This window comes from Domibacillus sp., assembly GCF_031181085.1.
GTDB lineage: Bacteria > Bacillota > Bacilli > Bacillales > Domibacillaceae > Domibacillus.
In genome coordinates this window covers 1-329,048 of record NZ_JAPSLE010000003.1, presented here as the reverse complement: position 1 = coordinate 329,048, position 329,048 = coordinate 1, and the positions used below count along the sequence as shown (strand labels likewise).

The window sequence follows — 329,048 nt, the reverse complement described above, 5'->3', positions numbered from 1 at the left end:
TGCTCTACCAATTGAGCTACACCGGCATAAATGGTGGAGGATGACGGGATCGAACCGCCGACCCTCTGCTTGTAAGGCAGATGCTCTCCCAGCTGAGCTAATCCTCCACATATGTAATAAGTAAATCACCAGGCAGCGTCCTGCTCTCACAGGGGGAAACCCCCAACTACCATCGGCGCTGAAGAGCTTAACGGCCGTGTTCGGGATGGGAACGGGTGTGACCTCTTCGCTATTGCCGCCTGACTTTTTTACGACATTTATTATTATAACATATTAAACGAATTTAGCAATCCATTTTCCAAATAAACTTGTAAGCAATTTGTTTTTTACTGCTAACGACAAAAAATAATATATCATAACTCTTTATCTTTATGCAAGTATTTTAAGAAGAATGTTTTCTTCTTTTTCAAACTGAAAAGAAACTCACGTTTAATTACTTATCCTGTATAATACGAAACAAACACCTAAAGACTCTCCTTTATAGGAAGGCGGCAGATTGTATGGAATGGATAATTGATACTTCTTTACTGCTTAAGCTTAGGTTATCCGGCGGACTCGGGCCATTATAGGCTTAGAACGCGAATTAAAAAGCAAGCCGGTCGGCTTAAAAACAAGCATTATGATCTCCGTTATCAGCTGCCTGTTAACCGCTGTTTCAGTGGAATCTGTTTATCTTTATCATGGAGATGCCGATATAAATGTGACCATGGATCCTTTGAGATTAGCCGCCCAAATTGTTTCCGGCATTGGTTTTCTCGGTGCAGGTGTAATCCTGCACCGGGCAAATGACACCGTTTCCGGCTTAACGACCGCGGCCATGAGCTGGGGCGCTGCAGGTATGTATTGGTATTATTGTCGGTGCTGGCTTTTATGCGGCGGCACTTGCAGGTGCAATCCTTATTATCCTGGCTGTAGAAATGCTGCCTGTTGTTCTTCGGTTTGCCGGTCCAAGCCGCCTCCAGGAGAAAGACCTGTACATTAAATTAAGAACTGCCTCGCATCATTCATGTTGAAGAAATTTTAAAAGACGTAGAAAAAGGCAAAATTTCCGTTAAAGAAATTCGTATTTTATATGATGAAAAACGCCATACTCATTTACTAGTTTTTACCGCAGGTGTATATTTCAAAAGATGAACTACAGAAGTTTATTATACCTTATCTGAAATTCCCCATGTGCAATCTGTTGAGCTTGAAAGCACATAAGCAGACTTCCTCTTCTTTTAAACAATAAAAAAGCTGTTCCAATTGGAACAGCTTTTCATTCATCAATGTATGGAGACTATCGGGATCGAACCGACGACCTCTTGCATGCCATGCAAGCGCTCTCCCAGCTGAGCTAAGCCCCCGTTTTTAAGATATATGTATTTCTTAGCGTCTAGATTAAATTATAAAGATTTTTTCAGTTAATGCAAGTCTTTTTTTAAAAACTTCGGGGGAATTATTCCCCGCGAAGTCGTTTTTCAAGCTCAGCTTTCTTTTCTTCAAAACCTGGTTTGCCAAGAAGCGCAAACATATTCACTTTATATGCTTCTACGCCCGGCTGGTCGAATGGATTCACACCAAGAAGGTAGCCGCTGATTGCGCATGCTTTTTCAAAGAAATAAGCTGTGTAGCCGAATGTGTACGCGTCCATAGCTGGAATAGAAACGGTTAAGTTCGGTACACCGCCATCCGTATGAGCAAGAAGTGTGCCTTCAAATGCTTTATTATTCACGAAGTCTACTGTTTCACCTGCCAGGTAATTTAACCCATCCAGATCATTTTCTGCTTTTTCAATCGTTAAGGATTTACGCGGGTTTTCAACACGAACAACGGTTTCAAACAAGTCGCGGCGCCCTTCCTGCACATATTGGCCCAATGAATGAAGATCTGTTGAGAAATTGGCAGATGACGGATAAATACCTTTAAAGTCTTTTCCTTCACTTTCACCAAATAACTGCTTCCACCACTCAGAGAAGTATTGAAGCCCTGGCTCATAGTTAATCAACATTTCAATTGTTTTGCCTTTGTTGTACAAAATATTACGAACTGCTGCGTACTGGTACGCTTCATTTTCTTGAAGTTCAGACGAACTATACGCTTCACGAGCATCGCGCGCTCCCTGCATCATGGCTTCAATATCCGCCCCTGCTGCTGCAATTGGCAGAAGGCCTACGGCTGTCAAAACAGAATAACGGCCGCCGACATCATCAGGAATAACAAATGTTTCGTATCCTTCTTCATCCGCAACGGTTTTTAAAGCGCCGCGTGCTTTGTCCGTCGTTGCGTAAATACGGCTCTTCGCTTCTTCTTTTCCATATTGTTTTTCAAGCAGGTCACGGAACAAGCGGAATGCAAGTGCCGGCTCTGTTGTAGTACCGGATTTGGAAATAACGTTAATCGACCAGTTTTTTCCTTCCAGCACTTCGATAAGGTCACTCATGTATGTAGAACTAATGTTATTTCCGGCAAAGAATACTTGCGGGCCGTTGCGCTTTTCAGATGAAAGCACGTTGTAGAAGCTGTGGTTCAGCATGTCAATTGCTGCACGGGCGCCAAGGTAAGAGCCGCCGATACCGATTACCACTAAAACATCAGAGTCCTGGCGGATTTTTCCGGCTGCTTTTTGAATACGGGCGAATTCTTCTTTATCATAATCAACCGGAAGGTCGATCCACCCAAGGTAGTCGCTTCCCTGGCCTGTTTTTTCATGCAAAGAATGGTGAGCTACTTTTACAGCGTCTTTTAAATAATCGATTTCATGTTCTCCGAAAAAAGGCAGTGCATTTGAGTAATCAAACTTAATATGCGTCATTCTTCATTACCCTCCATCTAAACGGTATTTTTCCACTTAACTGTATACGACTGTACGCGGTTTCGCAAGGAAAAAAACAAGGAAAAACCGGGCTTAATTCTGCCCGGTTAAAGTGATGCACGTAAGATCGCGACTACGTCTTCCCGGTCCAATTTAGTAAAATTCCCAAATGGACCATTAAATAACGTTTTTTCCGCCATTTCCTCAAGACGGCTGTCATCAATATCGTAGTCAGCAAGGCGTGACGGAGCTCCGATCGATGTCCAGAATGTACGAAGTGCTTCGATCCCTTCCAAGCCTGCTTCGCGATCTGATCTCCCTTCTGGGTCTACATCAAAAACACGTACGGCGAGCTGCTTGAAGCGTTCCGGTTTCACATCGATATTGTGTTTCATCCAATTTGGAAAAATAATCGCCAGGCCGCCGCCATGCGGTATGTCGTACACAGCTGACACTGCATGCTCAATGTTATGGGTTGCCCAGTCGCCGCGGTACCCCATTTGCAGCATACCGTTTAACCCAAGCGTGCCGGCAAACATTACTGTTTCACGCAGCTTTTCATCCTGAAGGTTATTCATAAGCGCCGATGCTTTTTCTAAGAGTGTTTTCATTGTCCCTTCAATTAAACGATCCTGCACATCGGTTTCTTCTGCGTTGTGGAAGTATTGTTCCAACATATGTGACATCATATCTACGATCCCATAGATGGTTTGGTCACGCGGCACCGTTAATGTCCATTTCGGATCACAAATAGAAAATTTCGGGAAGGTGTGCGGGCTTCCCCACCCAAGTTTTTCATTTGTATCCCAGTTTGTAATAACGGATCCCGAATTCATTTCAGAAGCAGTCGCTGCGTGGGTTAAAATTGTTCCAAATGGGAGCGCTTCTTCCACAGTGGCTTTTCGTGTAATAAAATCCCATGGATCTCCTTCAAATTTTGCGGCTGCTGCAATCGCTTTGGTACAGTCAATCACACTGCCGCCTCCAACCGCAAGAATAAAAGAAACATCATTTGCCTGGCACAGTTCTGCACCGCGCTTGACCGTTGAAAGGCGAGGGTTCGGTTCTACACCGGAAAGCTCCGTAATATTAAAGCCGTCAAGCTGCTCAATGACTTCATCGTAAAGACCGCTTTTTTTAATGCTGCCGCCTCCATAAACGAGAAGGATGTTTTCACCAAACGGAGCAACATTATCCCGTAATTGCATCGCCGTATCTTTACCGAAAATCCACTTTACCGGATTCCAATACACAAATTGATTCATTTATTTCAGCTCCTTTTCTTTTTCATTATGCGAAAGAAGCTGTTTGTTTTTCAACTGATTGACCTTGAGGCATAAAAAAACCGGCTGATCATCAGCCGGTTTATACCCATCCTCTAAACTTGGAAGCTTCTGCCGCGCGGCGTACGCCGACCATGTAGGCGGCAAGACGCATATTGACACCGCGTGTTTGCGCAACTTCATAAATATTATCAAATGCTTTTGTTAAGTTGTCATGCAATTTTTTATTTACTTCTTCTTCCGTCCAATAGTAGCCCTGGTTGTTTTGCACCCATTCAAAGTAAGATACCGTTACACCACCAGAGCTTGCCAGAACATCTGGAACAAGCAAAATATCGCGTTCTGATAAAATCTTTGTTGCTTCAAGCGTTGTTGGTCCATTTGCCGCCTCTACTACAATGGATGCTTTAATATTATGTGCATTGTCAGCGGTAATTTGATTTGAGATAGCCGCCGGCACCAAAATATCACACTCCATCTCTAAAAGCTGCTGGTTTGTAATTGTATTATCAAACAGTGTCGTAATCGTTCCAAAACTATCACGGCGATCTAATAAGTAGTCAATATCGAGACCGTTCGGATCATAAAGTCCGCCATACGCATCTGAAATGCCAACGACTTTCGCTCCGGCATCATGCATAAATTTCGATAAAAAGCTTCCGGCGTTTCCAAATCCCTGAACGATCACGCGAGCGCCTTTAATATCAATGTTTCGCTTTTTAGCAGCTTCGTGAATACAAATCGTTACACCTTGGGCAGTCGCTTTTTCACGGCCATGTGATCCTCCAAGTGCGAGCGGCTTTCCGGTAATAAATCCAGGTGAATCAAATTCACGAATCCGGCTGTATTCATCCATCATCCAGGCCATAATCTGGGAGTTCGTATACACATCCGGAGCTGGAATATCTTTTGTCGGGCCGACAATCTGGCTGATCGCCCGAACATAGCCACGGCTGATATTCTCAATTTCACGCATAGACAGCTGACGAGGATCACATACAACGCCGCCTTTTCCGCCGCCATATGGAAGATCTACAATGCCAGCTTTTAGCGTCATCCACATCGATAGCGCTTTCACTTCTTCTTCATTGACTTCAGGGTGAAAGCGGACTCCGCCTTTTGTCGGGCCAGGTGCGTCATTATGCTGCGCCCGGTAGCCGGTGAAAATTTTAACCGATCCATCATCCATTTTCACCGGAATGCGCACCGTCATCATCCGGAGCGGCTCTTTCAACAGCTCGTACATTTCTTCTGTGTAACCGAGTTTTGTCAGCGCTTCTTTAATGACATTCTGGGTTGATGTGAATAAGTTTAAGTTCTCAGCCATGTACCTTCGCCTCTTTTATTCTCATTTTTTCAATCTTGCTTTTTGCTTCCGTTTTCATTTTCATTTTACGCCGGTGCAAGGATGATTCGCAAGCAATCCGTCACCCTTTTTTTCGTTCTTCTTTCATTGATTGCTCGATCCACTCCTGCAGCTTGTCCTGTAGTGGATGGAAACCGTCTCCGTCATCATCAATGCGAATACCGCGCCGATGGTTTCGGCCCCCTTCGTCTGTTGCCCGGATCGACAAGCTGATCTTGCTTTCGTCTTCATTTACCGATAGCACTTTTACCGTAATTTCATCGCCCACCGTTAAATAATCATGGACATCACGGACAAATCCATGGGTAATTTCCGAAATGTGGACAAGTCCCTGACGGCCATGATCCAGCGCTACAAATGCACCATATGGCTGGATGCCGGTAATTTTCCCGGTCACAATTTGTCCCGGTTCAAATTTTGGTTCCATCAAATCTCTCCAGTTTTTTTGTGGTTTCTTGTTTTATGCGTCGCGATATTATATCACACTTTTGATTGACATAACATTATCTACCGGTTTTTTAACAAAAAAAGAAGTGCCGTTTACACGGCACTTCTTTTCTGCTTCTCTAAAAAGCGGCTAATTCGTTTGATGGCTTCCTGCAGCTGGCTCATAGAGGATGCATAGGAACAACGAATGTACCCTTCCCCTCCCTTACCGAACACGGAGCCCGGCACTACAGCGACTTTTTCTTCAAGCAACAGCCCTTCGGCAAACTGTTCAGAAGTTAAACCTGTTGATTGAATGGATGGAAACACGTAAAAAGCACCGCCCGGCAAATGACAGTCAAGACCGATTTCTTTAAACGACTGCACCATGTAATTACGACGCTGCCGGTAATCTTTTTTCATGCTTTCCACGTCCGCCATTCCGTTCTGCAAAGCTTCGACGGCTGCATACTGTGCAGGTGTAGAAGCACACATCATCGTATATTGATGAATTTTCAGCATGGCCCGTGAGATTTCTTCGGGCGCGCATGTAAAGCCAAGCCGCCAGCCGGTCATGGCAAACCCTTTGGAAAAGCCGTTAATTAAAATCGTCCGCTCTCGCATTCCACTAAGTGATGCGATCGATGTGTGTGACTGATCGTATGCCAGCTCTGCGTATATTTCATCTGCAATTACAAGCAAATCGTGTTTTTTCACAATCGAAGCGATCGCTTCAAGATCCTCCCGGTCCAGCTGTGTGCCGGTCGGGTTATTTGGATAGCAAAGCAAAACGGCTTTCGTTTTCGGGGTAATCACTGCTTCAAGCTGCTCCGGCTGCAGTTTAAAGCCGGTCTCTCCCGTTGTGCCAATCGTTACAGCATGACCGCCTGTCAACTCTACCAGGGGAGCGTAAGACACAAAGCAAGGCTCTACCACAATGATTTCATCACCTGGGTCAATAATCGCACGCATCGCAATATCGAGTGCCTGACTTGCCCCTACCGTAACAATCACTTCTTCTTTCGGAGAATAACTTACTCGAAACCGGTCTGCCATATAACGGGCGATCTCTGTCCGCAGTTCTATTAAACCGGCATTCGCCGTATAAGAGGTGAAGCCTCGCTCTAATGAATTGATAGCAGCTTCCCGTACAGACCATGTAGTGACAAAGTCGGGCTCTCCTACACCGAGAGAAACAACTCCTTCCATTGTCGCAGCCAGGTCAAAAAATTTCCGGATACCGGACGGGCGCATTTTTTCCACAGACTTTGCAACATAACTTTTTTTAGTGAGTGTCATTATGGCGACACCACGATTCGGTTATCTTCACGCTTTGATGCATAAATCTTGCCATCATGCTTATATTTTTTCAATTGAAAATGAGTAGTTGTGGAAACGACTGAATCAAGCGTAGATAATTTTTCAGAAACAAAGCGGGCAATTTCATTCATGGACTGCCCTTCAACGGTTACCGATAAATCATAAACCCCTGACATTAAATAAACAGAGCTGACTTCTTTGAAGCGGTAAATCCGTTCTGCCACTTCGTCAAAACCGACACCTCGTTTCGGCGTGACTTTCACGTCGATCATCGCCGTTACACCTGTGAAATTGTCCATCTTCGCCCAGTCAACAAGTGTGGCATAGTGAACAATCACCTTTTCTTCCTCCAGGCGGCGAATCGTCTCCGCGACTTCAGTTTCTGACGTACCGATCATTTTGGCAATGTCCGCTGCCTCAAACCGTGCGTCTTTTTGCAGAATTTCCAGAATTTCCACTTCTTTTTCATTCAGCTTCATTACGAATCCTCCTCAACGATATCAAAAGCTACATGGCTCATTATAGCAAAAAACGAAACGGTTTGTGTACCTCACTAAAAATTACGATTATATTTGTGTTTTTTCACAAAGAGCAAGAAATGGTTTGTTTAATAGAAAGCAGTTTTTTTGCGAGATGAATAGGATCTCCTCCCGGCATCGGAGCATCAAACGAATGCTCATAAATGCGGCGAATCTCTGCCGCCAGCTTTTCAGCATCGTCCTCCCGGTGAACCGCATAAATCACATCCGCCATTTCTGTATCGTAAAATCCTTCTCCTGCTTTATAAGGGTCAAACACCTGCAGTACGTCTGCAAGCGCAAAGTTTAATTGAGCAGTTTCATTCATTTGTATCACCTTCCAACTTGATGTATGTTTATTGTCAAGGAGAGTGAAAGGCATGTCAAGATTTGATGAAGTCATTGAGCGCCGCGGAACAAACGCGGTAAAATGGGATGGATTAAAAACCGTATTTGGCCGCGAAGATGTCTTGCCGATGTGGGTGGCAGATATGGATTTTAAAGCGCCGGATGTTGTGATTGAAGCCATTAAACAATCAGCGGAGCATGGCGTGTACGGCTATACGATTGTACCAGACTCTACGCGGGAGGCTATCGTCAACTGGATGCAAGACCGGCATGGCTGGGCCATAAAAAAAGAATGGCTGCTGTTTAATCATGGTGTGGTTCCGTCTATTGGTGCAGCTGTTGAAGCGTTGACCGAGCCGGGAGATGCGGTGATTGTGCAGCCGCCTGTTTACAATCCATTTTTTGATATGATTCAGCGAAACGGGCGCACGCTTGTATACAATGAGCTGCTTCTTCAAGATGGGCGTTACGAAATGGATTTCGCGGATCTTGAACAAAAAATGGTTCAAGAGAAAACAAAAATGATGGTGCTCTGTTCCCCTCACAATCCAGGCGGCCGTGTCTGGACAGCGGAAGAGCTAGCAAAAACAGCGGACCTGTGTGAAAAGCATGGCGTTATCCTTGTTTCAGATGAAATTCATTCTGATTTAACACGCACGCCTCATAAACACGTCCCCGCTGCATCACTGAAAGAAGAATATGCAGCTTTTACGATTACACTTGTCGCCCCAAGCAAAACGTTTAATTTAGCCGGCCTGCAGGCTTCCGCTCTTATTGTGCCGGATAAAACCATTCGCATGAAACTGCAGACGCTGTTTGCGAAACAAGGTCAGTTTACGCTGAATCAAATGGGCATTGTCGGTATGGAAGCGGCTTATCGATACGGCCATGAGTGGCTCGATGAAGTGTTGGAATATATTCATGGAAATGTACAGCTAGTAAAAGAATATGCAGATGAACATATTCCCGCTCTTTCTGTTATGGAACCGGAAGGAAGCTATCTCGTTTGGGTAGACTGCCGAACACTTGGCCTTTCAGACAAAGAGCTGCTGGATCTTTTTCTCAAGCATGGTGTGGCTCTCGGAAACGGTGCTAAATACGGACCGGGCGGAGAAGGATTTATGCGGATTAATGTCGCCTGCCCGCGCTCTGCTGTGGCTGAAACGATGGAACGAATGAAAAGAGCCATAGAATCCCTTTAATCGAAAAAAACCAGGCCGCAGAACGGCCTGGCTTTTTTATACACCCTTTTTGTTTCCCCAAACAAATGTATGCAGCTGCGGAAGCACCCGCACTCGTTTAAAATCAGCATCCGGCATAACAAGGTTAATCAGCCATTCGTACCGGCCTGCTAAGTGTGCAAGCAGCCGGCTGTCATCTTCTTCATCAAGCCGGTCGTTGCCTACCTGCAAATAAAACGGCACATCCGGAAACCGTTTATGCACACTCTTTGCATAAGCTAAATCTTCTTCATTGAAAACAACCACTTTTAAGCTGACAGACTGGCCGGCTGTCTGCGTAACAACATGAGCCAGTTTATCAAAGTCCGTCACCATGCCAGAGCTCGGCGGCTTTGGCGAAATCGTCAGTTCATCAATATCTTTAAACCAGGGCTGATACTTTGTTCCCTGTGTTTCAAGCGCAGATGTGATGCCTTTTTCTTTAAACAGCTCAAGTAACCCATCAATATGCGGCAATAGCGCAGGGTTGCCTCCTGAAATCGTTACATGATCAAACGTATTTCCTCCAACACTGCAAAGCTCTGCCCAAATTTCTTCCGGTGTCATTTTACAAATCTCTTCTTTGGCACTTCCATCCCACGTAAAAGCCGAGTCACACCAGGAACAGCGATAATCACAGCCGGCCGTCCGGACGAACATTGTCTTGCGGCCAATGACGGCTCCTTCTCCTTGAACAGTCGGACCAAAAATCTCTAATACAGGAATCATACAAAATCACCTTTTTTCGGACGGAAAACCACATAGCTTGTTGGTGTTTCACGCACAAACACCTGAAGGCATTTTGGCTTATTGGCCGTTTGATCGAGTTCTTTTTGGATCACTTCCCAAATTGTGCGGGCTACCACTTCCGTTGTGGGAAAGCGTTCTGAAAGATCTTCGGAAAAAAGCCCATCTTCGTTTAAAAGAGTATGGTCGAAACGTTTATGCACAAGTGACTTGATCAGCTGAAAATTCACTAAGAAGCCGGAATCGTTCAGCTGGTCCCCAGCAACCGTAATGTTGACGAAGTACGTATGTCCATGTATGTTCCGGCAGGCTCCCGCTTCTTCATGCGGCACATAGTGCGCTGCGGCAAAATGAAAATCTTTGTTTAATTCATAGCGGAAATCGTGCGCTGGCGCTGGATAAATCTGCTGCATCATTGCACGCCGCCTCCTTTTTGCTCTATAAACTGATCAAGGCCGTTTTGACGCAGCTGGCATGCCGGGCATTCGCCGCACCCCGATCCCTTTATTCCGTTATAGCAGGTAAGCGTCCGATCCCGTACATATTCAAAAGCGCCCAGTTCATCGGCAAGCTTCCATGTTTCTTTTTTATCCAGCCACATAAGCGGGGTATGAATCACAAAATCATGGTCCATTGATAAGTTAAGCGTGACATTCAATGATTTTACAAAAGAATCACGGCAATCCGGGTAGCCGCTAAAATCTGTTTCGCATACGCCTGTTACAATGTGACGGGCTCCAGCCTGCTTGCCAAGAATCGCCGCAAACGAAAGAAACAGCAGATTGCGTCCTTCCACAAATGTAGATGGAAGCTCCCCTTCTTTGATTTCAATATCGATGTCAGAACGAGTGAGTGCACTCGGTGCCAGCTGGTTTAACAATCCCATATCAAGCACATGGTGCGGCACCTCTAAATCCGCGGCAATTTCTTTTGCCACCTCAATCTCAGCATCATGCCGCTGTCCGTAATTAAATGTTACTGCAATCACATCTTTAAAGGTTTGTTTGGCCCAGAACAAGCATGTAGTACTGTCCTGACCGCCGCTGAAAACAACAACGGCTTTTTCATTTTTTAACATATAGTTTTCCTTCTTTCTTATTCGAAAGAAATGGAACGCGAAGACACGAGAAAAAAAACCGGCAGATGACGGTTTTTTCCTTAGTTTTTTATAGAGGGAATTCGCGAACCTCTCCCGCCCTGGAGCGGAATGTCTTCTTTCATTTATTGATAACGCTTATCGCTTCGTTTTGTTGGCTCTTTGAATTTGTTCTTCCAAATGCTTTGTCCGCTCTTCTTCTTTTTTTGATATACTTTTAATTAGAAGAAACGCGCCGATTGCCATCAGCACAAACACACTCATTGAGATGGCTGCTGGAATGTACTCGCTTTTGTCTTCCGGGAAATACAAAAAATTACCAAATCCAACCAAAAGATTCGTCCACACAGGCCATGCCTCCATTCGTTGTTCCCGTCTATTATAGCAGGACACTTTCATAAATCCAACTGTACGATAATGTTATTTCCATTCACACAGGAATATTGATACAATAATCCATTAAGGAGGGAAAAATATGAACATTGGTGATTTAGTAACAGCCCATTATAAATCAGGCAAATATATTGGAATGATTACTGGCATCCGCCCCGGTATCTATACAGTAAAAATCTCATCTGTTTTACGTCATCCTGCCCAGGGAGATCTGCACAATCCAAACGAAGCGGATGTGCCGTTTTTTCATGAGCGCAAAGCATTGGCGCATCACGAACAGGCAAACATTCCGGAATCAGCTGTCCACTCTTACGAAGGAGCTCCCCTGGAGTACAATGAATCTCTCATTGCTGCTGTTCACAAGCTTGAAACAAGATTAAAAGACCGGGAGAATGCTTTTTCTGCCCGCAGCCTCGAGGCACTTCAGTCTGTGAAAAAAGAATATGAACTTATGTACAAAGTTTCGTTCAAATAGCCCACTTTTGTGAAGAAGAGCCCTTTATTTCCAAAGTTATTTCCTTTATTATGGTACATATGCACGTTTAAACCTCGAAAAAGGCGGTTAGTGAATGAGAACGGTTTTAGGATATGTACTCATCATTTTACTCATCCCCCTCTCTGTTTTAACATTTTATTATGCGGATGCAGAAGCGGGAAAAGTACAAAATTTTGATGATTACGTAGAAGAAAAGATAGTCATTAACGAAGTAGATCTGCCTCAGGCAAGCAAGATAAAAGACACAAACGGGGATATTTACGTTGAGTTATATCAGCCTAACCGAATTGTAGTCGATGGGGAAAAAATCCCTTCTTTTCTAAAAGAACTCTTTCTTCAGTCGGAAGATAAGCATTTCTATGAGCATTCCGGTATTGATGCGGCAGCTGTAATTCGTGCATTCATGGTTAACGCCCAGTCAGACGAAATTGAACAAGGCGCCAGTACGATTACCCAGCAGGTGGCACGCAATATTTATCTGACACAGGACCGGACGCTGGCACGGAAAATTGCTGAAGTGCTGTATTCCTATCAGATTGAGAAAAAATTAGATAAAGATGAAATACTAGATTTATATTTAAACGTGATTTATTTCAACCACAACACGTATGGTGTTGAAGCGGCAGCGCAGTATTACTTCCAAAAGCCGGTGGACAAGCTGTCCAAAGCACAGATGGCTTTTATTGCAGCCATCCCAAACAATCCAACTCTTTATGATCCTGAAAGAAATTTTGAAAATACGAAAAAGCGTCAGGAACGGCTGATTGATATTATGGCCCGTGAGGAATTTATTACTCCTGAAGAAGCGGAACAAATCAAAAGTGAAAAAATCACGTTAAAAGTACGGGATCGTTTAGATAAATATCCAGACTACTCAACTTACGTGATGCATGAATTCAGAGAGCTGATTTCAGAGTCGGAAGGCTTTGACCAGCAGCTTTTAAACGCTGAGGGCGACGCCCGTGAAGCGATCCAGCAAAAGCTGAGCGACCGCGTCGCAGAAGTACTGGCGTCCGGTATTGTCATTCACACAGCGCTTAACCCGGACATTCAATCAAAAGCAGTAAATGCCGTCAATAACGTGCTGGCCGGCTCATCAGTCCAGGCATCTGCCGCCGTGATTGGCAATCAATCCCATGATATTGTTGCCATGTCGGGCGGAAAAGGTTTCCAGAAAACAGACTTCAACCGCGCTTTCCAAGGATACCGCCAGCCGGGTTCAACAATTAAGCCGCTGCTTGATTATGCGCCTTATCTGGATACGTATGGAGCGGACATCAATGAGATGGTTTCAGCGGACAATTACTGCTATCAAGGCTACTGCCCATCCAATTACAGTAAAACAGAGTATGGAATGGTGCCGATCAAAGAAGCGCTGGCCAAGTCACATAATACAGCCGCTCTGCGCCTTCTAACAAAAACAAGTATGGAACGGGCTTACAGCTACCTGGATAAGTTTGAATTTGAAAAAGTAACAGAAACTGATCATAACGCTCCCGCAACAGCACTGGGCGGCTTTGATTACGGGATGACCACATTGGAAATGGCAAGCGCCTATACATCCTTTGTTGACGGCACGTATACAAAACCTCATGCGATCAAACGTGTTACGGACTTTAACGGCAATACGCTGTTTGCATGGGACGAGGAGCCGGTCCGAGTCTGGTCAACAGCCACTTCTTACAAAATGCGGGCGATGCTGACCAATGTTGTAAAAAATGGAACCGGAAAAAAAGCGAACTTTGCTACGTCGTATATTGGCGGGAAAACCGGTACAACAAACAGCTACCGTGACCTTTGGTTTGTCGGCTTAACGGAAGGCTACACAGCTGCTGTATGGACGGGGAAAGACAAATACGAAAACAAGTGGGATAATATTCGCTTTATGGAATCCTATGCCCCGCACCAGCTGATCTGGAAACGCATTATGAGATAATGAAAACGCACATCCGAACCCGGATGTGCATTTTTTTGCAAAGAAAAACCGGACGCAGGGTCCGGTTCTGATTTATTATGCATTTGTTTCGTCGTAGATTGGCACCCAGCCTTCTGTTGTTACGAAAATACGGACGGCAACCACTTTACGATCGTCCATCAACGTAAAGTAATGACGCGTGTTGACCGGTACAGAAATCAAATCACCCGGCTCAAGTTCAACATTAAAGAACTGGCCGTCTTTTGCCTGGATCGCAAAAATTCCATGGCCGCTGACGATAAAACGAACTTCGTCATCTGTGTGGATATGGATTTTTTGAAAGTTTGTTAAAAGCTCATCTAAATTAGGTGTGCTGTCAGATAGGGAAATCACATCGTGCGCCTGGTAGCCGCGGCGCTCTGAAATATCACGGATTTCTTCACCGAACACCTCAAGGATTTGCTGCTTTTCTTCATCTGACAACGCATAGTTTTCACGAAGGTTTTCCGGAAGTTTGGAAATATCCCATTTTTCATAAATAACTTCCTGTGCTGCTAAAAATGCATCAATTGCGTTTTTATCGGTAATACGTTCGCCTGTTTCTTGGAATTGAATGACTGCCATTTTGTTATCTTCCTTTCAACATCTGTAATTTAATATGCCATGAAAACAAAAATTCATAGGCTTCTAAAAACTTTTTCGCTTCGAATGCATCTCTGCCCCATACCGTAATACCGTGATTACGGATCAAAACGGCACCGGCATCCTGTGTAACATAGCGGCCGAACTCTTCAGCGAGAGCTGGGATATGGGCATGATTCGGAATAATCGGTACCGTAATCGATGCATTTTCTTCCCAAATGCCAAATGCTTTAATGATTTCCTGGCCGCTGAATGTTACTGCTCCTTCTTCAGCGTACAGCTCAGAGATGACATTATTGTCCACTGTGTGCACGTGGAGGCTGCAGCCGGCAGCCGTTTTCCCATACACTTCTACGTGAAGAAGTGTTTCAGCGGACGGCTTGCCGGCAAATCCTTCAATCGCTTGACCTTGAAGGTCTACAAGCAAAAAATCCTCATCCGTTTCTTTTCGCTTGTCTTTGCCGCTGGCTGTTACTAAAAAAGACTCGTCGTCTACTTTAATAGATAGATTTCCGCTTGTGCCGGGAAACCAATCACGGGCAGCAAGCTCTCTTTTAACCTCCGCCAGATCATTCCATCTTAATTGTAATGCATTCATTTCACTACCTCTTTCACATGGTCGATAACATCCCAAAACGTTTCAAATGGCTTGTGAGGAAGGCCCAGCTTTTCGCTTTTTTGCAGCAGCAGATCTCTTGCAATCACAAAGCTGGCAAGCTTGGCTGCTTCCAGGTCGGTCACGGAGTCCCCGATCACAATCATCTCCTGTCCCGGTGCAATATGACGAACGATCGACGGTTTGCAGCAGCCGCACTCGTTTGTACAATGCTCGTCACAGGAATGCGGCCATTTAATATGAATATGGCTGCCTGAGAAATCAGCTTCATTGCAGTAAATATGGTCTTCCGGCACAAGGTCCTGTAAAATTGGTTTCACGAAAAAGTCCATTCCGCCGCTGACTACGTAAAGCGGAATGCCCGCCTCTTTTGTATACGCGACAAACTCAGCAAATCCTTCCCGAATTTTTGCATCTGCCAGAATAAACTCTGTAATTTCACTTCTTTGAGAAGACGGAAGCAATGAAAACATTCGGCCGACGCCTTCCTTAATCGGGATTTTCTGGGAAAGGACGCCGTCTTTCAGCGCATTCCACTCTGGAGGAGCGAATTTCTTCATGATGGCAATAATATTGTCATTCTTTGTAATAGTGCCGTCAAAGTCACAAATAATAACGGGGTTTTGCATCATTTATTTGCTCCCCCATAAATCAAGTGCCACACGCAGCTCTTCATTTTCTTCTGCTGCCTGCTCAAGAGTCCGGCCGGCTAAAACCGCATCAATGGCCTGTCGGAATGCACGCCCGCCGCCTTCTGCACCGCTCGGGTGGCCGTGAACCCCGCCTCCTGCATTAATGATCGAATCTTTTCCAAAGTCCTCATACAGAACAGGAACAAGCCCTGGATGAATGCCCGCTGATGGAACCGGAAAAGTGGGCTTATGCACACTTGTCTGGAGCGCCATTTCTGCTGTTTGAAGCGCTGCTGATCGCTCAAGTGCCACCGATCCATATGGAGATGGAAACAGTGTAAAATCAGCTCCCGCCATTCGCACAAGCTTGCCAAGCATAAGCTCAGTTGAAAAGCCGTGATATGGCGCAGATGTGAAGGCGCCTGAGACAGCAGGGTGCGCCATGATCGGCACGCTGATCTTTGGATCCTCAGCGAGCTCCTGCAGCACATCAAGCCCATAAGCAAACACATTAAACAAAAACGCAGAAGCGCCAAGCTCAATGCCCCGATACGCTTTTTCTTTCAATTCGCTTGTACGTCCTGACAGGTTTACGGCATACAGCGCTTTTCGGCCGCTTTGCTCAATAACCCGTTTTCCAAGCTTTACACGCTCTTCAAACGGTGTCAGCGGATTATCAAATAAAATTTCATCATCTTTGACGATATCAATACCGCCGGCGATCTGCGCTCGCAGCTGTTCTTCCATATACGCCATATCGCGGCCAATCACGCCTTTGAAAATACTCATAAGAAGCGGACGCCCGTAAGCACCGGTCTGTTCGCGGATGCCTTCGACACCAAACTTTGGCCCCGGGAAACGACGGGCAAGATCATCTGAAAGGGATAAATCGACCAGCTGGACCGCCCCGTCAAGTGACAGTTTGCCAAACACCGTCACGAGAATCGCCGGCAGATCCGCGCTGAAGTTGGCAGCAGGATAGGCAATTTTCACTTCTGCCCCGCGCCCATAAACCGTTTCTTCTCCGGTTTCCTGAACAGACAGAACATGCCCTTTATGCTGCTTTAGCTGCTCCTGTTCCAGAAGCGGCAAATCGGTCCAAGAACCAATCGTTAAACCAAGTGCGATTCCTTCTGCTTTTTTTTCAAAAGCGCCTTTTTGATCAAACAGGCGGTACGTTGCGATCACTTCGTTCATATAGCTTTTCTCCATTCTAAATACCTACTAGTTTACTAGGATTGTGTCATTTTTCAGTTAATTTGTCAATGAAGCGGACCTTTATTAAAGAGCGGAAAATAAGCCAAGGCGGCCAATGCGCCGGATGGCTTCTTGCAGCCGCGCTTCCTCCGTCAGCAGTCCAACACGGACATAGCCTTCCCCATGGGCACCAAATCCAATACCCGGCGCTGTGACAACATGTGCTTTTTCCAGCAGTAAATCGGAAAACTGAACGGATGTGTAAGGCTTTGGCACTGGGAGCCAGGCAAAAAATGAACCAGCCGGAGCCGTCACATCCCAGCCGATTGACCGGCAGGCATCAACAAGTGCGTTACGGCGCTTTTCGTACCGGTTTGATAATTCCTGCACACAATCCTGCGGCCCCGAAAGTGCAGTAGCTGCAGCCTGCTGAATGGCACTGAAAAGACTTACATACATATGATCCTGCAGCAGGTTGACCGCGGAAATCACACTTGGATTCCCGGCTAAAAATGCGACCCGCCAGCCGGCCATATTATAGGTTTTCGACAATGTGTACAGCTCTACGCCAACTTCTTTCGCGCCTTGTGACTGCAGAAAACTTGGCGGCTTTTGTCCATCAAAACCAATTCCTCCATACGCAAAGTCGTGTACCACACAAATATCATGCTCATGCGCAAGAGCGACGGTTTCATCAAAAAATGCCCGGGTCGCCTGTACACCAGTCGGATTGTTTGGATAGTTCAGCAAAAGCATTTTTGCGCGTTCGAGCCGGGCTTTCCCGATGTCCCCGTAATCCGGCAAAAAGCGGTTTTCTTCCACAAGCGGCATGTAATCCATTTGAACGCCGGCAAGCGCTGCTCCTGACCAATAATCCGGATATCCGGGGTCAGGCACGAGCATATAGTCGCCTGTATTCATTAAACACATTGGCAGCTCAACAAGTCCCGCTTTGCCGCCGAATAAAATAGCGATTTCCGTCTGCGGGTCCAGGTCTACATCATACTCCCGCTTATAAAAGCCGGCCGCTGCTTCCTTTAAGAAATTCTGCCCTTGAAACGGCGGGTATTTATGAAAATCCGGCCGCTCTGCTGCTTCTTTTAAAGACGCTACAATATGCTCCGGAGTCGGCTGGTCCGGATTGCCTTGTCCTAGATTAATAACATCGTGTCCAGCGCTGACATATTGGGCGGCTTTTTTGGTAAGCGCCGCAAAAAATTGGTCGGGCAGCCCAGATAACAGCTGTGATTGTTTAAATTGCTTCATTCGTTCACCTACTTAAAATTTTCTTGCAATTTCAGTCATAAATATATATATTATTGATCAAATTGTAAATATATTTGGAGGAATGACCATGTCTTCATATGAACCCTTAACGATAGATTCTGCGGTTGCCCTCGTTAAAAAGCTTGGTTTGCTCGCGGAAACCGACACCGTTTCTGCAAATGAAATCGGAGATGGCAATTTAAATTACGTGTTTCATATAAAAGGAACAGAAAAAAGTCTGATTGTTAAACAAGCCCTTCCTTATGCAAAAGTAGTAGGAGAAAGCTGGCCGCTGACGCTTGAACGGGCTGACATTGAAAACCGTGCTCTTCGCCTGCAAGGAACATTTGCGCCTGACTATACCCCTAAAGTCTACTATTCTGATAAAGATTTAGCGATTACAATTATGGAAGATTTATCTCATTTAACCATTGCCCGGACAGGCCTGATTCATGGAGAAGATTATCCGCTGATTGCCCGCCATACCGGTGAGTTTATTGCACGCACGCTGTACGGAACCTCGGATTTCGCACTCGGTCCGCAGGAGAAAAAAAAGCTGCAGCACACATTCAGCAATCCTGAGCTGTGCGATATTACTGAAGGACTTGTGTTTACGGATCCGTTTTTTGATGCTGAGACGAATGATTTTGAAGAGAGCTTGCGTGCCGATGTGGAAAAGCTTTGGCAGGATGATGAACTGAAACTTCATGCTGCCCAGTTGAAGCGCTTATTTTTAACAGCGGGTGATGCGCTTTTGCACGGAGACCTGCACACAGGAAGCATTTTTGCGAGCCCTGCTGAAACTAAAATCATCGATCCAGAATTTGCTTTCTATGGACCATTCGGATTTGATATTGCTCATTTTACAGCGAACCTGCTTATGAATGTTCTATCCCGCGAAGAGGGTCGTCGCGAGCCGCTTTACGAGCATATTGTGACTGTTTGGGATGTTTTTAACCGTGAGTTCAGCCGTCTTTGGAACGAACAAAATACGGAAGCATTCGCAAAAACAGAAGGCTATTTAGAGTGGCTGCTGGCGGATATTTTTGAACAGGCTGCCGGCTTTATGGGACTTGAAATGATTCGCCGGACAATTGGACTTGCTCACGTAAAAGATTTGGATGGCATCGTGGATGATCAGCAGCGCCTGCAGGCGAAACGCCACTCTCTGTCGCTTGGTGCTCACTTTGTTAAAGAGCGGGCTTCCTATTCATCTGCCGATCAGCTAGTTGCAGCTGTAAAGGAGGCACTTCAATGAATATTCCACAATCCGTCTTCTGGGAGAACAATGCGATTCAACTGCTTGACCAGCGAAAATTGCCTCATGTAACTGAATATTTAACGTTAGAAACGGTTCCGGCTGTGTTTGACGCAATCAAGTCTCTCGCTGTTCGCGGGGCACCGGCTATTGGAATTGCGGCCGCTTTTGGTGTCGCATTGTCGGTACTCCGGCACCCATCTGATGACCTTGATGAACTAAAGGAGCAAGTACTAATCGACAGCGGCTATCTTTCACAGTCCCGCCCAACAGCTGTTAATTTATTTTGGGCATTGAATCGGATGAATGACGTGGTCGTTAAATCTGAGACAGCCGCCGCACTGCGCGAAAATGTGCTTGCTGAAGCACTGGCTATTCAAAAAGAAGACGAAGATGTGTGCCGGGCGATTGGCGAACACGCTCTTCCTCTTTTCAACGACGGTGACCATGTCATGACGATTTGTAATGCAGGCTCTATTGCAACCGCGAAATACGGAACGGCGCTTGCCCCATTCTTTCTTTCAAAAGAGCATGGAATCAACTTGTCCGTTTTTGCTTGTGAAACACGTCCCGTGTTTCAGGGAGCCCGCCTCACTACGTGGGAGCTTATGCAGGCCGGTATAGATGTCACACTGATTACGGACAGTATGGCAGCACACACGATGAAAACGAAAAACATTTCAGCGGTGATTACAGGAGCCGACCGTGTAGCAGCGAACGGGGACTCTGCTAATAAAATCGGAACCTTTGGCCTTGCTGTTTTAGCCAAATCATTTGGCATTCCATTTTATATTGCTGCCCCCCTCTCAACTTTTGATTTGGATACGCCAAATGGCGATGCCATTCCGATTGAAGAGCGGGATCCGGCCGAAGTTACCGAAGTGAATGGCATGCGCATTGCACCGGAAGGTATTTCTGTTTTCAACCCAGCTTTTGACGTAGCGCCAGCCGAATTGATTACAGGTATCATTACCGAAAAAGGAATTGTAAAACCAAACAAAGAGGCCATTGCAGCACTGTTTGTGTAAAAAAAAACGAGCTTCGTTTCGAAACGAAGCTCGTTTTTTAAAGCGGTAAAGCAGCCAGCAGGCCATTGTATAACTTCATAAAAATAAGAGCGAGCAATAAGCCGAAAAAAATCCAGAAGACTGCTTCAAACACGATAATCCCAATCATTTGCGGTGTTGAGATATGCGGGCTCAGCTTATAAACAAAGTACACAACATACACTACAGACGTCACCAGAAAAATAATGATCGTCCCGAGAGCAGAAGAAAAGCTGACCAATGAAACCAGTCCGCCCAGAAAATAGATCACCGCGCCGAAGCGGGTTTTTTTCAGCAGCTCTCCTTCTGCATCTTTAGAGAAAAAAAGCAGCGCCAGCTCGTTTGCTGTATTCGCCAGCAGCTTGAGCGTGGCAAAAATCATAGTGAATACAACCATCAACCCGCCGATTACGACGAGATTTACTTCTGTTTTGGTAAAGATATCGAGCATGGTATTATACAAGTTTGCTTGTTTCAGCATATCTACAATAAAGGCTTGTCCAAACATCGAAAGTGATAAGCTGAATAATAGGATGGATAAGAGCGGCATATAGCCGGTTAAATACGAGTTTTTCATCAACATAATTCTCCCCTGTCACAATCAGTCACTGTTCATTATGCAAGAGGTTGGTTGCTATGACAAGTCATTTCCAATCTTTTTTTGGAAAAACCCCACAATTTCTGTCAAAATCCGCATAGTTCTTTTGTCGAATTTTTATTTTTTTTTGCTCAGAAAATGCCGTTACTCTTCATATTTATTACGAGAAGGAGCAGTTCGACTGTTCTCCCGTTTTGGGCAATGCACGAACATTTTTTTTGCGTTATAATTTGAATTACGCATAAAAATATGGGAGGGATTTATTTGTCTTTGCTTCACTGGGCCATTCTCGCTCCTTTTTTGATGGCTGTATTCGTTCCGCTTATTCATAAAAGAGCAACGGCCATCCATACCGGGTGGTTTGTACTGATTCTGCCCGTGCTTTTGTTCGGGGTGTTTCTGCAATACCTTCCCGTCACAAGAGAAAACAGCTCTATTACCGAAACGGCTTCCTGGATTCCATCACTTGGAATCAACTTTATCGCATACATAGATGGCTTAAGCCTCCTGTTTGCCCTCTTGATTACCGGAATCGGCTCGCTGGTTGTGTTATATTCTGTTTTTTATTTGTCTCAATCAAAGGAAAAACTGGGTCACTTTTACGTATACTTGCTCATGTTTATGGGTGCAATGCTTGGCGTTGTCGTGTCTGACAATGTGATCATGCTGTATATGTTTTGGGAATTCACGTCTATTTCTTCTTTCCTGCTGATCGCATACTGGTATGACCGCGAACGCTCCCGCTACGGGGCTTTAAAGTCGATGCTCATTACCGTATTCGGCGGATTGATGATGCTTGGCGGGTTTCTCGTTTTATCGCTTATGGGTGATACATTCAGTATTCGCGAATTAGCGGCTCAGGCCCTTGAGCTAAACGAAGATCCGCTTTTTGGGCTTGCGATGATCCTTGTTCTGCTCGGCGCTTTTACAAAGTCCGCACAGTTCCCATTCTACATCTGGCTTCCAGATGCGATGGAAGCACCAACGCCGGTTAGTGCGTATCTGCACTCGGCTACAATGGTGAAAGCGGGGATTTACCTTGTTGCCCGTTTCAGTCCGATCTTTGCCTTTTCCGGCTACTGGTTCTGGATTATCGGAGCCGTCGGATTGTTCACCATGACATGGGCTTCCTTTAATGCCGTGAAACAAACCGACTTAAAAGGAATTTTAGCGTTCTCAACAGTCAGTCAGCTTGGATTAATTATGTCGCTGCTCGGCGTAGGCTCAGCATCGCTTCATGTTGAATCGCTGGATGATAACTTGTTTATCACAGCGGTTATTGCGGCGGTTTTTCATTTAATCAACCATGCAACCTTCAAAGGAAGTTTATTTATGGCGGTCGGCATTATTGACCATGAAACAGGCACGCGGGATATCCGCAAGCTTGGCGGATTAATGAGCTTGATGCCGGTTACCTTTACGCTGTCTGTCATCGGTGCTTTTTCAATGGCTGGCCTGCCGCCATTTAACGGTTTTTTAAGTAAGGAAATGTTTTTTGCTTCTATGGTTCATTTACTGGAACTGGATTTGTTCCAGATGGATACATGGGCGATTCTTTTCCCCGTTATGGCCTGGATTGGCAGTGTATTTACATTCATTTACAGTATAATGATTGTATTTAAGGTCTTTACGGGTCGGTTCCAGCCGGAAAAATTGGAGAAAAAACCGCATGAAGCACCCATTGGCATGCTTGTTTCACCGATTATCTTAGCCTTGCTTGTCGTTGTATTCGGCTTGTTTCCAAATCTGCTTTCCTACAGCTTGATTCAGCCGGCCGCAGCCGCCATTGTGCCATCTATTCTGCCGCCGGGCGGTCAGCTCGACGTTCATATTTCCTTTTGGCACGGCTTTAAGCCTGAGCTCTTTATGACCATCGGAGTGATTGTCATTGGCATTCTACTCTATAAACTCATGCCAAAATGGATCAAAATGTATGACTATATGCCTGGAAAGGTTACTCTGAATCAGTTTTACAATGCCAGCTTGTACGCAGCAGAACGCGGCTCAAATGCGATTACAAATGCGTATATGACCGGCTTTATCCGCAGCTATCTCTTGTACATTTTTGTGTTTTTCATCGGAATGCTCGGCTTTACCATGTGGGCAAAAGACGCATTTCATTATGATGCTTCTACCGCTGCGCCGATTGGCTTGTATGAAATAAGCTTAATCATTGCCCTGGTTGTTACAACCATTACTATTTTACTAGCAAAATCGCGACTCACATCCATTATTGCGCTTGGCGGGGTCGGCTATACGGTATCACTGTTTTTTGTTATTTTCCGCGCACCGGATTTGGCTTTGACACAGCTTGTAATTGAAACCGTCTCAACCGCCCTGTTTCTTCTTTGCTTTTACCATCTTCCAAAGTTATCGCGGCATGAAGAAAAACGGCGCTTTCAGGCAGGTAATGCCCTTGTCGCAGCCGGTGTCGGTATTATTGTGACATTGCTGGGCATTTCTGCTCACAGTTCAAAGTTTTTCACTTCTATTAATGACTATTACGTGGAGAACACATATAAAAAAGCCGGCGGCGAAAACATGGTCAATGTAATCCTCGTCGACTTCCGCGGCTTTGATACGCTGTTTGAGATTGCTGTGCTGGCTGTTGCTGCACTTGGCATTTACGGATTGATTAAACTAAGGCTTGAGAAAGGCGGCGAAACGAATGAAAACAAATGATGTGATCTTCCAAACCGTCGCCAAAGTCGTTTTTTTCATGATTATCTTTTTTGCGGTTCACTTGTTTTTTGCCGGACACTATTATCCGGGCGGCGGTTTTGTGGGCGGCCTGCTTACATCCGGCGCGATTGTTCTTTTGCTTTTAGCTTTTGATATTAAAACGGTACGGCACGGGTTTCCGCTTGACTTCAAATGGCTGATCGGCCTGGGCCTCCTTTTTTCAGTCGGGACGGCTGCCGGATCTCTGTTGTTTAATGTACCGTTTTTCACTCACGCTTATAATTACTTTCAACTGCCGCTGTTCGGCAAAACATCGCTTCACACCGCAATGTTGTTTGATTTAGGCGTGTATCTCGTTGTCATTGGTGTAACCATGACCATTATTCAAACGATTGGAGAGAGTGAATAATGGAAATTTTAATGTGTATCATTGCCGGCCTGCTTTTTGCAGCCGCGGTTTACTTAATGCTTTCGAAAAGCCTGCTTCGAATTATTATCGGCACTGGGCTTCTCAGCCACGGTACCCATTTAATGCTTTTAACAATGGGCGGGCTTAAAACGGGAGCTGTCCCGGTTCTTGGGGAGCATGCCTCTACTTATACAGACCCGATTCCGCAGGCACTTATTTTAACGGCTATTGTCATTAGTTTTGGTGTTACAGCCGTGTTTCTTGTGATTGCCTATCGTGCGTACCAGGAGATTGGCACAGATAATATGGAGCAGATGAGAGGAATAGAAACGGATGATTAATTTACCTATTTTGCCAATCCTGATCCCTCTTATTTCGGCTATGTTACTCCTGTTTTTATCAAAGCGTGTCTATGCCCAGCGAGTGGTATCCGTGGCTGCTTCTTTTGCTACGGTTATTGCAGCGGCTGTTGTTTTAATGAAAGTGAAGACGGATGGAATTCAAACGGTTGACATGGGCAGCTGGCCGGCTCCATTTGGCATTACGCTTGTGTCAGATATGCTGAGCATCCTGCTCGTTTTAACGTCTTCTGTCATTACGCTTTGTGTGGTCCTTTATTCATTCCGCTCCATTGGCAGCGGCCGGGAAGCATTTTATTACTACCCAATTGTCCAATTTTTGCTTGTTGGCGTAAATGGGTCGTTTACAACGGGTGATATTTTTAACCTATTTGTTTTCTTTGAAATTATGTTAATGTCGTCGTATGTGCTGATTGTGATCGGCGGAACAAAAGTACAGCTGCAGGAATCCATCAAATATATTTTGATTAATGTGATTTCCTCCGCTATTTTTGTTATCGCAGTTGGATTTTTGTACTCCGTTACCGGTTCGCTGAATATGGCGCACATTTCCGCCCGCCTCACTGACATTGGCGGCGAGCCGATTGTCACCGTGCTGGCGCTTCTTTTCTTGATTGTGTTCGGTTTAAAAGGCGGTATTTTTCCGCTTTACTTCTGGCTGCCGGGTTCGTACGCGGCACCGCCTGCACCTGTTTTGGCCCTGTTCGGTGCCCTGCTTACAAAAGTAGGTGTATACGCCATCTTACGAACTTACACGCTATTTTTCTATCATGACCAGCCATTTACACATGATATTTTATCTCTGCTGGCTTTGCTGACCATGGTTGCAGGTTCGATTGGCGCTCTTGCATACAAGGATGTAAAACAAGTTTTGATCTACAATATTGTAATAGCGGTTGGCGTCCTATTATTCGGCATTTCCATTATGACGGAGGAATCGATCGCCGGCACCCTCTTTTATTTTATTCATGACATGATTATCAAAGCGGCTCTGTTTATGCTGGGCGGCATCATGATTTGGATTACAGGTACATCAAAGATGGATAAAATGGGTGGGCTGATCCGCCAGTACCCGGCACTTGGCTGGACCTTTCTTACAGCATCTTTTGCACTCGCCGGCATTCCGCCGCTGTCTGGTTTTATCGGCAAATTATTGATTGTCCGGGCAGGATTTGAAGCGGGTGAATATGTTGGAGCTATCGTTGTGCTTCTGTCGAGCCTGGTTGTGTTGTATTCGGTTGTTACTTTGTTTATGGAGGTTTTTTGGAAAAAGCCAAAATTGCCGCAGCTTCATGCAAAAAAACAAACATCCTCCTTGTTCCTTCCGGCTGCAGCTCTTGTTGTTCTTTCTGTTTTATACGGTGTCGGAACAGAAGCGGTTTATCCTTATGTGATGCAGGCTGTTGAAGCGCTCATCCATCCGGAAATCTACATTGATGCCGTATTAAAGGAGTAGATCTTATGGCTTTTCAAATTTTACTCAATGTGTTTCTCGCATTTCTTTGGATGTTTTTGCAGGTATCTTTCAGTGCACGGACTTTTATTATTGGATACTTGCTGGGATTGATTGTGATGGCTGGAATGCGCCGCTTTTTTAAAAGCCGCTTTTATCTGCATCGTGTCTGGGCCGTGATCTACTTGTTTCTTTTGTTTTTAAAAGAGTTAATCAAAGCGAACATTGATGTGTTAAAGCTGGTGCTCCGTCCTAAACTGAACATTCGTCCGGGTATCTTTGCGCTTGAAACCGAACTCAAGTCAGACTGGGAAGTAACCCTGCTGTCGAATTTAATTACGCTGACTCCTGGCACACTTGTGGTAGATGTATCGGATGATAATAAAACCCTTTATATTCACGCTATTGATATTGAAGATGTGTCAGAAGCAGTAGATAGTATTAAAAACTCGTTTGAAAAAGCCATTATGGAGGTGAGCCGCGGATGATGGAGACTGTTTTACAAATTTCTCTTTTGCTCCTGGCCGTTTCTATGATTGGGCTCGTTTACCGGCTTGTGAAAGGGCCAACCGTTCCAGACCGTGTTGTCGCTCTCGATGCAATGGGCGTCAATCTTGTGTCGATTACGGCCGTTTTGTCTATGCTGCTTGATACGCATAATTATCTCGATGTTATTCTCTTGATTGGTATTTTGGCATTTATCGGAACCGTTGCTTTTGCCAAGTTTTTAGAAAAAGGCGAGGTGATTGAATATGACCGTGATCAGTGAAGCTGTCATTGCCGTTTTATTGCTTCTAGGAGCGTTTTTAACCCTTGTCGCCGCATTCGGGCTGATCCGCCTTCCGGACGTTTATACACGTAACCACGCCGCTTCTAAAAGCGCAACGCTCGGAGTTATGTGTGTTCTGCTGGCAACGTTTGTGTATTTCTTTGCGAAAGACGGGTTTTTCAGCTCACGTCTCCTGCTCGGTATTGCTTTCTTTTTTATTACCGCACCTGTTGCAGGCCATTTAATCAGCCGTGCCGCCTACAATTCCGGCGTGAAAATGTGGGATCAAAGCGTGCGTGATGACTTAAAGAATAAACAGGCACAAAAAAAGAATTAAAAAAGCTGTCCGCAACTGGACAGCTTTTTTTATTCATACAGCGTTTGGGTCTTCTCGCCATTTTCTTGATAGATCGTAAGAATTCCTTCATGCTGTTTCACATATTCTTTCGCTTCATCTAAAAGCGCCTGTTTTGTGCCCTCTGAACGGATGGCCTGTTTGCCATTTTCTTTTTTTAATACCCACCGGTCTTCCTCATGCCTTACTTCATAACGCGGCCGTCCTTCATCCTTTTTTCCTTCTGCGCTTCTCGCACGGTCAATGGCAATGGCAATAGAACGCCCTTCCCCATACCCTTCGTCCAAGAGCGCATTGGCAATTTCGATTGCTTTATCACGTATATGGTCCGGCAGATTTTTCATCGCAGCCGGGTACTCATTTTTGTTCCAAGGCATGAAAACCACTCCTTTTCCAAAAATGTTCCCGCCCTGTGAAAAAATCAAACATCACTTTTTCGCTTTCACAGCAATTGTACAGCGTGAAAGACAAATCAGCTCCCCGTTTTCGTCCTTTATTTCAATAGACCATACCATTGTTGACTTTCCGCGGTGAACGTTTAAGGCGGTAGCCGTCACAATCCCATCTCTTTTCGATTTGATGTGGTTGGCATTGATTTCAAGGCCAAAGCAGACCTCCGTGTCCAGGTCAATCATCGCTGCAGCGCCAATACTTGCCGCTGTTTCCGCAAGGGCAACAGAAGCGCCTCCGTGCAGAAATCCGAACGGCTGGCGCGTGCGTTCATCCACAGGCATTGTCATCACTACACGGCCCGTTTCAATCGTTACCACTTCCATTCCGAGTGCGGCAAGCAGTGTATGATCGGTTTGAATGTTCATAAAATCCTCCCCTTCAAAAAAAGGTGCCTCTTAAAGAGGCACCTTTTTATTATAACGTCATGGCTGCAATCCAGCCGAAAATAATAACAGGGATATTATAGTGAAGAAATGTCGGTACAACTGTATCCCAAATATGGTCGTGCTGTCCGTCTGCGTTTAATCCGGACGTTGGACCAAGCGTGCTGTCCGAAGCAGGTGAACCAGCATCACCAAGCGCGCCGGCTGTTCCCACAAGCGCAATCGTTGCCAGCGGGCTGAAGCCAAGTTCCAAAGCAAGCGGCACGAAAATGGTTGCAATGATCGGAACCGTTGAAAAAGATGAACCGATACCCATTGTAACAAGCAGCCCGACTACAAGCATCAGCAGGGCACCAAGCGCCTTGTTTCCGCCGATTGCTGCAGCAGAGTTTTGCACTAATGTTTCTACATCACCTGTAGCTCCCATAACACTGGCAAATCCGGAAGCGGCAATCATGACAAAGCCGATAAAGGCCATCATGCGCATACCATTTGTCAGCAGTTGGTCTGCCTCACTCCAGCGAACCGCCCGAAACACATACAGGATCACAATTCCGGCGAGCGCGCCAAATACCATAGAGTCTGTTAATAGCTGTGCGGCCAGGGCAGCGACGATAGAAATGCCTGCCGTAATCAACCCAAAATTTGTATAAAGGGGGCCGCTGACCTCTGATTCTCCTGAAGTTGACAACTTGGATTCTGCATATTCCCGCGGCTTCCGGTACGTAAAAAAGACCGCGATGAGTAAACCGACAAGCATGCCGGCAGCTGGCAGCAGCATCGCTCCTGGAACCTGGTCGATAGCCACTTCAAGTCCGCTGTCAGTCACATTAGTTGCAATAATTTCGTGGAAGATCTGTCCGAAACCGACTGGCAACAGCATGTATGGCGTTACAAGCCCGAATGTTAGCACAGATGCTGTCAGGCGCCGGTCAATCCGCAGTTCATTCATAATTTTCAATAATGGTGGAATCAAAAGCGGAATAAACGCAATATGAACAGGAATTACGTTCTGTGAAAAGCAGGCCATAATTAAAATCACAAATAAAATAAGAGCTTTCGGCAGCTTTTTCGAACGTGCTTCTTCTTTATTTCCAATAAACTTTAATACAAACGCAACAAGTGCTTCTGGAAGCCCCGTGCTTGAAACCGCAACGGCGAATCCGCCAAGCATTGCATAGCTGAGCGCCACATTTGCACCGCCCCCGACTCCTTCAGAAAACGCTGCAATGGTCCCATCCATTCCAAGTCCGCCTATTAACCCGCCGACAAGAGCACCCGTAATAAGGGAAAATACAACATTGACGCGGAGCAGGCTGAGGATGAGCATTACAATGACAGCAAAAACAACTGCATTCATCTCTTCTTATACCTCCAACACTTTAATCTGCTAAATTACTAAAGAACCGCTTAAAGATAGCAAATTGCCTGCCCGTTTGTCAATATACTTTTCTAATATAGTTAATAAACAAATTATTCAGACTGATCTGAAAGTGCTAAAATCGCCAATGTCCGTGTCATGACTCCCGGTGTCAGCTCTGCACTGCCAGCTATATCGAGATGCACCCAGGGCGTGCTTTCTGCAAACTCGCCGATAAAGCCGCCTCCCATAATGGCATGGCCTTCCCGTCCCGGAGAATTGTTTAAGTCCGCCACATCGCTTGTTCGAATTCTCTTTTTATCGTATTCAGTCAGCGGAAGCTGCCAGATCATTTCCCCCGCTTCATGTGATGCTTCAAGCACTTGCTCAAAAAACGGTTCATTGTTTGTGATCGCACCTGTTTTATCTTTTCCAAGCGCAATGATCACTCCGCCTGTCAGTGTGGCCACGTCCACAATTTTACCGGCACGCTGCTGTTTGGCATACGTGATTGCATCTGCCAGCACAAGGCGGCCTTCCGCATCTGTATTTTTCACTTCGATCGTTTTCCCCGACAAAGAAGTAATTACATCATCTGGTTTAAAAGCATTGGCACTAATCACATTGTCTGTCGCAGGAATCACAGCCATAACCGGCTGGTCCGGCTGCAGTTCTCCAATAATCTCCATCGCACCAAGCACAGCCGCCGCGCCGCCCATATCCGTTTTCATGCCGACAATGCCATCTTTCGGCTTAATAGAGTAGCCACCTGTATCAAAAGTGACTCCTTTGCCGACAAATGTCAGTACATCCTCCCAGACATCTGTTGGGTTATGTTTGAGTGTAATCATTTTAGGCGGTTCAGCCGATCCTTGGGCAACAGCTAAAAAAGCACCCATGCCGATTTTCTCCATATCTTCTCGTTCCAGTACTTCCAGTTCAAAACCATACTGCTCGGCCAATTTCTCCGCATGAAGAGCAAGATCACTGGCTGTCATCATATTCGGCGGAGTAGCAGTTAAACGAATCGCTGTGTTCGTGCCCTCTGCCATCGTTTTTCCTACTTTACATGCCGCCTGAATTTCGTCCGAATCTGCCTCTGTATATACGACAACTGTCGTTAACTGCTTTTCCGGCTCGTTACCCGGCGTGCGGTATCCCGTGTATTCAAAGCGCGCTAAAAACAGTGCTTCGGTAACAGCCTCTGCCGCTTCAACGGCTGTCACGTTCTCTGTAATAAAAGAATCGAGTACAATGGCAATTGATTCCAGACCATATGGCTTGGACTGCTTGGCTGCTTTTTGGACAGATCGGTGAATGGCATGAAAATCCGCTTCCTTTTCTTTGCCAAGCCCAACTGTGACCATTCGCTTAGCTGGAATATGGCCAAGAGCTGGAATAACAGAGGTATGTTCCTCTTTCGCGGAAAGATCACCGTTTTTCACTAGTTCTGTCAGCTGCCCGGAAAAAGCTTGATCGAGCGGTTCGAGCACTTCCTCAAATTTCAACGGCTTATCAAACAGGCCAATAAGCAGCGCATCTGCTTCAGTTTCCAAAAAGGGTTCGTTTTTGATTACAAACATTTTCATCACCTCACGTGTTATTATAAGGGAAAATGGATAGGAGTGTTGGAATGAGGATTGTATCGCTTTGCCCAAGCAATACTGAAGTGTGCCAGTATCTTGGTCTGGAAGAGCAAATTGTCGCTGTAGACGACTTTTCCGACTTAGACCGAACCAGGCTTGGCCCTGATTTAGCTATTGATATGAAGAAGCTGGCCGCTCTTCAGCCGGATATGGTGCTGGCCTCGCTCAGTGTACCAGGAATGGAGAAAAATATAGAAGCACTGGAGCAGCTTGGCATTCCGCATATCGTGACAAATCCCCATTCACTTGACGATATCGGACATTCCATTGAGCAAATTGCCGAAGCTTGTGGAACAGATGGAAGAGAAGCTCGAAGCAAGTGGATGCGGGCACTACAGCCGTACAGATCACGTGAATGGACAGACCGTGTGCGTCTTTATTGGGAATGGTGGCCGAAGCCATTATTTACACCCGGAGGCACCAACTGGCTCACCGAAATCAGTACACTGTGCGGCGGAATCAATATATTTGAGGATAGACTTATGCCAAGCTTACAAACCGATTGGGAAACGGTACTGGAAAAAAAGCCGGATGTCATCCTGCTGGCGTGGGTAGGAGTAATGACCAGTAAAGTAAATATCGATATCATTAGAAAAAGGCCTGGATACGAAGAAACACCCATTTTCATTCTGGAAGAAAAAGACTTTTGCCGGCCATCGCCAAACCTGCTTAAAGGAATTGAAGCATTGGACAAGCTTTTACAAAACAAAAAAACGACCTTAAAGAGGCCGCTTTCTTAAAACATTTGATAGCCTTTTGCACGCAGCAGCCGCATAACGAATCCGCTTCCAATAGCGCCTAAAAAACCGCACGATAGAATGGCAATATCGACCGGCTGAAGCCCGATCATCCGCCCGCTGAGAATACCGAATGATTCTCCCGGCTGAAACAAGTAATCAAGTGTGCTGATATTGTCCACAATGGCGATCGTCACAAGCGGATAAATAAAAGCCATAATCCACGTCATGCGCAGCAGCATGTTTAAAATAAACCCAATGCCAAAAAACAGAACAAAAAACAGCAAGGCAGATACAAGTACAACGGCAATATGCATGGAGCCATTCCCCCTATTTATATACATTTAAGTGTACTGAACTGCTTTCAAAAGGTCAATGAACGAAAAAGAGAGAAAACTCGTTATGTTGTGCTTTTAACCAGACAGTAATCCTGCTTTCCACATAAAAAAGCACTGGATACGAGGGGGACGCGTATCCAGTGCTTTATAGAAGTATTTCCTTTTGAAAAGGAAATAAACTTTCCCGGTTTAGTATAACCATTTTCTTTCTTTTTATTCCCTTATCCTCTTACCCAAAAAAGCGGTATGCTGTATAGCCAAACTGCGGACCTGGATCTGAGATATCGAGAGAAGTTAAACCCGGCGCCTCAAATGATTCAATTATGCGGCACAAAAGCACGGACGTATCGGAACTTTCTTGCAGTTCCGAAACGGCCATCCAGCGCGCAGCGAGTAATTCTCTCCCGCATGCTTCCGGCTCTTTTTCTTCTGACGGCATCATATGAAAAACGACCATGGTATCACTGACATCATGTTGAATGACGCCAGACCGAATACCGGCCACCCCGCACACGGATGCTTCAATTCCTGTTTCCTCGCGCACCTCTCGGACAGCGGCTTCATCTACTGTTTCGCCCGCATCCACAAATCCGGCCGGCAGGGACCACTGTCCCTTCAGCCCGCCATATGCTTTTTTCACAACAAGCCAGCGCCCGCGGCTGTCAATAACCAGACCGGCTGCCGCCAGCCATACCTTTCCCCTTTTCATCCAAACGCATCCTTTCTTTCCATAAAAAAAGAGCCTCTTTTAAAGAGGCTCTTTTGCTTTTTACAGGACGTTGAATTTCCCCTTTTTCAAGACGAGTGAAGGGCCGCCGACCATAAATAGTGCGCGGTTATCAATCATTTTCTTCATGAATGAAGCTTTTGTGCCTTTAAGCTTTTTATCGAACACGACACCAATTGCATCGTTATCGCCAAGTGAGCACACTGTACCTTTAATGTTCGGTGTGAAGGATTCAAGGTTCCCTTCGCCTTTCACTAACTTCACAAGGTTTTTCGCAACCGTTTCCCCTTGCTGCATCGCGATTTGCGCCGTTGGCGGGTACGGACGGTTGATTTCCTCGTTGATCACAAGTGAACAGTCACCTAAAATAAAGATTTCGTCATGGCCAGGAGCGCGAAGTTCAGGCGTTACTTTTACGCGTGCACGCATGTTTTCAATGCCTGATTTTTCGATGATACTGCTGCCGCGGACACCTGCTGCCCAAACAACTGTACCTGCTTTGATTTCCTCTGTTTCGTTTTCGCCTTTTGCCACGATAATGCCGTCAGCTGTTGCACCTTTGATCGGTGTACCGATTTTGAACTCAACACCTTTTTTCTCAAGCTGTGCAACCGCATATTTAACAAGCTCAGGGTCAAAACCAGGAAGAACCATAGGTGCTGCTTCTACGCAGTACATACGCACTTTTGAAAAGTCAATATCATATTCTTTGCAAAGCTCAGGAACACGGTTCGCAAGCTCACCAAGGAACTCGATACCTGTAAAGCCGGCACCGCCGACTACAAATGTTAAACGCTCATCATTTTTTTCTTCTTCATTTGCATAAGTTGCAAACTGGAATTCAATATGATCACGCAATTGACGGGATGTGTTTACGTTCGAAATGGTGAAAGCGTGTTCTTTTAGTCCTTCGATTCCGAATGTTTCAGATTCCCCGCCAAGGGCGATCACAAGGTAGTCATACTCTACTTCGCCTGTATCTAAAATGACTTTCTTTTCATCTGTTTTAATATCTTCTACTTCCGCGCGAATAAATTCTACTTTGCTGCGGTTGATGACTGCATCGATATCGTAGCGTACACGATCGTGGTGCATTGTGCCCGCTGATGCCTCATGAAGCCATGTTGTTTCATAGTGGTAATCATTTTTGTTGATGAGCACAATATTTGCTTCATCTACAGATAATGCTTTTTGAAGACGTGTTACAGTAATAAGACCGCCATAGCCGGCGCCTAGTACTACAATTTTCGGCTTTCTCACTGTCATCTTTATCCACCTCTACTAAAAATATTCACGCGAAGAATGTGATAATCTTCACGTATGAGTATAAAAAAATACCTCTTACTTTGTCACAAAATGTTAACAATGTGCATAACTAGTTTTATCATAGACGCTTTGACTGCTTTTTTCAAGTTATTTGGACAAGAAATTTGAAATGAGACTTCCCTTATGGAATTTTGTAAAATAAGACATAATAAAGCAAAGATGGCATATACATCAATCTTATGGCTTTTTAAAAAGGGGGATTATGAGTGAAAGACATTACGATTATCGGGGCAGGTCCTACCGGCCTGTTTGCCGCCTTTTACGCAGGAATGCGCGGTGCTTCTGTTAAAATTATCGAAAGCCTGCCGCAGCCGGGCGGACAGTTATCCGCTCTTTACCCAGAAAAGTTTATTTACGATGTAGCTGCTTTTCCGGCAGTGCGTGCACAGGAGCTGGTTGACCGGCTTGTCGAACAAATGAATCGTTTTCCAGTGGAACTCTGTCTGGAGGAGGCCGTTCAGTCCCTCGAAAAAAATCCAGACGGCAGCATTGTTCTTGGAACAGACAAGGGAAAGCATGAAACCAAAGCGGTGATTGTTACCGCGGGCAACGGTGCTTTTCAGCCGCGGCGACTTGAGCTTGATGGCGCAGATACTTTGCCCAACGTTCATTATTTTGTCAATGACCTTTCCTCTTTTTCAGGCCGTCGCGTCGCGGTTCTAGGAGGCGGTGATTCTGCGGTTGACTGGGCGATGATGCTTGAAAAAACCGCAAAAGAAGTGACCATTATTCACCGGCGTGACAAATTTCGCGCCCACGAACACAGTGTGGACTTGCTTCACAAATCAGATGTCCAGGTTATGACGCCGTTTGTTCCTATATCCTTTGACGGGCAGACTCTTGCGCTTGAGGAAGTGAAAGGCGACCAAAAGAAATCGCTAGAGATCGATGACCTCCTTGTGAACTACGGGTTTATTTCTTCACTTGGCCCGATGAAAAATTGGGGGCTTAACATTGAGAAAAATTCGATTGTGGTCAATTCACGTATGGAGACAAATATCCCAGGTGTGTATGCAGCCGGTGATGTGGCAACATACGCAGGTAAAGTAAAGCTAATTGCCACTGGATTTGGAGAGGCGCCGACGGCCGTTAACAATGCAAAATCTTATATTGATCCGGATGCAAAAGTCCAGCCGCTCCACAGCACGTCCTTGTTTTAATCCCTTAATAGCGGGTAAAGGAATAGGAAACGGAAAAAAGGGTGGTTCACTATGCATGTACTTGTGATCGGTGCAGCCGGTACAACCGGCCGCCTCGTTGTCCAAAGTCTGGCTGAAAATATTCAGCATCACGTTAAAGCAATGGTTCGGAAAACCGACCAGATGGCAGACATGGAACAGCTTGGTGCCAGACCGGTTTTGGCCGACCTGGAGCAGGACTTTAGTTATGCGATGAATGATGTGAACGCGGTTATTTTTGCAGCCGGCTCCGGTTCAGCAACCGGCCCCGATAAAACAACGGCTGTTGACCGTGACGGAGCAATCAAAGCCATTGACCTGGCCGTTTCACATGGTATTGAGCGTTTTGTCATGCTCAGTTCAATGGGAGCAGACCGGCCAGATGCAGGGCCTGAAGCTCTGCAGCATTACCTTCGGGCCAAGCATGAAGCAGATGCTCATTTAATGAAGAGCGGTCTTACTTATACGATCGTTCGTCCCGGTATCCTTTCAAATGAAGCTGGCAGCGGAAAAATTGAAGCAGCTCCCCAAATTGCGAATCGAACGGAGTCCATTGCACGGGCTGATGTTGCTGAAGTACTCGTTCAAAGCCTGCTCGCCCCCCAAACAGAGGGCCGGATCTTTGAAATTGTCAAAGGTACTGTCCCAGTTTCCGAAGCATTAAAAGCCTTATAACATAGAAAAAAACCGGCATGCCCCTGGTATGCCGGCTTTTTTGCTGCAGACGCTTCATCACAAAAAACCGCCTGGCAGCGGCCAAGCGGTTGTACTGCTTAGGAAGCAGCCGGTTTTTTTGTTTTCTTTTCCCGTAAATCTGTCCATTTTTTTACGTTGTCAGCCCCTATAATCTCCACTTCCTGCTTTGTATCGATTTGAACTTCTTTCACTTCTGCATCGCGCAAATCAATAACCTGCCCTTTTTTCGGCGTGGAAACGATAACGGTATTATACTTTAATCCTTCTCCTTGCAGTTTAGCTGAATGCTTTACAATAATGCCTTTGCTAAAACGGGCACCTTCATCAAACTTCAGATGAATCCCCGGCTGTGCAGCCACAAACTGTTTTTTCTCTATCGCCGGCACATAAACGATTTCCGCTTCTGGATAATCTTCTGCAAAGGTCGTCCGGATAACTACCGGATCATGGTCGCTCGCCCGTCCATGCTCCTCCATAAATTGTGAATTGGTATGCACAATATCCACTTCAGTAGAAGCAGCCATATTATTCGTGACCAGAATATGGTCGAGCACCTGTGCATTTCCTTGATAGGAATACGTGAATCGCTCTTCTGCCGGTACTCTTTCAATCATGTTAATCAGCTCATCTCCTTTTACAATAGAAAGAGTCTCGGTAAATTCAAAATCGTTAAAATCACCTAAAAGCACCAGATTCGCATTTGGATCCGCTGACTTTACATCTTCAACAAAGCCATTTACAAGCGCAGCAATTTGCTTGCGCTGGATTTCACTTCCTAAATAAGGAGGCTGATTCTTTCCGAATAACGGCTCATCTCCACCTTTTGAATTAAAATGATTGGCCACTACAATGACCTTTTCACCTTTAAATGTAAATTGAGCAGCCAGCGGCTTACGGCTATTTTCAAACGCTTCATTTTCCGGATCAATCCGGCCAGGATTAGCAGTCAATTTCCCATCTACATAGGCAACCGCTTCTGTCGCGCTTCCTTTTATTCCTTCCGCAAGACTAACACGTTCCGGATTGTACAAGAAGCCAACACGAATGTTACCGCCCGGCTGTCCGCCGTCTTCTTTATTGACTGGCGCCACATCCGTGTACTCATAAGCCGGTCCGCCTAGCTCTTTTATAGCTTCAATCAGTACGGCAGCGCTTTGAGATGCGTCCGTTGTACCAGAATCTGCTGGCCCGTCATTGTCTTGTACTTCTGTTACACCAATGATATCCGGCGACTTCATTCCATTTACAATTCCCATGGCAAGGCGTCTTGTTTTCTCTTCGCCTGAAACCGTTGAAAAGTTTTCGAGATTGTAAGAAGCAATCGTTAGTCCATCTTTCGTTGATGTAAGAGTTGTTTCTTCTGCTTTTACCCCTCCGTCAATCACTTCAGGCACTTCGTCTGCCAGCACTTTAAAGTTACTGTAGCCGTAGCTGACGACACCCGTGACAGGACCGGCAAATGAGTCGCCTGTTTTTGCTACAAAGTCTTCATTATCCAAATCAAGATGAATACGTTCTGGGTTGTAGTCGTCTGCTTCAATCCGAAGAGCACCCGCTGTTGTATTGGTTTCTATATTTTCCGGCACAACCACTACCTCTCCGTATCTCTGCGGAGCAATGATTTTCGGATTATTCACTTGAACGCGCATGCCTTCCATGCTCTCAAAAAAGTCAATGCCGTCCTGCTGTGGATCGAATATGCCAAATTGGTCGTTATCAATCACTTTCATTGGCATCATGCGATCTTTATTCAACACAACCGGTGCCGGCAGCGGCTGTCCGGATGCTTTTTTACTGACAGTACCCGCACTAATTTCCGTTACGGGGAGATCTGTTTGAAGCTTTTCCGCATATCCATCAAGCACCCATTCTTTTACCGTACCATCAACAGAGACAAGATCTCCTTGCGACAACCCGTGGCTCCGCTTGTAAACGAGAATACCTTCTGACGTATTTTCATCCTCATCTACTTCTATGCTCTGCATGTAAAAGTTACTGCTGTCAACGATATGGGTCACGATTCCTTCTACATCTTCAACAGCTAAACCATTATAAGGAGAACTGTGTCCAGCTCCTTGAATATCATGGATGCGAATGTTTTCTTTTTCTATAACGTATGAAAAAGAGGAAACAGCACTGTCATTTAAGCCTTCTTTAAATGCTGCTGCTTGAATCGTTTTGTTTTCATTAATCATGATCGGTTCTGTATAAAGCACGCTTTCTTTTGTCGGCTGAGAGCCATCCAGCGTATAACGAATGTCGGCACCCTCTGTTGGCGAAGACAATGTAACACTCGTTCCTGCTTTAACAACGCCCGCTGCCGGATTGGCCGTTACTGCTCCAGCCTTAGAAGAGTCAGGTTCAATATCCGCTGCATGACGCGGAATTAATTGATAAACGTTGTTGTAAGAGCCGACAACCCCTGTTACCGAATCGTATTTGGTGTTTATGGCAAGAAGTGATGCATCCTGCGGCCTGATTTGAAAGTTATTTCCTTCTTCATCCTTTGCTGTGTAATTGCCGCCTGAAAAACTGGAAACAGAAACGTTGTTGATTGTAACAAGCTCCCCTTCCACTTCTTCTGTAAATTGATCAGCCCTTACGGTTAACGGTGCCGGTACACCGGCCTGGCCGGTTACAGTTACACTGCCGAATGATACGTTAATCTCTAAAAGAGAATTGTAGTCATCAATGCTTCCCTTCACATCTACTACATCACCTAGCTTTACATTCATACCGGAACCATATAAAACAATACCGGCGGTTTCATCCTGAATATATACCGTGCTTCCGAAAACAGCCGTTACTGTACCAGACATCCACACCTTCGTGTTTTCTGCTTTTTGACGCACGTCGGAAATTGGTTCTTTTTTAAGGTTTGACGGCTCCTCAGGCCCTTCTGGTTCTTCGGTTCCGTTATCCAAGAGTTCAATCGACGTTGGTGATTTTAAGCCAGGAACTGCAAAATACGCTTCAAGAGAGCCTGTCACCCGCACTTTTTTGCCGAGGTTTTCTGGATAATCTTTCAAATTAATTCCCTGCCGGAAATTTGTTGTTAATTGCACTGGTAATATTTTAGCTGGATCTGTTTCCCCTGCTTCATCTGCTATACCAATATTTGTATTTTGATAACGTGCAGGATCTGTTGTATAACTGCTTCCTGATAGTGCGTAGCCAACGATATAGCCTTCGACGGTGGCTGTACCCGAGTTATTAGCAATTGCATCCGCCACCGTGATCGATGCGGCGCTCGCTGGAACATGAAACGGAAGTAATGTGCCAATGACGAGTACAAGTGCAAATAAAGCCTGTCCAATTTTTCTCATTTAAAAACTCCTCTTTCATGTAATAGATCGTTCGACAAAAACCACCTTCATTGTAATCTACTTTTTATTTTAAAATATAGACTTTACAGATAATTTAAAAAACTTTAATAAATAGAAAAAACAGGAATAATTTCCTCCTTATTATTGTCCGTTTTATTCATGCTATTTCCTTTTATGTAAGTCTTTTTGTATAAGAATCTTCCTGCTGTCCCATATTAAAGGTAAAAAGCTTTTAGGAGGCAGCAGCTTGTATAATGATTATTGGCTTTTACAATTAATCTTTGCTTTGTTTATTCTGTTTTTCGTCATCATTCCGCTTGTGTCGGTTTGGTTTACGCGAAAAAAGAAATCAAGCCAATAAAAAAGCCTGGCTGCATCCGTAGATACAGCCAGGCTTTTTTATTAGCAGTTTTCCGGTGTTCCCGTTTCTGTTGCTGTCCGGAAAGAGGATCCGCAGCCGCAGGACGCGATGGCATTTGGATTATCAATCGTAAATCCGCCGCCCATCAGCGACTGCTTGTAGTCCACTATCGTTCCCTTCAAAATCGGGGCATCCTTTTTGGCTACCACAATCGGGATACCGTGCTGAAGAAGTTCCATATCGCCTTCTTCTGCTTCAGGCGTAAAACCCATACCGTATGATAATCCACTGCATCCGCCACCATGAACGGCTACCCGCAAAAATGACCCTTCTTCTTCGTTTTGCTTCATCATATCTTTTATTTGAAAAGCCGCAGCTTCCGTAATTGTAACAACTTGTTGATCCGCCAAAGGAATCGCTCCTTTCATTTTCTTTTAGTATACGAGGAATAGAACAAATCCTCAACTGAACCGCTCATTGATTTTTTTATTCAAATTAATTCTTTTTACCTCCAATTCCTGTATAATAAAATAAGTAAAAAGACCTTTATTTTAGAAAAAAAGGAGGTTTTATCATGTCTGATGCCCCATTAATTTATCATAAAATGATGAAGTGTCCTCATTGCCAGCAGTCCTTTAGCATAACGAAAGTTCGTAAAAGTGCTGTTAAAGTCATTGGCCAGGATACGGACTTAAAACCGCTTTATGAAGCGGGAGAGGTAAATCCTCTTTTTTACAATGTGCATGTTTGTATGCATTGCGGCTATTCATTTACAGAGGATTTTACTTCTTATTTTGCACCAGGAACAGCAGAAGTATTAAAAGCTTCGGTATCCGATCATTGGGTCGAGCAGGATTTCAGCGGTGAGCGGTCGCCAGCTAAAGCGATTAAAAGCTATAAGCTCGCTCTTTATTCTGGCGTACTGAAAAAAGAAAAGCATTTAACTTTGGCAGGTCTCGCCCTTCGCACAGCATGGATCTATCGAGACATGGGCCGCAACAAAGAAGAAAAGCGATTTTTGTCTATCGCTGTCCGTGAGTATGAGGAAGCTTTTTCTGTGGAGGATGTAGCACAGAAAATGTCTGAAATTAAAGTGCTCTATCTCCTCGGTGAACTGAATCGAAAGCTGGGACGCATGGAAAAAGCCGTTACCTATTTTTCAAAAGTGATTGAAGGGCAGCGCCAGTCAAACGAAAAACAAATCGTGGAAATGGCGCGTGACCGCTGGCATGAATTACGCGAGCAAATGAAAACGACTTAAAGTGTACATAAGAAAAACCGGCTGCCTTGGACAGCATCCGGTTTTTTAATGTTTAAAACAGCCACGTTTGGTCAATATGTGTATATATATTCGAAACAAGCTCGTCAGGTGTCGCTCCATTGACAACTTCTCCATTTACAAGCGCAAATGGAGATTCCGAGCAGCGTGTACAGTAGCTTAAGCAGCCATATTCGATCACATCCAAGTTCGGATCCCGTTCCAATTTTTCAAATGCTTCCTGCGAACCGCTTGCTAAGTTGCTGACGCAAAACTCAATAATTGGCTTCATTTTATCTTTCACCTCACCCGTTTTATTGTACTATCATTTACGTGCAGAAAAAAGCGTGAAGTTTCGCGAAGTCTGTTGAATAATAGGGCTATCTTCGTTATACTCGGATATGAATAAATGAATACTGTACATATGAATACGAAGCAGAGGGGTCATACATATGAGACATTTAGTTTTGCTTGGAGGCGGATATGGCAATATGCGTGTTTTGCTCAGGCTGTTGCCCAATCATTTGCCGGATGACGTAACGATTACACTGGTTGATAAAGTGCCATATCATTGCTTGAAAACGGAGTATTATGCACTGGCGGCTGGAACCGCTTCCGATCATGAGGTCCGTGTATCTTTCCCAGAGCATGAAAAACTAAATATTATTTACGATGAAATTACAGCTATTCACTTAGATCGAAAAGAAGTTGAGTTAAAAGCAAAAGGCGCTCTTGCTTACGACGACCTTGTTATTGGCCTTGGCTGTGAGGATAAATATCACGGCGTGCCAGGGGCTGAAGAGTATACATACAGCATTCAGTCCATCCAAAAATCGCGTGCCACGTATGAAAAGCTGAACAACATGCCGGCTGGTTCAAAAGTTGGTATCGTAGGTGCAGGTCTTTCTGGAATCGAATTGGCGAGTGAACTTCGTGAAAGCCGTCCGGATCTTGATATTAAATTGTTTGACCGCGGACCGCGTATCTTAAAAGACTTCCCGCAGCGTTTAAGCCGTTACATTGAAAAATGGTTTACCGACCACGGTGTGGAAGTAGTGAGAGATGCAAACATTACGCGTGTTGAGCCTGACCGTATTTACAACCGTGAAGACGAATATCAAATGGACGCTGTTGTATGGACTGCAGGCATTCAGCCGAGCCTTGTTGTCCGGCAGATGAATGTGGAAAAAGACCGCTCTGACCGCGTTGTATTGACGCCTCACCATAACCTGCCCGGCAATGAACATGTTTATGTAGTGGGAGACTGCGCAAGCCTTCCTCATGCACCGAGCGCACAGCTTGCGGAAGAACAAGCAGAACAGATTGTCGATGTGCTTCAAAAGCGTTGGAGAAACGAGCCGCTTCCGGAAAAAATGCCGGAAATGAAACTTAAAGGCGTACTTGGTTCTCTTGGCAAAAAACAGGGCTTTGGTTTTGTAGCGGACCGGGCTATTACTGGACGTGTTGCCCGCTTCTTGAAATCAGGCGTTTTATGGATGTACAAATATCATAACGGATAATAAAAAAACCGGCTCCTTCAGCCGGTTTTTTTTGCTTTTACAATCCAAGCGAAATATATTTAACTTCTAAAAATTCTTCCATGCCGTGATGGCCGCCCTCGCGTCCAAGCCCGCTCTCTTTAAAGCCTCCAAATGGTGCCTGAGCCACAGATGGAAGTCCGTCATTCAATCCGACAATGCCATATTCCAGCCCTTCGCTTATCGCAATGGCTTCTGAAATATTTTCCGAGAACACATAAGCCGCCAGGCCAAATGGTGTGTTGTTCGCGCGCTCTATCACTTCTTCGGTTGTACGGTACGTGGCAATCGGTGCCAGCGGACCGAATGTTTCCTCAACCATACATTCCATCTCATCTGTCACGTTCGTTAGAACAGCAGGCGTAATAAAGTTTCCGTCTGCTTCACCGCCCATTTCAACGACTGCCCCTTTTTCTTTCGCATCTTTTAACTGGTTTTGTACTTTTTCGACTGCATCCGCATCAATAAGCGGGCCAATCGTTATGCCCTCTTCCATTCCATTTCCGACACGTAATTTCGCCACTTCTGCTTTGAACGCCTCCGTAAATTCCTGCTCAATGGATTCATGAACGTATACACGGTTGGCGCACACACAGGTTTGGCCGGCGTTACGAAATTTTGAGCCGATCAAGCCTGTGGCTGCTTTTTGGATATCTGCATTGGCTGTAACAATAAATGGCGCATGGCCGCCAAGCTCAAGCGATACTTTTTTCATTGTATCTGCTGCCTGCTTCATGAGCACTTTGCCGATTTCCGTTGAACCTGTAAAAGTCACTTTGCGCACACGGCTGTCTTCCATCCAGGAGCCAGCCACTGATTTTGAATCACCGGTTACAACATTCAGCACCCCTTTTGGAATACCCGCTTCGTGAGCGAGTTCAACAAGCTTCAGCGCTGTAAGAGGAGTGGAAGAAGCCGGCTTTACTACAGCCGTACAGCCGGATGCCAGTGCTGGTCCGACTTTGCGTGTAATCATGGCTGCCGGGAAATTCCATGGTGTAATGGCCGCGACAACGCCTACTGGCTGGCGTGAAACAAACAAGCGCTTTTTCGGATCGGAGGCGGGAATTGTTTCTCCGTACACCCGCTTTCCTTCTTCTGCATACCATAATATGAAGCTGTTCGCATAATTCACTTCGCCAATGGCTTCCTGAAGCGGCTTTCCCTGCTCCTCCGTCATAATCCGGCCAATTTCTTCTTTATGCTCGTCAATCAGGCGATGCCAATTTCGTAATAATTCGGATCGCTCACCGGCCGTTTTTTGGGACCACGTGCGAAATGCTTCATAAGCTGCATCTACAGCCCGCTCCGCCTCTACAGCGCCGCCTTTTGGTACGGATGCAAAGGTTTCGCCTGTTGCCGGATTCACGACTTGAATTTGTTCATCCGCTGTTACCCATTCACCGTTTATGTACATTTTCCATTCTTTCAAGATAATCCTCTCCTTATTTATGCGTATAGTGTTCTATTGCCCTGACAATCTTTTATAAACACTTTTTCATTCCATACAGCAGTTCTGAGAATAAAACATCCTTTTTCTCTTTCCCTAAAGGAGAAATTGCATTTTCAATTTAAAATCATTATAATATATGTATCGAATCGAAAGGAGCCGATGATTCATGCAAGCACAAGAACAACAAATGTTCAGTGAAGTACAGGAAGTACTTGATAAATTACGTCCATTCCTGCTTCGCGACGGCGGCGACTGCGAACTCGTTGATATTGAAGACGGGATCGTAAAACTTCGTCTGCTTGGCGCGTGCGGCAGCTGCCCTAGTTCTACCATTACACTCAAAGCAGGAATTGAGCGCGCATTGCTCGAAGAAGTTCCTGGCGTTGTAGAAGTTGAACAAGTATTTTAATGATGAGAGCTGATCTTTATAAGATCAGCTCTTTTTTAAAATTGTAATACATCTTTGTTCACAAGCGTTTTGGGCGGACGTTCATCAAATACCGCTTCAATATTGTCACAGCATGTCTGCATCATAGCCAGCCTTGTTTCTTTTGATGCGCTGCCGATATGCGGAAGTGCTACCACATTTTTCATCGATAAAAACGGATGATCAGCGGAAATCGGCTCGCTGTCGAATACATCCAGCCCTGCTGCCGCAATATCACCGGCTTCGAGTGCCTCTATTAGTGCCTGTTCATTGATAATCGGTCCCCGGCTTGCATTGATAAAGATCGCATCTTTTTTCATTTTTTGAAAGTGTTCCCGCTGAAACATGCCCCGTGTATCATCGTTCAGCGGAGCCAGGCAAACGACGAAATCCGCTTCCTCTAGAAGTTCCTCCAAGCTGCGGTACTGGGCACCCAGCATTTCTTCTGCTACTTCATGGCGGCTGCGGTTATGATATAAAATATCCATATCAAAGCCGGCTGCCCTTTTGGCTACAGCGGTTCCGATCTTACCCATTCCAATAATGCCGATTTTTTTATGATGCACATCCGTTCCAACCAGCATCATCGGCGCCCAGCTTGTCCATTTTCCTTCTTTCACAAACTCAGACGCTTCCGTTACCCGGCGTGCTGTTGCTAAAAGAAGCGCGAAGGTCAAATCTGCCGTTGTATCTGTTAATACATCCGGCGTGTTGCAAATGGCCACACCATGGCGGCTGGCCGCATCTAAATCAATATTATCAAAGCCAACGGCCATATTTGCGACCACTTTTAATCGTTCAGCCTGTGAAAGCAATTCCTCATCGACCACGTCTGAAATTACGGTTAACAATGCATGAGCGGAGGCTGCTTTTTCGAGCAGAATTTCCCGCGGCACAGCTCTGTCCTCCTCTGTCCATGTTTCCACCCGGTAAGAAGCAGACAATCTCGCTGTTATTTCATCCGGCACTTTTCTCGTTACGTACACATACGGCTTCACACAGCGTCCCCCATTTCCGATTATTCTGTCTTATTGTATCATTTTCATCTTGAGTATGTCACAATGAAAACGGGTATAGGAACAGCAGTAATACATATAATGATAAAAAAGGTGTGTGGAAGATGAGTATTGAAAAGAAACGCGTCATGAGCATGTCTGAACAAACGGCCCGCCGCTGGATTGCCGAGCGCGGCGTTAAAGTGGATGATATTGCGGAGCTTGTTTTATATTTACAAAAACCTTACCATCCTAATTTGAAGCTGGAAGAAGCAGCAGAGCATGTAGAAGCTGTACTGCGTAAGCGTGAAGTACAAAACGCGATTCTGACCGGCATTCAGCTTGATATGCTGGCGGAGAAAAACCAGCTGGCGGAACCGCTTCAATCCATTATTAAAACGGATGAGGGACTGTATGGTCTTGATGAAACAATTGCCACTGCCATTATTAATGTTTATGGAACAATTGGATTAACAAGCTACGGCTATATTGATAAGCAAAAGCCAGGTATTCTGGAGTTTTTAAATGATAAATCAACCGGACAGGTACACACATTTTTAGATGATATTGTCGGCGCCCTTGCCGCTGCTGCAGCGAGCCGTCTTGCCCACCGTGCTGCCCAAACCGAATAAGCCGCCTTTTACAGGCGGCTTTTTTATTTCTTTTTCAATGGCTGAACAGCCGGCCCTTCCAGCACTTTGCCGTCATAAGAAAATCTAGAGCCATGGCATGGACAGTCCCATGAGCGTTCGGCATCATTCCAGGCTGTTTCACATCCCATATGCGTACACGTGATATCGACAAAATGGCACTTGCCCTGTTCATCCTTGTACGCTCCGGTTTTTTCGCCGCCTACGGTTACGATGCCTCCTTCGCCGGGCTCTAGAGAGTCGGCCTTTTTGTCTGCTCCTTTTAACTTTCCGCTGATCATTTCTTTTGCAACGGCTGCGTTTTGAGAAATAAATGTTTTAATATCGGTCGGCTTCACTTTGGTACGCTTCGGATCATAAACGTCAGCGTACCGGCTGCTGCCCTGTACAATCAAATCGGTTAGCAGCGCGGCGGCCACTGTTCCGCTCGTCATTCCCCACTTGGCGTATCCGGTTGCCAAATAGATTTTTTCATGTATCTGCCCGATATAAGGAACTTGATCCAGTGTGGTTAAGTCTTGTGCGGACCAACGGTAAAGGACTTCTTCAGCTCCAAAATGCTTTTTGGCAAACGCAGCCAGCTCTTTGTAATGATGAGTTGTCTCCTGTTTGCTGCGCCCGGCTGGATGATTTTCCCCGCCAATAATAAGCAGCTGCTCTCCATTTTCCATTCGTGTATACCGGACGGAGCGCGATGGCTGATCCTGGCTGATATACATGCCGCTCTGGAGCGTGTAATCCCCTTTTACCCCAATAGCATAGGACCGTTCCGGATGCAGCTTAGCAAAATAAGCACCGTCAAAGTCATTAAACGGATAATGCGAAGCCACAACAATATGATCCCCGGTAATGAAATGTCCGTCTGTTGTTTTAACCGTCCGTCCATCTATGGACTCTGCCCGTGTATCTTCAAAAATGTGAACCTGCTCCGCCATATCCCTCACAAGCGCTTCTAAAAACTTCACAGGATGAAATTGTGCCTGCTCTCTCATGACGAGTGCTTCTTCTACATGAAAAGGCAGATTCATCCCTGCAGAGACGCCGGCTAAGCCTCCATTTATGCCGAGCTTTTGGTAGGCGGCTGCTTCTTTTTCAAGCGCCGGAAGCATTTCATCGGTTGTAATATACGTGTAAGCATCTTGTTTTGAAAACTCGCACTCAATATCCAGCTCTTTGACCGTCTTCTCTATAAAAGCGATTGCTTCCTCATTTGCTTCGTAATAAAGTCTCGCTTTTTCTTCTCCGAAGGTGCGAATCAGCTTATCATAAATAAGACTGTGCTGAGCGGTAATTTTGGCGGTTGTAAATCCAGTTGTCCCGTCGGTCAATTTCCCTGCCTCAATCAGAACTGCTTTTTTTCCTTCTTTAGCCAGCTTCCATGCCGTTAAAATGCCGGTAATCCCACCACCGACAATGACAACCTCTGCTGTTAAATCGGTTTGCAGCGGAGTAAATGACCGTGGTGCTTCATGGTCTTTCCAATAAGATGTGGTTTTTTTTGGAATATTCATAAGAGCCCCCTAAAAATAGTCATATAGACTTCATACCCTTATGTGCTCATTTTTACCCCAAAAAAAGAAACAGCAATGTGCTGTTTCTTACAATTCCCACTCATTTAAATTTTTTCGTGTGTAAGTCGGCTGGATGTCATACCGCTCCAAAAACTCCGGCTGCGTTACACCCGTATGCACAAGCAGTGTATCAATTCCAATGTTAATACCGGCCAGGATATCTGTATCATAATAATCCCCGATCATAATCGTTTCTTCTTTTGACGTGCCAAGAACTTCCATAGCCTGTTCCATAATAATCGGCTCCGGCTTTCCGATAAAGACCGGCTCTGTTTCAGTTGAAACAGAAACCACCGATGTCAGCGAGCCGTTTCCAGGCAGAAAGCCACGTTCTGATGGAATAGCAATATCGCCGTTTGTCGAAATGAAGCGGGCGCCGTTACGCACAGCCAAGCAGGCACCTGCCAGCTTTTCATATGTAATACCGCGGTCAATTCCTGTAACGACGTAATCAGGGTGTTCATGCGTCACGACTTCAAGGCCTTGCTCTGCAAGCGCCTGCAGGATGCCATCTTCTCCGATCACATACACCGTTGCTCCCGGTTTTTCATCGTGGATAAACTGCGCCGTTGCACGCGAAGTGGTAAATACATTTTCCGGGCGTGTATGAATACCCATTTTCACTAGTTTGTCCGCCACCTGTTCCGGCGTCCGGGATGAGTTGTTCGTCACAAACAAATAAGGAAGGCCCGCAGCATTCAGGCGGTCAACAAACTCTGCTGCTCCCGGAATAATTTGTGTGCCGGCATACATCGTGCCGTCTAAATCGATTAAATAGCCTTTATAACGTGTCATTTCTTTTCTCCTTCTTCCGGTAAAAATGCAGAAACAGGTCCAAGCTCATGTTCCAAATAAGCACGGACACGGTTTGGAAAATCGGCCAATTCTTTTTTATTAGCGATAAATACTGCCGCCAGCTCATCATGCGAAATAGAGATATATTCGCGGACAAGCATTTTCCGAAGAGCGATTACATCTTTTAAAGGAGCAGATTGTTCTGGCAGAATGACATTTTCATCGTCCAGAATATCAATAATGTCATCGTAACTTCCTGGATCACGCATAATAAAGCCGTCGATCATTGCATTGCCAACGTCAATAATCGATTCGACAACGGTTTGGGCGATTCTCTCAAGTGCCGCTCTTTCAATAACTGTTTCCCAGGCTGGCTGAGAGTGGAACAAATCGAGCTGCTGCTCCATAAAGCGAAGCGTTGCTTCTATTTTCTTGCGGTCAATAAAATACACAGGCCATCCATCCTTTCCGCTTCTATTGTATCATGTGGTACAATGGTTGAAAATGTAGAGCGGAGGACAGCACATGAGTGAACGTTTTTTTCTTTATGACGAAAAAGATACGACGGTAACGCGATTTGTCAGCTTTGCCGGCGAACACAGCCGATACGACCTGGCCCTTATGCAGACGGACCGCTATTACGGCAAATCGGTCGTTTTAAACCTGCAGGGAAATACATATGCCATTATCGGCCGCGATGACCTGGAAGAGCCGGGCTATATTGAATATGCGTTTAATATGGGTGAAGAAGAAGCGGCGGAGTTAAAAGAATTTTTATATGAAGTAATTTAACGCTTAAAACAACATGGCGCGATTCATATTGAATCGCGCCCTATAAATAGGCAAACACGCCGCCTATTATTTTCCTTGAGACTCAGCTGGTTTTTTCGGTGCTGCCGCAACAGGCAGCTTTTTTAAAATAAAATAGCCGCATCCGAAGTTGCAGTATTCCAGCAAATAATCACGTATAGTCGAAAACTTGTTGTCGTAGGACGCTTTTTTGTTGTCATCTTCGAAAAACCCTTTGAGCCGAAGCTGTCCATATCCCCAGTCGCCGACAATGTAATCATACTTTGCCAAAATATCACTGTAGCGGGCCCGGAAAGCTTCTTCATTAAATCCTTCCGTCCGCTCCTCGACAATTTCATAGCTTTCATTTTGAATCGTAATCATTTATTGGGCCGCCTGTGCTTCGCCCTCGGCGTGTTTCGCTTTTGCCGCAGCATTAACCTGCTCATCCGCATGGTAGGAAGAACGAACCATTGGACCCGCCTCGCAGTGGCTGAACCCTTTTGACATGGCGATTTCACGCAGCTCGGCGAATTCGTCTGGATGGTAATATTTTTGTACCTTTAAGTGTTTTTTCGATGGCTGCAAGTATTGCCCAATCGTCATAATATCTACGTTGTTCGCACGAAGGTCGTCCATCACTTCAATAATCTCTTCTTTTGTTTCCCCGAGACCAACCATTAAGCTTGATTTTGTCGGGATATCCGGCTGCATTTCTTTCGCACGGCGTAAAAACTCAAGCGAGCGGTCATACTTTGCACGCGCACGAACACGCGGCGTTAAGCTGCGGACCGTTTCGATGTTATGATTTAAAATATCAGGCTTGGCATCCATCAGCATTTGTAAGTTTTCTTCAATTCCGCCCATATCAGAAGGAAGCACTTCAATCGATGTGAATGGATTTTTTCGGCGAATGGCCCGAACCGTTTCAGCAAATACATAAGCACCGCCGTCTTTTAAATCATCACGCGCAACAGCTGTAACAACGACGTGCTTTAAATTCATTTGCACAACCGAATCCGCTACGCGTTCCGGCTCCTGCAGGTCAAGCTCTGTCGGAAGACCTGTTTTTACAGCACAGAAACGGCAGGCACGTGTGCAGACGCTGCCAAGAATCATAAATGTCGCTGTACGGCGGACAGCCCAGCACTCGTGGATGTTTGGACACTTGGCTTCTTCACAAACTGTATGAAGCTGCTTTTCACGCATCATTTTCTTTAATCCTGTGTAATTCTCGTTTGTATTCAGCTTTATTTTCAACCATTCTGGTTTACGCAAGTATTCCTCTTTTGTACTCATTTTTCCATCTCCAATCGGCTTACACTATACCGCTACTTTATCATAATTATCAAGTGCCCGCAAAAGGTGATTTCTTCAAAGCAGGAGAAAATGCGGCCGGCTGTTAAAATAGAAATAAACGAAAAAGCTGCATCCCTTATGTTAAGAGGGATGCAGCTTTTTCTTTATATAAAGAAATCGATACTGTCAGAAGAAACCTTATTTATCTTATACTCTTTTGTCATTATACATCGCTCGTTTAAAGAAAATGTGTCGGACCGCAGCCCAAGCCGTAATGTTTCAAGCGGGATCGCATCAGAAAATGGAATATTAGCGAGGTTCACGTTCGGGCCAGCTATTTGGATAAAAGCAGTCTGTAATTTTTTTGAGGGTGCTTCAAAAATCATTTTTTGCAGATCCATTCCCGTTTCTAGTATTTTATCCACGATTTCCATGCGCATTTCCCCATTACTCCGGCAAATTCCACTTGTGCCGCTTTCACGCGCTTCGGTGATCACTTTTGTTGAACCGGCTTCAATGTCTTCAAGAATCCATTCGACCCATTGAGATGCATTTTGATGCAGAGATTTGTCACTGTCTTTGGCCCCTACTTCACTAAACACAGTAAAATCCTTAGCAAACTCTTTTATATAAGCTGCTTTTTCCCTGTTGGTCATGTCAATTGTGCCGTTTGAGATTTCGATGTACTGGCATCCATGTTTTTGAATAAATTTCTCAAAATCACTCAATTTCTTTTGACTGACAAACTTCTCAAATAACGTGCCGCCAAAAAAGAAGTTCACTTTATTTTCCTGCAGGCAGGCAATTTTCTCTTCCAAATGCTTCGTGACAACCGCTGTTCCCCAGCCAAATTTCACAAAATCAATATATGCTTCTGAACTATTGATCGTATCTTGAAAAAGCTGCAATGGAACCCCGTTATCAATCAGAATGGTGAGCCCATTTCCTCTTGGTTTACTGCTTCTTTTCGGCAGGTTCAGCCCTGTGTCCCTCATACATTCACCCTCACAATTCTTGGTAAATTATTTTTCTGGTTTACTTCCATCACAAAACCAGTGTCCAGCTCTTTCACACACAGGGTAATATCGGCACTTTTAAATTCCGGCCGGTTATCATCAAAAAACTTTTGTGCCGGCTCTGCTTCTCTAATTCTCGAAACTGTTTCAAACGCGGAGCAGTCTTCCTCTCCTTCAATAATAGCTTTCATGTATTCGGCACAGGCAAGATCCTCATCGCCACTCGGATGGGAAGCGATTATATTAATGTCCGCGTTTTTCCCGACAAGCCGGCGAATGTATTGAGCGGTTGTTTTCGCATTGGAAAAGCCCGTTACAAATACATGGCTGGCGTTTAATGCATGTAGCGCAGCTCTTACTCCATTGGTCGTTTTTTGAACGAGAATTTTCCCCTCCACGTTTGCTTCAAGGAGGCTGGCTGGAGAGTTATCAAGGTCAAATCCGGGGATGTAGAGCCCCTTCTCTTCACCAGCCAGCATGTATGTGGGATTTTTTTCTTTTGTTTGAAGTGCAGAATTGATTGTTTCTGCCAGTAAAATTTCCTCTGCCCCTTTTATAAACGCGTAGTGGGCAAAAGTGAACGCACGAATGACGTCAATCACAACATTCACATCGGCACAGCTCAGCTGGTGAGAGTGGCCTTGATAAATTCGGACTGCCATTATCTGCTCCTCTCCTTTTAACGTTTTCCCTGCCTGCTGACAAACCGCTTACGTTAGTATTCATTTGTCTCTCACCTTATCAGCATATAGCTAATTTATTCGTCTATTTTTCAGATGGTTCTTGATTTTTTGCTCCTTTGGGCATATGCTCAGCCTGCTTTTTCCTTTCGAACTCTTTTTCTAAATGCTGAATAAACTGCTTTTAGGAATTTACCTATTGATTGGTTTGTTTCAGGAAGGGGTGCAGCCAGCTGCAGGCACAGCTGCTTGTTTAGGAATGACCCGTACAAGATACTAGTCCAGTGAGAAAATAGAAGGCGGGCGTTACCCGAATGGATAGGAGCGGAACAGGAAAATGATTACCTTATTGGCTTTTCTGGCAGCCCTTTTCTTTGCACTTAATATCGGTGCAAGCGGAGCCGCTGCCTCCATGGGTATTGCCTATGGTTCTGGAGCATTAAAAAACAGGCGGATGGCATTGGTTATTTGCGGAATCGGCGTGCTGCTCGGAGCGGCTTTAGGCGGCGGCGAAGTAGCTAAAACCCTCGGCTCAGGGATTATTCCACAAGAATTGATCAGCATTCACATTTCCTTGATCATTCTTTGCTCGGCCGCTATTTCACTTTTTATCGCCAATATTTCCGGTATCCCGCTTTCCACAAGTGAAGTGACTGTAGGAGCGATTGTTGGCGTTGGGGTGGCGTATAAACAAGTATTTATCAGTACGCTGTTGACGATTATGATGTATTGGATTCTTATTCCGATTGTGGCCTTTTTTTTCGCCTGGCTTTTAAATAAAGGGGTAAAACGAGCAGAAGCCCGGCTGTTGTTTTTAAAAAAGCCGAAATGGATCAAAGTTTTGTCCGTATTAGTGATCGGCACAGGATTTTTGGAAGCTTTTTCAGCCGGTATGAACAATGTCGCCAACTCGATCGGTCCGCTCGCTGCTTCCGGGCTGATCTCTATCCAAAACGGGATTGTGATCGGTGGACTATTTACCGCAGCGGGCGCGCTGCTTCTCGGCGCAAAAGTGATCGAAACAAATGGGAAAAAGCTGACCGACCTGAGCTTGCTTCAAGGAAGTGCGGTTTCAGGTCTCGGCGGGACACTCGTGATTATTGCTTCTCTATTCGGCATTCCTGTTCCACAAACCCAGGTGACCACATGCAGTATTCTCGGTATTGGCTTCTCGGAAGAAGGCGCAAAAATATTTCAAAAAGGCATTATCAGCAGGCTGCTGAAAGTATGGCTCGTGTCTCCGCTTTTTTCTCTAGTTATTTCTTACAACCTCGTTAAACTGTTTTTGGATTTTGATCTTTATGCCATCATCGTAGGTGCTTCTGTTTTTGCAGCTACGGTTGGCTCGATCAGCTTGATTAAGCCGATCGGCCTTGCAAAGCCTGCTTTTCTAAAAGAAGGAAACAAAGGTAAATAAGCCGGATCGTATAAAAATAAAGAAAGGACCGGAACACATATAGATTGTCCGGTCCTGCCAAGACAGGAAAAGTCTTCAGTTTTCGATTTCCTTTACCTGAATAAATTTCATGACAACAAATAGCATAATCAGCCCTAGTACGCCTGCTGTAATATACCCTCCATTTAAAAATTTTGCCATCACGATAGACATCAAAGGTGGGCCTGCTGCTACCCCAGCAAACCGGGCTGCACTGTAAAAAGAGGTAATGGTGCCTCTTTCTTCTTTTTTGATGTTTTCTGTAATAATGGCATCCAGTACAGGCATAACAGCTCCAATCGCCATTCCCAGGATGCTGGTTACCACTAAAAGAAGGATCAGCTGCTTGCTGACAAAGCCAACAAACACCACACTAATAGACGTAACAATCAAACAAACAATAAGGATTTTCCTCATAGTTGGCAAATTCCCTTTGATTTTGCGCCCCACTGTAAACGCCACAATACAAAGCAGGAAAAGCGGAATCGCTAATATAAAACCTTTTTTTATGTCAAAAATTTGATGTACTTTCTCCAAAATGTCCGATAGGTAAAATAACACACTGAATAATACCAAAAACACATAAAATCCTAAAAGAAAAACGGTAAAAAGCCATTTCCCTTCTTTTTTAAGGGTCTTTTTCGTATTACTCACAAATTCCTTGAATTTTTTTGGCTTTTCCTGCTTTCCTTTTGGCACTTTCACAAAGAAAAAAATTAATGCGATCGAGATTAAACTAAAAGCAGAAATTGCAAAGAAGGGCAAAAACCACAAAAAGGCGGCCAGTATAGATCCGAGGATCGGACTTAACACTTTTCCAAATGTATTCGATGTTTCAATGGTCCCTAAACAGGCGCTTGTTTTTTCCGCATTGTCCTTGTAAAGATCTCCCACCAGCGGCAGGATAATAGGCATGGCTCCCGCTGAACCAATCCCCTGCAGAATCCGGCCGATAATAATCCAGGTGTAGGGATCCGCCATTTTCCAAGAGGCAAATCCGGCAATAAGTCCTCCAATCAAGGCAAGAACCAAGCTGGGCAAAATAACTTTTTTTCGTCCAATCCGGTCCGATAAATATCCCGCCAGCGGAATTAAAAAAACAGCAGCAACCGAATAACTTGTAATAATCATACTGGATTGAAAAGAGGAAATACCCACCTTTTTTTCCAGTATTGGCAAAACGGGAATCAGCATAGAATTCCCTAATGTCATGACGAGCGGAATGGAAGCCATACTTACAACACACCATATACTTACTTTCTCAGCCTGTTTCCCCACATGCACACCCCGTTTAATGTTTTTGTAACAGCTCATTAAATGTATGGTCTCCTTACGTATTCTTTTTATACAGTGCCGCATACACTTTAAAAAGGAGGACGAGCACGCCATTTTATACGTAATTGGGGATGATTTTTTCTGAAAACCAACAATAAAAGTTATGCTCCATTGACCTTCCGCGCTTTAGTCAGAAAGTATTTTTTAGTCAGTGTGGGAGCGGTTATGCAGGGCTTCGCTATGGGCGTGTTTTTATTCCCTAACTTTATTCCTTCCGGCGGCGGTGCCGGGCTGACTGTACTGCTGAATTACTGGATGGATATCCCAATAAGCATTGCGCTGTGGCTTGTTAATTCTTCCATGCTTTTATTCGCTGTTCACTATTTAGGGGGCATGAGTGCTTTAGGTACACTGCTCGGCATTACGATTACCTCTATTTCGGTCAACATTTTTAACGTATACCTAGAATCACCCTTTTCAAATGTATGGATTGATTTGTTTTTTGGTTCCCTCTTTTTTGGTACAGGCGTATCCATTTTATTAAGGCAGGGAGTATCAAACGGAGGCGTTGGCGTCATCGCTTTAATTATTGCCAAGTACAGGCGTGTGAATCCCAGTAAACCGCTTTTTTGGATTAATGGTTTTATTTTCTTGATCACAGCTTATGCCATCGCTTGGGAAATCGTCGTCCAAGCCCTTATTTGCCAATGGATGTCCACAAGAACCATTGGCTGGCTGTATACCGTTCCCCGTCCCAAAAATATCCTGACTTTTGATTTTATTTGGCGTAAAAAATAAATCATTCCTCATAAAAATAGGAATGGCTCGCTGTTTACTGTAAATAATATAAAAAGCCGGATTACTTTATCGGTAATCCGGCTTTGATTTTGCAAAGTATTCAGCAGAACAGCGTTTAAATTCGCTTTTTGCTATTATGAATGTTTGTTTTCTTTTGCTTTTTTTACTGCGTGACCAATGCTGGCACCAAGGCCGCCCCAAATGATTACAACACCGACAATCATCATCACAACTGCACTTGCGCTCATTTACATTTCCCCCCTGCCTTGTTTGCCAAACGGTTTAATGATCATCAAAATAACTCCAACGACTAAAGCAGCTGCAGCAACCAGCCAGCCATAAGTAAATAGGAAAGAAGCAGAATAGCTTCCATCTCCGTATGGAGCCGTGATGTTTTGGCGGATATTGTCAAACATCATATAAGCAAGTACGATCGGTGTAACAAATTTTAAGCAGAATTTCCACCATGCACCAAGATGAATATCCGATACTGAATCAGCATGCTGTTTTAGTGCATCAAGTTCTTTGAATACCCAAACGACTAAAATAACTTCGACGAAGCCAGCAAAAACGACACCAAATTGATTGATAAAGTAATCCGTAACATCCAGGAAGTTTAAGCCGCCTTTTGTCGCAAATAAAAGGGAAATAACCGCTGCTAAACCGCCGCCGACAAGAACGGATACTGTACGCGAAATATTAAATTTCTCCTGTAGACCGGCAACAAATGTCTCTACAATAGAGATAAGGGATGTTAGTCCTGCAAGCGTAAGCGAAGCAAAGAATAAGAAACCAAAGAAACCATTCGCAACAGGAAACTCATTAATAATTTGTGGAAACACAGCAAATGCTAAAATAACACCACTTGATACTACCTCATTAACTGGAACACCCTGCTGCTGGGCCATAAATCCAAGAGCGGCAAAAACGCCAAAACCAGCCAGTAATTCAAACGATGAATTCGAAAAAGCAGTAATAAATGCGTTGTTTGTAATATCCGCTTTTTTCGGTAAATAACTAGAGTAGGTGATCATGATGGCAAAACCAACAGATAAACTAAAGAAAATTTGGCCGTAAGCCGCAATCCATACTTTACCGTCTGTAATTTTTGACCAGTCAGGCTGGAAAAATGCATCCAATCCTTCAAGTGCACCTGGCAGCGTCAGCGCACGGACAACAACAATTAAAAATAAAATAACGAGAACAGGAAGCATGACTTTCGTTGCTGCTTCAATTCCTTTTTTAATACCAGAAACTAAGATTCCAAGCGATACAATCCAAATGATCACAAGTGGCAGTAGAACTCCACTGGCAAATCCGCCAAACTGGCCGGCCTCAACTACCTGTAGGTAATCACCGAGCAAGAAGTCTTGCGGTGTTTCACCCCATGTAAGTTTGAAAGAAAAGAATGAGTACGATGTTGCCCAGGCAATAATAACAGAGTAATAGGTAGCGATCACAAACGAGATTGCTAGCTGCCACCAGCCAAGCCACTCTGCTTTTTTATTGAGACGAGTCAGCGTCAGCGGTGCTGAACCCCGATATTTGTGCCCCATTGTGAACTCCATGATCAGAAGTGGAATACCCGCTGTTAATAAAGCAAATAAATAGGGCAGGAAAAAAGCTCCTCCTCCATTTTCATAAGCAACAGCCGGAAAACGCCAAATATTCCCCAGCCCGATGGCCGAGCCAACCGCTGCCATAATAAATCCAGCGCGGGACCCCCATTGTGGACGATTTTGTTCCATATATATGGACCTCCTTGAATGTTCAAAATTTTGTATTTTCAGATAATTTCTGAAGACCATCTTTATTATAATCTTCTTTAAAATATTCGTAAATATCTTTTTTATTATTTTTTTAGAATAATTCAGTTAATTTTTTTCGAATCCGCTTACCTAACAAAAAAGACCTGCATATTTCCCATATACAGGTCTTTCTTCTAAAAAACTCTACTTTGTTCTTTTTAAAATAAAAGCAAACATAACTAGTAAAAGAATCGTCACGGCAAGCCCAAGAAATATATTTTCCGTAAAACCGAGCACAAGATAACCTGCTGCCGCCGCTAAAGCAGATACGAGCGCATAAGGAATTTGTGTCATCACGTGATCTATGTGATTGCTCCCTGCCCCGGTTGATGAGAGAATCGTTGTATCTGAAATCGGCGAGCAGTGGTCTCCAAATACAGCACCCGCTAAAACGGCTGCCAAAGCCGGTAATAAAAGCGAAATATCTGTTGCTGCTGCGATTTCACCGGCAATCGGAAGAAGAATCCCAAACGATCCCCAGCTTGTTCCGGTTGCAAAAGCCATAATACCGGCTGTCACAAACAAAATCATCGGCAAAAAGCCAATGTTCAAGTCGGATTTTTCTACAAGGCCGGCTAAATACGTGCCTGTTCCAAGCTCACCAATCAGCGCTACGATCGTCCACGCTAAAAACAAAATATACACTGCGGGAAGCATGGATTTAATGCCTTCGGCTATCCCTTTTCCTAATACAGCACCGGCTCCCTCAGGGAACACAGCGGCCTGTCGTGCAAAAACCACCAATGCTGTAATAAGCCCAATGACTCCGCCAATAAACAATGATTTTGCTACATCTGTGTTTTCAAAAATAGCAAAAATGTCTGCGCCTTCCCCTGCCGCTTTGGAGCCCGTAAAAAGCATAGCCGCGACCGTACCGATAATCAATGCTACAATCGGCCAGACAAGTCCGCCGATCGTACCGCGGTCACTCACCGGCAAATCTTCTTTTAGCTCACCAGGAATTTCACGGCCGCTGAATACCACTTCCCCTGTTTGAACAGCGCGATTTTCATGCTTTTTCATTGGACCAAAATCCCGGTTTAATACTGCTACAAGAAAAACCATTCCAAGTGCCGCCCAAACGTAATAATTCATAGGAATCATTTGCATAAACGCCGAGAAAGCTGTAAGATCCGTTACTTGATGAGCAGTTAAAATGGTGCCGATTAATCCTATAATGTAAGCACCCCAGCTTGAGACCGGCGCCACTACACAAACTGGAGCAGACGTCGAGTCAATGATATAAGCAAGCTTGGCCCGTGAAATACGATGGCGGTCGGTAATAGGCCGTGATACCTGGCCTACCGCCAGTGCATTAAAGTAATCATCGATAAAAATCAAAATACCAAGTAAAGCGGCCATTACTTGAGCACCGGTGCGTGACTTAACGCGCGTAACGGCCCATTCTCCAAAAGCACGGCTGCCGCCGGAAATGGTAATAAACGCTGTAACGATACCTAAAATAAGCAAAAAGAAAATAATATATAAATTCCATTCACTCCATTCAAATGCCCCATCTGTTCTTGTATACACATTACCAGATAGTGCTCCCCAAGCGATTGAGAATGTTTTCCCAATTTTAAAATCAGCAAGCAAAAAAGCTGCTGCCAGAATCCCAACGCCAAGCGATAAAAGCACACGGCGTGTTAAGATCACCATTACAATGGCCAGGACCGGCGGCAAAAGTGAAAAAATTGTGTTTTCCAAAAGTATTTCTCCTCCATTTTGTGCAATAAAAAAAAGCAATGGCTTATTGGCTGCATTGCCTTTATAGTTTATTCCGTTAACATCGTATCAAAAAACGCAAACCTTTTCTATGCTTTTTTATTTTGACGGTACATTAATGGCATCCGGATTATAGTAGTTGGGCACCGTTCCATGAACAAGCCCCATCGCTACAGGAAGTGTTTGTTTCACGACTGTTGTATCAACCGCAAATGGAACGATAACCTCTACGCTGACTTCAAGTTCAATGTATACTTCTACATAAGCAGAGTTAATACCGAACGGCTCCACTTTTGTTTCGACATTCGATGTAACGTCCCCGATGGCATGAAAGCGAATCGGAATACGCGGTCCAAGATTGCCAAGAATAGCGTTGTTTGTAATTTGTCCGAGCGGGATTGTGTAAGCAATCCCCTGCGCTCGCGCTGTTTCTTCCGTATCAATCTCGACACCTGAGATCTCTTCAAGTTCCGTTAAATTACCCGCTTCCGCTTTGTCCAGGTTTTCTTCAGCAAGATCAGTCACTTCGGCAAGCACCCTGTTGATCACTTCCGCGTTAAATGTCGTCGATCCTCCATCGCCTTTTTCAGTCGTCATGATATCTTTTATATTAAGATTTTCGGTAATTTCCTCACTGATCGCTTTTTGCAGAACCATTGAAGCAATTTTGTTCGTCTGTGCCTCAGCGAAGTTTAAAATGACTGGCTGAATATTCCGGTTGATCAGCCAAAGAACAAAAATAATGCCGGCTATAAAAAAAATAACAACAGTTAAAAAGCGGCGGCGGCCTGATGATGAAGCACGGCTCTTCCATTTTCTGCGCCTGCGCATAAAAAAACCTCCTTTTCCGCATTGTATGCGGGAAAGAAGGCTTATAGTTGCAGAAGCTTCCATTCCATAATATCGCGTAAAAATTCGGGCATGAAATACCGTTTGGATGAAGCCCGATGCAGTTCAACAAAGTAATGGCCATACGTAAACATATCAAGAGTCGCAACCTTGTACGTCCGCTTTATGTCGATCGGCTCACCGTTAACGAAAATATTCGGCTTATCGATCTCGATTCGATCATACACAAATCGGCCCATGACGCTTCCGCGAAAACCGAGCCCTTTAATTTGGAGATGAGGCCATTTTTCATCACATGTCTGCCGGATGACTTCTGCCAGCTCCGCCCCTGTCAATTCGATTAAACAAGGGTTTATAGGATGAGGCAGCAGTTTATGCAGGTCGTATTTTGTGATATCCCCTGCCGGCAAATTCCCCAATACGACGCCTGCATTTAAAAAAGAGCAGTCAGCTCCGCACCATTCTGTAAGTGCTTCGGTCAGCATTTGAGGAAGCGGAGACGGCTTAAACCAATCACTCCAAAGCTCTTTTTGAAGCCGTACAACCGGCACAGACAGGGCTTGTTTCCCCTTTTCTTCAAAGAGCGCCTGTTGCTTCTTTTCGTCTGTCGGAGGCGTAAGCAACCGGTTTGTTTCATATACACGGGCCCGTTTAGCGGCTATGCGGCCGGCTTTATCGATATCCACTTCTACGTGGCCGGTAAAATAGCCGTATTTGCCGGCTGCCGCCATCAATGTTCCATTTACTTCTTTTCCTTCATGAAACGTATGATGGGTATGCCCACCTAAAATAATATCCGCTTCTGTTTCTTCCGCCAGCTTTTCATCATCATACATCCCAAGATGAGAAAGCACGATTACAATATCTGCTCTCTTTTTCAGCATCGCAATTTGCTTTTTCAGCTCATCAATAGGAAGAGTGACGCACCAGTCCAAAAGTTCATAAAAAGCGGTGTACTGTGCAGTTGCAGACGTAACGGCAATCGTGGTGCTGCCTGCTTGAAAAAAAGTATGCGGTACAATCCAGTCCGGCCGCCTCTCTCCGTTTTTTTCAAACAAGTTGGCGCAAACAACCGGAAAGCGAGCCTGCTCGTACAGAGCGTTCAACGCTTCTCTTGGCATCGTAATTCCTTCATTGTTACCGATTGCAGCCGCATCAAACCGAGATGAATTCAGCAGCTCAATGTTGAAGGTGCCAAGCGTTCCTTCTGTTAACGGATGGGCCCGGTCCACATGATCGCCAATATCAAAAGCGAAAACGAACTCTCCGGCCGATTCGTGCAGTTCCCGCTTTTCCTTTAAAAAGCGGGCAATTCTTGGCCAATTTTCAAAATGGCTGTGTAAATCATTTGTATGGTAAATATGTATCGTTTTTTCCATGTTCATTCCACCTTTAATAAATGCCCTGCCAAATCAAGCGGACACCAACCAAAATCAAAACGAGACGAAGCATCATCACAACGGTTTTTGACGCCAGGCGAGCATTCAGCCAGGCACCAATTTGTGCCCCAAACCAGGCTCCGGGCACGAGCGCTGCTGCATAAAGCCAATTTACGTTTCCAAAAAATACGTGTGTCACACTCGATACGCCTGCTGATAAAAAAATAAGCAGCATCGATGTGGCAACGGCTACATGCGGGGGAACCGCAAACAGCATAATCATGGCGGGCACCATTAGCGAGCCGCCGCCGATGCCGAATAAACCGCCTAAAAAGCCGACCACAAATGAAGCGATCGTTCCGGTAATCGGCTCAATGGAATATGTATGAGTTCCTTCGTTGTCGGTAAATGTCCGGGTGAGGCCGCGCGATACAAACAGCGGCTTTGCCCGATTTTTCAACATAAGTACAAATGACATAAACACCATGAACGCGCCAAAAAACAAGCTGAACTGCTCCATGTCCAACCCTTTATTGGCCCAAGCCCCAAGCAGGCTTCCCGGCGCGCTGCCAATAAATAAAAGAAAGCCCAATTTATAATCCACTTTTTTCTGTTTCATGTAAGCAAGGGTTGAAGACAAGCCGGTAATAATTAAGATAACCGACGACGTACCCACTGCTGCTTGTGGGGAAACAGGGTCGAGCAGTGCCGTTCCGCCTAAAAAAAGCAGTGCAGGCACAATGATAATCCCGCCTCCAAGTCCGACGAGGGCGCCGATTGCTCCTGCGAGCAGGCCGATGCCGAGTAAAAGAATCCATTCCATTCTACATACTAGCCTCCTAAAACAAATCGAGCTGGCGCGAAGCTAAATTGTCATATTGAATATCAGCTAAATGTAAGAATTGCTTCGCATTATCCGCCGCATCACCGCCGGAATTATTGTTAAACAGCACGAAGACATCTTTTGACTGTTTATGGAGTTTATTCGTAAAATCCACCCACTGCCGTAATTCATGCTCATTGTAGCGATACAGATAGCGCACCTTGCGCCAATTTTTCTGACCGTTTTTCCGCCAGCCTGCCCGGTTGCGTCCATGCAGGCGGACCAGCGTTTTTTCTTTGTTCGTTGCTTGAAGCACAATAGGAATTGAGCCTTCACCGGCCTGCGGCTCATCGCATACCGTATGAATCCAGTTCTCCTGTTCTAAAAAAGAAATCGTTTTATCAAAATACTTGGCTTCATACCAGGTTTGATTCCGAAATTCAATAGCAAGCGGGACATTCCCCATTTTTTCCTGGCAATACCGAATATACGTCACGTTTTCACGCGTGCAGTCGAACCAGGGTGGAAACTGAAACAACACCATGGCGAGCTTTCCTGTTTCGAGCATTGGTGTGAGCGATAAGTTAAATGCTTGAAACATCTCTTCTTTCGAGTCAAACGGAATTTCGCCCCGTTCATGGCCGGTCATTCCCTGGTATGCTTTAACTACAAATTGAAAGCCGTCCGGCGTGTCCTCTGTCCATTTCCGCATGTTGCGCTCCGGCTGTACAGCATAAAAGCTGGAGTCAAGTTCAACGGTTGGGAAATGCGCTGCGTACTCGGTTAATTTATCGCGGGAAGCGACCCCTTGCGTGTAAAGTGTGTCATGATCTCCCCAGCCGGTTACCCCTGTATAAATCATCTCGTATCACCTCGTAGTAAGAGTGTAGCATAACTAAGAAAGGCTGTGAATTTCCAGCATCCCAAATACCAGCTCTTTATTTTACTTTTCTTTCTCAAAAAGAAGATGGCATTCTCCAAAGATGCACTTCGTAAATCCCGCCTCTCTTTTCTTCTTCAAAAAAGCGACTTGCAGTATGATTTCTTATTACCCTTTCTCCTTCTCATTGACTCCTCATTACTTTTTCCTTTATTTATAAATGTTTTCATTTTACCCTGGCAATCAAAAAGACCAAACCATGCAAGTGGTTTGGTCTTTCAGTGTGTCTCTTGCAGTATGTAGGCAAAGTCTTTCGCTTTTAACAAAGAGCCGATCAGTGAAGCCTGCCGGACTTCGCGCCCCTTAGGGCATTGTGGGAGCCTCCTCGGCTGCGCCTGCGGGGTCCCCCGACTCACTGTACTTCCCGCAGGAGTCTTCGTCCGGCAGGCTTCACTAAGTGGTGTTGAAAATCTTTAAGCAAGGACCGAATAGAGCTTTTCCCTTTTGTAAACAGAAAGACACGGCCTTATTCGCTCTATACCATCTTGTCGCAAGCCACTTGGCGGCGGGAGGGCAGCGCAGACTCCTATGGGACTAGCTGGAAGCTGAGACTGGTGGAGCCGGGTTCAGCGCCTGCCCCATGGAAAGCGGAGCTCCCTGGACACCGCGCTCCATCCTATTCATATGCACGATCGTTCATATAATCTGGTCTACAGTCTGGATCGAACCACGCAGGTGGTCTGGTCTTGGAACAGCTGTGATACACCGTTTAACCGAATGAATTTAAGAATCGTACCAAGTCCTGGCAAGCATCGAATTCAACAACTTAAAAAATCCACCCGTACCCCAGCCTCTTTATTCATTCCTTATTAGATACTATTTTACTTCAATAAGGGGCAGCAACGATTCCCCCTTATCTTTCCACCCATGTTTCCTTTAGTCCCCGACTCTTTCGCCATTAATATAATAAGCAGGCTCGGAGAAAGGAATAAACACGACTTCTATTTCGTCAGCACCTGTTGACATAATATGTCTGGTAACGGACTGGGCGAATCGGTCGCGAGCTTCTTGCCCGCGTTCAAACCATTTTACTTCAATAAGCGGGAAAGCCGGAATCTCTTCCCCATCAAATACAAACGTGGAATGAGGCACTTCAAACGTAAAATTATCCGTCCCGCATTCACAAATTTCTGCAAGCTCTTCTACTAATGGCTTGCTGATTCTTTTCATCTCCTCAATCGATACCCCTCGAATCACTAAGTGCGGCACTTGTATTCCCTCCATTATGTATGATCATTTGTTAGCTCTCTGCTGAAAAGTTTATATCAAATCTTTCTATAATCAAAGCCTTTCCTTCTGTTCCATACTGCAGGTGCGACCCAAAGTGACCCCGGTTAGTAGAACTCCATTAGTCACTGCCTGTTATTTTGGTTTTATTAAGATCGCAGCTTTCTTGATGAAAAATGGCTGCCTGTATAGGACCTGATAAGATTATAGTCGATAAACAAATAAGAAGGGATGATTACAACACTGTCATCCTGACAACGTTAAAAAATTCTTTTTATTGCTCAAATAAAACAGCCCCTGATTTAGTACGTGAATGGACGCGACTTAAACTGAAGATGGTATCATTTCCTGAAATTATCATGATCTAACAACTTCTCTTATTCGCGAAACAATGCAAGATTATCTCAAAAAAGACGGCGTTGAATATAGCAAAAGCACTCATGATTTAAATATACAGACGTGGTTCTATTTTTTAAAACAGGGAAAAGCCTTAAATATACCTTAAATCGCTTGGAGCATAAGACCTTCAAGACAAGATCGTATACTTACCTTCGATCCTACAAAAAAATAAAAAAGACGAACTGGATAAGTCCGCCGAACACCTTTCAGAATGAAATCCAATCGAACTTGGTACATTCTTGGTATGCGGCTGATTTATCACAGTTCGCCTTCTATTAAAAGCCTTATGAATAAGGGTTTTTCGGTATTAACCGATAGAACCTTCCATCTCAAATTTAATGAGGCGGTTCATTTCAACAGCATATTCCATTGGAAGCTCTTTTGTAAATGGCTCGATGAAGCCCATAACGATCATTTCTGTTGCTTCTTCTTCAGAAATACCACGGCTCATCAAGTAGAACAATTGCTCTTCAGACACTTTTGATACTTTGGCTTCGTGCTCAAGAGAAATATTGTCATTTAAGATTTCATTGTATGGAATCGTATCTGATGTTGATTTGTTATCCATAATAAGTGTATCGCACTCGATATTTGAGCGGGCGCCTTCTGCTTTACGGCCAAAGTGAACGATACCACGGTATGTTACTTTTCCGCCTTGTTTTGAGATCGATTTTGATACGATTGTGGATGATGTATTTGGTGCAAGGTGGATCATTTTTGCCCCTGCATCCTGATGCTGTCCTTTACCGGCAAGAGCGATCGAAAGCGTCATACCGCGCGCCCCTTCGCCTTTTAGGATAACAGCTGGATATTTCATTGTCAGTTTAGAGCCGATGTTTCCATCTACCCATTCCATTGTGGCGTTTGCTTCACAAACGGCACGCTTCGTTACCAGGTTGAATACGTTATTCGCCCAGTTTTGAATCGTTGTATAGCGGCAGTATCCTCCCGCTTCAATCGCAATTTCTACAACCGCTGAGTGAAGTGAGTTTGTTGTGTAAACAGGAGCTGTACAGCCTTCAACGTAATGTACACTTGCATCTTTATCAACGATGATTAATGTACGCTCAAACTGGCCCATATTTTCTGAATTGATACGGAAGTACGCCTGAAGCGGCGTATCCACTTTCACGCCCGGCGGAACATAGATGAATGAGCCGCCTGACCAAACAGCCGAATTTAGCGCAGCAAATTTGTTGTCTGTCGGCGGAATGATTTTCGCCCAGTACTTGCGGAAAATGTCTTCGTTCTCTTTCAAAGCAGAATCCGTATCTTTAAAGACAATGCCAAGCTCTTCTAAATCTTCTTTCATGTTGTGGTATACAACTTCAGATTCATACTGTGCTGAAACACCTGCAAGATATTTTTGTTCCGCTTCCGGAATTCCAAGCTTGTCAAACGTTTGCTTGATTTCGTCCGGTACTTCATCCCATGATTTCTCTGAGCGTTCAGAAGGTTTTACATAATACGTAATTTCATCAAAGTTAAGAGACGCCATATCGCCTCCCCATTGAGGCATCGGCATATTATAAAAATACTCTAATGATTTTAAACGGAAATCGAGCATCCATTGTGGTTCATCTTTCATTTTCGAAATTTCTTTTACGATTTCAGGCGTTAATCCACGTTCCGAACGGAAAATGGATACGTCGCGATCATGGAAGCCATATTTGTAATCGCCAATTTCAGGGGCTTTTTTAGCCATGCTGCATTCCTCCTGTTATTATGGCAGGCTGACGATAAACGCTCGCTTTCAGGGGTACCTGATGTTCGCGGCGTGAACCCTCAGCCTGCTCTTTTATTTATTCGTTATTTATCGTTTATTTTTGGTCCTGGAGTCCTTTTTCCATTGCTTTCCACGATAGTGTCGCACATTTGATGCGGGCCGGGAATTTTGCCACTCCCTGCAGCGCTTCAATGTCGTCAAGGTCTACATCGTCCGGGTAGTCATTGCCGAGCATCATGTCAGAAAAAACTTGAGACAGCTTGATGGCATCCTCGATGTTTTTCCCCTTGATCGCCTGTGTCATCATGGAAGCAGAAGCCATGGAAATCGAGCAGCCTTCACCGTCAAATTTCGCGTCCGTGACAACCCCGTTTTCTACATTCATCGTCAAATGAATCCGGTCTCCGCATGTTGGGTTATTCATATCAACGGTCACACTGCCGTCTTCAATGGCCCCTTTGTTGCGCGGATTTTTATAATGGTCCATAATCACCTGACGGTACAACTGATCTAAATTATTAAAAGACATCTGAGAAATACTCCTTCGTTTTTAACAAACTGGCGGCAAGTCTGTCGATATCTTCTTCGGTATTATACAAGTAAAAGCTTGCACGTGCTGTGGCAGATACTTTGCACCATTTCATTAGCGTTTGTGCGCAGTGATGCCCTGCACGAACAGCGATGCCTTCCGCGTCAAGAACCGTCGCCACATCATGCGGATGAACATCATCTAAATTAAATGTTACCACACTTGCGCGGTCTTTTCCTCTTTTCGGACCGAAAACAGAAATTCCCGGAATCTCCGTTACTTTATCCATGGCGTAAGCAGCAAGCTTATGCTCATGCTGCTCGATTGCATCCATGCCGATTTCTGTTAAGAAGTCGATGGCTGCGCCAAGCCCGATGGCTCCGGCAATAATCGGTGTGCCGCCTTCAAATTTCCATGGAAGTTCTTTCCATGTTGATTCGTACAAGCCGACAAAGTCAATCATTTCTCCGCCGAATTCAATTGGTTCCATTTCCTCTAAAAGTGCTTGTTTTCCATACAATACTCCAATGCCGGTTGGACCGCACATTTTATGGCCGGAAAAAGCAAGGAAATCACAGTCAAGCTGTGCGACATCAACTTTCATATGAGGAGCCGCCTGAGCTGCATCCACTACCATAACTGCTCCGTTTTCGTGAGCAATTTTCGTAATTTCTGCAATCGGGTTAATGGTACCGAGCACATTTGATACCATCATCACCGATACAATTTTTGTGTTAGGCGTGACGGTTTTTCGGACATCCTCTAAAGAAATGGTTCCGTCTTCCTGTAGAGGAATGTACTTTAAAGTAGCTCCTGTTGCTTTGGCAACCTGCTGCCACGGAATGATATTGGAGTGATGCTCCATCATCGTAATAACGATTTCGTCGCCTTCTTTTACGTTCGTACGCCCGTAGCTTTGAGCGACAAGATTCAATGCTGTCGTTGTTCCGCGCAGAAAAACAATTTCCTTTGTAGAAGCTGCATTAATAAACTTGCGTACTTTTTCACGTGCGCCCTCATACAAATCCGTCGCCCGGTTGCCGAGCGTATGCACGCCGCGGTGCACATTCGAATTTGCATAACGGTAATAATGATCAAGCGCTTCAATCACTTGAACGGGCTTTTGGGAAGTGGCCGCGCTGTCAAGATAAACGAGTGGATGACCGTTCACTTCTTGATCAAGAATGGGAAAGTACTTTTTCAGTTCTTTCGCATTCATTGGCGAACTTTCCTTTCAATAACCCCTGTCAATTGCTTTTTCACATTTTCGATTGGCAGGTTGTTTACGACTGGGGCCAGGAAGCCGTGAATCACAAGGCGTTCTGCTTCTTGTTTCGTAATACCGCGGCTCATTAAGTAGTAAAGCTGAAGCGGATCAACACGGCCAACAGAAGCAGCATGTCCTGCTGTAACATCATCTTCATCAATCAAAAGGATTGGGTTCGCGTCACCGCGAGCTTTTTCACTCAACATAAGTACGCGTGATTCCTGCTCAGCGTTTGATTTTGAAGCACCATGCTCGATTTTGCCAATGCCATTAAAGATTGATTTTGCTTCATCTTTCATTACACCGTGCTTTAAGATGTAGCCTTCTGTATGCTTGCCGAAATGAACAACCTTTGTTGTAAAGTTCATTGACTGCTTGCCACGGCCGACCACTACTGTTTTTGTATCAGCAAAGGAACCATCGCCAATCAAGTTTGTCACATTTTCTGAAACGGTATTTCCATCATTCATGATACCAAGTGACCAGTCAATACGCGCATTTGGCGACGTAATACCGCGACGGTTCACGTATGTTGTCATATTTTCAGCTAATGTGTCAACGGCGCCGTATGAAACTTGTGCGTTATCGCCAGCGATCACTTCTGTCACGATATTCGCTACGCCTTGCTCTGTTTTCACTGTGGAAATGTAGTTTTCTACATATGTCACCTTACTGTTCGCATCCGCTGCCACAATAACATGGTTGAACAGCGCAGCCTGCGCATCGTCGTGAATGAAAACAGCTTGAATAGGCTCTTGAATTTCAACATTTTTAGGCACGTATAAGAATACACCGCCGTTTACAAGCGCTGCATGAAGAGCGGTTAATTTATGCTCATCTGCTTTGACCACCTGCTGCATAAAGAACTTTTGGAAAACTTCGCTGTGTTCTCTTGCGGCTGTTGAAAAATCAGTAAAAATGACACCTGCTTCTTTTAATTCAGCCGATACGTTTAAAATAGACGGCGTATTGTTGCGCTGTACATAAATGTTTTGTGAAGCTGTTTCTTCACCAATAACCGCTTGTGCAGCCTGTGGCAGCTGAGTAAGCTGGGTATACGCTGCACTTTGTACGCTGTGGGCGCCAAACTCGGTAAAGTTCCATTTATCGATTTTCGTTTTATCCGGCTTTGGAAGCGGAAGATCTGCCGCCTTGTTAAACGCATCCAGACGAAGGTTTAACAGCCATTCTGGTTCGTTGTTTGCAGCTGAAAAATCGCGGATTGCTGATTCATCAACTGACCATTTTGTTTCTGTCATGTTTGCTCCTCCTATACAATTACTGTACCGTTTCGTCTTCGATGCCAAGTTCCTGCTTGATCCAGTCATATCCTTCTGCTTCAAGGCGTTCCGCTAGTTCCGCTCCACCGGATTTCACGATTTTACCCTGCATCATAACATGAACATAATCAGGTGTAATGTAGTTCAGAAGACGCTGGTAGTGCGTAATCATAAGGCAGCCAAAATCTTCGCCGCGCATTTTATTGATTCCTTTTGAAACCACTTTTAATGCATCGATATCAAGACCGGAGTCGATTTCGTCAAGGATCGCAATTTTCGGCTGAATTGTCATTAATTGAAGAATTTCGTTGCGCTTTTTCTCACCGCCGGAGAAACCTTCGTTTAAGTAACGCTGTGCCATATCCTGGTCCATATCAAGAACGTCCATGTTTGCATCCATTTGGCGGATAAATTTCATGAGGGAAATTTCATCGCCTTCTTCACGGCGTGCGTTTACAGCTGAACGAAGAAACTCAGCGTTTGTAACACCTGTAATTTCACTTGGGTACTGCATCGCAAGGAAAAGACCCGCACGTGCGCGCTCATCTACTTCCATCTCAAGCACGTCTTCACCATCGAACGTGATCGAACCTTCTGTTACTTCATATTTAGGGTGGCCCATGATTGCAGATGAAAGAGTAGATTTACCTGTTCCGTTCGGTCCCATGATCGCATGGAACTCGCCGCCTTTGATTTCGAGGTTGACCCCTTTTAAAATTTCTTTTCCGTCGATTGAGACGTGAAGATTTTTGATTGTTAACGTTGATTGTGACATCTTTTACCCTCCGTATTCATCGGCCGAGAAAACCGATTGTGTCTATTCTCAATTTATTCTCATTACAATCTTATAACAAATGAAATTTATATTCAACTTAGGAAAACGATTAAATAAAGTATTCTCAAATAAAAGCAGAAAAACCGGTTGTACAACCGGTTTTTCTGCTTATTCATTAGGAAAGGTGATTGGTAAATTTACGATTAAAGTCAGCAACCATGCGTCTTGACTGTTGATAGTCTTCCTCGCGGTTCTGCTCAATATCCATTCTCACTTCATGCTTCTGATTGTACTCTGCATAGCCGACACCATGCGATGCATGCATGGCTTTTTCCATACCTTCTGTGTACTTCATATCAAGTGAGTTACTAATGGGGAATCAATCCTTTTCGTTTTTTTTTGAAGACCTGGCTTTCGTTCTCTATCCTACCAGAGTCTTGCCAGGAGGCACAAAAGCCGTATGGCTTCTTCCAGCCTTCTCACACCGGGTGAGCTTCATTACACTCCTTTATATAACCGCTGTCTCCGAATATAAACCTTTTACGCCCAAATTCTAAATTGTCAGAAAATAAAACAGGTAAAAAAAAGCGCCTGGCTGCATACCAGGCGCTTTTTCATTATTCTGTAACCGGAACGACTGCTCCGTTCCATTCTTTTGTAATGAAGTCTTGAACTTCTTTTGATTTCAATACTTCAACCAAGGCTTTGATTTTCTCTGAATTTTCATCACCCGTACGTGTAACAATTAAGTTTGCATATGGTGAATCTGTGCTTTCAATCGCAACAGAATCTTTTGTCGGGCTGATGCCAGCATCAATGGCATAGTTTGAGTTAATCACAACTGCATCGCCTTCTTCGTTATTGTAAATTTGCGGAAGAAGCGCTGGCTCGTAATCATAGTCAAACTTAAGACCTTTTGGATTTTCAGCAATATCCTCAAGTGAAGCTTGAGTCTTATCGATGCCATCTTTGATTTTGATTAAACCTTCTTTTTCTAAAAGCATCAATACACGGCCATGCTCAGCAACTGAGTTACTTAGGATGATCGTAGCGCCTTTTGGAAGATCTTTCAGGCTTTTATATTTTTTTGAGTAAACAGCCATTGGCTCAAGGTGAATAGCGCCAGCATTTGCAAAGTCATATCCTTGTTCCTTCTCCTGAAGCTCAAGGTATGGGATGTGTTGGAAGTAGTTTGCATCTAAATCGCCTTCTTCAAGCGCTGTGTTTGGAAGTACGTAGTCCTGGAACGTTTCAATTTGCAGGTCGTAGCCTTGTTCTTTTAAGATTGGCTTTGCCTGCTCCAAAATAACTGCGTGCGGTGTGTTAGATGCTCCGACAACAATTGTTTTATCGTCTTCAGATGAACCGCCTGAAGCTGATTCCTTATCTTCCGCTTTGTCCCCGCCGCCGCAAGCTGCAAGCACAAGCATAATGGCAGCTGTTAACAAGCCTAGAAGCCATTTTTTATTCATGGTTACATTCCTCCTAAAAAATAAATATATTTTATTAGCGTTTATCAAGCTTACGGACAGCCGTATCGCCGATAAACTGGATAATAAACACGATAATTAAAATCACAATCGTGGCCATTAAAGTCACATCACTGCGGCTGCGCTGGAAACCATCTAAGAAAGCAAGGTTCCCAAGACCGCCTGCCCCAATCACACCTGCCATTGCCGTATAGCCGACAAGAGCGATGGCTGTGACCGTTAAGCCAGATATAAGAGCCGGCAGTGATTCTGGGATCAGCACTTTGCGGATGATCGTCCAAGTGGAAGCTCCCATTGCGCGGGCTGCTTCAATAACGCCACGGTCAATTTCGCGAAGGGCAATCTCAACCATACGAGCGTAAAACGGTGCTGCTCCAATAATTAAAGCAGGCAGTGCCGCGTTTTCACCAATGATCGTCCCTAATAATGCTTTTGTAAATGGAATCAGCAGCACGATCAATATAATAAACGGAATCGAACGGAACACATTGACAATAACGGCGGTGATGCTATACACTGCTTTGTTCTGCCAGAGCTGTCCTTTTGATGTTAAAAACAACAGCAGTCCAAGTAGTATCCCTAAAACGAAGGTAATCACAACAGAAATACTGGTCATATAAAGTGTTTCATAGGTTGCTTCCCACATTTTTTCCCAGTCAACATTCGGAAACCATTGTTCAATCATACTCAATCACCTCCGAATCAACTTGCTGGGCATCCAAAAAGGCGACTGCCTTGTTCACTTCAGACGAATCGCCTGTAATTTGAACAAACAGCGTACCATACGCGCCATTTTGTGTTTGAGAAATTTTCCCCTGCAAAATGTTTACTCCGACATTAAACGAACGAATCAATTCAGTTACAACCGGCTGTTCCACCGAAACGCCTACAAATGTCAGCTTGACGATTTTCCCTTCCGGATGCTCGGTAAGGAGGTGCTGAACCGTTTCTTTTGATTCCTCTGGTTCGGTGATCTGCTGAACGAACCGCTTCGTAATTGGCTGCTCCGGACGACGGAACACATCGAGTACCGGACCAAGTTCTACAATATTACCATTTTCCATTACGGCTACCCGATGGCAGATTTTTCGAATAACGTGCATTTCGTGCGTAATAAGCACAATCGTTAATCCAAGACGCTGGTTGATATCGACAAGAAGCTCCAAAATAGAGTCCGTTGTCTGTGGATCGAGAGCTGATGTTGCTTCGTCGCAAAGAAGCACTTTTGGATTGTTCGCAAGTGCCCGGGCAATGCCGACCCGCTGTTTTTGACCGCCGGAGAGCTGTGACGGGTATGAGTCGCCACGGCCTTGAAGGCCAACGAGCTCAATTAATTCATCCACACGCTTAGTGCGTTCTGCTTTGCTAACGCCCGCAATTTCAAGAGGAAATGCAATATTCTCCCGTACGGTGCGTGACCAAAGTAAGTTGAAATGCTGAAAGATCATGCCGATTTCCTGGCGTGCTTTCCGAAGTTCAGATCCTTTGATCGTTGAGATCTTCCGCCCCGCTACGGTTACGGATCCTTCCGTCGGTGTTTCAAGCCCGTTCAACATACGGATCAGTGTACTTTTACCTGCGCCACTGTAGCCAATCATGCCAAAAATTTCGCCTTCCTGGATGGATAAATTTATATTATCGACTGCTTTAACCGGACCATTCTTCGTTTGAAATATTTTTTTTGCCTGCTCAATAAAAATCACGGGATCACTTCCTTTCCACAAAAAAAGCCTGACTGTCATAATGACAGAAAGGCGTTTTTGACGTTTCCTTTCTCTCATCTTCCGAAACATGCTGCTTCGTGTGATTTGGCACCTTTTCCTGTAAAGACGGTTGCCGGGCGTCATCGGGCACATTCCCTCAGCCACTCTTGATAAGAGTCGTTTTAATTTATGAATGGATTTTACCACCGTCTGAATACATATGTCAACAAAACATTCTGTAATTCCGACAATATTCGACGGCCTGTTAAAGTGACCTTATTTCTTCATATATATATGGAACTGACTGAAAAGCATAAATTTTCTTTTTTAATACACCCTGCTCAAATAAAAGAAGACACGGAACGCTCTCGATCTCAAAACGATGAGCGATTTCTTCGTAATAGTTTATATTGATGCGTTGGAGCGGCACATCTGTATTCATCGCTTCAACAACATCAAGCATTTTCCCTGCTACCTGGCATGTACCGCACATCGATGTATACACATAAAGAGCCGATTTAGGCTTGGCTGTATATTCCAGGATTGATTCAGCTGTTTTCATTTTAATGATGTGTTCCTTCCTGCTGTAAATACTCACCGCGCACGTCAATATCAGCCCCCATTAGGAGAGCCGCTAAATAACGGTGCGGCGCCGCAGCCACTTCTTTGTATCCTCGGTCAATGTAAAGGTGCCGGGCATGAGGAAGCTCGCGCTTAAACTGCTGGCGCAGCTTTTCTCCTGATGCATCGGCATCGACTAAAATGTATACGTCCCGCTCGAATAATTGCTCTACCAATTCATCAAGACGCGCGACACCGATTGTTCCATTGGTGCAAATAATATCTACCGGTTCTTTTACAATTTCAGCCACCCGTTTCCGATCAGATGACCCTTCGACGATAATTGTTTTTTCTACCATCATCACCAATCACCCCGCTGCACATTATACTTCTATTGTGGCGCGTTTTCGCCCAAAATGCAAAAAAGAAGGAGGCCCGGCGGCTAATAATATGGAATAAAAGCGACATCCTTCCACTTGTGCTTTTATTTCCCGTGACGTATAAGCCCCTCGTACTGCCTGGTGCCAGACAAAAGCAAAAAGACCGGCACGATGCCGGTCCCCATGTTTAGTCTTCTTTTGTCATTTCTGCGTATTGCTCTGCTGTCATTAAAGCATCAATTTGAGAAGCATCAGAAGGTTCGACAACAATCATCCATGCTTTTTCATATGGTGATTCATTCACAAATTCAGGATTGTCATCAAGCTCTTCGTTAATTTCTACCACTGTACCGCTGACAGGTGCATACAACTCGGAAACCGTTTTAACAGATTCTACGCTGCCGAATGGTTCGTTAACTGTTACCGTATCGCCAACAGACGGAAGCTCAACAAAAACAATATCACCGAGTTCTGCTTGAGCAAAATGAGTGATACCGACCCGTACTTTCCCGTCTTCTTGTTTTACCCATTCATGTTCTTCAGAATAACGCAGCTCTTTAGGTAAGCTCATGAGTATGTACCTCCAGATAAGAATAATTTCACTTTACACTTTACTGATTATGAAGATGGAAAGCAAGAAATCACTGCCATTTTTGTGCATAGTCCTCTTCTTTAAAACCTACTGTTACCTTATCATTGTTTATAGCAAGCGGGCGCTTAATGAGCATGCCATCGGAAGCAAGCAAATCAAGCAGCTCATCATCATTTGCTGTTGCGACTTTTTCTTTTAAACCAAGCTCACGGTATTTTTGGCCGCTTGTATTAAAAAACTTTTTCAGTGGAAGACCGCTTTTTTCGTACGCATCTTTTAATTCTGCTTTTGACGGCGGTGACTCCACAATATGAATGGCTTCATATGAAATATTATGCGCGTCCAGCCACTTTTTTGCATTGCGGCATGTACCGCATTTTGGATACCAGTAAAACTTCATTTCCTATCACCTCATCACATCCATTTCGACATAAGCCTCTAAAATCCTTTTTCAAAGAAATGGATTCCGGCGGACGGCCGTAAAAAGCTGCCTCAGTGTGTAGACAAAGTTTTTCGCTTTTAAAAAAGGGCCGATAAGGGAAGCCTGCCGGGCTCAGCGCCTGCCCCATGGAAAGCGGAGCTGCCTGGACGCCGCCGATCCAACCCATTCATGCGCACGATCGATCATCCATATCATTTGTCTACAGTCTGCGGCGGCAAAAGCCGCCTCTTTTTAAAAGAAGGCGGCCGCATTTGTTACACCGTATATTTTAGGGATAGATTCAGCCTGTCGGCAGCTTCACGCTTTTTGGCAATAACATTAACAGGGGTATGGCGGCTGAGCTTGCGCAGGGCAGACAGCATCATGCGTAAAGCGTCTCCGGACTCGACAGCAGTGAGCGTTTCTTTTGCATGGGCTTCTATTTCATTGAATGCTTCCTGGCAGAAAATTTCGGTATAAAGTACTTTTTGGCTGTTTTTTTCTTCGCCCGATACACTGATCGCTTTTTCTGTCCGCAGCACGGCCGACTCCATCGCATACACCAGATTTGCCAGATCTGCAATGTTGGCGAGCACTTCCTGTTCAGATTCGAGCGATGTACCATACGTTTTAGCTGCAAGCCCGGCAGCGAGCAGCGTTATTTTTTTAGCCCTTTTCACAAGCGTTTTTTGTTGGTCGAGCACCTCATTTCCCGGCTCTTCCGGCAGCAGCATCATGATTTCGTCCTGCAGCTCTTTGGCTCGTTCAAAAAGCGGCAGTTCCCCTTTTATCGCTCTTTTAACCAGTGTGCCTGGCACAAGCAGCCGGTTAATTTCATTGGTTCCTTCAAAAATCCGGTTAATACGGGAGTCCCGGTACATGCGGGCAATTTCGTATTCCTCCATAAACCCGTATCCGCCGTGGATCTGCACACCTTCGTCTACCATATAATCCAGCACCTCTGAGCCGAAAACCTTGCCAAGAGAGCATTCGACCGCGTATTCAGCGATAGAGGAAGCGACTGCTTTTCCGTCCTTTTGTTCCTCAGCCGTTAAGCCGCTCATCCGCTCTTCAAAAAGACCAACCGTCCGATAAATGGCACTTTCCGCTGCATACAGTTTAGCTGCCATCGTACCGAATTTTTCTTTCATAAGAGGAAACTGGGCAATAGGCGTTTTAAATTGTTTTCGTTCCGCGGCATATTTCAAAGAAATATCAAGTGCCCGCTTGGCGCTTCCAACAGCGCCGACACCAAGCTTATAACGGCCAATGTTTAAAATATTAAAGGCAATGACATGCCCGCGTCCCGCTTCACCGAGCAGGTTTTGGACCGGCACCTGTGCATCTGACAAAATAAGGGTTCTCGTTGAAGAGCTTTTAATGCCCATTTTATCTTCTTCCGCTCCGGTCGATACACCTGGATATTGCTTTTCAACGATAAAAGCTGAAAAGTGTTCGCCATCAATTTTCGCATACACAATAAACACGTCTGCAAAAGCAGAATTGGTAATCCACTGCTTCTCGCCATTTAAAATATAGTGAGTTCCGGCTTCATTCAGCCGGGCAGTCGTTTTCGCCCCAAGAGCATCTGATCCAGATCCGGGTTCAGTAAGCGCATAGGCGGCAAAGCGGATGCCGGCAGCAAGATCTGGGAGATACGCTTTTTTTTGATCTTCATTGCCAAACAACACGATCGGCAGCGAGCCGATACCGACATGCGCTCCGTGTGAGATCGAAAATCCGCCGGCAGCGGCCAGTTTTTCTGCGATTAACGCTGAGCTTATTTTATCAAGGCTTAAGCCTCCGTATTCTTCCGGTACATCTGCGGCAAGGAGCCCAAGTTCTCCTGCTTCCTGCAGCAGCTTTACCGACCGGTCAAATTCATGCTTTTCAAGAAAGGGCACCTGCGGCATGACGCTGTTTAGCACAAATTCTTCTGTTGTTTTAGCAATCATTTTCTGTTCGTCTGAAAATTCTTCCGGGGTAAATACTGCGCTGTATGGAACGTCTTCGATTAAAAAGGAACCACCTTTTGCTGCCATATCTTTTCCCCCTTTTACATAATCCGTTCAAATACACCAGCGGCTCCCATTCCGCCGCCAATACACATTGTGACTACGCCGAACTGCCCGCCGCGCCGTGCTAATTCATGAATAAGCGTTAATGTCAGCTTCGTGCCTGTACAGCCAAGCGGGTGGCCAAGGGCAATGGCCCCCCCGTTTACATTCACTTTATCCATATCAAGGCCCAGCGTCTGTATGACGCCAAGCGTCTGGGAAGCAAAGGCTTCGTTTAATTCAAACAAGTCAATATCTTTAAGATGAAGTCCTGCCATTTTCAAGGCTTTTGGTATAGCGGCGACTGGACCGATGCCCATCACTTCCGGCGGTACACCCGCGACCGCAAAGGAACGAAACTTGGCAAGTGGTTTTAAGCCAAAGGCATCCGCCTGCTCCCGCTCCATGACCATGACCGCCGCGGCTCCGTCAGATGTCTGGGACGCGTTTCCTGCTGTGACGGATCCAGCAGCAGAAAAAGCAGGACGAAGCTTGGCGAGTGCTTCCATAGATGTTTCGCGGCGCACACCTTCATCCATTGAAAAAGTGACTTGCTCTTCCTGTACGCGCAAACCCTCTCCTATGTGCCGGAATGTAACGCCCACCGGTACAATTTCGTCGTTAAATTTTCCTTCGGCAATGGCGCGGCCGGCTTTTTTATGGCTTTCAACAGCAAAGGCATCCTGATCTTTACGGGAAACGCCATACTTTTTGGCGACTTCTTCTGCAGTATGGCCCATGGACATATAGTACTGGGGCATTTCTTCAGCGATTTTTACGTTAAGACGAGCTACATGCCCCATCATCGGGACAAGGCTCATCGATTCCACTCCGCCAGCGATAATCGTTCGGGCATGGCCGAGCATAATCCGCTCTGCCGCATACGCAATGGACTGAAGGCCGGATGAACAGTACCGGTTAATGGTTACGGCCGGCACGTCATGCGGCAGGCCGGCAAGCGCCCCAATATTCCGGGCTACATTTAATCCCTGTTCGGCCTCAGGCATCGCGCAGCCGATAATCAAGTCATCAATGTCTCCGCTGTATTCTCCTGCCCGTTTTACTGTTTCCCGCACAACAAGTGCACCGAGATCGTCCGGACGTGTATGGCGGAGTGTTCCTTTTTTAGCCCGGCCGACCGGTGTCCGCGCCCCTGCTACAATCACCGCTTCTTTCATTGAAATCCCCCCTTTTAGTTGCGAAGTGGCTTCCCTTTCAGGAGCATATGCTGCATGCGCTGCTGTGTTTTCGGCAAGGCGGCCAGCTGTAAAAACGCCGCTCGCTCAAGCTTCAGCAAATACTCTTCTTCTACTTCTGTTCCAAACGGCACTCGTCCTCCGGCAATGACCCAGGCGAGTTTTTGGGCAATTTCAAAATCATGGTCGGAAATAAAACCTGCTGTGTGCATGGACCGGGCTCCCATCAGCATCGTGGCATAACCCGTTTCTCCGGTGACCGGAATTTTTTTTCGAATCGGCGCTCTATATCCTGTATCTGCTAAGTGAAGCGCGGCTTTTTTTGCGTCATAAAGCACATGGTCGCCGTTTAAACTGATTCCGTCAGATCGATAAAGAAACCCGTGTTTGCGTGCTTCTGCTGCTGAAGTAGATACGTTTGCCAGGGCAATCGTTTCGAACGCTTTGTTTGCAGCCGCCTGAAGATCTTCCCCGGGCATTTGGTTCAAGCAGCGGATGTAAAGTTCTTTATTGCCTCCTCCTCCGGGAATCAGGCCAACGCCAGCTTCAACAAGACCTATATACGTTTCATGGGCGGCCTGGATGTGGGCGGCCGGCAGGCATACTTCCGCTCCGCCGCCGAGCGTCATACCAAACGGTGCGGCTACAACAGGCTTTGGGCTGTATTTAATATTCATCATCGCCTGCTGAAACTGCTTAACTGTTGCTTCAATTTCCCAAAGATCCTCATCCTGCGCCGCCATTAAAATAAGCGCCAGATTTGCACCGACACAAAAGTTTTTGCCCCGGTTGCCGATCACGAGGGCCTGGTAGTTTTTCTCCACTTCTTCTATCGAGAGATTGATCATTTGAATAATATCGGGACCAATTGCGTTGTTCGGCGAAGTAAATTCAAGCAGCGCTGCCCCGTCGCCGATATCATGCAGCCTTGCTCCACTGTTTTCCTTGATGACAGCTGTTCCTTTTGGCAAATAAATCACTTTTTTGTCCTGAGGTATAGGCTTATAGGATTTGGTCAGAGGATCGTAATAACAATCATATTTATAAAAGGAATCTTTCATTTCTTTTACCCAGGCCGGCACCTTCAGCCCTTCTGCTTCCATCCTGGCAATGGATTCGTTTCGGCCGATTTGGTCCCAGATTTCAAATGGGCCTTCCTTCCAGCCAAACCCCCACTTCATTGCCCGGTCAATCGCAACAATATCGTCGGCGATTTTTCCGGTAAGCGCTGCCGAGTAAAGAAGCGTCGGAGCAAGTACCCGCCAAAGAAAAGTACCCGCCTTGTCTTTGGCGTACAGGAGTGTTTTCCATTTGGCCGATCCTTTTTGCTGCTTGGCACGTTCTATTGAATCCGCTTTCAACTTCTTGCGTGGACCGTATTCCATCGATTGGGCATTCAGCTCTAAAATCGTTTGTTCTTCTTTCTTAAAAAAACCCTGCCCTGCTTTTGCCCCAGTCCAGCCGTTTTTCTGCATTTGCACAAGCAGTTTTGGCACTGTAAATACGACTTTTTCCTCTCCATCCGCCTGTTCATATACATTTTTCGCTACATGAATAAATGTATCGATCCCCACTACATCAAGCGTACGAAAAGTTGCGCTTTTCGGTCTTCCAATGAGCGGTCCTGTAACCGAATCTGCTTCTCCGAATGAGAGATTCATTTCCTCCATGACGTGCATTGTTTTTAACAAGCCGTACGTGCCGATCCGGTTGGCAATAAAGTTAGGTGTATCTTTTGCCATCACCACTCCTTTGCCAAGGATGTTCTCCCCAACTGATTTCATAAAATCAGTCACATCCGGGTCGGTATAAGGTGTGGGAATCAGTTCAAGCAGCTTTAAATACCTGGGTGGATTAAAAAAGTGTGTACCAAGAAAATGTTTTTTTAAATCCTCGCTGCGTCCTTCAGTCATCGCTTCAATCGAAATGCCGGATGTATTGGAAGAAACGATACTTCCGGTTTTGCGATGGACATCTACAAGCGCTAAAATATCTTTTTTTACATCAAGCCGCTCAACAACCACTTCAATGATCCAGTCTGCATCCGCTAATTTGTCTGCGTCGTCTTCAAGGTTACCTGCTTTAATCAGGGCAGCATACTCTTTTAAAGCAAGCGGAGCCGGTTTTTGTCCAGACAGCTCCCGAATTGCTTTTTCGGAAAGAGAGCTGCGGTTCTTTTCACCTTCTAATACCCGGTCAAGAAGCAAAACGGGAATACCTGCATTGGCTAAATGAGCAGCAATACCTGAACCCATGACTCCTGATCCGATCACAGCCGCTTTACGAATAAGCTGAATCACAAACGAGCCCCCTTTTTGAATGAATACTCATTCATTTATCTTATTTAAACTATAACGCACCCTTTTTTAAATTTCAACGGTCGCATCAATGAAATTTTTGGGTAAACTAATGGAAACATTGATAAAGTGCTTTCTTTTCGGGTAAATCCGTCAGGGACAAGCATTGTAAAAGGATGGGGCAGTCATGAGAGAAAAGATTGTACAACTGTTTGTACTGGTCATTTGTATGGGCTTAATTTATTTTTCGATTCGTTTTTATTCCAATGAGTTATCGGTTGCCTTTACGTATTTAGCTGTGGGGGTTTCCGTTTTAGTTGTTATAAATCTCCTTCTGTTTGATTCACGCGGGACCAACTCAAAGGTGGCATGGAGTGCCATTGTCCTTGCATTTCCGCTTGCCGGCGCTGTCTTGTATGCCGTATTTGGCCGGGATCCAAGAAGACGGCTGTTGCCGAAGCAGGTTGTCTCGGAAACCGTTAAATTTATTACCACTATGCGTCATCTAGGAAAAGAATGGGATGTATCTGACCAGCTTCCAGAGGCGAAAAATATTCGAAATATGACCGGCTTCGAGGCGATGTCTGGCAATAAAGTAGATGTTTTAACGAACGGTGATGAAACGTTTCCAGCAATTTTAGATGCGATTCGGCACGCGGAACACCACATTCATATTCAATATTATATTTTCCGGGACGATAATATTTCTATTCAAATTCGCGATGCGCTTATTGAACGGGCAAAAGCGAACGTTCATATCCGTTTTCTTTTTGACGGTCTTGGCTGTTCAAGCCTGCCAAAATCTTTTTTAAAGCCGATGCGTGATGTGGGCATCGAAGCGTATGCATTTGATTCGATTATATCCCCATGGCTCACGCGTACTGCTAACTTGCGCAATCATCGTAAAATGGTCGTTGTGGATGGGCATACCGGCTTTACAGGCGGACTGAATGTCGGTGAAGAATATTGCAGCAACGCCCCTCAATTTAAAAAGTGGCGGGACACCCATATCCGTATTCATGGACCAGCTGTTCACCAGCTGCAGGAAGCATTTATAACAGACTGGATCCACGCAACAGGAGCAAAATCATCCTTGCTTGACGAATTGAAAGAACCGTTTCGATTTGAAGCTTATTTTCCCGCAAAAGTGGATGAAGCCGATCAAATGGTGCAAACCGTTTACGGCGGCCCCTATAATGAAGAACGTGACGTCCGGGATGCGATGCTAGAAATGATTCAATCCGCTGAAAAATCAATTTGGCTTACCACTCCATACTTTGTGCCGGATGATGAAGCGCTGGCGGCTATTCGTGTAGCAGCCAGAAGCGGGAAAGACGTGCGCGTTATTGTACCGGGAAAAGGCGACAGGGCGATTTCATTTTATGGAACGAATTCTTATTTTAAAGATTTGCTTAGCGCCGGTGTAAAAGTGTTTGCTTACCGGGATGACTCGTTTACGCATGCAAAAGTGCTGCTGATTGACAATGTGCATGCGATTGTAGGAACAGCAAATTTTGACGTTCGGAGCTTTCGATTAAATCATGAACTTATGACGTTTTTATATAACCGAACCCCCGCTGTAGAAAAACTTGAAATTGATTTTCTCCATGACTTTGCTGATTCTGTACCCGTTACTCGCGAACGCTTTGAGCACCGGACCTTCTTTAAGCGGATTGGAGAATCACTGGCCCGTCTGCTGTCTCCCATTTTATAAAAAATCGGCTGCCTGATAAAAGGCAGCCGATTTTCACTAAAACCGAAAAATGTAGTCGGTTAAGATTTCTTTAAATGTCACAAGAGAGTTGGTATCGACATATTCGTTTTTACCATGATGATTCGCACCGCATGGCCCAAACTCTACTGCGGGAATGCCTCGGGCAGCGTAAAAGCGCGTGTCAGCCGCTCCATGCTGGCCAAACAGTTGAATATTCCGTCCAGATACATGCTCCGCTGCCTGCTGAAGACGCTTAATTAATGGATGATTTGGATTCGTCTGTACCGGTTCTCCCTCGCTTAATACACGAACAGTGCCGTTGACGACCCCTTTTATTTCTTTAAGCAGCACTGCCGGGTCCTGACCGGGCAGATACCGAATATCGAGATCCATAATACAGCAGTCCGGCACTTGGTTGATCGCCTGTCCGGCTTCAATCCGGGCAAGATTAAGTGACGGGTGCTCAAAATATGGTGTACTTACGCTGAAAATCGGCAGTTCTTCAATTCGTTTGTACGTTTCAACCGCATTTAAAATTGCATTATCACCAAGCCAGGGCCGGCTGCCATGAGCGGAAACCCCTTCAATTTGGATTTCCACTTGAAGAACCCCCTTTGCCTGTACAGCAATATCAAGGTTTGTCGTTTCTCCGCAAATCACAACGTCTCCAAGCAGGCCATGTTCAACTAAATATTTGGTTCCTTTTTGCCCGCCTTTTTCCTCATCCGGCACGAGCGCAAGCATGACCTTGCACGGCAGCTCTTCCTGCCCAAGCTCTGCCATTACATGCATCATGACTGCAACCGAGCCAAGCATATCAAAGCTGCCGCGCCCGTAAAGCTTTCCTTCTGCCACATAAGGAATAAATTGATCGGGACCGGCTGGCACCACATCGAGATGGCCATTTAAAATCACAGTCGGTCCTTCCTCACCGATCACAGACACGACGCTTTTTAAGCCTTCATTATTAATCACCCTGGCATGAACGCCGTTCGCAGCCAGCCATTCGGCGCAATACTCAGCTGCTTCGTTAATCCGTTCTTTCTCCACGGTGCGGAACTCAATTAGCTTTCTCGTTAATGAGATAATGGATTCTTTCAACCGCTCCCTCTCCTTTACTGCAAAAAATCTGTTTCTATATAACTTCCTTTTGGCGTTGTAAATAAACATACAAAAAGAAGCTGAACAGGGCACTCAAGAGCGCACAGGCACCAATAAACAAATAGCCGGCCTGCATACCGCGTACAATCCCCATACCGGCACCCGCGTATTCTGTTACAGCAGTGATAATAGCGCCAATGATGACATTTCCGGAAACGGTGAAAACGCCCATAATCGTAACCACAAACGTAATGGCTGTATCACTATTTTCTCGATAGCGGCGGGCGATCATCGCCATGACGGTCGGATAAACGGGTGCAATGCCGATGCCGGCTGCGGCTAGTAATAAGGCACCGGGCTCACCCGCTGCGATGCCAATAAAAGTGAAAGCGGCTGAAAGGGTGCCGAATAAGATAAGTGATACAGTAAAACCGATTCTGTCCGTAATTGGTCCAAGAAACAAACGTGAAAAAGTAAAGAATAAAAAGAAAATCGACAGCATCTGAGAGGCATCCGCATTTGTCCAATCGTATGCCTTTTCCAAAAAGTTGACGAGCCAGCCGCCGACAGACATTTCAGCTACCACTCCAAATGAAAGAATCAGCACAATAAGCCACAGAACCGGGTCACGTGCAAGCGTCCGAACCGGAATCCGATGTTCGGGCTGTACATCTTCCTGCGGAAACCGGCTTGCCAGAGCTGGAATCATCGGAATAAGGGAAAGCAGCATGATCACAAGATACATTCCGCGCCAATCCAGCTCCGTTCCGCCAATGGTCAGCTTCATTAAACCTGAAGCAAGCATAGGGGCCACGATTGAACTAAGCCCATAGAAAAAATGAGCTAAGTTCATCATCATTCCTGTATTTTTTACAAACAAGCGCGCGCTTAAAATAGCCAGGACAATTTCCAGCATGCCGTTTCCAACGTACATAAAAAAATAGGCTCCTGCCAGGCCTGTGTAGGTGGAAGACAAATAAATACATACACCGGAAAGAGCCATAGAGCCAAACGACAAAGCACTCATTGTCTTGATGCCCCATTTTCTTGTTAACTGCGCGGTAAACGTGCAGGCCAGCAAATAGGCAATAGAATTAAAAGCCAGCAGTGTACCGACTTGAAAAGCATCCAGATCGAAATCCGCCTGGATACGCGGCATGGCCGGCCCTTTTACATTTTCTGAAAAACCAAAAATAAGAAAGCCGACGAACACGGTCGCCAGCATAAAAGAATAGTTTCGTTTCATTTTTTTTCTCCTTAAAAAATCAGCAGGTACGCGGCACCGGTCATAATGCCTGCAAAGCCAGCCATCATGGCGAGAAAAGTGAACTCCGGCGCAGGCCCTTTTGATGCCGGCTTGAGAGGGGTAAAATCTATCTTTTTCTTCCTCTCCTTCAACTCATCCGCTTCTCTTCGCAGATAATCATCCGGCGGCATTTCCGTTAAAAGCGTTTCGATGAGTGATTTTTTCATATTGTCCTCTTCTTTCGGCTCTTTTCCTCATTATACCAAAAAATCCGCAGTGGCATCACTGCGGAGTAGATAAGGAGCTGACTTCAATTTCTGTTCTTACTGTATCTTCTTCACCCGGCATCAGGATGCGCAATCCCGTTTCTTCAGGTGAAAGGTTCATATTAAACGCATTGGTGATGCATGTGTAAGGCTCTGGACAGACAAATCCTTCCTTTCCATTTCCATTGTAGATGACCCAATGTTTAAAGGAGGAGTCCGTTCGATATGTAACCGTACAGCCTGTTTCCCTGTTATGCATAACAGCCTCGTTTCCTTCGCTAAAAGCTGCATATGCATCATCAAGCGGCATGGCCTGCAAACTGATTTCTTTCATCGGCTCCCCCGGCACCTGCTCTCCTGTTGGAATCGCTTCATCCGTTAACAGCCACTGGCTTTTTTTCGTTAAGGAAAAAGAAGAATGCTTTTCATCAAATAAAAAAGAAGTGTGGTAGCCGATTCCCCATGGGAATGGTTTGTCACCGCTGTTTTTAACGGTCGCTGTTTGGCGTAAAATCGCTCCGTCAAGCTCGTATGTTAATTGGATAGACGCCCCTTTATAAATCGCAGGCTGGTCAAGTTGAATCATCGTCTGGATAGCCACAACATCTTGTTCTTCTTTTTCATTCGTGACCTGCCAAGGCTGGTCGTATACAAAACCATGAATGTGATGCTTGTCAATTTCGTTGATTGGAAAATGGTGCGTAGTGCCGTTAAATATAAACGTACCGTTTTCAATCCGATTCGGCGGAAACAGAACCGGGATGCCATTGAGCATCGGATTTTCAGTTAATGCCGCAAATGAATCCGGCTTCACGAGCAATTCTTTTCCCGTTTTCTTATCAATTAATGAAATCACATTGCTCCCAAATGACGGGATCATGAGAAGTTGAAGGTAATCGTTGGATGCTTGGATGGCTTCTTTTCCATCAAAAAGTACATGTTTAATCATGGTTACTCTCCTTTGCGCGCGGCATCGCTGCCAGAACCTTTTGTTAACGATTTGCCCATTTCATACGTTTTATAAACGTACTCTGCAGGAAATCGCAAAATTCCAATGTTGAAACGGGCAGTCTGATCCATCAGCCGCTGTGCAGCTTCAGCATTACCGGTCTTCAATCACAATATACGCGGCTTTAACAGGACCATGCACACCAACAACGAGGTTCATTTCAATATCAGCAGAGTTACTTGGACCGGTAATAAAATTGATGCATGACGAAATCGTCTCACCCGCCTGCACACGCCGGGAAATTTCCTGCGCTGCCTGCGTCATACGCGGTACAATCGTACTTTTCGGCACGAGAGCAATATAGTTGCGCGGAAGAAGGCTGATCGTGCGCCCTTTTCCAGCACCGGAAAACAGGACGACCGTACCGGATTCAGCAAGGGTGATATCACTGAAAGTAATACCAATGTTCGCCCGCTCTGCCTGGGTGATATTTTCCCGGCCGCGGGCAGCATCCCATTCGTTTACTTCCACATTACGCAATGGCCACGTTTCTTTCAGCAGCCCATCCAGGCCAAACTCCGTAAAGCGCGGGTCCTTCCAAAGGGATATCGGTCCGCCGCCGTATAAATGAACGGTCGCTTCCAATACTTCCGCCAGCTTGCTGCTGGTCGTTTCAATCAATTCAGTATGAATCAGCCGGCACTGGTCACGCAGCACATTCATTAATTCATCCGGCGTTTTATCTGTCAGCGTTTTATCCTGCGGACGAAACTGCCAGTTTCGCTCCGGCTTCACACTTGTATTGCGGCTGCGGCCAAGCTGCCTGGCCACGTTGTTTAAAAAAGATTCACGCTGATGGATCATTGTCCGCCGCCTCCTTTTTCATGCTGTTTAAACCAGTCACGGAAACGCTCCTTATTTGGCGCCGGAAATTCCCGGATTTCTGTCCATGCTTTTAATGGTCCCGGCCCGCTTGAAATGCGGTCATTTTTCGTAAACGGCTTCATCATCGCCGCAGCCATTTTCGAGCCTGCTGCATACATAGGATTTGAAGCGGCTCCAAGCCCAAACGCTTTCATCGCAAGCTTTTCAGAAATAGGTGCGCGTCCTTCTCTTTCTACAATCACCTGCCGATGCTTGTGCAGCAGTTCATGCAGCGGAATTTTCACCGGGCAGGCGTCCGTGCAGGCAGCACAAAGCGTCGAAGCATAAGGAAGATCTTTAAAGTCATCATAGCCACCAAGAAGCGGTGTGAGAACGGCTCCAATCGGCCCCGGATAAATCGAATTGTAGGAGTGTCCTCCAATATGGCGGTATACCGGACAGACGTTAATACAGGCCGCACAGCGGATACACTGCAGAACGGATTGAAATTCCGTGCCTAAAATCTTTGAACGCCCGTTATCCACGATCACAAGGTGAAATTCTTCCGGTCCATCCGCGTCCCCTTCTTCGCGAGGGCCGGTAAGCGCTGTGATATAGCTCGTTAATTTCTGTCCGACCGCACTGCGCGTCAAGAGGCCCACAAGCACTTCAAATTCCTCAAACGTTGGTACAATCCGCTCCATGCCCATCACAGCAATTTGCGTTTTGGGCAGGTCCGACACAAGCCCGGCGTTTCCTTCGTTCGTCACAAGACCTACCGATCCGGATTCTGCAATGGCGAAGTTGCAGCCGGTAATGCCGATGTCGGCTGTTAAAAACTCCTGGCGCAGCGTTTCACGCGCATGCAGTGCCAGTTCTTCCGGTTTAGAAGTCATCTTGTAATCTAGCTTGTCAGAAAACACCTCCCGAATCTGCTCTTTGTTTTTATGGAGGGCCGGCGCAACGATGTGAGAAGGCGGATCATGTTCATCAAGCTGCAGGATATACTCGCCAAGATCTGTCTCAATCACTTTGCAGCCTTCCTCTTCCAGCACTTGATTTAAACTGATTTCTTCTGTGACCATTGATTTAGCCTTCAGAATTTTTTTGCCGCCATTCGCGTTTACAACTTCTCGGATATATCCAGTCGCTTCGTCTGCTGTCTCGGCGAAAAACACATGTCCGCCGCGTTTTTGAAGGTTTTCAGCCAGCTCATGCAAATAGTAGTCGAGGTTATCTAAGACATGCTTGCGAATTTCCTCTCCGTGTGACCGCCACTCTTCCCAGTTTCCAAGCTCTTCTGCCGCATCAAGCCGGCGTGTGCGGAGCCGTTCTTGTGCGCCTGCTACCGCACCTCGCATAAAGGTATCTTCCATGTTTTTGTTGACGTTTTCTTTAAATTTGCCTTCTCCGATTTTCATTGCCATGCTGTTTCCCCCCTCACCGGCTGTTTAACACTTCCGCGATATGCATCACGCGGATTGGTTTTCCTCTTCGTTCTATACGTCCACCGATATTCATCAGGCAGCCGCCATCGGCTCCAATTAAAAAGTGAGCTCCTGTCTGCTCGGCCGAGTCGACTTTTTCGTCAACCATCTGCTCCGAAATATTGCCCATCTTCACGGAAAACGTGCCGCCAAAGCCACAGCAGTTATGCGCGTTTGGCAGCGGTTCAAAGCGAAGCCCTTCCACATTTTGAAGCAAGGTCATCGGCGCATCTTTTACACCAAGAAGCCGTGTCATATGGCAGGACGGGTGATAAGTCGCCACCCCGTTTAGCTTCGCACCTATGTTTTCCACTCCTAATACATGAACGATAAATTCGGTCAGCTCATAGGTTTTTGCGGCCAATCGTTCTGCGCGCGGACGCCAGACGGGATCATTATGAAAAATATGCTGGTATTCTTTAAACATCGTGGCACAAGATCCGGACGGAGTTACGATGATCTCCGCGTTCTCAAATGTCGTAATCATTTTTTTCATGGCATCTTTTGACTCTTCTACATATCCCGAGTTGTAAGCCGGCTGCCCGCAGCATACCTGCCCCAGCGGAAATTCAATGTCGCAGCCAAGGCGTTCCAGCACTTCTACCGTTGCTTTGCCTACATCCGCCTGGAACATGTCAACGATACACGTAATAAAAAGTGTAACCTTCACGTTACTTCACCTCAAAAGTAAGGTCATCAGATGACCTGTTTAATATGATTTCTTTTAATAATACTATAAGCGCTTTCATTTTCCAAGACTTTCTTTAACAGAGAGAAAGCCGGCAAGAGACGGCTTTTCCTCTATCAAAAGCCTGTTTTTTTATTCTATTTCTAGGTGCTTGCGCAGGACCGATGCTACGTAATCAAGATGGACACCCATTGCTTTTCTCGCTTCTTCTGCTTTTTGGACTTGAATGGCTTTTAAAATCGCTTCATGCTGCTGATTCAGCTGCTCAACGGTAGCACTCGCTTCATATAAACAAATACGGCGCGTTTCCCGCATCGACTCGGCTGTCATGTCCGAAACATGATTCATTAAGCTTAACAAAAGATCATTGCCGGCCGCTTTCGCAACAGCTAAGTGAAAAGCAAGGTCTGCTTCTTCTCCTCGCTCAGCATCTCCAGAATGAGTAACCATATCGGAAAGAGCACTTTGCATCTCTTCTATGTCTGCCTGAGTACGCCGCGCTGCTGCAGAGGCGGCAATGCCCGTTTCCAAAATCTTACGCACTTCCATTAACTGCTGCAGGTCTTCTTTATTCATCAGCAGGGCGCTTTGCAGAGGAAAAGCAATATCTCCCGGTTCAAATGCTTTCACATATGTGCCTTCTCCCTGCCGCATTTCAATAAGCCCCATCGCACGAAGAGATGTGAGTGCTTCTCTAATAGCAGATCTGCCGACTTGAAAGCTTTCAGCCAGTTGCTGGACAGAGTCAAGCTTTTCACCTGGCTTCAAATCCCCTGAACGTATCGATTCAAGCAGCGTATCTGCCACTTCTTCATATATTTTTTTCGGTTTAATTTGTTTATATTTCAATGCTTCTCTCACCTCTCGTCTATTATATACGCAACGAGACAGCCAGCTGTACTTTTTTCTAGCTTGTAGAGGTGAAGAAGCCGAGCCGTTACGAACGGTCTGCATACCAGCAATAAAATTCACGGGCAGTTTGGACGGACACATCCCTAAGCTCCGTGTAATGAACTGGATTTGCCCGGTTGGCAGTACGAATTGTCGCCAGCTTCCACTGGCGCTGCAGCACCCCTTCCTTCACTTCTACTTCCTGCACTTTTCCACGTGTTGTCAGCAGCACCTCTGTAAACAAAGCACCTGTTTTGAGCTGGATAAACTCTCCGTTGATTGTATAGCGTGCCTGCTTCCATTCAAGCCACCTAAGCAGCAGGATCCAAAAAAGCAGAACCGGTGAAGCATACCAGTAAGCAGGAAGCTGCCAGAACAAAGCCGCCGTCACTAAGGTCCATACATAGCTTGGACGCAGAAGCTTTATCCATAATGCAGCCCGGGGCAGTTTCTGCATCTCATTTTTTAGCTCATACTGCGGCAGAAGCTCCTTTATCATGTTCTGTGCTTCTTTTTCCGGCAAAAATGGGTACAGCGAGTTGGTTTCAAGCTCATCTTCTCCCGTATCACCGGCGCTGATCAATTCTACTTCGACCAGTCCAAACCATTTTTTCACAAAAGACTGCTTCCATTTAACCGCCTGTACTTTCTCCCTTGTAATCGTGAAAAACGTTTCATTTAGCAGTCCTTTTTTTAAATAAATTCGCTTTTCATCTGACATAATAGCCGAATTGCCATATTGCAAATACGTAATGATAATCCCTGCTGCTATGCCCAATATGACAAATCCGGCAAGGATGGGAACAAGCAGCCAAAGCGAACCAGCTACATAATCGACTGCTTTTTTTGTAAATCCACCGAGACTGAGAAAATCATCAATGGTAAAATACAGCGAGGTGAGCAGGGGAATAATAAGAAAAAAACTAAACGATGTAAAAGATGCTTTTAACAGTTCGCGATTTGTTGCTTGAAAGTGCAGCCTTCGCTCATCCGGCTCCTCTTCTCCTCTTACGATCAATTCAATTCGATCTGCTTCCCGCTTCGTCACAGCCGCCAGCTTCAAAGAGGCTTCTTCTCCACCGGTTTCCAGCGAAAGCGCGGTTAGGCCGAGCACCCTGTGAAGAAAAGACGTATTCCGCTGCACATTTTGAATACGGTCTAACGGGACATGACGTTCTGATTTTATAAACAAACCGTCATACACGTAGAGCGCGTGTGCACGAAATTCATAGCGGAACATCCACCACTTTAGTACAGCCCATATAATGCTGACCGCTATAAAAGCGAAAAAACCGAAGCGGCCCCAATAAATCCAGCTGCCTTCCCCGGCAGGATGAAAAACAAAAAGAAATAGTGCGGGGAAAAAAGCATTACGAACTGTATGAACAATAGACAGCAGCATATGGGCGGGATGAAGATGCTTTTGCTGCCTACTCATTGTCTTTCACCTGTGCAAGCTCGGCAATTTGTTCTCGCAGCGCAAAAGCTTCTTTTTCCGGAACAGCCGGAATATTATGTGAGGAGGCCATTGTCCCAATTACCACGTTATACAAGCCATATTTACGCATAACAGGCCCTTGATTCGTCGTGACATATTCCACTTTCGCCATAGGCACGAGTACATGAACCCGCGTCAGCACTCCGTGCTTTAACTGGACATATTCTTCGCTTACCTCATATCGCCATGTTCGCTGCAGAATAGATGGCTCAATGCCAATCGTAAAAACAGCTGATAGCACCGTGAAGCCTGCTGATCCATACAGCAGCCAGCCAATCCAGCTCCACCAGCCCCAGACTGCATCCATTGCCAGCAGTGCAGAAATCAGGAAAAAGGCGGCTGCATGGCCAATCGCCCTGCTCAGCCGCCACATTCTCACTGCCTGTGGTGAAATGCTTTTGCTTGGTGCTTTAATGTTTGTTTCCATTTACTGACCACCCCATTCTTCCTTTTATACGAATGATCGGGTGTTTTGTTTCAAGAAATGGATCAAATCATTCTTTTTTCAGCCATTCTTTTTTCAGCTGTTCGGCATGGCTGGATAAATTCAACTGTGCCCGGCCGCTTTCTGCCTTGTCTGTATAAGAAACAAATTTATCCAAGAAGAAAACAGCTTGACTTGTTTCGTCTTTTTCATGCTGGTGTAAGGCTTGTTTCAGTGCGTTATCCAGCTTTTTGCTAGTTGAATGGGAGATCTCTCCGGCCTCCAAATATTTGTCTACTAAAGCTTGAAGTGAACGGGCTGTTCCAGGCGTTTGATACTCGGGCTGTGGTACAGAAGACCAATCCGTATCCGATGCAAAGTAAAAGCTTGTGTACGCCGGCTGATTGTAGGCGGTGTTTTGTCCAGCAATACTCGTTCTGTATTGCGTATCATGCATCAACGTATACATTTTCCGTTCTGTTTGCTCGGTGCTTGTGAATATGCGGATTGCACTGCTGTCCGCGGTCCGCAGCATCAGTTCCTCACGCCAGTCGCCAAATACATCCGCTACAAGAGACGGATTTCCTTTTGTACCGTTATTTGTACGCGTATTTTCCGCCAGCAGCTTTCTTCCTTCCAGCCAGTCATTAATGCTTGGCGTGCCTTCCCCTGATCCATTTATAATTTGCGTCGTTATATCGGGCGCCCATTTAATGTTCATATTCGTGCCGGGAATTTTCGTGCCGATTGCCTCGCCCTGGGCGGTCCGCAGGTCTATTGCCCATGTTTCCAGCCCTCTTTTGGATGGATCAATGTCTCCCGCCATACCTCGTCCCGTGTCTTTGCCGGTATAAGCACCGTAAATGACCCGGCCGGTTTTCGCATCGCGCATCGCATAACCATACGGAGCATGAGCGGCACCTTCATGTACCATGAAGATTTCGAGCCCTTTCCGGTCCGGATCTATATCCGTTACGTGAATGGCATCACCATGGCCAAGCTTCGCGGTTGTTCCCGGCGCAGCGCTTTGTGCCGGCATTGTGCCTGTGGAACTGTAAAGCAGACTGCCGTCATGATCAACCGTTGCCGATCCGTACACGATTTCCTGCTTCCCATCTCTGTCTACATCTGCTGTACTTAAGAAATGGGCACCCTGGTTAGCAAGTGCCCCGAGGGCCGGATCTTCACCGCTTGTTCCGTGCGGACTGTCGTTAAAAGGATTTTTCATCGGTGTCCAACCGCTGTCTGCTGTCCATACTTCGCGCAGCTTTTCTCCGTCCCAATCATAGGAAACAAGTGCTGCACGTGTATAGTAGCCGCGTGCAAAAACGGCGGATGGTGTTTTGCCATTCAAGTATGCGACTCCTGCAAGAAACCGGTCGACCCGATTGCCCGGTTCAATCCGGCTCATGGCATAATCTCCCCACATTAGTCCATCGTCATGACGGCTGACTCCATAAGGGATGGTTTCCATCTCGGCACCGGTCTCACCGTTAAATACCGTTATATATTCAGGACCGCTTACAATAAAGCCTTCGAAATTTCGTAAATTGTTACGTGCACTTCTTGCAGGAGCATACACATCCATAAAGTAGTCAGCTAATTTTTGAGCATCTTCTCGAGACAACGGATACGTATATTTCGGCTCAATGCCAAAGCTTTCTTCCAATGTTTTCGGCCAGCTGCCATTTACAACTTCTTCATGCTTATGCCAATTCATAAACATCTCGACAACGTGATTGTAGTAATCTTCTTTGCTCATTCGGTAGTCATCAGTATGGGCATAACCTGCTTCTATATCTTCCTCTGGCATCGTAATATATTTTTGGGATATCACATCCCCATTGTCGTTATAACGAATAATTTTGGTACCTGGTGCCGTTTTAAACATTGATTCCGCTTTGCCGTCCCCGTCAAAGTCGTACACAAGAAATTGAGTATAGTGTGCACCCGAGCGAATATTGACGCCGAGGTCAATCCGGTATAAAAGCTTGCCTTCAAACGTATAACAGTCAATGTAGGTATTGCCTGTGTAGCCAGCCTGCGATACATCCTTTGAATTAGAGGGATCCCATTTGACGAAAAATTCATAGCGGCCGTCTCCATCTACATCACCGACACTCATGTCGTTCGCTGAATACGTATACCGTTCTCCGGCTGGTGTAACACCGTCTGCAGGCTTTTGCAGTTTTAAATCATGGTATTGCTGCTTCCATGTCTGTACTGTATCACTTTGATTTAATTCTTTGCCGTTTTTAACTGCGCGGACAAAATAGGAAGCATTCGCTGTACCGGATGGATCAACAAAATTAGTACTGTCTTGAACAGCTGCGATTTTTTGTCCGTTCTTATAGACGTGAAAGTCCACACCTGTCATGCCTGTTTCGGCGTACCCATCCACTTCGTTTCCGAGGAGCCGCCAGCTGAGAAAGACACCACTTGATGTTGGAACAGCCTGCAGCCCTCTATCCAGTGCTTCGAGCTGTACAGCTGCAGGAGGCTTTGTTGTTTCTTCGTTTGCCGCATGAGCCGCCCCTGTCCATGAAGATAAAAGCAGCGGCAGCGCTGCAATAGGTGCGATCATTTTCGATTTAATATACATGAACTTTTCCACCATCCTCTTTTGAAAGCGTTTTCAAAACCTTCCCTCAGTATAAGTTGTTTATTTAAGCCTTAACAGTTAAAAAGCCGATGAAATTGTTTAAAAAACCGGGGGACTTTTTTACATGAAAATCATTTTCCATTATGAGTTGACAGATTTGGAAACACCGGTTAAGATAATACTTGTAACCGGTAATGATAATCATTATCAATTTAGCTTTACCCCACCGATTCATTGTGCATTGTTTGGCGGTCCGAATGCCCATCCGGACCGCCCCCTTTTTTTGTTCTTTTTTAATAAAATGGAAAAACTTTGTAAAGGTCTTCCCAGCCTGTTTATCCCTTCTTCAAATTGGGAAGTAGATGACTGTTTTTCATTCTATCTTTTTTCAAGGAGGAGTTCGGTATGGATTCTATGCTGAAAAAGAAGTTTGCGGCCGGCGGAGTGACCATGTTTCTAACAATTGGCGCTTTAGCAGGATGCGGCGGTTCTGAAGAAGAAACGGATACAGACACCGAAGAAATGGAAACAGAAGAAACAGAAACGGAAGATGAAGAAGAAAGCAATTAACGTAAATAAAAGCCCGGACTTTTTATAGTTCGGGCTTTACTGCGCTTTTAAAACTTTTTTCGATAATAAATGGATAGCCCAATTATAACGGGTGTCAATAAAAGGATCGGTATGAACCAAAGCAGCATACTCACCTTTTCAATATCCAGCAGCCTCGGTGCACCAAACACAGTAAAAGCGGTAATGGTAGCAATGGAACAGCCGAGCATACCGCCAAAATGCTCGAACCACCAATGCATTTTTTGTGAAGGTGGACGGAGCCAGTACCCAAGCTGCGATGCGCTTAGAAACAAACCGAGCACGGGAAACCAGGACAGAAGCGGCACGTGCTGTGAAAAACCGTACATACTCATCCCGATGGATGAAAACAGAAGCAAAACAGGAAATCCTAGATCAACGGCTTGTTTGTGTATGCCTTTACGATCTTTGAACCGAAGTACCCTTATGCCATAGTAAGCCGTTGAGGAACTAAGCACAGCAATAAACAGCAGAAACAGAGAAAAAGATACCGTCTCCTGGGAGCTTGCCGGATCTATCAGCCTTACTGCGGACAAATACACAGCGGAAATTGCCACTGCGATCATACCGCTCGTATACAGCCAGCCGGACCGCCGATGAGCTTTACCGCCTTTTTTCGTTACGAGCGGAATCCAAAATGTAAAGAGCGCTGTAAAACCGCTTAAAACATGCAGCATGAGAATGAGGTCAAAAAAACTCATTTACCGTCCCTCCTACTTTAATATAAATGCCAGGGGCCCGTTTATAATCCAAAGCAAGCCCACTAGCAAAATCATAGTAAACAGAGATAGAATATACTGGCGGCTTTTCCGTTCAAATTTCCACTCAAAAAAAGCGCGTGCACTATATAAAAGAAAGTAAAAAGCAATCAGCAGATAAAACAGCTCGACCTTAGGATGCCGAAAAGCCACGGCAATTCCGCCGATGAGTACGACTCATGCAATACCCCACTCCGTCCAGCGGTGTATTTCATTCACATATCGATAAAGCTTTCCTTTTCGGCACTCGGAATACTTTGCGGACTGCTTTTTCTAATAAAAGAGCAGCCGCAAATATCAAAAAACTCATTTTTTCTCCTTTTCTCTTTGCTATACGTATGTTATTTTAAATGGTTTCATTTCAACGTAAAAAACAGACAGCCATTGCGGCTGCCCGTTTTGCTTATTTTCCAACTCCAAGATACGTAAGTGCCTGCGGAAGACCGTGAAATGTTTCAAGCCGGCTGAAATCCAGCCCTAACTGAATCGCTGTCTGTGCTGTTTCCGGCCGCATGCCGGATACAACCGTTTGGATACCAAGGAGCTGCAGCGACTGGGTTAAGCCAAACAGTTGATTGGCCACAAAGGTGTCAATCACTTTCATGCCGGAAAAGTCTATCACCAAATGCCCTACTTGCTGTTTGGCACATTTTACTGGGATGGATTCCAGCAAAGACTTAGCTCTTTTTTCATCCATCGCACCGATCAAAGGCAAAATGGCAATTCGTTTGGAAACCGGGATAATCGGTGCATCTATCTCCTCAATCAGCTGCTCCTGGCCCTGCAGACGGCTGCGGGTTAAGTAATAGTAACGGGTAGAAAACTCAATGACCAGCGTATCTAAAATGGAATGATACACGGCACTCCAGTTTAAAATATCTTTTTTATCGATGTCTTCTTTCTCTAAACTGTATTCTGTGATAAAGTCCCAGATCAGGTTTCTTGTTTTGTTAATCGCCGCAATGACTTCATAAATGGGTGTATCCCATTCAAGGCGGGTGTTTACCACAATCTCGGTCCATTCCTTCAAGTTTTGTTCAAATAATGTTTGATCCGGCAAAAAACCGCTTGCGATCGTATGAATAGTAAAAAGATGCTGTTCTTTTAATTCTTTTTGAATTACAGAGCCGGCATTTTTTGCGTAAACAGACCTATCTGTTTTTTGTCTGGCTTCAAACCATTTTTTGCTTATATCAGCCGCATTCAAACGGATTGCTTCATAAAGATCCTGGTCTTTTTTCTCCAATTCTTTTTCCTCCATCGCCATGTTCTTTCTTCTTATTTATTATACCGCTTTCCCCACCAAAGAAACGACAAAACCAAGTCAAAAAAAGACGGATGCGGATGCTCATATGCTATACTGAAACAAGAGGGGCGGATGAACATGGAAATCACAATTACACCGGCCGCGGTCGAAAAAATACATGCACTAAAAAACCGGGAGAACGGTATATTAAAGCTAAAATGGGATACAGAAGGAAACGGATGTGTGCTAAACGGCATTCCAACGCTTTGGTATGTGGATGAAGCTGATTCAGACCACGACGTGCTGCTTCAAACAAATGCGATGCCGATTTTAGTGGAAAAGCCGAAGATGGTTTTTTACGACGAAGCGGTTAAAATTGATTTTTCTCAGGAAGCCAACACATTTCAGCTGAAAAGCGCAAATCAAATGCTGAACGGCAGAATGGCTTTTCGCAATAAATAAAAAAAGCGGCTGCTTCGGCAGGCCGCTTTTTATTTTGCTTGTTTTAAACTTTTTTGTTTCCATTCTTCCTCCAGCAGGCTCATCTCCCAAAGACTCCAATACTCTTCCCCGCACTTGCGTACATCGCGAAGCAGCCCTTCTTTTTGAAAGCCCACTTTTTCATAGCAGGCAATGGCTGCATGATTGAAATCAAAGACCCCAAGACTGACACGACGCATTTTAAAGGTACAAAAAGCGAGCTCGGCTGCTGCTTCAATCAAGCAGGCACCGAGACCACGGCCACGCATAGATTCGTCACCGATCAGGACTTTTCCAATCCGTGCAGAGTCATTGCGCCGGTCGAGTTTTAATGAAAGATGTCCCACCATTTTCCCGGTTTCCTGCTCAATAGCTTTGAAAACAAAGGTATCTGAAGATGGCTGATTGGCTCCTTTTATGTATTGTTCAAGCTGATAAACGTGAAGCGGAAATTCAAAAGAAGAACCCGCCCACTGAATCATAAAAGCCTCACTTGAAATCCATTGCATCAGCGTGCCGAAATCTTCCCGTGTAAAATGCGCAAGTTCAATCATTTAATGCCCCCGTCCGCTGCATCATCTAAGTAACCCAATCATAGAATGGATGTTTAAACCCGAATAAAGAGAATTAAAAAAGCGGGCTTCCCAGCAAAGCCCGCCCTTTCACCTACAATACACGCTTAATTGACTTAATCGTTTCAGAGTGAAGCCCCTCATGGTGAAGACTGTATGTCAGCATTTCTTCAACCGATGAAAGCGTTAAGCCGGTTGAGGTGGTAAATGGCTCGACAAGCGGGTGCGGCAGGCGGTGTGCTGTCTGCCGCTTAATTCGTTCTGTCTGGTTTTTTAAAAGCGCACGCAGTTCATCCATTTTCGGTACCCCGCCCTGCCAGTCAGCTGGCTTTGTACCGCGTCCAAACCAGCTGTTAAACTCGTCCGGCATCACCATTTTATCACCGGTAAAATGGAAGCCGAACCGCTCTTGGACCAAATAAATATGTCCGAGATTCCACTTAATATTGTTATTGAATCCAGCTGGCACAAGATGCGAGGTTTCTTCATCAATTCCTTCTGTTTCTTTAAGTGTCAGCTTGCGAACAAATGCTAACTGGTTAAATAAAAACTGACCCATGCCCATGTCTCCTTTTTGCTGCTGTTTTATTTTTTACGCGGAATGAGAAAAGCTTTATCCACCCGTTCATAGCCCTGTTTTGGATAAAAATCGATCGCTTCCGGCGCGGATAGAAGCACAAGCGCCACTTCATCGCTCAGCTCCGCTTTTACGTGCTTTAAAAGCGCCGCACCGATTCCCTGTCCTTGATGCTCTTTTTTAACAGCCAAATCGGAAATGTAAGCACAGTACGAAAAGTCCGTGAGTACGCGCGCGATTCCAATCAGTTCCTGCTCCTGCCATGCTTCGGCTATCAGATCCGCATGGTCAATCATTTTCTGCAGACGAAGCAGATCGTCTGCCGGACGGCGAATACCGGAGGATTGAAAAACCTCCGCCAGCTGAGCAGCCGTAATGCCCGTATTCAGTCGATATGTAACCATGTTAAAAGCCTTCCTTTCCGCCTCCGCCATCTTTTCTTATTCTACATTATAAGCTTTTATACACCTTTTTCCAATTAAAAGTAAAAAGCTGTCCTCTATAAAGACAGCTTTTTTTCTTACATCGTCTGTTCTGCTTTTTCTAATGGATTTGTAGTCAGCTTTGACAGGCCCTCGGTTGTCTGGCTGATTTCCTGTATGGAAAGAACCATTTGATCCAGGTCTTCTTTATTGCGGCCAAACATCGTTAAGCAGCTTTCCACTTCCATTTTAACCGTTGCCAGGCCGCCCTTTACTTGCTGCAGTTTCAGCTGCGACTGTCCGTTTGATTGGTTCACATCTTCCATCGCACTGACAAGCCGGGTACTATTCATGTTGTTTTGAACGATTAATTCGTTAATGTATATACATTAACGAATTTATTCCTCTTTTTTCTTCCATAGAGCAGGTTTCACTTCTCCTTCCACAAAAGAAGGAGCTTTAATGCCGAGCAGGTTATACACATTCGGAGCCAGATCAAGCGTGGATACTTTCCCAATTGTGCTTCCTTCTTTAAATGAAGGCCCTGTTGCCATAAAGACGGGGCGCAAATCCTGTTTGGCCGAGTTTCCACCGTGAGTGCCTAGTTCAAGCGATGGCTTGCTGAAACGGCTCGTACCGTTTGCCATCATATATCCAGGTGCACCAATCAACAAAATATCTCCAGCATGAGCATGGCCAAGCGGTTTTTTCTCGGTGTCCTCAGACGATAGAATCGTTTCATATGGATGAATCGTTTCTTTTAAGCCCGCTTCCCATATTCCTTTTATATTTGCTTCCGGCAGCTTTGACAGCTCCTCTTTTTCATTGCCGGAAAGTACAGCTTCAAAGCCGAGCTCCAGCATATCATTTCGGTTTTTCTGCTTTATTTCTGCTGTCTTGAATGCGTCGATGGCCTGGCGCTTCACATCGTCAAACTCATCTTTTTCTACAATGCCTTTTTTCTCGGTTGCTTTGGCATTAATGTATACATGGGCGGCTGATCCGCTCGGTACGGCGTATGCTTTCGTTTTAGAGTAATCAATGGTGCCGTCTTTGTTTGTTTTAAGAAGGCCCGCTTTTTTCAGTACGGCATTCGGCTCAAGCATCGTGTGTGCCGCTTCCATTCCATGATCTGATACGACAAATAAATGGTCATTGTCATCCATGGCTTCCACTGTTTTGCCGACTGTATCATCTGCCAGCTGATACGCCCATTTGATATACGTTTCATAACGGTCTGCTTTTTTCTTCGTATAGCCCGGCTGGCGCGGATCCGTCAGCGTGTATTTATGCTCCTCATGATCAATCTGGGGACCATAAAAAAACAGTGCATCAGGCTTATACGTGTTCTTTATATAAAGAGACACATCAGTGATCCACGTATCAAACCGGGCACTGATTTGCTCATATTCTTCGCGGGTAATCCATTTTTTCTTCAACGCATCATCCTCAGATTCAACGGGGAAAAAGCCAAATTGCTCTGTAATGCCCGCTTCAAAACCCTCCGGCCCGCTGAACAATCCGGATGTAACAGCCGTTTTAAAAAAGGGCACCGGCTCCGTTAAATCCGTTGTTTCTCCTTTTACCTTGAAGGTAAAGCCGGCATGCTCCCCTTTGTCCATTGTCAGCGGAACTGTGCCCCATTCATCGCGCTTTGCACGTCCGTCTTCTGCGTGTATCTGCTTGTCCTCAGAAACGGTAAATTGATCGTAGTTTGTCCGCCCGTCATCCGTTGTATCAGTCGCGAGAACAAATAATGTTCGGTTTTTAGCCTTTTTCAGCTTCAGCGGCAGGGCAGCTTCCTGCGGCGAACTAAAACTTTTTGGTGCCCCTTTCCAGCCCGATGCTTCTTTGAACGAAAGCTCGTTTAAGCTGGCTTTCGCCCACGTGTCTCCATAAAAAACAGAGTAATCCGCCGTCTGGTTTTTCGTTTCTGGATTGGCTCCTGGAAATGCGACGGTCGCGGTTGTTTTTCCCTGCCGGCTTGCTTCGCTCCAGATCGGGGATACATGAATGGTTGTATGAAAAGCATCATCTTTATTATTAAACTTTTTTTCCGGATCGTGGAACTCATTGCTGACAATGCCTGTTTTATCTGGGGTGGCACCCGTTGAGAGTGCGGCATGAGACGGGGCCGTTAAGGACGGCACAATGGTTTCCGGCTTCTTTGCCCACACTCCTTTTTCGATCAGCGCCTCCATATTGGGCAGGTCGCCTGCTTTTATGTATTTTTCCGTTAAATCCTGACGCATGCCATCAAAGGAAATCACGATGACATCCTGGTCTTTTGATTGGGTCCCTGTTTTTGCTTGAGCCGAAAAAGGACTCAGGCAAATCGACAGCCCGGCCGCTAACAGCAACAACTTCTTCATTTTTACAGCCTCTTTTCTCTATAAAAGTACGGTGTTATTTACCCGAAAGAGAGGAGAAGTAGGCCTGTTTCTTTTTGGCAGCTTCATCTTTTTGAAAAAGGTTCTATTTTTTATCGAAGCGGGTATACTGAAAATACTTTTATTCTACGAAGAAAGGTTTGAGAAGCATGTTTGTCAAAACCGTCCACGTAAGAAGCTTTACCCCGCAAACCGCTGTTCCGCTTGTTCATTTAGCCAGCCAGTTCGTATCCGATATTTACCTTCATTATCAAAACCGGCACGTCAATATGAAATCGATTATGGGGGTGCTGGCACTTGGTTCGCCCAATGGGGAAATGACACTTACAGCTAAAGGCATCGATGAATACGAGGCCATTAAAGTCATCGGAGCAGCACTTGAACAAACAGAAACACGCCCCGCTTCATAGCAGGGCGTGTATTTTATGGGAAGATGGGATTGTATCAGCCTGTCCTAACATCTTAACTCGTATCTTAACTCGTTTTTCTCTTTACCAGCGGAGCCCGCGGATAAAAGCAGAGAGCTCGCCCTTGGCTGAATCAGAAATGGACCATGAACGGATTTCTTCTTCAATTCGAGGCAAAGTAGTATATTCTCTTACAAATCCATTGAGGCGGGCGGTCAAAGTTGAATCGGTAAAAGAAGCGGTTGTGGTAAACACGGAGGCTAGTTTTTCCGCTGCCCGCTTAAACCGTTTTAAATGATACTTTTGATGTCTTTCTTCTGCAGGGGTAAAAATGGAAAACGGCTGAATCTCTGTTTCAATCTGTTCATTTCTTTTCCTTTCAAGCTCACGCTTGACCTGCTCAATGGCCTGCCTTTGTTCATCATTGTGATAAAAAAGAAGCGACATGTACTGGCGGTCTTTGTATTCTGTCCGGTTTGTTGACGTATGATTCGCCCAAAAGATATGAAGAATTTCTTCAAAAGAAAGGATATCCGGATCAAATTCAATCTGTACCGTCTCCGTATGATCTCCCATTTGCCGGTAGACCGGATTGCCTGTTGTACCGCCCGCAAAGCCGGTTCTTGTCCGAATCACACCGGGCAGGGCACCAAAACGAGCGTCCGGGCTCCAAAAACAGCCCATGCCAAATGTGGCGGTTTGACGGTTTGACGTATGTGCCCGCCAGTTGGCTTCAATCTCTGCAATTGTGTGCATGATTTCCCTCCTATACATATGAATCAAAACGAAATAAACTCCGGGAGCTGGGGCCCGGAGCTGTTAATCTTCAATGGCAACTGTAAAAGCGCCTGTTTCTTCAGCAGTAATGACCGCTTGTTTTTGGTTTCCTTTATAATCTACGCTGTACGTTTGAATTAACGCGTTCAGCTTGGCTGAATCGGTATCAAGGCTTGTATCGGCAGGCTTTGCATCCATTGGCAGAAATCGTTTCGCCAGCTCTACCGCTGCCTGCGGACCCATCGGGATCGAACTCGACAGCTTATGTACGTTTTTTTCTTCGTCGATCCAGCACGTTAACCTGGCATTGATGCCGGGAACGTCAAATAAGATCATTTCATTGGTTGATTCGGGCGACGGCTGGCCGCATACATTCACAAATGCCTGAAGGGAGTCTCCTACTTTTGGATATCCATGATGCATGTAAATCACTCCTTTGACTAGATGGTCTGCTCATTGGCTTTACCCTTATCTTCATCCACTAAAACACCTGTGCCACCTAAGTGGAATCCTTCCAAAAGCGATATCATTTGCTACTGCTTTTTCTGCATGTTTCTCCCCCGCAAAACAAATAGTATAAGCAAACAAAAGAGGTGGTGAAAAAACATGGCAAACAATAACCGGCAGCAGCTTCTTGTCCCTGGGGCAGAACAAGTTTTGGAACAATTTAAATACGAAATTGCCAGCGAATTTGGTATCACGCTTGGAGCAGATACTACTTCGCGGGCAAACGGCTCAACAGGCGGCGAAATCACGAAACGCCTAGTCCGCCTTGCTCAGCAAGAGCTTCAAGGCTAATTTTTCCTACGCATGCATCCTGCAAAATTGAAACGGAAAACCACTTTGGTTTTTGACGCTTTATTTTCAGGAGCATGCGTACTTATTCTTTCTCTTCTCCCCAAATTGATACATACTGCTGTTCTATTTGAAATGCACGCTCGTTCCATTTTAACACGCTTTGCACATAGCCAAGACGATCTGCGTTATATCGTCCGGCAATCCCCTGCCATGCATTTAACTCATACACGCCGTTACGGTCAAAATCAATCGGGTAAAGCCCTGAAAGCGGTGAGACCCATCCTTCGACCGGCTGCTTTAATGTGCCGTCCGGGCTGTAGGTTTCGTTCAAGTAATCAGGCCCTTTCGTTGTCAGGTCTAATATATACCGCTTAGCAGGCTGCCTGCTTGTCACTTCTGCTTTATAATCATTTTGGTACTGGACACTGTATTGTGTTTGCTTGTTAAACAGAGCTGTGTCAAAAATCAAATAAAAACGGCCACCATCATAAGAATACACATAAGCGTAAACAGTGCCGCCGCTCCCGCCTGTATCGGTCACCACCAGAATATCTTTTACTCCATTGCCGGTAAAATCGCCGAGAAATACCGTTGGATTGTAGCCCGTATTTTCAGGCAGCAAAAGCCGGAACGAACCGCCTGTCCGCCTGTCCTGAACAACGAGTGTGATCTGCTGCAGAAATGAACTGCCCGCCGTTTGAACGGCTGTTACGTACACAATATCCGGTACGCGGTCTCCCGTGACATCTCCATGGTGCACTTGAATAACTTGTTTTTCGTCCATTAGGGCGCTCCTCTCTGACGTTTACCGTTTACGTTCCTTCCTCATTCGTATGTCAGAGAGCTGGACTTTAGACGATGCAAAAAAAGACAGGAAGCTTGCCTGTCTTTTCTCCGTACTGCTATTCCCTGTGTTTCCCGATCAGCGTCAATACATTGATTTCAGGGGGATTAAGGAACCGGAAATTTAAAAAAGGAACAAAATCACTGCTGCCGAGACCCGCGCTTACATACTGCCTGGTTCCTTTGTAAGTCCATAATCCTTTTACCCGATCCTGCGGAGGCAGAAAGCCATTTCGTTCATACCATGCTTCCGGCACAAAAAGAGCACCTAAAAAAGGAAGCCGAATTTGGCCGCCGTGATAATGGCCGGCTACAATAAGGTCAAAAGGCCGGAAAACAGATCCAGGTGTGCTGTTCAGCTGATCGATCCGCTTATCCACTACCGGGTAGTGATTCAGTGCAATGAACACTTCGGACTGGTCCGATTTATCTAAAAAAGATATGTCTTCCAATAACTTTGTTTGATGGTCGAAACGGGCATTCAAATGATCCCTATACACAGCATTTTCAGGTATGGACCGGTTATTAAGCATGTCGATTTGTCCCTGGATATCCGCTTTAGCCGATAACTCAAAGTCAATAAAATGAATTCCTTCAGAACCGCGCTTAATCGTGTAATTGGACTCTAAAAGTTGAACGCCTCTCCTTTCCATCCCCTTAATAAATTCACTTTTCACAAATGGCTTTTGCATATCGGACTGATAATTTTCCGGATCGGCATTTCCTTTTATGTAAAGAGCATGCTTTTTGTTTTCAATCCCCTCGATCAAGGAATAAAACGGTCCGTAATTGATGCTTCCGTTTTGCATATCCCCCGTAAAAATAATGGCATCATAATCGATCGCATTAACAGCTTGAATCAGTTTTTCCTGCCCGGAGCCAAATACTTTTTCATGCAGATCGCTTATCTGCAGGATCGTGAACCCTTCAAATTCTTCAGGCAAATCGTCGATCTTAATTTCCTGCTCTACAATAATGAAGCGACGATTATCCCAAATAATGTAACAAACAAGGATGACACAGAGAAGGATCAGCCCTGTTATCCCTCTTTTCATCAACTGCTTCATCTGTATCTACCTCCATGCAGCGTTAGTTTTAAAAAATAGATATCAGCACCTTAACAGCACTTAAGCAGCGTTTTTTATATAAGCGGGACAAAAGAGAAAGGTAAGAGAACCGCTTTGGATCTTGATTAACTTGAGAAAGCAGGTCTCTTCTCGTTGGAAGGAGCCAGAGCTTTAATTCGACCGAGCTGTGCCGAATGGTATCATAGCTAAAAAATTGATAGCCGATAAATTGGGTATATGAAGAAAAGCGGCTTCCTTGTTTTTGTCCCTGCTTCTTTTTTGGGGCTATATACGCTCCTAAAGGCGCTATGTCTGTTAACATCGGATATTTTTCATACACCAGCGACAATGTACGGCTCATCCGTTTTACCGTTTGATGCCTTTTCGCATCTTGAAATAACCGCTCATACGGCAGGTTGCCTTTCAAAATATCGATCATTTGAATGATATCGAGATAATACTTGGGGGAATCTAAATTGTGCCGCCAGCCATGCAGGCAGATCATATAAAAGGTATGATAATCGGATAAAGCCTTTACTTTTCCATACGAACTTAAAGGACGTGCTTCTTTCCAGAATTCCTCTATTTGAAGATCCGCTGTTGTTTCTTTTAAAATATCCCAATGAATTTCTACTGTCAGCGGGTATGGCGAGCCGGGGATCATTTTACTGAAGCTGACATGGAAATGAGACGGGATCGGCTCCTCTTCCAGATCAAAGCCAAGCTTTTTTACCGCGTGTACTGCCTGCTGAATATCTTTTTTTCGAATCAAAAGATCAATATCTGTTGTCGCACGCGCACCGATATGCCCGAAATAATCTTCAGCAAAATACACTCCTTTCAGCGGAATGGTTTCGATCCCAGCCTCTTCAAATAAATCGAAAAGCAGTTCTATCTGCTTTTTGATAAAGATGTTTTGATATAAAGCAGTCTGATAATGCATTTTCAGCTTTTTTTGGAAAAACAGAGGTGTTTGTTCCAGAACGTCCCGCTGTTTCATCAAAAAATAAAGCTGAGAAAAGACCGAATCATTGTTTATGTCCTTTAGTGCTTCAGTGTAAAAGCGCTCATCAGAGGGCATCGTAACCTTGGGATTATAAAGAGAGGCAATCAGCTGATGGATCATATAACACACTTCTTTCATTAGTAAAATAAAGGCTGTAGCTCGGCTGGCTTTTGAAAAAATTGTTTATTACTCAATGTTTGATAAAGACCTTCTTCACGTATTAACTCCTCATGGCTGCCCATTTGCACAATTTCTCCGTTATTCATGACAACAATTCGGTCAGCGTGCTGGATAGTCGATAAACGATGAGCAATGATTAATGTGGTTCTTCCTTTCATCAGCCGCTCCAGCGCTTCTTTCACCAAATATTCCGATTCGCTGTCTAAAGCAGAGGTGGCCTCATCTAACAGCAGAATGGGCGCATCTTTTAGTAAAGCTCTTGCAATGGCTATCCTTTGCTTCTGCCCGCCGGAAAGCCTGACGCCTCTTTCACCAATTTCCGTATCATAGCCTGCAGGCAGTGACGCAATAAAATTATGGATATTGGCGTCCATCGCTCCCTGAATCATCTCCTCCTCCGTGATTCCAGGCCGTGCCAGCAGCAGATTTTCCCGAATCGTTCCGCTAAACAGGAATGTTTCCTGCGGGACACAGGCGATCATATTTCTCAGCTGTGACACGGGCAGCTCATCAGCAGAAACACCATCAATCAAAATAGTCCCCGCATCCGGCCGGTAAAAGGATTGAAGCAAATTAAAAAGTGTTGATTTCCCTGCTCCGCTCGGGCCAACGATGGCCGCTGTCTGGCCGGCTGGAATTTGCAGATCAAGGTTTTGAAATACGGAATGGGTTCCATCATAGCTAAATGTGAGGTTTTGAAAGCGGATCTCCCTGCTGGTTTGTCCTGATGAAAAGTAAGACGGCAGTTCCTCTGCTTCTGCGGGCTGCTTAAACACATGTACGATTCTTTCCAAAGCGGATATAGAGTGCTGGTAGCCTGCCCATTGCCCGGCAAGACCGGTGAGAGGAGAGATAAGATGATTCACAAGGTTGATGAATGTGACTAAAGCACCGATCGTTAAAACATCATCGGTGACCAAATATGTTCCGATAAGCAGGCTCATTAAGAAAGAGGCGGTAGCAACAGCTTGTCCTCCTGCTCCGAACCACCCTCTCAGCTTTGCATCTTTTAATTCCAGCTTATACAGCTTTTCATTCTTTTGGGCGTATTTTTTGAAAAACAGCCCCTCAAGCGTAAATGAACGGATTACGGTGAAGCCCTGAAAGGTTTCAGCAAGGCTCTTTGTTATACTGCTGTGCAGGTCATGAATAACCCGGCTGTTGTTCCGGAGCAGCAAGCCGAATACAGCCCCTCCTGCAACTGCCAGGGGCGCGATCGAAAGAACAAAAAAGGATAATGTCCAATTGATTTGAACCAAATAAATAAAAGCACCGACCGACATAATCGGCAAACGAACGAGATTTAGTAATCCACTGCCAGCCACTCCATGAACATGGCTGATATCATTTGTAAAATGGGAAAGCAGCTCTCCTGAGTGAATCGAGGAAAAGCTTTTTCCTGACATAAGCAAAATATGTTTGTATAAGTCCAATTTCAAGTCTTTCTCCACTGCGTTCATCGCAACGGTATCCAAATACGTATAAACAAAATTTGTTGTAATATGTAGAAAGGACAAGCCAACCCCAACCATAACAAGCCATTTTAACTGGCTAAAGTTACGCTGAACCGCTGCATCCATAATCGTACCGATAAACCAGGCCGATGACAGGGTAATAGCCATTTCAACGAAAAGAAGCAAAAACAGTCCAATATATACTCCTTTGTGTCTCCTAATATAAGGTGCAAGCAAAATAAAGATGTGTTTTATCTCTTTAAATGAAAAGTATTGCTGCAGGCTTTGCTTATTTATAATGGTTTTGAGTTTCATGTTCCTGCACCTCTGGTTATTTTCCGGCTTCTTTGTAGTTTAAAAAAGCTCTTAAAAAAGAAGAAATGGGGGGAAAAGAAAGGACTATTATGCGCCAAATGAAAAAGAACGGCCCACCTGTATGCATCGTTCGGTTTCCTTTTCGAATAAAAAGAAGCCTGCCGATAATGTGATCATCTGTAACAGGAGTATCTGCACCTAAATTGGTGTCTCCTTTAAAAAGATAACGTATATACCGGCTGTTCTTTTTTACTCCTAAAAATCGATGAGCGACTAATCGATGATCTGCTGCTTGAAATAAAACAACGTCTCCTTTTTCCAGTTCCGACGTTCCACATACCACAAAGCGGCAAACATTCCCCCTTTGAATGAGTGGAAACATACTGGTCCCCTCTGCCGGCAAATCGATCCATCCGTTTTTTTGAATAGATTTTTTCACTGCATAAACGGCATGCTCATTCCCTCTCATAATCAACCAGCTCACAGCGGCTTAAGTGTGCCAAAAACTCCTCAATATCCGCTTCCACAGCCGTTCCCTGCGTATCATATTCTTTCATAACAGCCTGTGCAATCGATTCGGATGTTTGTTTATCACGCAGTAATTCCCAGCAAAAGCCGCCCACTTCATTAATAGTCGTAACCGTGTATTGCTCCATATTTAAAATAATCCATTCACCATCAAGCTCAACTGCATCCGCTTCACTTTTACGCACATACGTTGTCATGATGAAATCAGCTCCCAAAAAGTATTATTTTTTTGAAAATATAAATCATATACCGCACTGTGCTCCACTAATCGTTTTAATAAAAAAAGAATCGATGCCGCTTCTTCCTTTTTGTGAGGCCAGTAAAAGACTTTGTCCATCAGCTGCAAAAGAGCATCCGATTTTTTCACTTCCACTCTTTTATTCGTTAACGATTGATGCAGCAGGTGAATACTTTCTAGAGGTACCATTTCTTCTGTCCCGCTTGCCCGCAATTCACTGCGAAAAGGAGAGTCATATACGATCACACTGTCCATCGTAATTTTAACAATGGTTGCTTCATCAGAAAGAAGAGTGCGCGGACAGGATAATTGGGCCGCGGTTGATTTCCCGGCTCCGGAACGGCCTGAAAAAAGGTGGGCTCCTTGCCCGTCGACCACACAGGACGAGTGAATGAGCAGCCCCCAATTGTGATGAACGATATAAGAGCTGTAAAAATTCATCAATGCATGTTTTAAAGCAAGCTCATCATGGACAAAAAGGGCTGCCCGCTTGAAATCAGGCTGCACTTGAAGCTGGTAATCCGCTCTTGTGAAAGAAATAAACTCCTCGCTTTTTTTTATATCTACTTCATAACCTTGAAACGAAACCCCGTAGCCGTCCTCGATTGTCATTTCAATATCCGGCTTTTTACTTGGATGAAAAGAGGGAAAATCTTTTGACAAAGCAGCCAGGACTTGGCTGGAGCAGCTGTTAATCTGAATGTGATGATCACCAATTTTGGTTTGAAAGGTATTCGTATTCACGGCTATTCTCCTTCTTTAATGCTTAAAACAAGCAAGTAATGGAAGTTCTCCATTACCTGCTTATTTTTATTAATTTCCTTTTCCCGGATCACCCGCTCCGCCTGGTGTTGAGTTTGGATTGTTCGGCGGCCAGTTCACTCCATCATTTCCTGTACCTTTATGATCTAAATTTCCTTTTCCAGGATTCCAGCTTTGAGCGGTTTCAAATTGAATGGCTAGATGAGAAAGCACATGGGGTGCGTTGTATCCCTTTTTCATTTGTTCACCTCCTTCCCAACCATATCGTTCTTTTTAAAGAACAATAAGAGCATAATTATCCTATATGAGAAGAAATTCGGTAGATCTCTTAATAATAATATTATTATAATCGATAGTTAGTTCTTTTTAAAGAACATTTTATCCTTGCTTGATCACCGCTGCCTGGCTGCTTAACAGCTTGCTGAAGACTTTATTTTTTTCCTGCGAAAGCTGGCTGAATGCCCCCTGCTGGACAACCTCGCCTTTTTCCATCACGATCACTTGATCAGCATTTCGTATCGTTGACAGCCGATGGGCAATGACAATGATCGTCATTTTTCCTTTCAGCCGCTCAATTGCTTCCTGTATTCTCGCTTCATTTTCCGTATCCAGCGCACTCGTGGCTTCATCCAGCACCAGAATAGATGGCTTGCGCAAAATCGCCCGTGCCAGCACAATCCGCTGCCGCTCTCCGCCTGACAGCTTAATCCCCCGGTCGCCGATGACCGTATCGAGTCCTTGCGGAAGATTTCGGACAAAATCTGCTGCGGAAGCAAACTCGAGTGCTTCCCACATTTGATCCTCTCCTGCTTCCGGTACAACGAGTTGCAGGTTCTCCTTAATGCTTGTATTAAACAGGAACGGGTCCTGCGCTACATAACTGACGGACTTCCTTAAAGACAGCACATTTTCCGCCGAAAGCGGAATGCCGTCAACAAGCACCTGACCGGACTCCGGTTTGTTTAATCCCATTAACAAATCAATCAAGGTGCTTTTGCCCGCGCCTGAGCGGCCGACTACAGCAGTCATTTGATTGGCGGGAAGAAAAATATTAAGATTTTTTAATGCATAAACAGATTCTTCTGCACTATATCGAAACGAAACATTCTCGCATTCTACTCCTTTAAACAGACGAACAGAAGGAATTAATTCAATTGATTGAGGCTCGAATTCTTGCGCACTCTTGCATTCATGCTGAAAAGCTTTTACTGCTTTAAATGATGGAATAGTCATGGCTAATTGTTCCATAGAAGACTGGATTCCTGCCACTCTAGGCCATAGCCTTGAAAAAATAATAATGATCAGCATCAATTGAGCAGTTTGTGCTTGAAAGCTATTGACAGCTGTATAGATAAAAATAGCAATTAAAAGAGCAGAAGCAATTTTATAATATAATTGTGATGTTGTTTTCATTTTTGTATATTGAATCTGTTCCTTCTCCATGTTACTCGAAATATCTTGAAACCACGCTATTCTCGATTTCTCTAACGTATTGCTTTTAATATCTTTAACTCCATTTATTTGATCTGTCACTCCGGCAAAAAAAGCTTTGTTGAGCTCATAATTTTTACTTCCTAAAACAAGTGACCGTTTCAGAAACTTACGATTTAATAAAACAAGAATACTTCCAGAAATCAAAACGAATATTGTAATAGAAGGGGATAAAAAAAAGGCGAGGCCAATTTGAATCAAGGTAAACAAAAATGAAGCAAGAAATTGCAAAAATGCATTTGTGCCTGCGGTAGCACGAGTTACTTCATTTAACAGTAAATTAAGAAGATCTGATTTTCTATTTTTAATGAAAAAGCTCCAGTTTGAATGAAGTAGCCTGTTATAGGTTTCTGTTCGCATGTATCTTAAAAAACCGTTTTGTATAACGGCGTTTCGTATTGTGATTTGTCTTTGTAATGCATTTTGACCTATTACTAACAACACGTATATCCCTAAAGCTACGGGCAGCCCAATAACACTAGGAATCTGCTCTAAAAAGCCAAATGCCATAAAAAAAGGGCCATTCGGTATCTCCAAATCTATAATTCCCGTTAAGCTCAGCATAGGCGTCAGCAATAAGATTCCAACACTTTCAAGTAAGCCAATCGATGCCATAGCGAAAAGATTAAAGTAAAGAATATTTCCAGTGTATAGATGAATTTGTTTTAAAAAATAAACGATATCTTTCATGCTGAAAGCCTCCTATGATAGCGCAGGTTTCTTCCTTTTTCTCCAAGCCCATAAAAACGGACGCAAGGGATAATACAAAATATGCAAGCGTTTAGGCAAAGGCAGTATCCGGGCATCTTCCGGATAAGGATGTAAAAAACTAAGAATATAAAAACACTTTTGCTGAGCAGACATTAACGAAAACAAATGACGTGCATGATATTTAGAAATCTCTAGCGGAACCGGATCTGTATGCAAATTAACCATTCGTTCCAGATAAAAAATCGCTTCTTGAGCTAGTTGTTGTGACCGCTTTACTGATAAAAGCGGCTTCAATTCTTCATGGACAGAGGAATGCAAAAGCTGTGCAGCAAGAATAACAGCTTGGCCTGCTACGTTTATATTATGATATATTTTAAATAATTCACAAACCATTTTCCAATTTATTTCTTGTTTCATCATTTGCTGAATATCAACCAGCCAGCGAAGTCTTGACCATCCATGGCGCGCCCCATGAGAAATAAGATATAAAAAAAGATCTTCCTTACCGAGTAAATAAACGGGGGAACCAGTAAGTGAACTTTGCCTTTTGCGCTTCCACAACTCTTGAAAAGTCGGCTCACGCCCGGGACCGGGGTGCATTCTCCAGTGAATCTCCAGCTTGATTTTTTTTTCAGGATGAAAGTATGTGACATGATGATGCCGCCATCGCCAGTCCTCTAAAACCGTTTCAATGTAGTCATCCTTTTGATATCCACGACGAACCAATAATTCTTCGGCTTCTTCAAGACTTTGAATAGGTACAATGAAGTCTATGTCACTCGAAGTACGAAGAGAGATATCTCCATAGAGATCCTGAGCCAGAACCGGCCCTTTTAAAAAAAGAGCTTTTATTTGCTGAGCAGAAAAAAGAATGCTCACCTGCTCCATTTCGGCACTTAACTGCAACATCCTAAACGTATTATTTTTATAGTATTGGCGTAGAGATTCAGCTACAAATAAAGGCACTGTATTTTCGCCAAGCAATTTTATTTTGGAATAAAGTACGGGAAAAACACGGTGATGCAGCGTAAGTTCTAAAAAATGATGCCAATTAATATTTTCACAAAGTCTTTTTGTATTTATTTGGATACTTTGTTCATTTTGCTCTTTCAGCAGTTCAAATATAAGCAGTACTTCCGGTGAGAGATCTTTAAGATTCAGCATCCTTGTCATAGCTTGCTCCTTCTCCCCTTTGAATGTTAATCTCTTTTGCAAATTTAGCAACCACTGTAAAATTCTCCATCTCCTCAAACCCCGAGACATAAAAAGAACCGCTGCGCAGCCAGGCATGAGCAACAAGCTTCCCTGTTTTATCTTTGGCTGTCCCTAAATAAAGAGTGCTTTCAATGTTTCTTTTTTCCAGCATCTTTAATGCAGCCAATGCTTTTACCAGGCATGCGCTCTCCCAAAACGTATAATGACTCATAGTACGGATCGCAGAAGAAACGCTTTTTGAAGTTCGCAAATTTATTGAGGTAGCTGTAAACATAGTCTCTTTCATTGGAACTCCTAGAGAGGGTGCAATTTCGGAAAAATTTCTTCTCTTTTGATATCGTCCCCATGCCAAGTAAAAAAACGCTTCTATTAAGAGAAATCTCGTTTTTACATCTAATTTAAAAAAGGCTCTTGCCTTTGTGAAGAGCTTCATTTCTCCCTCCTGAATTTTAAAATTTTTGACATTAAGGATGGGTTGCTCCGCTCACTTGAATTAATCCTTCCTCAAGCAGTCGGTTTAGAAATCCAATGACTTGATCTTGGCAATCTGCTTGCTGTACAGCGTATTGAGAAGTTAAGGACTCGACTAAACAAGATACGGAAACAGGCTCTTTGATCGCTTCCCAAATATCTCCGCCTACCTCGCCAAGATTGTAATATCGTCCTTTTTCAATGCTTAACATTACTTTCTCACCATCCATATCGCTCACAATATTTCCAGACTTTTGACTGACAAGATGACTGGTTGAAAGAATCTCGCTTTTATTCATATACCATTTCCTCCTTCGTAATTGTACTTAAAACCAAATCCGTTAAATTGGCAGCTGTAAAACGGGAAGTGGGCCGTTGTAATTGATACATACTAATTTTACTTAGAATGTGAGCGGAAGTTTGAAAGTGCCATTCCATAAGATGAGCCCGAGTAATAAAGAAATTACGGTACGTATGCTTAAACAAAGTATAAAACCGCTCCATATTTTCAATTTCGTGGATATTAACTTTTTCATGATCTGTTTTTACAAGCTCATATATTCCTGCTAAAGGTAATGGCTTCTCTGCAAATTGAGTGGAAACAGGGACTGCAAATTTTGTTTCTCTGGCAAATATAGGTCGATACTGATTGGATTTCATACCGAATTTATGCAAGCTTTCCAGCCATAGTTTCTGCTGTGGATAAGCGGGTGTTACCATTGGAATATTTTCCATAGAAATTGTTATAGGAATTACATCGTCACTTAAAAGCTGACAGCCATTATTTAAAAAAGCGGATGCAAGAGTCGACTTTCCAGCTCCTGAATCTCCTACAATTGCATAAGCCTTCCCATCAATCGCTACCGCACTTCCATGTAAAGGAAGAATTTTTCTCTGCATCAAAACAGCACCCATGCATGTTCCAAGAATATAAAGACGGCGCTGATCTTCATCAGAGCCATTGAAAGGAGAAACAATGACTTCGTTGCCATTTTGAACGAAATAGATAGCGACTTCAGGAACGTTAAACAAGCATGTATTTTCGGTTATAACAAAATGCTTTCCTGGAATGGAGTCTTTCAGCCACAATGAAGTCAAATCCATTTCTTTTACTACAATATCTTCTGATAGCTTCTCAGATGCTTCTATCTCAATTATTTCCGGCAAAGAGACTTCGCTTCGAATACATAATCCAAAAGCTTTATAGACATACATGTTGTTTTTTTCTACCATTTGATTTTTCCTCCATAACAAAAGCTTTTGTTTACCAAATACATAGCTATGAAAAAGATATTTCGTTCAATATAACGAACAAAGAAGTAAAAAATAAGGCTCTTTTCTTTTTACAAAGCCATTTTTACTCTTTTACTCCTTTTTAATAAGGTTAAAAATGGTTGAGTCCTTATTACTTTTCAGTGAATAAGGACCTAAACAACCTATGAATAAAAGCTCTATCTATTACGAACCGTGATGAACTCCTGTTTGTCCTTCTTCGCCAAGAGCAGCATTGTACCCTTCGTCGTATTTACCCCAGTTTGCACTCGCCATTGTTTCTTCAACATTCAGCACTTCCAATGTAGGAGCTTTCCATTCTTTTTTCATTGATTTCACCTCCTTTCAAGTAAAATGTTTGATATATCTATATACATTCAAGCTGTGCATCAACACCTGATAATCTGAATCGAATGAATATTCTGCCCGTGGACCTTGTTTCATCTTCTCAAGAGCCGTCTGAAATACTTCCATATTTATTAATTCCATCATAACTGGATGATGAGCAATGTTTTCAAGTTCATGTATAAACACTTCCCAATAAGGTGTCATACGGTGAATACAATCGGCTCCCTGGATGCCTCTAACTTTTTGATTTAACCGGACTTTATCCGGAAGAATGTTTTTGGTAGCTCTCCGGATAAGTGCCCGTCCAAACCCATTTTGTACATACTGGTCCTCCGGTATCGATAAACAAAAGCGGATTACCCGTAAATCATTCGTTGGATCACGCTTCCACGTAGAATAGCGTAAAGACAGCTTGGTTCCGAGTGTGCCTGTTGCATTCCATGGGAAAGTTTCCTCAAAATGTTTCTTCCTCGCCATGTATACATTCTCTAAAGGCGCAGACCCCCTTACATCAATTCCGTGTCCTTTAAGCTTGTCAAATACCTTGGTTCTTTTCGCCAGTTGTGGATTAATAATAAGCGGCTGCTTGGAAGAATCATTAAGCGACTGGTATTTTGTTAGGGTTGGAAATGCTATTTTTCCGATTGTCGGCAGAAGCCGCATTCTGCTTCCACCCATGTTTTTACTGTATTGATTTAATTCACGTAAAAGATAAAGCCATCTTACCTTTTTTAAAAGCAGCGCATAATATTCTAAAACCGGTCCCCAGGAGATACTTAAATTTCCTCTTCCACCATTTAAAAGCACTCCAACTCCTTGATCATTTGCTCTTTCAAAAATGCCTTTCAACCAATTCGCATTCGCAAAAAACTTGTAGGGCATTTCCATTATGCCAAGCCATTCATTTATTTCTGAAAGAGGATTAATTTCGTCGAAAGAGTGATAGTGATCTTGTATATTACCTACATACTGTACAGTCGACTGAATAAAGGGCCGTTCATCAGCTGCGGCATTTTTAGGCGTCCAATCAATAAAATCTGCCGAAGGAACATAACTAAACGTATGTAGCTGCTTGTTTTGCTTACGTAATTCCCTTGCCGCAAATCCTACTACCGATCCTGAATCTAAGCCGCCGCTTAAATGGGCACCTATATTTTTGTATGTACGAAGCCGGCTGTTGACAGCTGTTTGAAACACTTCACTGAATGCCTCTATATATTCTTCGTTTGAATTTAGCCGCAGCTTATTTGAAGGTATAACCGTACAGTACTTGCATATTTTTTTTTGCCCATTTGCTATCGTAATACTGTGGGAGGGCGGCAGCTGTTGAATCATTTTGTGCACCGTAATAGAAGTATCAACGCCTTCGTTCATCCCCGGAGTTGCCAAAAACTCTGCCATCCATTGCTCATTCAGCTGTTTTTTAACATAAGGTAACGACAGTAACGGCTGTATAGTTGTACAAAAAGCAAAGCGCAGAGAGTCATAATAGTAATAGAGTGTTCTACTGCCCGAAAAATCTCTGGCGCCAAATAGCCTCTGCTTTCTTTCATCCCAAATCATAAAAGTGAAATCACCGATAAGATACTTGGGACATGCTTCCCCCCATTTTTCATAAGTATGTAAAATGAGCTGACTGTCTGTTATCACCTTTCTATTCGGCTTGTCCACTTGCAGCCGCTCAAACAATTCTTCACGATTATCAATAATCGCATCGGCTGTAATGGCCAGCTGTCTCTCATGATCATAATAAGGCAGCTGTTCTTCTATTGATTCCGGTGTAATCCATTGTGCATAGCAGCCCAAGAAGATATTTTCTTTATGCCATACTTGTATATCATCGGCTGGAAATTGCTTTAAGTTTTCCATTATTCCTTGAATATGCTCTCTATTCACTGGTTCCTTACTGCTATGGTAAATCCCAGCAATTGCACTCATTTCCTGACCCCCTTTCTATTAAAAATATTTGATAGATAGTGTATTTATAATTTTTGTGAATATTATGTATGGAGTAATTCGAAACTTTTCGTTATAAAGTATAAAAACGACATATTTGTTCTTTATTAAGAACAATTAATTGAAATATATCATCCCTGTTAATAACCGTCAATACATATTTTGAAAATTTCAATTAATTTTTACAGTTATATATATGAAACTGAAAAATGGGTGGCAGATATCACGTATATTCACACCTTGAAAGACGGGTGATATTATCTGGTCTTTGTATTGGATCTTTCTGCACCCCAAAAAAATCGTTGGTTATTACTCTTCCCGTTCAATGACGGCAGAGTTAGTGATCGAAGTACCCAAAATATCTGCCGCTCCCGAAGAACTTAATTTTTCACATATGTCTTGACTCACAATACAAAGCAGTGAGTTTACTTAGTACGTCAAAAAATATCGTACCAAGCAATCCTTTAGTCAGAAAGGCTGCCCCTATGACAATGCCTGCATCAAATCGTTTCACGCTATATTAAAGAAAGAAGAAGTCAGACATGCGCGATACTAGACTACCCATCGATAAATTTGGCGATGTACCAATTTATAGAAGATTGGTATAACTGCAAAAGAATTTATAATAGTATTGGCTATCAGACACCCTCAACTGTTCAAGATCAAATTAGAAAAACGGCTTAAGAATTAACTTTTTTTACAGGAGCCGTATCTCCTGATAAATGATTAATTCCTTTCATACTTCTTTGGAATCCAAAGCGAATTTTCTTACGTAATGGTTCTTCGTAAAATTGGTACATTACTGCGGCCAAGAATAGAGAGATAAAGAAGCATAATAATATTTTCAACATATTCTCTAATTGAAAAAAATCTAAATAGCGTATTACTAATTGGTGAATCATGTAAAAAGAAAAACTTATTTCTCCTAAATAAATTAAAAATTTGTGTGATAAAACATTAGAAATAATACCAGCCTGAAATGAAAAAGTAAAAATTAACATGCACCAGATTGGGATAAATAAGCCGCCACGTACTGCTCCAACGTCCAAATTTACCGAAAGTAACAATAAACCAATAAAAGATATTACGCAGAACGATTCTAATAATGAAAATACAAACTTACTTATGTTCACATCATCTCTTTTAGAGATAAAAATTAAACCTAAAACGGCTCCGATCCCAAATTCAAATAATCTAGCTAAAGGAAATATATGTAACAACCAAACGTGTAGATGGTTATTTTCATCTAATTTTATATTTAGTGTGAATAGTATGATCCAAATTATAAAAGCTGTTCCTAACGATTTGAATATATGCTTGTTAACACCCAGTCTCATTAATACTGATATAAGAAAAGGGAATGTTAAATAAAAAAACATTTCTACTGATAGAGTCCATGAAACACCGTTAAAATTAAAATATGTTCCTTGACTAGGAATAAAACTTTGAACTAAAAGTAAATTAATTATTGACATAAAAGTGAGTTTAACCAAATAAAGTCCGGCTGGATGAAAATACAATATCACTAGGGGCATTGAGATTAGAAAAGTTAATATATGAACAGGATATATTTTTGCAAACCTTGCGAAGTAATATTTCTTTATTGTTACCTTATCCAACTTTACAAATTTAGAATGGTAAGTGTAGGCCATTATAAAACCTGATAATACAAAAAAGAATGAAACTCCTGCAGCGCCAAGTTGATAATTGCTAAGTACATTTACATGAAATAAAAATACCATAAAGGCGGCGATAAATCTGAATGATGTTAAGGACTTTAACAAATGGCCTCTCTCCTAACTCCGAAATGTATATATTGAAATACTTCTTTCCTTGTCAAAATAAAACTAAAATTTTTAGTAAGTCTTTGGCAATGTGTTAATACATTTAAAAAGCCATTAATTTTCTTTAAATTAATGGCCTTGGAGTTAGTATTCACATTTTGTATATTTGAAATTAGCCATACACTCTTTTTTCCTTGCAAACACTACTGTATTGCTTTTCTTCGGGAAGCAATAAGAATTAACGTGTACATTTCAGGATAGATTCTGAATGTGAAAAAGCGAACTTTATCTTTTATAGGCAGATCAATAAAAATTCTTTTGCTAAACTCATTGAAGTGATAGCGATATCTTTTGACCAATGATTTTTTTATTTTTTTGTCATTCAGATTAAAAAAGGATGTAATGGTCAAATTCATCATGTTGAAAAAACAGGTATTGTAAATATCATTGAACTCTTTTTCTCTAAATAACACCATTCTCTCATCATACATATTCAGTAAATCCAAATGTTCTCTAATATTTTGGGCTTCGTTTGATTTTTTATGAACTAGGCTTTCTTGACGATTAAAGTAGTAATATAGCCTTTCATCCGTTATTACAAATTTATTAACTCGCTTCATTAAATAACAAATAATTTGCTCATCTTCTCCACGCCTGACCTGAGTACTAAAAAGAAGATTATCAAATAAGTTTTTCTTATACAACTTATTAGTAACTACGACCCCTACTCCGTTTATTTCATATTCGGGGTCAAACACTGTCTTAATTGCACCAACCTTATCATAAACTCTGATTTTAATGTTATCTCTTAAGGGTTCAGCATAATTACTGTCCCAACAACCTCTGATAAAGCAGGCTGACATATCTGCATCTTCCTTTTTAAGTAACATATATAAGCGTTCGTACATTTCAGGATGAATATAATCATCAGAATCGACAAAAGCGATATAGTCACCTGTTGCTGCACCAATCCCCTTATTTCTTGCCGCACTTACTCCTTGATTACTCTGGTGAATAACCCTAATTCTATTATCTTTTTTTGAAAACTCTTCACAGATCTTCATACTATTGTCAGAGGAACCATCATCAACAAGGATAATTTCAAGATTTTTATATGACTGTCCACAAATTGTATTTAAGCATCTTTCAATATAATCCTCTACATTGTAAACAGGAACAATAATTGATATTTTTTCAGCAGTTATACCTTTAGTCATAAAGCCTACCCCTTTCAATGTATCTTACATTATCTCTTTTCTAAGAAAAAAGTCCGTTGTCTAAATATTTTGATAGCAGATTTTACTAAAGAAAAGTAAGTTTTTGCTTTACAATTTTACTAAATAGATAATTAGAACATCTTATCAAATGTCGAACAGTATGAGTGACTAGAATACTTAGATTTTAGGTAGTATTTCGGCCAGGAAAATCAAGATAATATACAGTTATTTAAAAAAGCTGAGGAGCATAGATATTGAGAAACGCGCACAGAACACCAGCATATTCTCAAAGAGCAGTTGACCGCTAAGACATTAGTCATCATTAACATTGGTCAATCTCTCGGCATAAAAGATTATTCTTATGACAATTTACTAATGTAAACCATATTCAAAATCAGCAATTTGATAGTTTGGGACACCCTGCAAACGACTTCATGGCTCAAGTACCTTCACTGAACAAAAGGATATGTGACCTCAATAGCATTTAAACAAAAAAAGCTGTCTAATTATAGTGGTGCTATCCTGCTTATTTAAGTTGACACCTATCAGGCAATGTCTCCCTTTAACTTTTTAAGCCGATAACTCCCCCAAACTGTATCTAAAATATTTTTAAAAATTCCAACTAAGTACTTAAATTCTTTTGTTCTATGAAAAACAATTACATAAATAATATTTATAACGGTTAGACAAACAAGAGCTTTTATTACTAACATAAAAAAAGTACTTTCCGTCAGAAAACTACAAATAAAATTAGCCAAAAAATAAACTCCCATAGCTACAACAGCATAATAAAGGTACTGTGCAAAATAATGGATAAGAGACTTCTTAAATACTTTTTTATAAACCAAGTACGGTGTTATCCAAAAAGGTACAGCCAAAGCACTAATCAAGGTACCAAGAAAAACGCCGGCAATTCCCATTGACTGTACTAATACAATAGAGACCACCAAATTCACAGCAGCTTGACAAAGCGGAGCGTAACGATCTGCATGGAAAATGCCTGCTGTTGTTTTAACAGTAGAAATGGCATTTCGCATTCCTCGTTCATAAAAAATAATGATCAGAAGAATTAAAACGGTATCTCCTAATAAAAACTCCGATCCTACCCACAAAGCAATGAACGGGTCAAGTAAAATGAAAAGCAGGATACCAAACAATGAATATAACCAAAAGTTCAGAAGCATGGTCACTTTGTAGATGCTGTAAACTTTCTCTTTGTTTTCTTTTGCTACTAGGTTGCCTACACTGTGATAGATGTTACTTGAAAATTGATAAATGAAGGTTCTGCAAATTTCAATCAGCATGTTGTAATTGGAATACAAACCGACGGCCGCTACACCAACAAAACTGGAAATAATAATATTATCTGTGCCAAATACCAAGTACGTGCCGATGTTTTGCAATAATATTGCTTTAATATTTTTAAAGATATTCTTTTTGGTGTCACTGTCTAAAGTTGTCGTTACTTTGTTTTTTAAGAAAGAGTATTTTTTATTTACAATGATCGCTAACAAAATGGAAGTGATGACTGTAAGTACACAGTCTACGATTAAATACAAAATGAAATTTTGTGTGTAATATAGGATAGCTATTTTTAAAACAACCGAAAGAATAGAAGAAACAGAATAAATACCGGTTACAATATATGTTTTTTGGCACACATTTAAGAAGTTATTTTTATGCAAATATAAGTAAGGAAGCACCGTATTCATTAGGAAGATAAAGTAAATGAGGTGAACATGTTCGATATTTGTATCTTTAATAAAAAATCCAATAAACGGCATAATCGCCACCCCTAATGAGAAGACGACCGCTGCGATCACTAAGTATGCTTTTTTGTACAATTTCATTAAAACATTTATTTTTTCATAATCGTTTTCGGCTACAGGCTTGTAAAGGCTATAGACGATGCTGGAGCCAACTCCTGCTTCTGCGAGAGCCAGCATTGCCAAAATACTCGTAAAAAGTCCGCTTATCCCTAAATATTCTACACCCAGGTAGGTGATAAACACAGTTCTTGAAATAAAGCTTAAAGATGTAATAATCACCTGATTCGCTAAACCAGCTGCTATATTAATAATCGAGTGTTTTATCCTCATTTTTTATCTCCAATGTAAAAAATTTTGAGTAAAGGTCCTCCTAAGAGGGATGACTATGGCTTGTTCAATATAAGCTTTTTACATTTAAACAGGCAGATTGAAAAAAGTAGAGTAATCGGCGGAATATCTAAATATTTGGCTGCCTGGCTTACACTTATGTGCCCTTTCACAAAATCATAGTATAAATTGTAATTCGCTAATCTGCCTTTTACATTGTATTTGTAAAATGAAATTTGCTGTTTTATATAGCAGGCGGTACCTCTAGGGTTTTTCGCAAAGATATCTTTCATATTTTGAGTTAAGCCATCTTCAAGGTACTGGCAGATATAAATGGTTTTATTGAACCACCTTATTTTATAGCCATCAAATGCCATTCGGTCCCACACCGTGGCTTCCGTTATAAAGTTTTCCCCTTCAAATTCTTCAAATTTATATTCTTTTAGAATATGTGTGTAATAAACCTCTGCTTTATCTCCGGTTATACTGTGTTTCTTTCGTTCAAGTGAAGTGGCGTCTACGTACTCTCCGGTAAAGGTGGTCCCCCAACATTGGTTTTCATTCTTTCCTTTGTTCCCGGAAATGCCGCAAAATGACCCTTTGTCTTCCAAACTTTCTTCCCACTTTATGATGCTTTCTAAAGCATCTTCTGTAAGAAAGTCATCAGAATCGACAATAAAAAAAAGCTCTCCTTGAGCCCAGTCAGTAGCTTTGTTAATAGCCCGGTGTTTCCCCCCGTTTTCAATTTTGTAATATCTTATAGAAAACGAATTCTTTTCTTGCATCCACCCTTCGAATAATTCTTGTGTATGATCAGTTGAGCCGTCATCAATGACCAGCCATTCAAAATCTGTGTACTTTTGTTTTTGCAATGACCTGTATAACTGCTCAATGATATAACCTCTATTGTATGTGGGAGTAAATACCGTGATCTTCATCCCGAAGCCTCCGTTCTTCTTGCTGGATATTCATATATCGATTAATACACCTTATGCTAAACCCCTGAGTAAATGGCAGTATATTAAACAACCTAGAATACACCCCAATATCTTTTGTATCTCCTTGTGAAAAGTCAACTGCTCCATCTCTTCTTGTTACGTTCATTAAATAATCAATGGATCTCTCATAGCTTTGCAAACAATCTTTTGATATTCTTTTTATTGTTGAAGCATTTAACATAAGCCAGTTGAGTGTAGCGGTAGCAGAAGAATCTGCATTTGCCTCTCCTCTTGTCACTGTCCAATTCCAGCTTCCGTTTTCCTGCTGAAACTTCATGGCTGTCTTCGCAAATTCTTCTACGCTTTTTTCTAATATAGATTTATACCTGTGATGATGCGGCAATTCAGCCCATGCATCTATAAGACCGATCGCAAACCAGCCGAGCCCTCTTCCCCATCCGTACAATCCAAGAGGCACTTTGTTTTCAAGCTTATAAACGTGACAAGGAAGATATTCGCCTCTCAACATTCCATGCCGTTCATATTCTTGAATTTGCTTCACAGCCAGGTCTATACATTCCTCCTTGCCGTATTTAACACCATAGGTTACTAAAAACGGACAGATAAAGCCAATCGTATCTACATAACGATAACTTTTCATAAACTTTCTATACTCGACCGTACCGTCTGCTCCTATATGTGATTGAATCATTTCCCATGTAGTATCCAAAGCTTTTTTATAGTGATCTGTATTGACAAAATCTAATTTCATTACAGCATAGGCTAATATCGCTGCATCTATATGCTTGGGCTCTTCTTTCCATTGGCCAAGGTCGTTAAATTTCAAACTTAAAAATTTGTTAATTCGATTTTTCACTTCTTCTTCATCTGAATTTTTGTAGTATTCAGATAATCCTAAAAGTAACGCGGCTTCCTGCCAGTGTTGAATAGCGCTATTCGTATAGTTTCCTTTTAATCGGTCGATAACCGTTAATCTCGTATGATCAGTTACTTTTATTTTAGGTGTATGCAATAGCCAATATGATCCTTTATTCGTTATCTTTTCATTCCATATGGTTTTGTCTTCATATCTTCCTATTTGAATTCTGAGCACCCAATCTTTTACTAAGGGTATTAAATCGACAATCACTACTATTGCAACTATAAAAATAACAATAAGGCCTAAAGTTTGTAGCAGCATACTTTATTATTCCTTTCAAAAATGAAATTATTTAACATAACCAAAGGCTTTACCTAAATCTTTGGACATTTGGTCACACATATCTTCTGTGATGTTTCCTCCTATTGTCCAACCCTCGTCATAAACACGTGCATTAGCCATGTTCTCTTGATGCTTGTCAATGTATTCTTTTGTTTTTGCTATGACTCTTGCCGGATTCCCTCCCACTACACTTCCTTCAGGTACGGATTTTGTGACAATGCTTCCGGCAGCTACGATAGCATTCTTTCCTATTGTAACTCCGGGCATAATTAAGGCTCTTGCTCCGATAAATACGTTATCTTCTATTATGATCTTTGCGATCTTCGTATAGTCCAAGTATCTTTTCGTGCTGGCATCATGTGCAAGGAGGTACGCTTGAGGAGCGAATGTTACGTTATTTCCTATTTCTATCAACCAGCAATGAGCATAGTCAATAGTGCTTCCAGCCAGCCCGTGACAATTTTCTCCAACCTTCATTCCCCGTTGTATACACGCCTTTACTGTTAAATCTTCCTGTGAAACTTTTCCCAACCGTACTGTTAAAGATTTCTTTATCCGATTCAGCATTCTCTTCCTCCTTTAAAAAGCAATCCTGAGACAGTTAAACATCTCTTCCTTATTTAATTATTGAAATAACTGGTAAATTTTTTGGACTTCAGATTCTGTTCCTACCTGTTCCCTGGATAAATTGTAGATTAATTTGTTTTTTAATTCTCTGTCGGCCATTAGTTTTTCAATTCCTGCAGCTATTGACTCTCCATCCATTTCTACAATTAATCCATTTTCCTTATCATTAATTTGGTCTTTAGCGGTACTGAAGTTAGTAACGATGATCGGTTTCTGAAGAATTTTTGCTTCGTCTATTGCGATTGATTTTCCCTCATACCTGGAAGGCTGTACATAAATGTCCGCTTTTTTGATATATGGATAGGGATTTTCTTTAACCCCCAGCAATTTAAAATGATTCTGCAAACTTTTTTCTTGGATTGTGCTGACCATTTCTTTTTGCTCTTTCTCTGTTCCATATCCTAAGACATACCATCTTAGCTGACGGCCGCTTTTTCTCAACAAGTCACACGCTTCTATTGCCATATCTATCCCTTTTTCATTTCCTAACCTGGCAACTGTGACGATATTGGTATATTGTTTTTCCTGAATAAAATCGCTCTGCAGTTTATGGTTTGAAAGGTTATTAATAGTCGCAGGAGAAACAATATTTCCGATCACTTTTACCTTATTTGTTAAGTCGGAGAAGTGAGTTTTTATCGCTTCTGCACATTCCTCAGAAACCGTCACAATATGATCTAATTGTTGAAAATAAGGATAATCTAAATGTTGATCCATACCTGAGTTTGAATAATTGGTATGAATCCAGCCAATTTTCTTTTTCGCTTTAACTTTATCGACAATAAAATAAATAGAGGACTTTTCAAGGTAACCAATTGCAATATCATAGGATTTATTAATTTTTTTTAATGGTTTTGACATATACCTCCAAGCTCTTTGTTCACACCTGGATTTGTTTTTCTCCTTTCTGAATATATAACTGGCCCCTATTCTGGAAATAGCTATGTCAATTCTTCCTTTTTTCACAGAATCTGAAAGAGCAGTTTTAATCGGCATATCGAAAAACTGGTATTCAAATGGTTTCTCCAACACATTCACTTGTTTTGGCAAATTTCGAAAAAACAACCCTTCCGGTTTAAATAAAAGCAAGTCCACCTCATACTTAGAATAATCAATGGTTTGCAGTAGAGAGCTTAATGACTTTTCAGCTCCGCCGCTGCTTAAATTATTCATCACAAATAGTATGCTCTTTCTCATTAAGATCACCTATTCCAAAATTCTATAGAGTTTTTCTATTTCTTTTTCTGTTCCTAACCTCAATTGGGACAGGTTATAAACGAGCTTTTCTCTTAACTCTTTGTTTAAAATGAGCTCTTCTATTCCCTCTGCAACAGCCTCTGCGTCCATTTCGACTATGAGACCGTCTTCACCATTTTTTATCTGGTCTTTTGCAGTGCTGAAGTTGGTCACTATAATAGGCTTATTTAAGATTTTGGCTTCATCTATCGCAATTGATTTCCCCTCAAATTTAGACGTTTGCGCATAAATATCTGCCTGCTGTATATAAGGATATGGATTAGTCTGCAGACCTAATAATTTAAAGCGTTTCTCTAACTTGTTTTCCTTGATCAAGCAAGTGAGTTTCTCTCTTTCCTCTCCTTCCCCTATTACATTCCATTGAATATTGTATCCTCGATCCACTAGCTTCTTGCAGGCTGCTACAGCCAATTCAAATCCTTTCTGGTAATGAAGCCTGCCGATAGAAAGAATCACAAACTCATCCTCTTTTTTATCGTAAATATTTTCATCGTTTATTTGCGCCATCCTGTTAATTGTTTGAGATGAGACAATATTATAGATTACATCCACTTTATCTTTTTGAGCTGGAAACCTATTTTGAAGCACGTTGGCACACTCTTCCGACACAGTCACAATTGTATCGAGCTTTTTAAAATATTTAGAATCAAAAACAGGATCCATACCTAACTTATCGTAGTCGATATGAACCCAGCCTATTCTCTTCTCTGCCTTTACTTTATCGACACAAAAATATGTAGCCGTTTTCTCTAAAAATCCCACTGCTGCATCGTACTTTTTCTCTAGCCGATCTAAAGATTTCTCAATATGCTTCCAGCTGTATTGCTCTTTTATGGAAGTGTGCTTTTTTGTTCTATTTTTAATAGCATACATAAAACGGTTGTAAGCCAATATTAAATTTCCCTTTAAGAGAAACCGTTTCACTGACTGTAAAAGCGGCAGCGTAAATAAGTGATAGGATTCTGACAAAGGCAGGACTCTTACTTGCTTAGGCACAAATTCCATAAATAAACCATCATGATTCAATAAAAATAAATCTACATCGTATAAATCATAGTTTATTTGAGACAGTAAATTGACTAAACTTTTTTCTCCTCCCCCGGCTGCCAAACCGGGCATCACGAAAAGTAAGTGCTTCTTCATCTTATTGGACCAATTCCGTTATATATTTCACGGCTTTATATGACATTTTCTTTATACGAGGCACAGTTTCTTGAAGTTTGTTTTTGATTTTTTCTTCTTCCTTTACCATTTCATCAAAGGCTGCTGTTAATCTTTTACTATCAGATATTTCTTCGATGCCTAATACTAGCTTTTCCTCTCCAAACAGGTCTTTTGCTATCCCTTTAGACTTTACACTATAGCCTAATACCATAGTTGGCACATAGTTTGAATAAGCCGCGATCGTAGCGTGTGTTCTGGCGCCTATAAAAAATCGCATCCTGGCAATATACCCCTTATATTGCGTGGCATTTAAATGATCAGGAAGTATGATTACTCTGTCTGTGTGTTTAAACTCTTCATAGTATTTGTAAAGAACTTCATAGTCATTATTCCCCTCATCTATTACATGAGGTGTCAAAGCGATAGTCATATCAGTTGTTTTCAATATGTGTTTTATAAGCTCTCTGACCGACTCTTGAGATTTTTGATTTTTCTTCCATACAAGCGGGCTGAAATTCAATCCCATTGTATTTTCTTCCTGCCAGCCCTCCGGAAGTGCAAGCTCTTCTTTTTCCATCGTAAAAGCTGGATCGGCACAGAGTTTAACATTCGTTAACCCTTTCTCTCTCAGCATGTTATAAGTAAGGGTTTCACGTGCAAGGATTAAGTCAAACAGCTTTAAATCTTCGAGTTTTCTCTCTGACATATCTTCCTCACCGATTGAACATCCCCATAAGACCAGCTTCTTTCCCTGCGCTCGTACTCGTCGGTCTACTTCATACCATCCTGGTTGTTCTCCGTAGCAATAATTATCTCCGCCTACAGACAAACATATATCCATATCTTTGATATGCTTGATGACATTGTAATGAACCTTACCCAATGCATAAGATTCGTCGTTAAAAAACTTTACCTTCAATGCAGATACAATCCAATTGTACGAGTACTTTTTGATCGGGCGGTCAGAGCCGTCAAATATTCCATCTAATTTAGTGATAATTTTATCCGTTTCAGGTTTGTATGATGTTAAATAAACCTTGGCCCCACTTGTTTTTTCTTTAATAATATTCGTTGAAGAACGGACAATGGCTTCACAGCCTCTATTAAGACTGCCTCCATGTGCGAACATCATAATTTTCATATCAAATTCCCCCAGCATTATTTATTTCTGAACCTGCTGTAAGCTGTAGCACAATAAAGCCCTACAACTGATTGCTTTCTTATCATATTTATAAGAAATTTTTGATATCTGCCTAACGCGCTATAGTTTTCTTTTACATAGTAAGGCAGTGCCTCTCTAGTGCTTTTATTAGTTATCATGCCTCTTACATATTGATATCTTTTATTAAACCTCATTTTCGAAGGCATAAAATAAACATGTATATAAGACATAACACTGTTTATTAGCCGTATTGATTTTAATTCTTTTATTTTTTCCTGATCGACTGCGCCAACCAATTTCACAGGCAAGTCTAACTCATACACTTCTAGCGCTCTTTTAAAGTAATCTTTTTCACTTATGTTTCTTGTTGCACTGCCGTTAACTGCCCGGTAATGATAACCTGTATAATCCAAATAAATTATTTTATGTGCACTGCTCATAAAATAAAGATTAAACAACCCATCCTCTCCCAAGGCGATGCCTTCTGGAAAGAACAGGTTGTTTTGTTTAATAATCTTCATTTTATATAATTTCGTACAGACCGTATTCAAATTATCACTCTTTAAAAAATAGGGTAAAATATGCTTTTGTATATAGTCTTGTTCCAAACAATGATTTACCGGAAAAGGGTATTTTGTAATCATTTGTTGTCTAGCATTTCCGTCTCCAACATTTGAAATAACTGCATCATAGTTTCCTTTCATACATGCAGTGTATAGCCTCTCATACATGTCTTCTCCGATATAATCATCTGCATCGACAAACCCTACATATTCTCCGGAAGCAGCTTTCAGCCCTGAATTCCGTGCAGCACTTACACCTTGATTAGCTCGATTGATTAGCTTTATTCTTTTATCTTTTTTTTGGAAGCTTTCGATGATTTGCTTACTGTTATCCCAAGATCCGTCATTAATAAAAATAAATTCACACTCTTTGAGCGTCTGGTTCGCTAATGATTCAATACATTGAGCTATATATTTCTCCGCATTATACACAGGTATTATTACACTTACTTTATAAGACACATACCACACCCCTCTACATCAGTTTCTTCAATGGTCTTCTGTCTTAGTGAGCTTGTGCTTGTCATCTGATCACTTCGTATAATTTATTTAATTCACTCTTATTGTCATAATCTTGATTCTGTATGTTCTGAACCAAATTATCTTTCAGCTTGTTGTTTTTGAAAAATAATTCTATCGCTTGTGCAAGTCCCTTTTCACTCAGCTCACAAATAACTCCTTCTCGTCCATCCTGTATTTGGCTGTGGGCAGTCGGATAATTCGTAATTACAATCGGTTTTTCCAGTATCTTTGCTTCTGTTACAGCAACGGCTTTTCCTTCATATCTAGAAGGCTGTACATACAAGTCACATATCTTAAAATATGGATAAGGATTTGTTTTTTTGCCCAATAGTATAAAGCTTTTCTCCATGTTACTTTTACGGATTAGTTCCTCAAGTTCAGCTTTATATCCGCCTTCACCGATAATGTACCATTTGATATTGGTTAGACCCTTATCGTGTAATATTTTGAGCGCCTTAACAGCCATATCGAAACCTTTAACATACGAGAGACGGCCAACCGATAAAAGGTTAAAATCAGTTATGTCTACTTCCGTTCGAGCTGTTTGCTGCCCATTACCAGCCATTTTCTTTATAAAAGCCGGTGATGTTAAATTTTCAACTAATAAAATTTTCTTTTCTAAAGACGGATATACGGACAAAAATGCTTTTGTACATTCTTCAGAAATGGAAACAATATAATCAAACTTTGTCCAAATATTAAGATCTACCTTATTATCTATCTCTAATTTGCTGTAATCTGTATGAATCCAGGCTATCTTTTTTCCCGCCTTTATCCTTTTGAGCAAAATATCATGAGGCCACGCGTAGCTTATCGCAATATCATACTGTTTTTTTAGCTTCGGCAGAAAATAACAAGAGTATTTTAAAGCCAGCTGCATTTGTATATAGCCGGAGCCTTCTTCTAACTTTCTTGAATTTGCCTTTATGTTTGCCGCAAATTTACTTATGATTCTAATCGCCGATGTTAAATAGTGACCTTCCTTCACACAATGGATAATCGGCTTTCTAAAAACAGAATAGGCATTAATTTCATTTAGAACATTCACCTTTTCAGGAATTAATGTAAGAAAGTCTCCCTTATGATGAAAAATTAATAAGTCTACGTTATACTTCTCATAATCAAAGCTTTCGAGCATATTAATTAAGCTTCTTTCTATTCCGCCGATCTCCATATCATAAACAGAAATCAAAATGTCTTTTTTCATAAAATGCTCCTCTTTTCTTTGGAGTTAAAGAAAGGAAGCAATTTCTCTTCTTTTTTGTTTAAAAACAATGTATTTGCTGGAACATTGCCTTTTACAACGCTTCCTGCTCCTATAACAGCATTGTTTCCTATGTGTGTATTTCTTAAAATCACTACATTAGATCCAATCCACACATTTTCTCCAATAATGACTTCTCCTTTAACCAAATGCTGATTAGATACATTTTTGTAGTTATGATCATGGTCATTGATACAAACATTGGGTGCTATTTTAGTATGTTTACCGATAGATATTTTATTGACACAGTTGATATTACAGTTATCATTAATAAATACCTTTTCTCCTAAGAACAGTTGCCCATCAAAATCAATTCTTACACTGACATTCTTTCTCATGAAAACAAACTTCCCCATGATTATTCTGGAATTTTTATTAAAAATTTCTATTTTGCTATTGGCTTGAAGAGCAAATAAAGAAGAGTGGATATTTTTAAAATAAATGCATTTATAAAAGTATCCTCTCGTAAACGCAAGTAAATAAGAAAGGTTCATTAAAATAGTGTGATACAGCCCTCTGGTGGCAGCTTCTCTTTTTAGTGTTTGAACAATTTTTTTGACTATAGTCACCTTTGGATTCTCCTTAAGCAATTAAAATATCATTTGGTCAAACTCCTTAACTTGGCAATCGTGTGTCCACCTACAGCTTTAGCCAGCACTTTTTTTAAATGACTTTTTAAGCGAGCTTTTGGCGGAAGCCAGCTTTTAAAAAAGTAATGTTTTGTATATGTGTAATCTGAATGAAAATCACGGCAATTTATATAGTCATATGGCGAAAAATATGCTTGAGGATAGAACGTACCAAGTCCAATCAATTCTTGTTTTTCACCATTTTTTTTCAATCCGAAATCCTGTAATATTTGAGTCACGATTGCTACATTTGTTAGAGCATCGAAGGTCCCGTCTTTTTTAAGAAAAGGCTTGTCTTTATAAGAATCTAAAAATACTTTAATTAATGGGTTTTTCTTTTGAGCGCCTATCGTGCTGGTTGCAATAAAGTTCTCCTGCTCAAACCCCCAAAACGACTCGTGGTGCAAAAGATCATCAAATGATTTAAAGACTTCTACATCTGTATCCAGATAAATACCGCCATACTGATAAAGAGCATGGACTCTCACATAATCACTGACAAACGCAAACTTTCCAGCTTCATATGCCTGCTTCATATAAAGGCTGCTATTCACATCTGTATTTTGCTCATTCCATTCGGTAATTTCGTAATCAGGCAAATAGGTTTTCCAGCTTCGTATACAGCGTTCGACAATCTCTGGTTTTTCTTTGCCCCCAAACCAGCAATAGTGAATGCGCTTTGGAATTTTTTTATTTTCATTCATGCTAGAGCGCTCCTTTTAACATGTACAATCCATTTTCTCTTTCTATTTTTCCGTTGCTTTTTGATTTTGCCATTTTATAAATTCGAATACCGTTTTGTATTGATCCAGCTGTTCTTTTTCAATGCCGGCTTGTTTTAATTCGTAAATAAAATCCTTCCATTCACTCTCAGAAGGATCCTCAGGCTCCATATAATTCCCAAGAAGGGTATGAAGATTTACATCTAAGACAGAAGCAATTCTTTCCAACAAATGAATGGAAGGATTTTGGTTGACATTGCGTTCGATATTGCTTAAATAAGATTTCGACATGTTGGCGCGGCCTGCCAGCTCGGACAATGTGATACCTTTTGCTTTTCGTATTTTTTGAATTGTTTCCCCTATCATTTTTTCCCCTCGTTTTCTGCGACTAGATAATCCCTTTTGTTAAGCTGGTCCGGGCCTGTACTTCTTTTATGCAGTCAATCACGCGCTGCTGTTCAGCTTCTGATAAATTTGATCCCGACGGAAGACAAATGCCTGTTTGAAAAAGCTGTTCAGCAATATGATTTTCTTTATCCTGTGGGTAGTATTTGGTTCCCCGGAAAAGCGGTTGCAAATGAAGCGGCTTCCAGACCGGACGCGCTTCAACATTCCGTTCAGCTAACGCATGAATGAGCTGTGCTGTCGTTACGCCAGCTTTCCTTTTATCTACCGTCAAAGCCGTCAGCCAGCGGTTTGTTCGAGTGTTGTCTAGCTCTGGCATAAACGTAAAGCCTGGAAGATGACCCAACTCCTTTTCATACCGCGTAAATACCTTTCGCCTTGCTTCTACTCGCTCGTTCAGCACCTGCATTTGGGCAATGCCTACACCCGCGAGGATATTGCTCATCCGATAGTTGTAACCAAGATTGCTGTGCTGATAATGAGGTGCTGCATCACGCGCCTGCGTTGCTAAAAACCGTGCTCTTTGCAGCGCTTCTATATCATCCGAAACAATCATTCCGCCGCCTGATGTAGTAATAATTTTATTTCCATTAAAAGAATAGATACCGAACTTCCCAAGCGTGCCGCTGGCTTTTCCTTTGTATGTAGAGCCAAGAGACTCGGCCGCGTCTTCAATTACAGGCACATTGTATTGGCCGCAAAGTGCGAGAAGTTCATCCATTTTCGCTATTTGCCCGTAAAGGTGAACAATAATGACGGCTTTTGGGAGCCTGCCTTCGCGAAATGCATCCTGCAGCGCCTGTTCAAGCGCCTGCGGCGACATGTTCCACGAGTCTGGCTCAGAATCAATAAACACTGGCTCAGCTCCTTGATAGATAATTGGATTGGCGCTGGCGATAAAGGTAAGGCTGGAACAAAAGACGGTGTCTCCTTTTGTCACATTCAACAGAGAAAGAGCGAGGTGAATGGCAGCGGTACCAGAACTGACAGCCACCGCTTCTTTTGCCCCGGTTACAGCCCTTGTTTCTTTTTCAAATGCATCCAGGTTAGGACCCAGGGGAGCGATCCAGTTTGTTTTAAAGGCTTCATCAATATAGTCGTTTTCCTTTCCGCTCATATGCGGCGGTGACAGGAAGATTCTCGGCTCTGTCACATTATCATCTCCTTTTCAAGAACTTTTTCTTCCGGTTGTCAGTGTTTTCTCGATCACTCTTGCTGGTGTACCGGCGGCTGTGCAGTAAGAGGGAATAGGTGTAATGACGGTGGAACCAGCTCCTACAACAGACCAGCTGCCAATGTCCATTCCAGGAATAACAGCGGCTGATGCTCCGACATGTGCACCTTCCTCCACTAAAACATTTCCTGTCAGCACAGCACCCGGTGAAATATGTACGTAATCACCGAGTTTGTTTTCATGCTCAATAATTGCTCCCGTGTTAATAATGCAGTGCCTTCCCATGCTGGCCCCTGCATTAATAACCGCGTTTGCCATCACAACCGTTCCTGCTCCAATTGCTGCAGATGGGCTAACTACTGCCGTAGGATGAACAATAGAGGCATATTGGTTCACTCTCAGCGGCATTGAATCCGCCAGATTTTTTCTGACACTATTGTTCCCTATTGCCATTACTACCTTTGTCTGTTCGTTCAAAAGGCTTGTGAGAGAAGAAAAAGGACCGTATAAAATCCCTCCTTCCTCCGCTTCCTCTGAGTACTTATCATCCAAAACTGCTCTTAACGTATAGTCCTTCAAAGTAGAAATTGTATCCTGGATAACTTTGCTGTGTCCGCCGTTTCCCAAAACGATAATATCCAAGAGCGTTCCCTTCTTTCAGCCTTTGAATTTTTCCATTGTGGCGTGTCCTTGATGGGCAATTCCTTCTTTTTTCATTACTTTCCGCACCGTTAAAAATAAAATTTTTAAATCAAGCAGCATCGATTGATTTTTCACGTACCACGTATCTAACGCAAATTTTTCCTCCCACGAAATCGCATTTCGTCCATTTACCTGAGCCCAGCCTGTAATACCCGGCCTTACTTCATGGCGCATCGATTGTTCTTTTGTGTAAAGAGGAAGGTACTCCATTAGTAATGGCCTCGGACCGACCAGGCTCATTTCACCTTTGAGTACGTTTATAAGCTGCGGCAGCTCATCCAGGCTCAGCTTCCTTAATACCTTTCCGGTTTCCGTTAACCGCATCTGATCTGATTGAAGCTTTCCCTCTCCATTGGTCATGTGGCTCATAGTCCGAAATTTATACACGTAAAAAGGTTTGCCGTGCAGGCCCGGGCGCTGCTGTTTAAATAAAACAGGAGAGCCCATTTTTGTCTTTACAATAGCAGCTGTCGCCAGCATAACCGGTGAACACGCGGCCAGCAGTGTAAGGGATACAGCTATATCCATTAATCGCTTCATTTATGGCTCCTCACTTTGTTTAACATAAAAAAACGCTGCTCACTTAAGCAACGGGGTTGGCACCTATAATGACAGGCAGTTCTTCTTTTCTGTATCCCTCTGGATTAAGCTGCTGCCATCTCCAGGCGTCTTCACACATTTCCTTCATGCCTCTCACGGCCTCCCAGCCCAGCTCCACTTTCGCCTTCGTGACGTCTGCATAGCAAACAGCTGCGTCTCCCGGGCGGCGATCGACAAGGCGATACGAGATTTCTCGTCCGGATGCCTTCTGAAATGCTGTAACCATTTCCAATACGCTGTAACCATTTCCCGTTCCAAGGTTATACGTATGGACACCCGTTGCCCTTTGCAGCTTGTCCAATGATTTTAAGTGCCCGATCGCTAAATCCACAACATGAATATAGTCTCTTACTCCTGTTCCATCTTGTGTCGGATAATCACTTCCAAATACATTCAGGCTTGGAAGCTTTCCGACCGCTACCTGGGAGATGTACGGCATCAGGTTATTCGGAATGCCATTTGGATCTTCTCCAATCAAGCCGCTTTTATGGGCACCGATTGGATTAAAATATCTTAAAAGAGCCACTCTCCATGTTTGGTCTGAACCATAAAGATCTTTTAAAATCTCTTCGATCATCAGTTTGGTCCGGCCGTATGGATTGACTGCACCAAGAAGGGAGGTTTCCGTGATCGGCACTTGATCCGTTACCCCGTATACCGTAGCAGAAGAACTGAATACCAGGTTTTTTACGCCGTGTTTTTTCATCACTTCACAAAGAATCACGGTGGCTGTCACATTGTTCTGGTAATACGTGAGCGGAACCAAAACCGATTCTCCCACCGCCTTTAATCCGGCAAAATGAATAACGGCATCAATTGAATAAGCCGCAAAGACACTGCTCAGCCCTTCTTTATCAAGCAGATCAACTTCATGAATGGGAAACTGCTTGCCCGTAATAGCTGCTACACGTTTTAATGATTCCGGCTTGCTGTTTGAAAAGTTATCAACCACTACAATGTCATATCCCGCATTCAACAGTTCCACACATGTATGGCTGCCGATATATCCGGCACCGCCTGTTACAAGAATTGTCATCTCGTTTTATCCTCCTCTTTTAAAAATAATTGTTTACCAGATCAGGTAATCACTTCTATACACCATATTTAAACTAATGACATTTTCAAAGTAATAGTAAATAAAGTAACAAATGACGATTCCATAGTAGACTAACTTCTCATCTTTTTCTCTAAACAACTTTGGTATCCAGGAAATGAGAATGAGCTGAAAGGGCCAAAAGTAAATAGAAAATCTAGCGAAAATCCAGTTTTGAGTAGAAATCAGCATAAATATAAACCCCAGCAATGTCATATTTACAATGACGTCACTCTTCGGAAACAGTTCTCTCAGTTTTTCTCTTCCTAAAAAAGCAATGCCCAATGGGACTGCTTCAACTGCCACCCTCATAAAGTTAGCTCCACCTTCAGAAAAGTTACTGTAATGACCGTATTGAGTGTCTTCAATAGTCGAGAACAACATGGAAGAAAATTGATCAAACCCAACGACAACGAACACTGCAAGCAAGACAACGGCTGCTGTCGCTTTGGACCAGGCTTTAACACGGACCACAAAATAAATGGGAATTAAAATAAGGGCACTTTGATGAAACGTTGACGCAAGTAAGACAACCAGCATATAACTTTTCCAGTTTCCTTCAATTAAAAACTTTGTCGCCATAAATAAGACAGCAGAGGCAAATGCCTGTCTAATCCCATTCATGGATACTAGAAACAATCCCCCTGTGATATATACATATAAACCAAGCTCAAACATTCTTGCATACTTATATAGGATAAGAACAAACAACACATTAGTTATCAATGCAGTTGTAAAAATTAATATTTGCGGATCTTCTGAAACTTTCTGCAATAGCAACTGCAGAACAGCAAAGCCTTTGTCCTTTCCTTCCATTACCTTTTCCCACGTGAAAGTTGTAACTTTATAGCTGTGTTTGTAAAAAAAAGTATCCCCTACATCAGATCGAAGTCCTGATAATAAAACCAACGAAGTCAATCCCAAAAAAGCCAATAGTTTATTTGGTGAAACAACGGAGGATCCACCCTCATTTTGTTTGGAAAAATATCTGGCAAAGAAGGAAGACAAATAGACAGCAGCAAGATTTACGTAAAATAGAGTCATAATAGTGCCCTTCCTTGTGGTACTAGTTTTACATCATCATTAATGCTTCATCACAGTATCACGACTCGTTTTTTGAATGTAAAAAAATAAAAGCAAGCCGGCCGGTGAAGCGAGAAATGTAGTGAATTTCCGTGGCGATTCTAATAAATATTTATGATTTTTACTCATTAAACTGCTCGACACGTAGTGAATCGCCTCCCGTACCTCTTCCTTGTAGGAAGGAGCATATGTCATTGCTGTTTTGCGAAAGAAAGCAAACCCTTTTGGATTCTTTTTGTATTGTTTTACCATGTTTAAGCTTGAACCGTCCTCCAAGTATTCAACATGGCATAACACCTCATTCAAGAGAAGCAGTGGATACTCCTGGTCAATCAAAATATACTTGTAACTTAAAGGACAATATTTTTCTCCGGAGAAAATAGGATAAGGAGGTGTTTTTTTGGTTAGTTCACTTCGGTACACAAGTTTTTTATCACCCTTAACCTTGTAGATGCCGTACAAATCTGTAAGCGTGGAAGACCTAAGATGATCCGGAAGACGGGTCCCGATAATCTCTCCATTTTGTTTTGCATCTAACCCGGCAATCCCTGCGTACTTCTCACTCCCATACTGCTTCCAGGTGGTAAGTATTTTCTCTACCGCATCGTCCGGCATGTAGTCGTCTGAATCAATACATACATTCAGTTCCGTCTGGATTAATCGATAAGCTGTGTTATGGGCGCCGTGCATTCCCTGGTTTTCTTGATAATGATAAGTAATGGAGATTTTATTTTCTGAGATCCAGCTGTCTACCAGCTCTTTTGTTTGATCGGTTGAACCGTCATCAATGATCAGCCAAGTAAAGTCTTTACACGTTTGCCCGACTAAGCTTTCATAGCATAAGTGAAGTGTGTAGGCTCTGTTGTACGTTGGTGTAAAGACTGTTAAAATAGGATTCATTCGCCTTCCTCCTTGTTTCATCCTACACCCGCATGTTCTAAATAATAATTTGCTAGCCACTTAGACATTGTCTCCGTATCATAGCCTTTTTCACTTAATAGCTGGGAAGTATCTCTATGCTCATAAGAAGCGGAATGGATAACAGTTGCCCATTCTTCTGGCGTTTTCTTTAAACTGATGTATTGCACATTTTCGGTTATGTCTGATTCTTTTGTAATCGTATCGGAGACAATACAGGTCAGCCCGGCCGCCTGGGCTTCTACAAGTACAACCGGCAGCCCTTCAAATAAGGACGGGAATAAAAAAACATCCATTGCCTGCAATAATTTTGAAATATCACTTCGAACGCCTAAAAACCGGACGCTGGATGAAATACCCAAATCTGCTGCCTTTTTCTCCATTTCCCCAATTAAGTGCCCAGTGCCGGCAAGCATTAAAACAGCTTCGGGATTTTTTTTATACACTTTAGAAAAGATTTCAAGTAAAAATGAATGGTTTTTTTGTTTATTGAACCGTCCAATATGTCCAATTAACAGCTGATTTTCTTTAACTCCAAGCTCATTTCGTACTTGCTTTCGCGCTGCGTCATCGTATTTAAACTCTTTGACATTAACCGCATTATTCAGCACCGTTACTTCTTTTTTTCCAAACAGCCATTGGCCCGCTTTTTCGGAACAAGCAAAGTAGCTGCTCGGGTTGTCCTTCATTAAGGATCTCGCATACAGACGAAAAGGCAGCTTGTAATCGATGCCTAAATCACTTAAATGGCTATGAGCAATTCTACAGGGAATTTCCGCTTTTTTAGCCGCCTTCAATACAAAGCTGCTATTTTCATTGTTGTGTGCATGAACGACTTTATATTCCGGATGCTCTTTAAAAAACTGATTAAGCAAAGCAAAGTACTTTCTATAATTACCGGGCCTTATTTGAGGCATTCGATAAATCCGGCCTCCTAATTTTTCAATTTCTTGATCGTAATGGCCTTCTTCTAAACGATGGACCATAAAGTCAAATTGGATTTTATCGCGATCCATTTGCCGGTAATAATTCATCAGCATCGTTTCCAATCCACCGCGATTCATAATCGTGACAACTTGAAGAATTCGAATTGGCTTCACATATGGCACTCCTATCTTAACCTCTTTCGTAGAATTTCTATAACTGCTAACATACAGTACAAGCCGGTTGCTGAATGAACCTTGGCAAACAAAAAAAATACCTTCCAGTTTATTGGAAAGTGTGTTAATTCGAAGGTATAAAAGGATTGTTTGATCCGCTCGTGTTCTAAAAAGGCTTTAATCGACTTGATTTTCATTCGTTCAGATAATGTGTCAGCACTCATTGTGTTTAATCCAAGGCCTAACACGTTTAAGCAAATCCTATTATTTAAAGCGGTAAAGTGCTCGTCTTCCATGTTATTGTTTTCTAGGAACTCTTCAATCTGCTTATATAAGGTAAACCACTGTTCCAGCAAATTTGCTTTATAACCAGTTGTAATGGAATGAGCATTTCCCCTCCAGTAATGGTAAAAAGGCTTGTTCAAAAAGTGAAAAGAAGATGCATAATAGAAGGCCTGAATATTAAATAACGTGTCTTCATTAGTCCCAATTTCTTTCAAGTCAACAAATTGAAGGTCATTTTCTTGAATCAAATCTACTCTGTATAACTTCGACCAAACAGTTCCCCAGGCATCCAACAACTCGGGATTAGCTGTTTCATCACCAAGCGGTCCGACCAAACGCCTCATCATTTTGTGTACCTCGTTCCCTTCATAGCGAAAGGTATCCACCTCAAAATTCTTTTCCTTTGAATGACTGCCGAATTCGCGGACATAGGAACACATTACAATATCTGTTTTTCCCGCCGCAGCTTCTGTATACATTGTTTCATACATCTTCTCATTCACCCAATCATCCGGGTCCACAAAACCAATGAACTCTCCCTGCGCTGCTTTGATACCTTCATTCCGTGCAGAAGAAACACCGCCATTTTTTTGAGTGATTACTTTTATCCGGTTGTCTCTTTGAAGGTATTCATTCAGGATATTTTCTGTACCATCTGTTGACCCATCATTGACGGCAATGATTTCAATGTCTGAAAACGTCTGGTTCAACAAGCTGTTTAAACACCTTTTCAAATACCTTTCCATGTTGTAAACGGGGACAATAATACTTACTTTCGGATTCATCTAGCTCCTCCGCTCTGTAATGCTTCAACATGTTTCGTTTCTTTCGTTGCCATAAATGATCCGTAAATGTCACTTTTTTGATTCAGCACTTTTTCCACGCTGAATTTGTTCCGGATGATGCTTCGGCCGTTGTTTCCGAATTTTTGACTTACATCGCTCATGCCGGCCAGTGCTTTTAATTTTTTGGCAAACGCTGCTGGATCGTTTTGATCAATAATCCAGCCGTTCCGGTCGTTTTGAACAAGTTCCCGGTGGCCTCTGTTGGTAAGCGCCACAACCGGCAGCCCGCTTGCCATCGCTTCCATAATATTAACGGGGAGCCCTTCCCTGAGGCTGGAGGCAACGGCTGCGTCACACATCGGAACAATTTCTTGAAGATCCTTTCGGTAGCCAAGAAAGTCAACCATATGGCTGAGTTCAAGTTCTTCCGCCCGGTTTCGGCAATGTTCAAGCAGTGTGCCTTCACCGGCTAAAAGCAGCTTTGCGTGCGGTACGTCTCGCTTGATCAGTGCCAGTGCTTCGAGAAGAAGCTCCTGGTTTTTGTTTTTATTAAACTCTGCTGCGTAAAACAGCAAAAAGTCATCCGGCTGGTAGCCAAATGACTTTTTACGCTCTTTTTTCTCCTGCTCTTTCAGCGGCTTAAATTGTTCTGTATTGACGCCTACTCCGTTTACGTACCGAGTCTGTTTGGCGCTGAAGTGCCGGCTGGCCAGCTCGTAGTCTTCTTTATTAATCGTAATCAAGCAGTCCGTATAGCGGGACAAGCTTTTTTCGATCGGATAATAAATGAGCCAGGGCAGCAGGGGACCGCCTTTGCAAAAGTGGAATCCGTGAGCCGTGTAAATCACTTTTGTGCCCCGCTTTCTCGTTTGCCGGGCGGCCAGCCGTGCCAGCACCCCGCCCATCGGTGTATGGCAGTGGATCATCTGGTACTGGTTTTGATCCAGGATCTTCTTTAATTCTTTGTAGGCTTTTATATTCTTTTTATTAAAGGGTGAACGCTGAATCGGTATGTTCCACTTTTGATCGACATAAGGAAGGTCCATTTCACCACTGGCGGCTACATGGACTTCCCAGCCCTGCTCTTTAAACCATTTTAAATAAGGAAGGTGGAAGGCTTTAAAGTGATAATCAACCGTTGCACAAAAAAGCACCTTGTTTGCCATATGCGTCATTCTCCTCGCTTTTTCTCTAAGCCGGTTACCTTGCCACTTCCTGCGAAACAATAGAGGAAAGATAGGCCATTAATTCGCTTCGAAGCTCTTCATGCTGCAGGGCAAACTCGATGTTTGTTTGGATAAAGCCCATCTTTTCTCCAACGTCGTAACGCGTCCCTTCGAAGTCGTACGCATAAACCGCTTCATGCTCATTCAGCTGGGCGATGGCATCCGTTAATTGAATTTCTCCGCCTGCGCCGGGCTTTTGGCTGTTTAATAGCTCGAAAATTTTCGGACTTAATATGTAACGTCCCAGAATGGCCAGATTGGACGGTGCCTCTTCCCTAGCTGGCTTTTCTACTAAGCCGCGAACGGAGTAAAGCCGGTTATCAATCATGCTTCCATCCACAATTCCGTACCGTGATACGGCTTCTTCTTGAACCGTCTGAACGCCTAAAATCGACGCATTATACCGGTTGTACTGGTCGATCATTTGCTTTAAGCATGGTGTATCCGCTTTGACAATATCATCACCCAGCAGCACGGCAAACGGTTCGTCTCCAATAAACTTTCGCGCACACCAGATGGCATGCCCCAATCCTTTCGGCTCTTTTTGGCGAATGTAATGAATGTCTACAAGCTTAGATGATTTTTGAACTTCACTTAACAACTCGAACTTGCCTTTGCTTAATAAGTTCTGTTCGAGTTCAAATGAATGGTCAAAGTGGTCTTCAATGGACCGTTTTCCTTTGCCCGTTACAATGATGATATCTTCAATGCCAGACTCAATCGCTTCCTCGACGATGTATTGAATGGTCGGCTTGTCCACAATCGGCAGCATTTCTTTTGGCATTGCTTTAGTAGCTGGAAGAAATCTTGTTCCAAGTCCTGCAGCCGGGATAATGGCTTTTTTTACTTTCATCTCACCCACTCCTTTTATCTTTGAATCGTCATAATAGGCTCTGGCTGAGGGATCATAGGAGCATGAACCGATAGAACAGGTTCACGTACCGCTTCTTCCTCTTTCGCTGTAAACACTGGCCTATTATTCGCTACATTTAATAATGTGTCTCTTAATTCTTCTTTACTTAAAGAAGAGAAAACAGATGTAATATGCTCGATTTCACTTAAGTACATTTTTGCCGTTTTGCCGATATAAATTTTTGGATAAACCTGCTGCTCACTCACTTCATCTTTTTGCAGCAGTTCCTCGAACAGCTTTTCACCCGGCCTTACTCCTGTAAAGGCCAGTCCTATATCCTCGACAGAATATCCTGATAGTGTAATAAGATTTTTTGCAAGATCGACAATTTTAACCGGCTCCCCCATATCAAGCACAAAGATTTCTCCGCCTTTTGCCAGGGCGCCCGCTTGAATCACGAGCCTTGACGCTTCCGGTATTGTCATAAAATAGCGAATCATATCCGGATGGGTCACTGTAACCGGTCCGCCTTTTTCAATTTGTTTTTTAAATAACGGAATGACACTTCCACGGCTTCCAAGCACATTGCCGAATCGGACAGCAACGAAGCGGGTACTGCTTTGCTGGTCCATGCTCTGGATGATCATTTCCGCCAGGCGCTTGGTTGCTCCCATCACACTTGTTGGATTCACGGCCTTGTCGGTGGAAATCATGACAAATGTGTCGACGTTGTACTCGCTTGCCGCTTGTGCGACATTCAACGTACCGATAATATTGTTTTTCACCGCTTCTTCCGGATTCCGCTCCATCAGCGGCACATGCTTGTGCGCGGCTGCGTGATACACAACATCTGGTCGATATGTCTGGATGACTGCGACGATTTTTTCTCTGTCCTGTAAATCAGCAATTTCCGTGACAATATCGATCGCTGATGTTTTGAAACGTTCTTTTAAATCCATTTCAATGGAGTAAATGCTGTTTTCTCCGCGTCCAAGTAAAATAAGCTGTTTCGGATTGTAAGCAGAAATCTGCCTGCATAGTTCAGAACCGATCGATCCTCCTGCTCCCGTTACAAGAACCACTTTGTTTGTTAGAAAGTCAGCCACGCTGTCGATATCCATTTCAACCGGATCACGGCCCAGCAGATCTTCTACCTGCACGTCACGAAATTGATTAACTGATACTTTTCCGGTAACCAAATCCTCCAGCATAGGGAGAATTTGTGTTTTCACCTTTGTTTTCGCACACTCCTGATAAATAATGTTCAGTTCTTTTTTGCTTAAAGAAGGAATGGCAATAATAATATTTTCAATGGCTCGCTTTTGTACCACTTTTCCGATTTCTGCTACATTACCGACAACCGGAAGGCCCAGGATATCCAGGCTGTGCTTTCTCATATCATCATCAATAAAAGCAACCGGTATGAGGTCTGTTTCGTGGTTGTTCAAAAGCTGCCTGGCTACCATCGTACCCGCTGCTCCCGCTCCAATAATAAGCGTATTCTTTTTATTCTCATTTGTCTGGAATCTGGCATCGTGATACATTCTCCAGGCTAATCGGGAGCCGCCAATGAATAATAAGTGAAGCAGCCATGTTACCGCCAGCAGCCGGAAATGAATATTTTGTACAATCAACTGCTGGGTAAGGGCAGCGAAAAAGGTAGAATACGTGACGACTTTTAAAATAATGACTAATTCTCTCGTACTGGCATAAGCCCACACTTTTTTATACAGCTTAAATTGAATGGCCAGCGTATGATGGCACAGTAAAATAGAAATGGAACTGATCAGGATTGGCCCTGTAACAACGTAAACGGTCGCACCGACAAGAAACTGGCTGATAAAAATGGCTGTTAGAACAATACAGGAATCAATAAAAAGGAATAAAGGAATTCGCTGTTTATAACTCATATGCGTTCTCCTTTTGCGTTCTTGTTTCCTTATCGATTCTGTTTATTCTGTTTATGATCGCATTATTTATGAGATCCCTGATTTCAAGTAATTCTTCTCTCGATGCATCCTGCTTCATATACCTCACTGCTTTTTTTATCGACTTAGGATAATAATCGAGCTTGTCCATCTTATTTCACAGCTCCTTTCTTTTAATAAAGTTTTTATGCAGCAGGATGTTGGAAAGCCTGACGCATAAAAACTTTATTAAAAAACGGGCATCTAACCCTCCCTCACACCACACTTTCGACGACTGGCGTCTAAGGTTTTTCAACCCACAGCATGACCGAGTGCCTCCATTGATACAGGTAAGGAGACATCACCTAACTTCGTTCTTAATAAAGAACGATCAAATTAAAAAAAATCCTTTTTCATGCTTCATTCATAATCCCGCCTATTAAGTGTGCATCGGCAAGTTCCAAAACCCGTTTTGCTTCCTGTACATGTTTGACTTCTGTTTTATAGCGGTTCATCACGAGCAAAACGCCGTCACATTGATGGGCCAGTACCCTTGTTTCGGAAAAATCCAAAACAGAAGGTGCATCAATTACTACCACGTCGTACAGGCTTTTAACTTCATTTAAAAAGCTTTTCATCTCCTGGCTCCCTAGTAATTCGGCCGGACTAAAGGTAGTTGAACCACTTGGCAGGATCTCCAGGTTTTCCAGCTCTGTCTGGCAGGCGACTTCTTCTAATTTCACGTCATACATCAGAATATTGGTTAAACCTGCTTCGTTTGAAAGCTCAAACATAGAATGAATGCTTGGTTCTTTGATATTCGCATCAATTAAAAGTACTCTGTCTTTTTGCTGTGCCATAGAAATGGCTAAATTGGCTGCCGTGGTTGACTTTCCTTCTCCAGATCCTGGTGAGGTAATGACAATTGCTCCTTGTTTGTTTTCTTCAGCTAAAAATTGAAGATTGGCGCGGACAGTCCGGAATTGGTCGGAAATAGCAGATTCCGGGTTAAATAACGTAACAAGTGCTCTTTTATCAGCTGCTGTTTGACGTCTTTTATTCCAGATCAAATGCCTCACCTCTTACAGTTGATTTTTGACTTTTGCTTTTCTTAAAAGACCATTTTTTCTTAGTCATATTTGAAATACTCCCTAATGCAGGTATATCAAACATTTCTTCTATTTCCTGCTCTTTTTTGATTGTTCCATCTAATGAGTCTAGAAGAAAAACAAGACCAATCCCTATTGCAATACCTGCAACCATAAAAACTTCGATACTCAAGCCTGAGGCAGCATTAGTATCTATAGGAGTAGTATTTGCTTTTGCCGGTGTTAATAACTTTACTTTTTTAAATCCCATTAACTCGGCAATTTCGCTTTTAAATACCTTCACAGTGGTATTGGCTATATCGGCAGCTGTCTTTGCTTCCGGATCTACAACAGAAATTTTAACAACCTGTGATTTATCAATAGTAGCAACAGTAATTTGCGCCGCTAAGTTTTCCACTGATTTATTTAGGTTTAGCTTCTCATTCACTTTTTCCAGCATAAAGGGGTCCTTTATCATCACCAGCAAGGTATTCATACTGTCTTCACCTGCATCTACAATCATTCTGGTAGAGGATTCGTAAACAGTCTCTCCAGTACTATGACTGTCATTTTTGCTGTTTAGAATAAAGCCCACTATGGTAACAAGGACGGTTACACAAACAACAATCCAAATGCGCCTTCTGATCAGCTCATAGTATTCTTTCAAATCAATTTCTTTCTTATTTGTATGCGGTCTTTGTAGTGCTTGTCTTGTTTCTGCCATGCGTATCACCTTTGCCTCCTTCATTTTGACTAAACCAGTAAAGTGAATACACTTGTTCTTTTTAAAGAACATTTTGAACAAAAAAAATTCTTTACCTCCGACTTTTTCTTTTGTTACATCCCAGCCTATTACATTTTCTTCTAATATAAGTTTATCGATTTTTCTTTCTTCTTATCTTTTAATTTTGTTCAGTGGCTTATTCAGCAGATAAATTACGCCCCTTCCATTCTTTATAAAGAACAAAATGATCAAAAAATTTTACAACCAAGCTATAATTAAATATACTTCCCTGATTAACCTTAGCATTCCCAATATCTTTCTTTATTTTAGTTCCTTATAAAGAACAAGTCAATACCAAATTTTTCTTTATTAAATCAAGTGATATTTGCAGGCCAAAATTCTTTCAATATTTTTAAATATCTTGAAAAGCCTATTCATTTCCTTTATTATTCGTTATAAAGAACGAAGTGATTTTATTCCAGTTCAATACCAAGTAAATCTAATAGTGGAGGCACGTAGTGAATTCATTTATCCATTATATAAAAAGACTGTATGCTTATTCCGGAAAAATTTTGTATTTCAATTTATTTGGCATGATTATCGTTAGTTTTCTCGATAGTATTAGCATTTTGCTTCTGATTCTAATGTTAAATGTAAGTGGCATTCTGCAAGCGTCTGTTATGTCAACAATGATGGGGCTCTTAAATTTTATGACAGACTCCCTATCCCACATTGAATTGCCTGTGATTCTCGGAGCTTATATTTTTTTGATAATCCTGCAAAGTCTTTTGGCCAAGAGCATTGCCGTTCGAGATGTACAAATCCATTATGGGTTCATTAATCAGTTAAAAGAAGAGATTTACCAAAGTTTGCTTCAAGTGAAATGGGAGTATTATTTGCGGACAAGAAAATCCAATATTATTAATTCATTAACAAAAGATCTGAACCGTGTAAGTATCGGAATTAAAATGTTTATGCAGTTGATTACCAACCTGGTTTTTACTTTGTTTCAAGTCGGTGTCGCTTTTTATCTGGCCCCCCAGGTCACTGTTTTTGTGCTCGTATGTGGTTTTGTTCTTGCCCTTTTTTCCTGGCGGTTTGTGAAACAAGCTAAAACCAAAGGAAAAGAAACAACCCAGCTTACGAGAGAATACCTTGCCGGAATTACAGATAACTTAAATGGGATCAAAGATATTAAAACAAACACACTTGAGCTGTCCCGCCTGAAATGGCTGGTCTCCTTAAATAAAAAATCGCTTACGGAACAAGTGGAATTTGTAAAAGTACAGACGAATTCTCAAGTATGCTATAAAACGGCTTTGGCCTTCATTATCTCTTTATTTATCTTTTTATCCGTTCACTTTATTCATACGAAGCCTGACCAGCTCTTGCTTGTGATTATTATTTTCTCCCGCCTTTGGCCTCGTTTTGTCGATATACAGCTTAACATTCAGCAGCTTGCTTCTTCGCTACCCGCCTTTACGATTTTGTTAAATCTGCAGAAGCAGATCGATGAATGCAAGGAGGCGATTTATACAGATGCCGAACAAACCTCTCCCCTTTATATTGAGGACAGTATCCAATGCCGCAATGTAAGTTTCAAATACGGGGAGAATACTTCCTCCTACGCGCTTAAAGAAATCAATGTGACGATCCCGTCCAGGCGCATGACTGCTATTGTTGGAAAGTCTGGTGCGGGCAAAAGTACGCTGGTCGATCTTTTGATGGGGCTTAACCGCCCAAAAAGCGGCAGTTTATTCATTGACGGTGTTCCCCTGACAGACAGTAATCTGTTTTCATTTCGGAAAACGATCAGTTATGTTTCGCAGGAGCCGTTTTTGTTTAACACAAGTATTCGAAAAAACTTGCTTCTCATAAAACCGGATGCTACTGAAGAGCAGCTTTGGGAAGCTTTGGCGTTTGCCGCGGCTGACAGCTTCGTTAAAAGACTTCCAAACAGGTTGGATACACAAATTGGCGACAGAGGAATACGGCTGTCAGGCGGCGAGCGGCAGCGTCTTGTTTTGGCGCGGGCGATACTGAGGAAACCTTCTGTTCTTATTTTGGATGAAGCGACAAGCGCCCTGGATACTCACCATGAAGTAGCGATCCAAGAAGCCATTGAGCGGATGAGAGGAGAAATGACCGTTATCGTTATTGCTCATCGTTTATCAACGATTCGCCATGCCGACCAGATCATCGTACTCGATCAAGGAAAGGTCCTGCAGCAAGGGAAATTTGTCGAGTTATCCCAAAATTCAACTGGAGTGTTTCAACAGCTGTTAGCTAAACCGTATGAAGCGGTTCAATAACACAGAAGAAGAAACAACAAAAATACCCATCCTTTTGGTGGGTATTTTTGTATATGAATTGCGCTTTTATCTCGCTTGAAGACTCCAAACTTTTTTATAAATCGCTTTCTTATTCTATTCACAGTCCTCATTCTTATATATACACCGGTGTTTTGCGTTAACAACAAGGCGCCTTACCGTTATCCTGCACCATAAATTTCATCTATTTTGGACGAGTCCTCTTATAAGATTTCAAAAAAAGAGCTGATAAAGGCTCTCCCTTTCCATCAGCTCACACGGTCCAATATGCTATTTGAACAATCCACTAATCCAGCTTACCATTCTTGGGATCATACTGCTGCTTGAGGATTCTCGTCCCTGCTCGTTGTCACTCTCTTTCACAGTGCTGCTGTTTGTTTCTTTTTCTATTTGATTGCTGTTTTCTTTTTCGCTGTTATTACCGCTATTTTCATTACTGTTATTGCCCAGCGGACTGGCACTGCTTTCTTCTTTAGCAGGTGCTTCTGGCACCGGATTTATCACCTCTTCCATTGGTGTTTCCGGCACTGCCTCACTCTCTGGCGCTTCCACTGGCGTTTCCGGTACTGCCTCACTCACCGGTTCTTCCACTGGCGTTTCTGGCACTGCCTCACTCACCGGTTCTTCCACTGGTGTTTCCGGCACTGCCTCACTCACCGGTTCTTCCACTGGTGTTTCCGGCACTGCCTCACTCACCGGTTCTTCCACTGGCGTTTCTGGCACTGCCTCACTCTCTCGCGCTTCCACTGGCGTTTCCGGCACTGCCTCACTCACCGGTTCTTCCACTGGTGTTTCCGGCACTGTCTCACTCTCTGGCGCTTCCACTGGCGTTTCCAGCACTGCGTCATTCACCGGTTCTTCCACTGGCATTTCCGGTACTGCCTCACTCTCTGGCGCTTCTGCTGGCGTCTCTGGCACTGGATTAGCCGCCGGTTCTTCCACTGGTGTTTCTGGCGCTGGGTCACTCACTGGCGTTTCTGGCTCTGGATCACTCACTGGCGTTTCTGGCTCTGGATCACTCACTGGCGTTTCTGGCTCTGGATCACTCACTGGCGTTTCTGGCTCTGGATCACTCACCGGTTCTTCCACTGGCGTTTCTGACGCTGGATCACTCACCAGTTCTTCCACTGGTGGTACTACCTCACTCTCTGGCGCTTCTGCTGGCGTCTCTGGCACTGGATTAGCCGCCGGTTCTTCCACTGGCGTTTCTGGCTCTGGATCACTCACCAGTTCTTCCACTGGTGGTACTGCCTCACTCTCTGGCGCTTCTGCTGGCGTCTCTGGCACTGGATTAGCCGCCGGTTCTTCCACTAGTGTTTCTGGCGCTGGGTCACTCACCGGTTCTTCCACTGGCATTTCTATTACTGCATCACTCACTGGCTCTTCAGCCGGCGCTTCTGGCACTAGGTGCGTTACTGGACTTTCTTCTGGAGGTACTGACATTGGATCTGTCTCTGTTTCTTCTTCTGGTAAAGGTGCTACTGGTTCTTCATTTGGGTTTACCACAACAATTTCTTCTGGATTTTCTTGATCCATAACAGGATCGAGTAGACTTTCATCAATCGGGGAGCCTCCCACATCCCCAACGACTTCGATTTCATCTCCCGGTACCACTATATCTGCTTCAGGAATCTCTATTTCTTCCCCGTCGACTTCGGTTTCTTTTTCCCCAATAACCGTTTCCTCTTCAAGCACTGGTACTTCTGCTTCCGGAATTACTTCTTCTAAAAGTAATTCTTCTAATAGATTAGCACTTATCATTGTTTCAAATTTAACAGGCTGATAACTAATCACTTTCGGTACCCTATACAATTTTTTAGCCATGAACTACTCCTTTAATGAAAATACCTAGTTCTCTAAACAGAACTAAGTTTACTGACCTTTTTATATTTCCATTGAATTTCCGCCTTTAAGCTCATTATAAATGATGATTCGTTCTTTTTAAAGAACAATATAATCAAGAAGTTTCTTATCATACTAGAGAAAACAGTCTAGAGGCGATTAACTTAACAAGCCTGCCTTCTTTTTTAAATATAACCTTTCGTCTTCAAATTCTTGTCTTAACCACAAAAAAGCAGGGCTCCGAATGGATCCCTGCTAAAATACTAAATAATATCAGCGTTTCTTTGTTTAATTGTGGAAGTTCGTTCCGTCCGTCGTTGCTTCAACGATACCGGCACGAATGACGAAGTCACCGAAGTGCTCGCCTTCCTGGCGCTCATTTGCGTAGCGGGAAAGAAGGACGCGCAGTTCTTTTAAGATTTCTTCTTCTCCAATATTTTCACGGTACATTTTACTTAAGCGGCTGCCGTCATGCGCAGCGCCCAGGTACATGTTGTATTTGCCAACTGCTTTTCCGATAAAGCCGATTTCGCCAAGTGCGTGGCGGGCACAGCCATTCGGGCAGCCGGTCATACGAATTGTAATTTCTTTGTCGCGGAGGCCGTTTTCATCGATGATTTCATCAATTTTATCCATTAATCCCGGCAGGTAGCGCTCCGCTTCTGCCATCGCGAGGCCGCATGTCGGCAGCGCTACGCAGGCAAGTGCGCTGCGGCGGATCGCTGAATGATGGCGCCCTTCTGTTAATCCGTATTGATCAATGAGCGCCTCAATTTTTTTCTTGTTTTGGGCAGATACATTGCCAATGATCAAGTTTTGGTTGGCTGTGAGGCGGAAATCACCTTTGTGTACTTTTGCAATTTCCCGAATACCCGTCATCAACTGATAGTCAGGGTAATCCACAATCCGGCCGCCTTCAACAAACATGGTAAAATGCCATTTGCCTTTTACGCCTTTTTGCCAGCCGTACCGGTCACCATTATGATCAAAGTGGAAATCGCGTGCTTCTTCAAGCGTCCAGCCAAGGCGGCGCTCCAGCTCCGCTTTTACGTTTTCGAGGCCAAGACGGTCAACTGTATATTTAAAACGGGCATATTTACGAACAGAACGGTTTCCGTAGTCGCGCTGAATCGTAATAACTTTTTCCGCAAGATCAACAACTTTATCAGGTGTTACAAAGCCAATTACTTTTCCGAGCTGCGGATATGTTTGTGTATCACCGTGGCTCATCCCCATACCGCCGCCGATTGTTACGTTAAAGCCAGTCAGCTTATTGTTTTCAACGATGGCAATAAAACCAAGATCCTGTGAAAACACATCAATATCGTTAGAAGGCGGTACCGCGATCCCGATTTTAAACTTACGCGGCAAGTAAAGCGGACCGTACATCGGTTCTACTTCTTCCGTTTCCGGTGTGCCAGCTACTTTTTCTTCCCCAAGCCAAATTTCATGATAAGCACGTGATTTCGGAAGCAGGTCATCACTCAGCTGTTTTGCCAGTGCGTGAACTTCGGTGTGAACTTCCGACTGGTACGGATTCGACGTAGCCATTACGTTCCGGTTTACGTCTCCGCATGCCGCAATCGTATCCATCATCGTTGAATGAATGTCTTGAATCGTCTGCTTCATGTTCCATTTTAAAATCCCATGGATCTGGAACGTTTCACGTGTTGTTAGTTTTAGGGTGCCGTTTCCGTATTTATGCGCCAGGGTGTCCATCATGAGCCACTGGTCTGATGTTGCTACACCGCCCGGAAGGCGCACGCGCAGCATAAATTGATAGGCCGGCTCTAATTTTTGCTTTTGTCGTTCTGTGCGCAGGTCACGGTCGTCCTGCAAGTAGCTGCCGTGGTGCTTCATCAAGCGGTTATCATCTTCTGGAATACCGGCTGAGATGCGGTCCTGCATCACTTCTGCAAGTGTGCCGCGCAATAAATTACTTCTCTCTTTAATGCCTTCTACATCACTTGGCGGGCCTTCTGGTGCGCGCAGCTGGTGAAGGTCATTTACCGTTTTGCTCATTGTGCTTGTCCCCTTTCGATCATAAAACTTAATATACGTCGCGCTGGTAGCGTCTTTGCTGCTGCATATCGGCTACATACTTCTCTGCCTGCTCGCGGCTCATGCTGCCTTCTTTTTCTATAATATCAATCAATGTCTGGTGTACGTCGTGAGCCATATTTTTCTCGTCGCCGCATACGTAAACGGCAGCGCCCTGTTGAAGCCATTCGAACAATTCTTTGCTGTTTTCCTGCATCCGGTGCTGTACATATACTTTTTCGGCTGTATCGCGTGAGAATGCTACATCCATTTTTGTCAGCACGCCGTCTGCCAGCCACTTCTGCCATTCAGTCTGGTACAGGAAGTCGGTGACGAAATGCTGGTCTCCAAAGAACATCCATGTTTTTCCTTCAGCGCCTGACTCTTCACGCTCCTGCATAAACGCGCGGAACGGAGCTACGCCTGTTCCTGGTCCGATCATAATAACCGGTGTTTCCGGATTTTCCGGCAGCTTGAAATTGTCGTTATGCTGAATGTAAACCGGCAATGTATCGCCTGGCTCTAAACGCTCTGCACAAAGAATCGAGCAAACACCGTTCCGGTCACGGCCATTCGCATTGTAGCGGACCGCACCAATTGTTAAATGTACTTCATCTGGATTCGCTTCTAAGCTGCTCGCGATCGAGTAAAGGCGGGCTGGCATTTTCCGCAGCACATTCACAAAATCCTGAGGTGAAACGCCAAATGGTCCAAACTGCTGTACTACATCAAGCAGGTCGCGGCCGTGCACATACTCTTTTAGCTTCTCGCTGCTGCTAATTAGCTCATGAAGCTCATCTACGCCCGTTAACTGGGCGATTTTTTCCAGTAATGGCTTTGTTAATACTGTTATTTCATAATGCGTTAAAAGCGCATTACGCAATGAAAGAACATCGCCTTGTTTGTTAATCGTCACTGTTTCATCTGGATTCCAGCCAAATGCCGCAATCAGTTCCTCAACCAGCTTTGGATCGTTTTCTGGATAGACGCCAAGTGCATCACCCGGTTTGTACGTAAGCCCTGATCCTTCAAGTGAAAGCTCAATGTGGCGTGTTTCTTTGTTTGAACCGCGTCCATTCAAATTAATGCTTTCAAGGATTTCCGCACGAAACGGGTTCGTTCTTGAATACTCAGATTCTGTCACTTGTGGACCTGCCGCCGCCGGTGCTGCTTGAGCTGCTGCTGGTGCCGATGCCTCGGACAAGCTTTTTACGACACTGTCAATCCACTCTGCTGCCGGCTCATCAAAGTCAAGATCGCAATCAACGCGCGGTGCGATACGCTTGCCGCCGAGTTCTTCTAAACGCTGGTCAAACTCTTTTCCTGTCTGGCAGAAAAATTCATACGAGCTGTCGCCAAGAGACAGAACAGAAAATTGAAGATCATCCAGTTTTGGCGCACGCTTGCCATGAAGAAACTCATGGAATGTAATGGCATTATCCGGCGGATCGCCTTCTCCATGTGTGCTGGCTACAATCAGTAAATTTTGTACTTTTTTCAGATTATTTGGCTTAAAGTCACTCATTGCCGAAACTGTGACGTTAAATCCATTTGATTCGAGTGTTTGGCCGGCTTTTTGGGCTAAACGCTGTGCATTACCCGTTTGAGAACCGTATAAAATTGTTACATCTTTCGACACAGCTGGAGCAGCTGCCGCTTGAACGGGTGCTGCTGTTTCAGCCGCAGCTGGAGCAGGTGCCGTTGAAACAGCTGCAGATGGAGAAGCGGCTAAAAATCCGCCCAGCCATACCTTTTGCCCTTCTGTAAGTGTTGGCAGAAGGCGATTCAGGAGCTCTGCCTGCTCCTCATTAAACGGACTGTTCGTTACTTGAAGTTGCAACACGATCCACCTCACAAATTTATAGGAAAATTCTTTTTAACGCCCTAATAATACATTTATCGTAGACGTATTATTCCTACAAGTCAAGTCGGTTTTAATTATATCAACCATTAGCAAATACTTATAGTACAGCAAAAAAAGAAAAGTTCAGTCTCTTTCATTAAAAACGGCACCTTTCTTTTAAGGAAAAGGCGCCGTCGATCAAATTATTTTTCATCGTGTGTAGGATGTGCCCCCGGATATTCTCTGGGGCGATTTTCATGCAGATGCTTAAATTCGTACGTAAAGTTGCTCGCCGCGTGCTGGTCTCCTTTCCACGGTGTACTTTTTCCTTCCACTGGTTCTTCGTTATCAATTGGCTGTCCATAAGCTCCTTCTGGAAATTCTTCCGGAATCAAGGTCAACTGGTCCCGTACATTGTACAATTCTTTATAATCCGTTTTCTTGTCCACTTGCTCACCTCCTTTTTACTTAGTATGTCCTGGCTTGCTGTTTGTTTTATTCGTGACAATGCAGGGAAATAGTGAAAAAAAGAAAAGATTAAGGGGGACTTTGATAATGGACAAACCAACATGGGTCGTGGATAAATCCCAGAGCCAGGTTTATGCCGCTGTCAATCATGTAAAGGGCTCCTTCCCTTCATATGAAGCGACGGTTGAAGCCGAGGCAGATCATTTCATAACGGCGAACATCTCGTTTAATGTGGATCTGTCCACCATACAAACAGGCAATAAGGAACTTGATGCCCACTTGGTATCAGAGAAGTTTTTTGATGTGGAAAAATACGCAGAAGTACGGTTTATCGCTAACAATATTTTGGATCAGGAGAACGGGCAATACGAACTCGTCGGCGACCTTTCCCTGCACGGCGTAACCCGGACAGAATCCTTTTTTGTTACATTTCATGAGAAACAGAATTCTGACACAGGTGAAACCGCCCGTATCCAGGCAAAAGCCGTCATTAAACGCAGCGATTACGGTTTAACGCTCGAAACAGGAGGCGTGCATATGGAGGACGATGTAAAGATTGTGCTGGACCTTCAGCTGGTGAAGGCTGCATGAACAAACGGCTTGTCCATATAGCCGCTTGTGCGATGCTGCTGTCGGCCTGCCAGCTCGGCGAACCTGAGCCCGAGCCGGCAGCCGAAAAAGCTGCACCCATGCAGGAAATGGCCGCACAAAAAAGCGGGCTGTCTCTTACAGTGCAGAACGTATCTGACAGCTCCTTAAGACTGATGATTCAAAATGGGCGTAATAATGATTTTACATATGGACGCGCCTTCCGAATTGAACAGCAGCTGGACGGTGCCTGGTATGCTGTTCCATTCCAAAAAAACAGGGATGCTTTCGAAGAAATTGCACTGCTGGCTCCACCCCGCAAGCAAACCATTGAAACAGTTGACCTTGGCCGTCTCCAGAAACCGCTTGAAGCGGGCAAGTACAGAATCGTCAAAGCGTTTCGTTCTTTTTCTATTGATGAAAATGGACGCAGTGTGTATGGAACGGAATTTTGGCTGGCAGCACCTTTTCAGATTGGAAACTAAAACAGCTCCACACCTTTATGGCGTGGAGCTGTTTTGATGAAAAATATTTTATTACTCTGTTTCTTTCTTAACACCTGAAGATGACGCAGCGTTTATTCGTTTTCCTTTTGCAGCAAAGTCTTTTAAAAGGCCTGCTACATCAATGCCGGTGAGTTCTTTTAATGATTCCTGAATGCCGAACCTGGTATCGGTGACACCCTTGCTGACCGCTGGAATACCAGATGCGCCGCCCGTTTGAATGACTTTAATGGAGTCTGCATTATTCAGCGGCTGAGCTATCTTTTCAGCAAGCAGCGGCAGCATCTCAATGATTTTCTCTGTAATAATGACCCCGCTGTGCTCTTCCATGGCTTAAGTCAATAATTGACGCGATTTCGCTGCCCTGTCATTTTTTAATTTTCATGCCTTTGTTTCAAACAACTTATAATGGCGCAGCAGGAAAGATTGATTACTTTTGATATGTCCTTCAGTTCATTTACATTTACTTTTTAAACAGGTCCATCAATACTCTTATACAAACAAAATGGTACATAAAGTCAATGCTTTATCTATAAGCCGATTTAACTTAAAGATAAGATTTTAAATTATGGGAGACCCCTCTTTTAAAATTTTTTTCAAACAGGTTTGGATACTTTAAATGCCAATAAATATTCTCTTATTTCTTCAATAGATAAGCCTAAATCTTTGGCAGCCTGCATCAACTCTATCCATTCAGGATCTAATGTTTGTGTTCCAATTTTCTCCTGTTCTAACATTAAATATCCTCCATTTTATGAAGCAGCTCAGCCATCATCATCTTTTAATAAAGACCTTAGATCTGAAGCTTTGTGCCCTGACCTTTCAATCAGTTTACCTTTTGTTCTGTTTTTTTGTAACCTTTTTATGCTTGTTTTCATATTGTAACAAAATAATTGGAAATCATTTGTCGAAAATTGGCATTCATAAAAACTTTTTTTCATAGTGAAAATCATCAATTCGATTTCTGCTCCATATTCCTTTTACAGGGATAAAATGATCAGAACCGTGTGGCGTTTTTAAATAAAAAGGCTGTCGACAAAGTCGACAGCCTGATACCGCTCTTACAGCTCTAAGCTTTTTTAGTACCCCGGGCGAGCCCGAAATACGCAATCATCGCCAGCATGCTGGCACCAAAGATCGTCAGTCCCATTGGAACAGCCGTATGTTCACCGGCAATGCCGACAAGCGGCGCTGTCAACGAACCAAGCGCAAATGGAAGCAGGCCAAGAAGCGCCGACGCACTGCCGGCAATATGCCCCTGCGTTTCCATCGCAAGAGAGAAAGCGGATGTACCAATGATACCAATCGAAGAAACAAAAAAGAAAATGGGAATGACGATCGAATAAAGCGGTCCATGAATCAATACCATGATGACGAGCACGATGCTTGATACTGCCGACATCCATAAGCCGAACCGCAAAAATTTGGCTTCTGAAATGGTATCTGAAAACCGGCCGACTACTTGTGTGCCGATCATAATGCCAATGCCGTTCATACCAAACAGCAGGCTGAACAGCTGGGGAGAGGCGCCATAAATATTTTGATACACGAAAGGTGTACCTGAAACATAAGCAAAAATCCCGCCGACCATAAACCCCTGTGCAAGCGCGTAGCCCATAAACTCCCGGTTTTTCACAAGAGAACCGAAGCTTTTAAACGTTTGGGCCATATTGCTTGGCTGGCGCCGTTCAACCGGAAGCGTTTCATCCATTTTCCATGTTACGACAAGCATTAACCCGATGCCGATCGCGCTAAGGACAAGAAATACACCGGACCAGTTTGTAAAAGCGAGCACGCCGCCGCCGACAATTGGCGCTAAAATCGGTCCAAGATTGTTGACAAGCATAAGCAGTGCAAAAAATTTCGTTAGTTCACGCCCGCTGTACATATCCCGCACAACTGCCCGCGAAACAACAAGACCGGCTGCTGCTGAAAATCCTTGAACAACACGCCCGGCAATAAACCAGTAAATAGACGGTGCAAAGGCACAGAAAAGTGAAGCGGCGAAATATAAAAATAAAAAGAAGGCCAGCGGTTTTTTCCGTCCGCGCACATCACTCATTGGCCCGATTACAAGCTGCCCCAAAGCAAGACCGATCAAACAAGCCGTTAAGCTGATTTGTACAAGCGACGCAGTTGTTCCGTACTCATCGGCAATCGTCGGAAACGACGGAAGGTACATATCAATCGTAAATGGGCCCATCGCTCCAAGCGCTCCCAGAAGAACCGCCATCTGCGTCCGCTTTATGGTACGTGTTTTTTCCAATTTATCCACCTCTTTTTTCAAAACAAAAAAGCGCTCGTCCAAAGCCTATTTTGTTTCACAATATGAACAGTATAGCGGATTTGATCCCGCTCGCCCAGCATTCTCGCTTGTTCTTTTCTGCTGATAGAATAAAAGAATCCTTCTTCTTTTTTGCCCGTTTAAGCATATGCATATAGTGGAACATATACACTGTTCCTCTGCGGGCCGTCTTCCTGGCTGCAAATAAAAAAGCAAATCAAAAATGAAACCTTTTTTTATTTAATTCGTAGAAAAGAAAAACAGGAAAGTAGGGATTTCATGTTAAAGAAACTTCTTCAACAAATACTGAATCAAAAATCTTCTCACAGCCGCCGTTATTCCAGCAGTGATCATAAATATCGAAAACATTCCCATCACTCTTCAAAGCACGGACACCATTACTATAAGAAAAAACGCGGCTCTTCTTTCAGCTCTTACAGCAGCTGAAGCGTATGCATATGATGTTTTCTAGGCTGATTGAACGACCGCTAAAGCCAGGCATTCTCATTGGCGGCCGGTTTCGGCTGGCAGGCCTGCTTGGCAGAGGCAGCTATGGCCTCACGTACAAAGCGAAAGATTTGCAGACGGGCCGGGATGTAGTGGTTAAACAGCTGCGCAACCGTAAACGGCACAAGCCGGCTGAGGTAAACTTCTTTTGGCAGGAAGCTCAGTTTTTGCAGCAGCTTCACCACCCGGCTATCCCCCGGTTTGTCGCCGCTTTTAAAAGGGACGGCGTGCCGTTTTTTGTGATGGACTCGATAAACGCTCCCAATTTTGAGGAGTTAATTTTCCATCATAACCAACGGTACACCGAAAAAGAAGCATTCCGAATCCTATTAGAGGTCCTTTATGTCGTCCAATACTTTCATCGTCAAGGAATCGTTCATCGGGACCTGCGCATCCCAAATATTTTGTGGGATGGGACGGCTGTGCATGTAATCGACTTTGGCCTCGCACGAATTCTTGGCAGCAATCTCTCCTCTGGGCGCAGACGAAAAAAAGAGCACCCGCTTTTCCGGGAGCTGTCTGTTCGAAGCGACTTTTTTGCGCTCGGTCATTTTGTCCTGTTTTTGCTGTATTCCGCATTTGAGCCTTCGTCTAAAAAAGAAAAAAGCTGGGAAGAAGAACTGACACTTTCTTCTCCAGCAAGGTATGTGATTCGGCGTATGCTCCAGCTGGATCAGCCTTATGAGACAGCCGATGAGCTCATAGCAGATGTTCAATGTATCATAGATCCACCTGAAAAGCGCTGCCTTTAATGTAACGGCAGCGCTTTTCCTTTTTGGGCTGATTTATAAAATGTTAAGCCGGTTTTCAAGCTTTAGGTCTGGAAAAAGTCGGCCAATAAAAAAGAAGCCCTTGTACCAGGGCTTCTTCAGGCTGTTGACAACCGCCCGCTTTCTTACTTTGTCTCCACTCTCAAGCTGCCCTAATACCAGAGCAGATTTGTGTCATTATTGAAACACCTGGTCGATTTTGCTGATTTCTTCTTGTGCAAGCTGAACATCCAATGTTTTTAAATTATTTAATACTTGTTCAGATCGTTTTGCACCTGGAATGATAACGTCAATCGCATCACGTGTTAAGTACCATGCCAGCACTAAATGAGCCAGTTCTACCCCTTTGCTTTCTGCAATTGGGCGAATTTGATCGACTTTTTCAAGGTTCGCTTCAAATGCTCCTTTTTGGAAGTATGGCAGGCCATTGCGAAGATCATCAAATGTCGCATTTTTATCGTATTTGCCTGTTAAAAGCCCGGATGCAAGTGGGAAATACGGTACAAATGAAATGTTTTTCTCAGTAAGGTACGGGAACAATTCTTTTTCTGCACCGCGTGCAAGCAGATTATATTCTCCCTGAAAAACATCAACATGACCGTCTTTGTTTGCTTCCTTCAACTGGTCGAGAGAGAAATTAGATACACCGATATGGCGGATTTTCCCCGCATCTTTCAATTCCTTTAGTGCTCCAACCGCTTCATCTTTCGGTGTTTGTTCATCTGGAAAATGGATATAAAACAAATCAATATAGTCCGTTTTCAGACGTTCTAATGCTTCGTCCACGGCTTTTTTTAAGAAAGCCGGAGAATTGTCGAATTTTTCGCCGTCATCGGTTAAAACATGTGCTGCTTTTGTGGCAATCACAGCTTCTGATCGATTTCCCCGCTCTTTTAACACTTCCCCAATCAATTCTTCTGAACGCTTCGGTCCGTAAATAAAGGCTGTATCGAGAAAGTTAACACCATGGTCAAGCGCTGTACGCACCATATCACGGCCGGCTTCTTCATCCAGGTTTGGATATAAGTTATGGCCTCCTACCGCATTGGCGCCAAAGCCAATCGGGTTTACACGCAAGTCTGTTTTGCCGATCTGCACAAGCTTTGTCATTATGTATACATCTCCTTTTGCTTTTTTCCACCCTTTTCCTATTGCCGCAATGAGAAGGGGCTAAACCCCTTCGGTCGCTCCAAACAATTGCTCTTTCTGATAAAACCCGCATGATTCCCGGATAATCAGCTCGTCTTTCATGACGAATTTTTTCCGGTCAATTGAGCCGCCTTTTAAAAGCGTTAAAAGCAAATCCGTTGCTTTTTGGCCAATCTCATATTTCGGCTGATCGATCGTCGTCATATAAGGAGTGAAAAGAGACGCCATCCGCAGGTTATCAAAGCCAACGATAGCGATATCTTCCGGTACGCGGAGACCGTGGTCTTTGACCGCTTTAATTGAGCCAAGCGCCATTTCGTCATTAAACACAAACACAGCCGTCGGACGATCTTCAAGCGCCAGCAGTTTCACCATTTGATTGTATCCTGAATCCAGTCCATCATCTCCTTCCTGTACCCAGGAAGGATCGATTGGCAGGTCATGGCCCATCATCGCCTGCTTGTAACCGCGCAACCGGTCCCGGCTTAAGATAATATCCATAGGACCGCAAATATGCGCAATCTTCCGGTGTCCGACATTAATCAAGTGCTCGGTTATTTTGCGGGCACTGCTGATGTTGTCAATTGAAACCGTCGGAATGTCCAGGCCATCCATATATTCACAAGCAAGAACGATTGGAAACTGGGACGATAATTCTTCCAGGCTGTCCCGGTCCATACGGGCGGTTAACAGCACGGCACCGTCTGCCTGTTTTCTATATAGAAGCTCAATATATTCTTTTTCCCGTTCAATCTGATTTTCTGTGTCACCCAAAATAACCTGATAGCCGTTTTGAAGCGCTGTATGCTCAATGCCGCGCAGCACTTCGGAAAAGAACGGACGGGTAATATCCGGCACCACCACTAAAATCGTTTTCGTTTCACGTGTACGGAACTGGCTGGCGATCATATGCGGTTTATAGTTTAGTTCGTTAATCACCCGCATTACTTTTTCTTTCGTTTCCTTGCTGACCAAATCTGGCTGGCGAAGCACCCGGGACACAGTAGCCGGAGATACATTCGCCCGTTTGGCCACATCTCTCATTTTCATCATGTTGTTCACCTGCCTTTTCCCTGTTCCATTCTTATTATCTCTATTATAACGAACTCTCATTATTATGCTTAAATACTGATTCCGTTTTCATTTTCCCCTGCCATTTAAAACTAAACAAAGCGCCTAATACACCAACAGCACCGGAGAAAAAAAAGCTTGCTTCCAGTCCAAAATACGTGTTTAAAATGCCGGCTAAAAAAGGGCCGGCGAACATACCGACAGCGTAAAGAGCCTGGTAGGTCCCCATGGCTGTCGCCCGCTTGGCGTGAGGAGTTTCTTCTACAGCCATACCAAGAAAAAGCGGGAATAAAAGGCCAAGAGCAAATCCATTTACGAGCTGCAAAACAATCAAGGCTGCTTTTGTATCCGCGAACGGCATAAGAAAAGTAAAGGTTGCTGCGGCAGAAAAAGCGATTTGCAGCGTGCCCCATTTACCCAGCTTCGGAACAAACCAGCTGCCGCTTAACAAGGTAGAAACGGCATGCGGCACCATAAAAGCAAATACAAGAATTGTAATGTCACCCGCCCGCATGCCGGCTGACAGTGCATAATCAGTCGTAAAACCGAACATCGTGGTAAACATGATGCTGTGCGCTAATATGGACAGCAGCGATACTTTTAAAAGCATTGGTTCCTTCAGCGCTGTTCCGAGCTCCTTCAGCCGAACCGGCTCCCGTTTTGTTTCTGTTTTTCCTTCTGCTACAAACAGCGAAAGCAGCAGGCCCGCGGCTCCGAAAGCAGCTCCGAACCAGTAAGGTGCATGCCAGCCCCACTCTTCCACGATCCATGCACTGAGCGCCATCCCGAGCAGCTGGGCAAATACAACAGCAAAAGATAAATGGCCCATGGCCCGGTGCAAATTCCGCTCCGCTGCGTAGCTTGAAAAAAGAATGGTAAAAGCCACCCAGGTGGCGGCAGCGATGCCCGCCAGTGAACGGGACAGGAGCACCCATCCAAGGCTTTCAGTCAGCGCAAAAGCGAGGCAGCTGAACATACTGACTGCCATACCGGCCACAACAAAGCCTTTCCGTTTGTTCCAAAGGTCTGACCCGATACCGATGGGAAGGCGAAACAAAAACTGCATAAGTCCGTAGCTTGCCAAAACGATGCCGATAAAGGTATACGTGCCCCCTATCTGCTCGATGTAAGGAGAGAGCATCGGAATATAAATAAAGTGCGAAAACCAAAAAAGAAAAGAAATCAGTAAAAATAATCTTTGATTGCGTTTGTTCACATGCTCACATCCTGCTCTTCGGCTCTTTGAGAAAAAGGAGCCGTCCTATGCAATGGACCAGCTCCTCTCTCTTGATACCAGACAAGCGTATTAGGCTTTGCCGCTCGTGTTAAATTCTCTCATTTTCCCTTTTACAGCGTCCTTTACTGCTTCAATGGCAGGCAGTAAAATAAGACGCGGCTCGTATACATCCGGGTTTTGGCTTAATGTTTCACGAACAGAGGCGGTCCATGCCTGGATGCTTTCTGTGTTGACATTAATTTTTGCGTGGCCAAGCTCTATGGCACGCTGAAGCTGGTGAAGCGGAATGCCGGAGCCGCCGTGCAGGACAAGCGGCACGTCCGTTTTCTCCGAAATTTCTTTCATTTCATCAAAGCCAAGCTGCGGCTCACCCTGATACGGGCCATGAACCGAACCAAGCGCCGCGGCCAGTGCATCAATGCCGGCTTCCTCAACAATTCGGATGCATTCATCCAGATCCGCATATTGAATACCCCCGACCATGCCGTCTTCCTGCCCGCCGACTGTACCGACTTCCGCTTCAACTGTGACTCCTTTTTCCTTTGCATATGCGACGACTTCCTTCGTCATCGCAATATTTTCATCGATTGGGCTGTGAGAGCCGTCGATCATGACAGACGTATAGCCTGCATCAATCGCCTTCTTACAGCGCTCGACGCTCATGCCGTGATCTAAATGAAGTGCAACCGGCACGGTAATATTTAATTCCTCCATCAGCGCCTTGACCATCGCGGCAATCGTTGTGAAGCCGCCTAGGTAATCAACAAGCCGGTCGGATGAGGCCAAAATAATGGGCGCCCGTTCTTCTTCTGCTGCCTGCAAAAACGCCTGGGCAAATTCTAGTCCGTTAATATTGTACTGGCCGACGGCGTAGCCGCCCTGCTTTGCTTTTTGCAGCATGTCTTTCATTGATACTAACATACAATCAGCCCTCGACTTTCTCCGTTAACCCAAGACCTTCTTTCATTTTTTGAAGCATAAGTCTACTTGACCAGTCCGCTTTATCTTTCCAGGCAAATACAGCGTTTGTAGCGATGCCGTCAAAGTTCATTTCTTTCAGCTTGCGGAAAATGGTATCGAAATCTACTTCTGCTTCACCGATGTTCAAATGCTGGTGAACCGTTGCTTCTACTGCCGGCGGGTTCACAATGTAGCGGAGGCCATCTGATGCCATATGGTTGAATGTATCCGCAAATAAAACGTGCGTCAGGCGGTCGCCTGCTGAATCAAACATTGGCGCGATATCGCCTTTACCGTTGTCATAATAAAACGTGTGGGCTGTAGAGTATACAAGGTTAATCCAGTCTTTATCCAATGCACGGATCATATCCATCGCACCGTCATGTGTTTCAATGAAATCATATGGATGCGCTTGAAGGTTCAATTTAATACCTTCGCGCTCAAAGATGGGCAGCAATTCGTCCATAGAACGGATAAACTGCTCTTCGCATACAACCGGATTGAATTTAGATCCATTGAATTCACTGTTCATTAAATCTACTTCCAATTCAACCGCCACCTCGATAGCGCGTTTCCAGTTGCGTACGGCTGCCTGGCGGCGGTCTTCGTCTGGACCTGCCCAGTAGTAAAGAGGAAGAAGAGAAGAAATTTGAACGCCTGCATCACGGCAGTAGCGTTTTAAGTTTTTAATTTTTGCGCTGTCTACTTTCGGATACTTGTAGAATGGGCAGAAATCCTCGCGCGGTGAAAGCTCAATGTAGTCATAGCCAAGCTCCGCTGTTTTATCTACCATTTCTCTTAGAGAAAGATCGGCATACATGGTTGGATCAAGTGCTAGTTTCATTAGAAATTCCTCCTGTTTATCTATCATCGTTACGGAGCCGGCCAAGCCGGCACCATTGTTAGTTTACAGCTGCTGTCTGCTTTTGGTAGAATGCTGGTTTTTCTTCGAGCGCTACGTCTTCTTTCTGGCCGGACTGCTGTGCTTTCACGCATGCATCCGCTGTTACAGCGGCGATGTAGCCGTCCCATGAAGTCGGTCCGTTCGGCTCGCCTGTTGCTTTGATTGAATCCATAAAATCTTGCAGCTCTACGTCGTAGGCATCAATGAAGCGGTCTTTCCAGTCCGTCATAATGCTTGTAGAAAGCTTCGCGCTCTTGCGTGTCACGATGCTTGCCGGCTCCGGCAGGTAAGCTACCCCGTCCTCACCGATGACTTCACATTGAATGTCATAACCATAGTGGCAGTTTACGAACACTTCCGCGTTAATAATGATGCCTGACTTTGTTTCTAAAATAATGATTTGCGGATCTTTTAAGCCTGCATGAGCGCGTGCTGTTTTTTTCGGATACAATACTTGCACTGATTTATAGTCATCATTAATCAGCCAGTGCAGCACGTCAATTTCGTGAATAAGTGTATCAACAATGGCCATTTCTGTTCCGTATGTTTCTGGCACTTCCGGGTTGCGGTGTACACAGCGGACCATCAATGGATCACCGATTTCATTCGCATCAATCGCTTCTTTTAATTGAACATATCCTGGGTCATAACGGCGCATAAAGCCTACTTGAACTAGCTTTTTCCCGTGTGCCATTTCAGCCTGGACGATTTTCATTGCACCTTCCGCCGTTGTCGCAAGCGGTTTTTCACAAAATACGTACTTGCCTGCTTCAATGGCGTTTAATACGTTTTGTTCATGCGCCGGACCCCAGCTTGTAACCAAAACAGCATCTACGTTTGGATCCTGGCAAAGAGCTTTATCATCTTCATGGACAACTGCCTCAAGTCCGTATTGCTCAACAGCTAGTTTTGCAGATTCAAGATTCACGTCTGTTACCGCAACGATTTTCCCGCCTGCTAAACTGTTTGTAATGCGTTTAATATGTTCGCGGCCAATTGCCCCTGTTCCAATTACTCCAAATTTCAATGTCATGATTCATTTCCTCCCTTATATCCCCACTTTTGTAACGCTTACATCATTAAGCGCGTTTGTTTTCTGTATAGCTTGCTACCGCTGGTTTTTTATCGTGATTGCGGAATTTTTGCTCTAATTGTTCAAGCGTAAGCCCTTTCGTTTCTGGAAGGAATTTTGCTACAAATCCAATCGCCAGGACGCCAAGTGCCACAAAAATATAGAATGTTCCAGATAACCCGACTGTTGAAAGCATGATCGGGAATGACAGGCCGACTAAGCAGTTGACAAGCCATAAGAATAATACGGTTAAGCCCATTCCAAAACCGCGCAATTGCAGCGGGAAAATTTCGGAAAGCATCAGCCAGGTGACTGGTGAAATGGCGCCCTGCTGGAATGCAAGGAATGTAACGGTTAAAGTAAGAACAACGTATGGCAAGTTTGGTGAGCCTTCTAGTACGCTTGAGAAAATGGCAATCAACAAAAGGCATACAGTTGTACCGGCAAGTCCTGCCATCAGCATCGGGCGGCGGCCGATTTTGCCTAACAGCCAAATACCGACGAATGTAGCGAGGACGGAGATCGCTCCGTTTGCAATGTTACCCACAAGTGCCGCTTCTGTTGTAAAGCCGGCGTCTTTTAAAATCTCTGTTCCATAGTACATGATCGAGTTTACACCCGTAATCTGCTGCACAACCGCAATACCGATACCAATAAACATAATGCGGCGAATCCACGGTGTGGAAAGATCTTTGAAACCAGCTTGCTTTGTATGTTCTTCTTCAGTAAATGTTGCTTTAATTTCAGCTAGTTCAGTTTTTGCTTCTTGTTCTGAACGAATACGGCTTAGAACGGCAAGTGCCTCACTGTCTCTTTTCTTAGACACAAGCCAGCGCGGGCTTTCCGGCACTTTCAGCATACCGATGAATAAGAAGATGGCTGGAAGAGCGGCAATCAGCAGCATCACGCGCCAGATTCCTTCAACGTGTCCGAATGTTGTACCAAGGATAGCATTCAAAACAAAAGCCAAAAGCTGACCACTAACAATCATTAATTCATTTTGTGTTACGATACGGCCACGGCGTGATGCCGGTGACATTTCTGCCAAGTAAGAAGGAACGGTAACGGATGCTCCCCCTACCGCCAGTCCAAGCAAGAAACGGGAAATGACCATAATGGTGACGTTTGGCGCAAGTGTACATCCAAGACTGGCAACTAAGAAAACCACGGCCAGCATTAAAATGTTTTTTCTGCGTCCGTTAATGTCTGACAGCCGTCCGCCAAGCACAGCACCAAGTGCGGCACCGAAGAGAAGCGAACTTGCTACAACACCTTGCATCGTAGGCGTTAAGCCCAGCTCTTCTGTCATAAAAGGAAGGGCACCATTAATAACGCCTGTATCATAACCGAAGAGAAGTCCGCCCAGCGTCGAAATAATGATAATCTTACGTAAAAAAGATGATGGGGCTGCGTTTGTATTCATTGTTCATGCACCTCTTTTTATTTCTCCACGTGTGCAAGCAATGATTCGTCCAAATACCTTCGGGCGATCAATGCATACTCAAGCGGGTGGGCAATGGCTGGGTCCTGTTCTGCTTCAATAACAATCCAGCCTTTGTATCCATGCTCTTCAAGAAAGCGGAAAGGCTTCCTAAAATCAATGCATCCGTCTCCTGGCACTGTAAACATTCCAGCTAAAAACGATTCTCTAAATGATTTTCCTGGTTGTTTGCATTCGTCCATTACCGACTCTCTAACATCTTTGAAGTGAACATGTTTAATGCGGTTCATATGTTTTTCAAGAAGCGTCATATAATCGCCATCTGAAGCAAAAATGTGGCCTGTGTCATACAAAAGATGGACATGGTTTGAATCTGTTCCTTCCATTAAACGGTCAATTTCTTCCAGCGTCTGCACACCGGTTCCCATATGATGATGGAAGACAAGCTTTAAACCATAGCTGTCGGCAATCTTGCCAAGTTCATTCAGCCCTTCGCAAAGGATGGCCCATTCTTCATCGCCAAAGTAAGGCTTTTCGGCAAAGACATTTTTATCAAGACCTTGTATGCTGTACGTCTGTTCGGAAACCACTGCAACCGCTGCTTCCACTTCTTTTAAATACGCACAGTGGGCATGAAATTCCTGTGATGCTTTTTCAATGCCATCGCGAATGATAAAGCTTGAAAACCACTGGCCCGCAATTTTTAAGTTACGCAGTGCCAGTTCCTTTTTTAAAACGGCAGGTTCAGGAAAGAAGCCGCCGACTTCTGTCCCTTGAAATCCTGCTACAACGATGTCGCTTAATAAATGAGATAGTGTATTTTCAGCGCCGATTTCTGGAATGTCATCGTTGCGCCAGCCAATTGGAGCAATGCCCCATAAAATTTCCTGCATGATGTGCGGGCCTCCTCTTAATACATCTTCGCCGTTTCTAGTTTTTCCGCTCTTGCGGCATAGGCTTTTTGAACGCTTTCAGACTCGGATACTTCAGCGACGCCAACGTTCCACCAGCCATCATAGCCATCCGACATTGTTTTCGGAAGCACTTTCATATCAATCAATGTGGAAACGGACTGCTTTTTCGCGTCTTCAAGCGCTGCTTTCAATTCTTCTACTGTATTGGCTTTGTATGATTTTGCTCCGTAGGCTTCCGCCACTTTCGCATAATCGATATTCATAATCTTGTTGTCATGTGTACGGAACTCACAGAAGTATGAACCGCTTCCATTATCCATCTGCAGGTTATTAATACATCCATAACCAGAGTTATCAAACAAGAGAATATTGATTTTTTTATCGTATTGAAGCGCTGTTACAAGTTCTGTGTGAAGCATAAGGAAGCTGCCATCTCCAACGGCTGCGTATACTTCACGGTCCGGGTGGGCGAGTTTCGCACCCAGTGCACCGGCCACTTCATATCCCATGCAGGAATATCCGTATTCCAGGTGGTACGTATTCGGTACATCTGAATGCCATAAGCGCTGCAGGTCTCCTGGAAGAGATCCAGCTGAACCAATGACGATGCTGTCTGGTGCGACTGCTTCATTGGCGGCAACCAAAGCGGCCGTTTGTGTAAATTCAGTGCCCAGCACATCGGCATATTCATTCAGTGTTTCCTGAGAAAATTGATCCTTGATTTCCGGCGTGAAGTTTTCACGATTAAATGTTACGTTCGCCAGACGGTCGCGTTCTGTCAGCCACTCTTCTTTCCATGCTGAAAGCAGGCCGCCAAATGCGGTTTCATAGTCTCCCAAAAGAGGTGCCAGCTGTTCAAGTGCCGTTTTTGCATCCGCGACAACCTGGAATCCATCCATCTTGTAAGCCTGAAGGCGGCTGACATTAATATTCAAGAATGACGTTTTGTCAAAATCAAACTGTGTTTTGGATGAAGTCGTAAAATCTGTGTAGCGTGTGCCGACTCCGATGACAAGGTCTGTGTCACGCGCCACTTTATTTGCAGCCGACGTACCAAGAATACCGACGCCGCCCAGGTTATTTGGAAATGAGACTTCCACTGTTGATTTTCCGGCCTGTGTTTCTACAAGCGGGATATTATGCTTTTCGGAAATTTGTTTTAAAATGTCGCGGGCGCCTGAATAACGAGCACCGCCGCCTACAATAATGACGGGCTTTTTGCTTGCTTTAATCCGCTCTGCCGCGCCTTGAATCTCGCGTTCTACCGCTGGCTTGCGGTCCAGATAATGAACGCGTTTTTCGAAGAAACGCTCATCATAATCAAACGCTTCCCCTTCCACATCCTGTGCGATACAGATAGTAGCCGGGCCAGCTTTGGCCGGGTCTGTCATCACTTCAAATGCACGGATCAGTGCGGACATTAACTGTTCCGGGCGTGTTACGCGGTCCCAATAGCGGGAAACCGCCATAAACGCTTCGTTTGTTGTCACCGCTGTGCTGTGTTCATGCTCCAGCTGCTGAAGCACTGGATCAGGCTGGCGCGTCGCAAAGGTATCCGCCGGAAGCAGCAGAACCGGAATGTTGTTCGCAAACGCGGTTCCCGCTGCTGCGATCAAGTTTGCCGAACCCGGGCCGGCAGATGTGGTGACCGCATAAATTTTGCGGCGGAGCATTTCGCGGCTGTAAGCGATTGCCGCCTGAGCCATTCCCTGCTCATTCTTTCCTTGATAGACTTTTAAACGGCCTGCGTCCTGCTCAAGTGCCTGGCCGATTCCGACCACGTTGCCATGGCCAAAAATGTTAAAAATGCCTTCGACGAAAGGTGTTTCTTCGCCATCAACGTGAATGTACTGCTGGTTTAAAAATTTAATTAACGCTTGCGCGGTAGTTAATCGAATGGTTCCCATCCCTATTCACCTCTTAACGAATCATTTTTTATACGTATACGGCAGATTCAATCAGCTGCTCAATTTCAGAAGCAACCGGCATCGCATCAGACGAGCTGTGCTTGCTGACTACAATGGATGCAGAAGCACTGCCATACTTCAAAGCAGTTTCAATGTCTTTGCCGCTGACAAGTGCGTAAAGGAAGGCAGATGCATAGGAGTCACCTGCACCAAATGTTTTCAGTACTTTTGTTTTGTACGCCTGCGCGCGGAATACTGCTCCCGATTTTGCATACGCGTATGACCCTTCTACTCCATGCTTGATCACAACAAGATCGGCTGAATGCTTGAATAGGTTTTGAATGGTTTCATTGTTGTCGCCACCCTGGATGTTTTCCATTACATCGAACTCATCGCGTGTGCCAATGACGATATCGGACTGTTCGGCAACAAGCGAGTAATAAACGGCTGTTTCTTCCGGCGACTGCCATGTGTACGGACGGTAGTCAAGTTCGAACACAATTTTCACGCCGTGTTTTTTCGCCAGGCTGACCGATTTTAAAACGGCTTCTCTAGACGGGCTTTTTGCCAGCGCTGTACCAGAAACAAGCAGGATTTTCGCTTTTTGAATGTAGTCTTCGCTTACTTCAGATGGCTCAAGGTATAAATCTGCCACATCATCACGGTACATTAAGATGCTGCACTCATCCGGGCTTAAAATTTCAGTGAAGGCAAGACCTGTTTTATGCCCTTCTTTATCTGTGACCATATTGGATGTATCCACGCCGACTTCACGCATGTATTTTTCAATGAATCTACCGTGCTGGTCATCGGCAAGCTTGCCGATAAAGCCGACTTTTAAGCCAAGCTTCGCGCTGCCGATGGCGACATTCGCCGGTGAGCCGCCAACGTATTTCGTAAACGTCATCGTCTCTTCCATCGGCATGTTGTATTCGTTTGCATTTAAGTCAATGCAGGCACGTCCAATTGCGATTACATCAAGTTCTTTTTCATGATTGAATGTATAGTTCATCCGTTTTCACCGCTCCTTTAATTTGGTTAACGTTTTAAAATCCACTCATGGTCTGGATCATTGTAAAATTTCCAAATACGTGTCGGGCCGGCCATGACATTTAAGTAATAAGACTCATAGCCATCCGGTACGCCGACTGGATGGTATCCAGCTGGAACAAGCACAACATCGCTGTTTTCAACGGTCATCGTTTCATCAATCGACCGGTCATCTGTATACACACGCTGGAACACAAAACCCTGCGGCGGATTCATTTCATGATAGTAAGATTCTTCTAAGAATGACTCATCCGGCAGGTTATCCTGGTCATGTTTGTGCGGCGGGTAACTCGACCAGTTTCCGCTTTCCGTATAAACTTCTACAACAAGCAGGCTGTTTGCGCGCGGGTCGGAATCCGGCAGGATATTGTGAACCATCCGTTTATTGCTTAAAATGCCGCGGTTTTCAATGCCGACCTCTGAAGCTTTAATAAGTACAGTCGGCAGCTGCTCCTGGGAAGGAGAATAGCATAGTGCTACCCGGGCAGCCGTTGCGCCTTCTACGTGGAAAGTTTTATCGTTGGAAACATACACGCTGTCTGTCGGCACTTTTTCGAAGACATTTTCTCGTGTACCAAGGTTACGGAATTCTTCGCTTCCTTCGGTAACGTGAATTTTGCCTGTCAGGGCGACAATGCAGCATTCTGTTTTATTTAATGATTCAGTGTAAGTGGCGCCGGGAGCCAGATCAATGACTTTAAATCCGACATATTCGAGGGGGGAGTTTTCTTTTGTGACGTCATGAACGAGTGTGACGCCTTCTGACTGTTCTTTTTTCATTGGTTTTTGAAGCAAGCGGCTCATGTTATGTACCTCCTGATTTTTTCTTGAATGACCCGCTGCCCGGATTGAGCCGGACAGCCAGGACAAATCCAAGATATTACTTCACGTAGCGTGCCGTGACCATTTTCTTGCGTGTAAAGAATTCAACCCCATCTTTACCGTTCGCATGAAGATCGCCATAGAATGAATTTTTATAGCCTGAGAATGGGAAGAATGCCATTGGCGCTGGCACCCCAACGTTAATGCCCAGCATGCCTGCGTGGATCGTTTCACGGAACTGGCGTACCGCTGCTGCACTGTCTGTGTACAGGCAGGCACCATTCGCAAGTGTAGAAGCGTTCGCTGTCTCCACACCTTCTGCCAGGTCTTTTACGCGGACGACGGAAAGAACCGGTGCAAAGATTTCATCCTGCCAGATCGTCATCTCCTGTGTCACGTTGTCGAAGATGGTTGCGCCAAGGAAGTATCCATCTCCTTTTGCGGCTTCGTCTTCGCGGCCGTCACGCACAAGCGTTGCACCCTGCTCGATACCGGCTTCAATGTAGCCGATTGTACGCTGTTTTGCATTTTCGCGGATGATTGGGCCAAGGAATACGCCGTCATCTAAACCGTTGCCAATTTGAATGTTGTCTGCTGCTTCTTTTAGTTTTGCGATAAACTCATCGGCAATGCTTTCTTCTACTGCTACAACGGCTGCAGCCATGCAGCGCTCGCCCGCTGAACCAAAGGCTGCGGCTGTGACTTCTTTTGCGGCCAGGTCAAGGTTTGCATCTGCCAAAACGATGGAGTGGTTTTTCGCTCCTGCAAGCGCCTGTACGCGTTTCAAGTTCGCTGCGCCTGTTTTGTATACGTATTCTGCCACTGGCTGTGAGCCAACAAATGAGATGGCTTTCACTTCCGGGTGCTCAAGAAGGCCGTTTACCACATCGTGCGCTCCGTTTACAATATTTAGTACGCCGTCTGGAAGGCCGGCTTCTTTAAATAGATCCACTAATTTCGCTGCCAACAGCGGAGTACGTTCAGACGGCTTCAATACAAATGTGTTACCGCATGCGATCGCCAGCGGGTACATCCAGCAAGGCACCATCATCGGGAAGTTGAACGGTGTGATCCCGCCTACTACGCCAACCGGGTAACGGTACATGCCTGATTCGATATTTGTAGCGATGTCTGGAAGCTGGCTGCCCATCATCAGTGTCGGTGCACCGGCTGCGAATTCTACGCATTCAATCCCGCGCTGCACTTCACCCATGGCTTCTGACAAACTTTTTCCGTTTTCAATCGTGATTAATTTTGCTAGCTCTTCCCAGTTATCCACAAGAAGCTGCTGATATTTGAAAAGAACGCGTGCACGCTTTGGAACAGCCGTCTGCGACCATGTTTTAAACGCTTCGCTTGCTGCCTGCACCGCACGGTCTACGTCTTCTTTTGTAGAAAGCGGCACCTGGGCAATTTCTTCGCCTGTTGCCGGATTTACAACCGTTTCGGTCTGGCTGGACAGAGAATCCACCCATTCTCCATTTATGTAGTTTTGTAATGTTTTCACTTCTGAGTTTACTGCTGACATGTTTGATTCCTCCTTGAAAAGTCGGTTTTTAAATAAACAAGAAGCTGGCCATCGGCTTAAAAGCAGCGTTTGACTGAAATCGATTTCATCATGTTTCAAAAATAAGAACGCTGTTTAAGAGACTCATTCACTTAATAGAGCGTTTTCATTACTGCTTTATTAATGATCTTAGTATCCTTTACATTGCCTTATCAAGCAACATGGTACTGAAATCGATTTCAGGCGATTTCACTGAAAACAGCTTATTGACGTTTTGATAGGATTATTAAGTAACTAATCCAGCGATCCTTACTAAATGAAAACGCTATTTGAAATCGATTTCATTCAGTTATTTCTGAACCTTCAAAACTTTATATTGAAAGTGTACAACACTCTTTTTGATTTGTAAACACTTTCAATGTAATTTTTTTCGACAAAAAATAAAGAACCCAACAAACGCTGTCAGGTCCGCATTTTCGTCCATTATTTTTTTTGAAAAACAGATAGGATGGCATAAATCAACACCATAATAAATCCTATTCCTGCTGCCAGAATAAATCCGTAAATTCCAACCATTCGGACCCAGCCAATTGTGAATGTAAAAAAGATCCAAGCATACACGATGCCTCCTAAAACTAAAGCAAGCGGCCCATTGAACGGAAATAGGCGCTTCCACTTCCAAATAAGCAAAGCGGCTAAAGCGCCTAGTATGACAAGTCCTGCTGCTTGATCCGGCCCGAAAAAAGGCAGCAGCCGTGACTGTTGAATATCTGCATCTGCGTCAGCTGGGGACGGCTGGGCAAGTACTGTAAAAGTTGAAAAAATAGACCAAGCAGCTGCAATGGCAAATAGAGCAATCATCACCCAATTGATTTTTTGATAAAAAGACTTGTTTTGCATGTTATGACTCCTTTTTGTACTATACAGACTCCAGCCATTTTAAGTTAAAAGAGATATTGGCCTTTTTTTAAAAACGGCTGGATATGAGACAAGCCAGCACTTACTCTTTGTAGCGGCATATGATTTTCCAGCCGCTTCTTTCATTATCTCATAAAAAGTGCTATTCAAGTATGTAAAGGGTCGAGCACCAATGATTTGAATTGGTTTTCCGGCGGCCCTTCCACCCGTTTTTCCTGAGCTCGCCGGCTAACAGCTGGTTAAAAAAGCCGTGACCAACAAGAGCAATGGAGCGATGTTCAGCTACGGCCAGCTGCTGTGCTCCTTTTTCCGCTCTTCGCTTTGCTTCTTTATATGATTCGCAATGCCGGCTATATCCGGCTAACCACACTGTTCTCAGTAAAACTGTCCATACAGCAGGCGGCAGCTTTAAACGAGTAAAAGAAACAACTGGCAGCTCTACTTCACGAAACAGCGCGTCTGATTGTACTTTAACAGCCGGATTTAAATACTTAGCCGACTCGATGGATCGAACTAAATCGCTCGTGATGAGGCATGTTGCATCCTTTATAGAAGCAACCGTCTCCTTCGGAAAGCTGCTTTCCTGTACGCCAGCTTCATTATAAGCCTGCACCCATGCTGAAAATTCCCGCCCGGTCATAGGTCTGCTTTCAGTATGGGCAGAACGGCCATGCCGGATTAATAAAATGGTTTTCATCGCCTTTATTTCTCACTTTCTATTAGCAGTTTTCGCTGAATGGTATAGTTTTATATAATAATTGATTTGCCTATGAAACTAGACATCCTCTTGTCCAGCTCATTCAGACAATAGATGCTTCTAAGTATACATACTAGTATACTTACATTTTGCGTAGATGAGAGCCATCATAAGGATCTTTCATTTATTTGTTTTATACAGTGAAAAAGCTATTTTCAAAGGGATTTATCACAAACGACCTTCATGCAGGAAAGATGTCCATCCGGCTTGTTTGCCTAAACTTACCTGAATGCAAAAGAACCTTCAAATAGATTATTTGAATGATAAGTGAAAAGAGCAGAGCCCAGATACTTCACTTTATAACACTTACCTTGACAGCTTTGCGCCTATCGCTTCGGCAACTTGCTTCCAATAAGAATCGGAGTGAGGTACAAACGACTGCTTATCTGCCCGTTTTCTAACGCATTCCTTTTCTCCAGCTTCGTTTATCTGAAACCCTTCCACTTCAATAAAGTTGACTTGGCCGAAGCAAAAAGACTGAAAAAGGCCAAAAGGCGCTCGAACGAGGCCCGATACTTCTTCCTGCTGAAGCGCATATTCCACTCCTTCTTCGATTTGATGCATATATACATGCCTAAATTCCCGATCAATGAACCCTTCCAGCTTGATCGATTCTTTTATGATACCAAGCGGCTGTACCTGGTGAATTGTTAAGTCGAGACCTAGTTCCTCGTTTACTTCTCGAATACCATCTTCAGCTGTTTCATCCTTCAGCAGATGTCCTGCCGCAGTAATGTCGAGCAGGCTCGGAAAATCCTTTTTCATGCTGCTTCGAATTTGAAAGTAAATGTACACGGTGTTTTCTTCTTTTTTCAACAGCCAACATTGAAATGTTTCATGCCAGTATCCTTCTTTATGAATCTCTTCCCGGCTCGCCGTGCCGATTTCATGATGCTCTCCATCAAATATTCGCAGTCGTTCACTTTCCATGTCTGTCCGTTCCTCCCGGTTTTTAAAAGGTGGCTTCATCTAACCCCTATTCTTTTTAAAATCAGCCTCAATATCTTCATCATAAGAAACAAGCCCCGATTACAGCAGACAGGCCGTTCCATCCTCGGCTGTTTCTTCCTTTGTTCTGCCCTTCATTAAATTAATTTTCATTTGAGCTGGATTGGGGTATAATTGATATGTAAAGAAACATATTAAAAAAAGACCACTGGTGCGGCAAACACCAGCGGCCTTGCGCAGAATTCCCTTCAAGGGGGATCAGCAAATGAAAGTGAAAGGTAATCCACTCCCCTGCTTGTCGGCTCAAGGGTGGATTACTTTTTTTGTGTTAATGAGATGATTGAAACAACGAGACTAGCGAAAGCAATCATCAGCATCAGCGATTGAAAAGTCGTCATAGGCAGCACCCCCCGGGCCTGCGCAGGGCAGGTAGTGCAGACATTGCCCCAGGAATCGGCGCTCTTTGTCTGCCAGCCGATTAAAAGAATGCTGTCCACCCTTGAGACGCAATTCCAACGCACTTTTATTATAGCATAGAGCTGGTAAATATAGATAACGAAAACGGAACATTAGTTCTTTTTTAGTAGATTTTTCTATTCTTCAAGTATTTCAGACTTCCAAACCTCCCTGCTGTCTCTGTCTCTTTTTCTTTTTTCTATTTTGTTTCACAGCCGTTACAATGTCATTTCAATTCGGTTAAAAGGGTTGAAAATTCGGTTAAGCGGCCCAAAAGAAGGTACTAAAAAGATAAAGATACCACTGAAGGAGGCAGCATAATGAAACGTTCATTTATTAAAGCGGCAGCACCAGCTCTTGCGGTCGGTCTTGCTTTCTCCGCTCAAGCCGCAACAGCCAGTGCTTCTGTTCCTACACATACTGAAACACAATCGTTAAAAACCGTCCAAAGTCATATTACAGTCATAGATAAAAAGCTCGAAGATATTCACGCGGATTTGGCAAAAGAACGAGTGATTTCAGAAGAAACCCGTGTCCGCTCACTCAGCCGGTTGAATTCCCTTCTTTACCAAACGAATACCGCTTCACAAAAAGTAGATGCGTTGGCCCAGCAGCTTGGCGGCGATACTATCCAGACGACTGATGCAGAGACAAAGCTGAATACTGCCGCTGCACGTATTCTTGAAGTGCGTGACGCCTTGTTTATTCCGGACAGAGATGACCCGGCTAACACAGAAGATGTACCCGAAGGCGTTATGGATGGAAACTAAGAGAGGTGCACAGGAGCTCCTTTTCCTGTTGAAAGGAAAAGAGCTCTTTTTCTTTTTCTAACCGACAAATTCAGCATGCAAAGCAGCGGCATACAGATATGATTTACCGCCAGACTCGTTTTTTCCCCTGTTTCATACAAGTCGATTCCAAAAAATTCGTTGCACGACTCATCGGAAAACAAAAAACAACATGCGGGGAGTCCGGATGTACTACGGAACCTGCTGCTTTTCCGTTACTTAACCGAAAAGAATGCTTGAACCCCTGGGCTGTGACTTCCCGACCAAAAACATCTGCTGTCCCATTCAGATACTTTACTTTTTGAGCGGTTCTTCCTGCCAGCTCAACGCCAATTACTGGTACTTGCCGCCCCAAGCAGATTATACTCTCCTGGTTTTCCATCAAATCCACTGTTGCTGCTACAGAAACAGCTTCAAAATCCGTTAGCTAAATGCATATAAGCTCTTTCCGCTTTCTTATCATAAGTAATTTGCTCTCTCACCCTTTATCCCCTGTCATTTAAGGCTGAAGGCCAAAATATTTCTCATGAACGCCGAAAAAAACAGCCTGCTGCCATGCTCTTTACTTTTTCACTTTACCCTGTCTTCGGTAAATAAAAAGCAAAAAAGACGGTTTTAGCCGTCTTTTATTTGCGGATTTCCGCTGATTCAAGCTGTTCACTAATCGATGTTTCCGCTGCCTGGACCGTATTTTGTTTTTCAATATAACGGCTATATTTATCATTCCATTTTTTTACGGCCCATACGGCCACAACAGCCGTCAGAATGGCCAATCCTGTTAATGCCGGCCAGAACAAGGGTGAAACGATCCCTCCTTCATAGGCAAGACCAATTGGAGAAAAAACGATATAAAATTCAAACATCAGTCCGATCAGTACGAAAGCCGTTGCCAGGGCATATTTCCATGGTTTCATATCGATCTTTGGATGGGGTGTGTAGCTCCATGCTTTTTTCGCCGGGTATAGCTTTCCGATAACAAGCATGATGATAAGTTCTGTTATAAATAAAATACCATACACATGAATATAATTGATTTCGAGCGAAAAACCAAAAAGGTGGTTTGTTCCCCAAATCATCATATAGTAAGTAATCACGTGGAAAACAATGACCACTTTAGCAGCAACGGGCGGTACACGTCTGGCAAAAATGCCAATAAGAACGATCGTGATAATCGGAATGTTAAAAAAACCGGTAAAGCGGCGAATCAATTCCCATAAACCGTCTGGTGCATACATAAGCAAAGGGGATATGCAAAAACTGATAACCGCAAGCCCTGCTGTAAACCATTTGCTTAAGCTGAGAAGCTTGGCATCCGATAAATGAGGCTTCCACGGGTGAACAACATCAAGGGCAAACATCGTTGCAGCTGAATTGATCAGCGCATTAAAAGTGCTGAATACCGCGCCAAGCAGTACAACTAAAAAAAGTCCCTGCAAGTACCATGGGAGAATATTGGCCGCCAGTGTCGGATAAGCCAGGTCAATAGAGGCCAGCTTTCCGCCATATAAGTGAAAAGCCATAACGCCTGGAAGCATCATAAACACTGGGACAAGCAGTTTAAAAAAGCCGGTATACAGTACGCCTTTTTGTCCTTCTGCCAAGTTTCGGGCTCCAAGTGTCCGCTGAATGGCATACTGGTTCGTTCCCCAATAAAAAAGATTTGCCCAAATCATCCCTGTAAAAATGGTCGCAAAAGGAACTGAATCGGTACTTGATCCAACTGCATTTAATTTTTCGGGATGGTTTGTGGCCATCGTTTGAAAACCTTCTGCAATGCTGCCGCTTCCTAGTTGATACAGCGCCATGATTGGAATAAGCGCACAAATGACGAGCAAGCCAATGCCAATAAAAGTATCCGACACAGCGATCGCCTTCATTCCGCCAAAAATGGCAAAAAACGCGCCAATGATGCCGATCACCCACACCATCAGCCAAATGGACTGTGTATAAGAAATGCCAAATAAGCTTTCTACATCAAATAGCTTCATAACCCCTAATGCCCCTGAATATAAGGTCGATGGAATGGTAACGAAGACATAGCCGAGCATAAATAACACAACCGTAAGCCGCCGGACTCCTTCGTCATACCGATCCCGCAGAAATTGCGGAAGTGTCGTAAACGCGCCGCCTAAATAGCGGGGCAGCAGAATCAACGCCATGATAACGATCGCCAAAACGGCGGTGACTTCCCACGCCATGTTGCTCATATTCGTCCCATACGCCTGTCCATTTAATCCGACCATTTGCTCGGCAGATAAATTTGTGAGGATCAAAGCCCCGGCAATAAAGCCGCCGCCCAAACCGCGCCCGGCTAAAAAATACCCTTCTGTTGTGGAATTAGCCCCTTTTGTTTTTTTGTACGTCCAGATGCCGAGCAGCACAATGATGACCGCACTCGACAACAACGTAAACCAGATATTTTGACTGCCCATCCTATCGCTCCTTCCATCCCCTTTGTCTTTTTTTTCATTAAAAGAAGCGATCCACTATGTATAGTCGCTGAATGCAGGGCGTATGCCCAGTAAGTATGCCATCCTCATACCCATGCTTCGATAGAATAAACCCCTTTTCCTTCCTTTTTTGGCCTCGATTTAATAGATGAACATCCGGATAATGGCTGTTTAAGCTAAATGATATTTTTCGAGCATTTATTTTAGTACGATCTTTACTTATACTCCAGCGGACAATTTCCGTATTTCCCCCATAACATCGGAAATCGTCGACGTAATTGATCCTCTTCTTCTTCCCAATCCAGTTCAATATCAGGCTGTTCCTGGATCCCTTCGCCTAAGCGTTCTTGCAGGCGGTAGAAATGTTCATCTTCCAAGCCTGTTTTTTCCTCAAACGCATAGACAGCCAGAAACAATAAGTCTTCAAGTTCAGGCATCTCTCCCTGTTTCTCGGTGTTTTCTAAAGATGGAATGATCGTTTCTGGTTCTTTAATAGCCGCATAATAAATGTCTTTCCCTTGATATAAAAGCCAGGCTCTAAAATAATCAAATAAGTCATCTGAGCATCCCCCCATCACAATATACGCAGCGGCCCATAGGTCAGAAGTATAAGATTGATTATATACTTCGTTAAAGATTTCTTCGAACCGAACAAGGTCTATTACAGATTTACGGGAAAGTACTGTTACAAGCCATTCCATTTGCTCCTCGATATCTTCGCCTTTTGTTTTTGCTTTTTGAAACAAAGTCCACATTTCTTCTTCATTCATTGCACTTTTTTTAAACCATTCCTCAGGCGCTTCTTTTTCTACATATCCTTTTTTTAATTTTGAACGGATCTGCTTACCGGCTTCTTTTTGACAGTCCTCCTCCGACTTAAACTCCTTTATTTTCATTTGGCCGGCAGTACCAATTTTCCCCCATGTAACGACAAATGAAGTGCCCGTTACGTCTATTTCCCAAAATTTGTTCGCTGATTCAGTTTGACAGACAAGCAATGTCCTCATTTGACTCTCCTTTTTCTGATAAACTTTGTTCTTATTATATAATGTCTTTACGAAATCTTTTCATGGGAGGTGTGTTGAATGTTTGATGAAAAATACCGAAAGCTGTTTGGCCGCCTGCCCTTGGAGAAGCCGCTTTTTTACAATACATCAGTTGCTCTTCGTTTTGAGCTTGGAGAGCCGGGACATTTTAAAGAATCGGGTTACATGGAGCGGGTATATAAAAGGGCCTTTACATTATTTGAGGAGATATTTCATCCGGACGACAAAGTATAGGTAATTGTCTATCGGTATCACTCTGGACACAGTCAAAAGCGCACATCAATTTTCCGCCATTACATAAAAAAGCCGCATTGGTCGATCATTGAAGGAGGGTTATGGCACAAAGAAGATGGTATGAGAACTGACCGATTTATCGGTGCTGGGCAGGTTCGTGATATACATCATTGGCAATTAATTCGGGCCCTTTCCCATATTGATATGGGCTTAAAGCTCATTGTAAAAGAAGTGTACTTTTTTATTCATCCGATAAAAGGAATCATTTACCACATATACGATGATCGGGGGCTCGATATCTCTGCTGCTTCTGCTGAATCACTTCGTTCTCTTTACGAAGGATATGGGGAATGGCTTCTCCATTACGACCGGGAAACAATGGATCGGCGGCTGTTTAAGTAAAAAGCCGATCCTGTTTTTTACTATTGAATCACTTTTTTCAATCCGTTCACTGACTCTTTCGACATTGTTCCATATCCTTCATCTTCCTGCTCACCAATTATTTCTGCCGTGCCCTTTTCATGCAGCCAAATTCTATAAGTTTGCAGCCGCTCCGGCATGCCAGCTTCCTCTTCAAAAAACAATACAACTTTTACATCTTCCGTTCTCGCCATCGATACTTGGGTGCCCGGCTCCCACTTTACCTGCTTGAATACCTTCTCTAATGCCATAACCTCTTCTTTTCTTGCAATTGTTACCGTCTCTTCAACAAGCTGATTTTCTTCAAAACGTTCTACGTCAATTCTTGTTAAATCTGACTCTTCACTGCAGCCCGCAATTAAGGTCATCATTCCAACAGCCATCAGCCTGGCTATTTTTTCCCTCATTTTTTCTCCTCCTTTTTATCAGCGAAACAGCGTTAGAAAAAGGCGAAATTAAAAAAGGATCTTCCATATCTTGATCGATTGTTTTGCGCTTTTCTTCATCCTGCTCACTTTCTTTCTGTTATTTTTCCCCATTATATAGTAAGAAGAGCTTACAGCGGGTTGATTTTATAAAAAAAGCCAGACAGATGTTACCATTTGTCTGGCTTTTACCTTATTCAATCACATAGAGCTTTTGCTCGCCTCTGCCAAACGAGCCATCGCCGCTTTTTGTTTGCTGCTAATATTCTATTCTTTGGCTGAACCCATGAAATAGTTACAGAATTGTTTTCCAGCTTGTGAATCTTAAAGAAGATCATTCAGTCTTGTGATAAACTGATTGAAAAGGAGGCACTAGCATGATTGATCAATGTAAAAAAAAGCAAAAAGCAGAGCTGGAGCGGCATACGTGAAAACATCATTTGGCCTTTCTGCCTTGCTGTCGCAAGGATTGTTTCTCGCATTCCTTCCTGTTTGGTTTATGCTTTTTTCGTATCTTCACCCTGTGGTCATTGTTGTTGTATGGGCGACGCTGACCGCGCTTGTTTTCTTACTTGTGTACGGCTTTCGCCAGGATACAATTGATATACCGGCAAAGTTTTTAAAACGGATAATGGCCCTTTACACAGCGGCGCTGCTCATTCTGCTGTTTTTTCGGCCATCAAATCAGACTTATGAGAATATGAATCTTATACCATTTCACACAATCCGCCTTTTTTTAAGCGGAGAGGCAGATACATTTGTGGCCTTTTACAATATTGCCGCAAATGTCGTGCTGTTCGTACCATACGGCATGTTTTGGATGCTGACAGCGTCCCCTTCCCTTCTGCAAAAAACGCTTGTACCCGTTCTGGTTATTACCTTGATCGAATTGGTGCAGTTTGTTACCCACCGGGGCAGCTTGGATATAGATGACCTGATCTTAAATATCGCCGGCGTGTTCCTTGGATATGCGTTGTATCCGTTGGGCCGGCGTGTTTTGCGTGTGATCCGCTAGTACTTCTAGAAACATAAAAATCCGGCAGACCTTCACACAGGCCTGCCGGATTTTTATTTTTTACTTTTACTTATTCAGCTATAGGAAGCTTATTCACATAAGTACTGTACACGTAGCCTGTCTGGGACGGGTTATCCGACACGATCTCCGTCCACTCTCCATCTTTAATAATGGTAACCGGCATGCCGCTCGCTTTGTATGTGTACAAGATGCTTTGACTTGTACTTGGACCCGTACGCACGTTTAAGCCCGGCGTGTTCGTGAAACCAATCGTATAGCGGCCAAAGTCTTGCCCGCTCATTGCCTGGTCAACCGTATACATATGGCCGGCAAATTTTGCACCCCAGTAAGGATCGGATGCGTACTTCACGTTTACGCCTGTTGTTTTGTTTCCAGGCACGGAGCCATTAAACCGCCAGTGAGTCGGTGTGAAATATCCTGCTCCTAAGTAATCTTTTGCAAGCGCCGTTACACCTTCTTCTACGGTTTTAAACACAGAGCCGCCAGTAGGATCGGAGTCGTACACTTTCAAGCCGAATAAATTATTGATCGTTTGTGCTTTATCACTCATTCCGTAATCACTTTCATGAATCGCCAGTGTAACGATCATAAGTGCGTTGACGTTATATAGGCTTTCTGCTTTTTTGGCCATCGTACCGAGGCCAATCAGCTTACTTTTCGTTGTGGCATTTGCGTATTTAGAAAAGCCCATCGCCTGTCTTTCCGCCAGCACTTTTTGAATATAGGCATCAAGCTCGGCAGCGGTGTAATTCGTTTTCGTGCGGCCGGACAGGAACTGGAAATATTGATATTCACGCCCTGCCTGCTGACCTGCTTCATTGTAAAATGAGAAACCATCCCAGCTATAATACTTTGAGCCTGCCTGCATAAATGATGGTGCGGGTCCAGCTGTATACGCGACTGTCTTGTTTGTGTCAACATTATAAATGTGATGGACAAGCAAACCATTTGATACAGAATAATAACCGCGCCCTTTTGCGCCTTCGTACGGTACAAGGCGTGTATCTTCCGGCTTCATAAAATACTCGCTTCCGCCAAGGTATACCTTTACGTATGCATCGGTCGAAGTAATATACTGCAGCTCGGTCGAAATGCCGCTGCTTCCAATCGCAGAGGCTGTCACATACGTTTTGGCCGTTTTCAGCGTTTCATCGGCATAAAGATCAACCGTCGCTTTACCGCTTTCCGGCTTGGCAAAAACCATGCCTCCATACTCTTTCATATACATAATTTTCCCATTTTCAAGCAGAAGCTCAGCCCCGTTTTTGTCCATGGCTTGTTTGGCAGCATCAAAGGATTCATACGCAACAGCTGAAGCTGTAATCGTGCCAGCTGCATCAATCATCGCTGTTTCAAACGGCTTTACAATCGGCTCTGGCAGGTTTCCTTCAAGCATCCGGTAAATAAACGCTGCTGCTTGTCCGCGGCGCGCGTTATCCAGCGGACCAAATCGTCCATCTGTATACCCAGAAATGATACCTAAGCTGACACTTTTGCCGATTGCCACTCGATACGCCGAGCTGATATTGTTAATATCTGTAAATGATGACTTTACATACGCGGCATCTTTCCCTAAATAGTTGAGCGCATTGCTGATCATAAGCGCCATATCCTGGCGGGTAATCGTTGCTTTTGGCGAGAAATTTCCGTCTGAGCCGCCGTTAATGATGCCGGCAGCAGCCGCCGCATTTACATAAGGAGCCAGCTTGGCTGAAGCCGGGACATCTTTAAATCGCTCTGGTCCTTCCGGCAGCTGCAAGGCACGAGCTAAAAACGTCGCAAATTCTTCCCGCGTAACGCTGTTGTCTGGCTTATACGAGCCATCCTCATAGCCGCTCATAATACCGGCTTCAATAACGGCACTCAGTTCTCTGCCAAGCGAATCGCCGGCCGCCTCTACATTATTTTCGGATAAAGGCACAAGCGGAAACAATAAGCTGGCCGCCAGCACATATGAACCTACTTTTTTCATTCTCTCCAAAACTCCCCTCACTGCTTATCTTGTATGTACGTTTACAGCTCATAGCTGCTCTTTTTCTCAAATCATTCCTTTGATACATCATAATGGAAAAAGAACCGCGCTCCTACTCTTTTTTTCGGCTTTCCTTTCTTACTTGTTTAGAAGTCTGCCAAAGAAAAAAGGAAAGCCAGCCGGCTTTCCTTATGAGTTAGCTAGATCGTATAACGAATCAACATCGTAGCCTTTTGCTTTGTAGTAATCCAAAATACCATAGTAGAGGGCTTTAGACATCACTGTCTGCCAGTAATCTGACTTTAGCTTGTCATTCTCCTCTTTATTCGTAATAAACCCTAGTTCCACTAACGCGGATGGCACTGTGTTGTATTTTAATACACCTAAATCTGTTCTTCTTACTAAACCGCGGTCTTTTAAATTCCAAGCCTGCAGCATACGGCTCTGAAGTTTTTCAGCAAGCAGCTTGCTGTCTGCTGAATTAGCCGTATTCGTGGCGCTGTAATAAAGCGTTTCCGTGCCGTTTGCACTTGAACTTGCTGCGGCGTTAGCATGGATACTGACAAACACACTACCGTTGTTTTTGCTCGCAAATGCAGCACGATTATTGATTGTGATAAATGTATCTGTTGAACGGGTCATCTTCACATTGAACGGTGTTTGTTTTAACAGCTCGTTCACTTTCAAGCCTGTTTTCAGCACAACGTCTTTTTCCTGAAGTCCAAAACCAATTGCTCCTGGGTCCCGTCCGCCATGACCCGGATCTAAAATGATCGTTTGATTTGACAGGCGTGGATCACTTGCTGCGCTTTTTGTCTCTGTATCACGCAGATAAAAAACATTAACGAAACCCACAACTTCCCCTGACTGAATATAAATCCAGTCACCCACTTTATGGGCTGATGAAACTTGTACATTTTCAGCTAGTTTTCCTTTTGAACCATAAGCGGTTGACGGGCCTGAGCGAATATTCAAGTCGCCCACATTCGCCCACATTGTCTTGCTAAAATCGTTCGTTTTGACTAGGCGAAATTCTGGATTGATGGCACGCGCAAGGAAAACAGAAAAGTCTGCGCGCTTCAGCAGCTGATCGGCCCCAAATGTGCCGTCATCTACACCTTGAGCAATCCCACGTGCTGTTAATGCTTTGGCTGCGCCTGACAGTGTACCGCCGAACGAATAGTCAAATGCTTTCGCCATCATGACAGCCATTTCGCCGCGCGTTACTGGTTTATCCGGCAAAAAGCGGCCGCCATCATAGCCCGAGAAAATCTTTTTATCTACCGCCGACTGTATATACCCAGACGCAAAATTCCCTGAACCTACATCTACAAAGTTAGTGGCTCTCTTTGTTCCATCCAGCTGCAGAGCCCGTCCAATAAACGCCGCTGCCTCTGCACGTGTAACGGTTTTATCGGCGCCAAATACTGTTGCGGATGATCCGTTTGCAATCTTTCCTTCGGCTAAATAATTAACTTCCTTTGCTGCACGGCTTGGCACATCAACAAACTCAGCTGCTTGAGCAGGCAGCCCGAAACCGGCCATTGATAGAATAAGAGCCAGTACCAAACCAATCATTGCTGCTTGTTTTTTCAAACCTTTTCCTCCAGTTCTCTTTTGTTACAAATTTCATTTCTCTATTGGTTAATTTTACATATTAAATTCTATTTTTCTATCATTTAACTTTAATTGTAATCTAATTGTTATTTTTGATATCCAATAGTCATTATGTCCATATTTCTAAAAAATTACCTATTTACTGGTTAAATGAAGGTATTTTTCGAAGCCTCTTATACTTTCGAACTATTAAGCCGATAATAAAAAGGGAGGTGAGACGTATGGATATCGCTGCTTTATCGACTGGCATAAGCCAGGCTTCCCTTAACCAAAGTGTCAGTATTGCGCTGACGAAAAAAACAATGGATATGGCCCAGCAAAATGCCAGCCAAATGGTGCAAATGCTGCAGGCCCCTCATCCAACGCTCGGAAAATCAATTGACGTAAAAGCGTAACAGAAAAAGCAGCGGATTAATCCGCTGCTTTTTCTGTACGCATAATATAAGATGACAATGGTTTATCGCCTTCATATCCTTCTCCGTTATCGATTACACCAAGCTCTTTCACAGAATAATATAAAATGATGATATATTCCTTTAAGCTAGATGCAAGTACAACCCGTTCCTCATATTCATGATCCACCTCGACGACCTGCCCCTACTGGCCCTTTGTATCTGGATCAAGGTCGATGGCAATAAAGTTGCCGCCCCCATCATGCTGAAAAGAAATTTTGTTGGACAGCATTTCATTATTTTTCACATAACCAGCCGGGATGGATTGAATCGGTACCGTCCTTTTATATTACGGCCCGCAAAGTTGACTTCACGGACAATTTCATCCCAGTTCATCAGCGGGTTTCCGCCAATATGCGCATGTGCTGCGCCTTTTTGTTCAATATCTTCTATCCAATGATCGGCGTCGTTGCCGTTACAGAGCGTATAAAGCATGACGAAGTCTTCAATTAGTTCTTCCTCATAATGGTTAAAAACCGGGAAAATTTGTTTTCTTTCATTTCCCGGAAAAAGCGGTGTGCCCAGTCTGCCAAATGTTCCTCTTAAAAAGCATGGTATTCTTTCCAGAGTTCATCAAATGGCATTGATTTATATGTATAGAGGAGTTTTGTAATGAACAGGCATTTATAATCCTGAATAAATAAATCCATCAAAAAAGACCTCCATATGCTGCTTGGAGGTCCTTTTTCCCTTATTCGCTATTTAAATTCAGTTAAAATAAACTACTAAACAAAATATATTGGTCTCTTAATTTTTCTTCATCGGATTTGTCGGCTGCGTCTCTCGTTACATCGCGTTCACGGGCTAAGATATAGACTCCGTCGTCTTCTGCGGCTAGTTTTGTTAAAACATGCATTGACTGAATATCTGCTGTACCAGGATCAAATTCGTGTAACGAAGCCATTTTTCATTTCCTCCCCTTAATTCAGTTTGATCTATCAGGCAACCTACTGAAAAAATGAAAGAAGCTCGACATTATCCTGACATTTCCTTTTCATACCGGCCCCGCCTGCGCCAAATATACTGACAGCCACTCACGCTATCCCGCCTAAGAACACACATGTCGTGTGTTCTTCTTTTTTACCCAGACAAATCTATTTTCAAACCTTTTTCTATTATTTTTTATAAGATTATATATGTATTGGGCAGAACCTGCTGCCCAGGCTCAGCTCGTTCTTATCCGGTCCTTCCCATCCTTACATCCAGCGCCGTCTTTACGACGTCATAATGATGCCCCTGCAGGCTCTCTAAACACTGCAGCAGGTGAAAAGGCCCCGATCCATTCCATAAATGAAGCGCAAGCCGGCCAAGCTGGACCGCGCCAGCGCTGAGGTCGTAGACCGAATCATCCTCTTCCCATTGAATGATCCAGTCAACCGGCGTTTCATGCGTATCTAATTCAGATACTATATGTTCAAATACCATCGGCACGGCCAGCAAATAGCAGGCAGCCGCATATTCTAAATCGTACTGGGCAAATTCCCATTGAATTTGTGTTAATTTAAAATTGACGGCGTGGTGATCATCCACAAAATACATGTACACCGCTCCTTTTTTTCTTTACTTTTTACGCAGCAGAACATCTTTTCAATATACCCACGCTTTCTTGTATTCATTCCCATCTAAAGGGGAGTGTTTCCAAAAAAAAGCTCCCAAGCCTATTTGTCGTGTTATGATGTAAAAAAGAAGGAGACGTACGATGAACCGTTTAAAGAAGTGGGCACGGCAGTTAAAGCGCCAGTTGTTTATGCTGTATTTCGTATGCCGCGATCCGCGGGTGCCCTGGTATGCAAAACTCTTCACTGCCTGCGTTGTCGCGTATGCATTCAGCCCGATCGATTTAATCCCGGATTTTATTCCCGTTTTAGGTTATATCGATGATATTCTTCTTGTTCCGCTCGGTATTTTTTTCGCATTAAAAATGATCCCAAAGCCGGTGGCAGCAGACTGCGAGGAACAAGCACAAAAGCTGATGAAGGACGGAAAGCCAAAAAACTGGACAGCAAGTGTTTTTGTGCTGCTTATCTGGGCAGCTGTTTTAACCTGGGTGGGACTGTGGATTTGGCGACGGTAAAAAGTCCGTCTTCAGACAATTTTCTCACAATTTCTTCAATTCTCATTGACAAATCTGCCAATCGATAATACGATTGTAAAAAATGAAACGATAAAACGCTTTGATTGGGAGCATTAAGGAATCGTGATTGTCAAGAGAGCTGCCGCTTTGGTGAAAGGCAGTCAATCGCATCCCCAACTCGCCCATGAGCGGCAAAGCTGAAACGGCAGTAAGCTTTGACGGACGCCCCGTAATCAGCCTACAAGCGGGTTTATGCATCTGCATAAACCAATAAGAGTGGTACCACGGAAGGTTAACGCCTGTCGTCTCTTTATTAGAGATGACGGGCGTTTTTTATTGAGCCCGATACAGGAAAGGATGACACAAAATGAAAAATGTAAACAAATACACGCGCAATTACTTTATGCCGCCGACAACAAGCTTAAAATGGACACAAAAAGAGTACATCACCGAAGCTCCAACATGGTGCAGTGTTGATTTGCGTGATGGAAACCAGGCGCTGATCATCCCGATGAACCTGCAGGAAAAACTAGAATATTTCCAAGTGCTGGTGGATGTTGGTTTTAAAGAAATCGAGGTTGGTTTCCCGGCCGCATCCGAAACCGAATATACATTTCTTCGCACATTAATTGAACAAGATTTAATTCCGGATGATGTGACGATTCAAGTGTTAACGCAGTCACGTGAGCATATTATTCAAAAAACATTTGAATCGCTTCGCGGTGCAAAAAGCGCGGTCGTTCACTTGTACAACTCTACTTCCCTTGCACAGCGTGAGCAGGTGTTTAAGCGTTCTAAAGAAGAAATTAAAGAAATTGCAGTAAGCGGCGCAAAGCTGTTGAAAAAATATGCAGCTGAAGTAGAAGGCAACTTTAAGTTCCAGTACTCGCCGGAAAGCTTTACAGGTACGGAAATTGAGTACGCGCTTGATGTGTGCAACAGCGTCCTTGACGTGTGGCAGCCAACCGCTGACAACAAAGTGATTATCAACCTTCCAGCTACTGTTTCTATGTCTATGCCGCACGTGTACGCGAGCCAGATTGAATTCATGAGCGAAAACATGAAGTACCGTGAAAATGTGATTTTATCTCTTCATCCACACAATGACCGCGGCACAGGCGTTGCAGATGCAGAGCTTGGCGTACTCGCAGGCGCGGACCGCGTAGAGGGCACGCTGTTTGGAAACGGTGAACGAACTGGAAATGTAGATATCGTCACGTTGGCGCTTAATATGTATACACATGGTGTAGATCCGAAATTAAATTTGGATAACCTGCCGGCGATCCAGGAAGTGTATGAACGTGTTACACGCATGACGGTTCCAGACCGCCAGCCGTATGCAGGCAAGCTTGTTTTCACCGCTTTCTCAGGTTCACACCAGGATGCGATTGCGAAAGGCATGAAATGGCGTGAGCAGGAAGAACGCGAGCATTGGACCGTTCCGTATTTGCCAGTTGATCCAGAAGATATCGGCCGCGAGTATGAAGGCGAAGTTATCCGCATTAACAGCCAGTCAGGCAAAGGCGGTATCGGCTATCTTCTTGAACAGGCATACGGCTTTGAACTTCCGCCAAAAATGCGTGAAACACTCGGCTATAAAGTGAAAAACGTGTCTGACCGCAGCCAAAAAGAATTGATGACAAACGAAATTCACGACATCTTTATGGAGGAATTTGTGAATGTAAGCGAGCCGGCTAAGCTGATCGATTATACATTTGAAGGAAAAGATACCGTGAATATTACAATTGAGATAAACATGAATGGCCAGTCAAATGAATGGCACGGCAGCGGAAATGGCCGTCTGGACGCTGTGAACAATGCGATCCAAAAAGAGCTTGGCATTTCCTATAAAGATTTAACGTACAAAGAGCATGCCCAGGAAATCGGTTCACAGGCCAATGCCGTTTCTTACGTGAGCATTACGTCCGACAATGGTGCTGTTTACTGGGGCTGCGGCATCGACCCGGATATTATGAACTCATCGATTAAAGCCCTATTCAGTGCTGTAAACAACTTGTTGAAAGTAGAACAAGAACGCTTTGCTGCAACAAAATAATAGTAAAAACCCGTTCCCGAGCCAGGAACGGGTTTTTACGCTTCAAAAAAGCAGCTCCTTTAAAGGGAAGCTGCTTTTTGCGATGGTTCTGCTTTCACGCTTAAACTGACCGTGTCGCCGATTCCATACTTTGGTTGAAAAACAGACTGGTGGACAATCCAGTTTTCATTTTCTACTTCAACCGTATAGTGTATTTCCTTACCTTGATATTGAACCGTCAGAACCGTTCCTTTTAAACCTTCTTCCTTTTCTCCGGCCAGCTTCCATTGTTCAGGGCGAACCGGGCATAGTCCCTCTTTTTTCAAAGACTCCGTTACTCCGATGTCCGGCCACCTTTCCCAAGGAAATTCATTTGGAATGAAAAAATCCCGCTCCCATTTTCCTTTCACCATATTACACTTGCCAACAAAGGAAGCGACAAACGCGGTTTCCGGTCTTGTGTACACAGCTTCTGGAGATCCGATCTGTTCAATTTTGCCGTGATTCATCACTACAATTTTATCGGCCATTGCCAATGCTTCCCCCTGATCATGGGTCACATATACAACGGACGCATGGGTTTCACGGTGAATACGCTGAATTTCATTACGCATTTCCACGCGCAGTTCGATATCCAGTGCGCTGAGCGGCTCGTCCATCAGCAGTACATCTGGCAGCGGTGCGATTGCCCGTGCCAATGCTACCCGCTGTTTTTGACCGCCGGACAGCTCAGCCGGGTAGCGGTCGAATAGCTGCTCAAGCCCCACCAGCTTTAATACCTGCTGCGCTCGCGCCCCTATATCCTGCTTCCACTCATCACGTGTATGATGATGATGGCGGAGCGGAAAAGCCACATGTTCATACACCGTCATATGCGGCCAAAGCGCAAAAGACTGAAAAACCATACCGATGTTTCTTTTCTCAGGCGGAACAAGCCGTTTTTTTGAAGCAGCCAGAAAGCCGTCTATATGGATAGCTCCTGAAGAAGGCTTCATAAAACCAGCCAAAAGCTTTAAAAATGTTGTTTTCCCGCAGCCGGATGGTCCAAGAATAGCGGTGAATTCCCCTTTTCGTATGCTCAAATCCATTTCATGCAAGGCGGTAAAGGAGCCATACTGTTTTGTTACATTGTTGACTTCAATCATTGCTTTTTCATCACCTTTCGCTCCCACTGCCTGCTCAAAGCAGTAAAAAGCAGGCCGCCCGTTAAAATGGCCAGCACAAGCACGCTTGCAAAAGCAGTGGAATACGTTGTATAGCCTGCTTGTTCATAATTAAAAATCACAACACCAATCGTTTCCGATCCAGTTGACCAAAGCAGGCTTGAGACGGTTAATTCCGTCAGCACCATTAAAAAAACAAGGAGTGCGCCGCCGGCAAGTCCAGGAAATAGAAGCGGCAGCAAAATCCGCCGCCATTTAACCCAGCCATGCGCACCAGATACTTTCGCCGCTTCTTCCATAGAGGGATCCACCTGCAAAAGTGCCGTATAGCTGCCTCTAACCTGCAAAACAAAAAAACGGGTAACATACGCAATAAGCAAAATCCAAACGGATCCGTAAAGGCCCGGATTCCAGCCTGGGATTGGCTGCATCCATGCAAAGATCATGCAAAGTGCCAGCACCGTGCCTGGCAATGCATAGGGAACTGTTACAAACAGCTCCATCCATTTTGCAAGAAAGCCATCTCCCCGGTAACGCAGATAAGCCAAAGCAGTGCCCGCTACAAGACAGATGCCCATCGTGAAGACTGCCAGCCATACACTGTTCCACAAGGCAGAGCCAGTTTTTGCATCTTCTAAAAACACATAATAATAGTTTTCGAGCGACAAATTTTCAGGGCGGAAGGGGAGCCCATATGCTTTAATAAGTGAAAGTGCCCCCATGGCAAGAAACGGCACCAGGCTTGTCACCCCTAAAAACAGCCATATGCCCGCTTCAAGAAGCTGCTGCGGGCGCGAAGCCAAATAAATGCGCGGATTTGTATCACGCACTACGGTTTCGGTGACCCGGCTTTTTTTCAGCAGCAGCCATTGTAGAAAGGTTCCGGCAAGTGCAATGGCGCCAAGCAAAACAGATAAAACGGCAGCGCGTGCAAATGATGATGGACCAAATCCAGCGATCTGCTCATAAATATAAGTGCTGAGCACACGAATATTAGCGGGGATCCCTAAAAAAGCAGGAATGCCAAAGTTATCTAGATTGGTTAAAAATGCAAGGAGGCCGCCGCCGGCAATACCGGGCAGGGCAAGTGGCAGAACAACTTTCAGCAGAACGTGCTTTCTGCCAGCTCCAGATGTTCTCGCTGCGTCTTCCAGCTCCCGTGGAATTTTGCGAAATACCTCTACTGTAAACAAGTACACAAGTGGGTAATGAGATATTCCCAGCAGGAAGATGATGCCGCCCATGCTGTATAAATTGGGCGCCCAGCCGAACAGTGAAAACACAGGGCCGCTTTTTCCTAAAAATTGAATCCAAGCAAGCGTCGTAATATACGATGGAATAATAAACGGCAGAAAAATAAATAACTGCATCCATCGTTTTCCACGCAAATGAACATAGGCCATAACCCAGGCCATTGATACACCGAGTACAAGCGACAGTATAGTGGAGCCTGCTGTCGCATATAGGGTGTTTCTAACAGCTGTCCATGTAGCTGCTTCCTTCCATATACTTTCATAATGAGCCGAGGACCACGCACCATTATCAAGCACACTAAGAAGGAGAAGACGAAATACAGGAACAACGAACACAAACACAACAAGCAGTAATCCAAGTACCATGAGCCATTTTTTTGTTCCAAAAAAAGAAGAGAAAGAAGGGGCTTCCCTTCTTCTTTCCGGTGCGACTGATTGAGGTGAAATCATTCTGCTTACCTTTACTGCTGGCCAAACATGCCGCCGAACAGCTCCTTGTCTTCTTCACGTGCTTTTAAAAGCTCTGACGTATCTGATGTAAGCACATTGAGTTCCTCTACAGCCCGCAGCCCTTCCGGTGCCTCGATCCCTTCCCGGATTGGCGTATAGCCAATTTCTGCTGCAAGCTTCTGCCCTTCTTCAGATAAAACAAAGTCTACGAAGGCTTTGGCAGCTTCTTCGTTATCGGTGTTTTTCATAATGCCGACCGGCTCGGTGATAACCGGCACGCCTTCTTCTGGATAAACAAGTTCAACCGGCGACCCATCCTGCTTTGCACGTGCCGCTACAAAATCAACAACCATACCATATGTTTTCTCACCAGATGCAACGGCTTCAAGCACGCCGCCGTTTCCTTTCGTAATGCTCATTTCATTGTTTTTCAAGCTCTTATAGAAGTCCCAGCCTAATTCCTCCTGCCGTGTGATCACACCTAAATTGTAGGCAGCAGCGCCGGAATAAAACGGGCTTGGCATAATACTTTTTCCTTTTGCTCCCTTCCCGGCCAGCACGCTCCAGCTCGTTGGCATTTCGGCCGCTTCGCTTGTGTTTACGACAAGTCCGGTGGCCATAACTTTTGTTCCAGTATAAGTGCCATCCGGGTCTTTAAAATCATCGGGGATGTGTTCCGCTTCTGAAGACTCATAATTCATCAGCATATCTGCTTCTTTTAAGCTTTCAAATGTGACCGCATCGGCAACAAGCAGCACGTCCGCCTGTACACTCCCTGCCTGCTTTTCTGCCTGCAGCTTGGAAATGACTTCTTCTGTTCCTGAGCGGAATGTTTCCACTTTCGCTTCCGGATACTTTTCTTGAAATGCCGTGACAAGTGCCTGTGCATCTTCATCAGGCTGTGATGTATAAAAGCTGAGTGTGCCTGATACACCCGCTTCTTTTTCACCACCCGCTGCTTCCCCTGATTGCAGCGCCTCCTGTGAACATCCTGCTGAAAGTACGGCTAGTGCCAAAGCTGGCAAAACATAATGACGCATGAAAATTCCTCCGCTTCTTTTTACTCCGTTTTCTTGTCATTTATTGTAACCGTTCATTGTGAACGAAGAATAAAACAAAAATAAAAGTTATGTTGAGTTCTTGTAAACGAATGGAAAATCGAAAAAAGCTGTATATCAACGGTTTGGAGCCGATTGTAAAGGCACTGTAAAAAAATGTTCATCTTTTTTAAAATAAAAAGCAGCCTTTTAAAAAGGCTGCTCGCTGTTTGTAACTATAAAGTAAATTTTCGGTTTAATTCATCCAGCTCGCCCGACATAACCTGCAATTTATCCACCTGGCTTTGTGTCACTTCCGCCAGATGATTCATTTGTTCGGCGGATGCTGTTACTTCCTCAATACCCGCTGCATTCTGCTCGGAAATAGCGGCTACTTCCGTCAGGGCATTAGACATCTCACTTTGGCGTGTGAGCACTTCTTGAAGACGGCTTTGCATTTTTTTGATGGCATTATCCATAGAATGAATTTCCCCTGTAATACTCTTAAATGCTGCTCCGGTTTGATTCAATCCATTTCTACTTTCTTCTACCTGCTGAAGTCCTTGCTCCAGGAAAGAAGCCACTTCATTCGTCGTTTCATTTACACTTTGAACGATACGCTGAATTCCTTGAACGGATGTAGACACTTGATCAGAAAGCTTTCGCACCTCTTCCGCCACTACGGCAAAGCCTTTTCCTGCATCGCCGGCACGCGCCGCTTCGATTGCTGCATTCAGCGCCAGCAGGTTTGTTTGATCCGCGACTCCGCTTATAAAAGAAACGAGTGCCTGCACTTCATTTGTTTTTGCTTCAAGCTCTGTTACTTTTTGAACAGATTGGCGTACTGTCACATGCGTTTTGTCCATTTGGTCAATGGCTGATGTCATCAGCTTCTCGCCTTCTCTCGTCCTCTGCATAACTTCATTAGATGAGCCCGAGATCGCGCTGCCCTGTTCTGCAGTTTCTAAAACAAGAGAAGAAAAGCGATTCATGCCTTCTGAGATGCCGGCTGCTGCTTCGGCCTGCTGCTCTGTGGCAGTTGCCATTTCCTCCATTGTCACTGCAATTTGGCTGCTCGATTCTTTCATATGATGAGACATCTTATATAATGAATCGCTTTGGTCCCTCACCTCTACAGAGTGAAGCTGAATGTCTTGAAGCATGCCTTCAAGCGTCTCAATCATGGTTTGAATCGACCCGCTCAGAACACCAATCTCATCATTGGAAGCAGCCTGGAATGCCTGTGTTTCCTTTTTTGCTTCATGAATGTTTCCATTTGAAACAAGCGCTGCTGCCCGATTTAGTCTTGCAAGCGGGTTCAGTCGTTTCGTCAGGAAAAAGAACAGGATGCCCAGCAGTAAAGCGAGTGCTCCTAAAAGCCCTGCTATAAGCAGCGGAATAGAATTCTTCATTACATTTTGAATGATGGTTTTTACAATATTAGCTTCTAGATCTACACCAAGCACCCCGACTACATTGCCACTGGCATCTTTAACAGGAGCAAAAGCAGACATGTAGTCCCCGTAGTCTGGATCACTCACAATCTCTGTGGCAGCTGTTTTTCCTTCAAATACAGCTGCTACGTCCTTGTAGCTCGTTGCGGTCGTCGGTTCTCCGATCGCCACGGCATCTTCCGCTTTTGCCATGCCATCTACCATGATACCAAGTGAGTCCTGCCCGTCTGCCTGCAATGTATATACGTACATAGCACCGATTTTTTCCCGATAGTCATTGAGCTGAATACGCAGCTTTTCATACGTTTGATCTTTTTTTGGATTTTCTAAAAAATCACTGTACACTTCGGGATCAATGCTTTCTGCAATCCGCTCGGCATGCAGAACAGCCGTTTCACGGACAGTTTGTTCAATCGCTTTCTTCGTATTTATGTACATAAACGATCCGATCAAAAGAAACAAACCGATCAACAGAGCTGTAACTAGTCCGATGACGGTCCGTTTCAAGGACCCTGCTTTTTTCCTTTTCATTGTATTCATCCTCACACCGCCCTTTATTTGCTATATCCTTTATTGCATCGGTTTTTATGAAATTTTTTAAAGAAGCAGGCAATTGCTCTTCCAAAAAATATACGTTTTGGCGGTGGCCCTTTTAGGTAAGTGTCATGGCCATTCGAATCATATCGCGGCATTGAATGCCGTTTTCCCAAATTTCTTCTTTGTAATGTCGGAGAAAAAAATCGCGGTCAATGCTGATCATGCGAAAGCCGCACTTCTGATAAAAAGCAATTTGAGAAATGCTTGAATTACCAGTACCAACTTCCATTGTTTGATAACCCCCGGCTTTGGCCTGTTTAATCGCGTGTTCCATAAGCTGCCTGCCAATTCCGGTTCCTTGGCAGGTTTCCTCCACAGCAATATTGACAAGCTCTATTGTTTCAGGATTAACAGGCAGTAGGATATACGCACCAATGATTCTGCTTTTTTCTTCAAGTAAAAAGCACCGTCCCCGTTTTACGTATTTCTCTACGATAGACCGGGAGGGATCAGCCAGCAGCAGCAGCTTATATGGCGGTGCTTCCAATGGTTGAAGCAGGCGAATGTTCATCGAATCGTCTCCTTGTAAACGCTGTCTTTCTTTCAGAATCGCTTGGTCAGAAAAGAGAAGAAAATTCCTATTCCCTCTATATATTATTTTTATAAGCACAATCAGCAATATCATACCATATTTACCTTGTTAACCCTCAAAAAATCCTGCTTTTTTTTAAAAGCACATGCTGTTACAGCATACTTTTAAACTATCCAAACGTTTGAATAAAGAAAAAAAAGGGTATAGAGTCATGAAGGGACTTTTACATATTCGATTATTAAGCTGCCGGCATATAGGAACTGGGCACGAATAAAGGAGAGCTTATGGAATTTTTACAAGAACAGCATGCTTCCTCATTATTGGTTCCTACATTGGACCTTATTGAAAACGGGGCTGTTATCACAAATGCTGCTAAACCTGACAATCCCATTGTGTTTGTCAACAAAGGATTTGAACGTGTAACAGGGTATTCAACGAAAGAAGCGGTCGGAAGAAACTGCCGGTTTCTGCAAGGAGAAGAAACCGACAAAAGCAGCATCTCCGAAATGAAAAGAGCGATTAAGCTTGTACGCCCATTTGAACGTATACTTTTAAACTACCGTAAAGATGGCACACCGTTTTGGAACCGGATCAATATTAAGCCGGTCCGGCTGGATAAAACGCTTTATTTTATTGGCCTCCAGTACGATGTGACGGATAAAATGAACTTGAATGTGGATATTGAAGCGGCAAAAAAAGAAATTGAAGATTTATCTATCCCCATTATTTCTCTTGATGATGAAACGATGGTCGTGCCGCTTGTCGGCCAAATGGATGCAAACCGGTCTTTTCTGCTTATCGATAAGCTTTCTGACAAACTGTTCAAAACAGAAACGGAGCATGTGATTGTGGATGTGACCGGGCTCTATCTGGATTCTAGTATGACGGAGGAATGGATACAAAATCTTCGAAACACCGTTCGGCTGCTCGGAGCGGAGCTGATCATCAGCGGCGTTTCTCCCAAAATGGCCTTTTACTTTAACCGGACCATGAACGATATCGCTGACATGCAGTTTTACTCCAGTCTGCAGGTGGCACTCGGCAGCATTAAACGGAACCGGCCGGGCAGGGTGTAAAAGCTACATAGAAAAAAGCACTCCAAATATGGAGTGCTCAGAGTGTAGACAAACCCTATTTTCGAAAAGAACTTCTACGAAAATGGGGTTTTCGTCTTTTGTTTTAGCTTATTTAGTTGACTTTTGACTAAAACAACACAAAATCTTGATTGCTCATTCAATATTAAAAAGGACTGTCGACTTTGTCGACAGCCTGAGCACTCCAAATATGGAGTGCTTTTTATTTTCTTATTGAGCGGCTTCGGTCGCTGGTACACCAGCAGGCTGTTCAAATGATTCTTTTACATTTGCGCTCGATGTAGTTGAAACCGGTTCAAAGTTAAACGGCGCTACAATTTCTTTCTCAAAATCGCTAACCAGCATTGTGCCTTTCTTGCCCGTTAAATCTTCATGACGGATTGTTAATGTCATACGATCTGCTGACAATGTATAAGACGTGGGGTTAATTTCATTTTCTGTGCCATCACTATAATCAAGAGAAAAGTAAAGCAGGCTGGCAATTTCTCCTGGTGTATAATCGTCTGGTACTGCTTCCTCAAAAACAACCTGTGTAGAGGTAGCTGATGTAACAGTCGCTTTGACTGGAACTGGATAATATAAGTTTTCAAATTCAAACATAACCGCAGCATAAAGCAGGTTCGCAAACTCGCCACGGGTAATGTTTTGATACGTGCCATAAGATGTTGCTGTTTTTCCGTTTGTAATACCTGTGCCGTATAAGGCCTCGATATATGGCTGGAATACACCGCCTACGTCTGTAAACGGAGTTTCTTCCACATAATCTTGAAGTTCAAACGCAGTAACCAGGAACTTCGCCATTGCACCACGGCTCAGCGGCTCGCCTGGCTTGAATTCCGTTTTCGTTACGCCAGAGACAACTCCGTATTCTACAAGGGCATTCACCGAACCTTTAACCCGAGTATTTAAATCTTTAAATCCAGCATCCGGCGCGCTTTCTGTATCAAGTCCAAGCAGATTGGAAAGAATAACGGCAGCATCTCCGCGCGTCAGCGTCTGCTGTGTTCCGAATTTTGTTTCGGATACACCGTTAATGGCTTCGATCATATATAAAAACTCAACCGCTTCTGCATATCGGTCCCCGACATCTGTAAAAGGAAATTCATAATCTGCATGATCTGCTGCGCCTGCAGGTGCAGAGAAGCTTGCAACAGTGACAGTAGCGGCAGTAGCAGCGGTAAAAAATGTGTACTTATTCAAGTATGCTAGTCTCCTATCTAGGTGTGTTGAGCTGATTTTAGCATTTACAGGCAGACACGTAAATAGTTCGCTAGCATTGGAAAAATGAGTATGCTTCCAAGGTCTAATGGCACTTGTTGAAAACAAGGATCAATTTCATTTTTTCGACTGTTTTACAGGGCCTTTGTAACGATCTCTTATTCTATCTTCCTTAGAACATTTCACCTAAACATGAAATCATATTTACTGTAGTTCGCCATTTTAAAAAAAGGCTCCGGTTTTGTATTCTCTATTTCTGGCCAGCAATGACGACATCGGCTGCAGTTGGTTTTAGTCCTTCCATCTTTATTCCATTACATAAAACGTGGATGAGAATTCGCTGAGAAAGACCTCGTTTTTTACACATTTTAGCATACAGTACTTCATTTAATTATTTTTCCTTGTTTGTTTTATTTTGTAAAAATGCAATAACGCTTGTTATCTTTTTAACAAATGGGTTTTTCTTCCTAGGAAAGAAGGGAAAATTGACCGATAATAAGGATAAGACTCTGCAGAAACGAGGAATTCTTTATGTTTACGTTATCCGCTCCATCGGGATATATCGAGCTATCCGGAGATCATTCACTCTTACTTGTACTGTTGTCCATTTTCATTGCATGCCTGGCTTCCTATACGGCTCTCTCGCTCAACGAACGAGTACAAAAAAACGGTTTTTTCCACTAGTCGATTTGGCTGCTTTTATCTTCTCTTTCAATGGGATTTGGTCTATGCATTTCATCGGCATGAGTGCTTTTTCCATGCCTATGGAGATGCATTTTGATTATGGCTGGACCTTTCTTTCTATTGTGCCGGCGATTCTCGCTTCTTTTTTAGCGTTTTACTTAGTCAGCCGGCCCAGACATTCTCTTTTTTTCGTTTGTTCTTGCCGGCGTGGTAATGGGGATCGGCATCGCAACCATGCACTACACAGGCATGGCTGCAATGGCTGCAAATGCCATCTACCGATATCACCTTGGCCTGTTTATTTGGTCTATTATCCTGGCCATCTTCGTGTCATTTATCGCGCTATATGTTTTTGCCCGGTTAAAGAAGCTAATGGAAAAATGGACGTTCAAGCTTGTTACGGCTCTTTTAATGGGAGTGGCCGTTTCGAGTATGCATTACACCGGTATGAGTGCGGTCACTTTTTTTGCTTTACCTTCCGCTATAGCAGGCGGTCATGCTGATTATGCCAATATGAATATGCTCATTATGCCGGTAACAGCCGGAATGTCTTTTCTGCTCGTCCTGCTGCTGTTTTCAAGCATATTAGACCGGTATATTGATTACCGCATCAGTTATTTCGACGGACTTACCCGCCTGCCTAACCGTCGCTTGTTTGAAAAAACACTCAATAAACCAGCTGAACGATGCAGTTTAGCGATCTGGCATTTCGACAATCTTGAACAAATCAACCAAAGATACGGCTATGCGTTCGGCGAGCAGGTTCTTCAGCAGGTTGCACGCACGCTGCGGGAAGCGCATCCGGGCTTTACCGATTTGTACCGGGTTGATGAAAATCGCTTTGCTTTTCTTGCTCCGGCAGTTGAACCAGATATTTTAGTTGAGGCGATGAAAACAATCGCATTAAAGTGGAAGGAACCTATAGAGGTCGAGGAAAAATGGATTGAGCTCGCTTCTGTGTGCTCCGTTTCTTCGGTCAGCGGGACGGATACGAATCATCAGCTGTATGCAGAAGCGATGGCTGTATTGGAGTATCCCCTTCTTTCATACAATCATGACGTTGTTTTATATGACCCGGCCGTTCATGCATTTTCTTTTGAACAGGAGATTTTAGGAGGGCTTACACAGGCAATGGAAAAAGACGAGCTTTTCCTCGTCTATCAGCCTAAAATCATGGCAGATACAGACCGGCTTGCCGGATTTGAAGCGCTCATTCGCTGGCGTCATTCTGAACATGGGATGCTGTCGCCAGGCATTTTCATTCCGATTCTCGAACAGCATCACCGCATCAATGAGCTGACAGACCGGGTCATTGACCGGGCGTCCCGCCAAATTGCTGAATGGGAAAAAGCGGGCTTCCTAATCAAAAAATTGCTGTAAATATTCCAGGCGAGTACGTAACATCGCCCCGTCTAAAGCGACTTTAAAAAAAGCGCTTGAACGTTACCATGTGAATCCGAAGCAGCTTGAGCTTGAGATCACGGAGACAAGCGTGGTGCAATCTGCTGAAAGTGCCATCCGGGCGATCGGCTCGTTCCGCGCTCAAGGATTTTCTGTAGCGCTTGATGATTTTGGAACAGACGTATCGTCACTGTCTTTTTTGCGTCAGATGCCAATTATAACGCTCAAAATTGATAAATCATTCGTTGATCGGGTGCCGCTTTCAGAAAAAGATTCTGCTATTTTACATGCCATTATTACACTTGGCCAATCGCTGAATTTGCATATTGTCATTGAAGGGGTTGAAAAAGCGGAGCAGGTACATTTTTTAACTGAAACTGCCCGCTCCCTTATTATGCCAGGCTACTATTACGCCAAACCAATGGTACCGGATGAGCTTGCCGAATGGCAGACCCGTTTTTCAACGGCATCCGGCGTAAATTAATTCATTATAAAAAACGGCTGCCTCTCATCGAGACAGCCGTTTTTTGTTTTCATTTAGAATAGAAACCACGACTGCAAGCCGGGCGGCCAATGCTTGTTTTTCCTCGCTACCTGGCTGCTTCTATATAAATAAGCATTCCCCAGTCTGCCTGCTGAATCGATTCTTCGGTTGTGGAGCTTGCGGCTCCGTTCACTTTGTTCATTCCATATCCCCAGACGGCTTTTCGTTCACCCGGTTTGACCTTCAAGCCTTCGTCGCCGGCATTCTCAGCAAGATCAGCTGCCCAGCTTATGGATGTGTCACTTGGAACATCAACGGATGAAGAAAGCGATAATTCATTGCCATTACAAGCAATGGTCACAAGCTGACTGTTTTTATTTGACAGATCGGGCTGAAGCGAGAAGCTGACCTCTTTAATATCCCCTTGCGGATCATTCGACAGCCGACTGCCTTTCTGCGCTATTTTGCCGTTTTGCCATATATCGAATGTAACAGCGACATCGGACGGCTTATTTAATATAACGGCATCGCCTTGAATATGGAGGTGTGACTGTAAAGCTTTTTCTCCTCCTTTAAATAATTCAGTGGCTTTGACAGCGATCACTTCTTCCCCGGCCTGCTTTTTTTGTTTTAAATCCTCTCCCTGTGAACAGCCGGCAAGCAAGAAACCCGCCGCCATCATACATGTCCATTTCTTCATTTCTTCCCTCCAAGCTTCTGCCTGTACTTGATCCATATAAGCGGAATCATCCCGCTCTTCGTGTCTGATCGTGGTATACGTATTAACATCCGGCTGGTCCAGCAGAAAAAAATGATTTTCTTAACGCTGCTGCTTCTCCACTTCCGTCGATTACTGCAGCTAATTTGTAATGGACAACTTCGCTGCCCGGGAAGGAAGCTATTTTTTGTTTGAATCCTTCCTGCCCCCAAACAAAAAAAGAAGCAGCACAGCGGCTGCATGTAAAAAGGATAAAACGGCTTAGTCACGCTGTTTTTCTTCATAAGGGTGTTCATGTTTTGTTTCTTGCTGATGTTTATAGGAATGCGAATCAAAAGACTGGCTGAGCTGAAGATCATCATACGGCGTGTAATAATTGTCCGGCAGCGACTTCTTTTTAACAGCTTTCACAACCAAAAATATGGCCACGGCCACAACCATGAGGATAAAAAAGGCTGGCATCTGATCGCTCCCTCCTATGGGTGTTGCCACTATTTTATACCATTTTTGGAACAGAGACCATGATTATTTCCAGCTTCTATGAATCTCGCCCGGCAGTTCGGTCCAAAATCCGGAATACTATAGCCGCTAAGAGCACAGCTGATAAAAATAACAGAAACGTATTTACATTGAAATTTTGATGATTGATGTGAATGGAAAGCCCCGTTGTAATATCCTGTACGTACTGTTCATCCCATATGCCGTAACGGTTTAAAAGTGCTCGCCTGATCACGCCACGGTACGCTTCAAGTGAATAATGCCGGTAAAAAAGGGCCACTGCTAAATGGGTGAGCAATAGAAGAATACTGATGCAATATGTTTTGGCTTGAAAAGGGCAGCGGCGCAGCAGTGTCCACCAGAGCACTGTCATCACAATGAACAAAGGAATAAGTCCCATTAAAATCAGCAGAGCGGGATTGCCGTTACCGGATGAGGTCCCGGGAGCCGGCGTCATCCAATACCCCAGCATAAACAAACCAAATACGATCAGTGTGAGGATGCATAACGTTACCTTTACCGCTTTCATTTTATCACCTCTTCGCCAGCATACCTTTTTTTCAATTTTTTGTAAATTATATTTTAAAGAAAAAGCTGTCTTTACTAAAGACACCTCTTCCTGCTCTATTTTCCATACACCTGGGCTTCTGTCACGTATCCTTCTTTTATGACGGTTTTTATGAAATAATTGGGTTATATTTTTTTTGTTATTATTTCATTAATAAAACCATCAAAATCGAGGTGTACAGATGAAAGATATTGAGCAGGCAGTGAGACGACTGCTTCCGGAAGAATGGCAGGAAACTTTTTTAAGTACACAGAAAGATATCATTGAATTCTCGTTTACATCAGATGGAGAGCTTCCGCTGATGACATCAAAAGCAGGCGGCTTCGGATACATACCGAAAAGCATGGAGTTTCCAGTAAACCGAGAAGGCATGCCCCTATCGCTTCTGGCACAAATTAACTTTGCGGAATTGCCGGCACTTGATCCCTATCCTACCCATGGACTGCTGGCGTTTTACGTGGATTACTACGATGATTTGATTGGCGCTGATTTTGATGACTATGAAAATAAAGACGGCTACCGGGTTTTTTATTTTGAATCATTTTCTGAAGAGAGCTATTCTCGTGAAGAACAAGCAGACATGCACACGCCGTTTCAAGACGAGGAGCAGTATCCAATTGCTGATACGGAACTGGCAATGATTCCTTCACTGTCCAAACAAATTTTGCTGGCGGACACGGTGGAGTTTGAAAGGACCTTTCACACGAGCAAATTTGACTTTGACGGCTTTGATCCATACGATGAAAAATATGAAACGCTCATCGGGTTCGGCACCCAGCTCGGCGGCTATCCAAGCTTTACTCAGACCGATCCGCGCGAATATATGAAAAACGGGAAAGAAAATGATATTCTCCTGTTTCAGCTGGATTCATGCTTTGGAAGCGGACAGGACTGGGAAATTATGTGGGGCGATGCCGGCATTGGCAACTTCTTTATTTCACTGGAAGATTTAAAAGCGAAAAAGTTCGAAAATGCCTGGTTCAATTGGGACTGCTCCTGAAGAATAAGCTTTTCCCTGTTTTCCTCACGAAAATAGGGAAAAGCATCTTCAATAAAAGAGACTCTGCCGGCAAAAGGGATGTAGAAGGCTTTTTATGCCGTTACATATTCTTTTAAAGCCTGCTGCAGCGTGCCAAGTGTTTTCGTCTTCGGATCAAAAGAAATCCCCAGGTGAATCATTTTTCTTACCACTTCTGCTCTTAATCCTGTAATCACTGTTTTGCAGCCCATTAAAGCGGTACCATCAATAATTTTCATTAAATGGTCAATCACTTCCGTTTCCATATCCGCAATTCCTGATAAATCCATAATGAGCGTTTGAATACGGGAGATGCCGATCTCCGTCAGAACTTTTTCTTCCAGGATGGACGTTCTAAATAGATCGATCGTGCCAATCAACGGCAAAATGCAGACAGAAGCATTGATGGGTATGATGGGAACCGATAGATTCTCGACCATTTCTCTTTGTGCCTTGATCAAAGAATCCTTATAGGTAGAATAACTAATGAAAAAAGCATTTAAAAAAGTATCAACCTGGGTATTGATATCTTTCTCCACATGAAAAAAGTTGGACATCACGCCTTTATCGTCTGCTTCGTTATATTGTTCAATAAAAGTCCAAAGCGTTCTGCGAATGGCCTGCACCCATTCCAATTTAAAAGAAAGATCAATCGAATGAGCTAGCTGCCCACGCCATTCCTTCCTGCTCCGCAAAAGATCGAACTTCTTTTTCTTCTTTATCAATAATATAGCCAACAAGCTTATGCGCATTATTGACGAGATCGATATTACCAATCGCCAATATTTCCTCGATTTTATTTTTTACATTCACTGCTTCCGATAATAATTTTTCTTCAAACACCTGACGGTTATGGTTTAAAAATTTTTTTAATTCAGCCGATGACTGAACAATCTCTCCCATTTCTTTTCCCCTTTTTTTTCGCTGAAGCTATAATTCCTTTTCTGCTCCTTACTACAAATATAGTAAAGTTTGAAATTTCAGTAAATGAGAGATTTAAGGGTATTTTGTAGAATAAAAGCTAAACCGCAGAGCCGCTTCCAAAAGAGGCCCGCGTCCTCTTCCCGCTTATTATAAAAAGGGTGCAAGAAAATTTTTCTTATGCAGTCCGACTGGTTCTTTTTCGAAAAGCGGCAAATAACATATAGCCTATAAAGCCGCCCAACGTGTTTAACAACAAGTCATCCACCCCAAAACTTCCAAATTCAAACAGCAGCTGGATCATCTCATAAAAAAGACTGAACACAGCTGCAGCCCCTGTTGTAAGCATACTCCTCTGGAAGCGGCGGAATGAGCCCGGCAGCAAAAAGATAAACGGCGCGAACAGCAGCACATTTCCCACCTCTTTTACTCCTTTGATTCATTCTATACAGCTTGTCCACCTTGATTTTCAAGGTGCTCCTTCCGCTGCAAACGCCGTCTTTTGCAAACTTTATAAAAAACGGCGCTGCTCTTTTCAGTGATGACTGCTGCTCTCTCTAAATCAGCGGTTTATATGATCATTCCATCCGCTTTTAAAAAAGCGGCGGCATCCCGGTGAACCTGCTCCGAACCCCTGCCGAGCCAAATCAAATGCCCCCATGTGTTGTACAGTTTCAATGCAGCAGAAGGAATATGCGCTTTTGCAAAATAAGCGTGAGCTGTAGATACAGAGCGGTCGTTCAAGCTTGCTTGAATGAGTACCGGACAGGAAATATGGGAAAGATCCTTTTCTGTAAGCATTCCGGAGCTTTTTAAATCCATAAGAAAACCTGTGCCAGACCGCTGGCGGCAGTTCATTTTTCGTACCTCTTCGATATCCTCTTCTTCCACAAGGTGCTTTCCTTCTGCATACGTAAGCGTGCTGAGTGAAAAAAACATTGGCCTAAACGACAGGCGCGGAAATGCAGTGCCGACAACTGAAAGCAGCTTCCACGTCAGCCACTCGAACGGGGGGCGAAAAATAACCTGAGAGGTTTTGTACTCGGTATGTTCAGCAGTCAGCCATTTGCCGACAACTGCGCTTTGCAGGGTTAAAGTCCGTACTTTTTCTGGAAACAAGCCGGCAAACTTAACAGCGGTTGGCCCGCCGGCTGATATACCAATGACATGCACCCGGTCAATGCCCAAATGATCCAACAGTTCAGCGTAGCGTCCGACCGCTTCCTCCAGCGGGGCAGGCGTTGTTAAACCATACCCTGCCCGCGACGGTGTAATGAGCTGAAATCCACGCTCCAGCAGAGGTGCATAACCAAATTCCTCGTAGCAGTTGGAATGCCCACCATGCACAATGAGTACCGGCGTTCCATTTCCAACCTTTGAATACTCAACGATATAGTCGTTTGTTTCATATGTTCCGATAATTCGATTCAACCTGCTTCCTCCTTGTCGAACAAGCCGGGAGATCCATATGCTGTATAAACACTTTTGGCTTCTCCTCTTTTTGGTATAGTCTTTCCCATTGAAGTCCGTTTCTCATGCTCACACCGATAATTTTTCCGCTCCTTAACAAACACTTCAAGCCTGTCAGCTTCCTATGACCCGGGCGCACCTATGGCTCCAAGCAGGGCAAGGCCGAGAAGCACAGTGCTGGTCGACAGTATCAGCGTGCGCGCCGTCTGTTTCTTAAACCGCACGAGCGGTATAAAAGCGGTAAGAATGCTGAGCACAGTAAAGCTGGCGATGAGCCAGCCATGTGCAAAAAGAAGTGAAACCTCTACGATAAACAGGATGGTGAGAACACACTCTGCCAGGAAGAAAGTGCCCAGCACTCCAGCTTTCATACGACCCACTCCTTCTTGATCAGTATTATGCCGGATGAACATCATCGTCTATCTCATCCGAAAAGGCTTCTTCTGAGAGCACCCGAATGCCATGCCGCCGCAGCAATGCTGTTGTGACTCCGGTTCCCGCTATTTTTTCGCCTGAGAAGCTTCCATTGTAAATAGCTCTGCTGCCGCATGACGGACTGTTTTCTTTTAACACGGCCGCCTCCGCTCCGATTTCCTGGGCGGTTTTAAGTGCTGCCTTCGCACCAGCAACGTACATATCCGTTACATCATTTCCAAAATGATCGATCACTTTGGCCCGTCCATCGAGCACGTCTTCTCCGGTTCCGCCGACAATTTCAGCCGGCGGACGCGGCGTTTGAAATCCCCCCAATAATTCCGGACATACCATCACAGCTTTTTTCTCTTCAACGAGCTGGCGGATTCGTTCATCCAGCCGGTCTGTCCCGTTATAACGCACTTTCATACCCGCCAGGCAAGAACTGACCATGATCATGTTTCTCACACTCCACTTGCATGTCTTTTCCAAAGAATAACATAAAGAGCGGGTAAAAGCGTCTCTCCCGCTATTTTGGGCAAAATGATTTACACTGGAAAAAAGGAGTGAATGTCATGGCAAAGCATATCTTTACCCTAACAGCTGACTGGCCGGGCGGGCGCAACGACAGCGGTACGATCCAGTCTGGCCATTTAAAAACGAAGGTGTCGATTCCTTCTGAAATGGATGGTCCCGGCATTGGCACCAATCCTGATGAGATGCTGCTTGGCGCAGCGGCCACCTGCTATATTATTACGTTGGCAGCAATGATGGAGCGCAGCCGGCTGGAGAAATCATCTCTTACAATGACCTCCGAAGGTGTAGTGGACGTAACAAACGGCGTGATTACATATGAACGCATTATCCATAAGCCGCAGATTGTGCTGCCGGTGGATGCAACAGAAGCGGATGTGCAAAAAGCGCACCGGCTGGCGGAAAAAGCGGAATCATCCTGCATGATCAGCCGCGCTGTTAAAGGAAATGTTGAAATTGAACTGAAGGCTTCCGTTCAAAAAGTGCTATCATCGTCTTGAGGAGATGAAATGATGAAAACAGTTGTTATAATTGGCGGCGGTATCACCGGCGTGACCGCACTTTATCACCTGACAAAAAAGCAGCCGGACTGGAATTTCGTGCTCGTGGAACAAAACGAGACACTTGGCGGAAAAATCCGGACAGTCAAAGAGAATGGGTTTACGATTGAAACAGGGGCGGATTCGATGGTAGCACGGAATGCCGGCGTCCTGCCGCTCATTGAAGAGCTGGGTCTTGGAAATGAACTTGTCTACAATGAAACAGGTGTATCGTATTTATATACAGACCATACTCTTCATAAAATCCCTGAAGAAACGGTGTTTGGCATTCCAACAAGCATCGAGTCGCTGAACGAAAGCACGCTTCTGTCCGAAGAAGGAAAACGAGCGGCGCTTTCTGATTTTGATAAACAGGACAATCCGTTTGGCCCGGAAGATTCGGTCGGTGACTTTTTAACCTATTATCTTGGCCCTGAAATTGTCGAGCGACAGATCGCTCCGGTTCTCTCCGGCGTTTATTCCGGGAATTTGAGCAATTTAACGATGAAGTCAACGCTTCCCTATCTGCTTGATTATAAAAACGAATACGGCAGTATTATCAAAGGATTTTCTGCCAATAAAGAAACGTTTCTCGGTGATAAAGCACGAAAAAAATTCGTTTCCTTTAAAAGCGGGCTCGGTACACTGGTCGACCGGCTCGCAGAACGTTCATCATCGGCCCGCATCTTAACGGGCACAAAGGTAACAAGCCTTCAAAAAACAGGGCATGCTGTTTCGGTCTCGCTTCATACCGGGGAATCGATCCTAGCCGATGATATTGTACTCGCCATCCCGCACGATGCGGCGCAAAAGCTCGTAAACGATCCGGTGCTTGATACTCATTTTAACGAGCTGAAAAATTCTTCGCTTATCTCGGTTTATTTAGGGTTTAACCTGCCAGACGAACAGCTTCCGGCGGATGGAACCGGCTTTATCGTAATGGAAGGCACCGATTTAACGTGTGACGCCTGCACGTGGACAAGCCGAAAATGGACGCACACATCAGCGGAGCGTAACCTGCTCGTCCGGTTTTTCTATAAAAGCTCAAATCCGCACTATTCTTCTCTTGCGCGTTTGACTGAAGCAGAGCTTACCGAGGCGGCCCTTTTGGACCTGCAAAAAAGCCTTGGCATTCATGAAGCACCAATGACTGTCCAGATTACACCATGGATGGATTTAATGCCAAATTATCACCTCGGACACAGTCAGGCTGTAGCAAGGCTTTCTGCTGAGCTTAACCGGCATCACCCGCATCTGCATCTTGCCGGCTGCTCTTATTTTGGCGTTGGAATTGGAGCCTGCATCCAAAACGGCAGGCAGATCGCGCATACCCTTTCTGAAAACGGGGACACTGCTCATAAGGAGTGATGACCTGTGGAGAAAAAAACATACGATGAACGATTTGAAGAAAATACGAAACAAATTCAAAGGGAAAAGAATGAGCGTTTAGAAGACAAAAGCCGTCTGCCAGATGACCAAAATCGTATGAAAAGCGTAGAAAACCGGCGCACATAAGGAACAAGCGGCACTCTTTTATGAAGTGCCGCTTGTTTTTTTAAAGTTTAAACTTATGTGCCAGTCCATCAAGTTCTTTCGCCATATGGGCAAGAGATTGAATGGAACCCGACATGCGCTCGGTCAAGCTGCTTTGTTCAACCGCAATAGCCTGTACATGTTTTGTGCTGTCTGCGGATTGGGCAGCTACCTGTGCAGAATCTGCTACCGAAGCAGCAATTTCTTCAGAAGAAGCGGACATTTCTTCTGATATAGAAGAAACCTCCTCAATTTGGCGTGCGATTTCTTCTATTGAAGACAAAATCCTTTCAAAAGCTTCTCCCGCTTCCCGAACAAGCAAAATGCCGCTTTGCACGTTTTCTACTACTACATTCATTCTGTCAACAGACCGATTGGTGTCTTTATTCATATTCGTAATCAGCAAGGAAACTTCTTTCGCCGACTGTGCGGATTGCTCGGCCAGCTTTCGCACTTCCTCTGCCACGACCGCAAAGCCTTTTCCCTGCTCTCCCGCTCTTGCCGCTTCGATTGCCGCATTCAAGGCAAGCAGATTTGTCTGGGAAGAAATATCCTGAATCACTTGAAGGATATCTGTTACTTCAACGGACTGCTGCTCCAGCTGCTTGATCGCTTCGCTTGACTGCCCGACAGATTCGTTAATGTTATGCATTTGCTCAACAACATCTGTCACTTTTTGAAATCCGCTTTCAGCCTCAGCCAGCGTTAAAGAAGCCCGTTCCGAAACAACTGAGCTGGATGCGGCTGCATGCTGGATACCTTGGGACAACTCACTCATCACGCCAGCACTCTCCTCGGCCCGTTTACGCTGAATATCGGTCCCTGATGCAATTTGCTGCATAGATGCTGTAACCTTTTGGCTTCCCTCACTGATTTCACGTGCATCCTTTAACAGTCCATCGGATGTTTTCACCAATTGGTCCGTGCTATCGTTGATTCCTCCTATCACCTTTTTTAAATCATGGACCATTCCTTGGAAAGCTTCGGTTAAAACACCAAACTCGTCTCTTGAGCTGGGCTTGATATTGGAAGATAAGTCTCCGCTTTTTACCCGTTCTACTTCTTTTGTCAAACGCTTTAACGGCTTTGTTAAATAGTGGGTCACGAGAAAAATAACGAGCAGGCTTAAAAGGAGGATAAGCCCGGTCAGGAGAATCAAATCGATTTTGTTAGCATGCATGGTTTTGTAAGCTTCACTGGCATCAAAGTCTGCCCCAATCAAACCGATTACCCTGCCATCTCCAGCCTTGATCGGTACATAGGTGGTCACCAGCGCACCATAATCGTCTGTGCGGCTCATCTCTGTTTGAACTTTCCCTGTTTCGAATACTCGATTCATCATGGCGTAGTATTCTTCGTTTTCTTCTATTTCTCCAAGCCCGGACGCATTTTCATCCCCTTTGGGCATGCCATCGACCATATAAACATAACGATAGTCATCCCCTTCCTGCTCACGAGCCATTGTATACAGATATTCTAAACCATTCATTTCTCTTAACTCATTTAAATTGGCACGCAGTTCCTTGTAATAAGCGGTTTCGTCTGATTCTACCGTTATGTTCTCATATTGTGCTGGATCAATCATGCCCGCTGCACGGCTTGCGATATTTTCCGTTACATTGCTGAGCGAATCTTTCGCCAGCTGTTGTGCAGCATGGTAACTAACAAATGAAACAATCATACAAGCCAGAAGAACAATCACTGAAAAAATAAAGAGCATTTTTCCTTTTATGCTTTTCCCCACGCTACTCTCTCCCTTTCTACTCTTTGTTTATTTTAGGCGTTTTTACCTTAATGCCAGCTAATAATATGGACTAATGAATCATAAAGTTTCAAAAAACTAGTTATTTATTCTTTAAAACATAAAAATAATAGCCATGCATTCTATTAAACAGTATACAACCAGTTCTTTTTTCATACAAAAAGAAACGTTCAGCATAGTTTAGAAAACTAGCTTTTTTACATATAGAAGCACAAGAAAAATCAATACCGATCTAGTAAATTTGTTACAATAAAAGCAGAGAGAGGCAGTGGAGGGAGAAAAAATGAAGCCCTTTTCACAGATATTTAACGGGAAATCCATGACATTAAAAGGACGCTTTTTGACCGGCATTTCAATGTTGATTTTGTTTGGCGGACTGTTGTCTGTCTTCCCTTTATTGATTTTTGTTCAGGAGCAGCGTGAACACGATGCTTTTACCAATTTAAATAAATCCCTGCAAATGCAGAATGAATTTATCAGCGAATGGCAGGATGAGCTGACACGTGATATTAACTATTTAAGTGAGCTGCCGGAGGCTTCAAACGCCGATAAAAGCTTTTATGAAAAACTGGAGCTGCTTGGCAACAATCGAACGCTTTTTTATGATTTGTTTTATGCCAACAGGAATGGGCGTATTTTATACAATACCAATCCTCGGGCAGAAACGAGAAAAATCAATGTGTACAACACGCCTTATTTTCAAGAAGGCATGGAGTGGCATACCTTTACAACCGGTGTGCGGCTGATTGGCGAGCGAAACATCCGCTCAATCATTTTTTCCGCTCCCGTTACCAATGAAAATGGCCAGTTTGGTGGAATCCTTGCTGGAATTGTTCTGGTGGGTGACATTCGCCATATTGTCGGTGACTTTGCATACGGGAAAACAGGAAATGTGTACCTCGTTGATAAAACGGGCACCGTACTAAGCGCCTCTTCCCGCACGTTTCCTGTATCCCTAAAAAACACAAAGCTGTTTCAAGACGCGCTTCAGCGGAAAAACCGGACCGAGCCCTACCTCAATGCAAATGGAATAGAATCTATCGGCCAGTATACGTGGATTAACGGAGATGAATGGGTGCTGATCAGCGAAGTGTCTACGGCGGAAATTGAGCAGCCGTTTCAGGATACACTTTTTTTCATGAGCATTATTTTACTGGTTATTTTTGTTATTTCGTATTTTTTTATACGCCGGTTGATCGGCCGGATCACACAGCCAATTCAAGCCCTGCTCGAAGGAACCACCATTTTGCGAAAAGGCTATTACAGCCACCGAATTGATGATCGGGTATTTGCAAATGCGTCCAAAGAGTTCAGCGAGCTTTGCGGTGCTTATAACGATATGGCACGTGACCTTCAAAAAGAGCAGGCACTTCGCCTGCAGGCAGAAGAAGAAATGCGCCGGACCAATGAGCAGCTGCGGCGCTTGTCATTCAGTGACAGCTTAACCGGCATTGGCAACCGCCGCTTTTTTGATGATATGCTGGCGCTGTCATGGAAAAAAGCGTTTGAACAGAAGGAGCCAATTTCTCTTCTTCTGCTCGATATTGACTTTTTTAAAAAATACAACGACCGATATGGGCACGATACCGGTGACAGAGCGCTGCAGCATGTAGCAAAAGTAGTAGATGAGATTGCAAAAGAAGCTGGGGCTTCTGCTGCACGCTATGGCGGCGAGGAGCTGGCCGTTATTTTACCGCCCGGCGTGCCGGTGAGGAGTTTTAAACTTGCTGAACAAATCCGCCTGGCGGTTGAATGTCTTGGCATTTTGCATGAAGACCATAAAAACAAAGTGATTACGGTTAGTATCGGAGGTGCCACTCTTACGCCTCAGCCTGGCGACCACCCGTCTCTTTTAATACGAAAAGCAGACGAAGCTCTTTATACGTCAAAGCGCAAGGGACGCGCCCGGACTACAACCTATGAATCTGTAACACTGTGAACGGAGCCGTTCACAGTATTTTTTTTTCAAACAGGGTTTTGAATTGGGTCCATTCTCTGTATATAACCATTAGAAAGGAGGATGGTTTGATGGAGACGATACTGCCGCTTATCCAGGACGTCGGCTTTCCAATCGCGGTGACTTTTTACCTTTTGTACCGGATTGAAACGAAGCTTGATGGCGTCATTCAGTCTATTCAAAATCTGCCCGATAAAATGAAAGAATAAAAGAAAAAGCAGCTCTCCTTTCTAAAGGAGGCTGCTTTTCATGGCAACGGCTGGATTTCTGCATAAGCTAGCCGGAAAAGTAGTTTTTCGGTCTTCATAACAAGCAGTCCGGCCCTGTTTACATGTTTCCGGTTTTCTCATCCCCATTTCGCCCCCCACAGCTTCATTTCTTTAATAATCTTATGAAAATCCTGCCCTTTTTCAGTTAACGTATACTCGACGCGAAGTGGTACGGTCGGGTACACGGTCCGCACGACAATGTCATTCGCTTCTAGACGACGAAGCGTATCGGACAGAGATTTTGGACTGATCCCCTGGACAGCGCGTTCAAGTTCTCCAAAGCGTTTCGTTCCACAGAACAATTCCCGCAGGATTAAAAAAGACCATTTGGATCCAATGATATCGAGTGCCCGTTCAATCGAACATTCAATAACCAATTCTTCTTTACTCATATCCATCCCCCTTACTATCTTTTTGATAGTACCTATACCATACCATATTACCTTTTAAAAATTTCACTACTTTTCAGTGAGAAATGAAAGCGTTACACTGAAAGAAGACTATGAGACAAAGGAGACTTTTACATGAGCTACCTAACCAACTCCGATCGTTACCTGGCAAATCCTGACCGTTACAAAGGCAGCATGCAGTACCGCCGAAGCGGAAAATCAGGTCTTCTTCTCCCCGCCATTTCACTGGGCCTCTGGCACAACTTCGGCGGTGTTGATACATTTGAAAATGGCCGGGCAATGCTGCGCCGGGCGTTTGATCTCGGCATTACTCATTTTGATCTTGCCAACAACTATGGACCGCCGCCAGGCTCTGCTGAAGCTATGTTTGGAAAAATCATGCGCAGTGATTTTGCTCCGTACCGCGACGAAATCATTGTCTCTACCAAAGCCGGTTATTATATGTGGGAAGGCCCTTATGGTGAATGGGGTTCAAAAAAATATTTAACTGCCAGCCTGGATCAAAGCTTAAAACGGATGAATCTTGACTATGTGGATATTTTTTATTCTCATCGCCCGGATCCGGATACGCCTTTAGAAGAAACCATCGGGGCGCTGGATTTGTTTGTCCGCCAGGGAAAAGCTTTGTATGTCGGAATTTCGAGTTATTCTGCCGAACAGACAGCCGAAGCAGCAAGCATTGCCAAGGAACTTGGCACGCCGATTCTCATTCACCAGCCGTCTTATTCGATGTTCGAGCGCTGGATAGAAGACGGCCTGCAGGATGTACTGGATGAACACGGCATTGGTTCGATCGCTTTTTGTCCGCTGGCGCAGGGACTGCTGACAAATAAATATATTCACGACGTACCTGACAATTCTCGTGCCGCTAAAAATACCGGATTTCTGGAGAAAGAGCGGATTACCGATGAAGTCCGGTCACAAATTCGTACTTTAAACGATATGGCTGCGGAACGCGGCCAGTCGCTTGCCCAGATGGCTCTAGCCTGGGTACTGCGTAACGGCCGGGTCACTTCGGCCCTGATTGGCGCAAGCAAAGTAAGCCAGATTGAAGAAAACGTAAAAGCTCTTGACAACCTTCACTTTTCTGATGAAGAGCTTTCAAAAATCAACTCTATTTTATTACGTGACGTCAATGCCTGACAGCGACCATCCCTTTTTGGGGGATGGCTTTTTGTTTACACATTGTATCTGTCCCGCATACATCTCATCTTTTTTTTAATAAGGGTATCGATTTTCCTTTCTTCCTTGTACATAAAGGGTGAAAGGAGGGGAAAACAATGGCACAAGCAACTTTAACGAAATCATCACTGCGCCTTACGTTTGACAATGGCGTAGATGAAAACGGCAAGCAGCTGTTCCAAACAAAAACATATTCAAACGTAAAAACAGATGTCACATCTGATCAGTTTAATGCTGCCGCTGCAGCGATTGCCGGGCTGTCTGCACGGCCGCTCGTATCCATTGAGCGAAACGATACTTCGACTATTAACTAAAAAAGGAGGAATACTGTATGGCTAAAACCCTACAGCTTCAATTCACTACTGCCGGAGGCGGCACGTCCAGCCTCACGATCGATACACCGGTTGAACCGGTGGATGCGGCAGCCGTTGCGCAGGCGATGAACGCGATTATCGCATCTGGCATTTTTATGGCCTCAACCGGCTTATTCACCGCTGCCAAAAGTGCCAGCTTGATAGACCGTGAAGTAACCGAGATTTTGTAATCGTGAAGCCTGCCCGTTTTGAACCGGGCAGGCTTTTTCATACGATTGAAATTGATTTTAAAATATCCATTTACAAAAACTCTCCTTTAGTGTATTTTTACACTAAAGGAGAGTTTTTAATGAAAAAATATTATATTTTCTATTCTATTATCTGCCTATTTGTTTATTTTTCTATTCCTTTTCTTATGATGACTGATGTGTTTTTCTATACGTTCGGTGAATTTTCCATTTTTTCAATGGGGCTGTTTCCATTGCTCGGTATTCTTTGTGCTCTTTTAGGAAAAAGAGGACGGGCTGCACGTATCAGCATTATGTTAAACAGCCTGGCTTTTTGTTTTTTATTTTTGCTCGTGGTTCTAAGGACAGGCGTTGTATCGATGTAAGCAGTAAAAAAGCAGACTGGAGTGCTGAATATGACAAAATGGATTGTTTTATTTCTGTTGGCCGCTTATCCTGCTTTCTATTTGTGGGGCCCTCACCTATTCAAAGAAAAACAAGTGAAACAGGAAGTGCTCGCTTATTTAGAAAAAAGCCAAGGCTGGAGTGAAGATGACCTTTTATCCATTAAAGTCGTTGATGACTGGGTGTCAAACGGAACCCCATGGCGGTATCGTGTTACAGTGGTGCGAAAAAAGGAACCAGAACCTCACTACGAGTTTTACAGTGAAGAAAACGGTCAGGTAAAGCTTTTTTCTATACCGTCCCAAAACGGCGTGTTCCTGCTGGAGCGTGCGAATAACTTCAATCACTAAAACAAACCAACATAAGGATATTTATCAAGATAAGAATAATACAGAACGAAAGTAATGACATTGATCAATATAATCACTCTTCTGCTCATTTTTGCTATCGGAAGGACTCTATGAGGAAGGACAATCGGCAGGAGAATGAATTACACTCCACTGAAAGAAGGCTGGATAGAATTTGACCAGACAGGAAAAATTTTCACTCCATGATCTCGTTCGTACTTTTATTACTTAAAAAGAACAATATAAAAAACCGATCCGCAAAAGCGGATCGGTTTTTTATTCCCGATGAAACAGCCCCATCACTTCAACCGTCTGCGTAATGTTTACGAACGCGTGCGGGTCGACTTCTTGAATCATCTGTTTCACTTCATTTAATTGATAACGGGTAATGACGGTCATTAAGACGGAGCGGCTTTCGCCGGAATATGCACCTTTTGCTTCCGTGACGGTAATGCCGCGGTACAGGTTTTTCAGCATTTTCGCACAGAGCTCATCGCCTTTTGAGGTTACGATATGCAGCGTGAGCTTAATGTGCTTCGTGTGAATCGTATCGACCACTTTGCCTGTTGCGTAAATGGCAATCAAGGTGCTCAGAGCAGCATCCCAGCTGAACAGAAAGCCCGCGGCAACAATCACAATTGCATTCATGATGGACAGCAGTGTGCCGAGCGGGAAGTCCCGCTTGCGTGCCAGCAGCATCGCGATAATATCAAAACCGCCGGATGAAGCAGACGCACGGAAAGTCAGGCCGACTCCCGCACCCGTTAACACGCCGCCGAACAAAGAAGAGAGGATCGGCTCAGTGGACAGCTGCGTGATAGGAATCCAATAAAGAAACAAAGACAGCGATACAACTGATAAAATCGTATACGCAATAAATTTCTTTCCAAGCTTGACTACCCCGAGTATGAGCAGCGGAAGGTTTAATAAAAAGTTTAACAATCCGGTATTCAGTGGCGTAATAATGCCAAGCATGATCGCTACTCCGCTTAATCCGCTGCTTAAAATCTCGTGTGGGATTAAAAAGAAATTATACGCGATGGCAATCAGCACGGAACCCGCCAGTATAAGCAAAATGTGCATAAAGCAGCTCCCCCTTTTTTTCTTCATTATAAGAGAAAAAATGGCAGTTCCTTTAAAAATAGTGTTTTCAGAAAAGCGGCAAATGCGTGTTTTTTTCCTTCTTATTGTATAATAGAAGGAATCAAAGGCAGCTTCGTTCGCCCTTGTGATTTGCCAGAGGAGTGGACCTGAATGAATGAACAATCCCCGCTCGTCCGTTTTTTAGGCGGACGCACAGCCCTATTCGTCTTAAGCCTTGTGCTTTTGCTTGGGCTTACTATTATGGTATATTCCCGCGTTTCCTTTATTTTTGAACCAATTTTCGGGTTTATCGGCACCGTTGCCCTCCCCGTTATTTTATCCATTGTTGGCTACTACTTATTAAGCCCGCTTGTGAATCTGCTGCAGCGCTATAAAATACAGCGCGGCTGGGGAATTTTAATTGTTTTCGTGGCGCTATCCGGCCTGATTACCATTTTACTGGTGACTATCCTGCCTTTTTTGCGGGATCAGACTGAAGCGCTGATTGCTTCATTCCCAAGCTACGCCCGGCAGCTCGGCATGGATATCGATATGTGGGCACGCAACTCACCCTTTGAAGCACAATATATGGAAATCTCTAAAAATATGCAGACGAACGCTGAACAGTTTCTAGGATCCATTACGCAGAATTTTTCTGATTTTGCCGGGCATACGCTTGACAGTATTACGAATGTGATCGCTACGCTCACTAATTTCATTGTCTCGCTCGTAACTGTGCCGTTTATTTTGTTTTACCTGCTAAAAGACGGCCATAAGCTTTATAACGGCTTCCTTCATGTACTGCCGCCAAGAATGCGCGGTCGTACCGGGGCGATGCTGATTGAAATGGATGAACAGCTTCGCTCATATATTCAAGGACAAATGCTGGTGAGTCTTTGCATTGGAATTATGATGTATATCGGCTTTCTCATTATCGGCCTTGATTATGCGCTTCTGCTTGCGGCTATTGCCAGCGTGACAAGCGTCGTGCCATACCTCGGACCGGTCATTGCTATTACACCCGCGATTATTATTGCCATCGTGACGTCACCGTTTATGGTGGTAAAGCTTGCCTTAGTATGGACAGTTGTTCAGCTTTTAGAAGGCAAATTTATTTCTCCGCAAATTATGGGCAAATCGCTGCAAATTCACCCGGTCACCATTATTTTCGTTCTACTGACGGCTGCCCACCTGTACGGCGTAGTCGGTGTGTTGATCGGCCTGCCGACTTATGCGCTTCTGAAAGTCATTGTTCAGTATATGTTTGGCTTATTTAAAGCTCGTTATAACCGGTTTTCCGAAAAAGCGGATGATCAGTATGCTGTTGTTGAAACGGACGATGACCTTGTTTAAGACTATGCAGCCCGGGTAAACATCTACTAGACGTATCAAAAAGGAGATGTTTTCATCATGGCACATGACAACAATGGACTTGGCGACAAATTAAAAGGCGCCGTAAACAAAGCAAAAGGTGAAGTAAAAGACCAGGTAGGGAATGCAACAGACAACACAAAAATGCAGGCAGAGGGGAAAGGCGATAAATTAAAAGGCGATGTGCAGAACCATATTGGTCATGCGAAAGACCATCGTTAACCACCTGCCAAAACACCCGCGGTGTAACAACTGCAGGTGTTTTTTACTTTCTGTGACCAGTGTACAAAAAAGCAGCTTCCTGATCAGGAAGCTGCTTTTTTTATACTCTTTTTTTCATCCATTTGGATAGAACTTCATACACAATCGGCACAATAACAAGTGTCAGCAAAGTTGAACTTGTCAAGCCGCCGATTACAGTTACACCGAGACCTTTTGAAATCAAGCCTCCTCCTTCGAGACCGAGCGCAAGCGGAAACAGAGCACCAATCGTCGCCAGCGCTGTCATTAAAATAGGACGCAGACGTGTTGATCCTGCTTCGAGCAGCGCTTCACGCGTCGTTAAGCCTTCGCGTTCTTTATGAATCACTCGGTCAATCAGCACGATTGCATTCGTTACTACAATCCCAATCAGCATAAGCGCACCAATCATAGAGGAAATACTGATTGTTTCGCCAGCAATCAAGAGCGCCACAAGCGCACCGATAATAGCAAACGGCAGCGAGAACAAAATCGCGAATGGTGCGAGACCGCCGCCAAATGTAATGACGAGTACAAGATATACAATCGCGATCGCCGCCAGCATAGCAAGGCCAAGCTGCGTAAACGACTCATTAATATCCTGCGTTACACCGCCCATTTCTATATTGACACCTGCAGGCAAATCAAGTTTATCGAGTTTTTCCTGCAGTGAATTGGATGCCGCAGATACATCGTCGCCTTTCAGCTCGCCATTCACATCCACAAAAACTTTCCCATTACGGCGGGAAACCGTATCCGATGTTTCTCCTTCTTCTACCGTCATTACACTGCCGATTTTCACCGGCTGGCCGTTCATTGCTGAAACAGAACGGTTCGTGATATCGTCAATAGATTCATATGACTGCGCAGGTACATCAATATAAACATTGACGTCTTCCCCATCCCTTTCAATCGTCGTTAAAATTTGGCGTTCCCGCACCGGGCTCAGCTCCATAGCGATTTGACCGGCAGTCAGTCCTGCTGCCGCCATTTTTTCTGGATCGGCAACGAGCGTGTATTCTTCATAGGCGTCTGCAAGACCCGTTTCCACCTTTTTAAAATCACCGCTATCTTTCATCATCTCTTCTACATCTGCCACAACCGGCTCGATGTCTTCCAGCTCTTCGCCGTAAATATTAACGGCGACTTCATTACTTCCGGCGCTGGCCGAGAAGTCCTGCGACGCCCATTCTCCTTTAGAAACAGAGTCTTGCAAATCTTTGAGCGCGTCTTCTTTTTTCTGTGTGAAATCTTTTGTCTCTTCGTTATACATCACATAAAACATGGCGCTGTTCGATTGGCCCGGGTTCATCGGATTTTCACTTCCGACTGAATACTGAACCGTCTCTACATCGTCGATATCCATAAAGTAGCGCTCCGCATCAGCCGCAATATCCGCTACTTCCTCCATCGTCTGTCCCGGCTCCGGGGCGTACGTGACAATAACCATTTTCTCTTCTTCACTCGGCAGGAAGCTGACGCCGATCTTCGGCACTAAGAAAAAGCTGCCGATCAGGAGCACAACTGCCGTTAAAAATGTAATGATTTTATGATTTAAGGTCCAGTTCAGCACAGAACGGTAACCCGCAGCAAGCCGTCCTGGCTTTTCTTCGTGTGCTTTTGCCTTAACGCCGCGTTTAAACAGTGTATGGGCGAGCATTGGCACAATGGTGACAGCTACCAGGAGCGAGGCAAGCAGCGCGAACACAACCGTCAGCGCAAATGGAAGAAACAATTCGCCTACCGTACCTTCTACCAGCCCAAGCGGCAGGAACACCGCGACGGATACAATAGTGGAAGACATAATCGGCACGAACATTTCTTTTGTTGCTTCACGGATCAGTTCTTTTCCGCGCAGCGTCTCATCCTGAAGCGACAGGCGCCGATAAATGTTTTCCACAACCACGATCGAATCATCAATTACGCGTCCAATGGCAACTGTCATCGCTCCAAGGGTCATAACGTTTAACGTAATGTCCATTTGTTTCAGTAAAATTAACGCAATTAAAATTGACAGTGGAATCGAAATAACCGAGATAACTGTCGAGCGTACATCACGCAAAAACAGCATGATAATAATAACCGCAAAAAGAGCACCAAACAGCGCTTTGTTCAGCATTGTTTTCACAGATTCTTCAATTGGACCGCCTTGGTCAAAAGTAGAAGTAACCGTCAGAGCGTCCATATCACTTTCAAACTCATCTACTTTTTCTTTTACTGCATTGACAACGTCCACTGTATTCGCATCGGCTGCTTTTACAATTTGCAAGCCAATTGATTCCTGTCCGTTTGTCCGGGAAATTGATTCGGCTTTTCCGGTTAATTTTACCTCGGCGATATCTGACAGCTTGACCGGACCGATTGGAAGGTTCTGCAAGTCTTCAAGCGTTGTAATATTGCCATCAACTATCAGAGACTTTTCCGTGCTGCCAAATTCAAATAAGCCAAGCGGTGCTTGAATGTCAGCTCCTTGAATTATTTTCGTCACTGTGTCTTCATCCAGCTTCAGCTGGGCAAGCTTTGCCTTATCAAACACAACGGCTGCTTCCTCCACCTGCTGGCCGGATATTTGAACCGATGCCACACCTTCAGTGCCTTCAATTTCCGGCAGAACCTCCTCTTCTACAAGTGTTGTCAGCTCTTCCAGAGACAGGTTTTGGTCTGAAAGACTGAGTGCCATGACCGGAAATGCATTAATGCTTAAACGCGATACGCCAGGCTCCTGCACGTTTTCTGGAAAATCCAGGTCCTCAAGTGCTTCTTTTGCTTCCTGTTCCGCTTTTTCCATATCCGTCGAGAAGCTGTATTCTACTTGGACAAAGGAAGCGTTTTGATAGGAAGTCGAGCTGACGACTTTTACGCCTCCTAAGTTTTGAAGCTGCTTTTCAATGGGTTCTGACACACTGTCCGCCACTTCTTCCGGCGTCGCTCCCGGATAGACCGTTGTTACTGTCACAATTGGCGGCGTGATATTAGGAATCGTCTCAAGCTTCATAGAAAGCCCGGCATACAAACCAGCCGCGGTTATGATGATGGTCATCAGCCAGACGGCAAATTTGTTTTTTAAGACGAAGTTAATTAACGCGTTCATGTTTCCTCCCCTTTATGACCAACCGGTCAGTTCTCTTTTCAATATATATGACCATACGGTCAATTGTCAAATAATTTCCGGTTTCAAAACAGTGACTTGTGGGTCATAATAGAAGTAGAGGTGAACGTCTATGACTGAGAAAGAACAACGAATTATCGAAGAATCCCTTAAACTATTTGCCCAGAAAGGCTTTGCTGCCACTTCCATACAAGAAATCGCCACCGCCTGCGACATATCAAAAGGTGCTTTTTATCTTCACTTTAAATCCAAAGAAGCATTGCTGTTAGCGGTTCTGCATTATTACTTTGATTTGTTATCAGCTAAAATCAAGACGATTGAATCTGAAGACTTGCCGCCGCGTGAAAAGTTTGTAAAACAAATTGAATGCCAAATGCGTGAGATTCAGCAACATAAAGAGTTTCTTATCATGCAGGCACGCGAAAATGCAATTCCATTCAATGAAGATATCGAAGCGTTTATTTTCAAAATGCGTGCGGAGGCGCATCAACTTTATCGAAACCGGCTGATCGGTATGTATGGACGCGAGATTGAACCGTACTTTTGGGACTTGTCCGCTGCACTTCAAGGCATCCAGCATGCGTTTTTGCATATGACACTTGTAGATGGAATAGAGCTGGACGTCCATTCATTTGCGGAGTTTTTATTAGATAGTGCCGATGATCTGCAGGCCGGGCTCAAGCGCCGCGCCAAGCCGCCTGTGATCGACTCGCAAATCATGGAAAATTTGTTTAAGCATCACTTGAACGATGATCTTTTCGTTCTTTGGCTGTCTGATTTAAAGCAGGAAAACTGGTCTGATGACATCCTCGTGTCGCTTGATGTGATCGAACAGGAACTCCAAAGCAGCAGTCCGCGGCCCGCTGTGCTGCGCGGTATGCTTGCCAACCTGACCGAAGAACCCAGCCTCCACGAGTTTATGCAGGCTGTGAAAAACTATTACAAACTTGGGTGACGGATCGTTTCATAAGAAAATCCCTGGCAGGAAATGCCAGGGATTTTCTTACTTCGATTGCGGCCGGAATCCTTCTTCCAGCAAATAACGCTCTGCTTCTTTAAACGATTCAAAGCTTTCTTCCAAATTTAAACCTGTGTACACATTCCACAGCTCATCTTCATTTGCAAGCACCAGCACTTGTCCTTCATGGTTTTTCCATTCTGTTTCTTTCACAAGCTCCTCCTGCTCAATGGCTTCATCTTCTGGTTTATCTGACAAATACCGGATCGAATCCGATACCGCTGCCCGGAGTTCACTTTCTGAAAAGTCCCGAATATTGATAAGCCCTTTTGAATCAGCTTCATACCCCGGCAAGTCGCCTACAAAAACAAATCCATTCCCATTAGGATGCAGGTGATATACCACCACTGTTTTTTCATACAAACTTTCCTCAAAATGGTAATTAACACGCTTCAAAGACACATCTTTCGCTGTCAGCTGTGGAAATGTCGCAAGAACCGCTTTTTTTTCTTCAAATGTAAGCATGGTACGCCTCTTTTCTTTTTAGATGACCGTAGTATATCATTTGCAGCCCCGCTTTTAAAATTAAATAAAATATTTATCATTTCTCCCAGAAAGCTGGCCAAAAGAGCTAAATATTTATCATTTTTTGTCGAAATACATAGCAGGATATCGACATATTACGACAAAAATCAGGAGGTTATACCTATGAAGCATTTAAAAATCGGCCAAAAAATGCTCGTTCTAATCATAATGGCTGTTCTTTTTTTGCTGATGATCGGCGGTACCAGCTATTACTTTTTGAATCAGACAGCCGAAAAGTCGAAGGAGATGTATGAAGACAAACTGATTTCCATTCAAAACATCGGTCAAATCCGGACAAACAACCGGGCTATTACTGCCTATACGCTTGAATTAATGGTCACTACTGATTCAAACATGAACCAGGAGCTCCGCGAGAAAACCGAAAGCTTGATCGATGAAAACAACAAGCTTATGGAAGACTACTTGAACGCCAGCAAATCCGATCCAAAAGAACTCGAAATGGCTGAGCCGTTTGTAGAAGAATTTAAGACGTTCAGTGAAAAAGCAATCGATGCTCAAATTCTCGCTGGACAAAATAAAAATAAAGAAGCCTACGAGCAGTACTTAGCAGAAGTAGAACCTGCACGTGCAAAAATGACAGAGCTTGGCACTCAATTAAGCAATTATAATCGAGACACGGCGGCTGTATTAAACAATGAAAACCAGGAAAGCGCCCAAAAAGCGAACGCGATTATTTTAATCGCTTCTCTTCTTTCCATTCTTCTTTTCGCAGGACTTGCGATTTTGATTTCCCGGATGATTACTCACCCTATTCGGGCCATTCAGGAATTAATGAGCCAGGCCCAAAAAGGAGATTTAACTGTTGCCGGAACGTATGCTTCTCGTGATGAGCTCGGCCAGCTGACTGCGTCCTTCAATGACATGACGAACGGACTGCGCGATGTGATTCGGCAGGTCGCTGAAACAGCGGAGCAGGTTGCGGCTTCCTCGGAAGAGCTCAATGCGAATTCAGAGGAAACAACACGCGCGACCGAATTGATCGCAAACACAATGGAAGAAATGGCAAGTGGGTCGGACAGCCAGCTGCGTCAAGTGTCTGACACAACGGCAACGATGAACGAACTGGCAGATGGCGTTCAGCAAATCGCCCGCAATGCGCACTCTGTCTCCGAAACAGCTGCCGGAGCCATTGAACGCGCAACTGCTGGAAACACGTCGATCCGCCAGGCCGTTAACCAAATGGGGTCCATTAATATAACATTCGACGGGCTTTCCGGTGTTATTCAAGGTCTCGGCCGCCGTTCAAACGAAATTGGCCAGATTATTGACTCTATTACAGCGATCGCTGCCCAAACGAATCTGCTTGCGCTGAATGCAGCGATTGAAGCGGCACGGGCCGGCGAACAAGGACGCGGATTTGCGGTGGTGGCGGATGAAGTTCGTAAGCTTGCTGAAGAATCTGCCCGGTCAGCCAGCCAAATTTCCGAGCTGATTTCCGCTATTCAAGCAGAAACCGCCCAAGCGGTCGAAGCGATGAAATCAGCCACAGCTGAAGTACAGGGCGGTATTGATGTGGTGCATAATGCGGGTGGCTCGTTTGCAGATATTACTTCTGCAATCGGCGACGTAACCGGTCAAATCCAGGAGGTATCCGCCGCTGTCCAGCAAATGGCTGCCGGCACTGAGCAAGTTGTTGCGAGCATGGATCAAATTCATTCTATCTCAGAAGAAGCTGCTGCCAGCACAGAAAATGTCTCGGCGGCATCCGAGGAGCAGATGGCCTCTATGGAGGAAATCGCTGCTTCTGCCCGTTCTTTAGCGGAAATGGCAACCCATCTTCAAGAGATGACCCGACGCTTTACCGTTTAATAAAAAAGCAGTCTCTTTACCGAGACTGCTTCAGGCTGTCGACAAAGTCGACAGTCCTTTTTAATATTGAATGAGCAATCAAGGTTTTGTGTTGTTTTAGTTACAAGTCAACTAAATAAGCTAAAACAAAAAGACGAAAACCCCATTTTCGCAGAAGTTCTTTTCGAAAATAGAGTTTGTCTACACTCTGAAGCAGTCTCTTTACCGAGACTGCTTTTTTAATAAGTCTGGATTGAGGACAATGGGTAAAACCGCAGCTGCACTTCTCCGTTCACACTGTTCTCCGGAATCAGCCCGAACGCGCGGCTGTCTTTGCTGACACGGCGGTTATCGCCCATCACAAATAAGTATCCGTCCGGAACCCGGTCATACCCGGTTTTTTCCTTTAAAGTAAAGTCACCCATCAGCTTTTCACCGGGCATCAGCCCGTCCCGATTTTCATCTAAATACGGCTCCTCTGTTGCTTTTCCATTCACGTACAGCACGTCATTTTTCACCTCAATCGAATCTCCCGGTACTCCGATAACCCGCTTAATATAATGTTCATCCGCATCCGGCGCATCAAATACGATTTGATCAAATCGATTGACCTTCGTTGTTTTAGTGATAATGACTTTATCGTCGTTCTCAAATGTCGGTGCCATAGATTCTCCGTGTACGACAATACTTGAAAATAAAAAGTAGCGTACAGCACCTGCGATGATGACCGCCATGGCAATCGACTTTATCCACGAAATGACTTCGCTCCAATTCATGTAGTTCTTCCCTCCCTTTTTCAATTGAAGCAATTCCTTTTCCTTATTGTATCAAACCGAATCTTTTTCATGCCAGAATCACCCTTTTAAAACGGACAACTGCAAGAATACGTTTAGCCATCTTCTGGAAAGGTTAAGGTACTATTGTGTACAAAAAGAAGGAGGAGATCCAGATGAATCTTTATGAACAGCAAAAAAACGGCCAGCCGGCGCAGTCACAGTCCAAGCAGCCGGGAATTGAATCCCAAATGGAGCCCCGTCCGATTCAGCCGACTAACTACATAGGCAGCGGCAAGCTAAAGGACCGTGTAGCGCTGATTACAGGCGGTGACAGCGGAATTGGCCGTGCTGTTGCTATTGCCTATGCTAAAGAAGGTGCTCATGTGGCGGTCAACTACCTTGAAGAACACAGCGACGCTGAAGAAACAAAGCAGCTTATTGAATCGGAAGGTGTACGCTGTCTTCTGCTCCCTGGCGACGTTTCAAAAGAAGATACATGCAAGGAGCTCGTAGAGAAAACGGTAAGCGAGCTGGGAAAACTCGATATTCTTGTAAATAATGCAGCGATTCAGTTTCCAACACAAAACATTGAAGACATTACTGAAGAACAGTGGGATAAAACGTTCCGTACCAATATGTATTCCGTCTTTTTTATGAGCAAGCACGCGGTGCCGCATTTAAAACAAGGCAGCGCCATTATTTCCACCACTTCTATTAATCCTTATATCGGCAATCCAACCTTAATGGATTACACAGCAACAAAAGGGGCGATCGTCGGCTTTACACGCAGCCTGGCGCAAAACCTGGCATCAAAAGGCATCCGTGTGAATATGGTGGCGCCTGGCCCTATTTGGACACCGCTTATTCCGGCCACATTTGAAGGTGAGAAAGTCGCCGAATTCGGAACAAATACCCCGCTCGGGCGTCCTGGACAGCCGGCAGACCATGCAGGCGCATATGTGCTGCTTGCATCTGATGAAGGGTCTTATATTACCGGACAATGTATTCATATCAACGGCGGCATGGCGATGTCTTCTTGATCATTCCAGGCAGAAAAGCAGCCCGCTTTTCTGCCCTTTTACTTTACATAGAAAGAAGGGAAATAAAATGGACTTTACCGAAAAAAGCACACTCACCTCACATATTCACAATATCCTTCGTTTTTATTACCCTGCCTGTATCGACCAAAAAAACGGCGGCTATCGGAGCGGCTTTTCCGATGACGGGACAGTGACAGACAGCCAAACAAAGCATCTTGTCGGCACAAGCCGGTTTGTTTATCTTTTCAGCATCGGTGTACTGACAGACGGACCGGACTGGTGCCGGGATGCGGCGGAACACGGGATTCGCTTTTTGACTGAGCACCACCAGGATAAAGAAAATGGCGGCTTCTTTTTTGAGCTCGAAGGCACTCATGTAAAAGATAATACAAAAATGGCCTATGGTCATGCTTTTGTGCTGCTGGCCGCTTCGATCGCCCATCAAGCCGGTGTCCCGGGCGCCAAAGACTTACTCGAGATTGTTGGCGAGGTAACGGAGCAGCGCTTTTGGGACGAGGAGCATGACTTATACCGCGATGAATGGGATGCTTCCTGGTCTGTACTGGCTGCGTACCGCGGGCAAAATGCCAATATGCATATGTGTGAAGCTATGCTGACAGCATTTGAAGCAACTGGGGAAAACAAGTATCTTGACCGGGCATACCTGCTGGCAAAAAAGGTGCCCATAGAACTGCGGACAAAGGGCGGTGGCATGATCTGGGAGCATTACACACCAGACTGGCAGCCGGACTGGGTATACAACCAAGGTAACACCAAAGACGAGTTCCGGCCGTACGGCTTCATTCCCGGCCATCAGCTTGAATGGAGCAAGCTGCTTCTCTGGCTCGATCGTCATCGTTCGGAGTCCTGGATGCTTGAGACAGCAGAAGACCTGTACCGAAACGGCTGGGGATATGGACACGACGCTGAGCACGGCGGTATTTACTATTCTCTTTCCCCGGAGCGTGAAGTGATCGATACCGATAAAAATTACTGGGTGATTTCTGAAGCCATCGCCGCTGTCGCTCTTTTAGGCGCAAAAACCGGCCATGATCCATATTGGGACCATTATCGCCAGTTGTTTGCTTATGCTTCGGAGTATTTTATCGATCATACACACGGCGGCTGGTATACGCTGCTGAATGAACAAAATGAGCGGTACGAAGGAGAAAAAAGCGTTGCCCCTAAAGCTGACTACCATCCGGCGGCAGCCTGTTATCAGGCGATTCTTGCTTTATCATAAAAAAAGCCTGCAGCATGAAAAAACGATCCCCTTACACAAGGGGATCGTTTTCGGCCAGACGGTTTTTCTTCTTTTACGGAAGACGCGTCTCTGTGTCTTTTAAACGATTTTGGTCATCAGGCATACGGTTTTTATCAGCCGTCTTTTGCGCTTCTTGTTTCTGGGCTTCTTTCATGTTTTCCTTTTGCTTGTTTGTTAATTCTTTTGGATGGTCCATGAAATATCACTCCTTTGTTATGACTGTTCCCGGTCTGATGAGGTATAAACGTCCTCTTTAAAGAGTGGTTTCATTACTGAACCGCCATTCTTCCATGAAGCCCGTCCAAATAAGCAAGCACCTGGCCGCGCATTTCCGGCCGGCTGAGCGCCATTTCAATGCCGGCACGCAGATAGCCGAACTTGTCGCCGATATCATAACGCTGCCCCTCAAGTAAAACGGCATGAATCGGGGAAGCAGCACACTGTTTCCGAAGTGCATCCGTCAGCTGAATCTCTCCTCCTGTGCCACGCTCTAAAAATTCTAAAACAGGAAAAATAGATGGATTGAGCACATAACGTCCCATAACCGCAATCATCGACGGCGCTTCGTCAACAGATGGTTTTTCCACCAGATCAGCCAGTTCGTACACAGAACCTGTGCAGGCACGGGGGTCGATAATACCGTATTTTGATACATCCTCCGGCGCAACATGCTGTACGCCGACAACATCGGTCCCCATCTTTTCGTGCACATCCATCAGCTGGCGAAGCGCCGGCTTTTTAGACATCATTAAGTCATCTCCTAAAAGTACTGCAAACGGTTCATCGCCGATAAATTGACGAGCGGAAAGAACAGCGTGTCCCAGGCCCAGAGGCTCTCTTTGCCGGATATAATGAATGGAAGCTAGATTCGAAATCCCCTGCAGTTCTGCCAGTATCTCCTTCTTCCCTTTTTCCTCTAATGTTTGTTCCAATTCAATCGAGCGGTCAAAATGATCCTCAATCGATCTTTTGTTGCGCCCTGTCACAATAATAATGCTTTCGATGCCCGAGGCAACTGCTTCTTCCACAATATATTGAATGGCCGGCTTATCAACAACCGGCAGCATTTCTTTTGGCTGTGCTTTCGTAGCAGGCAAAAATCTTGTGCCAAGTCCTGCTGCTGGAATGACGGCTTTTTTAATGGTCATATTGATTTTCTCCTTTGCTGCCTGAACACCCAGAAACGGCTGCCGAAAAACGTGACGGACAAGCCGCTGAGTGTGGCGATGGTTTTACTAATAAAAAGCGGCTGCCCGCTTAAAAGGGATAGCAGAAACGTCGACATACAAAGAGCAATCACATTTAGAAGGATGAACTTTGTTATTTCCTCTATATGTATTCGCCCACTTGCTTTAAATGTCCATGACCGGTTCCAGACGAAACTGTTGAGCGTGCCTGCACTGTAGGATAATACTTGTGCCCACAAGTACGGCACACCAACCGACCAAAGCGTGAAAAAAAGGAGCATATCGACCGCTGTATTTAACACGCCTACAATCCCAAATTTCATCACTTCATTTAAATTTCGCATAGCGGGTCACAACGTCGCTTTCATGTTCGGATTGACGGCTGTCACGCAAAATATATAACGGCCGGTTTTTTGCTTCGTCGTAAATGCGGCCGATATATTCTCCAATGACGCCCAGCATAATCAGGATGACACCGTTGAAAAACAGCATTGTCAGCAGTAAGGATGACCAGCCTGGAGTCGTTGTGTCTGTAAAAAAGCGCTGATACAAGACAATCAAAATAGCCAGTGAGCTTGCTGCTGACAGCATGACGCCAAGCAGGCTTGCCAGCTTCAGCGGTTTATAAGAAAACGAGGTGATGCCGTCCATTGAAAACTTCAGCATTTTTTTGAGCGGGTATTTTGTTTCGCCGGCCAGCCGTTCGTCCCGTTCATATTCAATCGCGGTTTGTTTAAAGCCAACCCAGCTGACAAGACCGCGGACAAAGCGGCTTTGTTCTTTCATGCCCTTCAGCTGATCGCATACTTTCCGGTCCAATAGGCGGAAGTCGCCGGTATCAAGCGGAATATCGATATCGGTAGACGCCCGCAGCAGCCGATAAAACATTTTCGCCGTTTGTTTTTTAAAAAAGGTCTCTCCTTTGCGCTTTGTCCGCTTGGCGTATACAACATCATAGCCTTCTTTCCATTTCTCAATCATGTCTAGAATAAGCTCCGGTGGATCCTGTAAATCAGCATCAATCACCACGACCGCGGAGCCGGCAGCATGATCCATGCCGGCTGTAATCGCAATCTGGTGTCCGAAATTACGAGAGAAATCAAGATATTTTACATAGCGATCCTGCACCGCAATCTCTTTTAAAATATCAATGGTCGCATCTTGGCTGCCGTCGTTCACAAACAGCAGCTCATACGAACCGTCTGCCTGATCCATCACCGCTTTAAGGCGGCTGTACGTTTCACGGATCACTAATTCTTCATTGTACACTGGGATAATAATGGAGTATTTCATATCCTCACGCTCCTTCATAAACATATAAACCGCTCCAGTCATCAGAAGTGACTTCCTTGCAATGCTCCTGAATCCATTCGGTTACTTCACTATTTTGGCTGCCTCCCGGTCCGCCGCCTGATGTCATAAAAAATTTCACTTCTCCGCTGGCTGTCATTTCTTCCAGTTTTTTAACCGTCATAGCCGGATCGGATCCGCCAAATCCTCCCATAGCCAAGGCTGTGTAGTCCGTATTCAAAATGATGCTGGCAGCAGAATTGGCATTTTGCACTGCAACTAAGTAGGTTTCGCCTGTATGGTTTTCTTCCAGGTAGCTGATCAGCTCTTCGCTCATCTCTCTGCCCATATCACCGCCGCCGCGGCCGTCCGAACTGTTTTCATCTGTCCCGTCAGGACGCTCCACTCCAGCTGGCATTTCACCATCTTGAGGCATTTCCATCCCTTCCGGCATCTCTGGACGTTCACCATCTGTTGCCATCGCCACACCTCGGTCAGCGAATACACCGCCACCGTCCGGTCCGCCTGCTGTAGCAGGTCCAGCGGTTGGCATGATGCTGTTTGTCGTACCCGCCATAACGGGTATAGCCGTCCAGTAAGCTGGCATTAAAAGCAGCCCCAGCATCGCTGCTGTCCGGACATGATGGACATATTTTGTCGTGATAATCAGCAGGATACAGACAACCAACCCGAGAGCCAGCACTCCGCCGATCAGCCACGGCTGAATCGAGTCAATATTTTGATAAAGTACGTATGCTTCAAAAGCGAATGTGATCAGCAGCGCTATTGGAAACAGCAGGCGGCTCCAGTTCTTTTTCTCTTTGTACAGTCCCCACAGCACCGCGCCGCCAACAGCTGTTAAAGCCGCAACAGCCGGTCCCATCATGCTTAAATAGTAGCGGTGGTAAAAACTTGCGATGCTAAAAAAGCCCATCATTGGCAGCAGCCATGCCAGCCAGAAGATAGCGAATTTATGCTGCATCGTAAGCGCTCTTTGGCGCTTGATCGACACCGCTATTCCGATTAAACCGAACAAGACAAATGGAAGCAGCCAGCTCGACTGTCCAGACATCGAATCCGAGAACAAACGCAGAACACCTGCTTCGCCAATATCTTCACCGCCGGCTCCCCGGGAAGAGTTGTTATTCAGTAAGCTGCCCGATTTATCATCGGTACCGCCGCTTTTTGATTGGTCCCCGGTCAGCCGCTGAATCCCGTTATAGCCAAATGCCAGCTCCAGCACTGAGTTTGTCTGGCTTCCACCGATATAGGGACGGTTCTCTTCCGGCGTCAGCTGTACCGCTGTCGCATATGAAACAGAAACACCCAATAAAACGACTGTTGCCATAACCAAGTGAACGATTCGTTTTTTCCAGTTGTGCTGCGCAGCGATTAAATAAAAAAGATAAAAAGCCGGTATAACCATGTACGCCTGCAGCATTTTAATGTTAAAGCCGATCCCAATCAACACCATGGAAAGGAGCATCCAGCTGAATTTTTTTTGCTGAACCGACTTCATGAGCGCCCATACAGCAAAAAGCAGTGTTAAAATCAGCATCGCATCTGTATTGTTCGTCCGTGTTACCGCAACAAAGATTGGCGTTACCGCCAGCACAAGCCCGGCCCAGCGTGCGGTTTTCATACCAAATACGGGTTTGACAATCGTATATAAAACAAAAACGGATAATACACCGGCGATCGCTTCCGGAAGCAGCACGCTCCAGTCACTCACGCCAAAAATTTTCGCGCTGATCGCTTGAACCCAAAGAGCGACCGGCGGCTTATCCACCGTAATAAAATTGCCTGAGTCCAATGACGCGTAGAAAAACGACTTCCAATTGGTCGTCATGCTTTTTACAGCCGCCGTATAATACGAGTTGGATCCTGATGCCCCTATGTTATAAAAATTCAATATCGCTGACAGCGCTAAAATCGCCGCGAGCCACGGATCAAACCGTTTCTTCATTCTCTTCACACTCCATTTTCTTCTTTCGATATTCTGAAGTGTAAACCGCGTTGGTGAAAGAACGGTGAAAAGAAACGGTTTTTTGTAAGAGAAAAACGCCTATGCCTTATTGGCACAAGCGCTTTTCGCTAATCCCGGTTTCCATACATCAATTCCGTACTATGGCTGTACAGCTCAATGGTGTTGCTAAAGGGGTTCTGACAGTACTGTAGAAAGTACGGCTTGGCGGGGCGGGTGTTCCACTTTTGGCCGATCCGCTTCCCTCCCCCCCTCTTCAATTCGTTCGGCGGCCGCATCCACATCATCTACTATCAGACAAAGATGAAAAAATCCGGTGTGGTATCTTTCCGGTTCTCTTCGTTTCATCCTCTTTATGTGCTGCCCCTGTAGATCCTGTGTCATATTAGGCTTTTCCTCTTCCGACGCATCAAAGAAATACAGCCCGATAATGATTACAAATCCGAGGGTCTTCTCATACTAATCAACCGCTTTCTCCAAATCTAGCACCGCAAACCCTACATGTGTAATGCAATCATCTTTTTTCCTCCTTTTTTACGTCTTTACCCCACCTTGAGGTTTACAATAATCGAAAAAGCGAGTACACTACCGCAAACGGAGGTGTAAAAGGATGGAAAAGGAGATTTTGGCAGCATTACGGAGCATTGAACAGGAATACGATGTGAAGGTACTATACGCCTGTGAATCAGGGAGCCGGGCATGGGGGTTTCCATCTCCGGACAGCGACTGGGATGTTCGCTTTTTTTATATACACCGCCCAGAAGTGTATCTCAGCATTGACCCTGTAGGTGTCGGGAAAAAACGTGACGTGATTGAACGCCCGATTCACGATGAGCTTGATGTAAGCGGCTGGGATCTGACCAAAACACTTAAGCTGTTTCGTAAATCCAATCCGCTGCTTTTGGAATGGCTGTTCTCCGATATTGTATATGAAGAACTGTACCAAACCGCCGGGCAGATGAGAGAAATGAGCGGCAGCGTGTTTTCACCGGTTTCCTGTATGCATCATTACATCAATATGGCAGCCAGCAACTTCCGGGCTGTGCACAAAAAAGAAAACAGCAAACTTAAACAATATTTTTATATCCTGCGTCCGGTGCTCGCAGCTAAGTGGATTGCTGAGCGGCAGACTATCCCTCCTTTTCCGCTCGGTTCCCTGCTGGACGCGCTGATCAAAGATAAAGCCCTAATGACGGCCATCCAGCAGCTTGCCGCACGAAAAACTGCGGGTGAAGAGGGAAACGGCGGATCTGGCATCACCCTCATAGACGCATTTCTTGAACGGGAGATAGAAGAGCTTCGAAGCCGTGCTGCGTCCCTCAAGCAGCCGGCAGAGAACCCAACAGAACGGTTAAACGATTTGTTCCGCCAAACATTGAAGGGGGTATGGAGTGAATGAAAAAAATCATCTTGCAGCCACACAGCTTAACGAATGCAGACCGAATTTTCACGCTGACTTCTGCGCCCGAGATAAAGGAAGCGCTTGGCCTGCAAGTAAATACAGTCCATGACACAATTGACTTTTTGCAGGCAGTGATGGCGGAAGAGCTGGAAGAAAAAACAGTGTCACGGGCGATAATCACTGAAGACGGTGAACTAATCGGCATTACAACTTTAATGTTCATTGACCGGGAAAGCGGCTCATGCAGTCTCGGTACATGGATTGGACACGAATATTGGGGACAGAGCTATAACAAGGCTTCTAAATGCGCTATTTTGCAGACAGCTTTTGCAGAACTGGGCCTTAACCGCGTTTTTATCGGTGTGCGTCTTGTGAACAAACGGTCACAGGCTGCACAAAAAAAACTGCCGTTTGTTACATGGAACGTCGAAGCGGATTATCCGGACATACATGCAGCACTTGAAAAAAAAGAAGGGCAGCCCTGCTTGTTAAACGTTGTGTACCGGGCCGATTTTCCGCTCGTCCGCCCGGCAAATAACGAAGACATTCCAGCCGTCCAGGCTGTCGCACGGGCAGCGTGGTACGATACATATGAAGAGATCATTCCACGGCCTGTGCAGGATGCTTTTTTGGATCGCGCTTATGCGGTAAACCAGCTTAAGGAGCGCTTCCAGAGCTTGTTTTTCGTGGCGGAGTGCGGCGGGCAGGTGGTTGGGTTCGCAAACGCCGTGCAAGAAGGGCCAAATGCCAGTTTGCAGGCGGTCTATCTCCATCCGGATGCCCCGAGGCAAGAGATCGGCACACGGCTGCTGCATGAAATGATCAATCATTTGTCCAAACCCTGCACTATAACTGCTGATGCAGAAAGTGGCAACGTGTCCGGGGAGCGATTTTACGAGACGAATGGTTTTTCCTTGGTAGAAGAATACGAAGAAAACTTTTCAGGTCATACATGTCATACGAAAAGGATGCAGTGGAAATGCGGACAAATAAAAAAGGGTGTCTCCTTATGAGATACCCCTTTTTAATACACTTTTTCTCTATGTATATCTAACTCTCTGCGCTCAAGCTCTTCTTCGAGCAGCAAGAGAAAATCGTGATCCAGATCCAGTTTCACTGCTTTTTTATACGCTTCCACAATAAACTCATCCGTTTGCTCTTTCATTGTTAAACGCTTCCCCCTTTTCTAAAAGAACATATACCTTCCTATACCCTTCTTTAAACCTTTTTTATCAAAAAAAAACCGCCCCTTAATTGGACGGCTCACTTTTCATGTACTGTACCCAATCGGCTGGCTGAATTTGATTGGATATATCCAAAATCTTTTCCATTACCCGTTCCCGCTCCGCACCTTGAAGCAGGGTCGGCTGGTAATCATTCCGATCTGTTCGTGAAGAAATGGAGAAAGGTACCACATTAATATCTTTTCCATCTGTCAGCTTTCCATCTTTTACTTCAAACGTCTGCTGGAACACGTACGTATCTTTATCGGACGGGTTTCGATTTCCGCCAAACATAAAGTTACCAAGACTGTAAACAATAAATTTACCATTATACTCTTCAATTCCCTGTACCACATGCGGATGATGCCCTACAACAAGGTCAGCCCCGGCATCGACTGCAAATCGGGCCAGTGTCTTTTGCGATTCTTCCGGTACGTAGCTTCTCTCCACTCCCCAGTGAAAATGAACGATCACGATCGCCGCGCCCTTTTCCCGCATCTGCACAATATCCGCTTCCACCTGAGCACGGATCTCCGCCGTATCGGCCCAGCCTTCATAGCCGAGCGCACCGACTTTCACACCCTTTACTTCTGTTAAAAAGGAATCTTCATAACCAAAAAAGCCAATGTTCGCTGCTTTTAAATTCGCCTTTGTATCTTCATATCCTTGCTCCAGGTAATCAAAAATATGATTGTTGGCTACATTGACTGCTTCTATACCGGCATCCGTTAAAATCTGCGTATATTCCGGATCTCCTTTAAAACGGAATTTTTTTTCTGCTTTTTCTGTCGCTTCGGTCAGCGTCGTCTCCAGGTTTACCGTTGTCAAGTCATCACGTTGAAAAATACCGTTCAGCCCTTTTGTAAAATGAGCTAAGCCATTCCGCTCCGCTTCATCTGAAAATGACCCGGCATATGTGAATGTCTCATCCGTTCCAAGTGTAAAATCTCCTGCTGCACTCACTGTAATCGATACGAGCGGCGTTTCTTTTTGAGAAGCCGTCGCCTCATCCAAAATACCTTTTGGTACCCCCTGTGCCTTTTCTTTCGTCACCATTATATTTAACGCAACAGCTGCGGCAACAGCTAAACATAAGCCGAGAAGCGACACTCTGACCCAGCGTTTCAGCCGGCGGCGCTTTCGTCTTTCCATCCTTCTTTGTTCTAGCATAATGTACCTAATCCCCCTGATCCCTATTTATACCAGTATACAACATTGTCGGCCAAAATAGGAGATCAATGGTGGTGCTTCATATCTACGGAAGGCCCATTTTGCTCAACATCTGCTTCTATGCCCACCCATATTTTTTGGGTTGGCATAATATGCTGTCCATTCGTTTGAATATCCGCTTTTACAAAATAAATTCCTTTTTCTATAATCCTTTTTTGTGCTGTAAAAACCCCGTCTTTTCCTTCCTGCATGGGCAGCGTTTCCCTTTGTCCGCCCTCCGGCCAAAAAGAAACAGATACGTCCGCACCCGGTGATGTGGCAATCTGTATATGGCCGGCTGATACATCAATCGCTGCATCCAGTTTTTCCTCTACGACATACTGATCCGCTGAATCGGGATCAAGGCTGCAGCCTGATAATAAAAATAGACTACTAAAGATGATCCACTTTCTCATGCTGCAAATCCTCCTCTTACCCGCTTTGCGATTTGATCAATGATCCATACAACGAGCATGGATGCACCTGCAAGTGGAAACAAAATACCAAGCATGATAATCAGTGCCCATAATCCTTTTGCCACTCTCGCTGCAGGACGCGCGGGTGCGCTGTGCTTCCGCTTTCGCCATAAAAGCAGTCCGCTTACAATAACAACTATCATCCCTATACAAACTGCAAGCCCCATCAGCTTGTTGATCATGCCAAACTGCGACCCTTTATGAAGGGTAATGCCAAGCGCAATCGCCTTACCGGCCGGTCCGTAGTCTTCATAACGATAGTCTGCCAGTACTGCGCCGGTATACTGATCAATATGCATCGTCACTTCATCCTGTGCTTTTGGCGGAAACGCGGAAACCGTGTACACGCCTGTCTTCTCCTGCGGAATAAATAGGTCATAGCCCGGCTTAATGCCCCGTTCGTTGATAATATGGATGACATCATCAATCGACAGCGGGACGTACGCCGATTGCACAGACTGCGGCACTGGAAGATTTTCCGCCGACCAGCCAACATCCGCTACATCTTCTGTTTTTAAGCTGGAAAGCGGCGCTTCCCCCACCCAGATCGATGGCGGATAGCCTTCTCCAGAATTGGTTGCCGCGTTTTGCACCTGCGCACCCCAAAAACCAGACCACGGCAGGCCCGTCATAATAAGAAAAAATATGCCGGCGGAGATCCAGGCGGCTGGGACTACATGCAAATCGCGGACGAGTGTCCGGCTTCCTTTGGAAAAACGCGGCAGCACAACGCCCCATATTCTTTCCTTCTTACGCGGCCACCAGAGATACGCCCCCGTAATGATTAAAATCAGTGCCCAGCACGCGGCCAGTTCCACCAGCCGGTCACCGACTGTGCCTGCCATTAATTCGCCGTGAATTTTTTCAAGCTTGTCCATAATCCGGTCCGTGTCATCGAGCGTTCCCATAATCTGCATCGTGTGCGGATCGACAAATACGGTCATCGCTGTTCCATGATGATCGGTAATGCCGATTTCCGCTGACTGGTCTTCCGAATCTGCAGGCCGGTAGCGCGTGATGACGGCATGCGGATATTGCTCTTTAACAGCCGCAAACATATGACTGGCTGGCATCGTCTCTGACTGCGGCGTTACATCGTATAAATCTGCATAAAGCGCATGCTCAATTTCTGCTTTAAACAAATAAACTGCACCTGTTATTGCGAGTACAAGCAAAAAAGGTGCAAAAATAAGACCGGCATAAAAATGCCAGCGCCAAATCCATTGGTAATGCTTTCGCGATTGTTCCACTTTCCTGCCCCCTCTTACTCTTTACATCATGGATTATACAGGTCAGATGTGAACATTGCGTGAAGAATAAATGAAAAAATGCCCGTTTGATTTAAACGGACATTTTACGAAGAACAAGCATAGATATTGTAATGATCGTAAAGGCACACAAACTTAAAAACGGAATGGTAATAAACCCAAGCCAGTTAATATATTCTCCTGAGCAGGGAACGCCGCTTGTACACATTTCAAAATGCTTCATCGCCGGTATCTTTTGCAAAGCATAGTGATATCCTGCAATCCCCATTCCGAATACGCTGACCGGCAGAATATAGCGGTACATGCGTGTGTCGCCCCAATAAAATGCCAGGCCGAGGAAAATACAAAGCGGGTACATTAAAATACGCTGATACCAGCACATCGCACAAGGAATAAAACCCATTTGCTCACTGAAAAACAAGCTGCCAAGCGTGGCTGCAATGGCCGTGAGCCAGGCGGCGAGAAGCGGTTTACTCAGCATCAGCCGCTGCCTCATCCACCATTTTAACTAAATCGTCAAACGAATTTCCTTCAAATTTTTTGCCGTTTACGAACAGAGTCGGCGTTCCAGATACCTCTAGCTCTTTTGCCGTTTCGGCGTCTTTTTCCCACGCTGCCATCGAGCCTTCTTTTTCTACGACCGCCATCACTTTTGCCACTTCTTCATCGGTTGCAATCTCCGACAGCGTTTCTTTTAAAAAGTCATTCGTATATAAGTCGACTTTTTCAAATGATAAATCATCCGGCTGTTTTTCATACATAAGATGATGGAACTTCCAGAAGCGGTCATTGCCAAGTGTCTGATAAACAGCTTCAGCAAACTGGGCCGACCGGTTGGAATCTACGTTAATAAATGAATAATTCATAAAATAAAACTTCGCTTTTCCTGTTTCCACGAGTTGTTCATTGATCAGCGGAAAAAACGATTCATTAAAATCTTTGCACACAGGGCATTTATAATCACCGAATTCTACAATGGAAACCGGCGCCTCTTCTTTGCCTAAAAACGGTTCCTTCTCATAATTAATCTCGGCACTTTTTTCACTTACGTTCGATAAAAAAACGACTCCTGCCATACAAATGGCAAAAAAGCCGACAATCCAAAAAACACCTTTCGCCAAACTTTTTCCTCTCCTTTAAACTGCGATTCGCAGCTTTTCTCTATTCAAACATTTCTTTACAGCAGCACATCAATAAATAACAAGCAAATGCCGGCAAAAACAGACAGCGACCAAAAAGCTGACTGAACCGGTATATGCAGCGGCCGGTCCGCAGCCGGGTTCAGCAGGCGGTGAATCCGCTCGTTTACAGATGTATCGGCAAAAGACACACAGGACAGCGGCATATGAATTTGTCTGCCTGCTTTGATCATTTTAAGAAGCGCGCTGCCAAGCTCGGCTGCAGAGCCTGTCCGCTCAATCGCATACGCATCAGCCAGCAGTTCTTTATCACGCCGGTACTGCTCCCGTACCCATCCTAAAATAGGCATATACCATAAAACAGAGGCCGACACCGCCAGCAAAAAAACCTTCAACGGATCGCGGCTTCGGTGATGATAGAGTTCATGATACACGACTGCCTCAAATTCCGAGTCCGTCAGCATGTCCTTTAGTCCAGTTGACAGAACGACAACCGGGCGAAAAAATCCCATTGTCACTGCTACAGGGGCAGGGTATGAAATCAAGCGGATATCCGCACTGTACCGCTTGGACCATTCGTTTGTCAGTGCACCGATTTCATATGCGCCAAACCACCGTCTCAGACGAGAGGCCAGAAGCCATTGCCTGCTAAGCTTCCAAACGAATAGTATAAGCGTGCTGAACACAAGCGCATCAACAGCGTATTCCAAAAACGTAAAACCGATCCATTTTAACGCGCTATGGCACACAGCGACGAAATTCAGGCGCACATCCCAGCCGGCTAACAGCGAAACAGCATAAAGCCCCATTTGGGATAAAATCGTACCCGAGGCAAGCAGGCTGACGAGAAACAGACTTTTTGATGGGTGTGTAGTCCTCATATTACCGGTCCTTTTTCCATTCTTTTATTTTCTGCTCCAGCTGTGCGACCAAGTCATCATCTGCTTCATCAAGCGCATCAATCATATGGCTGACAACCACGCTCCCGAATTCGTCGACCAGCTCTTGTGTCATTTCTTTTGACTGGGTGTTTACAAACTCTTCCCGCGTAAGAACCGGCTGGTACATAGAAGTCCGTCCTTCTAATCGTTTTGTCAGGATGCCTTTTTCCACGAGACGGTTCATGACCGTCATGACAGTATTGAAATTAGTCGCTTTTTCTTTTTCCAGTTCATGCTGAACGTCCTTGATCGACTTTTCGCCGCCGCACCAAAGCACATCCATAATTTTAGCTTCAAGCGGTCCAAAAAAACGGTTCAAGCCGCGCTCATTAAATTTAAAGGATTGAATTTTCACTTCCTGCCCCCCTCACATTACTCATTGTAGTGTGCATACAAAGACTTCGTCAAGAATCCGTTGTGTAACATTTTTGAAACAAAATCTTAACAATTATTTCGCTCATTTCATAGTAAACTACAAAGCATAGTGTTATAACACTACCGAATGTAGTGAATAAGAAAAAGGAGGATTTACAATGGAAAAAGGAAACCTTATCTTGAGGCTTGTGCTTGGATTTACGTTTTTTATGCACGGATTAGACAAGTTGAGAGGCGGCATTGTTGGCACAGCCGGTTTTTTTGAAAGTGTAGGAATTCCGGGCTTTATGGCGTATGTGGTTGCAGGCATTGAACTTGTTGGAGGTATTCTTTTAATACTCGGATTGGGTGTGCGCATCCTGTCCATTTTGTTTGCCGTTATTTTAATAGGAGCCATTTTTACAGTCAAGCTGTCGGCTGGTTTTTTAGGCGGACTGGAATTGGATATTGTACTGCTGGCGATGTCTGTTCACCTGGCTCTTGCCGGCTCGTCTAAATATGCTCTTGATTCCCGCGTAAAAGTAAAAGCAGCCTCCTAAGGAGTGCTGCTTCTTTTTTCTTATATCATATTGGAGTACCGCCAGAACCGGTTAGCTGTCGGCGGAGCCAGGCGTTCAAGCCCCCGGCTCTTGGAACGGTGCAGCGGCTTCCATTCGCCGGCTCCGCTTTTTAAATAAACTTCGTGATGCGGTGCTTCATCATGTTCACCGCTTATCTCCATCAATCCATTTGTATAAAAAGCGGCATGCACTTTATACACAATGTCCGGTGACGGCATTAACGGGTTGCCTACGGAATGATCAAGCAGAAAAGATACCTTTTCCTCGTCGGTCTGTACACTTTTTATGACAATCCCTTCATCTGAAGCCCGGTCCCGTTCAACCAGCTTTTTTTCTACAGTATAGCCTTCAGATGCGCCGACACTTCGTGAAAGTGTAACATTTTTGCCCTTAATTTTCACTTCAGCTCTTGTCCGGTACCGGTCTGCTTCCGGATCAAATGTCCGTCCGTCTCCCGTAAAAAAGCGCATTTTTGATAAAACATTCGGGTTTTCTACCCACTCATCTTCTAAAAAGGTTGTATAACGAAGAACATGGTCACGATCTACAAAGGCCTGCTGTTCTTTTAACGCATCGACCGGCCGGCCAATATCTTTAAAAAGCAAAAACGTTTCAACAAGCATATCATCTTCATTCTTTTGAACTTTTAACAAATCGATCACTTTGGCAATCGGAGATGATTTTTCCGCCGCTTCTTCATCTCCCGGCTCAAGCGGCCGGACACCTTTAATTTCGTATACATATGATTCATCCATCGTTATATGGGTATCGTGAAAACCCGGCTCTGTTACGGTTCCGGCATATTCATTGTTACGGTAAATCGCATACTCCTCTACACCGCGAATCGGCTCCCAGGCCATCGCGATTTTTCCTTCTTTTACAACCGTTGTAACAATCAGTTCCTGCAGCGGAATGTCCGCATTTTTTTCCTCACGCTCTACCGCTGTTGTCGTTTGAATCTTCAGCGTGCTGTCTCCTTTAAATAAATAGGAATATGTGGTTCCCGGTTTCAGGCCTGTATCTGTAAACGTCGTATCCTGGCCGCTGTAGACCTCTTTGCCGTCTTTTAAAATGCGCACCGGTCCTGTTCCCTCCCAATCCAGAGAAATGCGGTCCGGTGTCTGGCTGACTCTTGTAAGATTCATGATGACGCCACCTTTCTTTCTCCTTCTTTACCCGCCTTTTTACTGTTCAAAAACTTTGCAAAAAAGAAGCTGACTTTATTCAGCTTCTTTTTTTACCGATTTTAATCAGTGCGGCTAATAAAATAAGCACTGGTACTCCGAGCAAAAGCCCAAGACCCACGGTGTAAAAGCTTTCGACAATCATTGGCGCTCCTCCAGCTTTCTTTCTATTCGGTCCAGCTGCTTTGATCTTCCGCGCCAGGAGCGTATTCCGAGGAAAATCAAACCGGCTGGCACAAAGAGCGTCAGCAGCATAACCAGTTGAAATAAAACGTCGGCGATATTTATGTTACTCATATGGCAGCCTCCGATCTTTGTTTTTAGTATATAAGTTTTTTCCAAAACAAAAAAGCCCTGGCTCCCCAGGGCTTCAGAGTGTAGACAAACCCTATTTTCGAAAAGAACTTCTGCGAAAATGGGGTTTTCGTCTTCTTGTTTTAGCTTATTTAGTTGACTTGTAACTAAAACAACACAAAATCTTGATTGCTCATTCAATATTAAAAAGGACTGTCGACTTTGTCGACAGCCTGAAGCCCTGGCTCCCCAGGGCTTTTTTGTTACGCTGTCCAGCTCCGGATGTTTAATCCGCTGCTAGTCACAAGGGCTGACGGCCGGCCGCTGGCTGTCAGCTCTTGATCCAGGTAATCTTTATGCTTTTCTCACTGTCCAGCTTCATCCAGCCAGCCCCCCGGTCATAAGCCGTCACAGCTGTGCGGCAAAAAGCGTCGCTCTGCTGGTCCGTTTTATGCCTTCGGGCCTGAACGGCTGCCTTGCGCTTTTCTTTAATGCAATGGCATTTTGTCAACGCCAAGGTCTTCAAGCTGTGTTTTTGCGCCTTCAATCAGGCTTTCTGCTTTTGCTTTTGTTTCATCATCCAGCCCTTGCAGCATATTACCGCGTCCTTTGCCGCCATGTCTGCCATGTTCAGGCAGATCTACACCAAGCGCTTCAAGCTGCTCGTCCGCTTGCTCACGTGTTAAATCTCCACTTTTCAGTTTTTCCATAATCGCTTCCGCTTTTGCTTTTGTTTTGTCATCCAAGTCCCCAAATAGATCCGGACGCTCAGGAAGAGTGATACCGAGTGCTTGAAGCTGTTTCTTTGCTTCTGCCTCCGTTAAAGTGCCGTTCTTTTTCTTTTCTAAAATTGCTTCTGCTTTTGCTTTCGTTTCTTCATCTAAGCTTGAGAGAAAGCCGTCCTTGCCGCCACGTTCATTGATTTCAATACCGAGCGCCGTCAGCTGCTCCTCCGCTTCATCATGTGTAATGGTGCCGTTTTCTGCCTGCGCGAGAATATTATCGGCTTTCTTCTGTGCGGATTCATTCAAATCCGCATCTTCTACATCTTCTGCCAGATGACCGGTGCCTTTGCCCTTGCCACGCTCTGGCATTTGAACTCCCAGTGCTTCAAGCTGTGTCTTTGCTTCTTCTTCCGTGATCTCACCGGCTTTCTTTTTGTCCATAATGGCTTCTGCTTTCGCTTTTGTTTCCTCATTCAAGTTCGCGAACATATCGCCTTTTTCCGGAAGGTCCACACCGATGGCCTCAAGCTTTGTCCGTAAATTACTCATAATGGTGTCTACTTTTGCCTGCGTGCTGCTGTCGAGTGCAGAATTGCTCGCTGCAAACACCGGCAGGCTTGCTGCATCGAGGACACCTAGTGATAGGGCCCCAGTCATCACTACATTAAAAACGCTTTTTTTCATTCACTTTCCTCCTTTAGATTTGGGCTTTTCCAGCCCTGCTCATACTGTAACCAGCCTTGGTGAAAAATCGGTGAAAGTTATTCGCTTTGCGTGGATAACTTCATGGAAATCGTTTGCTCCTTGCCATCGCGATAAATGGTGATGTTAACTTTGTCTCCAATGTTCGCTTTATTGTACAAGTACTTTCGGAATTCTGATGTGCTTGCCACTTTTGTATCATTAATCTTTACAATCACATCTCCGACCTCAAAGCCGGCTTTTGCTGCTGATGACCCCATTTCCACTTGGGAAATTACAGTGCCTTCCGTAACGCTTGTCGGCAAATTCAGCTGGTTTTCTGTAACTTCACGTGATAACGCACTCACATCTTCCAAGCCTACTCCAAGGTACGGACGGTCCACTTTCCCGTCTTCCATCAATTCTTGAATAACCGGGATGGCATCCTCAGATGGGATGGCAAAACCAAGCCCTTCTACACCTTCTTCCGCAATTTTCATGCTGTTAATACCGATCACCTGGCCAGCACTATTAATAAGCGCACCGCCGCTGTTTCCCGGGTTGATTGCCGCATCGGTTTGAATGACATTTGCTTCCCATTCACCCGCTGAGGTTGAAACCGGCACAGTCCGGTTGATTCCGCTGACAATCCCTTCCGTAACTGAACTTGATAAATCCAGTCCGAGCGGGTTGCCGATTGCTGCTACCTGCTGACCTAATTTAAGGGCACTTGAATCACCAAAGTCAGCGACTTCATTAACATGGTCACTAGAAATTTTCAAGACAGCAAGATCCGTCAGTGCATCCGTTCCAACTACCTCTGCATCAATCCGCTCTCCTCCTGCCAGCGCCACTTCCACCGTGTCGGCTCCCTCCACGACATGGTTATTCGTCACAACGTAGCTGACATCTTTCCCTTTTTTGAAAATAACTCCCGAGCCTGTTCCAGCTTCTGTTTCCTCAGTATCTTCACCTGTAGCAGCCATGGACTGACGGCCAAAAGGATTAAATTGCTCCTGCTCCTGCTGCTGCAAATTCACGACACCGACAACCGCTTCATCCATTGAATCAATGGCGGACATTAAGTTATTTTCCGAAGAGGAAGCCGTTGATGCCGGCTGTACAGTGATTTCATTTGCTGTATTTGACGACTTTGTTTCAGTCGCTGTTGTATTGGTATCAAGCAGAGCTGGTGCCATATAAAACATCATTGTGCCGCCGGCCAAAACACCCGTAAATGAAGCGGCCGCCATTTTCACGAAACCGCCCTTTCCTTTTTTCTCTGGCTGTGGTGTATAACGTTCTTCTGTCTCCATGTTTATCTGCTCCTTTTGCGTAATTGATTTACTGAATTGACTTTATTGTAGAAAAGAAAAGTGAAAAGACGGTGAAAATGCAGAAAAAGTATTTTTTATTTTATTTTGGTTGATGGTCTTTCCCACCGCTCACCCAAAACCGGCTTGGCTGTTCTTACACAGGCGGCAGTGAACAATAAAAAAGCTGTTTCCCTATTATGCGGAAACAGCTTTTTCTTTTGGTATTGTAACAATAAATGTACTGCCCTTTTCCGGCTCGCTCTCTACAGAAATGGTGCCGTGATGAATATCAACAATCCACTTGGCGATCGATAATCCTAGTCCATGCCCGCCGACAGTGCGGGTGCGCGATTTATCAGAGCGGTAAAAGCGGTCAAAAATACGAGGCTGGTCATCAGGATGAATACCGATGCCTTCATCTGTTACTTTCATCGTCCAGTGACGAGCGGTCTCTGATAATTGCAGCCTGACCCTGCCTCCGTCCGGTGAATACTTGACTGCATTATCCAGCAAAATGTACATAAGCTGTTTTAATCGCTCCCAATCCCCCATGACCGGCAGGCTTTCCGGTGCTTCTATCTCAAGCGAAACACCGTTTGCTTCGGCATGCGGTGTCAGCGATTCGATCACACGGTCAGCTTCTTCCCTCACATCGAAGCCGGCCACTGTACGCTCTGCCCCGCCCGAATCAGCACGGGCCAGCACAAGCAGATCGCTGACAAGCCCTGTCATTCTTTTCACTTCCGACTTCATATTTCGCAGTAGTTTCTGTGCAAAAGGATCTGCTTCAACACCATCTGTCATGTGAATCGCATCAATGGATGAAAGCATGACACTGAGCGGCGTCCGCAGTTCATGTGAAGCATCACCGACAAACTCTTTCTGCCGGTTAAAAGCATTTGAAATGGGTCCCATCGCTTTTTTCGACATTACAGAGCTGATAAAAATCGCTACGCCGGCAAACAGTACCGTTAAGCTGACCAGCACAACAAGCAGCCATTGAAACAATTGATACGCAAAAGAAATGTCCTTGCCAATGTAAATCATGCCGACAAACTGTCCGTTATAAAAAATCGGGCTGCCATCGATCATCAGCCGGACTGTATCGGATTTCGGCTGTTCTTTAATTTCTTTTCCGCCAATACGCCGTTCATCAAATTTCACCTGTATGGTTTCTTCACGAATTTGATTGCGGTCAGGCACCCAGCCCGACACAAGCGAAAACAAATCCTCCCGTATATTCGGAACCATTTCATTTCCCATTACAAAATTTCCATCTGCATCTGTCACATAGTAAAAAAACTGGTCAACCCCGGCAAGCACCAGCTCCTGGCTGCCGATTCCCTGCAATTCATTTCGGGCGCTCTCTGCTAAGTAATCACTGATCACCCGCGTTTCCTGCCGGGTCAGCTGTTCAAGCTCCCGATGCTGGTCACGCAGAATGACGATATATAGCAGCGTGTATACAACCACAATAAAAAGAACGAGAAACAGCATAATTAAGCTGCTGTACTGCATGGTGAGTTTCCGCTGTGTTTGTTGAAACAAGTCGCTGCTGCTTTTGAACCAGTTTATCTTTAACCATTTATTCTTCAACTTTATATCCAACTCCCCGTACACTTTGCACAATATCCGGCCGGTCAACGAGATCGAGCTTTTTACGCAGCAGCTTTACCGTTGCATCGATCGTTTTGGTCGTTACGTCCGCCTCGTATCCCCAAATGCGGTCAAGCATCACATCCCGGGTTAATACTTGTCCTTTATTTTGTACAAGCAGGTCTAAAAGCTGGAACTCACGAGGGCTTAACTGAATAGATTGGCCGTTTTTTTGAATTGTTTGGCTATTTCGGTTCAGCTCTACCCCTTGAATAGATACCGTTTCTCCCACAATAGGGGCGTAGTTGCGGCGGGTAAGCGCCCGAAGCCGCGCCAGCAGCTCATCAATTTCAAACGGCTTTACCAGGTAATCATCCGCTCCTGCATCAAGCCCCATCACCCGGTCTTCTACGGCATCCTTTGCCGTCAGCATTAAAATGGCTCCACCGTATCCTTCTTTGCGCAGGTCCCGGCATACCTCCACTCCAGTGCCATTCGGCATCATCCAGTCTAAAATAAGAACGTCATAATGAACAGAGGATGCATAATCATAAGCATCTTCTCCTGTTTTCACCCATTCTACCCCATAACCGCCTTTTTTCTTCAGCATAAAGCTGACTAATTCTCCAAGCTGCAAATCATCTTCTGCCAGCAATATATTCATCCGATCCACTTCCTTTCGCTCCTTTTGTTATACCATGTTTTAATGAAAAAAGAGTGAAAAAAAAAGACGCCCTCAATAGACGACTTTAAACCGAAACAAGCGGCAGCTCGATTGTAAAAGCTGTCCCTTTGTCCACCGTAGATTCAACGCGGATAATTCCTTCATATTGCTCTACAATATTAAAACAAACCATTAATCCGAGGCCTGTCCCGTCTTCCTTTGTCGAATAAAAAGGTTCACCCAGCTTTTTTAATACGCTTTCCGGCATCCCTTTTCCTTCATCAGTAATCACAATTTCCACTTTTTCACCGTTTAAACGTGCCGAAGTGCGTACTACTCCGCCGTTTTCCATCGCTTCAATTGCATTTTTTATAATATTAATAAACACCTGCTTTATCTGCCCGGCATTACACCGAACAAAGCAATCCGGTTCTATGTCACTGTACTGAATGTCAATTTTCCGCATTACCGCCTGTGATTGAAGCAACATCGATACGTCTTTCAGCATTTTGCCGGCATCGCACGTTTCAATTTCAACCGACATCGGCTTGCCGAGCACAAGCAGCTCACTCGCGATCGTTTCAATCCGGTCAATCTCTTCTTCGATAATCGTGTAATATGCATCATGCATGGCGTCTTCCCGGGCCAGCTTAATAAACCCCTTAATCGAAGTCAGCGGGTTGCGCACTTCATGGGCAATCGACGCAGCAAGCTGTCCGGCAAGGCTGAGCTTTTCTGTTTTAATAGTCAGCTGCTGATGAGCTTTGCGATCCTGAATACTGCGGATAATGGCAATGAACGTAAAATCTTTTTCAATATCAAATGAAAAAGGAAAAGTCGCCACCTCAACATCTAAAATTTGGCCGTCATACGTTTTTATTTTCATTTCCTCAAGCGGTACTCTATCGTTTCGCAAAAGTTTTTCTGTATTTTCGTAAATAAGAGGATGATATTCCTTTGTAAATAAGTCCCAAATGGTCGCATGCTGCAAATCACTTTCTTTGCAATTCAGCATTTTTAAAGCGGTATAATTTCCATACACCACTTTCTCAGCCGAAAAAATAAAAACAGCATCAGGCATCTCGTTGATTAAATGTTTATAGTGCTGGACTTTTTCCTGCAAAAAGTCTTCTATAAATAGAGAGGGTGTGTTTCGTTCACTTTCATAATACGATGAATTTGTAATCTCGTTATCTGTCATGATATGCGAGTGACCCTTCATCAGCTTTAAAGAGAAGTTTGCTGAAACATCGTTGCCATCATACGCACAGACTGTGAATACGTGGAACGGTTTTAAAACGGCGTTGGCCTTTTGTTCATAAAGCGGAATTTCCTTATCGCAGTCTACATCTTTACGCCATATCACACGGCTCCATACACGAATAGGTGCGCCGTTCGCTACATAATGACGAACAGCGTCATCAAGCCCCTGCAGCACCGTTTCAGTTTCAAATGATTGATAGGCGTTATAAAATTGGCAGTGGTCTATAAATTCAATAGAGGCAATTTGTTCATCCGAGAACCCTTTTTGAGCAAGCTGCTGTTTGATTTTCTCAATCTTTTCCGCCGACTCAAGCAGGATCACCTGATGCTTCAGCTCTAAACCCGTTATGGCGAAGGAAAACATGTTTTCCCAGTACTTTTCTTTATCTTCATATAAATACAAAATGTGGGCTCCACTTATCAATTCCATATTTTTTGTTAACGCCACTTTCGGGTGTACAAGGTCATTTGGCAAGTTCATAAGCGTGATCCCTCATTTTGACATGTTTTTTCAATCTATTGTAACATGGACAATTTCTTCCGTATACATGTGACATTTTACCTACTCAACTGTACTTATGTAAGATCTTTTCGTAAAATAGTAACTAAAAGGAAGTGATAGATTGAAAACATGGTCATTCCGGCTCATATATCGCATCGTATTAATTATTTTTGCGCTTTTTTACGGAATTTCCGCTTATCCGGGCGGCTGGAGCCGATTCGCGCTGCTTGTGGCCGTTATCGCTATTTTTATGACGATTGAAGATCTTTTTATGAAAGAAGCAGAGAAAAAACAGCGAACTATTTTCGTTGTATTGTTTGCCCTTGTTTTTCTCGTTACCTTCTTTTTTATTTTTCTGGCATAAAGAAAAAAACCGCCGTTATGGGGCGGTTTTTTTATATTAACGTTTGTTTTGATCTAAATATTGATTCAGCTGTTTAAACAGCAAATGAAGCCCGCCGCTGGCGATCGCAATCGTAACAATAAATGCTACAAACATGATAAGAAAAAAGCTCATTTCTGCTATACGCCCCTCTCACGTAATCTCATGAGGTTAGTATAGCGCCAGACAGTTACACACGTGTGACAATGGAGTTAAGTTACATTACGGTTTGATGAACGAGTGAAACATAAAAGACATTCATTCGAGTTCCGTTTGTTTTGTTTCACGCCCAAGCAGAGCCAGCACAAGTACGCCGATGACAATACTTACGCAAAACAAGCCAAACACAAAGCCGATTGACTGGCCGGACGCAACAAGCGAGCCAACTAAAAGCGGACCTAAAATACCGCCAATTCGTCCAACAGAAGCCGCCATGCCCGACCCGGTACCACGGATAACAGCTGGGTACTGTTCTGGCGTGTACGCATATAGTGCTCCCCACGCCCCCAGGTTAAAGAATGAGAGAAGCATTCCTGAGGCAATCAATACTGCAGTTGATTCAGCATTTCCAAATACAAGAGCAGAAGCAGCTGTTCCAAGCAGATAAACAACTAAAACAAACTTCCGGCCCGCCCGTTCAATCAGCCAGGCAGCCGTAAAGTAGCCAGGCAGCTGTGCCAGAGTCATAACGAGGACATATCCGAAGCTTTGAATTAAATCAAAACCTTTTATCACCATTACACTCGGCAGCCATAAAAACATGCCGTAATACGAAAACACGACCGTAAACCATACGACCCATAGTACGAGTGTAGACCGTGCATACTTTTTCGACCATACATCGCGGATATTTTGCCCAATCGTCCGTTTTTCAGCTTTAGACGGGGAAAACGCCGGCGAATCCGGCAGGTTTAACCTTAAGTACAGCGCGTAAAGTGCCGGCAGTGCCCCAATGACGAGAGCCGTCTGCCATCCATAGGATGGAATAACAAAGTATGAGATGACCGCAGCTAGCAGCCAGCCCAATGCCCAAAAGCTTTCAAGCAGCACAACCACACGGCCGCGATCCTTCGCCGGAACGCTCTCTGATACAAGTGTAGAAGCGACCGGCAGCTCTCCGCCCAAGCCCATTCCAACGAAAAAGCGTAATAATAAGAAAACAGTAAGCGTCGTTGTCAGGGCGGATAAGCCGCTTGCCAGGGAAAACAGCAACAATGTAATAATGAAAATATTTTTTCGGCCGATCCGGTCAGCATAAATGCCAAATACAAGCGCACCCACTGCCATACCAATAGAGTTTACGCTGCCGATCCAGCCCATTTGTTCCGGCGTTAAATCCCACTCTACTTTCAGCGCTGCGATAATAAACGACAGCATGCCGACGTCCATCGCATCAAACATCCAGCCGAGCCCGGCAACGCCAAGCAGTTTTTTCTGAGAAATTGTTTTTTCTGCCATTGATCCCTTCTCCTGTCTTTACAGATGTTATTACTTCATCACTATAGAGAATCTTTGTCGAAAAAACAACCGTTTTTCCCTTAATGCAAAATCTCTTTCAATGTCGAATTCTGCTCGACTATTTGCTTCGCTTTTTCTCTGTATACTTCTTCATGCAAGTACGTGCGGCGGCTCGGCTTTATTCCGGGTGCTCGGTCAATAGCCATCAGAAATTCAGAACGTTTCATTCCAATGATTTTTACATAATCAAAAAAGCCTGTACACGAAAATACCTTGTGCATTCTCTCGTACCGATGCTCCTGCACAAGCGACATAATGTAAGCAGTGACACCGACTTGAATGCCGTGCATTGGCGGCTTTTCTGCCCATTGATCAAGCGCGTGTGAAATCAAGTGCTCCGAACCGCTGATGGGAGCGCTTAAGCCGCTGATTTCAGTGGCAATCCCGCTCATCGTCATCGAGCTGATCAGCTCTTTCAGTAGAATAGGAGCATGAATGTCTGCCATAGGGGTGCGGCCAAAGCTGTTAACCGCTTTTTTACTGAGCATTTCCGCAAAAGCATTTACTTCTGCTGCCCCTTGTTCTGCTTCAAACTGCCAGTCGTACAAAGCTATAATATTCGACAGCAGATCGCCAATTCCCGCCAGAATAAACGGAGCCGGTGCCTGCTCCAAAATAGTCAGTTCTGCTACAATGCCAAATGGAATTTTGGCTGGTACCTCGTTTTTTTTCCATTAACCGTTAAAGAACAGCCGCTGCTTGCGAATCCGTCGTTTGAAGTGGATGTAGGAATGCTGATAACGGCCAGCTTCCGCAAGAAGGCGTGTGTACTTTGCCACGTCGATCACCGCACCGCCGCCCATGCCAATGACGACATCGCTTGCCGTTAATTGAAACGCCCTCTCCGTAATATCATGAATGTCACTCGTTCCGTCCACAAGAACCGTCCCAACTGAACAGCCATGTAAAGCGGAAAGAAGCCGGGGTCCGTATGAGGCTTCCACAAAGCCATCCCACACAACGGTCACATGCTGAAATCCATACTGGCGTAACCGCTCGCCTGCAGAATCCAGCACCTGCACGCCAATTTCCATCATCGCTGGGATCGAAATGTTCGTCACTGCACGATTTATTCGGGCAGCCTTCCTTCTTTAATTAAATCTGCTTTAATATCATTAAAGCGTTCAAAGTGGACATAAGGGACCCCTTTTTCGTCTAATATAGCCGGAAGTGCTTCTTTCGCATACGTCCGGTCCGCAAAAACAGCCGGATGAGAATCTGGCTCACTGTCTCCAGCAAAATAAACGACATCATATTCTTCCTTCAATCGCTGAATCACGATCGCTTTATCAATCCCATACCGTTCTGAATAACTCCAGTGCTCCGGATCAATATCAAGGTGAATATTTTGCTCGCGGTACACGCCTTTATTTGAAAGTACAGTTACGTTTTCAAGCCCACGGCTTTCTACAATTGGTTTAATATAGTAATCGGTGCCGGCGCTTAAAATGAAAAAATCGCCGCCAGCCGCCTGCACAGACTGGACAAACCCCGGTACATCTTCATCAATAGGAATGGATAAAATGTCTTTTGCAATCTGTTCCTCGCTCTGATGAATGGACCCAAACACTTTCGCCAAAAAATCGATATCTTTCCACTCACCGCTTTTCCATTTCGGGTATAGATCACGTCCTTCCGGAAAATACGCATCAATTACAAGCCAGTAAAAATCACGTTTTGAAATCGTGCCGTCAAAATCAGAAACAAATGCCCACTTTGTCATTCTCTTCCCTCCTGATGGTCTGTTATAACGCCATTATATAAAAGTCATTGTCCAAAAACGAGCGATGTTACATTTTTGTGAAAATATTCACAAATAATTTCTGAAGGAAAAGCGGCACTGAGCCGCTCTCCTTCCTTACTTTGTTGGTTCAATACGGGCTTCCGGCTGGCCGTCCATTCCCTCTCCTAAGAAGAAAGATGGGTGAGGCGGCTGATTGTAGCCGACATTCTGCCAGGCAACCGCTTGACGATACTGCAGGTCATGCATTAATGTGTACAGCTTGTGCTCCGTTAAATCCGTTGTCGTGTAAATACGAAGAGCAGAGCTGTCTTCTGCCCGCCAGGCAATTTCTTCACGCCAGTCGCCAAACAAGTCTGCTTGAATGGCCGGATTGCCTTTTGTCGTATTGTTTGAGAATGTTCCTTCTGCCGTTAGTAGATTCACAAGTTTATTTTGCTCGTAATCCCATTTGTCGATCGTACCGACGCCGGCTGCGACTGATTCGTTATACGTATGATCTGCCAGTTCCCGCAGCAGGTCGCCATCCCACCAGATCGCAAAGTTTGCGGATGGAATCGAATCAGAAATCTTTTCTCCCGTTGACGTATGAAGCCCGCCTGCACGGCTGTTCCAGGCGCCTGAAACGGCCCATGCTTCAGCACCGGCGTGACGCGGGTCAATATCTGCTGCAACTCCCCGGCCTGTGTCCTGTCCGGTTTTCACGCCCCATAAAATACGTCCCGTTTTCGCGTCACGCATATCGTAGCCGTACGGGCCTGTTTTAATTTCCTGGGTCGCAAATACTTCCAGACCTGGATTTGACGGTACAAGATCACTTACATGAAGCGCGTCGCCGTGGCCAAGGCCTGTCGTATAAAGCCCTTTGCCGTTGTCATCAATAACCATCTGTCCGTATACAATTTCGTCTTTGGCATCGCCATCGATATCTGCGACACTAAGCGCATGGTAGCCTTGTCCTGCATAATCCTGCTTGCCTTCGTTTGTATCAAATGTCCATTGCTTCGTTAATGTACCGTTTTTAAACTGGTAGGCGGATACAACGGTGCGTGTATAATATCCGCGCGCCATAATTAAGCTCGGGGTTTCCCCGTCCAAGTAGGCGACTCCAGCAAGAAAACGGTCTACCCTGTTGCCATATGCATCGCCCCATGAGGCCACATTGCCCCGAGCCGGTGTGTATGGAATGGTCGTTAAAGCCTTGCCTGTTGCGCCTTCAAAAACGGTTAAAAATTCATCACCCTGTAAAACATAACCACTCGAATTGCGGTGGTCTGCATCGACGCGCCCGATCACATTTCCCTGCCCATCAACCGTACCGTCTGCTGTCTTCATGGCGACCTCTGCTTTTCCGTCGCCGTCAAAATCGTACACAATCATTTGTGTATAATGGGCACCAGCGCGGATGTTTTTACCGAGATCAATGCGCCATAATTTAGTTCCATCGAGCTTGTACGCATCCATGTATACATTGCCTGTGTAGCCTGCCTGGGAATTATCCTTTGAGTTGCTCGGATCCCATTTGACAATATATTCATATTCCCCGTCGCCGTCCACATCGCCAATGCTTGTGTCGTTCGCCCGGTATTGGTATGGATCACCAAGCGGTGTTACACCCGGCTCTGGTTTATCAAGCGGAATATCCAAATAGTTTTTCTCTATTGCCATAACAGTTTCATAGCCTTTTTCTTTTCCTGAGACAATCGGACGGATTTCGTATGTGTCACCTGTTTTTCCATCTGGATCAACCAGGTTCGCCGCACCGGAAACCGGCTGCTTGTTTACTTTTTTTCCATTGCGGAAAACATGAAACGAAATGTTCTTCGGATCTGTGCCCAGTATCCGCCAGCTCACAAACACGCCTTCATCTGTTTCCACTGCCACAGGAGACCGTTTCAAGGACTCTGCCTGCCGCTTTAAAACAGTGACAGCTTCGGTTTGGAGTACATCGGATTCTGCTGAAGCACCGCCTGCGTTTACAGCTGCTGCTTTATAATAATATGGAATGGTTGTCAGTACACTGCTGTCCGTAAAAGAAGCAGACGTTGTAACACCAGCAAATTCAAATTTACCATCTGCTGACTCTGAACGGTAAACTGCATAAGAGGAAGCACCGTCTACAGCATCCCACGTGAATGTCACTTTATTTTTCTCGATATCGGTTACGTTCAAACCGGCTGGTTTTTGGGGTGCTGGTATATTCGGGTCAATCAATGATACTTCCACTGATGCGGATGGAGCGGTTTCCTGTCCGCTGTCATCTACCGTTGTGACAGCATACGTGTACGTGTACCCAACATGGGCGGTTTTATCTGTGAATTCTGTAGTTGGCACGGTGCCCACTTTTTCTGTTTTATCTGTGCCGGCCATTGTCCGGTACACGTTGTACTCTTTCGCACCGCCCGCTTCCAGCCATTTTAATGAGACGGATGGAGCAGCTGGATCAAGAGAAATGTCACTTGCCTGCGGCTGGGCTGGTGCGGTTAAAATCGGGGTAAGCTCTATACCGTTTATAATCCCTGTTGCGCCGCTGAACGCAAAGTTCATCTGCCCGTCTTTGATCGAAATATCCGGAATGATTTTTGTTGTATAGTTGTTTTTCGGTGCAGAAACGGTTCCATAGCCCACTCCTTCTACCGCTACATCTGTGCGGGCTGTTCCGCTTAAATCACCGACATACACTTTCGCTGAATAAGAACCGTTTGGCACATCCGCCGCAAATTCCCACTTGTTGTTAAAATAACCGACCCAGTCCCGGACAATATCATCTCCGGCTGCACCGCGGTCACGTCCAATCATACCTGCAGGATTCATAATGCCAAACCCTTTTTCTTTTGAATAAACGGTCGATAGATTGACCTCGTTGTATCCTTCTGCTACCGGTGTGCCGGCTAGGCCGAAGTCATATTTGTAAGCAGCCTGCTTTGTCTGCACCGTGATCGTCTGAGACGGCTCGGATTCGCCTTTCGCATTTACCGCCGTGACATAAAGATTGTATGATTTCCCTTCTTCCATGCCGGAAATCGTCAAGCGCGGCAGTGTACTTGTCCCGATCAGCGAATAAGAATCCGCCGTTGATTCTTTCCGATATACTTTATAAATATCGGTATTTTCTGTTTCATCCCACGTTAAAAGCGCTCCAGCATTGCTGATATTGCCGGCTTTGACGTTTTTCGGCACGGATGGTACGGCAGCCGGCGGCTCAACAGATGTGACGAATTCTTTTAAACTACTGCTGCTTTTTTCCACTTCATCGGCAACGAGCCGCGCCATTTGAATCGCCCCGTATTCCTGGAAGTGTGTATTATCCTGTGATCCATTTGGGAAAGCAGGATATACACCGGGATCTGTGTGCAGGAAAACAGCAAGCGTGCCTTCAGGACCAATCTCATTGAAATATTCTACGCTCCGGGCGCTTAAATCAACGAGTTCAACATTCATTTCTTCTGCGACTTCTTTCATCCCCTGTACGTATTCAGGAAAGCTGATATTAAATTGTCCGGTTGCTTCTTGAAAATCACGGCGTCCGACCGGTGTGACTAAAACTGGCTCGGCTCCGCGCTGGCGTGCTCCATTGATGTAAGTCTTGAGGTAATTTTTGTAGTCAGGTACAGACGCGTAACGCTCCGGGCGGCTGATTGTCGCGTCGTTATGTCCGAATTGAATGAGGAAGTAATCGTTTGGACGGATAGTTCGCAAAATTTGATCGAGCCGCCCTTCCGTAATAAATGTTTTGGAGCTTCGGCCGCCAATCGACTGGTTGGAAAAAGCAATGTCTTCGTTAAAGTAACGTGGAATCATCTGGCCCCAGCCTGCTTCCGGACGCCAGTATTCGTCGTACGTCTGCACAGTGGAATCACCGGCAATGTAAACCGTCGGCTCTTCTCCCGCTGTCCGTTCCGGAAGTTTTTTGATAGACAGTCCATTGATAACAGGCGCTGTTCCCGTCCATTGAAGTGTCAGCTGGCCGTCCACAAGTGCGATTTCAAAGGTGCGTTCCGTAAACTCACCGGCTGCCGCAACCGTATTTTGTACTTTTTGAATACTTTCGGCCATCACGCCGGTTTCTGTTTGTTCCAATGCGTCCCCTGAAGTAATGGTTACAGCATAATCACCATTGGGTAAATCAACTTGAAATTTGGATGTGCCAGGCCGGACGAAATCTGATTGAACTGGATCCTCTACTGTTCGTTCTGCAGAAGATAAAGATTCGGCGTCTGTAAAACCAAAGCCGGTGCTGCCATCATACAGGCTTCCGTCCGTTACCTGCACGGCTCCTTCTTTCACTGGACTGTCTGCTGTGCCAAAGTCAAATTCTTTTACTGTGCCTGTTTCTTCCGCCTGGATAACAGCAAGCGGCGGAACACTGGAAACAGCAAGCATCGTTCCCATAACAGCCGCTGCTGCTCTCTTGTGCTTCTTGGCCATCTTATCCCTCCTTTATTTATGTAAGCACTTACAATAATCATCGTAATCTTGTAAACGCCATCTGAATAGCCAAAAAACAGTTGTGATTGTTTAAAAAGTAGATATTCACGCTCCTTTTTTTAAGAATAAAAATATAGACCTATGACTTATAGAAGTACTTTTAGATTTTTTTTACAAACAGCAGGAAAATGGAATGATCTTTTTTTAAAACAAGTATTTAACAGTAAAAATAAGGCATATAAAAAGAGCTTTGCTCAATGTGTAGACAAATAAAATTTATTGCCAAAGGATTTCTTTCGTTTCTTTTTTATGCAAGGTGTGCAGACAGTTGGTATGAGAGCCAATAAGACTGCACAGCTTAATAGATACACGTGCCTGCCCTGTCACCCAAGTGGTAAAAGTGCAGGTGGAAATGCGCTTTTTGCTGATTTTTCGAAACAAATGGGGGAGCCGACCAGACGAAGATTCCTGCGGGATGCACAGTGAGTCGGGAGACCCTGCAGGCGCGTGCGCCGAGGAGGCTCCCGCACTGCCCTAAGGTGCGCGAAGTCCGGCCGGCTTCCCCTATCGGCTCTTTTTTAGAAGCGATGTTTCTCGAAAAGTCTCCTGCCTGTTTTCGGCGGTGGAAATTTTCATAAAAAAAGACCGACGATAAAGTCGTCAGCCTCAGCAAAGCTCTTTTGAAAAAAAAGCTTTGCTTTTTTTACAAAAACAATACTTCTCCGGTGGCTGCGTGAACAGCTGCATGTGAATCGAGCTTGCCATTCAGCCGGTACTTTTCACCATCATACACATACATTGGTGTGACCGTGATGTGCGGCTTGATCTTATCAAATGCTTCATTTTTTGAAAGCACTGGTTTGGCGGCTTTTTGAAATTCAGCACATGCATCCGTCATCCAACTGCTTTTATCTACATAATGAACGACTTTATATGAATCAGAATCAATAAATACATCGTACATTCTTGGAATGACGGTAATGTCTTTTGTGTTCACCAGCCTGGCTTTGACCATGCCATTCGTCCGACTTATGTCCGATAGCGCCCATTCACCGCTTTCTTTTGGAACGTACGTCTGCAAAAAAGTAGTAGCTGCTTCGCGTACTTTTGCCTGCGTTTTTTTCGTTAACGGCTTTGTATCGGGATGAGGCGGAAACTGAAAAAGTTCTTCTTCATCGATTTCTGCAGGCCCCAGCTGTAAAAGCTTTCGCTTTACCCGCTGGTTTTTTGCACTTTTCCATGTTAGGATGTCCTGCTTCTGTAAAACTGCTTTTCCTGTTTTATTATCGACAAACACATCATCTATCATAAACAGCGGCAGCCATTTTTCTTCTTTCATAAGCGGGTATTCCACAAATACGAGCCGCTCTTTTGCCAGGGATTCAAGCGCGGCAGCATCAAGCTGGAACTCTGCTTCTTCCGCTTCATCTGGCACAAGTCCGTAAGCAGAAAACAGGGTCAGCTTTTTTTGTTCATCCATTTCCACTGTAACCGATCCGCCCGGCGTAACGGGCACGCCTTTGTATGCAAGGTCAAATGTAAAGGAATCTGTCTCCGCTCTTGTATCTATAAACTGGCTTCCATAGGTCCAGCCGGTTTCCTGTTCAATAAACCGGATGACTTCTTCCCTGTCCCCGCTTAAAAACGAGAAGCCATGCTTGGGCGCCCGTCCGCCCACAAACACAACATTGGTCAGCCGTCCTGTTTTCGCGTTAAGCTCTATAACACCTGTGCCTTCTGGATTTGTTTCGTCTTCTTTACGCTCGGAATGTCCCGGGGGAAGCCATTCACTTGTAAAACGATAGCTGGTTTCGTTCCACTCGTTTTTTTCATACGTGGCAAACGTCTCCAAGCATGTGTAGTCTTCAAGGCCAAACTTTGACTTGACCATGTCGACCCATTGGGCCAATTGCGCATGTTTCACTTCTTTAAGAACCCCTTCCTCTGAACAAAATCAAGCATATACGCACGGCGCGGCTGCGATAAATAATCGGCCATGCCCTCGGTCCAGCCGGCTGACTTGTTGTTGGTAGAACGGCTGGCGTAGTACGTGCGGATCACATCATCGTACTCATCTAAAATCGTTTCGTATTTTGCTTCATCGTATTCATTCGTATGCAAAACAGCTTGCACCGGCAGACGTGGTTTTACTTCATTGCGTTCAGCCGGAACGCCAAATGTTAAGCCGAATAATGGAATCACATGCTCAGGCAGGTTTAACAGCTCACTGATCAGCCCGGGATTATTGCGGACACCGCCAATATAGCAAATCCCATAGCCTTTTGATTCGGCCGCAACAACGAAGTTTTGAGAGAAAAGAGCTGTATCAATCACCGCCACCATAAAGTTTTCAGCTGTGCCCGCTTCGACCGTTTTCCCGTGCTTTTTGGCTGCATAATCAAGCCGCTTCAGATCCGCACAAAATACAAGTGCGCGTGCCGCGCCTTTGATTTGAACCGGGTTTTTTGACAGCTCGGCAAGCTTGTCCCGTTTGTCCGCATCTGTTACATCGACAATGGAGTAAGCCTGAACAAAGTGCGATGAAGCCGCACCTTGAGCTGCTTCGATCAAGTCATGAAGCTGCTCTTCTGTAACAGGTTCATCTGTGTATTTTCGAACGGAAACATGTGATTTCAAGAACTCTAGCATAAATGATCATCCTTTCGTTTGTTGAAGAAAAAAGTCAAAGCCAAGCACTGTAGCAATGCCAATAATAAGCGTCCAAAGAGCGATACTGACTGTTATCCACAAAATTGTCCATCCCCTGCTTGCCCCGAATGACAGCCCGATGAATACCGCAATATGCGTACCGATAAACAGGGGACCGAGCAGTGCGAGCGTCGGAAATCCGTATCGATTCATGATTTGGCGCGCACGGTCTGCTTGTTTTGTTCCTTTGAGGCCCGTTCGCTCCAGCCGTTTTTTCAGCCAGACTTCTACCTTTGAAAAAGCAGCAATCAAGAGAAGCACTGTTACCATATTGCCTGTGAACGCCAGCAGCAGGACCCAAAAAGGCGACAGGCCGCGTACAATTCCGACTGGAATCACAAGCGCAATCTCCATCCAGGGGATCGCAGCTGCGATAAAAACAAGCGCATACTCAATGTGCTGCATCCGTCTGCCTCCATCTTCTTGTTATTCTTACTTTAACGAAGGGCTGTCTTCCCCGCAACTAAAGAGCACCCGGAGCTTTCTGTTCTTCGTTTGTAAAAATATTTTAGTCTTCAGCAATCCGGCAGGAAACCGGCCCTGCTGGTTGCCATCATTTTGAAAGTTAATAAGAGCTGATTCGTGAAATAAAGCCGCCTGCCCATAGGGCTGCCCATGTGGCAATCGGATAAGTAAACAGGCTGCCGAGCAGAACGAAACGTACGAGTCTTCTTTCCAGAAACGGCCGTACCTGTCGGAAAAAAAGCAGAAAGAGGACAAGAATTACACAAGCGGAGAGCACACCCGGATTATATGCCCTGAACACAGCGAGCAGCACGATATGCTGGACAGCGTTGAAAAAAATGGTCCCATAAAGGAACAGCAGAAAGGCTTTTGACTTTCCAAAGGTTAAAACAAGAAAGAAAACGAGGATTGTCAGGATAGCGACAGCTGCTGTGAATTGGCGCTGTGTAACCGCTTCTATCCTAAACCGGTTGTGTAAAAAAGATATCATTCCAAAAGATTCCTCTATGTTATGCACAAGAAAAAGAACAGGCAGCCCACATTTACATAGGTGCCACCCAGCCTGCTGTTTGATTGGCGTCACAATAGTCCCTCCCTTTAATTTATTAAACCATAGAAAGCAAATCCATTGTCCGCTTAGCGGCAGGCTGATAAGATAAAGCGAAGAGATTTATTGAAGGAGGAATATACTTTGGCACAATCATTACAAGGAAAAAAAGCTATTATTACAGGCGGGGGCCGCGGCATCGGGCGTGCGATTGCGGAAGCGCTTGCGGCGGAAGGTGTTCATATTGGCTTGATTGGACGGACAGAAGAACATGTACAAGCAGTAGCGGAGGACCTCGGGTTAAACCCGGAAGTGTCAACACGTGATATGTGCGGCCGTCCCGTACTGATGCCGTCTAAGGTAGAAATTAAAACAGCGTTCGCAGCAGCGGATGTTTCAAATCTAGAAGAAGTAACAGCAGCTGTTGAAAAAGTGAAAGCAGAGCTTGGCGGAGTAGACATTCTCATCAACAATGCCGGCATCGCAAAATTTGGCGGTTTTATGGACCTTGATCCGGACGAATGGAAAAAAATTATCGATGTTAACCTGATGGGTGTGTACAATGTAACACGCGCTGTACTGCCAGATTTAATCGAGCAAAAATCAGGCGACATTATTAACATTTCTTCGACTGCAGGCCAAAAAGGAGCACCAGTCACAAGCGCCTACAGCGCATCTAAATTTGGTGTGCTTGGCTTAACGGAATCTCTTGCGCTTGAAGTACGGAAGCACAATATTCGGGTCACAGCTCTGACACCAAGTACAGTAGCAACGGACCTTGCAGTTGAAAATAACTTAACGGACGGCAATCCTGACAAAGTGATGCAGCCGGAAGACATTGCGGAATTCGTGGTGGCACAGCTGAAATTAAACAGCCGCACGTTTATCAAATCAGCAGGACTTTGGTCGACTAATCCATAAAAATAAGTAAACGCGCCGGAACTGCCGGCGCGTTTTTTATATTTGAATTGACTGTTTTCATCAGCTTCTCTGTTTTTAAAATGCTTTTCGTCTCTCTTTAAAAGCCTGCTGCATAAAATCGGAGCAGGCCGGCTGCTTTTTAAACGAGAAGATGAATCCGGTTTCCTGCCGGGTCTTCTGTTACATACTGATCGACGTTAGCACCTATATTTTGAAGGCGTGCCACCGCCTCTTCTCTTGCTTCCTCACTCGGAAAAACAATTGTATACCAATTGAGCCCTGTACTGCTTTCGGCTGGACGCGGTGCACCAACCCCCTGCCATGTGTTTAACGCAATATGGTGATGATATCGGCCGGTTGAGGTAAAAATCGCCTGAGGATAATGGCTGACAATCTCAAAGCCAAGTCCTTCCATATAAAACCGTTCCGCATCCGGAATATTCGAAACATGCAGATGAATGTGCCCCATGATTGTTCCAGAAGGAAGGCCTGTAAATGCTTCTTCACTTTCCGCAAGAATACTGTCCCCATCGAGCTGGACAGTAGCCATATCAACCAGTCCATCGTTCCACGTCCATTCTGACGCCGGGCGGTCGCGGTACACTTCAATCCCGTTGCCGTCAGGATCATCCAGGTAAATTGCTTCACTCACGTAATGGTCGGCCGCACCAAAACGGTAGCCCGTTTGCAGCAGGTGGCGTAAAAATTGAGCCAAATCTTTTCGCTCTGGCAGCAGAATCGCAAAATGATACAGGCCCGACGTACGTCCTGCTTTCCGTGTGACACCTTCTGGCTGCTCCAGTGTCACCAGCGCTGTTTGTCCATTCGCTGTTAATACAGCCTGCTGATCGGACTGCGACAACACTTTTAATCCGATGATTTGCGTATAAAATGCAATCGATCTATTCAAATCTGTTACACGAATACTCACTTCTCCAACGAACGTGTGCGGCTTTTCATGAAAATGATTCATGGTCTATTCCCCTCTTATGTTACCTTTTTAATTTTGGTTACTTTATGTAACATATTATACAAATGATCAAAAGTGAAAGTCAAGCATCTAAATGACCCTTTAAGAGAGCTCTCTTTTTGTAGAAAAGTGAATATAGTATAAACAAACAGGGGATCATTATCAGCGTTTACGAAAAATAATGGCTGTCAATAAAAAAATCAAGCTTAAATCATCTTTTCTTTTAGCGTTTCACCTGTTACAATAAAGCCACGAGCATTATGAACTGAATATCGCCTTCATCCGTAAAGGGGAGTAGCGTCAGGAAACTGAAATAAAGTCGTCATTACGTGGAATTTATTCCTCCGGCTTTATTGACCTATTGATTTAGTGTTTAGCGAGACCTTTGCCATATACCTATGGCAGAGGTCTCTTTTATTTTGATTAAAAATAAAAAGGAGATGGGCAAATGGAAACAGAATTTATAACCGCATTATTTGCTATTATTATGATTGACCTTGTGCTCGCTGGCGACAACGCCATCTTGATCGGTCTTGCTGCACGCAAGCTCCCGAAAGAACAACAAAAGAAAGTAATCCTTTGGGGAGCGATCGGGGCTATTGTGATTCGTGCAATCGCCACATTGCTTGTCGTGTACCTGCTTGAAATTCCGGGCTTGCACTTAATTGGCGGCATCCTGCTTGTGTGGATTGCATATAAACTGCTTGTGGAAGAAGAAGAGCATGAAGTCAATGCAGCTGACTCCCTATGGGGAGCCATTAAAACGATTATTATCGCAGATGCTTTGATGGGACTCGATAACGTTTTAGCTGTTGCCGGCGCTTCTCACGGAAACATCTGGCTTGTGATCATCGGCTTGCTTGTGTCGATTCCAATTGTGATGTGGGGCAGTACGTTGATTTTGAGAATGATTGAGCGTTACCCGGTTATCATTATGATTGGGGCAGCGATTCTTGGCTGGACAGCATCGAAAATGATTGTTGGCGAACCATTTATGAACGGATACTTTGCCAACCCATTTATCAAATACGGCTTTGAGATTGTCGTCGTAGCGGGTATTTTACTGGCTGGTGCATTGAAACAGCGCAAAGTGGCTAAAGAAAAAAACGATACACGCCTGGATGAAAATGCTCTTTAATACATTCAAACAGCCTGCTTTCTTTACGAAAGCAGGCTGTTTTTTATTCCACAACGGCAACACGGATCTGCCGTTCGTCCAATCCCCTTTTTACGGCTTCATCCAATCCTCTGTCTGTAATCACTTCATAAAGACCACTTGGCGGCCCGATCAATGAAAAAGCACGCTTGCCGAATTTGCTTGAATCAGCCATTAAAAACACTTCATCTGACTGCTCTATCATTTTCTTTTTTAAAAGAGCCTGTTGCTCATTGGAATCACTCAGACCTGCATCAAGATGAACGGCTTTGCAGGACAAAAAGGTTTTGTTCACATGGTATAAATCAAGAGAACGCTCCGCCAGCGGCCCAACAAACGATAATGACTTTGGCAGAAGAATACCGCCGGTTGAAATCACGTTGATCCGTTCTTTTTTACTTAGTTCCATCACTACTTTTATCGAATTCGTAATAACTGTCAGTGTCATATTAGGCAGCGCCTTCGCCATATACCAGGCCGTCGTGCTTGCATCTAAAATAATGCGGTCCCCTTCCTGCACCCGCTTGGCTGCTTCATGTGCAATTACTTTTTTTTCCTGTACATTCGTAATGACACGCTCGGAAAAATGCACTTCTGATTCTTCATCCTGCATGCTGACCGCACCGCCATGACTTCGCTGCAGTTTGCCTTCCTTTTCAAGCTTTTCAAGATCGCGGCGAATCGTTTCTTCCGTGACGGAGAAAATATCGCTCAGCTCTGATACGCGGATACTTGACCGTTCATTCACCAGCTCTACAATTTTTTGATGTCTCTCTGCTACCAGCATCCTTTTGCACCTGACCTTTGTTTGTTTTTGTTTATTTTATCATGCCAAATAAAAAACGTCTTTCAGCTCCACTGCCACTGGACTGTTATCCGGATTCGTTTCCATTATCGGCTCCATAAACGCCCACCATTTCTTGCAAATATCTGTCTCTGCCATGCGAGCCCATTTTTCTTCACTCTCAATTTCCACATAGGCAAACAGCTTGCCCGTCGCTTCCTCTAAAAAAATCGAGTAGTTGCGTGCTCCATGGGCCCGCAGTGCCTCTGCCAGCTCAGGCCAAAGCTCATCATGACGCTTTTTGTATTCCCCATATTGGTCTTTATACACAGTCATCACAGTCGCTTTTCGAATCATCAACTACACTCCGTTTCTTTTTGTTTTATCATAACTTATTTTTGTTTATTTTTGAATACCCTTTCAAAATAAAAAACCGGACGTTTACAAAATCCAGTTTCTTTTATGTTCAACCTCATTTGTCTGCATATGTCTATTCAAATTTCAAGACATGCCATTTATTTCACCGATTAGCACAGCTAATCTTTTCCATAAAAAAACCGGTACTTGTTGTAAGTACCAGTTTCCGTGTGTAGACGAAGTCTCTTGCTTTAAAAAAGAGCCGATAAGTGAGGCCTGCCAGACTTCGCGTTCCACGGGAAGTGCGGGAGCCTCCTCGGCTGCGCCTGTGGGGTCTCCCGACTCACTGTACTTCCCGCAAGAGTCTTCGTCCGGCAGTCTTCACTAAGTGGTGTTGAAAATCCAGAAGCAAGGACTGAGTAGACATTTTCTCTTTTTTAAACAGAAAGATACGACCTTATTTGCTCTATACCATCTTGTCGCAAGCCACTTGGCGGCGGGAGGGCAGCGCAGACTCCTATGGAAAGCGGAGCTGCCTGGACGCCTCCGATCCATCCCATTCACGTGCAGGTCATCCATATAATCTGTCTACAGTTTGAAACTGGTACTTGTTGTAAGTACCAGTTTTCCTTTTTGTTTATTTGCAACCGCTGCTTTTTACCAGGCAACTTCATAATCCACTACGATGACATTATCGGTTAATCCTTCAATTTCGGACAGAAATTTTTCATGCAGCGGGTGTGTTTGGTACTCTTCTAAAGACTGTTTGTCTTTAAATGTAACATGCAGGCCTAATGTGTACCCTTGTGCCCGTTCTACTTCATCTGTTGCGTTAATGCCGGCTGTTACCTTCATAATACCCGGGATTTCTCCTTGAAACTTCAGCAGCTGCAGTGCCAGCTCCTGCTGCTTTTCCGTTGTTACCTCTTCTTTAAATTTAAAAGACACCAAGTGTTCGTACATGTTTGCTACACACCTTCCTTTTTTTCCGTTCACTCGTTTTATTCCCCATTTTCCCAGCGGATATGCAAAAGAAAAAGCCGCCCGGTGGAAGATCTCTGGGTCGGCCTTTCGCAAAAGAACTTTTTCTTGGTTTTTCTGTTTTATTTGCTTACTTCCTGCTCTTTTTGTGACCGCTTCGACAAAACCGTTTCTTCGTATTGCTTTACCTCATTCAGCCAGCTCTCTTTCACCGGCACGTTCATCTGCTCACAGTAGTAATCCCAGACGGCGCCGAACGGATACGTTTTAAACTCTTCCATCAAAGCAAGGCGTTCGGTGAAGTTTCCTTCTTCCTGCAGCTGCTTTAAGTGCTCGTTCGGCACGAGAAGCGCATACAGCAGTGCTTTAATCATATTGCGTGTACCAATCGTCCACGCTGCTACACGGTTAATGCTTGCATCAAAGAAATCAAGGCCGATAATCACTTTATCGAGCGCATCGTTACGGACAATTTCAAGCGCAATTTCCCGAAGTTCGTCATCTAAAATGACAACATGGTCACTATCCCAGCGAACTGGGCGTGATACATGCAATGCCAGCTTATCTGCATAAAGCAGCATGGACGAAATTTTGTTCGAAACTGTTTCAGTCGGATGATAATGCCCCGTATCAAGCAAGCATAATTTGTTGTTTTTCAGCGCATAACCGAGATAAAATTCATGAGACCCCACCACATAAGACTCAGAACCGATTCCGAATACTTTGCTTTCCACGGCATCCAGGTGGTATTGTTCATCGATATCTTCCGCAAAAATTTGATCCAATGACTCTTTTAATCTTTTGCGGGGCGTCAGGCGGTCACTTGGAATGTCCTTGTATCCATCTGGAATCCAAACATTCGTTAAGCAGGGCGTTCCAAGCTCACGGCCAAAATGCTCACCGATTTTGCGAGATGCGATGCAGTGATCAATCCAAAACTTTCGGATTTCTTCGTCTGGATGCGAAAGTGTCAAGCCGTCTGCTGCTTTTTCGTGTGAAAACAGCGTCGGATTAAAATCAAGGCCGAGGCCATGCTGTTTTGCCCAATGAACCCAGTTATCGAAATGCTTTGGCTTTAATTGGTCACGGTCCACTGCCTCTCCGTTCGTTTCCGCATATAAAGCATGCAGATTTACTCGGTGCGTACCCGGAATAAGCGACAATGCTTTTTCTAAATCTGCCCGCAGCTCTTCTGGTGTGGTTGCCTTGCCCGGGTAGTTCCCCGTAACATCAATGCCGCCCGATAATTCACTTTTGTTCACTTCAAATCCGCCAATATCATCACCCTGCCAGCAATGAATCGAAATGGGCACTTTTTTTAATGTTTCAAGTGCTGTATCTACATCGATCCCCCACTTGGCATACGCCTGTTTTGCTGCTTCGTATTGTTCTTTTACGTTCATACCTTTTCACCCTTTCGATATTGACTAAACTGTTCTATTCGTTTTGCTGCCTGCTCCTGCGGTGAAAATATCTGGAGCGGAAATGAAGCTCGAATAAGTTTCCTTCCTTCTTGCAGGCTGCCAAGTTCTTTTGAAGCGATCATCTGCATCATTAAATTGCCAACCGCTGTTGCTTCCGAAGGGCCCGCATAAACCATTCTCCCGCTTACATTTGCAGTAAGCTGGTTAAGCAGTTCATTGTTCGCTCCGCCGCCGACAATGTGCAGCCGGTCAATCCGCTGGCCGGTCATTTCTTCAAGATCTCGAATCGCAATGGCATAAATAATAGCCAGGTTGTCATACACACAGGCGGCCAGCTCACCGGCTGTTTCTGGGACAGGCTGAGTGGTTTCACGACAGTACGATTTGATTTCTTCGACCATGTTAGCCGGGTTTAAAAAACGGTCATCATTTAAGTCGACAAACTGGCGAAAATGCTCCACGTTTCTCGCTTCATCTACAAACTCGGCAAACGTGTAATCAACCGGGAGATGCCGGCGCACTTCCTGCATAATCCACATGCCCATAATATTTTTTAACAAGCGGTATGTGCCGAAAACGCCCCACTCATTCGTATAATTATCTTCAAGAGACAGCTCACTGATCACCGGCTCAGCCGACTCAATCCCTAGCAGAGACCAGGTGCCGCTGCTTAAATACGCCCAGTTTTCGCCTTCTCCCGGTGTACCGGCAATGGCGGAAGCGGTGTCATGTGACGCAGCCACTATTACGCGGCAATCCGGCAGATCTGCTCCTGGAAAACGTTCCTTTACAAGAGGGCCAAGCTCCTCCCCCGGTTCCGCGAACGGCGGAAATTGGCAGCGTTCAATGGACAGTAATGCCAGCAGTTCTTCATCAAAATCACGCGTTTTTACATTCAGCATCTGCATAGTCGATGCATTGGTCACTTCCGTAACTGCCCGTCCAGTCAGGCAGTATCCCAGATAATCAGGCACAAGCAAAATATATTTTGCGCGCTTGATGAGCTCTTGTTTTTCTTCATACAATTGATAGAGCGTATTAAACGGTAAAAATTGAATGCCTGTTTTTTCGTAAATGCTCTTTTTGTTTATATACCGGCTGATTTTGCTTATCGTCTGCTCAGTCCGGCTGTCCCGATAGGCAATGACTTCTTGCAAGCGGTTACCATTTTCATCAACCAATACATAGTCAACCGCCCACGTATCAATTCCTACGGTGACAGAATGATAGCCACGTTTTTTCGCTTCAGCCAGTCCTTTAATAATTTCATTAAGTAAATGATCAATGTCCCAATAACATGTATTACCTACTTCCCGAAATCCATTGGCAAAACGGTGAATTTCGTTCATTACAAGCTTGCCGTCTTTTATTTCGCCCGCTACAAGCCGGCCGCTTGAAGCGCCGATATCTACTGCAATATGCGCCATTTCCATCACTCCTTCTTTCACGCCAAAAGCAGCCGGACTGCCTATGCCATTACGGCATAAAGCAGCCCCTTGCCTGCTGATGAAGCCTTATCGCGTAAACGCTGCCGGCACGCCGCCGTCAACTGTAATCATGCAGCCCGTTGTTTTGTCGGCTTTGGATGAAGCGAAAAACGCAATGGATTCCGCAATGTCAGACGGATAAATGTTTACAAGCAGCGTCGTGCGCTTCCGGTAATGCTCTTCCAGCTGATCCGGTTCAATGCCGTATGCTGCCGCACGTTCATTGCGCCAGTTGGAGCCCCAAATAGCCGACCCCTGCAGCACGGCATCCGGCAGCACCGAGTTTACACGAATGCCAAACTCGCCGCCTTCTGCTGCAATACAGCGGGCCAGATGTGTTTCAAGCGCTTTTACGGCACTGTAAGCCGAAGCATTTTTCCCCGCGTACACAGAGTTTTTCGAACCGACAAATACCATGTTGCCGCCAATGCCCTGCTGTTTCATTTGCTTGAACGCTTCACGCGCCACAAGGAAATAGCCTGTGCCAAGTACATTCATATTTAAATTCCATTCTTTCAAAGATGTTTCATCAAACGGGCTGGATGTCGCAAGGCCTGCATTATTTACGATTGAATCTACACCGCCAAACGTAAGGGCCGCTTTGGCAAAAGCCGCCTGCACCTGCTCTTCGCTGGTCACATCCATTTTCACGGCAGCCGCGCGTTGTTCCTTGTACTGCTCATTAATTTCAGCCGCGACTTTTTCCGCTCCTTCAAGATTCAAATCAGCCAGCACCACATGAGCGCCCTCTGACACTAAACGGCGGGCTGTCGCGCTGCCAATCCCGCCGGCACCGCCTGTAATAAACGCGACTTTGCGGGAAAATTCCGCTTCAGCCGGCGCCAGAGACAATTTGTACAGCTCGAGCGGCCAGTATTCTACGTTATAGGACTCGTTTTCACTTAAGGATACAAATTCACCAAGAGCCGTTGAGCCTTTCATAACCGCAATCGCACGATGGTAAAGGGCGCCGCTCACATTTGCCATTGTGATGTTTTTTCCAGAGTTTACCATCCCGACACCCGGAATAAGGGTTACACGCGGTGCCGCCTCAAACATCACATCGCCTTCGTTTTTGTTTCGTTCGAAGTACTCTTTATATTCGGCTTTAAACTGTTCTACACCTGCTTTTACTTTCTCGATCAGCTCTTCCGTCGTACCGTTCTGCGGATCCCAATCAATATAAAGCGGCTTCATTTTTGTGTGAACAAGATGATCCGGGCAGGCCGCACCTACTTGTGAAAGCGTGCCGGCATTTCTGCTGTTGACAAATTGAAGCACATCTTCTGCATCATCATAAGTAAGAATCATTTTCTTTTCACCGCTGACTGCACCGCGGATCACTGGCATCACAGCCGCCAATACGTTTTGGCGCTCCTCTTCCGTTAATGACTCGTAAACCTGGCCGCCAAATGCTTCTGTTTGTTTTTGTTTGTTTTGGATATAGTTTTCTGCTTCGTTAATGATATTGATGGTTTGGCTGTATGCCTCTTCGGATGTTTCTCCCCATGTAACCAGCCCGTGTTTTTCCATAAGAACAAGCTCTGCATTTGGGTTGTTCTTTACCCCTTCTGCAATCATTTTTGATAAGGTAAAGCCCGGGCGTACATAAGGAACCCATACAAAACGGTCGCCGTAAATTTCTTTGGCAATCTCTTTCCCATTGTCCGCGCAGCAAAGGCTGATAATAGCGTCTGGATGTGTATGGTCAACGTGTTTAAATGGCAGGAACGCATGTAAAAGCGTTTCAATCGACATACGCGGATGCTTGCTGTCGATCATGCAATGTGTCAAGTACTCTACCATTTCTGCATCCGGCATTTCATCGCGCTCAATAAGCGGACGGATATCTTCCAGGTTTAAGCCGGTAAAATTCTCTGCTTTCATTGTGGCTAAATCGGAACCACTTCCTTTTACCCACATCACTTCAATATCGCGGCCCCGAAAATCTTTTTCGGTTGTTTTCATAGATGTATTGCCGCCGCCCCAGTTGCATACGGCGCGGTCAGAACCAATTAAATTGGAACGGTAAACCAATTCTTCTACACCTGACTTTGCTGCCGCTTCATTGGACTCCCACAAGTTTTTGACCATTTTGTTTTCCTCCACTCTTAATCTTTATTTATATTTGTTTTATTGTACAATACATTTGTTTATTTTTGAATATATTTTTTATTTTTTGTTTATTTTCTTTTCCCCACACAAAAAACCCCTCTCAGCTGTTTAAGCTGGAAGGGGTTGAGTTATCCCTTTAAAAGCATCTCCGCCCCGTCTACATACACTTCTGTTCCTGTGATATGGGAAGCGTCGTCAGAAACTAGAAAAGTAAACAAACTGGCAACCTGCTCTGGCTGGCCTGGTTTTTTCGTAAGTGGAATGGCATTTTTCAGGATATCGAGTGGAAAATGAATGTCTTTGGTTCGCTCAGATTCATCCATCGACTCAAAAATATGTGTATCAATAGAGCCTGGACAGATCGCATTGACTCGAATACGATATTGAGCAAGCTCAAGCGCCGCCATTTTAGAAAAAGCGGCACAATGCAGTTTTAGATGTACTGTACGCGCTGAATCCCTCCTGAGCAAACTGGCGGCTGCTGCTGACCGAGCTTGTCAGCACAATGCTTTCGCCTCTTTCTTTCATATAAGGGATATCCGATTTCACGGCCACAAAGGTGCCAACCACATTGTTTTCAATGGTTTTTGCCCAATTTTCTTTGGTAAAATGCTCGATTGGGGAAACAGTCCCCAAAATGCCGCCATTCGCAAAAACACAGTCAATGCTGCCTGCTTCTTCGGCGGTTTTTTGCATCACGCATGCCATCCCCTGTTCATTGGTTATATCCTCGTGAAAAACAAGCACTTCTCCTCCAGCGAGCCGGATTTCTTCCGCTTCGGTACTCAGCCGTTCAGCGTTCAGATCAACAAGACTGATCAGAACCCCGTCTGCAGCAAGACGAAGAGCAGCTGCTTTTCCGATGCCGGATGCCCCGCCGGTAGTTACAGCTGTTTTCTTTGTTTTTATATTTATAGCACCTTTTGTTGGACTCTTTTTGTTTATACCCTGTTTCTTTTCGTTTCCCCACCAAAGTGTGCCAGCTGAACAGCTGGCACCATCTATATACAAAAATGAAAAAAGCCTGCGCCAGACTCCCGGCATAGGCTTCTTCCATTCCCTTTGTGAAACGGGAATTTGCTGGAGAAGATCTGCTCATATTCAGCAGTCTACTCTGCCTATTCGCAGGAACCGCTAAATGGATTCAGCCGGCGATTTTTGAAAACCTCGCCGCTTCAAGCAAATCATTCATCCTGTACAGAGCATGCTGTTGTGAATAAAAATGGTTTATTCACAGATGATGGAATAAAGGCTAACAGTGTTTTTTCATCCGATCACTCGACCTGGATGCTTCAAATGCCTTTGTAGTTTCCATTTAGCTGCCTCTGTAATTATCTAGTACCCGGTTCCCTTAATTTGAAACCGCTTTCTAAATCTTTTTTAATTATTTTTTATCTTTTTCGGGATTGATCATAAAAAAAGAAACCAATAAAAAAGAATAAAAACGAGTTGGGAAGCACAACCGGCTGTTTTTTTATACTTCGTCCTTTAAAGCAGGAAAGCAGGAAGCATCTGCTTCCTGCTGAAAAGTTATTATGGGCGAATTCGTACTTCTGATGTAGCATCAAAAAAGTGCGCTTTGTTCATGTCGAAAGCCAGCTGCAGTTTTTCACCTGCCGCAATATCAAGACGTGAATCAAGGCGTGCCACAAAATTCTGTCCTGCGATGTCCGAATACACCATAATTTCTGCACCGAGAAGCTCTGACACCGCTACTTTTGCTTCAAAAGCAGATTGCTGGGATGCTTCAAGGAAAATCAGTTCATCATGAATATCTTCTGGACGAACGCCAAGAATGATTTGCTTGCCTACATAGCCCTGATCACGCAGATAACGCATTTTTCCTTCTGGCACATCAAGCCTTTGTGTACCAATTCTTACATAGCCATCGCCAAGATCTGCATTAAAGAAGTTCATTGGAGGTGATCCGATAAAGCCGGCAACAAAGGCGTTTTCCGGATTTTCATATACTTCTTTCGGCGTACCGATCTGCATGATTTTTCCGGCTTTCATAACAACGATCCGGGTTGCCATCGTTAAGGCTTCAGTCTGATCATGTGTTACGTAAATCGTTGTCGTCTGCAAGCGCTGATGCAGTTTAATAATTTCAGAGCGCATTTGTACACGCAGCTTCGCATCGAGGTTGGAAAGCGGCTCATCCATTAAGAATACTTTAGCATCACGGACAATCGCACGCCCAAGCGCAACACGCTGGCGCTGACCGCCGGAAAGAGCTTTTGGCTTCCGTTTCAAATATTCTGTCAGCCCAAGAATTTGGGCAGCGTTTTCTACGCGCTGTCTGATTTCTTCTTTTGGCATTTTGCGAAGCTTTAAACCAAATGCCATATTATCGTAAACGGTCATATGCGGGTAAAGGGCATAGTTTTGGAATACCATTGCAATATCACGGTCTTTTGGGGCTACATCATTTACACGGCGGTCATCGATAAAGAAATCGCCTTTTGAAATTTCTTCAAGTCCGGCAATCATCCGCAGCGTTGTAGATTTCCCGCAGCCAGACGGACCGACAAATACGATAAATTCTTTGTCCTGAATATGAAGATTAAAATCTTCTACCGCCGTTACATTTCCATCATAGACTTTATAGATATTGTTTAGTTGAAGTTCAGCCATTTTCCAATTCCTCCTGTAACCGTTTTCTTAAATTTATTGTATTCGCTTACAAACTAAATAAAAATAGACAGGGTGCACAAAGATCGTTTGCTCTTCATTGTGCACGTTGCCCTTCTCACTTTTGTATGCTGATTAAACACAGCATGTAAACTAACAGAGCCCCTTCGTAGGAACGGACATCAATGCTTGTCCTGTCAATGAATTTATCAATCCGATATTGCAGGCTGTTACGGTGCAGGTGAAGCTGCTTGGCAGTCTGGCTTACATTAAGATGATTTTGAATCAATAATTGAAGAGTATGGCGCAAATCATCATCTGATTCAAACCATTTCAATTCCTCCGCAAACAGCTCCGAGAGCTCGTTGCGGCTTTGGGCCAAAAATAGATAAGGAATAACCGTTTCAATCGTTGTGACCCGCTGCTCTGGAACAAGCAGGACCGCTTTGCGCGCCGCTTCCGTTTCCCGCTTATACAGATTTTTTAATGAAGCGGATGCTTGTGCAAACCGTCCAATAAACAGACGCCCCGTTATGTAAAAGTCCCCGGCGAGCACATCCAGAAACGTTTGCGCCTCTGTTTTTTGGATTGGATAATCGGACTCTTCTTCTATAAGAATGCATTCCCGCTCTCCTATCCAGACAACCAGAAAAGCATGGTCAAAAAATGTATGGGCCGCTTCTAAAAAACTGCCGCGGGCATTCTCTGACAGCTTCATATATAAAAACCGGACTCGGTCTGCGTTTAAAGCGGGGCATTCCCCATCTCTTATTAGAAAGTTCCACCATGCTTGTTCTGCCGAGGAGAACTGGCTTTCTTCCCCGTCCTCACGAATTCGAACAAAAAAATGGGAAAGAAGCTGTTCTTCTCTTTCAGACACATCTTCTTTTGGAATAGAAATATAGCGGTTCTGTTGTTTGTCGTAATAATGCAGGCGGCTTTCGTCGAGTTTAGGCTGTTCTGTCGTAATGGCTCTTTTGTAAATTACATCGATACTTTGCATCTCGGCTGCCTTCTTTCAATAAGCAGAAGCGATCCGCTGAAGGGAACCGTTCCCGCCCTTTTCTCCTTATTATACTGAAATTCGCTGAAAAACGCCTTTCCAGTCCATTTAAAATCATACTGAAGGAAGAATAAAAATAATCGAAACAACGAGGCGTGTATACTCGTTGTTTCATTCCCTTTTTCATAACTTATTTGGTCAATAAAGAAGGATGAAATCATCTTGATTTCATCCTTCAGGCTGTTGACAAACGCCCGCTTTCTTACTTTGCCTACACTTTCAAGGATGAAATCGGTTTGATTTTATCCTTTTTTCGCGTCTTCTGTTACGCCCACCACATCTCACCGGCAGATTCACGGATCAATACATCGTTTAAATTTTTCACAGCACGGCTAAAGCCTTCGTCGATGGACATGATTGCATCTTCATGCTCGATGCTGACGACATAATCATAGTTATATAGACGAAGCGCGCTCATCATGTCAGACCACTCCTGTACACTATGACCGCAGCCAACACTGCGGAATGTCCAGGCACGCGACTGCACATCACCGTAAGGCTGCATATCTGTCAAGCCGTACAGGTTGACGTTGTCTTGGTCAATATACGTGTCTTTCGCGTGAAAATGGTGAATAGCACCTGCTTTACCGAGAATTTTAATGGCAGCCACTGGATCAATACCCTGCCACCACAAATGACTTGGATCAAGGTTTGCACCAATGGCGTCACATGTTTCCTCGCGAAGCTTGAGCATTGTATAAGGAGTATGAACCAGGAAACCGCCATGCAGCTCGAGCCCAATTTTTACATTATGGCTTTTGGCAATTTCACCAATTTCCTTCCAATATGGAATAAGCTTTTTCTCCCACTGCCATTTTAAAATATCATGGTATTCTGCCGGCCACGGAACAACAGGCCAGTTTGGCTGTTTAGCTTCCTCGGAGTCTCCTGGAGTGCCGGAAAAACAGTTAACAACCGGCACATTCAAAAGAGAAGCGAGCTTAATCGTTTTACGGAGTACAGAATCGGATTCTTCCGCAAATGCCTTGTCCGGTGTAAGCGGATTGCCATGGCAGCTGAAGGCACTGATTGTAAGACCGCGTGACGTCACAGCTTCCAGATAATCGGCACGCTTTTTCTCGTCTTCCAGCAGCTCATCAAGCGGACAATGCGCGTTGCCCGGATAACAGCCTGTACCAATTTCAACGGCGTCAAGGCCAGCATCTTTTACATGATCCAGCATGTCCTCAAAGGACTTGTTGGAGAATAACACGGTAAATACACCTAATTTCAATGGAATCGCCCCTTTTATCTGATTTTGACGCTGCGGCCAATTTTGGCGCTTTCGTAAACAGATTCAATGATACTCGATACGTACATGGATTCCTCCGGATTTGTCAGCGGTGTGCTTTCTCCAAAGCAGCAGGAAGTAAAATGTTCCGCCTGCAAAATGGCAAACGGCTTTTCTTCTGGAATCCATGCGATATCCGAGTTGATCAGCACGCCATGCTCGGCTTTGTTCAGGCGAAGCGGAAACACATCAATGCCGCCTTTTGTGCCGGAAATGCTGATCGTTTCTTCATCTTTCGAAATGTTCGCTGCCCATGAGGTTTCAAACATGACCACTGCCCCGTTTTCAAGCCGGATAAAAGCCGTGGCATGGTCTTCTACTTCAAAGGTGGCCGGGTTAATTGTACCCCATTCGTTTACCATATCTTTTTGCATACTTAAATGGTTAAAAGTAGCACCGCTCACTTCAAATGGTTTTGAACTGCCGGTCAGCCACATTGCCAAATCAAGCAAGTGGCAGCCATAGTCGATCAGCGCGCCGCCTCCTTGAAGTTCGCGGTTTGTAAATACACCCCAGCCCGGTACTTTACGGCGTCGCATGGATTTAATACGGATCACAAGCGGCTGGCCAATTTCACCGCTGTCAATCAGCCGTTTGGCCGCACGTGATTCTTTTAAAAAGCGCCAGTGATAGGCAATAAGCAGTACCTTTTTTGATTTTTCAGCTGCGGCAACCATTTCCTCACACTCTTTTGTATTCAATGCCATCGGCTTTTCACACATGACATGAACACCGGCATTCAGTGCCTGTACGGCGGCTGGAGCATGAAATTTATTTGGAGTAGCGATAATCAGCGCGTCAATTTTCTCAAGCATTTCTTCCAGGCTCTTGCAGACGTGCTCAATCCCAAATTTTTCGGCTGTTTCTCTCGCCCTCTCCTCGTTTACATCCATTACGGCCGTGATTTCCGCTTCTTTCACATGCTTAAAAGCCGGAATATGCCGCTCTGTTGCAATGCCCCCTGTACCTAAAATGCCGATTCTCAGTTTTGTCATGTTTGTCACCTCTTTGATTAAATACGGACAATTCGTTTTGTTTCACTTGATTCCAATGCAGCCAAGATTACCTGCAGTGACTTTTTGCCTTCATTCCCGCAGACAGGCGGAGTTGTATCCTCCAAAATGCTGTTAATATATTGCTCTACTACACGAGAATTTGTTTGTTTACCTTCTTCATTTGACTGGATTGCACCTAGGCTGTGACGTTCACTATTACCATTTTTATATTGAATAATGAGTGAATAATCCGGGTCATCTTCCAAACGCATGATGCCATTTTCTGCGTAAAAAACAGTAGAATTGTCTTCGCCGCCGTTATACGCCCAGCTTGCGGCTAATGTTCCAATCACACCGCTTTCCGATTTTAGGACACAGACAGCATTATCATCAACTGTGGAATTTTCCTTGGCGGAGCTCTCGACAAACGCTGCCACTTCTACAAATTCTTCTCCGAGCAAATAGCGAAGCAAGTCGGTTTTGTGAACGCCAAGGTCACCCATTGCCCCGATAAACGCAAGCTCTTTTTTGAAAAACCAGCTGTTTGTTCCGTCCACACTCCAGCCTTCCGGCCCGCCATGGCCAAATGCCGTACGAAAGCTGTAAATCTTACCTAAAACACCACTTTCGATAATAGACCGGGCTTTTTGGTGGGAAGCAACAAAGCGCTGATTATGGGCAATCATTAATTTTTTACCACTTTTTTCTGCCGCTTCGATCATCGCCTCTGCTTCTTTCTTTGAAGTGGCCATTGGCTTTTCGCAAAGCACATGCTTGCCTGCTTGGAGTGCCGCAATGGTAATAGGCGCGTGCAGTACATTCGGTGTACAAACGCTGATGGCATCGACGTCTCCATCTTTAAGTAATTCTTCATAGCTTGTATAAGCCTTTGCGTTAAAATGCTCCGCGTATTTTTGGGCCCGTTCTTCCTTTACGTCACAAAATGCTGTTACTTGAACATGCTCGTTTGCAACGTACTCCGGAATATGACGGTGCTGGGCAATGCTTCCGCACCCAATGACGCCTACTTTAATTTTCCCCATTCTTTTTATTCTCCCCTTAACTCTTCAATTGGTTGTGCATTACCGTATACAGGCCGCTCTCGTTTCACCGGAGCTGCCCATTTTACTGCGTTTTGAATGACACGTTGGACATTTTCATTGAAGTATGTAGGATGTGTTTCATGTCCAGGGCGGAAATAAAAGATTTTGCCGTTGCCCCGTTTGTACGTGACGCCGCTTCGGAACACTTCGCCGCCTTCGAACCAGCTCATGAAAATGAGTTCATCCGGCGCCGGAATATCAAAATGTTCGCCATACATTTCCTCATGCTCCAGCTCAAAATATTCGCCGATTCCTTCTGCAATTGGATGTGCAGGGTCCACGACCCAAAGGCGTTCCTTTTCTCCAGCTTCACGCCATTTCAAATCGCAGGATGTGCCCATCAGTGCTTTGAAAATTTTTGAGAAATGCCCCGAATGAAGCACAATGAGCCCCATGCCATCGAGTACACGCTGCTGTACCTTTTTCACAACTTCATCGCTCACTTCTTCGTGTGCAACATGCCCCCACCAAAGAAGTACATCTGTTTGATTCAATATATCCTCTGTCAACCCGTGCTCTGCTTCATCCAATGTGGCCGTTTGAACGGTCCGTCCTTCTTCTTTTAAAAAATCTGCGATTACTTGATGAATGCCTTCTGGATAAATCTCTTTGACCGCCTGCTTGTTTCGTTCATGACGAAATTCATTCCATACTGTAATATTCATAGAATCGCTCCATTCTCTGATATTTTTTTGCATGAATCCCGTACCACAACAGAAGTCGGCACTAAAATATTCCGCTTCATCATGTCCGGTTTTTCCAAAAGATCTACCAATGTTTTTGCCGCCTCATAGCCGAGCTGAAATGCATGAATATCGACTGTTGTCAGCGGCGGGCTCGAAAGCTCGGAAAGCATGGAATCCGTAAAAGTGGTGACGGCTACATCATCCGGTACCCGCAAGCGCCGCTCGTATAAAGCAGACAGCAGGCTCATAGCCATCAGTTCATCCGTCGTCACAATCGCCGTTGGCCTTGGATCCAGCATCATCATCTCATCAATGGTTTCCTTAGCGCTTTCTTTTGAAATTTCTTTTCTAAAAAGAACTTCTGATTGAATATTCGCAAGTTTTAATGCTTGTTTATATCCTTCTTCACGATCTTTATGCACTTCAAACCTCGGATCGCCCCCGACATACGCAATATGTGTATGTCCGGCACGAATCAAATGGTCTGTTATATCACGTGCTGCTTTGACGTTATCGTTATCTACATACATGACCTTGTCAGTATGCTCCGACGGTTTACCGATCATAACAAACGGAAAGTTTTGCTCTAAAAGCAGCTGCAGCACCGGGTCATGATCCTGTGAATAAAGCATAATCATGCCGTCGACGCTTTTGCCTTGAACCATGTTTACAACTTCCCGATAAATGTCTTCATCAGATTCACCACACGTCAATAGGATGCTGTATTCCTTTTGGTGCAGCAGGTCACTCATTCCTTGAAGCGCTGCCGGAAAAAACGGGTCGGACAGTGAATGCTTCGTAGACGTTTTACGAATAATCCCAATTGTTTGGGAGGACTGCGTGACGAGCTTACGCGCAAGCAGGTTCGGATGGTAGCCGAGCTCCTGCATTACTTTTCTTACTTTTTCTTTTGTTTCCTGCGTAATTTTTGGATGGTCCGCGATAACACGGGAGACGGTCGAAGGCGCAACCTGCGCTCTCTTTGCTACATCTTTAATTGTGACAGCCATGACCGGTTCCTCCCTTTTCTAGTTTATAGTACCATTTTTCAAAAAAAATAAGAAAGTATATCGTTTCTCATAATGCCCTGCTGCAGCCCCCGCAGCGTTTTACTTTACCAGCCGCCTGGGGGGCTTCTTGTATTTCTTTGTCTCGATTGGAGCACTTTTATATGCAGGGTGCTGCTTTTTTTATTTTACAGCTCCATCGGAAACCCCTTTGATAATTTGTTTTTGTGCAAAGAAATACGCAATGATAACGGGAATAATCGAAATCGTTAAACCAGCAAGCGCTAAATGCCACTGCTTCGTATACTGGCCGAAGAAGTTGAACAGCTTTAACGGAATCGTGTCTGTGCCGTCGCCGCTGATCACCAGTGATGGAAGAAGGAAATCGTTCCAAATCCAAATCACGTTCAAAATCCCAACTGTAATAGAGATCGGTTTTAGCAGCGGGAAGATAATGTACCAAAATACTTGAAGCCGGTTGCAGCCATCAATCGTTGCCGCCTCATCAAGTGATTTGGAAATGCCTTTAAGAGCTCCGTGATAAAGAAAGATCGACAAGCTGCATCCGAAGCCAAGGTACATAAAAATCAGCCCGTAAAAGTTAAGCGCATTGGCTTTTCCGAAAATCGTAACGAGCGGAATCATAACAGATTGGAAGGGAATCAGCATGGCCGCTACAAACACAAAGAAAATGATACTGCTCAGCCGGCTTCCATTACGGGATAATGCATAAGCAGCCATAGCAGAGAAAAAGAGAATAACCGCTACGCTCAAAAGGGTTACAAGCACTGAGTTCACAAATGTCTGCAAAAATGTTAATTCTTCAAAAGCCTGCGTAAAGTTATCAAAAGTAAACTCTTCCGGCAGTTTTAGTGTATTGGTAAAAATCTCGCGTTTTGTTTTAAAAGCATTGGCAATCATTAAGTAGAAAGGAGAGATCCAAAGAAGAGCCAGTAAAATACCAATAATTTCAAGCGTCCAGCGTTTTCCTGACTTTTTCATTACATCTCCACCTCCTTTTTCTTATTAATGTACACTTGTGTTAATGAAATAATCGCCACAATGATGAAGAAGATAACGGCTTTCGCCTGTGCTTCTGCCATCTGGTTTAATTGGAAGGCCGTTTGAACAATATCCATGGCAACCATTTTCGTCGAGTCAAATGGTCCGCCGTTTGTAAGTGACAAGTTCTGATCATAAATTTTAAAAGCATTGGACAGCGTTAAAAACAAGCTGACCGTAAAGGCAGGCATAACAAGAGGGAACGTAATATTCCGGAAGCGCTGCCACGTATTCGCCCCGTCGATCTCTGCCGCTTCAAGCAAATCTTTCGGCACGTTTTCCAAGTACGCAATGTAAATAATCATGATATAGCCGGCCATCTGCCAGCTCATCAAAATAACCATTCCCCAGAACCCTGTCTGGGAGTCGGAAAGCCAGCCCTGCAGCCATTCAATGCCGGTTGCCCGTCCAATAGCGTCAAACACTTTTGTGAAAATAAACTGCCAGATAAAGCCGAGAATCAACCCGCCGATTAAGTTTGGCATAAAAAAGATAGTGCGAAGAACGTTTTTGGATTTAATGTAGGATGTAACAAGCATGGCGAGGCCAAGCCCCATAATATTGATAACGATAACGGAAGCAACGGAGAATTTAAATGTAAACCACAACGATCTTAAAAAGCCCTCGTCGCTGAACAGCTCAATATAATTTTTCACACCGATAAATTCTGCTGCATTTACCCCATCCCAGTCTGTGAAAGAGTAAATAATCCCGTAAATAAGTGGAAGCAGGACGACGACGCCAAGCGCAAATAAAACCGGCGCTAAAAAAAGCCAAAACATAAAGTCTTTGTTTCTCATGCTGCCTAAACCTCATTTCTGTTGAATTTTGGGAAAGAAAAAGATAACAGCTGAAACGTGCCTGTTATCTTTTTTCTTTTCATGGAATTACTGACGCGCTTTTTTCCAATCATTTTTCGCTGCTTGAATCGCTTCTTCCCAAGAAGCTTCACCTGCAAGATACTTTTGAAGATGTGCTCCTAAAATATCACTCCATCCAACTGGATAGCCAAGGAATACCCATCCTTGCGTATTTCCTTCTTCGGCATATTGATAAATCGTTTTAGAAAGCGGGTCGGCAATTTTATCTGCGTCGTAGCCTTCATAAGCCGGGATAAATTTAAATTGTGTTAAAACCACTTCTTTTCCTTCATCAGACGTGTATAGCCAATCTAAAAATTCTTTTGCTGCTTTTTGAGCTTCTTCATCTGCGTTTTTGTTTACAGCCCAGTACTGTGGAACACCAACCGGCATTTTCATTTCGCCGTCAACCGGGATTGGGAAGATGCCGACATTTTCAGCAAGCGCTGGATCCATCTGCTCGATTGTCGGGTATACCCAGTTTCCTTGCTTAATCATGGCTACGCGGCCTGTTGAAAACAGTTCTTCTACCTGCTGTGAATAATCAAGGCTCAAAACCGGCTGTACGGAATATTTGTTTTGAAGGTCAATATACTCCTTGTACTGCTCTGCTTTTGTAAATGGAAGTTCTTTCGCCTGGAATGCTTCCATTACACTGCCATTAAAATCGTCTGCGATAAAAGAGTTTGAACCGTGGTTTCCTTCTGTCCATTTTTCTTTTCCAGCAAAAGCAAACACAGCGTCAATGCCAAGCTCGTCCTTTTTGCTGTCCAGTGTTTGAACCGCTTTCGTTAAATCTTCCATCGATTTAATCGAATCTGCATCCACTCCGGCTTTTTCGAAAATCTCTTTGTTATAAACAAATCCGTATCCTTCCTGGTTGTATGGAAGGCCCAGCACTTTCCCATCTTCTGTCACACTTTCGAGCGTGCCTTCCAGCGCTGATTCAGCCGCTTTCGTATCACTTACATCTATCAATCTATCACGGTACTGCTGCACATCAACGGCTCCGTTAATATTAAAAATAGCCGGCTCGTCTCCCGAGGCAAATTTGGATTTCAGCGCTGAAGCGTAATCGTTCCCGCCCCCTACTGTTTGAACATTTATATCAACTTCCGGATGTTCTTCTTCATATTGCTTTGCGAGTTCCTCAAACTGGTCTTTAAACTCCACTTTAAACTGGAAAATATCTACGACCGTTTGATCGCCGCCCCCTCCGCCTGAACTGCCAGATGATTCTTCTTTTTTCTCAGCTGTTGAGCAGCCAGCAAGACCTAGAAACAATGCCGATGAAAGTACGAATGCTTTTTTTGTTAACACGTCATCTACCCCTTTGCAGTCTTTTTATTCGGCCGAAAACGGTAACCGCTTTCAACTTCTGAAACCACTATACCACCGTCACTATGAAAGCGTCAACATTTTTCAAGAAATCGTTTGCATGTTTTTCGCAAAGCCTTTCAATGCTAATTTAATAAGCTTTAAATTCTTGTATATACAAAGAAAATTTTAGATTCTTGGTGCAAACGATTGCTCTTCTTTTCACAATAAAGTGAAATAAAAAAACAGCCTTGGTGGCTGTTACAGTGTGCAGGGAAGGTCTTTCGCTTTTAAAAAGGAGTCGATAAGTGAAGCCGGCCGGACTTCACTAAGTGGTGTTGCAGAGCCATAAGCAAGGACTGAATAGACATTTTTTCTTTTTTAAACAGAAAGATAAACCCTTATGGGTTCTATCGCAAGCCACTTGGCGGCGAGAGGGCGGCGCAGACTTCTATGGGCTCAGCGCCTGCCCCATTGGAAAGCGGAGCTGCCTGGACGCCGCTGATCCATCTCATTCATGTGCACGGTCATCCATATCATCTGTCTACAATCTGAAACAGCTTTTACGGCTGTTATTCTACATTGCTATGAAGCTTAAAGGTTTGTTCGTGTGTCCGATTTTGTTTTTCTGCATAGTTCAAGCAAAGTACATCGAACAATACATGGGTGCTTTGATCAAAAAGTGAGCCGAGCGGCTGAATGCTTTTTCTTTCTCCTTCGTTCCGATACTTTGTAGCGGCCGGTACGTGAAGAATAGAAGAAGCATAGGAGGCAAGCGGAGACGCTGGATCCGTTGTGACGGCTATTGTTACGCATCCTAATTCAGCCGCCCTTTCTGCTATCCAGCATACACTTTTTGTTTTTCCAGAGCCCGACACAAGCACAATGACATTCCCTTTTTGAATAGATGGCGTTGTAGTTTCGCCAATGACAAAAGACTGGGCACCAAGGTGCATTAACCGCATCGCAAACGACTTTGCCATAAATCCAGACCGCCCTTCACCGAATACAAAGATTCGTTCAGCTGATGTTAGATGGTCCGCCACCCTTTCCAATTGCTCCTCTTGAACATGGCCGGTTACATCTTCAATTTCTGCCAGAACGGCTTTTATTTTTTCCTTCATTTTGATTCCTCCATGTTTAGCCGTTGTTTGAATGCAGCTGCCGCCCGGGCAGGATCCTCTGCTTTTGTAATGGCGGAGCCGATAATAAAAACAAGCGGGTTCATTTTTTTATACGCTGGCAGGCTTTCTAATGTAATTCCGCCCGCTACCGCTATTTTTAAGCCAGCCTGCAGGCCTGTTTCACTGTTTTGTTTTGTGCCAAGCTCCTGCTCGTCTTTGCTCGTGTGCAGACAAAGAATCGCATTATACCGGCTTAACATTTCCTGCTGAGCAGGTGTTGTATGAAGCAGATCGATCATCATTTGCTTACCTCTTTTTTCCGCTTCTGCTATGCAGGCTTCAATCGTCACAAGCGGTGCGGTTCCCATTACCGTCGCAATATCTGCTCCTGCTTCAAAACAAAGCTGGCATTCGTACTGCGCGTTATCATTCGTTTTCATATCGGCAACAATCACTTTATTCGGAAACACTTTTTTCATCGCCCGGACACTGTCCATACCAAACTCTTTAATAAGAGAGGTGCCGACTTCCAGCCAGTCGGCATGCTCTTCTGCCGCTGCCGCCATTCCAATGGCTTCTTCAATGGTCATACGGTCTAATGCCAGTTGTATGTTCACCGTATTCCTCCTAACTAAATCGGTTTATTAATCAAAGAAAAAGAAAGAGCTTTAATAAAAAGCTCTATTGGGCCGAATCCCGAATCAGCAGGCTTGTTTCTAAAACATGCGTCTCCGGGGTAACCGGCTTTTTCATAATTTGCTGAATCAACAGTTCCGCTGCCTTTGTTCCCATTTCGTAAGCCGGCTGTGAAATCGTTGTAATAGCCGGTTCGTAAATATCAGCAAATTTAATATTATCAAAAACAATCAACGCTAAATCCTGGCCAATCTTCAAGTTGTTTTCTTTAGCAAACTTCATGACTTCCATAAAAGATAGATCATTGGCCGCTATGAGTGCTGTCGGAGGATGCTGCTGAAACATTTCTTTCATAGATGGCACAATCGCCTCATAGGGAACGGATTTTACATATTGATCCTGAAACGGCAAGCCCCTTGCTTCTATCGCTTCCTTATAGCCTTCAAGCCGTTCTCTCCGTGTATACGTCGTCATTGGCGGCGTCACAAGCGCGATACGGTCATGCTTTTTTTCAACTAGATATTCTACTGCCTGGCGGACAGCTCTCCGATTATCGACTACAATAGTGCTTACTTCTACACCTTCTATCTTACGGTCAACAAAAACGATCGGATATTTTTCCCTTTCCAGCTGACGGTATAATTCCTGGTTGCCCCCGGACGGAAAAATGATCAGCCCATCGACCTGGCGTGCGCGCAGCATATCAATATACTTTTTTTCTTTTTCCGGATCGTCATATGCATTGCATACAATTGCATGGATGTCTTTTTTTTGACAGTAATCCTCAATAGCCTGGCACACTTCTGTGGAAATGCCATGGACGATATTGGCCACAATAATACCGATCATTGATGTTCTTTTTTGCTTTAAACTGCGAGCAATGACATTCGGGCTGTACGAAAGGTCTTGAACTGCCCGCTCAATTTTTTTCTTTGTGTCTTCGCTCATGTATTCAAATCGTCCGTTTAAAAATTGCGATACGGTACTTTTCGACACACCCGCTTCTTTCGCTACATCCGCCATTGTTACCCGTTTCATATGTCCTCTTCCTTTAAATCATTTGAATTTTCTTTTATACTACGCTTCTTTTTGCGCAATTCCAAGAGAGGAAGCGGACTCGGAACGTTTTTTTGGCTTTGCGCCTTTTACAGCAATAATCGTCAGGATAGCTGACAGGAATAAGGATCCTGACATAAACATGTAGGAAGCCCCAAATCCGCCGGTGGCCCCGTTCAAATAGCCAACGAAATAGGAACCTGCAAACGAACCGAGCGCACCCATACTATTGATCAGCGCCATCGCTCCTCCTGCTACGTTACGCGGCAGCACTTCCGGAATAATCGCGAAAAATGGCCCGTATGGTGCATACATGGCACCGCCGGCAATAATCAGCAGCACAAACGACAGCCAGAAGTGACTTGTGCCGATCATGTAGGATCCTAAAAACGCAAAGCCTCCAATTAAAAGAAACGGCCAGACAAACGCGGTGCGATTCTGCATTTTGTCTGAAAAATAAGAGACACTCAGCATGCCGACAATCGCCAATACATATGGAACAGAAGCAAGCCAGCCTGTTTTAACAATATTCATGTTCGGCGCGGCATTTAAAATGGACGGCAGCCACATCACAAAACCATATACACCAATGCTCCAAAGCGCATATTGCGCACTTAACAGGATCACGGTTTTCGAACGAAATGCTTCTGCATAGTTTTTAACCGGCTTGATTCCCTGCTGCTCTTTTTCAAGCTCCACCTGCAAGTCCCGCTTTTCTCCGTCTGACAGCCATTTAGCATCTTTCGGTTCATCTACAACAAGCTTCCACCATAAGAATGCCCAAACGACAGCTGGAAGCCCTTCTAAAATAAACATCCAGCGCCAGCCGACCGATTCAATTAAGTAGCCGGACAAAATGGACATCCATAAAACGGTGGCTGGATTTCCTAAAATTAAAAACGTATTCGCCCGGGAACGCTCGGCTTTTGTAAACCAGTGGCTTAAAAACACAAGCATAGACGGCATAACGGCACTTTCGACAACGCCAAGCAAAAAGCGGATAACAATCAAAAAGCGTACGTCGCTGACCATTCCTGTTGCCGTCGCCAGCCCGCCCCATAAAATCAGCGACCAGAAAATCAGTTTTTTGGCACTTCGGTTTTCAGCATAGTGGGCACCCGGCACTTGAAAAAGGAAGTAACCAAGGAAAAACAGAGAGCCAAGCAGCGCGGACATAGAAGCTGTAATATGTAAATCTTCCGCCATGCCTCCGGCTGCGCCGAATCCGTAATTGGCTCTGTCTAAATAAGCAAGACTATACGTAATAAAAACGACTGGAATGAGACGAAGCCATCTTGATTTAGCGAGCTGTGTTTTCATGGTATGCCACCTCTTTCTCAAATTTGTTCATAAACTGTGCCAATGTCAGCCGGTCCGGATATCCTTCATGATCGCCTGCATGCCCGACGGCCATTGCACCAATTGCGTTGCCGCGCCGAGCGCACTCCTCAATCGGCAATCCTTCGAGCAGGCCGCTTATCACACCAGCTGCAAAGCCATCGCCAGCACCAACCGTATCAACGATCTGTTCCACTTTATAACCCGGCACTACTGCTTCTTGAGCAGCAGTTTTTACATATGCTCCTTCACTTCCGAGCTTTACAATCACACACGGTACACCGCGCTTTCTATAAAAATCAGCGATTTCGTCGGGTTTCGTGTACCCTGTCAGCTGCTCTCCTTCTTCGATGCCCGGCAGCACGAGGTCCGCTTGGTATGCGGCTTCGTTTGTTACGCCAATCATTTCTTCCGCTGAAGCCCACAAGGAGAGCCGTAAATTGGGATCAAACGAAATGGTTTTGCCCGCTTTTTTCATAGTGGATAAAACCGATAAGGAAAACGCTCTCATTTCTGAAGACAGAGCAAGCGGGATGCCTGTCATATGCAGGTGGCGCGCCTGTAAAAAGTAAGCCGGATTCATTTCCTCTTCGGTTAGGCGGCTTGCTGCTGAGCCTTTTCGGTGATAATGCACATGCGGGTCGCCTTCGGTCACTTTGGACTTAAACTGAAAGCCAGTCGGATATTGTTCGTCCATCCATACATGATCTGTATTTACTCCTTCTCTTGCAAGAGCCGCTAAAATAAACGCACCAAACGCATCTTTCCCCATCTTGCTTGCCCAGCCGCTTTTAAAGCCAAGACGTGCAAGGCCGATCGCCGTGTTCGTTTCTGCTCCGGCGAGCGCCTGCGTAAACTCGGTTACTTCGTGCAGCGGGCCCGGAGTTTTCGCCATAAACATTGACATCGCTTCGCCAAATGTTACAACCTCTATGGTAGTCATTGTACAACCGCCTTCTTTTTTTCGATATAGTTTTTATAAAGAAACAGATCGTTCATGGACAGCGGAAACTCAAGCGCTACTGGAACTGTGGCAGGCAAAAGCTCTAAAATGATTTCCCAGTCAGCGCTTTTCCCGAGAGGAATGGCAACGGTTTGAAGCCCTTCCGGTGTTTCGTTCACCTGCTTTACATGAAGGTAACGAATATAGCTTTTCAATACATGAAATGCTTTTTGAACCGATTCACCTGTGTACCGCCAGTTTCCAGTATCAAATGTAAGGCCGGCTTCCATTCCTTCCTCGGAACAAATTTCTAAAAAGTCAGCCAGCGGCTTAATTGTTCCGCCCTGCTTTGTTTGATCATTTTCAACAAGCCACTGCGTTCCAGCGGGAAGAGCTTTGCGAAAAAAATGGTCCATTTCTCTTACATTAGATTTTCCCTTCATAAACGAGCCGAGCGGAAGCTTTAACGTATCCGCCCTTATTTCTGTCATTTCCTGAACGACTATCTGCAGGTTTTCCTTGTTAAAAGCTCCGTCTGCCTGAAATAGTTCAACAGGTGCAGAATAAACCGTGTAATGCTCCGTTTGAAATTGTTCCAGCGGCCTGTCTGAAGGAGTAAGAAGCTCACGCCGAATTTCGACTCCTTTGATATCGCTTTCAATAAGCTGTTTAAAAAGAAAAGCCTGGCCATTTTTCTTTACTTCTGCTTCGTCAAATGCATTCATCGGAATAACAATCATTATTCTGCACCTCTTTTTATAAATCGATTTACTAAACCGGTTTATTAGATTATATATCCGTGTAAGCGTTTTATCAAGCTTTTTTTTATCCTTTTTTGCTCAAGAAAAAACAGGGCTTTGGCAACCCTGTTTCAGATTGTAGGCAAATAAAATCTTTTGTTAAAGTAACTCTTCGCTTCTCTTTGATGCAAGGAATGCGGGCTGTTGGGATGAGAGCCGATAAGGCGGCAGGCGCTGAGCCCGTCTTTGCAGCACACCGCCGTCTTTGCGGTTAAACAAGACTGCACAGCTTAATAGATACACTTGCCCTATCATCAAAGTGGTAAAAGCGCAGGTGGAGATGCTCTTTTTGCTGTTTTTTCGAAACACAAGGGGAAGCCGGCCGGACGAAGACTCCTCCGGGATGCACAGTGAGTCGGGAGACCCCGCAGGCGCATACGCCGAGGAAGCCCCAGCACTGCCCTAAGGGGCGCAAAGTCCGGCCGGCTTCCCCTATCGGCTCTCTTTAAGAAGTACTATTTCCTGAAAAGCCACCTGCCGTTTTCAACAGTGAAAGCTTTCATAAAAAAAGATTGACGACTTTGTCGTCAATCTCAAACAGGGCTTATGTCGCCCTGTTTTTATAATTCAATTTTTCTTTTGTCATGACTGCTTTCGAGCGCCGCTTCAATAACGCGGATCGTTCGTACGCCTTCCTCTCCCGAAACCGGGCACGGCTTTCCATCCCGAATACATTGATAAATCTCTTTATAATAACGCCGGTAATCACCTGGAAGTGTTACGATTTTTTCATCTCCTTCTTTTGTATAAAGCGTCCCATACTGGTCAATCCGATCCATTCCCCATTCAGGACTTTCCAGGGACTCTCCATTTATCAATTCTTCTTCCTGAGGGTCTTCCCCCCGCTTCATAAACGTTCCCTTTGTACCGTGCACTTTATACTTGGCGCCTTGCTCCACTGTAATCATACCGCTGTGTAAAATCACTCGTTTCGTTCCGTACGTTAAAACAAGATGGAAATAATCATCTACGAGTGCATAAGGGCGCTGCTTTTGAATATCTGCCGTTACACTATCAGGCATCCCAAACAGTGACAGGGCCTGATCAATCAAATGGGCCCCAAGATCATATAAAACGCCGGAAGCCGGCTTTTTCTCTTCACGCCAGCCTCTGGCAATCACCGGCTCAAAACGGTCATAGTGTGCTTCATACACGTAAACATCACCCAGCCGGCCCTCTTCTATCATTTTCTTGACAGTCAGGAAATTTCCGTCATACCGGCGGTTTTGAAAAACACTAAGCATCACGTTATGTTTCTTTGCACAGTCAGCAAGCGTTTCTGCTTCTTGAACGGTTGGTACCATCGGCTTTTCGACAATGACGTGTTTTCCTGCCTCAAGCGCCTGCTTCGTAATATCAAAGTGAAGACTGCTCGGTGTGGTTACGACCACAAGCTCTACCTGAGCGTTATTTAAAACGTCGTCCATTTGCTGGACAACGTCTATAGATGGAAAACTCTCTTTTAATTTCTCTCTTTTAGAAGACAAAATACTGACAAGCTGAAACTCCTCCATTTTGTTTAAAAATGGAGCGTGAAAGGTTGAGCCTGAAAATCCATACCCGATTAACGCTGTGCCGATTGCCTTCAAAACGCCATCTCCTTTATTCTCGTTTTTTTACACTCATTCCCTTTCTATTCTTTATTCAAACGAAAGACGCTTAATGTGCTCGATAGAGTGGTACATATAGTATAATAAGGCAGAATGTGAACAGAACCTTTTCATTACTTTTGAGAGGATTGACTTATTATGGCCCGCAACGATTACCAGGCAATGCTTTCTAAGCGGATGGAAAAGGAGTTTTCCAGTTGGTTTGAACAAGATCATATCCAAGAACGGGATTTATACCGTTTTTTACATACGATGAAAGGCACAGCAGGCACAATTGGCATGGAAGAAATGTCTGCTTTTTGTGCATCACAGTTGGAGACACTTTCTGAAGCAAGCGAAACGACTATTCCGGTTCGTTCATTAAAAAACTTTATTTTTTTAATGAGAAGTTTTTTCAATAAGAAAGAATTAACAGCCCAGCCTGAAGTGCAACAGCCCGAAAATACGCTTCACTCCATCGAAGAAAACAGCGGCTTTATTTTATTGATTGATGAAGACGCAGAATCCGCTTCTTTTATTAAAGAAACACTAGAAGAAAATGGTATACAAGTGGTAATTGCTTTAAATGGAAAACGGGGAGTCGAACTTTTTTATACTCTTCAGCCTCATATGGTTGTCGCCGATGTTCAGCTTCCAGATATGAGCGGATTTGACGTACTGGCGCAAATTGGCGATATTGCCCGAAGCCGTTATGTTCCTATTACATTGGTAAGTACGAACAATCCGGTCGAAAACACCATTCGCGCTTATGAAATGAGTGCGATGGATTTTATTCAGAAACCGCTTAATATGAGCTTATTTGTCCCTTATATTTCTAACCGATTAAGAAACAAATCGGCTGTTTCACAGTCTGCACTGACCGATGAGCTGACAGGTGCAGGCAACCGGCGCCAGTTCACACAAACGCTTACGCAAATGTCTGCTTTAGCGGAACGAAAACGGCATACATTTACGCTTGTGATGCTGGATCTGGATTACTTTAAAAGAGTAAACGATCAATATGGGCATCCTGCAGGCGATGAAGTGCTTCGCCGCTTCAGCTCTATCGTGCTGACACTCAAGCGGGAAACCGACTATTTCTTCCGTTATGGCGGGGAAGAATTCGCCTTAATTTTAGCAGATACGACTCCTGAGGAAGGCACTGTCTTAATCGAACGGATTCGTGCTAAAATGGCCGAAACCGAATTTACTGTCCCGAGCTTTGATCCTTTCTATGTGACGTTTTCGGCTGGTGCAGCTGAATACAGAATCAATGAATCTACCGTTTTGGCGGAAGCGGACCAGGCGTTATACAAAGCAAAACGAAACGGCCGAAATCAAACGGTTATTTATGAAATCGACAGCAGTGATGTTAAACGCCATTTGAATATTATGATTATCGATGATGACCTTCTCATGCGAAAAATGTTGTCGAAACAGTTTTCCGGCTGGAAGCCAAATGAAATCGATGTGGTTGTTCATGAATATCCGGATGGCATTACCTTCCTGGAGTCCGATTGGTACAAGGCCGATGAGAATTATATGATTCTCTTAGACGGCATTATGCCGAAAATGGATGGTCTTGAAGTGCTGTCAAATGTCCGCAAACGGTTCCCGGATGACAACATTGTCATATCGATGCTGACAGCACGGACAAATGAAGCAGATATTGTTTTAGCGCTAAAAAGTGGAGCGGATGATTATATTGTAAAACCATTTCACCCGCAGGAAGTGGTCGCGCGTGTACAGCGCTTGACAAAGAGGATGTTTAAATGACCCTCTCTTTTTTCCTTCTCCTGACGGCGATCTTACTTCTATTTCAAATGGGACTGCTCCTTTATTTGGTCATCCGCAAACGTAATAGACAGCGGCTGGAAGAAGAAGTAGAAAGCCAGTACTCTCATTTAACGGAGCCGTTTGCTTCCTATATGATGGATTCATCAGACGCTCGATTTCTTTATGCCGTCAAATCGATTCCTCATCAACAGATTGTACTGGAACGGCTGTTAAATGGCTACGTGGCATTTACAAAAGGAGGCAGCGCTTCGCCTTTAGTGCAGCGGCTGTCAGAGGAATTTTTAACGGAAAACTATACATGCGTATTAAGTCAGCGCAACTGGGCACGGAGAGTGAACACCCTTCATTACATTGAGGATTTTCATATGCGCTCTTTAGCACCTATCCTGCGTGAACGGCTGAAGCAAGCCGGGACACTGGACGTGGAAACCCAGCAGCTCATTCGTACACTGGCTTCTCTAAATGAAGATGTTGTCATTGAGGAGTTAAACCGCTTTTCGAATGCGCCTGTTCGGCTGTTTGTAGATGTGTTTCACCGATTAAATAAAACGAATGCTGAAAAGCATGTAAAAACAGCGCTTGAAGGTGAAAATGAGACAATCAAACACGCTGCCTTCACTTATATTGCTTATTCAGGGGCGATGACTTTTTTGCCGCAGGTAGAAAAAGAACTGGCCAGCCCTCAAGTCGAAACAAGAATCCAGGCACTCAAAACGATCTTTCGGCTGGAGTATTTGTCAGAACCGGATTTGCTGGCTCCCTTTTTTGATTCTCCCTTCTGGACAGAACGGATGTTTGCAGCCCGAATTGCAGGTATTATGCAGTTTTCCCGCTACAAAAAGAGTTTAAGTACGCTGCTTGGCGATTCAGTTTGGTGGGTGCGCTATTCAGCGGCAGAAGCATATACTCATTTTTCAGATGGAGATGTGATTTTAGCGCACTTATCTGAGAATCACCCTGATCGCTACGGCCGGGATATGGCTGCCCAGTGGCAGACATTTCGACCTGGAGGTGCCCGATAATGCATACATTTTTTCTTATTCTTTCATACGTTATTATTGCTTATATGCTTTTTTCAAGCTTAAGCTATATTCTTTTGTTTGGGCTCGCTTTTCGAAAAGTATACAGAGAAAGTGAATTAGACCCGCGCGAGACAACGGAGGATATTGCCGGAAATGAACGGACTTTTCCGGTCTCTATTTTAGTTCCGGCCTACAATGAGGAAGTCGGCGTAGTCAGCACAGTCCGCTCGCTTTTAGCGCTTGAATATCCGGAAAAAGAGATTATTGTTATCGATGATGGCTCAAAGGACCAAACTTCGGCCCGCATGATTGAAGAATTCCAAATGACGGAAGTATCTTTTGCCGTTCGTGCTTATTTGGAAACGGCTGAAATCAAAACAATCTATCAATCCTCTATTTTTCCATATATCCGCTTAATCAAAAAAGCCAATGGAGGCAAAGCAGATGCTCTTAACGCCGGTATTAACCTGGCATCTTACCCTTACTTTTGTGCCATCGACGGTGATTCGGTTTTAGAAAACGATGCACTGCTGAAAACAATGAAGCCGATTATTGAGTCGGACGGCCAAATTATTGTAACCGGCGGCTCGGTCCGGATTGCCAATGGCTCGACGATTTCAAGAAGTAAAGTTGAAACCATTAATCTGCCGAGCCACCCGGTTGTACTCATGCAGATCATCGAATACTTCCGTGCTTTTTTAATCGGCCGCCTTGCGCTGAGCCGGATGAATATCCTGCTGATTGTCTCCGGGGCATTTGGTGTTTTCCATAAAGAACGGGTCATCCGCGCAGGAGGATACAACAGGAAAACAGTCGGGGAAGATATGGAGCTTGTCGTCAGGCTGCACCGGCTGCTTCGGGAAGAAAAGTCCAAGCAGCGGATTGAATATATCCCAGATCCTGTATGCTGGACAGAAGCGCCAGAATCCCTTGAGGTGTTGCGTTCTCAGCGGATTCGGTGGCAGCGCGGGTTATGGGAAACACTTTGGACACATAGAAAAATGATTTTTAACCCTGCCTACGGTTCAATCGGACTTCTGTCTATGCCTTATTTCTTACTTGTGGAGCTATTAGGTGCTGTTTTTGAACTGGGCGGATACTTTATGATTTTTGGCGGGTTCTTTTTTTCCTTAATTGATCCCAAAACAGCCGGCATTCTGTTTTTAGTGACCATTTTTTATGGGTCATTTATTTCTGCGCTGGCTGTACTGCTGGAGGAAATGACGCTGCATAAATATCCAAAGGTTTCTCACTTGGTTCGGCTTTATTTCTGGGCACTGACAGAAACGTTTTGGTATCGGCCTTTTATGGTTATTTGGCGCATCCAGGGAATCTTTGCCGCTTTCCGTAAAAAGCACAATTGGGGCAATATGAAACGAAAAGGAATTTCCACATAACTCAGATGGAGGCGGGCAAATGTGAAAAAGATTTTAGTGGCAGATGATGAAGATATTTTGCGTATGTTAATTGTCGATACGCTTGAAGATGACTTTGAAATTACCGAGGCAGAAGACGGTCAGGAAGCACTGGACAGCATTCGGTCCGGTACATATGATTTAATTGTTTTAGATTATATGATGCCTCATTTAACAGGCATGGAGGTGCTCGAGCAAATCCGTAAGGACGGCGTTCAAACACCTGTTATGATGCTTACCGCAAAAGCACAGGAAGCCGACCGGGAACTAGCCATGTCCTACGGGGCTGATTATTTTATGGCGAAGCCATTCAGCCCAATTGAACTTTTGTCACTCATCGAAAGCATTCTCGATTAAAAAAAGACAGCCCGCTGTGGGCTGTCTTTTTTATTCGTCTTCCTGGGCAAATCGTTTTTGAACAATGTGATAGGACTCTTTGAGCCGTTCTTTTGATTCGGTATCCTGATCCCAGCCCTCCCATTTATATATATTCATCTTGGAAGCTGCTTTTTCAGGGACCGTTGTTTTTTGATCAAATGACTCGGCAATGCCTATGCCTTTGATCTGTTGCTCAGCTTCTATTCCTTCTTTAAAAACATCTCCTGTTGCCTGCAGGCTGCTTGGGTCTTTTACATTCAACAACAGCCACGGAATGCGAATTTCAACCTCTCCTGTTTCTTCATTTACATAGTAGTCAGATAAAGAATCATAATCAGGCGATTCCGGATTGCCGTTGCCAAACCGCATCACGCCTGTCTCATAGTAATCAAACGGCAGTACTTCACCTGTGTCCGGCCGAGTGATTTTCTTATTGAGCGCAAGCCGGATTGGGTTAAAGACACTACTGTTGTTTACCGGTTTTTTCGGCGCAGGCTTTAACATAAGAACGTCAAATCCATACTGATACAAGAATGTGTCGTAGTACGTATCTACTTTCAGTTTCCCTTCTTTTGTCCCGTCAAATGAAAGAACAAAATCTGGATCATTCCCTTTGAACGTGACACCTTCCGCCTTCTTGCTTCCGATGCTTGGATGTACGTCAAAATAAAGCGTCGGCATCTTGCCATTTAACAGCTTAGATCGGATATACAAGTAGCGTTCGTCGTGTGTGGCATACAAATCATCGTTTTCTTTGTAAAGCGGCTCAATGCCTTGCCAGTCTTTTGTATTTCCGTCTGTATGGATAAGCTGACGGTCGAAGCTGAGAAGGCCGAATTGCTGCTCATTCGTCTGGGCGTTCGACCAATACGGACGGCGTTCCGGATCATCCAAGTCCATCGTGTTCCACGTCCGCTTAAACCATTCATCCTGCCACGTAAAGACAAGTCCGCCCATCATTCCTTCAGCTAAAATATCATCATACAGATGAACTAAACCATCGCCCTGCTGCTCCTCACTCATAAAGCCCTGATTCAGGCCAAAAGCGTTCCGGTGCGTCATACCGCGCGAAGATGGAATACCAAACTCGGCAATCAGAACCGGCATATCATGTGCTGCCCGCAAATCATTCAGGTAACCGGCATAGCTGTTATTTTCGCCTCGTGAATCCTTATACGTTAAATACTTTTCCTCCAAATTTAAAAAGTCAGGATAGTAAGGATAAGCATGGTAGGCCGCAAACATTTGTGTATTTTGTTTTGGTTTAATGTTATTCGGGTTCACGGAAACCAAATCTTCCTGCTTCTGCAGTTCAGCCGGATGATTAAGCAGATCGGTTGTAACCCAGTTGGTAAAGCTCATTGGCCGTGTCCATTTGTACTGGCCGGCTTCGTATTTCATCATCGTATCCATTTGCTCAGCCAGCCAAATTTCCATCGGCTCAGCGCTCTCTGTCTGAACAAACTCTCCATTATACTGCGCAAGTCCTGCGTATTTTGTTTTCATATGGTCAACCATAAACGGATACCATTCGATTCCAAGCACCCAGCCGATTACGTACGGTGAAATATCAGCCCGATACGTTCCTGATGCGTGACCCGTCCGTTTTGGAATGTCCGCATTACCGTGAATGACATCCGCAACCCGTTTCATTTCTGCTTGAAATTCTTTTGTAATCTCCGGCGTAAACGCATCTAGTGTTTCTTCTAACGGCCCTTCATCAATCCAGACGCCGTGCAGCAGATAAATCGGCTTGTCCGCATGCTCTTCGTTATACCGCTTCAAAGCGTTGTAAAAGCCCGGCGGATGAAGAGTGTAGATGCGAATGGTATTCGCGTTTAACTTTCCAAGATCCATAAGCCATTCATAATACTCATTTTCGGAGATAGCGGCTTCTCCCGGGAAAGCACCCGGTTTCCCCATTCCAATATTGACTCCTTTTACCGTCATCGTTTTCCATGTACCGTTTTGAAGCACTTCAAATCGGTCTCCATTTAAACGGGATGTATAAGAAAGGCCATCCTTCTCTTCCACTGGCACAGCACCTGCTTCTTTTTCCGTTTTTTTCTCCATTGAGAGAACACCTTTCATGAGCGGCACATATGTTTTCCAGAAAAAGGCCTGCTCCGGATAAAGCGTGGACGGTGTAATAAGCGCCCGCATGGAGGCAAAGCCGGCATACCGGTAAACGAAAGAAACGTCTTCTGTGTCTGCAAAATCTCCAGCAAAGTAAAAGAGATCTGATTGTTCATACGAATGATGGGTAACGGCAGGAAATGAAAGCGGGATTCCTTCCTTTTCCAGCACGGTTTTCCCCTTGTCCGACAAATCCCATTGATAGTTTGCTAGAATATCTTCTTTATTTTCTGGTATCGTTATATCAAACCAGTACGTGTACGGCGCTCCTTTATCGAGACCTGTAACTCGTTTTCCCTCCTCCGTAAAGCGCATTGTTAACCGCTCATTCTCTATTTCTCCCTCTTCATCGGAGAGCACGATTACTTTTTGTTTATCTTCATTCACAAGCACAAAACCGACCCCTTCGAATGCCCACTTTTTACCGCCTGCTTCATAAAGTGATAGAATCCCATCAGTCAGCTCTTCATTTTCCCTGCTTAAATCGCTGAACGCCCGACCGGTCCAGCCGGTTGGTGTTGTATGAAGAAAAGACGCCACATCTTTTTTCACATCGGCTTTTGTTGGAGAAGCAAATGTATTAAACTCCATAATCAAAGTGGTCGGATGGTCAGCCGTTTGCTGTTTGATCGCTTCCCATTCATCCATTTCGAGACCGCCATAGACTAAGTCATTTTCGTTATCATACACGCCGTATGTATCGGCCGCATAAATGACATCGGCATCCTCCAGTTTCTCTGGAAGCGCCCGTTCCTTTGTTTTTCTTTCAGGAAAGTATCCATAATAGTCATCTCCTCCGCCAAACGTTTCAAAACGAAAGTGCTTCAGTACCCATGTAAGAGCCCGATGCTCCCGTTTATTGTCGGTAGGAACGGTTTTGTCCAGAATGACAACTTTTTCTTCTCTCGTGCTGCCGAGCTCCCATATAATCCAGGGCAGCAGCAACAGCAAAAGAACGAATGGAAGGAAAATCCATTTTTTATTTACCTTCATCTTGAGCAGAACCTCTCTCCGGGTAGAAAATAACTCCTTGCTGTATTGGTCCGGTTAAAAATCCAATTACGGCTTTTGACAGCTGTGTCGGCGGATACGGTTTTGTTAAGTAATGATCGATTTGATGTAATTTTCCCTTTCCTTCCGCCTGGTCAAGAGCAGAGGAAATGATAATCGGGATGTCTTTCGTTTTTTCTTCTTTCTTTAACAGCTCTACTAAATCCCAGCCGCTCAGATCGTCGCCAAGCATCAGATCAATCACAATTCCAACAAGCGGTGTCCGCTTTGCTTCTTCAAAGGCTTCCGATGGATTCGTATGATACATCACTGTAAATCCACTCATCTTTAATTCTTCTGATAATAAAAGAGCAAGGCTCATATCGTCCTCTACTATCATAACGGAAGGACTGTTTTCATTGCTCTCTGGGCGCGCAATTCGATGTCTGCCTGTTGAAAGAAGCGGCAATAAAAAACGGACTATCGTCCCTTTTCCCTCCTCTGACTCGATTGTAATCGTCCCATTATGCTTTTCGATAATTTCTCTGCAAATCGCCAGCCCAAGGCCCGTACCGCCAATTTTGCGGCGGGCGCTGTTGTCAATCCGCTGAAATTTATTAAACAGCTTCGGTATATCTTCAGCCGGAATTCCGATCCCTTCATCTTGAATGGCGACAATTACGTTATTTTCATCGTTCGAAAGTGTCAGCGTTACATGTCCACCGTCCGGTGAAAACTTAATAGCATTCCCTATCACGTTTGTTAATACTTGAGCGAGACGCTCTTTATCCCCTTCTACCTGCACATCAGCCGCTTCATCCACCACGACGAGCGGATGGCTGCTTTCGGTACGGAAACGGGCGATCGCTTCTACCGCCAGTTCATTGATTTGTAATGGCTCCATTTGATACACCTGGCTGCCCGATTCCATGCGCTGTAAATCCAGAAAATCATTGATTAAGTTTGTCAGCCTTTTCGCTTCCTTGTAAATTGTTTCTAAATACTTCTTTTGTTTTTCAGGCTTCAGCTGTTTATGAAGCAGCAGCTCTGTAAATCCAAGCACACTCGAAAGCGGCGTTCGAAGCTCATGGCTGACTGTGCTGACGAGCTCTGTTTTCATTTGATCGACTTCGTATTCTCTTGTAATATCACGATGAACAAGAATGGTGCCTATTTTTTCTTCATTTACTAAAACCGGAGCACTATACACTTCTATCACACGTTCTGCCGGCTCTAAAATGCGGTACCGGTACTCCTGCACATGATGCGCCCCGCTATCCATACAGCCTTCTAGAAATTCTCTCATTTGATCCGGGTCGTCTGTTTGATTAGCAAGGTGATCGACCCATTGCGCTCTTTCAATGGTTTCATCAAGCGGTACTCCACAATTGATAATCGCACAAACAGCTTCGTTTCGCTGGAGCACAGACCCGTCGTGGCCAACAAATTGAATGCCTTCATTAATATTGTTAATGATACGTTCGTTTAAAATTCGCTCTTTGACATTGCGTTCGTACAGCTGAATACGTTCAATCGCTAAAGCAACACGATTTAGTAAGCCCCGCAATTCTTTTTGTTCTTCCTCAGAAAAGACGCGGCCAATACGTGAAGCGCCAAAAAGAGCCACCATGTCTCCTTCCGGATTGTTTACGCCCGAAAAATAATCATGCACCAAAACAGAATCGGCAGCGAGCCCTTTTTCATGGGAAGCTTCTCTTGTTACCATGAAGAAATCATCCTCTTTTAGCCGCTGGTCAATATAATCCGTTCGGTTCGTCGAAAACTCCTCGAACAAAGCATCTGTCATCCCTTTCAGCGCCCGCTCTCCGCTTTCCCGGATCCAAAACATGCCTAGATCCAATTCATAAATCGAATCCAAATACTCTAGTATACTATCAGCCAGCTCCTGCTTATTTAAAGTAAAAGAAAGAACATGGTTCAAGTCGTTATACCGTTCCAGCCGTTCTTTTGTTTGTTTCGTTTCATGGAGTGATTCTTCGATTTTATGCTGGTGCTTCTGCAATTCTTCCTGCTGCGTAATCAGCTCTTCATTTTGGGCTGTTAATTCTTCTTCTTTTTCTTGAATGGTTCGAATCATGGAGCCAAATGAAGAAAACAGCACTCCGATTTCATCGTTACGATTCACCGGCAGCAGCGAAAAGCTTTTGCCGGACGCAAAATCATCCGTCGCCTGCCTCATTTGCTCAAGCGGCCGGACAATATCTTTCATCATGCGCCAGATTAAATAAGCAATAAACACAAATAGCAAAAGCAAAAACCCGACCATTACGAATGTAAACTGATTGGCCTGCTCGATCATCTCTGTTGACAGTCCTTCAAGTTCATCGTCAATGTTGGTTTTGTATTGCTTGGCATATGCCATAAATTGATTCACTGAATCAGTAAGCCCGTTACTCGAAAAATTACGCAGTCCTTCGTAATCTTTTCCTTCTACTAATCGGATCAATTGTGGCAATGTTTCCTGCTCATATTTTGCTAAAAAAGTCGTAAGTTCTTCCGTCATTTGCTTCTCTTCTGATGTTAGACGGACATCTTTTAATTCTTCAAGTGCATTATTTATCTCGTCTAAATCCTTATAGACAAGATCAAGCTCTTTCTCATACTGAAAAGCAGCATACCCGCGCGCACGGAAAAACATATCATTCAAAGAATCGCGCAGTGTTTCTAATTTCACCTGCTTATCGTACAGCCTTTCTCGCTCTACCCGCAATTCATCCTGTGAATACTTCATATAAAGAAAAGCGCCGGTACCTGCAGCTGTCAATACTAGCAGAATAGACAGCGATAAAAGCAGGTAACGGCGCCGAATCCCTGACGTGACCGCTTTATTCATATTCCATCCTCTCCCTTTTGTTCCTATGATTTCATTATAGATTATAGACTGTAAGAGTTCATAAAAAAAAACCCGCTTTAAAAGCGGGTTACGATCGATCTGATGAAAACATATAGTGACGCTCATTGTAAGTGATGGAGAAAATAAGCGCCAGAGCCATCATATTTCCCATCATCGCACTGCCTCCATAGCTGATAAATGGCAGCGGAATCCCTGTAATCGGCAGCAGGCCGATCGTCATGCCGATATTTTGGAACGCGTGAAACGTAATCATCGCGATAACGCCCGCGCACATGTAAGAATAATAAGGAGTTTTTGTGGTCAATGCGAGTTTTGTAATGTGATAAATGAGCACAAAAAACAAACTTACAACAACCGACGCACCGATAAATCCATATTCTTCTCCAATAATACTAAAGATAAAGTCAGTATGGCTTTCCGGCAGATAGACTTCCCGGTAGCCAAACCCTTTGCCCATCGTCTGGCCCGAGCCAATCGCAAGCAGCGACCGGGTCAGGTGGAAACCGATCGAGCTCTCATAGTTATACGGATCAAGCCATGAATAAATCCGATCGAACTGGTACTGCCTGACACCAAGGTATTTTTCTAACACTGCCGGCTGCCAGAGTACCATATAAAACACAAGGCCGATCAGAGTAGCGGCGCTGCCAAAGAGAGGAAGGAGTATTTTCCACGTGATACCTGAGACGAAAATCATACCAAGCAAAATAGAAATAATAACCAGAGACGTTCCAAGGTCCTGTCTCACCACAAGCGCAAGCGGCAAAGCAGTAATAGCGCCTAATTTAAGCAAAAGCATCCAATCACTGTTGATCGTTTTAATAGGGTTTTTAGAATGATGATTCACCATTACCCGGGATAATGTTAAAATCAGAAATACTTTCATAAATTCGGACGGCTGAATGGTTCCTAAGCCCGGAAGCTTGTACCAGTTTTTCGCTCCGTTGATCGTTGGAGCAATAGATGATGGTGCTACGATCAAAAACAACAGCAGCAAAATGCCAAAACCGTACAAATACCAGGCCATGCCGTGAAATTGGTCTGAATCCAGCCGGATAAATACCAGGATAATGCCGATTCCAATCGCGTACCAGATAACCTGCCGGACGACAAAGTTTGTTCCATACTGACCTGTTGTCTGTGCACTGTAAATCGCTGCACAGCTTACAACAAAAAGCATAAGCAAGATTAAAATCAATCCGTAGTCAATCCGGCTTGATTGTTGTTGAGAATTCATGTAAACTCCTCTTTCTCGTAAAAATAGACCAATTCTTATTATAACGTTATTGTTCCATTCTACAACAGCCAAACGATTCAGATAGGAGAAATCTAAGCCCGACCGTGATACAATAACTTGAACAAAATGTTCCGGCTTCTGCGCCTCACACTTAAATGCGCTGAGTGCAAAAGTCGATGAACCAATTAGAAAGGAAGTTAGCAGAATGGAAGTAATTCAAACACAAGAGCAATTCGAAGAAATTATTGCCGGCAGTGAGCCGGTCATCATTAAATTTTACGCCGGCTGGTGCCCGGATTGCACGAGAATGGATATGTTTATTGATGAAATTATAGCGGACTACAGCCAATACCGCTGGTTTGAACTGAACCGGGATGATTTTCCCGAAGCTGCACAAAAATACGATGTAATGGGCATTCCCAGCCTGCTTCTTTTTCAAGACGGCGAAAAATTAGCTCATTTGCACAGTGCAAATGCTAAGTCTCCGGAGCAAGTACGTGAGTACCTGCAAAACCTTCCTGCTTAATGAACAGCCAAAACCGGCCCGTATACGGGCCGGTTTTTAAAATACGCCTTCGAGTTTATTTAACTCTTTACGCATTTCCTCTTCTGGAAGCTCTTCCCCAATCACAACAATGACCATCGGCCGCTTGATCGGCTGCGGCTGAAAAAACGGAACGCCATATGCATACTGAAACAGCTCCGGCTGGTCTCCTGAATCCTCAAACTTGATGAACCCTTTGATGCGCAGCACCGAATCCGGCAGATGTTCTACCCACCTTCTAAAAGCAGCACGCGGTACGTGATTCACAAATTCATAAGCAAATGTTCGAACATGCAGATGGTGGCGGGCGTGATGCTGTTCTTGTGACTGGCTTCCGCTGCCAAAAACAGCTTCTCCTTCTCCACGCGTTATTTCAATTAACTGAACCTTCTGATTGAGTGAACGGATATCTCTGCGAACGACTGCCAAGGTTTCCTCGGCGACCAAATCTGTTTTAGTGAGCGCGACAATATCACTCCAGCGCGCTTGATCCTCCATCAGCTTCCGATGAGCAATCGGCAGCCGGTTCCGCTCCACCCACCGGGCACAGTCAACAAGCGTTAAAATGCCTTTTACATCAATTTTCATCGCGATGGATGGAGACATGCAGGCATCGAGCACTTCCATCGGGTGAGCAGCACCGGTCGTTTCAATATAAATGACATCCGGCTGGTGTTCCCGGTAAAGCGCCAGTAATTCCACTTCTATTTCATCTTTAATCGTACAGCAAATACAGCCGTTCAACATATCCCGCACAGCCGTTTTTTCTCCAATAAGCGCCGAGTCAACCGAAAGCGCACCGATTTCATTCATCAGAACAGCGACTTTTCTGCCTGCTTCTTTTTCTTTTTGAAGCAGTTTCAACAGCAGTGTGGTTTTCCCGCTGCCAAGAAAGCCTCCAATTATATAAAGTTCTGTTTTCATAGGCCAACCCTCTCTCAAATCCACATAGTTCCGATTTAATACACGTTATCTATTGTACATGCTCCTTCACTTTTTGCCAAAACAAAAAGCAGGAGCGAACCCCCTGCTTTACTCTGGTTTGATCACCAATTCAAGTTTTTCGATAATCAGCGTCATGACGGCATCCATACTCGCATCCTGCCGCTCACTCTGGGAGTAGGCTTCCTGCATGGCTTCAAGCAGGGCCTGCTGTTCATGGGACATGTTTTTTCTCCTTTTATCATGTTACATGTCCCATTCCCGCTGGGATGCGCGATCAAACAGGGCGAAAGCCTTAAATTTGATTTATACGTGTTCTTCTAATTCAACCCAGTCATGCGCCCAATTCTCTATTTCTGTAATAGCCGCTTTTAAGGCGCGTCCTTTTTCCGTTAATGTATATTCAACCCGAACCGGCACTTCTGCATACACTTTTCGAGTGACCATGCCTTCCTCTTCCAGCTCTTTCAGCCGCTCTGTCAGCAGCTTGCCGCTGATCGGAAATCCAGCTTTAATTTCAGAGAACCGCTGCGGCCGATCCAAAAGCTGTTTAATCACAAGGCCCGTCCATCGTTTGCCTAATAACTGCATTGCTTTTTCTACTTTTGGACAAAGCTCCATTATTCTTTCACCTCTTTTATGTACTCTTAGTATACACCATTTTAAAGAAAGATGATATCTTTCCACTTTTTAATATCTAGTTACTTGACTAATTTAATTTATTTTTTTAAACTATGTTTCTAAAGGTAACAAAATTTTATTTGAAAGAAGGTACATAAACCATGTCAAACGGTTCTATCCAAACAGATTTTTACACAGCTGTTCAAAATCGCCGCTCTCATTATGCTATTTCAAAAGAGTCTGTCGCTTCAGATGAAAGAATCCAAGAAATCATTGAATTTGCAGTTAAGCATGTGCCAACAGCTTTTAATTCGCAAACAGGGCGTGTCGTCGTTCTTCTTGGCGAACAGCATGATACATTGTGGGAGATTACAACACAAACGTTAAAAAATGTGGTTCCAGAAGAAAGCTTCGCTTCTACACAAGAGAAAATGGATATGTTCCAGGCAGGCTGCGGAACAGTTTTATTCTTTGAAGATCAATCGATCGTCCGCAGCCTTCAGGAGCAGTTTGCCCTTTATGCGGATAACTTCCCTGTTTGGTCTAACCAGGCATCTGGTATGCTTCAATTTACCGTTTGGACAGCACTTGAAAACGAAGGCTTTGGTGCAACCCTGCAGCATTACAATCCGCTGATTGATGAAAAAGTAGCAGCCCAGTGGAATATTCCAGCAGACTGGAAGCTTATGGCTCAAATGCCATTCGGCAAACCAACAGCGCCAGCCGGCGACAAAGAATTTGCGCCGCTTGATGAGCGTGTAAAAGTGTACAAATAATGTACCCCTTTTTTGAATAAAAAAGCGCGGACTTTTCAATATTGAAAAGTCCGCGCTTTTTAATTTTCATTGGATGAAGATCCGCCGTCGATGATTTTTTGAACCGATCCTCTTTCAATTAAAGATGGCGCCAGCATAATCCGATGTCCAATTTGATCTGGCTGCTTGATGAGCTGTAACAGCTGGTCAAATGAATAATGAGCAAGATCTGTAATAGGCTGTGCAATCGTCGTAAGTCCAGGATCGGCAATTTCCGCATAAATGGTATTATCAAAGCCGATGACCGACATATCCTCGGGTACCCGTACACCCGCTCCTCTCGCTTCGTTGATCAACACAATAGCGATCAAGTCCGTTGCTGCAAACACAGCGGTTGGCTTTTTCGGGAGACGAAGCAGCTTTTGCGCGGCTTTTTTCGCTTCCAAAATATCAGAGCGGGTATCAATAACGTACGGTTCTTCAATCATCACATCTGCTTCTGATAATGCCTGCTGAAAACCAATCAAACGGGAACGCCCCGATTGGCGCTGCTTTTCGTACATAATGGCTAATTCATGGTGTCCTTTCGACAGCAAATATTTACCGGCTACGTACCCTCCGCGCACATTGTCTGTCATGACCACACTGGCTGAAGCGTCTAAGTGATTCACAGACAGCATTACGCTCGGTACGCCGCGCTCATTAAATTTTTTGAAATGATCCATTTCTTCCGGCTCAATGGCTACCATCACACCGTCGACCTGCTTTTTAGAAAAAAGCTCTAAATATTCCCGTTCCCTCTGCTGCTTATAATCTGTGCTGCACAGCATCAGTGTATAACCAGATTCCCGTGCCCGGTTTTCCAGTGCCCGGGCCACTTCCGCAAAAAATGGGTTGGCAATATCAGGAACAAGCACGCCGACGGTATATGTTTTTTTGCCTGTCAGTGCCGCTGCGACACTGCTCGGCTGGTAGTCAAGAACCCGCATAATCTCTGTTACACGCTTACGGGTTTTTTCGCTGATCCGCCCTGTATTGTTCACGACCTTGGATACGGTAGCAATAGAAACTCCCGCTTTTTCCGCCACGTCATAAATCGTCGGTTTCATATCATCGTTTCTCCTCGTGTCATTCTATTCTTAGAGTAACACGAAACGCCGTGAATCACTTCATGTGACGCTGAAATTTTTCAGTCAGCATCCCGCTTGATTATTTTTTCTTGTGCTTGCGTGCATCGATATAAACGGCGACTGTAATGATGACACCTTTTAGAATTTGCTGCCAGTAAGAAGAAACGTTCATCAAATCCAGTCCATTGTTCATTACACCAATAATCAATGCACCGATAATGGTGCCGCCAATCGTTCCAATGCCGCCTGTTAAGCTTGTTCCGCCGATAACAGTCGCTGCAATGGCATCAAGTTCGTACATGTTACCAGCCGTTGGCTGCCCGGAAGCAATGCGGGCTGTTAAAATCAGTCCGGCAATACCGACTAAAAGGCCATTGAATGTGTATACTAAAATTTTTACTTTTGTTACGTTCACACCGGCAATCATCGCCGCCTGCTCATTTCCGCCAATCGCATAAACATATTTACCAAATCTTGTTTTGTTTAAAAGAATATAAGAAATCACACCTATAATGGCAAAAATAATAACAGGTACCGGGATGCCGGCAATCATGCCCTGTCCAAGAAACAATAATGCATCCGATAAGCCGCCGATTGGGCGTCCGCCGCTGTATAGAAGCGCAAGCCCGCGTGCCGCGGTCATCATGCCAAGTGTTACAATAAAGGGAGCGATATTTCCTTTTGTGATTAAAAATCCGTTAAAAAGGCCTGTGCCGGCACCAACTGCAACAGCCACAAGGAGGGCTACAATCAGTGGATATGTTCCTTCCTGTGCAACTGCAGCAACGAGCACAGACGTTAAAGCTACGACAGAGCCGGAAGATAAATCAATTCCGCTTGTAATGATAATGAAGGTTACGCCAATTGCGATGATTCCAATTACTGACATCTGCCTTACGATATTAATGATATTATTTGAATTAATAAAGTTCGGTTCAAGCGCCGTCATAAGCCCAATTAATGCAACTAAAATAATCAGCATCCCATATTTTCTGAATATCGTTCCTGCCTTTGATTCTTTTTGAACGCCTACACCAGGATTGTTATTCGTAACAGTTGATAAGTTGCTCATCCTTTTGCCTCCCTGTTCTCACGATGTTTTTTGCTTCATTAATTCTCCGCGTGTTGCCAGCTCCATAATCGCTTCCTGAGTGGCTTCACGGTGGTCCAGCTCTCCTGTCTGGTATCCTTCACTCATGACGATAATGCGGTCACTCAGCCCGATCACCTCTGGCATTTCCGATGATACGACAATGATGGCTTTACCCTGCTTGGCCAGCTCGAAAATCAAGCTGTAAATTTCGCTTTTCGCCCCAATATCAATGCCGCGTGTCGGCTCATCCAGGAAGAGAATATCCGGATTGTGAAGAAGCCAGCGTCCGATCAGGACCTTTTGCTGGTTGCCTCCGCTTAGATTGCTGATGAGCTGATCCATGTTCGGTGTTTTAATATTCATTTTTGCCTTTTGGTCTGCACAGTCACTCTCAATTTTCTTCCGGTCAAGCAGCCCGCCTTTTTTATATTTGTTGATATTGACCATGATCATGTTATCCCGCACGCTGAGCGGCAGGAAGCAGCCGGTTAGCTTCCGGTCTTCTGTCAGAAGGCCGATACCCGCATTGATTGCATCTTTCGGCGAACGCATTTTTTTGGATTGACCGCCGACAAGAATTTCTCCTGAATCTGCCTGTATCGCACCAAAAATCGTTTCCAGAATCTCACTCCGTCCAGAGCCCATTAGGCCGGCAATGCCGAGCACTTCTCCTTTACGGACCTGAAAGTTTACATCGTAAAACTTTCCTTGTTTTGTTAAGTTTTTGACTTCAAGGGCTACTTCTCCGATCTCGGCATGCTCTTTATTAAATACCTGAGAAAGCTCGCGGCCGACCATCATTTCAATCAGGCGTTCACGGGACATATTGTCAATGGAATCTGTGCCGACATACTGGCCGTCACGGAATACCGTCAGCGTGTCAGCGATTTGTTTGAGTTCTTCCATCTTGTGCGTAATGTAAATGATGCCGACGTCTTTCTTTTGCAGCGAGCGAATAATCTCAAATAAATGGGCCACTTCTTTGTCGGTAATGGCGGATGTGGGTTCATCCATGATGATGAGTTTTGAATCGTAGGAAACGGCTTTCGCGATTTCTACCAGCTGCATTTTCGCCACTGTTAAATCAACCATTTTGGCTTTAGGATCAATCGTTGTAATGTTGAGGCGTTCAAAAAGCTCTCTCGTGTTGGCCACAAGCTGCTTTTGGTTAACCAATCCTGTTCTGCCGTAGGTTGGTTCGCGGCCGAGGTAAATATTTTCTGCTACTGTCATTTCCGGTACGGGATTTAACTCCTGGTGAATCATTGAAATACCTTTATCGAGCGCTTCACTGACATTGTTAATCTTCAATTCTTCACCGTCGAATATAACGCTTCCAGTATCGGCCGTATAAATGCCAATCAGGATTTTCATCAGCGTGGATTTACCTGCGCCGTTTTCACCCATCAAGGCATGCACTTCACCTTTTTTTACATCCAGCCTGACGTTTTGCAAGGCTTTAACACCCGGAAAGCTTTTCGATATACCTGACATTTGTAAAATGTACGGAGATGTCATTTTCCTCACCCCAAGTTTGTTTTATAAAAGCTAGGCGGTATAAACCGCCCGCTTTTTCTTACTGCCATTTTTTCTCGTATGTTTCTACGTTTTCTGGTGTGATTAATTCGAACTCAACGTAGTTCATTTTTTCAACTTCTTCCCCTTTAGCTGCTTTTGCTGCAATTTCAAGCCCTTTTGATCCTTGGCCAGCCGCGTCTTGGAATACTGATACTTTCAGCTTGCCTGATTTTACGTACTCAAGTGCATCCGGTGTACCGTCGATCCCTGCTACCGTTACTTCTTCAAGCTTCCCGGCTGCTTCGAGTGCCATGATCGCACCAATGGCCATTTCATCGTTGTTTGCCACAACAGCATCAATTTTCTCGCCAGATTGCAGCCAGTTTTCCATCAATGTCATCCCTTTTGCACGATCCCAGTCTGCATTCTTTTCTTTTACTATTTTCATGCCTGGATTTTTCTCGATTACTTGCTTGTTTCCTTCTGTACGTTTAATTTCCGCTTCCTGTCCAGATTGGCCGTTCATGATTGCCACGTTCCCTTTGCCGCCAAGAAGTTTTGCGACTTGTTCCATTTGAATAATGCCTGAATCAATTGAGTTACCGCCTACGAATGCTGTTGCTTCTTCAATTCCTTCATACGTACGATTCACGACAACAATTGGAATTTCTGCTGCATTTGCCATATCTACGATTGTGCCTACAGATTCTGTATCAACCGGTACGATTGCAATTGCATCTACACCTTGTGAAATAAATGTTTCTACCTGAGACATCTGCTTCGCTGCATCATTCATTGCATCTACATACACGCCTTCAATATTGCCTGCTTCTTTCTCATAATCCATCATGCCGTCCTGCAGGTAGCTGAGCCATTTATCATCAAAGTCTGGAAGTGCCACACCAATTTTTAATTTTTCTTCCCCATCTGCACTTTCCCCGCCTCTACATCCTGCCAATACAGCTGTTAGTGCTACCATCAACGCCATGAACAGAAAAAACTTTTTCTTCATTTTTTTCTTCCTCCCCAGGTTGTTCATATATGGAAACGATATGAAATCGTTTTCAAAAAAGTAAAGTGTTAAACTGCTTGTCCTTGCAACTCCAGCACCTTTTTTATGGGTCCCATAGCTCTTTTCTTCAAACTAGGTTAAGCGTTTTCCTAATTGGCACTATGTGTCCCTTTTTCCTGCACTTGATGCAGCCTTGCTCAAGAGATCTTCCAGCTTTACCGCATAACTCTTTTAATCGGAAATCCGTACACTCTAGTAATCAGTCCCCCACATGTTTGTAGTGATTTTATTCTTTCTTCCTACCTTCATGCTATTACCTCTGAAAGCGATTAATTTTCTGAATTTTCTTGATTAAGTAAGCGCTTAACTAGATATTAATCGATGTGTTTTTAAAGATCAAGAAGAATTTTGCAAAAAAATAGATGTGAACGTGAACAAAATTAAAAAGTTTTCAATTTGACATGTACTTGACTTAATTATCGGGTAAACTAAAAGCATCTAGTAAAGGAAATGCACAGGAGGAAGAATCATGAAGAAGAAAACAATGTCATATGTTATGACGGGCGCGCTATCTATTACAATTTTAAGCGGTGTTCCCTCTTCTCCAGCTCAGGCGGCTTCCCCGCAGCTTACAAAAGAACAAACGGCTTCGTCCGTTGCTCGTACAGGCACAAGAAATTTTGCCGATATCATTGCCGATCAAGCAATGGCACTCGGTATTTATAATGAACATGATGATTTGGAAACAGCTGCTAAAAAAGTCCGCCTGGCAAAATTACAGCGTCAGGCCGAAGCTCTCCATCTTGATACAGCTGGCAAAGATGAAAAAACACTTCGCCTTCAGGTGAAAAAAGCCCATGAAGCCTTTGTACATAATGTGGCGGATCAATTCGGCATCCAAACAGAAGGACAGCGCACAAAAGAGATCATTGCGTCCATCGCGGAAGTAAATGAAACAGCGGCTGAACAATTAAATGGATTTTATTAAAACCGGCCAAGCAAGGCCGGTTTTTTGTCGAACCCTTTAAAGAAGGAAAGGAAGATGGACATGCAGACAGTTTTAATTGCAGAAGATGAACCGGCAATCAGCCAGGTATTAAAGGTATATGTGGCGAAAGCCGGCTTTGATGTTGTACAAGCTTTTAATGGAACGGAAGCGGTTGAAAAGTTTCATTCGATTTCTCCTTCTCTTGTTCTGCTTGATGTGATGATGCCAGGAAAAGATGGCTGGGCGGTATTAAAAGAAATTCGGGAAAGCAGCAGCTGCCCGGTGATTATGCTGACGGCTTTAAATGATGTGAACTACCGGCTGGACGGCTTAAACGGGGGAGCGGACGATTATATCTCTAAACCATTTATCGCCGATGAAGTCGTTGCACGCATACGGGCTGTGCTTCGCCGTTCCGATTCAAAACGCACCGACGAGAATGTACAGCACTTCGGAAGCCTGACGATTGACTTTACCGCGCATCGTATTTCTTTAGGAAGTAAAGACATTACCTTAACACCGCGGGACTTGTCTTTGCTGCTGTTTTTAGCAGCGGCTCCCAACCGCACCTTTACGCGGGATCAGCTTTTAGATGAAGTATGGGGGCACGATTACGATGGAAGCGATCGTGCAGTTGATTTATCTGTGAAGAGAATCCGGAAAGCACTGGCAAAGTGGCCGTCATCTGAGGGGGAAATTAAAACATTGCGCGGCTTAGGGTATCAATTTGTTACGGCGGAATAAAACACGGCGCATCTCACTGCTTCGCTATTGGACAACCCGTTATGCCATTACCCTTGCTCTCGGCCTGCTTGTCCTGGCCATGCTGTCGGTCGTCTGGATTCAGCACACGACTCTTCAAAACCGGCTCGATGTATCCGAGTTTTTAGCAGCAGAGCTTGCCGGCCGCATTGCCGGCAGCCAGCAGGTTGGCGATGACTCTGACGCATCTTCTTACCTTGACCGGGACATGCTCGATGTGCGGGATGAACTGAGCAAAATGGAATCCCCCCCTTCCATTTTTATTACGGATGCGAATGGTGTGATCATATCCGCTGGTGACGACAACTTATACAAAGAAAGTTCTTTTCCGACCGCTGTGCTGGAGAAAAACAGTGCGGTACAGACCTTTTCCGCCTTAAACGATGACGCCATTGTTTACTTGATCAAAAAACCAATTACGGTAAATGCGGTTACATTCGGATGGGTCGTCATGCTGCAGCCGGAAGATAAATTTGCTGATTTAAACGATGAATACCGTCTGCTTGCTATGCTTATTATCGGCAGCGGCCTGCTTGGCTGGGCAGCGATTTATATTTTATCGCGCCGGCTTGCACGGCCAATCAGTGCAGCAGCTGCCGCAGCCAAAGAAATTCGCAACGGTAACTATGGAGTGCTCCTTAAGCCTTCAAGGGCAAAAGAACAGGAAGTATACGACCTCGTTACGTCTTTTAACGATATGGCTGTCCGCCTTGAACAGCTTGAATCTATTCGTGCTGAACTGCTTGCGGGTGTCACCCACGAGTTAAAAACACCTGTTACCTCAATCAGCGGTCTGCTTCAAGCTGTCAAAGACGACGTTGTTGCCGGGGAAGAAGCGAAAGAATTTCTTACGATTTCTTTAAAAGAGACGGAACGAATGCAGAATATGATCAATGACCTGCTCGAATTCAACACGTTTGCAGCCAATGCTCTGCCGGTTTCAACCGCGCCGCATGAACTCAATGAACTAACAGGGGACATTATTCATGAATGGAACTTAGCCCGTAACCCGGACGGTATACCTATTCATTTTCATCCGTATGAGCGGGACTTGATGGTGCTGACGGATCCTGACCGCCTCCAGCAGATTATGATGAACCTGCTCAACAACGCGGCTCATGCTATTGAAACGAAAGGCCAGCTTTCTGTTACGATTCGCATTGATGAATCGTACGCCCTCATTGACGTAGCCGATACGGGAATTGGTATTCCGGATGCTGAAAGAGCCTTGATTTTTGAACGGTTTTACCGTGGAGAAAATAAAAAATATAAAGTCCGCGGCCTCGGTCTCGGTCTCCCGTTCAGCCAGCTGCTTGCCCGGGCCATGGATGGCGACCTGGAGCTGAAGGAAACATCACCTCTTGGTACAACCTTTACGATTAAATTAAAAAAACAGGACTGATGTCTCCGCATCAGTCCTGTTTTTGGATTACTTGCTAATCGCTTTTTCAATTTCATCAGTCTGTTTTAACACAGACTGCAAGCCTCCGCCTGATAAGTACCAAACGTTTGCATCAAGGTAAACGACATGATCATTTTTCACAGCTTTTGTGCCTTTTACAAGATCATTTTCTACAACCTGTTTTATAGAAGACTCTCCGTCTACTACAGCCGCACCGCGGTCTACAACAAACAAGTAGTCTGGATCTGTTTCCACTAAATACTCAAATGAAACGCTTTGGCCATGGGTAGATACTTCAATGTTTTCATCAGCTGGTTTTACACCGAATACGTCATGAATAATACCGAAGCGTGACGCAGGTCCGTACGCGCTGATTTTGCCTTCATTCGCCAAAATAATAAGTCCATTTTTGTTCATTGATGATGCTTTTTCGTTTAGTGCCGCTACTTTTTCATCAATAGCTGTTAATTTTTCTTTTACTTCTGCTTCTTTATCAAAAATCTGGCCAATTGTTGTTGCATTTTTCTTGAATGATTCCATGTAGTTTGACTCATCAACAGCAAGATAAACAGTCGGCGCAATCTCCGCAAATTGGTCGTATAAGTCCATTTGACGGCCTGAAATAATGATTAAATCTGGTGCAAGTTCATTAATTTTTTCAAAATCCGGCTCTTTTAAGCTGCCTGTATTTTCATACTTTTCATCTTCAAACTTTGAAAGGTAATCCGGAATATTTTCTTTTGGAAGGCCGACTGGCTCAACTCCAAGTTCTGCCATTGTATCAAGTGAACCAAAATCAAATACAACTACTTTTTCCGGGTTAACCGGCACTGTTGTTTCGCCAAGCTCATGTGTTACGGTTACTTCTTTTGGTGTTTCATTGCCCTCTGCCGGCTCTGTTTCTGCTTTCTCGCCGGAAGTTGATGAACTGCATGCCGCTGCGATTACTGTAAAAACGGCCATAACGATAAATAATAGATACTTTTTCATAATGCTCTCCTTTTATCAGCTAAAATACACGCATATTTTTTGATTGTTAATTTCCTGAATAGACATATCCATGCCATATACCTGTTTGAGTGTCAAGGTAGTAATAATCTCATTGACCGTTCCCTGCGCTTCAATTTTCCCGTCTTTCAGGGCCACAATATAATCGGAATACACAGAAGCAAAATTGATATCATGGATTACGATTAAAACCGTTTTGCCCAGTTCATCAGCCAAGCGGCGCAGCACTTTCATAATTTGAACAGAGTGCTTCATATCCAAATTGTTCAGCGGCTCGTCTAATAGAATGTACTCGGTATCCTGAGCGATGGTCATCGCAATAAACGCCCGCTGCTTTTGCCCGCCAGACAGCTGATCTAAGTAGCGGTCCTGCAGTTCCTCAAGCTCCATGTAACGAAGCGCTTCGTCAATGTGAACGTGGTCTTCTTTTGTTAATTTCCCTTGTGAGTAAGGGAAACGCCCAAAGGCAACAAGATCACGGACCGACAAACGCAGGTTTAGGTGATTAGACTGCTTCAAAATAGCCATTTTTTTGGCTAAATCTCTGCTTTTTGTTTCGTTTACTTTTTGCCCGTCGATCAGCACTTCGCCAGTATCCGCGCTCATCAAGCGGCTGATAATGGATAAAAGTGTACTTTTCCCGGCACCGTTCGGACCAATAAACGATGTGATTTTTCCCTTTTGAATATTGACTGACACATCATCAACAACTGCTTTTAATCCGTATGATTTCGAGACAGACTGCACTTCTACCATTATTTTTTACTCTCCCTTAACAATAAGTATATAAAGTAAATGCCGCCGACAAAGTTAATGATCACGCTAAGCTGCGTAGAAAAAGTAAACACATGTTCAACAATCATTTGACCGCCGGCAAGCGCCGCAATTGACACAAGTATCGAAGCAAAAATGAGAACGGAATGCTTATAGGTTTTAAACATTTCGTAGGCCACATTCACAACGAGCAGTCCAAGAAACGTAATCGGACCAACAAGCGCCGTGGCAACGGAAATAAGAACAGCAATAATAACAAGCAGCCGTTTAACCGTATAATCGTACTCAACTCCAAGGTTAATCGCTGTTTCTTTTCCAAGTGAAAGAACATCAAGATATTTTAAAAATTTCATTAAATACAGCAGCATAGCGGCAGTAATCACGGCTGCCATCACCAAAACCTCTGTCTGGACATTGTTAAAGCTCGCAAACATCCGGTCTTGAATAATTTGAAATTCATTTGGATCAATCAATACCTGCATAAATGAGGTAAAGCTCCCGAAAAACGTACCGAAAATAAGGCCAAGCAAAAGCAAGAAGTAAATGCTCTGCCCTTCTCTGCGAAAAAGCAGCCGGTACAGCACAAGTGCAAACAGTACCATAAAGCCGATCGAAATCGCAAAGTTCACCTGCTTGTTCATGACTGTCAGGCTGGTCGAGCCAAGGAAAAATACAAGCGTTGTCTGCACAAGCATATACAAGGAGTCAAGCCCGATAATGCTTGGCGTTAAGATCCGGTTGTTCGTTACCGTTTGAAACAGCAGTGTAGCGACTGCAATAACTGTTCCTGTCAGCACAATCGCTGCAATTTTTTCTGCCCGCCTTGGCAGAGCATAGTCCCAATTAGGTCCAAGCTCAATAAACATATAGCCGGCTATCGAAGCTGCCGCCAGCACAATTAGTATGACCAGTTTGCCCTTTTCACGCATAATCCCGTCTCCTCATCAGCAAGTAAATAAAAATCCCGCTCCCAATAACGCCAACCGTTAAGCCGATCGGAATTTCATATGGGAAAATGATGATTCGCCCGAGAATATCGCAGAACAAAATGAAGACGGCTCCTAAAAGCGCAGTATCAAACAAGCTGTTTTTTAAATTGTCCCCCCGGTAAATCGACACAATATTCGGAACAACGAGACCGAGAAACGGAATAAGCCCGACTGTCAGCACAACGAGTGTGGTGGACAGCGCCACAATAACGAGCCCGACGTTTACAGCCTGCTTATAATTCAAGCCGAGATTTTTTGCAAAATCCTCCCCCATTCCGGCGATCGTAAACCGGTCGGCGAAGAGGTAAGCAATCACAACAAGCGGAATACTTATGTACAGCATTTCATAGCGCCCGGCTGTAATCATGGAAAAGTCTCCCTGCAGCCAAGCTGACATGTTTTGAATCAAATCGTGCTTATACGCAAAAAATGTTGTGATTGAACTGATAATATTTCCGAACATAAGCCCGACAAGTGGAATAAAAATAGGATCTTTCATTTTAATCCGGTCAAGGATCTTCATAAACAGAAACGTGCCGGCAAGAGAAAATAGAAAAGCAATAACCATTTTTTCAAATGGACCAGCCGACGTAAAGACAATCAGCGCAATGAGGATACCAAATCGGGCGGAATCCATCGTTCCCGCTGTAGTTGGCGAAACAAATTTGTTGCGGCTCAGCTGCTGCATAATAAAGCCGCTGATACTGAGCGTTACTCCGGCAATTAAAATACTGATCAGCCGTGGAACCCGGCTCTGCCAAAAAATCTGCGTCTGGTGATCGCTAAATCGAAACAAATCCAACGGCGAAATAGTGGTAACGCCGATAAACAATGAAGCAAAAGATAATAAAATAAGCAGTAATACTAAGTAACGTTTTTTCATTCATTTGCCCTACCCTTTATATTGCTGTCAGGCAGTTAGTGATAGAGAGATTCATTCTCAATTGAAGCGAAAGATAAAAGCCGATTGAAAACCGGCATCCTTTCTACGACAAATTACGTCGGATACGATCCAGCGTGTGCAGGCACTGTTCAAATTCAGCCGGATCAATTCCGTTTGATGCATCTTGTATGGTTTGAAAAGCGATCGCTGTATAATCGTCCTTCATCCGCTTGCTTTCTTCCGTTAAAAAAACAAGATTTACCCGTTTATCCGTCGGATGCGGACGCCGTTCAACGAGCCCATTTCGTTCCATATTTGCAACAAGACGCGACACACTTGGCTCATCCCGTTCATTTAACACAGCAAGAGATTGCTGCGTTTGACCGTCCCTTTCAAACAAGCGGCTTAATAATTGCCATTGTTCATGGGTAATCGGATAACCATTGGATCGAAAATGCTGATTCAACCTGTTCGTCATCAGACGCGAGCTTTGAAACAGCTTGTATCCGAGTGAATCATCCAGCTTATACATAGCTCTTCACCTCTAACAGCTTATCTCCATTATTGTAATGGAAATAACTTGTCTGTGCAAGTATATGTCGTATTAAACGGATGCGGGCAATGATGCTTCTACAAACGTTTCGTTTTTAAAATCCAGGATATAGTCCGGTTTTTCCCGTTTTGTGCGGTGGCCGGCAATGTGAATCGGACTTTTTTTCCACCCTTTGTAAGCTTCTTCTGATTCCCACTGGATCGCCACAATCACTTTTTCATCTTCTTTGCTGCGTGAACGGACCCAAATTTTTTTGTCGATAAAGCCATCCATTTCCGCCATGGCATTTTTCCCTTGAAAGTTTTCAACGACCAAGTGGGATGTGCCCGGTTTTACCGTAATGGTTTTCATTTCAACAAACATGGTTTACCTCCTTTTTACCAAAATGAAATTGTTTTTCACTCTATCATTATATTGATAATGATTTTCAGTGTCAATAAGCAGTTTACTAAATGAATTGTTTTCCCGTTTGGGAGATTTTCCTTTATCATGAAACAATAAATAAAAAAGGAGCTGCTTTCATGAAAAAACAACCGTTTGCACTTCAATTCTGGAAACCGATTCTTATTCTTTGGCTGATTGGGGCGGCCGTTTTTGGATTCTTTGCTGCTAAGCTTCCTGCCAAGCTTGAAGGAGACGGTTTTCGGACAGATGGTGACTATGAAGTGGTTCAGCAGGATCTGCATGATACATTCCAATTTCCAGAACAGACCCTGCTTGTTTTATTTGAAAAGAGGAATCATGAATCCTCTAAGGCCTTTCAAACAAATATTAGCTCTGTCTTAGATGAAATTGACCAGATTGTATCACCCTCTGCCATCGATTCACCTTTTGAAAAAAAAGAATGGCTGAAAGAGGAAATCGCTTATGCCGCCATTCATTTTGATGATCCGTCAAAGCCAATGGATCCTGTGATTGATGACGTGCGGGCTATTTTAGCAAAAGAAGACGGCATCTCGCTGACAGGCGGACCTGTTATCTCAAAAGATATTAATCAAGCGAGCCAGGATGACTTAAAACGAGCCGAACTGATTGGACTGCCTGTGGCGCTTATCGTGCTCCTGCTTGCTCTCGGAACTGTGGTCGCTTCGATTCTTCCGCTTGTGATTGGCGGAATAACAATTATTGTCGGCTTCGGGATTTTATCCTTTATAGCCGACTCGGTTGGTTTGGCTATTTTTATTTTAAATATCGTCCCAATGCTTGGACTGGCACTGTCGATTGACTTTTCACTTTTATTTATTAATCGTTATAAAGAAGAACGCTCTCGTGGCCGGTCAATTGATGAAGCGATCCGGATTACACAAGCAAAAGCCGGCCACTCCATTCTTTTTTCCGCTTTATGCGTATTTATCGGGCTTGGTTCAGTGCTGCTGATCGACATTGATATTTTTAAAAATGTGGCCATTGGCGGTATGACTGTGATTGCGGTCGCGGTGATCGCGTCCATGACACTGCTTCCGGCGCTTCTAAAGCTTCTTGGCAGCCATATTTATAAAGGACGGATTTTGCGCGTCTCTGGAAACTCTGCCAGCCGGTGGCGCTTATTTGCCCGATTCGTGATGAAGCGTCCTGTTTTAGTCGCGCTGCTTGCTTTTTTTCTGCTCGGCACAGCGGTCATTCCAGTGAAAAACATGCACCTGGTCATTCCAGCAGCAGATTCATTGCCGACTACGTTCGAATCCCGCACGGCTTACGACAAAATTGAAGAGAACTTTATGAAAGATAACGCTTCAACGGTGTATGCAGTCGCTGAACGAAAAAACGGCTGGCTTGATGAAGACGGATTAATGGTTATGAAAGAACTGGAACAAAAATTAAAGCGGAGCGAAACCGTGAGCGGTATAGAAACCTTGTTTTCCATAAGCGGCCAGCGTGATCCGGCTGTACTTGCGGCTTCTCTTGAAAATCCGCAAACAGCCGCAAAGCTTGAACCGGTAATTGAAGGCTTTATTCAGGGAGATAAGCTTTTGTTTCCCATTTCACTTAACGCAGAAGCCGCCTCTGACGAAGCTCAGACAGTGGTTCGGAACTGGAGCGAAGACGACTGGCCGGTAAAGATTACATTTGGCGGCCAGCCTAAATTTAACCAGGAGCTGTATGATGAGATTTTTGATAAAGCAGCCCCTGTGCTGGCGGTTATCTTGATTTCAACCTTTTTTATTTTAATGATCGCATTCCGGTCGGTTCTGATTCCGCTCAAAGCGATTCTCATGAATGTTCTCAGCCTTGCTGCTACGTTTGGTATTCTTGTCTGGCTGTTTCAGGGAGGGCATCTTGGAATGGAACCGGCTTCTGTTTCTCTTATTCTGCCGGTGCTCGTTTTTAGTCTCGTGTTTGGCTTAAGCATGGACTATGAAGTGTTTCTCATCTCCCGCATTCGCGAATTTTATATGGACACATATGACAATGCATATGCGACTGTAGAAGGGCTTGCAAGCACAAGTAAAATTATTACTTCGGCTGCTGCCATTATGATCGCCATTACCGGCGCTTTTGCTTTTACCGGCGTTGTGCCAGTAAAACAAATTGGAATCGGTATTGCGATTGCCATTGCGATCGATGCGACCATCGTCCGCCTGCTGCTTGTGCCCAGCTTAATGAAACTGCTTGGCGCAGCCAACTGGTGGATGCCGTTTCAAAAAAAACCAAAAAAGCAGTCTTCTTGAACAGAAGACTGCTTTTTGCGAGCCTGCATTCAGCTATGAAATATCGAACCGGCGACGATTTCATCAGCGCTTTTTTGCAATAGCTCTTCTACTTTAAATGGCCCGGCTCGCTCTGAAAAAGACTGGACAATATGATAGCCAATACAATACCCAATCCACTTGGGAAGGCGGCGATCTTTTTTTCCATATAAAAAATCATGCTGTAGTTCTTTATCTGTACTCTCCAACGCAGAAACAAACGCTTTTTCCCATAGTTTTATTGCCATTTCAAGTGAATACAGACCCGCCCAGGGAGCAAGCTGCTTTTCCCCATACAGTTCTTTTACCGCAAATTCAGCTATTCCTTCTAAAACGAGGGCCTCTTTTAAACGTAAAGAATGATCTTCTTTTTTAAAATGATCTAACCAGCATACATGATTGTACTCATGTGCCAGCAGGGCTTTTACTTCTTCTCTTGGTAAACCAGGTGTCAAAAACAAAAAAATAACTTTCCCGACAGCAGCTCCATTTTTCTTAGGGATAGACGCTCTGCCTCTCCAGCGTGCTTTTCGTATCGGAAAAAGAACAATATGTGCTTCAGGCCCATTCCACTTTTGCTGCAGCTCTTTATATTCCTGTGCCGCCAGCTCCCACATACCGCTTTTCTCCATTTCCTCCACTGTGTTCCGGGTTTTTTCCCATTCGGACGGATCAAACAATCCGGCGGCAAGCAGGTGGTAGTGAAGTTCCTCTGGGCTGAACGCTGGAAAAAAAGAGACCAGCGGAGCACACAGTGTCTCACATTGAATAAAATACACTTCCTTTTTTCCCTTTCTTTCACACTCTCTTATAAACTCATCCAGCCATGCTCTGCTGTTTAATACCGGCATGATGCTGCCTCCTTTTTCATTGCCCTTCTTAATATATATATGAATAAGTTTATTTTGGAGCAGCCGTACTATTTTTATAGCAAAAAAGGATATTTCATAGACTTTTCGTTTATCCACCTCTTTTTTTCCTGCATAAACTATGAAACAAAGAAAGGAGGAATATCATGTCTCGAACACACTTTTATCATCTTTGCTCACAGCACACAGGAAAAAAAGTAAAAATTACCTGCCGTGATGGCAAAGTTCATACAGGAAGAATTACCCGCGTAACGAGAGACCATGTTTGGATTCGTCCTGCCGGCTTTTTAGGAGGGTTTGGATACGGATTTTATGGCTGGTATGGCTATGGATACGGCTATCCGGTTGCCCTGGCGGCTATCGCCGGTTTTGCCCTCGCATCTGCCTTTTTCTTATGGTAAAAAAATGAAAATAAAAAACGGTCATCTTATGCAGGATGACCGTTTTTAAAAGCGGGTTAGCCAGTAACAAAGGACTTGAATTTTTCATAATCTTTTCGATGACATTCAACCGTCAGCTTTGTTCCATTCTCTTCATACTCTGTTTCGAGCACAGCCGCGTGCTCATTAAAGTACGATACAACTTCCCCTTCATCAAACGGGACAAGCAGGGTACAGCGAACATAGTCTTTAAACAAGTGCTCTTTCAGCTTATTTGTCAGCTCGCTTATACCCGCTCTTTCTTTGGCAGAGATATATACCGAATCACCGGCTGTCTGCGGGTATTCGACACCGGCCCGGTCTGCTTTATTATATACATAGACGACCGGCATGTTTTCTGCCCCAATATCTGCGAGCGTTTTTTCCGTAATATCTATCATTGTTTCAAACTGCGGGCTTGATACATCAATGACATGAACAAGCACATCGGCAAATGCCGCTTCCTCCAATGTTGAGCGAAACGCTTTTACAAGATGGTGCGGCAGTTTGTTTACAAATCCGACCGTATCAGCGAGCAAAAACTCTTTTTTATCCGGAAGCTCAATGCTGCGCACAGACGTATCCAGCGTAGCAAAAAGCATGTCTTTCTCAAAAACCTCTCCCCCGTCTCCGCCGTACGTTCCGAGCATTGCGTTCATAACAGTTGACTTACCGGCATTTGTATAGCCGACAAGCGCAGCAACAGGCAGGTTGTTTTTTTGGCGCTGTCTGCGCTGTACAGTCCGCTGCTCCGAAATTTTCGCCAGTTCTTTGCGTAAATAAGAAATTTTCGATTCAATTTTCCGGCGGTCAAGTTCGAGCTTCGTTTCCCCGGCACCGCGGTTTTTAAAGCCTGAGCCACCCCCCTGACGCCCAAGTGCCACATACGTGCCGACCAGGCGTGGCAGCATATACTGAAGACGGGCCATCTCCACCTGGAGCTGCGCTTCTTTCGTTTTGGCACGCCGTCCGAAAATGTCTAGAATAAGCATGGTTCGGTCGACCACTTCGCAATCAAGCTCTTTTTCAAGATTTCGAATTTGCGATGGCGACAGCTCACTGTCAAAAATCACGACATCCGCTTCCATCTGTTCGACAAGGTGCTGCAGCTCTTCTACTTTTCCCGTTCCCATATACAGAGCGGGATGTGTACGAGGCAGATTTTGTGTCAGCTCCCCCTTTACTTCGATGCCGCACGCTTCCGCGAGATTTTTGAGCTCTTCCATTGAGTACAGAAAATCTCCCTCGCTATCCGTATTTACACCCGCTGTAATGCCCTTGAGTTGTTCGGTTTTTGTTTCGTTCATAGGGACCTCCGTTCTGAAAAAACCGCAGACATCGGCCTGCGGTTCAGTTTCGTGCTGTTAGTTTACCACGCCGGTGTCTTTTAAATCAAACGCTGTGAACGCTTCTTTCCATATAAAAAAGCGGGGTATGCACCCCGCTTACAAAAAGACGAAATAAATGACCGCTGCCAGAATGATACGATAAATGGCAAACGGAGTTAATTTGATACGGTTAATTAATTTCAAGAAGAACTTAATGGAAATTAAAGCGAAAATAAAAGCACTGATAAAACCGACCGCATAAAAAGGAAGATCGGAGCTTGAAATATACTCAAGGTTTTTCAACAGTGAAATAGAGCTGGCCCCAGCCATAATCGGCACGGCCATAATAAACGTAAAATCCGCTGCAGCACGATAGCTCATGCCAACAAGAACCCCGCCGGAAATGGTAGATCCAGAACGTGAAAAACCGGGAAGCAGAACAGAAAGACATTGGAAAATACCAACAAGAAATGCCTGCTTATACGTTATTTGATCAACAGTCTCTGCTATATTGGCCGTCTGCTTTCTGCCCCTGTAAAGGTCTGCAATCATCATCAGGACAGCACCAGCCACAAGCCCGATTAACACAGTCTCGGTTGTAAACAAATACTTATCAATTGTATCTTCAAACAAAACACCTAAAACCCCGGCCGGAACCAATCCAACAAGCACCTGGCCAAGACGAAGCCGATTTTCTTTGCCGCGTGTTTCTTTGTTTAAGCCAAGCAAATCAATAAACCGCTGCCTGAATACAACAACCACCGCTAAAATAGAACCAAGCTGGATGACAACCTTGAACGTATTAGCTGCATATTTCCCTAAAAATTCTTTAGAGTGAAGCCACATATCATCGACGATAATCATATGCCCTGTTGAAGAAACCGGGGCAAATTCGGTCATTCCTTCTACAAGTCCGAGAATAACCGCTTTTAATAGAGTGATAAAATCCATTTCTATTCTCCTTTGTCAGATTTCCACTCTCTAAAGTAGCATACTTTTCACTATACGCCAATCGATTACTGTTTAGACTTCCATTCTGCCAGAATCTTGAGAGCCGCTTCTTTACTTAAATGAATACCGCCGCTAAATGAATGGCAGTCAGGTGATGCAGCGCCCGTTATATAACACATTTTCGTTTCTTCCACCTGCTGCTCTGTGTATTTCTCAATCGTAATTTCATCCTGCTGTCCTACCACCCGTACCCGGTCTTCCGGAGAAATACCCAGCTCCTTCCGCACCGCTTTGGGCAGAACCACCCGCCCCTGCGCATCCATAATTCGCTTTGATTTCACCGCAATCATGCATTTCACCTCTTTTAGTAAGATAAGACTACTATTCCACCCTTCCTTTTTTTAGTCAAAACACGATAAATAAGGAAAAAAACAGAAAAAATGCTTTCCATAAGATCCTATTACCTAATTAACTATTTTCAAAATGAATCTTATAGCTTATTTTTTACGATAAATAGGCTTAAACACCTAATAAATCGAATATAGAATGTAAATTTACCATTTTTACAATTAATGTTAAAACCAGTTTTTTAAATGATACGAAAAGCTTCTATCTATACTTTGCTTTAAGAGAAGGAGAACAAAAGGAACGCCTTATGAAAACTGAGTTTTAGAATTTTAACAGCAGCTTTATCAGCTCTTCCCATTTTCTGCATCCTTATTCTTCAACTCTAATTTACGAATGTAGAGAAAATGCATGAACAGCTTAACGATTTGTCTCAATCCTCTGCCGATCAAAAAAACAGCTCGCAATAATATAAAACAAAAAACGCCTTGCGAACAAGGCGTTTCAGACTATAGACAAATGATATGGATGACCATGCACATGAATGGAATGGATCCGTCCAGGCAGTTCCGCTTTCCATGGGGCAGGCGCTGCCCTCCCGCCGCCAAGTGGCTTGCAACAAGATGTGGTATAGAGCGAATAAGGTCATATCTTTCTGTTTAAAAAAGAGAAAATGTCTATCCGGTCCTTGTTTATTGACCTTTAACACCACTTAGTGAAGCCTGCCGGACGAAGACTCCCGTGGAACGCGAAGCCCGGCAGGCTTCACTTATCGGCTCTTTTTAAAAGCGAAAGACTTTGTCTACACATTGAAACGCTTTGCGAACAAGGCGTTTTTGTTATCAGAACAATTAAGCGAGATGGGTTTTGAACCACTGTGCTGCTGCCTGCACTTCTGTAGCTGTCAGCATATGACCATTCATTTCCCAGTGAACGTCTGTTTCTGCACCGGCACCAGCCAGCAGTGCCGCTAAATCATCTGTTTCTTTTGCCGGACAAATAGGGTCGTTTTTTCCAGCTGTAATAAAAATAGGGGTGCCTGTTAAATCCGGAAGTTCAATCCCTCTTCTCGGCACCATCGGATGATGAAGGATCGCACCTTTTAAAGAATCTTCCAAATGAAATAATAGACTTGCGGCAATGTTTGCACCATTCGAGTAGCCGATTGCCACTACTTTACTCCGGTTAAACCCGTAGTCGCGTGCCGCCTGGGCTAAAAATTCATTTAATTCATTTGTGCGGAATACTAAATCTTCCTCATCAAATACCCCTTCTGCCAGCCGTCTGAAAAAGCGCGGCATACCATTTTCAAGCACATTTCCCCGTACGCTCAATACAGATGCATCCGGATCAATACTGTCAGCGAGCGGCAGCAGGTCATGCTCGGTGCCTCCTGTTCCATGTAAGAGAAGCAGGACACGGTCGTTTGATCCTTTTCGAAATACATGTTTCATGGCGCTTCCACCTTTTCTGTTTTTATTATCTTGAATTAAAGATAATGGTACAGGAGGAAGAGAAGCGCGTCAATTCCTTTTCCCTTAATACGCAGCCGCCAGAGCCATTTCACGTTCCAGCTGCTCTCGGCAGTTGACGACGTCGCCAATGACAATTACAGCCGGATTGCCTATTTCCTGCTTCTGCGCTTCTTCTGCAATACGGCATAGCGGCGCTGTTACAACGCGCTGTGCATTTGTCGTGCCCTGCTCAATCACCGCGGCCATCATTGCCTCATTGCGGCCATGGTGAATGAGCTGCTTCGTAATATGATCCAAATGTTTCATGCCCATATAAATCACAAGCGTATCTACAGACGTGGCAAGCTTCGACCAATCTGTTTCTCCTTTGCCTTCCATTTGATGCCCGGTGACAATGGCGAATGAATTGCCATATTCCCGGTGTGTGACAGGAATATTTGCATAAGCGGGTGCAGCAATGCCCGCTGTAATACCCGGAATAATTTCAACCGGGATGCCAAAGCTTCTTGCATAAGCAGCTTCTTCGCCGCCGCGTCCGAACACAAACGGATCACCGCCTTTTAAACGCACCACACTTTTTCCGTCAGAAGCGAACTTTACCATCAGCCGATTAATACGGTCCTGAGTCATCACATGATTGCCTGGAAACTTTCCGCAGAAGACGCGGACAGCTGATGGTTTTGACTCCTTCAACAGCTCTTTGTTTACAAGCCGGTCATATAAAATAACATCGGCCGTTTGAATGGCTTTTAATGCTTTAACGGTAATGAGTTCCGGATCGCCCGGCCCTGCTCCTACAATCGATACACCCATCTTTGTCCGCCTCCTTCTTTAAATAAATAAGTATACGTCATCGTCTTCAATAACGGCTTTATAAGTAGATACACAGCCGGTATCCGGCGCCTGCACTCTCCCATCAGTTGTGCAAATTTTCCAGTCATGCATCGGGCAGAAAACGTGCTCGCCGCTGACAATTCCTTCAGCGAGCACCCCGCCTTTATGCGGACAGC

The 329,048-nt window shown here is 44.4% G+C and carries 328 protein-coding genes, 2 tRNA genes, 1 rRNA gene, 5 pseudogenes, 3 riboswitches and 1 other annotated feature; of the genes and pseudogenes, 76 read left to right on the top strand and 260 right to left on the bottom strand.

Annotation, left to right across the window (positions count from 1 at the left end; genetic code table 11):
- Positions 1–31 precede the first annotated feature (31 nt).
- Both RIN81_RS07545 and rrf read right to left on the bottom strand, forming a co-directional pair.
- Positions 32–107, bottom strand: a tRNA-Val gene (locus tag RIN81_RS07545).
- Between the two features lie 20 nt (positions 108–127).
- Positions 128–243: ribosomal RNA gene (gene rrf / locus RIN81_RS07540) — 5S ribosomal RNA — on the bottom strand.
- Positions 244–500: 257 nt separating this feature from the next.
- Between rrf and RIN81_RS15805 the strand changes: the two are divergent.
- Positions 501–1,203 (top strand): annotated as a pseudogene (locus tag RIN81_RS15805) (MgtC/SapB family protein).
- Between the two features lie 70 nt (positions 1,204–1,273).
- Here RIN81_RS15805 and RIN81_RS07530 read toward each other — a convergent pair.
- The 8 genes from RIN81_RS07530 to RIN81_RS07495 form a co-directional block, all read right to left on the bottom strand.
- Positions 1,274–1,346: transfer RNA gene (locus tag RIN81_RS07530), tRNA-Ala, on the bottom strand.
- 92 nt (positions 1,347–1,438) lie between these two features.
- The gene (locus RIN81_RS07525; RefSeq protein ID WP_309088891.1) at positions 1,439–2,794 is read right to left on the bottom strand and encodes a glucose-6-phosphate isomerase; all 1,356 of its coding nucleotides are present in this window, start codon (positions 2,792–2,794) and stop codon (positions 1,439–1,441) included.
- Between the two features lie 107 nt (positions 2,795–2,901).
- On the bottom strand, positions 2,902–4,059 hold the full coding sequence (locus RIN81_RS07520) for an iron-containing alcohol dehydrogenase (protein ID WP_309088889.1): 1,158 nt from the start codon (positions 4,057–4,059) through the stop codon (positions 2,902–2,904).
- Positions 4,060–4,159: 100 nt separating this feature from the next.
- Positions 4,160–5,404 (bottom strand): Glu/Leu/Phe/Val family dehydrogenase, encoded by a 1,245-nt coding sequence (locus RIN81_RS07515; RefSeq protein WP_251269730.1) that lies wholly within the window; start codon positions 5,402–5,404, stop codon positions 4,160–4,162.
- Between the two features lie 100 nt (positions 5,405–5,504).
- The gene (gene yugI / locus RIN81_RS07510) at positions 5,505–5,870 is read right to left on the bottom strand and encodes a S1 domain-containing post-transcriptional regulator GSP13 (RefSeq protein ID WP_050183036.1); all 366 of its coding nucleotides are present in this window, start codon (positions 5,868–5,870) and stop codon (positions 5,505–5,507) included.
- Between the two features lie 113 nt (positions 5,871–5,983).
- Complete coding sequence (locus tag RIN81_RS07505; RefSeq protein ID WP_309088886.1) at positions 5,984–7,168, bottom strand: aminotransferase; 1,185 nt, start codon at positions 7,166–7,168, stop codon at positions 5,984–5,986.
- A complete protein-coding gene (locus tag RIN81_RS07500; RefSeq protein ID WP_251269732.1) occupies positions 7,168–7,668 on the bottom strand; it encodes an Lrp/AsnC family transcriptional regulator in 501 nt (166 codons plus the stop codon). Before RIN81_RS07500 ends, RIN81_RS07505 begins: the two co-directional genes overlap by 1 nt.
- A gap of 103 nt (positions 7,669–7,771) precedes the next feature.
- The gene (locus RIN81_RS07495; protein WP_309088884.1) at positions 7,772–8,035 is read right to left on the bottom strand and encodes a DUF1871 family protein; all 264 of its coding nucleotides are present in this window, start codon (positions 8,033–8,035) and stop codon (positions 7,772–7,774) included.
- 52 nt (positions 8,036–8,087) lie between these two features.
- On the opposite strand from RIN81_RS07495, the gene RIN81_RS07490 reads away from it, so the two are divergent.
- Positions 8,088–9,257 (top strand): MalY/PatB family protein, encoded by a 1,170-nt coding sequence (locus tag RIN81_RS07490; RefSeq protein ID WP_309088882.1) that lies wholly within the window; start codon positions 8,088–8,090, stop codon positions 9,255–9,257.
- 36 nt (positions 9,258–9,293) lie between these two features.
- On the opposite strand, the gene queE is transcribed toward RIN81_RS07490, so the two are convergent.
- The 4 genes from queE to RIN81_RS07470 form a co-directional block, all read right to left on the bottom strand.
- Positions 9,294–10,004: a 7-carboxy-7-deazaguanine synthase QueE gene (queE, locus tag RIN81_RS07485; protein WP_309088880.1), complete on the bottom strand. Its 711-nt coding sequence runs from the start codon at positions 10,002–10,004 to the stop codon at positions 9,294–9,296.
- Positions 10,001–10,438 carry a 6-carboxytetrahydropterin synthase QueD gene (gene queD / locus RIN81_RS07480; protein WP_309088878.1) on the bottom strand — a complete coding sequence of 146 codons (438 nt, stop codon included), beginning with the start codon at positions 10,436–10,438 and terminating at the stop codon, positions 10,001–10,003. Before queD ends, queE begins: the two co-directional genes overlap by 4 nt.
- Positions 10,435–11,100 (bottom strand): 7-cyano-7-deazaguanine synthase QueC, encoded by a 666-nt coding sequence (gene queC / locus RIN81_RS07475; RefSeq protein ID WP_309088876.1) that lies wholly within the window; start codon positions 11,098–11,100, stop codon positions 10,435–10,437. The genes queD and queC overlap by 4 nt, the downstream gene beginning before the upstream one ends.
- Positions 11,101–11,174: 74 nt before the next feature.
- Positions 11,175–11,218: riboswitch (PreQ1 riboswitch) on the bottom strand.
- A gap of 38 nt (positions 11,219–11,256) precedes the next feature.
- On the bottom strand, positions 11,257–11,466 hold the full coding sequence (locus RIN81_RS07470; RefSeq protein ID WP_309088874.1) for a hypothetical protein: 210 nt from the start codon (positions 11,464–11,466) through the stop codon (positions 11,257–11,259).
- A 127-nt stretch (positions 11,467–11,593) separates the two neighbouring features.
- Between RIN81_RS07470 and kapB the strand changes: the two genes are divergently transcribed.
- Positions 11,594–11,986, top strand: coding sequence for a kinase-associated lipoprotein KapB (gene kapB, locus RIN81_RS07465; RefSeq protein WP_309088872.1), 393 nt, complete (start codon positions 11,594–11,596; stop codon positions 11,984–11,986).
- A 94-nt stretch (positions 11,987–12,080) separates the two neighbouring features.
- The gene (locus RIN81_RS07460; RefSeq protein WP_309088870.1) at positions 12,081–13,943 is read left to right on the top strand and encodes a transglycosylase domain-containing protein; all 1,863 of its coding nucleotides are present in this window, start codon (positions 12,081–12,083) and stop codon (positions 13,941–13,943) included.
- Positions 13,944–14,018: 75 nt separating this feature from the next.
- On the opposite strand, the gene RIN81_RS07455 is transcribed toward RIN81_RS07460, so the two are convergent.
- From RIN81_RS07455 to RIN81_RS07435, 5 genes are all read right to left on the bottom strand, one after another.
- Positions 14,019–14,546, bottom strand: coding sequence for a 1,2-dihydroxy-3-keto-5-methylthiopentene dioxygenase (locus RIN81_RS07455; protein WP_242234012.1), 528 nt, complete (start codon positions 14,544–14,546; stop codon positions 14,019–14,021).
- A gap of 4 nt (positions 14,547–14,550) precedes the next feature.
- On the bottom strand, positions 14,551–15,162 hold the full coding sequence (locus tag RIN81_RS07450) for a methylthioribulose 1-phosphate dehydratase (RefSeq protein ID WP_309088867.1): 612 nt from the start codon (positions 15,160–15,162) through the stop codon (positions 14,551–14,553).
- Positions 15,159–15,809 (bottom strand): 2-hydroxy-3-keto-5-methylthiopentenyl-1-phosphate phosphatase, encoded by a 651-nt coding sequence (locus RIN81_RS07445; protein ID WP_375164519.1) that lies wholly within the window; start codon positions 15,807–15,809, stop codon positions 15,159–15,161. The genes RIN81_RS07450 and RIN81_RS07445 overlap by 4 nt, the downstream gene beginning before the upstream one ends.
- A 3-nt stretch (positions 15,810–15,812) precedes the next feature.
- Positions 15,813–17,009: a 2,3-diketo-5-methylthiopentyl-1-phosphate enolase gene (locus tag RIN81_RS07440; protein WP_309088863.1), complete on the bottom strand. Its 1,197-nt coding sequence runs from the start codon at positions 17,007–17,009 to the stop codon at positions 15,813–15,815.
- Between the two features lie 84 nt (positions 17,010–17,093).
- Positions 17,094–18,275 (bottom strand): pyridoxal phosphate-dependent aminotransferase, encoded by a 1,182-nt coding sequence (locus RIN81_RS07435; RefSeq protein ID WP_309088861.1) that lies wholly within the window; start codon positions 18,273–18,275, stop codon positions 17,094–17,096.
- Between the two features lie 88 nt (positions 18,276–18,363).
- Here RIN81_RS07435 and mtnK point away from each other — a divergent pair, with 88 nt between their 5' ends.
- Both mtnK and mtnA read left to right on the top strand, forming a co-directional pair.
- Positions 18,364–19,533 (top strand): S-methyl-5-thioribose kinase, encoded by a 1,170-nt coding sequence (gene mtnK, locus RIN81_RS07430; RefSeq protein WP_375164515.1) that lies wholly within the window; start codon positions 18,364–18,366, stop codon positions 19,531–19,533.
- The gene (mtnA, locus tag RIN81_RS07425) at positions 19,530–20,561 is read left to right on the top strand and encodes an S-methyl-5-thioribose-1-phosphate isomerase (RefSeq protein ID WP_309088857.1); all 1,032 of its coding nucleotides are present in this window, start codon (positions 19,530–19,532) and stop codon (positions 20,559–20,561) included. Before mtnK ends, mtnA begins: the two co-directional genes overlap by 4 nt.
- Before the next feature lie 37 nt (positions 20,562–20,598).
- Here the strand turns inward: mtnA and RIN81_RS07420 are convergent, their stop codons facing one another.
- Positions 20,599–21,156 (bottom strand): DUF5366 family protein, encoded by a 558-nt coding sequence (locus tag RIN81_RS07420; protein WP_309088855.1) that lies wholly within the window; start codon positions 21,154–21,156, stop codon positions 20,599–20,601.
- 285 nt (positions 21,157–21,441) lie between these two features.
- On the opposite strand from RIN81_RS07420, the gene RIN81_RS07415 reads away from it, so the two are divergent.
- Genes RIN81_RS07415 through mnhG form a run of 7 tightly spaced genes read left to right on the top strand, consistent with a single transcriptional unit; the run spans position 21,442 to position 27,186 of the window.
- Positions 21,442–23,859 (top strand): Na+/H+ antiporter subunit A, encoded by a 2,418-nt coding sequence (locus RIN81_RS07415; RefSeq protein ID WP_309088853.1) that lies wholly within the window; start codon positions 21,442–21,444, stop codon positions 23,857–23,859.
- Entirely contained in the window at positions 23,846–24,268 is a 423-nt protein-coding gene (locus RIN81_RS07410; protein WP_242234020.1) for a Na(+)/H(+) antiporter subunit B, read from the top strand. Before RIN81_RS07415 ends, RIN81_RS07410 begins: the two co-directional genes overlap by 14 nt.
- The gene (locus RIN81_RS07405) at positions 24,268–24,609 is read left to right on the top strand and encodes a Na(+)/H(+) antiporter subunit C (RefSeq protein ID WP_309088851.1); all 342 of its coding nucleotides are present in this window, start codon (positions 24,268–24,270) and stop codon (positions 24,607–24,609) included. The genes RIN81_RS07410 and RIN81_RS07405 overlap by 1 nt, the downstream gene beginning before the upstream one ends.
- Positions 24,602–26,083: a Na+/H+ antiporter subunit D gene (locus tag RIN81_RS07400; RefSeq protein ID WP_309088849.1), complete on the top strand. Its 1,482-nt coding sequence runs from the start codon at positions 24,602–24,604 to the stop codon at positions 26,081–26,083. The genes RIN81_RS07405 and RIN81_RS07400 overlap by 8 nt, the downstream gene beginning before the upstream one ends.
- 5 nt (positions 26,084–26,088) lie before the next feature.
- Entirely contained in the window at positions 26,089–26,568 is a 480-nt protein-coding gene (locus tag RIN81_RS07395) for a Na+/H+ antiporter subunit E (protein ID WP_242234023.1), read from the top strand.
- Positions 26,565–26,849, top strand: a complete 285-nt coding sequence (locus RIN81_RS07390; RefSeq protein WP_309088846.1) for a Na(+)/H(+) antiporter subunit F1 — start codon at positions 26,565–26,567, stop codon at positions 26,847–26,849. The genes RIN81_RS07395 and RIN81_RS07390 overlap by 4 nt, the downstream gene beginning before the upstream one ends.
- Complete coding sequence (gene mnhG, locus RIN81_RS07385) at positions 26,833–27,186, top strand: monovalent cation/H(+) antiporter subunit G (RefSeq protein ID WP_309088844.1); 354 nt, start codon at positions 26,833–26,835, stop codon at positions 27,184–27,186. Before RIN81_RS07390 ends, mnhG begins: the two co-directional genes overlap by 17 nt.
- A 29-nt stretch (positions 27,187–27,215) precedes the next feature.
- On the opposite strand, the gene RIN81_RS07380 is transcribed toward mnhG, so the two are convergent.
- From RIN81_RS07380 to RIN81_RS07365, 4 genes are all read right to left on the bottom strand, one after another.
- Positions 27,216–27,581: a DUF2188 domain-containing protein gene (locus RIN81_RS07380; RefSeq protein ID WP_309088842.1), complete on the bottom strand. Its 366-nt coding sequence runs from the start codon at positions 27,579–27,581 to the stop codon at positions 27,216–27,218.
- 51 nt (positions 27,582–27,632) lie between these two features.
- Positions 27,633–28,022 (bottom strand): hotdog fold thioesterase, encoded by a 390-nt coding sequence (locus RIN81_RS07375; protein ID WP_309088840.1) that lies wholly within the window; start codon positions 28,020–28,022, stop codon positions 27,633–27,635.
- A 49-nt stretch (positions 28,023–28,071) separates the two neighbouring features.
- On the bottom strand, positions 28,072–29,400 hold the full coding sequence (locus tag RIN81_RS07370; protein ID WP_309088838.1) for a Na+/H+ antiporter family protein: 1,329 nt from the start codon (positions 29,398–29,400) through the stop codon (positions 28,072–28,074).
- A 113-nt stretch (positions 29,401–29,513) separates the two neighbouring features.
- Positions 29,514–30,983: a leucyl aminopeptidase gene (locus RIN81_RS07365; RefSeq protein ID WP_309088836.1), complete on the bottom strand. Its 1,470-nt coding sequence runs from the start codon at positions 30,981–30,983 to the stop codon at positions 29,514–29,516.
- Between the two features lie 50 nt (positions 30,984–31,033).
- On the opposite strand from RIN81_RS07365, the gene RIN81_RS07360 reads away from it, so the two are divergent.
- Complete coding sequence (locus tag RIN81_RS07360; protein WP_309088834.1) at positions 31,034–31,786, top strand: cobalamin-binding protein; 753 nt, start codon at positions 31,034–31,036, stop codon at positions 31,784–31,786.
- On the opposite strand, the gene RIN81_RS07355 is transcribed toward RIN81_RS07360, so the two are convergent.
- From RIN81_RS07355 to RIN81_RS07345, 3 genes are all read right to left on the bottom strand, one after another.
- The gene (locus RIN81_RS07355; RefSeq protein ID WP_309088832.1) at positions 31,783–32,100 is read right to left on the bottom strand and encodes a YuiB family protein; all 318 of its coding nucleotides are present in this window, start codon (positions 32,098–32,100) and stop codon (positions 31,783–31,785) included. The genes RIN81_RS07360 and RIN81_RS07355 overlap by 4 nt on opposite strands.
- A 250-nt stretch (positions 32,101–32,350) precedes the next feature.
- The gene (locus tag RIN81_RS07350; protein WP_309088830.1) at positions 32,351–32,830 is read right to left on the bottom strand and encodes an NUDIX domain-containing protein; all 480 of its coding nucleotides are present in this window, start codon (positions 32,828–32,830) and stop codon (positions 32,351–32,353) included.
- Between the two features lie 60 nt (positions 32,831–32,890).
- Complete coding sequence (locus tag RIN81_RS07345) at positions 32,891–34,108, bottom strand: NAD(P)/FAD-dependent oxidoreductase (protein ID WP_242234152.1); 1,218 nt, start codon at positions 34,106–34,108, stop codon at positions 32,891–32,893.
- 272 nt (positions 34,109–34,380) lie between these two features.
- On the opposite strand from RIN81_RS07345, the gene RIN81_RS07340 reads away from it, so the two are divergent.
- Both RIN81_RS07340 and RIN81_RS07335 read left to right on the top strand, forming a co-directional pair.
- Positions 34,381–35,334, top strand: a complete 954-nt coding sequence (locus RIN81_RS07340; protein ID WP_309088828.1) for an NAD(P)/FAD-dependent oxidoreductase — start codon at positions 34,381–34,383, stop codon at positions 35,332–35,334.
- A gap of 51 nt (positions 35,335–35,385) precedes the next feature.
- Complete coding sequence (locus RIN81_RS07335; protein WP_309088826.1) at positions 35,386–36,027, top strand: SDR family oxidoreductase; 642 nt, start codon at positions 35,386–35,388, stop codon at positions 36,025–36,027.
- A 98-nt stretch (positions 36,028–36,125) separates the two neighbouring features.
- Here the strand turns inward: RIN81_RS07335 and RIN81_RS07330 are convergent, their stop codons facing one another.
- The gene (locus RIN81_RS07330; protein ID WP_309088824.1) at positions 36,126–39,374 is read right to left on the bottom strand and encodes a DUF6359 domain-containing protein; all 3,249 of its coding nucleotides are present in this window, start codon (positions 39,372–39,374) and stop codon (positions 36,126–36,128) included.
- 402 nt (positions 39,375–39,776) lie between these two features.
- The gene (locus RIN81_RS07325) at positions 39,777–40,163 is read right to left on the bottom strand and encodes a HesB/IscA family protein (RefSeq protein ID WP_309088822.1); all 387 of its coding nucleotides are present in this window, start codon (positions 40,161–40,163) and stop codon (positions 39,777–39,779) included.
- A gap of 146 nt (positions 40,164–40,309) precedes the next feature.
- Here RIN81_RS07325 and RIN81_RS07320 point away from each other — a divergent pair, with 146 nt between their 5' ends.
- Positions 40,310–40,996: a DUF2225 domain-containing protein gene (locus tag RIN81_RS07320; RefSeq protein WP_309088820.1), complete on the top strand. Its 687-nt coding sequence runs from the start codon at positions 40,310–40,312 to the stop codon at positions 40,994–40,996.
- Between the two features lie 52 nt (positions 40,997–41,048).
- Here RIN81_RS07320 and RIN81_RS07315 read toward each other — a convergent pair whose 3' ends face one another.
- On the bottom strand, positions 41,049–41,285 hold the full coding sequence (locus tag RIN81_RS07315; protein WP_309088818.1) for a YuzB family protein: 237 nt from the start codon (positions 41,283–41,285) through the stop codon (positions 41,049–41,051).
- Between the two features lie 160 nt (positions 41,286–41,445).
- Between RIN81_RS07315 and RIN81_RS07310 the strand changes: the two genes are divergently transcribed.
- Positions 41,446–42,513, top strand: a complete 1,068-nt coding sequence (locus tag RIN81_RS07310) for an NAD(P)/FAD-dependent oxidoreductase (protein WP_251269765.1) — start codon at positions 41,446–41,448, stop codon at positions 42,511–42,513.
- Between the two features lie 37 nt (positions 42,514–42,550).
- Here the strand turns inward: RIN81_RS07310 and RIN81_RS07305 are convergent, their stop codons facing one another.
- The gene (locus RIN81_RS07305) at positions 42,551–43,948 is read right to left on the bottom strand and encodes an NAD-dependent succinate-semialdehyde dehydrogenase (protein WP_309088917.1); all 1,398 of its coding nucleotides are present in this window, start codon (positions 43,946–43,948) and stop codon (positions 42,551–42,553) included.
- A 202-nt stretch (positions 43,949–44,150) separates the two neighbouring features.
- Between RIN81_RS07305 and RIN81_RS07300 the strand changes: the two genes are divergently transcribed.
- Positions 44,151–44,393 carry a NifU family protein gene (locus RIN81_RS07300; RefSeq protein WP_242234039.1) on the top strand — a complete coding sequence of 81 codons (243 nt, stop codon included), beginning with the start codon at positions 44,151–44,153 and terminating at the stop codon, positions 44,391–44,393.
- Positions 44,394–44,428: 35 nt separating this feature from the next.
- Here RIN81_RS07300 and RIN81_RS07295 read toward each other — a convergent pair whose 3' ends face one another.
- A complete protein-coding gene (locus RIN81_RS07295) occupies positions 44,429–45,409 on the bottom strand; it encodes a 2-hydroxyacid dehydrogenase (protein ID WP_309088814.1) in 981 nt (326 codons plus the stop codon).
- 122 nt (positions 45,410–45,531) lie between these two features.
- Here RIN81_RS07295 and RIN81_RS07290 point away from each other — a divergent pair, with 122 nt between their 5' ends.
- Positions 45,532–46,038, top strand: a complete 507-nt coding sequence (locus tag RIN81_RS07290) for a phosphatidylglycerophosphatase A family protein (protein WP_309088812.1) — start codon at positions 45,532–45,534, stop codon at positions 46,036–46,038.
- A gap of 23 nt (positions 46,039–46,061) precedes the next feature.
- Here the strand turns inward: RIN81_RS07290 and RIN81_RS07285 are convergent, their stop codons facing one another.
- The 3 genes from RIN81_RS07285 to RIN81_RS07275 all read right to left on the bottom strand — a co-directional run bounded on the left by RIN81_RS07285 (position 46,062) and on the right by RIN81_RS07275 (position 48,874).
- Positions 46,062–47,567, bottom strand: coding sequence for an FAD-dependent oxidoreductase (locus RIN81_RS07285; protein ID WP_309088810.1), 1,506 nt, complete (start codon positions 47,565–47,567; stop codon positions 46,062–46,064).
- Between the two features lie 87 nt (positions 47,568–47,654).
- The gene (locus tag RIN81_RS07280) at positions 47,655–48,422 is read right to left on the bottom strand and encodes a TIGR01457 family HAD-type hydrolase (protein ID WP_251269768.1); all 768 of its coding nucleotides are present in this window, start codon (positions 48,420–48,422) and stop codon (positions 47,655–47,657) included.
- Complete coding sequence (locus tag RIN81_RS07275; RefSeq protein ID WP_309088808.1) at positions 48,419–48,874, bottom strand: DUF86 domain-containing protein; 456 nt, start codon at positions 48,872–48,874, stop codon at positions 48,419–48,421. The genes RIN81_RS07280 and RIN81_RS07275 overlap by 4 nt, the downstream gene beginning before the upstream one ends.
- Positions 48,875–48,947: 73 nt before the next feature.
- Here RIN81_RS07275 and RIN81_RS07270 point away from each other — a divergent pair, with 73 nt between their 5' ends.
- Entirely contained in the window at positions 48,948–49,214 is a 267-nt protein-coding gene (locus RIN81_RS07270) for a DUF3055 domain-containing protein (RefSeq protein ID WP_242234045.1), read from the top strand.
- 66 nt (positions 49,215–49,280) lie between these two features.
- On the opposite strand, the gene RIN81_RS07265 is transcribed toward RIN81_RS07270, so the two are convergent.
- From RIN81_RS07265 to RIN81_RS07250, 4 genes are all read right to left on the bottom strand, one after another.
- Positions 49,281–49,595, bottom strand: a complete 315-nt coding sequence (locus RIN81_RS07265) for a YutD family protein (RefSeq protein WP_242234046.1) — start codon at positions 49,593–49,595, stop codon at positions 49,281–49,283.
- Positions 49,596–50,510, bottom strand: a complete 915-nt coding sequence (gene lipA, locus RIN81_RS07260; protein ID WP_309088805.1) for a lipoyl synthase — start codon at positions 50,508–50,510, stop codon at positions 49,596–49,598.
- Between the two features lie 164 nt (positions 50,511–50,674).
- Entirely contained in the window at positions 50,675–51,505 is an 831-nt protein-coding gene (locus tag RIN81_RS07255; protein ID WP_309088803.1) for a phosphosulfolactate synthase, read from the bottom strand.
- Entirely contained in the window at positions 51,502–52,188 is a 687-nt protein-coding gene (locus RIN81_RS07250) for a 2-phosphosulfolactate phosphatase (RefSeq protein ID WP_309088801.1), read from the bottom strand. Before RIN81_RS07250 ends, RIN81_RS07255 begins: the two co-directional genes overlap by 4 nt.
- A 355-nt stretch (positions 52,189–52,543) precedes the next feature.
- Here RIN81_RS07250 and RIN81_RS07245 point away from each other — a divergent pair, with 355 nt between their 5' ends.
- Entirely contained in the window at positions 52,544–53,623 is a 1,080-nt protein-coding gene (locus RIN81_RS07245) for a sulfate permease (protein WP_309088799.1), read from the top strand.
- Positions 53,624–53,698: 75 nt separating this feature from the next.
- On the opposite strand, the gene RIN81_RS07240 is transcribed toward RIN81_RS07245, so the two are convergent.
- The gene (locus RIN81_RS07240; protein ID WP_309088797.1) at positions 53,699–54,955 is read right to left on the bottom strand and encodes an MFS transporter; all 1,257 of its coding nucleotides are present in this window, start codon (positions 54,953–54,955) and stop codon (positions 53,699–53,701) included.
- 132 nt (positions 54,956–55,087) lie between these two features.
- Here RIN81_RS07240 and RIN81_RS07235 point away from each other — a divergent pair, with 132 nt between their 5' ends.
- Complete coding sequence (locus RIN81_RS07235) at positions 55,088–55,714, top strand: YitT family protein (RefSeq protein ID WP_309088795.1); 627 nt, start codon at positions 55,088–55,090, stop codon at positions 55,712–55,714.
- Positions 55,715–55,848: 134 nt separating this feature from the next.
- Here RIN81_RS07235 and RIN81_RS07230 read toward each other — a convergent pair whose 3' ends face one another.
- From RIN81_RS07230 to RIN81_RS07115, 24 genes are all read right to left on the bottom strand, one after another.
- Entirely contained in the window at positions 55,849–55,962 is a 114-nt protein-coding gene (locus tag RIN81_RS07230; protein ID WP_309088793.1) for a methionine/alanine import family NSS transporter small subunit, read from the bottom strand.
- Positions 55,963–57,462 (bottom strand): sodium-dependent transporter, encoded by a 1,500-nt coding sequence (locus RIN81_RS07225; RefSeq protein WP_309088791.1) that lies wholly within the window; start codon positions 57,460–57,462, stop codon positions 55,963–55,965. It abuts the gene before it with no gap.
- Between the two features lie 204 nt (positions 57,463–57,666).
- Positions 57,667–59,229 carry a Na+/H+ antiporter NhaC family protein gene (locus tag RIN81_RS07220; protein ID WP_309088789.1) on the bottom strand — a complete coding sequence of 521 codons (1,563 nt, stop codon included), beginning with the start codon at positions 59,227–59,229 and terminating at the stop codon, positions 57,667–57,669.
- Positions 59,230–59,346: 117 nt separating this feature from the next.
- Positions 59,347–60,078, bottom strand: coding sequence for a sporulation protein YunB (gene yunB, locus RIN81_RS07215; RefSeq protein WP_309088786.1), 732 nt, complete (start codon positions 60,076–60,078; stop codon positions 59,347–59,349).
- Positions 60,079–60,119: 41 nt separating this feature from the next.
- Complete coding sequence (locus tag RIN81_RS07210; protein ID WP_309088784.1) at positions 60,120–61,475, bottom strand: bifunctional metallophosphatase/5'-nucleotidase; 1,356 nt, start codon at positions 61,473–61,475, stop codon at positions 60,120–60,122.
- Between the two features lie 13 nt (positions 61,476–61,488).
- The gene (locus tag RIN81_RS07205) at positions 61,489–62,298 is read right to left on the bottom strand and encodes a sulfite exporter TauE/SafE family protein (protein WP_309088782.1); all 810 of its coding nucleotides are present in this window, start codon (positions 62,296–62,298) and stop codon (positions 61,489–61,491) included.
- Positions 62,299–62,314: 16 nt separating this feature from the next.
- A complete protein-coding gene (locus RIN81_RS07200) occupies positions 62,315–63,160 on the bottom strand; it encodes a DUF72 domain-containing protein (RefSeq protein WP_309088780.1) in 846 nt (281 codons plus the stop codon).
- Between the two features lie 954 nt (positions 63,161–64,114).
- Positions 64,115–64,447, bottom strand: a complete 333-nt coding sequence (locus tag RIN81_RS07195; protein WP_309088778.1) for a DUF1904 family protein — start codon at positions 64,445–64,447, stop codon at positions 64,115–64,117.
- Positions 64,448–65,171: 724 nt separating this feature from the next.
- Entirely contained in the window at positions 65,172–66,569 is a 1,398-nt protein-coding gene (gene sufB / locus RIN81_RS07190; protein ID WP_242234059.1) for a Fe-S cluster assembly protein SufB, read from the bottom strand.
- A 115-nt stretch (positions 66,570–66,684) separates the two neighbouring features.
- Complete coding sequence (gene sufU / locus RIN81_RS07185; protein WP_309088776.1) at positions 66,685–67,119, bottom strand: Fe-S cluster assembly sulfur transfer protein SufU; 435 nt, start codon at positions 67,117–67,119, stop codon at positions 66,685–66,687.
- Entirely contained in the window at positions 67,109–68,338 is a 1,230-nt protein-coding gene (locus tag RIN81_RS07180; RefSeq protein ID WP_251269787.1) for a cysteine desulfurase, read from the bottom strand. Before RIN81_RS07180 ends, sufU begins: the two co-directional genes overlap by 11 nt.
- On the bottom strand, positions 68,335–69,645 hold the full coding sequence (sufD, locus tag RIN81_RS07175) for a Fe-S cluster assembly protein SufD (protein ID WP_309088774.1): 1,311 nt from the start codon (positions 69,643–69,645) through the stop codon (positions 68,335–68,337). The genes RIN81_RS07180 and sufD overlap by 4 nt, the downstream gene beginning before the upstream one ends.
- A gap of 19 nt (positions 69,646–69,664) precedes the next feature.
- Positions 69,665–70,441, bottom strand: a complete 777-nt coding sequence (gene sufC / locus RIN81_RS07170; protein WP_309088772.1) for a Fe-S cluster assembly ATPase SufC — start codon at positions 70,439–70,441, stop codon at positions 69,665–69,667.
- 175 nt (positions 70,442–70,616) lie between these two features.
- A complete protein-coding gene (locus tag RIN81_RS07165) occupies positions 70,617–70,778 on the bottom strand; it encodes a YuzK family famiily protein (RefSeq protein ID WP_309088770.1) in 162 nt (53 codons plus the stop codon).
- A gap of 280 nt (positions 70,779–71,058) precedes the next feature.
- Complete coding sequence (locus tag RIN81_RS07160; RefSeq protein WP_309088768.1) at positions 71,059–71,913, bottom strand: MetQ/NlpA family ABC transporter substrate-binding protein; 855 nt, start codon at positions 71,911–71,913, stop codon at positions 71,059–71,061.
- A 34-nt stretch (positions 71,914–71,947) separates the two neighbouring features.
- Positions 71,948–72,616: a methionine ABC transporter permease gene (locus tag RIN81_RS07155; RefSeq protein WP_309088766.1), complete on the bottom strand. Its 669-nt coding sequence runs from the start codon at positions 72,614–72,616 to the stop codon at positions 71,948–71,950.
- Positions 72,609–73,634, bottom strand: coding sequence for a methionine ABC transporter ATP-binding protein (locus RIN81_RS07150; RefSeq protein ID WP_309088763.1), 1,026 nt, complete (start codon positions 73,632–73,634; stop codon positions 72,609–72,611). The genes RIN81_RS07155 and RIN81_RS07150 overlap by 8 nt, the downstream gene beginning before the upstream one ends.
- Positions 73,635–73,705: 71 nt before the next feature.
- Positions 73,706–73,811: riboswitch (SAM riboswitch) on the bottom strand.
- An 88-nt stretch (positions 73,812–73,899) separates the two neighbouring features.
- Complete coding sequence (locus RIN81_RS07145; RefSeq protein WP_242234068.1) at positions 73,900–74,196, bottom strand: thioredoxin family protein; 297 nt, start codon at positions 74,194–74,196, stop codon at positions 73,900–73,902.
- 1 nt (position 74,197) lies between these two features.
- Positions 74,198–74,560: a toprim domain-containing protein gene (locus RIN81_RS07140; RefSeq protein WP_251269795.1), complete on the bottom strand. Its 363-nt coding sequence runs from the start codon at positions 74,558–74,560 to the stop codon at positions 74,198–74,200.
- Between the two features lie 202 nt (positions 74,561–74,762).
- Positions 74,763–75,146 (bottom strand): glycine cleavage system protein GcvH, encoded by a 384-nt coding sequence (gcvH, locus tag RIN81_RS07135; protein WP_251269796.1) that lies wholly within the window; start codon positions 75,144–75,146, stop codon positions 74,763–74,765.
- Positions 75,147–75,216: 70 nt separating this feature from the next.
- Positions 75,217–75,567 (bottom strand): arsenate reductase family protein, encoded by a 351-nt coding sequence (locus tag RIN81_RS07130; RefSeq protein ID WP_309088760.1) that lies wholly within the window; start codon positions 75,565–75,567, stop codon positions 75,217–75,219.
- 296 nt (positions 75,568–75,863) lie between these two features.
- A complete protein-coding gene (locus RIN81_RS07125; protein ID WP_309088758.1) occupies positions 75,864–77,630 on the bottom strand; it encodes an acyl-CoA dehydrogenase family protein in 1,767 nt (588 codons plus the stop codon).
- Positions 77,631–77,644: 14 nt separating this feature from the next.
- Positions 77,645–78,823 carry an acetyl-CoA C-acetyltransferase gene (locus tag RIN81_RS07120; RefSeq protein ID WP_309088756.1) on the bottom strand — a complete coding sequence of 393 codons (1,179 nt, stop codon included), beginning with the start codon at positions 78,821–78,823 and terminating at the stop codon, positions 77,645–77,647.
- 14 nt (positions 78,824–78,837) lie between these two features.
- Positions 78,838–81,141, bottom strand: coding sequence for a 3-hydroxyacyl-CoA dehydrogenase/enoyl-CoA hydratase family protein (locus tag RIN81_RS07115; RefSeq protein ID WP_309088754.1), 2,304 nt, complete (start codon positions 81,139–81,141; stop codon positions 78,838–78,840).
- A gap of 184 nt (positions 81,142–81,325) precedes the next feature.
- Here RIN81_RS07115 and cls point away from each other — a divergent pair, with 184 nt between their 5' ends.
- Complete coding sequence (cls, locus tag RIN81_RS07110; protein ID WP_309088752.1) at positions 81,326–82,852, top strand: cardiolipin synthase; 1,527 nt, start codon at positions 81,326–81,328, stop codon at positions 82,850–82,852.
- A gap of 36 nt (positions 82,853–82,888) precedes the next feature.
- Here the strand turns inward: cls and RIN81_RS07105 are convergent, their stop codons facing one another.
- The 11 genes from RIN81_RS07105 to RIN81_RS07055 form a co-directional block, all read right to left on the bottom strand.
- Positions 82,889–83,953, bottom strand: a complete 1,065-nt coding sequence (locus RIN81_RS07105; RefSeq protein WP_309088750.1) for a M20 family metallopeptidase — start codon at positions 83,951–83,953, stop codon at positions 82,889–82,891.
- A 34-nt stretch (positions 83,954–83,987) separates the two neighbouring features.
- The gene (locus RIN81_RS07100; protein ID WP_309088748.1) at positions 83,988–85,199 is read right to left on the bottom strand and encodes an MFS transporter; all 1,212 of its coding nucleotides are present in this window, start codon (positions 85,197–85,199) and stop codon (positions 83,988–83,990) included.
- A gap of 11 nt (positions 85,200–85,210) precedes the next feature.
- The gene (locus tag RIN81_RS07095) at positions 85,211–85,426 is read right to left on the bottom strand and encodes a hypothetical protein (protein WP_309088746.1); all 216 of its coding nucleotides are present in this window, start codon (positions 85,424–85,426) and stop codon (positions 85,211–85,213) included.
- A gap of 55 nt (positions 85,427–85,481) precedes the next feature.
- Positions 85,482–86,414, bottom strand: coding sequence for an aldose 1-epimerase (locus tag RIN81_RS07090; RefSeq protein ID WP_309088744.1), 933 nt, complete (start codon positions 86,412–86,414; stop codon positions 85,482–85,484).
- A gap of 153 nt (positions 86,415–86,567) precedes the next feature.
- Positions 86,568–87,278, bottom strand: coding sequence for a LutC/YkgG family protein (locus tag RIN81_RS07085; RefSeq protein WP_309088742.1), 711 nt, complete (start codon positions 87,276–87,278; stop codon positions 86,568–86,570).
- Positions 87,275–88,705, bottom strand: coding sequence for a LutB/LldF family L-lactate oxidation iron-sulfur protein (locus tag RIN81_RS07080; protein WP_309088740.1), 1,431 nt, complete (start codon positions 88,703–88,705; stop codon positions 87,275–87,277). Before RIN81_RS07080 ends, RIN81_RS07085 begins: the two co-directional genes overlap by 4 nt.
- A 13-nt stretch (positions 88,706–88,718) precedes the next feature.
- A complete protein-coding gene (locus RIN81_RS07075) occupies positions 88,719–89,435 on the bottom strand; it encodes a (Fe-S)-binding protein (RefSeq protein ID WP_309088738.1) in 717 nt (238 codons plus the stop codon).
- A gap of 150 nt (positions 89,436–89,585) precedes the next feature.
- Complete coding sequence (locus tag RIN81_RS07070; protein ID WP_309088736.1) at positions 89,586–90,302, bottom strand: FadR/GntR family transcriptional regulator; 717 nt, start codon at positions 90,300–90,302, stop codon at positions 89,586–89,588.
- Between the two features lie 88 nt (positions 90,303–90,390).
- Positions 90,391–91,782, bottom strand: a complete 1,392-nt coding sequence (locus RIN81_RS07065; RefSeq protein WP_309088734.1) for a PH domain-containing protein — start codon at positions 91,780–91,782, stop codon at positions 90,391–90,393.
- Complete coding sequence (locus tag RIN81_RS07060) at positions 91,775–92,269, bottom strand: PH domain-containing protein (RefSeq protein ID WP_309088732.1); 495 nt, start codon at positions 92,267–92,269, stop codon at positions 91,775–91,777. The genes RIN81_RS07065 and RIN81_RS07060 overlap by 8 nt, the downstream gene beginning before the upstream one ends.
- A 67-nt stretch (positions 92,270–92,336) precedes the next feature.
- Complete coding sequence (locus RIN81_RS07055) at positions 92,337–94,868, bottom strand: rhamnogalacturonan lyase (protein ID WP_309088730.1); 2,532 nt, start codon at positions 94,866–94,868, stop codon at positions 92,337–92,339.
- Positions 94,869–95,273: 405 nt separating this feature from the next.
- Between RIN81_RS07055 and RIN81_RS07050 the strand changes: the two genes are divergently transcribed.
- Entirely contained in the window at positions 95,274–95,438 is a 165-nt protein-coding gene (locus tag RIN81_RS07050; RefSeq protein WP_309088728.1) for a hypothetical protein, read from the top strand.
- A gap of 47 nt (positions 95,439–95,485) precedes the next feature.
- Here the strand turns inward: RIN81_RS07050 and RIN81_RS07045 are convergent, their stop codons facing one another.
- The 3 genes from RIN81_RS07045 to RIN81_RS07040 all read right to left on the bottom strand — a co-directional run bounded on the left by RIN81_RS07045 (position 95,486) and on the right by RIN81_RS07040 (position 97,481).
- Positions 95,486–96,157: a DUF2306 domain-containing protein gene (locus RIN81_RS07045; RefSeq protein ID WP_309088726.1), complete on the bottom strand. Its 672-nt coding sequence runs from the start codon at positions 96,155–96,157 to the stop codon at positions 95,486–95,488.
- A 12-nt stretch (positions 96,158–96,169) separates the two neighbouring features.
- Positions 96,170–96,382, bottom strand: coding sequence for a DUF4181 domain-containing protein (locus RIN81_RS15800; protein ID WP_375164518.1), 213 nt, complete (start codon positions 96,380–96,382; stop codon positions 96,170–96,172).
- 235 nt (positions 96,383–96,617) lie between these two features.
- Positions 96,618–97,481, bottom strand: coding sequence for an STAS domain-containing protein (locus tag RIN81_RS07040; RefSeq protein ID WP_309088724.1), 864 nt, complete (start codon positions 97,479–97,481; stop codon positions 96,618–96,620).
- 117 nt (positions 97,482–97,598) lie between these two features.
- On the opposite strand from RIN81_RS07040, the gene RIN81_RS07035 reads away from it, so the two are divergent.
- A complete protein-coding gene (locus RIN81_RS07035) occupies positions 97,599–97,922 on the top strand; it encodes an iron-sulfur cluster biosynthesis family protein (protein ID WP_309088722.1) in 324 nt (107 codons plus the stop codon).
- 29 nt (positions 97,923–97,951) lie between these two features.
- Here the strand turns inward: RIN81_RS07035 and RIN81_RS07030 are convergent, their stop codons facing one another.
- The 5 genes from RIN81_RS07030 to RIN81_RS07010 all read right to left on the bottom strand — a co-directional run bounded on the left by RIN81_RS07030 (position 97,952) and on the right by RIN81_RS07010 (position 101,883).
- A complete protein-coding gene (locus RIN81_RS07030; RefSeq protein ID WP_309088720.1) occupies positions 97,952–98,494 on the bottom strand; it encodes a GNAT family N-acetyltransferase in 543 nt (180 codons plus the stop codon).
- Between the two features lie 112 nt (positions 98,495–98,606).
- Entirely contained in the window at positions 98,607–99,071 is a 465-nt protein-coding gene (locus tag RIN81_RS07025) for a DinB family protein (RefSeq protein ID WP_309088718.1), read from the bottom strand.
- A gap of 26 nt (positions 99,072–99,097) precedes the next feature.
- Positions 99,098–99,493 (bottom strand): GNAT family N-acetyltransferase, encoded by a 396-nt coding sequence (locus tag RIN81_RS07020; RefSeq protein ID WP_309088715.1) that lies wholly within the window; start codon positions 99,491–99,493, stop codon positions 99,098–99,100.
- 116 nt (positions 99,494–99,609) lie between these two features.
- Positions 99,610–99,864, bottom strand: coding sequence for a hypothetical protein (locus RIN81_RS07015; RefSeq protein ID WP_309088713.1), 255 nt, complete (start codon positions 99,862–99,864; stop codon positions 99,610–99,612).
- A gap of 45 nt (positions 99,865–99,909) precedes the next feature.
- Positions 99,910–101,883: an alkaline phosphatase family protein gene (locus tag RIN81_RS07010; RefSeq protein WP_309088711.1), complete on the bottom strand. Its 1,974-nt coding sequence runs from the start codon at positions 101,881–101,883 to the stop codon at positions 99,910–99,912.
- A 167-nt stretch (positions 101,884–102,050) separates the two neighbouring features.
- Between RIN81_RS07010 and RIN81_RS07005 the strand changes: the two genes are divergently transcribed.
- Positions 102,051–102,311 (top strand): HPr family phosphocarrier protein, encoded by a 261-nt coding sequence (locus RIN81_RS07005; RefSeq protein ID WP_309088709.1) that lies wholly within the window; start codon positions 102,051–102,053, stop codon positions 102,309–102,311.
- Between the two features lie 81 nt (positions 102,312–102,392).
- On the opposite strand, the gene msrA is transcribed toward RIN81_RS07005, so the two are convergent.
- Both msrA and RIN81_RS06995 read right to left on the bottom strand, forming a co-directional pair.
- On the bottom strand, positions 102,393–103,064 hold the full coding sequence (gene msrA / locus RIN81_RS07000; protein ID WP_309088706.1) for a peptide-methionine (S)-S-oxide reductase MsrA: 672 nt from the start codon (positions 103,062–103,064) through the stop codon (positions 102,393–102,395).
- A gap of 63 nt (positions 103,065–103,127) precedes the next feature.
- Complete coding sequence (locus RIN81_RS06995; protein WP_309088704.1) at positions 103,128–103,508, bottom strand: hypothetical protein; 381 nt, start codon at positions 103,506–103,508, stop codon at positions 103,128–103,130.
- A gap of 183 nt (positions 103,509–103,691) precedes the next feature.
- Here RIN81_RS06995 and RIN81_RS06990 point away from each other — a divergent pair, with 183 nt between their 5' ends.
- A complete protein-coding gene (locus tag RIN81_RS06990) occupies positions 103,692–103,883 on the top strand; it encodes an alpha/beta-type small acid-soluble spore protein (RefSeq protein WP_242234101.1) in 192 nt (63 codons plus the stop codon).
- Between the two features lie 82 nt (positions 103,884–103,965).
- On the opposite strand, the gene RIN81_RS06985 is transcribed toward RIN81_RS06990, so the two are convergent.
- From RIN81_RS06985 to RIN81_RS06775, 43 genes are all read right to left on the bottom strand, one after another.
- The gene (locus tag RIN81_RS06985; RefSeq protein WP_309088700.1) at positions 103,966–104,667 is read right to left on the bottom strand and encodes a hypothetical protein; all 702 of its coding nucleotides are present in this window, start codon (positions 104,665–104,667) and stop codon (positions 103,966–103,968) included.
- A gap of 118 nt (positions 104,668–104,785) precedes the next feature.
- Positions 104,786–105,793: a metallophosphoesterase gene (locus tag RIN81_RS06980; RefSeq protein ID WP_309088698.1), complete on the bottom strand. Its 1,008-nt coding sequence runs from the start codon at positions 105,791–105,793 to the stop codon at positions 104,786–104,788.
- Positions 105,794–105,821: 28 nt separating this feature from the next.
- A complete protein-coding gene (locus tag RIN81_RS06975) occupies positions 105,822–106,919 on the bottom strand; it encodes a nucleotidyltransferase family protein (protein WP_309088696.1) in 1,098 nt (365 codons plus the stop codon).
- Between the two features lie 17 nt (positions 106,920–106,936).
- Positions 106,937–108,748 (bottom strand): ABC transporter ATP-binding protein, encoded by a 1,812-nt coding sequence (locus RIN81_RS06970; RefSeq protein ID WP_309088694.1) that lies wholly within the window; start codon positions 108,746–108,748, stop codon positions 106,937–106,939.
- Between the two features lie 16 nt (positions 108,749–108,764).
- Positions 108,765–109,217, bottom strand: a complete 453-nt coding sequence (locus RIN81_RS06965; protein WP_309088692.1) for a S24/S26 family peptidase — start codon at positions 109,215–109,217, stop codon at positions 108,765–108,767.
- On the bottom strand, positions 109,204–109,473 hold the full coding sequence (locus tag RIN81_RS06960) for a PqqD family protein (protein WP_309088690.1): 270 nt from the start codon (positions 109,471–109,473) through the stop codon (positions 109,204–109,206). Before RIN81_RS06960 ends, RIN81_RS06965 begins: the two co-directional genes overlap by 14 nt.
- A complete protein-coding gene (locus tag RIN81_RS06955; RefSeq protein WP_309088688.1) occupies positions 109,470–110,258 on the bottom strand; it encodes a hypothetical protein in 789 nt (262 codons plus the stop codon). The genes RIN81_RS06960 and RIN81_RS06955 overlap by 4 nt, the downstream gene beginning before the upstream one ends.
- A 69-nt stretch (positions 110,259–110,327) precedes the next feature.
- Positions 110,328–110,516 carry a hypothetical protein gene (locus tag RIN81_RS06950; RefSeq protein WP_309088686.1) on the bottom strand — a complete coding sequence of 63 codons (189 nt, stop codon included), beginning with the start codon at positions 110,514–110,516 and terminating at the stop codon, positions 110,328–110,330.
- Between the two features lie 138 nt (positions 110,517–110,654).
- On the bottom strand, positions 110,655–112,457 hold the full coding sequence (locus RIN81_RS06945; RefSeq protein WP_309088684.1) for an ABC transporter ATP-binding protein: 1,803 nt from the start codon (positions 112,455–112,457) through the stop codon (positions 110,655–110,657).
- A 12-nt stretch (positions 112,458–112,469) separates the two neighbouring features.
- Entirely contained in the window at positions 112,470–113,651 is a 1,182-nt protein-coding gene (locus RIN81_RS06940; protein ID WP_309088682.1) for a nucleotidyltransferase domain-containing protein, read from the bottom strand.
- Complete coding sequence (locus tag RIN81_RS06935; RefSeq protein WP_309088680.1) at positions 113,629–114,126, bottom strand: lasso peptide biosynthesis B2 protein; 498 nt, start codon at positions 114,124–114,126, stop codon at positions 113,629–113,631. Before RIN81_RS06935 ends, RIN81_RS06940 begins: the two co-directional genes overlap by 23 nt.
- A gap of 31 nt (positions 114,127–114,157) precedes the next feature.
- Positions 114,158–114,463, bottom strand: coding sequence for a lasso peptide biosynthesis PqqD family chaperone (locus tag RIN81_RS06930; protein WP_309088677.1), 306 nt, complete (start codon positions 114,461–114,463; stop codon positions 114,158–114,160).
- The gene (locus RIN81_RS06925) at positions 114,456–115,397 is read right to left on the bottom strand and encodes an aldolase (protein ID WP_309088675.1); all 942 of its coding nucleotides are present in this window, start codon (positions 115,395–115,397) and stop codon (positions 114,456–114,458) included. Before RIN81_RS06925 ends, RIN81_RS06930 begins: the two co-directional genes overlap by 8 nt.
- 225 nt (positions 115,398–115,622) lie before the next feature.
- Complete coding sequence (locus RIN81_RS06920) at positions 115,623–115,766, bottom strand: paeninodin family lasso peptide (RefSeq protein WP_309088673.1); 144 nt, start codon at positions 115,764–115,766, stop codon at positions 115,623–115,625.
- Between the two features lie 15 nt (positions 115,767–115,781).
- Positions 115,782–117,722 carry a lasso peptide isopeptide bond-forming cyclase gene (locus RIN81_RS06915; protein ID WP_309088671.1) on the bottom strand — a complete coding sequence of 647 codons (1,941 nt, stop codon included), beginning with the start codon at positions 117,720–117,722 and terminating at the stop codon, positions 115,782–115,784.
- Positions 117,723–118,420: 698 nt separating this feature from the next.
- The gene (locus RIN81_RS06910) at positions 118,421–119,524 is read right to left on the bottom strand and encodes an acyltransferase family protein (protein ID WP_309088669.1); all 1,104 of its coding nucleotides are present in this window, start codon (positions 119,522–119,524) and stop codon (positions 118,421–118,423) included.
- Positions 119,525–119,727: 203 nt separating this feature from the next.
- Positions 119,728–120,741, bottom strand: a complete 1,014-nt coding sequence (locus RIN81_RS06905) for a glycosyltransferase family 2 protein (protein ID WP_309088667.1) — start codon at positions 120,739–120,741, stop codon at positions 119,728–119,730.
- A 545-nt stretch (positions 120,742–121,286) separates the two neighbouring features.
- Positions 121,287–122,840, bottom strand: a complete 1,554-nt coding sequence (locus tag RIN81_RS06900) for a lipopolysaccharide biosynthesis protein (RefSeq protein ID WP_309088666.1) — start codon at positions 122,838–122,840, stop codon at positions 121,287–121,289.
- Positions 122,841–122,893: 53 nt separating this feature from the next.
- The gene (locus RIN81_RS06895; protein ID WP_309088664.1) at positions 122,894–123,775 is read right to left on the bottom strand and encodes a glycosyltransferase family 2 protein; all 882 of its coding nucleotides are present in this window, start codon (positions 123,773–123,775) and stop codon (positions 122,894–122,896) included.
- Positions 123,741–124,976, bottom strand: coding sequence for a glycoside hydrolase family 88 protein (locus RIN81_RS06890; protein WP_309088662.1), 1,236 nt, complete (start codon positions 124,974–124,976; stop codon positions 123,741–123,743). Before RIN81_RS06890 ends, RIN81_RS06895 begins: the two co-directional genes overlap by 35 nt.
- Before the next feature lie 27 nt (positions 124,977–125,003).
- Positions 125,004–125,564 carry an acyltransferase gene (locus RIN81_RS06885; RefSeq protein WP_309088659.1) on the bottom strand — a complete coding sequence of 187 codons (561 nt, stop codon included), beginning with the start codon at positions 125,562–125,564 and terminating at the stop codon, positions 125,004–125,006.
- A gap of 57 nt (positions 125,565–125,621) precedes the next feature.
- Positions 125,622–126,821 (bottom strand): glycosyltransferase, encoded by a 1,200-nt coding sequence (locus tag RIN81_RS06880; protein ID WP_309088657.1) that lies wholly within the window; start codon positions 126,819–126,821, stop codon positions 125,622–125,624.
- 9 nt (positions 126,822–126,830) lie between these two features.
- Positions 126,831–128,024, bottom strand: coding sequence for a glycosyltransferase (locus RIN81_RS06875; protein ID WP_309088655.1), 1,194 nt, complete (start codon positions 128,022–128,024; stop codon positions 126,831–126,833).
- A 1-nt stretch (position 128,025) separates the two neighbouring features.
- Positions 128,026–129,186, bottom strand: coding sequence for a polysaccharide pyruvyl transferase family protein (locus tag RIN81_RS06870; protein ID WP_309088653.1), 1,161 nt, complete (start codon positions 129,184–129,186; stop codon positions 128,026–128,028).
- Between the two features lie 17 nt (positions 129,187–129,203).
- On the bottom strand, positions 129,204–130,232 hold the full coding sequence (locus RIN81_RS06865) for a glycosyltransferase family 2 protein (protein WP_309088651.1): 1,029 nt from the start codon (positions 130,230–130,232) through the stop codon (positions 129,204–129,206).
- Positions 130,233–130,293: 61 nt separating this feature from the next.
- A complete protein-coding gene (locus RIN81_RS06860; RefSeq protein ID WP_309088649.1) occupies positions 130,294–131,499 on the bottom strand; it encodes a glycosyltransferase in 1,206 nt (401 codons plus the stop codon).
- Entirely contained in the window at positions 131,496–132,125 is a 630-nt protein-coding gene (locus RIN81_RS06855; protein ID WP_309088647.1) for an acyltransferase, read from the bottom strand. Before RIN81_RS06855 ends, RIN81_RS06860 begins: the two co-directional genes overlap by 4 nt.
- A gap of 29 nt (positions 132,126–132,154) precedes the next feature.
- Positions 132,155–132,889 (bottom strand): glycosyltransferase family 32 protein, encoded by a 735-nt coding sequence (locus RIN81_RS06850; RefSeq protein WP_309088645.1) that lies wholly within the window; start codon positions 132,887–132,889, stop codon positions 132,155–132,157.
- A gap of 42 nt (positions 132,890–132,931) precedes the next feature.
- On the bottom strand, positions 132,932–133,273 hold the full coding sequence (locus RIN81_RS06845) for a helix-turn-helix domain-containing protein (protein ID WP_309088643.1): 342 nt from the start codon (positions 133,271–133,273) through the stop codon (positions 132,932–132,934).
- A 22-nt stretch (positions 133,274–133,295) separates the two neighbouring features.
- Complete coding sequence (locus RIN81_RS06840; RefSeq protein WP_309088915.1) at positions 133,296–134,429, bottom strand: DegT/DnrJ/EryC1/StrS family aminotransferase; 1,134 nt, start codon at positions 134,427–134,429, stop codon at positions 133,296–133,298.
- A gap of 51 nt (positions 134,430–134,480) precedes the next feature.
- Positions 134,481–135,128, bottom strand: coding sequence for an acetyltransferase (locus RIN81_RS06835; protein ID WP_309088641.1), 648 nt, complete (start codon positions 135,126–135,128; stop codon positions 134,481–134,483).
- Between the two features lie 15 nt (positions 135,129–135,143).
- The gene (locus tag RIN81_RS06830; RefSeq protein ID WP_309088639.1) at positions 135,144–135,728 is read right to left on the bottom strand and encodes a sugar transferase; all 585 of its coding nucleotides are present in this window, start codon (positions 135,726–135,728) and stop codon (positions 135,144–135,146) included.
- 43 nt (positions 135,729–135,771) lie between these two features.
- Complete coding sequence (galE, locus tag RIN81_RS06825) at positions 135,772–136,824, bottom strand: UDP-glucose 4-epimerase GalE (RefSeq protein WP_309088637.1); 1,053 nt, start codon at positions 136,822–136,824, stop codon at positions 135,772–135,774.
- Positions 136,825–136,857: 33 nt separating this feature from the next.
- Positions 136,858–137,925: an EpsG family protein gene (locus RIN81_RS06820; RefSeq protein ID WP_309088635.1), complete on the bottom strand. Its 1,068-nt coding sequence runs from the start codon at positions 137,923–137,925 to the stop codon at positions 136,858–136,860.
- Positions 137,926–137,964: 39 nt separating this feature from the next.
- Positions 137,965–138,864, bottom strand: coding sequence for a glycosyltransferase family 2 protein (locus RIN81_RS06815; protein WP_309088633.1), 900 nt, complete (start codon positions 138,862–138,864; stop codon positions 137,965–137,967).
- Between the two features lie 17 nt (positions 138,865–138,881).
- A complete protein-coding gene (locus RIN81_RS06810) occupies positions 138,882–139,982 on the bottom strand; it encodes a glycosyltransferase family 1 protein (RefSeq protein ID WP_309088631.1) in 1,101 nt (366 codons plus the stop codon).
- A gap of 11 nt (positions 139,983–139,993) precedes the next feature.
- Positions 139,994–141,052 carry a glycosyltransferase family 2 protein gene (locus tag RIN81_RS06805; protein WP_309088629.1) on the bottom strand — a complete coding sequence of 353 codons (1,059 nt, stop codon included), beginning with the start codon at positions 141,050–141,052 and terminating at the stop codon, positions 139,994–139,996.
- Complete coding sequence (locus RIN81_RS06800) at positions 141,049–142,218, bottom strand: glycosyltransferase family 4 protein (RefSeq protein WP_309088627.1); 1,170 nt, start codon at positions 142,216–142,218, stop codon at positions 141,049–141,051. The genes RIN81_RS06805 and RIN81_RS06800 overlap by 4 nt, the downstream gene beginning before the upstream one ends.
- A gap of 34 nt (positions 142,219–142,252) precedes the next feature.
- Positions 142,253–143,131 carry a UTP--glucose-1-phosphate uridylyltransferase GalU gene (gene galU / locus RIN81_RS06795; RefSeq protein ID WP_309088625.1) on the bottom strand — a complete coding sequence of 293 codons (879 nt, stop codon included), beginning with the start codon at positions 143,129–143,131 and terminating at the stop codon, positions 142,253–142,255.
- Positions 143,132–143,145: 14 nt separating this feature from the next.
- Positions 143,146–145,041 carry a polysaccharide biosynthesis protein gene (locus RIN81_RS06790; RefSeq protein ID WP_309088623.1) on the bottom strand — a complete coding sequence of 632 codons (1,896 nt, stop codon included), beginning with the start codon at positions 145,039–145,041 and terminating at the stop codon, positions 143,146–143,148.
- Positions 145,031–145,210 (bottom strand): hypothetical protein, encoded by a 180-nt coding sequence (locus tag RIN81_RS06785; RefSeq protein WP_242231643.1) that lies wholly within the window; start codon positions 145,208–145,210, stop codon positions 145,031–145,033. The genes RIN81_RS06790 and RIN81_RS06785 overlap by 11 nt, the downstream gene beginning before the upstream one ends.
- Before the next feature lie 241 nt (positions 145,211–145,451).
- Complete coding sequence (locus RIN81_RS06780) at positions 145,452–146,108, bottom strand: CpsD/CapB family tyrosine-protein kinase (RefSeq protein WP_309088620.1); 657 nt, start codon at positions 146,106–146,108, stop codon at positions 145,452–145,454.
- The gene (locus tag RIN81_RS06775; RefSeq protein ID WP_309088618.1) at positions 146,095–146,850 is read right to left on the bottom strand and encodes a YveK family protein; all 756 of its coding nucleotides are present in this window, start codon (positions 146,848–146,850) and stop codon (positions 146,095–146,097) included. Before RIN81_RS06775 ends, RIN81_RS06780 begins: the two co-directional genes overlap by 14 nt.
- A 518-nt stretch (positions 146,851–147,368) precedes the next feature.
- On the opposite strand from RIN81_RS06775, the gene RIN81_RS06770 reads away from it, so the two are divergent.
- Complete coding sequence (locus RIN81_RS06770; protein ID WP_309088616.1) at positions 147,369–149,162, top strand: ABC transporter ATP-binding protein; 1,794 nt, start codon at positions 147,369–147,371, stop codon at positions 149,160–149,162.
- 288 nt (positions 149,163–149,450) lie between these two features.
- Here the strand turns inward: RIN81_RS06770 and RIN81_RS06765 are convergent, their stop codons facing one another.
- The 4 genes from RIN81_RS06765 to RIN81_RS06750 all read right to left on the bottom strand — a co-directional run bounded on the left by RIN81_RS06765 (position 149,451) and on the right by RIN81_RS06750 (position 155,354).
- Positions 149,451–151,004 (bottom strand): hypothetical protein, encoded by a 1,554-nt coding sequence (locus tag RIN81_RS06765; RefSeq protein WP_309088614.1) that lies wholly within the window; start codon positions 151,002–151,004, stop codon positions 149,451–149,453.
- A gap of 306 nt (positions 151,005–151,310) precedes the next feature.
- Complete coding sequence (gene cysI / locus RIN81_RS06760) at positions 151,311–153,044, bottom strand: assimilatory sulfite reductase (NADPH) hemoprotein subunit (RefSeq protein WP_309088612.1); 1,734 nt, start codon at positions 153,042–153,044, stop codon at positions 151,311–151,313.
- A 28-nt stretch (positions 153,045–153,072) separates the two neighbouring features.
- Positions 153,073–154,902, bottom strand: a complete 1,830-nt coding sequence (locus RIN81_RS06755) for an assimilatory sulfite reductase (NADPH) flavoprotein subunit (protein WP_309088913.1) — start codon at positions 154,900–154,902, stop codon at positions 153,073–153,075.
- Positions 154,903–155,108: 206 nt separating this feature from the next.
- On the bottom strand, positions 155,109–155,354 hold the full coding sequence (locus RIN81_RS06750; RefSeq protein WP_375164514.1) for a hypothetical protein: 246 nt from the start codon (positions 155,352–155,354) through the stop codon (positions 155,109–155,111).
- 106 nt (positions 155,355–155,460) lie between these two features.
- On the opposite strand from RIN81_RS06750, the gene RIN81_RS06745 reads away from it, so the two are divergent.
- Both RIN81_RS06745 and RIN81_RS06740 read left to right on the top strand, forming a co-directional pair.
- Positions 155,461–155,964 carry a YceI family protein gene (locus RIN81_RS06745; protein WP_309088610.1) on the top strand — a complete coding sequence of 168 codons (504 nt, stop codon included), beginning with the start codon at positions 155,461–155,463 and terminating at the stop codon, positions 155,962–155,964.
- The gene (locus RIN81_RS06740; RefSeq protein ID WP_309088608.1) at positions 155,961–156,446 is read left to right on the top strand and encodes an immunoglobulin-like domain-containing protein; all 486 of its coding nucleotides are present in this window, start codon (positions 155,961–155,963) and stop codon (positions 156,444–156,446) included. Before RIN81_RS06745 ends, RIN81_RS06740 begins: the two co-directional genes overlap by 4 nt.
- Positions 156,447–156,497: 51 nt before the next feature.
- Here RIN81_RS06740 and RIN81_RS06735 read toward each other — a convergent pair whose 3' ends face one another.
- The 3 genes from RIN81_RS06735 to RIN81_RS06725 form a co-directional block, all read right to left on the bottom strand.
- Positions 156,498–156,794, bottom strand: a complete 297-nt coding sequence (locus RIN81_RS06735) for a flotillin domain-containing protein (protein ID WP_309088606.1) — start codon at positions 156,792–156,794, stop codon at positions 156,498–156,500.
- A gap of 266 nt (positions 156,795–157,060) precedes the next feature.
- The gene (locus RIN81_RS06730; protein WP_309088604.1) at positions 157,061–157,201 is read right to left on the bottom strand and encodes an anti-repressor SinI family protein; all 141 of its coding nucleotides are present in this window, start codon (positions 157,199–157,201) and stop codon (positions 157,061–157,063) included.
- 18 nt (positions 157,202–157,219) lie between these two features.
- A riboswitch (cyclic di-GMP riboswitch) is annotated at positions 157,220–157,310 on the bottom strand.
- Between the two features lie 223 nt (positions 157,311–157,533).
- A complete protein-coding gene (locus tag RIN81_RS06725; RefSeq protein WP_375164513.1) occupies positions 157,534–158,730 on the bottom strand; it encodes a Bcr/CflA family multidrug efflux MFS transporter in 1,197 nt (398 codons plus the stop codon).
- Positions 158,731–159,200: 470 nt separating this feature from the next.
- Between RIN81_RS06725 and RIN81_RS06720 the strand changes: the two genes are divergently transcribed.
- On the top strand, positions 159,201–160,007 hold the full coding sequence (locus RIN81_RS06720) for a serine/threonine protein kinase (RefSeq protein ID WP_309088602.1): 807 nt from the start codon (positions 159,201–159,203) through the stop codon (positions 160,005–160,007).
- 195 nt (positions 160,008–160,202) lie between these two features.
- On the opposite strand, the gene RIN81_RS06715 is transcribed toward RIN81_RS06720, so the two are convergent.
- The 16 genes from RIN81_RS06715 to RIN81_RS15795 all read right to left on the bottom strand — a co-directional run bounded on the left by RIN81_RS06715 (position 160,203) and on the right by RIN81_RS15795 (position 177,080).
- Positions 160,203–161,135, bottom strand: coding sequence for an aldo/keto reductase (locus RIN81_RS06715; protein WP_309088600.1), 933 nt, complete (start codon positions 161,133–161,135; stop codon positions 160,203–160,205).
- Between the two features lie 60 nt (positions 161,136–161,195).
- Positions 161,196–162,227, bottom strand: coding sequence for a LacI family DNA-binding transcriptional regulator (locus tag RIN81_RS06710; RefSeq protein WP_309088598.1), 1,032 nt, complete (start codon positions 162,225–162,227; stop codon positions 161,196–161,198).
- 43 nt (positions 162,228–162,270) lie between these two features.
- The gene (locus RIN81_RS06705; RefSeq protein ID WP_309088596.1) at positions 162,271–163,461 is read right to left on the bottom strand and encodes an MFS transporter; all 1,191 of its coding nucleotides are present in this window, start codon (positions 163,459–163,461) and stop codon (positions 162,271–162,273) included.
- A 90-nt stretch (positions 163,462–163,551) separates the two neighbouring features.
- Positions 163,552–164,403, bottom strand: coding sequence for a class II fructose-1,6-bisphosphate aldolase (gene fba, locus RIN81_RS06700; protein ID WP_309088594.1), 852 nt, complete (start codon positions 164,401–164,403; stop codon positions 163,552–163,554).
- Between the two features lie 4 nt (positions 164,404–164,407).
- A complete protein-coding gene (locus RIN81_RS06695) occupies positions 164,408–165,286 on the bottom strand; it encodes a sugar phosphate isomerase/epimerase family protein (protein ID WP_242231668.1) in 879 nt (292 codons plus the stop codon).
- 58 nt (positions 165,287–165,344) lie between these two features.
- The gene (gene iolG / locus RIN81_RS06690) at positions 165,345–166,379 is read right to left on the bottom strand and encodes a bifunctional inositol 2-dehydrogenase/D-chiro-inositol 1-dehydrogenase (protein WP_251269846.1); all 1,035 of its coding nucleotides are present in this window, start codon (positions 166,377–166,379) and stop codon (positions 165,345–165,347) included.
- A 46-nt stretch (positions 166,380–166,425) separates the two neighbouring features.
- Positions 166,426–167,841, bottom strand: coding sequence for a sugar porter family MFS transporter (locus RIN81_RS06685; RefSeq protein ID WP_309088591.1), 1,416 nt, complete (start codon positions 167,839–167,841; stop codon positions 166,426–166,428).
- Between the two features lie 17 nt (positions 167,842–167,858).
- On the bottom strand, positions 167,859–168,752 hold the full coding sequence (gene iolE / locus RIN81_RS06680) for a myo-inosose-2 dehydratase (protein ID WP_309088589.1): 894 nt from the start codon (positions 168,750–168,752) through the stop codon (positions 167,859–167,861).
- A gap of 17 nt (positions 168,753–168,769) precedes the next feature.
- Positions 168,770–170,680 carry a 3D-(3,5/4)-trihydroxycyclohexane-1,2-dione acylhydrolase (decyclizing) gene (gene iolD / locus RIN81_RS06675; RefSeq protein WP_309088587.1) on the bottom strand — a complete coding sequence of 637 codons (1,911 nt, stop codon included), beginning with the start codon at positions 170,678–170,680 and terminating at the stop codon, positions 168,770–168,772.
- A gap of 28 nt (positions 170,681–170,708) precedes the next feature.
- Entirely contained in the window at positions 170,709–171,692 is a 984-nt protein-coding gene (iolC, locus tag RIN81_RS06670; protein WP_309088585.1) for a 5-dehydro-2-deoxygluconokinase, read from the bottom strand.
- Positions 171,693–171,718: 26 nt separating this feature from the next.
- Positions 171,719–172,534 carry a 5-deoxy-glucuronate isomerase gene (gene iolB / locus RIN81_RS06665; RefSeq protein WP_309088583.1) on the bottom strand — a complete coding sequence of 272 codons (816 nt, stop codon included), beginning with the start codon at positions 172,532–172,534 and terminating at the stop codon, positions 171,719–171,721.
- A 76-nt stretch (positions 172,535–172,610) separates the two neighbouring features.
- Complete coding sequence (locus RIN81_RS06660) at positions 172,611–174,080, bottom strand: CoA-acylating methylmalonate-semialdehyde dehydrogenase (protein ID WP_309088581.1); 1,470 nt, start codon at positions 174,078–174,080, stop codon at positions 172,611–172,613.
- Positions 174,081–174,542: 462 nt separating this feature from the next.
- The gene (locus RIN81_RS06655; RefSeq protein WP_309088579.1) at positions 174,543–174,959 is read right to left on the bottom strand and encodes a hypothetical protein; all 417 of its coding nucleotides are present in this window, start codon (positions 174,957–174,959) and stop codon (positions 174,543–174,545) included.
- A gap of 160 nt (positions 174,960–175,119) precedes the next feature.
- Positions 175,120–175,674, bottom strand: coding sequence for a histidine phosphatase family protein (locus RIN81_RS06650; RefSeq protein WP_309088577.1), 555 nt, complete (start codon positions 175,672–175,674; stop codon positions 175,120–175,122).
- Between the two features lie 366 nt (positions 175,675–176,040).
- Complete coding sequence (locus tag RIN81_RS06645; RefSeq protein WP_309088575.1) at positions 176,041–176,664, bottom strand: NUDIX hydrolase; 624 nt, start codon at positions 176,662–176,664, stop codon at positions 176,041–176,043.
- 332 nt (positions 176,665–176,996) lie between these two features.
- A complete protein-coding gene (locus tag RIN81_RS15795) occupies positions 176,997–177,080 on the bottom strand; it encodes a putative holin-like toxin (protein ID WP_375164517.1) in 84 nt (27 codons plus the stop codon).
- 378 nt (positions 177,081–177,458) lie between these two features.
- On the opposite strand from RIN81_RS15795, the gene RIN81_RS06640 reads away from it, so the two are divergent.
- Positions 177,459–177,908, top strand: coding sequence for a hypothetical protein (locus RIN81_RS06640; protein WP_309088573.1), 450 nt, complete (start codon positions 177,459–177,461; stop codon positions 177,906–177,908).
- A 644-nt stretch (positions 177,909–178,552) separates the two neighbouring features.
- Here the strand turns inward: RIN81_RS06640 and RIN81_RS06635 are convergent.
- Both RIN81_RS06635 and RIN81_RS06630 read right to left on the bottom strand, forming a co-directional pair.
- Complete coding sequence (locus RIN81_RS06635; RefSeq protein WP_309088571.1) at positions 178,553–180,358, bottom strand: solute:sodium symporter family transporter; 1,806 nt, start codon at positions 180,356–180,358, stop codon at positions 178,553–178,555.
- Between the two features lie 233 nt (positions 180,359–180,591).
- Complete coding sequence (locus tag RIN81_RS06630) at positions 180,592–181,383, bottom strand: DUF4240 domain-containing protein (protein WP_309088569.1); 792 nt, start codon at positions 181,381–181,383, stop codon at positions 180,592–180,594.
- 78 nt (positions 181,384–181,461) lie between these two features.
- Between RIN81_RS06630 and RIN81_RS15835 the strand changes: the two are divergent.
- Positions 181,462–182,058: pseudogene (locus RIN81_RS15835) on the top strand (DUF3885 domain-containing protein).
- A 20-nt stretch (positions 182,059–182,078) separates the two neighbouring features.
- Here RIN81_RS15835 and RIN81_RS06615 read toward each other — a convergent pair.
- Entirely contained in the window at positions 182,079–182,483 is a 405-nt protein-coding gene (locus RIN81_RS06615; RefSeq protein ID WP_309088563.1) for a hypothetical protein, read from the bottom strand.
- Between the two features lie 445 nt (positions 182,484–182,928).
- Here RIN81_RS06615 and RIN81_RS06610 point away from each other — a divergent pair, with 445 nt between their 5' ends.
- A complete protein-coding gene (locus RIN81_RS06610) occupies positions 182,929–183,516 on the top strand; it encodes a VanZ family protein (protein WP_309088561.1) in 588 nt (195 codons plus the stop codon).
- Between the two features lie 70 nt (positions 183,517–183,586).
- Here RIN81_RS06610 and RIN81_RS06605 read toward each other — a convergent pair whose 3' ends face one another.
- Together RIN81_RS06605 and RIN81_RS06600 are read right to left on the bottom strand one after the other, a co-directional pair.
- Positions 183,587–185,509, bottom strand: a complete 1,923-nt coding sequence (locus RIN81_RS06605; RefSeq protein ID WP_309088559.1) for an S-layer homology domain-containing protein — start codon at positions 185,507–185,509, stop codon at positions 183,587–183,589.
- 189 nt (positions 185,510–185,698) lie between these two features.
- Positions 185,699–187,105, bottom strand: coding sequence for an N-acetylmuramoyl-L-alanine amidase (locus RIN81_RS06600; RefSeq protein ID WP_309088557.1), 1,407 nt, complete (start codon positions 187,103–187,105; stop codon positions 185,699–185,701).
- Between the two features lie 242 nt (positions 187,106–187,347).
- Between RIN81_RS06600 and RIN81_RS06595 the strand changes: the two genes are divergently transcribed.
- Positions 187,348–187,521 (top strand): YjfB family protein, encoded by a 174-nt coding sequence (locus RIN81_RS06595; RefSeq protein WP_242231688.1) that lies wholly within the window; start codon positions 187,348–187,350, stop codon positions 187,519–187,521.
- Between the two features lie 16 nt (positions 187,522–187,537).
- On the opposite strand, the gene RIN81_RS06590 is transcribed toward RIN81_RS06595, so the two are convergent.
- From RIN81_RS06590 to RIN81_RS06575, 4 genes are all read right to left on the bottom strand, one after another.
- Positions 187,538–187,708: a hypothetical protein gene (locus tag RIN81_RS06590; protein WP_309088553.1), complete on the bottom strand. Its 171-nt coding sequence runs from the start codon at positions 187,706–187,708 to the stop codon at positions 187,538–187,540.
- A gap of 113 nt (positions 187,709–187,821) precedes the next feature.
- On the bottom strand, positions 187,822–188,013 hold the full coding sequence (locus RIN81_RS06585) for a hypothetical protein (protein WP_309088552.1): 192 nt from the start codon (positions 188,011–188,013) through the stop codon (positions 187,822–187,824).
- Positions 188,014–188,290: 277 nt separating this feature from the next.
- Complete coding sequence (locus RIN81_RS06580) at positions 188,291–188,482, bottom strand: hypothetical protein (RefSeq protein WP_242231693.1); 192 nt, start codon at positions 188,480–188,482, stop codon at positions 188,291–188,293.
- 272 nt (positions 188,483–188,754) lie between these two features.
- Positions 188,755–189,117 (bottom strand): hypothetical protein, encoded by a 363-nt coding sequence (locus tag RIN81_RS06575; protein ID WP_309088550.1) that lies wholly within the window; start codon positions 189,115–189,117, stop codon positions 188,755–188,757.
- 160 nt (positions 189,118–189,277) lie between these two features.
- Between RIN81_RS06575 and RIN81_RS06570 the strand changes: the two genes are divergently transcribed.
- A complete protein-coding gene (locus RIN81_RS06570; RefSeq protein ID WP_309088548.1) occupies positions 189,278–189,652 on the top strand; it encodes a YkvA family protein in 375 nt (124 codons plus the stop codon).
- Between the two features lie 91 nt (positions 189,653–189,743).
- Positions 189,744–189,965, top strand: a binding site (T-box leader).
- A 54-nt stretch (positions 189,966–190,019) separates the two neighbouring features.
- Positions 190,020–191,708, top strand: a complete 1,689-nt coding sequence (locus RIN81_RS06565) for a 2-isopropylmalate synthase (RefSeq protein ID WP_309088546.1) — start codon at positions 190,020–190,022, stop codon at positions 191,706–191,708.
- Between the two features lie 59 nt (positions 191,709–191,767).
- On the opposite strand, the gene RIN81_RS06560 is transcribed toward RIN81_RS06565, so the two are convergent.
- The 5 genes from RIN81_RS06560 to RIN81_RS06540 all read right to left on the bottom strand — a co-directional run bounded on the left by RIN81_RS06560 (position 191,768) and on the right by RIN81_RS06540 (position 198,152).
- The gene (locus RIN81_RS06560) at positions 191,768–192,832 is read right to left on the bottom strand and encodes an ABC transporter ATP-binding protein (RefSeq protein WP_309088544.1); all 1,065 of its coding nucleotides are present in this window, start codon (positions 192,830–192,832) and stop codon (positions 191,768–191,770) included.
- Positions 192,829–194,553: an ABC transporter permease gene (locus tag RIN81_RS06555; protein ID WP_309088542.1), complete on the bottom strand. Its 1,725-nt coding sequence runs from the start codon at positions 194,551–194,553 to the stop codon at positions 192,829–192,831. Before RIN81_RS06555 ends, RIN81_RS06560 begins: the two co-directional genes overlap by 4 nt.
- A gap of 11 nt (positions 194,554–194,564) precedes the next feature.
- On the bottom strand, positions 194,565–195,593 hold the full coding sequence (locus RIN81_RS06550) for an ABC transporter substrate-binding protein (RefSeq protein WP_309088540.1): 1,029 nt from the start codon (positions 195,591–195,593) through the stop codon (positions 194,565–194,567).
- 233 nt (positions 195,594–195,826) lie between these two features.
- Positions 195,827–197,584: a methyl-accepting chemotaxis protein gene (locus RIN81_RS06545; RefSeq protein WP_309088538.1), complete on the bottom strand. Its 1,758-nt coding sequence runs from the start codon at positions 197,582–197,584 to the stop codon at positions 195,827–195,829.
- Positions 197,585–197,696: 112 nt separating this feature from the next.
- Complete coding sequence (locus tag RIN81_RS06540; RefSeq protein ID WP_309088536.1) at positions 197,697–198,152, bottom strand: GNAT family N-acetyltransferase; 456 nt, start codon at positions 198,150–198,152, stop codon at positions 197,697–197,699.
- 305 nt (positions 198,153–198,457) lie between these two features.
- Between RIN81_RS06540 and ytvA the strand changes: the two genes are divergently transcribed.
- The gene (gene ytvA / locus RIN81_RS06535) at positions 198,458–199,249 is read left to right on the top strand and encodes a YtvA family blue-light photoreceptor (protein ID WP_309088534.1); all 792 of its coding nucleotides are present in this window, start codon (positions 198,458–198,460) and stop codon (positions 199,247–199,249) included.
- A gap of 228 nt (positions 199,250–199,477) precedes the next feature.
- Here the strand turns inward: ytvA and RIN81_RS06530 are convergent, their stop codons facing one another.
- Complete coding sequence (locus RIN81_RS06530) at positions 199,478–200,467, bottom strand: S-layer homology domain-containing protein (RefSeq protein WP_309088532.1); 990 nt, start codon at positions 200,465–200,467, stop codon at positions 199,478–199,480.
- A gap of 635 nt (positions 200,468–201,102) precedes the next feature.
- Here RIN81_RS06530 and RIN81_RS15790 point away from each other — a divergent pair.
- The 3 genes and pseudogenes from RIN81_RS15790 to RIN81_RS06520 form a co-directional block, all read left to right on the top strand.
- Positions 201,103–201,342 (top strand): annotated as a pseudogene (locus RIN81_RS15790) (MHYT domain-containing protein); the annotation flags it as partial.
- 40 nt (positions 201,343–201,382) lie between these two features.
- The gene (locus RIN81_RS06525) at positions 201,383–202,549 is read left to right on the top strand and encodes an EAL domain-containing protein (RefSeq protein ID WP_309088530.1); all 1,167 of its coding nucleotides are present in this window, start codon (positions 201,383–201,385) and stop codon (positions 202,547–202,549) included.
- Between the two features lie 22 nt (positions 202,550–202,571).
- Positions 202,572–203,054 carry an EAL domain-containing protein gene (locus RIN81_RS06520; protein WP_309088907.1) on the top strand — a complete coding sequence of 161 codons (483 nt, stop codon included), beginning with the start codon at positions 202,572–202,574 and terminating at the stop codon, positions 203,052–203,054.
- 106 nt (positions 203,055–203,160) lie between these two features.
- Here RIN81_RS06520 and RIN81_RS06515 read toward each other — a convergent pair whose 3' ends face one another.
- From RIN81_RS06515 to RIN81_RS06505, 3 genes are all read right to left on the bottom strand, one after another.
- Positions 203,161–203,754, bottom strand: a complete 594-nt coding sequence (locus RIN81_RS06515; protein WP_309088528.1) for a hypothetical protein — start codon at positions 203,752–203,754, stop codon at positions 203,161–203,163.
- Between the two features lie 279 nt (positions 203,755–204,033).
- Complete coding sequence (locus RIN81_RS06510; RefSeq protein WP_309088526.1) at positions 204,034–204,234, bottom strand: hypothetical protein; 201 nt, start codon at positions 204,232–204,234, stop codon at positions 204,034–204,036.
- 76 nt (positions 204,235–204,310) lie between these two features.
- Complete coding sequence (locus tag RIN81_RS06505) at positions 204,311–204,799, bottom strand: hypothetical protein (protein WP_309088524.1); 489 nt, start codon at positions 204,797–204,799, stop codon at positions 204,311–204,313.
- Positions 204,800–205,019: 220 nt separating this feature from the next.
- On the opposite strand from RIN81_RS06505, the gene RIN81_RS06500 reads away from it, so the two are divergent.
- Positions 205,020–205,838, top strand: coding sequence for a YwqG family protein (locus RIN81_RS06500; protein WP_309088522.1), 819 nt, complete (start codon positions 205,020–205,022; stop codon positions 205,836–205,838).
- A gap of 92 nt (positions 205,839–205,930) precedes the next feature.
- Here RIN81_RS06500 and RIN81_RS06495 read toward each other — a convergent pair.
- The 5 genes and pseudogenes from RIN81_RS06495 to RIN81_RS06475 form a co-directional block, all read right to left on the bottom strand.
- Positions 205,931–206,759 (bottom strand): annotated as a pseudogene (locus tag RIN81_RS06495) (STAS domain-containing protein).
- Positions 206,760–206,955: 196 nt separating this feature from the next.
- Entirely contained in the window at positions 206,956–207,198 is a 243-nt protein-coding gene (locus RIN81_RS06490) for a VanZ family protein (RefSeq protein ID WP_309088520.1), read from the bottom strand.
- A gap of 149 nt (positions 207,199–207,347) precedes the next feature.
- Complete coding sequence (locus RIN81_RS06485; protein WP_309088518.1) at positions 207,348–208,208, bottom strand: alpha/beta fold hydrolase; 861 nt, start codon at positions 208,206–208,208, stop codon at positions 207,348–207,350.
- 161 nt (positions 208,209–208,369) lie between these two features.
- Positions 208,370–208,618, bottom strand: coding sequence for a hypothetical protein (locus tag RIN81_RS06480; protein WP_309088516.1), 249 nt, complete (start codon positions 208,616–208,618; stop codon positions 208,370–208,372).
- A gap of 25 nt (positions 208,619–208,643) precedes the next feature.
- On the bottom strand, positions 208,644–209,120 hold the full coding sequence (locus tag RIN81_RS06475) for a 2-thiouracil desulfurase family protein (protein WP_309088514.1): 477 nt from the start codon (positions 209,118–209,120) through the stop codon (positions 208,644–208,646).
- Between the two features lie 116 nt (positions 209,121–209,236).
- On the opposite strand from RIN81_RS06475, the gene RIN81_RS06470 reads away from it, so the two are divergent.
- Genes RIN81_RS06470 through RIN81_RS06460 form a run of 3 tightly spaced genes read left to right on the top strand, consistent with a single transcriptional unit; the run spans position 209,237 to position 211,249 of the window.
- Positions 209,237–209,695 carry an OsmC family protein gene (locus RIN81_RS06470; protein WP_309088512.1) on the top strand — a complete coding sequence of 153 codons (459 nt, stop codon included), beginning with the start codon at positions 209,237–209,239 and terminating at the stop codon, positions 209,693–209,695.
- 12 nt (positions 209,696–209,707) lie between these two features.
- Positions 209,708–211,102, top strand: a complete 1,395-nt coding sequence (gene hemG, locus RIN81_RS06465) for a protoporphyrinogen oxidase (RefSeq protein ID WP_309088510.1) — start codon at positions 209,708–209,710, stop codon at positions 211,100–211,102.
- A 6-nt stretch (positions 211,103–211,108) separates the two neighbouring features.
- Entirely contained in the window at positions 211,109–211,249 is a 141-nt protein-coding gene (locus RIN81_RS06460; protein ID WP_242231718.1) for a hypothetical protein, read from the top strand.
- Positions 211,250–211,289: 40 nt separating this feature from the next.
- On the opposite strand, the gene RIN81_RS06455 is transcribed toward RIN81_RS06460, so the two are convergent.
- Positions 211,290–213,011: a methyl-accepting chemotaxis protein gene (locus RIN81_RS06455; protein ID WP_309088508.1), complete on the bottom strand. Its 1,722-nt coding sequence runs from the start codon at positions 213,009–213,011 to the stop codon at positions 211,290–211,292.
- A gap of 301 nt (positions 213,012–213,312) precedes the next feature.
- Here RIN81_RS06455 and RIN81_RS06450 point away from each other — a divergent pair, with 301 nt between their 5' ends.
- Positions 213,313–214,968 (top strand): sensor domain-containing diguanylate cyclase, encoded by a 1,656-nt coding sequence (locus RIN81_RS06450; RefSeq protein ID WP_309088506.1) that lies wholly within the window; start codon positions 213,313–213,315, stop codon positions 214,966–214,968.
- 89 nt (positions 214,969–215,057) lie between these two features.
- The gene (locus tag RIN81_RS06445; RefSeq protein WP_242231721.1) at positions 215,058–215,195 is read left to right on the top strand and encodes a YvrJ family protein; all 138 of its coding nucleotides are present in this window, start codon (positions 215,058–215,060) and stop codon (positions 215,193–215,195) included.
- Between the two features lie 137 nt (positions 215,196–215,332).
- Here RIN81_RS06445 and RIN81_RS06440 read toward each other — a convergent pair whose 3' ends face one another.
- The gene (locus RIN81_RS06440; RefSeq protein ID WP_309088504.1) at positions 215,333–215,647 is read right to left on the bottom strand and encodes a winged helix-turn-helix transcriptional regulator; all 315 of its coding nucleotides are present in this window, start codon (positions 215,645–215,647) and stop codon (positions 215,333–215,335) included.
- A 132-nt stretch (positions 215,648–215,779) separates the two neighbouring features.
- Here RIN81_RS06440 and mgrA point away from each other — a divergent pair, with 132 nt between their 5' ends.
- From mgrA to RIN81_RS06415, 5 genes are all read left to right on the top strand, one after another.
- A complete protein-coding gene (gene mgrA / locus RIN81_RS06435; RefSeq protein ID WP_309088502.1) occupies positions 215,780–216,808 on the top strand; it encodes an L-glyceraldehyde 3-phosphate reductase in 1,029 nt (342 codons plus the stop codon).
- A 137-nt stretch (positions 216,809–216,945) separates the two neighbouring features.
- Positions 216,946–217,161, top strand: coding sequence for a DUF1659 domain-containing protein (locus tag RIN81_RS06430; protein WP_309088500.1), 216 nt, complete (start codon positions 216,946–216,948; stop codon positions 217,159–217,161).
- A 17-nt stretch (positions 217,162–217,178) separates the two neighbouring features.
- A complete protein-coding gene (locus RIN81_RS06425) occupies positions 217,179–217,391 on the top strand; it encodes a DUF2922 domain-containing protein (RefSeq protein ID WP_309088498.1) in 213 nt (70 codons plus the stop codon).
- A 119-nt stretch (positions 217,392–217,510) separates the two neighbouring features.
- A complete protein-coding gene (locus RIN81_RS06420; protein ID WP_309088496.1) occupies positions 217,511–217,774 on the top strand; it encodes a hypothetical protein in 264 nt (87 codons plus the stop codon).
- A 30-nt stretch (positions 217,775–217,804) separates the two neighbouring features.
- Positions 217,805–218,143 (top strand): hypothetical protein, encoded by a 339-nt coding sequence (locus RIN81_RS06415; RefSeq protein WP_309088494.1) that lies wholly within the window; start codon positions 217,805–217,807, stop codon positions 218,141–218,143.
- Positions 218,144–218,416: 273 nt separating this feature from the next.
- On the opposite strand, the gene RIN81_RS06410 is transcribed toward RIN81_RS06415, so the two are convergent.
- Positions 218,417–219,223: a YitT family protein gene (locus RIN81_RS06410; RefSeq protein WP_251269910.1), complete on the bottom strand. Its 807-nt coding sequence runs from the start codon at positions 219,221–219,223 to the stop codon at positions 218,417–218,419.
- A 171-nt stretch (positions 219,224–219,394) separates the two neighbouring features.
- On the opposite strand from RIN81_RS06410, the gene RIN81_RS06405 reads away from it, so the two are divergent.
- A complete protein-coding gene (locus RIN81_RS06405; RefSeq protein ID WP_309088491.1) occupies positions 219,395–220,576 on the top strand; it encodes an AI-2E family transporter in 1,182 nt (393 codons plus the stop codon).
- Between the two features lie 57 nt (positions 220,577–220,633).
- Entirely contained in the window at positions 220,634–220,816 is a 183-nt protein-coding gene (locus tag RIN81_RS06400) for a CsbD family protein (protein ID WP_309088488.1), read from the top strand.
- Between the two features lie 100 nt (positions 220,817–220,916).
- Here RIN81_RS06400 and RIN81_RS06395 read toward each other — a convergent pair whose 3' ends face one another.
- On the bottom strand, positions 220,917–223,925 hold the full coding sequence (locus RIN81_RS06395) for an efflux RND transporter permease subunit (protein ID WP_309088486.1): 3,009 nt from the start codon (positions 223,923–223,925) through the stop codon (positions 220,917–220,919).
- A 130-nt stretch (positions 223,926–224,055) separates the two neighbouring features.
- Here RIN81_RS06395 and RIN81_RS06390 point away from each other — a divergent pair, with 130 nt between their 5' ends.
- A complete protein-coding gene (locus RIN81_RS06390) occupies positions 224,056–224,898 on the top strand; it encodes a TetR/AcrR family transcriptional regulator (RefSeq protein WP_309088484.1) in 843 nt (280 codons plus the stop codon).
- Between the two features lie 48 nt (positions 224,899–224,946).
- Here the strand turns inward: RIN81_RS06390 and RIN81_RS06385 are convergent, their stop codons facing one another.
- Positions 224,947–225,426, bottom strand: a complete 480-nt coding sequence (locus tag RIN81_RS06385; RefSeq protein WP_309088482.1) for a hypothetical protein — start codon at positions 225,424–225,426, stop codon at positions 224,947–224,949.
- Positions 225,427–225,609: 183 nt separating this feature from the next.
- Between RIN81_RS06385 and RIN81_RS06380 the strand changes: the two genes are divergently transcribed.
- Positions 225,610–227,316, top strand: coding sequence for a methyl-accepting chemotaxis protein (locus tag RIN81_RS06380; protein WP_309088480.1), 1,707 nt, complete (start codon positions 225,610–225,612; stop codon positions 227,314–227,316).
- A gap of 218 nt (positions 227,317–227,534) precedes the next feature.
- On the opposite strand, the gene lepB is transcribed toward RIN81_RS06380, so the two are convergent.
- Positions 227,535–228,071: a signal peptidase I gene (gene lepB / locus RIN81_RS06375; RefSeq protein ID WP_309088478.1), complete on the bottom strand. Its 537-nt coding sequence runs from the start codon at positions 228,069–228,071 to the stop codon at positions 227,535–227,537.
- Positions 228,072–228,244: 173 nt separating this feature from the next.
- Here lepB and RIN81_RS06370 point away from each other — a divergent pair, with 173 nt between their 5' ends.
- On the top strand, positions 228,245–229,111 hold the full coding sequence (locus RIN81_RS06370; RefSeq protein WP_309088476.1) for an SDR family oxidoreductase: 867 nt from the start codon (positions 228,245–228,247) through the stop codon (positions 229,109–229,111).
- A 67-nt stretch (positions 229,112–229,178) separates the two neighbouring features.
- A complete protein-coding gene (locus RIN81_RS06365) occupies positions 229,179–230,354 on the top strand; it encodes an AGE family epimerase/isomerase (RefSeq protein WP_309088473.1) in 1,176 nt (391 codons plus the stop codon).
- Positions 230,355–230,427: 73 nt separating this feature from the next.
- On the opposite strand, the gene RIN81_RS06360 is transcribed toward RIN81_RS06365, so the two are convergent.
- The 6 genes from RIN81_RS06360 to RIN81_RS15785 form a co-directional block, all read right to left on the bottom strand.
- Positions 230,428–230,571 (bottom strand): hypothetical protein, encoded by a 144-nt coding sequence (locus RIN81_RS06360; RefSeq protein WP_309088472.1) that lies wholly within the window; start codon positions 230,569–230,571, stop codon positions 230,428–230,430.
- A gap of 73 nt (positions 230,572–230,644) precedes the next feature.
- Positions 230,645–231,523 (bottom strand): UTP--glucose-1-phosphate uridylyltransferase GalU, encoded by an 879-nt coding sequence (galU, locus tag RIN81_RS06355; RefSeq protein WP_375164510.1) that lies wholly within the window; start codon positions 231,521–231,523, stop codon positions 230,645–230,647.
- The gene (locus RIN81_RS06350) at positions 231,520–231,906 is read right to left on the bottom strand and encodes a GtrA family protein (protein ID WP_309088470.1); all 387 of its coding nucleotides are present in this window, start codon (positions 231,904–231,906) and stop codon (positions 231,520–231,522) included. Before RIN81_RS06350 ends, galU (RIN81_RS06355) begins: the two co-directional genes overlap by 4 nt.
- Positions 231,890–232,897: a glycosyltransferase family 2 protein gene (locus RIN81_RS06345; protein ID WP_309088468.1), complete on the bottom strand. Its 1,008-nt coding sequence runs from the start codon at positions 232,895–232,897 to the stop codon at positions 231,890–231,892. The genes RIN81_RS06350 and RIN81_RS06345 overlap by 17 nt, the downstream gene beginning before the upstream one ends.
- Positions 232,860–234,818 (bottom strand): glycosyltransferase family 39 protein, encoded by a 1,959-nt coding sequence (locus RIN81_RS06340; RefSeq protein WP_309088466.1) that lies wholly within the window; start codon positions 234,816–234,818, stop codon positions 232,860–232,862. The genes RIN81_RS06345 and RIN81_RS06340 overlap by 38 nt, the downstream gene beginning before the upstream one ends.
- A gap of 186 nt (positions 234,819–235,004) precedes the next feature.
- Positions 235,005–235,259, bottom strand: a complete 255-nt coding sequence (locus RIN81_RS15785; protein WP_375164516.1) for a VOC family protein — start codon at positions 235,257–235,259, stop codon at positions 235,005–235,007.
- A 187-nt stretch (positions 235,260–235,446) separates the two neighbouring features.
- On the opposite strand from RIN81_RS15785, the gene RIN81_RS06335 reads away from it, so the two are divergent.
- Positions 235,447–236,235, top strand: coding sequence for a nucleotidyltransferase domain-containing protein (locus RIN81_RS06335; protein ID WP_309088464.1), 789 nt, complete (start codon positions 235,447–235,449; stop codon positions 236,233–236,235).
- The gene (locus RIN81_RS06330) at positions 236,232–237,251 is read left to right on the top strand and encodes a GNAT family N-acetyltransferase (RefSeq protein WP_309088462.1); all 1,020 of its coding nucleotides are present in this window, start codon (positions 236,232–236,234) and stop codon (positions 237,249–237,251) included. The genes RIN81_RS06335 and RIN81_RS06330 overlap by 4 nt, the downstream gene beginning before the upstream one ends.
- Before the next feature lie 11 nt (positions 237,252–237,262).
- Here RIN81_RS06330 and sda read toward each other — a convergent pair whose 3' ends face one another.
- The 8 genes from sda to RIN81_RS06290 all read right to left on the bottom strand — a co-directional run bounded on the left by sda (position 237,263) and on the right by RIN81_RS06290 (position 242,849).
- On the bottom strand, positions 237,263–237,403 hold the full coding sequence (sda, locus tag RIN81_RS06325; protein WP_242231747.1) for a sporulation histidine kinase inhibitor Sda: 141 nt from the start codon (positions 237,401–237,403) through the stop codon (positions 237,263–237,265).
- Between the two features lie 85 nt (positions 237,404–237,488).
- A complete protein-coding gene (locus tag RIN81_RS06320; RefSeq protein ID WP_309088458.1) occupies positions 237,489–238,631 on the bottom strand; it encodes a CapA family protein in 1,143 nt (380 codons plus the stop codon).
- Positions 238,632–238,696: 65 nt separating this feature from the next.
- Positions 238,697–239,086 (bottom strand): hypothetical protein, encoded by a 390-nt coding sequence (locus RIN81_RS06315; protein ID WP_309088456.1) that lies wholly within the window; start codon positions 239,084–239,086, stop codon positions 238,697–238,699.
- Positions 239,083–240,396, bottom strand: coding sequence for a PepSY-associated TM helix domain-containing protein (locus RIN81_RS06310; RefSeq protein ID WP_309088454.1), 1,314 nt, complete (start codon positions 240,394–240,396; stop codon positions 239,083–239,085). Before RIN81_RS06310 ends, RIN81_RS06315 begins: the two co-directional genes overlap by 4 nt.
- A gap of 91 nt (positions 240,397–240,487) precedes the next feature.
- On the bottom strand, positions 240,488–240,895 hold the full coding sequence (locus tag RIN81_RS06305) for a disulfide oxidoreductase (protein WP_375164509.1): 408 nt from the start codon (positions 240,893–240,895) through the stop codon (positions 240,488–240,490).
- A complete protein-coding gene (locus tag RIN81_RS06300) occupies positions 240,885–241,535 on the bottom strand; it encodes a DsbA family protein (RefSeq protein WP_251269932.1) in 651 nt (216 codons plus the stop codon). Before RIN81_RS06300 ends, RIN81_RS06305 begins: the two co-directional genes overlap by 11 nt.
- A gap of 56 nt (positions 241,536–241,591) precedes the next feature.
- Positions 241,592–242,434 (bottom strand): M56 family metallopeptidase, encoded by an 843-nt coding sequence (locus RIN81_RS06295; protein WP_309088452.1) that lies wholly within the window; start codon positions 242,432–242,434, stop codon positions 241,592–241,594.
- 1 nt (position 242,435) lies between these two features.
- The gene (locus RIN81_RS06290) at positions 242,436–242,849 is read right to left on the bottom strand and encodes a BlaI/MecI/CopY family transcriptional regulator (protein WP_309088450.1); all 414 of its coding nucleotides are present in this window, start codon (positions 242,847–242,849) and stop codon (positions 242,436–242,438) included.
- Between the two features lie 178 nt (positions 242,850–243,027).
- Here RIN81_RS06290 and RIN81_RS06285 point away from each other — a divergent pair, with 178 nt between their 5' ends.
- Positions 243,028–243,408, top strand: coding sequence for a DoxX family protein (locus RIN81_RS06285; RefSeq protein ID WP_309088447.1), 381 nt, complete (start codon positions 243,028–243,030; stop codon positions 243,406–243,408).
- A 20-nt stretch (positions 243,409–243,428) separates the two neighbouring features.
- Here RIN81_RS06285 and RIN81_RS06280 read toward each other — a convergent pair whose 3' ends face one another.
- From RIN81_RS06280 to RIN81_RS06250, 7 genes are all read right to left on the bottom strand, one after another.
- Positions 243,429–244,574, bottom strand: a complete 1,146-nt coding sequence (locus RIN81_RS06280; RefSeq protein ID WP_309088445.1) for a DUF3238 domain-containing protein — start codon at positions 244,572–244,574, stop codon at positions 243,429–243,431.
- Positions 244,575–244,754: 180 nt separating this feature from the next.
- The gene (locus tag RIN81_RS06275) at positions 244,755–244,910 is read right to left on the bottom strand and encodes a hypothetical protein (RefSeq protein WP_309088443.1); all 156 of its coding nucleotides are present in this window, start codon (positions 244,908–244,910) and stop codon (positions 244,755–244,757) included.
- 485 nt (positions 244,911–245,395) lie between these two features.
- Entirely contained in the window at positions 245,396–246,316 is a 921-nt protein-coding gene (locus RIN81_RS06270) for a hypothetical protein (RefSeq protein WP_309088441.1), read from the bottom strand.
- A gap of 77 nt (positions 246,317–246,393) precedes the next feature.
- Entirely contained in the window at positions 246,394–247,629 is a 1,236-nt protein-coding gene (locus RIN81_RS06265; protein WP_309088439.1) for a S1C family serine protease, read from the bottom strand.
- A 195-nt stretch (positions 247,630–247,824) separates the two neighbouring features.
- Positions 247,825–249,225, bottom strand: coding sequence for a sensor histidine kinase (locus RIN81_RS06260; RefSeq protein ID WP_309088437.1), 1,401 nt, complete (start codon positions 249,223–249,225; stop codon positions 247,825–247,827).
- A complete protein-coding gene (locus RIN81_RS06255; RefSeq protein WP_309088901.1) occupies positions 249,215–249,889 on the bottom strand; it encodes a response regulator transcription factor in 675 nt (224 codons plus the stop codon). The genes RIN81_RS06260 and RIN81_RS06255 overlap by 11 nt, the downstream gene beginning before the upstream one ends.
- Positions 249,890–249,974: 85 nt before the next feature.
- A complete protein-coding gene (locus tag RIN81_RS06250) occupies positions 249,975–251,633 on the bottom strand; it encodes an ATP-binding protein (protein WP_309088435.1) in 1,659 nt (552 codons plus the stop codon).
- Between the two features lie 142 nt (positions 251,634–251,775).
- Here RIN81_RS06250 and RIN81_RS06245 point away from each other — a divergent pair, with 142 nt between their 5' ends.
- On the top strand, positions 251,776–252,018 hold the full coding sequence (locus RIN81_RS06245; RefSeq protein WP_309088434.1) for a hypothetical protein: 243 nt from the start codon (positions 251,776–251,778) through the stop codon (positions 252,016–252,018).
- A 276-nt stretch (positions 252,019–252,294) separates the two neighbouring features.
- Here RIN81_RS06245 and RIN81_RS06240 read toward each other — a convergent pair whose 3' ends face one another.
- The 10 genes and pseudogenes from RIN81_RS06240 to RIN81_RS06200 form a co-directional block, all read right to left on the bottom strand.
- A complete protein-coding gene (locus RIN81_RS06240; protein ID WP_309088432.1) occupies positions 252,295–253,494 on the bottom strand; it encodes an MFS transporter in 1,200 nt (399 codons plus the stop codon).
- Between the two features lie 80 nt (positions 253,495–253,574).
- The gene (locus RIN81_RS06235; RefSeq protein WP_483863898.1) at positions 253,575–254,168 is read right to left on the bottom strand and encodes a dehydroquinate synthase/iron-containing alcohol dehydrogenase family protein; all 594 of its coding nucleotides are present in this window, start codon (positions 254,166–254,168) and stop codon (positions 253,575–253,577) included.
- A gap of 14 nt (positions 254,169–254,182) precedes the next feature.
- The gene (locus RIN81_RS15830) at positions 254,183–254,311 is read right to left on the bottom strand and encodes an iron-containing alcohol dehydrogenase (RefSeq protein WP_483863897.1); all 129 of its coding nucleotides are present in this window, start codon (positions 254,309–254,311) and stop codon (positions 254,183–254,185) included.
- A pseudogene (locus RIN81_RS06230) lies at positions 254,277–254,588 on the bottom strand (iron-containing alcohol dehydrogenase); the annotation flags it as partial. The gene RIN81_RS15830 and the pseudogene RIN81_RS06230, both read right to left, overlap by 35 nt.
- 35 nt (positions 254,589–254,623) lie before the next feature.
- Entirely contained in the window at positions 254,624–255,277 is a 654-nt protein-coding gene (locus tag RIN81_RS06225) for an MtnX-like HAD-IB family phosphatase (RefSeq protein WP_309088428.1), read from the bottom strand.
- A gap of 135 nt (positions 255,278–255,412) precedes the next feature.
- Entirely contained in the window at positions 255,413–259,723 is a 4,311-nt protein-coding gene (locus RIN81_RS06220) for a rhamnogalacturonan lyase family protein (protein ID WP_309088426.1), read from the bottom strand.
- Between the two features lie 703 nt (positions 259,724–260,426).
- Positions 260,427–261,647, bottom strand: a complete 1,221-nt coding sequence (locus RIN81_RS06215) for a hypothetical protein (protein WP_309088424.1) — start codon at positions 261,645–261,647, stop codon at positions 260,427–260,429.
- On the bottom strand, positions 261,644–262,372 hold the full coding sequence (gene nfsA / locus RIN81_RS06210; RefSeq protein WP_309088422.1) for an oxygen-insensitive NADPH nitroreductase: 729 nt from the start codon (positions 262,370–262,372) through the stop codon (positions 261,644–261,646). Before nfsA ends, RIN81_RS06215 begins: the two co-directional genes overlap by 4 nt.
- Before the next feature lie 6 nt (positions 262,373–262,378).
- Entirely contained in the window at positions 262,379–262,837 is a 459-nt protein-coding gene (locus tag RIN81_RS06205) for a small multi-drug export protein (RefSeq protein WP_309088420.1), read from the bottom strand.
- A gap of 160 nt (positions 262,838–262,997) precedes the next feature.
- Positions 262,998–263,480 (bottom strand): HXXEE domain-containing protein, encoded by a 483-nt coding sequence (locus RIN81_RS06200; RefSeq protein ID WP_309088418.1) that lies wholly within the window; start codon positions 263,478–263,480, stop codon positions 262,998–263,000.
- Positions 263,481–263,588: 108 nt separating this feature from the next.
- Here RIN81_RS06200 and RIN81_RS06195 point away from each other — a divergent pair, with 108 nt between their 5' ends.
- Positions 263,589–264,365 carry a 3-ketoacyl-ACP reductase gene (locus RIN81_RS06195; RefSeq protein WP_309088416.1) on the top strand — a complete coding sequence of 259 codons (777 nt, stop codon included), beginning with the start codon at positions 263,589–263,591 and terminating at the stop codon, positions 264,363–264,365.
- 139 nt (positions 264,366–264,504) lie between these two features.
- Here RIN81_RS06195 and RIN81_RS06190 read toward each other — a convergent pair whose 3' ends face one another.
- Positions 264,505–265,338: a VOC family protein gene (locus RIN81_RS06190; RefSeq protein ID WP_309088414.1), complete on the bottom strand. Its 834-nt coding sequence runs from the start codon at positions 265,336–265,338 to the stop codon at positions 264,505–264,507.
- 445 nt (positions 265,339–265,783) lie between these two features.
- Here RIN81_RS06190 and RIN81_RS06185 point away from each other — a divergent pair, with 445 nt between their 5' ends.
- Positions 265,784–266,473 carry a TerC family protein gene (locus RIN81_RS06185; protein WP_309088412.1) on the top strand — a complete coding sequence of 230 codons (690 nt, stop codon included), beginning with the start codon at positions 265,784–265,786 and terminating at the stop codon, positions 266,471–266,473.
- A 43-nt stretch (positions 266,474–266,516) separates the two neighbouring features.
- Here RIN81_RS06185 and RIN81_RS06180 read toward each other — a convergent pair whose 3' ends face one another.
- From RIN81_RS06180 to RIN81_RS06060, 25 genes are all read right to left on the bottom strand, one after another.
- On the bottom strand, positions 266,517–267,278 hold the full coding sequence (locus RIN81_RS06180) for a DeoR/GlpR family DNA-binding transcription regulator (RefSeq protein WP_309088410.1): 762 nt from the start codon (positions 267,276–267,278) through the stop codon (positions 266,517–266,519).
- Between the two features lie 39 nt (positions 267,279–267,317).
- Positions 267,318–267,632 carry an L-rhamnose mutarotase gene (gene rhaM / locus RIN81_RS06175; protein WP_309088408.1) on the bottom strand — a complete coding sequence of 105 codons (315 nt, stop codon included), beginning with the start codon at positions 267,630–267,632 and terminating at the stop codon, positions 267,318–267,320.
- 657 nt (positions 267,633–268,289) lie between these two features.
- Entirely contained in the window at positions 268,290–268,595 is a 306-nt protein-coding gene (locus tag RIN81_RS06170; protein WP_309088406.1) for a Dabb family protein, read from the bottom strand.
- 140 nt (positions 268,596–268,735) lie between these two features.
- Positions 268,736–270,016 (bottom strand): L-rhamnose isomerase, encoded by a 1,281-nt coding sequence (gene rhaA, locus RIN81_RS06165; RefSeq protein ID WP_309088404.1) that lies wholly within the window; start codon positions 270,014–270,016, stop codon positions 268,736–268,738.
- The gene (gene rhaB, locus RIN81_RS06160; RefSeq protein WP_309088402.1) at positions 270,013–271,464 is read right to left on the bottom strand and encodes a rhamnulokinase; all 1,452 of its coding nucleotides are present in this window, start codon (positions 271,462–271,464) and stop codon (positions 270,013–270,015) included. The genes rhaA and rhaB overlap by 4 nt, the downstream gene beginning before the upstream one ends.
- Before the next feature lie 87 nt (positions 271,465–271,551).
- Positions 271,552–273,618 (bottom strand): bifunctional aldolase/short-chain dehydrogenase, encoded by a 2,067-nt coding sequence (locus RIN81_RS06155; protein WP_309088400.1) that lies wholly within the window; start codon positions 273,616–273,618, stop codon positions 271,552–271,554.
- Positions 273,619–273,767: 149 nt separating this feature from the next.
- Positions 273,768–274,046, bottom strand: coding sequence for an SDR family oxidoreductase (locus RIN81_RS06150; RefSeq protein ID WP_309088398.1), 279 nt, complete (start codon positions 274,044–274,046; stop codon positions 273,768–273,770).
- Between the two features lies 1 nt (position 274,047).
- Positions 274,048–274,683, bottom strand: a complete 636-nt coding sequence (locus RIN81_RS06145; RefSeq protein ID WP_309088396.1) for an SDR family NAD(P)-dependent oxidoreductase — start codon at positions 274,681–274,683, stop codon at positions 274,048–274,050.
- A gap of 489 nt (positions 274,684–275,172) precedes the next feature.
- Positions 275,173–276,273, bottom strand: coding sequence for an ABC transporter ATP-binding protein (locus RIN81_RS06140; protein ID WP_309088394.1), 1,101 nt, complete (start codon positions 276,271–276,273; stop codon positions 275,173–275,175).
- A gap of 115 nt (positions 276,274–276,388) precedes the next feature.
- The gene (locus RIN81_RS06135) at positions 276,389–277,273 is read right to left on the bottom strand and encodes a PucR family transcriptional regulator (protein WP_309088392.1); all 885 of its coding nucleotides are present in this window, start codon (positions 277,271–277,273) and stop codon (positions 276,389–276,391) included.
- 325 nt (positions 277,274–277,598) lie between these two features.
- On the bottom strand, positions 277,599–278,567 hold the full coding sequence (locus RIN81_RS06130; RefSeq protein ID WP_309088390.1) for a sugar phosphate isomerase/epimerase family protein: 969 nt from the start codon (positions 278,565–278,567) through the stop codon (positions 277,599–277,601).
- Positions 278,568–278,581: 14 nt separating this feature from the next.
- Positions 278,582–279,619, bottom strand: a complete 1,038-nt coding sequence (locus RIN81_RS06125; RefSeq protein ID WP_309088388.1) for a Gfo/Idh/MocA family protein — start codon at positions 279,617–279,619, stop codon at positions 278,582–278,584.
- A gap of 17 nt (positions 279,620–279,636) precedes the next feature.
- Positions 279,637–280,662 carry a Gfo/Idh/MocA family protein gene (locus tag RIN81_RS06120; protein WP_309088386.1) on the bottom strand — a complete coding sequence of 342 codons (1,026 nt, stop codon included), beginning with the start codon at positions 280,660–280,662 and terminating at the stop codon, positions 279,637–279,639.
- 5 nt (positions 280,663–280,667) lie between these two features.
- Positions 280,668–281,387, bottom strand: a complete 720-nt coding sequence (locus RIN81_RS06115; protein ID WP_242231786.1) for a ThuA domain-containing protein — start codon at positions 281,385–281,387, stop codon at positions 280,668–280,670.
- Positions 281,384–282,418 (bottom strand): LacI family DNA-binding transcriptional regulator, encoded by a 1,035-nt coding sequence (locus RIN81_RS06110; protein WP_309088383.1) that lies wholly within the window; start codon positions 282,416–282,418, stop codon positions 281,384–281,386. Before RIN81_RS06110 ends, RIN81_RS06115 begins: the two co-directional genes overlap by 4 nt.
- A gap of 180 nt (positions 282,419–282,598) precedes the next feature.
- Complete coding sequence (locus tag RIN81_RS06105; RefSeq protein WP_309088381.1) at positions 282,599–283,417, bottom strand: carbohydrate ABC transporter permease; 819 nt, start codon at positions 283,415–283,417, stop codon at positions 282,599–282,601.
- A complete protein-coding gene (locus RIN81_RS06100) occupies positions 283,417–284,277 on the bottom strand; it encodes a carbohydrate ABC transporter permease (protein ID WP_309088379.1) in 861 nt (286 codons plus the stop codon). The genes RIN81_RS06105 and RIN81_RS06100 overlap by 1 nt, the downstream gene beginning before the upstream one ends.
- Before the next feature lie 87 nt (positions 284,278–284,364).
- Positions 284,365–285,657, bottom strand: coding sequence for an ABC transporter substrate-binding protein (locus RIN81_RS06095; protein ID WP_309088377.1), 1,293 nt, complete (start codon positions 285,655–285,657; stop codon positions 284,365–284,367).
- A 569-nt stretch (positions 285,658–286,226) separates the two neighbouring features.
- The gene (hxlB, locus tag RIN81_RS06090) at positions 286,227–286,778 is read right to left on the bottom strand and encodes a 6-phospho-3-hexuloisomerase (RefSeq protein ID WP_309088375.1); all 552 of its coding nucleotides are present in this window, start codon (positions 286,776–286,778) and stop codon (positions 286,227–286,229) included.
- Entirely contained in the window at positions 286,775–287,395 is a 621-nt protein-coding gene (hxlA, locus tag RIN81_RS06085) for a 3-hexulose-6-phosphate synthase (RefSeq protein ID WP_309088373.1), read from the bottom strand. Before hxlA ends, hxlB begins: the two co-directional genes overlap by 4 nt.
- Before the next feature lie 64 nt (positions 287,396–287,459).
- A complete protein-coding gene (locus RIN81_RS06080) occupies positions 287,460–288,452 on the bottom strand; it encodes a LacI family DNA-binding transcriptional regulator (protein ID WP_309088371.1) in 993 nt (330 codons plus the stop codon).
- 39 nt (positions 288,453–288,491) lie between these two features.
- Complete coding sequence (locus RIN81_RS06075) at positions 288,492–289,790, bottom strand: MFS transporter (RefSeq protein ID WP_309088369.1); 1,299 nt, start codon at positions 289,788–289,790, stop codon at positions 288,492–288,494.
- Positions 289,771–290,751, bottom strand: coding sequence for a sugar kinase (locus RIN81_RS06070; protein WP_309088367.1), 981 nt, complete (start codon positions 290,749–290,751; stop codon positions 289,771–289,773). Before RIN81_RS06070 ends, RIN81_RS06075 begins: the two co-directional genes overlap by 20 nt.
- Positions 290,748–291,491, bottom strand: a complete 744-nt coding sequence (locus RIN81_RS06065) for a hypothetical protein (RefSeq protein ID WP_309088365.1) — start codon at positions 291,489–291,491, stop codon at positions 290,748–290,750. The genes RIN81_RS06070 and RIN81_RS06065 overlap by 4 nt, the downstream gene beginning before the upstream one ends.
- Positions 291,492–292,111: 620 nt before the next feature.
- Complete coding sequence (locus RIN81_RS06060) at positions 292,112–293,140, bottom strand: oxidoreductase (protein WP_309088363.1); 1,029 nt, start codon at positions 293,138–293,140, stop codon at positions 292,112–292,114.
- 159 nt (positions 293,141–293,299) lie between these two features.
- On the opposite strand from RIN81_RS06060, the gene RIN81_RS06055 reads away from it, so the two are divergent.
- Genes RIN81_RS06055 through RIN81_RS06040 form a run of 4 tightly spaced genes read left to right on the top strand, consistent with a single transcriptional unit; the run spans position 293,300 to position 297,731 of the window.
- Positions 293,300–294,916 carry a diguanylate cyclase gene (locus RIN81_RS06055; RefSeq protein ID WP_309088361.1) on the top strand — a complete coding sequence of 539 codons (1,617 nt, stop codon included), beginning with the start codon at positions 293,300–293,302 and terminating at the stop codon, positions 294,914–294,916.
- On the top strand, positions 294,913–295,959 hold the full coding sequence (locus RIN81_RS06050) for a HEAT repeat domain-containing protein (protein ID WP_309088359.1): 1,047 nt from the start codon (positions 294,913–294,915) through the stop codon (positions 295,957–295,959). Before RIN81_RS06055 ends, RIN81_RS06050 begins: the two co-directional genes overlap by 4 nt.
- Positions 295,959–297,356, top strand: coding sequence for a glycosyltransferase family 2 protein (locus RIN81_RS06045; RefSeq protein ID WP_309088357.1), 1,398 nt, complete (start codon positions 295,959–295,961; stop codon positions 297,354–297,356). The genes RIN81_RS06050 and RIN81_RS06045 overlap by 1 nt, the downstream gene beginning before the upstream one ends.
- A 21-nt stretch (positions 297,357–297,377) precedes the next feature.
- A complete protein-coding gene (locus RIN81_RS06040; protein ID WP_251269979.1) occupies positions 297,378–297,731 on the top strand; it encodes a response regulator transcription factor in 354 nt (117 codons plus the stop codon).
- 30 nt (positions 297,732–297,761) lie between these two features.
- Here RIN81_RS06040 and RIN81_RS06035 read toward each other — a convergent pair whose 3' ends face one another.
- The 3 genes from RIN81_RS06035 to RIN81_RS06025 form a co-directional block, all read right to left on the bottom strand.
- The gene (locus tag RIN81_RS06035; protein WP_309088355.1) at positions 297,762–300,881 is read right to left on the bottom strand and encodes a hypothetical protein; all 3,120 of its coding nucleotides are present in this window, start codon (positions 300,879–300,881) and stop codon (positions 297,762–297,764) included.
- Complete coding sequence (locus RIN81_RS06030) at positions 300,868–303,732, bottom strand: ATP-binding protein (RefSeq protein WP_309088353.1); 2,865 nt, start codon at positions 303,730–303,732, stop codon at positions 300,868–300,870. Before RIN81_RS06030 ends, RIN81_RS06035 begins: the two co-directional genes overlap by 14 nt.
- A gap of 88 nt (positions 303,733–303,820) precedes the next feature.
- Complete coding sequence (locus RIN81_RS06025) at positions 303,821–304,990, bottom strand: FtsW/RodA/SpoVE family cell cycle protein (protein ID WP_251269982.1); 1,170 nt, start codon at positions 304,988–304,990, stop codon at positions 303,821–303,823.
- A 205-nt stretch (positions 304,991–305,195) separates the two neighbouring features.
- Here RIN81_RS06025 and RIN81_RS06020 point away from each other — a divergent pair, with 205 nt between their 5' ends.
- Entirely contained in the window at positions 305,196–305,516 is a 321-nt protein-coding gene (locus RIN81_RS06020; RefSeq protein WP_309088350.1) for a thioredoxin family protein, read from the top strand.
- A gap of 36 nt (positions 305,517–305,552) precedes the next feature.
- Here RIN81_RS06020 and RIN81_RS06015 read toward each other — a convergent pair whose 3' ends face one another.
- The 3 genes from RIN81_RS06015 to RIN81_RS06005 form a co-directional block, all read right to left on the bottom strand.
- Positions 305,553–306,458: a CobW family GTP-binding protein gene (locus RIN81_RS06015; protein ID WP_309088348.1), complete on the bottom strand. Its 906-nt coding sequence runs from the start codon at positions 306,456–306,458 to the stop codon at positions 305,553–305,555.
- Between the two features lie 108 nt (positions 306,459–306,566).
- Entirely contained in the window at positions 306,567–306,701 is a 135-nt protein-coding gene (locus RIN81_RS06010) for a hypothetical protein (protein WP_309088346.1), read from the bottom strand.
- A gap of 81 nt (positions 306,702–306,782) precedes the next feature.
- On the bottom strand, positions 306,783–307,097 hold the full coding sequence (locus RIN81_RS06005; protein WP_242231801.1) for a winged helix-turn-helix transcriptional regulator: 315 nt from the start codon (positions 307,095–307,097) through the stop codon (positions 306,783–306,785).
- Positions 307,098–307,258: 161 nt separating this feature from the next.
- On the opposite strand from RIN81_RS06005, the gene RIN81_RS06000 reads away from it, so the two are divergent.
- Positions 307,259–307,873, top strand: coding sequence for a nitroreductase family protein (locus RIN81_RS06000; protein ID WP_309088344.1), 615 nt, complete (start codon positions 307,259–307,261; stop codon positions 307,871–307,873).
- A gap of 59 nt (positions 307,874–307,932) precedes the next feature.
- On the opposite strand, the gene RIN81_RS05995 is transcribed toward RIN81_RS06000, so the two are convergent.
- From RIN81_RS05995 to RIN81_RS05980, 4 genes are all read right to left on the bottom strand, one after another.
- Positions 307,933–308,961: a LacI family DNA-binding transcriptional regulator gene (locus tag RIN81_RS05995; RefSeq protein WP_309088342.1), complete on the bottom strand. Its 1,029-nt coding sequence runs from the start codon at positions 308,959–308,961 to the stop codon at positions 307,933–307,935.
- Positions 308,962–309,061: 100 nt separating this feature from the next.
- Positions 309,062–310,054 carry an ABC transporter permease gene (locus tag RIN81_RS05990; protein WP_375164507.1) on the bottom strand — a complete coding sequence of 331 codons (993 nt, stop codon included), beginning with the start codon at positions 310,052–310,054 and terminating at the stop codon, positions 309,062–309,064.
- An 18-nt stretch (positions 310,055–310,072) separates the two neighbouring features.
- Positions 310,073–311,593, bottom strand: coding sequence for a sugar ABC transporter ATP-binding protein (locus tag RIN81_RS05985; RefSeq protein WP_309088340.1), 1,521 nt, complete (start codon positions 311,591–311,593; stop codon positions 310,073–310,075).
- A 58-nt stretch (positions 311,594–311,651) separates the two neighbouring features.
- The gene (locus RIN81_RS05980; RefSeq protein ID WP_309088338.1) at positions 311,652–312,605 is read right to left on the bottom strand and encodes a sugar ABC transporter substrate-binding protein; all 954 of its coding nucleotides are present in this window, start codon (positions 312,603–312,605) and stop codon (positions 311,652–311,654) included.
- A gap of 529 nt (positions 312,606–313,134) precedes the next feature.
- Here RIN81_RS05980 and RIN81_RS05975 point away from each other — a divergent pair.
- The 3 genes from RIN81_RS05975 to RIN81_RS05965 are packed head-to-tail and all read left to right on the top strand — an operon-like array spanning position 313,135 to position 315,757.
- Positions 313,135–313,593, top strand: a complete 459-nt coding sequence (locus tag RIN81_RS05975) for a hypothetical protein (RefSeq protein ID WP_309088335.1) — start codon at positions 313,135–313,137, stop codon at positions 313,591–313,593.
- Positions 313,594–313,653: 60 nt separating this feature from the next.
- A complete protein-coding gene (locus tag RIN81_RS05970; protein WP_309088897.1) occupies positions 313,654–314,337 on the top strand; it encodes a response regulator transcription factor in 684 nt (227 codons plus the stop codon).
- Positions 314,321–315,757: a sensor histidine kinase gene (locus tag RIN81_RS05965; protein WP_309088333.1), complete on the top strand. Its 1,437-nt coding sequence runs from the start codon at positions 314,321–314,323 to the stop codon at positions 315,755–315,757. The genes RIN81_RS05970 and RIN81_RS05965 overlap by 17 nt, the downstream gene beginning before the upstream one ends.
- A gap of 27 nt (positions 315,758–315,784) precedes the next feature.
- On the opposite strand, the gene RIN81_RS05960 is transcribed toward RIN81_RS05965, so the two are convergent.
- The 6 genes from RIN81_RS05960 to RIN81_RS05935 all read right to left on the bottom strand — a co-directional run bounded on the left by RIN81_RS05960 (position 315,785) and on the right by RIN81_RS05935 (position 320,327).
- A complete protein-coding gene (locus RIN81_RS05960; RefSeq protein WP_309088331.1) occupies positions 315,785–316,747 on the bottom strand; it encodes a siderophore ABC transporter substrate-binding protein in 963 nt (320 codons plus the stop codon).
- Between the two features lie 15 nt (positions 316,748–316,762).
- A complete protein-coding gene (locus RIN81_RS05955) occupies positions 316,763–317,521 on the bottom strand; it encodes an iron ABC transporter ATP-binding protein (protein ID WP_242231809.1) in 759 nt (252 codons plus the stop codon).
- Positions 317,521–318,468 (bottom strand): iron chelate uptake ABC transporter family permease subunit, encoded by a 948-nt coding sequence (locus tag RIN81_RS05950; protein WP_309088329.1) that lies wholly within the window; start codon positions 318,466–318,468, stop codon positions 317,521–317,523. Before RIN81_RS05950 ends, RIN81_RS05955 begins: the two co-directional genes overlap by 1 nt.
- On the bottom strand, positions 318,461–319,411 hold the full coding sequence (locus tag RIN81_RS05945) for an ABC transporter permease (RefSeq protein ID WP_309088327.1): 951 nt from the start codon (positions 319,409–319,411) through the stop codon (positions 318,461–318,463). Before RIN81_RS05945 ends, RIN81_RS05950 begins: the two co-directional genes overlap by 8 nt.
- Positions 319,412–319,514: 103 nt before the next feature.
- The gene (locus RIN81_RS05940; RefSeq protein ID WP_309088325.1) at positions 319,515–319,943 is read right to left on the bottom strand and encodes a MarR family winged helix-turn-helix transcriptional regulator; all 429 of its coding nucleotides are present in this window, start codon (positions 319,941–319,943) and stop codon (positions 319,515–319,517) included.
- A 72-nt stretch (positions 319,944–320,015) separates the two neighbouring features.
- Positions 320,016–320,327 carry an antibiotic biosynthesis monooxygenase family protein gene (locus RIN81_RS05935; RefSeq protein ID WP_309088323.1) on the bottom strand — a complete coding sequence of 104 codons (312 nt, stop codon included), beginning with the start codon at positions 320,325–320,327 and terminating at the stop codon, positions 320,016–320,018.
- A 158-nt stretch (positions 320,328–320,485) separates the two neighbouring features.
- On the opposite strand from RIN81_RS05935, the gene RIN81_RS05930 reads away from it, so the two are divergent.
- Entirely contained in the window at positions 320,486–322,633 is a 2,148-nt protein-coding gene (locus RIN81_RS05930; RefSeq protein WP_309088321.1) for an MMPL family transporter, read from the top strand.
- Between the two features lie 29 nt (positions 322,634–322,662).
- On the opposite strand, the gene RIN81_RS05925 is transcribed toward RIN81_RS05930, so the two are convergent.
- Positions 322,663–323,502: a DUF2268 domain-containing putative Zn-dependent protease gene (locus RIN81_RS05925; RefSeq protein WP_309088319.1), complete on the bottom strand. Its 840-nt coding sequence runs from the start codon at positions 323,500–323,502 to the stop codon at positions 322,663–322,665.
- 164 nt (positions 323,503–323,666) lie between these two features.
- Here RIN81_RS05925 and RIN81_RS05920 point away from each other — a divergent pair, with 164 nt between their 5' ends.
- A complete protein-coding gene (locus RIN81_RS05920) occupies positions 323,667–323,921 on the top strand; it encodes a hypothetical protein (protein WP_309088317.1) in 255 nt (84 codons plus the stop codon).
- Between the two features lie 56 nt (positions 323,922–323,977).
- Here RIN81_RS05920 and hflX read toward each other — a convergent pair whose 3' ends face one another.
- The 6 genes from hflX to RIN81_RS05890 form a co-directional block, all read right to left on the bottom strand.
- Positions 323,978–325,246: a GTPase HflX gene (gene hflX / locus RIN81_RS05915; protein WP_309088314.1), complete on the bottom strand. Its 1,269-nt coding sequence runs from the start codon at positions 325,244–325,246 to the stop codon at positions 323,978–323,980.
- Positions 325,247–325,384: 138 nt separating this feature from the next.
- Entirely contained in the window at positions 325,385–326,218 is an 834-nt protein-coding gene (locus RIN81_RS05910; protein WP_251269999.1) for an undecaprenyl-diphosphate phosphatase, read from the bottom strand.
- Between the two features lie 65 nt (positions 326,219–326,283).
- Positions 326,284–326,568, bottom strand: a complete 285-nt coding sequence (locus RIN81_RS05905) for an AbrB/MazE/SpoVT family DNA-binding domain-containing protein (protein WP_309088311.1) — start codon at positions 326,566–326,568, stop codon at positions 326,284–326,286.
- A gap of 846 nt (positions 326,569–327,414) precedes the next feature.
- On the bottom strand, positions 327,415–328,017 hold the full coding sequence (locus tag RIN81_RS05900; RefSeq protein WP_309088309.1) for an alpha/beta hydrolase: 603 nt from the start codon (positions 328,015–328,017) through the stop codon (positions 327,415–327,417).
- Between the two features lie 84 nt (positions 328,018–328,101).
- Positions 328,102–328,851, bottom strand: coding sequence for a uroporphyrinogen-III C-methyltransferase (cobA, locus tag RIN81_RS05895; RefSeq protein ID WP_309088307.1), 750 nt, complete (start codon positions 328,849–328,851; stop codon positions 328,102–328,104).
- 18 nt (positions 328,852–328,869) lie between these two features.
- A partial coding sequence (locus RIN81_RS05890; RefSeq protein WP_309088895.1) for a Rieske 2Fe-2S domain-containing protein occupies positions 328,870–329,048 on the bottom strand: 179 nt, incomplete at its 5' end.

Coding starts and splice junctions, on each gene's coding strand:
- RIN81_RS07525 (WP_309088891.1), bottom strand. CDS start 2,794: ATGACGCATATTAAGTTTGATTACTCAAATGCACTGCCTTTTTTCGGA.
- RIN81_RS07520 (WP_309088889.1), bottom strand. CDS start 4,059: ATGAATCAATTTGTGTATTGGAATCCGGTAAAGTGGATTTTCGGTAAA.
- RIN81_RS07515 (WP_251269730.1), bottom strand. CDS start 5,404: ATGGCTGAGAACTTAAACTTATTCACATCAACCCAGAATGTCATTAAA.
- yugI (WP_050183036.1), bottom strand. CDS start 5,870: ATGGAACCAAAATTTGAACCGGGACAAATTGTGACCGGGAAAATTACC.
- RIN81_RS07505 (WP_309088886.1), bottom strand. CDS start 7,168: ATGACACTCACTAAAAAAAGTTATGTTGCAAAGTCTGTGGAAAAAATG.
- RIN81_RS07500 (WP_251269732.1), bottom strand. CDS start 7,668: ATGAAGCTGAATGAAAAAGAAGTGGAAATTCTGGAAATTCTGCAAAAA.
- RIN81_RS07495 (WP_309088884.1), bottom strand. CDS start 8,035: ATGAATGAAACTGCTCAATTAAACTTTGCGCTTGCAGACGTACTGCAG.
- RIN81_RS07490 (WP_309088882.1), top strand. CDS start 8,088: ATGTCAAGATTTGATGAAGTCATTGAGCGCCGCGGAACAAACGCGGTA.
- queE (WP_309088880.1), bottom strand. CDS start 10,004: ATGATTCCTGTATTAGAGATTTTTGGTCCGACTGTTCAAGGAGAAGGA.
- queD (WP_309088878.1), bottom strand. CDS start 10,438: ATGATGCAGCAGATTTATCCAGCGCCAGCGCACGATTTCCGCTATGAA.
- queC (WP_309088876.1), bottom strand. CDS start 11,100: ATGTTAAAAAATGAAAAAGCCGTTGTTGTTTTCAGCGGCGGTCAGGAC.
- kapB (WP_309088872.1), top strand. CDS start 11,594: ATGAACATTGGTGATTTAGTAACAGCCCATTATAAATCAGGCAAATAT.
- RIN81_RS07460 (WP_309088870.1), top strand. CDS start 12,081: ATGAGAACGGTTTTAGGATATGTACTCATCATTTTACTCATCCCCCTC.
- RIN81_RS07455 (WP_242234012.1), bottom strand. CDS start 14,546: ATGGCAGTCATTCAATTCCAAGAAACAGGCGAACGTATTACCGATAAA.
- RIN81_RS07450 (WP_309088867.1), bottom strand. CDS start 15,162: ATGAATGCATTACAATTAAGATGGAATGATCTGGCGGAGGTTAAAAGA.
- RIN81_RS07445 (WP_375164519.1), bottom strand. CDS start 15,809: ATGCAAAACCCCGTTATTATTTGTGACTTTGACGGCACTATTACAAAG.
- RIN81_RS07440 (WP_309088863.1), bottom strand. CDS start 17,009: ATGAACGAAGTGATCGCAACGTACCGCCTGTTTGATCAAAAAGGCGCT.
- RIN81_RS07435 (WP_309088861.1), bottom strand. CDS start 18,275: ATGAAGCAATTTAAACAATCACAGCTGTTATCTGGGCTGCCCGACCAA.
- mtnK (WP_375164515.1), top strand. CDS start 18,364: ATGTCTTCATATGAACCCTTAACGATAGATTCTGCGGTTGCCCTCGTT.
- mtnA (WP_309088857.1), top strand. CDS start 19,530: ATGAATATTCCACAATCCGTCTTCTGGGAGAACAATGCGATTCAACTG.
- RIN81_RS07420 (WP_309088855.1), bottom strand. CDS start 21,156: ATGAAAAACTCGTATTTAACCGGCTATATGCCGCTCTTATCCATCCTA.
- RIN81_RS07410 (WP_242234020.1), top strand. CDS start 23,846: ATGAAAACAAATGATGTGATCTTCCAAACCGTCGCCAAAGTCGTTTTT.
- RIN81_RS07405 (WP_309088851.1), top strand. CDS start 24,268: ATGGAAATTTTAATGTGTATCATTGCCGGCCTGCTTTTTGCAGCCGCG.
- RIN81_RS07400 (WP_309088849.1), top strand. CDS start 24,602: ATGATTAATTTACCTATTTTGCCAATCCTGATCCCTCTTATTTCGGCT.
- RIN81_RS07395 (WP_242234023.1), top strand. CDS start 26,089: ATGGCTTTTCAAATTTTACTCAATGTGTTTCTCGCATTTCTTTGGATG.
- RIN81_RS07390 (WP_309088846.1), top strand. CDS start 26,565: ATGATGGAGACTGTTTTACAAATTTCTCTTTTGCTCCTGGCCGTTTCT.
- mnhG (WP_309088844.1), top strand. CDS start 26,833: ATGACCGTGATCAGTGAAGCTGTCATTGCCGTTTTATTGCTTCTAGGA.
- RIN81_RS07380 (WP_309088842.1), bottom strand. CDS start 27,581: ATGCCTTGGAACAAAAATGAGTACCCGGCTGCGATGAAAAATCTGCCG.
- RIN81_RS07375 (WP_309088840.1), bottom strand. CDS start 28,022: ATGAACATTCAAACCGATCATACACTGCTTGCCGCACTCGGAATGGAA.
- RIN81_RS07370 (WP_309088838.1), bottom strand. CDS start 29,400: ATGAATGCAGTTGTTTTTGCTGTCATTGTAATGCTCATCCTCAGCCTG.
- RIN81_RS07365 (WP_309088836.1), bottom strand. CDS start 30,983: ATGTTTGTAATCAAAAACGAACCCTTTTTGGAAACTGAAGCAGATGCG.
- RIN81_RS07360 (WP_309088834.1), top strand. CDS start 31,034: ATGAGGATTGTATCGCTTTGCCCAAGCAATACTGAAGTGTGCCAGTAT.
- RIN81_RS07355 (WP_309088832.1), bottom strand. CDS start 32,100: ATGCATATTGCCGTTGTACTTGTATCTGCCTTGCTGTTTTTTGTTCTG.
- RIN81_RS07350 (WP_309088830.1), bottom strand. CDS start 32,830: ATGAAAAGGGGAAAGGTATGGCTGGCGGCAGCCGGTCTGGTTATTGAC.
- RIN81_RS07335 (WP_309088826.1), top strand. CDS start 35,386: ATGCATGTACTTGTGATCGGTGCAGCCGGTACAACCGGCCGCCTCGTT.
- RIN81_RS07330 (WP_309088824.1), bottom strand. CDS start 39,374: ATGAGAAAAATTGGACAGGCTTTATTTGCACTTGTACTCGTCATTGGC.
- RIN81_RS07325 (WP_309088822.1), bottom strand. CDS start 40,163: ATGAAAGGAGCGATTCCTTTGGCGGATCAACAAGTTGTTACAATTACG.
- RIN81_RS07320 (WP_309088820.1), top strand. CDS start 40,310: ATGTCTGATGCCCCATTAATTTATCATAAAATGATGAAGTGTCCTCAT.
- RIN81_RS07315 (WP_309088818.1), bottom strand. CDS start 41,285: ATGAAGCCAATTATTGAGTTTTGCGTCAGCAACTTAGCAAGCGGTTCG.
- RIN81_RS07310 (WP_251269765.1), top strand. CDS start 41,446: ATGAGACATTTAGTTTTGCTTGGAGGCGGATATGGCAATATGCGTGTT.
- RIN81_RS07305 (WP_309088917.1), bottom strand. CDS start 43,948: ATGTACATAAACGGTGAATGGGTAACAGCGGATGAACAAATTCAAGTC.
- RIN81_RS07300 (WP_242234039.1), top strand. CDS start 44,151: ATGCAAGCACAAGAACAACAAATGTTCAGTGAAGTACAGGAAGTACTT.
- RIN81_RS07290 (WP_309088812.1), top strand. CDS start 45,532: ATGAGTATTGAAAAGAAACGCGTCATGAGCATGTCTGAACAAACGGCC.
- RIN81_RS07285 (WP_309088810.1), bottom strand. CDS start 47,567: ATGAATATTCCAAAAAAAACCACATCTTATTGGAAAGACCATGAAGCA.
- RIN81_RS07280 (WP_251269768.1), bottom strand. CDS start 48,422: ATGACACGTTATAAAGGCTATTTAATCGATTTAGACGGCACGATGTAT.
- RIN81_RS07270 (WP_242234045.1), top strand. CDS start 48,948: ATGAGTGAACGTTTTTTTCTTTATGACGAAAAAGATACGACGGTAACG.
- RIN81_RS07265 (WP_242234046.1), bottom strand. CDS start 49,595: ATGATTACGATTCAAAATGAAAGCTATGAAATTGTCGAGGAGCGGACG.
- lipA (WP_309088805.1), bottom strand. CDS start 50,510: ATGAGTACAAAAGAGGAATACTTGCGTAAACCAGAATGGTTGAAAATA.
- RIN81_RS07255 (WP_309088803.1), bottom strand. CDS start 51,505: ATGAGGGACACAGGGCTGAACCTGCCGAAAAGAAGCAGTAAACCAAGA.
- RIN81_RS07250 (WP_309088801.1), bottom strand. CDS start 52,188: ATGGCAGTCCGAATTTATCAAGGCCACTCTCACCAGCTGAGCTGTGCC.
- RIN81_RS07245 (WP_309088799.1), top strand. CDS start 52,544: ATGATTACCTTATTGGCTTTTCTGGCAGCCCTTTTCTTTGCACTTAAT.
- RIN81_RS07240 (WP_309088797.1), bottom strand. CDS start 54,955: ATGAGCTGTTACAAAAACATTAAACGGGGTGTGCATGTGGGGAAACAG.
- RIN81_RS07230 (WP_309088793.1), bottom strand. CDS start 55,962: ATGAGCGCAAGTGCAGTTGTGATGATGATTGTCGGTGTTGTAATCATT.
- RIN81_RS07225 (WP_309088791.1), bottom strand. CDS start 57,462: ATGGAACAAAATCGTCCACAATGGGGGTCCCGCGCTGGATTTATTATG.
- yunB (WP_309088786.1), bottom strand. CDS start 60,078: ATGCGCAGGCGCAGAAAATGGAAGAGCCGTGCTTCATCATCAGGCCGC.
- RIN81_RS07210 (WP_309088784.1), bottom strand. CDS start 61,475: ATGGAAAAAACGATACATATTTACCATACAAATGATTTACACAGCCAT.
- RIN81_RS07205 (WP_309088782.1), bottom strand. CDS start 62,298: ATGGAATGGATTCTTTTACTCGGCATCGGCCTGCTCGCAGGAGCAATC.
- RIN81_RS07200 (WP_309088780.1), bottom strand. CDS start 63,160: ATGATTTATACAGGGGTAACCGGCTGGGGAGATCATGACACACTTTAC.
- sufB (WP_242234059.1), bottom strand. CDS start 66,569: ATGGCTAAAAAAGCCCCTGAAATTGGCGATTACAAATATGGCTTCCAT.
- sufU (WP_309088776.1), bottom strand. CDS start 67,119: ATGTCTTTTAATAATTTAGATCAGTTGTACCGTCAGGTGATTATGGAC.
- RIN81_RS07180 (WP_251269787.1), bottom strand. CDS start 68,338: ATGAATGCGAAAGAACTGAAAAAGTACTTTCCCATTCTTGATCAAGAA.
- sufD (WP_309088774.1), bottom strand. CDS start 69,645: ATGACAGAAACAAAATGGTCAGTTGATGAATCAGCAATCCGCGATTTT.
- sufC (WP_309088772.1), bottom strand. CDS start 70,441: ATGTCACAATCAACGTTAACAATCAAAAATCTTCACGTCTCAATCGAC.
- RIN81_RS07165 (WP_309088770.1), bottom strand. CDS start 70,778: ATGGAAAAAGCCATGCATGCATCGCATGGTGTCGGCTATGCAGAGTAC.
- RIN81_RS07160 (WP_309088768.1), bottom strand. CDS start 71,913: ATGAATAAAAAATGGCTTCTAGGCTTGTTAACAGCTGCCATTATGCTT.
- RIN81_RS07155 (WP_309088766.1), bottom strand. CDS start 72,616: ATGATTGAACAATGGTTTCCGAATGTTGACTGGGAAAAAATGTGGGAA.
- RIN81_RS07145 (WP_242234068.1), bottom strand. CDS start 74,196: ATGAAAACAGCTGAATCAATCCTGGAATATACAGCCAAGCCTAAATCG.
- gcvH (WP_251269796.1), bottom strand. CDS start 75,146: ATGAGCTTACCTAAAGAGCTGCGTTATTCTGAAGAACATGAATGGGTA.
- RIN81_RS07130 (WP_309088760.1), bottom strand. CDS start 75,567: ATGAAGTTTTACTGGTATCCAAAATGCGGTACATGCCGCAATGCAAAA.
- RIN81_RS07125 (WP_309088758.1), bottom strand. CDS start 77,630: ATGGCAGCAAAAGGTGGTTCCTTTTTAATCGAAGACGTTCCATACAGC.
- RIN81_RS07120 (WP_309088756.1), bottom strand. CDS start 78,823: ATGAAAGAAGCGGTGATTGTAGCAGGGGCGCGGACACCGGTCGGCCGG.
- cls (WP_309088752.1), top strand. CDS start 81,326: ATGAGAGAAAAGATTGTACAACTGTTTGTACTGGTCATTTGTATGGGC.
- RIN81_RS07100 (WP_309088748.1), bottom strand. CDS start 85,199: ATGAAACGAAACTATTCTTTTATGCTGGCGACCGTGTTCGTCGGCTTT.
- RIN81_RS07095 (WP_309088746.1), bottom strand. CDS start 85,426: ATGAAAAAATCACTCATCGAAACGCTTTTAACGGAAATGCCGCCGGAT.
- RIN81_RS07090 (WP_309088744.1), bottom strand. CDS start 86,414: ATGATTAAACATGTACTTTTTGATGGAAAAGAAGCCATCCAAGCATCC.
- RIN81_RS07085 (WP_309088742.1), bottom strand. CDS start 87,278: ATGATCCATCAGCGTGAATCTTTTTTAAACAACGTGGCCAGGCAGCTT.
- RIN81_RS07080 (WP_309088740.1), bottom strand. CDS start 88,705: ATGGCAATGAAAATCGGAGAAGGCAAATTTAAAGAAAACGTCAACAAA.
- RIN81_RS07065 (WP_309088734.1), bottom strand. CDS start 91,782: ATGAGTAGGCAGCAAAAGCATCTTCATCCCGCCCATATGCTGCTGTCT.
- RIN81_RS07060 (WP_309088732.1), bottom strand. CDS start 92,269: ATGGAAACAAACATTAAAGCACCAAGCAAAAGCATTTCACCACAGGCA.
- RIN81_RS07055 (WP_309088730.1), bottom strand. CDS start 94,868: ATGTATATTAAATCGAAAATGATCGCACCTATTGCAGCGCTGCCGCTG.
- RIN81_RS07050 (WP_309088728.1), top strand. CDS start 95,274: ATGGATTCTATGCTGAAAAAGAAGTTTGCGGCCGGCGGAGTGACCATG.
- RIN81_RS07045 (WP_309088726.1), bottom strand. CDS start 96,157: ATGAGTTTTTTTGACCTCATTCTCATGCTGCATGTTTTAAGCGGTTTT.
- RIN81_RS07040 (WP_309088724.1), bottom strand. CDS start 97,481: ATGGCGATGGAGGAAAAAGAATTGGAGAAAAAAGACCAGGATCTTTAT.
- RIN81_RS07035 (WP_309088722.1), top strand. CDS start 97,599: ATGGAAATCACAATTACACCGGCCGCGGTCGAAAAAATACATGCACTA.
- RIN81_RS07030 (WP_309088720.1), bottom strand. CDS start 98,494: ATGATTGAACTTGCGCATTTTACACGGGAAGATTTCGGCACGCTGATG.
- RIN81_RS07025 (WP_309088718.1), bottom strand. CDS start 99,071: ATGGGTCAGTTTTTATTTAACCAGTTAGCATTTGTTCGCAAGCTGACA.
- RIN81_RS07020 (WP_309088715.1), bottom strand. CDS start 99,493: ATGGTTACATATCGACTGAATACGGGCATTACGGCTGCTCAGCTGGCG.
- RIN81_RS07015 (WP_309088713.1), bottom strand. CDS start 99,864: ATGAATAGTACCCGGCTTGTCAGTGCGATGGAAGATGTGAACCAATCA.
- RIN81_RS07010 (WP_309088711.1), bottom strand. CDS start 101,883: ATGAAGAAGTTGTTGCTGTTAGCGGCCGGGCTGTCGATTTGCCTGAGT.
- RIN81_RS07005 (WP_309088709.1), top strand. CDS start 102,051: ATGTTTGTCAAAACCGTCCACGTAAGAAGCTTTACCCCGCAAACCGCT.
- msrA (WP_309088706.1), bottom strand. CDS start 103,064: ATGCACACAATTGCAGAGATTGAAGCCAACTGGCGGGCACATACGTCA.
- RIN81_RS06995 (WP_309088704.1), bottom strand. CDS start 103,508: ATGCATCATGGATATCCAAAAGTAGGAGACTCCCTTCAGGCATTTGTG.
- RIN81_RS06990 (WP_242234101.1), top strand. CDS start 103,692: ATGGCAAACAATAACCGGCAGCAGCTTCTTGTCCCTGGGGCAGAACAA.
- RIN81_RS06985 (WP_309088700.1), bottom strand. CDS start 104,667: ATGGACGAAAAACAAGTTATTCAAGTGCACCATGGAGATGTCACGGGA.
- RIN81_RS06980 (WP_309088698.1), bottom strand. CDS start 105,793: ATGAAGCAGTTGATGAAAAGAGGGATAACAGGGCTGATCCTTCTCTGT.
- RIN81_RS06975 (WP_309088696.1), bottom strand. CDS start 106,919: ATGATCCATCAGCTGATTGCCTCTCTTTATAATCCCAAGGTTACGATG.
- RIN81_RS06970 (WP_309088694.1), bottom strand. CDS start 108,748: ATGAAACTCAAAACCATTATAAATAAGCAAAGCCTGCAGCAATACTTT.
- RIN81_RS06965 (WP_309088692.1), bottom strand. CDS start 109,217: ATGAGAGGGAATGAGCATGCCGTTTATGCAGTGAAAAAATCTATTCAA.
- RIN81_RS06960 (WP_309088690.1), bottom strand. CDS start 109,473: ATGACAACGTATGTGCGTAAAAGTGAAGCGGATGCAGTTGAGCTTGAT.
- RIN81_RS06950 (WP_309088686.1), bottom strand. CDS start 110,516: ATGAAAAAGGGATACAACGCACCCCATGTGCTTTCTCATCTAGCCATT.
- RIN81_RS06945 (WP_309088684.1), bottom strand. CDS start 112,457: ATGAAAGATATCGTTTATTTTTTAAAACAAATTCATCTATACACTGGA.
- RIN81_RS06940 (WP_309088682.1), bottom strand. CDS start 113,651: ATGACAAGGATGCTGAATCTTAAAGATCTCTCACCGGAAGTACTGCTT.
- RIN81_RS06935 (WP_309088680.1), bottom strand. CDS start 114,126: ATGAAGCTCTTCACAAAGGCAAGAGCCTTTTTTAAATTAGATGTAAAA.
- RIN81_RS06930 (WP_309088677.1), bottom strand. CDS start 114,463: ATGAATAAAAGCGAGATTCTTTCAACCAGTCATCTTGTCAGTCAAAAG.
- RIN81_RS06925 (WP_309088675.1), bottom strand. CDS start 115,397: ATGGTAGAAAAAAACAACATGTATGTCTATAAAGCTTTTGGATTATGT.
- RIN81_RS06920 (WP_309088673.1), bottom strand. CDS start 115,766: ATGAAAAAAGAATGGAAAGCTCCTACATTGGAAGTGCTGAATGTTGAA.
- RIN81_RS06915 (WP_309088671.1), bottom strand. CDS start 117,722: ATGAGTGCAATTGCTGGGATTTACCATAGCAGTAAGGAACCAGTGAAT.
- RIN81_RS06905 (WP_309088667.1), bottom strand. CDS start 120,741: ATGACTAAAGGTATAACTGCTGAAAAAATATCAATTATTGTTCCTGTT.
- RIN81_RS06900 (WP_309088666.1), bottom strand. CDS start 122,840: ATGAGGATAAAACACTCGATTATTAATATAGCAGCTGGTTTAGCGAAT.
- RIN81_RS06895 (WP_309088664.1), bottom strand. CDS start 123,775: ATGAAGATCACGGTATTTACTCCCACATACAATAGAGGTTATATCATT.
- RIN81_RS06890 (WP_309088662.1), bottom strand. CDS start 124,976: ATGCTGCTACAAACTTTAGGCCTTATTGTTATTTTTATAGTTGCAATA.
- RIN81_RS06885 (WP_309088659.1), bottom strand. CDS start 125,564: ATGCTGAATCGGATAAAGAAATCTTTAACAGTACGGTTGGGAAAAGTT.
- RIN81_RS06880 (WP_309088657.1), bottom strand. CDS start 126,821: ATGAGAAAGAGCATACTATTTGTGATGAATAATTTAAGCAGCGGCGGA.
- RIN81_RS06875 (WP_309088655.1), bottom strand. CDS start 128,024: ATGAAGAAGCACTTACTTTTCGTGATGCCCGGTTTGGCAGCCGGGGGA.
- RIN81_RS06870 (WP_309088653.1), bottom strand. CDS start 129,186: ATGAAAATTATGATGTTCGCACATGGAGGCAGTCTTAATAGAGGCTGT.
- RIN81_RS06860 (WP_309088649.1), bottom strand. CDS start 131,499: ATGAAAAAAGACATTTTGATTTCTGTTTATGATATGGAGATCGGCGGA.
- RIN81_RS06850 (WP_309088645.1), bottom strand. CDS start 132,889: ATGAATGAAAATAAAAAAATTCCAAAGCGCATTCACTATTGCTGGTTT.
- RIN81_RS06845 (WP_309088643.1), bottom strand. CDS start 133,273: ATGATAGGGGAAACAATTCAAAAAATACGAAAAGCAAAAGGTATCACA.
- RIN81_RS06840 (WP_309088915.1), bottom strand. CDS start 134,429: ATGAGCGGAAAGGAAAACGACTATATTGATGAAGCCTTTAAAACAAAC.
- RIN81_RS06830 (WP_309088639.1), bottom strand. CDS start 135,728: ATGAAGCGATTAATGGATATAGCTGTATCCCTTACACTGCTGGCCGCG.
- galE (WP_309088637.1), bottom strand. CDS start 136,824: ATGACAATTCTTGTAACAGGCGGTGCCGGATATATCGGCAGCCATACA.
- RIN81_RS06820 (WP_309088635.1), bottom strand. CDS start 137,925: ATGACTCTATTTTACGTAAATCTTGCTGCTGTCTATTTGTCTTCCTTC.
- RIN81_RS06815 (WP_309088633.1), bottom strand. CDS start 138,864: ATGAATCCTATTTTAACAGTCTTTACACCAACGTACAACAGAGCCTAC.
- RIN81_RS06805 (WP_309088629.1), bottom strand. CDS start 141,052: ATGAATCCGAAAGTAAGTATTATTGTCCCCGTTTACAACATGGAAAGG.
- RIN81_RS06800 (WP_309088627.1), bottom strand. CDS start 142,218: ATGGCAAACAAGGTGCTTTTTTGTGCAACGGTTGATTATCACTTTAAA.
- galU (WP_309088625.1), bottom strand. CDS start 143,131: ATGAAAGTAAAAAAAGCCATTATCCCGGCTGCAGGACTTGGAACAAGA.
- RIN81_RS06790 (WP_309088623.1), bottom strand. CDS start 145,041: ATGAGTTATAAACAGCGAATTCCTTTATTCCTTTTTATTGATTCCTGT.
- RIN81_RS06785 (WP_242231643.1), bottom strand. CDS start 145,210: ATGGACAAGCTCGATTATTATCCTAAGTCGATAAAAAAAGCAGTGAGG.
- RIN81_RS06775 (WP_309088618.1), bottom strand. CDS start 146,850: ATGGCAGAAACAAGACAAGCACTACAAAGACCGCATACAAATAAGAAA.
- RIN81_RS06765 (WP_309088614.1), bottom strand. CDS start 151,004: ATGGCTAAAAAATTGTATAGGGTACCGAAAGTGATTAGTTATCAGCCT.
- cysI (WP_309088612.1), bottom strand. CDS start 153,044: ATGAGCAAAACGGTAAATGACCTTCACCAGCTGCGCGCACCAGAAGGC.
- RIN81_RS06745 (WP_309088610.1), top strand. CDS start 155,461: ATGGACAAACCAACATGGGTCGTGGATAAATCCCAGAGCCAGGTTTAT.
- RIN81_RS06740 (WP_309088608.1), top strand. CDS start 155,961: ATGAACAAACGGCTTGTCCATATAGCCGCTTGTGCGATGCTGCTGTCG.
- RIN81_RS06735 (WP_309088606.1), bottom strand. CDS start 156,794: ATGGAAGAGCACAGCGGGGTCATTATTACAGAGAAAATCATTGAGATG.
- RIN81_RS06730 (WP_309088604.1), bottom strand. CDS start 157,201: ATGTTAGAACAGGAGAAAATTGGAACACAAACATTAGATCCTGAATGG.
- RIN81_RS06720 (WP_309088602.1), top strand. CDS start 159,201: ATGCATATGATGTTTTCTAGGCTGATTGAACGACCGCTAAAGCCAGGC.
- RIN81_RS06715 (WP_309088600.1), bottom strand. CDS start 161,135: ATGACAAAGCTTGTGCAGATCGGCAAAACAGACTTGCGTGTAAACCCG.
- RIN81_RS06710 (WP_309088598.1), bottom strand. CDS start 162,227: ATGATGAAAATGAGAGATGTGGCCAAACGGGCGAATGTATCTCCGGCT.
- fba (WP_309088594.1), bottom strand. CDS start 164,403: ATGTTAGTATCAATGAAAGACATGCTGCAAAAAGCAAAGCAGGGCGGC.
- RIN81_RS06695 (WP_242231668.1), bottom strand. CDS start 165,286: ATGAAACTAGCACTTGATCCAACCATGTATGCCGATCTTTCTCTAAGA.
- iolG (WP_251269846.1), bottom strand. CDS start 166,379: ATGACATTGAAATTTGGAGTAATTGGAACAGGGGCAATTGGCCGCGAA.
- RIN81_RS06685 (WP_309088591.1), bottom strand. CDS start 167,841: ATGAATACAAACGCAGCCCCATCATCTTTTTTACGTAAGATTATCATT.
- iolE (WP_309088589.1), bottom strand. CDS start 168,752: ATGCAGGAAATTTTATGGGGCATTGCTCCAATTGGCTGGCGCAACGAT.
- iolD (WP_309088587.1), bottom strand. CDS start 170,680: ATGGGAACCATTCGATTAACTACCGCGCAAGCGTTAATTAAATTTTTA.
- iolC (WP_309088585.1), bottom strand. CDS start 171,692: ATGAACTATACATTCAATCATGAAAAAGAACTTGATGTAATCGCAATT.
- iolB (WP_309088583.1), bottom strand. CDS start 172,534: ATGAGCCGCTTGCTTCAAAAACCAATGAAAAAAGAACAGTCAGAAGGC.
- RIN81_RS06660 (WP_309088581.1), bottom strand. CDS start 174,080: ATGTCAGCAGTAAACTCAGAAGTGAAAACATTACAAAACTACATAAAT.
- RIN81_RS06655 (WP_309088579.1), bottom strand. CDS start 174,959: ATGCAAAACAAGTCTTTTTATCAAAAAATCAATTGGGTGATGATTGCT.
- RIN81_RS06650 (WP_309088577.1), bottom strand. CDS start 175,674: ATGAAAACCATTTTATTAATCCGGCATGGCCGTTCTGCCCATACTGAA.
- RIN81_RS06645 (WP_309088575.1), bottom strand. CDS start 176,664: ATGGAAAGTGAACGACTGCGAATATTTGATGGAGAGCATCATGAAATC.
- RIN81_RS15795 (WP_375164517.1), bottom strand. CDS start 177,080: ATGACGACTTTTCAATCGCTGATGCTGATGATTGCTTTCGCTAGTCTC.
- RIN81_RS06640 (WP_309088573.1), top strand. CDS start 177,459: ATGAAACGTTCATTTATTAAAGCGGCAGCACCAGCTCTTGCGGTCGGT.
- RIN81_RS06635 (WP_309088571.1), bottom strand. CDS start 180,358: ATGGGCAGTCAAAATATCTGGTTTACGTTGTTGTCGAGTGCGGTCATC.
- RIN81_RS06630 (WP_309088569.1), bottom strand. CDS start 181,383: ATGAGGACATTGCTTGTCTGTCAAACTGAATCAGCGAACAAATTTTGG.
- RIN81_RS06615 (WP_309088563.1), bottom strand. CDS start 182,483: ATGAGGGAAAAAATAGCCAGGCTGATGGCTGTTGGAATGATGACCTTA.
- RIN81_RS06605 (WP_309088559.1), bottom strand. CDS start 185,509: ATGAAAAAAGTAGGTTCATATGTGCTGGCGGCCAGCTTATTGTTTCCG.
- RIN81_RS06595 (WP_242231688.1), top strand. CDS start 187,348: ATGGATATCGCTGCTTTATCGACTGGCATAAGCCAGGCTTCCCTTAAC.
- RIN81_RS06585 (WP_309088552.1), bottom strand. CDS start 188,013: ATGCTTTATACGCTCTGTAACGGCAACGACGCCGATCATTGGATAGAA.
- RIN81_RS06580 (WP_242231693.1), bottom strand. CDS start 188,482: ATGGCTTCGTTACACGAATTTGATCCTGGTACAGCAGATATTCAGTCA.
- RIN81_RS06575 (WP_309088550.1), bottom strand. CDS start 189,117: ATGTATTTTGTGGATGATCACCACGCCGTCAATTTTAAATTAACACAA.
- RIN81_RS06570 (WP_309088548.1), top strand. CDS start 189,278: ATGAACCGTTTAAAGAAGTGGGCACGGCAGTTAAAGCGCCAGTTGTTT.
- RIN81_RS06565 (WP_309088546.1), top strand. CDS start 190,020: ATGAAAAATGTAAACAAATACACGCGCAATTACTTTATGCCGCCGACA.
- RIN81_RS06560 (WP_309088544.1), bottom strand. CDS start 192,832: ATGATTGAAGTCAACAATGTAACAAAACAGTATGGCTCCTTTACCGCC.
- RIN81_RS06555 (WP_309088542.1), bottom strand. CDS start 194,553: ATGATTTCACCTCAATCAGTCGCACCGGAAAGAAGAAGGGAAGCCCCT.
- RIN81_RS06550 (WP_309088540.1), bottom strand. CDS start 195,593: ATGCGTCATTATGTTTTGCCAGCTTTGGCACTAGCCGTACTTTCAGCA.
- RIN81_RS06545 (WP_309088538.1), bottom strand. CDS start 197,584: ATGAATACAATGAAAAGGAAAAAAGCAGGGTCCTTGAAACGGACCGTC.
- RIN81_RS06540 (WP_309088536.1), bottom strand. CDS start 198,152: ATGAACATTCGCCTGCTTCAACCATTGGAAGCACCGCCATATAAGCTG.
- ytvA (WP_309088534.1), top strand. CDS start 198,458: ATGGAATTTTTACAAGAACAGCATGCTTCCTCATTATTGGTTCCTACA.
- RIN81_RS06525 (WP_309088530.1), top strand. CDS start 201,383: ATGGGGATCGGCATCGCAACCATGCACTACACAGGCATGGCTGCAATG.
- RIN81_RS06515 (WP_309088528.1), bottom strand. CDS start 203,754: ATGAAGAAATGGACATGTATGATGGCGGCGGGTTTCTTGCTTGCCGGC.
- RIN81_RS06510 (WP_309088526.1), bottom strand. CDS start 204,234: ATGCCAGCCTTTTTTATCCTCATGGTTGTGGCCGTGGCCATATTTTTG.
- RIN81_RS06505 (WP_309088524.1), bottom strand. CDS start 204,799: ATGAAAGCGGTAAAGGTAACGTTATGCATCCTCACACTGATCGTATTT.
- RIN81_RS06500 (WP_309088522.1), top strand. CDS start 205,020: ATGAAAGATATTGAGCAGGCAGTGAGACGACTGCTTCCGGAAGAATGG.
- RIN81_RS06480 (WP_309088516.1), bottom strand. CDS start 208,618: ATGAAAGCTGGAGTGCTGGGCACTTTCTTCCTGGCAGAGTGTGTTCTC.
- RIN81_RS06475 (WP_309088514.1), bottom strand. CDS start 209,120: ATGATCATGGTCAGTTCTTGCCTGGCGGGTATGAAAGTGCGTTATAAC.
- RIN81_RS06470 (WP_309088512.1), top strand. CDS start 209,237: ATGGCAAAGCATATCTTTACCCTAACAGCTGACTGGCCGGGCGGGCGC.
- hemG (WP_309088510.1), top strand. CDS start 209,708: ATGAAAACAGTTGTTATAATTGGCGGCGGTATCACCGGCGTGACCGCA.
- RIN81_RS06450 (WP_309088506.1), top strand. CDS start 213,313: ATGAAGCCCTTTTCACAGATATTTAACGGGAAATCCATGACATTAAAA.
- RIN81_RS06445 (WP_242231721.1), top strand. CDS start 215,058: ATGGAGACGATACTGCCGCTTATCCAGGACGTCGGCTTTCCAATCGCG.
- RIN81_RS06440 (WP_309088504.1), bottom strand. CDS start 215,647: ATGAGTAAAGAAGAATTGGTTATTGAATGTTCGATTGAACGGGCACTC.
- mgrA (WP_309088502.1), top strand. CDS start 215,780: ATGAGCTACCTAACCAACTCCGATCGTTACCTGGCAAATCCTGACCGT.
- RIN81_RS06430 (WP_309088500.1), top strand. CDS start 216,946: ATGGCACAAGCAACTTTAACGAAATCATCACTGCGCCTTACGTTTGAC.
- RIN81_RS06425 (WP_309088498.1), top strand. CDS start 217,179: ATGGCTAAAACCCTACAGCTTCAATTCACTACTGCCGGAGGCGGCACG.
- RIN81_RS06420 (WP_309088496.1), top strand. CDS start 217,511: ATGAAAAAATATTATATTTTCTATTCTATTATCTGCCTATTTGTTTAT.
- RIN81_RS06415 (WP_309088494.1), top strand. CDS start 217,805: ATGACAAAATGGATTGTTTTATTTCTGTTGGCCGCTTATCCTGCTTTC.
- RIN81_RS06410 (WP_251269910.1), bottom strand. CDS start 219,223: ATGCACATTTTGCTTATACTGGCGGGTTCCGTGCTGATTGCCATCGCG.
- RIN81_RS06405 (WP_309088491.1), top strand. CDS start 219,395: ATGAATGAACAATCCCCGCTCGTCCGTTTTTTAGGCGGACGCACAGCC.
- RIN81_RS06400 (WP_309088488.1), top strand. CDS start 220,634: ATGGCACATGACAACAATGGACTTGGCGACAAATTAAAAGGCGCCGTA.
- RIN81_RS06395 (WP_309088486.1), bottom strand. CDS start 223,925: ATGAACGCGTTAATTAACTTCGTCTTAAAAAACAAATTTGCCGTCTGG.
- RIN81_RS06390 (WP_309088484.1), top strand. CDS start 224,056: ATGACTGAGAAAGAACAACGAATTATCGAAGAATCCCTTAAACTATTT.
- RIN81_RS06385 (WP_309088482.1), bottom strand. CDS start 225,426: ATGCTTACATTTGAAGAAAAAAAAGCGGTTCTTGCGACATTTCCACAG.
- RIN81_RS06380 (WP_309088480.1), top strand. CDS start 225,610: ATGAAGCATTTAAAAATCGGCCAAAAAATGCTCGTTCTAATCATAATG.
- lepB (WP_309088478.1), bottom strand. CDS start 228,071: ATGAATTGGAGCGAAGTCATTTCGTGGATAAAGTCGATTGCCATGGCG.
- RIN81_RS06370 (WP_309088476.1), top strand. CDS start 228,245: ATGAATCTTTATGAACAGCAAAAAAACGGCCAGCCGGCGCAGTCACAG.
- RIN81_RS06365 (WP_309088473.1), top strand. CDS start 229,179: ATGGACTTTACCGAAAAAAGCACACTCACCTCACATATTCACAATATC.
- RIN81_RS06360 (WP_309088472.1), bottom strand. CDS start 230,571: ATGGACCATCCAAAAGAATTAACAAACAAGCAAAAGGAAAACATGAAA.
- galU (WP_375164510.1), bottom strand. CDS start 231,523: ATGACCATTAAAAAAGCCGTCATTCCAGCAGCAGGACTTGGCACAAGA.
- RIN81_RS06350 (WP_309088470.1), bottom strand. CDS start 231,906: ATGCGAAATTTAAATGAAGTGATGAAATTTGGGATTGTAGGCGTGTTA.
- RIN81_RS06345 (WP_309088468.1), bottom strand. CDS start 232,897: ATGACTGGAGCGGTTTATATGTTTATGAAGGAGCGTGAGGATATGAAA.
- RIN81_RS06340 (WP_309088466.1), bottom strand. CDS start 234,818: ATGAAGAAACGGTTTGATCCGTGGCTCGCGGCGATTTTAGCGCTGTCA.
- RIN81_RS06335 (WP_309088464.1), top strand. CDS start 235,447: ATGGAAAAGGAGATTTTGGCAGCATTACGGAGCATTGAACAGGAATAC.
- RIN81_RS06330 (WP_309088462.1), top strand. CDS start 236,232: ATGAAAAAAATCATCTTGCAGCCACACAGCTTAACGAATGCAGACCGA.
- sda (WP_242231747.1), bottom strand. CDS start 237,403: ATGAAAGAGCAAACGGATGAGTTTATTGTGGAAGCGTATAAAAAAGCA.
- RIN81_RS06320 (WP_309088458.1), bottom strand. CDS start 238,631: ATGCTAGAACAAAGAAGGATGGAAAGACGAAAGCGCCGCCGGCTGAAA.
- RIN81_RS06315 (WP_309088456.1), bottom strand. CDS start 239,086: ATGAGAAAGTGGATCATCTTTAGTAGTCTATTTTTATTATCAGGCTGC.
- RIN81_RS06305 (WP_375164509.1), bottom strand. CDS start 240,895: ATGCTGAGTAAACCGCTTCTCGCCGCCTGGCTCACGGCCATTGCAGCC.
- RIN81_RS06295 (WP_309088452.1), bottom strand. CDS start 242,434: ATGAGGACTACACACCCATCAAAAAGTCTGTTTCTCGTCAGCCTGCTT.
- RIN81_RS06285 (WP_309088447.1), top strand. CDS start 243,028: ATGGAAAAAGGAAACCTTATCTTGAGGCTTGTGCTTGGATTTACGTTT.
- RIN81_RS06280 (WP_309088445.1), bottom strand. CDS start 244,574: ATGAATCTTACAAGAGTCAGCCAGACACCGGACCGCATTTCTCTGGAT.
- RIN81_RS06275 (WP_309088443.1), bottom strand. CDS start 244,910: ATGAGTAACATAAATATCGCCGACGTTTTATTTCAACTGGTTATGCTG.
- RIN81_RS06270 (WP_309088441.1), bottom strand. CDS start 246,316: ATGAAAAAAAGCGTTTTTAATGTAGTGATGACTGGGGCCCTATCACTA.
- RIN81_RS06265 (WP_309088439.1), bottom strand. CDS start 247,629: ATGGAGACAGAAGAACGTTATACACCACAGCCAGAGAAAAAAGGAAAG.
- RIN81_RS06255 (WP_309088901.1), bottom strand. CDS start 249,889: ATGAATATATTGCTGGCAGAAGATGATTTGCAGCTTGGAGAATTAGTC.
- RIN81_RS06250 (WP_309088435.1), bottom strand. CDS start 251,633: ATGAACTTGCCAAATGACCTTGTACACCCGAAAGTGGCGTTAACAAAA.
- RIN81_RS06240 (WP_309088432.1), bottom strand. CDS start 253,494: ATGGCAGAAAAAACAATTTCTCAGAAAAAACTGCTTGGCGTTGCCGGG.
- RIN81_RS06225 (WP_309088428.1), bottom strand. CDS start 255,277: ATGACAAAGTGGGCATTTGTTTCTGATTTTGACGGCACGATTTCAAAA.
- RIN81_RS06220 (WP_309088426.1), bottom strand. CDS start 259,723: ATGGCCAAGAAGCACAAGAGAGCAGCAGCGGCTGTTATGGGAACGATG.
- nfsA (WP_309088422.1), bottom strand. CDS start 262,372: ATGCTAGAGTTCTTGAAATCACATGTTTCCGTTCGAAAATACACAGAT.
- RIN81_RS06205 (WP_309088420.1), bottom strand. CDS start 262,837: ATGCAGCACATTGAGTATGCGCTTGTTTTTATCGCAGCTGCGATCCCC.
- RIN81_RS06190 (WP_309088414.1), bottom strand. CDS start 265,338: ATGAATCATTTTCATGAAAAGCCGCACACGTTCGTTGGAGAAGTGAGT.
- RIN81_RS06185 (WP_309088412.1), top strand. CDS start 265,784: ATGGAAACAGAATTTATAACCGCATTATTTGCTATTATTATGATTGAC.
- RIN81_RS06180 (WP_309088410.1), bottom strand. CDS start 267,278: ATGCTGGTAGCAGAGAGACATCAAAAAATTGTAGAGCTGGTGAATGAA.
- rhaM (WP_309088408.1), bottom strand. CDS start 267,632: ATGATTCGAAAAGCGACTGTGATGACTGTGTATAAAGACCAATATGGG.
- RIN81_RS06170 (WP_309088406.1), bottom strand. CDS start 268,595: ATGTACGAACACTTGGTGTCTTTTAAATTTAAAGAAGAGGTAACAACG.
- rhaA (WP_309088404.1), bottom strand. CDS start 270,016: ATGAACGTAAAAGAACAATACGAAGCAGCAAAACAGGCGTATGCCAAG.
- rhaB (WP_309088402.1), bottom strand. CDS start 271,464: ATGGCGCATATTGCAGTAGATATCGGCGCTTCAAGCGGCCGGCTTGTA.
- RIN81_RS06155 (WP_309088400.1), bottom strand. CDS start 273,618: ATGGTCAAAAACTTGTGGGAGTCCAATGAAGCGGCAGCAAAGTCAGGT.
- RIN81_RS06150 (WP_309088398.1), bottom strand. CDS start 274,046: ATGGCGGCGCTTGAGCTTGCTCAATATCGTATTCGAGTCAATGCGATC.
- RIN81_RS06145 (WP_309088396.1), bottom strand. CDS start 274,683: ATGCCGGGAGTCTGGCGCAGGCTTTTTTCATTTTTGTATATAGATGGT.
- RIN81_RS06140 (WP_309088394.1), bottom strand. CDS start 276,273: ATGGCTGAACTTCAACTAAACAATATCTATAAAGTCTATGATGGAAAT.
- RIN81_RS06135 (WP_309088392.1), bottom strand. CDS start 277,273: ATGCAAAGTATCGATGTAATTTACAAAAGAGCCATTACGACAGAACAG.
- RIN81_RS06125 (WP_309088388.1), bottom strand. CDS start 279,619: ATGACAAAACTGAGAATCGGCATTTTAGGTACAGGGGGCATTGCAACA.
- RIN81_RS06120 (WP_309088386.1), bottom strand. CDS start 280,662: ATGGGGAAAATTAAAGTAGGCGTCATTGGGTGCGGAAGCATTGCCCAG.
- RIN81_RS06115 (WP_242231786.1), bottom strand. CDS start 281,387: ATGAATATTACAGTATGGAATGAATTTCGTCATGAACGAAACAAGCAG.
- RIN81_RS06110 (WP_309088383.1), bottom strand. CDS start 282,418: ATGGCTGTCACAATTAAAGATGTAGCAAAGAGAGCGCAGGTTGCGCCT.
- RIN81_RS06105 (WP_309088381.1), bottom strand. CDS start 283,417: ATGAAAAAGTCAGGAAAACGCTGGACGCTTGAAATTATTGGTATTTTA.
- RIN81_RS06100 (WP_309088379.1), bottom strand. CDS start 284,277: ATGAGAAACAAAGACTTTATGTTTTGGCTTTTTTTAGCGCCGGTTTTA.
- hxlB (WP_309088375.1), bottom strand. CDS start 286,778: ATGAAGGAAAAAATAAAAGCCGTTCTGGCAGAAATTGAAGATGTAACC.
- RIN81_RS06080 (WP_309088371.1), bottom strand. CDS start 288,452: ATGAAACGGGTAACAATGGCGGATGTAGCGAAAGAAGCGGGTGTGTCG.
- RIN81_RS06075 (WP_309088369.1), bottom strand. CDS start 289,790: ATGAAAACACAGCTCGCTAAATCAAGATGGCTTCGTCTCATTCCAGTC.
- RIN81_RS06070 (WP_309088367.1), bottom strand. CDS start 290,751: ATGACTACCATAGAGGTTGTAACATTTGGCGAAGCGATGTCAATGTTT.
- RIN81_RS06065 (WP_309088365.1), bottom strand. CDS start 291,491: ATGATTGTTATTCCGATGAATGCATTTGACGAAGCAGAAGTAAAGAAA.
- RIN81_RS06055 (WP_309088361.1), top strand. CDS start 293,300: ATGGCCCGCAACGATTACCAGGCAATGCTTTCTAAGCGGATGGAAAAG.
- RIN81_RS06050 (WP_309088359.1), top strand. CDS start 294,913: ATGACCCTCTCTTTTTTCCTTCTCCTGACGGCGATCTTACTTCTATTT.
- RIN81_RS06045 (WP_309088357.1), top strand. CDS start 295,959: ATGCATACATTTTTTCTTATTCTTTCATACGTTATTATTGCTTATATG.
- RIN81_RS06035 (WP_309088355.1), bottom strand. CDS start 300,881: ATGAAGGTAAATAAAAAATGGATTTTCCTTCCATTCGTTCTTTTGCTG.
- RIN81_RS06030 (WP_309088353.1), bottom strand. CDS start 303,732: ATGAATAAAGCGGTCACGTCAGGGATTCGGCGCCGTTACCTGCTTTTA.
- RIN81_RS06025 (WP_251269982.1), bottom strand. CDS start 304,990: ATGAATTCTCAACAACAATCAAGCCGGATTGACTACGGATTGATTTTA.
- RIN81_RS06020 (WP_309088350.1), top strand. CDS start 305,196: ATGGAAGTAATTCAAACACAAGAGCAATTCGAAGAAATTATTGCCGGC.
- RIN81_RS06015 (WP_309088348.1), bottom strand. CDS start 306,458: ATGAAAACAGAACTTTATATAATTGGAGGCTTTCTTGGCAGCGGGAAA.
- RIN81_RS06010 (WP_309088346.1), bottom strand. CDS start 306,701: ATGTCCCATGAACAGCAGGCCCTGCTTGAAGCCATGCAGGAAGCCTAC.
- RIN81_RS06005 (WP_242231801.1), bottom strand. CDS start 307,097: ATGGAGCTTTGTCCAAAAGTAGAAAAAGCAATGCAGTTATTAGGCAAA.
- RIN81_RS06000 (WP_309088344.1), top strand. CDS start 307,259: ATGTCAAACGGTTCTATCCAAACAGATTTTTACACAGCTGTTCAAAAT.
- RIN81_RS05995 (WP_309088342.1), bottom strand. CDS start 308,961: ATGAAACCGACGATTTATGACGTGGCGGAAAAAGCGGGAGTTTCTATT.
- RIN81_RS05990 (WP_375164507.1), bottom strand. CDS start 310,054: ATGAGCAACTTATCAACTGTTACGAATAACAATCCTGGTGTAGGCGTT.
- RIN81_RS05985 (WP_309088340.1), bottom strand. CDS start 311,593: ATGACATCTCCGTACATTTTACAAATGTCAGGTATATCGAAAAGCTTT.
- RIN81_RS05980 (WP_309088338.1), bottom strand. CDS start 312,605: ATGAAGAAAAAGTTTTTTCTGTTCATGGCGTTGATGGTAGCACTAACA.
- RIN81_RS05975 (WP_309088335.1), top strand. CDS start 313,135: ATGAAGAAGAAAACAATGTCATATGTTATGACGGGCGCGCTATCTATT.
- RIN81_RS05970 (WP_309088897.1), top strand. CDS start 313,654: ATGCAGACAGTTTTAATTGCAGAAGATGAACCGGCAATCAGCCAGGTA.
- RIN81_RS05960 (WP_309088331.1), bottom strand. CDS start 316,747: ATGAAAAAGTATCTATTATTTATCGTTATGGCCGTTTTTACAGTAATC.
- RIN81_RS05955 (WP_242231809.1), bottom strand. CDS start 317,521: ATGGTAGAAGTGCAGTCTGTCTCGAAATCATACGGATTAAAAGCAGTT.
- RIN81_RS05950 (WP_309088329.1), bottom strand. CDS start 318,468: ATGCGTGAAAAGGGCAAACTGGTCATACTAATTGTGCTGGCGGCAGCT.
- RIN81_RS05945 (WP_309088327.1), bottom strand. CDS start 319,411: ATGAAAAAACGTTACTTAGTATTACTGCTTATTTTATTATCTTTTGCT.
- RIN81_RS05940 (WP_309088325.1), bottom strand. CDS start 319,943: ATGTATAAGCTGGATGATTCACTCGGATACAAGCTGTTTCAAAGCTCG.
- RIN81_RS05935 (WP_309088323.1), bottom strand. CDS start 320,327: ATGTTTGTTGAAATGAAAACCATTACGGTAAAACCGGGCACATCCCAC.
- RIN81_RS05930 (WP_309088321.1), top strand. CDS start 320,486: ATGAAAAAACAACCGTTTGCACTTCAATTCTGGAAACCGATTCTTATT.
- RIN81_RS05925 (WP_309088319.1), bottom strand. CDS start 323,502: ATGCCGGTATTAAACAGCAGAGCATGGCTGGATGAGTTTATAAGAGAG.
- RIN81_RS05920 (WP_309088317.1), top strand. CDS start 323,667: ATGTCTCGAACACACTTTTATCATCTTTGCTCACAGCACACAGGAAAA.
- hflX (WP_309088314.1), bottom strand. CDS start 325,246: ATGAACGAAACAAAAACCGAACAACTCAAGGGCATTACAGCGGGTGTA.
- RIN81_RS05910 (WP_251269999.1), bottom strand. CDS start 326,218: ATGGATTTTATCACTCTATTAAAAGCGGTTATTCTCGGACTTGTAGAA.
- RIN81_RS05905 (WP_309088311.1), bottom strand. CDS start 326,568: ATGATTGCGGTGAAATCAAAGCGAATTATGGATGCGCAGGGGCGGGTG.
- RIN81_RS05900 (WP_309088309.1), bottom strand. CDS start 328,017: ATGAAACATGTATTTCGAAAAGGATCAAACGACCGTGTCCTGCTTCTC.
- cobA (WP_309088307.1), bottom strand. CDS start 328,851: ATGGGTGTATCGATTGTAGGAGCAGGGCCGGGCGATCCGGAACTCATT.